Here is a 441,984-nt window from a genome sequence, read left to right on the forward strand (position 1 = left end):
CGACGGTCATGCCACGCTGGTGCGTGGAACGGGACAGCCGAAGTTCCAACCGGAGCCTGCGGCGGTGGCAGCCCTGTCGAAAGGACTGCGCGCGAAATACGATCCGAAGGGCATCCTGAACGCGGGGTTGATGGGGTAGGACATGCAGACGACGTTTACACCGGAACAGCTCACCAAACCCGATTTCGCGCGGTCGAACGAGGTACTGCGCACCTGTGTGCATTGCGGCTTTTGCACAGCCACCTGCCCCACTTACCAGGTTCTGGGCGACGAGTTGGACAGCCCGCGCGGGCGGATTTACCTCATCAAGGACATGCTCGAAAACGAGCGCAAGCCGGATGCAAAGACGGTCAAGCATATCGACCGGTGCCTGTCCTGCCTGGCCTGCATGACAACCTGCCCGTCGGGCGTGCATTACATGCATCTGGTCGACCACGCGCGCGCCTATATCGAAGAGAATTACGACCGTCCCTGGCATGAACGCGCGCTGCGCTGGACGCTGGCACAGATCCTGCCCTATCCGACACGGTTCCGTATTGCGCTTCTCTTGGCGAAGATCGGCAAGCCGTTTGCACCGCTGATCCCGGATGCTCGACTGCAGGCGATGCTGGAGATGGCGCCGAAGACGATCCCTCCGGTCAGCCGCAACGATGACCCGCAGAGTTTCGCGCCCGAGCAGCCGCGCAAGAAACGGGTGGCGCTGATGACGGGCTGTGCGCAGAAAGCGCTCAACACCGACATCAACGATGCGACGATCCGATTGCTGACGCGGCTTGGCTGTGAGGTGGTGGTGGCCGAAGGTGCAGGATGCTGCGGGGCGCTGACGCATCATATGGGCAAGGTCGATCAGAGCCACGGATCAGCGGCCGCCAACATCAAGGCATGGGCGCGCGAGATGGATGGCGACGGGCTCGACGCGATTGTCATCAACACGAGCGGCTGCGGCACGACGGTCAAGGATTACGGCCACATGTTTCGCAACGACGCGCTGGCGGACGACGCCGCGCGTGTTTCGGCGATTGCCAAAGACGTCAGCGAAGTTCTGGTCGATCTCGTCGATGAGGCGAGCGTGGCAGAAGCGCGGACAATTCACGGCGGGAAAAAGGTCGCCTATCACGCGGCCTGCAGTCTGCAGCATGGCCAGCAGATCAAGACGCACCCGAAAACACTGCTCAAGGCGGCGGGATTCGACGTGGTCGAACCGGCGAACAGCCATCTGTGCTGTGGCTCTGCCGGGACCTACAACCTGATGCAGCCCGAGATCTCGAAAGAGCTGAAAAGCCGCAAGGTTGCGAGCCTCGAGGCCAAGACGCCGGACATCATCGCTGCGGGCAATATCGGGTGCATGATGCAGATCGGATCCGGAACGGATATTCCGATTGTGCACACTGTCGAACTCTTGGATTGGGCAACCGGCGGACCCATGCCGAATGCCTTGAAATCTTCTTAAATCTGACGCGCAGGTCATAGTTTTGCCCGAATGAAAGCGTAGCTCCGGACAAAAGAAACGGAGCTGACTCGTGCGAAATTGGATCCTGGGGGGTTTGCTGACTGTACTGCCATTCGTTGCAGTCGCGCAAAATACCGGGCTTTTCTCTATGGAAAGCCGGCAGGACGGGCGCGCGTGGGAGGCCGTCGGTCGGCTTGAACTCGGTGGCACCGCCTTTTGTACGGGGACATTGATCTCGCAGGATCTGGTGCTGACTGCCGCGCATTGCCTCTACAACGAAGACGGCGAACTCCTTTCTCCGGACGACATTCAGTTTCTGGCGGGGTGGCGCAACGGTCGGGCGGCGGCGTATCGCCGGGTGCGCCGTGCGGTCGCGCATCCCAAGTACAAACTGGATGCAGAGCCGGGGCCGGACCGTGTCTATAGCGATATTGCCCTGATCGAACTCCAGCATCCGATCCGCAACACAACCATCATTCCCTTTGCCACCGAAGACCGGCCGGACATCGGCGATGAGGTGGGCGTGGTGTCTTACGCTCATAACCGGTCCGAGGCGCCCTCCATGCAGGACACCTGCGAGGTGATCTCGGCACAGGACAACGTGCTTGTTCTGTCGTGCTCCGTGGATTTCGGAAGCTCGGGATCACCCGTCTTTGCATTCGGCGATGATGAGACGCGCATCGTGTCCGTCGTGTCTTCCAAGGCGAAGAGTGGCGAGATGCCCGTGTCGCTGGGCGCACCGCTTGATGGGCAGATCGCAACCATCAAAGCGCTGATGGACGAAGGCGCGGGTTTTGCCGAAGGGTCTGTCTTTCGCCCGTTCAAGGCGGATGCCGGTGCGCGCAAAGACACCGGGGCCAAGTTTATCCGCCCGTAATCCGGCTTTGCGGACCCCTTGAAACCCGAAAATCGCATGCCCATCTGATCGGTGTCGGGATGCCCAGACAGGGGCCTGACACCGAATATGGGGCCTGTCCGAAGACGGAAGGCTTCTCACACTTGGTATCGCTCAATGGAGGATGACCTATGCGAGGATATGATTTCGCACCGCTTTACCGCGCAACTGTCGGTTTTGACCAAATCGCCGACCTGATGGATCGGGTTCTGACAAACGACGTCAGCCAGCCCAGCTACCCCCCCTACAACATCGAAAAAACCGCCGACGATGCTTACCGTATCTCGATTGCCGTGGCTGGCTTTTCCGACGCCGACCTAAGCGTCGAGGTCAAGGATGGCGCGTTGATCGTTGCGGCCAAGAAGGCCGACGAGGACGAGACCCGCACCTATCTGCATCGCGGCATCGCCACCCGCGCCTTCCAGCGCCGGTTCCATCTGGCCGACCACGTCCGCGTCGTGGGCGCGAGCCATGTCGACGGCATGCTGCACATCGATCTGGAACGGGAAATCCCCGAAGCGCTGAAACCGCGCCGGATCGAGATTGCTAAGGCCGACACGATCGAAAAAGACGTGGTTGACGCAAAAGCCGTGAACTAATCGACACCGCTTATTAAGACCGAAAGGCCCGGCACCGCGCCGGGCCTCTTTTTTTGGGATCCGATTGTCAGGAGTGTGGACAAAGCACCAATTCGCTGTGGCTGCGCCAAGGTCAGCTTTTTCGTTTTGCTCTGACGCGCTCTGAGCGGCTAAAAGAACCGAATGCAACCGTCACCACAGCTGTCAGAGCTAGTAGACCCAAAGCACCAATGGGCAGCGCCCAAAGCCCGGTATTGATAGCAAGCGCATTGGCCGATGCTGAGCCCACCGCAATGCCGAGGTAACTTGCGGATGAGTTGAGTGCGAGAACAAAGCCGTGGTGTTCCTGAGCCACCAATCCCACAAGTCGGCTTTGTTGAGGCGTCGCGAACAGGGTGCCCATGAACGCACATCCGGCAAGAGCCATCGCACCCAGATATGGTCCTAGATCGAGGAACATCAGAAACAGAAACGCTGCGAGACCTCCAAAACTCGCCCAAACCAACGGGCCTGGTCCAACGCGATCCGAAAGCGCGCCTGCGGCGGCATTCCCCGCGACACCTAGAACGCCGAACAGGAGAATTGCGATCGGAAGCCCGCTTGCGCTGACACCGAATTGCTGTCCCAACAACTCCCCCATCAGCGCATAGATGACAAACTGTGCCGATAGCATACCCACCGTCCCTGCAAGTAGGAGTGCTGGTGCGAGGAGAGGAAAGCTTTCTGAGGGCCGTTTCCGTGGCGCGTTTGCTGTGTCTGCGTTGCGCGGCATATAGATCGCTGCCAATGCAACAAAGAGGACCGCGGCTAAACCTATTGCAGCAATGGCCCCGCGCCATCCAAGCAATAGCGTCAACCATGTCGCAACCGGTACGCCTCCTACGGTCGCAAGGGTAAACCCGGCAAAGACTGTAGCCAAGACTGCACCGCGTCGGTCCGCCGGGACCAAAGAGATGGCAAGAGCTGCGCTAGTGGGCGCGATAAGCGCACCACCCAAGGCGGACGCGATGCGTGCAATGAGAAGCGCTTGAAACGAGGACGCCAGCGCCGACCAGACTAGGGAAGCTGCGAGAATACTTGCGCCCGCAAGGATTAGCGTTCGGGGCGCGAGACGTTGCCCCAAGGCGAATTGCGCGAGGGGTGCGGCCAAGGCAAAGGTCGCTGCGAATGCTGTGACGAGCCACCCAGCGTCTGCTGGGTCCGTGGCCAGATCGCGCGTCAGCGCCGGTCCCAAGCCCAATATGCTGAGCGATGTCGTACCAATGACGAACATTCCCAAGGCAAGGATCCAAGGCACGCGCTTGCTAATTGTCTGTGTTGGCACAGAGTTGCGATCCTCATTGTTTTGGGTGGATGATGTCAGGATACATCCTTTGCCAAATATCGAAAGGCGACATTCCCTGCGCTACGAAGAAATTGCAATTTGGGCTCCGAGCCGCCGTTCCAGGTCGGTTGGGGACAAGCGGAAAGGCGGGTTGGGAAGGCCGGATCGCGAGACCTTTCAAGGTCTCGCGCCAGTGATTTGAAGCTTCGAAGCGTCAGACGCTCATGCAGACGTATTTCATCTCAAGAAACTCATCGATTCCGTGATGGCTGCCCTCGCGGCCAAGACCCGATTGCTTCACCCCGCCGAACGGGGCGACCTCGGTCGAGATGATCCCGGTGTTCACCCCGACAATGCCGTACTCCAGCGCCTCAGCGACCTTGTACACGCGGCTGAGATCCTTGGCGTAGAAATAGCTGGCGAGGCCGAAGATCGTGTCATTCGCCATCTCGATCACGTCATCTTCGGTCTCGAACTTGAAGAGCGGGGCGAGGGGACCAAAGGTTTCCTCGGTCGAGAAGGCCATGTCCTGTGTCGCGCCGGTGACGATAACGGGGTTGAAGAAGTTTCCGCCCGCCTCGTGCTCTTCGCTGCCAAGGATCACTTCACCACCCTTGGCCTTGGCGTCGGCGATATGCTCCTGCACCTTGTCGAGCGCGTCGTTGTTGATGAGTGGACCAAGGTCGGTGCCCTCTTCAAGACCGTCGCCCACCTTCATCTTGCTGACCTTCTCTTTCAGCTTCTCGGCGAAGGCATCGTAGACGCCCGCCTGCACGTAGATACGGTTGGCGCAGACGCAGGTCTGTCCGTTGTTGCGGAACTTGCACATGATCGCGCCATCGACAGCGGCGTCGATATCCGCGTCGTCAAACACGATGAAGGGCGCATTGCCGCCAAGCTCCATCGAGCACTTCATCACCTGATCGGCGGCCTGGCGCAGCAAGATGCGCCCGACCTCGGTGGACCCGGTGAAGGTGATCTTCCGCACCGCCGGGTTCTCGCAGAACTCCTTGCCCACTTCCGAGGACGAAGACGATGGCACGACGTTGAACACACCGGCAGGGATACCCGCACGTTCTGCAAGGACACCCAAAACGATAGCCGACAGCGGTGTCTCTTTCGCCGGGCGCGCCACGAAAGAACACCCTGCCGCAAGCGCCGGGCCCGCTTTTCGCGTGATCATCGCGTTCGGGAAATTCCAAGGGGTGATGGACCCGACCACGCCGATGGGCTGCTTTATCACCATGATCCGCTTGTCGCGCTGGTGGCCGGGGATCGTCTCGCCATACACACGCTTCGCCTCTTCCGCGAAGAATTCTATGAAGGATGCGCCGTAGGCGACTTCGCCCTTGGCTTCAGCCAGAGGTTTGCCCTGTTCGGCGGTAAGGATCGTGCCAAGATCGTCCTGGTGCTCCATCATTAGGTCGAACCATTTGCGCAGCACTTGCGCACGTTCCTTGCCGGTCCACTTGGCCCATTCCCGTTGCGCCACTTCGGCTGCGGCAATCGCATCCGCCACTTGCGCACGGGACAGGTCCGCCACCTCGGCAATCGTGTCGCCGCGCGCGGGGTTGTCCACCGCAAAGGTCCCGTCGTCGCCGTCAATCCACGTGCCGTTCACGTAGCCCCGCGTTTCAAGCAAGGACGGATCGTTTAACAGGCTCGCAAGGTTTGTTGTCTGATCAAGCATGGGTCCCCTCCGGTTTTCTGCTGTCAAAGGTGGATCATTTGCCGAATATATTGGCAAGTGATCATCTGATGGAGACGCGGACGTGGATTGGGACGACGCCTACGCCAATGCAAAATATATCCCCTACGGGGAGAACTATCCAAAACGCTGGCGGGCCGATGCGGACGCGTTTCGCCAGAAGATGTCCGTACTGGGCCGTGCGCGACTTGGGGTGATGTACGGACACGGAACGCGCGAGGTCGTGGATGTGTTCCTCCCCGACGGCATTCCAAAGGGCCTGATGGTGTTCGTTCATGGGGGGTATTGGGTTCGGTTCGAAGGATCGCTCTGGTCTCACTTCGCGCAAGGTGCCTTGGAACGCGGTTGGGTGGTGGCGATGCCGACCTACGATCTCTGCCCCCGCGTGCGCATCCCGGATATCACGCTGCAGGTGGCGCAGGCGATCTCGGTCATCGCGCGCGAATTCGACGGACCGATCCGATTGGCGGGGCATTCCGCAGGCGGCCACCTGGTGTCCCGGATGCTCGACCCCGGCGTGCTGCCGCAGGATGTGCTGTCGCGCATCGAGACCTGCGTTCCGATATCGCCCGTTTCGGATCTCCGGCCTCTCATGAACACGTTGATGAACCGGGACTTCCGGCTGGACGACGCAATGGCCAAGGCCGAAAGCCCGATCTTTCAGCAGAAGCCGACGGTGCCGGTAACTGTCTGGGTCGGCGCCGAGGAACGGCCCGTATTCCTAGATCAAGCGCAATGGCTCGCCGATGCATGGGGCTGCGCGCATGTCGTTGATCCCGGCAAGCACCATTTTGACGTCATTGACGGCCTGCAGGATGCCGACAGCCGCTTGATGAGCGCAATTCTCGGCAGCGCGTCTTGACACTCCGACGAATTCGGCAAGAGCTTTGCGGCACGGGATGTCTCTTTCAGACCTCGATTTGACCGAAAGAGGCAGGTCCGGTGCCGCAGACCCGTGCAAGGGTCACCGGGAAGGAGTCACTGCGACATGCGATATTCCGGCTTTCGGGTCCTCAAGGAAGCGCTGACCGGCCATCGCGGCTGGGGTCCAGCATGGCGTGATCCGGAACCGCAGTCAGACTACGATTATGTCATCATCGGCGGCGGCGGGCATGGACTGGCGACGGCCTATTACCTTGCCAAGGAATACAAGCAATCGCGCGTCGCCGTTCTGGAAAAAGGCTGGATCGGCGGGGGAAACGTGGGGCGGAACACCACGATTGTCCGCTCGAACTACCTGCTCGACGGCAATGAGCCGTTCTACGAATTCTCTCTCAAGCTCTGGGAAGGGCTGGAGCAGGACCTGAACTACAACGCGATGATGAGCCAGCGCGGCATCATCAACCTCATGCATTCCGACGCCCAGCGCGACGCCTATATCCGGCGCGGGAATTCCATGATCCTGCATGGTGCGGATGCGGAACTGCTGAACCAGAAGCAGGTGCTGGAGAAATACCCGTTCCTGAACGTCAAGAACGCGCGCTTTCCGGTCATGGGCGGGCTGCTGCAGGCGCGCGCCGGCACTGCGCGGCATGATGCGGTCGCCTGGGGCTATGCGCGCGGGGCCGATCAGCGCGGTGTGGACATCATCCAGAACTGCGAGGTGACGGGCCTCCGGATCGAGAATGGTAAGGTGCTGGGGGTCGAGACGTCGCGCGGCTATATCGGGGCGAAGAAAGTCGGGTCCTGTGTGGCGGGGTCTTCCTCGAAAGTGATGGCCTATGCAGGCATGCGGCTGCCCATTGAAAGCCATGTCCTGCAGGCGTTCGTGTCCGAAGGGCTCAAGCCCGTGCTTCCGGGCGTCATCACCTTTGGCGCAGGGCATTTCTATTGCAGCCAGTCCGACAAGGGCGGATTGGTCTTCGGTGGCAATATCGATGGCTACAATTCCTACGCTCAGCGCGGCAACCTGCCGGTGGTCGAGGACGTGATTGAGGAAGCGATCGCCATGTTCCCGATGCTGGGTCGCGCGCGCCTGCTGCGGTCTTGGGGCGGCATCATGGATATGTCGATGGACGGCTCGCCCATCATCGACAAGACCCATATCGACGGACTCTATTTCAACGGTGGCTGGTGCTACGGCGGGTTCAAGGCGACGCCTGCCTCGGGCTTCTGCTACGCGCATCTGCTGGCCACCGACACACCACACGAGACCGCCACCGCGTTCCGCCTCGACCGGTTCCGCACCGGAAATGTCATTGATGAAAAGGGATCGGGCGCGCAGCCCAACTTGCACTGATGATTATCAATCACCCGATCCTTGGCCCGCGTGACTCGTCCGAGTTTGTCTATCTGGGCGACGCGACACTTTTGAAGCGCCCGGACTGGCAAGCGGAAGACGCGGCCGAGCAGTTCTATGATTATCTGCACACGCGCGATAACCCGGCGGGTCTGCATCGCGAGTTGTGGTATCACGAACAGGGCGACCGGTCGTGGCTGGTCGTCACACGCGACACCGTCACACACGAGATCACCAAGGTCGAACTGGCCCGCGACGTGGCGCGTACGGGGGGGTCAGCATGAGCCAGGTGAACCGTCTGGATGGCGGGCTGATCGACCGGTCCGAAACGTACTCCTTCCGCTTCGACAGCACGTACCACAAGGGCCACAAGGGCGACACGCTGGCCTCTGCCCTTTTGGCGAACGGCGTGCGGCTCATGGGACGGTCGTTCAAGTATCACCGTCCGCGTGGTCCGATGACGGCCGGGTCTGAAGAACCGAACGCTATCGTCGAACTGCGCGAGGGCGCGCGCAAGGAACCCAACACCCGGGCCACGACCGCAGAGCTTTATGACGGGCTGCGGGCGGCGTCGCAGAACCGCTGGCCTTCGCTTGCCTTCGACGCGATGGAGATCAACGACCTCCTGTCGAACTTCTTTGCCGCAGGCTTTTACTACAAGACCTTCATGTGGCCTGCCGCCTTCTGGGAAAAGGTCTATGAGCCGATTATCCGGCGTGCCGCTGGTCTGGGATCGCTTAGCTCGCAGGATGATCCCGACGATTACGACAAGGGCTTCCTGCATTGCGATCTGCTTATCATCGGCGGTGGCCCTGCCGGTCTGGCCGCTGCGCTGACCGCGGGTGAAAGTGGTGCACGGGTGATCCTGTGCGATGAGGATTTCCTGATTGGAGGGCGGCTCAACTTTGAGACCTACGACGTCGGCGGTCAGTCCGGCGCCGCCTGGGCCGCCGAGACGGTCGCGCGGCTACAAACCATGCCGAATGTCCGCGTCATGCCGCGCACCACCGTCATCGGTGCCTTCGACCACGGCATCTACGGCGCGGTGGAACGGGTGAGCGATCACCTTCCCGTTCCGCAAGAGGGCAAACCCCGCCAGATCCTGTGGCGCATCACCTCCACGCGCGCGATCCTCTGCGCCGGCGCGACCGAGCGCCCCATCGTGTTCGAAAACAACGACCGCCCCGGCATCATGCAAGCCAGCGCCATCCGCGCCTATGCGAACCGCTGGGCCGTGACCCCAGCGCAGCAGGTGGCGATCTTCACCAACAATGACGACGGGCACCGCACGGCGTCTGATCTTGTGTCCAAAGGCGTGGAGGTCGTGTCGGTCATCGACACTCGGCAAGACGCGCTGATATCAACGGACTACGACGTGATCGCAGGCGGCGTGATCGACCAGACCTGGGGTCGGCTGGGTCTCAAACAGATCGAAGTGAAGATGCCCAAGGGCGGCATCCGCCGGATCAAGTGCGGCGCTTTGGGTGTGTCAGGCGGCTGGAACCCGAACGTCCATCTCACCTGTCACCAGCGCGGGCGACCGGTCTGGGACGAGGCGCTCTCGGCCTTCGTACCCGGTGGCGCCCTTCCCCCCGGCATGACCGTTGCGGGCGCGGCGAACGGGGTGTTCTCGACCCATGGCGCACTCAATTCCGGAGCAGAAACCGCCAAAGCCGCGCTGTCGGACCTCGGGATGACATCGAAGGCCCCCACCCTCCCAGACGCAGAAGACACGCCCGTCCGCATCACCCCCTTCTGGCACGTCAAATCCGCCAAGCGCGCTTGGGTGGATCAGCAGAACGATGTAACTGCCAAGGACATCAAACTGGCGCATCAGGAAAACTTCCGCTCTGTCGAGCACCTCAAGCGCTACACCACGCTGGGCATGGCCACGGATCAGGGCAAGACGTCCAACGTCGCGGGCCTTGCCATCATGGCCGAGGTCGCGGGCAAGGCGATCCCCGAGGTGGGCACCACCATGTTCCGCCCGCCCTATGCCCCCACCGCGATGGGTGTGTTCGCCGGGCGCGCCTGGGGGAAGGACGTGCGCCCGACCCGCCTGACCCCAAGCCACAAATGGGCCGAAGAACAGGGCGCCGTCTTTACCGAATCGGGCCTCTGGCTGCGCGCGCAATGGTATCCGAAGGCGGGCGAGACGCATTGGCGCGAAAGCTGCGACCGGGAGGTGCTGCAAACCCGCAAATCAGTCGGCGTCTGTGATGTGACCTCGCTCGGCAAGATCGACGTGCAGGGCGCCGACGCAGCAACGTTCCTGAACCTCGTTTACTGCAACGGCATGGCAAAGATCCCGGTCGGCAAGGTCCGCTATGGCCTGATGCTGCGCGAAGACGGGTTCGTGATGGATGACGGCACCGCGGCGCGTCTGGCCGAAGATCATTTCGTTGTCACAACCACGACGGCCAATGCCGTCGGGGTCTACCGGCACATGGAGTTCGTGCGGCAGTGCCTCTGTCCGGACATGGACGTGCAGCTGATTTCCACCACCGAGGCGTGGGCGCAGTTCGCGGTCGCGGGTCCCAACTCCCGCGCGCTCTTGCGCAAGATCGTGGACCCGGGCGTCGACCTATCGAACGACGCCTTCCCGTTCATGGCCTGCGCCGAGGTCACGATCTGCGGCGGCCTACGCGCGCGGTTGTTCCGAATCTCGTTCTCGGGTGAGCTGGCTTACGAGATCGCCGTGCCGACCCGTTATGGCGACGCTTTGATCCGGCGCTTAATGACCGCAGGCGAGGAATTCGACGTCGTGCCCTACGGCCTCGAAGCGCTCAACGTCATGCGGATCGAAAAGGGCCACGTCACCGCGAACGAGTTGAACGGCACAACCACGGCGTTGAACCTTGGCATGGGACGCATGGTGTCCAAGACAAAGGACTCGATTGGGTCTGTCTTGTCCGAACGCCCCGGGATGAACGAAGAGGATGCGCTGAAGCTGGTCGGACTGAAGCCGGTCGACTTGTCCAACAACGTACCCGCCGGGGCGCATTTGCTGACCAAGGGCGCGAAGGTGACCGCCACCAACGATCAGGGCTACGTCACCTCTGCGTGTTATTCCCCGAACCTCGGCCACCATATCGCGCTGGGGTTCCTGAAATCAGGGGACAGCCGCATCGGTGAGGTGATCCGCCTTGTCAGCCCGCTTACCGGTGTCGATCACGAGGTCGAAGTGGTCAGCGCCCATTTCCTCGACCCGGAAGGAGAGCGCCTCCGTGCATGATCTGGCCCCCCTTCACGCGCTTGGCGGTGCAGAGGCACGTATCGACACCGTCGCAGGTGTCACGCTGACCGAGAACATGGGCCTCGCCCTCGCTTCGGTCTCGGCCCGCAAGGGACAAGAGACCGCCTGCCGCGCGCATCTGGGCGAACTCTTGGAAGGCTCCGCGCCCGAACCGGGCAAGACCGTGCTGCACGACCCCGAGGCCTCCTTCTGGATGGCGCCCGATCAATGGATGGTTGGCGCGCCGTTCGGCACGCACGAAGACCTCGCTGCACAATTGAAAGCACGATTTTGCGAGACCGCGTCGATCACGGAACAGACCGATGCCTGGGTCTGTTTCGACATGCGCGGTGACGGGATCGAAGCCGTGATGCAACTCTGCGCCAATATCGATATCGAGCGGATGCAGACTGGCGACGCGGTGCGGACGGTGATCCACTACATGGGGGTCTATGTCCTGCGCCGCGATCCGGCGAACTGGTTGCGTATCCTCGGGTCTCGATCCTCGGCCGGATCGTTGCACCATGCGCTGGTGACGGCGATGAAGGCGGCCTTGTAGCGAAGCATTCCCGCGCGGAATCAAGGCGAAGCCGCCGCGCGATCGGTCACGCCAAAGGCGTGCTTCCAGCACGACCCGCCCCCCGGGCTGGCGATTGGTTGCCGTAAGCGCATAGCAAATGCGACTTCAGGACTTGGCCGACATAAAGTGGATCGCATACTTGATGGACGCCATCCCGCGGTCTGACCATCGCGCTGTTCCGGACACTGGTTGTTGCAAAACACTTCCGCTAACGTTTCGAGCCATGACCAAACTCACCCAGGACCCACACAAGACGACCGGCCCGCTGCACAATGTGCTCGAGGTCGCGATTGGCCGTGAGGTGCGGGCGTTCCGCAAGCAGCAGAAAATGACGGTATCGGATCTGTCCAAGCTCACGGGCATCTCCGTCGGGATGGTGTCCAAGATCGAGACCGGCAACACCTCGCCCTCTCTCACGACCCTTCAAACGCTTGCCAACGCCTTGTCCGTCCCGCTTACCGCGTTCTTCAAAACCTTCGAAGAACGGCGCGATGCCGTGCATACGAAAGCCGGTGAGGGTCTGAGCATCGACCGCGAAGGCACACGCGCCGGGCATCAATACACACTGCTCGGCCATATCGGCGCCAACCGCAGTGGTGTGATCGTGGAGCCCTATCTGATCGAACTGACATCGGAGTCCGACACGTTCGAGACGTTTCAGCACGACGGGATTGAGACGATCTACATGCTGGATGGGGCGGTGGATTATCGCCATGGGTCGCGGATTTATCCGCTCCGCCCGGGCGACACGCTTTTCTTCGAAGCGGACGCACCGCACGGACCCGAGACGCTCGTCGCACTTCCAGCGCGCTACCTGTCGATCATCAGCTACCCGCAGGCATAATTCTTGCGCAAATTATTCCTAAAGTGAATATTTCATTCCCCTTATTGCCGATAGCATCCGTGCCTGCTACTTTTCTCGCATCCTGAAAATCTGGCTTGGAAAGGACCACCCGAATGTGTGGGATCGTCGGATTGTTTCTGAAAGACCGGTCGCTCGAACCTCAGCTTGGGGCGATGCTGACCGATATGCTTATCACGATGACGGATCGCGGCCCCGACAGCGCGGGTATCGCGATTTACGGCGAGGATGACGCGACACGGTCCAAAATCACCGTGCAATCGGAAACGCCGGACACCTCTTTCGCGACGCTTGAAGACGACCTCCGCACGGCCCTCGGCGCGCAGGTGGCGGTGACGCGGAAGGACACGCATGCGGTCCTGAAAATCCCACGCGGGCAGATCGCTCCGGCGCGCGCGGCGCTGGCGCAGATCGACCCTGCTTTGCGCGTCATGTCCTCGGGCGACACAATCGAAATCTACAAAGAGGTCGGCCTGCCCAAAGACGTCGCATCGCGGTTCGACCTGCGCAGCATGAGCGGAACGCACGGCATCGGCCACACCCGCATGGCGACTGAATCGCTCGTGACCACAATGGGCGCGCATCCGTTCAACACCGGACCCGACCAGTGCCTCGTGCACAACGGGTCTTTGTCCAACCACAACCGCCTGCGCCGCAAGCTGCAGCGCGAGGGCATCGTCATCGAAACCGAAAACGACACCGAGGTCGGCGCGGCCTACCTGACCTGGCGGATGCAAAATGGCGCGTCTCTGGGCGAAGCCTTGCAAAGCTCGTTGGACGATCTGGATGGGTTCTTCACCTTTGTCGTCGGTACAAAAGATGGCTTTGGCGTCGTGCGCGACCCCATTGCATGCAAGCCCGCCGTGATGGCCGAGACCGACCAGTACGTCGCCTTCGGCAGCGAATACCGCGCCCTCGTGAGCTTGCCCGGCATCGACTACGCCCGCGTTTGGGAGCCAGAACCGGCCACTGTCTATTTCTGGTCGCACGACACCACCCCGACCCGGAAGGCTGCGTAAGATGCAGACCATCGACATGGACACCACCGCCCTGCGGGATTTGAACGCAGCACTGCAGGCGCAGGCAAACGAAACGAACCAGACCGCGTGGGAGATCGTGAACCCCAAGGGCAGTCACGCGATTGCGGTCGGTTTGGACGCCCCGATCGAGGTTACGGTGAAAGGCTCCACTGGTTACTACTGCGCCGGAATGAACAAGCAGGCGACCGTGCATGTGGCGGGGTCCGCCGGGCCGGGCGTGGCCGAAAACATGATGTCCGGCACAGTGGTGATCGAAGGCGACGCATCGCAATACGCGGGCGCGACGGGAAATGGCGGCACGCTCATCATCAAGGGCAACGCGTCTTCGCGCTGTGGGATTTCGATGAAGGGCATCGACATTATCGTGCACGGCAATGTCGGTCACATGTCAGCCTTCATGGCGCAGTCGGGTAACCTTGTCGTCTGCGGCGATGCCGGTGAGGCGCTGGGAGACTCGATCTACGAGGCGCGGCTGTTCGTGCGCGGGTCGGTGAAATCGCTGGGTGCGGACTGCATCGAGAAAGAGATGCGTGACGAGCATATTTCGATGCTCACCGAACTGTTGGCGCGGGGCGGATGTGACGCGAAACCCGAGGATTTCAAACGGTACGGTTCGGCGCGCCAGTTGTACAACTTCAACATCGACAACGCGTATTGAGGGCTGAGCGATGAAAGACCTGCCCAACGGCGCGCCGCGCACGGTTCCCATCCAGTCGGCGACGTTTACCAACTCGGTCAACGCCGAAATCCGACGCGCGGCGGCGACCGGGATTTACGACATCCGAGGCGGTGGCGCGAAGCGGAAGGTTCCGCATTTCGACGACCTCTTGTTCCTGGGGGCGTCAATCTCGCGCTATCCTTTGGAGGGATATCGGGAGGCCTGCGATACCTCTGTAATGCTGGGCACACGCCACGCGGAGAACCCGATCAAGCTCGACATTCCGATCACCATCGCGGGGATGAGTTTCGGCGCTCTTTCCGGTGCCGCGAAAGAGGCGTTGGGACGCGGCGCGACCTTGGCCGGAACCTCGACCACCACGGGCGATGGCGGCATGACACCCGAAGAGCGGGGGCATTCGAAGACGCTCGTCTATCAATATCTGCCATCGCGCTACGGGATGAACCCGGATGATCTGCGCAACGCGGACGCGATCGAAGTCGTCGTCGGGCAAGGCGCGAAACCCGGCGGCGGCGGAATGTTGTTGGGCCAGAAGATTACCGACCGCGTGGCGGGAATGCGCAACCTTCCCAAAGGGATAGATCAACGATCCGCCTGTCGTCACCCAGATTGGACCGGGCCCGATGATCTTGAGATCAAGATCCTCGAACTGCGCGAACTCACCGGCTGGAAGGTGCCGATCTACATCAAGGTCGGTGGCGCACGGCCCTATTTCGACACGACGCTCGCCGTGAAGGCCGGAGCGGATGTTGTTGTGCTAGACGGGATGCAGGGCGGCACCGCGGCGACGCAGGACGTGTTCATCGAACATGTCGGCATGCCAATCCTCGCCTGTATCCGCGAAGCGGTGCGCGCGCTCGAGGACCTCGGCATGCACCGTGAGGTGCAGTTGATCGTATCCGGCGGCGTCCGCACCGGGGCGGATGTGGCAAAGTGCATGGCGCTTGGCGCGGATGCGGTGTCTATCGGAACAGCGGCGTTGATTGCCTTGGGCGACAATGACCCACGGTGGGAGACCGAGTACCAAGCCCTCGGTACAACGGCGGGGGCTTATGACGATTGGCACGAAGGCAACGATCCAGCCGGGATCAGCACGCAGGACCCGGAACTCGAAGCGCGGCTTGATCCCGTCGAAGGCGGGCGGCGGCTGAACAACTACCTCAAGGTGATGACGCTGGAGGCTCAGACCATCGCGCGGGCCTGCGGAAAGAACAAGCTGCACAACCTCGAACCGGAGGATCTGTGCGCGTTGACGATGGAAGCGGCGGCGATGGCGAAGGTGCCTTTGGCCGGGACGGACTGGTGGCCGGGGAAATCGGGGACAACGTTTTGATTGGATCGTGTGGAGCAAAGGCCGAAGGCCGCCGCACATCGTCGGGCCGCCCCCCGGCCCGGCGATTTGGTAGAGCAAGCGCCTCGCATAAGCGGCATTCGGACTTGGCAATCATAAAGCGCATAGAACAACCATAGCATCGCCGCACCGCGGCCCAACGCTCCGCGGCTTTGCTCCCAAAATAGGGACGACACAAATGACCACGGACCTCGCCAAATTTGCAGCCGACACCGGCGTCAAATACTTCATGATCTCGTTCACCGATCTGTTCGGTGGGCAGCGCGCCAAGCTGGTTCCGGCGCAGGCAATTGCCGACATGCAGGAAGAGGGCGCTGGGTTTGCGGGGTTTGCGACATGGCTCGACATGACGCCGGCGCACCCGGATATGCTCGCCGTGCCCGACCCGTCGTCGGTGATCCAACTGCCTTGGAAACCAGAAGTCGCTTGGGTCGCCGCAAACTGCGTGATGGAAGGTGAGGACGTGGCCCAAGCGCCGCGCAACGTGTTACGGCGGTTGATTGATGAGGCGGCGGATCAAGGCTTGCACGTCAAGACAGGGGTCGAGGCGGAGTATTTTCTGCTGACCCCAGACGGCGACCAGATCAGCGACCCGTTCGATACGGCGGAAAAGCCCTGTTACGACCAGCAGGCGGTGATGCGCCGCTATGACGTGGTGCGCGAGATTTGTGACTACATGCTCGATCTGGGCTGGGGGCCGTATCAGAACGATCACGAGGACGCGAATGGCCAGTTCGAGATGAACTGGGACTATGACGATGCGCTGAAAACGGCGGACAAACACTCCTTCTTCAAGTTCATGACCAAGTCGGTTGCCGAAAAACACGGCTTCCGCGCGACCTTTATGCCGAAGCCGATCGAAGGCCTGACCGGCAATGGCTGCCACGTCCATGTGTCGGTTTGGGACGCACCCGGCAAAGCAGCGAAGACAAACGTGTTTGCCGGTGAAGGCGATGGTCCGACCGGCGAGGTGGGGCTGTCCGAACGCGGCAAACATTTCCTTGGCGGGATCATGAAGCATGCCTCTGGGATGGCGGCGATCACCAATCCGACGGTCAACAGCTACAAGCGGATCAACGCGCCGGTCACGACGTCGGGAGCCACATGGGCACCGAACACGGTCACTTGGACCGGGAATAACCGGACGCATATGGTGCGCGTGCCGGGGCCGGGGCGGTTCGAGCTCCGGCTCGCAGATGGGGCGGCGAACCCGTATCTGTTGCAGGCCGTCATCATCGCCGCAGGCCTTTCCGGGCTGGCAAGCCAGGCTGATCCTAGCAAACGATACGACATCGATATGTACGCCGAGGGCCACAAGGTGCGCGGCGCGCCCCGCCTGCCGCTCAACATGCTCGATGCGCTACGGGCGTTCGACAAGGACAAGGCTCTGAAAACCGCGATGGGTGACGAGTTTTCCTCAGCGTTCCTGAACCTTAAGATGCGCGAGTGGAATTCCTACGTGTCGCACTTCACCCAGTGGGAAAAGGACAACACGCTCGACATCTGATTTTACGCTTGTCGATGCGGTGAAATCGGGCATGGTGCGTCTGAATGCATACGTTTGCAAAAAGGTGCCCGATGCCCGGCTTCCAGTCCGAAAAGCAACTTGTCCGCGACTACTATGCAGCTTTGTCTGCGGCGGACCACGACGCACTTCCCATCGTCATGGCAAAGTTTTGCGCGCCTGATCTGGTGTGGCGCGGGTATCATCCGGTCGGGTTGCTGAACGGCGCAGAAACCGTTGCAACGACGTTTTGGCAACCGTTGAAACATGCACTGACCTCATTGCAGCGTCGCACAGACCTGTTCTTTGCCGGGCGGCATTTGTTAGCCGATGATGGCGCTGTCTGGGTTGCGTCCATGGGGCACCTCATGGGCCTGTTTGACCAGCCCTTGTTCGGTATCCTTCCCACCGGCAAGGTCGCAATGCTGCGATACGGAACATTCCACAAGGTCGAGAATGGCAAAATCATCGAAGAGGCGATGTATTTCGACCTGCCTCATCTGATGGTGCAGACTGGTCAAAACCCGTTCCCGCCACAAACGGCGCAGCATCTGGTCCAGCCGGGGCCCATGACGCATGGTGGGTTGCTTTTTGACGACGCGCCGGAGGCAGAAGGCCGCGCGACGCTGGCAGCGATCGAGGCGATGATCTCGGACCTTGGGTCGTGGAACCTTGGTATCCCGCTCGAGGAGGAGCTGCGGCGCACCTGGCATGAAGACATGATTTGGTGGGGTCCGGAAGGCATCGGCGCGACCTACACGATCCCACGCTATGCCCAGCAACATTCGGGGCCGTTTCGTGCGGCGTTTACCAATCGCTCGGCCACCGGGCATATCTGCCGGACGGCGGAGGGGCATTACGGTGGGTTCTTTGGATGGCCGAACTTCACCGCTGAGCATACCGGGGGGTTCATGGGCATGCCCGCCACGCCGGGTCGAGTCGAGTTTCGCGTGATCGACTTCTACCGGCGCGAGGGCGACAAGCTGGCCGAGAACTGGATCTTCATCGACCTATTGCACGTCTGGGCGCAGCAGGGGGTTGATATTCTGAAACGGACGACAGAGATCGGGTAGGACGGCTTCTCAAAGAGCCGTCCGCGAGCGATTTCGAATTCGCTTTGGTGGATTGAAAACCCACCCTACTGGTTCGGGAAGTAGTCCTCGCAGTCACCATCGCGATAGACATCCGCTGTGCAGCAATGCAGGCCACCGCCAAACGCATAGGCGTCTCGCAGCTCCACCGGGATCACTTCCATGCCCAGCTTCTCCATCTGTTCCATCTGGTAGACTTCAGACGCCTCAACACAGACGGTTTTAAGATCCAGAACCAGCACATTCATCGACAGCCATGTCGAGGAATAGCACAGCGGTGGCGGCGTGTTATGTGCAGGCTGGGCGGCGTCGACGATTTCCCAATCGTTCTTCTTGAAGTAGTCGCGTTGTTCGTCGGGCAGACGGCGGTTTGGGTTGTTCAAAATAAGGCCGGGACGCAGCGGCGTGAAGGTCGCGTCGATGTGGATCGGGTACGGATCGCCGGGGAAATTCACGGCCCGCACGCGGTGATCGGGGAAATGGCGACGCAGCCATTCGATGCCTTTGAGGTTCGTCGTGAACCCGTGCTGCACGATCAGGTCTTTGCCAAAGCGCAAAACATCGGCAGCATCGAACAGCGGTTCTTCCTCGGTCGTGACGAAATGCTTTTCGGCGGTCCATTGCAGGCGCTTTTCGATGCCGATGGCCTCGGACAGGTAATCGTCGTGGTAATCCGCATCCGTGAGGCGTGGCTTCGGCGCAGCCTCGTGGCGAAAGTTGGGGTCTTCTTCCCAGTATTGCTGCATGAGCGGGCGATAGCAGAGGTATTCGAACCAGCGGCAGCGATAGGACATGGTCGCTTCGAGGATCTCATGGCCAACCGTCAGCAGAACGTCGCGCGGGGGCATGCAGCCGAACTGGCTGTCCGTGTGGAAATCGGGCGTGGTGACGGGCTTGGAGAAATCTGTTGGTGTCGGCCGGTCGACGCGGATCCCGCGCTTGCGGAGTGTGTCGGTGAAGGTGTCCAGAAGCTCATTCGCTCGGTCGATGGTTTCCTGCGGACGACGGCCCCATTGACCGCGCATGTCGCTGTCCTCTGGCACCTTCGCGTCGAGCGCCGGTTCTTCCGGCGGGATGTGACAATCGTCAGCCTTGCCCACAATTACGTGGCGCAGCGTGTCCCATTCATTCCAGCTTTTGACCTGCGTCTTGTCCGGCGACCAATTCATGTCCGTCCCCCCCCCGTCTTTTGCGACAAGCCATGCTCGAGGGAGACGGGAACGGCAAGTCCAAACGTGAAGAGTGACAGTACGGGACCGACGCCTGTTTGGCCCGTTCTCATCAAACCAATGAGTTTCCTCGAAACAATACGATCCGCGTTTGTGGGCGTGCGCCTATTGACCGAAATCCGCGAGGGCCTCGAAATCGATCTGACCCATCACGTCCAGCAGGAGGTCCTCATCACCGCCTTCGACCTGGACAAGAATGCGATTGTCGATAAGTGCGATCGCCTGCCCGTCGCCGACGGCCACCCTTTGGCGCCCAATGCGTTCTGTTCGCATGCCCATGACGGCCGCATTGGTGAACATTGTGCCCATGCTGACAACCATCGGATTGTCAGCCATCATGGTGATGGAATAGTATTGGCTGCCACCGTCGTTTCGATACTCCGCTCCGGCACCCATCCCGCCGCCCATCATTGCCAGGCCGGCGGCCATTTCGGTGTCCACCTCCCGGAACCAGCCGTCCGGCGCGTCTGGGAGGAACTGCTGAAACGACTCGGCCTGCATCGACAGCATCTTCTGGCGCGCGAAGTCGAGCTCTTCGAGCGCAAATGGAACGTCACCCGCTTCATATGCCTCCATTGCCGCTTGCAGGGACTCCGTAACATCATCGGCAAGTGCCAACGAGGGCATTGCAAGCACGAATGACAAAAATAGGGCTTTCGGGGAAACCATAAACGTATTCTCCAAATTTGATCTTGTCGCAAGCTGCCGTGGATCCGGCCAAAATTCAACTCGATGCGTTCGGCGCTTTCTTTTTTTTCAGCCATTTGCAAAACTTCGGGCGAATTTGATGCTGATCAGATGTAAATCTGGTTAACATTTCCTACATATTGATCGGAGGCACAAAAATGGCCGATTTTGACACTCAGGTGCGGGAAAGCCAGGCGCAGGTCGCCGAGGCACAGGCAAAGATTGCGGAATTGACGAGCCGGATCGAGACAGCGCGGTCCAAGATGAAATCGGGGGACGACGTTGCCTTCGATATCGAGAACGCGACACTCGATGATGTACACGCGCATACCGAAGTGATGAACGCGAATATCGCGGAACTCATCATGGGTCTCGATGATGTGACGGCAGCGTTCTCCAAGGATTTCGATGAGATGCGCTCGAAAACCGGCTGGGAGAGTTTTGTCGGCATCTTCTCGCGCGGGAAGTCAGATTCGATGCGGCAGGAACGGATCCGGGATGCGTCGATCGATGACAAACTGCAGGACCTGATCGCCAAATCCGACGTGATCGTGACCCTGCTGCAGGGCCAGTTGAACCTGCTCAATGAGCAAAAGGACAAGGTAGAGGTGAACCTGTCCGAGACACTGGATGAGCGGGAAATGACTGTTGGTGAACTGGAAGCGGTGAAGGCCGAAATTGTCGCGATGGACCCGAGGATCATCGAGCTTGAGAACAAGATCAGCGTAGAACAGGACGCCGCAAAACGGACCGCTCTGGAAACGGAACTCGCGGAGTTGAACGCCAAGTACAACGCGCTGGTGCAGGACGAGCAGGTCAAATTGGCGAAAAGCCAAACGCTGGAACGCTATATCGAGAAAGGCAAGACCTGGATCGACTCACTGCAGAACCAGGCGGCGACGCAGATGGTGCTGATCAACAAGTTGCAGACGGACACGAAGCAACGGGTTGTGTTGTACGACGCGTTGACCAAGTCGCTGAAAACCGCGCAGCAGCAGGATGTGGCGCACCGGATCAACGAAATTGGCGTGCAGACCGACAAGGAAGCGCAATCCGCGATGGCCGGGATCGGGGCTGCGACCAATCAGCGGATGGCGGATATGTTGGAAAGCCACGAGGACCACATGGTGTTCGCCCGCGAGGTGCTGGAGGCCAAGGCCAAGGCGGATGAACGCTTCGCCCGCCGGTTCCAGGCGATTGTCGAAAAGCATGACAAGAACCTCTACGGGGCATGAGTTATGGCACGGCATTTCCTCGTGGCGTACGGGTCGCGTTGGTCCTTTGTTGTTCTGGTTTTGCAATCATCCTGACTGGGCACCATTTGGGCTCCCCACTGCTCATCTTTTTCGGACTGACGCTCTTTGTCTCCGCTATTGTCGGTCTACAGATTCCCCGGTTGCTCCTTTTCTTCGGCTTATGGGTTCCTGCGATGACAACCGCTGCCCTAAGCCTCCTGTCTTGGATGGAAATGGATCGTGACTAAGGTCGAAAATGACCACCGCGGCATCCCTGACACGCAGGCCAGCCGCCGCTACTTTGCGAAGTTCGAGAAAATCCTCACGCATCTCGGGCGCGTGGCGGCGATGCTGCATGTGGAAAACCGGTTGAGCAAGGACGAGGTCGAAGTTCTGACACGCTATGTGACGGCGCTCAACCTGACCTTCCGGGCGCTCTCGATGAAATACCTGCTGGTCGGTCGGGACACGGGGCAATTTTTCGGGTCGCTCACCATGGACGTGCAGGACAGCGGATTTCCGACCGTGACCGAGCTTATGGTGATGGCGAACGACGCGACACAGGTTGACCAGCACCTCAAGACCATGCCGAGCGTCGAGACGCTCAAGGACGAGATGGTTGCTGAAATCATCGGCGATCAGGCCCTCCCGACGCGATTGCAATTCACGCTGAGCCAACGGCTTTACTACGAGGAATTGGCGCGCGGAAAGCTGTTCTGGGCGCGCAACGACCCGCAATGTCTGTGGCTTTCGGGTGAGGAGCGCCGGCGTTATCTGCTTCACTGGGCCGTCTACGACAGCCAGCTCAACCTGCCGACGATCTACCTGATGGAGGTCAAAGACAGCGGACGCGAGGCCTTGCCCAAGGACGACCGCCGCTGGCCCGAGGTGCAGGCGCATCTGATGGCGCAGTCCCTCGGCGGGCTGAAGCTCCTCACCATCGCGCAGGGCTTTGACGAGAGCTTCGACCAATTGCACCCGAAACGCCTGCGCCGGTTCCATATCGGCCCGATGTATTCGCACAGCTTCACGCGCCAGACCGGCCCGATCCGTGAGGTGCTGGAACAGGCCCGTGCACCTGAGGGGCAGGACTGGACGCTGGCCTGGACGCTTGAAGAGCTGGAAAGCGAACGGGTGCGGGAAGAAAAGTCGGGCTGGTTCTCGACCGTCGAACGCGAGGTTTTCGCGCTCGATCCGTTCGGCGGGCGCGGGGTGGAGACCGGCACCACGGCGACGGAACGGATGGTAATCATGCCGGAGCGCCCCTTTCAGGTCCTGTCCGAACGTAACCCGCCCGGCTTTGCGACGGTGCGCAAGTTCGTGGTGAATGATGCGGGGCGGGTCTTGAGTTATTGAGCGGCGCGCTTCCGCAACATGCGGGAGCCTCCGGCGGGAGTTTATTTGGCAAGATGAAGTTGAGGAGCGTCGCGAGATGTCCATAACGTCCGATCTGATGGAGCTGCGCGAGGAGACCATCCGCAAGCATTATGCGGCGGCAAACGCGATGCTGGAGGGGTTCGACCACACGCCGCGCGTGGCGGCGGCATTGGAGCCCGTGGCGCCGGAGCGGTCTTCGGGTATCGGCACGCGGCGGCGGTTTCGGTCGACCACGCCGGGGCTGGTGACGCGATCCACCGCGCGGCCCGAGGGGGTGCATCTGCTCGACCGGATCGCCGGGGCGGATGGGGATGATCCGCTGATCTCACCGTCGCAGGCGGCGGTGATGCACGGGCTTCGGCGGGCGTTGGGGATTGCTTTGGCGATCGGCGAAGCGTTCTCCGACGCAACGCCGTTGGGAGAGTTGAAGAGGGCGAATTTGCAGGGGTCGCTGGGGGCGGATCGCAAGACGGAATTCGCCGCTCTGCTCGAAGGTGAGGCGCTGGCGGTGGGCTATGTCTTCGCCAACGCGACGGCGTTTCTTCTGGCGGCGCAGGCCAGCGAAGTGACGGTGGATGTGGGCGAGGTGCAGGAGGTTCTGACCGACAATGCGCAGCTGGCCCTGCATGGCGCGTTGTGGGAACTGGACCAGAAACTGGCGTTACATGCCAGTGACGAGCCGCGCATGGTTGCGACGGTTCTGGCCTTTGCCGAGCAGTTGATGGAGCGGATTGCGCTGCGAGCGCAGAACGGGGCGCGGACCGGCGCGTTTACCAGCGCCAATTGGCGGGTTGAGGCGGATGACCTGACGCTGCGGGGCTTCACGCCCGCGACCAAGGCCAAGGGCACGGTCCTCACCATGCAGTTCAAGAAGCCGCATCAGGTGGTGGGTAACCATATCGCCAAGTATCAGTCCATGCGGCTCGCGAAGATGCTGATGGCCTATGACTTTGAACGGCGTCTGAACCCGTTTGCGGAACTGGGCGGCTTCATCTTCACCTTCATGGGCGACGGCGCGCCGGGGACGGGGAAGACGACGCTGATCCAGATGATGGCGGGGATGATCCATGAGTATTGCCAGAACGCGGGCTACACCTTCCGCTACCAGAACTTCGGCATCGACAATATCGACAGCTATCAGGGCAAGTCTGGGCAGAACGCGAAGGCGTTTGTGAACAATGTGCTGGACCCGTCGGTGATCGGGTTCGGGACCATTGACGACATCGACCAGATCGCGGGCAAGCGAGGGGATCGACAGTCCAGCGCGGGGCAGCAAGAAGTGACGGCGGTGTTCATGGAGGCGTTTGCCGGGGCCAATACGGTGGTACGGGGGAATTGTACGTTCGGGATGTTCTCGAACTTCCCCGAGAACGTGGACGACGCCCTGCGCCAGCGGGCGGGCGCGCGGTTCCTCGTGGACGGGCCGCAGACGCGGGAGGATTACATCGACATCCTTGCGCTGCTCATGGGCAAGAAGCACGACATTCCCTTGGGCGATCACGAGCTTTACGCTGCGCAACAGATCCAGAAAGCGGTGGCGGCGTCGTTTGACTCGCACAACCGGCCCAAGGAGCCGGGGCTCTTGGAGGTGTTCGACCGGGTGTCGTCGCAGATCGGCGCGCTCGACACGATTGCCAAGATGGGCACCTATCTCAAGGCCATTCAGGAGGCCGACCCGCGCTTTACGGGCCGCGCGATCAAGAACATCACCGACGCGGTGAAGGTCCGCGCGATGGACTTTGAGTTGCCAGATGAGTGGATGGAGCAGCCGGAACTGTTCCTGTTCAAACCCTATGACGAGAAGGCGGCGATGATCGAGGAGTTGCGGCGGCCCATTACGGTCGAGATGGTGATCCAGGAGATCAACCGCTACGCGGATTCCGAGTTCCGCTATGCGGACAAGTCGGATGAGGTGGCGATCGAAGCGATGGTGCGGGACTTCGGGCGTCAGGAAGAGGCGAAGAAGAGGTGGTTGGAGGGGAAGGGGTAGAGCTTGGAACTAATGAAGAACAAATGGGCCATTCTTATAATTCTTGCTTGCTTAGCGATCGCAATTGTTTTGCGCCTTAACGACCTCAGCGGGCTAGCGGCTGATTTTCAGAAGCTTGACCTAAATGAGAAAGGCGATGCCATCGCTGGAGTGTTTAGTCCGTTAGCGTTCGTCGTCGCTATGTTTGCCCTTTTGCTGCAAAGCCGTGAGCTCCGTCTATCTCGCCAAGAAACAGCGCGAACTGCCGAAGCACTTTCTCGGCAGACTGAGATTCTAGATAACGCTGAGAGACGTAAAATTGAGGATGAAGTTCTTGTGATACTTGAGGACTACATCAAGCCGACACGTAAGATTATCGAAAAGGGTGCGGTGGACTACCGTTTTCGAAGTGACGATGGAACCATCGATTTCTCTTTGCACCATCTATTTTTTGATGGTGGGATATACGAAATTCAACCGGATGCCGATTTTTTTGCAACGCTTCGGTTAGCCTTAGAAAACGAAATTCCAAAACTACACGAGTATGGTTCTTTACATAATGTGGTCTCTCAGCCCACACGCGAGCAAGTTTCGGAACTAGTAGCGCAGGTGGATGAGTTCATTGCGGCAATTGACGATTTACCACAACGGCATCAGTTGAAGATGGTTCACTACGAGTTTCCTCTTTTAAAGGATGCGCTTCAACGTCTCCCACACTTTGAAACAAAAGAGACGCTAGCATAAACGCTCTTACTACGGATCTGTGCATGAATTATCGATTGACGTCGCGACGCGCCCGACCCGCCCCCCAGGGCGGGCGCGTTCCTCACCCACCCTCGGGCCGGGCGCATCGCTTTGTTCTGTGTGGTAAGGGTGTCAGATGACTGTCGGGGCCATCATAGCATTGGTCGCTTGGGCGTGCTTGGGGACGCTGTTCGTATGCTGGAGCGTTGCCCGCAGCCTTCCTGTGCCTGACGGCGCGTTGCTATTCACTCGTTTCGTTTTCTGGTGGAGCATCTCTGCCTTTGTCGCTTGGGCGGTGTATCTGGCTGCTTCTCTCGTTCTTGCGCCTGCGGGGTTACTGAACCAACTGATGAACACGTCTCAGGGTTTGTTCGTCTTGGCAGGAGCACTGCCTGTGATCGTAGGCCTCGCATACGGCATCTACCTCCAAGCGTTCGCAGGTCACAGGAGTCGAATGGACCCATGAACCGCCTCATCCAATCCGGCCTGATGTTCGGCAACCTGATCCATGTCGCCTCGCCGGCGCTGGTGGAGCGGTACAACCGCGCGCTCAAGCATCTGACCGGCAAGACCACGGCCCAGACCGATTTCCACATCGACATTTCCGGCTTCTCGCCCGAGATCGGGGATGAGTTGGACGATCCGCTTTACCTCAACCACAACGGGGTGAACCGGCAGTTCATTCTGCTGACGACGCAGCAGAAGACGGCGCCGCTGCTCGATGCGAAATTCTCGACCTCGCGGGATATTCTGCGGCAGTTCATCGAGGCGAATGAGAGCCAGTTGTTCGCGCTGACCGCCAAGGATGCGGTGGCGGGGGAGTTGGTGAATTCGGTGTTTGACGTGTCGAACCCCGAGCGGTTGTTCGATATCTCGAACATCACCATCGAGGCGGATACGACGCAAGGCACGCTTCGCGACGCGGACAAGCTGGCGACCCTCGTGGATCGGTTCAAGACGGAAGAGGACGGCTGGCACGATGACGTGTTGATTGCGGACATGATCACCTTGGCGAAACGCACGGGCGATGTGGTGCGCAACCCGGTGCGGCTCAGGGTGAACACGTTCAAACAGGAGAACTTCCACACCAGCCATTTCGGCGGAATCTATGTGTTTCGCAGCGTCGAACACCCCGCCGCCATTTGTGCGGGTGACGCCGTGCCGGGGATGCCGATTGCCTATACGTTCACATTGCGCGACCGGAACAAGGTGGCGAAGTTTCTCGACCTGAACGGGCTTGTGGAACCCATCGTCAAGGCACGCGGCATCGATGCGAGCGCGATCCTGCGGCAGAAGATGGACTTCATCGTCGTGGACGTGGCGCAGGAGGCGGAGATCGACCTCACCGGTGCCACGCGCCGCGACATTCGCACGCTCGCCCGACGTTTCTCGGACCGCCTGCCTGCCGAATGGCACGCGCTCAGCCATCAGGTGCGGTGGAGCGAGGGTGAGGCCGACTGGCCGCGGATCGCCAGCGACCATCCGGCATATTTCTACACATTGCGCGCGAGCGACACGCCGGATGCCGAATTGGTTAACATGCTCTTGTCAGAGCTATCGCCCAAGGACATTCGGCAGCTTTATATCTGCCACAAGGAGGCGTTCTACGCCGCCTATCGTGGGTGGACGGACACGAAACAGGCATATGTCGTGGATTTCCTGACCCGCGAATACGTGGCCGACAAGGCAGGCGCGCGCGAAGCGCTGTTCGGCCATGACGCGCCCCTTGAAGAACCAAAGCCAATCCGCGACGATGTGATCGCGCGTGTCGGTCCCTGGGGCGCGGTTCGGAGGTAGAGTATGTTTGCACTTGGACGGCTTCTGGTGATCGGCTTTCTGGTCCTCAGCGTGGTCTATATCTGCCTCTCGCTCTATTCCCGCGCGGTGCGGCGCGACAAGCTTGAGGCGGAATGGGACGAAGAGATCCGGGAGGGTGACCGCGAAGCCTTTGTGCAGGCGGGTCTCAAGGAATACGACGGGTCGTTGCGGCGGAAGCTCATTCTGGGGGTGTATATCGTGCCCCTTACGCTTATGTCCCTGATCATCTATTTCACAAATTTCCACTAGGGGAGCAGGCACATGGGTTACATCAAGTGGTCAATCATCCTGCTTTTCTGGGTCTCGGTTGCGACCGTGTTGCACTACACACTCCCGCAGCATGACATCGCGCGGATCACCGACACCGAGGTACGCCGGATCGATCCCGGTGAGAACCGCTGGTTCTGGGCGTCGGCGGATGTGGGCAGTGATGGTTCCCTGCCGAACCGGGACGTATTCTTCATCTCTGCGGTCCGCGACAACGGGCGCGTGATGGTCTATCGCAACGAGGACACAGGCTGGGGCTGGCCGCCCTATTTCAAGTTTGATACCTCGAACCTGCAGGCCGAGGCGGCCGATCTGCGCAGCACGTCCGCCAATCCGCAATGGGTCGTGATCAAGCATTACGGCTGGCGCAACGAGTTTTTCACCATCTTCCCGAACGCCATTTCCGTGCGGGCGGTCGATGGTCCGGATCAGCGCATCATCCCGTGGATCAACATCATCATCCTGACCATCCTGGCCGGGATCTTCTGGGCGATTTTTGTCCGCTGGCGGCGCTTCCGCCGGGCCCGGATCGACCCGGTACTTGAGGACGTGGAAGAGGGGTTCGATGCCGTGGGTGACGGCATCGCGCGCCGTCGTTCCGGTCTGCGGCGATGGCTCGACAGCTGGAAGTCGAAGTAAGCGGAACGCGCATCTGACGTTCTTTCAATGGTTTTGAGGACAAAGGCGGTCACGTTCTGCGTGACCGCTTTGTGCTTCGCGCTAAGCCATCGCCGTGGCTTCGATTTCGAACATCAATCCGGGGATCGCGAGCCTCGTGACACCCAAAAGGGTCATCGGAGGCGCGCTTTGGTGCGGTCCGAACCGCTGTCCCAGAAGATCGAAGTTCTTCAGCGCTTCATCGACATCGGTCGCGTAAACGCCCAATCGGGTGACGTTGCCAAGATCCATGTCGGCCTTTGTCAGCACCGCTTCGAGGTTGTCGAGCGCGAGGTCGATTTGGGCGCGCATGTCGCCGGGATGTTGCGGGGCTCCGTCGCCGTCGACGGCAGTTTGACCGGCGCAAATCAGGTGTCGCCGGGCACCTTCGATGACCTCGGCCTGATTGTAGCCGAACTTCAATGACCAGTCCCAGGGGTTCACAGCAGTGCGTTGCATGGTTCATTTTTCCTTTGCGGTTGCGATAATCCATGCCTAGAGGAAAACGGTGCCAAATTTTGGCACCTTTGATGGTAGAGTGACGACATGAAGGTTCGACATCGACACGACGCCATTGTGCGCAGCCTGCGCCGTAACGGCATGACCACCATCGACGACCTCGCGGATGAGGTCGGCGCATCCCGCAGGACGGTGCTGCGCGACATCAGCGCGTTGCGGGATGAAGGCTTCGTGATCCATTCTGATGTGGGACGCGGCGGCGGGCTTCAGCTTGATCCACAGTCGATGCAAACCACTGCCCGCCTGTCAGTGCCAGAGGTCTTCGCGCTGTTGATCAGCGTGGCGGCAATGCGCGCTGCGGGTAATCTGCCCTTCTCTGACCTTGCCGATGCAGGATTGGCGAAGATCGAGAAAGGCTTGCCTTCGGACAAGGTCAAAGACCTGCGTGCGTTTCTCGACTGTCTGCACATCGGTCAACTGTCCCCGCTGCAGGACTTGTCGGATATGGGACCCATGGACCCGGCCCTCTTGCCGGTGTTCGAGACAGCTTTTCTGCAGCGCACGTGTGTCCGTTTCGACTATCGAGATGCCAAAGGCCGCAGATCAAAGCGTGAGGTCGAACCGCAGGCGATGCTCATCCTGCCGCCGCTATGGTACCTCGTCGCTTGGGACCCTACCCGCGACGACTTCCGGCATTTTCGCATGGATCGGATCAGCAGACCGGAAACCATCGAGGGTCAGACATTCCGGCGCCGCCACGTTCCGTTTGAGGATGACGTTTGCCCTTACCGGGAATTGTCCCGGAAGCACCATTGAGGTCGCCCGCGCGCCAATGCGTGTCGGGCCTTGCCAAGGCGTATCTCTTCTGTCCACTGTCTTGCAAACGCATGCAGGGGGAGACATGGCTGGCGCGCGACCTGAACAGGCGGTTCTGACACGCGACACGGATCTGTCCAAGACGGATGAGACCCGGCGCGTGATTGAAGGCATGGTGGATGGGCTGAACGATCATCGCATCGCCGATATCGGAGAGTTTTTCGCCGACGGGTTTCGTTGGATGGGCAATACAGGTTGCGGCACGAAGACCGGCCTGCGTGAATTTCAGGACAACTGGCAGAAACCCTTTCAAGCGGCGTTCTCGGACAAGGTCTGCATCGACGAAGCGCGGCTTTACATGGGCGAATGGGCAGCGGCCTTTGGACGTCAGGAGGCGTTGCATTCCGGACGCTTCATGGGTGTGGAACCAACCGGAAAACGAGTCGAAATCCGTTACATGGACTTCTGGAAGGTCGTTGATGGGAAGATCGTCGACAACTATGTGATGGTCGATTTTCCGCATGTCCTCGCGCAGCTCGGTGTGGACGTTTTCAATGGCGAGGGGTGGGAAGCCTACGATCGCGGGGAGAAGACCCCGCCTGCACCATGACGACACCACGCAAGGTCACCTCGCTCGACGTGGCGAAGCGTGCGGGTGTGAGCCGGTCGGCGGTCAGCCGGGTTTTCACCCCGGGCGCATCGGTCAGCGCGCGTACGGCCAACAAGGTGCGCGAGGCAGCCGACGCTTTGGGCTACCGGCCCAATGTCTTGGCCCGGGCCATGCTGACGGGCAAAAGCAAGATCATCGGGCTCGTGGTGGCCTATCTCGACAACCACTTCTATCCGACCATGCTGGAGCTTCTGTCCGAAGCGCTGGAGCGGCAGGGCTATCACGTGCTTGTCTTCATGGCGTCGCACAGCGCGAGCGACATCGAGGATGTGGTGAGCCAGATCCTCGACTATCAGGTCGACGGCCTTGTGCTGGCGTCCGTGGCCTTGAGCTCTGATCTTGCCGATCGCTGTCGAGCCTCTGGTGTGCCAGTCGTGCTGTTCAACCGGATGTTGGAGACGGACGGCGAATTGGCGGTGGTGTCGGACAACCGTGCAGGCGGGCGCATGGCGGCCGAACATCTGGTCCAACTTGGACGTACGCGGATCGGTCACATCGCGGGTTGGGAAGGGGCCAGTACCCAACGGGACCGCGAAGCCGGATTCATGGAGGGGCTGCGCACGGCAAGCCTTGGTCTCTTCGCCCGCGAAGTTGGGGATTTCCGCCTCCCGCGCGCGCAGGACGCGGCGCGGCGGATGTTCGATACGGACACGCGACCGGATGCGGTGTTTGTCGCCAATGACTACATGGCCTTCGGCGTGATGGACGTGCTTCGCGCCGAGTTTGGTCTGTCCGTGCCAGAAGACGTCGCCGTGATTGGGTTTGACGATGTGCCAGCTGCGGCATGGCCGGCATACGCGCTGACGACCATTCGGCAGGACACGCAGGCGATGGTCGCTGCCACTGTCGATGCCCTCATGGCCGAGATCGACGGCGAAACTTTTGCATCGCCCTCGCCGCTACCGGTCACGCTTGTCAAAAGACGCAGTGCCTAGACGTCTCCGGTCTTGAGCAGGATTTGCTTCCAAATCGCCGTTTCGTCGATCAGCGTCCATTCTCGTCGCAATCCGCGCGGTCCGAACTCGGCGTGGGTGATGCCCATGATGTAGACCGGGGCCTGCGTCGGTGTACCGAACATCCCCCACCCGCTGTGCACACCGTGCAGCGACCAGCGCACCGCAGCGCGCGGCGGTGAGAGCGGTTCGTCCATGCCGATTATGTGGTCGACCGAAAACTCGGCGTTTGGAAACGACGCGTGCAGGGTCATCCAGAACTTGTCGGCGTCCGTCGGTCCCGCGCCATTTTTGTGGCCCGGATACGCCAACTCCGCTGCCCGGTCATACTGCGCCGGGATCACCGAAAACTCGGCTGATGCGATCCGCGTCAGGATATCGGCAAGCGTGTGTCCCCAAGCGTCATCGTTGCCCTGCCCAGTATACGGACCGGGCAAGTCGGTCTCGGGCGTCATCGGTTTGACGCAATGCTCCGGGCCGCCTTCTCGGGCGATGAGCGCGCGGGTCCAGTCGACCACGTCTCCGCCCATCTGACGGACGATCGCGCCTTGATCGCGGACCAACCATTCATCCAGCACGCCATTCTCGCGGCACCAGCAGTCGGCGAGGATGCGATAGGCCAGCGTGCGCCCGGTCGGCGCGCCGTACATCCCAGACCCCTCATGCGTCGCGGTGCAATATAGCCTGTGCGATGACAGGAAACTGTCTTCGCCCGTCGCACACCAGATGACGTCTTCACCCAGCAATTGCCTGTCCGGAAACTCGGCCAACGTCGCCTCAGTGGCGGCGATAATCCCCGCGTTGCCCCTGATTACCGAAGCGGGGGAACGAACCACAAGGTCCGGGCCGTAATAGTCGTGTAGCGTCTGGATGCCACGATCTTCCCAGATGTCCTTGGTGATCCCAAGGATGAAGTCCGGCACGTCCGCCCAGCGGCCGTCGAAACCTGGCATAAACGCCATGTGTCAGCGCAGTCCGTAATAGAGGCCCACGACGTGCTCGGCTTCGGCGAAGAAGAGCCAGCGCGAAACAAGGACCCCGGCCACATGGCTGACCAAAGCCAGAACGCCAAAGACATGGGGAAATGGCAATAGCAGCAGGATGACCGGAAGGACCAGCATCAGAACAAAGGCGATCAGGCGCAGTTTCTCGGCATGCCGACGACCGACGGTATAGACCATTTCATCGAGCAGGTAATTGGTGCCGGTATGCGGCGGTTCGAACGCGCGGACGTCGCCAATTGACCCAAGTCCGGTGGCGGTCTTCATATCCGTCCCGCTGTCCGCAAAACGCTTATCCCCCAGCTTCCACCACAAGAATTGCATCCCGCCAGCAAGGAGGAGCAGGATCAGCGCGATGGTCACGCGACCCGACAAGAGTGCGCCGCCTGCGATGGAGAGCGACAGGAAGAGCCACGAGGTCAGCGCCGTGTTCCAGCGCGGCACGGTCTTGAGTTGCGCGTAGATCATCGAGGTTGTGTAGACTGTCATCAGACAGAAGAATGCGCCGAACCAGCCGAGGATCGGCAACTGGCGACCGAAGAAGACAAGGAAGAACGCGTAGAGCCCCATCGTGACCAGCGCGACGACGGCACACCACGCTTCGCGGCTCAGCCAGCTTGTCTGCCACTGAGTGAACGCCTTGAGCGCACGCTCCGGCCGACCCAAGTGAAAAGTCGAGGACACCAAACCACCGACGGCCAAAACATAGGCGATCCCGAAGAACGCAAATCCGACCCACCCGGTCGGCGGGGTGTTGTCGACCCCCAGCCAGAACAGAAGACCCAGGCCAAGACCGGAAAACGTGCTGAAGGCGATGATAGACGGGGCTGGATGCATCAGAGTTTCTCCAGCGTCTTATCGAGCCAGCCAAGAAAGCCTTTCGGCTCTTCCACAACGGGTGCAAGCAGCGGCGCGAGGATGTCGATCTCTTCACGGGGGCCATCGTTGAGCATGTCTTTCGGGCGCGGCGGAAGGTACTTGTTGACGGGTTTGGTGTCCTGTTCCGGCATCAGGTCCATACCACCACGTTCGGCGACCAGTTGGCTGACCTCACTGTCGGGATCGCCCAGATCACCGAAGTGCCGGGCATTCGACGGGCAGGTCCGAACGCAGGCGGGCACTCGGTCTTCTTCGGGAAGGTTCTCGTTATAGATACGGTCGACGCAAAGGGTGCATTTTTTCATCACCCCTTCAGCCCGGTCCAGTTCCCGCGCGCCGTAGGGACAGGCCCATGCACACAGCCCGCACCCGATACAGTCACTTTCATTGACCAGAACGATTCCATCTTCGACCCGCTTGTAGCTCGCGCCGGTCGGGCAAACGGTCACGCACGGTGCATCTTCGCAATGCAGGCAGGATTTCGGAAAATGGATCAACTGCGCCGGGCCGCTCTCTGGCTGGACCTCGTAGGAATGGATACGGTTGAGAAACGTCCCCGACGGGTTCGAACCGTAGGGGTCCTGATCGGACAACGGCGCGCCGTAATTCTCGGTGTTCCAACCTTTGCACGACACGACGCAGGCGTGACACCCGACACAGGTGTCGAGGTCGATCACCAGTCCCATCTTGCGCTCGGTGGTCTTGGGCAGTTGGGTCATGCGTGCACCTCCTCCACGACCGGAGCGCGGACGACGGGTTCCTCCGCCTCTTTGTCCCACGTGCTCACGAACCAGATGAAGGATGCGGTCATGCCGCCCAGAACCAGAACGATGGCAAGAAGGGTGACCTTGATGGCTGTATTCATGTCTCCACCTTCCAACGCAGTTCATCCGGGCCTTGGCCGACCGGCGACTTGATCGGCGGTGCCGAGGGTTTGGTCTCGTCAGGTGCGTCGACCTTTTCGATCTTCACCCGGAGGTCGAACCATGCCGCCTGACCGGTCACGGGATCGGAATTCGCCCAGCGCAAGCCGTCTCCCTTTGGCGGCAAAAGCTCGTGGATCAGATGGTTGAGCAGAAAGCCCTTCGTCGCCTCGGGCGCGTCCTTGTCCAAAGCCCACGCACCCTTGCGTTTGCCGATGGCGTTCCACGTCCAGATGGTATTTTCATTGAGCGCTGCCATATGCGCGACGGGAACAATGATCGCTCCGTGGGCCGAAGTGACCTTGGCCCAATCGCCCGTCTTGAACCCATGCGCTTCCCAGAGCTTGGTGGGCACATACATCGGGTTGCGCCCATGGATCTGCCGCAGCCACGCGTTCTGCGTGCCCCAGCTATGGTACATCGCCATGGGGCGCTGCGTGAGTGCATGGATCGAGAATTCCTCGGTGTCCACGCGGTCATCCTCGAACGGCGCATACCAGATCGGCAGTGGATCGAGCGTGGCCTTGATCCGGTCGCGCAGGTGATCCGGCGGCTGACGGTCACCATGGCCTTCGGCGGCAAGTTGGAACTTGCGCATCGGCTCGACGTACAGCTGGAAGATATAAGGTGCAGGCGCGTCGTAGAGGCCGATCTTCACCGCCCAGTCCTGATAGGCCTTGTTCCACGGTTTATAGTAAAGCCCTTCGTCCGGCACATGGCTCGTCCAGAATCCACCATTGGCGATATAGCTGTCCAACTGGCCCTCGTTCACATCGCCACGGCCTTCGGTCAGTCCGTTCTCTCCCATGCGCCAACCGGCAAGGGGCCCGACACCGGGGCGGCGCTGGTGGTTGGTGATGTAATCGGCGTAATCCGCATATTTCTGGCTACCGTCTTCGTTCACGAACCCCGGCAGGTTGAGCTTGGCCCCAAGTTCGCACAGCACAGACTGGAACCCGCGCACATCGCGGTCGGGTTCGACCACCGGCCATCGGATCGCATCCGCCGCCGCATCCGCCTCGCAGATCGGCCGGTCGAGAAGCGAGATACAGTCGTGCCGTTCAAGGTACGTCGTGTCTGGCAGGATCAGGTCGGCATAGGCCACCATCTCGGACGAATAGGCGTCGGAATAGATGATGCGCGGGATTACATAGTCGCCGTTCTCGTCGGTGTCCGTCAGCATCTTCATCACGCCCGACGTGTTCATCGATGAATTCCACGACATGTTCGCCATGTACATGAACAGCGTGTCGATCTTGTAAGGATCACCCGCATACGCGTTCGAGATGACCATGTGCATCAACCCGTGCGATGACATGGGGTTTTCCCAAGTATACGCCTTGTCGATCCGCGCAGGGCTGCCGTCGTCTTTGAGGCACAGGTCCTCCGGGCCATGCGTGAACCCCAGATGCGGGCCATCAAGCGGCGCGCCGGGCGTGACCTTGCAATGCGGTTTGGGATGCGCGGTGGCAGGTTTCGGGTAAGGCGGTTTGAAGCGGAAACCGCCGGGGACCTCAACCGCCCCCAAAAGGATTTGCAACACGTGCAGCGCGCGACAGGTCTGGAAGCCGTTGGAATGCGCGCTGATCCCGCGCATCGCGTGGAAGCTGACGGGGCGGCCGACCATCTTCGCATGGGTTTCGCCTCGGAAGTCGGTCCATTCCTGATCGATCTCGATGGCCTCATCAAACGCCACGCGTGCGATTTCGGCGGCGATGCGTTTGATCCGCTGTGCCGACACACCGCAGGACTTGCCCAGGTTTTCCGGCGCGTATTGCGCGTCTAGGTATCGCTCGGCCAAGAGGTGCATGACCGGGCGATGCGTGATCCCTGCGTGGCGGTGGCTGGCAGCCAGATCGGGTTTGACGCCCGGCTTGTCAAACGGCGTCAGCTTGCCCGTCACCCGGTCGATGACCAGCGGTTTGCCGTCGTCGTCCCGCAGAAACAGACCATGCTCTGGCGACTTCGGATCACCATTCACCAGAACCGGCGCGTTTGTAAAACGGGCGAGGTAGTCGAGGTCGATCTTCCCGGCTTTCAGAAGTTCATGAACGATGGCGAGAATGAACAGACCATCCGTACCCGGCGTAATCCCGACCCAATCGTCCGCCACGGCATTGTACCCGGTGCGGATCGGATTGACGCCGATGATCTTGACACCCCGCGCTTTGATCTTGCCAATGCCCATCTTGATCGGGTTGCTGTCATGATCCTCGGCCACACCGAACAGCATGAACAGCTTTGTATGGTCCCAATCGGGCTGACCGAATTCCCAAAACGCGCCACCCATCGTGTAGATGCCAGCAGCGGCCATGTTCACAGAACAGAACCCGCCATGTGCCGCGTAGTTCGGAGTGCCAAAGTTCTGCGCCCAGAAGGACGTGAAAGATTGCGACTGATCTCGGCCAGTGAAGAACGCCAGCTTCTCGGGGTTGGTGTCACGGATCGGCTTTAACCAGCCCGTCGCGATTTCCAGTGCCTCGTCCCAGGAGATTTCTTCGAACTCACCAGACCCGCGAGGTCCGACCCGCTTTAGTGGCGCCCGCAGTCGGGATGGCGCGTTGTGCTGCATGATCCCGGCGCTGCCCTTGGCACAGAGCACGCCCTGGTTCACCGGATGGTCGCGGTTGCCCTCGATATAGGCCACCTTGCCACCCTTCATATGCACGTTGATCCCACACCGGCAGGCGCACATGTAGCAGGTCGTCTTGCGCACTTCGTCCGACACTTTCGGCGACAGATTAAGCTCTGGCTGGACGTGACCCATGTGATGTCTCCCTATCCTGCCGGGTGTGTCCCCGGTCAGACCTGACGGCAGTCTTTACGTTTCTTCCCTAATGGTAAAGCCGCAATATGCAAGCGCTTACATTCCGAGGCTATCGGTCCTCGATCGGCACCCAGTCCCTTGGTTCCGGTCCGTTATAAAGCGTCAGCGGTCGGATCAGGATGTTGCCGCGCTGCTGTTCGAGGCACTGGATTACCCAGCCCGGCATGCGGCCAATCGCAAAGATCGGCACGTAAAGGTCCATCGGGATGCCATGCAGCTGGTAAATCACGCCGGAATAGAAATCGACATTCACGTTCAGCCCATGCCGGCTATAGGGTTTCATCGCCTCCACAACCGCCTGCAGGATCTCGTACCACTCGGGTGCGCCCATCTCTTCACCGAGCTTTCGCACGCCTTCGCGCATGTGCCGTGCGCGGGGGTCTTCGGCCCGGTAGACGCGATGACCGAATCCCGTGACAGCCTCGCGATTCTTTCGCTTGGCTTTCACGTAATCGGCAGCCTTGTCCGGCGTGCCGATTTCCTTGACCATCTTCATGACGTCTTCTGCCGCGCCGCCATGAGCCGGACCCGCAAGCGTGCTTAGCGCAGTGACGATTGCACCATGCAGGTTAGCTTCGGTCCCAACCGTGACCCGCGCGGCAAAGCTCGACGCGTTGGCACCGTGTTCGGCATGCAGCACGAAATCCACATCTGCCAGACGCGCCGCATCCTCTGACGGCTTTTCTCCCTTGAGCATCCAGAGCCAATTGGCCGCGTGGCTCAGGCTGTTATCGGGCGTGACCGGTTCGCGACCATTTCGGATCGCCTCATGCGCAGCGATCAGTGTCGGCACCTGCGCGGTCAGCTTCAGACCGTTGCGCTGAAATGCCTCTTCGCCGACCTGCTGGCTCCCGGGATCAAGCGCCGCCAGTGCCGAAACACAGGTGCGCAACACATCCATGGGGTGCCCGTCTTTGCAGGTGCGGATGATCTCAAGCACCGCATCCGGCACCGCGCGATGGCTGCGCATCTCGGTATCGAACGCATCCAGTTCCGCCGCCGTGGGCAATTCGCCCCGCATCAACAGATGGCAGACCTCTTCGAATGTCGCGTGGGTTGCCAGGTCGTGGATCGAATAGCCCCGGTACTGCAGCGTTCCTGCTGCACCGTCGATGTCGCTCACGCCCGATCGTTCGAAATAGATCCCCTTCAGGCCCCTGTTGATCTTGACGGCTTCTGTCATTGCAGGCTCCTTTGCGGCGTAGGTCTGGAGGTGGGTATGGGCGTATTGGACGCTGCGCGCGCGGTGGCGCAAAAGGCACAGGCGCGGGTGGTCTTCCCCGAACTGTCTGACCCTCGCGTGGCGGAGGCGGCGCGGCGCTTGAACGCCGAGGGGCTATGCGTACCTGTGCCGGTCAGTGACAGCGTGACCGACGCGCAGGTTACAGCCCTTGTCGCAGCACGCGGCACCAAGGAAGCGCTCGCGCGACGATTGCTGCAGAAACCGCTGTACCGGGCCGCGGCAATGGTTGCGGCAGGAGAGGCCGATGCGATGATTGCTGGCGCTGACAGCCCGACGCGTCGCGTGATCGAAGCCGCCGGGATGGCGATAGGTCTTGCCGACGGGGTCGCGGTGCCGTCGTCGTACTTTTTGATGGTGTTCCCCGATGGGCGCGAATTTATCTTCGCGGATTGTGCGGTCAATGTCGCGCCGGACGCAACTGTCTTGGAGGCCATTGCACGTGCTTCGTCGGACACGGCGAAGGCCTTGCTTGGCTCGGCGAACGTGGCGCTCCTGTCCTTCTCGACCGGAACAAGCGGCGCCGGGGACAGCGTCGACACCGTGCGCTCCGTCGCCGAAGCAACCGGATTCACCGGACCGGTGCAGGCCGACGCTGCGCTCAACGCGGAGATTGCAACGAAAAAGGGGCTGGGTTCAGGCGATGCAAACGTGCTGATCTTCCCGTCGCTCGACGCAGGCAATATCGCATACAAGCTCTGCCAGGAACTGGCAGGCGCGCAGGCCATCGGGCCTTTCCTGCAAGGCTTTGCCAAGCCGGTTTGTGACCTCAGCCGCGGGGCCACGGTTGAGGACATCATCGCGTCAACGCTCGTCACTATTTCACTTGCGAAGGCGGAGTAAGTCATGCCGCATCCAGAAGCGCGGCAGCATCCATCGCGATCATGCGCTCTTCTTCCGCCGGGATAACCCACACGGAAACCTTGGAGCTGTCCGCATGCAGGCGCGGTCCGTTGCGGTGATTGAAATCCGGGTTGATCCGGACACCCAACCATTCCAACCCGCGCAGGATGCGCGCCCGAACGCCAAGCGCGTTCTCTCCGATGCCGCCGGTAAAGGCGATGGCGTCAAGTCCCTCCAACGAGGCAATCAGTGACCCGGCATGGCGCAGCGTCCAGTAGCAGAAATGCTCGACCGCAAAGGCGCTTTCGGCGGATGGGTCAAGCATCAGGTTGCGCATATCGGATTTACCACCTGACAAGCCCAAGAGACCGCTCTCGTGGTTCAGAATGGCCTTCGTGCGCGCCAGTCCGTTTTCCTCGACCAGTCGCAGGACGGCATTGGCGTCGATCCCACCGGATCGGGTTCCCATTGTGAGACCATCGAGCGGCGAATAGCCCATCGTGGTGGCGATGGATTGGCCGTTGTGAATGGCACAGAGCGACGCACCGTTGCCGAGATGAAACGCCAAAAGGCGTGACGGCAGGTTTTCTCCCGACACCTCGGGCAGACGCCGCACGAGAGACGCGTAACTCAGCCCGTGGAAGCCGTACCGGCGAATGCCCTTCGTCTCCATCATCTTCGGGATCGCATATCGCGTGGCGACATCCGGATTTGTCGCGTGGAACGATGTATCGAAACTGGCGAATTGCGGCACATCCGGCGCGATCTTGGCAAGCGCCTCCATCGGGGCAAGGTTGTGCGGATTGTGCAGGGGGGCCAAAGGCGTGCAGTTGGCAATCTCGGCGCGCACCTCGGGTGTGACGCGCATCGGCCCAGTCAGCTTGCGCCCGCCATGCACCACGCGATGGGCCACCGCGCGCAGCGATTTGACGCTCACCCCCCGCGCGTCAAGCGCTTTCAGGATGGCCTGCAATGCGGATTGATGATCGAACAGGGTCGAATCGACGATTTCGTCCCCGATCCGCAGCTTGGACGCCCCACCAATAGCCTCCGCCATGCCCGATAACGTCTCGGACATGGCATCATCAAAAAGCGCAAACTTGATCGAGGATGACCCCGCGTTCAACACAAGGATTGATGTTGAAGGCGCGGGGTCGGACATGATCAGGCGACCTTTTGCGGACGCATGTCGGCGGGGTCGATCCCGGCCACCGCCACGGGGGCCTTCATCGCGTCGCGGCGGAACGGCTCGCCAAGCTCCTGATTGATCATCGCTTCGATCAGGGTGGTTTTGCCGTTTTCCATCTGATCCTTGATGGCGGTATTCAGCGCATCGGTCAGCTCTTCCATCGTCCGCGCCTGTACACCTTTGAGGCCACATGCCTTGGCAATCCCGGCATAGCTGACGCCCTCGTCCAATTCGGTGCCGACAAAGTTGTCCTCGTACCAAAGGGTCGAGTTCCGCTTTTCGGCGCCCCACTGGTAGTTGCGGAAGACAATCATCGTGATCGCGGGCCATTCGGGGCGACCGATCGCAGTTAGTTCGGTCACCGCGATACCGAAGGCGCCGTCACCTGCAAACCCAACAACCGGCACATCCGGACACCCGATCTTGGCACCGACGATAGATGGCAGACCGTATCCGCACGGCCCGAACAGACCAGGCGCGAGGTATTTGCGGCCTTCCTCGAAGGATGGATACGCGTTTCCGATGGCGCAGTTGTTGCCGATGTCGGACGAGATGATCGCCTCTTTCGGCAACGCGCTCTGGATCGCACGCCACGCCATGCGGGGGCTCATCCAGTCCGGCTTGGCTGCGCGTGCGCGTTCGTTCCACGTGGTGCCGGGATCGTCGTCTTCGTGATCCATGCTGGACAGCTGCTGCGCCCAGGTGGATTTGGTCTTGGCGATCGTCGCTTTACGCTCTTCACGGCCCTCATCACCGGCAGTGTCGGACAGGCGCTCCAGGATGCCCTGCGCCACTTTCTTTGCGTCACCAACGATGCCGACGCTGACCTTCTTGGTCAGACCGATGCGATCAGGGTTGATGTCGACCTGAATGATCTTCGCATCCTTGGGCCAGTAGTCGATGCCATAGCCCGGCAGGGTCGAGAACGGGTTGAGACGCGTGCCAAGGCACAGCACGACATCCGCTTTGGAGATCAGCTCCATCCCCGCCTTGGACCCGTTGTAGCCCAGCGGTCCTGCAAAAAGCGGGTGCGAGCCTGGGAAGGCATCGTTGTGCTGGTAGCCCACACACACTGGTGCGGTCAGACGTTCAGCCAGTTCCATCGACGCCGGAATTGCCCCAGCAAGAACAACACCGGCACCGTTCAGGATCACGGGGTTCTTGGCATTGGACAGCAGATCGGCCGCCTGCTGGATCGCGCTATCGCCGCCCGACGGGCGCTCGAATTCGACGACCTCGGGCAGGTCGATGTCGACGACTTGCGTCCAGAAGTCACGCGGCATGTTGATTTGCGCTGGCGCCGACGCGCGCTTGGCATTGAGGATCACGCGGTTCAGGACTTCGGCCACACGGGTCGGGTCACGCACTTCTTCCTGATAGGCAACCATGTCTTCGAACAGTTTCATCTGTTCGACTTCCTGGAAACCACCCATCCCAATGGTCTTGTTCGCGGCCTGTGGGGTGACCAGCAGAAGCGGTGTGTGGTTCCAATAGGCCGTCTTCACTGCCGTGACAAAGTTCGTGATGCCCGGACCGTTCTGCGCGATCATCATCGACATCTTACCAGAGGCGCGGGTGTATCCGTCCGCCATCATCCCGCCCGAGCCTTCATGCGCGCAGTCCCAGAACGTGATGCCAGCCTTGGGGAAAATGTCGGAAATCGGCATGAAGGCCGACCCGATGATGCCGAACGCATGTTCGATGCCGTGCATCTGAAGGACTTTGACAAAGGCTTCTTCGGTCGTCATTTTCATGGTGGCTCTCCCAAACACAGGCGCCGACCTTGGGGCCGGCGCGATTGTTGCGGACAGTAGCGGTCCCGAGGAGTCGTCAGTAGGTCCAATTGGAACTGCGAATTATGTCCAGTTCACCTGTCTCACCAGCGCTACTCCCGGTCCAGACGCCGCGGCACAATCATGTATTTGCTGCATTCCCGCACCATTTGTGCCGAATTTTAGCTGCAGTATGATAGAAAGAGCATTACGGTACTACCGTATAGATTGAGTCGATGGGCATCGTCACCCCTTTCGGGTGGCGCTTCATCACCGGACAGGACAAGGCAACGGCCAATATGCCCAATGCATTGGCAACATTGAGTTTGGCCATCTGGCCGTTGGTCACGGTGCTTTTGTTCCTCAAGCTGCCGACAGGTCGAGCCGTGATTGCCACGCTCTTGATCGGCTATCTGTTCTTGCCCGAACCGCCCGCCGAATTCGACTTTCCCCTTGTTCCTCCGCTGACAAAACACACCATCCCGGCGCTGAGCGCGCTCGCGATGTGCATTCTTTTGAAAGGGCACGAGGGCAACTTTTTGCCGCGATCCACAGGCACGAACGTACTTTTCGCGATCTTCATCTTCAGCCCAATGCTGACAACGATCCTGAATTCAGAGTTGGTCCAGTGGGGGGAGTTCATCATTCCGGGCATGACGCTCAAGGATGGTCTGGCGCTTGTCATCCAGCAGGTGCTCCTGGTCATCCCGTTCATCCTTGCCCGCAAATTCCTCGCCACATCCGAGGACCAACGCGATTTGCTGTTCGCCTTCATGATCGGCGGGTTGATCTATTCGGTCCTGATGCTGATCGAGGTGCGCCTGTCGCCGCAGTTGAACCTTTGGATCTACGGCTACTACCAGCACGACTTCAGCCAGACGATCCGCTTCGGCGGCTTCCGCCCGATGGTGTTCCTCTACCACGGTCTTTGGGCCGCCTTCTTCATGCTGATGGCGGCCTTGTCAGCCTTCGCGCTGTGGCGGACAAAGCAAATCCAGGCGAACTGGAAGCTGTTTTTGTTCGCGCTTTACCTGACTGGCGTTCTCATTCTCGCCAAGTCGCTCGGGGCATGGCTGTACGCGATGGTCCTGATCCCGGCGGTGGTTCTATTAGGACCTCGGTGGCAGATGCGCCTTGCCGTCGTGATCGCAGTGTTTGCGGTGGCATATCCCGCCCTCAAAGGGATCAACGTCTTGCCACAGGATCGCATACTCGACGCCGCGGCAGCCATTGACGCGGAACGAGCAGAATCGCTCGAATTCCGCTTTGGCAACGAGAACATCCTCCTTGATCGCGCCCGGGAAAAGCCGCTCTTCGGATGGGGCAGCTTCAATCGTAACCAGATCATCGACCCAGCCACCGGTGAGGCAACCACGATTACGGATGGCCGCTGGGTGATCCTGATCGGTCAGTTCGGCTGGATGGGGTTCATCGCTGAATTCGGACTGCTGATCCTGCCGGTGCTCTTCCTCTGGCGCGAAACCCGCTATCGAAAACCGGGGGCGTATTCCCCATTGATCGTGCCTTTGTCACTGATCCTCGCCGTGAACGTCTTCGACATGTTGCCCAATGCAACGCTCACACCGCTCACATGGCTGATGGCAGGCGCGCTGACAGGCTATGCCGAGTCCCTGAGACACACCCGGGACACTTACCTGTCCTCCGAGCGCCTTCAGTGGCGACCCGTTTTATGAGTTTCGAGGGTACGATGACCAAAGCTGTCGCGATGCGGCCCCGGGTGCTTGCCATCGCCGAGGCCGCCAATCCCGAGTGGGTGAGCGTGCCGCTGGTCGGCTGGTCCCTTTCGCAAGCGCTGAGGGAACAGGCCGATGTGCATCTTGTGACCCAGATCCGCAACCGAGATGCGATCTTGCGGGCAGGTTTGGTCGAAGGTCAGGATTTCACCGCAATCGATTCCGAAGCCATCGCGCGACCGCTCTGGGCGATGGCCGAGAGGCTGCGCATGGGCGAAGGCAAAGGCTGGACTACGCTGCAAGCGTTCAACGCACTGATCTACCCATGGTTTGAACATCTCGTCTGGAAGACCTTCGGCGCGGACATCAAAGCGGGCCGCTACGATATCGTGCATCGGATCACGCCGCTAAGCCCGACAATCGCATCCCCTCTCGCCCGCAAGGTCAGCGCCGCAGGAGTTCCCTTCGTGCTTGGCCCCCTGAACGGCGGCGTGCCGTGGCCCAAGCATTTCGACACCGAACGCCGGGCCGAAAAAGAATGGCTGAGCTACTTCCGAAGCGCGTACAAACTGCTGCCGGGACGGGACAGTACCGTCAAACACGCCGCGGCGATCATCGTGGGATCGCGGCATACGCAAAGCGAAATCCCCGCTCAATACGCGGGGAAAACCGTCTTCATTCCTGAAAACGGAATTGACCCGGCGCGGTTCAATCAGACGGCCAATCCAAAGGATGACATGCTCAGAGCCTGTTTCGTGGGTCGGCTCGTGCCCTACAAGGGCGCTGACATGCTGATTACAGCCGCGGCAGACCTACTGCGGTCACGCCGGATGACGCTCGACATCATTGGTGACGGTCCGATGTTGGGGGAATTGACCAACCTTGCAGGATCACTCGGCTGCGAGGAAGGTCTGACGTTTCACAAATGGTTGCCGCACCACGAGGTTCAGTCGGTCCTGGGCCGATCCCATATCCTGAGCTTCCCTTCGATCCGGGAATTCGGCGGCGGTGTGGTGCTTGAGGCGATGGCACTTGGCGTTGTTCCGGTGGTGGTGGACTATGCGGGTCCGGGAGAGCTTGTGACCGAGGAAACCGGTCTCAAAGTGCCGTGCGGACCACGGTCCGAAATTGTTGACGGTTTGAATAAAATCCTGACGGAACTTGCCACAGATCCGGCACAATTGCGCCCTTTGGCAAAAAGGGCACAGGCGCGGGTTCAGAGCCATTATCTCTGGTCGCGAAAGGCCGAACAAATACGCCAGATTTATGATTGGATTCAAGGTGATAGCGGATCTTCGATACCAAGCGCATTTTCGCCGACACTTGAGCAAACTTCCGCTAGGTAACCTTAACAAACTGTTTCCACTATGAGCGTTGTGAAAAAAGTCGCATCTCGCGTACAACAAAGCATCGGTGTGGGGCCGTATGAACGAAGTGTACCAGTGCTTAACGATCGCGAAGATCCCGCAGAGTCCGCTGTCCTGAACGTGTCCAACACGGACGTGACCCGATCAGAAGTCAGGCAGTTCCTTGTTGCGCTCTACTCTATGGCCTTCATCCTGGCGACGCTGGGACTGCGCGACAGCGGTCCGATGGCATTCGCGGCTGACACGGTTCTGGTGCTGTGCGGTGGCTGGTGCGCAAATCAACTGATCCGCGGCCATGACATCATGAAGACGCAGATGATCTGCGTGCTTCAGGCGTATTTCACCGGTTTGCTGTGTTGCTCTGTCGTCCTGTTCGCGGTGGGGTGGATGGTCTTCCTGCCCAGCGAATTTCTTCATCTCGGACACTCTCTCCTGTTCGCAGCGACGTTCGCGACCAACCTTGATGTTGCGCTTCTGCCGTCGAATACCTCGCTGCGCTTTGACGGTTTGCTCGACCACCTGTGGGTGCCGGCCCTCGTCGCACAATGCTGCGGCATCCTGATCGTGCTCTACACTCTCATGCATCAGAACCTGGTGCGCCTCCTCCTCGCATTGGCCATGATCGGGTTTGCCTCTCTGCTCGCGTCCATGATCGAAAGCCCGATCGTGCAGATGCTTCCGATTGGTGGCCTGTGGGCGTTTCTGTGCGGCGCGATCCCGTTTATTGCGGCCAACCGCTACCCGATCCTGCGCTATGCGCTGATCCTTGGCATTCTCAACCTGATCACAGCCCTCGTCGCCGTCATCACCAGCGGCGATACGATGTTTGCCCGCGTCTTCTTCGCCATTGGTATCTCGCTGATGTATCTCGGCAGCCGTCAGCGCGTGTCCCAAAGCTTTGAAACGAAGCGCCGCCGTCGCTGGTTTGGCATGGCGTTGCATGTCTTTCTGTGGTCGATCCCTCTCGCACAACTCTCCGCATCATTGGACATCGTGGATCCGAAAACACCGGACTATGCCGGGCTCATCGTCCCTTGCCTGTTCCTTGCCCTGATTTCCTGGTCGATCTGGCAGAAGGTCGAAAACCGTGTGCAGCTCAGCCGGATCACCCCAACAGGCGTGATTGCGGCATTGCTGTTCGCCAACGGTATCACCACCCTGTCGAGCCAGGGCGGCCATTTCCGGTACTCGCAAAACGCCAATGCCTACCTGCACGCGATTGAAACCGCGCAGACCGATCTGAATTGCCCGGTCCGCACCGAAGGGACCTTGGCCGGGTTGGAGGTGTGCGCATTCGGGCCCGTCGGCGAACCCGCCGTATTGATCTGGGGCGATCATCAGCTCATCGCCATGAAAGCCGGCTTTGCCGAGGCCGCGCGACGCGCCGAAGTGCCCACCATCGTGATCGCGCATCCGAATTGCGTGCCGCTCGATGGACTGCAGACGCGGTTCTCCGAGACCAATCAAGGTTCCGGCCGCAACTGCGATCAACTGTCTGCCCAAGTGCTGCAGGCCTTGCCCCATATGAACAGCATCCGGCAGGTCACGCTCGTGGCGGATTGGCTTTATTACACCGGCAACACCGCGTCTGAATTTGTCCACCGCGCGCCGGTTCGGCTTGCGCCGACCGACGGCACGCCCATCAATGTTGCCCAGCAGGCGATGTATGTCAGCGACGCCGCCGACAGAACGACGAAACTTCTGACAGAGCGTGGGATCCGCGTCTCGGTCCTTCGTCAGGTGCCCTCTCTGCCCAACTTCGATGCCGAAATCGCCGCACGCAGCGAAGCGCCGGGAAGCTGGTTGTACCTGAACATGCCGGAACTAAGCAATTCGGTAACGCTGGAAGACGTGACCGCGCGGCACGCAGAGGTGGACAGCATTTTCGTGAACCTGTCTGCGCTCGGGCGCATCAGCTACGTCAATACGTGGTCCGCGTTCTGCACCTTTGTGCGCTGCAACGCGCGTGGCGGCCTGTCGAGCGACTATGTCACCTCAACGCGCTTGACGCCATCCGGCGCGCTCACACTCACACCTGTGCTGGAGGATGAATTGCTGCGGGCCATGACCCACAGCTCTGTCCGTCGGTCCTGAAACGGCTAGGCCGCCGCCGGGGCAAGAAGCTCTTTCCACCTGTGGCACGCCACGTCATGGCCGCCGTCGGATTCCAGTTCCGGCTCGACCTGCTTGCAATGGTCAACGGCAAACGGACAACGCGTGTGAAACTTGCATCCTGACGGCTGGTTGGTCGGTGACGGAATTTCTCCCACCAGCTTTTGTGCCGTCCCGCGGTCGTCGGGGTCAAGCGACGGGATCGCGGAAAACAGGGCTTTCGTATAAGGGTGCCTGGGTGCGGCAAAGAGTTTGCGCGTGGGCGCGGTTTCCACAAGCCGACCCAGATACATCACCGCGACATGGTCACAGGTATGCGCCACCACCGACAGGTCGTGACTGATGAACATGAAGGTCAGACCCATGTCCGACTGGATCTGCTTGAGCAGATTCAGCACATCTGCCTGAATCGACACGTCCAGCGCCGCAACGCTTTCGTCCGCAACGATGAACTTCGGCGACGACACCAGCGCCCGCGCAATGGAAATGCGCTGACGCTGCCCACCCGAAAACGCGTGTGGGAAGCGGCGCAGGTGTTCGAGGTTCAACCGGCACTTCGCCGCGATCTCGCGCACACGGGCGTCCGTTTCCTCACGCGATCTGGTGATCTTCATCACCTCAAGCGGCTCGGCAATGATATCGCGCACGGTCATGCGTGGGCTGAGCGCGGCATACGGATCCTGAAAGATCAGCTGCGCGCGTTTGCGGTAATCGCGAAGCTGGTCCTTGGTGATGTTCTCAAGGTCGTAATCGACCTCGCCATCGCTATAATGCGCGCCGCCAGCGGTAATCGGCGCGGCCTTGAGAAGCGCCCGCCCCAAGGTCGTCTTGCCTGAGCCACTCTCGCCGACAAGGCCAAAGAAAGAGCCCTTCTCGATATCAAGCGAAACGTTGTCGACCGCCTTCAGAACCTGCTTGTTGAACAGGCCGCTGCCGATGGGGAACCCGACGGACAACCCTTTGGCGCGGATCAGCACGTCACTCATGCGGGAACCTCGGAATAGATATGGCAAGCCACCGAATGGGTCGGATCGATCGAACGGTTTTCGGGTACCGTCTGGCGGCACTCATCACCGACGATCTTGCTGCAACGGGTGTGGAAGACGCAGCCGGACGGCCGTTCGAGAGGTGACGGGATATCGCCAGGCACAGGGGTCAGAACCGCGTCAAGGTCGTCGAGCTTTGGCAAAGCGGCGAGAAGGCCCTGCGTATACGGATGCTTCGGATTTCGGATCACCTCGCGTACCGGGCCTTCTTCAATCATCCGGCCCAGATACATTACGTTCACCTTGTCCGCTGTCTGCGCCACAACGCCTAGGTCATGCGTGATGAACACGATCCCCATGTGAAATTCATCCACGAGGTCTTTCATCAGGTCGATCACCTGCGCCTGGATCGTCACATCCAAGGCGGTTGTGGGCTCGTCCGCAATCAGCAACTTCGGTTGCGTCGACAGCGCCATTGCGATCATCGCCCGCTGCCGCATCCCGCCGGAAAGCTCGAACGCATACTGATCGAACCGTTTCGCCGCATCCGAAATACCCACTCGGTCCAGCATTTCGACCGAGATGTTCTTCGCCTGCTGCTTGGAGTAGTCGCCGTGCAATTGCAACTGTTCGACCATCTGCTTCCCAATGGTGATCGCAGGCGCGAAACTGGCCATCGGTTCCTGAAAGATCATCGACACTGCGCCACCCCGCACGATGTTCAAATCGCGCGGCGTCTTCAGTGACAGCACATCGACCGGCCCGCTATCAGTGTGCAACGTGATGCGGCTCTCGAGGCTATACACAGCATTCCGCGCATTGAGATGCATCAAGGCTTTGGCCGTGACCGATTTGCCCGACCCGGACTCGCCCACAAGCCCCATCACCTCACCCTTGTTGAGGGAGAAGCTCACGTTATCCACTGCCGTGATCAGCCCCTCATCGGTCCGGAATTGCAGCGTCAGGTTTTCAACCTCGATCAGTGCCGTCATTTGTTCGCATCCGAATACGGGTCCGCCGCGTCCCGCAGGCCGTCGCCCACGAACACAAATGCCATCACCAGAGCAATGAAGAAGATCACCGGGATGAAATACCATTGATAGTTGAGAAGCACGTCGGCACTGGTCACGTTCTGCAACATCACACCAAGGCTATTCACCGGATCCTTCAGGCCCAGACCGATGAACGACAAGGCGGTTTCGGACAGGACCATGTAAGGGAACGAGATGACAAGATCGACGATGATATAGCTTGTGAAAGAGGGCAACAGGTGCCGCCGGATCACGTGGCCCGAGGACGCCCCGCACAGCTGCGCCGCAAGAACGTATTCCTGGTTCCGCTCGGTCAGAAGATGCGTCCGCACCCGCCGTGCCAGCGTGGGCCAACCGATCAAGCCAAGGATCAGAGAGATGTAGAAGAACCGCTGTTCTGCCGTCATCTCGGGTGGCATGAACGCCGCCACCGCCATGAAGAGCGGAATCGCCGGCACCGTTCGCACCGCGTCGGTGATCATCTGCAAGACAGAGTCGATCCAGCCGCCGTAATACCCCGACACGCCGCCGATCACCAAGGCCAGCACGAAGGCGATGAAGACGCCGATCGTTCCCACCTGAAGCGAGGTCCATATGGCGTGGAAGGTTCGGGAAAAGATGTCCTTGCCACTGGCATCCGTGCCGAAGACATGGACAAACCCCTCTTGGGTCCCGAACAGATGGGTGTCCATCGGGATGAAACCGAACAGCTTGTACTCCCACCCTTCGACAAAGAAGTAGACGTAGTTGCGCTCGTCCTCGTTGATGGTCGTCACCCATCGGAAATTCGTGGCAAGCGACCGTTCCCGCTCTACCCCATGTACGAAGGGTCGCAGCGAACAGCCATTGCTGTCGCAGAACATCGGGATTTGCGGTGCGCCGTTCAGGTAGTCGTCATTCTTGCCCGCAATCGTCGGATCATAGGGTGACAGGAACGGCGCAAAGATGCCCGACAGGATCAGGAACGCCAAAACGCACGCCGCGATCATCGCCGAGCGCTGCTTCTTGAATCGTGCCCAGATAAGCTGTCCCTGCGAGGCGGTGAAATACGCCTCTTTCGACCGGCGTTCCACGGCGGCCTCGGTTTCGACAACCTGGACATGCGGGCCGGTCGTCTCTGCCAGATTGGGCTTCAGGGGATCAGGTGTCGTCGTCATGGCGTCACCTCACAATGCTCTTGCGGACGCGCGGATCAAGCACCGCCAGCATCACGTCCGTCAGGAAATTCAGCGTCACGATAGACGCGGTCAGAAGGAAGATGATCGCGCCCGCCAGCTGCTGGTCATTTGACCGCGCCAGCGCTTCGATCAACAGCGCGCCCGCTTCGGTGAGCGTCAGGATCAGCGCAACAATGGGCAACTCGTTGAAGATGCGGTTGAGATCGAAGCCAAGGCTGTTCACAATCGGCCCCAGCGCATGCCGTGCCGGATAATTCCAAAGCAGTTTGCGCCCATGCACTCCGCGCGCCTCGGCCGCAGTGACATAAAGCTTGCCGATCTCGTCCGACATCAGCGCGCGTACAGTCTGCAAGGCAAACGCCGTGGCCGACCAGCCAAGGATGAAGATCGGCAGCCATGCGTTGCTCAACAGATCCATCACCCGCGCCCAACTCCAGTCGGCATCGCGGAATTCAGCGGAAAACAGCCCCGTAAGCGTGTCCCCGAAATACACGGTCGAGAACAGCATGATCATCAGCGCCAGCAGAAAGTTCGGCATGGCAAGGCCAAGATAGCTGAACAGGCGCAAAGAATTGTTCAGCACCGCATTATGCGAGGCCGCCGCGATGATGCCCACGGGAACCGCGATGGCATAGGCCAACATCAGCGAGGCAAGGCAAAGCCCAAGCGAAATCCAGAACTTGTCGCCCAGCAACTGCGCAATGTTCACACGCAGGATGCAGCTGTCACCAAATTCGCCCTGGAACGCCCCGACGATCCATTTGCCCCAGCGCTCCAGAAACGGGCGATCCAGGCCAAGACGGACCCGTTCGTTCTCGATATCGGCAACCGAGATTCCAGACCCTTGGGTGTTCTTGAACGCGAGATAGCGCTCTGCACAATCGCCGGGCACCAGCTCCATCAGCGAAAACACCACGAGCGATACGATGATCAGGGTGATCATCGCCAGCACCGCTCGGGTTAGCACGAAACGTGCAAAGTTCAGCATTAAGGATGCCCCTGCATTGCGTCTGGCCCCTCGGTTGATCCGAAGCGTGTTTCAGACGGCGGTCGTTCCCAAAACGGTCACGGGCAGCACGCCGCCCGTGACCACATTACATGGACTTACTCGTCCAGCCACCACTGCGAGGCGCGGTACGGATAGGTCCGGTAGTACTCGTAGGAGTGCGTTTTGAAGTCCGCGAAGTTCTTCAGCTTGTTCTGCTGATAGATCGGCGCGGGCGCATTCACGGTACCGATGAAGAGCATGTTCTCCACCATGGCCGTCACCAGCTCGTTGCCAAGCTGTTCGAACTCGGGTGTGCCTTGCGCAGCCGACTGAAGGGCGTTGATGTCATCGATCATGTCCTTCGCCCACTGCGGTGGTTCCACACCGGCGGATCCACCGGAATCGATCCACTCAGCCCAGAGCATTGCGTTGCGCACACCGAAGTAGTTCTCGTAGGGCGGCACCCAAAGCTCGTTGTTGCCTAGGACAATCGCGAGCGGTTGCGACTTGCGCCACATGGCGACGTCCAACTGGTTCGAAGACTGCGCAGAGCGGTACTCGTCCGGGGTGACTTCCTTGACGACCGACTGGATGCCGACATCGGCCCAGTTCTGCGCCACGAGTTCCACGGTCTGACCAGCAATGCCCTGAGTCGAGAAGTTCAGGTTGAGCACAAGCTTGTCGCCATTCGGCAGCTCGCGGAACCCGTCACCATCCGTATCGACCATGCCGATTCCGTCCAGCGCCGCTTTGGCAGCATCGGGATCGTACTCGGTCTTGTATTGGAGCCAGCTCTGATCCACGAATTCCGGCAGCGGCGAGAAGCCGACATATTGCTGCGGTGTACCCTGACCGAAGAAGCCAATCTCGTTCAGCTCTTCGCGGTTGATCGCAATGGACATCGCTTCGCGGAAGGCCAGGTTGTTGAAGACCTCGCGCTTTGCCTCGTCAGGATGCGTGACGTTGAAGCCGAACACACCCATCGTGATTTCAGGCCGCAGGTGGATCGTGTAATCCCCGCTTTCCTGGTTCTCGAGAAGGATCGGCGCCGACGCCAACTGCAGCGATTGGGACTTGTAGTCCACCTCACCGTTCACGAGCTTGAGGATCCGCACTTCGTTGTCGTTGATGTACAGTTCATCCTGCGTCGAGATGTAGGGAAGCTGCTGCCCAGTCGGGTCAACCTGGAAGAAGTATGGGTTCGCAACCAGCTTACGGCCTTCGGTCGTGTCGCTGATATAGATGTGGCTTTCGAGCGTGGGGTAGGTCGACTTCGGCAGACCATCCGCAATCGCAGCGCGCGACAGCATCGGCGTCGGTGTGTCTGTCCAGTCCGAGTTGCCGTAATAGGCAAGGATCGCATCATAGCCGTTCTCGAACCCAAGGCTCTGTGCATAGCTGTCCGCGTCCGGGTTGATGTCCGGGTGGAACTGGCCAAGGAAATGCTTGGGCATGAACGGCTGCGAATAGTGCGTCGCAAAGTGCGCGATCAGGCCGGGCTTCGGCGCTGGCAGGCGGAAGACCAGTGTGGTCTCATCCGGCGTCTCGAGCGTCATCGGCTCACCCGCAACGGTGATGTAGTCCTTCGGTGTCTCGAAGATGTTCGTGTCGAGCATCAGGTTGTCGTGCCAGAACGCCACGTCCGCCGAGGTGAAAGGCGCGCCGTCGGACCACTTGTGCCCCTCGCGCAGCTTCATCGTCAGGACAGTGAAATCATCGTTCCATTCCCACGACTTCGCTACGTTCGGAACGATGGTCTGAAGGTCGTCGGAATAGCGCACGAAACTCACATGGCGCACGGACAGGAAGTCCGACGTACCGGCCTCGGTCGCGTTCGACAGCACGTTCAGCTCACCGCCATAAGTGCCAACGCTGTCATAGGGGACAACGACAAGCGGCTCGGACGGAATGCGCTCGGCCAAGGGCGGCAGATCGCCGTTGCCCTTGATCTGCGCGTTCAACGCGTCGATCTCCGGGTTTGCCGAGAATTCCATCGTACAGCCAGCGGCTTCCTGGAATTCGCTTAGATCATATTGCTGCGGGAATGCGCCGGGCGCGACGCCCTGCGGATCCGCAACGGTGATGGCCGGGCAATTCGCATACGCCGCTGCGGGCAATGCGATGAGGGCCACGCCTGATAGCAGTAGTCGTTTCATTGTCTCTCCTGTTGGTTCCAAGTGATCCTGGGGGCTGTTCCCCCCTTATTGGTTATCCCGCCTGGCGGCGGGGACGGTCGGTGCGGCAACCTTCGCGAACGCTTTCAGATACAGGTCTGCGCGCGACGGGCCTTTCTTCGGCAACGCATCTCCTTCTGTCTGCGGGCCGGGCGTGGAACAGCCGGGCCGTGTATCTCTGGCAACCGTGACAGGCTTGTGACAAGGCACCCCGTCATGAGGCCACCTTCACCCCGTCCCCTGTCACCAGTGTACGAGAGAAAGTGCCATCGGTGTTAACCATTCGATGGCAAAGCATATTTTGCATCAAATCAAGTACTCTGTGCATTTGGTCCGGTTTTTTCGCAAGATTTTCGGATTCATTGCCATCTGAGACATCCATGAGGATCGGAGGCATCCCGCCCGCGAACTGCACGAATCGCTCATTCCCCTGGCGCAGCACCGCCAGATTCGCGGCATCCAGCGGCAGGTTCATTTGGCGCTGCCATGGCGAGGGGCTAAGTGGATCGCCGAAATCAAGCTCAGAATAACTGAAGTTTCGCCAGTCCTCTGGCGCATTGCCAGACAGGAACGGCAAGAGGGATCGGCCATCCATCGAATGCGGCACATCCACGCCCAGCGCATCAAGGATCGTCGGCGCCAGATCGACCGACTCCGTAGGCTCGGCCACCTCCACATTACGCAAAGGCATGCCCGGATGACGGACAATCAGCGGCACATGAAACGCGGCATCATGAAAGCTCTTTTTCCCCCAAAGCCCGTAGTCACCCAGCATCTCTCCATGATCCGCCGTCAGCACGATCAGCGTGTGGTCGTATTGCGCACTGTCTTTCAGCCATGCGATCACCCGGCCAATGTGGTGATCGACCTCCGTCGCCAAACCGAAATAGAGGGCGCGCAACATGCCCGTCGTCTCGTCCGATGCATCAAGATCGGGAAACCCGACCACGGTCGACGCAACATTTGCCGCATGAACCGCAACATCGACAAAGGGATGCCACGCGGGATCGTCAGTCTGACGCGGCGCTGGCATGTCCTCCGCACGGTACATCGTGTTGTACGGTGCAGGTGCGACGAAGGGAGGATGGGGGCGGATGTACGTGACCAGCCCAAACCATCCGCGCGGACGCTGTGCGAGGGCATCCAGGGTCCGGTCGGTGAGATAGGCCGTATCGCTGTGCTCGGCCGCGTAAAATGCGGGTGAGGCCGGGCTGGTCCCACTGGGCCGATAGAGGTCGGGGTAGGCTGGTACCTCATACCCGCGATCGCGGAGATAGGCCTCCCATTCCGTTGTGTCGCCCTCCAGCCGCATCCGCACAACCTCGGTAAATCCCGGGGCGAGTTCCTCATATGAGAACAACCTTGGATCATCCGGGTCCAGAAATCTCGGATCGTGCGAGGTGTCGGTGTAGCCGAACAGCAATGGCTCAAAGCCCGAGGCACGCGCCGCCGTCGCCAGATTTGGCGTATCACGCTTCAGCGGCGTGCCATTCCGCGTTGCACCGTGGTTCGAGCTATATTGCCCCGTGAGCAGCGACACCCGCGACGGCCCGCACGGCGACGTCACTGAATAGTGGTTGCGAAACCGCACTGCGTCCTTCGCCAAACCGCGCATATTCGGCAGGTCAACATGCGGCGCAAGCGCACCAAATACGCAATCCGCCCGCAGTTGGTCGATCACAATGAAAAGGGTATTCAGTCTGTCTTCCGGCACAACGCATCCCAGCTTCGCATCGATCATGGCGAGCGACAGCTATCTGTAAAGACAGGTCGAAATTATATATCCATAGGCTCAGTCTATGCTTTTGTCGCAGAGAGGGATTTCTTCACAGCCCTCAGAAACCCCCGGATGAGCGGCACATCGCGCCTTGTCGACAGCGTCACGAGGGACTCGGACATACCCAGATCAACATCTTCAAATGGCACCGCTCTGAGCCGCCGGTCGTGGCCGACCTCGGCTTCACTGACAAACCCGACGCCCGCCCCCGATGCCACCACTTCCCGCATCGCCTCCCGGCCCTCGACTTCAATCGACGGCGAAAGGTCAAGCTTCAAACGCGCCGCATGTTCTTCGACCTGTGCCCGCGTCCGCGATCCGGTTTCGCGGTAGATCAACGGAAATTGTGACAGGTCCGCAAATCGCAGCGCGTGAGTGCCCTTCGGAAGGTAATTCTTTGCCACCAACCCAAGGATCGGCGTGCGCCCAAGGTCGACGCTGTCCAGATCCGGCGCCGAAATCGTGTTTGCGACCACACCGATCTCGGCCTCGTAGTTTCGCAACCGGCGCAAAAGCGTTTCCGTGTTGCCGGTCTGGATAGATATGAACACGTTCGGGTTTGCCTCCCGAAACCGGCGCACCGCATCAGTGATATGCATGGCCGAGTCCGCCACGACGCGAAGATGGCCCTTCAGGGTGGTCCGGCTTTCATCCAGAAGCGCCGCAATGCGGTCTTCGACCTCGAACATTTCACTCGTCAAACGGAACAGCGCTTCGCCCGCATCCGTCATCCGCACCTGTCGCGCCTCGCGGTGAAACAAGAGAACATCGTACCCCTGCTCAAGCTGGCGCACCTGATCCGATACCGACGGTTGAGAGATGTTGAGCACCCGCGCCGCGCGCGAAAACCCGCCGTGCATGGCAACATGATGAAAGGCGCGCAACTGGCTATAGCGCATCCATGACCTCCTTGTTTTGTCATAGCTGTAACCTATCGATGAATAGAGAACAAAGATTTTACATATGCCCGGTCAGACCGCATATCTTTCGTCAGCAACCAAACGGAACGCTGCCATGACCGTCCCACCCCTGCCCGCGCCCGAGTTTGGCGAACCCTACCTTCTGACGCCCGGTCCGCTCACGACCGCGTACTCGGTGAAACAGGCCATGCTCAGGGACTGGGGCAGTTGGGACGACGACTTTCGCGCCATGACCCGAGCTTTGCGCAACCGCCTGCTGGCCATGATCGGCGATGGCGCACCTGACTACGATTGCGTGCCAATCCAGGGCTCAGGAAGCTATTGCGTGGAAGCGATGCTTGGCAGCTTCGTTCCCCGCGACGGAAAAGTCCTCGTGTTGGCAAACGGTGCCTACGGCCTTCGCGCGGCACAAACTCTGGACTATCTCGGACGCGCCTACGAACTGCTCAACAAGGGCGACTACCTGCCGCCACGCGGGGACGAAGTCGCACGCATTCTGGCAAATGACCCGGCAATCACCCATGTTCTCGCGATCCACTGCGAAACCTCCAGCGGCATCCTGAACCCCGTAGAAGAGATCGCGGGGGCGACACAAAACGCCGGACGCAAACTGCTGATCGACAGCATGTCGGCCTTCGGCGCACTGCCGCTCGACCCGGTCGCACTGAATTGCGCCGCGTTCGTTTCTTCGGCCAACAAATGCATCGAAGGCGTCCCCGGTTTCGGCTTCGTCATCGCCCGAAAGGACGAAATTGCAAACGCGAAAGGCAACTCGCACTCGCTTGCCCTCGATGTCCACGCGCAATGGGCAACGATGGAGAAAACCGGCCAATGGCGTTTCACCCCACCGACCCACACCGTCGCCGCTTTTCTACACGCCTTGGACCTGCACGAAGCCGAAGGTGGTGTTCCCGCCCGCGGCGCGCGCTATACCCACAACCGGGACGTGATGGTCCAGGGCATGCGCGACCTCGGGTTCGAAACCCTGCTCGCCGACCGCTGGCTCAGCCCGATCATCGTGACCTTCTTCTGCCCCGCCGACCCGAACTTCACGTTTCAGGGCTTCTACGACGCCATGAAGGGCCGCGGCTTCATCATCTACCCCGGCAAGCTGACCGTGGTAGACAGTTTCCGCATCGGCTGTATCGGCCAGATGGATGAACACGTGATGCGCCGGGTGGTGGACGCCGCCCGCGAAGCACTGCAAGACATGAACGTAAGCAGCGCGGCACCGCCCGCCGCCGCTTTGGAAGAACGCAAGAAACTCGCTGCCTGAAGGACCAGACATGCCCATTTCGAATCCAGTGGTCGCCAACGACCGCACCTACGCCATCCCGAAAACCTGCGCGATTGCGATCTGTCTGGACGGCTGCGAACCCGAATACCTTGAGGTCGCAATTGCTGAAGGCCTGATGCCGACCTTGAAGCGCATCCGCGAAACCGGGACAGACCGTCTTGCGCATTCCGTGATCCCGTCTTTCACCAACCCCAACAACATGAGCATCGCAACTGGCCGCCCACCCAGCGTGCACGGCATCTGTGGCAACTTCCTCTACGATCCGGACACGGGCGAAGAAGTGATGATGAACGACGTCCGCTTCCTGCGCGCGCCGACTGTGTTTTCCAAGTTCTACGAGGCAGGCGCGCGCGTGGCTGTTGTGACTGCCAAGGACAAACTGCGTGCTCTCTTGGGAGCAGGTCTCAAATTCGACGAAGACCGCGCCATTGCATTTTCGTCCGAGCGATCTGGTGACACGACCAAAGCCGAGCACGGGATCGACAAGGCCTCCGACTGGCTGGGTAGGCCGGTGCCGGAAGTCTACTCGGCGGACCTGTCCGAATTCGTCTTCGCCGCCGGAGTGAAGCTTTTGAAAGAGTGGAAGCCGGACGTGATGTACCTGTCGACGACAGACTACATCCAGCACAAATTCGCCCCGAATGAACAGGGCGCGAAAGACTTCTACGCGATGTTCGACAAATACCTCGCTGAACTCGAAGCGATGGGCGCGGCGATCGTTGTCACCGCCGACCACGGCATGAAGCCCAAGCATGACGCCGATGGCGACCCGGCGGTGATCTATGTTCAGGACGTGCTCGACGACTGGCTCGGCAAAGCCGCCGCGCGCGTGATCCTGCCGATCACCGACCCTTACGTCGTCCACCACGGCGCGCTCGGCTCGTTCGCCACAGCCTACCTGCCAGACGGAGCAGATCAGGCCGAAATCATCGCGCGCCTGTCCGCGTTGCCCGAAATGCTCGAAGTCGTCGACAAGGCCACCGCCGTTCAGAAATACGACCTCCCGCCAGATCGCATCGGTGACATCGTCATGATCTCGACCGAGAACATGACCATCGGCACCTCCGCAGACCGCCACGACCTTGCAGCCCTGAAAGAACCGCTGCGAAGCCACGGTGGCCTGACCGAACAGGAAGTCCCGTTCATCGTGAACCGCAAGATCGACCTGCCAAACGCACCTACCTTGCGCAACTTTGACGCTTTCTTCTACGCCTGCACCGCCGCCGCGCTGGAAGAGGTGGACGCATGACCGACATTCGTCACGACCAGATGCGTATCGGCGGCGAAAAGGTCGATACCAAAGAGCGCCTCGAAGTCCAGTACCCGTACACCGACGAGGTGATCGGCACCGTGCCCATGGGCACTGCCGAACACGCGCGCAAAGCGTTCGAGATTGCGGCGAACTATCAGCCGAAACTCACCCGGTACGAGCGCAGCCAAATCCTGCAACGCACCGGAGAGATCATCGGCGAACGCCGCGATTACCTTGCCAAATGGCTGACGCTGGAACTGGGAATCTGCCACCAGCACAGCATCTACGAGACCAAGCGCGCACAGGACGTCTACCAATTCGCCGCTGCCGAGGCGCTCAAGGACGATGGCGAGATCTTCTCCTGCGACCTCACCCACAACGGCAAGGCGCGCAAGATCTTCACCATGCGCGAACCCGTCCGTGCGATCAGCGCGATCACCCCGTTCAACCACCCGCTCAACATGGTGAGCCACAAGATCGCCCCGTCGATTGCGACCAACAATTGCATGGTGTGCAAACCGACGGAACTGACGCCGCTGACCGCTTTGACGCTGGCCGACATCCTCTACGAAGCGGGCCTCCCGCCCGAAATGTTCCAGGTCGTCACCGGCATGCCCGCCGATATCGGCGACGAGATGGTGACCAACGAAAACATCGACATCATCACCTTCACCGGCGGTGTCCCGGTCGGCAAACTCATCGCGTCCAAGGCGGGCTACAAGCGCACCGCGCTGGAACTCGGCGGCAACGATCCCCTCATCGTCTGCAATGACCTGTCCGACGCGGACCTCGATAAGGCTGCGACAATTGCCGTCGCCGGGGCCACCGGCAATTCCGGCCAGCGCTGCACCGCGATCAAGCGTATCCTCGTGCAGGAAAGCGTCGCCGACAAATTCGTCCCGCTGGTGGTCGAGAAAGCCAAGAAGATCAAATTCGGCGACCCGCAGGATCCCGAAACAGAACTCGGCTGCGTGATCCACGCCCAAGCCGCCGAACTCTTCGAAAAACGTGTTCTCATGGCCGCCGAAGACGGTGCAACCATCCTCTACCACCCCGAACGCCAAGGCGCGCTCCTGCCACCCATCGTGGTCGATCACGTCCCGCATGATAGCGAACTGGTGATGGAGGAAACATTCGGCCCGATCATCCCCATCGTCCGCGTACCCGACGACGACGCCGAAGTGATGCGCATCTCCAACAGCACCGATTTCGGCCTCAGCTCCGGTGTCTGCACGAACGACCTGAACCGCGCCATCGCCTATATCAACGGTCTCAACGTCGGCACCTGCAACATCTGGGAACAGCCGGGGTACCGGATCGAAATGTCGCCCTTCGGCGGCATCAAGGACAGCGGCAACGGCGTAAAGGAAGGCGTCATCGAAGCGATGAAGTTCTTCACCAACGTCAAAACCTACAGCCTGCCCTGGCCATAAGCCAGGTGACGCTTCCGGTCCTCGGCATCGTTCTCTGCGCGGCGTTTCTGCATGCGTTCTGGAACGCGCTGGTCAAGGCGTCCGCCGACCGAACGGTCACGCTCGGCCTCGTGGCGCTGGGGCATTGCGCTCCCGCGCTGCTGCTGATCCCGTTCGTGCCGATACCAAATCCGGAAGCCTTCGCCTTCATCATCGCGTCGACGGTGATCCATTGGGGCTATTACTACTTCCTGAACATCTCGTACCGCTTCGCCGACCTGTCGCTCGCCTATCCAATTGCCCGGGGGATGGCCCCCGTCATGGTGGCGCTCGGTGCGATGATCTGGGCCGACGAATACCTCAGCCCTCTGGCCTGGACGGGCATCTTCGTCGTCTCTGCCGGTATCATGATCCTCGCCGCAATCCGCCACGCCGACAAGCGCGGCATCGGGGCGGCGCTTCTCACATCGGCGATCATCGCCGCCTATTCCATCGTCGACGGTATCGGCATTCGCGCATCCGGCACACCCTTGGGCTATGTCGTCTGGCTCTTTGCGGCAGAGATCTGCGTCGCTGCCTTCGTCCTGACCACGCGGATCAGCCGCTTCCGTATGACCGCCCTGAAACCCAAACTCATCGGCTTCTCCGGCGGCGTCATCTCCGGCATCGCCTATGCGCTGGCCCTCTATGCCAAAACACTCGCCCCGATCGGCATCGTGTCGGCCATCCGCGAAACATCCGTGATCTTCGCCGCCCTGATCGGTGTGATCTGGATGGGCGAAGGCCCCGCCACACGACGTCTGATCGCCGCGACCGTCGTTGCCCTCGGCGTCGTCATCCTCGCCCTGACCTGATCTTCTCTGTTTCGAAAATACCTCGGGGAGCGCGAGGGGCAGAGCCCCTCGCATGCTTGCGTTTGTTGGGCAAACGCAAGCGCGTCGGATTGGCGCAGCCAATTCGAAACCTTGTCAGGACTTCCGAAAGATCCGTGTCGCACGAAACATCTCTTCCAGCGCCTCGATCCGCCCCTGCGCACTCTCCGACACCCGAGACTGAACCTCGGCAATCAGGGCTTCGATCACCAGATTGATCGCCAGTGTTGAATCCCAGCTCGACGGCACCTCGATCATCGCATTCACCACATGATCCGCCACACGCGAGATCGGCGACCCCCACTGGTCGGTGAACAGAACAAGCGCCGCGCCCCGCTCCTTCGAAAGCTCCGCCAATCTTTCGAGATCGCTCTCATACCGGCGGATATCAAACACGATCAGCACGGATCGGGCATTCATATCGAGAATGTATTGCGGCCAGACGTTCGGCGACGTGCTGAGCAGCGTCACATCCGGCCGAATGATCTGCAGATGGTTGTAGAAGTAATCGGCATTCGACCGGGTGATCCGTCCACCCGACAAAAACAAACCGCGCGCGCGGTCCGACAACAGCCCGGCAATCGCCTCGAAAGTGGACGGCTCCAGCCGGTCAATCGTGCGGCTCAGATTGTCGAACACCGCCTCGGCGAACGCCTTGAAGGCCAGCGGCCCGTCGTCGGGCCGGTCCCAGATATCCCGCTTGCCGATTGGCGTCTTGAACTGCGCCGACGCCTCTGCGCGCATCGCGCTTTGCAACTCCGGAAATCCGTCGAACCCAAGCTTGCGGGCAAGTCGGATCACGGTCGGGGTGGACACGCCTGCGGCCTCCGCGATCTTGGTGATCGATTGCAAACCACCGACGGGATAGTCGCGCATCAGCACACCGGTCAGTTGCCGTTCGGCAGGCGTCAAAGCCGCGGCCTGGTCGTGCAGACGCTCTTTCACGGATAGCGGCTTGGCCATGGTCTGCCCCCTTTGTAGCAATCGTTACAGCCTGCGATTTATGAGTACAAAAATCAACCAACTCGGGTTGACAGCTTCCAGTCCCGCGCAGCTAATGGATCAGGTGAATGCCAAGGATCATACGATTCTAACCCGGTCCGAAGGACCCGCTGCCGAGGTGATCAATCCCGGCGGCACGGCACCAATCTGCCTTGTCTGCGAACACGCCAGTTCCTTCATCCCGGCGTCGTTGCAGCATCTGGGTCTTTCACCTGAACACCGCAAAAGTCATGCCGCATGGGACATCGGCGCGATGGATCTCGCGGTGGAGCTGTCGGTTGCGCTCAATGCGCCGCTCGTCGCGTCCCGCGTGTCGCGGCTTGTCTATGACTGCAACCGCCCGCCCAGCGCGCAAGACGCCATTCCGGCAAAATCCGAAGTGATCGAGGTGCCGGGAAACGCGGGCCTGAGCGAAAACCAACGCGCGGCCCGCGTGGCCGAAATCTATGACCCCTTCCGCCAAACGCTGGTGTCCACGCTCGACACTTTCGCGACACCTCCGGCTGTGGTCACGATCCATTCCTTCACGCCAGTGTGGCATGGCAAACGGCGGGAGGTCGAACTCGGGTTTTTGCACGACGCAGACGACCGCCTTGCCACGCTCATGCTCGCGCACGCACCCAGGGATGTCGATGCGCGCCTGAACGCACCATATTCGGCCGATGATGGCGTCACGCATACGCTGCGCGAACACGCCATCCCGCGCCGTCTTCAGAATGTCATGATCGAAGTCCGCAATGACATGATCTCGGATGCCAGCGGTGTCGCACGCTTCAGCCACATACTAGGTGAACTTCTCACAACCGCCCTGATGCCGCAGGAGGCGACATGACAGGGCTGCTCCAACGCTATGTCGCGCTTGTTGATCCGTTCAACCGGATGATCGGACGGATCGTCATGTACGGCATCTTCGTGATGATGGGCATCCTACTCTGGTCGTCGATCTCAAAGGCGTTCTTCGTCCCGTCGCTCTGGACGCTGGAAATGGCCCAATACGCGATGGTCGCCTACTACATCCTCGGTGGGCCCTACGCGATCCAGATGGGGTCCAACGTGCGCATGGACCTCATCTACGGCGAAATCAGCGACCGTCGCAAAGCCGCCATCGACGCGATCACAGTACTTTTCCTGCTGACCTATCTCGGCTTCCTCTTCTACGGCGGCGTCGCCTCGACGGCCTACTCGCTGGGCTATTTCGGATCGGAACCGTTCAGCTTCTTCACCGGCCTGCTGACCGGCGCGGAAGAGCTCGGCTTCCTCGAACGCAGCCCGACCGCCTGGCGCCCCTACCTCTGGCCGATCAAGACAATCATGGTGATCGGCATCCTTTTGATGCTGCTGCAGGTGCTCTGCGAACTGGCGAAGGACATCCTGCGCCTCAAGGGTCACGACATGGGTGCCAAGGTCTGATGCCCTACGAACTGATCGCGATCCTCATGTTCTCGACCATGATGCTGATGCTGCTGACCGGGCAGCGCGTCTTTGGCGCAATCGGGTTCGTCGCAGTGATCGCCGCTTTTTTCCTGTGGGGCGACCGTGGCGGCTATGACCTCGGGTTTTCCGCGGGCATTCGCCTGATGCGCTGGTACCCGCTCCTGACCCTGCCGATGTTCATCTTCATGGGCTACGTCCTGTCGGAAAGCCGCATCGCCGACGACCTTTATCGCATGTTCCATGTCTGGTTCGGCGGCCTGTCCGGCGGGTTGGCCATCGGCACGATCGGATTGATGGTGCTCATTTCTGCGATGAACGGTCTCAGCGTTGCGGGAATGGCCATCGGCGCGACCATCGCCCTGCCGGAACTCCTCAGGCGCGGCTACGACAAACGCATGGTCACCGGGGTGATACAGGCCGGATCGTCCCTCGGCATTCTCGTCCCACCCTCCGTTGTGCTTGTCCTCTACGCCATGATCGCACGCCAGCCGGTGGGACAGCTTTGGCTGGCAGGCGTTCTGCCGGGTCTCATGATGGCGGCGATGTTCGTCATCTACATTGCCATCCGCTGCAAACTGAATCCCGCCCTCGGTCCCGTCCTGCCCGCGGAAGAGCGCGACATCCCGAAGCGCGAGAAATACCGCCTGCTCGGCGCGGGGCTGCTGCCCTTCGGCATCTTCTTCGTAATGATGGTGCCCTTTGTGAACGGATGGACGTCGCTCGTCGAAAGTTCCGCCATCGGCGCGCTCGCCGCGATGCTGGCCGCAATCCTCAAAGGCCGCATGACGAAAGAGGTTTTTGAGAACTCGGTCCGCAAGACCCTCGGCATCACCTGCATGTTCATGTGGATCATCCTTGCTGCACTCGCTTTCGGGGCTGTCTTCGACGGGCTCGGCGCCGTCAAAGCCATCGAGAGCCTCTTCACCGAACAGCTTGGCCTGAACCCGTGGGTGATCCTGATCCTGATGCAGCTCAGCTTCATCATTATGGGCACGTTCCTTGATGACACCGCCATGCTGGTCATCGTCGCGCCGCTTTACGTGCCTCTGGTGGGTGCTTTGGGGTTCGACCTGATCTGGTATGGTGTCCTCTATACGATCACCACGCAGATCGCCTACATGACCCCGCCCTTCGGCTATAACCTCTTTCTGATGCGCGCCATGGCCCCTCCCGAGATCGGCCTGCGCGACATCTACACTTCGATCATCCCCTTCGTTCTGGTGATGGTCTGCGCGTTGGCCATCGTCATGGCGTTCCCCGAAATCGCGCTTTGGCTGCCCGGATACATCTATTGAAATTAACCCCAGAAGACCCCGCCAACGGGGCGTTCATTGAACAGAGCAAAACAGAGAGGAAATGACATGACCACCAGACGCAAGTTCCTGAAAACCGCCGGTGTCGGCGCTGTTGCGGCACCGCTCGCCGCCCCGGCTCTCGCGCAATCGACAATCACCTGGCGGATGCAGACCTATGCCGGTGCCGCCCTGGCCGAGCACGTGGTGCAAGGCATGGTCGACAACTTCAATAAGATCGCGGGCGACCGCATGCAGATCGAACTGTTCTACGCCGATCAGCTTGTCCCGACAGGCGAGCTTTTCCAGGCGATGCAGCGCGGCACAATCGACGCGGTGCAGTCCGATGACGACTCGATGGCCTCGCCGACCGAAGTCACGGTTTTCGGCGGCTACTTCCCCTTCGCGTCGCGCTATTCCCTCGACGTGCCGGTGCTCTTCAACCAGTACGGCCTGAAGGAAATCTGGGAAGAGGAATACGCCAAGGTCGGCGTGAAACACATCAGTGCGGGCGCGTGGGACCCGTGCCACTTCGCCACGAAAGAGCCGATCAACAGCCTCGCCGACCTCGAAGGTAAGCGCGTCTTCACCTTCCCGACCGCCGGCCGCTTCATGGCGCAGTTCGGCGTGGTGCCGGTATCGGTGCCGTGGGAAGACGTGGAAGTCGCTCTGCAGACCGGTGAACTGGACGGCATCGCGTGGTCCGGCATCACAGAGGACTACACGGTCGGCTGGGCCGATGTGACGAACTACTTCCTGACAAACAACATCTCGGGCGCATGGGCCGGGTCGTTCTACGCGAATATGGAGCGTTGGAATGAGTTGCCGGAGGATCTGCAGACTCTCTTCATGACCTGCTGTGATCAGTCGCACTACTACCGCCAGTGGTGGTATTGGGGCGGCGAAGCCTCCCTGCGCGTGAACGGAGACAAGCTGCAACTGACCTCGATCCCGGACGCGGAATGGGCCACCGTCGAAGCCGCCGCTCGCGAATTCTGGGACGAGATCGCGGCCGAGTCCGAAACCAAGGCGCGCGTTGTCGAGATCATCAAGCAGTACAACGCCGACATGGAAAAAGCCGGGCGCCCGTACCGCTACGGCTGATCCGTCTCTTCGGCCCCTTGCATTTCGGGGGCCGATTTCGTTCCTACAAAATCGCCAGCTCCGTCCAAGGAGCTGGCCCCTGACCATCCGGAGGCCCTCCATGACACTCGATGACCTGCAAGCCCAGTATGAAATAGGCGAGATCGACACCGTCCTCGTCTGCATGGTCGACATGCAAGGCCGCCTGATGGGCAAACGATTCCATGCCTCGAACTTCCTCGAAAGCGCGTGGAAAGAGACGCACTGCTGCAACTACCTTCTCGCCACCGACCTCGAAATGGCAACGCCCGATGGCTACAAATCCACAAGTTGGGCGGCGGGCTATGGCGACTACGTGATGAAACCCGACATCAGCACGCTGCGCCCGGTGCCCTGGCTCGAAGGTACGGCGATGGTGCTTTGCGATATCATCGACCATCACACGCACGAGCCCGTGCCACACTCCCCGCGCCAGATGCTGAAAGCCCAAATCGCGCGGCTCGACGATATGGGTCTCACCCCCATGATGGCGACCGAACTGGAGTTTTTCCTGTTCGAGAAATCCTTCGACGAAATCCGCAAATCCAGCTTCCGCGACCTGGCCCCCATCAGCGGCTACAACGAGGATTACAACATCCTCCAGACCACCCGGGAAGAACATGTGATGCGCCCGATCCGCAACCATCTGGTGGCCGCTGGCGTGCCGGTGGAGAACTCGAAGGGCGAGGCCGAAACTGGTCAGGAAGAACTCAACATCCGCTATGCTGATGCACTCGCCTGCGCCGACAACCACACCATCGCCAAGCACGCGGTCAAGGAAATCGCGCAGATGAACGGGCACGCCGCGACTTTCCTGCCCAAATGGCGCGCCGACAAGGTCGGCAGCGCCGCGCACGTGCATCAGTCCCTGTTCAAGGGCGACACGAATGTGTTCCACGACGCCGATGCAAAACTCACTATGTCGGACACGATGAAGTCCTATGTCGCGGGCCTCATCAAATATGCCCCGGACATGACCGTCTTCATGGCGCCTTACGTGAACAGCTACAAACGCTTCCTGCCCGGCACCTTCGCGCCCACCAAGATCGCGTGGTCCGTCGACAACCGCACCGCGGGCTACCGCCTTGTCGGCGACGGCACCAAGGGCGTCCGGATCGAGTGCCGCATTCCCGGTTCCGATATCAACCCCTACCTGGCCTGTGCTGCACAACTCGCCGCTGGTATCGCCGGGATGGAGGAGGGTCTGTCCCTCGAAGACCCGGTGACCGGCGATGTATACGGTATGGAGAACATCCCCGAAATCCCGCACACCCTACGTGACGCGACCGAGACATTGCGTGGCTCAGATATGCTCCGCAAGGCGATGGGCGACGACGTGATCGACCACTACACGCGCTGCGCCGAAGTGGAACAGGAAGCCTTTGACTCTGCTGTCACCGACTGGGAACTCCAGCGCGGATTTGAACGCGCATGACGGTTCGCACGCTTGCTCCAATGTTGCCGGTTGCGGACATCGATGCCGCACGTGACTTCCTGCGCGATTGTTTGGGGTTCGAGGAAACATACCGAGATGACAACCACTCCTACTGCGAACGCGACAACGGTGTCATTCGACTGATCAATGCCCCGCCAGATGCCGACATGGATGATCCCGCCCGACAATTGGTCATCTACATGGATGTCGATGACGCGGACGACATCTATGCCAAACACAAAAACGCGCTCGAAGCGCTTCCCGATCGCCATTTTCGTGCGCCGTTTGATCGCCCATACGGCCAACGCGAATTCCACGCCATCCATGGCCCCTTCCTGTTCATGGTTGGCCACAAAATCAAAGGCGCCCAATGACCAAAACTGTTGACCTGATCTCGCCGATTGATGGATCGGTGTATCTCACGCGCAAGGTGCTGGCCCGCGACGCCGCCTTCGCCGCTGCGAAGCGCGCCAAAGCGGCTCAAGCCGACTGGGCCGCGCGCCCAGTCGCAGAACGCATCGCGCTGGTGCGCAAGGCGAACGAGATCATCGGCCAGCAAACGACCCGCATGGCCGAGGAACTTGCCCACCAGATGGGCCGCCCGATCCGCTACGGCGGCGAATATGGCGGCTTCAGCGAACGGGTGACCTACATGGCCGACGTCGCCGAAGACAGCCTCGCACCGATGGAGATCGAAGACAGCGCCACGTTCCGCCGCCTGATCAAGCGGGTGCCGTGGGGCACCGTCATGGTTATCGCGCCGTGGAACTACCCTTACATGACCGCGATCAACACCATCGCGCCCGCCCTTATCGCGGGTAACACCGTGATCCTGAAACACGCGGGCCAGACCCTCGCCGTGGGCGACCACCTTGCCGAAGCGTTCCATGCCGCCGGTGTGCCCGAGGATGTGTTCCAGAACCTCGTCCTTGACCACGACACGACCTCCGCCATGCTTGCCGAGCGCGCGGTGGACTTTGTCAATTTCACCGGCTCCGTCGGTGGCGGACAAGCCATCGAACGCGCGGCGGCGGGCACCTTCATCCCCGTCTCGACCGAACTTGGCGGCAAGGACCCCGGCTACGTCCGAGCAGATGCCGATCTTGACGCTGCGGTCGACACGTTGATGGATGGCGCGATGTTCAACTCCGGCCAATGCTGCTGCGGGATCGAACGCATCTACGTGCACGAAAGCCTCTACGACCAGTTCGTCGAAAAGGCCGTCGCATGGGTCAACGCTCAGACGCTCGGCAACCCGCTTGACGCGGACACAACGATGGGTCCGATGGCGCATAAACGCTTCGCCGATGAGGTCCGCGCGCAGATCGAAGAGGCGCTCGCAGACGGCGCAAAAGCACATATAGACACGATGCCAGCCGACGACCGCAGCGCGTACCTGACGCCACAAATCCTGACCAACGTCACCCACGATATGCGCGTCATGCGCGACGAAAGCTTCGGCCCCGTCGTCGGCATCATGCCGGTCAAGGACGACGAGGAAGCCATCGCCCTGATGAACGACTGCAGGTTCGGCCTGACCGCGTCCATCTGGTCGAAGGACACCGCCACGGCAGAGGCCATCGGCGACCGAATCGAAACCGGCACCGTCTTCCTCAACCGTTGCGACTACCTCGACCCGGCGCTCTGCTGGACCGGATGCAAGGACACCGGACGCGGGCAGGGCCTGTCGAAACTGGCGTATCAGGCTCTGACACGCCCGAAATCCTACCACCTCAAGAAGGCATGACGAAAATGTCCCTCACTGGAAACTGGTCCTACCCCACCGGCATCCGCTTCGGCGCAGGCCGCATCTCGGAAATCGCCGAGGCCTGCATCGCCGCAGGCATTACCAAGCCGCTTCTGGTCACCGACCGCGGATTGGCCGAGATGGAGATCACCACCAAAACGCTCGACCTGATCGAAGGCGCGGGACTGGGCCGCGCGCTCTTTGCCGATGTGGACCCCAACCCGACCGACAAGAACGTCGAAGAGGGCCTTAAGGTCTACCGCGAGGGCGATTACGACGGCGTGGTGGCCTTCGGCGGCGGCTCCGGCCTCGATTTGGCGAAGACACTGGCCTTCATGGCAGGCCAATCCCGTCCGCTCTGGGATTTTGAAGACATCGGAGACTGGTGGACCCGCGCCGACCCCGACGGCATCCACCCGATTGTCGCCGTGCCGACCACAGCAGGAACCGGGTCCGAAGTCGGCCGTGCCAGCGTCATCACCAACTCCGAGACGCACGAGAAGAAGATCATCTTCCACCCCAAAATGCTCCCCGCCGTGGTGATCTGCGACCCCGAGCTGACCGTGGGCATGCCAAAATTCATCACAGCTGGAACCGGGCTCGACGCCTTCGCCCACTGCGTCGAAGCCTATTCCAGCCCGCATTATCATCCGATGAGCCAAGGGATCGCCTTGGAGGGCATGAAGCTGGTCATCGACAACCTGCCGACCGCCTACAACGATCCCGGAAACATCGACGCCCGCGCCAACATGATGAGCGCCGCCGCGATGGGCGCCGTCGCCTTCCAGAAAGGCCTTGGCGCGATCCATGCCCTGAGCCACCCCATCGGCGCGCATCACCACACGCACCACGGCACCACCAACGCGGTCTGCATGCCAGCGGTACTGAAATTCAACGCCGACGCCATCCGCGACCGGTTTAACCGCGCGGCAGGCTATCTGGGCATAGACGGCGGCTTCGAGGGCTTCTGCGCTTTCGTGGATGAATTCAACGCCAGCTTCGCGATCCCGAAGAAGCTGACAGACCTCGGCGTGAAAGACCCCGATCTCGCCACCCTCGTTCGCGACGCGCTCAACGACCCGTCCACAGGCGGCAACCCGGTCGAGATGACCGAGGCAAACACCCGCGCTCTGTTCGAGGCAATTCTCTAAGCCGCGTATCGGCGGGCCTCGGACTGGCGACCCGACCGTCGAATGGCTTGATTTATGTCGCCACATCCGAAGATGATTAGACCAGCGCGCTGACGCACCCAAATCGCCGGGCCGTGGGGAGGCCCGTCGATGCGCGGCGGCTTTGCCGCTATTCGCGCAGGGTCACTCCACCGCGCGATACCACGCCACGATCTGCCGCCGTGCTTCCTCGTCCATCTGAATGGCATTCGGTGGCGGCATCGCATGAGACCGCCCGGCCTGTAGATAAACCTGATGCGCATGCCGCGCGACATCGCCTTCGGTCTCCAGATACACACCCTTCGGCGCCCAGCGGATGCCATCCCAAACCGGCTCCCGCGCGTGGCACATCGAACAGTTCCCAACCACCGCGTAATACGCGTCTTCGAACCCGTCAGCCGATGCAAAGCGCTCTTCGAACGCCGTCAAAGGCCGCTCCGACGCCTCGTCATAGCTGGCTGTCGTGCTGAAGGTCGACAGCCACGCGATCGCGATAAAGATCACCGCCGTCGCCGCCCAGGTCCAGTTCGGGCGCCCTTTGCCCGCGTGCATCGAGTTGAAGTAGTGCCGGATCGTCACCCCCATCAGAAACACGAGCGACGCGATCAGCCATGCGTACTCCGTGCCGAAAGACAGCGGATAGTGGTTCGACAGCATCAGGAAGATCACCGGTAGCGTCAGATAGTTGTTATGCGTCGACCGCAGCTTGGCGATCTTGCCGTATTTCGGATCCGGCGTCCGCCCGGCCTTGAGATCCGCCACGACGATCCGCTGGTTCGGCATGATGATGAAGAACACGTTCGCCGTCATGATCGTCGCGGTGAACGCCCCCAGATGCAGCAACGCCGCGCGCCCGGTGAACACCTGGTCATAGCCCCACGCCATGACGACGAGCATCACAAACAAGAGCAGCATCAACGCAGTCGGCTGCTCCCCCAATGGCGACTTGCAGAGAAAGTCGTAGATCAGCCACCCAATCGTCAGCGACAAAGCCGAGATGACAATCCCCTGCCACAGCGCCAGATCGGCTTTGGTCGGGTCGAGCAGGTACAGCTCTCCCCCGACCCAATAGACGATCATCAACAGCGCCGCGCCCGACAGCCAGGTCGTGTAGCTTTGCCATTTATGCCAGGTCAGATGCTCGGGCAGGCGATCCGGCGCGACCGTGTATTTGACCGTATGGTAAAATCCGCCGCCATGCACCTCCCACTCCTCGCCGTAAGCGCCTTTGGGCAGGTCTGGGGCGGATTTCACCATCAGATCAAGCGCAATGAAATAGAACGACGCCCCGATCCACGCCATCGCCGTGATCACATGCAGCCAGCGCACCGCGAAAGCGATCCAGTCCCAGAGGATGGCGAAATCATACATGGCGTCGGCTCCCGTTCTGCGTCTGCGCCAGACTAGCGACAGGGCTATTCTTCTGCTATTCCGATGAAACTCCAAGCTGTATCAAAAATCTGCGAAGAATGAGCTATCTCGACAACATCCGCACCTTCGTGCGTGTCTACGAATTGGGCAGCATGTCTGCCGCCGGTCGCGATTTGCGCATTTCTCCGGCGGTCACCTCAACCCGGATTGCCCAGCTTGAGGAACATCTCTCCGTCCGGCTCTTCCAGCGCACCACCCGCAACCTGACGCCCACGGAACAGGGCCGCCTGTTCTATCCCGGCGCGGTGGAGGTGCTCGAAACCGTCGAAGCCGCCGAAGCGCAGGTCACCGATATCACCGAAAAGCCGCGCGGCTCGATCTATGTCGCCGCGCCCCTTGGTGTTGGCCGTCGCCTCATCGCGCCGCTGGTGCCGGATTTCATTGCGCAATACCCCGAGGTCAGCGTTCGGTTACGCCTGACGGATCGTAAGGTCGACCTCACCACCGAAGGCCTCGACCTCGCGGTGTTTCTCGGAGAGCCTGAAGACAGCACCCTGCGCATCCGCAAGATTGCCGATGTCGACCGCGTCCTCTGCGCGGCGCCGTCCTATATCAAGGCCCATGGAATGCCCGCTTCCGGCGACGACCTGATCGCGCAGAACCACGAATGCCTGAACCTGCGCTTCCCCGGAGCCACTGAATTCCAATGGCGTTTGCGAACACCCGACGGCCCGAAACGCTTCAAGGTCACGGGCCGCTTTGAGTCAGACGACGGAGACGTCCTCACCGACTGGGCGCTCGCGGGCCACGGTATCGCCCTGAAGCCCGTTTTCGAAGTCGCCGACCACCTCAGAGACGGCCGCCTCGCCATCGTCGCCAAACAAACCCCACCCGTCCCAATCCAAATGGCCTGCCTCTTCACCCACCGCCGCAGACAAGACCCGAAAACCCGCCTCTTCATGGATTTCGTCATCGGCCGCATCGGCAAAAAGGTGAAGAACGCCTGAGACCCGGCAAAGCGCCATGCCGTCAGTTCGCGGAGATCGGCAGAACGGTTGATGTCTGCTATGCGGGACGAAGCGGTTCTTGCGAAAATGTCGACTAGCTAAGTCACAGGTGTATTGAGATCATAGAAGTCAAACAGCTCAGCGGCACGGTTCAAGGCATCGTTGCTCTCGGAATAGAAGAAAACGTTTCCTTCCCAAAACTCGACGTAATCCGTCGATCCACTTGTGAGCAATTTCGCATCCCAACCGCTAACACTGAGCAATGTGCAAAGCGCGATCAACGCTTCAGCTTCCGCATTCTGTTCATGCGTTCCAGCCAATTGATCCAACAGGTCATCGGAAAGTGGCGCAAGAAGTATCGCGGGGTTTTCAACCAGATAGTCGGACGCAAAGCCTTGGCCTAAGATATTGAGAAAATGGCGGTTCTGGGACGGGAAACCATCCGAAAAATGATCAATCCATAGTAACCGCTGTGAAGTTTTCGGAAGCCAGTCCGCCATCGACAGAATTACGTTGGAAAGTTGAAAAGGACTTGGATCAAAGAACCGCCCTATTCGTTCAGAGTCCTCTGCTCCGTCTCCAACTCGGTAAAGGAGTCGCCGGTACCATACGTTCTCCAAGGAAACCGCGAACTTATCTTCGCCTAAGTACTTTATCGCCTCAGTGATATTTAGTGATTTCACCGCTTCCTGCTTAGTCAATCTGAACGTGACGTGACGATAGGTTCGGTTGGAAAGCTAGTCAATCTGGGCTCACATCCGACCTAAGCCGCACCTAAACCTTAACTCCCCCGATAGGTCGAATACCCGTACGGCGACAGCAAGAGCGGCACGTGGTAGTGCGCCTTTGCGTCCGACATGCCGAACCGGATTGGCACCTCGTCCAGAAACAGCGGATCGTCTTGTGTCTGTCCGGTGGCGCGCAGGTAGTCGCCTGCGAAGAAGACCAATTCATACGTCCCGGTCTCAAAGTCATCTACCGGAAGGATCGGGGTGTCGGTTCGACCGTCTTCGTTGGTGACGGCTTCTGCGATCTTCTCGGATGTTGTGCCGGACAGCCGGGACAGCGCGATCTTCAATCCCGCAGCCGGACAGCCGCGCGCGGTGTCCAGAACATGCGTTGTAAGGTATCCAGCCATCGCGCCCTCCTGTGAAGATGTGCCTCTTTATGAAGCCATCGGCGCGAAATGCGCAAACAGGAAGCGGTTTGAGACAGCTTTCGGGATTTCTTGAAAAACGATTTCGATTATTCGGAATATAGAGATGACCAATCAAAGGGGGCCTTCCGTGCAAAGATACCCGCGCGACATGACAGGATACGGTGCCACCCCGTCCAAGGCCAACTGGCCAGGCGGTGCAAAGATCGCCGTGCAGATCGTTCTCAACTACGAAGAGGGTGGCGAGAACAACATCCTTCACGGTGATGCCGCATCAGAGGCGTTTTTGTCCGAGATCACCGGCGCGCAACCCTGGCCGGGGCAGCGGCACTGGAACATGGAGTCGATCTACGAATACGGGAGCCGCGCCGGGTTCTGGCGGCTACGCCGGATGATGAAAGACTTGCCCGTCACCGTCTACGGCGTCGCCACCGCCCTCGCCCGCGCGCCCGAGCAGGTCGCGGCGATGAAAGACGCAGGCTGGGAGATTGCCTCGCACGGCCTGAAATGGGTCGAACACAAGGACATGCCCGAAGACGAAGAGCGCGCGCAGATCGTCGAAGCGATCCGCCTGCACACCGAGGTCACGGGCGCCCCCCCGAAGGGTTGGTACACGGGCCGCTGCTCCAACAACACCGTGCGGCTCGTCGCAGAACAGGGCGGGTTCGACTACGTCGCCGACAGCTATGCCGACGATCTGCCCTACTGGATGACGTTTGGCGACAGGCATCAATTGGTCGTGCCCTACACGCTCGACTGCAATGACATGCGCTTCGGCATTCAGGCCGGGTTCACCAATGGCGACCAGTTCGAGAGCTACCTCAAGGACAGCTTCGACACGCTATATACGGAAGGCGCTCAGGGCAGCCCCAAGATGCTTTCCATCGGTCTGCACTGCCGGCTGATCGGTCGCCCTGGACGCGCTGCCGCGCTGAAACGGGTGCTGGATTACATGGCCGGGCACGACGGCGTCTGGTTCGCCACACGCCAGCAGATCGCACAGCACTGGGCGAATGAACATCCCGCACCGTCGGCACGTCGCCCCTCCGAGATGTCCACGGACCAGTTCATCGCCGAATTCGGCGGCATCTTCGAACACTCGCCGTGGATCGCGGAACGCGCCTGCGCCTATGAGACCGGCCCAACCCACGACACTGCTCGCGGCGTGCATAGCTTGCTCTGCCGCGCGTTCCGCAGCGCGTCCGACGAAGAAAGGCTCGGTGTACTCAATGCCCACCCCGACCTTGCTGGAAAGCTCGCCGCCGCTGGCCGCCTCACTGCCGAGTCGACCGCCGAACAGGCCGGCGCGGGCCTCGACATGCTCACCGATGACGAACGCACCACTTTCCAAAGACTCAACGCCGACTATGTCGCGCGCCACGGCTTTCCGTTCATCATCGCGGTGAAGGACAACACCAAAGCCAGCATCCTCGACGCCTTCCGCCGTCGCATCGACAACGACCGCGACACCGAATTTGCGGAAGCTTGCCGTCAGGTTGAACGCATCGCCGAACTCCGCTTGATCGAGAAGCTTGGCGCATGAGACAGATCACCATCCAGCCGATCACTAAAGACGCCTTCGCCCCGTTTGGTGACATCATCGACAGCACAGGCGATCCTGACAAGATCATCAACCAGGGCAAATGCGGCCGCTACCACGACCGCGCCACGCTCGATTTCAGCGATGGCCGCGCCGGGCTCAGCCTCTTCAAGGCAGAACTGCGCAGCTTACCCCTCACTCTCGACATGATGGAACGGCATCCCGAAGGCAGCCAATGCTTTGTGCCGATGAGCGACACGCCCTTTCTCGTGATCGTCGCGCCTGACGCGGACGGTCAACCCGGAACTCCGCTCGCCTTCCGCACCGAACCGGGACAGGCGGTCAATTTTCACCGCAACACCTGGCACGGCGTCCTGACCCCGATCGCGGGCACCGGCCTCTTCGCCGTCATCGACCGGATCGGCGACGGGCCGAACCTGCAGGAATACTGGTTCGACACACCTTACGAGGTCATCGACCCCTAAAAAAAAACAACGCCCGGCAAGAGGCGCGCCACACATAAAAGAGGGACACAAATATGTCAGCCACATCCATCGGCACGCCGGAGCAACTCCGCGATCCGAACTATACACCGCCTATCGCCAAGGCCGTGCCTTTGGGCATCCAGCACGTTCTGGCGATGTTCGTCTCCAACGTCACACCCGCGATCATCGTCTGCGGCGCAGCGGGCTTCGGGTTTGGGTCGAACAGCCCGGACTTCCCGCAGATGATCTACATGATCCAGATGTCGATGTTCTTTGCGGGCATCGCCACGCTGTTCCAGACCATCGGAGTGGGTCCGGTCGGCGCGCGGCTTCCTATCGTACAAGGCACCAGCTTTGCGTTTATCCCGATCATGATCCCATTGGTTGCGGGCAAGGGCGTGGACGCCATCGCGGTGCTGATGGGCGGCATCGTCGTGGGTGGCTTGTTCCACGCGTTCCTTGGCCTCTTCATCGGCAAACTACGCTTTGCCTTGCCACCACTTGTCACCGGCCTTGTCGTCACCATGATCGGCCTCGCACTGGTCAAAGTCGGCATCCAATATGCAGCAGGCGGTGTCCCGGCGATGAGCCAGCCTGAATACGGCTCGCTCCTCAACTGGACGATGGCGGGCACCGTGATCCTCGTGACACTTGGTCTCAAGTTCTTCACCAAAGGCATGTTGTCCGTCTCTGCCGTCCTCATCGGCTTGCTGGTCGGCTACGGCGTGGCGTTCATGCTGGGCGAAGTGAACCTCGGCAACGTGGGTCGCGCAGCGCCCTTCGCCCTGCCCAACCCACTCCACTTCGGCATTGAGTTCTCGGTCGCCGCGATCATCGGTTTCTGCCTGATGTCCTTTGTCTCAGCCGTCGAAACCGTCGGCGACGTAAGCGGCATTACCAAGGGCGGCGCGGGACGCGAAGCGACAGACAAAGAGATCGAAGGCGCAACCTACGCAGACGGGATCGGCACGGCCATTTCCGGATTCTTCGGCGCACTCCCCAACACGTCGTTCAGCCAGAACGTCGGCCTCATCGCCATGACAGGCGTCATGTCGCGCGGCGTCGTCACAATCGGCGCGCTATTCCTGATCCTCTGCGGCCTGATCCCCAAGGTCGGCGCAGTGATCTCGTCGGTTCCCATCGAAGTCCTCGGCGGCGGCGTGATCGTCATGTTCGGCATGGTCGTCGCAGCGGGCATCTCGATGCTGTCGGACGTCGACTGGAACCGCCGCAACATGGTGATCTTCGCGATTGCGCTGTCTCTGGGCCTTGGCTTGCAGCTCGAACCAAACGCGCTCCAGTACCTGCCCCAAACGCTGAAAGTGCTGGCCACATCAGGCATCCTGCCAGCCGCCCTGATCGCCATTGTGCTGAACCTGATCCTGCCACAAGAGCTGTCGGGTGAGGCGACTGAAGAAGTCTCTGGCGGCATGTCCGGCCACGGCACAGGTCTGAAAGGTAAGGAAGAGGCCAGCGCCGCAAACGTGTAACGCGCAAGGTCCTTACAAAAACTTAGAAGCGTCCGGCCCTCCCGCCGGGCGCTTTTTCGTGTGGGGCGTGCAGTTCCCGGCAGCCAACAAACACGTGATGACAATTCCCGCCGGATGGGCCCAACCGCGTGGTAGACTGGCTCATCCAACACGGAGAATCGTCAATGAACGACCTTACGCCACAACGGCGCCTGACCGCCAAAGACTTCGATCAGGAGCTTCTCGACCTCTACGACTACTACGCGCACGGCAAAATCTCGAAGCGCGAATTTCTGGACCAAGCTGGCAAATGGGCCGTCGGTGGCCTGACCGCAGCCGCGATCCTTGGCACGCTGTCGCCCAACTATGCGCTGGCCCAGCAAGTCGCCGACGATGACCCCGATATCATGGGCGAAGACATTGTCTACCCAAGCCCGGACGGCACCGGCGATATCACGGCTTATCTGGTCCGTCCGACCAACATCGACCCGGACCGCCCACCCGCCGCCGTTCTGGTGGTTCACGAAAATCGTGGTCTGAACCCCTATATCCGCGACGTCGTGCGCCGCCTTGCCAAAGCGGGCTTCATCGCGATGGGTCCCGATGGGCTGTCATCGCTTGGCGGCTACCCGGGAACCGATGACGAGGGTCGCGAGATGCAGCGCACACTGGATCGCGACGCGCTTCTGAACGACTTCTTCGCCGGGTTCGAATACCTGCAGGCGCTGGACGGAACCAACGGCAAAGTCGGCGCAACCGGCTTCTGCTATGGCGGCGGCGTTGTGAACAAGCTTGCCGTGGCCTACCCGGAAATGGCTGCAGGTGTGCCGTTCTACGGAGCCTCGGTCGATGCCGATCAGGTCGCCCAGATCGAAGCGCCGCTGATGATCCAGATGGCCGCCTTGGATCAACGTATCAACGCCATGTGGCCTGAATTCCACAAGGCGCTTGAGGAGAACGACAAGCGCTATCAGGCACACATCTATCCGGGTGTGAACCACGGATTTCACAACGACACCACACCGCGCTACGACGAAGAAGCTGCGATGCTGGCTGAGGAACGCATGGTGGCGTGGTTCCGGACCTATATGGCGGGTTAAGCGCCTACCTGATCGACGCACGAAAACGGGGCCACGCAGCCCCCGTTTTTGTCTCATTTGCAACGCGTGTCTTAGAAGTCGACCTCAATCGCGACACCGCGCTCAATCGCCAGTTCAACCACCTTGGACGCAACGGCCAAATCCTGAAGTCCAACACCGGTGCCATCAAACAACGTGATATCGCTATCCGACGTCCGCCCCGGATGCGCGCCATTGATCACGGCACCAATCTCGATCACATCGCTCTCCGCGATCAGACCCGACCCAACCGCGTGCTGCGCCTCACCGATGCTGATAGATTGCGCGACCTCGTCGGTGAACACCTTAGCCTTCGCCAACAGCGCCGCCTCAACCTCCTGCTTGCCTTTGGTATCGGTGCCCATGCAGGCGATATGCGTGCCCTCGCTCACGTGATCTGCCATGAGCGACGGCGAAAACGCCGACGTGATCGAGATGATCACATCCGCCTCTCGCATCCCCTCAAGCTCCACCGCTTCGAACGGCAAACCGGCCTCCTGAGCGACCTTCTCGATATTGGGCAGCATCTCGGGGTGGTAATTCCAGCCAATCACCTTCTCGAACGACCGCTGCTCCAGCGCCGCGCGCAGCTGGAACGTCGCCTGATGCCCCGCTCCGATCATTCCCATGACCTTCGCATCCTCGCGCGCCAGATGCTTGATCGATACCGAAGACGCCGCCGCCGTCCGCAGCGCGGTCAAGAGGTTGCCCCCCACCATCGCATGCACCCGGCCCGTGTCGGGATCGAACAGGAACACCGTCGACTGGTGATTGATCAGCCCGCGCTTCTCAAGGTTGTGCGGCCAGTACCCGCCCGCCTTCAGGCCCAAAGACCCGCCGACCCGGTCAAACCCGCCTTTGAAGCCATACAAAGCGTCCTCGTGCCCGATCGCTTCCCGCACGACAGGAAAGTTGTAGGCATCCTTTGACGCCATCGCAGCAAACACCTGCTCCACCGCTTCAAACGATGCCTCGCGCGACACGAGATCGGCGATCTTGGCTTCAGGAACGATATACATGGGCCACCCCTTCGCAAAAACGGCGCGCCACCCCCGATGCGCGCCGTCCTGTTCTTCTCTGGTTCAAAAATATCCCGGGGGGTTTGGGGGGCTGGCCCCCCAATCGGTCGGATCGGGCGCAGCCCGATCCGAACCCAAATCAATACGCGCGACCGCGGGCCGACACCGGCCATACGGTTTCAACGACACCGTTGCGCACGCCGACATACCAGTCATGCACGTTGCAGGTCGGATCACAGTGGCCCGGCACCAGCTTCAGCTTGTCATTGACCTTCAGTACACCCTGCGGGTCCATGACCACACCATGCTCGTCCGAGCACTTCACATATTCCACGTCATCGCGCCCGTAGATCACCGGCAGACCGCTGTCGACCGACTGCGCCTTCAGGCCTGCATCGACAATCGCCTTGTCGGCCTTCGCGTGGCTCATGACGGAGGTCAGGATGAACAGCGCGTTCTCCCACTCGCCCTGATCGATCCGCTTGCCGTCCTTGTCGAGGATGCGCCCGTAATCGGCGTCCATGAACGCGTAAGATCCGCACTGCAATTCGTTGTACACGCCCGAGTTCGACTCGAAGTAATAGGACCCGGTGCCGCCACCGCCGACGATGTCACACTCGATGCCTTCCGCCGCCAGCGTATCCACGGCGTCCTTCACCTGGGCCACAGCGATGTCGATCTTCGCCTTGCGCTCGTCATACGAATCCATGTGCTGCATCGCACCCTGATAGGCCTGGATACCGGCAAACTTCAGGCCATCGGCGGCATCAATCGCCTTGGCGATCTCGACCACCTCAGGCGTCGTCGTCACACCGCACCGCCCAGCGCCGCAGTCGATCTCGACGAGGCACTCGATCTGCGTGCCATGCTTCACAGCGGCCGCCGACAGATCCGCCACGTTGGCCAGATCGTCCACACAGCAGATCGTGCGCGCACCCAGTTTGGGCATGCGTGCCAGACGGTCGATCTTGGCGGGTTCACGCACCTGATTGGACACCAACACATCCTTGATGCCACCGCGGGCAAAGACCTCGGCCTCGCTCACCTTCTGGCAGCACACACCACAGGCACCGCCCAGTTCGACCTGCAGCAGCGCGACATCGACCGACTTGTGCATCTTGCCGTGCACCCGGTGCCGCATGCCATGCGCCTTGGCGTAGTCACCCATCTTCTTAATGTTGCGCTCCAGCGCGTCGAGGTCGAGCACCAGAGCCGGTGTCTGCACCTCGTCTTCAAGCATGCCCGGCTTTGCCGGGATATCGAAGCCAACTTCGTAATCGTCGAAAAAGCTCATGTCTTTCATTGGATCTCTCCGTGTTTTGGGGCGGTGCCGTAGGGTGCGTGATGCACGCACCGCACGGGATCATATTTCGTTTGTTATGCGAAGTTTCCTATCGGAAACAGGCGGTCTTGAAAAGGGCTTAGCGCATCATCCATGGCAATTTGTCGAGGTCGACATTGCCGCCGGTGACGATCACGCCAACCCGCTTGCCCGCAAAGGCGTCTTTGTTCTTGAGGATGATCGCCAGCGGAACGGCACATGACGGCTCCATCACGATGCGCAGGTACTTCCACGTGATCTTCATAGCGTCGATGATCTCGTCCTCGGTCGCCGTCATGATGTCGCTGACATGGTTCGACACGAAGTGCCAGGTCAGATCCTTCAGCGGCACTTTGAGACCGTCGGCAATCGTCTCTGGCGCGTCATCGGCGATGATGTGTCCCGCTTTGAAGCTGCGGTAGGCGTCATCCGCCTGCTCGGGCTCCGCCGCGATGATTTTCACCTCCGGCGCCAGTGTGGACAACGTCAGGCACGTGCCCGAGATCATCCCGCCACCGCCGATCGGCGCGACCATCATGTCAAGACCGTCGGTCTGCTCCATGAACTCCTTGGAGCAGGTTCCCTGACCGGCGATCACGCGCGGGTCGTTGTACGGATGCACGAATTCCCCACCCGTCTTGGCTTGCACTTCCGCGAACACGGCTTCGCGCGACGAGGTAGACGGCTCACATTCCGTGATCGTCCCGCCGTACCGCTTGACCGCATCTTTCTTCGCCTGCGGCGCCGTGCGCGGCATGACCACGTTACACGGGATGCCCCGGCGACCGGCGGCGTAAGACAGGCACAAGGCGTGGTTGCCGGACGAATGCGTGCAGACGCCCTTTTCGGCCATCTCATCACTCAGACCAAACACCGCGTTCGATCCGCCGCGCACCTTGAAGGCACCCGGTTCCTGAAAGTTCTCGCATTTGAAAAACAGCTCTGCACCTGTCAGCTCATTCAGATACTGGGACTGCAGAACCGGCGTGCGGTTGATATGCGGCTTGATGCGCTCATGCGCCTCCAGCATGTCATCATAGGTCGGGATTGTCAGCGCCATGTCTTTCATTGTGCAGCCACCTTCTGTTCGATCTCCGAACCATAACGATAGTATTCCTGCGCCGCCGCGACACCCGAGCCCAGCTTGATATCAAGCCCGAGGTCCACCATGCACATCTCGGCGGTGGCAATCCCGGACAGCGTCATCACTTCGGTCAGGCTACCAAGATGGCCGATGCGGAACACCTTGCCAGCCACATCGCCAAGACCCACACCGAAGGCCACGCCATAGGTGCTGGCCGCGTGTGTCACGATGTCGGTCGCGTTGAAGCCGTTCGGCGTGCGCACCGCGCTGATCGTGTCGGAATAGACGTCCGGGCTCTCTGCGCAAAGCTCAAGGCCCCACGCCCAAACCGCGCGACGAACACCCTCTGCGATGCGGTGGTGACGGGCGAACACGGTCTCCAGCCCCTCATCCATCAGCATCCGGCAGGCCTCGTTCAGACCGTTCATCAAACCAACGGCGGGCGTATACGGGTACGCGCTGTTCGCGTAGCCTTTCATCATGTCGTGCACATCAAAGAACGTCCGATGCAGCCCGGCCGTCTTCGTCGCATCCATGGCCTTTTCGCTGAACCCGACAATCGCCAGACCGGGCGGCAGCATGAAACCCTTCTGCGATCCGGTCACAGCCACGTCCACGCCCCACGCGTCAAAGCGGAAATCCATCGACGCGATGGAGCTGACCCCGTCCACCATGAGCATCGCCGGATGGCCCGCCGCGTCCATCGCATGGCGAATTGCACCGATATCGGACACGACGCCCGTGGCCGTTTCGTTATGCGTGGCCAGAACCGCTTTGATGCGGTGTGCCGTGTCGCCCGTGAGGATCTCCTCGAACCGATCCGCCGGGATGCCCTGACCCCAGGCCACATCTACGATGATCAGTTCCAGCCCGTGCCGTTCGCACATGTCGATCCAGCGGTGCGAGAACATGCCGTTGCGCGCCACGAGTACCGTATCACCCTCACTCAGAGTGTTGGTGATGGCGGTTTCCCATCCGCCCGTGCCGGTCGACGGAAAAATGAAGACCTCGGCACTGGTGCTTTTCAGGATCGCCTGAACCGCCTTACGCGCCGGATGCAGGATGGTGCCGAACAACGGCGACCGGTGATCGATCGTCGGCATATCGCATGCTTTGCGCAGCGATTCCGGGATGTTTGTGGGTCCAGGAATGAAAACTGGGTTCTGAAAGCTCATGTGCGGGTCCTCCCATTTGCAGACAACCTAAAGCTTTCGAGAGCAGCGCTCAATTTTTTCGAAATTATTTTTCATTTTCCAGAGACAGAAAATATTTATTTATTTCAAAGAGTTTATTTTTTCACTATATGAAAGATTTTTTTGAATACCCGCGTATACGATAATTTTGGCCCGAATCCCTGCGGTTCAACGGCCCAAGGTCAGCGGCATATGGCGGTTCACATCCTTGTACAGAAGATACCGAAATTTGCCCGGCCCGCCCGCGTAACACGCTTGCGGGCAGAACGCGCGCAGCCACATGTAATCGCCCGCCTCCACCTCGACCCAATCCTGGTTCAACCGGTATGCCGCCTTGCCTTCAAGCACGTATAGTCCGTGCTCCATCACATGCGTCTCAAGAAACGGGATCACCGCACCGGGCTCAAACGTGACAACCGTCACATGCATGTCATGACGCAGGTCGCTCGGATCCACAAAACGCGTCGTCGCCCATTTGCCATCCGTCCCCGGCATCGGCGTCGGCGCAACGTCTGCGTCGCTTGAGACGATCACGTCGGGCTGATCCAGCCCGTCCACCGCCTGATAAGCCTTCCTGATCCAATGAAATCGCGCCGCATCCGATCCCCGATTGCGCAAGGTCCAACCGGATTGCGGCGGCAGATAGGCATAGCCTCCGGCTGTCATCTCATGCGTTTGACCATCAACCGTAAGGCTCACCTTCCCCTCGACGACAAACAGCACCCCCTCAGCGGTCGGATCCGTTTCGGCGCGGTCCGACCCGCCATCCGTCGCGACCTCCATGATGTAATGCGAAAACGTCTCGGCAAAACCGGTCATCGGTCGCGCAATGACCCACAAGCGCGTCCCTTCCCAGAACGGCAGAAAGCTCGTGGTGATGTCCCGCATCGTGCCTTTGGGGATCACGGCATAAGCCTCGGTGAACATCGCCCGATCCGTCAGCAACTGCTCCTGCCCCGGATGGCCGCCCTTGGGCGCGTAATAAGACGTCATTCCGTGTTACCTTCTGTCGGCGTTGCCCCAGTATCGTCCCGAAACGGGCGCTGGACCATGCCGAAGCCCAATCAAGACTATTCGGCTTTCTTTGAAAATCCGGCCGGATTGCCGCAAAACCGCAATCAATCGTCAGACGTCGTAGTACTCCCGATACCACTCCACAAAGCGCTTCACGCCAGTCCGCACATCCGTCTCGGGCGCGTACCCGGTCAAATTCCGCAACAGCGACGCATCGGCCCAGGTCGCGACCACATCGCCCTTCTGCATCTCCATGTAATTGCGCTTGGCCCCGATGCCGATCTCCGCCTCGATTGCCTCAACGAAATCCAGCAACCGCACCTTGTCAGAATTCCCGATATTCACGACCCGATACGGCGCCGCAGGGCTCAACGTATCGCCCTCGACTGCCGTCTCCGGTCCATCCGGCACGGCGTCCATCAAAAGCCGAATACCCCGCACCAGATCGTCCACATAGGTGAAGTCGCGATACATCTCGCCGTGGTTGTAAATATCGATGGGCGTGCCATCGAAGATGCCTTTTGTGAATTTGAACAGTGCCATATCGGGCCGGCCCCAAGGGCCGTAGACCGTGAAGAACCGGAACATCGTTGTGGGGATCTGCCAGAGATGCGCATAGGAATGCGCCATCGCCTCATTCGCCTTTTTCGTTGCAGCGTAAAACGTCAGCGGCGTATCGGCCTTATCCGTTTCCTTGAACGGCATCTCTTCATTCGCCCCATAGACCGAGGACGTCGACGCCATCAGCAAATGCTGCACCTTCAGCTGCCGCGCGGCCTCCATCACGTTGAATGTTCCGACGAGATTGCTGTCCAGATACGCCCGCGGATTCTCCAGCGAATAGCGCACACCCGCCTGTCCGGCGAGATGCACAATGATGTCCGGCGCAAAATCCCCCGCGATCCTCTCGAACGTCTCGGGTTCTTCCAGCGTGGCGTGGGTAAAACTATAGGCGGCGGATTGCAGAAGTCGCTGGTTGCGGCGTTCCTTCAGCGTCACGTCGTAGTAGTCGGTCAACGCGTCATACCCGTGGACGACAAACCCGTCACGCAGCAACAGCCGCGCCAGGTGAAAACCGATAAATCCGGCAGTGCCGGTGATGAGGACACGGGTCATGCAAAACCACTTTGATTGGTCAGGTCACACCTCATGCGCCTAACACGAAGCCAGAGTCTGAACCATATCCAGTGATCTGCGGCCACACGGCTTGTGACAATGGTCTCAAGACATTCCCCTGTTGTTCCGCGTAAATAAGTGGCACTGCGCCTCTGTGATACCTAGATGTGCGTTATGAAGCTGACTTCTTTCTTCGGGAAATCGAAAAAGCCTGACCCACAGCCTGAGATCGGCCCGGTGAGATCCGACGCCACCTTTTGTGCGATCGGCGATGTACACGGTCGGTTCGACCTCCTCGAACGGTTGGTCGATGCGCTTCCGCAGGATGTGAGCCTGATCTGCGTCGGCGACCTCGTGGATCGCGGCGATCAGAGCGCGGACGTGCTGCGCTTTGCGCAGCAGCATCCGAACATGACATCACTCATGGGCAACCACGAAGCAATGATGCTCGATTTCCTGAGGGATCCCGAAAAGAACGGTCGAAGATGGTTGCGCAACGGCGGGCTTCAGACATTGGCCAGCTTCGGCGTGGCCGGAGCGACGGAAACCTCCGGCGGCGAAACGCTCCTGCGCACACGGGATGCCTTGTACGAGTCCATGGGCGAGGACCTCGTGCGCTGGCTCTCGGGCCTGGAATGCGTCGCCTGGTCCGGGAATGTCGCCGTCGTGCATGCCGGGGCGGACCCCAACACCCCAATGGAAGACCACGAGGCTCAAACATTTATCTGGGGGCATCCCGACTTTCGCAAGAAACCGCGAACCGACGGATTCTGGGTCGTGCATGGCCACACGATCGTCGATGAACCCATGATGAAAGATGGCCGCATCTCGATCGACACCGGTGCTTACGCCACCGGACAACTCACCGCAGCTCTGTTCACGAAAGACGGTGTCGAGTTCATCACCACCTGAGGCATCACGCCAACCGCTTGCGGCAATGTATACCACTGTATGCGGTTTACGACTCGCCTGCTTTCGCCTATGGCAGAGGCAAATCTTCGAAAGGCGAGACTCATGGCTGACAGCAACACTCCCGACATCATTTACACCAAGGTAGACGAAGCGCCCGAACTCGCATCGGCCTCCTTCCTGCCGATCATTCAGAAATTCGCCAGCGCCGCAGGCGTCAGCGTCGGCACAAAGGACATCTCACTCGCCGGGCGCATCATCGCGACCTTCCCGGAGTTCCTGACCGAAGACCAGCGCCAGTCCGACGACCTCGCCGAACTCGGCCAGTTGGTGAAAACACCCGAAGCAAACGTCATCAAGCTTCCCAACATCTCTGCGTCCGTCCCGCAGCTTGTCGCGGCGATCAAGGAATTGCAAAGCCAGGGCTACGCGCTCCCGGACTATCCCGAAGCGCCATCGACCGAAGAAGAAAAACACATCCGCGCCAAATACGACACGATCAAGGGTTCGGCCGTGAATCCGGTCCTGCGCGAAGGCAACTCCGACCGCCGCGCGGCAAAGGCGGTGAAAGCCTATGCCCAGAACAACCCGCACCGCATGGGGGACTGGTCCGCTGACAGTAAAACGCGCGTCGCCTCGATGTCGGGCGGCGATTTCCGGTCGAACGAGACCTCCGCGACATTGGCGGAAGAGAGCACCGCAAAGATCGTGCTCGTCGGAAAAGACGGCTCGGAGACAGTCTTGAAAGACGGCCTGAGCTATCCCGCAGGCACAGTCGTCGACGCAACCTTCATGTCGGCCAAGGCGCTTGATGCGTTTCTTGAAGAGGAAATCGCCAAAACCAAGGACGAGGGCACCCTGTTCTCGCTGCACATGAAAGCCACGATGATGAAGGTCTCGGACCCGATCATTTTCGGCCACGCGGTCAAGGCGTTCCTGAAGCCGGTCTTCGACAAGTACGGTAACGAAATGGCGGCGCTCGGTGTGAATCCGAACTCGGGCCTCGGCGATCTACTGGCCCGCGTCGATGGCAATGCAGAAATCAAGGCCGAGATCGAAAAAGTCATGGCCGACCGCCCGCCGATGTACATGGTCGACAGCGACCGCGGCATCACCAACCTGCACGTGCCGTCGGACGTCATCATCGACGCCTCAATGCCGGCGCTGATCCGCGCGGGAGGCAAAGGCTGGGGGCCTGACGGCAAGGAAGCGGACGCGAACTGCGTAATCCCCGACAACTCCTACGCGCCAGTCTATGACGAGACGATCAATTACTTCAAAGAGACGGGCAAGCTCGACCCGGCGACGGCAGGCACCGTTCAGAACATCGGCCTGATGGCGCAGAAGGCCGAGGAATACGGCTCGCACCCGACCACGTTCGAGATCCCGCAGGACGGCACGGTGAAGATGGTTCTGGGCGACGGCACAGTCCTTCACGAACACGCCGTCGAAGCCGGTGACATCTGGCGCTCTGCGTCCGCCCGCAAGGCCCCGATCGAGGACTGGGTCCAACTCGCCATCGACCGTCAGAAGGCCGAAGGCTGCGAGGCGATCTTCTGGCTCGACGAAACCCGCGCGCATGATGCGGAATTGATCAAATACGTCACGCCGATCCTCGAGGCCAAAGGCGTGGCCGACAAGTTCAAGATCATGGCTCCGCGCGAGGCGACCCGCGCATCGCTTGAAACGATCCGGTCTGGCAAGAATTCGATTGCGATCACCGGCAACGTGCTGCGTGACTATCTGACCGACCTCTTCCCGATCCTCGAACTCGCCACCTCGGCCAAGATGCTGTCCATCGTGAAGCTGATGAACGGCGGTGGTCTGTTCGAAACCGGTGCGGGCGGGTCGGCCCCGAAGCACGTGCAACAGCTGCAACAGGAAAACCACCTGCGCTGGGACTCGCTGGGAGAATTCTGCGCGCTGGGCGAAAGCCTGCAGTTCCTCGCGGACGCCCGCAACAACGAGAAAGCCCGCGTGCTGGGCCAGGCTGTTGATGCCGCCACGCAGGGCATCCTCGACAACAACCGATCGCCTTCGCGCAAGGTGGGTGAGCCCGACAACCGCGACAGCCACTATTGGTTCGCGCGCTACTGGGCCGCGGCGCTGGCCGCGCAGTCCGACGACGCGGATCTCGCCGCGCATTTCGCGCCGATTGCGAAGGAGCTTGCCGAGAATGAAGAGGCCGTCGTGTCCGAGCTCGCCGCAGCTCAGGGCAGCCCGGCGGATCTGGGTGGCTACTACCACACCGATCCGGCCAAGACGGCGGCAGTCATGCGCCCCTCTGCGACGCTGAACGCCATCATCGGGTGACACCGGAAAGGCACGTCCGGCTGACCGGGCGTGCCGCTACATTTGGCCTCTAAGGCCTCACGCACCGTTCGGTACGTTTTGGCGCCGTTAACGACCAAGGCGGCATACCCCCGCCCACAAAGCGCTTTGCGCGGGGCGGGCTCTGCCCCTTCCGCAACACCAGAACTGACACTTCTCTCACCAGCCGGAAGGCGAACCATGAGAGACCGGTCTGAACAGGCTTCGGTAACCCCGGAGTACAGGTCCCGCGTTAAATCGCGGAGTCGAGAGAACCGTCAGGCCCAAAAGGGCGGCGCCGCTTCTTTCCATAAACGTCATCCTTGGGAACAGACCCGAGGAGCTCGGAACAAACACATCCTCGGGCGAGCGCGAGGATGACATCCCCAATGCGCGTAGGCCGGACAGACATGTCCGACCAATTATCGTCCGTTGGCCAATCATGTCCGCTGAGCAGTTCCAGCGACAATGTCGGGCCGTAGCCGGGCCTCCGCTTTGGGGGCGGACGGCCGAATACAGTGCAACCACGGTCCTCTGCCGCAAGCGGGACCACACGTTTCCACCCCTCTCAACCCTGTCACATCTCTCACGCCGTCGGGCACGGCGGCTCGCGTCTGCGTGCGGCGGGTGAAACGAAGCGACCCGCAGTGGCAAACACGTTTTGTTGATATGTCGCAGGACACTTGACGCCGCGTGAGCCGCGTCACGCCGCGGTGTCAATTCCAACCGTCCGACACACCCCGCAACACCCTGCATTTCCTGACCCGCACCATGGCTGTGCACCCCCGCGCAGCTCCTGATCGCGACCCCCTCCCGTCAAGTCCACATTTGCGAGAGCCACTGTGCACGAGCTGTGAGTTCAAAGGCCCCGGTCCCGCCCCTAGCTTGGAGGGTGTCGGACAGACAGTTCGGCACGACACACACACTTCACCGCGTCACAGGACGCAGCACAGAGACAACTGAAAGGACCAAACCCATGAAGACCCTCATCGCAACAACCGCTCTCGCCCTCACGGCCTTCGCCGCAACCGCAGCCGTCGACACGTCCGAAATCGGCACCTACGCACCGGGCGTCGACGTCTCGACCCTGACCGACGCAGAGGTCAACACCATCCTGTCGATCATCCATTCCGGCGACAGCGAAGGCGAAAAGCGCGCCCTCGTCCAGGCTCTCGTCAAGTAACCCCCTCCCCAATCACACATATCCCGAAAGGACCAACCCCATGAAAACCCTCATCGCTACAACCGCCCTCGCCCTGACCGCCCTGGCCGGTGCCGCATCCGCCTCCGTCGATACGACCGCCATCCAGAGCTACGCGCCGAATGCCGACATCAGCCAGCTGAGCCAGGCAGAGGTCAACACGCTTCTGTCCGTCATCCATTCCGGTGACAGCGAAAGCGAAAAGCGCGCCACCGTTCAGGCGCTTCTGCAGTAACCCCACACTGACACGAAAGGACTTAAGAAAATGAAAACGCTCATCACAGCTTCCGCCCTCGTCCTCACCGCCTTTGCGGCCTCCGCATCGGTGACCGCCGAAATCGGCACCTACGCACCGGGCGTCGACGTCTCGACCCTGACCGACGCCGAGGTGAACACCATCCTGTCCGTCATCCACTCCGGCGACAGCGAAGGCGAAAAGCGCGCCTTCGTACAGGCTCTCGTCAAGTGAGCCACCCCACGGGCCCAAACGCCCGTACACCAAATCCCGCGACGCCTCACACCACCTGAGACGTCGCGGACGATGAAAAGGCCGCCCAAAACAGGGCGGCCTTCAATGTATCTAATGGGCGGTTTCACCTTCCAGTTCGACCGTGAAGAACCAGTCTTCATCCGGGCCGCGCAGCAAGACATCGTCAGGGATGACCCCCGGTCCCGACAGGAACACGTTGGACCCGAAATGGGTGTGCAACCGTGACAACGCTTCCATCCGTGGACCTGTCAATTCAGCGAAGAACTTCGCGTAATTCTCGGTCGCTTTCAGCTCTGTGATCTTGGCCCTGTGACATGCCACGGAATGCGCATGCGCCGCTGCGATTTCAGGATCGGACATGAGCCGCGAGAGTTCTTCCCGCATCATCGCCAACCGAGGTTGAATCGACAGGTCTTCTTCGGCGTTGTTGTTCATGCGGAACCAGTAGGCCAGACCCTGATCGCGATCCACGTGGTTCACCCGGCCCCGGTCGCGTTTGACGAGGAAGCTTTCGGCAGAGCGCACGGCGTAGTGGTTCAGTTGCACGAGATCGTATCCGTAGGTGTCCGTCGTCGAACGCCACCCGTTGCGATACATGTCGCGCGGCAGCGGCTGTCCGGACCCGTTGACCCAGGTGATCTCTTCCCAAAGTTGCGGGTTCAGACCCTTTGGTCGATGAACCCCCATCTTCTTGAACAACCCAATGTTCTGGAAGAGCGTCTTGAACCCCCAGGCCTGATGCGGTTTACGCGCGAACTCAGGCGCGCAGCGCAGGAACTGTTCGGTGATCGGCCGGTCGTGATAGTCGTGCACATCGCCATTGCCGAACAAGCGCCAGGTCATCGCGATCATGTTGGCGTCCGGCACAGCGGCGAACAGCGCATCCAAAGTGCCGTCGCCCACCTTGATGTTCACGAACTCATCGACGTCGATGCAGGTCACCCATTTCGCGTCCTTGACGACGGGCTCGTCGTCCGAAGCCTGCAGCGCCGCGTGTTGGGGCTTTAACCCACTTTCGCGGAACGGGTTCTCGCGGTGCTGCACATAGCCCTTCCGCTCCAACAACTGGAGCACGGTGTCGGTGCCGTCCGTGCAGTCGTTCGTATAGACAAGAAAGTCGTCAAACCCGATGGCGCGGTGATAGGCCAGCCATTCGAGGATGAAGGGCCCTTCATTCTTCATCGTCGTGACGATAGTGCGGCGGCCTTTGCCCTTTGGCAATTTATCAGGCTCTAACTCAGGCATTCTGACCGGTTTGTGGCTCCAATAACCTTCGGACATCTCAAGCAGCGGCGGGTGTTCGATGAGCGAGGTTTTCGGCACGATCTTCGAGATCGACGGCGTCGGGTGACGCAGCGCCATGTGCCGGTAGAACAGCTGAGTGCGCGTCCGGTCGGGACGCGCATTGCCGATCCGGATCAGACGCCAGATCGCCGCCTCGGGCGCTTTTGCTGGGGCGATACACCAGCGCTGTCGACCCCCCTTGGCATCGAACTGGACACAGATGTGGTCGGCAAAAAGCGTCGGTTGGTTCTTGCGGACGCGCCAAGGGTAACAGTGCCGCCCGATCAGGGCGATCACCCCGCCTTCGGCTTCAACGGCACTGTCGAACAGGTTTGGCACGTCACTCGGAACCAGATCATGCACATCCAGGTTCGCCACCGCGCGCGCGTCGCCCAGAAAGCGCGCCCGGAGTATTTCGTAAAGCGACATCGCCCCAAGCGGCGCGTCCCAAGGCGACGCAGGCGGGATGGTCATCCGGTCTTTTCCGGGCGCTTCGGGCACACTGAACGGGTGCGCTTCGGCGGGCGCATCCGCTTTGCCGAGCGGCAGGTCGCTGGTCAGGACAAGGACGGTGCATGTGAGGCCGAAGCCCTCCAAGCGGTCCCGCAAATCCTGCACGAAATTCGGATCGGACCCTGGTTTTGACCGATCGACAATCAGCGCTGCCTGCAGGTTTTGCGTCTCGATATGGTGCTTCAGCCAGAGAGCGACGGTGTCCGCGTCTTCGCCATTGCGCACTGCAGCGAATGTGTTCAACCCTTCGAAGACATCGCGTTCGGCCTGCGCGGGCACCAAGGCAACAGGGGTTCCCGCAACCGTGAGTTCGACCGGCGCACCCGGCGCAAGTGCGAATGTCAGGCTGACCGCGCCACCGACGCTGATCTGGTCAATAAGCGTCGCCCCGGCTCCCAGAGACACAGAGGCATAATCACTTCCCGCCGCAAGAAACAGTGTCATCAAACGCTGTCCGCCGCGCGTTGTCTCCACGGCATCAAGCACGGTGACCGGCCCATGACTGAAACCTGCCATGCGGCGTTCGATCACCCGTGGATTGCCGTGTTCACCGGTCATATGGCGCTCTCGTCTTGGCCAATGGCGAAGACATCCTTTCAGTTACAAGGCGGCTTTCAACCCTTGCACAAGTTCATCCATGTCAGGATCGATCTTCAAGGACTTCGCTTTTCGCGTATGCCAATCCACGGCGCGATCGTGCAGGTCTTTCAGCACCGGATCGGATTTGAGCTCTTTGGCCAGTTTACCAGCCTTGGTCTTGTAGCGGTCGATAGAGGTATCTTTCTCGTCGTTGAGATTGAACCGCTCCCAGTATTCCATGCCCAGAACGTGATGGGAATGATTGGCCCGGCCGCGCGCGCGCTTGACGAGGAAACTGTCCATCGACCGCAGCGCGTAGTGGTTCACTTGCGCATGCGTGAAAAGCGGTGGGTTTTCGGTACGCTCTCCGTTGATGATGTATTCTGCCCCACCCGGCAAAACACGCCGCGTGTCGGCGATATACTCTTCCAAAGACACCGGCGCGTGTAGCCCCATCCGCTGGAACTTGTGTTGATTGGTGTATATCGATTTGACCCATTTCCCCGTCTCGGGCCGATCCTTCGCGTCCCATTCAAGCTCGCCCATGCGGAATTGCTGCGTCACGGGTTTGTCGGCGAAATCCTCGATCCCGTTTGGTCCGAACACCCGCCACGGGACCGAGATTACATCCGCGTCCTCACCCGAGCCTTCGACCAGTGCCTGAACCGATCCGTCGCCCATATGGACATTGAGGTATTCGTCGACATCGCAGACGAACACCCATTTCGCCTCCATCACGATATCATACCGCCGGCTCGCCTGCCGGAGTGCCGAACGGTGAATGCCCGCGCGCCGCACGATGGTGTCGTGTTGCGTGACCAGCCCCATCTCTTGCAGGCGCAACAGGATATCGACCGTCGTGTCGGTGCAATCGTTGGTACAAACGAGGATGTGGTCAAAGCCCAACGTCTTGTAATGCGCCACCCAGTCAATGATGTAGGGCGCTTCATTCTTCATGGTTGAGACGACCGTGTAGGTGTCCTTGCTCATCGTTGCCTCATGTCGGCGGCTCTTTGTTCGGCCGCGCCTGTCGCTTTCCCCAAGAGGTAGCGCAGCCGGTTCCCGGCAGGCAAGCGAGATGACCAGATCACCACGGTATCCTTAAAAAACTGAGTCAGATTTCACGCAGGCTACCCAAACCCAATTCCGCGTCGTAGGGTCGGGTGGACCGACGCAGACCACAAAGAAGCTGCGCGCAGTTGAGGACTTGCAGATGCCACGCACACGCGAGGTTGGAACGCTCTGGATCGGGGGCCCGTTCTCCTGGATGGAGCAGCTGTGCCTGAAGTCCTTTGTCGACAAGGGTCAGAAGATCACGCTGTTCAGCTACGAGGACATCCCCAATGTCCCCGACGGCGTGATCCGCCGCGACGGGCGTGAGATCATCGATACCGACGATTTCATCAAATATGAGCGGAAGAACAGCTACGCGCTCTTTGCCGACTGGTTCCGGCTCCACATGATCCACCAGAACCCGGGCATGATCTGGGTGGACACGGACGTCTATTGCCACCGGCCAATGGATTATGACAGCGACTACGTTCTCGGGTTTGAACGTCCCGATGGGCGCACCATCAACAATGCGGTGCTCGGTCTTCCGCAACACGGCGACTTGCTCAGGACGCTTCTTGATTTCACCGAAGACCGGTTCTCGATCGCGCCTTTTCTACCCGAAGATCTTCAGGACAAGTATCGTCAGCGAGCAGAGGCAGACCGGCCCGTGCATGTGTCCGCACAACCGTGGGGTATCTGGGGCCCGTTGATGCTGACCTACTACGTCCCCAAACTGAACCTGTTGGACGAGGTCCTGCCGCTTCAGGCCTTTTATCCGATCACCTACAGGGGGCGTCAGCGCTTCTTGCGCCCGGCTTCGCTGGCTGAACGTGAACTCACCGAGGACACGACGGCCTTGCATTTGTGGGCAACCAACAAGCAACAAATCGGAGAGATACATCACGGCTTGCCACCGAGAGGTTCCTACCTCGAAAAGATCGTTCGGGAGCACCAGATCATGCCAGCACTGGCCCCGATCAAGGCACGGGGACGCGCGGTGTTCGCCAACGCGCTGATCGACGATCTCGATATGGACGATGTGCGATCTGTTGCTGACCTGACCGGGGAAGCCCGCAGTTTCGTTCTCGGACTGCACCAGAAATTCGGGTGCGATATCTATCTCGTGAATTGTGATCGAAGGGCGCGACTTCAAAACGCGGAGGCCGACTGGATCGCAGATTATATTGCGTTCCTGACAGAGAACGGTGTCGCGTCAGACCGCATCAAGGTCGCGCGAACCGAAGACAACCTTGTTCCAGTAGACGTGCTCTGCAACCTGAAAGGGTTCGGAGACGTGTGGCGCATACGGTTCCTTGAACTGTTTCTTGAACGCTGCGCACGAAAGGGGACGCGCCTCTTCACGGATGTGCGGCGCGGTTCTGGCGGCGTTCGATTCCTCAAAAATCGCGGCGCGCGAACGAAACTGTCCGAACGCTTCGAAGACGGACACTATACGGTTCGCCTCCGCGTCACGCTCGAAAACGCACCTGTCAGTGCAACGTTAGGAAATGCGGCATAGGATATTGCCGCGGAATTGAGGATCAGCAAATGCCACGCACACGCGAGGTTGGAACGCTCTGGATCGGGGGACCGCTCTCCTGGATGGAGCAGCTGTGCCTGAAGTCTTTTGTCGACAAGGGTCAGAAGATCACGCTGTTCAGCTACGAGGACATCCCCAATGTCCCCGAAGGCGTGATCCGCCGCGACGGGCGTGAGATCATCGATACCGACGATTTCATCAAATACGAACAAAAGAACAGCTACGCGCTCTTCGCCGACTGGTTCCGTTTGCACATGATCCACCAGAATCCGGGCATGATCTGGATCGACACAGACGTCTATTGCCACCGGCCAATGGACTATGATGGCGACTATGTCTTCGGCTTTGAACTGCCCGGCGAACAGCGGGTCAACAACGCCGTTTTGGGCATGCCTGCCGACAGTAATCTGCTGAAGCAGATGCTGGAGTTTACCGACGATCGGTACTCCATTGCACCGTTCCTTCCGAAAAAGCGGCAGGCCGAGATGCAGAAGAAGGCCGACAAAGGCCGCCCTGTGCACATCTCGGAACAGCCATGGGGCGTCTGGGGTCCGATGATGGTGACCTATTACGTCCATAAGCTGGGTCTGCAGGACAAGGTGCAGCCCCTGAATGCGTTCTACCCGATCACCTTCCGCGACCGGACGAAATTCATGCGACAGGCCTCCATCGCCGAGGGCCTGATCACAGAGGACACGACCGCATTGCACCTCTGGGCCTCGAACAAACGCCAGCTTGGCAATCTGCATGACGGGCTTCCACCCAAGGGATCCTATCTGAAAAAACTGGTGCGCGAGCATGACATCATGCCCGCGCTCGCGCCGATCAAGGGGCGGGGATACACGACCTTCGACGGCGCGTTGATCGATCATCTGGATCTGAAGGAGGTCACGTCGGTCGCCGATATCGCGGGCACCGCCCGCAGTTTTGTGCTGGCACTGCACCACAAGTTCGACTGTGACATCTATCTTGTGAACACCAACCGCCGCGCCAAGTTCAAGGGCGAGGACCAACCGTGGCTGGCCCCCTACATCACGTTTCTCACTGAAAACGAGGTCGATCCCGACCGCATCAAGGTCATCCGGTCCGAGGCAGACCTGCGTGCCGTCGATGTACTCTGCAATCTGCAAGGGTTCGGCCATCGGTGGCGCACTCAATTCCTTGAAACCTTCCTCAAGCGCTGCGTGCATTCCGACACGCGTATCTTCATGGATGTGCGCAAAGGCTCTGGCGCGTTCCCGTTTCTCAAACCCTTCGGCACCAACATCCCCATCGCGACGCGGGAGGAAGACGAGGTCTCTGTCACCCGCATCTGCGTCTTTCCGAAACCACCCGAGGTTGAAGAGGATGACGCCTCCTGGGACCAGATCGCGGCGGGGTTAGCTGGCGAAAACGGCTGGTACAGGCCGGGTCCGAACGGGCACAGCTTTCTCTTCATGCCGCGCGACCCGGACACGCTTGTGGTGACCTTCGACAACCTCGATATCGCCATGACCAAACGCGAAGATCGCAGGCCATGGGGCTACAGCTTTATCGAGGATCAGGGCTGGTCGATGCTCGGCGTGCTTGCCGGCGGCTGGACCTGGTATCGCGAGCCCTGGGTCTGTGACCAGTTCGACGACCTGAAAGCGTCCGGTTTTTTCAAGCAGTTCAAGCGCGTCGTCTTCTACGGGGCGTCAATGGGCGGCTACGCCGCCTGTGCGTTTTCTCCGGCCGCACCGGGCTGCGATGTGGTCGCGATCTCACCGCAATCAACGGTCGATAAATCCGTCGTTCCGTGGGAGACGCGCTACAAGGTGGTCTGGGACCGCGATTTCACCGGCCCCTATGGCGACGCCGCCGAAGTCAGCAAATCGGCCCGGCGCGTATCGATCCTCTACGACCCGTACGAGCCCCTCGACGCCCAGCACGCGGCGCGTTTCATCCATCCCAACGTCCAACACCTCCGGGCACCGTTACTCGGACACAGGCTTGGCAGTTCGCTGAACCAGATGGGCATCCTCAGCCCCATCATCCTCGGCGCGCTGAACGGCACGCTGACCAGTGAGGAGTTCTACCGCATGCTCCGCAAACGCCGCGATTTCCCCCGCTACCAACGCGAGCTCTTCAACCGCGCCGTGGAAAAGGGGCATACATCGTTAGCAAAGATGCTTGGTGAGTTCATCCTGAACCAAAACCCGAACCGCGCGGTCCGTTTGGGCATGAAAGCTTTGGGATAACTGGTGCCGCTGAAGGGACTCGAACCCCCGACCCCATCATTACGAATGACGTGCTCTACCAGCTGAGCTACAGCGGCGCATTCGGTGTGGTTGCAGATGGCAGACCATCGCGAATGTGCGCCGCCATTAGCATCAGGGCGGGCGCCTGAAAAGACCTATTTGGCCTTTTCAGGTTCCGGACTTTCCGGGGTTTCTGCGGCTGTGGCGGCAGGCTCGACTGTTGGATCGGTTTCGACATCTGTCACGTCAGGGTCGATGATTTCGGCGTCTTCCGCCGTGTCTTTCGTGTCCGACTTGTCCTCGATCGCGCCGACGATCAGCGGCAGCATGTCGGCACCTGCGGGCAGGACCGTGTCGCTTTGCGGCGGCGTGGTCCAGCTGAGCGTGTCGAAGCTCTGGCAGTTGCTGCAGACCGGTGTCCACTCGGCGTGGATGGTCTTGCAATTGTCGCACACCCATTGCGGGCCACGGGGCGCTGTCAGCGCGCGTGCGAGCCAGCCGCGGACCACGGCGTCAGACGCGCCTTCGCCCCGTTCGATGGCCGCGGCAATCGCCAAGACGCGGGTGTCGGGCTCGTTCTCGGTCAGATCGCCCAGCGCGCGACGCGCCTCGGGGAAGTCTTCCGCCGCGAGGTTCAGTTCGGCCAGAAGAAGCTTGGTTTCGCGGTGGTCCGGACGGATCATCGTGATCTGCTTGAAACGCTTGAGGCGCTCCTGCGGTGTCTCGTTCGGTTCGATCTCGGCAAAGGCCGCGGCCAGGTCAGGGTGCGGTTGCGCCTGCCATGCCTTTTTGAGGATCCGCACGGCGTATTTCGACCGCCCCTGCGCGATATAGCTGCGTGCGGCCATGGAGGCAGCGGGGATCAGGTCGGGTGACGATTTGTTGGCGGAAATCGCCGCTTCCTGCGCCTCGATCGTCTTGCCTTCGTCAAGGATGCCCTTGGCCTCTGACAGCGCGAGCACGGCATCCCGTCGCTTGTGCACGTCGCGTGGCAGGGCGCCATGCTTCAGCTTGGCGTTCAATGTCTTGCGTGCACCGCCCCAGTCGGCGGACTGCGCCTGAAGCCGCAACAGCGTGTCCTGCACCTCTTCATGCTTGGGTTTGATGGCAAATGCGCGTTCCGCCAGTTTCAGCGCGGTGTTCGTGTCACCGGCGTTCAGCTTCTGCTTCATCAATCCGCGCACGCCGACGAAACGCGTCGTGTCGTTCTGGACGAGACGCTTGTAGACCTCTTCGGCCTTTTTCTGATCGCCGGTCATTTCGGCGGCCTGTGCCGTGATCAGGTCTGTCAGTTCGGGCTTGTGCAAGTAGCGTTCCGCCTTGGACGCCTTCGCCATCGCCAAACGGCCTTCACCCGAGGCCAGCGCCATGAGCCCTTCGCTGAGCGCCTGGAACCCCTTTCTCTCGCGGTTGCGGTCGAAATACCGTGAAATCGCGGTTTCATCGCCGTTGATGAATTTCAGCGTGGCGATCAGCAACGAGAAGAGCTTGAGGAAGATCCAGACGGCAAGGATCATGACCAGCGCTGCAATCACGGATTGAAGCGGGCCAAGCGTGAACTCGGTGCCACCTGCGGTGACCTGAATGCCGCCCTCGCTTTCCATCAGGAAACCGGCCCCAAGGGTCAGGGCGGCGACGATGACGACAAAAAGTACGATCTTGAAAAGAGACCAAAGCATGAGGCGCCCCCTTATTCCTGAAGAAGCTGCTGGACGAGAGCGTCCGCAGCCGTTTTCGCCTCGAGGCGTGTTTGTGCGCTGGCTTGCCAATCGGCCAGGGCGGCTTGCGCTGTTTCCGGCAACGCCGAAACTTCGGACAGCGCGGTCGCGAGATCGCCGGATCGCAAGGCCGCCTCGGTTCGGGACAGGATTGCGTCGGGATCATCCCCTTCGCGCGGCGCGACCGACCGGGCCCCCAACTGATTGGCAAAGAAGGTGGCAAGGCGGTTGGTGCCTTCGGCGTTGTCTGTCTCTGAGCTGCGAGCAGCCGACAAGGCAGCACGGGCAGCGTTTGGGAAACCGTCGATCAAAGCGCCCAGCGTTGCGATGCCATTGTCTGCATTTGCGCCAAGTGCGTCGGGCACGTCGACGCCGTTGGCGGACAGGACCGCAACCGCGTCCGCGTAGGCAGAGCCGGTGTCGAGAGCTGTCGTGATATCTGCCAGGGCGGCACGTGACGCGGCCAGTTGCGCTTGCTCTTCTGCATTCCCTTCGGCTTGGATCGCTTCCTGCGCCATCTGAGCGACTTCGGCACGCTGCGCTTCGACCTCGGCCTGAAGTTCTGCCAGGGCGCGTTCGTAGGCTTCGATTGCTTCCGGCGACACCGCCTGTTCCAAAGGCTGCCGCTCAAGCGCGTCGATGCGGGCCACGATGTTGTCGAGCTGACCGGACAGATCGGAAACTGTGCCTTGCACGGCGCTCAGCCCATTTTCGACCGGGCTGAGGTCAACTGTCGGCGGCTCTGCTCCTTCAAGCGCGGTCAGGCGGTCGGACAGGTCTGACACCGTGCCGGATTGCGCAGACAGCGCGTCGCGGATCTCGGCCTCAAACCCGTTGTCTTCGGCTGCATTGAACGGCCAGACATCCTGCGACACGTAGGCGGCGGCGCCATAACCCAGCACCGCGGCAACCGCGCCGCCAAGAAGCATGGGAACAAACCCGCCCTTCTTCTCGACCACGGTTTCCTTGATGAACTCAGGCTGCGGAGAGGCGAGCTTTGGCTCTTCTTCGAACACCGGCTCGGTGTCGTGCGGCTCTGCAGTTTCTGCCTCTTCCAAAAGACGCGCGGCATCTTCTTCCGAAATATGGTCGTCTGGGTTCCATTCCGTTTCGGCAGGCTTCTCAGCGTCGTCGGTCAGAGCCTTCTCTTCAGAAGCATCTGTGACGTCCGCGTCATCTGCGTCATCTTTCCCTGCGTCAGCATCCGTTTCGGACGTCGCCGTGTCCGTTTTTGCGGCATCGCTGTTCTTGTCGTCGGGGCCGTCCGCGTCTGTCGGTTCAGGCGTTTCAATCGCCTCGTCCGAAATGTCCGCGGTCTCTTTTTTCTCCAGGGAAGCGTCTTCGGCAGGGGCGTAGGTGTCGACAGCCTCTACGGCGTCATTCGCAATCTCGACATCGGTGGGCGTTGCATCGGACTGCTCCGGCGTCTCGGCGACTTCGGGAGTGTCGGTCGATGTATCCTGGCCTTTTGAGGAAGATTTCTGTGTGCTTTTGCGTTTCGCCACCGCTTATTCCTTCGAATCTGTTGCGCTTGACGGCGCAACTGTCAACTTTACCTTACAGACGTCAGGTATGCCGCTCAAGCGCGACGGCGTCCGTTATCATCTGCGTCACCAATTCCACCATCCCACTTCGGTTTGGCGTCTTCGCGACTTTTGTGCGCGCGGCCATCTCGGGAGGCAGCGCCTCTGCCACAGCATTGCTGATCGCAGCGAACACCATGTTCTCGATGCCTTCCGATTCGGCGCCAAGCTGACGCGCAGTCCGGGGAGAGAATACCGGGGCGATGATCGCTCTGTCTTGCGACAAAGCTTCCTTGGTGGTCTCGCTGAAATGCTCGAGCCGTTGTTCATATAGGACGGCTTCGCCGGTGGTCACTCCGGCCCGGGTCAACCGTTCAGCCACATCGCCAATCGCAACTTCCCCCCTTAAGTGCATCAACGGTCCTTTGTATCCTTTTTCGAGAACGTGGCTGACAAGCTTGTCGGCCGTGCCGCCGGCCACATCCACATCAAATCCGAACTCTTGCGCCACCGAAGCGGTTCCGTCACCCACGACAATCGCCAGCTTGTCGGGTGCGCCTCCCAAGTCCCGGTATGCATCTAAGGCGTTGGCCGAGGTGAAGATCAAGCCGGCGATCTCATCGAGTGACGGCAAAGGTCCAGTCACATGGATCGAAAGCAGCGGATTGATCAAAAAATCAACAGATCGGCGCGCTGACTCAGGAAGCGCCTCCCAAAAGGCTTGGGAGGTCGACATGGGTCGCGTCAACAGAAGAAGAGGACGTCCCGTGGCCATACCGTCCGCATTGTTGTGAGCAGCACCTAAGGGTGGTAACTGCTCGGCCCCATGGGCGCAACGGGACTCCCGATGAAAGACACACTCACCGTACTGGGTCTGGAAAGCAGCTGTGATGACACCGCTGCAGCGGTTGTGCGCGGGCGCGAGATCCTGTCCTCCGTCGTCGCGGACCAGACCGCGTTGCACGAAGCCTTCGGAGGCGTCGTGCCAGAGATCGCGGCGCGGGCGCATGCGGAGAAGCTCGATCACTGTGTCGAGGGTGCGCTGGGTCAGTCCGGGCTGTCGCTGGCTGACATCGATATCATCGCGGTGACGGCCGGACCGGGGCTGATCGGAGGCGTGTTATCCGGTGTAATGCTGGCAAAAGGTCTGAGCGCGGCCACGGGAAAGCCACTGGTTGGCGTGAACCACCTAGCGGGGCACGCGCTGACGCCACGGTTGACGGATGGCTTGGCCTACCCGTTCCTCATTCTGCTTGTGTCCGGTGGGCATTGCCAGTTCCTGCGGGTCGACGGGCCGACAGAGTTCAAAAAACTCGGAAGCACCATCGACGACGCCCCTGGCGAGGCGTTCGACAAGACCGCCCGGCTTCTTGGCCTGCCTCAACCCGGCGGTCCCTCGGTCGAAAAGCACGCCCGATCCGGTGACGAGACGCGTTTTACCTTCCCAAGGCCGCTGTTGGATCGACCCGGATGTGATGTCTCGTTTTCTGGTTTGAAGACAGCCCTCTTGCGGCAGCGCGATCAACTGGTCGCCGATCAAGGCGGTCTTTACGATCAGGACGTCGACGATCTGTGCGCCGGGTTTCAGGCCTCGGTGCGGGACGTTCTGGTCGAGAAATCCCGACGTGCGTTGGCAGAGAGCCCGGGGATCTCCGGGTTTGCGGTGGCCGGGGGCGTTGCCGCCAATGGCGTACTTCGCGCCGCGTTAGAGACGCTTTGCGCGGATCAGGACGTCCGGTTTGTGGCACCTCCGCTGGCGCTTTGCACCGACAACGCCGCCATGATCGCGTTCGCCGGAGCCGAGCAATACACGGAGCGTGGCGCAGATGACCTGACCTTGGTTGCGCGGCCCCGGTGGCCGTTGGATACAACAGCAACCGCCGTGATCGGCAGCGGGCGCAAAGGGGCAAAAGCGTGATCGGCGTCGTCGGGGCCGGAGCGTTCGGAACGGCCCTTGCCATCGCGCTGTCCAAGACCGGCAAAGATATCGTGCTTTGGGCGCGGTCTGACCGGCAGGCGCACGAAATGGCCGAGTTGCGGTGTAATAGAGTCTATTTGCCAGATGCCCCCTTCCCGGACGGGCTCCGCGTCACGTCGGACCTGAACGAAGTGACCGCCGCGACCACACTGCTTCTCGCGGTGCCGCTTCAACACCTGCGCGGTGTTGTCGATCTGCTTTCCCCCGGGGACACACCACTCGTCGCCTGTTGCAAAGGGATCGAACTGGCCTCGGGCAAGGGTCCCACCGGTATCATTGCCGATACGCGGCGCGATCAGACGGCAGCGGTTCTTACAGGACCAAGCTTCGCGGCTGACATTGCCATTGGCCGTCCCACTGCGCTGACCCTCGCCTGCGCCGATGACACCGCTTCGGCCTCTCTGCAATCGACACTCACGACGCCGTCGCTTCGTCTGTATCGCACCACCGACACGATCGGCGCCGAGCTTGGCGGTGCGCTGAAGAACGTCATGGCCATCGCCTGCGGCGCTGTGATGGGCGCGGGTCTTGGTGACAGCGCGCGCGCCGCCACATTGACACGCGGGTTTGCCGAAATGCAGCGGATCGGATCCGTGTTCGGAGCCCGGCCCGAGACCCTGTCAGGTCTGTCCGGGCTGGGTGATCTGGTGCTCACATGCACATCTGAATTGTCTCGAAACTACCGGTTTGGGCTGTCTTTGGGACGCCGGGAGGCCTTTGATCCCAAAACCACCGTCGAAGGCGCCGCCACGGCGAAGGCGATGCTACAGATCGCGAGGGACGCCAATCTTGATGTGCCAATCACCAAAACCGTGACCGCCCTTATTGACGGCGACACGCAAATCCCGGAAGCCATTGCAGAGTTGATGCAACGCCCATTGAAGGAAGAATGAATGCTGATTGCCCTCATTGCCCGCGACAAGGACGGCGCTCTGGACACCCGAAAAGCAAACCGCGAGGCACATCTGGCCTATCTGGATGCCACCGGCGTGGTTGAACAGGCGGGTCCGCTTATGAACGATCAGGATCAGATGATCGGTTCTTTGATTATCCTCGATGTCAAAGATATGGCAGCCGCACAGGATTGGGCCGACAATGACCCCTACGCCAAGGCGGGGCTGTTTCAAGGCGTTGACCTGATCCCCTGGAAGCGCGTGATCGAGCGATGAAATACTGGCTTTTCAAATCGGAGCCGTCGACATGGTCCTGGGATCAACAGGTTGCCAAGGGTGACGAGGGCGAAGAATGGGACGGCGTGCGCAATTACCAGGCGCGCAACTTCATGCGAGAAATGTCGGTTGGTGACCAAGGCTTTTTCTACCATTCGCAAAAGGAAAAGGCTGTCGTCGGCACGGTGGAGGTGATCGCCGAGGCGCATCCCGATAGCACAACCGACGATGATCGGTGGGAGTGCGTCGATATCAAGGCGCTCAAACCCGTGAAGACGCCTGTCACCCTCGACCAGATCAAGGCAGAGCCGCGGCTTGAAGAGATGGTCCTCGTGAACAACTCGCGGCTGTCGGTTCAACCGGTGTCCGAAGAGGAATGGAGCCTCATTTGCGCCATGGCAGGTTTGACAGACTAGGCCTGGGCAGGTCAGGCTGACCGGGAGATGGTAGCGAAGGAAAGATCATGGCGCTTCTCCCAATCCTTGTCGCAGGCGTTGCTGGATGGATTTTCGGAGCGATCTGGTACTCGGTCTTTGCAAAACCCTGGATGGTGGCCTCTGGGGTCGAGGTCACCGCAGACGGAAAGCCCGCCAACCAGAAGAACCCGGTTCCCTACATCATCAGCATAACATCCGCGATAATCGTGGCTGCCACGATGCAATACGCGTTTGCCATGCTGGAAATCACGACCGTGATGAAGGGCCTCACATCTGGTCTTGGCATCGGTCTGTGTTTCGCCGCGCCTTGGCTTGCCACGAACTACGGGTTCGCAGGCCGACCGTTCAAACTCACCCTGATCGACGGCGGCTACGCCACATTCGGCTCCGCCGTAATCGGCGCTGTACTGATGTTCTTCTGAGAATAGGCCTCTCGTCCGGTTGCGCGCCGCCTGAGGCAAGAATGACTCACCGCGGTCAAAACAAAAAACTGCCGTAAATCAGCCTTGCGCGCTGCAAATTGTTGCGACACGCTCAAAATATGGGCGTTATGAAAACATTCATGACGGGGGCGGTCTTGGCGGGGATGTGGACATCTTCAGCCACGGCAAAAGACGATCTGGTGACCCATGTCTCACAATGCGTGGGACGCATGTCGGCGCAGATCGAACATCAATGGCTCTTCCAGGACAGTCCGACCGACATGATGGAGACGCAACGCGCGCACCTTATTGATGTTCTGCAAGCGCTCACCACGTCTGCGAATGCATCGAAGGTTCTGTCCGGCCGGATCGATGCGAAGATGGCGCATGCAACGCTTCTTACCAAAGCCGCTTTCGGGCGCGATGAGCGTTCTGCGCGATGGGCCAAACAAAGAGCGCTTCAAGCGATCCAGAACTGCGGAGATTTGGTCTTTGCGCCGGATGCACCGGGTCGGAACGTGACGCAAGACTCACCCGAGATGCCCGTTGCGACCGTGACTCAAGACACCTGGAAGACGTCTCAATAGCCGCCACACCCCACCAACATCGCCCAAAAAACGGACAAACGCGCGCTTTGCGTCCAAAAAACAGGCGTTCCAGTCCGTTACCGCGCATTGCGAAGGCGGAGTCTGTTTCTGCGGGAACATTCGCCTGCGTAGAAATCAGCGACTGATGACGACCGTCAGTTAATAGCGTGCGACGAGGCTGGCCGTTCAATTCCAAGCCTCACCGCACTCCGCAACAGAATTGCGTCTGCGGTATCTGGGGGCCAAATCTGCTCTTGGCAAGCGCCGCGTCGCAAAACGTATGAAGGACGTTTGCATAATGTCGATGAAATTCCTCAGCACCACGGCGGCAGCCGCGCTTGCTTTCTCTACGCTGCCCGCCTTTGCGCAGGACGCCAGCTGCCCGATCAAAGTGGGTGTTCTGCACTCTTTGTCGGGCACAATGGCCATCTCCGAGACGACGCTCAAAGACACGATGGAAATGTTGATCGATCAGCAGAACGAAGCTGGCGGTCTGCTTGGGTGTGAGATCGAAGCGGTTGTCGTGGACCCCGCGTCCGACTGGCCGCTTTTCGCGGAGAAGGCACGCGAGCTTCTGACCGTTCAGGAAGTCGACGTGATTTTCGGGTCCTGGACATCGGTCAGCCGCAAATCGGCCCTGCCGGTTCTCGAAGAGCTGAACGGTCTGATGTTCTATCCCGTGCAGTACGAAGGTGAAGAAAGCTCCAAGAACGTGTTCTATACCGGCGCCGCGCCGAACCAGCAGGCGATCCCGGCGACGGATTACTTCCTCGAAGAACTGGGCGTTGAGAAATTCGCGCTTCTGGGTACGGACTATGTCTACCCGCGGACGACGAACAACATCCTTGAAAGCTATCTCAAGGACAAAGGCATCGCCGAAGAAGATATCTTCGTGAACTACACGCCGTTTGGCCATTCGGACTGGTCCAAGATCGTGTCCGACGTCGTGGCGCTTGGTGCCGATGGCAAGAAAGTGGGCGTGATCTCGACCATCAACGGTGACGCGAATATCGGTTTCTACAAGGAACTGGCGGCGGCGGGCATTTCGGCCGACGACATTCCGGTTGTCGCGTTCTCAGTGGGTGAAGAAGAGCTCTCCGGCCTTGATACCACAAACCTCGTCGGCCACCTCGCTGCGTGGAACTACTTCCAGTCCGCCGACACCGAAGCGAACGAAGGATGGGTCACGGCATGGAAGGCCCGTATGGGTGAGGACCGCGTGACCAATGACCCGATGGAAGCCCATTACATTGGCTTCAACATGTGGGTGAACGCGGTGACTGAAGCTGGCACCACCGATGTCGATGCCGTGCGCGAGGCAATGTACGGCCAGGAATTCCCGAACCTGACGGGCGGAACTGCGGTCATGCTGCCGAACCATCACCTGACCAAGCCGGTGCTGATCGGCGAGATCCAGGAAGACGGTCAGTTTGACATCATTAGCCAGACCGAGCCGGTGCCCGGCGATGCCTGGACCGATTTCCTGCCGGAATCGGCCGTATTGGTCTCTGATTGGCAGGAACTGGGTTGCGGTATGTACAACACCGAAACCTCGACCTGCGTGCAGATCAAGTCGAACTACTGATTGATCAACCGGTGCGTGGGAAACCACGCACCGAACCCCTCCCCTTGATATAGGGTGTGTGCCCGCACGCACCGAGAGATCGGATCTGCCCTGATGCTGCGTATCGCTGCCTTTCTTGTCGCTTGCCTGACATGGATGACACCTGCCTCCGCGCAGCAGGCCGACGCGCCGATCCAGCAACTTCTTCAAACGCATAGCGAAATCCTTCTCAAAAGTTCGCGCCGCACCATTGGCCCTGCCGTCGATGCGCTGGCCAATTCCGGTCTGCCGGAAGCACAGACGGTGCTTGAGCGCTGGCAGAACAAGGAAATGTGGGTCGATGAGGACAGCGGCTTGTTCGTCTACGCTGAAGAGGTGGACCGTGACACACTTCGGATATTCGACTTCGCCGATGGGTCGGAGATCGGTGTTGTCCCGGACGACGGATTTGATCAGCTGAAACCCAATTCCGGCATCCGCGGGATGATCGGAACTGCCCTCGTACAGTTCCAGTTAAGCGATCCCGATCCGGCCAATCGCGCCACTGCGCTGGATGCGATCGAACGCGGGGCCGAGGAAAGCCATCTTGCGGCGCTGAGGGCCAGCATCCCGACAGAGCAAGATGAGGCTCTGTTACAGCGCAAAATGCGTCTCGAACGTCTTCTGACCATCCGCTATGGCCAGACCGACGCGGAGCGTATTGAAGCGATCCAGCATTTTGACGGTGATCTAGGCGTCGACGTGCGCGCCGCGCTGAACCCGCTTTTGGCGGTGCGCGTGGAAGCCGCCGAGGCCTTGCCCGAAGACCCGGACATCGGGCGCGTCTTGCAGCCCGGATCGGAAGCGCTCTCGCGCGATGACGCCTATGCGCTGCTGGTCAGCGCCGATCTGGCGCAACCGCGCATCAGCCGCGCGGACAAGCGCGCGGCTCTGGTCGCGAATATCGACGGCGGTCAGGTTGCCGGTGTTCAGGTCGCGACGCTTGACACCGAAGCGGCGCGTGACATGGCCTACGCGGCTCTTGCCGAGCAGGGTGTTGTCGAAGCGGTTGCGACCGAGGCCGAGGTGGACGAGCGCGTTGCCAATCACGTTTTCTTCGAACGGTTCATCGGCGCTCCGCCAGAAGTGGTCGTCGCTGCGCAACTGGCGCTCGCGAGCATCGAGAACAAGGTTGCGCTCAATCAGGCCGTCGACCTGTCGCTTGATGCGCTGTCACTTGCGTCGATCTATTTCCTTGCCGCCATCGGCCTTGCCATCACTTTTGGCGTGATGGGTGTCATCAACATGGCGCATGGCGAGTTCATCATGATGGGGGCGTACACGGGCTATGTCGTGCAGCTCTTCATCCCTGACTACACGCTGTCGATCCTCGTCGCGATCCCGCTTGCCTTCATGGTCACGTTCGGGGCCGGTGTAACGATGGAGCGGCTGGTGATCCGCTGGCTCTATCATCGGCCATTGGAAACCTTGCTTGCCACCTTCGGCATCTCCATCGCGCTTCAGCAGATTGCCAAGAACATCTTCGGCACGCAGGCCCGGCCTCTGACTGCGCCAGGCTGGCTCGACGGATCGTTGGTGATCAACGACATCGTGTCGATCAGCTATATCCGGATCGCCATCTTCGTCTTGGCCCTTCTGTTCCTGGCGCTGTTCCTCTTCGTGATGAACCGCACCCGGCTTGGGCTCGAGGTGCGCGCGGTGACACAGAACCCGCGTATGGCGGCGTCGATGGGGATCAATCCCGACAAGATCAACATGCTGACCTTCGGTTTCGGCTCGGGCATCGCGGGGATCGCCGGGGTGGCGATTGGCCTTTACGCCAAGGTTACCTCGGAGATGGGCAGCGATTACATCGTGCAAAGCTTCATGACAGTGGTCGTCGGCGGGGTCGGCAACATCTGGGGCACGCTTCTGGGTGCCACGATGGTCGGCTTCCTGCAGAAAGGCATCGAGTGGCTGAATCCGTCGAACACCCTGGCGGCACAGACCTACATGATCCTGTTCATCATCCTCTTCATTCAATTCCGGCCCAAGGGCATCATTGCCCTCAAAGGCCGGGCGGCGGAGGCGTGATGATAAATTTTTGCGCTGCCTGCGGCATCGCCGCATGCGAGGGGCTCTGCCCCTCGCGCTCCCCGAGGTATTTTCGAAACAGAGAAGCAGGGGGACGGCTACATGAGTGACGTCGCACTTGGGTCTGCACGAAGACCTTTTGCATTGCGCTTTCCGTCGGTCCTCGTGTTTCTGGCAATCCTGTCGATCTTTACCGTTGTGGTGACCGTCCTGTCCGAAGGGTTCGGGGTCGGTGTGATTTCGACGAGTTTCGTGAAGACCCTTGGCAAGACGCTGTGCCTGTGTCTGGTCGCTTTGGCGATGGACCTGGTCTGGGGCTATTGCGGGATCCTGTCGCTGGGGCACATGGCGTTCTTTGGCCTCGGCGGCTACGCGATCGGCATGTGGCTCATGTACGCGCGGACCGAGATCATCGTGCTCGAAAGCCTCGCGGCGGCGGAACTGCCTCCCACACCGGAAGAGGTGTCGGACGGGATCGCCACGCAGATCTTCGGCGTAGTCGGCGCGTCCGAGTTTCCGCCGATCTGGGCCTTTGCGCACTCCCTGCCGTTGCAGCTGGCAGCGGTGGTGGTGGTGCCCGGGCTGCTGGCGCTGGTGTTCGGGTGGCTCGCCTTCCGGTCTCGCGTAACCGGCGTCTACCTGTCGATCCTGACCCAAGCCATGACGCTCGCCCTGTCGCTGCACCTGTTCCAGAACGACAGCGGGTTGCGCGGGAATAACGGGCTTTCCGGGCTGCAAAACCTTCCCGGTTTAAGCGACGTCCCGCAATCCATCGTGTCGATGTGGTTCTTCTGGGCCTCGGCGCTGGCGCTTGGGCTGGGCTACATCCTCTGCGCCTGGGTTGTGTCGGGCAAGTTCGGATCCGTTATCCGGGCGATCCGGGACGACGAGGCGCGCGTGCGGTTCCTGGGCTACCCGGTCGAGGCGTTCAAGCTGGTGATCTTCACGCTCACTGCCGTGATCGCGGGCATCGCGGGCGCGCTCTACTATCCGCAGGCGGGCATCGTGAACCCGGCCGAGATCGCGCCCATCGCGTCGATCTACCTGGCGGTTTGGGTTGCCATCGGCGGGCGCGGCAGGCTCTATGGTGCCGTGATCGGCGCGGCGTTTGTGTCGCTTCTTTCCACATGGTTCACCGGCGGGCAGGCGCCCGACATCAACCTTGGGTTCTACACCATCCAGTGGGTCGATTGGTGGATCGTGATCCTGGGCTTGTCCTTTGTCGCTGTGACGCTCTTTGCGCCGAAGGGCATTGGCGGGCTGGTCGACGTTTTCATCGACCGCAAGAGCCCGGACCGCCACGGTGCGGACCTTGGTCCTGATCAGGGTGCGTTGCGCGAACAGGAGGCCGAGAAATGAGCACGCTTTTGGAAGTCTCTGGCGTGTCCGTGTCCTTCGACGGGTTCAAGGCGATCAACAACCTGTCCTTCCAGATCGCCGACGCAGAGCTGCGCGCGGTGATCGGGCCGAATGGGGCGGGCAAGACGACGTTCATGGACATCATCACCGGGAAGACGAAACCGGATGAGGGGCGGGTCGTGTACGGCGACAGGGGAGACAGTCTGCTCAAGATGTCGGAAAGCAAGATCGCGCAGGCGGGGGTCGGGCGGAAATTCCAGCGGCCCACCGTGTTCGAAGACCAGAGCGTTTTTGACAACCTGATGATGGCACTGAAAAAGACGCGCGGGCCTTTGGCGGTGCTCTTCTTCAAACCCTCGTCCGAGGATGAAGACAAAGTGGCGAAGCTGGCCGCAGAGATCGGTCTCTCCGGCGCGTTGCATCGCAAATCGGGCGAGTTGAGCCATGGGCAAAAGCAGTGGCTTGAGATCGGGATGCTTCTTGCGCAGGACCCGCGCCTTTTGCTGGTGGACGAACCAGCGGCGGGCATGACCCCGGCGGAACGTGAACACACGACGGACATCCTGCGGGAAGCGGCGAAGACGCGGGCGGTCGTGGTGGTCGAACACGACATGGAATTCGTGCGACGCTTGAATTGCAAGGTCACTGTCCTGCACGAAGGCTCGGTTTTGGCCGAAGGTTCGCTCGACCACGTCACGAAGAACGAACAGGTGATCGAGGTGTATCTTGGCCGATGACATTCTGATAACCTCCGGTCTGACCTTGCACTATGGCGGGTCGCAGATCCTCAACGGCATCGACATGGCGGCCCGCAAGGGTGAGATCACCTGCGTGATGGGCACCAATGGCGTCGGCAAAACGTCTCTGCTCAAGGCGATTTCCGGCACGCATGCGTTTTCTGGGGGGTCGCTGACCCTGAATGGCGAGGAGATCACCTCGACCACCGCACATGCGATGGCGCAGAAAGGGGTCGGTTACGTCCCCCAAGGGCGGGACATCTTCCCCCTGCTGACCGTACGCGAGAACATGGAGACAGCGTTTGCCTGCCTGCCGAAGTCGGAACATGTCATCCCCGACCACATCTTCGAGCTATTTCCGATTTTGAAGGACTTCCTCAACCGACGTGGCGGAGATTTGTCGGGTGGTCAGCAACAACAGCTTGCCATCGCCCGCGCGCTCATCACCAAGCCGAAGCTTCTGCTGCTGGACGAGCCGACCGAGGGCATCCAGCCCAACATCATCCAGCAGATTGGTCGCGTCATCTCGCTTTTGCGGGAACAGGCGGAGATGGCGATCGTGCTCGTGGAACAGTATTTCAGCTTTGCCTACGACCTCGGGGACCGCTTCTACGTCCTCGAGCGCGGTGCGGTGAAGATGAACGGCGCAAAGGCAGATTTGAATCGGGAAGAATTGCTTGCCGGAGTGTCGGTGTAGGCGTCACATCTGGCTCAGCGGCACCCAGCATTTCGTTGACACGGGCCTGTCGGATGGCGTCTCGATAGTGGCGTTGGCTGCAAGATCGCCTTCGCACTTCAGGACCGAAATCTGAAAGGACACCGCCATGTTGATCCACCGCGCCGGGGACCGGCCTTCGCAAACGCCAAGCAATGACTATTTTACCGGAACCGTTCGGTTCGATCCGGTCGTGTCGGCCGACGATCCGTCTCCGGTCAAGATCCTGTCGGTCACATTCGAGCCGGGTGCGCGCACGGCCTGGCACACCCATCCCGCGGGTCAGACCCTCTATGTGGTGTCAGGTCTTGGGCTGGCAGGATCCGAGGGGAAGTCGGTGCAGACCCTGCACCCGGGCGACACGGTCTGGTTCGCTCCGGGAGAGCGACACTGGCATGGCGCGTCGCCGGGCAGTGCGATGACGCATCTTGCGGTGCAGACCTCCGTCGACGGCAAGACCGCCGATTGGATGAAGCATGTCACGGATGAGGAATACAACGCCCCTCGCGCCAAATGAAACTCGGCGGCGCGGCCTTTGAGGCCGCGCGCTTCATGTGTCAAACCACCGCCGAAAAGAAGATAGGTAGAGGAACCCTCTACCTACTTCTGATCTGCCCGCTTGAACGCACCCTGCACGATGCGGTCCATGACCATGGCGAGGAACAGGATGGCGAAGCCGCCCAACAGGCCCGGTCCTTTGGCTGCGAACTGAAGCGCTTCAAGGATTTCCTGACCCAGACCTCCACCGCCGATGAGCGAGATGATCACAACCATCGACAGGCACATCAGGATCGTCTGGTTCACGCCGGTCATGATGGACGGCAGGGCCAGTGGTATCTCCACATCCTTCAAAAGCTGCCACTTGGACGCGCCAAAGGCGACGGCGGCTTCCTTGATGCTTTCGGGCACACCCTTCATCCCCAACGCGGTCAGGCGGATCACCGGAGGCATGCCGAAGATGATCGTGGCGAGGATGCCCGGTGGGTTGCCCGTGCCGAAGAAGGCGATGATTGGGATCAGGTAGACGAAGGCGGGTAGCGTCTGCATCAGATCGAGCACGGGTTCGGCCATGCGGTACGCGCGTTGCGATTTGCCGAACCAGATGCCCAGCGGGATGCCGATGACGACGCAGAGAAGCACCGCCGCGCCGACAAGTGCGACCGTCTCCATGGCCAGCGCCCAGTAGCCGAGCAGTGCGGTATAGGCCATCGCCGCCACGGTGAAGATGGCCACGCGCGGCCCGGCTGCACGGTAGGCGGTGACAGCGATGACAAGCATCACCACGGGCCACGGCGACCCGTTCAGCGCAAGGGTCAGGCCGTCCAGAACCGTCCGCACGCCAGCGACGATGCCGTCGAACACGTCTCCACCAGCTGTGGCCGCGGCATCAATACGGGCTTCCATCCATGATGCGACCGCACCGAAGAGGGTGCCGTTGCCTTCGCCCAGCACCATCTCGGACACGCGTCTCTCGGGAAACTCGTCCAACAGCGCGAGCGAGTTGCTGACCGTAAACTTGTAGATGATGAGCGGCGCAATGGCGGCTGTCAGCACCACGCCGAGGACGAGGTTGGTGGTCGACCGCCCACTCTCGGTCCCGGTGGGATCAATCCTCCAGCGTGAGTATTGCTTTTCGTAGGCGACATTGGCGTAGACGCCCTGCGCGAGTTTGAAAAGCAACAGAAGGCCAAGCCCGAACAACAGGATACTCAGGCCCTCTGCCTGCGCCGCCTCTGCGCGTTCGAGGTTCTGGTCGATGGCCCGCTGCATGTTCCCCGCGAGCGTTTCGAACCGCTGCGCCTGTTCTTCGGTATCGGCGGCGGCGGCTTGATCGAGGCGCTCCTGCATACGCTCGCGCTGCTGTTCGGCGCGCTCAAGGAATTCGGCCCCCAGGTTGCCCCAGAGTCCGCGCCCGATCTGTACCCAGGCGATGATTTCCAGAATGAGGAACGACCAGAACATCCCCCAGACCGCCCGGGACGAGGCCCAAAGCGGGCCCAGCACGGCGGCCCAAAAGTTGAAGGTCTTCGGAACAAGGCCGGTGTTGTCATGGATCTTGTGGAACGCGTCGACATAGTAATCGCCGTTGGGTCCGGCGAACGACTTGATCGAGCTGTCCAAGACGTCGCGGTCGACCTCGATATCCGAGGCGGCGGTGACTTTCAGGTCTGCGGTTGCGTCACTCATCTTTGCCCCCTTGGATACCGCGCAGGAGGCGCGGTTTGGTCACGATGCCGATGTCGGTGTTGTTCTGCGTGATCACGACCGGCAGATCGGTCGTGACCGCAAGGTCGATCAACTGATCGAGGTCCGCGCCCTCATCCGCGCGCGGCGCACCGTCAAGCGATCCGGAGTGGCTTTCCATCGGCTCCATGATCGAATGCGCCTTGACCAACTTCAGTTTTGAGATGCCCTGAACGAACTCGCGCACGTAATCGTCCGCGGGGTTCATCACGATGTCTTCGGGCGTGCCGACCTGCACGATCACGCCGTCCTTCATGATCGCGATGCGATGGCCGATCCGGATGGCTTCGTCGAGGTCGTGTGTGATGAACAGAGTCGTCTTCTTGAGCTGCGCCACAAGCGCCTTGAACTGGTCCTGCAACTGCAGGCGAATGAGAGGGTCGAGCGCCGAGAAGGGTTCGTCCATCAAAAGGATCTCTGGGTCGGACGCCAAAGCGCGCGCGATACCGACACGTTGCTGCATCCCGCCCGACAGTTCGCGCGGAAGACGGTCCTCATACCCTGTCAGGTCGACTAGCCCCAACGCATGGTCTGAGATCGCCCAGCGTTTGGACTTGGGGACCTTCCGGATCTCCAGCGGATAGGCCACGTTGTCCCGCACCGACCGATGCGGCAATAGCGCCATGTGCTGAAAGACCATCCCGATCTGCTGCGCGCGAATGCGGCGCAGTTCGTTGGCCGAGATGGCAGAGACATCCTGTCCCAGAATTTCGATCTTGCCCGCGGTCGGTTCGATCAGCCGGTTGACGTGTCGCACAAGCGTCGACTTGCCGGACCCAGACAGCCCCATGATGCAGAAGATCTCGCCGCGCGAAACCTCAAAGCTGGCGTCCTGAACACCGACAACGCACCCGAACCGTTCCAGCACTTGTGGCTTGGTCAGACCTTCGTTGAGCACAGCTTTCATGGCGTCATCGCTGCGCTCGCCGAAGATTTTCCAGACGTTTTCTAATTTTACGACAGGGCCGTCCACTGGCCTCTCCTTCTCAAACCACGGGTCGTCGATCTGCCATCAGAGGTGGCAGGTGGAAAAAGGGCCGCTGCGTTTCGGCAGCGGCCCGGTTTTGAGAGGCTTAGTTAGTCAGCCACTGGATGACAGTGTCTTCGTTCTCTGCAACCCACTGCCGCGCGAAGTCGGCGGCTTCGACGCCGTCCACGGCAAGGGCTTTGCCCATCGCGCTCAGGTCGTCGCCCTGCATCTGGTAGTTGCGGAACAGCGCCGCGACTTCCGGATAGGACTCTTCGAGTTCCTTGGCATAGTGCAGGTGAAGCGTGGCGCCGTTCCATGCGGTGGACGCTTCGGACTTTTCAAGCCAATCGGGATCGTCTGTCGGCTGAACGATGGTCCAGGTCGCCGGGTCATGCGCCGGCTCTTCGAGCACGTACAGATCCTGCGTCACGAAGATGTAGTGCGGGCTGTAGCAGAAACCGATCCACGGCTCGCCGGCTGTTGCCGCGTTGGCGAGGTTGGCGTAAGCGATGGTCTCTTCGTACTCGGTCAGTTCGAACATCTGGTCATAGCCATAGGACTTGGCCCGGATCTTTTCGACCACGGTCGAGGCCCAACCCGGTGCGCCGATCCACACCTCTGGCGTTCCATTGCCGTCGGTGTCGAAGATGGCGATCTTGTCCGGGTCGCTCAGATCATCGATGTGCTTGATGTCATACTCTTCGGCAATTGCCGCGGGAACACACATGCCTTGCTCGGCCTGAACCGGGTTGGTGTTCATCACAACAGAGCCGTTCTCTTTGACGTACGTGTCGTGCAGGTTCTGCTGGTTCGGCATCCAGACTTCGGGGTGCACATGCATGGAGCCGCTGTCCATCGCTTCGAACACAATCGGGTTGGTGCCGTTCTGAAGTTCGACATCAAGACCCAGGTTGTCCTCGATCACCACTTCCAGAACATGCGCCGTCGCGTTGACGGAGGCCCAGTTCGGCACGCCGATCACGATGTCGGCCGCATGAGCAGAGGTCGCCGCGCCCATCGCCACGATGGCGGATGTCGTCAACGCTTTTGCTTTGGTCAGTTTCATTGGATTATCCTTTCCCTATTGGACTTCGTCCTTGTTATCAGAGAGCCGATGCTGCACGCAGCTCGCCTTCTCCGTTTGTCAGATCCGACGAATGCTCGTCAGACTTCGAAAACGCCACGGTTGCGCCCACAAGCACATCCAGCGCGTCAAACACCGGCACCTTAGCGTCGATTTCTTTCGCCAAAAGCGAAAACTCGGTGCAGCAGATACAGATCACTTCGGCCCCGTCATCCGCCATTTGAGCGGCAACATCCGTCAGTGTGTGTGCTGCGAATTCGGATGGTCCTTGCGCCTTAATGGACCGGATCGTTGCGAGAACGCGGCCAGTCTCCTTCGCATAGACAGGGGTTAGCCCTTCTTCGGCAAGTGCAGCCTCGAACACGCCGACCTGCTGCAACGCGGGTGAGCCCAGCAGTCCAACCTTGCCGCCGGGCGCAATCCGGGCAGCTTCGGCGCTGGCCAGGGCGACCATGTTGAGGAACGGCACATCGACCGCTGCAGACACCTGATCAGCGTAGTAATGCGCGGTGTTGCACGGCATCACGAGCGCTTCGGCCCCTGCCCCGACAAGACGTTGCGCCATATGCGCCAACACGGGTCCGGGGTCTTCGCCAGTCCCTTCGATAATCGCCTTGATGCGCGACGGCACCTGGGGATTGTTGTCGACCAACAGCGGCACATGATCCGCGTCGTCGCGCGCGGGAACCGCACTCACGACCTGCTGCATGAAATAAATGGTCGCCTCGGGACCCATGCCCCCCAGCACACCCACAGTCCGCATCAGGCCGCCCCTTTCTGCGTCACACGCCCCACCACATGCGCAATGATGTCCGCCACATGCGCGCAATCCTCAAGGCTGAAGGTTAGGGGAATGCGCATATCAAGCAGACCTGCCAAAATTGCATCCGTTTTGGGCAAGGTTTGTGCAGGCACGTAACGCCAGCTTTGATGGTTCGAGGTGAAACCGACGGGACTGTCCGCGCCGAACCACTTGAGTTCGACACCAAGCGCCTTTGCGCCATGAACGACCTGCTGCATCATTTCTGGCGTCGCATCGGGCATCAGGAACTGAAATGACGACCCGACATAGCGCTCTTCCTCGGGGCGGTGTGGAACATAAACGCTGTTCACGCCGCGCAGCCGATCCGCAATCAGGTCATGGCGCGCGTTCCAGCGGTCGATATTTGTCTCTAACTGGCTCAATTGGGTCAAAAGGATCGACGCCCGCAAATTGTCCATCCGGCCCGACATGTTGGGCGTGTCCAGCCGGATATCAGTGAACACTTCTGCCGGAGGCGCCGCGCCGTGGCGTTCGTACAGCATGTACGAACCGGACAGCATGATCGCCCGCGCAATGAATTCTGCGTCGTCCGAGGTCAGAAACCCGCCTTCCCCGCTGTTGAGATGCTTGTAAGTCTGGGTCGAGAAACAGCCAGCGATACCGAAACTGCCGGATTTCTTGCCGTTCCAACTCGCCCCCATGGTGTGGGCACAGTCCTCGATCAGCGGGACGCCATGTGTCTCTAACACACCGCAAAGCGCATCCATGTCACAGAGATGCCCGCGCATGTTGGATAGAAGCATCGCTTTGGGTGCGACCGCTTTGATCTTTGCCTCAAGGTCGTCGAGGTCGAGCACCAGATCGGCCGTGATTTCCACCAGCACCGCTTCTGCACCGACGCCCGCAATTGCGCCCGGCACGGGGGCCAACGTGAACCCGTTGGTCAGGACGCGGTCCCCTGCCCCAATGCCCAAAGCCCGCAACGCTGTCTGCATCGCATACCCGCCCGACGTGCAGGCCAAGCAGTACTTCGAGCCCTGATAAGCCGCATAGGCTTTCTCGAGCTCTGCCGCCGCGCCCAACTCATCACCCACGGTGTTGTAGCGGTGCAGCCGCCCGCTCCGCATCACCTCGACAGCCGCCGAGATGGCGTCTTCGGGGATCGGCTCCTGCTGGGTAAAGCTTCCGGTGAACGGCTGCACGGTTGACTTACTCCGCTGCAACCGCCGAGGCAGGCGCAGGCGCGTCGTAGTCGAACGCGGCCGTATAACCAAAGAGCGCAACGCCACCGCCAGTGTGCAGGAACACGATGTTCTCATCCCCTGCAAATGCACCTTTGCGCACCTGATCAATCAGCCCCGCCGCCCCTTTGCCGGAATAGACCGGATCAAGCAGGATCCCTTCCAAACGCGCGAACATTTCGATCGCGGCCAAACCGTCCTTGGTCGGAATACCGTAGCCCTCGCCCACGTAGTCCGTGTTCGCCACCACGTCTTCCCGCTGCACAACGCCCGGGCAACCCAGCTTTTCCGCTGTTTTCACAGCAAGGTTGAACACGTTCTCTTCCTGCTTGGGCTTCGGCGCCCGCACACCGATCCCAAGCAAGGGAATATTCGCGTTGATCGCCTTGAGCCCGACTATCAGGCCTGCCTGCGTACCGGCACTGCCGGTCGCGTGCACAATACGGTCGATCCGCAAGCCCATGTTGTTGGCCTGTGTGACCAGTTCCATCGCCGCATTGGCGTATCCCAGAGCGCCGGTCGGGTTCGATCCACCGCCGGGGATAGTGTACACATTCCGGCCCTCGGCGCGGAACCGCTCTGCCACGGTTTCCATCTCTGCATTCATATCAAGGCCGCTGCCGGGGCGCTTTTCGGCGGTCGCGCCGTGCAGGAAATCGAGGAACACGTTGCCGTTCAGATTGTAGTTCGGATCGTTCGACCCCGTGCGGTCTTCGAGAAGGATGTGGCAGTCCATGCCAAGCTTCGCTGCGCAGGCGGCTGTCTGGCGCGCATGGTTCGACTGCGTCGCGCCCTGTGTGATGACCAGATCGGCCCCCTGCTCAACCGCTTCGGCCATCAGGAATTCGAGCTTGCGGGTCTTGTTACCTCCCGTCGACATCCCGGTGCAGTCGTCGCGCTTGATCCAGATGCGCGGTCCGCCGAGTTCGGCGGAGAGGCGATCCATCGGCTCCAGCGCGGTCGGCAGATGGGCAAGGTTTACGCGAGGGAATCGGGAGAAGTGCATCAGACATCCTTTCCAAGAAGTTGGCGTATCAGTTGTGCATGTTCCAGCCGTCGTCAAATAGAAAAACCGGTGTTATTATGCGTCATCTGCATAAAGAGGCCTCTGATGCGCATAGACTGGATCGAAGATCTTGTTGCCCTGCTCGACAGCGGAGGCGTGGCGGACGCCGCCCGCCTTCGCAACATAACACAACCTGCCTTCTCACGCCGCATCCGCGTTCTGGAAGACGTGCTGGGGATCGAGCTGATCGACCGCAGTGTGAAACCCAGCGGCCCGTCCCGCGTGCTCCGCGACCGAGAGAGCGATCTGCGCAAACAGGCCGGAGACCTGCGCCGCCTTGTGTCCGAGATGCGTCAGGAGCAGACACTGGGTGTTCGACAGCTGGTCATCGCCAGCCAGCATGCCATCACGACGTCGCTGGGCACCCAGATCATCAACGCCGTCGCGAAACCAAGCCATACGCATATCCGTCTGCGCTCGGCCAACCGCGATGAATGCGAAACCCTGCTTATCAGCCGTCAGGCGGAAATCGCTCTGACTTACCGGATCAAGGCGGAACCGGCAGGAGAAGAGCAATCCTTCCTGGCGGAAGCCATCATCGGATCAGAGATGTTGATCCCGGTCTGCGCCACAGATCATGCCGAGGATTTGATGGCCCGATTTCGCGAAGGCACGCTTCGCATCATCGGCTATCCGGCGGATGTGTTTCTGGGCGCCGCCGTCACACGCCACGCGCTATCCAATCTGCGAGACCAATGCGAGATCAGTGTCATTGCCGAAACGGGCCTTTCGACGGCAGCGCTTCAACTCGCCCAGTCAGGCCTTGGCGTGGCATGGGTGCCGGAAGCGCTCGCCCAGCCGGCCCTGCAACGCGGAGAGCTGCGTCGCCTTGTGCCAGAACTCGGTGGCATCGACATGGATTTGGTCGCCCAACGCTGGGCCTCCACGCCGAACGTCGCAACCCTTGAGGCATGGACTCGCCTCACAACAGCGCTTTGACCAGAAACCTGGGTGAAAATCGAACTTCAGCCGCAACCGATCCGCCATCTGTCCACAAAAGGGCCATAAAGTGGGCTTTTGAACCTGATCAACCTATTGTAGCGTCAGAGGGTCTTGCCGTTCCCGAGATGGGCCAGCGAATAACTTATGCGAAAACACTCCGATCACGATCAGGAAAAACAGCGCGCGACATTCGACAATCAGCGTCTGCAGACGTGGTTTGTCGGGATCATTGCGTTTGCCGTCATCTTGTTCCTGTTGGTACAGGCGAAGTTTCTCCTGATTTCGCTCGCGATTGCGATCATGCTGTTCTCACTCACATCAGACGCGATCAGCTATTTTCAGCAACTCCGCATCGGCAGCGCGAAAGTGTCCATCTGGATTGCATCGACACTGGCGGTTTTGCTGATCGCAGCGATCCTGATTTCGGCCTCGGCCATCCTGCTGACGCAGGCCAACACGGTCGTGGTCACCATCCTGCAATACGCCGACCCGGCACAGCGCGCCGTGGCCGAGCTCTTCAGCTGGATGGGCGAAGACGTGGAAACCGCTGTTCTTGAATGGCTTCAGGGTATCCGGTTCGGACCGTACCTGACATCTATGGCTGGGCAGGCGGGGAACATTGCCTCGGGGGCCGTGCTGGTGACGCTGTTCGTGGGCTTCATGTTCCTGGAACGGATCTGGTTCTCGACCAAGCTCACGAGCCTCATGGGCGACAAGGAAAGCGCCGCGCGGGTCGAGCTGATCATTTCCTCGATCATTCACCGGGTGAACCGGTATCTGGTCGTGAAGGCGTTGATCAGCGTGCTGACCGGCGGTCTGGTCTATGCCGTGATGACGGTCTTCGGGCTCGAGCTTGCCTTTGCGATGGGTGTTTTGACCTTTGTGCTGAATTTCATTCCGAATGTCGGGTCGATCATTGCGACATTTGTCGTGGCCCTGGTGAGCTACGTTCAGACAGGCGATACGGTCATCGGTCTTTCGCTGCTGCTGATCGTCGGCGTCTTGCAGTTCGTGGTGGGCCAGGTGCTGGATCCTCTACTGCTGGGCAAGACGTTGCGCCTGTCGTCGTTCGGCATCATCGCATCCCTTGCTTTCTGGGCCGCTGTCTGGGGCATCGTCGGGATGTTCCTCGCGGTTCCGATCATGGTGTCCATCATGATCATCTGTTCGCACATTCGTGACCTCAGACCTTTGGCAATCCTTCTGTCCAGAGAAGGCTTTCCGGATCTCGAACTTGATTTGAACAACCCGCGGGTCGCACAGGATAAGAATGCCCCGGTCGATCTTGCCGCGCGTGCAAGAACGCCGTCAGAGTAGAGGCACCAAAACACGTCCAACACGCACGAGGCCCGCGCAATGATCGATCTGTATACATGGACCACCCCGAACGGCCGCAAGGTTTCGATCCTTCTTGAGGAGCTTGGTGTGCCGTACACGGCGCACGCCATCGACATCGGCAAGGATGATCAATTCGCGCCGGGCTTCCTCAAGATCTCACCCAATAACAAGATCCCGGCCATCGTCGATCAGGAGACGGGATTGTCGCTCATGGAAAGCGGCGCGATCCTCTTGTACCTCGCGCAGAAGCACCAGCGCTTCACGGTCGAGGGAGAGGAGTACTGGCGGATGGTCGAGTGGTTGATGTGGCAAATGGGCGGATTGGGTCCCATGCTGGGTCAAGCGCATCATTTCCTGAAGTTCAATCGCGGCACGTCCGACTACGCCGAAACACGTTACGGCAAAGAGGCGCAACGTCTCTATTCGGTGCTAAACACGCGGCTTGATGGCCGGGATTACGTGGCCGGAGAAGGCAACGGCGCTTACACCATCGCAGATATGGCGATCTTCCCCTGGATCGCCCGCTTCGAGTGGCAGGACATCGACCTGAACGCCTATCCAAACGTGAAGGACTGGTATCTGCGCCTAGCCGACCGACCTGCGGTGCAAAAGGGCTATCACGTGCCGAAATTCGTGTCGGATCTGCCAATGCCTTGAAGCATCCGATGGCGTACTCAAGTGTCATGATCTGTGTGTTGGTCGCACACAAAAGAAAAACCCAAAAGTCGCTGTCGCGGAAAACAAGGGAGATTTGCCTTAGCTGACTCATCGCGCTGAGCGAAGAGGTTTAGCAGGCCTTCTCAATCGGGGTTTTTTTGGGGGGAGATCTCGATCAGGCGATCCATGGGAAAACTGGATGTTCCAAGTGAGATGTTAGAACGGGCAGGACCTGCCGGTTATCAAGCGCTTGACGTGAGCTTGGCACATGCCCGGGAATTGACCTTTACTGCCGCCTATCCAAGAAGACCTTTTCAACCGTCTGCTGACTGCCCCAGCCTCGTGCGATGGTCGCACGCTCGCGTCGGTGAGAAGGTAGTTCAGACGATAGGGGATTCAGGCTTTCTAGACGTCCTTCGCCTCGGGCATGTTCTCGGGTGGGTCGTCGTAGACGGACCAGCCGTAGGTGGTGGCGCTGTCTGGGAGGTCTTCTCCGTTCACGTTCCGCGCGAGGTAGGCCTTGGCGATGAAGTTCGCGGTGATTGGCGCGGTCAGGAACAGGAAGAGGGTGATCAGCAGCTCGTGGATCGAGAGGTGGCCGGTCTTGGCGTAGAAGTAGATCATCGAGGCGATGAGGACGCCACCGACGCCCAGCGTCGTCGCTTTGGTGGGCGCGTGGAGGCGCTGGAGGCTGTCCTTGAGTTTGATGAGACCATAGGAGCCGACAAAGCCGAAGATGCCGCTGATCACGAGGAAGACCGAGATGAGGAGTTCTGCTACGAAGTTCATGCTGTGCCCCTCACTCGATTATGTCGCCGCGCAAGAGGAAGCGGCAATAGGCAACGGTTGAGACGAAGCCGACCATGGCGACGAGCATCGCAGCTTCGAAATAGATCGCGGTGCCGCGCCAGACGCCGTAGAGCACCAGAAGCGCGATAACGTTGATGACCATTGTGTCGAGCGCAAGAATGCGGTCGGCGGCGTTGGGGCCGACGGCAATGCGCCAGAGGTCCATCAGAAGCGCTACGCCATAGCAGATGGCGGCGAAGAACAGGGCGTATTCGATCATGGGAAGATCTCCATCAGGCGCCGTTCGTAGCGGGACTTGATCTCGTCGCGCACGGCGTCGGGATCGTCGGTATGCAGGCAATGGACCAGGATCGAGTTGCAGTCGGCGGCCAACATCGCCGAGACTGTGCCGGGGGTCATGGTGATGGTGCCCGCCAGCACGGTGATCGCCTCGGCCGATTTCAGCTCGATCTCGATCGGAATCCAGTGGGTTTTGATGTCTTCGTCTTTCTTGAAGAGGATGATCATCGCCACCTGCACATTGGCGACGATGATGTCCCAGAGCACGATCAGCCCGTATTCGATGATCTTGAGCGGACGGCTGATGCGGGGACGGTTCGGCCAGTAGGGGGCAGTGACCATCGGGATGACGAGGCCAAGGGCCGCGCCGAGGATCAGGTTGCCCAGAGTCACCGTGTTCACCAATCCGATCCATACGAGGACGAGTGTCAGGCTGAGAAACGGGTGCGGGATCAGTGTGCGGAGCATGGCTTATCCCTCTTCCGGCTGTTCCAGAACGGCAGCGACATAGCCGTCCCGATCAAAGAGTTGGGCGGATGTGTCTTCCAGATAGGCCGAGACCGGTCCGGCAAAGGCCGCCAGAGCCGCCAGAACGGCCAAAGCAAGCATGCTGGGGGCGACCTGTAGCGCGGTGGCGTGGTTGGGCGGGGCAACGTCCTCCAGCCCGCTATTGTCAGCCTCCGGGGTCATGGCAGTCGATTTCCAGAAGAGCGTGCTGCCCGCGCGGGCGAAGCCGAGGATGGTGAGGAGCGACCCGATCAGGATCGCGCTCCAGGCCCAGCCCATCACGCCGGGTTCGCGCATTGCGTCGAGGACCAACAGTTTGCCAAGAAAACCGCTGAGCGGGGGCATCCCGGCCATGGCGATGGCCGCAGCGAAGAAGAGAGCGGCGAAGAGGCCGTTCTGCACTGTCGCCGGTTCCGGGATCAGTCGATCCGCGCTGCGGCGGCTGACCACGAGATCTGCGATCAGGAAAAGGCAGGCGGCGGCGAAGGTGGAGTGGACCATGTAGTACAACGCAGCAGAGGTGGCCGTGGGCGAGAACGCCGCGACCGCGACAAGCAGCGTGCCCATGGAGCCGACGACCGAAAAGCCGATGAGCGGCATCAGGCGGCGCGCGCCGAGGACGCCGATGGCACCGATGGCAATGGTCACGATGGCCGCCGGGAAAAGCCACGTGCCCGCCAGCCCTTCTGTACCCGGTATGCCGGGGCCGAAGGCGGTCGTGTGGACACGGAGAATCGCGTAAGCGCCGACCTTGGTCATGATCGCGAAGAGCGCCGCAACCGGAGCGGGCGCGTTGGCATAGGTTGCGGGCAACCAGAATTGCACCGGGAAAAGTGCCGCTTTTACGGCGAAGACGATCATCAGAAGGATCGCCGCAACGCGCACGAGCGCGGCTTCTTCTGGGGGGATCTGCGGGATGCGCTCGGCCAGATCGGCGATGTTGAGCGTGCCGGTCGAAGCGTAGAGCGTGCCGAGCGCAAAGAGGAACAGGGTGGAGCCTGCGAGGTTCATCACCACATATTGCAGCCCTGCGCGCATGCGGTCCTTGCCACCCGAGTGGATCATCAGCCCGTAGGACGCGATAAGCAGCACTTCGAAGAACACGAAAAGGTTGAAAACGTCACCGGTCAGGAAAGCGCCGCAGATGCCCATCAGCTGAAACTGGAAGAGCGCGTGGAAATGACGGCCCCGATTGTCCCATCCTGTGGCGATGGCGTGGATCAGCACGATCAGCGCCAGCACCGTGGTCAGAAGCACCATAAGCGCCGACAGCCGGTCGAGGACCAGCACGATCCCGAAGGGCGCAGGCCAGTTGCCAAGCTTGTAGAGGAAGGTCTCTCCGCCTGAGGCCATCACGGCGAGACCGATGGAGATGCCCACCAGCAGGATGGTCGTGGCCACGGAGGCCGACCGCGCCAGCGTGATGTCCCAACGCATGACGAATCCGATCAACGGCGCGACCATCGCGGGCAAGACAACGGGCAGGATGATCCAATGCATCACGGCTGGACCTCCTTGCTGTCGTCTTCTGCTTCGATATCGATCTTGTCGCTGTCGGCCTCAAGGAACGCGCCGAGGCCGATCATCACCAAGACGGCTGTCATGCCGAACGAGATCACGATGGCGGTGAGGACCAAAGCCTGGGGCAGAGGATCGGTATAGGTGGCCTCGCCATACTTCGACAGGATCGGCGACTGGTCGATGGCCAGACGTCCGCTGGCAAAGAGGAACACGTTCACCGCGTAGGACAGCAGCGCGAGACCCAGGATCACCGGGAACGTCCGGAGCCGCAGGATCAGGTAAACGCCCCCCGCCGTGAGGATGCCCACGGAGCTTGCAACGATGATCTCCATATCAGGTGCCTCCCTTCGCGTCTTCGACATGTTCGCCGGGGTCGTAATCCATCGCGGCCTCGTTCACCGTTTCCCCGGCCGAGCGCGCGATGCGGGACAGGCTGTAGAGCATCAGCATCACCGCGCCGAGAACCGTCAGGAACACGCCGAGGTCGAAGAGCATCGCGGTGGCAAGTTCGAACTCTTCGATGGGTGGCAGATGCACATAAGTGTAGGCACTTGTAAGGAACGGGCGTCCCGCCAGCCATGAGCCGACACCGGTTAGCGCCGCGATCACCACACCAAGGCCGATCATCGTGTGATACTCGATCTTCTTGCGCTCCTGCGTCCAGGCGAACCCCGATGCCATATACTGCATCAAAAGCGCAATCGCGATCACGAGACCCGCCACAAAGCCGCCGCCGGGCTGGTTGTGACCGCGCAGGAAGATGTAGATGCCGACGACCACGGCGATCGGCATCAGAACGCGCGTCACCACCACCATCATCAGCGGGTGCCGGTCGCGGGACCGGTCCTGCGTGTAATCGGTGTTCTTCAACCGCCGTGCGGCTGGGCCATCGAGCAAGGCATGCATCAGCGCGTAGATCACGAGACCCGCGATGCCGAGCACGATGATCTCGCCGAAGGTGTCGTAGCCCCGGAAGTCCACAAGTATGACGTTCACCACGTTCGTCCCGCCGCCGCCTTCGTAGCTGTTGGCGATGTGGTAGTCGGAGATCGTCTCGATGTCCCGCATCAGGAACGCGTAGGCCAGCGCGCCGACTCCGCCGCCTGCCGCAAGCGCAATGATCCCGTCACGGAAGCGCATGGCACCCGAGCTTTCAGCGGGTGTGACCTTAGGCAGGAAGTGCAGCGCCAGCAGCAGGAGCATGATCGTCACCGTCTCTACCGAGATCTGCGTCAGAGCAAGGTCGGGCGCAGAGAGATAGACAAACCCGGCTGAGATCGACAGACCGATGATGCCGATCAACACGAGCGCTCGGAACCGGTGGTGGTGCATAACGACCACCGACACCGTTGCGACGACCAACATGACCCAACCGACTGCGATAACGATCGGGACGGGCAAAAGCTCCCGCGTCGGTGCGGAGAGGCCCGAGCCAGAATAGGCGATCCACCCAAGGGCGACAGAGGCGACGGTGAAGATCGCCAGATAGCGCGAAATCGCTCCGTTGTGGGTGGCATCAGTGATCCGGCGCATCAAGGCGACGACGCTCATGATCAGCGCGTCGAAGATCGCCTTCGCCTCGGGACGGGGCGTTGCGATCCACGCCTTGTCCAGTGGACGGTGCAGCAGCAGCAGGACGAGACCGCCGAGAACGGCGATGATCGACATCCACAGGGCAGGGGTTACGCCGTGCCAGATCTTGAGATGCGGGTCGAGCTCTGCGCCCGTTACAGCACTTGCCGCCGCCCGGACGATCCCGTCCGCAAGAAACGGCGCAACGCCAATCACGATGACCAATGTGCAAAGTAGGGCGGGGGCGAGCCACATGCCCGCGGGCGGGTCATGCGGGTTCGACGGGTAGTCGTCGCGCACCGGGCCCAGGAACACGTGAGAAATGAAGCGGAAGGAGTAGGCGACCGATAAGAGCGCCCCGAACGTCGCCAGCACCGGCACCACATAGTAGCTGTCGAGCCATTTGGTGTGAGAGGCTTCCTCGAGCATCATCTCTTTCGACAGGAACCCGTTGAACAGGGGGATGCCCGCCATGGACAGCGCCGCCACCGTCCCAATGAGGAAGGTGATCGGCATCAGGTGCCTGAGGCCGCCAAGGCGCTTGATGTCACGGGTATGCGCTTCGTGATCGATGATCCCGGCGGTCATGAAGAGTGCGGCCTTGAAGGTCAGGTGGTTGATGATGTGAAACACCGCCGCCACCGCCGCCGCCTGCGTGCCGAAGCCCAGAAGCATGGTCAGGAGGCCCAGATGGCTGACGGTCGAAAACGCCAGAAGCGCTTTCAGATCGTCCTTGAAGAGCGCGATCAGAGCGCCCATCACCATTGTGATGAGACCCGTGGTCGCCACGATGTAGAACCACGCATCCGTGCCGGCGAGCGCGGGCCACATGCGTGCCATCAGGAACACACCCGCCTTCACCATCGTGGCCGAATGCAGGTAGGCCGAAACCGGCGTCGGCGCCGCCATCGCGTGCGGCAGCCAGAAATGGAACGGGAACTGCGCGGATTTGGTGAACACACCCAACAGGATCAGGATGAGCGCGGGCAGGTACCACTCGGATGCCTTGATCTGATCGCCCGCCTGCAGAATGTCCGTCAGGTTGTAGCTGCCCACGATATTGCCGAGGATCAGCATCCCCGCGATCATCGCAAGGCCGCCAGCACCCGTGACCGTCAGCGCCATCTTCGCGCCTTGACGCCCCTCGGGCAGGTGCTTCCAGTAGCCGATCAACAGGAAGGACGACAGCGACGTCAGCTCCCAGAAAATCAGTAAAAGCAGGATGTTGTCCGACAGCACGATCCCCAGCATCGCGCCCTGGAACAAGAGCAAATAAGTATAGAACTGCCCCATCGGATCATCGCCCGACAGGTAGAACCGCGCATAGAGGATTATCAGCAGGCCGACGCCCGTGATCATGCAAGCGAAGAGCAGTCCCAGCCCATCGAGGAAGAACGATGCCGACAATCCCAGTTGCGGCATCCATTGAAGCTCTGCCTGGATGACTTCCCCCCGCATCACATCGGGCGCGAGGATCAGCAGCATGATCAGGGCCAAAGCGGTCGGCACCGCCGTGAACCACGCGCACGCCGTCCGCCCCGCCCGGATCATGACGCCCGGCACTAGCGCGCCAACAAATGGCAAGAGCGCAATGATGATCAGCAGCGTGCCTTCGTGGCTCATGTCCCCGCCCTATGTGAACTCTGGCTCCGACATTGGATAACGACCAGTGCGGGCGGTGTAAAACGGTGCTTTGCGGATCCGTGTACGGTAGTTTGACGCGCCTTGGCATGCGACCCGCGACCGGTGACTACACTTTCACCCAGCGGAGAGCGGTGGCGTGCGGCGCCGATGCAAGCCCGTTTATGATGACGTGTCGCGTTACCCCGTGGGCACGGGCTCACACCATAAACGGATCGTCCAGCACGCCGACGAGCGGCATGAGGAACTCTCCGGTGTCGGGATCGATTTCCGCGTTCAGTTCGTCTGGCGCGTGTTTCACATCACGCTCGCGGGAAGTGCAGGTTGGTTCTCGGCAAGTAGACTTCAGGGCCGACGATTGCGTCGCCATCCTCCTTAGCCAGAGGTACTTTTTTTCGCACGCCCCGGCGTTGCGCGGCACACTGCAAGTATGAACGCGATTTCCTGCCAGTTTCATCTTGAAAGCATTGCGTCAACAATGAGGGCTCAGGGTACTGCGTCCTGTGAGTGCTTAGCGCAGTGATGTCGGAAAGGAAGGTGACTGAGTTTGTCACCTTGTCCGAAACGGATGAGCGTTCTTACAGGTCACGCGGTGTGATTTGGTGACTTCAGAGATCAGTGGATTAGCATCGAGCAACTTTAGCGTAATCGACGCTCACGGGTATTCGATGTGACCTGATTACACCGCTCTGATTTAACAGACAATTTAGACCATGAAGACCCTTACGGGTCGTTGTCGCGTCGGCTTCCTTGCGATCATGCGGTTAGCGAAGAAAGGGACAATCGCCTCATCTTGGCGGGATTCCACCTTTTTCTTTCGGTGAGGACATTGAGACCGCACGCAATTTTTGGTTGATCATTAACCATTTCTTACAACATTATGGCGCATATTGTTCTGTTTAGGCGGGTAAGCACTAATGTCATTCAGAACAGGGTTCGGGAGATGGACGCGCAGACTCCAACCGAGGTGCAGAAGCGCCGGGCTCCAACAGGATTTGAGACAGGAAAACGCGTTTTCGACATCGTCGTCGCGGTTCTTTTGATGCCAGCACTTTTGCTTTCAGCCGCTGTGCTCACTATCCTCAATCCGTTCTTCAATCCCGGACAGCTGTTTTATCGGCAAGACCGTATGGGCCGTCATTGTGAGCCTTTCACAGCGTTGAAATTCCGTTCGATGTCGCAGCACGGCGACGGGTTAAGGGGTGCCAGCGATCCAGTTGAGCACCATCGTATTACCGGGCTTGGTCAGTTCATCAGATGCTCCCGGATCGATGAGGTGCCGCAGATCATCAATGTGCTGAAAGGCGAAATGAGCCTGATTGGGCCGCGTCCGGACTATCTTCCACACGCGCGTCAATTCATAATGACGGTTCCTGGATATCACGCGCGTCATTCGGTTCGACCCGGGATCAGCGGATTGGCACAAACCGAGGTGGGATACGTGCAGGGTCCGCTTGAGACCCGCCAAAAAGTCAGCGCGGACCTCTATTATATACGAAACACGTGCTTCATTCTGGAAGCTTGGCTCGTCTGGCGCACTCTGTGCACGATGTTTGGCTTAAAAGGCCTTTGACACTCGCTTCGCTTGCGGCAAAGCCTGAATTCTGAAAAGCAACCCGCTTAGAATAGCTGTAGGTGTTCGCGAGTTCATTCACGATTGTACCGGTTAGGATAACCGGGATCAGGGGATCCCTGCTAATTAAAATGAGATTGACCTGCTACAATTGTTTGGCACGCTCTGGCGTAGAAAATAGATCATCGCTCTTTGCGCAGCGGTGGCTGTCGCGATTGGCGGATACTACGCATACCGAATTGCCATCCGCAAATTCTCGGCAACCACGACAATCGCCCTTCAGGTTCAGGGGTCGCAAATTGTCGATATTGAGAGTGTGGTCTCGGGCGTGTCTTCGGACTTCACCTCCCTCAACACCGAAATCGAGGTCATCAAGTCGCGAAAGCTCGGTGAACAATTGGTGCAGCGATTGAATCTTACGGCGGACCCGGACTTCAATCCGTATTTGGGCGAGCAGCCGGAGCCATTTTACCAGAGATACCTAACCGAGTGGTTCGGTATCGAACCTGAACCAATGGCTCCGCCAACAAACGCCGAAATGTTCGACGCAACCGTCGCAAACGCGATGAGCACGATCAGCGCCGCGCTTCAGAGAAACACTTACATCTTCACTGTGACCTCAAAGACTGTTGATCCACAGAAGTCCGTTCTTTTGGCCAATACTCTGGCCGACATATACATCGCGGATCAGATTGCAGTGAAGTTCGAGGCGACCGAGAACGCCGTTGCCTGGTTGTCTGATCGCGTCACAGAGCTTGAAATCGAACTCAAGACAAAAGAGGACGAGATCAAGGAGCTCCGCGGTCGGTCAAATCTCATCAGCCCGGAAGCCTTGGAAGCGCTCAATCAGCAAGCGAACGATTTGCAGGATCGGCTTGACGATCTTCGATCCATTGCGGGCGGTGCCGAGGCGCGGCTTGCGGAATTGCGCGGACTTCAAGCGGACGGCGATCCGCAGGCAATGCGTTCCGCCTTTGCCGACCCGGTTTTGCAGAGGTTGTTTATCGACCTGCCCGCAGGTGGGTCACAGGCGCGAGATCTCTTCGGCAGTCGCTTCGCTTTGCTCGTCCAGCGAGAGGCGAATGACACCGAGCGCGCGGTTGCACAGGCGGTCTCGCTTGAGCGATCCTATGCCGAACTCCAATCCGATATCGCCGAGAAGACGCAGGATCTTGTCGCGCTGCAGCAGTTGGAACGCGAGGCTGAGGCGACGCGTGTGTTGTACGATACGTTTTTAGCGCGCCTGAAGGAAACGACCGTGCAAAGAGGATTGCAGGAAGCCGACGCCCGTGTCTTGTCGCCTGCGATCAACGGATACTACGTCGAGCCACGAAAGACGCGAATCCTGGCGCTCTCTCTCATCTTGGGAAGCATGCTTGGTATCGGCATCGTTCTGCTTCAGCAATTCCTGCACAACGGGTTCCGCACGGCAGAAGACCTTGAGCGCCACACCGGCATCAACGTGATGGGGCAACTGCCCAAGATGCCGATTTCGCGGCGCAATCAGCTCGTTGATTACCTTCAACGGAAACCGACATCGGTGGCGTCGGAGGCTATACGAAACTTACGCACATCGGTCGTTTTGTCGAACATCGACAATCCGCCGAAGGTCATCATGTCGACCTCGTCCATTCCGGGCGAAGGCAAGACAACGCAAGCGATTGCATTGGCGCATAACTTCGTTGGGTTGGGGAAAAAGGTCCTTCTCATAGAAGGAGACATCCGCAGACGCGCCTTTGGTCAGTACTTCATCAACGTACCCGAAGGCGGCGTCGTTTCGGCGTTGTCGGGTGAAAAGCCTCTCGATGAAATTGTCTTCCACGACCCCACTCTCGGCGCTGACGTTTGGATGGGTCTGATGGCACGCCGTGACGTGCATGGCTTCGTTGGCGCGTCACCGGAACTGAATGCGGGCGACACAATCCGCATACTGTCAGGCCCGTTCGCCGATACCGTGGCAAAAATCGAGACACTGCAGGAAGGCGAGCGGCTTCGGATCCTAATGGACCTGATGGGTCAATCGGTGCGTATGTCCGTCGCGTCGAACCGTGTTGAGAAACTGAAATAAACTCTCGCAACAAGCCAATAGTGAAAAAAGGCCATGCGGGAGATGGCTTTCCGGCTCTAAACGGGATGCCGCTTATAACCCGTCAGCTCCTCAAGCGGAACTGTCGCGGAACTCATTTTGCGGAGACTTGATCGGGGAATTCCGAACTCTGGCAAAATAGTCCATTCCGCAAAGAAGAACCGGGCCACTTTAGTGGCCCGGCGAAGTAAGTGATGTCTATCAAGCTCAGCGCAGATCGAAGCGGTCCGCGTTCATGACCTTGGTCCAGGCCGCCACGAAGTCTTTCGCAAACTTCCCGGCGTTGTCGTCCTGTGCGTAGACTTCTGCATAGGCTCTGAGGATAGAGTTAGAGCCGAAAACCAGGTCCATGCTGGTGGCGGTCCATTTGACATCACCAGACTTGCGATCGCGGATTTCGTAGGTGTCGTCGTCCATCGGGTGCCAGCTGTTCGACATATCCGTGAGGTTGACGAAGAAGTCGTTGGTCAGAGCGCCCTCGCGGTCGGTGAAGACGCCGTGTTTGTTGCCATTGTGGTTGACGCCCAGCATGCGCATGCCACCAAGAAGCACGGTCAACTCACCCGCCGTCAGACCCAGCAACTGCGCCTGGTCAAGCATCAGCTCTTCCGGCTTCACCGCGTACTTCTCTTTCTCGTAACTGCGCATCGCGTCCACGAGCGGCTCCAGCACGTCGAAACTGGCGTGGTCCGTCATTTCGTCGGTGGCGTCGCCGCGACCCGGTGCAAACGGCACCTCGATGTCGTGACCGCCCGCCTTGAGCGCCTGTTCCAGACCGACATTGCCCGCCAGCACGATGACGTCTGCCACGGACGCACCGGTTTCCGCCGCGATGGGTTCTAGGATGCCCAGCACTTTCGCCAGACGCTCGGGTTCGTTTGCGGCCCAATCCTTTTGTGGGGCCAAACGGATGCGGGCACCATTGGCACCGCCGCGTTTGTCAGAGCCGCGGTAGGTGCGGGCGCTGTCCCAGGCGGTGGCGATCATCTCAGCAGGTGTCAGACCGCTGTCGGCGATCTTGGCCTTCACGGCGGCCACGTCATAAGACGTGCTGCCGGCCGGGATCGGATCCTGCCAGATCAGGTCTTCCGCCGGAACATCCGGTCCGAGGTAATTCACCTTCGGACCCATGTCGCGGTGGGTCAGCTTGAACCACGCGCGGGCGAAGGTGTCGGCGAAATACTCGGGGTCCGCGCGGAACTTCTGGCAGATCTCGTTGTAGACGGGATCGACCTTCATCGCCATGTCGGCATCTGTCATCATCGGTGTGCCGCGCTTGGAGGGATCGGTCGCATCGACCGGTTTCTTGTCCTCCGGCATATCCACCGGTTCCCACTGGTTCGCGCCAGCGGGGGATTTGGTCAAACGCCATTCGTAGTCGAAGAGGTAGTCGAAATAGCCCATGTCCCACTTGGTGGGGTGCTGGGTCCACGCGCCTTCGATGCCTGAGGTAAACGCCTTGGACGCCTGGCCGCCATGGTCCGGGTTGTCCCAGCCGAAACCCTGGCTGTGCACCGGGCAGCCTTCGGGCGCGTCGCCGATGGTTGTGCCATCCGCGTTGCCGTGCGCCTTGCCAACGGTGTGACCGCCGCAGGTGAGTGCTGCGGTTTCCTCATCGTTCATCGCCATCCGCTTGAAGGTTTCGCGCACGTGGAGTGCGGTGCGCGCCGGATCAGGCTGACCGTTCACGCCTTCAGGGTTTACGTAGATCAGCCCCATGTGAACCGCGGCGAGCGGATTGTACATGGTCGCCGGCTCGTCCAGGTCGCCGTAGCGATTCTCGGACGGGGCGAGCCATTCTTCCTCGACCCCCCAGTTCACGTCTTCCTCGGGTGCCCAGATGTCTTCGCGGCCGAACCCGAAGCCATAGATCTTCAGCCCCATGTCCTCGTAGGCCATGTTCCCCGCGAGGATGATCAGGTCGGCCCAGGACAGCGCGTTGCCGTATTTTTTCTTCACCGGCCAGAGCAGACGACGCGCCTTGTCGAGGCTCGCATTGTCGGGCCAGGAATTGAGCGGCGCGAAACGGATGTTGCCGGTGGCCGCACCGCCACGGCCGTCGCCCATCCGGTAAGATCCGGCCGAGTGCCACGCCAAGCGGATCATCAGACCGCCATAGTGACCCCAATCCGCTGGCCACCATTCCTGGCTCTCGGTCAGCAGGGCTTTCACATCAGCCTTCACGCCCTCGAAGTTGAGCGCTTTGACCGCCTCGCGGTGATTGTAGTCGGGATCCATTGGGTTGGTGCGCGCGCCGTGCTGGTGCAGGATTCCGAGGTTCAGCGCCGACGGCCACCACTTGGTGACGCTGTTGCCGGTTCCGGTATTGCCGCCATGCATGACGGGGCAGGCACCCGTTTTGTCGAGATTATTGCCGTCCATGATCATCTCCCCTCAGACTGAATCAGTGAAACTCTGGAATTGTTCTAAACGCCCGCTTCGATTAATTCCAATTTGATAAACTTACTTGTGTGATAAGCTGCACTAATGATTGGTGTGACCCTCAAACAGCTTCACTACTTCGATGCGCTGGCACGCCATCAGCATTTTGGGCGCGCGGCAGAGGCGTGCGCCATCTCCCAACCTGCCTTGTCGTTGCAGATCAAGGAACTGGAGACACTGTTCGGCGCACTGCTTGTCGAACGTGGCACACGGAAGCTTCGCCTGACACCGCTCGGCGAGGACGTTTTGCGGAAGGCGCGCGAAGTTCTTGTGTCGGTGGAAGAGCTTGAAGACCTGATGCGAGCGGCACAAGGTCCGCTGGCTGGGCGGTTCCGGCTCGGCGTGATTCCCACGGTCGCCCCTTACCTCTTGCCCGATACGATTGCGGCGCTGTCGTCGCGCTTCCCGGAGATCGAGCTCGAGCTGCGCGAATCCATCACGCAGTCGCTCGTCGAGGACTTGCGCGATTCACGGCTGGACGCGGCCATCGTTGCGCTGCCGATTTCCGAACCGTCTTTGCGCGAATTCTCGCTGTTCAACGAAGATTTTGTTCTGGTGCGTCCCGCCAAGGACGCGGACAAGCCTGTGCCGGGTCCTGCCGACCTGCGCATGATGCGCCTTCTGTTGCTTGAAGAAGGCCACTGCTTTCGCGATCAGGCGCTGTCGTTCTGCGAGATGCGCCAAGCACAACCGCGACAACTCATGGAAGGCAGCTCTCTGTCTACACTTGTCCAGATGGTCGGCGCGGGTATGGGTGTGACGCTGATCCCGGAAATGGCCATGAATGTCGAAACGCGCTCTGCCGACGTCTCAATCGCCCGCTTCCCACCACCCCGCCCGTCCCGCACCATCGGCATGGTTTGGCGCAAGTCCAATCCTCTTGCGGACCAGCTGATGCAGGTCGGCGCGATTGTCCGGGGTGTGGGTCAACGCGATACGCAGAACCGAGCAAGTTGACTGTTTCATCGTTCGTTGAGTGGTAAGCGATCAGACCAAAGAATTTCGGGACCATAATGTGCTCCCAACAGTCACTGTGGGCGCATTGATTCACTGCTTCGGGCTGATTTGCTAAAAAACCGGAGGGTCCGGCCGACGCCGAAACCCTCCGTCCCCGCGCTCCCAAGTCACCACGCGCGTCAACTGAATATGGTTTCGGTCATCCTGACCTGCTCTGATGGGATAGCGCTTTGGGACGATTCTAACAAACGATAAGCTCTGACATTTTGAGTCGATTGCGGTTTGTCGGGGTGTTCGCCACACGTTTTCTAGGACAGGTGTGTTCGCGAGCGGAAGGTGCACATCCGCCCAACCCAGTCTAACTCCGCTCGGCTGGCATCGTCTTTGAAAATTGAACGTTTCGGTCTCGAAGATAGCTTTGGTCTTTGGAGCTCTCGATGCTCAGCGAAGACTGCATTCCCTGATCACCCAGACCGATTGTGAAAACTTCGGCTGCGAGATTCCGCTGTGTCTGTCGAAACGCAAAAGACGCCCCACGTGAGGGCGCCTTCGCAAATTGAACCGAATTGTGGCTTTAGTTGTAGACCGACTCTTTGCCGAAATGCTTGGTCAGCATGTAATAAACCACTGCGCGGTACTTGTTGCGCTCGGATTTGCCATAGGTCTCGATAACAGAGTGGATCGCATCCATCAGCTCGGGCCCGTCTTTCAGACCAAGCTTCTTGATGAGGAAGTTCTCCTTGACGGTCTCAAGTTCCGCGGGCTGGGACCCGGCGACGGTCGACGCGTCCGCGTTATAGATCGCGGGGCCGCAGCCAATCGTGACCTTGGTCAACAGGTCCATGTCCGGTGTCATCCCGCACTTGTTCTTCAGATCATCTGCATATTGCGCGATCAATTCGTCTCTCTTACCCATCACTGTCTCCCTGTGAAATCACTGGTGCGCCTCCGGTTGTGCGCCCCTCGGGCGGGAAACTGGCAAAAACATCCGCATCGGGCAACGAAAAATACCGTTTTGCGTTCCACTGGCGTGTTTTCCCCCTAGAGTAGGCGCGATTGCCACGGAATGCTGGCTTTGACGTGTAACGATGGGAGAACATCATGGGTCTTTGGAATTTCATGAAATCAGCCGGACGCAAACTCGTCGGCAAGGACGATCTGCCGACGGCGGCCATTCTGGAAAAAGAGGTCGCTGATCTGGGGCTCGACACCAAGGGAGCCGAGATCAAGGTCGATGGCGACAAGGTGGTGGTGTCGGGTGGAGACATGACCCAGGAAGAGCGCGAGAAAGTCATCCTCGCTGTCGGCAATGTCGAGGGCGTCGCCGCGGTCGAAGCGGACACATCGGGTGATCCGATCTTCCATACCGTTGAAAAAGGCGACACGCTTTGGGCGATTGCAGAGAAGACCCTCGGCAGTGGCGCGCGGTACAACGAGATTTTCGAGGCCAACCGCCCGATGCTCTCCCATCCGGACAAGATCTACCCCGGCCAAACCCTGCGCATTCCGCAGGACGCTTGAGTCGATAGCGGCGGGGTGCTGACGCGAAGGTCGTCAGGTCATGAACGGTGAATCGAGAATGCCGATGACCTGAAGTAGGAACTCTCCGTCAAACGGGTTCTGCGCACTCTGGAAGAAATCATCGACGGCATCGACAGCCGCGTTGAGCCCCGCTTGGCTTCCATCGAAAAGCTCCATCACGGCTTGGGCGTTTTCCACGTTCGACATGCCACGGTGAACTGCAAAGTACGCGCCAAGATCGACCTTGTCGTTTAGATACTCTTGGTCTTCGAGTTGCTGCATGACGAAGTCGAGACCGTGCTCGATCTTCAATGGCGCTTTTGCGCCCTTCAACACTTCGAGGATGAATTGATCGCGCGATACCGCGCCGCTGTCGAGCGCCTCAACCCAGAACGCAATGCCAGACGCGTCTGGCGTTCGGCCCAGCACATTGTCGTATACCGACGTCGCAAAATCGAACGCGCTGATGCTGTCTGGGTAGGTGTCGCGCGTCTCGTCCTGATCGGTAAACAGTGCCGCCAGCTCTTTTAGGGTCGCGCCATTTGCGTAGGCTGTGGCCCAGAAGTTGAGCCCGATGGAATCGGGGGCGCGATTGAAGTAGGCGATATACAACTCGATCAGTGCCTCGAGTGATGCACTATCCAGCGTCGCGGCACCGCTGAATTGCGACAGGTCGAAAGGTCCATCGAAAAGGTCGATTTCACTTCCGAAATCGATCAGCTCGACTCCATCCAGCGCGATGGTGCCGAGGCCAAAGAAATGATGGTCGGACACCGCGACCCCGTCAGGCCCTAGCACAACGGTGTAATGCGACTGCTCTCCATCGAAAAAAGCGATATCAGTGTCGTCGCGGCCGCTGATCCTCTTTAATCCTGCAGTGGCGGTGAGCGTGTCAGCCCCGGATGTGCCGATCAGGAATTGGTCGTTGTCGTCCGGATCAATAATTATGACAGGTTCCGGGGCGGCTGGCATGGCGGCCGCTGGCTTGGGGTTGCTGGTCAGGGATTTTGATGTGCCCTGAAGATCGTAATAGAGGAACTGCACGCTCAATTGCGCGTCAAGATCGGCATAGCTTACGGTATATTCCTGCGATGTGGCCCCGTCGATCGATTCGCCATCGCGCAACCATTGATACGAGATTGAATTGGTATTGATGCCGACTTCGTCGTTTACGCCGTTCGGGCGCGCCAGCAGTCGCTCGCCGATGACAGCGGTGCCAAGAACGACCAGAGGATTCAACGGCTCTACCCCGTCGGGAAGTGGTGTTCCGTCAGGCGGCACCGTCGGTTCGGGATCGCTTGTCACCACTTCGGTCGTGCCACCGAAATCCTCGTAAGTGTAGCGCACGCTGATCTGCGCGCCCTCGTCCGCCGGCGAAACGCGATAGGTCGTGGCGGTGGCACCCTCGATCACGTCACCGTCGCGCAGCCATTGAAAGGTCGCCGTGGCGTAGTTGATGCCGTCTTCGTCGCCCAGCGCGTTGGGGCGCGCGATAAGCGTTTGGCCAACGTAAGCGTCCCCGAGAATGGTGACAGGACCTTTCGGATGGTGGTTGGTCGTGTTCAGGAGGGTCATAATGCTGTGTTCAGTCAGTCTTTGGCTCCGGCGAAGCGGTCAGGCTCCATCCGGCAGGTGTGGTCTGTCTTGTCCCGGTTCGTCAGTTGTGAGTGGCGAACGAAACGGGTCGGTTGCGAATGTTCGAATAGCCGAGGTGTCGAGTGGCTGATAAGAGTGGATTTTGCATGGCCTATCATGCCGTTGTGGCAAGGCAAGTGTGACGGGATGCAGATCGGCAGCAAATGGCCGACTGAAATATCACAGTCCCGTTAACGCCGTTCAAGTGGCGTCGACTCGGCTCGCGGTATCGGTACGGGCAGGCCATAAATCTTTGATTTATATATACAATTATTTGTCCACGTCATCGACGATCTGAGACTTTGCGTTAAGTCTGCGTTTCGCAGGCAACTCAAAGATGTTGTTGAAATGCCACAGTTGCCTGACTGTGCGGTCAAAATCCTAACAACGCCCACCCAAGACGGGCGGACGCCATCGAGTCGTTCAGTAGCGGTAATGCTCCGGCTTGAACGGGCCTTCCGGCTTCACGCCGATATAGGACGCCTGTTCCGGCGATAGCTGGGTCAGCTTCACCCCGATCCGGCCCAGATGCAGACGGGCGACCTTTTCGTCGAGGTGTTTCGGCAGGATGTAGACCTTGTTGTCGTAGTTCGCACCGTTCTTCCACAGTTCGATCTGCGCCAGCACCTGATTTGTGAAACTGGCAGACATGACGAAGGATGGGTGGCCGGTGGCATTACCAAGGTTCAGCAGGCGGCCTTCGGAGAGCAGGAGGATGCGGTTGCCCGAGGGCATCTCGATCATGTCCACCTGTTCCTTGATATTGGTCCATTTGTGGTTCTTCAGGCTGGCCACCTGAATCTCGTTGTCGAAATGGCCGATGTTGCCGACGATGGCCATGTCCTTCATCTCGCGCATGTGCTCGATGCGGATCACGTCCTTGTTGCCGGTGGTGGTGATGAAGATGTCGGCGCTGTCGACCACGTCTTCTAGCAGAACCACTTCAAACCCGTCCATCGCGGCCTGAAGTGCGCAGATCGGGTCGGCTTCAGTCACTTTCACACGCGCTCCGGCACCCGCAAGAGACGCAGCAGAGCCTTTGCCAACATCTCCGTAACCACAGACCACGGCGACCTTACCTGCCATCATTGTGTCCGTGGCGCGGCGGATGCCGTCGACGAGCGATTCCTTGCAGCCATACTTGTTGTCGAATTTCGACTTGGTGACCGAGTCATTCACGTTGATCGCCGGGAAGGGCAGCTGGCCCTCGCGCATCAGTTGATAGAGACGATTGACGCCGGTGGTGGTCTCTTCAGACACGCCTTTGATCGCGTCCCGGGTCTTGGTGAACCAGCCGGGGGACGCCGCCATGCGCTTTGCGATCTGCTTCTTGATGACCTCTTCTTCCTCGGATTGCGGCACCGGGATGATGTCCTCCCCGGCTTCGACGCGGGCACCGAGCAAAACATAGAGTGTCGCGTCACCACCATCGTCGAGGATCATATTGGCGCCTTCAGGGAACATAAAGGACTGGTCGAGATAGTCCCAATGCTCTTCCAGCGTCTGACCCTTGATCGCAAAAACCGGCACACCTGCTTCGGCAATCGCGGCCGCGGCGTGGTCTTGGGTCGAGAAGATGTTACAAGATGCCCAGCGCACGTCCGCGCCCAGCGCAACGAGTGTCTCGATCAGGACGGCAGTCTGGATCGTCATGTGCAACGACCCCACAATGCGCGCGCCCGACAGCGGTTTCTCCGCTCCGTATTCCTCGCGCAGTGCCATCAGGCCCGGCATTTCGGTTTCGGCGATATCCAGTTCCTTGCGGCCAAAGCCAGCTAGCGAGATATCCTTGACGATATAGTCTTTTGCCATGTCTGGCGCTCCTGAATGTCCTGCGTTTGGTCGTGCAGGTAGCACGGGGTTGCACCTGCGGCAATGCGGTGCAGATTGGTGCGCGAAAGAGGTGATGTACGATGGCAAAACCCCCAAGAGCGTGGCAGCGCATGCTGTCGGGTCGCAGGCTTGATCTGCTGGATCCGACACCTGTCGATATCGAGATCGAGGACATCGCGCACGGGCTGGCCTTTGTCGCGCGGTGGAATGGGCAGACTTTTGGGGACTTTGCGTATTCAGTGGCCGAGCATTCGCTTCTCGTGGAGACGTTGTTCACGCGGCTGAGTTCGAAAGCCAGCGCCGCGGAGCGGTTGACCGCGCTTCTGCACGATGCACCGGAATACGTGATTGGCGACATGATCTCTCCGGTCAAATCGGCGGTCGGGCCGGGATATGGTGCGTTGGATGATCGGTTGTCAGCGGCGGTGCATATCCGGTTCGGTTTGCCAGCAGTGACCCCCGCACGGCTGAAGAAACAGATCAAGAAGGCAGACCGCATCAGCGCATGGATGGAAGCGACCCAGATCGCCGGGTTTACGCGGGCGGAGGCCGACAGGTTCTTCGGTGCGCCCGACCTGGACTTGATTGCGGATCTCCAAATTGTATTGCGGCCGCCGGTCGAGGTCCGGAGCGAGTTCACCGCGCGTCATGCAAAGCTTCTGGAGCAGATGTCATGATTGCCGTGCGTCGGGCCGGTATTCTGGACGCGCGGGAGATGGCGGAACTTCTGAACGCGATCATCCGCAAGGGTGGCACGACTGCGTTCGTCACAGAGATCGACAGGGATACGATACTTGGCTGGTTTGCGAAGGTTCCGAACAGATCGGTCTGGCATGTGGCCGAGGATGCGGACGGGGTGATCCTTGGGTTTCAATCGATTGAACCGCACCCAGACCTCCCACCGGATGCGTGCGATATCGCAACATTCGTGAAACTCGGGCAGACCGGGCTTGGCATCGGATCAAAGCTGTTCGAGGCGTCCCAGCAGGCCGCCATTGGACTGGGCTATGCCTGGATCAACGCCACGATCCGCGCCGACAACACCGGGGGCCTGACGTATTACCAAAGCCGGGGCTTCGAGGATTATGCGCGGCACAGGGACGTGCCACTTGGCAATGGTCAGATCGTCGACCGGATCAGCAAGCGCTACGACCTCACGTAGGTCGAACAAGCATGTCGGACTTAGCGGGGGCTGCGCTTGGCCAGAATGCGCTGCAGGGTCCGGCGGTGCATGTTCAACCGTCGCGCGGTCTCGGACACGTTGCGATCGCACAGCTCGTAGACCCGCTGGATGTGTTCCCAGCGCACGCGGTCGGCGCTCATCGGGTTTTCCGGCGGCGGGGGCAGGTCGTCGCCCTTGGCCAGCAGCGCGTTGGTGATGTCGGTGGCGTCAGCGGGCTTGGACAGGTAGTCGGTTGCACCGATCTTGACGGCGGCGACCGCGGTTGCAATCGCACCGTAGCCCGTGAGCACGACAACCCGGCTGTCCGGGCGCTTTTCACGGATCACTTCGACCACGTCGAGGCCGTTTCCATCCTCAAGCCGCAGGTCAACAACGGCGTAGGCGGGTGGCCGGGCGGTTGCGATGGCCGAGCCAGCCGTCACTGACGGGGCGGTTTCAACCTCGAACCCGCGTTTTTCCATGGCCTTGGCAAGGCGTCTCAGAAATGGCTCGTCATCATCGACGAGAAGCAGGCTCTTGTCTTCACCGATGTCTTCCGCAGTGCGCTCGCTCACGTGGTTCCCTCCCGTGCGATCCATTGACGCACAGTAATAGTGCCGTTTTTTTCAACATCAACGGGCAATTGGTCGGCATTCACGAGCGTTCGATGAAACAGGCTGTTCGCTCGGCGACCATTTCGGGGGACAATTCACGACGAAAGAACTCAACGAAGCCATCTTCGGGCAGCACGAGATAGCTGAAGGTCGAGTGATCCACGAGGTAGTATTCGTCATCGCCGGGTTGGCGTTTGAAGTAGGTTCGGTAGGCTTGGCTTGCTGCCTTTACTTGTTCCTCTGAACCGGTCAGACCGATCATGTCCTCGTGCAGGTTGGCCGCGAAATCGCCGACAACTTCGGGTGTGTCGCGGTTGGGATCGACTGTAATGAAGATCGGGGTCACGTCGTGGCCCATCTCGCGCAACAGATCGACGGCCTCGGCATTGCGCACCGTGTCCAGCGGGCAGACATCGGGGCAAAACGTGTACCCGAAATAGATCAGCGACGGCTTCGTGATCACATCAGCGTCTGTCACGGTTTCTCCGGAGGAATTGACCAGCGTAAACGGCCCTCCGATCTGACCTGCGCCTCCGGCAACCTGTGTCGACCGACACGAGGCGTATTTGTCGCCATCGCCCACGGGCATGGTGGCATACCAAATCCCACCGATCAAAGCGCAGATCGCAACCACCGCAGAAACAACCGCCAACCGCATGCCACCCCCTTTTTGAGTCATTCCAACAAAGCACTTCTCATCGCTGGTGCCTCGCGTATGGTCTTCTGTTGTCGACGTAAGGATTATCTGATCCGACACAAGCGGCGAAAGGGCGCAGATGACGCAATCTGAATTCGGTCTGTTTCAGGAGCGCCAGCGGGGCAGCTTCATCCGCTTGCGGACAATGATCTGGCTGCGCTGGTTCGCCATCGTGGGCCAACTGACCGCGATCACTCTGGCGCAGAGGCTTTACAATCTGCAGCTCGAACTTGGGCTGTGCTATCTTGCCATCGGCGTTTCCATCGTGGGAAACCTAATCGCGATCTTCGTATTCCCTGAAAACAAGCGTCTCAACGAGGCCGAGAACTTTCTCATGGTTCTGTTCGACCTCTTGCAGCTGAGCTTCCTGCTGTACCTCACAGGCGGGCTGCACAATCCGTTCACGATCCTCATTATTGGACCCGTGATCGTCTCGGCCACGATCATGACGCTGCGATCCACGCTCATTATCGGGACCACGGCATTGGCTCTGGTCACGCTGATGGTCTTCTTTCATCTCCCTTTGCGAACTGAGCAGGGTTTCATCCTGCGCATCGCCGATGTCTTCGTGTTCGGTCAATGGGTCGCCATCACCATCGCGGTCATCTTCCTATCGCTCTACGCTCGGCAGATCACCGATGAGATGACAAGCATGGGCGATGCGGTGGTCGCGACGCAGATGGCGCTGAGCCGGACGCAGATGCTCAACAATCTGGGCGGCGTGGTGGCGGCCGCGGCCCACGAGCTGGGCACACCATTGGCCACGATCAAACTCGCGAGCGCGGAGTTGATCGAAGACCTCGATGATAGGCCTGATCTGCAGGAAGACGCCCGTCTGATCCGGGAACAGGCGGACCGGTGCCGCGACATCCTGCGGTCCATGGGACATGCCGGGAAAGAGGACCTTCACATCCGAACCGCGCCCTTGGCCGAGGTGGTGCGCGAAGCCGCAGAGCCGCATTTGCAGCGCGGCAAGGATGTTCTGATCGAAGCCGTCGCAGAGGAAGGTTTTGCTGGTCCGCAACCCGAAGCACTTCGATTGCCAGAGGTGATCCACGGATTGCGGAACCTGATCCAGAATGCAGTCGATTTCGCACGCGCGACAGTTTGGGTTGAAGCGCGGTGGAATGACAAGACCGTATCGATCCGGATCATGGACGATGGTCCGGGTTACCCATCGAACATGCTTGGTCGGATCGGCGATCCGTTTGTCAGGAACCGCCGCACGGAACGGGACCGGAAGGCAAGGCCGGAATACGAGGGGATGGGGCTTGGCCTTTTCATCGCGAAAACGCTGCTTGAAAGGTCGGGCGCCGAGCTGAGTTTTGCCAATGGCAATGAACGTGCAAACGGAAGCAAGTATCGCGGCGCAGTGGTCGAAGCGGTTTGGCCCTACGCTGCAATCGTGCCACCCGCCCGGGCGAAGGGCGAAGGCATCGGCGAAAATCGGCCCTTCGATTTATGACCCGGCGCCACCTGTCTTAACGAATCGTTAATCGTCTCACCGTTGAATACCTGGGAATACGCGCAGCGGTGGTTGAACCCATGTCCCTTTTCGCCTTCTCAATGCTTGTCGGCATCGCCTGTGCCTGGATGATATGGCTCGTGCTGTGGCAAGTGTCCCGTTTCAAGGTGGAACGGGGCGCAGACACCCCCGGGGAACTTCACACGATTGCCTTGCTGTTTCGTGACGGGCGGCTGATAGATGCGGATGACGCCATCTGGCCACTGCTGTCGACAAATAAAGAGGACAGCCCTGATTGGGAGGATGTGAGATCTGCCCTACTGCCCCTCACACCGGATCTTCCCGTTAACCTTCCCACGTCACCGCTGCGTGTGGCGCACAGCGCAGGTCCACATGTCCTTGTCGATGTCACCCAAAACGCGACGCGCATCACCTTCAGCCCGATCACCGGCCATGATGCCGACTGGTTTCAGGCGCGCCAGAACGAGGTCGCCGTGGCACAGTTGAAGCCGGCCCTCGCCTATTCGCCGAACCCGATCTGGTTGTTGAATGCGGATGGGCGCGTGCTTTGGGGGAATGACGCGTTTCACGATCTCGCGCAGATCCAGGATGGCACTGACGCATTTGCTGCTCACGTATCGGAGATGCTGCAACAGAATGCGCTTCAGCGGTCGCACCGCGTGTCTGTTACACATCCGCAAACGCATGTGACCCGTTGGTTCGAGGTTTCCACCCGAACGACCGACGCGGGCGAGTTGCACTTCGCCACGGCGGTCGATGCTGTGGTGCAGGCGGAAGAGGCGCAGCGGAACTTCGTGCAGACATTGTCCAAGACCTTCGCGAACCTAACCACCGGATTGGCGATCTTCGACCGCAACAGACGGCTCGCCTTGTTCAATCCCGCGTTGATTGATCTGAGTGGTCTGTCCGCAGAATTCCTCAGTGGTCGGCCAAATCTTTTCGAATTTTTCGACAAGCTCCGCGAACATCAGATCATGCCCGAGCCCAAGAACTACGACAATTGGCGCGAATGCATGGCGAAACTGGTTGCTGCGGCAAGTGACGACCGGTTTCGGGAGACATGGACGCTTGTCGGTGGTCAGACATTTGACGTGACCGGCCGCCCTTACCCGGACGGGGCTATCGCGTTCCTGTTCAATGACATTACGGCGGAAGTGTCTCTAACTCGGGGCTTTCGGACCGAATTGGAAACGATGCAATCGGCCATCGACGCGATGGAGGATGCGGTTGCGATCTTCAACCAACAGGGCGTTTTGACCGTCTGCAATGCCGCCTACAAGGCGCAGTGGAATGTCGATCCCGACACCTGTCTGACCGAGGCCACGATCCTTGACGCAACACAGGAATGGAAGTCTGCCTTTCATCCGAACCCCATCTGGCCGGAGTTAAGGGACTTCGTGACAAGCACGACGGAGCGCGCAAGCTGGGACAGCGAGTTGCGGTCCAGAGATGGCCGCGAGGTGATCTGCCGGATCGATCCGATTTGTTATGGCTCCACCATGATCCGGTTTTCGCACCCTACCCGACGCCGCATGGACGACACCGACACAGAGCCATTGCAGATCGTTTCGGCCTGAACGCCCACGACACGTCTTGCAGCCAAACACGCGGCAGGTAATCTGCCGCCATGACCGAACACCGCGCGGCTTTTCTATCACATTCCCCGGAAGACACCGCGCATTTCGCTGAGCGTTTGGGAGAGTTGCTTGTCGCGGGTGATTGCGTTTTGCTCTCGGGCGGCATCGGTGCGGGGAAAAGCCACTTTGCGCGCGCACTGATCCTGTCCCGGCTGCCTGTGCCAGAAGATATCCCCTCGCCGACCTTCACTCTGGTACAGACATACGATTTGCCGGAATGCGAGCTTTGGCATGCAGACCTGTATCGCCTCGGAGACCCGGATCAGATCGTGGAGCTAGGCCTTCTTGATGCGTTCCAAACAGCGATTTGTCTGATCGAATGGCCGGACCGGCTGGGTGATCTGACTCCGCATGATGCTCTGCACATCGCCTTTGATGATCCAGCCAAAGACGACACGCGTGAGGTCACTCTAAGTTGGACATCCGATCGCTGGACAGCGCCTTTGAAAGCCGTTTTGCCATGACCAACGTCGGAGCATTTCTGTCCGAACACGGGTGGTCGACGGCGCGGCAACAACCGCTTGCAGGAGACGCGTCATCCCGGCGGTATATCAGGGTCTTTTCAGGCGAAAAGCGCGCAATTTTGATGGTCGATCCGCAGGACGATACGGGACGGTTTTCAGCCCTCTCTCAACACCTGTCGAAGATCGGCCTTTCGGCACCGCAGGTCTATGCGCGAGCCCCGGGTCTGATGCTTCTGGAAGACTTCGGAGATGACCAGTTCGCGCAAACCATTGCCCGCGATCCGACACGGGAGAGCCCGCTTTACAGGGCGGCTACGGATGTTCTGGTTCACCTCGAAGGAAAGCCGATCCCGTCCGGTCTACACACGCTCACGCCAAACGGTCTTGCTGATATGCTGGAGCCTGCATTCACGCACTATCTTCCGGCCATTGGGCAAACGGAAACGAGTCGGCGGAATGAGATCATTCATCGTTTCACTGACCTGTTTCACATGCATTTGCCCACCGAAAACGTACTGGTGCTGCGGGACTATCATGCGGAAAACATGATCTGGTTGCCGGATCGCGATGATGTGCAGCGCGTTGGCTTGCTGGATTTCCAGGACGCTGTCATCGGGCCTCCGGTCTACGATCTTGTGTCGCTCTTGCAGGACGCACGCCGCGACGTGTCGCCTGCATGCCAGAGTGAAACGCTGAACCACTTTGCGGAAGCGACCGGTCGATCCATGGATGTCATTCTGCCGCTGTTTCACCTACTTGGCGTGCAACGCAATCTTCGCATCCTTGGTGTGTTTGCGCGACTGGCTGCGGATCGCGGCAAGCCGGGTTACATCGACCTGATCCCACGGGTCTGGGGTCATACCAAAACAAGTTTGGCGGCACCCGTGATGGAACCGCTAGCGCCGCTCATTCAAGACTGTTTCCCGGAACCGACCGCAGAGCGGCTTCGGAGGATGAAAACCCATGCCTGACGCCGTGATGCTATTTGCAGCGGGGTTTGGCACCCGGATGCGGCCGTTGACGGACCACCGTCCCAAGCCGTTGATCGAGGTGGCGGGCACGCCGCTGATCGATCACGCTATGAAATGGGTGCGGGACTTCGGCCCATCGCGCATTGTCGTGAACGCGCACTACAAGGCGGACCAGATCGAGCGGCACTTTGATGGCACGGATGTCCGTGTCGTGATCGAGGCGCCTGAGATACTGGACACCGGAGGAGGACTGAAGGCGGCGCTTCCGCTCCTTCAGGCGGACCCGGTCTTTACGATGAACACGGACGCCGTGTGGCGGGGTCCGAACCCGCTTGAGGTTCTCAGCGATGCCTGGACCAATGACATGCATGCACTGCTGCTCTGCGTACCAACGGCGCGCGCCATGGGGCACGACGGCGGCGGTGATTTCGATATTGCGCAGGACGGAACGGCGACCTGGGGAAACGAAACAATATACTCGGGTGTTCACATTCTCCGCACAGATCTCGTGTCTAACAGGGCGGAAATCGTCTTTTCCTTGAAAGCCGTCTGGGATGATCTGGAGGCCACGGGCGCGTTGCGCGCGGTCGAATATCCGGGGCTCTGGTGCGATGTGGGGCATCCGGGCGGAATTGAATTGGCCGAAGCCATGTTGGCAGGTCACGATGTTTGAGCCGTCATCAAAACCACGGCTTTTCGCACTGCCTCCAGGCGCGGATTTCGCGGAAGAGCTTGTGCGCGGCCTGAAATCGCGTCTGGCAGGACAACCGCCCGAAGCCATGGCGAAGGTCGAACTCATTCTCAACACCCGCCGGATGCAGCGCCGGATCGAGACAATCTTTGACAGCCACGGTGCGGGTTTTCTTCCACGCATTCGCCTGATCACCGATATCGCCGACCCAGTTGATCTGGCGAGGTTGCCGAAACCCGTGCCCGCGTTGCGTCGACAGCTGGAGCTGGCTGAGTTGGTGAAAGGACTTATCGCGGCTGACCCAAGCATCGCGCCGCGTTCTGCAGTCTACGACCTCGCGCAGTCACTGAACGCGTTGCTGGACGAGATGCAGGCCGAAGGGGTGGCGCCAGACGACATCCGCGCGCTGGACGTCACCGACCAGTCGGGACATTGGGAACGCGCCTTGCGCTTCCTGAACATCGTCACGCAATACGTCGATCCGGACCCGGAAAGCCCCGATGCCGCAACGGTGAAGAGGCTTGCGCTGGAACAACGGCTGCAAAGATGGACACACACCCCGCCCGATCATCCCGTGATCGTTGCCGGGTCAACCGGATCGCGGGGGCTTGCCTTCCGTTTGATGACTGCCGTGTCACGTTTGCCGAATGGTGCAGTGGTCTTGCCTGGTTTTGATGTCGACATGCCGGACCACGTCTGGGACACGCTGCGTGGTGACGTCAAAAACACAGAGGCGATGCAGGGCGAAGATCACCCACAGTTTCGCTTCGCGCGGCTGATGGAGACGCTCGACATCCGGAACAGCGATGTTGCCGCCTGGACCGATACTCCGCCCCCCTGCCCCGAACGCAATGCGTTGGTGTCGCTGTCTTTGCGACCTGCTCCGGTCACGGATCAATGGCTCGAAGATGGGCCGCGATTACCGTCACTGGAAAACGCGATTCAGTCTCTAACACTGCTGGAGGCGCCCCATCCGCGGGACGAGGCGCGCGCCATTGCCTTGCGCCTACGGCATGCGGCAGAGGACGGTGTGACCGCAGCATTGATCACGCCCGACCGGATGCTGACCCGACGGGTGACCGCCATGCTGGACCGTTGGAACATCCTGCCCGACGACAGTGCCGGCACGCCCGCGCAATTGACGGCACCGGGTCGCTTCCTACGCCATGTTGTGAGGATGCAGGCGCAGGGCCCAACGGCAGAGGCCTTGCTGACCATCCTGAAAAACCCGCTGTGCCACTCGGGGGCCGACCGTGGGCAGCATTTGCTGTGGACCGCAGAGCTTGAACTCTTCATTCGCGACAAGGGCGTGCCCTATCCGACCCTGAATAGGCTCAAGGTGTGGAAAAAGGCCGAAGAGGCTGCAGACTGGCTTGGATGGATCGAGGCGCACTTGCTGCAACCGTCCACCGACGGCAGCAAGGGTCTCTCAGACCATATCTCGCACCACCTGCATCATGCAGAGGCGATTTGCGCAGGCTCGACAAGTGAGGATGCATCCGAGCTTTGGGCAAAGGAGGCTGGAAAGACCTGTCGGAGTGTCTGTGACACGTTGTTGGAGAATGCCGGGTTCGGCGGCCGCATGTCGGTCACCGATTATGCCGATCTGTTCGACACGGTCCTGCGTGGCGAAGAAGTGCGCGACCGCGATGCGCCGCATCCGCGCATCCTAATCTGGGGCACGATCGAAGCGCGGGTCATGGGTGCGGATCTCGTGATCCTGGGCGGACTCAATGAGCAAGTGTGGCCAAGCGTACCGGCAGCCGACCCTTGGCTGAACCGTCGCTTACGTCAACAGGCCGGACTGCTGCTGCCGGAGCGGCGGATCGGCTTGTCCGCGCATGACTTTCAGCAGGCGATTGGAGCAAAGGAGGTCTGGTTGACCCGGGCCGAGCGTTCGGATGATGCCGAAACCGTGCCGTCCCGCTGGCTCAACCGGTTGACGAACCTGATGCACGGCCTTCCGGGTCAGGGCGGGCGAGAGGCGTTGAAGCACATGAAAGCGCGCGGCGATCATTGGCTCGACCTCGGCAAGGCGCTTGAAGAACCGATGCACCAACCACTTGCCCGCCGTCCGTCGCCCGTGCCGCCGGTGATCGCCCGGCCGACAGAACTGTCGGTGACCAACATCGAGCGCCTGATCCGAGATCCTTACGCGATCTACGCGTCGAAGGTCCTGAGATTGCGTATGCTGAACCCGATACAACATATGCCAAACCCAATGGCGCGGGGAATTCTGATCCATTCGGTGTTCGAAAAATTCGTCTCTAACACGGCCAAAAACCCGGATGCTGTGACGCTTGATCATCTTCTTGAGACGGCAAAAACCGTTCTGGATGATACGGTGCCCTGGCCCGCCGACCGCGTTCAATGGCGTATTCGGATCGAAAAGATCGCGCGATGGTTCATCGAAAACGAACGGGCGCGAAGGCGGGACAGTCAACCGGTTCTGTTCGAGAAAACCGGCGCAATCGACCTCGCAAATGCACCGTTCCGGGTGACGGCCAAGGCCGACCGGATTGACATCAATACGCTCGGTCAGGCGTTGGTGTACGACTACAAGACCGGAACGGCACCGTCGCAGGAGCGTCAGAAAGCGTTCGATGTGCAGTTGCTTGTGACCGCTGCGTTGGTTGTCGAGGGTGGCTTCAAGGACATTTCCCCACGCGGGGTGGCTGACGCGCGGTACATCTCGTTGTCCGGTGAGGGAAACGAGGTGCCAGCGCCGCTCGCGGACTGCCCACCTGAGCGGGTTTTGGCCATGTTAGAGACGCTTATCGCCGCATATCGTGACCCTGACATGGGCTACACGGCGCGCAACAAGATGCACAAGGACAGCTTTGGATCGGACTACGACCAGCTGTCCCGATTTGGCGAGTGGGACGTGTCTGACACGGCCCAAAAGGTGTTCCTGTCGTGATCCGGGATGACGCGACCGAAGCGCAAGTGCGCGCCGCCGATCCGACGGCCTCGACCTGGCTTGGCGCCAATGCCGGATCGGGCAAGACCCGTGTCCTGACCGACCGTGTGGCGCGTCTGTTGCTCGGCGGAACAAGGCCCGAGCACATCCTGTGCCTCACCTTCACCAACGCCGCAGCGAGCGAAATGCAGAACCGTCTCTTCCGGCGCTTGGGCGAGTGGGCCATGCTGGACGACAAGGCTCTGACTCGGCAACTTTTGGAGTTAGGTGAGAGCAAAGAGGCGTTGGACACCCCGTTCTTGTCCCGTGCCCGAACGCTATTCGCGCGGGCGATCGAAACACCCGGCGGACTGCGCATTCAGACCATCCATGCCTTCTGTGCCTCGATCCTGAGACGATTCCCTCTCGAAGCCGGGGTGAGCCCGCAGTTTCAGGAAATCGACGACCGCGCCGCGCAGTTGCTGCGCGAGCAAGTTCTGGATGACATGGCGCTGGGTCCCGATGCGGATCTGGTGGCCGAGATCGCAAGAATTGCGTCCAACAATCCACTGCAAGAGTTGGCGGAGAAGGTGATCGCCCACCGGGATGGATTTTCGCCCGCTCTGGATCGAACGGCCCTGCTTGAGCGCTATGGTCTCAAGCCGGACGACACGATGGCGAGGGTACTGGCCGTTGTGTTTCCGAGTGACGAGCAGGCGTTTTTAGCTGGTTTAGTCTCTGATTTGCGTGCCGGTGTTGGGATGGACAACACCTTGGCCGACGCCATCGAAACGGTGCAAGCCGGTGGCGTAGAAGCCCTTCACGAGATGGAACAGGTGGTCTTTACGCAAAAAGGCGAAGTTCGAAAATCGCTGCCTCCCTCCGCCAAATTACGAAAGAGCGCATTGGCGCCAAGCGTGGCGCGTCTTGAAGACATGTACGCCCGTGTAGAGGCCGCGCGGGAAACGCGGCTGGCTCTGGACGCGGTCGACAGGGATGTCACGCTGCATCGCTTCGCCGAGAGGTTCCTCGAGCGATACGAGACCGCGAAGCAAGCACGCGGATGGCTGGATTTCGACGATCTCATCAGCCGTACACGGACTCTTTTGACCGACCAGAAACAAGCACAGTGGGTGCTGTATCGGCTGGACGGCGGGATTGACCATATCCTTGTCGACGAGGCGCAGGACACGAGCCCCGCGCAGTGGGACGTGATCGAAAAACTGGCGCAAGAGTTCGTCGCGGGCGAGGGCGCGCGGACAGGCGACAGGCGGACGATCTTTGTTGTCGGCGACAAGAAGCAATCGATCTATTCGTTTCAGGGAGCCGATCCAAAGGAATTCGACAGAATGCGCGCGTCCTTCCGCGCTCAGATGCAGGGCACGGATGCGCCGCTTCTGGACGGGCAGCTCTCCTATTCCTTCCGATCCTCTATGCCTATCCTGCGGGTTGTGGATGACCTGTTCAAAGGGCGGGATGAGGCAGGTTTTCTGCCGGATCAGACCCACATTTCCTTTCACGCTGACCTTCCGGGTCGTGTGGATCTTTGGCCCATGATCGAACCCGCCGAAGCGGAAGATGACGATCTTCCCTGGGACACGCCGGTTGATCGTGTCAGCCCGAAACATCACAACGTCATTCTGGCCCAGCGCGTTGCGCGGTTTATCGCCCGCACGTTGGAAGGCGGAACAGCTTTGCCCACGGGAAAAGCCGAAGACGGGTCAATTGAGACGCGACCGGTGCATGCAGGGGACTTTCTGATCCTCGTGCGCAGCCGCGGCGCGTTGTTTCACGAAATGCTCAAGGCCTGTAAGACATTGGGGCTGCCTATTGCCGGGGCTGACAAGCTCAAGGTGATGGCCGAACTCGCTGTGCAGGACCTGCGCGCGCTGCTGTCTTTCCTCGCAACGCAGGAGGACAGCCTGTCGCTAGCTTCGGCTTTGCGATCACCGCTTTTCGGCCTCGACGAACAGGCGATCTTTGACTTGGCGCACAGACGGAAATCGCCACATCTTTGGGAAGAATTGCGCAAGCGTAGAGACGATTTCCCGGAAGTTTTGGCCGTCCTGGATGACCTGCGCAAGCAATTGGATTTCCTGCGTCCCTACGACCTTCTGGAACGGATACTGATCCGTCACAGAGGACGGCAAAAGCTGATCGGGCGGTTGGGTGAAGAAGCGGAGGACGGGATCGACGCGCTACTGGCGCAAGCCCTGTCCTATGAGCAGACCGACATCCCGAGCCTCACCGGTTTTCTTCACTGGATGGAGACTGACGATATCGAAATCAAACGCACGGTCGACAGTGCCGGCGCGCGCATTCGGATCATGACCATCCATGGCGCGAAGGGTCTGGAAGCACCCATCGTGATTGTGCCTGACACGCACAGGAAGACTTCGCAATCAAGCAAGGAGTCCTTCGTGATCGCTGACGGAAGCGCGCACTGGCGCGGTTCTGACAAGACACGTGCAGCGTTCCAGCGTGCAGCGGTCGAACGAGCAAGGCAGGCCGATGAGCAAGAGACGGACAGGCTTTTATACGTTGCGTTGACCCGCGCCGAGAAATGGCTGGTGGTCGCAGGCGCAGGAAAGCCGGACAGGCAGGCGCAAAGCTGGCACGACCGGATCAGCGCGACGATGACCACCTGCGGTGCGGTTCCCTATGCCATCGGTTTGGGGGACGATGCACAGGATGAAGGGCTCCGCCTGGAACACATGACGTGGCCTGCGCCCACCGCATCGCCGGCGGTGTTCGCAACCCTCGGCACCCCAATCCTTCCAGACCATTTCAACCGTCCGGCCCCAGCGCCTGCGCCGGCCATCGACGTGCTGAGTCCGTCCGACCTTGGCGGCGCCAAAGCCTTGCCGGGCGCAGACGGGGACCTGACCGACGTCGCCAAGGAACGTGGAACGCTGATCCATCATTTGCTTGACGTTTTGCCGAATGTTCCAACCGCGGACAGAACCGAAATTGCGCAGCGGTTGCTCGACGGCCACCCGCAGGCAGAGGACTTGCTCCAAGAGGTTCTGGCAGTCCTCGACGCGCCCCATCTGTCCGAGGTTTTTGCGCAAAGCACCCTCAGTGAAGTTCCCGTCACCGCGTCCATCGATGGATTCGGGCAGAGCGTGATGCATGGTGTCATTGACCGGCTGATCATCACCGAGGCCAAAATCACGGCCGTCGACTTCAAGACCAACCGTACGGTGCCACAGTCCGAGTCGGACTGCCCGGAAGGTTTGTTGCGCCAAATGGGGGCGTACCGGGCCATTCTGGCGCAAATTTACCCCGAGAAATCAATCGAGGTCGGACTTCTCTGGACCCGAACCGCCACCTATATGCCGTTGTCCGAAACGCTCACCACACAAGCTCTCGTGAGGGCACACCACCTTGACGCCCCGGTTCAGGGTACCTAGTCTCTCACTCCGACCCAATCATGCGCAATAGCCGCAAGGAGAGATCTGATGTCCACCGTCGCCGTCACCGACGAAACCTTCGATGCCGAAGTGAAGAATTCCAGTGTCCCCGTTGTCGTGGACTTCTGGGCCGAGTGGTGTGGCCCGTGCAAACAGATCGGCCCGGCACTTGAAGAGCTGGCGGCCGAATATGGCGACGCCGTGAAGATCGCAAAGGTCGATGTCGACAGCAACCCGAACTCTGCCGCCGCAATGGGCGTGCGCGGGATCCCTTCGCTTTTCATCTTCAAGGACGGTCAGGTCGTATCGAACAAGACCGGTGCCGCGCCGAAAGCGGCGCTCAAAGGCTGGATCGACGAAAGTATCTGAGTCCAAATGACTTTCCGTGCAGCGCCCGGCCCTGTGTGCCGGGCGTTTTGCGTTGTGGGGCTTGTGTGACCTCTGGCTTCGGCCCATATCGGGGTCAAAGGCACAGAGGACTTCTTATGGCTGACACTGACTTTCCTGGCTGGCACGGCACCACGATCATCGGCGTTCGCAAAGGGGGCAAGGTGGTGATCGCGGGAGACGGTCAGGTGAGCCTTGGTCAAACCGTGATCAAGGGCACCGCGCGGAAAGTTCGTCGGATTTCACCCGGCGGGTATGACGTTGTTGCCGGGTTTGCCGGGTCGACAGCGGATGCGTTCACGTTGCTGGAACGACTGGAAACCAAGCTTGAAGCGACCCCCGGCCAGTTGCAGCGCGCAAGTGTGGAGCTGGCGAAGGACTGGCGCACCGACAAGTACCTGCAAAAGCTCGAAGCGATGCTGATCGTGTCGGATGGCAAAGAGCTTTACGTCATCACCGGCGCGGGTGACGTTCTGGAACCGGAACATGACGTGACCGCCATCGGATCGGGCGGCAACTACGCCCTCGCCGCAGGGCGCGCGCTGATGGACACGGATAAGGACGCTGAAACCGTCGCACGCGAAGCCATGGCCATCGCCGCCGACATTTGCGTCTACACCAACGGCAACCTCACGGTTGAGACGATCAGCGCCTGACGCACGTCTCCCTTTGCCGAATAGGATTACCTCATGACAGATCTCACCCCCCGCGAAATCGTATCCGAACTGGACCGGTTCATCATCGGCCAGAAAGACGCGAAACGCGCCGTCGCCGTGGCCTTGCGCAATCGGTGGCGGCGCAAACAGTTGAGCGATGATCTGCGGGATGAAGTCTACCCGAAGAACATTCTGATGATCGGCCCAACGGGCGTCGGCAAGACCGAGATCAGCCGACGCCTGGCGAAACTGGCGCGTGCGCCGTTCATCAAGGTCGAGGCAACCAAGTTCACCGAGGTCGGCTATGTCGGGCGGGACGTGGAACAGATTGTGCGCGATCTGGTGGACGCATCCATCGCCATGACGCGCGACCAGATGCGCGAGGATGTGAAAGCCCGTGCACACGAGGCCGCAGAAGAGCGTGTCATCGAAGCGATTGCGGGCGAAGGCGCGCGGGAGGGCACGCGCGACATGTTCCGCAAAAAGCTGAAGGACGGCTTGCTGGACGACACCATGATCGAACTGGAGGTTCAGGACACCGCCAGCCCGTTCCCGACGATGGAAATCCCCGGCCAACCCGGTTTGGGCGGAGGAGCGGGCATGATGAACCTTGGCGACATCTTCGGCAAAGCTTTCGGCGGTCGGACGACCCGCAAGCGCATGACGGTGGCGGAAAGCTATGAGATCCTGATCGCCGAGGAGGCCGACAAGCTCTTGGACGATGAGCAGGTGAAGGCGCAGGCGCTGGAAGCGGTCGAACAGAACGGTATCGTGTTTCTTGACGAGATCGACAAGGTCGCCGCGCGGCAGGAAACCCGCGGTGGCGACGTGAGCCGCGAAGGCGTGCAGCGCGACTTGCTGCCACTGATCGAAGGCACAACCGTCAGCACCAAACACGGCCCGGTCAAAACCGACCACATCCTTTTCATTGCTTCGGGTGCGTTCCACATCGCGAAACCGTCCGACCTCTTGCCCGAACTGCAGGGCCGTCTGCCGATCCGCGTGAACCTGCGCGCGCTGACAGAAGAGGATTTCGTGCGCATCCTGACAGAAACCGACAATGCACTGACGCTGCAATACACGGCATTGATGGCGACGGAAGAAGTAACCGTCACCTTCACCGACGACGGCATCGCGGCGCTCGCCAAAATCGCAGCGGATGTGAACCAGACCATCGAGAACATTGGCGCCCGGAGGCTCTACACCGTCATGGAGCGGGTCTTTGAGGACCTCAGCTTCGATGCGCCCGACAAGTCCGGACAATCGGTTACAGTCGACGCGGGGTTCGTCGATCAACATCTCGGCGAACTGACGAAATCGACCGATCTGAGCCGATACGTGCTCTGATCTTCATCTTGCCAAATAAACTCCCGCCGGAGGCATCCAACCCTTCCGCGCGCGCTTGCGCTTGGATATGTTAGCGCCAACTTTCCGAAAGAGGCGCATATGAAACGGTCCCGCATCAACGAAATACTGCGCGAGGGTGACGCGTTCATCCGGTCCTTTGGGTACACGATGCCACCGTTTGCGTACCTGTCGCCCGAGGCATTGAAAGCGTCGGATCACAGGGAGATCAAAACGCGTCGGATGGGGTGGGACATCACCGACTATGGGGCCGAAAAATTCGATGAGATGGGCCTGTTTCTGTTCACAACCCGCAACGGGCTGAGCAGCGATCTGGGCAAGAAAAGCGCGATGCTCTACGCCGAAAAGATCATGATCTCGCGGCAAAACCAGTTAAGCCCGATGCACCGGCATGACCTCAAGGTCGAGGATATCATCAATCGCGGCGGCGGGACGCTTGTGATTGAATTGTTCATGGCGGATGCGCAGGGCGGGATCGACCGGGACGCAGAGGTCTCGGTTATGGTCGATGGTATGATGCGGAAGCTGCCCGCCGGTGGACATCTCAAGCTCGACCCCGGTGAGTCCGTCACCTTGTTCCCGAACAACTGGCACGCGTTCTGGGGCGAAGGGGAGGATGTCCTCATCGGCGAGGTGTCGACCGTCAACGACGACCTGACCGACAACATCTTCGAACAACCGATCGGACGGTTCTCGAATATCGAAGAAGACGAACCGCCGCTGCACCTGCTGGTGTCGGATTACGACACCCGTCTTTGACCTGCCGAAGTAAAAAAAGCCCCGCCAAATGGCGGGGCTTTTCGGTTTCGGTGATGGCGTCGCTTACGCGAACCACCAGCGTTCGATCAGGCGCGAGCTGTCCATCTGGAAGACGTTACCGATGGTGCCAGAATTGGTGAGCTTGGTCGAATGCGCGTCGACGAAGTTTGCGTACATCGGGATGACGGTGCCACCTTCCTTCGAGACCAGCATTTGCATCTCGCGGTACTGTTCGCGGCGCTTGTCGCTGTCGAGTTCGGCGCGGGCAGTGATAAGCAGCTCTTGGAAGCGTGCGTTCTCCCAACCCGTGTCGTTCCACGGCACACCGGATTCATAGGCCGTCGAGAACATCCAGTCCTCCGTCGCGCGACCCGACCAGTAGCAGGCGCACCACGGCTTTTTCAGCCAGACGTTGGACCAGTAACCGTCATCGGGTTCCTGGACCACATTGATGTTGATGCCCGCCGCCTTGGCAGACGCCTGGTAAAGCTGTGCCGCATCCACCGCACCCGGGAAGGCCGCGTTGGCGGCGGAAAGGTCAACCGAAATACCGTCGAGACCGGCTTCGCGCAGCAGCGATGCCGCCTTGTCGGGGTCGTAATCGTTCATCTCCAGATCGGACGCGAAATACTGGTTCGCAGGGCCGATCGGGTTGTCGTTCGCCACAGCGCCGTGACCCAGGAGGATCTTGTCGACCAATTCCTGACGGTTGACCGCGTGCTTGAGCGCCTGGCGGACCTTCAGATCGGTGAAGGGATCGACATTGGTCAGCATCGGGAAAGTAAAGTGCTGGTTGCCGGTCACTTCGAAGATGTTGATCATCGGGTTCGCGCGCATCAGCGGCTCTGTCTTGAAGTCCACGCGGTTCACCGCATCGACCTGACCTGTCATCAGTGCGTTCATCCGGGCAGAAGCATCATTGATCGCGATGGCCTCGACACTGTCGAACCAGCCGTATTCGCCGTCCTTGTAGTGCCCGTCGACACGGGTCAGCAGCGCCCGCACACCGGGGTCAAAGCTTTCGACGCGATACAGACCGGTTCCGATACCCTGAGCGATGGCCTCTTCGACCTGACCCGCCGGGAAGATGCAGAGGTGATAATCCGAGAGCAGGAACGGGAAGTCCGCATTACCCGCTTTCAGCGTGAACTGAACCTCATGATCGCCCATCTTGGTCATTTCGGCGATGTTATCGACGATCGGCTTCGCCGCCGATTTTGCGCCTTCAGCCGTGTGCATCTGGAGCGATTCAAGCACGTCGTCCGCACCGAACGGCTTTCCGTTGTGGAAGTTGACACCCTGGCGCAGTTTGAAGGTCCAGGTCACCGCGTCCGCTGACGCCTCCCAGCTTTCCGCCAGTTCGCCGACCAGTTCGCCGTTTGCGGCAACTTGTGTCAGGCAGTCAAACACGGCGCCGTGGCCGAGCATGATCATGTAGCTGTCAGAGTGAGTCCGGCTGTCCCAGCTGTCGGATGTGTTGGCCCCGGCAAGGCCAAGGCGCAGCGTGCCGCCCCGTTGTTGCGCGCGCAGCGGCAGGCCGCTGGCTGCGAGTACGCCGGCGGCAGCGCCGGTCTTGAGTAGTCCACGTCTTGAAATGCGTGTCATCATCGTCTCCCTGTCTTCATTCTTGACGGCGTCCGGCCGCGTGACGGTCCGTCTTGGACCGATTCTCATGACATCTTATCAACTGCTGCATCGCCGATGTTATCAACTCCACGTTCGTTGAGCAGATTTGTGAGCCAGTCCGGGTCCATTTCGGGAACGGAACTGAGCAAAAGGTCGGTGTAGGGGTGGTGCGGCGGCACGAACATATCGTGCTTCGTCCCCTGTTCCACAACTTTCCCTTCTTTCATCACGACCACCTCGTCTGCGATCGCTTTCACCGTCGCGAGGTCATGTGTGATGAACATATAGCTGAGTTTTAGGTCATCCTGAAGCCGGGCGAGCAGTTTGAGGATGCCCTCGGCGACCAGCTGATCCAGCGCGCTGGTCACTTCATCGCAGATGATGAACTTGGGCTCGGCGGCAAGCGCGCGGGCGATGCCGATGCGCTGCTTCTGACCGCCAGACAGTTCGGATGGCAGGCGGTCGATGTATTGCGCGGCCGGCAGTTCGATCTCTTCGAGCAGCTCTTCAACGCGGCGGCGCTTCTGTTTCCCGGTAAGACCCATGTAGAACTGAACCGGACGACCGATGATATCGCCGATCCTCTGACGCGGGTTCAGTGCGGTGTCGGCCATCTGGTAGATCATCTGCGCCTGTCGCAGTTGGTCTTTGCTTCGGTTCTTGTAATGCGCGGGAAGGGATTGTCCGTCGAACTGGATCACACCCTGGCTTGGCGGCAAGAGTCCGGTGATGCAACGTGCAGTGGTGGACTTGCCCGATCCGGACTCCCCCACAACGGCCACGGTACGGCCCTCGTGGATATCGAAGCTCACGTCGTGCAGAACGGGGATCTTGCCGTAGGCCGCGGACACGTTCTGCACAGAGACCACCGGCGTCGCGCTGGTATGGACGGCCGGTTTCTGGGGCCGCTCGAATGCGCGCACAGCCCAGAGGCTTTTAGTGTAATCCTCTTTCGGGGCCGACAGCATGGTGCGGGTGTCCGCCTCTTCGACCTCATCCCCCTTGAGTAGCACTTTGATCTTGTCCGCCATCTGCGCCACCACGGCGAGGTCATGCGTAATATAGATCGCGGCGGTGTCGAACTGGTCGACTATATCGCGGATGGAAGCGAGGACCTCGATCTGCGTCGTCACATCGAGCGCGGTCGTGGGTTCGTCGAAGATGATCAGGTCGGGGCGGCAGGACATCGCCATCGCAGTCATCGCACGCTGAAGCTGACCTCCGGAGACCTGATGGGGGTAACGGAAGCCGATCTCTTCCGGGTTGGGGAGGCGGAGTCGGCGGTAGAGTTCGATCCCGTCCTGAACGCTTTCTGATCGGGACATGACGCCGTGCTGGACCGGCCCTTCGGTGTGCTGATCGATCAGCTTATGCGCGGGGTTAAAACTCGCCGCGGCGGATTGGGCAACATAGGCGATGCGTTTGCCCAGAAGCTCGCGCTTCTTCGCGGCGGAGGCGGCAAGCAGGTCGATCCCGTCGAATGTGACGGTCCCGCCGGAAATGCGCACGCCATCCCGGGTGAATCCCATCGCGGCAAGTCCAAGGGTGGATTTCCCCGCACCGGATTCCCCGATGAGGCCCAGCACTTCGCCCTTGTTGAGCGTGAGATCGACGCCCTTGATGATGGGCATCCAGGTCTCGTCGCTGCGACCATCGATGTAGATGTCGCGGATTTCGACAAGCGCGGTCATTCCTTCAACCCCGAGCTTCGTTGCAGCATCCAATCAACCACGAAGTTCACGCCAACGGTCAAAAGCGCAATCGCCCCGGCGGCGAGCAGGGGCAGGGCCGCAGTGAGCGGTGAGAAGGCCGCGAAGTTGATGAACTGCGCGCTGTCGCGCACCATCGTGCCCCAGTCGGCCAATGGTGGCTGAATGCCGACACCGAGGAAAGACAGGGACGCAATCGTGAGGAAAACAAAACAGAAGCGCAGACCAAACTCCGCCAAAAGCGGCGCGGTGGCGTTTGGGAGGATCTCTTTGAAGATCAGGTACCCCAAACCCTCTCCACGCAGCTTGGCCGCTTCGATATAGTCCATCACGACGATGTTCAGCCCCACCGCGCGGGCAAGGCGGAACACGCGTGTGCTGTCGATCACGGCAATGATGAGGATCATGTAGACGGTCAGTAGCCAGCGCTCGGATCCGGCCCAGGCGCTTGCAATGGTCATCAAAAGCAGGGCGAAGATCAGTGATGGGATCGCCATCAAGACATCCACCGCGCGGCTGAGCACCTGATCCAGCCACCCTTGCAGCGTGGCGGCAAGAAAGCCCAGAGTACCACCAAGGAAGAACGCGAGGCAGGTCGTCACAAAAGCGATCCCCACGGTGTTCTGCGCCCCGTAGATCAGGCGGCTGAGCAGATCGCGACCGATCTGATCTGTCCCAAGCGGGTGCATCGGGTCCCCGCCCGTGGCGGCGTTACCGCCCGGGAGGACGTTCACGCGCTGGAAGATTTCCTCCTGTCCGAAGGGCGCAAGCCACTGCGCGAAAATCGCCGTGATGGCGTAGAGGATAATCACCAGCACACCAAAGCTCGCCGTAAGCGGCATCTGACGGAAGATCTTCTTGCTACCTTCAGTGCCAACGGCGCGCCCAACGAGGCGGAACACATAAGCGGCAATGGTCGAGATGATGAAGAACTGCACCGCCCAGCGGAAGAACACGACGCCGGCATTCGGCACACCGGCATCGGTCACGGTGGGCTGAAAGAAGTACCAGACCGAGAACAGCAGGAGGCTTGCACCGAAGACATACCCGAATGCGACGGCAAACGGCATGTCGCGGAAGGTTGGCGCGTTGGCCGTGGCCTTTTGTCCGGCAAAGCGGAACATCCATCCACCAGCGGCAATGGCGACAAGCAAAAGCGCAAGTGTCGTCAGGGTGCTCATTTCGGGTGCCTCAGACGCGGGTTCGACAGGATCGACAGGATATCGGCCAACAGGTTCAGCAGGATATACGCCGCAGCAAAGATCAGGCAGCAGGCCTGCACCACCGGGATATCGCGGATTTTCACGCTATCGACGAACAGCTGACCGATCCCCGGATAAACGAAAACCACCTCGACCACGACGACACCGGTGATGAGATAGGCAAGGTTCAGCGCAATGACATTGATGATCGGCGCGAGCGCGTTTGGCAGCGCGTGCTTCACGATCACCCGCATCGGCGACATACCCTTAAGCCGCGCCATCTCGATATAGGGGGAAGCCAACAGGTTGATGATGGCGGCCCGGGTCATGCGCATCATATGCGCAGTGACGACAAGCGTCAGCGTCAGCGCGGGAAGCAGCGTTTTTTCCAGCCGCTCTCCGAACGACATGCCATCAAAGATATTCGACAGGGACGGCAAAACCGGATTGAGCACGGCCAGGAACAGGATCAGCACGTAAGCCAGAAAGAACTCCGGCGACGAGATTGACGACAGGGTCGTCACGTTCGTTGCGCGATCGAATACAGAATTGCGGTAAAGTGCGGCCAAGATCCCGAGGATCAGCGAAAACGGCACCGCGATGCATGCGGTGACAGCCGCAAGGAACATCGTGTTCGCAAAGCGCGGCGCGATCTGCTGTGCGACCGTCGTGCTGACACCGGTATCTGCTCCGGCAAAGCTGGCGAAATTGGCTTGCGCGAAGGAATTCCCCAAATCCCCCTGCAACGCGCCGCCAAGCCATTGGAAATACCGTGTGATCGGTGGTTGATCGAGACCAAGATCACGTCGGATCGACGCGACCGCCTCTGGCGTGGCGCCTTGCCCAAGGATGGCCTCGGCAAAATCGCCCGGAAGCATGTTCACGGCGGTAAAGATCACGATTGAGACGACAAAAAGCGTCAGGAGACCGAGCGCGAGGCGCTGAAGAATGATGCGAATGACAGATTGCAACTGTTTTTCTTATTCTTGTCCCTGGCTGACCCTTAGGTTAGCCATCAGCGAGTTTGTGTAAACCGCTAATACCGTTTTTGGATCAGCTGCTTGGAATCGCATCCATAATCCGGACCAGTTCGGCGCTGATGCCGGGTTCGGACAAGGCATGGCCAGCGTTGCGCACCATGCGCAGGTCGCATTCGGGCCAGTTCTTCGCGATTTCCCACGCACGGACGGGTGGGCAGATCATGTCGTAGCGCCCTTGCACAATGGCGCCGGGCTTGCCTGACAACCGGTCCAGGTTCTTGAGGATCCAGCCGTCTTCTTCGAGAAACCCGTTGTTGATGAAGTAATGGTTTTCCAGTCGCGCAAAGGCGCGGGCATAGTCCCCCGGTGACTCTCCCCCCGATCCACTTGAATAGACCGACGCCAGCGCGTTTTCCCATGCCGACCAGGCTCGGGCGAACCGCGTTTCGGTGCGCAGGTCGCCGCAGAACAAGCGACGGTTATAGGCCGCGATCAGGTCGTCACGCTCGTCCTCGGGAATGATGTCCACGAAACGCGCCCAGGTTTCCGGCCAGAATTGACCCGCACCGCCCGCGTAGAACCAGTCGAGCTCCGCCTTCGTCATGGTGAACACGCCACGCAGCACAAAGTGCATCACGCGCTCTGGGTAGGTGATGCCGTAGATCAGCGAGAGCGTCGCACCCCAGCTCCCACCGAACGCGATGAAGTCTCCGATGCCAAGCTCGGATCGAATGCGTTCGATATCGGCGACCAGATCCCACGTTGTGTTATTCGATACGCTTGCATGCGGACGGGACCGGCCACAGCCCCGCTGATCGAACAGGACCACACGATAGACCTTCGGATCGAAATACCGCCGCATCGACGGGCTACAGCCGCCACCGGGGCCGCCGTGAAACACGATCACCGGAATCCCGTTCTGCGCGCCGCATTGTTCGACGTAGACAGTGTGCCCGTCACCGACCGACAGCATGCGCTGATCGAAAGGGTCGATGGGAGGGTAAAGATACTGCACTGCGCGCTTTTGGCTCGGGAATTTGTCCATACGCCATCTATATTGGCTGCAAGACCTAAAAGACCATGGGGAAACTTTACATGACCGGGGCCACGACCGTCGATCCGACCGAAATCGCCAAATTCGAGGCGATGGCCGCCGAATGGTGGGACCCCAACGGCAAGTTCAAGCCTCTTCATATGATGAACCCGGTGCGCCTTGATTACATCACAGCACAGATCGCGGAAGAGTTTGATCGGGATTTGAACGATGCCCTGCCGTTGTCCGGTTTACGCGTTCTCGATATCGGCTGCGGCGGTGGATTGCTGTGCGAACCGATGGCGCGGCTGGGCGCTACGGTCGTCGGCGTCGATGCGGGCGGTGGCAACATTCCAGTGGCGCAAACGCATGCCCGGCAGTCCGGTCTGGACATCGACTACCGCCACACGACCGCAGAGGCCATGGCAGAGGCCGGCGAGGCGTTTGACGTTGTCCTGAGCATGGAAGTGATCGAACACGTCGCCGACCCGCTGGCCTTTCTGACGGCCTGTGCCCGTTTGGCTAAGCCGGGTGGTCTGCACATCTGCTCGACGCTCAACCGCAACGCCAAGAGTTTCGCGGCCGCGATTGTCGGCGCGGAATATGTGATGCGCTGGCTGCCGAAGGGCACGCATGATTGGTCGAAATTCATCACACCGGACGAACTCTATGCGCTTTTGCGGCAGTCCGGTTTGGACCCGGTCGATCGCAAGGGGTTCCAGTTCAATCCGGTCTCCTGGCAGTGGAGCCTGTCCGACCGGGATCTCAGCGTCAACTATGTGACCACGGCGCTGAAGCCCGCCTGAGGTCAACCGCGCGGTTCGGGCTCTTCGAGCTTCACGCGCAACTCTCGCAGCACCGGAATGGCGGCGCGCACTTTGCCGTCGCCCAGTTCTTCGACCATCTCGTTGATAAGCGGCGTGATCGCGGCGATCGCTGCATCGCGCGCGGCCAATCCCGCCGGGCTGATCGACACCTGCTTGCGCCGCGCATCATCCCAATCCGGGCGGATATGGACGTATCCAGCAGCCTCAAGCTTGCCCAGAGTATTGGTCATCGCACCGCGCGTGACGTGAAACAGTTTCGCCAGTTGCGCCGGTGTCTTTTCGGAACCACCCCGCGCCAGTTGGTTCAGAACGGAAAAGTGCGAGATTTCCATCTTGTTCGGCAAAACCCGCGTCAGCCGGTTCCGCAAAAGCTGATCAGCGGTCAGCAATTCGCTGAACAGGGAAATTGCAAGTGGGCTGCTGTCGCTCATTACGGGCCAGTGAAGTCTCTATCATGCTGTAAAGACGGGACTTTCTGTCTTGCTTTTGCCACGTTCGACGGATCCAGGTCAACCAGATGCACGCCAAATGTCTGTCCTGCGTCAATCAGCACCTCTCCCCAAGGCGAAACGGCCATCGAATGCCCATGTGTTGTGCGAGTCCGACCCCGGCTTGCCGGGTGCTGACCCATTTGCGCCGGAGCGAGGACGTAGCTTCCCGTCTCTATCGCCCGCGCACGAAGCAGGGATTCCCAGTGCATCGCCCCTGTCGCAGGCGAAAACGCCGCGGGGATCGTCATGACCTCGGCACCGGCCTTTGCCAAGGCGCGGTAGAGATACGGAAACCGGACATCGTAACAGATCGTCATGCCGATCCTGCCAAACGGGGTTTCGGCTGTCACAGCACGGTTGCCGGGCGCGAATCCGGCGGACTCTCTGTAGGTTTCGATCTCGTTGACCTGAACATCGAACATGTGGATCTTGTCATACCGCGCCGCAATCGATCCATCTGGCGCGATCAAGAAGGACCGGTTGGCGAACCTGTCTTCCGGCGGCTCCGATTTCAGCGCCAGTGACCCGATCAAGAGCCACACACCTAGACGCGCAGCATCTTCGCGCAGACCATCGAGCGTTGGGTCCTCATCCTCGGTGCAAAGAACGGACCGCTGATGCGTGCGGCTGTTGCTGACGCAGTTCGTGACCTCGGGCGTGAGGATCAGCCCGGCGCCTTCGGACGCCGCACGGCGGACAAGTTCCGAGGTGACCCGCAAGTTCTTGTGCGGGTCATCAGACGACGTCAGCTGAAGCAACGCCGCCCGCATCCGCGCTACGCCGCCAAAAGCGGGTCGAGCTTGCCCGCGCGTTCAAGTGCATAAAGGTCGTCACAGCCGCCGACATGCGTCTCCCCGATGAATATCTGGGGCACCGTCCGCCCGCCATTGGCGCGCTGGATCATCTCCGACTTCCGGCTTGGATCAGCGAGAACGTCGATTTCCGAAAACGTCACACCCTTCTGGGTGAGCAACCGCTTCGCGGCATGACAGAAGCCGCAAAGCGGCGAGGTGTAGATTTCAACAGATAGCATAATATGTCCCCTATAACAGTTGTCGGGGATTTAGGCAGCCTTTGCAACGCGCGCTAGAACGGTGACACAAATATCTCGGGCCTGTGCGGTATGGCATGCCAATGCGCACGCACCGAGAGTCGCGCCAGACGTCATCACGTCGTCGACGAGCAGTACGGGGCGTCCCGCAAGGCGATGCCCTTCGCGCGGATGCGGTCGGATGGCGTCGGACAGCGCCTGAAAACGGGCTTCACGCGATGCCCCGTCCAGAGACGGCGTCCTGCACGGCCGCGTAAGCGCTGTCGGCGCGTATTCCAGACATAGACGACGCGCAATCACTTGGGCCAGCAAAGCGGATTGATTGTAGCGGCGTCGCAGAAGGCGGGTGATGTGCAACGGCACTGGCACCACAAGCGTGTCGGCATCCATGGACCGCGGCAGCGCGCCAACCATCCAGGCAGCGGCCATGGTTACGATGTCATGCCTGTCCCCGTGTTTCAGCGCGAGCACAAGCTTTCGTGCGACGCCTTCATAGCGCAGCGGTGCATAGCCGTGCTGCCACGGACGGGCAAGGGAAATGCAATCGTCGCAATGCTCGTCAATGTCGGATGTGCCCGGTAGGGGCACGCCGCAGGACGTGCAGGTCAATCCGGTGATAAACGGAGTTTCGGCGAAACAAGCGGCACATAGACCGTTATCCTGTTCGACAAGGCCGCCGCACGCGAGACAGCGGGGCGGGTATATGACCCGCAGCGCGGTTTGCAATCCCGTGGTCAGCACCCTATTTCCCGCCCATGTCCGATGCCCCCAAACTGACCGACCGAAAAGCGCTCGACATGCATCGTGCGCGGATACCCGGCTCCGATGCGCTTTTCCTGCACGAAGAAGCCTTGGCCGATGTGCAGGATCGCGTCTCATTGGTTAAGAAAGAGTTTCACTCGATCACGATCATCAGCCCCTTTCCCGAGGTCTGGCGCGATGCTTTCCCAAATGCACGCCTCATCGACGACACCGACGTTCTGGACCTGACAGAAAGCAGCTGCGACCTGATCGTGCACGCGATGGCACTGCACTGGGCGAATGATCCAGTGGGTCAGCTTATTCAGTGCCGACGCGCGCTTAAGCCCGACGGCCTCTTGCTTGTCGTGATGCTTGGCGGCCAAACGTTGCATGAATTGCGGGCGAGCCTGGGGCAGGCGGAAAGCGATGTGACCGGAGGGCTGTCGCCCCGCGTCGCGCCGATGGGAGAGATTCGTGATCTTGGCGCCTTGCTACAGCGAGCCGGGCTGGCTTTGCCCGTGGCCGACAGCGCTGTTCTGAAGACAAGCTACGCGTCACCGCTTCACCTGATGCGCGACCTGCGTGCGATGGGAGAGACCAATGCGCTCCATGCACGGATCCGGTCGATGACGCGGCGAGATGTGCTGCTGCGGGCCGCGCAGATTTATGTCGACACGTTCGCGGATGCAGATGGCCGCGTGCCCGCGACGTTCGAACTGATCACGCTCACCGGATGGGCGCCGGACGCGTCCCAGCCGCAGCCCTTGCGCCCTGGTTCCGCATCACAGCGGCTTGCCGATGCCCTGAATACCGTTGAGACACCACTGAAAGATTGACCTTAGCCCCATAGAGGTTAGGTAGCCCGACAGACTTGAAACAGGACGCAGGCCGATATGTTGGACGCCACCAAGACAGCACAACGCCCGACCCACGCACCCACAGACCATCCCAAGGTTCCCGCCGAACGTGTCGGTATTCTCTTGGCAAACCTTGGGACGCCGGACCACTACAGCTACTGGCCGATGCGCCGCTATCTGAACGAGTTTCTGTCGGACCGCCGGGTGATCGACTACAGCCCCTGGCTCTGGCAGCCGCTTTTGCAGCTCATCATCCTGACGAAACGTCCGTTCAGTTCAGGCGAAGCGTACAAGTCGATCTGGAATGAAGAGCAGGGCGAAAGCCCGCTGATGACGATCACCAAAGACCAGACCGCCAAGATGACGAAGGTCATGCAGGATCGCTATGGCGATCAGGTGATGGTCGATTTCTGTATGCGGTACGGCAACCCGTCGACCAAATCCAAGGTCCGCGAGATGGTCGAGGCCGGGTGCCGCAAGATCCTGTTCTTCCCGCTTTACCCCCACTATGCCGGGGCAACTTCGGCGACAGCCAACGACCAGTTCTTCCGCGCGCTGATGGACGAAAAGTGGCAACCGACGGTTCGTACGGTCGATCCGTACTACCAGCATCCGCTCTATATCGAAGCACTCGCCCAGTCGATCGAGACCGCCTACGCCAAGCTCGAGACGCGGCCCGACATCCTTGTTTGTTCCTATCACGGCGTGCCGAAGCGCTACCTGATGGAGGGCGACCCGTATCACTGTCAGTGCCAAAAGACGACGCGGCTGTTGAAGGAGCGTCTGGGGTGGGACGATTCGGAGATCGTGACCACGTTCCAGTCCCGGTTCGGTCCGGAAGAGTGGCTGAAACCTTACACGGTCGAAGAGGTCGCGCGTCTGGCTGAGGAAGACGGCAAGAAGAACATCGCAGTTTGCGCACCGGCGTTTTCAGCCGACTGCATCGAAACGCTCGAAGAGATCAACGAAGAGATCAAGGAAAGCTTCGAAGAAGCCGGTGGTGAACACTTCACTTACATTCCCTGCCTCAACGACGACGACGCGCACATCACGGCGCTGGCAGCCGTCGTCGAAGAAAACCTGAACGGGTGGTTGGAGTAGGGTCCGGGACGGATCGACACGATCCCTATTTAAAAAAAAGGCGGTGCCTGAGGCACCGCCTTTTTCAATTCCGTAATCCGATGTGGATTAGTCAGCAGCAGCAGCAGCCAGCAGGGCGATAACGACCAGCGGGATGATGAGGCCTGCGGACGAGGAGCTTTGTGCGGCTTCTTCAACCACAACGACCGGCTCCATTATGACGTCGCCTTTTGCCATCTTGCCGTGACCTTCAGCGAAAGCTGTCGTAGCGGCACCAGCAAAAGCAGCGGCGAGAACGAGTTTCTTCATATTAACCTCCAGATATTTGCAAGTCGGCGGACGCAATGCGACGCGCGACAAGCACCCAAGACTTACCTCGTATGACTCTCTAAGCAGCTTATCCGGGTAAATGCAAACCTATCTTATCGCACGACTTTCCGGGTCCGCCGCCATGTCGTCAAATAAGCAACACCTGCGTGCCCACTTTGGCGAGCTCGTAAAGTTCCTCGATATGCTCGTTGTAAAGACCGATGCACCCGTTCGACGAGCGCCGCCCGATTTTGCGTGTGTCATGGGTCCCGTGGATGCGGTAATACGTCCAGCTGAGGTGCAGCGCGCGCGTGCCAAGCGGGTTGTCCGGACCCGGCGGAACGTAGTCCGGCCACTCTGGATTCCGCTCTTTCATCGACGGTGTCGGACGCCAATCGGGCTCCGGGTCTTTGAGCACCACCTGGGTGCGTCCGCGACGGGTCAGATCGTCAGTCAGCGGAACCGAGGACGGGTAAAGACGGTAGTTTCCGTTCTCCTGCCAGTAGTGCAGAGCCCGGGAATCGATATCCACCAGAATCGCGCCGTTGGTCAGGTTCGCGAAATACGGCTGCCATTCGAGCGTACGAAAACTTGAGATATTGCGCCGTGTGATGCGCGAAATTTCGCTCTCCATCTCGATCGTCGACGGATCGTTCACATCTTGCGCCACGGCCGGTGTGGCGACCATTGCAGCAGAGCCTGCGAGGAAGGCGCGGCGGTTGACCGAAAAACGCGGTGCATTTGCCATTTTTGTTGGCCTCTTTTCATTGCCAGGGAACAGTTGAAACTTGGGGCTGTGTATATGACTTGAATGCCTCAGTCGCAATTCAAAGGAATGTTAGGTCGGCAAATCTCGGCTTTGTGTGTTTGAACCCACTCATGTCTAGGGATAAGGCAAGTCCGACGACGACACAGGTGGCACGACATGAAGCGTTCGACATTCCTCCTTGGTGCAGCGGCGCTGGCTTTGACTGCATGTGCAGCGGCTCCGACAACGCCGACGCTTGGCCCGGACGGCAAACCTTTGCCGCGGCTGTACCGCATCCGTGCGGCTGACACGGCACGCATTCAGTTCCGCATGCTGGATGCCGTCAACGCGCTGCGGCAAGCCGCCGGTGCGCCCGCGGTCGAGTTGAACGCCCGACTGAACGCCGCTGCAGCCACACATGCACGCGATATGAGCATCCAGAACCGTCCGTGGCACTTCGGTTCGGACGGATCGTCGCCGATCACCCGCATCCAACGCTCCGGCTACACCGGTCGTCTTGTCGGTGAGGCCATTTCAGAAACCTACGAAACCGAGCTGGAAACCCTCGGCGCCTGGATGGAAGCTCCCAACACGCGGACGGTGATCCTTGACCCCACGGCGCGGGATATGGGCTTTTCGTGGTTCCAGGAAGACAACGGAAAGATCTGGTGGAACCTCATCCTTGGTGCGCCGGGCGAGAGTGGTTTCATCCCCGTCAACGCGCCGTTCTAAGCGGAAAACCGCCGGTTCAGGGTCGATTTGCACGGAATCTGACCAGTACCGTCACGGATTGATCGTGATCGGCGTCCCGTTTTTCACCATCGCGTAGATCTCGCGCATCTCTCGGTTGGTGACAGCGATGCAGCCCCACGTCCAGTCGCGCCCGCCCTTGCGGTATTTCCACGGGCGACCGTGAATAAAAATGTCGCCTCCCGGGGATTGGGCAAACGACATGGCCTCCTGCACATCGTCCAGCCGCGGATAGTCGATCCCCAGTGATAGATAGAAGCGGCTGTTCGGGTTGCGGCGGTCGATTGTGTATTCGCCCTCGGGCGTTTTTCCGTCGCCTTCGAACTGCTTATCGCCCTCTGGCGCAAAGCCGAGACCGACGTCGTAGGATTTGAGCACCGCGTTGTGATGCAAGAGATACATCTTGCGCGCGGATTTGTTGACCATGACGCGGGTCACTTCCGGCCCGTCATAAGTCTGGAATTTGCTCGCACATCCGCCCAGAGCGAACGCCAGAGCGAGGATCATCAGAACGCGAAACATGGAATGACACTGCCCGTTATTTTTTCAGGCACCATACACGAGTTTTCCGGATTCCGGAAAAACGAAAACGTGATCTCAGCGCTCGTTCAGCCGTTTTTCGATGGCTTCAAGCCGGGACAGGACCTGATCGCGATAGGCATCGGTTTTTTCATTGGATTCCTCGGCATGCGCGTCCTGCATGGAATTCACAATGAGACCGACGAGAAGGTTCACCACCGCAAAGGTCGTGACCATGATGAACGGAACAAAGAACGCCCATGCCCACGGGAAGACCTCCATCACTGGGCGCACGATGCCCATCGACCAGGATTCCAGCGTCATGATCTGAAACAACGAATAGGCCGACAGTCCCAGATTGCCGAACCATTCGAGTAGTTGCGCGTGCCGTTCCGGCGTGCAGCCTTCAAGCGCGAACTCCATACAGCCGTTGCCAAAGAGCTTCGTCGCCATCACCGCGCCGATGTAGAAAATCAGCGCCATGAGCAGAAACACGCTGCCCATGCCGGGCAGGGCGGTCACAAAGCCTTCGACCACGCGCCGCAACCGGGGTGTCGCCGAGATGACCCGCAACACCCGCAGGATGCGTAGTGCACGCAGGACCGAGAACCCTTGCGCGGCGGGCACCAGGGCGATGCCGACAATGGCGAAGTCGAAGATGTTCCAGCCGCTTCTGAAAAAGCGCAGCCCGTGGGCAAAAAGCTTCAGTGCGATTTCAATGACGAAAATGGTAAGGCAAATGCGATCGAGGGTCAGGATCACCGGACCGAAACTGGCCATCAGGGTATCCGACGTCTCCATCCCCAGAAGGACCGCGTTGAACAGGATCACACCGATGATAAAATTGGTGACCCATGCCTGTTCCAAAAACGCGGCGACTGTGTTTCGCATGCCCTGACCCTTTACGTTCTGCGGCGCAGCAACGCCACCAACTCCACATGGGTGGACCACCTGAACTGGTCAACCACCTGAACCCATTCAAGATCATAGCCCGCATGGATCAGAGTGGCAGTATCCCGCGCGAAGGTGGCAGGGTTGCACGAAACATGCGCGATTTGCGACACAGTGCTTTTCGGCAGTTCGGCAATCTGCGCTGCGGCACCGGCCCGGGGCGGGTCGATCACCACGGCTTCGAACCGGTTCAGCTCTTCTGGAATCAGGGGATTGCGGAAGAGGTCGCGTACCTCGTGCGTCACCCGCTTCAACCCTTGGGCATTGCGCCACGCGTGATCGAGCGCCTGCATCATCCCAAGGTCGCCTTCCACGGCGTGGACCGGCGCAATCTGCGCCATCGGCAAGGCGAACGTCCCGCAGCCAGCAAAGAGATCGAGGACCGTTTTCGGCTTTATTAGAGCCTGTCTCACGGCCCCAATAAGCGCCGCCTCGCCTTCCAGTGTCGCCTGGAGGAATGCACCAGGCGGAGGGCAGACCTGTGCTGGCCCAAGGTCCAGAACCGGCGCGCGGCGTTGGAGCGCGATCTCTCCGTCCCACGCGATGCGGGCCAGATCATACTCGCGCGCCATGTCGGCGAGGGCCTGATGCAGTGCGACGTCCATCTCCTTGCCACCAGTGACTGAAACGTCGAGGCCCGACTGCGTCAGCGTGACAAGCACAGACAGCTCTCCCTTTCGGGACGCCCCAACAACGGCCAGCGCTTCGACCATGGGAAGAGCGGCGGCCAGATCAGGGTGCACCAACTCGCAGTTAGGCACGGAAGTGATCGTGTCGGACGCTTTCATGTGGAACCCGGCCAAAGCACCCTTCTTGGTGCGGCGGGCCGAAAAGGATGCGCGACGACGGGATTGAGGCGGTGACGTGATCGGCTCTGGCACATCAATGGCAATGCCTTGCGCCGCAAGAGCCTGCCGCACCACATCGCGCTTCCAGCTTGCGACAAACGCATCGGACGCGTGCTGCAACTGGCAGCCACCACAGGATTTCGAATGAGGGCAGGGCGGCTTCACACGGTTTTCCGACGGCGTGGCGATGCGCACATTCTGCAGACGGTCACCGATCAGATCGCCCGTGACCGTCTCCCCCGGCAACGCGCCCGGGACATAGATCGGTCCTTCGGCAATGCCGTCGCCGTGCTGGCCGAGACGCGTGATCTGGTAGCTATCCATGCCCCGCCACATGCCGCGAAACGCGACCGGCGTCCAGATCAGCCAGAAAGATCCGTATCTCTTGCCGTGATGTCAGGTGATAGAAAGGCTTTTGTCCGGCCGCACGTTCTTTCATCTGCAATGCTTTGAGACGCCCTGTGTGCCGCGTGTCCCAGATCCATTTGTAGAAATCGTAATGAAAGCCTTCAGGGCAGTCGTCCTGCATATCGGGACGTGTTTTCCCATGATGGCGCACTGTACGCCAAAAAACGCGCCAGAGCCGCAAGCCCAAGGGCAGATCGAGCCAGATCACGACGTCCGCCCTCTCGAACCGGTCGGCATAGGTTGTGGACAGCCCACCCTCGAACACCCATTTCGGCTTTGCCTGCTCTTCCAACGCCATCGCAATCTTTTCCTCACGCGGGCGTTCCTGCCAGCCGGGCAAGTGGTGAATGCGATCGACATGTACAACGGGCAGAGCCGTTCGTTCCCCGATGATCCGCGCCAGCGTCGACTTGCCTGACCCGGGCTGACCCAGGATCATCACGCGGTTCATTCCGCCGCCTGCGCGTTGATGAACCCCCCCGATTGGCGATCCCAATACCGCGCGTAGAGGCCCCGTTTGGCCAGAAGCGCGTCATGCGTTCCTGTCTCGACAATGTGGCCCTGGTCCATGACGACGATGCGGTCCATGCTGGAAATGGTACTGAGACGGTGGGCAATGGCGAGGACGGTCTTTCCGTCCATCACCCGCTCCAGCGCCATCTGGATCTGAGCCTCGACCTCGGAATCAAGAGCGCTGGTCGCTTCATCGAGGACGAGTATCGGTGCGTCCTTCAAAATCGCACGGGCCAGTGCAATACGCTGGCGCTGCCCGCCGGAAAGTTTCACACCGCGTTCGCCCAGATGCGCGTCGTAGCCCGTACGACCTTTGAAGTCTTCCAGTTCGGTGATGAAATCATGCGCCTCGGCCTTGCGCGCGGCGGCGATGACATCCTCGCGGGTCGCGTCCGGCTTACCATAGCGGATGTTGTCGAAGGCTGAGCGATTGAACATCGCGGTCTCTTGCGTGACCATCCCGATCTGGCGGCGCAGGCTTTCCTGTGTGACGGCGGCGATGTTCTGACCGTCGATCAGAATCTGCCCTTTTTCGGTGTCATAGAGACGCAACAAGAGCGAAACGAGTGTCGATTTCCCCGCGCCGGATGCCCCAACGATGGCCAACTTCTCGCCGGGATGAATGGTCAGGTCGATACGCTCGACACCCCCGGTCTTCCGGCCGTACGCAAAGCTGACATTGTCCAGATGGACCTCGCCCTTGTCGACGACCAGTTCGGCGGCCCCATCGCCATCCACCAACGTATGATCCGGCGTCAGCGTCCGCATCCCGTCCTCAACCTCGCCCACGTTGGCATAGAGACTCATCAGCGTGAAACTGACCCACCCGGTCATTTGCGCCAGACGCAGGCTGATCGCACCGGTGGCCGCGATATCACCCGGAGAAATGAGGCCCAATGACCAGTACCAGAGCGCGCCGCCGATCAGCAGAACGGGCAAGACGCCGGCCAACGCCATCAACCAGAACCGGAACGACACGGACACGACGCTGAAGTCGAGAAACCGCTGGCGGTATTCGCTCATCGCACCCAGTGCGGCGCGGTCTTCGTGGCCCTGATGCGCAAACAGCTTCACGGTCTTGATATTGGTCACGGTATCCACGACTTGCCCCGTCACCATCGCCCGCGACGCGGCGCGCGCTTTGGATCGTACCCGGATGCGGGGCATGAAGTACTTGATGAGGTAGCCGTAGGCGATCATCCAGATGAGCAAGCCCAGCGCGATGCGCCAATCGACCGTTCCCAGAAGAAGCACCGCTCCGATGACCGAGGCCAGCGCGAAAAGTACCGTATGCACCATCTCGGTCACGACGTCGTTCAGCGCGCGGGCGGTCTGCATCTCTTTCTGAGCAATGCGCCCCGCGAAATCGTCGTCGAAGAACGTGACCGCCTGTCCCAGCGTATACCGGTGGATCCGCGACAGCGTCAGGGTCATCAGGTTCGGCTGCATCATGATGTTCTGCGTGTAGGCATTGGCCCACATGAGCGCGGGACGCAGGATTATGAAGAAGCCGAGCGACAACATGAGAAGGCCCGCACCGTCGCTGAAGACGCTGTCCGGGCCAGAGGCGAGGGCCGAATCAATCACGCGGCCCAACAGGATCGCCGCAACGACCTCGGTCACACCCGCGAGAATCGACAAGATGCCGGTCAACCAGAGGACCGGCCAACTGCCGTCCAGCGCCCAACGAAAAAACGCGCCGAGTGTCTTTGGCGGCGGGCCATTCGCATGGGCAAAGGGGTTGATCTTGAACAGCTTCACTCGGCAGCCTCTGTCTCGGTCGCGATGAACCCGCCGGATTGCCGGGCCCAGAAGCCTGCATATAGCCCGCCCTGCGCCAAAAGCGCGTCATGCGTGCCATCTTCGACGATCTTGCCCTGATCCATGACCAGAATGCGATCCATATGAGCAATCGTGCTAAGCCGGTGAGCAATCGCGATCACCGTCTTGCCTTCCATCATGCCATAAAGCGTGTCCTGAATGGCGGCTTCGACCTCGGAATCGAGCGCACTTGTCGCTTCATCCAATAGCAGGATCGGTGCGTTTTTCAGGATCACGCGTGCGAGCGTGACGCGCTGGCGCTGGCCACCAGAGAGCTTCACACCCCGTTCGCCAACCTGTGCCTCATACCCTCTGCGACCTTGCGGGTCTTGCAGATCCAGGATGAACTCATGTGCCTGTGCCTGTTTCGTCGCGGCGATGACCTCGGCCTCGGTGGCATCGGGACGGCCGTAAAGGATGTTCTCGCGGACCGATCGATGCAAAAGTGAACTGTCCTGTTGCACCATCCCAATGGCAAGGCGCAGACTGTCTTGCGTCACATCAGTGATGTCCTGCCCGTCGATCAGGATGCGCCCGCTCTCGGCGTCGTAGAAGCGTAGAAGCAACTTCACGAGCGTCGATTTCCCGGCACCCGACCGTCCGACAAGTCCCACCTTTTCGCCCGGCGCAATGGTCAGGCTGATCTTGTCCAGTCCTCCGCCGTCGCGCCCGTAATGGTGTGTTAGAGACTGAATCTCGATCTTGCCTGCTTGCAACTGAAGCGGCTTCGCGCCCGGCTTGTCGACCAGCGTGATCGGCTGCGCAATCGTCTCCATACCCTCTGAGACGACACCGAGCTGGCGGAAAAACGAGGTCAGCGCCCACATGATCCACCCGGTCATGGCATTCAGGCGCAAGGTCAACGCGGTGGCGGCAGCGACGACGCCGACACTCGCCTGTCCCTGCATCCAAAGATAGAACGCCCAGCCCACGACCGCGACGATCAGTAGACCATTCAATGTGACAAGCACCACGTCCATGATCGTGAAAAGCCGCATCTCGTACTGGAACGTGGTTCGCGTCTTCTCAATCGCCTCTTTGGCGTAATCCAGCTCTTGCGTGTTGTGGGCGAACATCTTCACCGAATGGATGTTTGTGTAGCTGTCCACCACGCGGCCCGTGACCTCGGACCGGGCATCGGACGCCGCTTGCGACGCCGGCCCAACCCGTTTGACGGTCCAGGCCACAAGCATGCCGTAGAGGAAGAGCCACCCGACAAGCGGAATCGCCAGACGCGGGTCCGCTTGGCCCAACAGGATGAGCGCACCGATGACGTAGGCGATAGAAAAGCTGATGGCGTCGAACACCTGAAAAACGGCTTCGCCGGCAGCAGGCGGGGTCTGCATGATCCGGTTCGCGATGCGCCCGGCGAAATCATTCTCGAACCACCCAACCGACTGGTTCAACACGTGCCGATGCGCGCGCCAGCGGATCAGCGTGCCAAAGTTCGGCAGAATGGTGTTGTTCAGGATCAGCACATCCAACGCCTGAAGCGCGGGGCGGATGAACAGGATGAAAACCGCAAGCGCGATGAGCCAGCCGCCATAGGCCTCCCACACCTCCGCAGGGTCGCCCGCAAGAATGTCCACAACCCAGCCCATCGCCCAGATGAGCGCGATCTCGATCGCAGCGACGACAACAGACATCAGGCCCGCATAGACAAAAACGCGCTTGAAGGGCTGCGCATAGTCCATGAGGAACGGAAACAGCTTTGTCGGCGGCGTGTCCTTTTCCGGATACGGACCGTACGGATCGACAAGGTTTTCAAAGAAGCGGAACACCGAAACGGTCTCCTGAACAGGTAAACAAATGCATTGGTGGCCACGAATTAAATGTGGCTGCCGTGGGGTTTCATGCGATGTTCGGTGTTTTCGGCGCGACCCTACCCGCAAGTGGCCGGGAAGGAAATAGGTCAATCCAGAAGGTCTGATTTCCCAAGCACGAACCCGGACGCGATCCATCGAGTTTCAAGCTCTCTAAGCTTCTCGCCTAGCTTCGCCCCGGTGAAGGTCGGCATAAGGTCGTTCGGTTTCACCGGGAAGGTGGCCTGCGCGCCGGTTCGCGCCTGATCGAGGGTGTTCGGGTCCACAGGATTTTCCAACAAGGCCGAGCGCAGGAGCAAGACGTCGATCGCAGCCTCTGCACCGTGCCGGTAGCCAAGTTCGGCGGCCGGTGTGATTTCAGATATCAGTCTCTGATACAGCTCAAGTCGGCGTTGATCGCGCTTCGCAAGCCTCAAATGACTTGGATCGAAAGGCCCCAAAGATGCCAGTCTCCGGATTGCGTCCGGGGCCAGCTTTGCCTCCGTTTCGTAATGGATGAGCGGCGCGAGCGACTCTGCATGCGCCCCGGGCAGAACCATTTGCAAGACACCGACCTGCGCCATTGTCGCAATAGCGGGGGCCGGGTCAGGAGCTGAAAGCAGCTTGGTCACTTCGGCGGTCACACGCTCACGGGACAGCGCATCGAGGCCATCAAGCGTCTCGGCAATCGCCGCCAGGGCTTCAACGTCAAATCCCAGGTTTGGATCACCGTACCAGGCCGAAAACCGAAAAAACCGGAGGATGCGAAGATAGTCCTCAGTGATCCGGGCGGTCGCATCCCCGATGAAACGGACGCGCCGCGCCTGCAGGTCCGGCAAACCACCGAGCGGATCGATCACCTCCCCCCGCGCATTCGCATAGAGCGCGTTCATCGTGAAATCGCGGCGGGCGGCGTCTTCGGCCATGTCGGTCGAAAACCGGACGATAGCGCGGCGGCCATCTGTCTCTGTATCAGCGCGAAAGGTCGTCACTTCGTAGCCGGTGCCGTCGGACACGACCGTGATCGTGCCATGGTCGATCCCGGTGGGCACGCTTTTCAACTGCGCATCTTTCGCAAGCTGCACCACGGTTTCCGGCGTTGCATCGGTGGCGATATCGATATCGGTCACCGGCACACCCATCAGCGCATTGCGCACACACCCACCCACGGCAAGCGCCACATGCCCCTTGGCTGTTAGCGCGGCAAAAACAGCCTGTGTTCCGGCGTTCTCAAGCCACGGGTCGGTGATTTTCATACCGTCTCCATCCGGTCAGCAAGCCCACGCAAGATACGCGCGGTTGCGCCCCAGATGTAATAGGGGCCAAACGGAACAGTATAGTAATGCCGCCTAGTCCCGCGCCAGCGACGCGATTGGATTGAAAATTCCGCAGTTGCCGTGACATGCGACAGCGGCACCTTGAACACTTCGGCCACCTCGCCCGGCTCCGGTACGGCATCGAACGTCTGGTCAATCCAGCCAACGACCGGCGTCACGATGAAACCCGTCACTGTCTCATGCGCGGGCAGCGTGCCTAAAACCGACACATGCGACCGCGGCAAGCCCACTTCTTCGGTCGCTTCGCGCAGCGCCGCATCGACGACGTCGGCATCGCCGTCATCCTGTTTGCCGCCGGGGAAGGCAATCTGACCGGGGTGATGCTTGAGCCGCGAGGACCGTTTGGTAAGCAACACCCGCGCGCCGTCCGGATGCGCCAGAACAGGCACTAATACGCCCGCAGGCCGCAATTTGCGGCCGACGGGCAGTTCGACATTCGGGTTGAGATCGAAGTCGGACGATGTGCCGCTTTTCAGGTCAAGCGCGGCTTGCAATCGGTCGCGGTCATTCACCTGAAACCTCTTCGGCCTCGAACCCGACAGTGGCCGGATCAAGGTCGTAATGCGCACCGCAGAACTGACAATCCGCCGTTACACGCCCTTCGTCTGTGGTCATCTTTTCGATGTCCCTGGCGGAGTAGATCGACAGGCTTTGCCGCACGCGATCCTCTGAACAAGTACAGCCGAATCGCACCGGTTGCGCATCGAAGACGCGGGGCTGCTCTTCGTGGAACAGGCGCACAAGCAGGTCAGTCGTCGGAAGGCTTGGTCCGATCAGCTCTATATCCTCGACCGTATCGAGGTGGAAATTGACACGGTTCCAGTTCTCGCCTTCGTCTTCGTCCAGAAGATCATCCGCCAGAAGCAACCCGCCTTCGCCGGAACCACCACCCGATACATGCGGCGACGCTTTGGGCATGTGTTGCACCATGATCCCGCCGGCCCGCCAGTGTTCCGCCACACCCGGTTCGGTCGACTGGCCAAAGCTTAGCGCAAAACGGGTCGGTAGCTGTTCGGACTGCGCAAAGTAGGCCTCGGCGCAGGATGCGAGGGTAGGTCCGGCAAGCGGTGTGATCCCCTGGTAAGGCTGCATGCCTTGCCCCTGATCCATCATGATCGCGAAATAGCCCTCACCGATCTGCTCCATGGCTGGCCCGTCGGTGATCCTCTCGCGGTCAAAACTGGCATAGGCGCGGATGCGCGCGGGCTCTCCCTCGGTCTCGGGCGCATAGAAATCCGTCGCGATCATCCGCACAGCACCTTTGGACTGAACCTGAAGCGACAGCTTCCAGCGCAGCTTGATCGTTTGCCCGATCAACGCGGTCAGCAACGCCATCTCGGCAACCAAGGCTTCGACCGGGGCCGGGTAGTTGTGCTGCTTCAGGATACCGCTCAGCACGCCATCCAGACGAGCAACGCGGCCGCGAATATCCGAGCGATCAAGCTGAAATGGCAGGACGGTGTCGTCCCAGGCGAGTTTTGATCCGAGTGTCATGGGGTTTCCTTGCTTGCCGCCCTCCGGCATACCGCGACTATATAAGGGACGATCAGGCAGGTCCAAGGGGCAGAGGAGAATTGGCAGTATGCGCAGGTTTGGAGAAATTCCGGAACCGGGTCGGCGCTATACGTTGCGCACGGGGGCCTATGCCATCCTTCCGGGGCGGGATGGGCTTCTTCTGACGCACCAATCCGCCCCGGAACCGGAGTACCAGCTGCCCGGCGGCGGGGTAGATCCCGGAGAGTCACCCGTTCAGGCGCTGTTCCGCGAGGTGTACGAAGAAACCGGCTGGCGGATCGCGCGCCCGCAGCGATTGGGTGCATACCGCCGGTTCACCTACATGCCGGAATATGACCTCTGGGCGGAAAAGCTGTGCCTCATCTACATGGCCGTGCCGGTTGTCCGCTACGGGGACCCGATTGAACCAGATCACACGGCGCTTTGGATGACCCCGGATACTGCGATGGATTACCTTGCCAATTCCGGGGATCGCGACTTTGTTCATCGGTACGCATCACGGGCCACCATATTCCAGAAACGCGGCTGAGACGTCATCCTCAAGCTCACCCGCAAACGCAGTCTTCGTCTTGAGCGCATCGTAGAGCGCGTCGAGGAAGTCCGGACCGGTCGCGTCGTCTGCCACAGACAGTGCCAGTGTCATCAGCCCCTCCTCGTTAAGCATGGACCCATCCGGCAGGATCGCCTCGGTGAAACCGTCTGAATACAGCAGGACCCGGTCCCCTGCATTCAGCTTCAGGTCGTGCTCTTCATACGTGGCACCGGCAATCAGACCGACGGGAAGTCCGCCATCCCCGACAAATGACGCCGTGCCATCGGCGCGCAGCAAAAGCGGCGCTGGATGACCCGCCTGTACAAAACGTGCCTGCCCGGACGCCGACACCTGCATGTAGGCCATCGTGAGATACTCGGTGACTCCCGGCTGATCGACCATCCGGTCATTCAGACGGGACGCCACGGTTTTCGGAGGAAGGAAACGGTATCCTGACCCGTCCCGACAAAGCGCTAGGTTTTCGTCGGGGTGTTTTGAACTGAGATAGCCGGAAACCCGCGCCGTCATCATGGCCGAAGTGATCCCATGTCCGGAAACATCGAGACTGAACAGGCCAAAATCGCCAGACTCGGTCCCAAACATTCCGGCAAGATCACCACCCACCTGACCGCATGAGTGCAGCAGGACACTGACGCGGCTTTTGCCAAACTTTGCCGACCGCGTAGGCATCAACGATTGCTGAAGGATGCGGGCCTGCTGCAAGTCCTTGTTGATCGACGCGTGTACCTTCTGAAGCTCTGCCAGGGTTTCCGCGATGAGTGCGTTCTTGTTCATCACTTCGCGCTGCATCGCGAGCAGCCGCGCTCCGGCGTTGATCCGGGCGCGCAGTTCATCGGCGTTCACAGGTTTCGACAAAAAATCATCTGCCCCTGATTCGAGTCCCGACGCGACCGCAGCCTTGTCCGTCTTTGACGTCAGAAGGATGAAGTATCCGTAGCTGTCACGCGAGATATCGCGAAAGGCGCGACAGAATTCCACACCGGTCATGCCGGGCATCATCCAGTCGGAAATCACGAGGTCAGGGACGAATTCGGCACAAAGATGAAGTGCGCTGACCGCGTCTTCCGCCTCGGCCACTTCGAACCCCCAGCGTTTCAGCATGAGGGTGAGGATCCGACGCTGCGCGCGGCTGTCATCCACGACGAGAACCCGCCGCAAACAGTCACTTTGCACTGTGGGGAACGCAGACTCTGCGTTCTCATACATACCCATGTCACGACCCGAGCGTCGGCCCCCGGCACCTCATTAGGCCCGAGTTATTAAGCAGGTGTGAATGCTAAAATGCAGCGTATCTTCGGTTTGGATGTCGTCTCTTTTTCATGTTCATTTGCTAGCCAGCGGCAACACAGGAGGTTGCGATGATTGACTGGACCCGGGTTGCAGAACTGCGCGACGAAATTGGCGCCGAGGACTTTGACGAGGTGGCGGAACTCTTCCTTTTGGAAGTCGAAGACACGCTGAACCGGCTGGACAAGGACGGCAACGATATCGTGCGCACGCAGGAGCTTTTGCATTTCCTCAAAGGGTCGGCGTTGAACCTGGGTTTTCGGGACGTGTCCCAGATGTGCAGCCAGGGCGAGATCGACGCTGCCAACGGGGTGCTTTCCGTGAACGCGGCAGAGCTTCGCAAACTCTATTGCGATTCCCGCGCGCTGTTCGAAAGGGAAATGGCGACGCGTTTCGCGGCCTAGAGTCAGATGAATCGATGCAGGGCGGCCGGGTCGGTGCCTGATGTCTGCTCTTTGACGGCAGCGCGCAGCCTTTGCATTCCTGCGATCCATCGGTCCGTGTCAGTTGCGCGTTTCTGGAAGAACGCCTGCGCTTCTGGGTGCGGATAGATCATGAACCGCTTACCCTCGACACCCGCGATCGTCGCCTGAGCCACTTCGTCCGGCGTAATGACTCGATCCGGGATGTTCGCATCGTCAGGGTGATCATATCCCAGCAGCGGCGTCGCAACATAAAGCGGGCACACCACCGAAACCTGAATGCCCTGATGCCCATGTTCGATAGCCAGAGATTGCGCGAGGCTCACTGCAGCGTGTTTCGTGGCAGAGTACGCAGCGTCCCCGATTTGCGAAAGCAGCCCCGCGGCAGAGGCGACATTCACCAACACGCCGGAACCACGCGCGATCATCTGCGGCAAGACACGTCGCGATGCACGCAGATGTGCCATGACATGAATGTCCCAACTGTCCTGCCAATGCGAATCGGTTTGCGACGTCGGCCCATCAGGTTCGCCCAGCGCGAAACCGGCATTGGAAAACAGCATATCCACGCGACCGAACTCGGTTTCCGCCGTCTCAACCATCGACGCGATGACGTCCGGATCACAAAGGTCACCAGCGTGTGGAACACCACCGACAGAGTGTGCCGCCTGTTCGGCCAAGTCAGAGGAGAGATCGCTGGTCAGAACACGAACGCCGCGCGCTGCCAGAGCCTTTGCAAGGGACAATCCAATGCCCTGCCCGGCACCGGTGACGATGGCTGAGGCCCCGTCGAACTGCATCAGATCACGAACTGCGACAGTAGATCGTCGTCGGTGATGTCCTGATACGTGAACCCTTCGGCATCGAGTTTTTCAAATAGACGGTCGAAGTTTTCGGCGTTTTTGGTCTCGATCCCGATCAGAACGGACCCGTAGTTGCGCGCCGATTTCTTCAGGTACTCAAACCGCGCGATATCGTCTTCGGGTCCCAGAAAACCAAGGAAGCCTTTCAACGCGCCCGGTCGCTGCGGCAGGCGGAGGATGAAGTACTTTTTCACGCCAAGGTATTTCTGTGCGCGCTCTTTGACCTCGGGCAGACGCTCGAAATCGAAATTGCCGCCCGTTGTGACGCAAACCACCGTCCGGCCGCGTATCGCCTGAGCCAAGTCCTTGAGCGCATCCACCGAGAGCGCTCCAGCAGGCTCAAGAACGATGCCTTCGACATTCAACATTTCGAGGATCGTCGTACAAAGCCGGTCTTCATTGATCGTCAGCGAGTTCGCGACGCCCACGCCTTTCAATCTCTCGAACGGACGCAGGCCAATCTGGCCAACGGCGGCACCATCAGTGAACGTGTTCACATGGTCGAGCCGCACGGGCTTGCCAGCTTCCAATGCGGCCCGCAAACAGGCACCGCCAGCGGGTTCCACAAAGGTGTATTGACAGGCGTTGCCGAGATAGCTGAGCATCCCAGCCGAAAGGCCGCCTCCACCCACGGGCACGACAAGGTGATCCGGCAAACCGCCAAGCTGTTCGACCATCTCGACCGCGACGCTGGCCTGCCCCTCGATCACATCATCGTCGTCGAAGGGCGACAGGAAGTGACCGCCCGCTTCGGCACAAAACGCCTGAGCCGAGGCAAGCGTGTCGTCGAAGTAGTCGCCCGTCAGGCGGATTTCGACACTATCACCGCCAAACACCGCCGTTTTCTGGATCTTCTGTTGGGGCGTCGTCACCGGCATGAAGATCACGCCGCTCTTGCCGAAATGCTTGCACATATAGGCAACGCCCTGTGCATGGTTGCCCGCACTCGCACAGACGAACAAAGACGTATCCGGGTGTTTGCGCATCGCGTTGAACGCACCGCGCAGCTTGTAACTTCTCACTGGGGAGAGGTCTTCGCGCTTGAGATAGATCTCAGCGTCGTACATCTCGGACAGATGCGCATTGCGTAATAGCGGTGTTGGCGGAAACACGTCGCGCATGGCGGCTTCGGCGTTTCGCGCGGCCTTTTCAAAATCGGTCATACACCACCCCTAGGCATTCTGCGCCGCAAGGCAAGACATCAGTCGATGGGACGACCTTCGACGAAATGCCCGTAGAGCGTTGTCAGGACCGAGATGCCAATGATCGTGGCCAACCAATTGACCACCAGCGAATAAACGATGTTCAGGACCGATGTCGGGTTCTCGTTGAACCACGAGGGCAGTTGAATCAGGATGCTGGCGCCCACGACAATCATGGCCAGGGTGACAATCGTCCCACTTTCGCCCTTGGTGGCATCCCATGCCGCGCCAAGCGCCAGCTTTTCGCCCAGCGCAGCAGCTGGCAGCATGACCCCAAGGCGGAAAAACAGATAAGCGCCGAGGCCGATGAGGATCAGCGACATGCCACCGGCCAGCGCCGGCATGCCAATCGAAATGATCCCGATCGGGACAGACGCAACGATGACGCCCAACACCACGAGAATGCCGATGAGGATGGAACGGCCAAGGTAGCCCAAGATGTTCGATCCGTGGAACCGCGGAACCCAACCCACGGCGGTCTCTCCCGTCAGGGCGAACCGGTGCCAGGCCACGGCTATCCAAAGACTCGCGACAATCGCAAGCAAGCCCAAAAGGATTGTTGGCAGGACCGTTTCCGGCGCCATGACCGGAATCTCGGTCCCTTCGAACTCCATCATCTCCGGCGGATTGAAGACGTTGTAGATCATGTAAAAGCTCTGAACGAGGTAGAGCACCAAGGACAGGCGCAGCGCCTGATCCAAATTGGCCATCACCAGATTGAACGAATGGCGGAAAATCTGCCAACCCTTCATAGTCCCACCTCTTTCTGCGACGCACGCCGCACTTCTTGCCCCTATCCTGAAAAACAAGTAATCGCCCGAGCAAACCCGTTAAAGGAAAACCCATGTCTGCGCCGAAAAAAGTTGTTCTGGCCTATTCCGGTGGCCTCGATACCTCGATCATCCTGAAATGGCTGCAAACGGAGTATGGCTGCGAAGTCGTGACCTTCACGGCCGATCTGGGTCAGGGCGAAGAACTTGAGCCCGCGCGCGAGAAGGCGGTGATGCTTGGGATCAAGCCCGAGAACATCTACATCGAAGACATCCGCGAGGAATTCGTACGCGACTTCGTGTTCCCGATGTTCCGCGCGAATGCCCTTTATGAGGGTCTGTATTTGCTGGGCACATCCATCGCACGGCCGCTGATTTCCAAGCGACTTGTCGAGATTGCCGCCGAAACTGGCGCTGACGCCGTGAGCCACGGGGCGACCGGCAAAGGCAATGACCAGGTGCGGTTTGAACTGGCCGCCTACGCGCTGAACCCGGATATCAAGGTGATCGCGCCGTGGCGGGAATGGGATCTGTCGTCGCGCACCAAACTGCTCGACTTCGCGGAAAAGAACCAGATCCCCATCGCGAAGGATAAGCGCGGCGAAGCGCCATTCTCGGTCGATGCGAACCTTCTGCACACCTCGTCCGAAGGCAAGGTTCTGGAAGACCCGGCGCAGGAAGCGCCCGATTACGTCTACCAGCGCACCGTCCACCCCGAGGATGCGCCCGATACCCCCGAAATGGTCGAGATCACCTTCGAAAAAGGCGACGCGGTGGCCATCAATGGCGAGGCGATGTCACCCGCAGCGATCCTGACCAAGCTGAACGAACTGGGCGGCAAGCACGGCGTCGGTCGGCTTGACCTCGTGGAAAACCGTTTTGTCGGAATGAAATCCCGCGGGATCTACGAAACTCCCGGCGGGACTGTCTTGCTCGAAGCTCATCGCGGAATCGAGCAGATCACACTCGATTCAGGTGCAGGCCATCTGAAGGATTCGATCATGCCGCGCTACGCGGAGCTGATCTACAACGGTTTCTGGTACTCGCCAGAGCGCGAAATGATGCAGGCGCTGATCGACAAATCGCAGGAGCACGTGACAGGCACGGTGCGTCTGAAGCTCTACAAAGGCTCGGTCAACACGGTGGCCCGCTGGTCAGACCATTCGCTCTATTCCGAAGCGCACGTGACCTTCGAGGAAGACGCAGGCGCATACGACCAGAAGGATGCGCAGGGCTTCATTCAGTTGAATGCTCTGCGTCTGAAACTTCTGGCAGCCCGGAACCGTCGGTTGAAAGGCTAAGTCAGACGCGCAGGCACTTGTCCTTCATGGTCTCGTAGAACGGCATCGCCATTTCCACGAGCTTTTGAGCCTCCTCCGAAAGCTTGGGCAAAGGCCCTTCGGGGCCCGCAAAGCCGGTCGTTTTATGCAATGATTTGTACCAGACCGGTGCCCAGATGCCGTCATAGGGTTTCGGCCCCTTCGGCCAAGACAGCATTGCGGCATCCCAATCAAGACCGATGGCCTCGCATAGTGCACGCAGCATGCGCTCTGGACGTTCCCGTATATCGGCGCTGTCGATCACGACGGGGCTTTGACCCATTGCGCAGATCTGATCGAACAGTTCCGCCTGCATCTCAAAACCAATGTCATGGGCGGTTATCTCGGGGATTTCCTTCATGAAACTCGCCACCACGCGCGCCGGGTGACGGATCAGGAACACGTTCACGCAATCGGCCATGAAACCGCGTGGAATGCCGTCGACCATGTGCTGGCACATATGCTTGTGATAGACGTGTGGCTTGCCGTCGGGAATTGGTCCCAACAGTTTCTGTTCCACCTCAACTGCGCTTTCAACGCGATCCGCCAGGACCGCGTCGCGCATCGGGTGGTCGAGCCCTGTTGCGTGCAGATAAGGGCCATAGAATGGCTCGTCCCAGACGGCAAAGTCCGAACGCTGCGCAAAGGCGTACATCATCGCGGTCGACAGGTTGCGCGGGCTGGACCACATCGCCAGCCTCATGCGCCGACCAGGTCCTTGTAAAGCTGCCTGATACGCGCGGTCACCGGTCCCAAGGCACCGTCTCCGATCATCCGGCCGTCGATCTCACCCACCGGTGTTTGTGCGCCGAAGGTTCCGGTCAGGAAAGCCTCGTCGGCGCCGTAACAGTCGACAAGCGAAAAGTTTCGTTCAAACACCGGAATGCCATGGGCACGGCAAAGGTCGATCACCTTCTGCCGCGTGATGCCGTTCATGCAATAGTCACCGGTCGAGGTCCAAACCTCACCCTTGCGGACGATGAAGAAGTTGCAGGCATTTGTCGTGTTCACAAAGCCATGAACGTCCAGCATCAGGGCCTCATCCGCCCCGGCTTTCTCGGCGGCGATGCACGCCAGGACACAGTTCAGCTTGGAATGGCTGTTCAGCTTTGGATCCTGGCTCATCGGCAGCCCGCGGATATGCGGGACCGTCGCCAAACGCACCGGGCGCGGAATCGACGGGCGGGAATGCTCCATGATGATCACAACCGTCGGGCCATATCGGCTGAGCGACGGATGCTGGAACGGACGAAGCTTTGTGCCACGCGTTACCATCAAACGGGCATGCGCGTCGGTGTCCATGGAGTTCGCGCGACGTGTTTCTTCAAGGGCAGCAATGATGCCGTCGCGACCCATTCCGATATCGAGATCAATCGCCTTCGCAGCTTCGAACAGCCGGTCAAGATGTTCCTCCAGAAACGACCAACGCCCATTGTAGAGCCGCAGGCCCTCCCAAACGCCGTCACCCAACATGAACCCGGAATCGAACACGCTGACCATGGCTTCAGCCCGCTGTTTTAGCGCGCCGTTGACCCAAATGAGGATGGTTTCGTTCCGCGCATCTTCCTGCGCCTGATGCGTCGTGATCTTGTCCATGTCCGGCACGCTAGGCCGCACGAGGCCGACGGCCAAGAGGTAACTTGCTCTCACCATTCGGTGAAATCCTCTTACAGCGATTGCTTTGACGTCCCGCACGCCGCAAGCTTTCGGGTGAAAGGAATTGCGATGCGACCCCTGAAGCACTCCCACCCGATCCTCCTCTCCTTTGCGATCTTCGCAGGACTGGCCTTACAAACCCTGTCTGCCAAGGCGGGCGAAACGCGCGAGCTTGTCGTGGCCGGCGGATGTTTCTGGTGCGTCGAGGCCGATTTCGAACGGGTGCGCGGCGTCAAAGAGGTTGTATCCGGCTACACCGGCGGCACTACCGACAACCCGACCTACAAGCAGGTCACAGGCGGGCGCACCGGCCATTACGAGGCGGTGAAGATCATTTATGACAGTGGCCGGATCTCGCAGAATCAGCTTTACGATATGTTCTTCCGGTCCATCGACCCGACAGACGCAGGTGGCCAGTTCTGTGACCGCGGACAAAGCTATGCGACTGCGATTTTCGTCTCTGACTCAGCGCAAAAAGCCGCTGCCGAACAAGCCAAGGCCAAGGCGCAGGCAGAACTGGGTCAGCGGATCGTGACACCAATCCTTTCAGCCAAGGCATTCTTCGAGGCCGAGGACTACCATCAGAACTACTACAAGGGCACCAACCGAGTGTTGACCCGCTTCGGTCCGATCAAACAAAGCGAGGCTTACAAGCGGTACCGAACAGCCTGCGGTCGCGACGCCCGGATCAAGCAACTCTGGGGCAACGCCGCGCCGTTCGTGAATTAACCAAGCCGAGCGTCCTGTACATCTTTGAGGTCCGGGATCACATCCGCCGTCCCGTGCCGCGTGACCATGATCGCCCCGGCCTGCTGCCCCAGTGAAATCGCCTGTTCCATCGGCATACCACGGTCCAGTGCCGCCACCAGATACCCTGTAAACGTATCCCCCGCGCCAGTCGTGTCGACAGGGGTGACCGGTATCGCCGGGAAGGTTTGATCTTCGCCCGTATCGGTGTTCAGCCAACGGCATCCATCGGCGCCCAAGGTCACAATGATGTCCCGCACCGGCAAATCGGTCAGGCTGACGCCAATAGCATCCGACAGCTGCCGCGCTTCGACTTCGTTCATCACCAACGCGTCAAGCAAGGGCAAAACCGCTTTCACGGCCTGAGCATCGAACGGGGCCGCGGCGTAAACCACGCGCATTCCCCGTGCAGAGGCTTGCGTCGCACCAGCGACCTGAGACGAGATCTCGTTCTGAAACAGGAACGTGTCGGCTTCGGTCGCCTCCGTCAGCGCATCGGCGATATGTGTCTCTGTTACGGCGTGATTTGCGCCAGGATGGATGAGGATCGCGTTCTCGCCATCGCTGGCAACCATGATGATCGCGTGCCCGGTCGGATCGTCGACCTCAACGATGTGACGCGTGTCCACCCCGTATTCGAGAAGTCGATCCACCGCCCAGCGCCCGTCAGCTCCTACAGCGCCGATATGCACCACTCGCGATGCCGCGCGCGCCACGGCGACGGACATGTTCGCGCCTTTACCGCCCAGACCGCGAAAGTGACGGGTTGCGGCAAGCGTCTCACCCGGCGCGATCAGATGCGGGACGTCATAGAAAAGATCCGCATTGATAGAGCCAAGGTTGAAGACGGTCACAACTAGACGCCTTTGCAGGCGGCCAGAACGGCCATGTTCAGGATGTCATTGGCCGTCATCGTGGTTGAACAGATCTGGATCGACCGATCCACACCAGCCAGAATCGGGCCAATCACAGTCGCGCCACCCATTTCCTGCATGAGCTTGACGGAAATCGAAGCGGAGTGGCGGGCCGGCACGACCAGTATGTTCGCTGGACCGGTCAGTCTTTGGAACGGATACTGGCTCTGCGCGGTGCGATTCAGGGCTACATCAACCGTCATCTCGCCTTCGTATTCGAAATTCACGCCGCGCCGATCCAGCACTGCAGGTGCATGCGCCATCTTTTCCGCCCGCTCCGAGATCGGATAGCCAAAGGTCGAGAACGACACGAACGCAACGCGCGGTTCCAACCCAATCAGGCGGGCGACCTCGGCGGCGCGTTCGGCGATATTGGCAAGGTCTTCATCATCCGGCCATTCGTGCACCAGCGTGTCCGAGATCAGGATGATCCGCCCCTTGTTGAGCAACGCCGTCACACCGGCCGCTCCATGCGCCGCATCCGCATCGAAGACGTGATTGATAAGCTCAAGTACATGCGCCGACTTGCGCGTTGCCCCGGTGACAAGCGCATCGCCATGCCCGTGGGCGAGCATCAGGGCCGCGAACACATGCCGGTCGCGCGCGGCAAGACGATGGATGTCCTGTGCGTCGTAACCTTTGCGCTGGAGCCGGTCGTAGAGAAACGCTTTATAAGTGTCGAAATGCGGTGTGTTGGCAGCGTTGATAACCTCGATTTCCCGAACCGCATCACCCAGCCCGCTGTCTTCGAGCTTTTTCTTCACATCCGCGTCGCGCCCGACGACCAGCGCTTTACCGAACCCGGATCGCTGGTACATCACTGCCGCACGCAACACGCGTGGGTCGTCGCCCTCTGCAAAGATCATGCGTGCCTGCGCCGCACGGGCGCGCGCATTGATGCTTCGTAGAATGCTCGCCGTCGGGTCCATGCGCGATTTCAAGGTCTCTTCATAGGCGTCGAGGTCGATGATCGGACGCCGCGCCGCCCCTGTGTCCATGCCAGCCTTCGCCACGGCGGGCGGGATGCGATGGATCAGTCGCGGATCGAACGGCGTGGGAATGATGTAATCGCGCCCGAAAGTCAGGCTTTTGCCATAGGCCAGCGCGACTTCGTCTGGCACATCCTCGCGCGCGAGGTCGGCCAATGCCTGAGCGCAGGCGATCTTCATCTCGTCATTGATCGCGCGGGCGTGGATGTCGAGCGCACCTCGGAAGAGATACGGAAACCCAAGGACATTGTTCACCTGGTTCGGGTAGTCACTGCGTCCAGTGGCGACGATGGCATCGACCCGGACCTCATGCGCCTCTTCCGGTGTGATCTCGGGATCGGGGTTCGCCATCGCGAAAATCACCGGGTTGTCCGCCATGGACGCAACCATGTCCTGCGTGACCGCCCCCTTCGCGCTCACACCCAGGAACACGTCGGCATCTTTCATCGCCTCTTCCAGAGTGCGCGCATCTGTCTTGACCGCATGCGCCGATTTCCACTGGTTCATTCCGTCGGTGCGGCCCTGATAGATCACGCCCTTGGTGTCGGCGACGATGCAATTCTCGTGCCGCGCGCCCATGCGTTTCAGAAGTTCGATACACGCGATCCCCGCTGCGCCCGCACCGTTGAGCACGATCTTCACATCCTCGATCTTCTTGCCCGAGATGTGCAGCGCATTGATGAGCCCCGCGGCACAGATGACAGCCGTCCCGTGCTGGTCATCGTGGAAGACCGGGATGTCCATCTCTTCCTTGAGACGCTGTTCGATGATGAAGCATTCGGGCGCCTTGATGTCTTCAAGGTTGATCCCGCCAAAGGTCGGGCCCATCAACCGCACAGCCTTGCAGAACTCGTCCGGGTCTTCAGTATCCAGCTCGATATCAATCGAATTGACGTCCGCGAACCGCTTGAACAGAACCGACTTGCCTTCCATCACCGGCTTGGAGCCCAGCGCGCCAAGGTTACCAAGCCCCAGAACCGCCGTTCCGTTCGAGATCACCGCAACCAGATTACCTTTGTTCGTGTAGTCGTAGGCAAGCCCCGGATCCTTGGCGATATCCTCGCACGGCACGGCCACACCCGGGCTATAGGCCAAAGACAGATCACGCTGCGTGGTCATCGGGACCGTGGCCTGGACCTCCCATTTGCCGGGGGTCGGTTCGAGGTGAAAGGCCAGCGCTTCTTCGCGCGTGTATTTGGGTTTCGCCATGCTGGGGTCTCGTCTTCAGGAAAATCGGCTTTTTCGTTCTGGTCGGTCGCCTTAATGTCACGCCAAAGCACCAAGGGGAAGCGCGTGAACGCGAATAAATCAGCCGTCACTCCCATGATGGCGCAATATCTGGAAATCAAATCCCAGTACGCGGACGCATTGTTGTTCTACCGCATGGGTGACTTTTACGAATTGTTCTTCGATGACGCTGTTGCGGCTTCCGAAGCGCTGGACATCGCGCTCACGAAACGCGGCAAGCACGATGGTGCAGACATCCCGATGTGTGGGGTACCGGTGCATTCCGCCGAAGGTTACCTGCTGACGCTGATCCGCAAAGGTTTTCGCGTTGCCGTGTGCGAGCAGATGGAAAGCCCGGCAGAAGCAAAAAAGCGCGGTTCCAAGTCGGTCGTAAAGCGGGACGTTGTGCGTTTGGTGACACCCGGAACACTGACAGAAGAGACGCTGCTCGAAGCGCGTCGGCACAACTATTTGGCCGCTTTGGCCCACGTTAGAGACGATTGGGCGCTGGCCTGGACGGACATTTCGACCGGGGCCTTTCACGTTCTTCCAATCACCCTCGCGCGTGTTGGTCCGGAATTGGCCTGTCTGGCACCGGCAGAAATCCTGATCTCCGAAAATCCGCACGACGGGCTACACACGATCTTCGAAGACCTCGGGATCGAACCGACCGAACTGGGCAAATCGAGCTTTGATTCCACCAGCGCCCTGACCCGGCTGAACGCGCAATTCGGTGTTGCTTCGCTTGATGCCTTCGGTCAGTTTTCGCGACCCGAGGTCTCGGCCATGGGGGCTTTGGTCGATTACCTGGACCTTACCCAAAAGGGCAAACTGCCGCTCTTGCGACCGCCACAGCAAGAAAAGCTGCACAGCGCGATGCAGATCGACGCGGCAACGCGGCGCAACCTTGAAATCACGCACAGCCTGCAAGGCGGGCGCGCAGGCTCCTTGCTCTCGGTGGTCGATCGCACCGTCACCGCCGGGGGTGCGCGCCTTTTGGAACGGCGTCTCTCCACACCGTCTTGCGATCTGGACAATATTCACCGCCGCCAGGACGGCATCACCTGGTTTCGCGAGATGCCCGAGATCGCGCAAAAGGTCCGCGATGCCCTGAAGCGCGTCCCCGATGTAGACCGCGCGCTGTCCCGCCTTGGTCTCGATCGCGGAGAACCGCGGGATATGACCGCGATCCGCTCGGCTTTGGAGCAGTCCATCGCGATTTCCGCTTTGCTGGCCGAGGCACCCCCGCCAGAGATCGTCGCCGATGCAATGCACGCCTTGACCGGACACGACGAATTGCGCGGCTTACTGGACGATGCGCTGGTTGCAGAGCCTCCCCTCCTCGCCCGCGACGGTGGGTTCATCGCGGCAGGTTATGATACCGATCTTGATGAAGCCCGCAAACTTCGCGACGAAGGCCGGGGCGTGATCGCCGGGCTTCAAAAGACGTATTCGGAACAAACCGGCGTCGCGTCTCTCAAGATCAAGCACAACAACGTCTTGGGCTACTTCATCGAAACGACGGCAACGCATGCCGAAAAGATGATGGCGCCGCCGTTGAATGAAACCTTCATCCACCGGCAGACCACGGCCAACCAGATCCGGTTTACAACCGTCGAACTGTCCGAACTTGAACGCCGCATCATGAACGCCGGAAGCGAAGCGCTAGAGATCGAGAAGCGTCTCTATTCCAGCCTAAGTCGCGCAATTCTGGACAAACAAGCAGATATGGCAGCACTGGCGCAAGCTTTGGCGGAATTCGATGTCTGTAGCGCCTTGGCCGATCTGGCGACGGACCTTGACTGGTGTCGACCCACCGTCGATGCGAGCCGCGCGTTTGACGTGACGTCGGGCCGACACCCGGTGGTCGAAAAGGCGCTGAGAGCACAAGGCGGGTCCAGCTTTGTCGCCAACGATTGCCAACTGACGGCAGACGATGATGGTGCCAGCATCGCCTTGCTGACCGGTCCGAACATGGCCGGTAAATCCACTTACCTGCGCCAGAACGCGCTGATCGCTCTGCTTGCGCAGACCGGGTCCTACGTTCCGGCAGAGTCGGCGCATGTCGGGCTTGTCAGTCAGATCTTCAGTCGCGTTGGTGCATCCGACGATTTGGCGCGCGGGCGGTCGACCTTCATGGTCGAAATGGTCGAGACCGCAGCGATCCTGAATCAGGCGGATGACCGCGCCCTTGTGATTTTGGATGAAATCGGACGTGGCACGGCGACCTATGACGGCTTGTCCATTGCCTGGGCGACGCTGGAACACTTGCAATCGGTCAACAAGGTGCGCGCCTTGTTCGCCACGCATTACCATGAGCTCACCGCCCTCGCCTCCAAACTTGATGGCGTCCGCAACGCGACTGTCGCGGTTCGTGAATGGGAGGGGGACGTCATTTTCCTGCACGAAGTGCACGAAGGTGCCGCTGACAGATCATACGGTGTACAGGTGGCGCAACTTGCCGGGCTTCCCCCGGCTGTTATCACCCGCGCTCGTTCTGTTCTGGATGCGCTCGAAAAGGGCGAACGGGAGAACACCTCTCCGAAAGCGCTGATCGACGATCTTCCACTGTTTTCCGCGATCGCGAATGCGCCAGCTCCGACGAAGCCAGGCGCAGAGTCCAAAATCGAGGCGCAGATCAAGGAACTGCACCCCGACGAAATGACCCCGATGGAAGCGCTACAGGCTCTATATCACCTGAAATCGCTTCTGCAGGACACCAAGACTTAGGATTTGGGCATGGAGCTCACGCCGACCTGCGCCGGGCGTAGCAGACGATCGTAGAGCATGAAGCCTTCCGCCGATACCTGGATGATGTCACCCGCTTTGGTGCCAGGAACCGGCGCTTCGAACATCGCCTCGTGCAACTGAGGGTCGAACTTTTCCCCCACTTCGGGTTTGATTGCCGTCACGCCATGTTTGCTGAACACATTCAGCAATTCGCGCATAGTCAGCTCCACACCTTCAATGAAGGCTTTTGACGCCTCACGTTGTTCCTCGGGGATCGCATCCAAGGCACGCTGCAGGTTGTCATAAACCGGCAAAAGATCCCGCGCCAAACGGGATCCACCATATTGGTGCGCCTCACGCCGGTCCTTGTCAGACCGCTTGCGTGCGTTTTCGGCATCCGCCAGCGCGCGCATGAATTTGTCTTTCAGATCATCCCGCTCCGCGCGCAGGGCGTCGATCTCAGCGACCTCGTCTGTGATCTCTTCTTCCAGCGCTTCGTTTTCCTCTGCCTCGGCCTCGGCCAGGCTATCCAGAAAATCCTTCGTGTGATCCGTTTCGGCCATCTCGTTACCCTTGGTTGCGGTCGCCGAGAAGTTTCCCGACGAGCTGCGCAGTGTAATCCACGATCGGCACGATCCGTCCGTAATTCAGACGTGTCGGGCCAATGACCCCAACCGCACCGATTATTTTTCGATCAGCGTTCATATATGGAGACACCACCAAAGAGGAACCCGAAAGTGAGAAAAGTTTGTTCTCGGACCCGATAAAAATGCGCACACCGTCACCTTGTTCAGTCAGTTCAAGGAATTCGGCGATATCGCGCTTGCGCTCGAGGTCATCGAACAGTTCTTTGATGCGGTCCAGTTCTTCGGCATGGGCGTCCTCTGCTAGCAGGTTCGACCGCCCTCGTACGATCAACCGCTCTGGCATGTCGCCTTCCGTGTCCCACGCGGCAAGCCCCTGATCGACAAGCGTTGCAGCAAGGCTATCCAGTTCCTGCCGTTTCCGCGCGATCTCTTCTTTCATTGTCCTGCGGAGTTCGGAAAGGGTTTTACCCTCAACAAGCGCGTTCAGGAAATTCGCCGCTTCCCGCATGGAGCTTGGCGTCTGCCCCGGCGGTGGCGTGAACAGGCGATTCTCGACATGTCCGTCGTCAAACACGAGAACGACCAGCGCTTGATCGCCGCCAATCGGGACAAACTCGATATGCTTGATCGCCGCTTCATGCTTGGGCGTCAGAACAAGCGAGGCCCCTTGAGTGACACCCGACAAGGCCGACCCGACGCGATCAAGGATTTGACCAACATCCTGGCTGTTGCTTGTGACGGTTGCGTCAATCTTTTCGCGATCTTCCTGATCGAGGTCGCGCACCTCCAGAAGACCATCGACAAACATCCTCAGACCAAGCTGCGTCGGAACGCGTCCGGCGCTGATGTGGGGGCTATCAAGCAATCCAAGAAATTCGAGGTCCTGCATGACATTCCGAATCGTCGCGGCAGAGACCTTTTCATCAAGCGTACGCGTCAGCGTGCGGGACCCGACGGGTTCGCCACTGAACAGATACCCCTCAACGACCTTGCGAAAAACCTCGCGCGACCGATCATTGAGTTCATCCAGAAGTTTCGACGCTTCGCTCAACTCATTTCCTCACAACGTTCAGAACCGGTCTTTTTGGCCACGACTATCGGCTTGCGAAACCGGAAAGCCTGCCTGTATCCGTACACGGCAATCAAAGGGAAGTACCATGCGACCGTCAGGACGGAAATTAAGCGAAATGCGCGCGGTTTCAATCGAAACCGGGATCAGCAAACACGCAGAGGGCTCATGCATGATCCGCATGGGTGACACTCATGTGCTCTGCACCGCCACCATCGAAGACCGCGTACCGCCCTTTATCAAGGGATCGGGGCTTGGCTGGGTGACCGCTGAATACGGGATGCTTCCGCGTTCCACGACAAGCCGCATGCGCCGCGAAAGTTCGGCAGGCAAACAACAGGGTCGCACGGTCGAGATTCAGAGACTAATCGGGCGCAGTTTGCGCGCCGGCGTCGATCGCGTCGCCCTTGGAGAGCGTCAGGTCACTGTCGATTGCGACGTGATCCAGGCAGACGGCGGCACCCGCTGTGCATCCATTACGGGTGGCTGGGTCGCCCTGCGCCTTGCCGTCAATCAGTTGATGAAAGCGGGTGACGTCATCAGCGATCCGCTCGTGTCGCCGGTTGCCGCGGTGAGTTGCGGAATTTACGCGGGTCAGGCCGTACTTGACCTCGACTACCCCGAGGATTCCGAGGCCGGTGTCGACGGCAACTTCATCATGCGCGGCGATGGTCAACTGATCGAAGTCCAGATGTCCGCAGAGGGCTCCACCTTCTCGCGCGATCAGATGACAGAGCTTTTGGGCCTCGCGGATGCCGGCGTGCAGGAACTCGTCTCGCTGCAACTGAAGGCAGCCGAATGACACGAAAGTTCGACGGTGATCGGCTCCTTGTTGCAACGCACAATCAGGGCAAACTGGAAGAGATCGCAGATCTTCTGAAAGACTACGGCGTCACGGTTGTCGGCGCGGCCGAGATGGATTTGCCTGAACCTGTCGAAGACGGAACCACGTTCGTGGAAAACGCCCGCATCAAGGCGCATGCGGCCGCAAAAGCGACGGGCCTGCCTGCGCTGTCCGATGACAGTGGTCTTGAGATCGATGCGCTTGGCGGCGCACCGGGCGTCTACACAGCGGATTGGGCGGAAACAGAGACGGGTCGCGACTTCGTCATGGCGATGGAAAAGGCCTATGCCGCCATTCTGAATTCAGGCGTCGAACCCCCTTGGACCGGACGCTTCTGCTGCACGCTTGTTCTCGCCTGGCCCGATGGCCATGACGAGGTCTTCCCTGGGACGATGGAGGGCCAGATTGTCTGGCCGATGCGCGGGGATCAGGGACACGGCTACGACCCGGTGTTTCAACCCGACGGCTATGACGTGACCTTCGGGGAAATGGACCGCTGGGAAAAGAACCGTATCAGCCACCGTGCGGATGCGTTCCGCAAATTCGTGGCGGGGTGCTTTGCCTGACCTCTGGCAGGAACGTGGCTTTGGCCTTTACGTGCATTGGCCCTTCTGTGCTGCAAAATGCCCGTATTGCGACTTCAACAGCCATGTTCGTTCTGCTGTGGATCAAGCGGCTTGGGCCGACGCGCTTGCTTTGGAGATCCGACGCAATGGGCAAAAGACCGGGCCTCGCGTCCTTTCATCGATCTTTTTTGGTGGCGGAACGCCAAGTCTCATGGAACCAGCAACGGTATCTGCCGTCCTTGATGCGGCGCGCGAGGTGTGGAGTTTTTCCAACGATATCGAAATCACTCTGGAAGCCAATCCGACATCGGTCGAAGCGCGCCGGTTCGAAGGTTACGCCCGTCTTGGCGTCAATCGCGTTTCACTCGGCGTGCAGGCGCTGGACGACGCGTCACTGCGCAAACTTGGTCGTCTGCACTCCGCAAAAGAAGCGCAGGCCGCATTTTCCGTCGCGCGGGAATACTTCGACCGTGTGAGTTTTGACCTGATCTACGCCCGACAGGATCAAACCCTCGACGACTGGCGCGCAGAATTGAGTCAGGCGCTGGACATGGCGGTCGATCACCTGTCGCTCTACCAACTCACCATCGAGGAAGGCACCGCGTTCTGGGATCGCGCCGCCCGCGGCATGCTCAGGGGATTGCCGAACGATGATCTCGGCGCTGACATGTATGATCTGACCCAAGAGCTTTGCCAAGCGGCGGGGCTTCCCGCGTACGAAGTGTCGAACCATGCGGGTCCCGGGGCCGAGTCGAAACACAATCTAATCTACTGGCGCGGTGGCGATTACGTAGGTGTCGGGCCCGGCGCGCATGGTCGCGTGACTGTGAATGGCATCCGAAAGGCCACCGAAAGCTGGAAACAACCGGAGGCGTGGCTGAAAGCCGTTTCTGACGGTACCGGCATTCGATCATCCAGCAGTTTGAATCAGCAAGATATAGCAGATGAACGCCTTATCATGGGGCTTCGTTTGTCCGAAGGTCTACATATTGATGACGTATCGGAAATTCTCGACGAACCGCGCCTTCATGCGTTGATTGAAGATGGGCTTGTTTGGAAATCTGACACTCATATCGGAGCGACCGAAAAAGGCCGTCCGCTTTTGAACCATCTGATTTCGCAGCTCGCGCGCGCCTGACCTAGCGCCCGGCGCTCAACACGGCGCAGAGAGAATCCAGGTCTTCCAGGGTCTCGTATGTGATCGTGACCGCTCCAGATTCCTTGCCGGCATGGTGATTGATCGACACGTTCATGCCCAAAGCTGCAGACAGATCGCCCTCTAAAGCCTTCGTATCCGCGTCCTTGCTTCCGCTCGAAGACGTGCCCTTGGCCTTCGCAGGTTTCTCGGCACGCGGGTTCTGAGCATCCTTGACCAGTTTTTCGGTTTCGCGCACAGACAGCCCGCGACGCACGATATCACCGGCAAGCAACACCGGGTCTGGGGCGGTCACCAGTGCACGCGCATGTCCGGCGGACAATTTACCATCCTGAACCGCCTTCTTCACAACATCCGGCAGCGTAAGAAGCCGCAAAAGGTTGGCGATGTGGCTCCGGCTTTTGCCCAGCGCCTGCGCAAGTTTTTCCTGCGTATGCCCAAATCGCGACATGAGCTGTTCGTAGCCAGCCGCTTCTTCAATCGCATTCAAATCAGCACGTTGAATGTTTTCGATAATCGCGATCTCAAGCACGTCCTCGTCGGAAAACTCCCGGACGACCACCGGCACGTCATGCACACCGGCCGCCTGCGCCGCGCGCCAACGGCGTTCTCCCGCGACGATCTCATAGGCGTCTGTTTCGCCCGCTTTCGGTCGAACGATCAGCGGCTGAATCACGCCCTTGCTTTTGATCGACGCCTTGAGCTCATCCAGCGCATCGGCATCAAAGTGACGCCGCGGCTGATCGGGGTTCGGAAACAACTGTTCAACGGGAAGCGTGCGACTTGGTCGTGCGGCTGCCTGCCCTGCCTCTGCATTGGGTTCGATGTCGGCCATCAAGGCCGACAGACCGCGCCCCAGTCCGCGTCGTTGTTCTTTTTTCTCGGCCATTCCTGTGTCCTATGCTGCTGTCATCGCGTCGCGTCTGCCCAAAAACTCGCGCGCCAAAGACCTGTACGCGAGCGCGCCTTTGGAATTCGTGTCGTAGGCCAGAACCGGCACCGCGTAAGACGGAGCCTCACTCACACGGACGTTCCGGGGAATCACCGTCTGGAACACCAGATCCCCAAGGTTTTCGCGCGCGTCCATCTCGACCTGTTGGGACAGATTATTTCGCGAGTCATACATCGTCAGGACCACCCCCTCGATCCGAAGGTTGGGGTTCGCGGTCTGACGCACCTCCCGGATGGTCAGCATTAACTGACTCAATCCTTCAAGCGCAAAGAATTCACTCTGCAGCGGCACCAGCACCGAATGCGCGGCGACCATGGCGTTTACGGTCAAGAGGTTTAGCGACGGCGGACAGTCGATCAGGATGTAATCGAACATGAATTGGTCGATATCCGTTTGCCGCAACGCGTCATGCAGCAGAAAACTGCGCTTTTCATTTGCGATCAGCTCAATATCCGCAGAACTCAGATCGGTGGTCGAAGGCACGATGCTTAAGTTCTTTTGCTCCGTCCGGCAAATGATGTCTGCTAGCGGGAAGTCGTCCAAAAGAAGATCGTAGGTCGTAGCCCGGCGGTCTTCCGGCATGATGCCAAGCCCCGTGGACGCATTTCCCTGCGGGTCAAGATCGACAAGCAGCACATTCTGCCCAATCTCTGCCAAAGCGGAGGCAAAATTGATCGCGGTCGTGGTCTTGCCAACGCCGCCTTTCTGGTTGGCGATTGCGATGATCTTTGGTCCGGACGGACGCGTCGGGTCATGCACGTGAAAGCTCTCCGATCTCCAAAATCACGGCCTCTGGGCTTGTCTCACTTGTATGTGTTTGGAGGCTGAATCGCCACTTCTTTTGTGCGGTTTTCACTTCGTCTACCCACTTTGCACCCTTTGGAAACAGCGCCGTTCCATCTTTGTGCAAATGCCGTTCGGCAAACGTACAAAGGTCGGTGAGAGGCGCCAAGGCGCGGGCGCTCAGCATGTCAGCCTTCAAGGGTGCAACGTCTTCTATGCGTTTAGCGATGACATTGAAGGGCACGGATGTTTCACGTGAAACACTCCGTAGAAACGCGCATTTCCTTTGATCGCTTTCGACCAGGGTCATCGAAAGATCCGGTCTTTCTTCCGCAAGAACAATAGCCACGACAGCACCTGGGAACCCACCACCGGACCCGAGATCAACCCATGTTTTCGCGCTTTCCTTGCAAAGACGGGCCAGCTGAATGGAATCCGCGAAATGACGCGACCTGGCATCCTTTAAGGACGCAGGGGACACAAGGTTGATTTTCTTGGACCATTTTTTAAGAAGCTCAAGATAGGTTGCGAGGCGCTCAGATGTTTCACGTGAAACATTCATCCAGCTTCTCGCAGGTTTTCGCTCTTGGATCGAAGGCGCGACAGGATGAGGAGCAAAGCTGAGGGCGTCATGCCATCAATCCGCGACGCCTGGGCAATATTCGAGGGTTGAGACGCCCTGAGCTTTTGCTTGAGCTCATTAGAAAGACCTTCGATCGCATCAAAATCGAACGCACCCGGAATAAGACGCGCTTCATCACGCTGCAAAGCTTCAATATCTTTTCGCTGTCGCTCTATGTAGTTTGCATACAAAGCGTCCTTCGATAACTGGTCGCGGGTTTTGTCGTCCACATCTGTTAGCGAGGGATCGATATGGGTGAGCACATCCCACGACACCGCCTCTATCGCCAATGCTTCAAAGCCCGTGCGGCAACTTCCGTCCTTGGCAACGGCAACTCCAGCGGAAATCAGATCTTTTGGAGTGACCGACAGCGCGTCCAAACGATCCCGCGCCTCATTGATCGTTGACATCTTCGCGTCGAACGCAAACTTCCGCTCTTCGGAAAGACAGCCCAAAGCTTCGGCCAATGGCGTCAAGCGCTGGTCCGCGTTGTCAGCGCGAAGTGACAGACGATATTCAGCGCGGGATGTAAACATACGATAGGGTTCCGCCACTCCGCGCGATGTCAGGTCGTCAATCATCACACCGATATAGCTGTCAGCCCGGCTGAAAAAGACAGGATCGAGTGATTTGGCACGACGAGCGGCATTCAATCCGGCCACAAGCCCTTGCGCCGCTGCTTCTTCGTACCCGGTCGTTCCATTGATCTGGCCAGCGAGGTACAGCCCATCGCAGGCTTTAAGCGACAGATCGAGGTTCAACGCCCGCGGATCAACGTAGTCGTATTCAATCGCGTATCCGGGTTGCAGGATCTCGGCGTTTTCCAAGCCTGCGATAGACCGGACATACTCGATCTGCACCTCTTCCGGCAGAGATGTCGAGATCCCGTTCGGGTACACCGTATGATCGTCCAGACCCTCTGGCTCAAGAAAGATTTGGTGCGAGGATTTGTCGGCGAACCGTACGATCTTGTCCTCGATCGATGGACAATATCGCGGCCCCACGCCTTCGATATGCCCACCATACATGGCTGACCGGTCCAGATTGTCGCGAATGATCTCGTGTGTGCGGTCATTTGTATGCGTGATGGCGCAGGACACCTGCCTCGCTGTCGGCGCGTCGGACAGGAAAGAGAACATCGTCGGGTCATCATCTCCTGGCTGAGCCTCTAGTTCATCCCATCTGATCGTGCGACCATCGAGGCGTGGTGGCGTTCCGGTTTTCAGCCGCCCAAGCGGCAGGTCAAACGCATCCAAACGCTTTGCTAGCTTCATGGAGGGTTTTTCACCCATCCGCCCACCGGCGATTTGTCTGTCCCCAATGTGGATGACGCCCCGCAAGAAGGTGCCCGTCGTAAGAACAACAGAATGCGCAGTGACGGTCTGATCCCCATCAATCACCACACCGCTTACATTATTGTCGTCGATGACCAGGTCGGTGACTTCGCCCACCAGGATCGACAGGTCCTTCCGTGACTTCGTTTCTGCAAGCATCTCACGCTGGTAGATCTTTCGATCCGCCTGTGCCCGCGGGCCTTGTACCGCCGGCCCCTTGCGACGGTTGAGCAAACGGAATTGGATACCGGCCTTATCCGCAACGCGACCCATGACCCCGTCAAACGCATCGATCTCGCGAACAAGGTGCCCTTTTCCCAACCCGCCGATAGCCGGGTTGCACGACATCACGCCGATGCCAGCTTCTGAGAGTGTGACAAGTGCTGTCTTGGCACCAAGCCGCGCGGCAGCATGCGCCGCTTCGCAGCCCGCATGACCACCACCGACAACGATGACATCGAAATCAAATTGTTTCACGTGAAACACTCCTCACTTTCCGATGCAGAAGCTGGAAAACACCTTATCTAGCACGTCTTCTACATCTACACGACCTACGAGTCGTTCAAGAGCAAACACAGCGGCACGAAGTTCCTCGGACGCAAGATCATAGAATTCCGGACCTTTGTCAGCAAAGGTCAAAGCTTCTGCCAGATGCGACCGCGCGCGTATCACGACGTCTTTCTGTCGGTCATGCGAGACCAAACCCGCCCCTGTCGCGCGGTCCTGCAAGACGCGCTTCACATTAGAAATCAGCTCGGGAATACCCTGACCCGTCTTGCCGGACACACCAGTTCCGTCGTCCGTCAGATCGGATTTGGCCTGAACAACCAGGTCACCATCTTGTTTTTGGACCTGAGACACCTCTCCAGACCCGGCCAGAAAAACCCGGAGGTCGGCTCGGCTGGCCCGGTCCACTGCCCGCTGAATTCCTTTCGCCTCGATCACGTCCTCGGTGTCGCGGAGACCGGCGGTATCCAGAAACGTGACCGGGAGACCGTCGAGGTCCATTCTGACTTCGATCACATCTCGTGTTGTCCCGGCAATTTCCGACGTAATCGCCGCTTCACGACCCGCCAAGGCATTGAGCAAGGTAGATTTTCCTGCATTAGGAGGCCCGACAATCGCCACTTCGAAGCCGGTCCGCACACGTTCAGCAATCGAAAACCCCGAAATCTCTCGATCAAGATCGTTGGATACCCGCCCGAGCAAGGCTGACACGTCCAACGACACGTCGACTGGCACCTCCTCATCCGCGAAGTCAATCGTGGCCTCAAGCAGGGACAAGGCGTGAATCAAATCCGTCCGCCATGTTTCGGCCGCGTCACGCAGGCGGCCGGAAAAGCCAGATAACGCCTGCTTCCGCTGCATTTCGGTTTCGGCATCAATCAAGTCCGACAGTGCTTCGACCTGTGTGAGATCAAGCCGTCCGTTGTCCAAGGCACGACGGGTGAACTCTCCTGGCTCCGCTGTTCGAAACCCATCCACGTCCGACAGACAGGTCAGAACTGCCTGAGCAATGGCAATGCTGCCATGTAAATGGAACTCGACAACCGGTTCCCCCGTAAAGCTTGCGCCCTCTGCAAAGGTCAGAACCAACGCTTCATCAAGGAAACCATGATCCTTGTGAACCAGACGCCGCAAGGCGGTGCGGCGCGGTGGCACAGGTTCGAAACCAAACAGTCGGCAGCTTTCAAAGGCCTGGGCCCCGGAAACCCGCACCACGGCAACGCCTGATTTGCCTGGAACAGTGGCCAGCGCGAAGATGGTGTCCATGGCCGGTCAATCGCGTCGGGCTTACGAGTTCATCGAATCGAAGAATTCCGAGTTCGTTTTAGTCTGCTTGAGTTTCGAAATCAGGAATTCGATGGCATCGGTGGTGCCCATCGGGTTGAGAATACGACGAAGCACGAAGGTCTTCTGCAAATCAATCTTGTCGACCAGCAGGTCTTCTTTCCGCGTGCCGGACTTCAGAATGTCCATCGCCGGGAAGACGCGCTTGTCCGCCACCTTGCGATCCAGAACGATTTCAGAGTTACCCGTACCTTTGAATTCCTCAAAGATCACCTCGTCCATGCGGCTGCCCGTATCGATCAGCGCTGTGGCGATGATGGTGAGAGAACCGCCCTCTTCGATGTTCCGCGCCGCACCAAAGAAACGCTTGGGTCGCTGAAGTGCGTTGGCGTCCACACCACCGGTGAGAACTTTGCCCGAGGACGGAACCACGGTGTTGAAAGCTCTACCAAGTCTTGTGATAGAGTCGAGAAGAATAACAACATCTCGTTTATGTTCGACAAGACGCTTTGCTTTCTCGATCACCATCTCGGACACGGCAACGTGGCGTGTTGCGGGTTCGTCAAATGTGGAGGACACGACCTCACCCTTCACGGAACGCTGCATGTCGGTGACTTCTTCCGGGCGTTCGTCGATGAGAAGAACGATCAGATAGCATTCAGGGTGATTGCGTTCGATGGAATGCGCGATGTTTTGCATCAACACCGTCTTACCGGTCCGGGGCGGCGCCGTGATCAGCGCACGCTGACCTTTTCCGATGGGCGCGACAAGGTCGATAATGCGGGCCGAGCGATCCTTGATCGTCGGGTCCTCGATTTCCATCTTGAGACGCTCGTCGGGATAAAGCGGTGTCAGGTTGTCGAAGGCGATCTTGTGACGGGCGCGTTCCGGCTCTTCGAAATTGATCTGGCTGCAATTCATCAGCGCGAAGTACCGCTCGTTGTCTTCCGGCGCCTTGATTTCTCCGTCGATGGTGTCGCCCGTGCGGAGCGAAAACTTGCGGATCATTTCAGGCGAGACATAGATGTCATCAGGACCCGGCAGGTAGTTTGCCTCTGGTGAGCGCAGAAAGCCAAACCCGTCCTGGAGAACCTCCAACACACCATCCCCGAAGATCTGCCATCCCTCATCCGCGCGTTCGCGCAGGATTTGGAACATGATCTCGCCCTTACGCATCGTAGACGCGTTTTCGATCTCGAGCTCTTCGGCCATCGCCAAAAGGTCTTTGGGGCTTTTTGCCTTCAAATCGGCAAGGTTCAGTTTTTCACTCATGGAAAATCCCGGACCGCACGGTTGGAGCGGTCTCATCTATGTGGTCTTTGGAAGGTCACATCCAGAACTGGAGTGTGCTGCTCTTAGCGGAGGGGCCGAACCCTGTCAAACATCCCTGTCTTTCTAAATAAAAGATAAAGAAAGAAAGGATTTTGATTTTTGTAGAAAGAAGGGCGTCCTGTGGATTTCGGAATTGTCCTCGACTTATTCAAGGGGCTGCGCATCAAAGAAGTGTCGTGGACAAACGGGAGGACAAATGTGGGTAATCGGCCGAGCACTCGAAAATCTAAGCGTTTCGGCATGGGACAACTCTGTGCACTCTTCAAAAGAGCTGGGGACAGATCGCACTGCTTTGGGGTTTTCCAAGTCATCCACTTATCCTTTCCACATGCTAAAAACCGGTGTGACTGAGTTGGGACAGAAAGGATAACCCATCCTTCCCTTGCGGCTGCTCGTGGTTTTCCGCAAATCGTTCAGGGCAATGCCCCGGTTTGTCCAAGGAGTTTTCCACATGAATCTTGATCTTGTCCTCGCTTCCGGGTCCGAAATCCGCGCGGACCTGCTTCGTAACGCGGGGCTGCGATTCGATGTGGCGGTCGCGCGAATCGATGAAGACGCTGTGCGCCAGGCCCTGGAAGCAGAAGACGCCCCGCCCCGGGATATCGCCGATACATTGGCCGAGATGAAAGCACGGAAAGTGTCTGACAAAATGCCAGGTGCGCTTGTCCTTGGCTGCGATCAGGTTCTGGCCTTGGGTAAAACCATCTTTGCCAAGCCGCGTGACAAAGACGAAGCGCGCGTTCAGCTGCAACATCTTCGCAATCAGTCCCACACGTTGCTGTCTGCCGCGGTTCTTTATGAGAACGGCGAACCGAAATGGCGGCACGTGGGTGTTGTGCGTCTGAGAATGCGGGACTTCTCGGACGCCTATCTTGAAGCCTACCTCGACCGGAACTGGGACAGCGTGCAGAACTCAGTTGGGGCTTACAAACTTGAAGAAGAAGGCGCGCGGCTGTTTACGCAGGTGCAAGGCGACTATTTCACCGTGCTTGGACTTCCGTTACTGGAACTCCTGAACCACCTGACCCTGACCGGACGGATCGACGGATGAGTGATACGAGAATTCCACTGGCGGGTGTGATCGGGCATCCGATTGCACATTCGAAAAGCCCTCATCTGCACGGCTACTGGATTCGCAAATATGGCTTGAAGGGGCATTACATCCCCATCGACATCGCGCCCGAAAAGATTGCCGATCTCTTGCCGCGTTTGGCAGACCTCGGCTTCGTGGGCGCGAACGTGACCATCCCTTATAAGGAAAAGGTGATGGAGCTTGCCGATCTAATCACCGATCGGGCGACGCTAATCGGGGCGGCGAATACGCTGATCTTTCGCAAGGATGGCCGGATCCATGCCGACAACACGGATGGCTATGGTTTCATTGAAAATATCCGCCAGACGATCCCGGATTGGAACCCGAAAACCGGACCGGCCGTGGTCTTTGGGGCTGGCGGCGCGGCGCGGGCGGTCATCGCTTCTTTGCTTGATGTAGGTGTGCCGAAGATCCTGCTGACCAATCGCACCCGCATTCGAGCCGAGAAGCTGCGCGAGGATTTCGGTCACCGCATTCAGGTCGTGGAATGGGTGCAGGCCGGGAATGTGTTGGAAGAAGCCGATCTCGTGGTTAATACCACATCTTTGGGCATGGTCGGAAAACCAGAGATGCGCGTGCCACTGGACGGGCTCAGGCGCGGTGCGATTGTGAACGATCTGGTCTATACGCCGCTGCGGACGCGATTGCTGACAGAGGCGGAAAAGAACGGTTGCCGCGTTGTCGATGGCGTCGGGATGTTGCTGCATCAGGCGGTGCCCGGATTCGAACGCTGGTTCGGGAAACGGCCTGTCGTTGACGAAAACGCCCGCGCGGCGGTTCTCAGGTGACATTCAAGTTGGGTTTGACCGGGTCGATTGGCATGGGCAAATCGACCACTGCGCAGATGTTTGCGGAAGCGGGATGCGCGGTCTGGGATGCAGACGCGGCGGTGCATCGATTGTATGCTAAGGGCGGTGTAGCAGTCGCTGCGATTGAAGCGCAGTTTCCTGACGCGGTCACGGACGGCGCCGTGGATCGTACGGCGTTGCGTGCGCTGATTTCAGAAGATCCGACGGTACTGAAAGCATTGGAGCAGATCGTTCATCCTTTAGTGCGGGAAGATCGCGAGACGTTTGCCGCCAATCAGGACTCAGAAATCGTTGTTTTCGACATTCCGCTGCTTTTCGAGACCGGCGCCGAGAAAGAGATGGACGCGGTTGCATGTGTCACTGTCTCACCGGAACTTCAGGAAAAACGCGTTCTGCAGCGCGGTACGATGACGAAAGACCAGTTCCTGGCGATCAGGGCGAAGCAGATGCCGAACGATGAAAAATGTGCTCGCTCTGATTTTGTGATCACAACTGAGACACTTGAAGATGCGCGCCGTCAGGTCCACGATGTGATCGAGCAGATACGGGGCAAGCTTAGCGATGCGTGAGATCGTTCTCGACACGGAAACCACCGGATTCGAACCGGAACAAGGCGATCGTATCGTCGAAATCGGTGCGGTGGAATTGTTCAACCACGTTCCGACTGGGAAGACATACCATCAATATATCAACCCCGAACGCGCGATGCCCCAGGAGGCGTTCGAGGTCCACGGCCTTGGCGATGATTTCCTGCGGGATAAGCCGCTTTTTGCTGACATTGCGCAGGCTTTCGTGGATTTCGTCGGCGATGCAAAGCTTGTGATTCACAACGCTGCCTTCGATATGAAATTTATCAACGCAGAACTTGGCTGGTTGAAGCGTCCGGCGATTCCTTTTGACCGGGCGATTGACACGTTGGCGATTGCGCGGCGCAGGTTTCCGGGGTCACCGGCATCGCTTGATGCGCTTTGCCGGCGGTTCGGGATCGATAACTCTGCGCGGACGCTGCATGGCGCCTTGCTCGACTCCGAGATTCTTGCCGAGGTCTATCTTGAATTGATCGGTGGCAAGCAGCCGGACTTCGGGCTGAACGTCGCACAGGGCAAATCTGACGGTGACGACAAAGCCGCGGATTGGCGTCCTCAGCCGCGACAGGCACCTTTGCCCTCTCGGATTTCTGAAACGGAAAAGGCGGCTCACGCCGCCTTTGTCGATCGCCTTGGTGATGAAGCGCTGTGGAAGCGTCTTTGACGCTTAAGCGTTCGCTGTCTCGGACTGCTTCGCCTGCGCGCGGCGTGCGAGCTCGGTGCGGTAAAGCTGAAGGAAATCAATAGTCTCGAGGTTCAGCGGCGGGAACCCACCGTCGCGCGTGACGTCGCTTACAATGCGGCGCACAAACGGGAAGAGCATCCGCGGGCATTCGATCAGCAGGAACGGATGCAATTGCTCATCCGGCACGTTTTCGACGTGGAAGACGCCAGCATATTCCAGCTCAATCACGAAAAGTGTGTCGCCGCTTTCGCGGGCTTTCGATGTGACCTGAATCTTCAGGATCACCTCGTACTGGTTTTCGACCGTCCGCTTTTTCGCATCGAGGTTCACCTGAACCTGCACGTCGGGTTGAACGTCGCCCTGCACGCCTTTTTGCGCGAGGATGTTCTCGAATGACATGTCACGCACAAACTGCGCGAGCACGTTCATCTTTACCGGTGTCGGTTGTGCGGCGGCGCCGTTGGCGTTGGCGTCTGGTGCGGTTTCTGGCGTATCTGCCATCTTTTCTCTCCCTGGGATCGCGGGTTCATTCAAATCCCGCGCTGCATAACAGCCGCTGCGCAGAGCCTCAATGCTTGGTCCACCCCGATCCTTGATGTGTCGGCTTTTTGGTTTCCGTCACGTCCCGGAAGTCGCCGTCAATCACCGTATCGCGCGGTTGCGGACGGGGTTGGGGATCGCGCCGAAACGGATCGGGCTCTGGACCCATCTCGAACCGCTGCACCTTGATCCGCTTTTTCAGATATGAAATCAGCGTCAGTCGCACAGGCGGTGTCAAAAGGGCAAAGCCGACGGCGTCAGTGAAGAACCCGGGCGTGAGCAGCAATGCACCCGCGATCAAAATCATTGCGCCATGAGCCAGCGGCTCGGACGGATCTTCCAGGCGCGAGAATGATCCACGCAGGTTGTTGATCGCCATCACCCCCTGCGATCGCACAAGAAAGGTGCCCAGAATCGCTGTAAGAACGACGATTCCCAGCGTTGGCCACAAGCCAATCCACCCTCCGACCTGAATGAACAAACCGATCTCGATCAAAGGGACGAGCAAAAAAGCCACAAACAGCCACATTTCGGAAGACTCCTTTCGACGGGCGTGCGGTGGACTATGCATCACCCAACACCTACATAAGGATGCAACGAAGACGTTTCCACTTTGGTCTGGGCGAGGTCCTGATGAATTCTCCGCTGATACAGCTTTTGGTGCTTGCCGGCATCGCCGTGTTTCTGATCCTGCGCTTGAAAAGCGTTCTGGGCACGCGGGAAGGTTTTGAAAAGCCGCCCCTGCCCCGTCAGGACTCGGGGTCGTCGTCGCGCCGTGACTTCGAAGTGATCGATGGCGGACCGGATCGCGACATCGTGGATCACGTCGATGAACACAGCGATGCGGCGGATGCCCTTGCCCGGATGAAGCGCGCCGAGCCTTCCTTTGGCGTGGCCGACTTTCTTGGCGGTGCGCGCGGTGCCTACGAGATGATCCTTATGGGGTTCGAGCGTGGCGATCTTGCCGAGATCAAACCGTTCCTGAGCGATGACGTTTACGAAACATTCGCCGAAGTCGTCGAAGCCCGTCAGGAACAAGGTCTCACCATCGAGGCAGAGTTCATCGGCGTGCGTGAGTTGTCGCTGGTCGATGCGACCTACGACGAAGACACCAACATGGCGGAAATTTCGGTCAAGTATATCGGTGAGCTGACGTCCGTTGTCCGTGATAGCGCTGGCGAGATTGTCGAGGGATCGCCGACGCAGGTCAAACGTCAGAAAGACGTCTGGACCTTCGCGCGTCGCATGGGTGTGGACGACCCGAACTGGCAGCTTGTCGCCACGGGCGAATGATCCGACGGCTGGGCGCGGCGATACTCCTGAGTTTCATGAGTACAGGACCAGCCGTGCCTACCGAGATCGAAACGCATTATTCCATTCTGGGCTTCGAAGACCTTGAGGGTTGGGCTGACGATGACCACGCCGCAGCCCTTTCGGTATTCAAAAACACATGCGCCGATCTGGATGAACCGGATTGGTCATCGCTATGCGCGGTTGCCTTCGATGCCAGCGATGCGCGGCAGTTCTTTGAGCTTTTCTTTCGTCCGCTTCTGATCACCGATGGTCAGGACCCCCTCTTCACCGGGTATTTCGAACCGGAATTGGACGGCTCACCCGTGCGCACCGATAGGTTTCGTCATCCGGTGTACCGAATTCCCCCCGAGGCGTTGGAAGCGCGGCCTTGGCTGACCCGGCGCGAGATATTGACCAGCGATGTCATGCAGGGTCGCGGGCTTGAGATTGCCTGGGTGGATGACCCGGTCGAGCTGTTCTTCCTGCAGGTGCAGGGGTCTGGCCGCATTCGTTACCCTGACGGGCGAGTCATCCGCGTTGGATATGGCGGCGCGAATGGCCATAACTACAGATCGATCGGGCAAGAACTTGTCCGGCGCGGCGTGTATCAGGCGCATCAGGTCTCGGCGCAGGTGATCCGAAACTGGGTCCGTCGAAACCCGGTCGAAGGCCAAGAGCTTCTGTTTCACAACAAGTCTTACGTGTTTTTCCGTGAGGTGAGCCAAGTCCCTTCAAATCAGGGACCGTTGGGCGCGATGAACCGATCCATCACTCCGATGCGGACGATTGCGGTGGACCCGGCATTCATCCCATTGGGCGCTCCGGTGTGGATCGAAAAGGCGGGGAAAGACCCGCTGAACCGCCTGATGATCGCGCAGGATACCGGCTCTGCCATCAAAGGTGCGCAACGGGCGGATATCTTTGTCGGAACGGGTGACGAGGCGGGTGGAATCGCGGGCCGCATCAAGGACCCCGGTCGCATGGTTGTGCTGATGCCGATCCAGCGCGCCTACGCCTATCTGCCCGAGGATCTGCAATGAGCCGACGGAAACTTAGAGCGGACGAGCGCGAGCTTTGGCAGAAAGTGGCGCATTCAACGAAGCCGCTTCCCGAGGCTCTGCATCGCGAGAAGGCCGTCAAGACCGCGCCGACACTGCGACAGAAACCGGAGCCGCAACCGATGGATTTGCTAAAAGCCTTCGGTGTTGGTGCGAAATCGGCTTTGCCACATGGGCAGATCACGACGCCCCAACCGACCACCCGCTCTACGCAAAACATGGACAAAAAGACCTTCGGCAAGATGCGCCGTGGAAAGCTTGTGCCCGAAGCCCGGATTGATTTGCACGGTATGACGCTTGACCAGGCCCATCCTGCACTGACGCGGTTTATTTTTACGTCGCATAGTCGCGGGTTTCGTCTGGTTCTTGTGATTACGGGCAAGGGCCGCAGCGAAGACCCGTATGATCCGATGCCGCGCCAAAGAGGGGTCCTGAAGCGACAAGTACCGATGTGGTTGAAGATGGCCCCGCTTGCGTCTGTCGTTCTCGAAGTCACCGAAGCGCATCTGCGCCACGGGGGTGGTGGCGCGTATTACGTTTACTTGCGCAGAACATCCCGCACGTGATCGGCGACCAACCCCGGTGCTTCTTCGTGTAGCAAATGCCCGTAACCTTCGTACGATGTCACAGTCGCATGTGGCATCCGCGCGGCCACGTCTTTCACGGATTTCGGTGAAACCGCCTTGTCCTTTTCGCCCACAAGGAAAACGCAGGGCACTTCGATCCTTGGAAGGTCGGCCATGAGCCCATCGAGCTTCCATTGCGCCATCATCATCAGCGTGCCGTCGACGTGATCCTTGTTTCGGAACAGTCTGGCGTAAAGATCGAGCCCTTCGGCCGAGATGTTCGATCCCGTGGTCGACATCAGAGAGATGACCTGTTCCGGCCCGGACATGCGCCGCTTGATCATGTTCGTCATCAAAGGACTCATCGCGACGACTCGGGCAGCCATAGGGAACAGAACACCCGCTATTCCCTTAAAGGGGGTTAAGGCCGGGTTAACCCCAATGAGCGGTGTGTTAGAGCCTGTTTCCTGCAAAAGGCGGAGCGCCAAAGCCGCCCCGGCGGAATGTGCGAGAACGGCTTTCAGTTGCCAGCCCTGATCATCGATGAGGCTCTGAAGATCCTGTGCCATGAGCGGTAAGGAAGATCGATGACGAGACCCGAGTTTCGTGAAACCGTGACCCGGAAGGTCAATCGCGATGACGTGGTGATCCTTGGCAAGATCCGTCATCACATCGCGCCAGGAATGGGTCGATCCGCTTGCGCCATGCAAAAGCAGAACCGTCTCGCCCTCTCCCATTTCCTGAACATGCCAGACGTGCGGGCGCACCGATACAAAGCGGGAATGCTCTGCATGTGGCCACGCGGTCAGTGTTTGCGCCACACCCATTGCATCATTCACCGAGAGCCGAATGAATGGCGCGGCTCAGTCCCATCGCGTCGGCGCGCGGCAGAGGGATGTATTTGGCCGCCATGACCCCGCATAGCTGTTGCAGATCCCGGTGCGGTCTTATCGATGTGTCGATCATCGCGCTGGGCAGGCTCATATTTCTGATGTGACGGGCCATGGTGTGGGCATCTTCCTGCGCCGCCTGGCGTCCGGTTTTGCCGGGCAGCGGGACATTGGCGCGACCATCGGTCAGGACGGCAAGCGAAGGGGAAAGTCCTTGCGCCCGGACACGTTGCGCCAATTCTCCGGCGGCCTTCAGACCCGAGGCCAACGGTGTTCCACCTCCCCCGGGCAGTCCCGCCAGACGGCGTTTGGTCTGAACGAGGGATCGTGTCGGTGGCAGGATCAGGTCGGCGCCTTCGCCGCGAAACGCAATAAGCGCGACGTGATCGCGTCGGGCATAGGCGTCGGCAAGCATCAGTTCGACCGCGCCCTTTGCTTCTGCCAGTCGCGCAACGGCGGACGACCCGGAGGCATCTACAGCAAAGATCACCAGACGGTCAGAGACTTCCTGATACCTGCGGACATGAACGTCGGAAGCGTGAATCAGTACACCTTGCCTGTCAGGAAACTGTGCGCGGCGAATGGTTTGCCACGGCACTGCGGCCCGTAAGGTCGCGACAATGTCTATGCGATTGCCGCCATCCAGCCGTCCGGGACGAGACGGCAAAGGACGACCCCGGCGATTGCCGCGCTTCTTGTCCCCTGCGCCGCTTGATCCGGACGCGGTCTTCGTGCGTCCCGATCCTTCGAGCGCTGCAAGTACGTCAAACGGCAGAATGGCTTTGACAGCTTGGATCAAAAGTTCGTCCGGGATGGTCAGTTCCGACTCATCCTGTTTCGGCGACTGCGCGTCCGGAGTGTCGTCCGGTTTCGTCTCAGTGTCCTGATCCTCAGGCGGGTCTTCATCAACCGGCATCTGAGTTGCGCGATGCGCGTAGACCAGTTGCACCGCGATCTGTAGATCTTCATCGGTGACCGTTTTCCGGTTATTCAGAGCCGCATTCGCCCGCGCAGCGGCCAAAGCCAGAAGCGGTGCGCGCAGCGATAGAATCCCAAACCGCGCCGCTGTGATGGCGAGGGCATCCACCGTGCCTTCCGGAATTTTGACATCGTTCAGGATTGCACGAGCCTGGGTCAGGCTCTCGGGCGGAATGACCATGCTGGCCAATTCGACGTATCGCAGCCCCTCAAGGTCGACCCGGAAGGCAAGGCGTTCCGTGATCGCACGCGGGGCAACCTCATCCTCTTCGGCGCCTTCATCCAGCAGCAACAGGCAGTGTCCGGTTTTTGCGTCCAATGTCTGCGACAGACGGGCGGCCAGACCCGCTTCGCACCGTTCCGCCATCGTCAAGATGATCGGCTTCGGGGTCGCAAGAAGTCCCTTCGCAATGACGATGCGCCCCTGTGTGAGCGTCTCGCCAACATCGACACCGCCAAAGAGTTGCAAATCACTGATCGACGGGGAAATGCGCCGCGCTTGGGGGAACAGCGTTTTGAACGGGGCGGTGAAGGACTCGCGCACCGGTCCGGCGCGTGACCTCAGGTGAAGACCGCCAAGCCCGGCTGGGTCCACTGCCAACAGGGTCAGCGCCAATTGGCCCTGCACCTGAACGGCAGAAGGGTCTTCGATCATGCAAAGACTTCCTCGACCGTGCGCATGACACGTGTCGAAGAACCCGCGTCGTCGAGCGGATCGCGGCGCATGCGATGGCTAAGCGCCATCGGAGCGACGGACCGTAGATGTTCGCGCGTCACCACGTTGCTACCTTCATAGGCGGCAAGCGCACGCGCGGCTCGCAGAAGCGTAAGCTCGCCGCGCAACCCATCAGACCCGATCGCAACGCACAGCCCGGCGCAATCTCGCAGCGTGTCGTCGGGCGCGTCGGTCTGGGCAAGCTGCGCACGGGCGGCAAGAATGCGGTCACGCACGATTTGATCTTCGCCGGACCACTTTTTGACGAACATGTCAGGATCGGTGTCGAACGCGGCGCGGCGGCGGATCACCTCGATCCTCTCCTCGATGTCGTCCGGAGACCGCACTTCGACAGACAGCCCAAACCGATCAAGCAGTTGCGGGCGCAATTCGCCTTCTTCCGGGTTGCCGGAACCGACAAGCACGAACCGCGCGTCGTGTCGGACGGACAAACCTTCACGTTCGATCACGTTCTCCCCCGATTGCGCCACGTCGAGGAGGAGGTCGACAAGGTGATCCTCGAGCAGGTTCACTTCGTCGATGTAAAGATATCCGCGGTTGGCGCGGGCCAGCAGACCGGGTTCAAACGCTTTTTCCCCACGGCTCAGCGCGCGCTCAATGTCGAGCGCGCCGACCAGCCGGTCTTCGGTTGTCCCGAGTGGAAGGTCAACGACCGGTGTCGGCGCCTCGATAACCTCGCCTGACAAGGGGTCGGCCCAATCGGGCTGGTCCTCGGGCCTTTCAGCATTGGTGCTGCTGCCCTTTAACTTGCGGATCGGTGGCAACAAAGCGGCGAGGGCGCGGACGGCGGTCGATTTGCCGGTGCCGCGATCCCCGAACACAAGGACACCGCCGATGCCCGGATCGACCGCGGTTAGGATCATGGCCAGCTTCATCTGCTCTTGGCCGACTATGGCGGAGAACGGGAAAGGATGTTTCATGCTGCGATGTCCTTCAGAATGCGGGGGCATTGGCCTTCCCATCTGCCGGTTTCACCGGCGACGCGAAAACGTGCGTAAAGCTCTTCACGGAACCATTTCCCGTCGCGCACTGCGCGGATGGCCTTGGCGTGGGGTCCGTCTTTGCGGGCGAAATTGGCCATCGTATCGGCATCAGGCCAAATCGAAAAAGTGATCTGCTGAAGAAGCGGAACCTCACCAATGCCGATCTTGAACATGACGTTTGGATCGTCACCTATGACCCCGCTGATATCCGGAACGCGCTTCCAGAATTGTGCTGCCACTTTGGGCTTCACTGTCGCGCGGGTGAGTGCCGCAATCGGACCGGTCGGAGGTGGAGATTCTTCCACGAACGGGGTGTGTCCTGACCACGCGCCGCGTGACGAATAGGGAGTCAGAAAAACGGTCCACGCTTCGCTGGCATGTTTCCCGTATCTTGCGAACAGCGGTTCGGACCCGATGGCCTCTCGCGCACGATCCTCACTGCGCCAAACACCAAGGATTGCGTAGACGGCCGTGTTCGGAATGGGCGTGAAGCCTTCGCCTGTGCCAGAGCCGCAGAGTTTCCAGAATTGCAGGCCGGCGATTCGAGGAAGCGACAGGCGTGCCGCACCCATCATGGTCAACGCCCACACGCGCGAAAGCGGTGTGTCAAAGCGATAAAAGCTCAGGCTGACGGTCTGCATGTGGGTTCCCATAGTGTCAACTTAGTCTGACACATTTCGTAGAAACAGGGAAGATATTTAATTTACTGGAAGCTGCGACAGCGATAAGATTGTAAATCTAAGTTGACAGTATATCATGGTCGCAATGATGACAAAGCTAGACACCGCCCTCGCGGCGCATTCCGACAAACTTTCTGCCGCGCACGCGATTGTCATCGGTGCTGGCCTCGGCGGGTTGGCATCTGCCATGCGCCTGGGCGCTCTGGGCTACCGGGTGACCGTGATCGACAAGCTGGATGTCCCCGGCGGGCGTGGGTCCTGCATCTGGAAAAACGGACACCGTTTCGACCTGGGCCCAACCATCGTCACCGTGCCGCAGGTTTTCAAAGAGTTATGGGCCGCCTGCGGGCGGGATTTCCATCAGGAGGTCGACCTTCGACCGCTGGACCCGTTCTACGAGATTCGATGGCCGGACGGATCGCACTTTACGGCGCGCCAGGACACCGATGCGATGCGCGCAGAGGTTGCGCGTCTGTCACCGAATGACGTCGCCGGGTACGACAAATTTCTGGATGACAGTGAGGAGCGCTACTGGTTCGGGTTCGAGGATCTGGGCCGCCGGTCCATGCATCGGTTGATGGATCTGATTCGCGTGCTTCCCCGCTTTGCGATGCTGCGCGCCGACCGGTCGGTCTACGCCCACGCGGCGAAACGCGTAAAAGATGAGCGTTTGCGCATGGCGCTGTCCTTTCACCCGCTCTTTATCGGTGGCGATCCCTTCAACGTCACGTCGATGTACATCCTCGTCTCTCACCTCGAGAAGGAATTCGGGGTGCACTATGCGATGGGCGGCGTCGCGGCGATTGCCGAAAACATGGCGAGCATCATCCAGGATCAGGGCGGCACGCTTCGGATGGAAACCGAGGTGGATGAAATCCTCGTCAAGAACAACCGCGCGCGGGGCGTCAGGCTGACAAACGGTGACGTTCTGATGGCCGATATCGTGGTGTCGAACGCGGATGCCGGGTTCACCTATGACCACTTGCTGCGGAATCAGAAAAGAAAACGGTGGACGGCCGGCAAACTGAAGAGCCGCCGTTGGTCGATGGGCCTTTATGTCTGGTACTTCGGGACGAAAGGTACGCGCGACATGTGGAGCGATGTGGGGCACCACACGATCCTGAACGGACCGCGGTACAAAGGTCTGGTGCGCGACATCTTCATGAAGGGCAAGGTTGCGAAGGACTTTTCGCTCTATGTTCACCGCCCTACCGTGACAGACCCGACCGCAGCACCCGAGGGCGATGACACTTTCTATGTGCTGAGCCCGGTTCCTCATTTGGGTCACGCGGATTCAGTGGATTGGTCCGAGATGGAGCGCGAATACCGCGTCCGCTTGACCAAAGCGCTTGAGGAAGAACTCCTGCCCGGCTTCTCAAGCCGTGTCACAGCGTCCGAGGTCTTCACCCCCGAGACATTCAAGAACCGCTACCTGTCGCCTTACGGTTCCGGATTCTCGATCGAGCCTCGCATTCTCCAAAGCGCGTGGTTCCGCCCTCATAATGTGAGTGAAGAGATGCGTGGCCTGTACCTGACCGGGGCGGGGACACATCCCGGCGCGGGGCTTCCCGGTGTGATCTCATCGGCGGAAGTTCTGGCGCAGCTCGTGCCCGATCCGGCCATGGTGCGCGGATGAGCGGCTATCAGTCGGATATGGAGGCGTGCCGTGAAGCGATCCGGCACGGCTCCCTGTCGTTCCATGCCGCTTCCCGGCTGTTGCCGTCTTCGGTCCGCGATCCCGCGCTTGCGCTCTATGCCTTCTGCCGTCTGGCGGACGACGCCGTTGATCTTCAGCAGGAAAAGGGCGCTGCAGTTCTGCGCTTGCAAGACCGGTTAGAGCGTATTTACGCGGGGAAGCCCGATGATGCGCCCGCGGACCGTGCCTTTGCGCGTGTGGTCGATGAGTTCGAGATGCCGCGCGCGCTGCCGGACGCTTTGCTTGAGGGTTTGGCATGGGATGCGGTCGGGCGGACCTATGACGACCTGTCCGGCCTTTTCGATTACTCCGCCCGGGTTGCCTCTGCGGTGGGCGTGATGATGTGTGTCCTGATGCGCGTCCGCGACCCCGATGCGCTTGCCCGTGCCTGCGATCTTGGCGTCGCGATGCAGCTGACCAATATCGCCCGCGACGTTGGCGAAGATGCGCTTGAAGGCCGGGTGTACCTGCCGCTTGACTGGCTGAAAGAGGCGGGGCTGACCAAAGATCAGTTCCTGGCAAATCCCAAACCCACCAAGGCGATCCGGCAAATGACGCGCCGCCTCGTGATGGAAGCCAACAGGCTTTACATGCGGTCCGAAGCAGGCGTCGCCGCGCTTCCGATGACGTCCCGCACCGGTATTTACGCCGCCCGCTTCATCTATGCCGGGATTGGCGGTCAGGTGCAGAAGGCCGGGTACGATTCCATCTCGACGCGGGCCCATACATCCAAACCGCAAAAGCTGGCCTGGGTGGCCGTATCGGCGATGAAAGCCGCTGGCACAGTTGTCATGCCGAAATCCGCCGTTCTCTTTGCACGCTGCCTTCCCGAGACGCAGTTTTTGGTTCAGGCGGCAGGCCGCGCAACCGAACGCAGAACCCGGTCCGACACTGTGTTCGAAGCGCTGGCACAGGTTGCCTTGCATGAGCGCGCCCGGCGCGATGCCTTGATAGACGCCCACCGTCGGCCTACCTGACCATCATGTTTTGGCTCTTGTTCGGAATTTTCCTACTTGCCTGCTTCGCGGCAGGTGCAACCGGAGGGTTGTTCCCTCCCGGTCCGTGGTACCGCAATCTGAACAAACCCTCTTGGACGCCCCCGGACTGGGTGTTTCCCGTGACCTGGACGACGCTGTATCTGTGTATGTCCGCCGCAGGCGCGCGGGTCGCACTCAGCCCGGACAATGCTGTGGCGATGGCCCTGTGGTCTTTGCAGATCGCACTGAACGGGCTTTGGACACCGGTGTTTTTCGGGTTGAAGCGCATCAAATTGGGGATGTTCGTTCTAGTTGCGCTGTGGCTATCCGTGGCGGCAACGCTTCTTGCACTTATGCAGGTCGATTTGATCGCGGGTCTGCTGTTTGTTCCCTACCTCATCTGGGTCAGCATCGCCGGCGCGTTGAACGCAAGCGTTTGGCGCTTGAACAAGGAAGAGGCGAATTCCCCGAGACCTGCGTCGACCTAATCGAAACGCCAGTTCTTGCGGCGGGGGACCCGCACGGCAAGCATGGGTTTCAACAGAGGTGACCGGAAACGCCTGAGATCGAGCGCCTCGTGAACGCCAACTGTTAATTCTCCGTTCAAACGGGTTTCGACCATCGCGCGCGAATAAAAGGGTGCATCCAGCATGCTCATCACTTGCTTGGGCTTGCATCCCAGATCCCCGCGCGTTTCCCGCCGCACGGCCCAGAGGGAGCGCTTGAACTCGAGCTGCGGCGGCAAAGGAATCTCGCTCGCCGCTCCGCCTTCCGTGAAATGAAACCCCGATCCCAATTCTGTCCCGTCAAGCCGGGTGGCATCGTAGAAACAGGTGCTTCCCCCCGCGGCCGGATACCGGCCCCAGGTCCAGTAGGAAAAGTCTTCTTCCAACGCGCGAGTGCCGAAATTGGCGTCAAAGTAGCCGTGCCCGTTCCATTGCCATCCCGGCGCATCAAGATCGACCGAGATGTCCGAGACCGGACCAAATGGTCGCCAGACGTGTGCGCCGTCTTCGGTCAGTGGCAGTTCCACTTGCGTGATCGCGCTGGGCGTGACCGTGATCGTGCCGCGCACACGACTGATCAAGGGCGGCGAAGATACCTCGTTGACGTCGATGATCAGCTTCCCGTTGGCCCATCGCATGGAGGACGGACCGACCGTAAAGGCGTTCGCGGTCTGACGAAGCGCAGATGTGCCCCTGTCCGTCATGGTGAAGCGACCGCCGGGACCATAGGTGGCGACATTGATGCACACATGGTCTTCGGGGTTCTTGCGGCCCGACCAGCGGTACCAGGGCGAAAAGACCGACCCTATGAACCCGATGACCGAGACAGCGCGTTTGCCGTCGTCCGAGATGCCATCGACATACCACCAGGCGTAGCCGTTTTCTGGGACCTTGAGGTTGAAGTTCGGTCCGTCACTATCGCCGCGGCCGCGTGCCTCCCGGAGAGCGCCGCCATCGGGACGCCCGCCCCCGGATGCGTCCCGCCGCCCGCCAGATAGAGCCCTTTGATCTTTGTCCGTGCGGTCGGGCGCTCCAGCGCGGCTGTCATTCCGTGCGGGGTCTGCCCGTAAAGCGAACCGGCGCTGCCGGGGAAGAGAGCGTCGAAGCTCTTCGCCATCGTCAGCGCGGCCGGTCCCGGCTCCGGTGAGAAGGTCAGCCCAAAGCGGCGAAGCGCCGGAAAAGTCCGTGTGTGACATATCTCAAAGTCCTCGGGGTGTGCCGCGCGTTCGGTTAGCGGCGGGGTGTTCATGATGATCTCGAAGCGCTCTTCCGCGCCGGGTGGAAAGGCGCCAAGCCCGCGATCCTCGGCGCAAAGGTAAAGCGTCGGTTCGGTGGGGATATCGCCCTTTGCGATCTCCTCGAATTCGTTCTTCGTCGGATCGCAGAAAAACAGGTTGTGATGGACGAGCGGCACGTCAGAGGGAACGGCCTTGAAGCTCCAGACATTCGCCGAATGACTTCTGGCGCGTTTGGTGGTGATTTGCGCCTCTGTCTTGGTGGTCTCTCCCAACAGCCCAAGAGCAAGCGCGCGGGGATCACCATTGAAGACAACCCTGTCTGCACTCAATCGCTCACCGGTCTCCAGCACAACGCCTGTCACACCATTTGTGCCGACATCGATAGACGCCACATGCGCGCCAGTTCGGATCGTACCGCCCTTGGTTTCGATGAGCTTCGCCAAGGCGCAGGCGAGGGCATGCATCCCGCCTTTGACGCACCAGACACCCTGTGCCTCGGCTTCCCAGATCAGGGAAAGCAGAGCGGGGGACCTGTCCGGCGAACCGCCGACATATGTTGCGTACCGACCGAAGAGCTGCCGCAGCCGGGGGTCTGTGAAGCTCGACGTCAGTAGTTGCTTCAGCGTCTTGGTTGGGGCCATGTCCCGGATCAGGTGTGGGTGGCGCATAACATGCGAGGCCAGCCTGCCGATGCGAGGCTCTGCCTCCCGCATCATCGGGTCGCGAAATCCCTCGAACAGGCGTTTCGCACGGTTTGAGAAGGCGATGAATTCGGCCTTTGCCGATGCCCCCACAAATCGCCCAATGGCGTCAGCGCTGCGATCCTGATCGGGAAAAAGGTCAAGCGGTCCGTCATCAGGCCACCAATGGCGCGCGAGGATGTCTTGCGGGACAAGCGACACGTGATCGGTCAGGGCCTCACCCGCATCTGCGAACATGTCTTCGAAAACGTCCAGCATGGTGAGTACCGTCGGACCCGCATCGACGCCATCGACCTGGCGCATCTTTCCACCAACGGTCGCGTGGCGTTCCAGAATGGTGACATCGAACCCGCGGTGGACAAGCGGCAGGGCCGTGGCAAGACCACCGATACCTGACCCGATGACGATCACGCGGTCAGAGCTATGACGCGGGTTTTTCATCATCGAATTGTTGACTCACATTTGCCAAGTGTCCAGTATGATTTACACTAGTGTGTCAGATAAATATGACAACACCTTGCCAAGGAGCGTCCGATGGGACTTCAGACCCGCATCAATGCCGCCGTCGAATCGGCCATTCACGTCGGACAAAGCGGGAGCGCTCCGTCAAAGCTCTCGGACGCTTTGCACTACGCCTGCACACCTGGAGGTGCGCGGATCAGACCGACGATCCTTTTGTCGGTGGCGATGGCCTGTGGTGATGACGCGCCGGAAATCACCAACGCCGCCGCAGCAGCACTGGAATTGATCCACTGTGCCAGTCTCGTGCATGACGACCTTCCCTGCTTCGATGACGCAGATATCCGCCGCGGCAAACCGTCGGTCCATCGCGCCTATTCCGAACCCCTGGCAGTGCTGACCGGCGACTCCCTGATCATCCTCGCGTTCGAGATCCTCGCCCGCGCCGCCGTACATTCCCCGGATCGGGCCGTACGGTTGATCCGTACGCTATCCCATCAATCGGGCATGCCGAACGGCATCTGTGCCGGGCAAGGCTGGGAAAGCGAAGCGAAGATCGACCTGTCCGCCTACCACCGTTCCAAGACCGGTGCCCTATTCATCGCGGCAACCCAGATGGGGGCGATTGCCGCCGGACAGGATGAAGAGCCGTGGTTCGAACTTGGCGCGCGCATTGGCGAGGCGTTCCAGGTCGCCGATGACCTGCGGGATGCGCTGTACGATAGTGAGACGCTTGGCAAACCGGCAGGGCAGGACGATCTTCATGGTCGGCCGAATGCCGTGTCACAGCTTGGCGTCGATGGCGCGATATCACGGTTGCGGGACATTCTGTCCGGTGCCATCTCGTCGATCCCATCCTGCCCGGGTGAGGCGCAACTGGCTGAAATGGTTCGTCTGCAAGCCGAAGCCTTGACGCCCGTCCCGGCAAGCCGCGCGGCAAAAGCCGGTTGAGATGGCCCTAGCGACGGATACGCCGCCGGCCACACATACGCCGAAGGTTGGCCTTCGAACGCGCCTGATGCGCCTGATCGCGCGACCAGGATTTCAGCGCTGGGCATCGACGTCTCCGCTGACCCGTGGCGTCGCGGCGAAAGACGGGGCCGCGCTTTTCGATATCGTGCAGGGCTTCGTGAAGTCGCAAGCTCTGTTTGCATTGGTAGAACTGCGCGTACTGCATCGGCTCATGGACGGGGCGCGTTCTGCCACTGATCTTGCGGGGCTCTGCGTGCTGCCGCTCGACCGGATGGAACGCTTGCTTCAGGCGGGCGTCGCGATGGATCTTCTTAGGCGGGATCGGAAAGGACGGTACGGTCTTGCCCGACAGGGGGCAGCGCTTGTGGGTGTTCCCGGGCTTGAAGACATGATCCGACACCACGCCGCGTTTTATCGCGACCTGAACGATCCGGTCGCGCTCTTGCGCGGGGATGTGCAGACAGAGCTTGCGCAATTCTGGCCGTATGTCTTCGGCGCAGAGAATGCGACGGATTCCGATGTATCGAACCGCTATTCCGACCTGATGGCCCGCTCGCAAGAGATTGTTGCGGCGGACACATTGGCGACGGTCAGGCTCAATGAAACGAAATCACTTCTCGACATCGGCGGCGGATACGGCGTTTTCGCCGAAGCTTTGGTTTTGAAGTACCCGAATCTGACAGCAACCGTGTTCGACCTTCCGGCCGTAGCCCCGAATGCGATAGCGCGAATTGAGGCGTCGAAAGCCAAGGACCGTTTGTCCTTTGTACCAGGGTCTTTCCGCGATGATCCTCTGCCGCGGGGAGCGGACACTATCTCTTTGATCCGTGTCCTGTACGACCACGAGGATGACACCGTGGCGGCATTGCTGGCCAAGGTGTTTGAAGCGCTGCCTGAAGGCGGCCGGCTTCTTGTTTCCGAACCGATGTCCGGCGGCGCCAAGCCCGAAATCGCGGGTGACGTGTATTTCAGTTTCTACTGCATGGCGATGCAGACGGGCACGGTGCGCAGCGCCGAGCGGATTGGCGAGCTGTGTCGGAATGCCGGGTTTCAGGGCATCAAAACCTACCCCTCGCGCCGTCCCTTTGTGACCTCGGTTTTGACCGCTTTGAAAACGGCAACCTGAACGGGAACAATTCAGGTTTACACTCCAAGGTGTCCATTATAGTTGACAGATACGAGTGTAAGAATAAACTGACACCAACAAAAATTACATCTGTCTCGCCCGAATTGATTCTCGGTTTTGGCGCGGCGTCCACCGCAGGAGGTCAGGATGCACACCCACGCCGTCGTTCTAAACGCCCCCAAAACCCTTGCGCTGGAAACTGTCGAACTTACGGATCCGGGCGCGGAAGACCTTGTTGTTGAAATCGCCCATTCCGGCATTTCTACCGGAACCGAAAAGCTTTTCTGGTCCGGCGATATGCCGCCGTTTCCGGGCATGGGGTATCCGCTGATCCCCGGCTACGAGGCCTCGGGCGAAGTTGTCGAGGTGGGTGCAAACAGCCGGTATAAGGTGGGTGACCACGTCTTCGTTCCCGGCGCGAATTGCTACGATGGTGTTTTCGGTCTGTTTGGCGGAGCCACCAAGCGGCTTGTGACCGATCAGGATCGTGTCACGCGCATCGATCCGGGCCTCGGGGCGCAGGGCGCACTTCTCGCCTTGGCCGCAACCGCGCGCCACGCGATGGCCGGGTTGGACAAGGCAGTGCCGGACCTGATCGTTGGTCATGGGGTTCTTGGCCGCCTTTTGGCCCGATTGACGATTGCCGCTGGAGCGCCCGCTCCAACCGTCTGGGAAATTGATCCGGCCCGTGCGACCGGGGCCGAGGGATACGACGTCGTCCACCCCGACAAGGACGAGCGTCGGGATTACACCTCCATTTACGACGCAAGTGGCAATGGCGGCTTGCTCAACGATCTTGTGGGTCGCATTACAAAGGGCGGAGAGATCGTGCTTGCCGGGTTCTACACCCAACCGCTGCAATTCTCCTTCCCGCCGGCCTTCATGAAAGAGGCGCGGTTCCGTGTCGCCGCCGAATGGACGCGCGAAGATCTGACTGCCACGCGCACCCTTGTCGAAAATGGCGCGCTAAGCCTTGACGGCCTCATCACACATCAAGCTGCGGCTAAGGATGCGCCCGGTGCCTATCGCACCGCGTTCGAAGATCCGACCTGCCTGAAAATGATCCTCAACTGGGAGACGCCTTCGTGAAAGATGACGTTCCGAACCTGAAAGACTTCGACCAACGTCTGCGCGACGAAGCGAATGAAGACCTCGCCGATGTCATTCCGGCGGAGGCAACAAAGAAAACCCAGATCATCGCGATCTATGGCAAAGGCGGGATCGGCAAATCGTTCACGCTGGCGAACCTCAGCCACATGATGGCGGAGCAGGGCAAACGCGTGTTGCTGATCGGATGTGATCCGAAGTCCGACACGACGTCCCTTCTGTTTGGTGGCAAGGCCTGCCCGACAATCATCGAGACCTCGACCCAGAAAAAGCTGGCTGGCGAAGAGGTCAAGATCGGCGACGTCTGCTTCAAGCGCGGTGGCGTCTTTGCGATGGAGCTTGGTGGACCGGAGGTCGGTCGCGGGTGTGGCGGACGCGGGATCATTCACGGTTTCGAGCTTTTGGAGAAGCTAGGCTTCCACGATTGGGATTTCGACTACGTCCTGCTCGACTTCCTCGGTGACGTGGTCTGCGGGGGCTTCGGTCTGCCGATTGCAAGGGACATGGCGCAGAAGGTGATCCTTGTCGGATCGAACGATCTGCAGTCGCTCTACGTGGCGAACAACGTATGCTCGGCCGTGGAGTATTTCCGCAAGCTGGGCGGAAACGTCGGGGTCGCGGGTCTTGTCATCAACAAGGATGATGGCTCGGGCGAAGCACAAGCCTTTGCCGAAGCGGTTAACATCCCCGTGCTGGCGTCGATCCCGCAGGATGACGACCTGCGCAAGAAATCCGCGAATTACCAGATCGTCGGCACCGATGCGTCGCCTTGGGGCGCGCTGTTTGCCGAGCTTGGCATGAACGTTGCCAAAGCGCCTCCGGTGCGTCCGGCACCGCTCAGCCAAGACGGTTTGCTTGAACTGTTCGATGGGTCCGAAACCGGGGCGGGCATCACGCTCGAACCAGCCACCGACACAGATATGCGCGGCAAGAACGCGGCGCCGAAAGAAACTTTGGAAGTGATTTACGACGACGCGTAAGGGCCAGCCACCCAAGCGTGATGGGAACGAAAGAGACGATGTGAGCAACGAAGAAACATACGACGAAACGGCAGAGGTTGAGGTCATCCGCGGTGAACCGCGGGCCGAGACCGATGTGGCGATGCCTGCGGATGGCCTGGGGTGCCACTCTGGATCCGAGTTGGAAAAGGCGGCGCGTCTTGCCGGAAATTCCGAGATGCTCGACCAGTTTGCCAAGGACTATCCCGTGGGTCCGCATGATCAGCCCCAAAGCATGTGCCCGGCTTTCGGGTCCTTGCGAGTTGGTTTGCGGATGAAGCGGACGGCGACAGTTTTGTCGGGGTCCGCCTGTTGTGTGTATGGCCTGACGTTCGTGTCCCACTTCTACGGAGCGCGCCGGTCGGTTGGCTACGTTCCGTTCAATTCTGAAACGCTCGTCACCGGCAAACTGTACGAAGACATCCGGGATTCCGTACATGAGATGGCCGACCCGGATCGGTTTGACGCGATCGTCGTCACAAACCTCTGCGTGCCCACCGCGTCCGGGGTGCCGCTGCGGTTACTTCCGAAAGAGATCAACGGCGTCCGGATCGTCGGCATTGATGTGCCGGGATTTGGCATTCCGACACATGCCGAGGCAAAGGACGTCTTGGCTGGCGCGATGCTCAACTACGCGCGGGAAGAGATCAAAGCAGGTCCGGTGCAAGCGCCCGAAGGTGGCAAATCGGATCGTCCGACGGTGGCGCTACTAGGCGAAATGTTCCCGGCCGACCCGATGATGATCGGTGCAATGCTTGCCCCTATGGGTCTTGCTGCTGGTCCTGTTGTTCCGTGCCGTGAGTGGCGAGAATTGTACGCCGCTTTGGACTGTGGTGTCGTCGCTGCGATCCATCCATTTTACACCGCCGCGATCCGCGAATTTGAAGCCGCCGGTCGTCCGATTGTTGGCTCTGCACCGGTTGGTCATGATGGCACGGCCGCTTGGTTGGCGAATATCGGCGATGCGTTCAACATCCCCAAAGACCAGATTGCCGCCGCGCAAAACGCTTTCCTCCCGGCGATCAAAGGTGCGCTGGCACAGGCGCCGATCAAAGGCACGATCACCCTTTCCGGCTACGAAGGGTCCGAGCTGTTGGTCGCGCGCCTGCTCGTCGAAAGCGGTGCGGATGTACGGTACGTCGGAACGGCTTGCCCGCGCACGCAATGGTCAGACCCAGACCGGGATTGGCTGGAAAGCAAGGGCATCAAGGTCACCTATCGCGCGTCGCTCGAAGACGATTGCGCGGCAATGGAAGCGGTGCAACCGGACCTCGCCATCGGGACGACACCCGTGGTTCAGAAGGCCAAGGAGCTTGGCATCCCCGGCCTTTACTACACCAACCTGATTTCCGCGCGGCCTCTGATGGGTCCTGCCGGTGCCGGGTCTCTTGCCGAAGTCATCAACGCCGCCATCGCGGGCAAGTCCCGCATGGACGAGATGAAGGCGTTCTTCGAAGGCGTCGGCCATGGTGACACCGCTGGAGTCTGGGAGGGGTCTCCGAACCTGCGGCCCGACTTCCGCGCGGCGCATCAGAAGAAACTCGACAAACAGGCGCGTGCCGCCAAAGCGCAGGAGATGATCTGATGCTTATTCAAGATCATGATCGCGCGGGCGGCTACTGGGGGGCGGTTTACGCCTTTACCGCCGTGAAGGGCCTGCAAGTTGTTATCGATGGGCCGGTCGGGTGTGAAAACCTGCCTGTCACATCCGTTCTCCATTACACAGATGCGCTACCGCCGCACGAGCTCCCCATCGTGGTGACTGGCCTCGGTGAGGAGGAGCTGGGTCGGGAGGGGACCGAGGGGGCGATGAAACGCGCCTGGAGTGTTCTCGATCCAGCTCTCCCTGCGGTCGTGGTGACTGGGTCTATTGCCGAGATGATCGGTGGTGGGGTGACTCCGCAGGGGACTAACATCCAACGCTTTCTGCCGCGCACCATTGATGAGGATCAGTGGGAAAGTGCGGATCGTGCAATGACGTGGATCTTCACGGAATTCGGCATGACCAAGGGCCGGATGCCACCCGAGAAGAAGCGTGAAGAGGGTGCGAAGCCACGCGTGAACATCCTCGGACCGATGTACGGCACGTTCAACATGCCCTCGGACCTTGCCGAAATTCGGCGTCTGGTTGAAGGCATCGGGGCCGAGGTGAACATGGTGATGCCGCTGGGCGCGCATCTGGCCGAGATGCGGAACCTTGTGAACGCTGACGTCAACATCTGTATGTATCGCGAATTTGGTCGCGGGCTTTGCGAATGTTTGGGCAAACCCTATCTCCAAGCGCCGATTGGCATGGATTCAACGACGAAGTTCCTGCGCAAGCTGGGCGATATGCTGGGCCTCGACCCGGACCCGTTCATCGAACAGGAAAAGCATTCGACGCTGAAGCCAATCTGGGATCTGTGGCGCTCGGTTACGCAGGACTTCTTTGCAACGGCCTCTTTCGGGATCGTTGCGAACGAAACCTACGCGCGAGGCATCCGGAATTACCTTGAAGGCGATCTGGGTCTGCCCTGCGCCTTTGCCGTTGCACGTGTGGCCGGTGCGAAGACCAACAACGAAGAAGTACGGTCGATGATCCAATCCAAGAAGCCTTTGGTGCTTATGGGGTCAATCAACGAAAAGATGTACCTCGCCGAAATGCAGGCCGGGCATGGCCCGCAGCCAACCTTCATTCCGGCGTCATTTCCCGGCGCTGCCATCCGCCGCCATACTGGGACGCCGATGATGGGCTACGCGGGGGCGACCTATCTGCTGCAGGAGGTCTGCAACGGACTGTTCGACGCGCTTTTCCACATCCTGCCGCTGGGCACGGAGATGGACAAGGCGGACGCCACTCTTACACCACTGCGCCGCGATTTCCCCTGGGACGCCGATGCGCAAGCCGAACTGGACCGGATCGTATCCGAGCATCCCGTTCTCACCCGAATTTCTGCTGCCAAGAACCTGCGCGACGCCGCAGAGGCCGCAGCCCTGAAACAAGGCGCTGAACGCGTCGTCTTCGAGACGGTTCAAGCCCTGTCAAACACCCAAGGAGGACCGACCACATGACGGATTTCACCTCTTCTGACACGCGCTCTCACAAGCACGGTCACACAAAACGGGGAACCGAGTTCCTGGTTTATTTCAGCATCATCTTCATCGTCGCGATCCCGTTCGCGTTCGTGATCTGGATGCTCGAAGTGTTCCAGAAACAGACGCTCAACATGCGCGGGCCGCTGGCGCGCGCGTGGTGTGAAGCGGATCGGATCACACCCCTGATTTTCTCAGCCTGAAAGGGTTGGGGAGCGAGACTGTCTGCCCGGCGGGGCGGACAGGACCTGCGGAGCCTTGGCTCCAAGGGACCCGGCCGCAGGGAGTGCGGCGTCAGCATAACGTTCCGGAGGAAAGTTCATGGCTGATAATACCGACCTGTCCTTCACAGGTCTTACTGACGAGCAGGCCCAGGAGCTGCATTCCGTCTACATGAGCGGCCTTTGGCTGTTCTCGGCGGTTGCAGTGGTTGCACACCTTGCAACCTTCATCTGGCGCCCGTGGTTCTGAGGAAGGATTAGAAAATGGCAAAGTTCTACAAGATCTGGCTCGTCTTCGATCCACGCCGTGTGTTTGTCGCACAAGGCGTTTTCCTTTTCCTGCTGGCTGCAATGATTCACCTGGTGGTGCTGTCCAACGGCATCAACTGGTTCGAAACCGCAGCTGCGGCTGGCATGTAAGCCAGCCTGCTCGGCAGAGCCAACAACATCGCTGCGGGCGGCGCGTGCATCGTGACCCGCCCGCGGCAAAACCGAACTGAAACATGACGGCTTCGACCCTGACGGGCCATGCCGGCAAACGCGGAGATAAAGAAGATGGCGCTGCTCAGCTTCGAGAAAAAGTATCGCGTCCGCGGAGGGACGCTGATCGGCGGCGATCTGTTCGACTTCTGGGTTGGGCCATTTTATGTGGGCTTCTTCGGGGTCACGACCGCCTTTTTCGCTCTGCTCGGCACAATCCTCATTTTTTGGGGAGCGGCAGACCAGGGCACATTCAATCCATGGCTCATCAACATCGCGCCGCCTGACCTGAGTTACGGTCTGGGCATGGCACCGCTGATGGAAGGCGGCCTCTGGCAGATCATCACGATCTGTGCGGTCGGCGCATTCTGTAGCTGGGCGCTGCGCGAGGTCGAGATTTGCCGCAAACTTGGCATGGGGTACCATGTTCCCTTCGCCTTCAGCGTCGCGATCTTCGCTTATGTGACGCTGGTGGTGTTCCGTCCGCTTCTCATGGGCGCTTGGGGTCACGGTTTCCCGTACGGAATCTTCAGCCATCTCGATTGGGTGTCGAACACCGGCTACGCCTACCTGCACTTCCACTACAACCCGGCGCATATGCTGGCGGTGACGTTCTTCTTCACGACGACGTTGGCGCTCGCGCTGCACGGCGGTCTGATCCTGTCGGCGGCGAACCCTGAAAAGGGTGAAGAGATGTTGACGCCTGATCACGAAGACACGTTCTTCCGCGACTTCATCGGCTACTCGGTCGGCACGCTTGGCATCCACCGCGTTGGTTTGCTTCTCGCGCTGAACGCCGGCTTCTGGTCCGCGATCTGTATCATCATCTCCGGCCCCGTCTGGACGAAGGGTTGGCCCGAGTGGTGGAACTGGTGGCTCGAACTGCCCATCTGGGGCGCCAATGTGGGGATGTAATCATGGCTGAATATCAGAATATCTTCACACAGGTTCAGGTTCAGGGCACCCCGGAATGGGGCATGGAGACACCGGACTCAGGCCGCGAACGGATGGGGAAGCCCGGCTTCTCGACCCTGATCGGCTGGATCGGCAACGCACAGCTTGGCCCGGTCTGGCTCGGTTGGACGGGGATGGTGTCCCTTGCCACAGGTATCCTCGCGCTGAACATCATTGGGCTCAACATGCTGGCGCAAGTCGGCTGGTCGATCCCCGAGTTCATCCGCCAATTGTTCTGGCTGGCGCTTGAGCCGCCAAGCCCGGAATACGGCCTCAGCTTCCCGCCGCTGCAAGACGGCGGCTGGTACATCATCGCCAGCTTCTTCTTGCTTGTGTCGGTGATGAGCTGGTGGGCGCGGACCTATATCCTCGCGCAAGAGCACAAGATGGGGAAACACGTCTTCTGGGCTTTCGGATCGGCGATCTGGCTGTTCCTGGTGCTGGGTCTTTTCCGTCCGATCCTGATGGGATCGTGGTCAGAGGCCGTGCCCTACGGCATCTTCCCGCACCTTGACTGGACCACCGCGTTCTCGATCCGGTACGGCAACCTTTACTACAATCCGTTCCACGCGCTTTCGATCGTGTTCCTCTATGGCTCCGTCCTGCTATTTGCGATGCACGGCGCGACCATTCTGGCAGTGACCCGTTACGGCGGCGACCGCGAGCTGGAACAGATCGTAGACCGTGGCACCGCCACCGAACGTGCAGCGCTCTTCTGGCGCTGGACCATGGGGTTCAACGCCACAATGGAAGGCATTCACCGCTGGGCATGGTGGTTCGCGGTCCTGACCCCGATCACAGGCGGCATCGGCATCCTGCTGACCGGAACCGTCGTCGACAACTGGTTCATCTGGGCCCAGGAGCATCACTTTGCTCCGATGTATGACGGCTCTTATGGCTACGAGGCGTACGGGTCTTACGAAGCCTTTATTGGACAGGAGACAGAGTAATGCTTCCCAATTGGTTCAATAAATGGAACTCGGAAAACCCGACCAACATCTACGGTCCGGCGATCCTGGTCGGTGCGGCGGGTGTTGCCGTCACGGTGGCCGCGTTCCTTGTGGTTGTCGGTCAGCCTTTCGCCACTGAAAGCCTGCAAACCGGCCCGCGTGGCACCGGCATGTCGGTCCCGGAGTTCAACTCTGAACGGTTGACGCCGGATCCGACAATCGAGGTGATGTACACTGAAGCGCCCTATATCCCCGAAGGCGGGGAGCCTTTGGCGCGCGACATCTACCAGAACGTGCAGGTGTTGGGTGATCTGACCGAAGACAACTTCAACCGCGTGATGCTGGCCATCACCGATTGGGTGTCTCCGGAACAGGGCTGTGCCTACTGTCACGGTGACGTGGCGCTGGAAGAGTACGGGAATGACGATCTGTATACCAAGGTCGTCGCCCGGAACATGATCCAGATGACCCAGAACATCAACGAGAACTGGGATGGGCACGTCAACGCCAACAAGCAGGTGGGTGTGCAGTGTTATACCTGCCACCGTGGCCAGAATGTCCCGTCGGACATCTGGTTCCGGATGGGTTCCGTGAACGAAGCCGCCGCAGGCTGGGCCGCGATCCAGAACCGCGTAACGGTTCAATCGCAGTTCACATCGCTGCCGTCGGACGCGCTCGAGACCTATCTGCTCGACTACGGCCAGATCAACGTGCACGACCTGGAAAGCCACGTGGCGGAATATCCGGCTGACGGCATTCAGACCTGGCAGCATACAGAGCGGACGTTCAGCCTGATGAACTACGTCTCGAATTCGCTCGGTGTGAACTGCAACTTCTGTCACAACAGCCGCGCGTTCTACGATGTGGAACAAGTCACGCCGCAATGGTCGACCGAGATGCTCGGTATTTCCATGGTGCTCGAGATCAACAATGACTGGCTGGTGCCGCTGGAAGGCGTTTACCCGCCTGAGCGACTTGGACCGGTGTTTGCCGACGCGCCGAAGGCCGCCTGCAAAACCTGCCACAAGGGTTACATCCAACCGCTGCAAGGGACCAACGTCATCGCTGACTGGCCCGAGCTCGCGACAACGGGTGCGCCTGTTTACGAATGATCGGTCGGGGCGGTCCGCCGCCCCACCGGCGCCAGATCCGGTTTCATAGGTTCCCAAACAAGAAACCGGATACGGGGCTCAACACCCCGGTTCCCTTCCTGTTGGCTACAGGAACTGGCGCCACGTTTCTGGGCACCCCCTGGCAAACGTGGCGCCTCTCTTCCCTCACGTCCCCGAGGAGACTGCCACATGACACATTCAACCACCCCCAATCTTGATCGGGTCGCTGGTCCCGCTGACCTTCGGACCATGGATGATCGCACGCTAGCCGCATTGGCGGACGAGGTCCGGTCCGAGGTCATTTCCGCCGTTTCCCAAACCGGCGGGCATCTTGGATCAAGCCTCGGCGTTGTCGAGCTGGCCGTTGCGATCCATGCGGTGTTCAACACGCCGATGGACAAGCTGATCTGGGACGTGGGGCACCAGTGTTATCCGCACAAGATCCTCACCGGACGGCGGGACCGGATGACGACCCTGCGCCAGAAAGACGGCCTGTCAGGGTTCACCAAGCGCAGCGAGTCGGAATACGACCCGTTTGGTGCCGCGCATTCCTCGACCTCGATTTCTGCCGCGCTGGGCTTTGCGGTGGGCCGGGACATGGGACGCCCGACCGGCGACGCGATTGCGGTGATCGGCGATGGATCGATCAGCGCTGGCATGGCTTATGAAGCGATGAACAATGCCGGACACGAAGGCCGCCGGTTGTTCGTCATCCTGAACGACAACGAGATGAGCATCGCGCCACCGGTGGGTGCCATGTCATCCTATCTGAGCCGTCTCTACGCGAATGAACCGCTGGCGAAGATGAAGTCCCTTGCCGAAGGGTTCGAGGCCGCCTTGCCCGAACCCATGCGCGAAAGCGCAAAGCGCGCGCGCCAATTGGTGACGGGCAACCTGACGGCGTCGGGCACGCTTTTTGAAGAACTGGGCTTTGAGTATATCGGCCCGATCAACGGCCACGACATGGGTCAGCTGCTTCCGGTCCTGCGTGCGGCACGCGCGCGGGCGACGGGTCCGGTTCTGATCCATTGCTGCACCGTTAAGGGCAAGGGTTATTCCCACGCCGAGAACAGCGCCGACAAGTATCACGGTGTTGCCAAGTTCGACGTGGTCTCGGGCACTCAGGCCAAATCCAAACCAAACGCGCCGAGCTACACCAAGGTGTTTGGAGACACGCTGACCGAAGAGGCCGCGCGCGATCCGAATATCGTGGGAATCACCGCCGCCATGCCGGGTGGGACAGGGATCGACATTCTGGCTGACCGGTTCCCAAGCCGTGTCTTCGACGTTGGCATTGCGGAACAGCACGCGGTTACATTCGCTGCCGGGTTGGCGGCCTCCGGGCTCAAGCCCTTCTGCGCCATCTACTCAACCTTCCTGCAGCGCGGGTACGATCAGGTCGTGCACGACGTTGCCTTGCAGAACCTTCCAGTGCGATTTGCCATCGACCGCGCGGGTTTGGTCGGAGCGGACGGTGCAACCCATGCCGGGGCGTTTGACGTTGGCTACCTGTCAGCCTTGCCGAACATGACCGTCATGGCCGCCGCTGACGAAGCGGAGTTGAAGCACATGGTGGCAACCGCTGTCGCACATGAGTCCGGTCCGATTGCGTTCCGGTATCCCAGAGGATCCGGGACCGGGGTCGAACTGCCGGAGCGCGGAGAGGTGCTCGAAATCGGGAAGGGTCGTATTCTGCAACACGGGTCTGACGTCGCACTGCTTAGTTTCGGTGCGCATCTGTCCGAAGTCGAAGCGGCGGCGCGACTGTTGGAGGCGGAGGGCGTGTCGGTCACCGTTGCCGATGCGCGGTTTGCCAAGCCGTTGGACATTGATCTGATCATGAAGCTTGCCGCGACGCACAAAGCCTTGATCACTGTGGAACAAGGTGCCCGTGGTGGCTTTGGTGCGATGGTTTTGCACGAACTGTCGGATCGCGGTGCGTTGGATCATGGGCTGAAGATGCGCACCATGACCTTGCCCGATCGATTTATTGATCAGGCATCGCCAGACGACATGTACGCCGATGCGGGTCTGACACGGTTCGATATCTTCAAGCTGGCGGTGTCCCTGACATCAAGTGATGGCAAGGTCGTTCCGCTGACCAAAGGGGCGTAACCGCTAAATCCAGTCGAGCGCGTCTTCGACAAGTCCCGTGACACTGATGGTGAATTCAGAGCCTTGCGCGCTGTCGATCGTCGCTGCGTGGCTGTCGATAATGCCCTTGGCGACGGACACCGATCCGTTCGATCCATCGAAGGCCTGCATCGCTGTGTTGGCAACGGACACATTATTCAAACCGTTGACGACGGCGTAATAGGCACCAATCTCGGCCTTCGTTTCAAGGTACTGTGCGTCGGCGGCGCTTCCCGTGGCCGCCTTTGCGCCATCCAGCATCGCGAGAATGAAAGCGGATTGCTCAACGGCACCGCTATCGAGGATGTTCACCCAGTAGGAATAGCCCGCGCCATCGGGCGCACGGCCAAGGACGTTCGAATAGACGGCGGTCACGAAGGCCCCGTTGTCGGTCGATGTCCCGTACAGGGCACGCGTTTCGGGCTGATCGAAGAACTCGCGTGCGATGTCTTCCATGCTCATGCCGTCGGCCAAGCGCGACCCCCAGAACAACAGCCCCGCGGAATCGGGCGCCCGGTTGAAATACGCGACATACAATTCACAGAACGCCAGCATATCGGCATCCGTGAGGGAACTCACATTGGTGAAGAGACTCAGCGCGAAAGTTGAATCGTCAAATTCCAGCGCTTCGATGCTGTTGAGTGTGTCGGTTCCATCGCCCCCGGTGCGATCCTCAATCATAATCGATCCATTGCTGATCGTGATCGCATAGTCCGATGCATCGCCCATGTAGACGGCCGTGTCGAATCCGCCTTCGCCGGATAGGATATCGTTGCCGCCTGAACCGGTGATCGTATCGTCTTGTGCGGTACCAATGAGGTTTTCCGCTGTGGCTGTGCCGACCAGCACATTTGACGGGTCGGGATTGCCGTCGTCGTTTGACGGGCCGCCGGTTTCATCCGGGCCAAAGTCGGGCGTTGTTTGCCCCCCGGTGCGGGCAAAGTTCTGCGTGACCATGACCGAATAGTAGGTGCCGGACTCGTAGACGAAATTGCCAGTCTGAATTCCGATCCCCACAACCTCCAGATCCGGCATGAGGATGTTTTCCCGGTGACCCGGGCTGTTCATCAGGGCGAGATGGAGATCGTAAACATCATCGAACAGTCCAGGCTCGCCACGTTCGCTTTGCGCCGCGATGTTTTCTGCCGTGCGCCAAGACCCAGAGAAGTCAAAGCCTGCGTCTTCCATGCGTGCCGTCGGGGTAGAGTTCCCAACGCCGGTATGGCTGAACACATTGTTGTCTAGCATCCACAACGAATGCGCATCAGCCGATGCGTTCAATGTCTTGTCCAGAACGAGCGCATTCAAGCCACGGCTTGCGCGTTCCTCGTTGACCAGATCCAGCATGTACCGTTCCAGATCACTGGCAACGGCGATGGTGGCAGCAGACATCTCAAACTCCCCAGTTCGAGCCCCACGTAGACGTGTAGGCAACGACTAGGGCAACAAACAGGAGCCAATGTGTTTAAAATTGGCTAGTTCACGCTGGGTTTACGCAGGTTTTCGCCAGTTCGCCGAAGATTTGTGACGCATATGTGTCAAGGTAAATGCGCAACCAGGGGGTGAAGCGGCTTGGATCGTTTACCACTTCATCGATCAGGTCGGCGTAGCGCACCCACCGAGTCGCCATGACCTCGTCCGGGTTCAGGTTGATCTCTGGTGCCTTGTCGACCTTGGCCACGAAGACATCGACCACTTCATGCTCGATCAAACCACCGCCGACATCGGCACGGTATTCGACGCGGTCCCGATACTCGAGGTTCAGACCTTCAATCCCCAGCTCCTCACGCAGGCGGCGCTGGGCACAGTTGATGCTGCTCTCCTCCCAGTTGGGATGCGTGCAGCAGGTGTTCGCCCAAAGCCCCGGCGTGTGGTACTTGCCCATCGCCCGTCGCTGGATCAGCACTTCGTCACCCTTCAACACAAAGACGGAAATCGCCTTGTGCTTGAGGCCACGGATATGTGCGTCCAGTTTCTCAACCGGGCTGAGCGTGTCGCCAAGCCATGCCGGGATCAGGGTTTCCGTCATACATGCGTCTCCCGCACAAGACCCAGAAGGTGGCGCATGTTCTTGAAGCCGATCTTTAGATGCGCCATGGGCCGCGCTTTCACGAGTTTTTTGTTCATATACGCCTCGAAGGTCAGCTTTTGAACGTCGACATCGTGACACAGGGAGACAAAGCGTTCGCGGCGGGAGTCGCTTTTGTAATACGCGTCCTGCATCTGACCCAGCACGCGGAAGACGGTCTTGTGTTCGCGCATGAATAGCTTGCGCGCCAGCGCCAGATCGGTGATGCGACCTGATTTCAGCGTTGCGGCGCAGGCGGTAGCGGCGAAACGGCCGCAGATCATCGCGTAATAAATGCCCTCACCGCTGGACGGCGCAACGACGCCGGCGGCATCCCCGGCCAAAACCACATCGCGCGCATTGTCCCAGAAGCGCAGCGGCTTCAGCGGGATCGGCGCGCCTTCTTTACGCAAGGTTTCGCAGTCGGCTAGGCCGGAGGCCTGGCGCAATGCGGCGGTCGCCTCTTTCAGGTTCACGCTTTGAATGTAGGTGCCCATCCCCACCGAGGTCGTGCCGCCATGCGGGAAGACCCAACCGTAGAAGTCAGGGCTGATCGCACCGTCGTAGATGACGTCGCAGCGGACCGGGTCATAGACGTCGTTCTTTTCCGGGGCCGCGATGATCTCGTGATAGGCGAAGACCAATGGCACCTTGTCACCGCCCGGGATTTCATCGCGCGCAACGCGGGAGTTTGCACCGTCCGCCCCGATAATGAGTTTGGTCTGCAGCGCGCGCTCTTCGCCGGATTCCTTGTCTCGGTAGATCACGCTACGCTTCTTGGCGGGTTTGTCCCGGTCAATCCGGACGTAGGTTCCGGTAAATCGCTCGGCACCCGCCGCCTCGGCCCGTGCGCGCAGAAACGGATCGAAATCCTTTCGATCGACCATACCTACAAAGCCGTTTTCGATGGGAATATCCACATGTCGACCTGTCGGGGAAATCATCCGCGCGGTGTTGACCTTGGCGACGAGCTGTTCTTCGCCAATGTCGAAGTCCTGCATCAGACGCGGTGGAATTGCCCCGCCACAAGGCTTGATCCGACCTTCGCGATCCAGAAGCGCAACCTTGTAGCCCGAGCGGGCCAAGTCTTCGGCAGCGGTTGCTCCGGCCGGGCCTCCGCCCACAACAACAACATCATACATGGTCACTCTCCTGCGATCAGTTCGGGTTGGCGCGGGCTGCCCTCCATAATGCGCATCGCCATCAGGGCGGCGCAGAGGAAGAGCCCGGCTTCAATCACAAATACAATTCCAAAGGCGGGTGCGTCGGTTGTCACGGTGCGCATCACGTCTGCCAGGGCGGCACCAGTCAGGCCGCCGCAACCAGCCGCAATCGCTTGCGCCGCGCCCCATAGCCCCATGCGGGTGCCTTCGCGCTTTTCCCGGCCTTCGCCAGCCAATGCCATCATCGATCCGATGGCCGCCACCGCAAACGCGCCGTTGAAGAAGCCCAGTGCGAACACTGCAGGCAAAAGGGTGTCAGGCAAAGCATAGCCGCCCAAGATGGCGATCACGCACAAACTGGCTGCGGACCCGAGACATCCACCAACCACCCAGTTGCGCAGGCATCCAAAACGCAGCGCGGTCGCCGCGAACCCGACAGTGAGCATTCCAAGGAAGACGCCGCCGTTCTGAATGCCGGACAGCGTGGTGCTTTCGCCGGGTGTGAAAGCGAAGACAAGACCCGCGTAGGGTTCGAGGATGAGTTCTTGCATGAAATAGGCGGTCATCGACAGGAACACGAAGATGGTGAACATTCGGGCCTTGGGTTCGGCCCAAACCTCTGCCAGTCCTTCGCGAAAGGGGACAGGGTCGGGTTCCGATTCCGCCTCAACCCCGCATTCGACGCGCCAAGTGGCGAGGAACGTGATGATGAGGGCGGTCAGGGCGACGCCCGACACGACACGGATCAGCACAGCAGGGGAATAGGGATCGAGCAGCTGCCCGACCACACCAGCAGTCATGGCGATGCCGAAGATCATCATAAGCCATGTAATGGTTGCGGCGGCTGCGCGCCGATGGGGCGCAGTGGCCGTGGCGAGCAAAGCGAGAACCGACGTGCCTGCTGCCCCTGCGCCCAGCCCGATAAGGGCATAGGCAAAGACCGAGATCATCAGGCCAGACCAATACTGGGTTTCCATTTGAACGACGCCCAGGGCAGCCAGAATGCCGCCCGCCGCAAGGATGAACATCCCGCGAATGATCCATCGCGTCCGGTTGCCGCCCTTGTCCGAGATGAATCCCCAATTCGGGCGGGTGATCTGAATGCCGTAATGCAGCGCGACGAGTGCGCCGGGAAGAACTGCGGCAAGGGCAAGTTCGACCACCATCAACCGGTTCAGGGTTGACGTCGTTAGGACAACGATGGCGCCCAGCGCCATCTGCACCAGTCCCAGTCGAACAATAGCGAGCCAGCCGAGTGTCACCAGAAGGCCTCCACCGATCGAAGCGCGAAGGCAGAGACCATCATGCCCGAGACGTACATCAGAACCCCGGTGCCGTTATACCAAGGCGCTTTGGCCTTTGGATCGCGCAGCATGACGGACATTGCCCAAAGCTGGCCCAGCATCAGCGCCAAAACCGCCGATGCATGCCAGGATTGCCCCCAATGCGCCAAGGCAAGGATGACAAGGATCTGAGGAACGATCATCACGACGCAGGCGACCTTCGCCGCCTTTTCCGGCCCGAGAGTCACGGGCAGGGAGTTCACCCCCATTTGCCGATCGCCTTCGAGCGCTTTGAAGTCGTTCAGTGTCATGATGCCATGCGCGCCCAGTCCGTAAAGAAGGGCGATGAAGATCACCGGCGTGGAAGGCAGTGTCTGGCTGAGAACAGCCGCTCCCGTGAACCAAGGCAGCGATTCATAGGACAAACCTACCAGACCCGGGCCAAACCAGCCGGATCGTTTCAATCGGATCGGTTCAACAGAGTACACCCAAGCCGCGATGACACCGACGACGGTCGCAATGAAGCCCCAGGTTCCAAGCAAGGCACCCAAGGCCAAAGACAGCGCGGACATCGCAAGGGCGATCCACAAGCCCCACCGGCCTGGTATGCGCCCTGACGGGATTGGTCTTTCCGGTTCATTGATCGCATCGACATGCCGGTCACACCAATCGTTCGCGGCCTGACTCATGCCGCAGACCACGGGCCCTGCAAGAATAATGCCGATGATCAGAAGACCGATATTGTCACTGATCGGGACCCCGGCAGAAATCGCGCCGCAGGTATAGGCCCACATCGGCGGAAACCATGTGACAGGCTTAATCAGCTCCAGCATGGCTGAAGGGGCAGGGTAACGATCCTGGTGTAAACTTACGCTGACAGTCATGTGTCAACTAAACACGACAAAGCGATTCACATCAAGCGATACTGCGAGGATCCATTGTCACTTAGATGGCCGTATCTGACCGGCGAAACGCGGGGATTAATCGCCGTCGCCGTCCCGGTTCAGCAGGCCGTATTTGCGCAGTTTGACGTAGAGGCTCTGACGCGACAGCCCCAGCATCTCCGCCGCTGCGACACGGTTGTTCCGTGTCAGGCTCACCGCGGTCTCGATGCACATCTTTTCGACGACATCCGTGGTTTCCGAAACGATTTCCTTTAGCGTTGCAGAGCCGACAAGTTCCATCACATTGCGGCTTGATTCTTCGCTCGTGTGAACGGGTGCCTTACGCATTGCGTCAACGCGGCTGATGTCGCGGATGATGAACCCAAGTTCGGGCTCACCGCGGTCTTCGAGGAATGTTGCCGAAAGCTCTACTGGCGTTTTTGCCCCGAAATCGTTCAGCAGTTTGGTGGAATACATTCGCATCTGCCCGGTGCGACGTGCGTTTTCGACAAGGACGCTCATGTCGATCTGACCGCGCCCGAGGAAGTCGGCAAGACTGCGCCCGCGGACGTCGACAGCATGCGCCGCATCGACCAGATCGAGGAACGCGTCATTGCACGCTTCGATGGTGCCCGTGACGCTGGTGAATACTATGGCGTCCGGCCCCTTCTCGAAAACACTGGCAAGGCTGTTGCTCAGGTTGTCGAAGCGCGTGGCGGTCTCTTCTGCCGTGCTCATCCGGCAAATGAGGATACGCTCTCCTGCCGCGCGGAAGACGTTCGGTGAGATGATGATGCGCTGGCGTCCGCGGCGCGATTGCACTTCGAGTCCCGTCGTATTCTCCGAGATCGCGGCATTGATCAGCGCTTCGATGAACTCTTCGCGCCGTTTGTCGCGAAATTCCTGCGCAAAGGAAGACCCGATCAGATCCTCCCGCGTCGATCCAAGCAGGGCGGCTGCAGGATCGTTGAGATCCTTGATCTTTCCGTCGCTCACCGAAATGAAGGCAATGCTGTCCCGCACGGTACGAAGCAACAGACGATAACGCGCATCGAACTCGCGCCGCGCCTCGTAGCCCTGTTCAAGCGACATCTGCGCCTGGACAAGCTGTTGTTGCGTTTCGGCGATTGGCCGCAGATCGCGACCCAGCATGAGAAATGACCCGTCGGACCCGAATGGATGAAAGCTGTAGCGGATCGGGAATTCCCATACGGCATTGTCCGAATGGTTCAACTCAACCGATCTGGCGGGCGCTTCGCCATCGTGCATCGCCGCCATGACCGCTTCGATCTTCGGGATGCTTTCACGCGTCAGGAAGTTTTTGAGAGGGCGGCCTTCCCAATGCTGAAGTTTCCCGAAGGACGTCTCGTTGGGATTGACCAGAACGGACAGGATTTCTCCGTTCTGTGACACGACGAGTGCGATGTCGGACGCGACGGCAATAATGCTCGAGAGGACCCCAGCGTCGATGAGAGGTACGGAACCGCTACTCCAGAAACTGGACCCACTACTATTCATCTACCGTGCCAAAGATCTGGTTCTGGACTTCTTCTTTTCGCAAAGCTTCAGAGCCACCTTAACGTCATTCGTTACCAGATCGACATCCGTCTTTTCTTTGACGCCGTCCGCAAGGTTCAGAACAATTCCGCCCAAAACCATCGGAGGTGGCGACAAAACTCCGGTTCGAATTCGTTTAACCATCTTTGAGATTGATGCAAGAGAGTCCGGGCGAGAGCCCGAAAAGAGTATCATATCGTAGCTTTCTTCCGACAATGTGCGGATCACAGTGTCAGCGGACGCTCCGAACATGATGCGGACCGACGGTCCCATCCGGCGCAGTTGTGCGGTGGCGACGTGCGGTCCGAGGGTGTGACTGTCATCGCCCTGCAGCAGCAAAAGGATGTTTGTGTCATGCCCGGCGTCACTGGGTTTCGCCGACCACGGCGGTGCCAGAAGCGTAAGCATTCCTTGAAGTCGTGCCGTGGCAATCGTCACCTTGGCAAAGCCAATGGCATCCTCAACCCACATCTGGCCCATCTCGTTCGCGGCCTGCGGGATATAAATGTCGACGATCTGATCCGCACTGATCCGGCGGTCGCGCAGATCTTCAAGCAGCTCTTCCGCATTGAAGACGCCCGGACGCAGCGAAGCGTCAATCAATTTCTGAACAACACTATTCCGAATGGTCTGCACGCCTTCGTCACCCTTGTCGCTGAGCACGGAAATCACCGCCGATGCCAAAGAAGAGATATCGGGGCGGTTTTCGTCGGAAGAGGTGCGGTCGTCGGAATGGTCATTTGCCATAGCTAACCCTCGTTTCTGAAACCGCGCAGACAATGTCAGGCAGGTCAGACACTCTTAGTGTCCAATTCTTTCCTTTGAATGTCAAAGAGAATTGACACTGTCCTTTGTTACATAGTCCTTTCAAGGACCTATAGGTGGGAAAACACCAATAAAACAGTGATATTTGCGGCGCTTCAGAGAATCGCTGGCCTTTTCCGGATGTGTCCACGGCCGCACTTCCTGAGTGTAAGTTTTAATTGACACTTCCCCGTCCACAGCGATACTTTTTCAGTGACAAGGACGGAATCGTGACAATGACAGGATCGCATCGCGCCGCTGGCAAGCCGGTGTTTCTCTATACGGAGGAGCAACGCGCGCGCCGTGACAGCAGCGTCTGGACCACCATTCAAGGCGTGCTGGCGCCGCTGCAGTTCCTTGTATTCATCGTGTCTCTGGTTCTCGTCGTCCGCTACCTTGTGACCGGCCTTGGTTATGACGCAGCAACGCTCTCGATCCTGATAAAGACGGCGTTTCTGCTGACCATCATGGTGACCGGTGCGATCTGGGAAAAGGTTGTCTTTGGACAGTACCTGTTTGCGCCCGCCTTCTTTTGGGAGGACGTGTTCTCGTTCCTCGTGATCGCGCTGCACCTTGCTTACGTCTGGGCGCTATGGACCGGGGCGCTGACCACAACCGAGGAAATGTGGCTCGCGCTTGCCGCCTACGCCGCCTACGTCATCAATGCTGGTCAGTTCCTCTGGAAACTGCGGGTCGCTCGTTTGCAGGCGGCGCATGGATCGCTTGCAGAGGAGGCCGCGGCATGACGGAGCAATTCGCGCCCCCGCCGTCCCGCGGTTGCTCCAACACCCCGGTCTTGAAAGAGCGGGGGCAGCATGAAGTGTTTTGCGGCCTCACCGGAATCATCTGGCTGCACCGCAAGATGCAGGACGCGTTCTTCCTTGTTGTCGGAAGCCGCACCTGCGCGCATCTTCTGCAGTCCGCCGCGGGCGTGATGATCTTTGCGGAACCACGCTTTGCGACCGCAATCCTCGAAGAAACCGATCTCGCCGGCATGGCTGACGCGCAGCAGGAACTAGACCGCGTGGTTAGTGAATTGTTGGCACGGCGTCCTGACATCAAGCAACTGTTCCTTGTCGGGTCCTGCCCGTCCGAAGTGATCAAACTCGACCTGGCCAAAGCCGCAGAGCGGATGAGTGCGCAGTTTGCTCCAAATGTGCGGGTGCTCAGCTATTCAGGCTCGGGGATCGAAACGACCTTTACGCAGGGCGAAGATGCATGTCTCGCGGCTATGGTGCCGGTTTTGCCGCAGACCGACGCGCGGGAGCTGCTGTTAGTAGGCGCGCTGCCGGACGTGGTCGAAGAACAGGCTGTCGGATTGCTAGAGGCGATGGGCATCGGCCCGATCCGCGTTTTGCCAGCATCCCGCGTCAACGATGAATATGGCATCGGACCCAACACGCTGTACGCGCTGACACAGCCTTTCCTGACCGACACACACGAAGCGCTGCAACGTCGCCATGCAACCTATATCGCAGCGCCCTTTCCGTTTGGTGAAGAGGGCACGACCGCCTGGCTACGTGCCATCGCCGACCAGTTTGGCGTGTCCGAAGCGAAATTCGCCGAAGTCACAGACGCCCCGCGCGCACGTGCCCGTAAAGCCGTCGCCCAAGCGTCCGAAGCGCTGCGTGGCAAGTCGGTCTTCTTCTTCCCCGACAGCCAGTTGGAAATCCCGCTGGCGCGTTTCCTGACCCGCGAATGTGGGATGGAGGCCGTCGAAGTCGGCACACCCTTCATCCACCGCGCGGTGATGTCATCAGACCTCGATCTATTGGCCGAAGGACCGACCATCGCCGAGGGGCAGGATGTGGACAAGCAACTTGACCGCTGCCGCGATGCACGCCCGGACCTGACGGTCTGCGGCCTTGGCCTTGCGAACCCGTTGGAAGCCGAAGGACTGACGACCAAGTGGGCCATCGAATTGGTCTTCACGCCCGTGCATTTCTATGAACAGGCAGGTGACCTTGCCGGTCTCTTTTCGCGCGCCGTGCGTCGCCGCGACCTCCTCAAGCTGGAGGCGGCGGAATGAAGCTCACCGTTTGGACATATGAAGGCCCGCCGCATGTCGGCGCGATGCGTGTCGCGACCGGAATGAAGGACATGCATTACGTCTTGCACGCGCCGCAGGGTGACACCTACGCGGACCTTCTGTTCACAATGATCGAACGGCGCAACCATCGTCCGCCGGTCACGTACACTACGTTTCAGGCTCGCGATCTGGGCGCCGATACGGCGTATCTGTTCAAAGATGCCGCCAAGGCCGCTTACGAGCGCTTCAAGCCGCAGGCGATGATTGTTGGCGCGTCCTGCACCGCGGAACTGATCCAGGACGATCCCGGCGGTCTGGCCGAAACACTCGGTCTGCCGATCCCGGCGATCCCGCTCGAATTGCCCAGCTACCAGCGCAAGGAAAACTTCGGCGCAGATGAGACGTTTTTCCAGATCGTCCGTCACCTCGCGAAACCGATGGAAAAGACCGCGCGCGTCACTGCGAACCTGATTGGCCCGACCGGCCTTGGCTTCCGTCACCGCGATGACATTACCGAAGTCACCGGTCTGCTCATGGATATGGGGATCGAGGTGAATGTCGTGGCGCCAATGCCTGCATCGCCTTCGGATATCGCCAAGCTGGGACAGGCGCATTTCAACGTCCTGATGTATCCCGAAACGGCTGAGACCGCCGCGCGATACATGGAGCGGGAGTTTGGTCAGCCCTACACCAAGGTTGTTCCCATTGGCGTTGGTGCTACGCGTGATTTCGTTCTGGAGGTGGCCCAGATCTGCGGATTAGAACCTAAACTCGACGAGAGCCGCCTGCGGATGCCGTGGTATTCGGCCAGCGTCGACAGCACCTACCTGACTGGCAAGCGCGTGTTCCTGTTTGGCGACGGTACGCATGTTGCCGCATGTGCTCGCATCGCCCGCGATGAGATGGGTTTCGAAGTGGTCGGCATGGGCTGCTACAACCGCGAACAGGCCCGGATGCTGCGCGGTTTGGCCAAGGATTATGGTGTCGAAGCGTTGATCACCGATGATTACCTCGAAGTCGAACGCCGGATCGAAGAACTTGCGCCCGAGATGATCCTCGGCACCCAGATGGAACGGCATATCGGCAAGCGTCTGGGCATTCCCTGCGCTGTGATTTCCGCGCCTGTGCACGTTCAGGACTTCCCCGCGCGCTTCAGCCCCCAGATGGGCATCGAAGGCGCAAATGTGATCTTTGACACCTGGGTGCATCCACTGGTCATGGGTCTGGAAGAGCACCTGCTCACCATGTTCCGCGAGGACTTTGAATTCCACGACGACGCGGGCGCCAGCCATCACGGTCACAAGGCAAAACTGCGCGAGATCGGTATCACCGACGCATCGGAAACAGAGACTGTTTCACCTGAACTTGCCCAGCCCAACACTGGGCCCGTTGAAATCGTCTGGCTCCCGGCCGCCGAAAAAGAACTGAAGAAAATCCCGTTCTTCGTGCGGGGTAAGGCCAAGCGCAACACCGAGACGTTCGCGTCGGAACGTGGCGTGAATGAGATCAGCGTCGATACGCTTTACGAAGCGAAGGCCCATTATGCGCGATAGTTTCGACGAAGCCCGGGCGTACAAAATCGCCATTATCACGCTGGACAGCCACGCCGCTGGTCCTGTGGCGCGGGCGTCGTTGAACCTTGCGAAGGACTTCCCCGGCCTGACCGTCACCGTCCACGCCGCCGCTGAATGGGCCGAGACTCCCAAGGCGCTCGATGAAACCAAGCGGGCCATCGCTGAGTCTGATATGGTCGTCGCGAACCTGCTTTTCCTCGAAGAACATATCAAACCAATTCTCGAAGACCTGCACGCCGTGCGTGACAAGGTTGATGGTATGATCGGTGTGATTGCCGATGCCGAGATCATCAAGCTGACCAAGCTGGGCAAGCTTGACATGAGCAAGCCTGCATCTGGCTTGATGAAGATCCTCAAATCGCTCAAGCCAAAGTCGACCGACTCCGAAGTGGAGAAGGGCGAAAAGCGGATGCAGCAGCTGCGCCGTTTGCCGAAACTCTTGAAGATGGTGCCGGGAAAAGCGCAGGACTTGCGCTCCTGGTTCCTGGTCATGCAGTACTGGCTCGGCGGTTCGGACGACAATATCGAATCCATGGTGCGCTACCTCTTGGGCAAGTACGCCAAAGGCCGGGAAGAATGGCTGGGGGCCGAGGCCGACGCGCCGATCGAGTACCCGGATGTGGCTCTGTATCACCCGGATTTGCCCAAGCGGATCACCACGGACATCGCCGAACTTCCGCGTCCTGCGAAGGTGAAGGCGACTGTTGGCCTCTTGATGATGCGCTCCTACGTGCTGGCAAACGACACCGCGCACTACGATGCTGTCATCCGTGCGTTCGAAGCGCGGGGCATGGCGGTGCTACCAGCCTTCGCCGGGGGCCTCGATGGCCGCCCCGCGATTGCCGAGTTCTTTCAGACTGAGGACGGACCACGCATCGACGCAATGGTGTCTCTGACCGGGTTCAGCCTTGTTGGTGGGCCGGCCTACAATGACAGCTCCGCAGCGGTTGAAGTGCTCAAGGGTCTCAACATCCCGTACATTGCCGCGCATCCGCTTGAGTTCCAGACACTTGGGCAGTGGGCCAGCGGTGAGCAGGGTCTCGGTCCGATCGAGACCACGATGCTCATTGCCTTGCCCGAACTGGATGGCGCGACCTGCCCAACAGTCTTTGGCGGGCGGCATGGGCCGGATGGATGCAACGGCTGCCAGTACCAATGCCCGTGCGACACGTCGAGCAAGGCGATGGCTCCGTGCCGGGAACGGATTGACAGCCTTGCCGAAAAGACACTGCGTCAGGCAACGCTGCGCCGCAAGCAGAACGCCGAGAAAAACGTAGGGATCGTCCTTTTTGGCTTTCCGCCGAACGCCGGGGCTGTCGGCACGGCGGCGTATCTCGACGTGTTCAATTCACTCTTCAACACGCTCCACCAGATGAAGGCCGAGGGCTACGACCTCGACCCACCTGAAAGCGTCGATGCTCTGCGGGCTGCTGTTCTTGAAGGCAATGCGAAACAGTATGGGCAGGAGGCCAACGTTGCGGCGCATGTGAGCGCGGACGACATAGTTCGCAACACGCCACCCCTGAAAGCCATCGAAGCGGTTTGGGGTCCGGCACCGGGCAAAATTCAGTCCGACGGACGCGGTGTGTTCGTTTTGGGCGCGCAATTCGGCAAGATCTTTGTCGGTGTGCAGCCCACCTTCGGTTACGAGGGCGACCCGATGCGGCTCTTGTTCGAGAAAGGCTTCGCGCCGACGCACGCTTTCGTCACGTTCTACCTCTGGTTGCGCAATACGTTCCAGGCCGATGTCGTGCTGCATTTCGGCATGCACGGTGCGCTCGAGTTCATGCCGGGCAAGCAGGCTGGCCTCGGCGCGCGCGACTGGCCGGATCGTCTCATCGGCGAGATGCCAAATGTGTACCTGTACGCGTCGAACAACCCGTCCGAGGCATCGCTGGCCAAACGCCGGTCGGGCGCTGTGACGGTCACACATCTGACACCGCCGCTTGCGCAATCGGGTCTGTACAAGGGACTTCAGGAACTCAAAGATAGCCTGACACGCTGGCGGTCGCTCGATACGGCTGACCGGGAAAGGGCAGAGTTAGAGACGCTTATCGCCGAACAGGCCGAAGCGGTCGATATGGGCGGCACCGCGCCAGAGGCGTTGTGGCTCAAGCTTCTCGAAACCGAAGATGCGCTGATCCCGGATGGCCTGCACATCGTCGGTAAGACATTCAGCGATGACGCCCGCGCCGACTATCTCAAGCTGATTGAGGATGCGGATGATGACACCCGCGCCAGGGTCGATGCGCTCTTGCAGCAGGAAACCGAGCTGAACGCGTTGATGCGTGCCCTTGGCGGTCGCTATATCGCGCCGGTTCCGGGCGGGGACTTGATCCGTTCAGCCGATGTTTTGCCCACGGGTCGCAACATTCATGCGTTCGATCCGTTCCGGATGCCCACCGAATACGCCTGCCGCGATGGTGCTAAGCAGGCGCAGCTATTGCTGGAGACCCATGACACCCTACCGCGCACCGTGGCGCTGGTATTGTGGGGATCGGACAACATCAAATCCGATGGCGCTCCGCTGGCGCAGGCGCTGGCCCTGATCGGTGCGAAACCGCGCTTTGACAGTTTTGGCCGCATTTCCGGCGCTGACCTGATTCCGCTGGAACAACTGGGCCGTCCGCGGATCGACGTGGTGATGACCCTTTCGGGCATCTTCCGCGATCTTCTGCCGTTGCAGACCCGCATGCTGGCTGAAGCGGCGAAGAAAGCCGCCGAAGCGGATGAACCACTTGAACTCAACTACATCCGTGCCCATGCGTGGGTCTACGCGCAGGAAAACGGCGTCGATCTGGAAACCGCCGCCTTGCGTGTCTTCTCGAATGCCGAAGGTGCATATGGTGCCAACGTCAACGCGCTGGTCGACAGTTCAGCATTTGGGGACGAAGACGAACTCGCGGATGCGTACGAGGCGCGCAAGTCGTTTGCTTACGGCGTGAATGGCAAAGCTGTGTCGAACGCGGCGCTGTTGCAGGACACGTTGAAAACCGTTGATGTGGCCTACCAGAACCTCGAAAGCGTCGAATTGGGTGTCACGACAGTCGACCACTACTTCGACACGCTTGGCGGCATCTCTCGCGCCGTAAAACGCGCGCGCGGTGGGCAAGAGGCGGCGATCTATATCTCCGACACCACGCGCGGCAATGGCAAGATCCGCACGTTGCAGGAACAGGTCGCCCTTGAGACGCGGTCGCGCAGCCTCAATCCGAAATGGTTTGAAGGCATGCTCAAGCACGGAGCCGAAGGCGTGCGCCAGATCGAGGCACAGGTGACCAATACGATGGGCTGGTCTGCCACCACCGGCAAAGTCGAGCCCTGGGTGTACCAACGCCTCAGTGAAACCTTTGTCCTCGATGACGACATGCGCAAGCGGCTGGCAGAGCTGAACCCGACTGCATCGAGCCGCATGGCAAACCGCCTGCTTGAAGCACACGACCGCAATTACTGGCAACCCGACGAAGACACGCTGGCGGCGCTGCAAGACGCTGCCGATGCGCTTGAAGATCGCCTTGAGGGGATCGCAGCCGAATGAACTGGAGCCCGACATGAGTCCACTGGACGCAAAAAGCCCGCCCGCCGCCAAGGCCGCCATGCGCGAAGCCGCAGGTCTGGAAGCGCGTGGCCTGTCTGCCCCGCCCGTTTTGAAAGGACAGGACGGCGAAGGATCGGTGCAAGTGCATCAGGACAACTCGATGAAAATCGAGGGGGCCAAGGTCTTTGCCGTTTATGGCAAGGGCGGCATCGGCAAATCGACCACATCGTCCAACCTGTCGGCCGCGTTTTCCAAACTTGGCAAGCGCGTGCTGCAGATCGGGTGTGACCCGAAGCATGACAGCACATTCACGCTGACAGGCCAGTTGCAGCCCACCGTGATCGACATTCTGAAAGAGGTCGACTTCCACGCCGAAGAACTCCGCCCCGAGGATTTTATGGCGGACGGTTTCAACGGGGTGAAATGCATCGAAGCGGGCGGTCCCCCTGCGGGCACGGGCTGTGGCGGGTATGTGGTTGGCCAGACAGTGAAGCTGCTCAAGCAGCATCACCTGCTGGAAGATACAGACGTCGTGTTGTTCGACGTGTTGGGAGATGTGGTGTGTGGTGGCTTTGCCGCGCCCCTTCAACACGCGGACCGCGCGGTGATCGTCACGGCAAACGATTTCGACAGCATCTACGCGATGAACCGGATCATCGCGGCCGTTCAGGCGAAATCTTCCAACTATAAGGTGCGCCTTGCGGGTTGTGTGGCGAACCGGTCCAAGGACACCGATGAGGTGGATCGCTTCTGCGAAAAGGTCGGCTTTAAGCGCATTGCGCACATGCCCGACTACGACGCCATTCGCCGGTCGCGGCTCAAGAAGAAGACGCTGTTCGAGATGCCCGACGAGGAAGACATCGTCATGGCACGCAAAGAGTACATCCGTCTGGCAGAGACTCTGTGGAACGGCACCGAAGCAATGACGCCGACGCCGCTTGCAGACCGCGATATCTTTGAACTTCTGGGGTTCGATTGATGAGTTACGACGCCACCCGCGACAGGGTCGAACACTATTTCGACCGCACGGCGACCAAGGTATGGGAGCGTCTGACCTCAGACGCTCCCGTCAGCCGTATTCGGGAGACGGTACGCAAAGGTCGTGACCAGATGCGTGACAAGCTACTGTCGGCGTTGCCTGCGGATTTGAACGGCGTGCGCGTTCTGGACGCGGGCTGTGGCGCCGGGCAGATGACCTACGAATTGGCGTGCCGTGGCGCCGATGTCGTAGCCGTGGATATCTCTCCCTCGCTGGTCAAGATCGCCGAAGAGCGCTTGCCGCAGGGCTTGCAGCACAAGGTGACGTTTGCCAGTGGCGACATGCTCTCCTCTGAACTCGGGTCTTTTGACCACGTGATCGCGATGGACAGCCTGATCTATTACACCGAGGCCGACATCCGCACTGCACTCGCGACTCTGGGAGAGCGGACCAGCGGTTCGGTGGCGTTCACGGTTGCCCCACGCACACCGCTGCTCATGACGATGTGGTATACCGGCAAAGCGTTTCCGAAGTCGGATCGCTCCCCGACGATGATCCCGCACGGGCCGTCAAGACTGTCAAAAACCGTCTCTGATATTGGCATACTGAACGATCTTGGCCGGATCAATTCGGGCTTCTACATCAGCCAGGCGCTGGAGTTCCGCCCATGATCGTCACGCGCTCTCAGGTCAAATCGATTGGCGTTCGCTTGCTTCCGTTTTCGGATGCGGCGTCCGACGATTTGCCTTTGGGCCAACTTCTGCGACTGGCGCTGTTCCAGGTGTCGGTCGGCATGGCGGGTGTCATGCTGCTGGGCACGCTGAACCGCGTCATGATCGTGGAGCTATCCGTCCCCGCGACGCTGGTCGCGATCATGGTCGCACTGCCTGTCCTCATCGCACCGTTCCGGGCGCTGCTCGGGTTCAAGTCCGACAACTATCGCTCGGCCATCGGTTGGAAGCGGATCCCCTACCTCTGGTTCGGGACGCTGTGGCAGTTCGGCGGGTTGGCCGTCATGCCTGCGTGCCTTCTCGTTCTGGGCGGTGACGTCACACACGACATTCCCTTCGCGGGCGAAGTGCTGGCAGCATTGGCATTCATCATGACGGGCCTTGGCATGCATATGACCCAGACGGCGGGCTTGGCCTTGGCCGCCGACCGTGCCACGGACGAGACACGCCCGCGTGTCGTGGCGCTGCTTTACGTGATGTTCCTTGTTGGGATGGGTGTGTCGGCCATCGTGATCGGCTGGCTGCTGCGCGACTTTTCTGGCGTGCTGCTCATCAGTGTCGTACAGGGCTGCGCCGTGATGACATTGGTCCTGAACGTGATTGCGCTTTGGAAGCAAGAGCGCGTCAACCCCATGTCGAAGGAAGAGCGCGCGGCGCCGACGCCCTCGTTCAAGGACGCCTGGACAGACCTGACCCACGGCGGCACTGCCGGGCGTCTTCTGGCCGTCGTCTTCCTTGGAACGATGGCCTTCAACATGCAGGACGTGCTGCTTGAGCCCTATGGCGGCGAAATTCTTGGCCTCAGCGTGTCCGCAACCACGCTTCTCACGGCGACATGGGCGGCCGGTGCTTTGGCCGGCTTCGCGCTGGCGGCGCGCGTTTTGTCCAGAGGGGGCAACACGTACCGCATGGCGTCGATGGGGCTTCTCGCCGGGATCGCCGCGTTCTGTACGGTGATCTTTGCCGCGCCGATGGACTCGACACTGCTGTTTTTCATCGGAGCCAGCCTGATCGGTTTTGGTGGGGGATACTTCGCCATCTCGACTCTCACGGCCGCCATGACCCTGCCCGCCGAAGGACTGGCCGGGCGCGGCCTCGCGCTGGGCGCTTGGGGCGCTGCGCAGGCCACCGCTGCGGGTCTGTCGACTCTGATTGGCGGCGCGACCCGCGATAGCGTCAACATGATCGCCATGTCCGGTGCCTGGGGCGAGGCCCTGCAAACCCCGACGACCGGCTATTCGGTCGTCTACCACATCGAAATCGCGCTTCTGTTTGCGACGCTCATCGTCTTGGGCCGTCTCGTTAGCCAAAGCCGGACCGCGCCAACCCTCAACCAGAAACCGACAGGGCTGGGCCTTGCCGATTTCCCAACCTGACCAAGGCCCATCAAGGAGGACACTCAGATGACCGAAGACTATATCCTTGGAAACCTCGACCTCGCGAGCATTTCGCTCTGGTTGTTTTTCATCTTCTTCGTCGGTCTCGTGATCTGGATTCAGCGCGAAAACCAACGCGAAGGGTACCCGCTTCTGGACGAAGACGGCACCCAGGCGGATGCGGGTAGCGTATTCCCGAACCCCGAAGACAAAACCTTCCTCCTGCCCCACGGTCGTGGCACCTACACAGTGCCGTCCGGCCAGACGCCGGAGCGTACGGATATCGATGCCAAGCTGACAAAGCAGTTCGACAGTGGCGGTTTTCCGTTTGATCCGGTTGGCGATCCGCTGGCCGATGGTGTTGGACCGGGCAGCTGGGCTCCGCGCCGCGATGAGCCCGAGCTGGACGGTCACGGGCACCCGAAAATCATTCCGATGTCAGGCAGCGAAAGCTTCCGTGTCGCGGCGGGCCGTGATCCGCGCGGATTGCCCGTTGTCGCCGGCGACGGCGCCATTGTCGGCAAAGTGACCGACATGTGGATCGACGAGCCGGAACAGCTTGTTCGCTATCTCGAGATCGAACTTGACGGGGAATATGGCAGCGGCACGCGCCTTGTCCCGATCACCTTCACCCGCATCTGGGGCAACCGCGTGAAAGTCCGGTCGATTTTCGGTGAGCACTTCGCTGGTGTTCCCCAACTCGCGGCAGCCCAGCAGGTTACCAAGCTCGAAGAGGACAAGATCAGTGCCTATTACGGCGGTGGGACCCTCTACGCGAGCAAAGCCCGCCTCGAACCGCAAATTTGATCTCGCCAATCAAAAAGGGGAACCACCATGCCACATGACGATTTTGAAATCGAACCCGTAAAGGGTTTGCCCGAGGCGCCTCCCGAGGGGGAGGTGATCCTCTGGCAGGGCAAACCGGCATGGTGGCCTCTTGCGAAAGAGTCGCTGAACCTTCTCTGGGTCGCGGGTTACTTCGTGTTTCTTGCGTGCTGGCGTTTTGTGGCGGTGATCGACCTGATGCCGCTGCAACAGGCGATTGGTGCTTCGGTGCCGTTCCTGATCCTTGGCGGGATCGTCTGCGCGATCCTGGTGGCCATCGCATGGGTTCAGGCGCATTACACCGTCTATACGGTCACCAACCGTCGTGTCGCCATGCGCATCGGCGCTGCGCTGAATGTGACACTGAACCTGCCCTATACGCAGATTGCCAATGCACATCTTGACCTGCGGAAGTCGGGCACCGGCACGATCGCCTTCGATCTGATGGGGGATACACGGATCAGCTACCTTGTCTGCTGGCCGCATGTGCGCCCGTGGAAAATCTCGCCCACGCAACCCGCGTTGCGCTGCATTCCCGAGGCGGAAAAGATCGCTGCGATGATTTCGGAAGCGGCTCAGGCCCGGGTGTCCATGCCGCAAGTCGAGCGGCACAGCGCGGCTCCGGCCGCCGTGGCAGCGGAATAAGGGGGGCTTTGACATGACGACAAACGCCCTCGACAAACCACGCATCCACGCGACCGAGAAAGAACTGGTTCCGCGCATGCTTGTGCGGGCCATGTTCGCGATGGTCATGATCTGCTTGATCATGGTCAGCGTCTACACCTGGCTGGACGGCCCGGCCCAATACACCGCTCCGGACAGTCCGGTGGTGATTGAAAAGACCCTCTATCTTGAGGGCAACATGAGCGGGTCGGCCAAGGTTTATACCGAGGACCGCGCGCTGATCGCCGAATACAGCCCGGAGGAGGGAGGATTCCTGTCGGGCATGTGGCGCGTTCTCCAACGTGAACGCACCAAAGCCCGCGTGGCGCTTGACGGTCCGGTGATCGTCCGCGCCCGCGAAAACAACCGTCTTGAGATCTTTGATCCCAGCACGGGATGGGGGGCCGACCTGATGGGGTTCGGCGCCGACAATTCAGCCGCTTTCGCCAAGTTGCTGAAGTAAACGAAAGGGAACCAAAATGGGTTTACTGACCAAAGAGATCGAACGGGCCCCCTGCACGGTGGAAATCAGCCACTGTTTCGAGAGCCTTCATGCACATGTCCGCTTCAACAACGGCGCGGTGATCTATCCCGGTGACGAGGTAAAGGTCCAAGGGCCGGAGATCATGGCCCCCTTTGGAGAGGTCGTCAGCGAAGACCGCGAGGCGGTGATCGTCCGCGCGTCAAAGCTCGAACAGCTCTGGACGCGCTTGACCGGTGACTTCGAGGTGATGGAGCTTTGCGAGTTCTCCTTCTCGGAAGAGGTGACGCTATGAACGCCTACACTGGAAAACACACCGCAGACGCCACGTCTGTCGAAGAAGGCCTTGCCATTCAGGAAGAGCAGGCGAAGTACGACGACAACTTCGCGACTGAGACCGCGATGGCAAACACGCTGCTCACGCCGCGCTTTTACACGACGGATTTCGATGAACTGGACGCTATTGATGTGTCGGACATTCGCGATGAGTGGGACAAGCTGATCGCTCAGATGGAAAGTGACCCGAACAAAGGGCATTTCAAGAAAAACGAAGACTGGGACCATGTCGATTGGGAGAACATGGAGCCGCAGCTGAAGAAGGAATTCATCGACTTCCTGATCTCGAGCTGTACCGCCGAGTTTTCGGGCTGCGTGCTTTACAAGGAAATGAAGCGGCGTGGGAACAACAAGGACATCACGCAGCTTTTCCAGCTGATGGCGCGCGACGAGGCGCGGCATGCCGGTTTCATCAATGATGCGCTGCGCGAAGCGGGCTTGCGCGTGAACCTTGGCTTCCTGACGCAATCGAAGAAGTACACCTACTTCCGGCCCAAGTTCATCTACTACGCGACGTACCTGTCCGAGAAGATCGGTTACGCGCGCTACATCACGATTTTCCGTCATTTGCAGGCGCATCCGGAGCATCGGTTTCACCCGATTTTCAAGTGGTTCGAGGAGTGGTGCAACGACGAGTTCAGCCATGGCGAAGCGTTCGCGCTTCTGATGAAGACCGATCCGAAGCTGACCTCTGGTCGGAACGTCTACTGGATCAAGTTCTTCCTCACCGCGGTCTACGCCACGATGTATGTCCGCGACCACCAGCGGCCTGCCTTCCACGAGGCGCTGGGCGTGGACCCGGACTGGTATGCGCATGAGGTCTTTACCAAGACCTCCAAACTGAGTGAGCAGATATTCCCGATCACGCTGGATATCGACCATCCGCGCTGGCAGCCGACACTGGAAAGGCTGCAACGCGCCAATGTGCAGATTGCTGAAGGAAAAGCGCAAGGCGGAGTGGCTGGAAAGCTCAAGGAAATCGCGGGATCGGCGAAGGCGGCGCTGTGTTTTGCTTCGCTCTATACGATCCCGGCCAAGAAACATCAGGTGCCTGAAAACACACGTTTGGTGCCCGCATACTAAGCGGTTTCGCCGCCTTCGGGCGGCGACCGCGTGGGGGCTCTGCCCCCACACCCCCGATAATTTTTGAACCGAAGAAGGACAGACACGCGTGTTGAATGACCCATGGATCGCGGCCCTGGTGGCACTGTTCCTCTGGTGGTTTTCCACCGGGGCGATCCTTTGGCTCGTGAAATTCGCGGACCGGCGCGGGTTCCGGTTTGGACAGGTCCTGACGATTGCCGCGTTTCCTGTGTTTCTGTTGGGTGCCTACGGTGTCTGGTTCAGCGCAGACGGAACCGATGTCGGTGCGGCCTATCACGCATTCCTTGCCGCGCTGGCGTTGTGGGGCTGGATCGAGACGGCCTTTCTGACGGGCACGATCACGGGTCCGAACACGCATGTCTGCCGCGATGAGATCCCCGAATGGGAACGATTCATCCGGGCCTGGGGGACGATTGCCTATCATGAGATGCTGCTCGCCGCGACACTTGTGGGTATCTGGCTGTACACGCACGGCGCGGAGAACACGTTCGGATTCTGGACTTTCGCGGTGCTGTTCTTTGCCCGCGTGTCGGCCAAGCTGAACCTGTTTCTTGGCGTGCCCAAGATCAATACGGAATTCCTGCCTGCCGCGCTGGCGCATCTGCCCAGCCATTTCCGCCACGCAAAGATGAACTGGCTTTTCCCGCTGTCCATCACGGCGCTGACCTTTGCCGTCGCCTGCTGGCTGGAGCGGATCTATTCGGCCACCACTCAAGGCGATGTCGTGGGGTTCGCCCTTTTGGCGGCCATGACTGCGCTGGCCCTGCTCGAACACTGGTTCATGGTGCTGCCGCTGCCCGATGAGAAACTCTGGCGCTGGATGCTGCCCGCGCCGAAACCAACAACAAAAGACAAGACGATAAGAAGAACGGAGGACGCCCATGGACTTTGACTGCCTGTTCAATGCCCAGCTCGACACCCTTAAAGAGGAGGGCAACTACCGTATCTTTGCAGAGCTTGAGCGCAAGTGCGGCGCGTTTCCGAAGGCGAAAAGCCACGACGAGGATTGCCCGGACGAGGTGACCGTTTGGTGTTCGAACGATTATCTTGGCATGGGCCAGCATCCGAAGGTGATCCAGTCCATGCAAAACGCCGTCGCCGAAAACGGCTGTGGCGCGGGCGGAACGCGCAATATTTCGGGCACAAACCACCAGCACAAACTGCTTGAGGCGGAGCTCGCCGATTTGCATGGCAAGGAAAGCGCGCTGTTGTTCACCTCTGGCTACGTCTCCAACTGGGCGGCGCTGTCGACACTTGGGTCGCGTTTGCCGGACGCGGTGATCCTGTCGGATGAGTTGAACCATGCTTCGATGATCGAAGGCATTCGCCACAGCCGTGCGAATAAGGTCATCTGGAAACACAACGATCCCGAAGATCTGGACCGCAAGCTGGCGGCGCTCCCGTCCAATGCGACGAAGATCGTGGCATTTGAATCCGTCTATTCCATGGATGGTGACATCTGCCCGATGAAAGAGATCGTCGAAGTTGCCGAAAAGCACGGCGCCATGACCTATCTCGACGAGGTGCATGCGGTTGGCATGTACGGCCCGCGCGGCGGCGGTGTGTCCGAGCGTGAAGGTCTGGCGGATCGGATCACGCTGATCGAAGGGACGCTTGGCAAAGCCTTTGGTGTCATGGGCGGTTACATCACCGGATCAGAGGCGATGTGCGATTTCGTCCGGTCCTTTGCGTCCGGTTTCATCTTTACCACTGCCCTGCCGCCAGCGGTTGCCGCGGCTGCGCGTACGTCAATCCGGCATCTCAAGGAAAGCCGCGTAGAGCGTGATGCGCAGAAAGCGCAGGTGGCGCATCTGCGCAAGCGTCTCAATGACTATGGCATTCCGCATCTCGAAAACCCGAGCCACATCATTCCTGTCATGATCAAGGACCCGGTCAAGTGCAGGATGCTCGCGGATATTCTGATGCAGGATTACGGCATCTACGTGCAGCCGATCAATTATCCGACGGTACCTAAAGGCACGGAGCGGTTGCGCTTTACGCCAGGTCCGCTGCACACCGACGCGGATATCGAACACCTGGTTCAGGCGCTGGCAACCCTCTGGAAACAATGTGCAATCGCACATCAGGTGGCTTGACCTTTCTGTCATCGCAGTTAGGTGGTGTCGAACGTTTGGAATTCCCATTGGTTTATGGGGAGACTGTGCGATAGTGTGCATCCGAACACGAAAAGGGAGTTCGACATGAAGCTTATGATCGCAACCGCCGCCGCTACTTTGACACTCGCTGGCGCGGCGTTCGCGGAGAGCCACGCAGGGTCCGGTGACGCTGCTGCCGGCGAAACCGAATTCAATAAATGCAAGTCGTGCCACATGATCGTGGCCGATGACGGAACCGAAATCGTCAAGGGCGGCCGCACCGGCCCGAACCTCTACGGCATCATCGGTCGTCAGGCCGGCAGCGTTGAGGATTTCCGCTACGGTGACAGCCTTGTCGCGGCTGGGGAAGCCGGTCTCGTTTGGGACGAAGAGACGTTTGTGGCCTACGTTCAGGACCCGCGCGGTTTCCTGCGTGAGTACCTCGAGGATGATGGCGCACGGTCCAAGATGTCCTACCGGTTGCGGTCGGGCATGGAAGATGTCTACGCCTATCTCGTGTCGGTTGGTCCGGACTCCGGTTCCTGATCACTGGCCCAAGACAGTTCAGAGAAGGGCGTGCTGCCACAGCACGCCCTTTTCTTTTGCCCGGTGTGCGGCAACAGAGTTGACCACGCTCAGCGGCAAACGCAAAACAGGCCCAGCAAGCAAAGGGCGGTAGAATGAAGATTGCGATGATTGGGACCGGATATGTGGGTCTCGTCTCTGGGGTGTGTTTCTCGGATTTTGGCCACAACGTGGTGTGTGTCGACAAGGACCAGCGCAAGATCGATATGCTGGAGCGCGGTGAGGTTCCGATCTATGAGCCGGGGCTGGGTAGCCTTATGGCCAAGAACGTCGATGCCGGTCGCCTGGCATTCACCCGCGATCTGTCCGTGGCCCTGGACGGTGCAGAGGCCGTTTTCATCGCCGTTGGAACGCCCACGCGCCGTGGGGATGGGCATGCGGATCTCACCTACGTCATGGCCGCCGCGGAAGAAATCGCCAAGGCGGCGACGGATTACATGGTGATTATCACCAAATCGACCGTGCCTGTGGGGACCAATCGCAAGGTGAGAGAGGTCGTGGCAGCGGCCAATCCTGATCTGGATTTCGACGTGGCATCAAATCCGGAATTCCTCCGCGAAGGCGCGGCGATCGACGATTTCATGAAGCCAGACCGCGTCGTCGTTGGTGTTGAGACAGACCGTGCCGCACAGGTGATGTCCGAGATCTACCGACCGCTGTACTTGCGGGATTTCCCGATCGTCACGACCGATCTCGAATCCGCCGAGATGATTAAATATGCGGCGAACGCCTTTCTGGCGACGAAAATCACGTTCATCAACGAAATCGCAGCTCTGTGCGAGAAAGTCGGCGCGGACGTGAAGCAGGTGTCCAAAGGCATGGGCATGGACAACCGTATTGGCAACAAGTTCCTCCATGCCGGACCCGGTTACGGCGGATCCTGCTTTCCCAAGGACACCAAGGCGCTTGCCCGGATCGGACAAGACCATTCCTGCCCGATGCACATCACGGAGACTGTGATTTCGGTGAATGAGAGCATCAAGCGCCGGATGATCGACAAGTTGCAGGACCTCTGTGATGGGTCTTTCATCGACAAAACCATCGCAGTGCTCGGCGTGACCTTCAAACCCAACACAGACGATATGCGCGATGCCCCGTCACTGACGATCATTCCGGCACTCGTTGGTGGCGGTGCCAAGGTTCGTGTGTGCGATCCGCAAGGCCAGAACGAGGGCGAAGCGCTCTTGCCCGGTGTGACCTGGAACGAGGATCCGTACGCGGCAGCCAAAAATGCGGACCTGCTGGTGATCCTGACAGAGTGGAACGAGTTCCGGGCGCTTGATCTGGCCCAGATTGCATCGTCCATGAACCATGCGGCCCTAGCCGATCTGCGGAACATCTACAATTCCGCCGTGGCGCGGGATGCCGGTTTCAAGGCGTATGAGAGCATCGGTCGAACAGGGTACGCCTGATCGGGTCCGATTCTCGACCCGATGACATAACTTTTAGCGCTACAAGCGTCGATTGCGGCAGTATTCCGTCACCTTCTGCGACAGTCTGGACGGCGTGATTTGATTGTCATCGGGCCGTGCGAAATCTGGCTAAAAGATGGCAAAGTGCTCGGTGGTTCGCCACATTTCTGACAAAGAGAGACATGTCGGGCGGGGGCTCGAACACAGGTGAAGGTCATGCGTTTGGTCTCTGACCACGTCCAATCTCTCTCTTTGCTCACGGATGCCGGGTTTCTCGGAACACAGATGCACGACCTTTCGTTCGCTGCGACGCAGGAGCTCTTGTCTGAAACATGATGGCACGCGCGGGGGCGCGACTTTGCAGCTACAACTCCGATCCGAGGTGAAGTGCTGCGTGCCAGTTTCTTGCGGCGGGGGCCGCACAAGAGTTCCTGCGAAAGCCGACCAGACGATTAGCCTGATGTGGGGCGTCCCAGAATAGTTCTGAGGATGGCTTTGGCGTTGTCGGACGCCCAGTCTGCATCCCCGCGCAAACGGGCGACTTCCTGGCCTTCGGGGTTCAGAATGACAGTGATCGGCAAGCCGAGCACACCCATCTCGCGCGCAAGGCCCGATTTCGGGTCGCGATGCAGCGGCAGATTTCCAACGCCGATTTCGTCGAAGAATGTTTTCATCGCCGGGGGCGGGTTCCGTCCGGTCGCGATTGTCACCACCTCGAAATCTTCGCCGCCGAACTCTGTCTGAAGTTCGGACAGCATAGGCATTTCCTTGCGGCAGGGCGCGCACCATGTGGCCCAGAAATTCAGAAGGACCCACTTTCCGTGGTAGTCGGCCAATGACACAGGTTCGCCTTCGAATGTCGTGAATTCGGCCGTGCCAGCCTGTTGCGCTTCGCTGTGGAATGTCAGCTTCTTCATGTCCCCTTGGCGCATCGCCTCGGCCGCAGAGAGGTCGGCCAGAGCCGGATTTGCAAGCGTCACGAGGCCCGTATAGAGGATGGCGGCAAGCGTTTTCTTCATTTTCCCTCCGAAGGGGTAAGACATGTCCGACAAATCCTCGAACCAAATGTGGGGTGGCCGTTTCGCCGCCGGGCCCGATGCGATCATGGAGGCAATCAACGCCTCGATCGGGTTCGACAAACGCATGGCGGCACAGGACATCGCCGGGTCGAGGGCCCACGCCGCAATGCTTGCCGCGCAGGGTATAGTGACACCTAGCGATGCAGAGGCGATGCGGGAAGGCTTGCTCACCGTATTGTCAGAGATTGAAACAGGCCAATTCGTTTTCTCGACTGCGCTGGAAGACATTCACATGAATGTCGAAGCGCGCCTGAAAGAGATCATCGGAGAACCGGCCGGTCGCTTGCACACGGGTCGGTCGCGCAACGATCAGGTGGCAACGGATTTCCGCCTTTGGGTGCGGGATCAACTGGATACCGCATCTTCGGGCCTAACAGCCCTCATCCGGGCTTTGCTGGCCCAGGCCGAGGCGGGAGCCGACTGGGTCATGCCCGGATTCACCCACCTGCAAACCGCGCAGCCCGTGACGTGGGGCCATCACATGATGGCTTATGTCGAGATGTTCGCGCGCGATCTGAGCCGGGTGGAGGATGCACGCCGGCGGATGAACGAGTCTCCGCTGGGTGCGGCAGCACTTGCCGGAACATCTTTCCCGATTGACCGGGACATGACGGCAAAAGCGCTGGGTTTTGACCGCCCGATGGCGAACAGCCTCGACGCGGTCAGCGACCGCGACTTCGCGCTGGAATTCCTGTCTGTCGCAAGCATCAGTGCCATGCACTTGTCTCGTATGGCAGAAGAGTTGGTGATCTGGTCGTCGGCCCAGTTCCGCTTTGTCACGCTATCGGATCGGTTCTCAACCGGATCGTCGATCATGCCGCAGAAAAAGAACCCGGATGCGGCCGAACTGATCCGCGCGAAGATCGGGCGCATCTTCGGGGCCAATGTCGCGCTGATGACGGTGATGAAAGGTCTTCCGCTCGCCTATTCCAAGGACATGCAGGAAGACAAAGAGCAGGTCTTCGATGCCGCCGACAACTGGATGCTCGCGCTTGCTGCGATGGAGGGCATGGTCAAGGACATGTCGGCCAACACCCAAGTTTTGGAAGCGGCAGCCTCAGCCGGGTTTTCGACCGCTACGGACCTTGCTGACTGGCTTGTCCGCGAACTCGACCTACCCTTCCGGGACGCGCATCATGTCACCGGGTCTTTGGTGGCGATGGCGGAACAGAAAGGATGCGATTTGCCGGATTTGAGCCTTGCGGACATGCAGTCGGTCCATGACGGGATCAGCGAAGCTGTGTTCGACGTTCTTGGTGTGCATAACTCGGTTGCAAGCCGTACCAGTTTTGGCGGCACGGCGCCGGTGCGGGTGCGAGAACAGATCGCACGGTGGAAGGAGACGCTTGGATGATCCGCGCATCGCTCATCGCTTCGCTTTTCGCATTGGCCGCCTGCGGTGCGGATGGGGACCCGGTCCGACCATCAGTCAATTCGACCGTGACTGTCGGCTCTGACGGGATCAAAACCTCGACCGGCGTGACCGTGCAGTCCGGGCCGGTAACGGTTGGAGTTGGGTTCTGATGTCGTTCATGCGCTGGATCTACCTTGGGCTCGCCATCTGGGGCGCGGTGCACCCGATGTACTACTTCATGTCCTACCTCGCTGCGAACGACTGGAGCCTCGGGGCGCTGATCGATGCATGGTACGTCAACGACTCCACCACCGGCCTTACCTGGGACCTGACCATCGCGGCGATCACGCTGACGATCTGGATCATTGCCGAAGTCGCGGTGCGACGAAACTGGTCCGCCCTGTTTGCGATACCGGCGACCTATTGTATCGGTGTCAGCTGCGGCTTGCCGCTCTACCTGTACCTGCGGTCGCGCCCGATCGACTGACGGGATCGGCGTATTTCTGAAAAGAAGATTCGGAGGGTGGCGTGACGCCATCCCATGCGCTACTGCGGCGCGGTCTGTTCTGGAGGCGGTCTTGGATCATTTTCTCTATCGCGATGGTGAGCTTTTTGCGGAAGACGTGCGCATTGCGGATGTTGCCGCAGCTGTCGGAACGCCGTTCTACCTCTATTCCACAGCAACGCTGACGCGCCATTACCAGCTTTTCGACGAGGCGCTCTCCGGTATGGACCACATGGTCTGCTACGCGATGAAGGCGGCGTCGAACCAGGCGATTCTGCGCACTCTTGCCGAGTTGGGTGCAGGCATGGATGTGGTGTCGGGTGGTGAATACGCGCGGGCCAAGGCCGCAGGCGTACCGGGCGACAAGATCGTGTTTTCCGGTGTCGGTAAAACCCGGGCCGAGATCCGGCAGGCGCTGGAAGGCGGCATTCGTCAGTTCAACGTCGAGAGCGAGCCCGAATTGCGCATCCTATCTGAGGTCGCGGCGGCCCTGGGCAAAACTGCACCGATCACCGTGCGTGTGAATCCGGATGTGGATGCCAAGACGCACGAGAAGATCGCGACTGGCAAGTCTGAGAACAAGTTCGGCATTCCGATTGCCAAAGCGCGCGAGGTCTATGCAGAGGCTGCGGCGCTGCCGGGGATCGAAGTGATCGGAATCGACGTCCATATCGGATCGCAACTGACCGATCTGGCCCCATATGAGCTGGCGTACCAGAAGGTTGCCGAGCTGACAGAGCAACTTCGTGCCGATGGGCACACGATCAAGCGTCTGGATCTGGGCGGCGGTCTGGGCATCCCCTACACCCGGTCCAACGAGGCGCCGCCGCTGCCATCGGATTATGGTGCGCTGATCAAACGCACGGTGGGGCATCTTGGCTGCGAGATCGAGATCGAACCCGGCCGCCTGATCGCAGGCAATGCCGGTATCCTCGTCAGTCGCGTGATCTATGTGAAGCAGGGAGAAGGTCGTCAGTTCCTGATCCTCGACGGGGCGATGAATGATCTTATCCGCCCCGCGATGTACGATGCGTATCACGACATCGTCCCGGTGGTCGAACCCGAGGCAGGTATCGAGTATCAGCCCTATGACATCGTCGGGCCGGTCTGCGAATCCGGCGATACATTTGCCAAGAATCGTATGATGCCGCCGTTGAAGGATGGCGCGCTTGTGGCCTTCCGGTCGGCCGGTGCTTATGGGGCCGTCATGGCCAGCGAATACAACACGCGACCACTTGTGCCCGAAGTTTTGGCAAAAGGTGATCAATTCGCCGTCATTCGGCACCGCCCCGACTTTGACGAAATCATAAACCGAGATACCATTCCGCCATGGCTGTGAGGCATCTCCTTGCGGTCCGCACGCCGGGAGACTGGAATGACCGCACGGGATGACCTGCCCAACGAGATAAACAGCGCCATCAAATGGCCGCTTGCCTTGACGCGTCTCGGCATGGGGGCTGAGACGATCGTGCGTGCCTTCTGGCCTTTGTGGTCAGTCGTTTTTGCCGCTCTCGCCTTCCTGATGATGGGTTTGCAGGATTACCTTTCGACCGAAGCTGTCTGGGCGATCCTCGCGGCGTTCGGCGTTGGAGCACTGTGGGCACTGGTGCGCGGCGTGCGTCGCTTCTCATGGCCAACACAATCTGCCGCCTTGGCGCGTCTGGATGCGACGATGCCGGGCAATCCGATTCTGGCGGCCATGGACAGTCAGGCGATCGGTGCCGACGATGAGGCATCGCTTGCCGTCTGGAAAGCGCACCAGACACGCATGACGGCGCGGCTCAAAGAGGCGAAAGCCGCCGAGCCGGACCTGCGTGTGTCCAAGGCGGATCCCTTCGCGCTAAGGTACGTGGCGCTTCTGTCTTTGCTTGTGGCGGTTGTTTTTGGCTCGGTCTTGCGTGTGCAATCGGTCTCGGCGATGGGCCCACGGGGTCTTGATCTGGCGTCCGGCCCGACATGGGAAGGCTGGCTGGAACCGCCGCATTACACCGGTCTGCCGTCCATATATCTGAACGACATCGACGCATCCCGACTCGAAACGCCCGTAGGCAGTCGTGTGACACTACGTTTTTACGGAGAAGTCGGCGCGCTGAGCGTGAATGAAACTCTCTCGAACCGTGTGTCGCCCACCGCGACGGCGGAGGAAGTGATCGAGGCGTCGATCCAGACCGCGCAGGAATTCGAGGTTGTCCGCTCCGGCAGTATCGAGATCGAAGGACCCGGCGGACGGTACTGGGAAGTGGTCGCCACACCGGACCGTGCGCCCGAAGTGATGCGCGATGGCGATATCGAGGTAAGTTATGAAGGTGAGGCACAAATCCCCTTCACTGCCAGTGACGACTATTCCGTCGCCGATGGTTTCGCCCGGATCGAGCTTGCTCTGGAGGACGTTGATCGTCGATACGGTCTGCGGATCGACCCCGAACCGCGCGCGGTAATCGAATTGCCGTTGCCCATGCCGATCGCAGGCGACCGGTCCGAATTCACGGAAACGCTTGTCGACAATTTCTCAGAGCACCCTTGGGCCAATCTACCGGTGTCGCTCGACCTGACGGTGACCGACGAGGCCGACCAGAGCGGACAGGCCGCGACCGAAGTGATCACTTTGCCCGGGCGCCGGTTCTTTGATCCGATGGCGGCGGCAGTGATCGATCTGCGCCGCTCCCTTTTGTGGAACCGTGACAATGTGGGCGACATTTCGCTGCTTTTGCGGGCGATTTCGCACCGCCCGGACGACGTGTTCCGCTCCGGCACCGACTACCTGCGGCTAAGGGCGATCCTGCGTCGTGTGGAGGCGCTGTCTCAGGTACGGATGACAGACGACCAGCAGGCAGAGATTGCGCAAGCCATGTGGGACCTTGCCATTCGTCTTGAGGAAGGCGACCTCGAAGATGCGCTGGAACGCCTGCAGCGCGCGCAAGACCGCCTGTCCGAAGCGATGCGCAACGGCGCGTCCGATCAGGAAATTGCCGAGCTGATGCAAGAGTTGCGGCAGGCCACCGATGACTACCTCCGTCAACTGTCACGGCAGGCCCAACAGGAGGCCGAGCAGAATCCCGATCAGGAGATGACGCAGAACCAGAACATGATGGAAATGAGCCAGAGCGATCTGCAGGAGATGATGGATCGCATTCAAGAGCTCATGGAACAGGGCCGCATGGCCGAAGCGCAGGAAGCGCTCGAACAGCTGCGCCAGATGATGGAGAATATGCAGGTCACCCAAGGTCAGGGTCAGCAGGGTCAGTCACCGGGCGAACAGGCGATGGAGGGCCTCGCTGAGACGCTGCGCGAGCAGCAGGGCCTGTCCGATCAGGCGTTCCGCGATCTGCAGGAGCAGTTTAATCCCGGCCAACAGCAGGGCCAGCAACCGGGTCAGCAACAGGGCGAGGGCCAACAGCCGGGGCAGCAGCCAGGCCAACAGGGCGAAGGCCAGCAAGGGCAGAACGGTCAGCAGGGCCAGCAAGGCCAACAACCGGGACAGGGCCAGAATGGTCAGGGTCAAAGTCTGGAAGACAGTCTCGCCGACCGTCAACGCGCCTTGCGTCAGGAACTGAATCGCCAGTCCCAGAACCTTCCCGGTGCAGGCACCGAAGCCGGCGACGCTGCCCGAGACGCGCTCGGTCGTGCAGAAGGCGCGATGGAAGGCGCCGAGGAGGCGTTGCGCGAAAACGATCTGGCCGGTGCCATCGACAACCAGTCAGAGGCCATGGAAGCGCTCCGAGAAGGCATGCGGAACCTTGGTGAAGCGATGGCGCAGCAGCAACAGCAGGGGCAGGGCCAGCAAGGCCTTGCCGACGGAGCCGACCCCGGTCAGCAGCGCGACCCGCTGGGTCGCAATGTCGGGACGAATGGCCAGATTGGGTCGAACGAGAATCTGCTACAGGGCGAAGACGTCTACCGCCGTGCGCGCGAACTTCTCGACGAAATCCGCCGTCGCTCTGGTGAGGGCGAACGCCCCGAGCAAGAGCTTGAATATCTTGAACGTCTCTTGGATCGTTTCTAAGCGAACTGTCGCGGCCAAGACGGTATCTTGGTTTCTTCGGTTTAGAAATATCCCGGGGGTCTGGGGGCAGAGCCCCCAGCAGATCGGATTGGCGCAGCCAATTCGATATTCAAATCACGTGCCGGGATCGACCTTCCCGCGCAGCGCTTTCACTTCGCCGCGCACTTTCTTAGCCTTCAACCGGCGCTTCTTTGACCCAAGGGTGGGTTTCGTCGGAATGCGCCGCTTTGGCGGGCGCAGCGCCTGAATGATCATGTCCTTCAACCGATCCCGCGCAATGTCGCGGTTACGCGCTTGGGAGCGTGTCTCGTCCACCTGCAACACCAATGCACCTTCCTTGGTCCATTTCCGCCCCGCGATCCGCCTCAGGCGCGACTTGACGGGGCCAGGCAGGTTCGGCGACCGTTCTGCCTCAAAGCGCAACTCTACGGCAGTAGAGACCTTGTTGACGTTCTGACCACCCGGCCCGGAGGCGCGGATAAACTGTTCGGTCAGTTCCCAGTCTTCGATGGTGATGGTGTCGGAAATGCGGATCATGTCCGGTCACTTAGCGCTGTATGAGACAATCAAAAAGGGTCGCCGATGCGGCGACCCTTCGAGACTTAAGGAGGTGGGTCCCGGTTAGGTTCCTACCAATTCAGTGGGTTCAACACCCAGGGGCTGCCCTAGATGTGTGCCTCCCGAACTGTTCCGACACCTCTCTCCAATACCTCTCTCGACACTGGATCACCTCCTTTCAGCTGTTAAAAACGCACCTTCAGCGTGGCACGGTTTTTGATAACTGCAAGAAGAATCTTTACGAGACTGCAGCGTTTCCGCGAAATCGCAAAACGATGAGTCGAAACGGCACCAGTGCGATCAGCGCCAGTGCGATCTTCACCATCCAGTCCGCGACAGCCAGCGACACCCACAGCGGAACCTCGGGTCCAAGACCCAGCATCGGCAGGATTTCACCGGCCCATGACACATCGTTCTCCGGCTCCAGGAATGTCAAAGACGCCGAGAACGCGATGCTGAAGAACAAGGCGGTGTCGACTGTCGCGCCGATCAGCGTCGACGCCAGAGGCGCACGCCACCAGGTGCCTTCGCGCATCCGGTCAAAGATCGCCACATCCAGCAGTTGCGCCGTCAGAAAGGCGATGCCCGAAGCCATTGCGATGCGGAAGGTCACCAGCGGGCCGAACTCGCCCATGATCTGCGTGCCGACCAAAGAGCAGAACACACCGACGACGAAACCTGCGAACACCACCTGCCGCGCGGGACCGGGTCCGTAAAGCCGGTTCATGAGGTCGGTGACGAGGAAGGCCAGAGGATACGTGAACGCCCCCCAGGTGAGCCAGTTTCCGAAGAGGAACTGTACAAGAATGTTCGACGCCACCACGATGATGGCCATGGCAAGAATGCCGGGAATGTGTGAGCGGTCCATGTCGGCTCCCGTTTTTCCAAGGTTGCGGGGACTTGATTCCCGGAACGGTGGGAATGGCCGGACGCATAAAGCGACAAAACGACACGCACAAGCTAATTGCTGATCGCGTATTCCACGATTTCGGTTTTCTGGAAGCGGCTGAAGTTGTCGTCAGACACCATCGTGATCCGCAATTCTCCGGTTTCGGCTTGCCAGATCGACAACCCTTCGAGGTTGTCGTGGCGACGCTGTTTCGTTTCCAGCAGAGTCTCCCCCTCAAGAACAGGACCATCGAGCAGATCAAACCGGCGCACCCGACTGAAGAAACCAAAGCCGCTGAACCCTCGTTCCAGCAAGTACAACCGCCCCATCGGATCGAAATCCGCACCAACCGGCAACAATCCGGGTCCGCGCGAAATCTCGAATGGGGTGTCCCAACCGATCCCTTCCCGATACCGAAAGACCGGAAATGGTTGTATCAAACCCGCCGATGTTTCCGGCACCGCGAAAAGCGCACCGTCAGATCCAACGGCCAAGGCCTCGACACCCTTGTTCGACGGCAATCCGGCGAGGCCCGCGTACTCCGGCAAGAGAGACCAAGTGCCATCGGCTGTCAGATGCAAAATTCGGTTGTCCGACTCTAAGGACACGAAGATTCCGCCCGACGTGTCGCGGGCAAGCCCTTCGGTGTCTCGGATTGGTTCTTCCTCGAACAAACTGTCCGAAAAATCCAGCGGCGACATCGCTTTGCTGCGCACGCCGAGAATCCGCTCGCCATGCCTGAGGATGGTGCCTTCGATCACATGTGCCCGGTCGCTGAGCATGAGGAATGATGCGCCATCCGGCGAAAGCGAAATCGCCGAATACCCGCCAAAGTCGTCCTGATCCTTGGTCCAGAGGTAAGACGACAGAAACCGCGCAGCTGGGTTTTGTGTCCCGCGAGCAGTCTCGGCAGTCACAAGTCAGTTTGCCGCAAGAACAGCCGAACACTGCGCAGGCAGATCCGCCATTGTCAGTTCACGTCGAGGGCGCGGCGGTGGCGCATTCGGATCGGGCGGCGGCGGGTTGAGGATGTTGTTCACCCAACGCTCTGCATCGGCGCAGCCGTCACCGCGTGGCACAGGGTCCTGCGACACGCATCCGCGCATGCCGCGCGGGCAGCTCAAGCGCACGTGGAAATGGTAGTGATGCCCCCACCACGGCCGGATTTTGCGCAGGTAGCTGCGGTCGCCGGTTTCGGCCTTGCACATGTCGACCTTGGCGCCGGGAAACACAAAGATGCGATCGACCCGCGGATCCTGCGCTGCGGCTTTCAGGATGTTGCGATGCGCCTGTGTCCAGCTGCTGTTCACGAACGCTCCGTTCGCGCGCCGCATCGAGATGGAAGAGATATTCTCGCGCTCTGTCCGGGTCAGGTTCAGCCGATCGGCCGGGCGCATCCAGATATCGGCATCAAGCCCACTTTGGTGGCTGCGATGCCCGGTCAGCATCGGGCCGCCACGCGGTTGCTGCATGTCTCCAACATAGAGCCCGTTCCACCCGGGCTGTCGGGCCGCGATGCGCGACAGGTCCTGTACGAAATCCACCGTGGTCGGTAGCGCCCAGTTGCGGTTCCGGGACAGCCGCATGGCTTGCCAGGTTGGCCCTGTCTCGGCCAGTTCTACGCCCCCGGCCATGCACCCCTTGGCGTACCCGCCGATAGCGGCCGGGGCTTGGCGCGATGCGTTGGGGACATTGCCGAACAACTGCTTTGCCTGCCGTGTACTGATGATTCCGGCGGCACGCAGCGTTTCTGCAGAGGCGGTGTCGCCTCCGTTCTGTGCGCCGCCGCCGTCACCACAGGCGGCCAACGCGGCCACCAGTCCCAAAGCCAAGAAAACTCGTTTCATGCCACTGCCTGCTGCCCGTTTGGTTTGACCCAGACTAACAACACAAGGCCGATCAGGAAAAGCCCAATCACGGGGCTGACCCCCAATTGCTGTGAACCCGTGGCATAGGTCGTGATCCCGATCAGGAGCGGTGCCAAAAAACTGGTCGCTTTGCCTGCAAGTGCATAAAGACCGAACGCCTCGGTCATGCGGTCCGGGTTTGCTTGCCGCACCATCATGGTCCGACTTGCCGATTGGATGACGCCGCCAGCCGCGCCGATCACGGCCCCGATGACGTAGAAAGCAATATCCGGCAGGGCTGATCCTGCCGGGATCGGAACCCCGAACATGGTCTCACGCGAGATCAGGACGATACTGATGCCGACCAGGGTCAGCGCAAGGATGCAGGCCACGATCACCGGCTTCGGCCCGAACCGCGCATCGGCCATGCCACCGAGCCAAGCCGCAACTGCGCCGGTGATGATGGCGATGATGCCGAAGATGCCCACATTCTGCACCGACCAACCCAAGACGCCTGCTGCGTAAATGCCGCCGAACGCGTACATGCCGTTCAGTGCGTCGCGATAAAACATCGAAGAACCAAGATAGGCGAAAAGAGATCTGTTTTGCGGTAGCGCGCGAAGGGTCTGGCGCAAGTCGGTGAGCGCACGTTTTACCGCACCTGCAGGGGCCGCTTTTCGGCGCGGATCGCGCACGAACAGGAAGAACGGGATCATGAAAACGGCGAACCAAAGCGCTGTCAGGGGTCCGACAAAGCGCGTGCCTTCGCGCATCTCGGCATTCAATCCCAGCGCAGGTTCCAGACCCAGAAGCGTTTGTCCAGTTTCGGCGTTGTCGGCAAAGAAGGCGAGCATGATGACCAGAGCGACCAGACCGCCGAGATAGCCGAACGCCCAACCGTTCCCCGAAATGCGCCCGATTTCCTCTCGTGTGCCAAGATCCGGTAGCATGGAATTGGTGAACGTGGTTGCGAATTCCATCCCGATCATGCCGATCGCGAAAAAGGTCAAGATCAGGATCAGGCTGAAATCACCGGGGACCGCGAACCAGAGCCCTGCAGATCCGACCACGTACATCAGCGAAAACAGCCAGATCCAGCGAAGTCGGTTGCCCCCGGTGTCCGCCAACGCGCCAAGTACAGGGGCAAGAAGCGCGATGACAAGTCCTGCGGTGCCAATCCCGAACCCCCAAGCCGATTGGGCAGCGGTCCCATCGCCCACCAGTTCTTTCACGTAAGGGGCGAAGATAAAGGTGATGAGAAGAGTGTTGTACGGCTGGCTCGCCCAATCGAAAAAAAACCATCCCCAGATGCGTTTGCGCAGTGAACCATCCGCCATTCAGTATCTCCCTGAAGGCGTTATGGTCGTGAAATGAAGAGGCGGCAAGCGTCAGGTGGCGTCCTGCATTGGAGGCCACGGTCGGGCGTCTTCGGCCTCTAGCCAGTGTGCCACCCATTTGGGCATTTCGGGTGATGTCATCCCGGTCAGACACATGGCTTCGACAACGCGCTCCGATGCGACGATCCCGTTCCGATCTGTCACCGCCGCGCGGTAGACCGCGTGATTGGCGCACTCGCCGTTTGTCTTCCACATGGTTTGTTCGAGGTAGAAAAACCGGTGATCCCAACACAGCAGTCGGCTGCGCATCTCGAAGCTCTCAAACGTACGGATGCGGCGGCGGTAGCGTACGACAACGCCCGCCATGGTCAGGCCCCAGCCTTCGCGCCGCACGACACCAAGCAGGCCGTTGACCTGCGCGAGGGGAATGCGCCCAAGATCGTAGAGCGTCAGGGTCCGACCGTTGTTCAGCTCCATCCACATGTCGATATCCCATGGCCAGCAGCGATGATGCGAGACATATGTGTCAAACGGTCCGGATGCCGGAGCCTTGCGTGCCTGCCAGAGGCTGTGGGCCATACGAAGAAACGGGTACATGGGCGTCACCTCCTGTGCCCTTAGTTGACGTTACGGACAATCACGTCAACCGCGACCTCGCGGCAACTTCGCTGACTTGTTCTCGGGTCGTGTTGCGCCTACCTCTGTGCGTGCGAACCACAAAGGAAAGTCCGACCGATGCAATCGCTCTACCAGATCCTCATGCTGCTTCTCGACATTGTGTGGTTCTTTATCATCGCGCATGTGATCATGAGCTGGCTGATCAATTTTCAGGTGCTCAACCTGCGCCAACAGATCGTCGCACAAATCTGGGATGCGCTGAATCGCGTCACAGAGCCTTTGTACCGGCCCCTTCGGCGCATCCTGCCACCGATGTCAGGGATCGACCTTGCCCCGCTGGTCGCGCTTATCGGTGTCTACATTCTTCGTATCATTCTCCAGAACAACGCCGGGTTCTTCTACGGGTTCTGACCTCGGCATGTCGGTCCATCGGAATTGTCCGGTCATCAAGGTGCGAGAGGCTTGTTCACGCATCCTTAGTGTGAGACTGTCAGAATAAGAGCAGATATAGTAGAACCTGACAGGTCACCCATGCCCCGCGACATGTCCGACGCAGATACCATTCTGCGCGACATTTTTGGATTCGACAGCTTCCGTCCCGGCCAGGCCGAGATCGTGGATGCCGTGTCGCGTGGGGAGAACGTGTTGGCGATCATGCCGACCGGCGGTGGCAAGTCGCTGTGTTTCCAGCTGCCCGCGCTTGTCCGCCCCGGCGTGACCGTTGTCATTTCGCCGCTCATTGCATTGATGCGCGATCAGGTGCGCGGACTGCGCGAAGCGGGCGTCGCGGCGGGCGCGCTGACTTCGGCCAACACCGAAGAAGAAAACGACGCCGTTTGGGATATGCTGCATTCCGGTGATCTCAAGCTGCTCTACCTTGCGCCGGAACGCCTTGCCTCTGGCGGGACGCAGCGGATGCTCCAACAAGCCGGTGTATCGTTGATCGCGGTCGACGAGGCGCATTGCGTTAGCCAATGGGGCCACGACTTTCGCCCTGATTATCTTCGGATTGGCGAGTTGCGCCGCGCACTCGACGTGCCTTTGGCCGCCTTCACCGCGACTGCCGATGCCGAAACGCAGGACGAAATCGTCACGCGGCTTTTTGACGGGCAATCGCCACGCTCCTTCCTGCGGGGGTTCGACCGGCCGAATATTCACCTGATGTTCGCGCCCAAAAACAAGCCGCGGCAACAGATCATATCCTTCGCCGCAGCGCGCAAAGGGCAATCCGGCATCATTTATTGTGGCACGCGCGCGAAGACCGAGACGCTGGCACAGGCTCTTGTCGCCGAGGGACATTCCGCATGCGCCTATCACGGCGGGATGGAGGCAGAACAACGCCGCGTCGTTGAAGCGCGGTTCGCAACCGAAGACGGGCTGATCGTCGTCGCCACGGTTGCCTTTGGCATGGGTGTGGACAAGCCTGACATTCGATGGGTGGCACATGCGGACCTGCCGAAATCCATCGAAGCCTACTATCAGGAAATCGGCCGCGCTGGGCGTGATGGCGCACCAGCCGAAACGCTGACGCTCTATGGTGGGGATGACATTCGCCTGCGCCGATCACAGATCGATGAAGGCCTTGCCCCGCCAGAGCGCCGCCATGCCGATCACGGGCGTCTGAATGCCCTGCTGGGACTTGCCGAAGCGCTGGAGTGCCGCCGCAAAACACTGCTTGGCTACTTTGGGGAAGCCGAGGTGAGCTGCGGCAATTGCGATCTTTGCGATAAACCGGCCGAAGTGTTCGATGCGACAGAGGCCGTTCGTAAAGCGCTCTCTGCTGCGCTGCGCACCGGGGAAAGCTTTGGTGCCGGGCATCTGATCGACGTGCTTTTGGGCACGAAGACCGAAAAGGTGCTTCAGCGCAGCCATGACACGCTGCCGACCTTCGGCGTGGGCAAAGACCTCAAGCGGGGGGAATGGCAGGCGGTGTTCCGGCAAATAATGGGCCATGACCTAATGCGCCCTGACGCCGAACGGCATGGTGCCTTGGTCATGACAGAGGCAGCGCGGCCCATATTGCGCGGAGATAAGTCAATCCAGCTTCGAAAAGACAGTATCGAAGCGGCAAGTGAGCGCCGTCCGAAAGTCCGTACGCTGGTGAGTGACGAAGACGCGCCGCTGCTTTCCGCACTCAAGGCGAAGCGCCGCGCGCTGGCCGAAGAACAATCGGTTCCGGCTTACGTCATTTTCCCGGACCGCACATTGATCGAGATGGCCGAGGCGCGGCCGCAGACGCTTGACGATATGGCGCGCATCAATGGGGTCGGTGCGAAGAAGCTTGAAAGATATGGGCGCGCGTTTCTGGAGATCATCGCTGGCGACGTGCCCGCCGCGCATCCCGCGCGACGCAAGCTGGCCGGGAAGGGCGCGGGCGGGATCTACGATGCGCTGCTCGACGGGCAGGCAGCGCTTGTTCGGGGTGCGTGCGGTACGCTGAAACCGATGTCCTGCGATGCAGGGCAATTGGCGAAGCTCGCGCAGACCAAACCGCGCGACACGGACGGCATCGCGCGGATCATCGGTGACCGCCGGGCAGAGCGCTTTGCCGAGAGGTTTCTGGACGTCCTGCGTGCGGCGGACTAAATCCACCGGGATCATCAATCCAGAGGTGCTGCCATGCTTGTCGTGATTTCTCCGGCCAAACGTCTTGACTGGTCCGTACGTGATGTTGCCATGACCACGCCAGTGTTTCTGGACGACGCCAATCGTCTGGCCAAGACTGCACGCAACCTGACGCTTGGCAACCTCAAGTCGCTGATGGATCTGAGTGATGATCTTGCCAAGCTCAACCGTGACCGGTTCCGCGAATTCGAAGAAGCGCCTGCACCGGATGAATTGCGCCCCGCCGCGCTGGCTTTTGCGGGCGACACCTATCAGGGCCTGGAAGCCGAAACGCTGGACGAGGACGAGATGCGCTGGGCGCAGGATCACTTGCGCATCTTATCCGGGCTCTACGGGCTTTTGCGTCCCCTCGACGGCATCCAGGAATATCGCCTTGAAATGGGAAGCCGCCTGAAGACCCGTCGCGGCGGAAATCTGTATGATTACTGGCGCAATCAGATCGCGAAGGAACTCAAGCGCGAAGCGCACGATCTGGGGACCGATACGCTCATCAACTGTGCGAGCCAGGAATACTTCGGCGCGGTTCCGCCAAAGGCGTTGGGTCTGCGCGTCGTCACGCCCGCCTTCATGGAAGACAAGGGTGATGGCAAAGGTCCGAAGATCATCAGCTTCTTTGCCAAGAAAGCCCGCGGCGCGATGGCACGGTTCATCATCCAGAAGCGCCTGACAGACGCCGAGGGTATTCCGGATTTCGATCTGGGCGGCTACGCCTATCGCGAGGACCTGTCAGAGGCCGACAAGCCGGTTTTCGTGCGCCCTTACGACGCCGCCTGACTATCCGGGCAGTAGAATTCGAGCTTCTGAAGCAGCGCTGCCTTCCTGAGCGGTTTGGTGAGATAGTCGGTCAGACCCGCCCGAAGGATCATGTCCCGGTCGCCATCCATGGCGTGTGCCGTCACCGCGATGATCGGGACCTGTGGGCCGTCGCCTTCCATCTCTCGGATTTTTGCGGTGGCCTCTTTGCCGTCCATACCGGGCATCGAGATGTCCATGAAAATGACGTCAGGGCGATCCGCCTCAAAAGCTGCGACGGCCTCGAACCCGTCATTGGCTGTGCGAAGGTCAATGTTCAGGCTGCCGACCATTTTGCCGAACACCATCTGATTGGTCTTGTTGTCCTCGGCCAGAAGAACCTTCGGGATGGTCTTTGATGATGTCGTCTGATCATCGGACTTTGCGGGTTCTTCGGGTTCCAACAGGGATTGAACCGCATCCTCCTGTGAGAGGGTGAGCTTCACGCCAAAGCAGCTTCCTTCACCTTCCTTGGATGTGACCCATATCTCACCCCCCATCATCTCGACCAAACGTTTGGTGATGGCTAGGCCCAGGCCGGTGCCTTCGAACTGCCGGTTGCGGTCATCCTCGACTTGATTGAATTCACCGAAAACGTGGTCGATCTTGTCCGCAGCGATGCCGATGCCGGTGTCTTCGACCGTGATGTGCAGGGCTGTCTTTCCTTCTGCTGTTGGCGCACCCACAACACGCAGCAAGACCCCGCCCTCCAGCGTGAACTTCACGGCGTTTCCCATGAGGTTTGTGATGATTTGGCGAACGCGTCCCGGATCGGCTACGAAGTGTGTCGGCAGGAATGTGTCGTAGTCGACTTCCAGCGTCAGTCCCTTGGCCCGCGCGGTGGGCTGCAAAAGCATCACCACCTCGTGCAGCGTCTTTTCAAGATCGAAGGGTTCGGGATGCAAGACCAGCTTGTCCGCGTCGATCTTTGAGTAGTCGAGAACGTCGTTGATGATGACCAAAAGCGCCTCACCCGAGTTCTTGATGGTATCAACGAAGAGGCGCTGTTCGCTGTCGAGATCAGTTTCGGTCAGCAGGTCCGCCATTCCGACGACACCGTTCATTGGTGTCCGAATCTCGTGACTCATGTTCGCGAGGAAGGCCGACTTCGCGCGGTTCGCGGATTCGGCTCGTTCGCGTGCCTCTCTAAGCTGTTCCTCGTAGCGGACGCTGGCGGTAATGTTGAGCGCAAGGCTGACCACGTCGCCGGTGGGACCGCGCCGGTCGAAGATCCGCACATGTTCCCCGTTCCAGAGCTGTATTTCCATCGGTTCCGGCACGTCCTGCTGCCAGCGATCCTGCATCCGTGCGCGCCAGTCCGCCGGGGGTTCATCGCCGATGTTCACGATGCCTTCTTCGGTCAGCAATTGCAGGATGCGCGGATAGGTGATGCCGGGTTGCACCTCTTCCAGATCCTCGAAGACAGCCAGGTAGGCGCGGTTCGCCACGATCATCCGATTATCGGCATCGAAGAAAGCAAAACCGTCCTGAATGGTTTCGATCGAGTGCCAGAGGCGGCGTTCGGCGATCTGGATCTTTTCGTTGGCGACGCCAAGCTCGGTCTTAACCCGCTGGTTTTCGCCACGCACCATTGCGACTTCGGCGCGGGTTTCCACAATCTCGTTGCTGAGCTGTTGTGCCCGGGTGCCAAGCTTTCGATTGGCCGCGAAAAGTTCGGCCTGTTTCAGTTCCAGCAGACGCTCCGCCGCCAGCCGCGCGCGGCGTTCGTCGGCCAGTTTATTGGCAAGGCTCATCCAAGTCTCCGTCCCGGTGCGAGCGGACTTTCGGATAACAGGGTGAAAAAGCGATTAACCGAAACAGGTTGAGGCGGCTTTTCCATGGAACAGGCAAGCAACATTCCATGGGTAACACCGCCTCGGAAGAGGGCAGCTTTTGCGTTTCAAAATAGAAGCTTACAAAGCCTCAATCGCCAAGGCGATGCCTTGCCCACCGCCGATGCACATGGTGATCAACGCCTTTTTGCCTCCGATACGGTGAAGTTCGTAAAGCGCCTTCACGGTGATGATCGCGCCCGTCGCGCCGACCGGATGCCCCAGAGCAATCGCACCGCCATTCGGGTTTACTTTTGCAGGGTCGATGCCAAGCCCCTTGTTGACTGCCAAGGCTTGCGCGGCGAAGGCTTCGTTCGATTCGATCACGTCGAAATCGGTGATCGAAAGGCCGGTGCGTTTCATCAGGTTTTCGACCGCTGGAACGGGACCGATCCCCATGACTTCGGGCCGAACGCCGGCATGGGCGTAGCCGAGGATACGCGCCTTGGGTTTCAAACCGGCGCTTTCCGCCGCGGACGCACGCGCAAGCACCACCGCCGCAGCGCCGTCGTTGATGCCGGACGCATTGCCAGCGGTCACGGTGCCGTCTTTTTGGAATACGGTCTTGAGTCCTGCGAGCGCGTCCATCGTCGTCGCCTTGGGGTGCTCGTCGGTGTCAAACTGCACCATTTCGCGCTTCATCTTAACTTCGACCGGCACGATCTGGCTTGCAAAGCGTCCCTCTTCGATAGCCTTTGCCGCACGATTCTGGCTTTCCAGAGCAAAGGCGTCCTGCGCGTCACGACTGATGTCATGCTCGGCCGCCACGTTCTCGGCCGTTACGCCCATATGCCCGGTGCCGAACGGGCAGTTCAGCGCGCCCAGCATCATGTCGAGCGTGCGGATGTCACCCATTTTCGCGCCCCAGCGCTGGTCCGGAATGATGAATGGCGAGCGGCTCATCGACTCGGCCCCACCGGCAAGTGCGAAATCCGCATCGCCGAGCATCAGAGACTGGATCGCGGAAACGATGGCCTGCGCGCCAGAACCGCAAAGACGGTTCACGTTCATCGCGGGCGTCGTGTCGGGAACGCCCGCCTGCATGGCGGCCACGCGGCTGAGGTACATGTCGCGCGGTTCGGTGTTGATGACATGACCAAAGACGACATGCCCGATCTGGCCACCCTCGACCCCAGACCGCTCCAGCGCCGCCTTTGCGGCCACTGTACCAAGTTCAATTGGCGGTGTGGCGGCAAGTGAGCCGCCGAAAGTTCCAATTGCTGTGCGTGCGCCGTCGAGAAGTACGATATCGTCTGCCATGTGGGCCTCCCTAAGTCTGTTGCGCGCAGTATGAGCCAGCCGTGCGACAGTGTCAGCCGCAACGTGCCGTCAGTCCGGCAGGGACGTCGTCTCAAGCCGCGAGCCGTCGAGCACTTTGACTTCGCGCTGAGGGAACGGAATGGAGATGCCGTGCTCCTGAAATGCATCCCAGAGAGCGAGGTAAACATTGCCGCGAATATTGGTCAGTCCACCCGTTGGATCGCGGATCCAGAAACGCAGAATGTAGTCGACCGAGCTATCGCCAAAGCCAACGACATGGCACACCGGAGGTTTGAAGCTGAGCACCCTGTCGACGGATTTCGCGGCGTTGATCGCAATCTCGCGCACCTTGTGCGGATCGTCGGCATAGGCCGTCCCGAAATAAATGTCCAAACGGACAAATTCGTTCGAGTGCGACCAGTTCACCACCTGCCCGGTGATGAGGTCTTCGTTCGGAATCAGGTATTCCTTGCCGTCGCGTGTGACCACGCTCACGTATCGCGCGCCCAGCGAATTGATCCATCCGAACGTATCGCCGAGCGAGATCACGTCGCCCGGTTTGATCGACTTGTCGAGCAGGATGATGATGCCTGAGACGAGGTTCGACACGACCTTTTGCAGACCAAAACCAAGACCGACACCGATGGCGCCGGACAGAACCGCAAGCCCGGTCAGGTCGACGCCGACAATCCGCAGGCCAAGGAAAAAGGCCGCACCGAAGAGCAGGACTTGCAGGAACTTGATCGCCAGCACCTGCATCGAGGGCGAGATATCTTCGTTGCGGCGAATCGTGGCTGCGGTGGTGCTGCTGACAAGGCGTGCGACCGTGAGGAGCGTCGCGACTATGACAATCGCCTGTAGCACCAGCCATAGCGAGAGCCGCGTTTCACCAAAGGAAATGGCCGCACTGTCAAGAAGGGCCTGCGTCTCGTCCGCCAGCCCGGTGATCGACAGTGTAACCCATATCCAGGCTCCGTAGCGCACGATTCCGCGCAGAAGTGCGTTTTTGATCAGTCGCGTCGCGAAGGCGATGATGAGCCAAGCCGTGGCGAGGTTTGCGATGATGGCCAGCAGGTAGGATCGCGACGGCCATGTGATTTCGCGCATGACGAAAACGGTCAGCCAGATCAGCGCGACAAAGAGCACCATCCGTAGCCGACGATGAAAGACGACGAGCGCGCGCATGCGCCACTTCGGCCAGCCTTCCCGGGTCCGCATCCAGTCGTGCATCCGCGGCTTGACAAAGGCCGAGATGATAAAGGCCAGCATAAAAACGCTGAGGGCGATCAGCAGCTGATAGGCGTTCCACGGGCGCAGCAGGTTCGTGACGAACGCCTCGACCCATGTGAAAAGGTCAAGCGTGACTTCGGTCAGGTTTTCTGTCGAAACGACGTCAGGATCCATGACTTGCCCGGCCCACAGCGTTTGCGCAGCGTTGCACTGCTCTTGGTCGAGCGCAACCGCTTACACTGATCAGAACGGCAGTTCGATATCCAGCGGCGCGATCTTCGTTTCTGCGCCAGCGGTGTGCACAAGCAAACCTGCCGCCAAGACAGCGATCAGACCCAAGTTCAAGATGTTCAATTTCGTCAGCATAATATCCCTCGCACGTACTGTTACGGGCCGAGCGGATATTTGGATCAGTTGCGAATGGTTCGAGCGTCTGCGAGGGTCATTTGCCGCTCTTGCGGCGTTGGGGACCGATGATGTACACCCCACGGCATGGAAATGGTTTTCGACATGGATGATCGTGCTCGTTTGCGCGAACGGTTCTTCGGGGCCACGCACACTGTCCTCGCACGGCTATTCGCCTGCGATTGAACACGCCTGACCACACCACTGACATTGCCAAGCTGTAAGGGAGAGGACCGATGTCCCCCAAAACGCTCTATGATAAGATCTGGGATGCCCATGTCGCGCACGAAGCCGACGATGGCACCTGCCTTTTGTATATCGACCGCCACCTCGTCCACGAGGTGACCAGCCCGCAGGCATTCGAAGGTCTGCGCATGGCGGGCCGGTCCGTCCGCGCACCGGACAAGACGATCGCCGTGCCGGACCATAACGTACCGACCACGCCGGGCCGCGAAGATCCGAAGAACATGACCGAAGACAGCGCCATTCAGGTGGCGGCGCTCGACAAGAACGCCAAGGATTTCGGTATTCACTACTACCCCGTGTCTGACGTGCGTCAGGGCATCGTACACATTGTCGGCCCTGAACAGGGCTGGACGCTGCCCGGGATGACCGTGGTTTGCGGTGACTCTCACACGGCGACCCATGGTGCCTTTGGGGCGCTGGCACACGGCATCGGCACGTCCGAAGTTGAGCACGTTCTTGCGACGCAGACGTTGATCCAGAAGAAGTCCAAGAACATGAAGGTCGAGATCACCGGCAAACTGCGTCCGGGTGTGACGGCCAAGGACATCACCTTGTCCGTGATCGGGGAAACCGGGACAGCGGGTGGCACCGGATACGTGATCGAGTATTGCGGTGAAGCGATCCGCGATCTGTCGATGGAAGGTCGAATGACCGTCTGCAACATGGCGATTGAAGGCGGCGCGCGCGCTGGCCTGATCGCGCCAGACGAGAAGACGTTTGAATACGTCAAAGGCCGCCCGCACGCGCCCAAAGGTGCGCAGTGGGAAGCGGCTCTGAACTGGTGGAAGACACTCTATTCCGATGACGACGCGCATTGGGACAAGGTTGTCACGATCAAGGGCGAAGACATTGCGCCCGTCGTCACATGGGGCACGTCGCCCGAGGACGTGCTGCCGATTACTGCCGAGGTTCCAGCGGCCGAAAGCTTTGAAGGTGGCAAGGTCGGCGCGGCGCAGCGGTCGCTCGATTACATGGGGCTGACCCCCGGCCAGAAGCTGTCGGATATCGAGATCGATACAGTGTTCATCGGGTCCTGCACAAACGGCCGTATCGAAGACCTGCGCGCAGCGGCGGAGATCCTCAAGGGCAAGAAGATTGCCGTGAAACGCGCGATGGTGGTACCGGGCTCTGGCCTTGTACGTGCTCAGGCCGAGGAAGAAGGGCTCGCGGATATCTTCAAGGAAGCCGGGTTCGAATGGCGGCTTGCGGGCTGTTCCATGTGCCTTGCCATGAACCCCGATCAGCTTCAGCCGGGAGAGCGCTGCGCGGCGACGTCGAACCGCAATTTCGAGGGCCGGCAGGGCCGGGGCGGGCGCACGCATCTTATGTCGCCTGCAATGGCGGCGGCAGCGGCGGTGACCGGGAAATTGACTGATGTGCGGGACATGATGTGACCGGCAGCTCGTCAAGCCTGATGGCTTTCCTCGCAAGGAGAGCCACAGTCTCAACAAGCGTCGGCACCAAAGGATAGAGACGATGGACAAATTCGAAAAACTCACGGGGATCGCGGCACCCATGCCGCTTGTGAATATCGACACCGATATGATCATCCCCAAGCAATTCCTGAAAACGATCAAACGCTCCGGTTTGGGTGTGAATCTGTTTGACGAGATGCGCTACGACGACGATGGCAACGAGATACCGGACTTCGTGCTGAACAAGCCGCAGTACCGCGAGGCCGAGATCCTGGTGGCGGGTGACAATTTTGGCTGTGGTTCATCGCGAGAGCATGCACCCTGGGCGCTCAAGGATTTCGGGATCAGGTCCGTGATCTCGACGTCGTTTGCGGACATCTTTTTCAACAACTGCTTCAAAAACGGCATTCTGCCGATCGTGCTGCCTCGGGAGGCCGTCGACGTCCTGATGAAGGACGCCGAGAAAGGGTCGAACGCGCGGATGACCGTCGATCTGGAGAACCAGACAGTCACATCGTCCGATGGTGAGACGTTCTCGTTCGAAGTGGACAGCTTCAAGAAGCATTGCCTGATGAACGGTCTGGACGACATCGGATTGACCATGGAAAAAGCGGCCGCCATCGATTCTTTCGAAGCGCAGGCGTCGCAAGCGCGGCCCTGGGTCTGATACAGAGTGTTTCTCGAAACATGAGAAGAAAGCCGCCCATGTCGGGCGGCTTTCGTTTTTTTCTTCGCACAAGATGTGGTGTTAACCACACAACGTGCCACATTCCAAAACGCGGTTTGATGTAATCGCGCACCAGTTTTTGAGCGAAATCAGGTATTTCCGAGAGTCGCCTCACCTCGACCGTTGAGCCGTCCTGAGAACTTGGGCAACATTGGGGCAAGATTGAGGCAGGCCGCCATACCAGCGGCTCAAATTTGGAACAAGGAAGCGGCATAGAATCGCGTCCGTCCAAGTTGAAGGGAAGCATCGAGTGGTCAAGCGGATCATGGGATCAGCTTTGCGCGCGCTATTAATGGCGTTGCTGGTGGCGATTCCGTCGCTCATCCTCACCACGACGTCAAGCGACGCCGCGCAGATGGCTGCGCTGATCGCGCTTGTCGCGGCGGTGGTGACCTTTGCCGAATATTTCAGCGAGTATCCCACATTCCTCGAATTCCGCGACGCGCCTCCGTTCAACCGATTGCGGTTCATCGCGCTGTTCCTGTGCGTTCTTTTCGGGTCGATGCTGATCGTACATGGCGAACGGGGCTTCCTGGCGACGCCAACGCTTTTGCAAAGCCTGGCGTCCAATGCGATGGACGTTCTGGATTTCCCGTTCTCACCGGTGCGGTTGATGGCGATTGCCTTCGGGGACGCGCCAACCCTGTTCGATGTGACCGCGATCACCCGCATGGCAAGCCTTCTGTTCGCCGTGTCGCTTATCGTTTTGATCGTGTTCTACCTTCACGCGCGGTTCATCTTTTGGCCGATCCGGAAGAAGGCGTTCAACTTCTGGATCAATCTGCCGTTGTTTGATCCGACCTCGGGCAAAGACGTCCTGTTCCGTCTCAAGCGGGACGCGCACATTAACCTTGCGTTAGGCTTTCTCCTGCCATTCCTGATCCCGGCGTTGTTGCGCATCTGGATGGGCGCTTTCGATCCAGAGATGCTCGCGATGCCGGATGTTCTGGTTTGGGTGATGAGCGCGTGGGCCTTCTTGCCATTATCCCTGATGATGCGTGGTATCGCGCTTTTCCGGGTTGCGACCCTGATCGAGGAAAAGCGCCGTCGCGCTTATGCCCAGGAAGACGATTTCCAGATCGCCTGATCCTTTCGCTGGGTTTCATCCTTTGCATCGCATCTTCGACCGCGGCCGAAACACTTCGGATTGCTCTATGGCATGAAGCCATGTCGCGCGATGGGCCAGGGCTTCTGGTGCGGGACCTTCAGCGTGGCGACGAAGCGCTTTCGACGATGGCCGACGCCGTGCGCGCGGCTGATCCCGACATATTGGTCCTGACGAAAATCGATTATGATGCAGGGGGCCTAGCGATGCGTGCGTTTGCCGATTTGCTTTCGCCTGCGGAATACCCCTTTCTTGCGCCGCTTCGCCCGAACGAGGGTATCCCTACCGGGTGGGACCTTGATGGCGACGGCAAAGATAGCGGTCCGGGTGATGCGCAGGGTTACGGTCGTTTCCCAGGGCAAGGGGGTCTTGGCGTGATCTCGCGCTGGCCCATCGACGTATCGCGCCTCCGATCGTTTTCAGAGGTGCTTTGGAAAGACCTGCCGGGAACGCACATGCGCGAAAGCGATCCTGGGTATCATGTACAACGACTGTCCAGTGGAGGGCATTGGGTCGTGCCGGTTGTCGTGGCGCAGGACGCTCAGCCCTTGTGGTTATTGATCGGCCACTCCGCGCCGCCGATCTTCGATGGTCCGGAGGATCGAAACGGGCGGCGTAACCTGGACGAACTGCACCTCTGGACGGAGATACTCAACGGCACGTACGGTCCCGTGCTGGGTTCACGGGTTATTTTCACCGCGAACACCAACCTCGATCCGGATCGCGGCGATGGGTACCGTACCGCCATGTCGGACTTCATCGAAACGCACGACTTTCAGGATCCCTTACCCGACGAACCAACGGCAATGTGGAAAAAACCCGGACCCATGCGTGTGTCCTACGTCTTGCCATCGCAGGGCTCCGCCGTGATGGACGCCCGTGTCTGGCCGCTCCTGGACGGGATGACGCATCGCCTCATTACCGTGGACATTGCCCTGCCCGACGCGCCGGTGCCTTGACCCTTGCGCGATGCGCGTCTACCCGATGCGCAACCAAGTGCATGACAAGGATACCCGACCATGAGCAACGCTTCGCTTCTGATTTTGCCCGGTGACGGGATTGGCCCCGAGGTGATGACCGAGGTGCGCAAGATCATCGACTGGTACGGGGCCAAACGGGATCTGACTTTCGACGTCAGCGAAGATTTGGTTGGCGGCGCGGCCTACGACAAGCATGGCACGCCTCTCCACGACGATACGATGGCGAAAGCGCAAGAAGTCGACGCAGTGCTTCTGGGCGCCGTGGGTGGACCGAAATACGACAACCTCGACTTCAGCGTGAAGCCCGAGCGCGGTCTGCTGCGTTTGCGCAAGGAAATGGACCTTTTCGCGAATCTCCGTCCGGCGCAGTGTTTCGATGCTTTGGCAGACTTCTCGTCGCTCAAGAAAGAGGTTGTTGCAGGCCTCGACATCATGATCGTGCGTGAACTGACCTCTGGCATCTATTTCGGTGAACCGCGCGGAATCATCGAAGAGGGCAATGAACGCGTCGGCATCAACACCCAGCGCTACACTGAGAGTGAAATTGACCGTGTCGCGCGGTCGGCGTTTGAGCTGGCGCGACGTCGGAACAACAAGGTCTGCTCAATGGAGAAGGCCAACGTAATGGAGTCGGGCATCCTTTGGCGCGAGGTGGTCCAGAAGGTGCATGACGAGGATTACCCGGATGTCGAGCTGAGCCACATGTACGCTGACGCAGGCGCGATGCAGCTTTGCCGCTGGCCCAAGCAATTCGATGTGATCGTCACGGACAACCTGTTCGGCGATCTTCTGTCCGATGCGGCGGCGATGCTCACGGGGTCGCTTGGCATGTTGCCCTCGGCGAGCCTTGGTCTGCCCATGGCGAATGGACGCCCCAAAGCGCTGTACGAACCCGTTCACGGGTCGGCACCGGATATCGCGGGTCAGGGCAAGGCAAACCCGATTGCCTGTATCCTCAGCTTCGCCATGGCGCTGCGCTATTCGTTTGATCAGGGCGATGAGGCAACGCGCCTGGAAAATGCTATCGAGACAGTGCTGGCTGACGGTGCGCGCACCGCAGACCTGATGGGTCCCGAAGGTGGCACGCCGATGTCCACATCCGAGATGGGCGATGCCATCGTGGCGGCCCTCGACGCCAGCCTTTAAGTCACACGGGTGCCAGTCATGTCGTCCAATGCCAAAGGCGCACTTCTGGCCCTCATAGCCTTTGGCCTTTATTCAACCCATGACGTCTTCATCAAGACGCTTGGTGCGATTTACTCGCCAATCCAGATCGTCTTTTTCAGCGTCTTGCTGAGCTTTCCGCTCGCAACCGTGATGCTGATGCGGGATGCCAAGCCCGGGACGCTGCTTCCGGTGCATCCGTGGTGGATGGCAGTGCGCACCGCGGCGGCGGTCATCACCGGCGTTTCGGCGTTCTATGCCTTTGCCAACCTGCCACTGACGCAGACATATGCGATCCTCTTTGCCACGCCGCTGCTTATCACCGTTCTGTCGATTCCGATCCTGGGCGAGACGGTTCGGATCATGCGCTGGGCGGCGGTGATCGTTGGATTGGCGGGCGTCCTCGTTGTGCTGCGTCCCGGGACGACAGAACTCACGCTTGGCCACGCAGCGGCCATCGTAGCCGCGGTTGCGGGGTCGTTCGCCTCCATCGTCGTGCGCAAGATCGGTGCAGAAGAGCGGACCGTTGTCATGCTGCTTTATCCGATGGTCGCGAATTTCGCCGTGATGGGTGCGGCGCTGGGGTTCGTATACAAACCGATGCCGATCGAGCATCTGGGGATGCTTGCGCTCATTTCGGTCATCGCCTGGATCGGAGCGCGCTTCATCATCGCGGCGTATCAGACGGGTGAGGCCGCGATCGTCGCCCCAATGCAGTATTCGCAGATCCTCTGGGCGACGGTATATGGCCTGTTCTTCTTTGATGAGGTGCCAGATCTCTACACCGGTGTTGGCGCGGCAATCATCATTGCATCCGGTGTCTTCATCGTCTTCCGCGAGAGCAAGGCGGGAACATCGAAAAACACCCCGGTTCTGAGGACGCGCAGCAGGGTTGGAACGCCCGCTGCAGCGCGTGTCAGCGATCTGATGACGTCGGGACGGGTCCGGGACGCGCTGCCGTCGTCGGTCGAGGAATAGCGCGGACCAGTGCGCCGGTTTTGTGCAAAACAAGGCTTGTCAAACCGCCGTCCCGGCAGTAGTTGGGCCACCACGGTCGGGCTGTAGCGCAGCCTGGTAGCGCACCTGCTTCGGGAGCAGGGGGTCGGAGGTTCGAATCCTCTCAGCCCGACCAGTTTTCACGAAAAAGATGTCGACTATCCGGTGAGGGCCATGCTGACCGCGGTTCAGAATGCGACCACTATGTCAGGACGGACCGTCCCGATATCTGCCTCAAGCGACTCGGAAGCAAACTTGTTGGAGAAATGGTGCCCAGGAGAGGACTCGAACCTCCACGTCCGTACGGACACTAGCACCTGAAGCTAGCGCGTCTACCAATTCCGCCACCTGGGCAGGTGTAATGAGGCTGGCGTTTAATCTTGTCCCCGAAGGGTGTCAACGGGCTTTTTGACGATGGTGGAGCGCGCCTTTGCGGCAATCCTGCACCTTGCTCCTGATCGGTGTGACAGCTAGAGGTTTGGCAGGTCTGATCAGGAGCACGCAGATGTCCAACCTCGTCACGATTTACGGCGGATCAGGATTTGTCGGGCGCTATATCGCGCGGCGCATGGCAAAAGCGGGATGGCGTGTTCGTGTCGCGGTGCGACGTCCGAATGAGGCGTTGTTCGTCAAACCCTATGGCGCGGTTGGGCAGGTGGAACCCATCCTCTGCAATATCCGCGATGACAATAGCGTTCGGGCTGCCTTAAAAGGCGCGGATGCGGTTGTGAATTGCGTGGGCATTCTCGCCGAAAGCGGAAAAAACACGTTCGAAGCGGTCCAGGCCGAGGGCCCGGGGCGCATTGCGCGCTTGGCTGCGGCCGAGGGCGTCGAAAAGATGGTTCATATCTCTGCAATCGGGGCGGATGCGGACGGAGAGAGCGCTTATCAGGTCACCAAGGCGGCGGGCGAAGCCGCCGTGCTTGAGCACATGCCCACCGCCGTGATCCTGCGTCCCTCCATCGTTTTTGGGCAGGAAGACGAGTTCTTCAATCGCTTTGCGAGCATGACGCGGCTTGGTCCGGTCCTGCCGGTGGTCGGTGCGGAGACAAAGTTCCAGCCGGTTTATGTCGATGACGTCGCAAAAGCAGCTTGTATGGCGGTCACAGGTGACGCAGAGCCGGGTATCTACGAACTTGGTGGTCCCGACGTCGACACGTTCCGCGAGTTGATGAACCAGATGCTTGATGTGGTCCGCCGGCGTCGGCTTGTGCTGAACATTCCGTTCTTTGCCGCGTCCATCATGGGCGGTTTTTTCGATTTCCTGAACGCCATTTCGCTTGGTTTGATTCCTGCGCAAATCACGCGGGATCAGGTCAAGAACCTTCGGAACGACAACGTGGTGTCAGGCAACACAAAGACCTTTTCGGACCTCGGGATCAAACCGATGGCTTTGGAAGCTGTACTGCCGGATTACCTGTGGCGGTTCCGTCCTTCGGGCCAGTATTCCGAGATCAAGGAAAGTGCGAAGAATCTGCGCGCCTAGTGCGGGCGCGCGAGCGTTTCGAGAGCCTTTGAGTTGCAGCACCCCGCAGGCGCGGTATGCGACAGATCGCATTGCTCGGCGAGCCATCTTTGACAGTTTTTCACGCGGGCGCACATCCGGCAATTGGTGACCATATCTGCATAATCCTGCGTAGAAATGTGTCCGTTGGAGATGGCGTCAGAAAAGCTGATACCCATCACCCGCGCCACGCTGCGCGTGATCCAGAAATGCAATTCTTCGTCTCCCATCTGTGACGTCATGGTTTTCGATGCCCCGTCTTGAGAAGTGCAATCAGTTCTGCGTTGAGGCATTCATCCGGCGCTGAGTCGAGCTGCGTGTCGGAGGGTTGGTCCAGCAAACGTTTGCACCCACTGACGCAATCACAGGCGCGGCAGGTCTGCACCATGGCCGCCCAATCATCCTGATCGATCTGCGCATCGGCAAAGAGCTGCGCCGTGTCGATGCCACATCGTTTTGCCATGCGTTGGACCAACCAATAATGAACGCCAGTGTTGCCCAGCGGCTTCCAGGGTACGGATGTCGGAGGGCGCATCATGGTGTTTTCAGCATGTCGAGCATGTCGCTGTTTCGGCAATAGCCGGGGACCGCGTTTTCAAAACGGCCACGAGCAAGGCCGTCTGTACAGGCTTGGGGTTGCGTGCAACCAAGGCATCTGTCTACCGCCTCGTCGAGATCATCGGGTGAGAATTCGGCCCGCATGAACAGCTCGGGCAGATCAAGACCTTGCTGATCCGCCATGTTCAAGACCAGTTTGGTGTGCTCCGCGTATCTGGACTTGGATTGCATCGCATGACTCCTCATCGCTACACCCCCTTAGGCTAGGGGGCCTGCGATCGAGCATCCTTGATGCAAGTCAATCTTCGGGTCAGAGACCCGCTGCGGTCTGCCTGACAATTTCCATGCGCGCCGCATTTGGTGGGTGCGTGCCAAGGAACCGGTTTCCGGGGTCGGGAATTTTGTTGAAGAACTGTGCGCCGCGCACCGGGTTGTACCCGGCGCGGGCCGTGATGATCGTCCCGAGGCGGTCGGCCTCCAGTTCGAAATCCTTCGAATAGGTGCGGGCGCCCAAGGTTGCGCCGATTTGCTCGGCCGATTGGACGGCGGCGGCGTCTGCCCCACCAAGCGCTGCAAGTCCGGACAGGATCACGGCACCGACAGCTGCGTTCTGCTGCGCCCGTCCGAGATGGCCAAGGATGTGATGCGCCGCTTCGTGCCCCATGACAAAGGCCAGCTCGTCTGCGTTATCGACCGAAGCAATCAGGGCGAGATTGAAGGCGAGGATCGGTCGTCCGTTGCGGTCAACTGTCTGGAAGGCGTTGGGTGGCTGGCCAGGGCGGTCATCCACTACAATCTGGAAATCGCAATTTGCCCGGGGAATGCGCCGCCGACATTCGCGTTCGGCAACGGGTTCAACGGTTTCGACAACCGACACGAATTGGCGCGCTGCGACTCCGGCCCGGTTTCGGGCTTCACCTTCGGTGAGTTCGGGTGCGCCTGCCGGGCGGGAAGGTGCCGGTGCGGACGTTGTGACTGTCTGCACGTCACAGGCCGCCAATACGACCAAAGCTACGACCATCAACCAGCGCATCGTGTTCTCCAAGAGCAAAACCGTAAGCTAAGAAATAGGCGGAGGACGCAGCGCCTACCAGTGTCGATTTACGGTCGGTGTTTTTTCGCGAATGCACTCTGGCACGACCAAATCAGGCAAGATACGGTCGTAGCCATGTTTACGATTGAACACGAATTCGACTCTACCGTTGTCACGCTGGTCGATGAAGGCCCAAAGCCCTTGCAGGAAGACGTGATCGTCAACGGGTTCGAGGAATGCATCACGGTCGAGCAGTACGACCCCAGAACCGACCGTGTGAACAAGGTCACCTTGTCGATGTCCCAAATGCGAGATCTGGCGGCGGCGATCTCATTACCGGAAGGTGTGTATTCCCGCAGCGCCGACACTGACTGAGACGAGCAGGGCCCTTGCCGAAGGATAGATCCAATTCTGGATCTTCTTCCCAAGGGTGTTCTTCTGGGCCGGAAGATCTTATCTCCATCGTCGAAGGGTCAATGACCGACCGATGCGACTTCCAGAGGCTTTATGACACAGGCGAACCAGGCCGTTCTTGACTTCCTGCAAACACGCCGGTCACGTCCGGCGAAACTGTTGCGCGCGCCTGCGCCGGATAAGGATTCACTTTTACCCTTGCTTGTTGCGGCAGGGCGCACGCCTGACCATGGCAAGCTTGAACCGTGGCGCTTCATTGTTTTGTGGCCCGCTGCGCTAAAACGGATCGCCGGTGCGATCGAGGCGCATGGGCAGGCGATTGGCAAATCCGAAGAAGACATCGCCAAAGCGCGCACACAATTCGATGACAGCCCACTCTGTGTGGCGGTCATCGAAGTGCAGAAGCCGTCCGAAAAGATTCCCGCCATCGAGCAAACCTATTCGGCTGGGGCCGTGTGTCTTGCCTTGCTCAATGCTGCGTTGGCGTCCGGCTGGGGTGCCAATTGGCTGACCGGGTGGGTCGCTCATGACACCGTGTTCTGTCGAGACGCGCTGGGGCTGTCCGGGGACGAGCGCATTGCGGGGTTCATCCATATCGGAACGGCAACTGCCATTCCGCCGGAACGGCCACGGCCCGATATCGGGGCGATCACCACATGGGTCGACACATGATCCTGCGCAGTTTTTTCCTGACCCTCGGGCAACTGGGGGACGCACGGTTTCGCAAAGTGTTGTTTCTGGGTGTGGGGCTGGGCTTCGCGCTTCTGGTCGTGTTCTTCGCCGGCCTGATGTGGCTTCTCGGGGCCATGCTTGGACCGGAGGCGACCTTGCCGTTCATCGGTGAGGTCACCTGGCTGGATGATTTGATCAGTTGGACGGCACTTCTGTCGATGATGATCCTGTCGGTTTTCCTCATGGTGCCGGTTGCCTCCGCGATCACGTCGATGTTCCTCGATGATGTCGCCGACGCGGTGGAGGACAGGCACTATGCGCATCTGCCCAAAGCGGACCGCGTTCCGTGGTCTGACGCGTTGCGCGACACGGTCAATTTTCTGGGCGTTCTGGTCGCGGCGAATGTGTTTGCGGTGGTCCTTTACATCCTGTTCCCACCGTTTTCGCTTTTCATCTTTTGGGGATTGAACGGGTTCCTGCTCGGGCGCGAATACTTCACGCTGGCCGCCATGCGGCGCGAAGGCCGCGCTGGCGCAAAGGCATTGCGCAAGCGGCATTCGGGAAAGATCTGGGTGGCAGGGACGTTGATGGCGATGCCGCTGTCATTGCCCCTGGTGAACCTGGTGATTCCGATTCTCGGCGCGGCGACCTTTACCCACCTGTACCATCAGATACAGGGGCAGGCCCCATCCGGTTGAACATGTCGATGTCGCGGACACTGATCCAACCGGACACGATGATACCTGCAATGATGACCCACAGCACGAGACTGATCCACGTGGTGATCCAGGCTTTCTTCTTGAGGTTATGAACCTCGGGTGAACCCGCATGCGTTCCCGGTACAATCTGCCCCACATCGCCCTGCGTCTGAAGCCTGATCGGGATCACGATCAGGAACAGCATGAACCAAATTACGGCGTACAAAACGAGGGCTGAGGTGATGGACATGCGGGGCTCCTTTGGCCTCTACATGGGGCGTGTTCAGACTTCTTCCAGTTCCACGAGACAGCCGTTGAAGTCTTTCGGATGCAGGAACAGAACGGGCTTGCCATGTGCACCGATCTTGGGAGTGCCGTCGCCAAGAACGCGCGCGCCGGTTTCCTTCAGATGGTCCCGTGCCGCGATGATATCTTCCACTTCGTAGCAGACGTGATGAATGCCGCCGGATGGGTTCTTTTCGAGGAAGCCGTTGATCGGGCTTTCATCGCCCAGCGGGTAAAGCAATTCGATCTTGGTGTTGGGCAGTTCGATGAAGACCACCGTCACACCATGATCGGGTTCGTCCTGGGGGTCGCCGACATTTGCGCCAAGCGCCGATCGGTACTGATTTGCGGCTGCCTCTAGGTCGGGAACAGCAATAGCCACGTGGTTCAAACGTCCAATCATGTCGGGGTCTCCATCTTTGATCGGTGCGCTTATCACCTGAGCGGATTGGTCAGACAAGGGGTGTGTCGAATTAACCGGCTGTTAGCCAAGCCCGCGCACAGTGAAGCGACTCACGGAGGGCGAGATGATTGACAACGACGCTTTGGATCACATCCACAAACCAACTTTGAACCGACCGCTGCTTGGCCTGACCGTTCTTGCGGTGGAAGACAGCAAGTTCGCCTGCGACGCCGTGCGGCTGATGTGCCTGCACAGCGGCGCACGGCTTCGCAGGGCCGACTGTCTGAAATCGGCACGGCGCCATCTGCAGGTGTACCGCCCGTCGGTGGTCATCGTGGATATGGGCCTGCCCGATGGGAGTGGCGCAGAGCTTGTGTCGGAGCTGTCTCGTGCCGCGCCGCGGGTCGGGGTTCTTTTGGCCACGAGTGGTGACAGTTTCGCGGAAGATGTCGCCTACGCGGCGGGTGCGGACGGGTTTCTTGCCAAACCGATTGCGAACCTTGGCGTCTTTCAGAACGCCATCATTCAGCACCTGCCGGACGATCAGCAACCCTATCGGCTTCGCACCGTGAGCAACCAGACATTCCAGCCCGATCCGATCGCCTTTCGGGAAGACATGGCGCACATGGCCGAGATTTTGGATGGTCCTGTTGACAATCGCATGGCGGACTACATCGCGTTGTTCCTGCGCGGGGTGGCGCGCACGGCGGAGGATGCTGTGCTGGAAAGGGCGGCATCGGAATTGGCGGACGCCCGCGCGAACGGTACACCCCTCGGCGGTCAGGTCATGCGTTTGGCCGGTTTGATCGATGCGCGCCTTCAGGACACCGTGGCGATCTGAACCATGGGCGCGATCAGCTCTCTTCAGGGATCACTCGCAACCGAAGTTCCATGAGCTGATCGCTGCTCGGATCGGACGGCGCGTTCATCATGAGGTCTTCTGCCCGTTGGTTCATCGGGAACATGATGACCTCGCGGATGTTCGCGGTATCCGCCAGCAGCATCACCATCCGGTCGATGCCGGCCGCGCACCCACCGTGTGGCGGCGCACCGAACCGGAACGCGTTGACCATACCGCCAAAGCGCTTGCGCACTTCATCTTCGCCATAACCCGCCAGCTCGAACGCTTTGAACATGATCTCGGGTTTGTGGTTTCGGATTGCGCCTGACACCAGTTCGTAGCCGTTGCATGCCAGATCGTACTGGTAGCCCAGAACCTCAAGCGGATCGCCGTCTAGCGCGTCCATGCCGCCTTGGGGCATGGAGAAGGGGTTGTGGCTGAAATCGATGGCCCCGGTCTCCTCATCGGCTTCGTAAAGCGGGAAGTCCACGATCCAGGCAAACGCAAAACGCTCTTTATCGGTCAGACCCAGTTCTTCCCCGATCACGACGCGGGCTTTTCCTGCGACCGTTTCAAATGCCGACGGTTTGCCGCCAAGGAAGAACGCAGCATCACCGACACCCAAACCAAGCTGCTGCCGGATTGCTTCGGTCCGTTCAGGCCCGATGTTCTTGGCCAGCGGCCCGGCGGCTTCCATGCCGTCGCCCTGATCGCGCCAGAAGATGTAGCCCATGCCCGGCAGGCCTTCTTTCTGCGCAAAAGCGTTCATGCGGTCACAGAACTTGCGGCTGCCGCCGCCCGGCGCAGGGATGGCGCGGATCTCGGTGCCGTCCTGTTCGAGAAGCTTAGCGAAGATGGCAAAGCCCGAGCCGCGGAAATGCTCGGACACGATCTGCATCTTGATGGGGTTGCGCAGGTCGGGCTTGTCGGTGCCATACCACAAGGCCGAATCCCGGAAAGATATCTGTGGCCAGTCGGTGTCGACCTTTCGTCCGCCGCCGAACTCTTCGAACACGCCCTGCATCACGGGTTGAATCGTATCGAACACGTCCTGCTGGGTGACGAAGGACATTTCCATGTCCAACTGGTAGAAATCGGTGGGAGACCGGTCGGCGCGCGGGTCTTCGTCCCGGAAGCAGGGGGCGATCTGAAAGTATTTGTCGAAGCCGCTGACCATGATCAGCTGCTTGAATTGTTGCGGGGCCTGCGGCAACGCGTAAAATTTACCAGGATGCAGGCGCGACGGCACGAGGAAATCGCGCGCACCTTCGGGGCTCGACGCGGTGATGATCGGGGTTTGGAATTCGCGAAAACCGCTGTCCCACATGCGCTTGCGGATCGACGACACCACATCCGAGCGAAGCGTCATGTTGCGCTGCATCGCCTCGCGGCGCAGGTCCAGATAGCGATAGCGTAGGCGGGTTTCTTCCGGGTATTCCTGATCGCCGAACACGATGAGCGGTAGCTCCTCGGCGGACCCCAGAACTTCGATATCGCGAATGAATACCTCGATTTCGCCTGTCGGAAGCTTTGGGTTGATCAGGCTCTCGTCGCGCGCCTTCACATTACCATCGATCCGAATGCACCACTCGGAGCGAACCTTCTCGACCTCGGCAAAGACTGGGCTGTCAGGGTCACACAGAACCTGCGTGATGCCATAGTGGTCGCGCAGATCGATGAACAAAACGCCCCCGTGGTCACGGATGCGATGCACCCAGCCGGACAGGCGAACGGTATCGCCAACATTCTTCGATGTCAGATCGGCGCAGGTGTGGGTGCGAAACGCGTGCATATCAACAGTCCTCGGGCGGAGATTTTGCCCGATACACCCTTTCGCACTTGGGAAGTCAAGGCGTGCTCATGCGACAGCCACGTCGCGTTGCAACAAATCGGGCGACAACGTTTTGACTTCGGTGACACCGTCGGGAAACGGTTGATCACCCACCCCGTCGTTTGCGAAACCAAGCGTTGCGATGCGGGCAGCCAGCGCCGCATCGGCGCAGATCGGTGTGTCTTCTATGGCAAGCACGTCTCTGGCGTTCAAATTGAGGGTTTGCAGCGCGTCGAGATAGATATCGGGCGCGGGCTTGCTGCGGTCCACAAAGCGCCGGTCGCCAACGTAGTCGAAACTCTCGCGTGTCAGTGCTCCATTCAATGCCTTGAAGATCGCGTCGATCTGGTCGGCCCCGGTGCTCGTGACAAACGCGACCTTCATGCCCTTGGATTTCGCTGCCTCGATGAGCTCGCCCACGCCCGGGCGCAGTTCCAATCCCTGTTTCTGCATCATCTGGGCGAAATGCCGGACTTTCGATGCGTGAAGTGCCTCGGCATCTACGGTGTCGCCCATCGCATTGGCATAGCGTTCGATCCGGGCCCGGCCACCGGATTTCCGCAACATTGGCAGATAGTCCTCTGGCGACCAGTGCCAGTCGAGACCTGCCTCTTCAAATGCGGCGTTGAACGCACGGCGTTGCATATCCGTCGTTTCGACCAAGACGCCAATCGAGCCGAGAAATAGCGCGTCATACATGAGATAGCCTCGCGAAATGGGTTGTGGATGATGAAAGCCAACGTCCGGCGTCTGCATTCGTTCCGACCAAGCATCCGACCAAAGGCGAAAAAACCAAGGCCGCCGCTTGCAGTCGCGCGCGCCATCCCTATAACGCAGCCAGTTTGCATGATGAGGGCCGATCAATGCCGAAACGTACCGATATCAAGTCGATCATGATCATCGGAGCCGGTCCCATCGTCATCGGTCAGGCCTGCGAGTTCGACTACTCTGGCGCGCAAGCGTGCAAGGCCCTCCGAGAAGAAGGGTACCGGGTCATTCTCGTGAACTCGAACCCTGCCACGATCATGACGGATCCAGAGCTCGCCGATGCAACCTATATCGAGCCGATCACGCCGGATGTGGTCGCGAAGATCATCGAGAAAGAACGCCCCGACGCGCTGTTGCCGACAATGGGTGGGCAGACCGGTCTGAACACATCGCTTGCTCTCGAAGAGATGGGTGTTCTCGAAAAGTACGGCGTCGAAATGATCGGGGCCAAGCGGGACGCCATCGAAATGGCAGAAGACCGCAAACTGTTCCGTGAAGCGATGGATCGGATCGGGTTGGAGAATCCGAAAGCGACCATTGTGACGGCACCGAAAAAACCGGGCGGCGCGACAGACCTTGACGCCGGGGTTGCGCTTGCTCTCGCTGAGCTTGAAGAGATTGGTCTGCCGGCCATCATTCGCCCCGCATTCACCCTTGGCGGGACCGGCGGTGGCGTTGCGTATAACCGGGAAGACTTCGTGCATTTCTGCCGCTCGGGCATGGATGCGTCGCCGGTCAATCAAATCTTGATCGACGAGTCGCTTCTGGGCTGGAAAGAATTCGAGATGGAGGTCGTCCGCGACAAGGCCGACAACGCCATCATCGTCTGCGCCATCGAAAACGTCGACCCGATGGGCGTACACACCGGCGACTCTATCACCGTTGCGCCTGCGCTCACGCTGACCGACAAGGAATATCAGATCATGCGCAATGGCTCCATCGCCGTGTTGCGCGAGATCGGGGTCGAAACGGGTGGCTCCAACGTGCAATGGGCGATCAACCCCGAAGATGGCCGCATGGTGGTCATCGAAATGAACCCGCGGGTCAGCCGGTCGTCCGCCCTCGCTTCGAAAGCCACCGGTTTTCCGATTGCAAAGATCGCCGCCAAACTGGCCGTAGGATACACGCTTGACGAACTCGACAACGACATCACCAAGGTGACGCCGGCCTCGTTCGAGCCGACCATCGATTACGTCGTGACAAAGATCCCGAAGTTCGCGTTCGAGAAGTTTCCCGGTGCCGAACCACATTTGACGACCGCCATGAAGTCCGTCGGTGAAGCGATGGCGATTGGTCGGACGATCCACGAGTCGCTGCAAAAAGCCTTGGCGTCGATGGAGTCGGGCCTCACGGGGTTCGACGAGGTGCAGATTGACGGCGCGCCGGAAAAATCGGCTGTCATCAAAGCCATTTCGCAACAAACGCCGGACCGGATGCGCACAATTGCGCAGGCCATGCGGCACGGGCTGAGTGACGATGACATCCACGCCACCACCATGTTTGACCCGTGGTTCCTGGCCCGCATCCGCGAGATCGTGGAGGCAGAGGAGGTCGTCCGCGCAAATGGTCTACCTGGGGACGAGGCGGGCTTGCGTGCGCTGAAGATGCTCGGCTTCACCGACGCGCGGCTGGCGCAACTTAGCGGGCGCACGGAACGCGACGTGCGCGCATATCGGCTTGGTCTAAATGTGAAGGCGAGTTTCAAACGCATCGACACATGTGCTGCGGAATTCGAAGCGCAGACGCCGTACATGTATTCGACCTACGAGGCCCCGATGATGGGAGCGGTCGAATGCGAAGCCCGCCCGTCGGACCGCAAGAAAGTGGTGATCCTTGGCGGTGGCCCGAACCGGATCGGCCAGGGGATCGAGTTCGATTACTGCTGTTGCCACGCCTGTTTCGCGCTGACGGACGTCGGCTATGAAACCATCATGATCAACTGCAACCCGGAAACGGTTTCGACGGATTATGACACCTCCGACCGCCTTTATTTCGAACCGCTGACGCTCGAACACGTGCTCGAGATCCTGCGTGTAGAGCAAGAGGCAGGCACGCTGCATGGGGTCATCGTTCAGTTCGGTGGGCAAACGCCTCTGAAACTCGCGAACGCATTGGAAGCCGAGGGTATTCCGATCCTCGGCACCTCCCCGGACGCCATTGACTTGGCCGAAGATCGCGAACGCTTTCAGGCACTTGTGACCAAGCTTGGGCTGAGGCAACCGCGCAATGGTATCGCATCGACAGATGAAGAGGCGTTGGCAATTGCGGATGACATCGGGTTCCCGCTGGTGATCCGTCCTTCCTACGTCCTCGGCGGACGTGCGATGGAGATCGTGCGCGATATGAGCCAGTTGGAGCGATACATCAAAGATGCCGTCGTCGTCTCTGGAGACAGCCCCGTTCTTCTCGACAGCTACCTATCGGGCGCGACAGAGCTGGATGTGGATGCGCTTTGTGACGGCACCGATGTGCACGTGGCTGGCATCATGCAGCACATCGAAGAAGCTGGCGTCCACTCCGGTGACAGCGCATGTTCCTTGCCGCCGTTTTCCTTGAAGCAAGAGCTGCTGGACGAAGTTAAACGGCAGACCGTGGCACTGGCTCTGGCGTTGAACGTGCGCGGGTTGATGAACGTACAATTCGCCATAAAAGACGGGGAGATTTACCTGATCGAGGTCAACCCGCGCGCGTCGCGCACCGTGCCCTTCGTGGCCAAAGCCACCGACTCGGCCATCGCGTCGATCGCGGCGCGCGTGATGGCGGGCGAGTCCCTGTCGGCCTTCCCGATGCGTGACCCATATCCCGAGAACGCCGATTACGATACGGTCCTGCCGCTTGCCGATCCGATGACGCTGGCCGACCCGAACATGCCCTGGTTCAGCGTGAAAGAAGCGGTCCTGCCGTTTGCCCGTTTCCCCGGGGTAGACACGATCCTCGGACCCGAAATGCGGTCGACTGGCGAAGTGATGGGATGGGATCGCAGCTTCCCCCGCGCTTTCCTGAAGGCGCAACTTGGTGCCGGGACGCTGCTTCCGGAAGGTGGTACCGTGTTCTTCTCCATCAAGGACAGCGACAAGACCGATCAACTTGTGGACACTGCCAAAGTCCTGACGGATATGCGTTTTCGCATCATCGCAACGCGGGGGACTGCCAAGTTCCTTGAAGAGCACGGCATCTCCTGCGAGGTGACGAAAAAGGTGTATGAAGGGCGACCGAATATCGTCGACGTCATGAAAGACGGCGGCATCTCGTTGGTTTTTAATACCACAGAGGGCGCCGCGGCCGTCGAAGACTCCCGGGAAATCAGATCTGTCGCGCTGTTTGACAAGATCCCCTACTTCACGACCGCGTCAGGCGCTTATGCCGCCGCGCTGGCGATCAAGGCGCAGGGAGACGGCGAACTGACGGTGAAGAGCCTGCAGGCGTGATCTGACCTATGGCTCGCGGCAGGTGATCGGCACGAAGCCGGTTTTTCGATGCTAGCGAACATCAACGAATCCTCTTAACCAACGACTCTGCGACCTCAGAGCCGTTTTCCAGTAAGAGAACGGCGTCTCCGTCTTTGATGACGACTTCTTCAACGGTGCCCTTGGTTGTTACGCTCACGTCTTCCATGATCTCTCCGGTCGCTGCGATCCTAACCTGAGCGCTATACGTGCCTGCGTTCACAAAGCGCCCTTCGGCGTCCTTCCCGTCCCATGTGATCCGAACGTCATCTGGACCAACGACCTGCGTCGCCACGATATTCGCCTGGCGGTCTAGGATCACGATTTCACGGCCGCTCAAACCTTGCGTGTCCGTTTCAAATTCAAGCGCTGTTCCATTGAACTTGAATGGGCCGGAATGAGACACCGACATCCCGACAAGGCCCGCAAAGTCCGGCAAATGCCGCCCGGACAGGCCCTGCACAAGGTCTTCAAGCCGCTGATTGGTCAAGGTCTGCTGTTCCACCATACTGAAGGTGGCCAATTGGCTGGCAAACGCATCGGCCTCCATCGGGCTGAGTGGATCCTGATTCTGCATCTGCGTGGTCAACATTCGAAGAAAAGTCTCGAAGTCGGTTGATGGGCTCTGCCGGGATGCCGACGACGTTGTCGTTTGACCAATACTCATTGAGTTCACTTGCATAATTGTGACGTCCTATAACCGTAGATCGATGCCTGAGGCTGAGAAGCCATTCTCGCCGTGATTCGGGTCGCCTCCATCAACGTGAATAATTGGCGAAACACCGTCTACCGTCTCCGTTGGCCGATGGCGCAAGTGCTCCTTGTTGTTCTCGTCCGAACCAAAAGAAAACGAGAATCCGTCAACGCCGGAGCGACGCAGTTCCTCCTGCAGTTGGTGTTGGTGCCGCGAGAGCAAGTCTGCTGCATCCCTGCGTTCGGCAAGAAACCGAATGTCCATGCGGTCGACATCGACTAGAACGCTGATCCCCGATTTATCCGGTGAAACCAATCGCGTTTCGCGGTCGAACTCCGACGCATCGGCAACCATCTTTGGCGATGCCAGAAGCGAATGGAGCGCTTGCCGCACCGATTGTTCAATTGCGTTAAAGCGAGCGTCAACTTGCATTGGTGTGTTTGGTGAGAAGACTGTCGCGTTCGACGTGCCGACCGCCTCGAAGGGGTGCAAAACTGTCTTATTCATCAGTTTGTTAGAGGCTTCGATTGACATAAACAGAGGCTCTTTGTCCACGCCCGAGGCAGAGGCCGAGCAGCTTATCTGTTCATTTGTATCCCCTGAACTCAGTTTTGCGTCGCTTGGCTGGGCAGGACGGATTTCGTTGACTTGTTCTAGCGGCCGATTCCGATATTTGGGCGCGCCAATATCAGGTTCTGGCGAGTTCAAGACTTCTTTGAAGATGTTTGAGAAGCCCATGTAGCGAACTGCCGAGTTCTCGAGATTCGAATACCTTTCGACGGCGTACCCGGGCGATGCATCTGTGAGATCGCCATTCGATTTAAGGTTTCTCCAAGAAAATTCAGCTGATGCAGTTGTCCCTTGCACGGCAACCGGCAATCCCTCGGATGTTTTTCCCGTGGCGATTTGGTCGCCGCTCCAGCTACTGGAAAGACTTTCAGCAACGGAAAAATTTGTGACTAATTCGAAATTCCTGTCCTCGAGAGTGGGCTTCGGGAAACCAGATAAGGGAGAAGGAACATGAGTGATATCCAGTGAACCTGTCGGTGTCGCCGTTTTCGGCGATGCCTGCTTCGAATCAGTGTCAAAAAGAAAAGCATGCGAATAATTCGCCACGGACGTGATGCTGTTTTCTCTTGCATGCCGCTGTGGTTGTTCAGGAAAAAGAATTGAAGTACTGGCCACAGTGTCCGAGGCAGAATTGGTTTTCACCAAGGATGGAGCGGCCATATGGACGGCTGGGAGTTCATATACTGGGAAAGAAGAAATTTCTTGAAATTTGCCCTTATCAGAAAGTACGACGCCGAATTTTTCTAGGCCGAAAAAGCCAAGTGCAGGAGAAATTTCGACTTTACTGTCAATTATACGTCGAGAGCTCTGAGCATTCATTTCAATAGAAAATTTGACATCGCCACTCTCCTCAATGAATGTCCTTTCTTCATCAATTACGTGCTCTTTTTCCAGTTTCAGCTGATTATGTAAACGTAGGTCTGTTATCATGAAAATTGGCCTCGAAACTTTCCGAAAAGCTATCATTGAGAATGCAAAGAAGTAATTAACGAGACAAATAGCGGATAATTTTCAATAGTTGATAACGCTCTGATCTATTTGGTTCATCCAATATTTACCCCGAAGGCTTCATCTGCATCGGCATTCGCAAGAGTGGCGCGAGAGGTGCATCTCGTTTCTGTCAGAATGACGTCAATCACATCGGTGCGGGAACTTCCGTCCTGCACGAAATTCTTGTGCAAAAGCACATCGAAAGGAACACAATGTCCAGTATTCTGACCAACAATGGCGCTATGGTTGCGCTTCAAACGCTGAAGTCGATCAACTCGCGATTGACCGATACGCAAAACGAGATCTCGACCGGCAAATCGGTTGCGAACGCGCGCGATAACGCAGCGGTTTGGGCCATTTCGAAAGTCATGGAGTCTGACGTCAAGGGCTTCAAAGGTATTTCGGACAGCCTCAACTTGGGAGAGTCTACCGTCGCAGTGGCGCGCAATGGCGCTGAAACGGTGACCGATCTTCTGACCGAAATGAAGGGAAAGATCGTCGCGTCGCAGGAGCAGAACGTCGATCGTGACAAGATCCAGACGGATATCGTCGCTCTCCGGGAGCAGATCAATGCCGTCGTTGGAGCGGCGCAATTCAACGGTTTGAACCTGCTGTCGAATCGCGAAACCGATGCCGGATCGGGTACCGTCAATGTTCTGGCATCTCTTGATCGATCTTCCACAGGTGTCGCGGCTAGCGACATTGCCGTCGGCAAGAAAGATCTTGGAACTGCCGAAAGCTCTGTCGTCGGTGGCACGGTTGGCAATTTGACCGCCGCTGCGACGCTGAATGCAACCCAATCTGCGACCCTTGCCGTTACAACGCCCACGGGCGCAGGGCAGGTCTTCAGCATTGGCCTTACAGGCACCGATGCGGATGGGAGCACATTCACACCTGCAAGTTACACGACAGGAACCACGGCGGCAGATGCACAGAAGATCATGTACATCGCCCGGGATGGGGATACTGCCGGAGACGTCGCCAAAGGATTGGCACAGGCCTTCGCGATCTATGCCGCGGAGCAAGGCCTCGATACAGACGTCTTGAACGTGACCGCGTCGGGCAGCAATTTGACCGTCGCCTCGACCGTCACTGATGCCACGGACACGATTGCAGCGCGGATCGACACTCTGACATCGCCAACAAGCGTTACCATTGGCGGAGGTCTTGAAAAGCTGAACGACATCGACGTCACGAGTGACGCCGGTGCCGATGCCGCGCTCGTCTCTATCGAGTTCATGATTCAGAATGCGATCGATTCTGCAGCATCCTTTGGTTCCGCGCAGGGGCGGATCGAAACCCAGTCGAACTTCATTTCGAGCCTGACTGACTCCCTCAAATCGGGCATCGGCACTTTGGTTGATGCGAACATGGAAGAAGCGTCGGCCCGGTTGCAGGCGCTTCAGGTTCAGCAACAGCTCGGTGTGCAGGCCTTGTCCATCGCAAACCAGGCGCCGCAGTCGCTCCTATCGCTGTTCCGCTAGTGAAACAAACGAGGGGCCTTTTGGCCCCTCGAACTTTCTGCACATAACGGTCTCGTGAAGGAGTGGCGTTTTGAATAAGCAAGGTTCCCGTCAAAACTACTATCATGCCCAACAGTCAATCAAATCCGAGCGGGAGAACGAATACGATATTATCTTCCGCATTACACGAGAGCTCAAACAGGCATTTTTGGTGAGATACGAAGATTATCCAAAATTTGTGAACGCCTTAAACAAAAATCGAAATCTTTGGACCATACTCGCGTCAGACTTGTTGCAACCTGGCAATCAGTTGCCAAAAGAATTGAAGGCCCAACTGTTCTATCTTGGTGAATTTGTGCAGGATTACTCACGCCGCGCCTTGAAGGAGCGTCTTTCTATTTCACCTTTGCTTGATGTGAACATGTCCATTCTGCGTGGATTGAGGAATAAGGACATTGATGCATGAGTGGATTGGTTTTGAAATTGGCACCAAAAGAGCGGCTTTTGGTGAATGGCGCGGTGATTGAAAATGGCGATCGTCGAAGCCGCATTCATGTCCTCACCCCAAAGGCAAATATTCTTCGTTTGAAAGATGCAATACATCCTGATGAGGCCAACACGCCAGTGAAGAGAGCGTGTTACCTCGCTCAACTCTTGTTGAGTGGTGATGCTGACACAGGACTTGTCACCTCTCGGTTGGAGATGCAGATCACCGACCTAACCGAGGTTTTCCGGGATACGCATTGTGCTGACGTGCTTGCCAGTGCGCTCACAGCACTCCGAGCACAGAACAACTACATCTGCTTGAAGCGGCTTAGAGAACTGCTGCCGTTGGAGCAATCGATCCTACGGAGCTATCGCGGGTGAGCTTTCAGCCAGTTGTACTTGGGAGCGGACTTGGGGCATGGAACTTTGTCAAGCGGACGCTCGCGCATCAGAAGAACATGCACGCGACGACACCCTCGCTCACTCGAGACATCGCTTTCTTTGCGAAATCACACCGCGATTTCTTCACAGCGGACGCGTTGACGTCTCACCCGCAAGCTCTTCGGGTCGTCCTCGGTGCGTATGGCCTTTCCGAGGACACCGATCACCAGTTTCTTATCCGGAAGATCATGTCTGACGGAACTGGAGAGGGCGCACTGGCCACGAAACTGTCCGACCGGCGCTACAGAGAGCTTGCCAGCGATATTGACTATTCCCAAGATGTTGCGTGGTTTGACCGAAATCCGCAACTGGCGTCGCGCATCATCGACGGCTATCGGGACGATTCGTTTGAAGCGGCCATCGGAGAGGTTGATGAAAATATCCGCCTTGCCTTGAACTTCGATAGGAAGATCGGGGATATCGGACTAGGTGCAAGTGGTACAGCCACGGCATGGTTTCAGATCTTGGGAACACCACCCTTGCGTTTGGTCATGGAAAAAGCGCTTGGTCTGCCCAAAGAATTCGCCAATCTTGATATCGACGATCAGCACAGCCGGATCAGAGACAAAGCGAAGTCCGTTCTAGGAACGGACGACGTTGCCGCAATTGCTTCGGACGAAGTTCGTGACAAGATCATCGACAAGTTCATCCTTGCGCAGCAGGTCTCAAACTTCGGGCACCAAAGTTCATTGCAAACGGCGCTCATTCTTTTGTCGTGAGAAGCGCACCTGATCCGGATGCTCGAATAGGATCTAGCGCCAAAGACGGGTCAGCCGTCATGGATTGGCCGAGGGCGCCGCATCTCCGCAGAAGCAAGGAGAGTTTCTGAAAGCTGCCTGCAACGCCTGCATCGGTTTTTCCTTTCAAGAAGTCCTGGAAAAGCGTGTGAAACGCCACACTCTGATCGATCTCGGGATCCGAGCCCACCTCGTAAAGACCCGTTCGGATCAAGGGAGACGACTCCGCATAGCGTGCGGCAAGAGCGCGTGCCTTGGTGATAACCTCGTTCTCGGCATCCGAGGCGACGTCCGTCAATGACCGCGACACAGAAGCAAGCAAATCTACGGCGGGGAAATGCCCTTGCTCTGCAAGGGCCCGATCCAGAATGATGTGGCCATCAAGGATGCCGCGCAGCATGTCGGCCACAGGCTCATTCATGTCAGATCCTGCGACAAGAACGCTAAAAATGGACGTGATGTCGCCTCCACCGACTCGCCCTGTGCCGGATCGCTCTACCAGCCCGGCGATTTTTGCCGGTGTTGAGGCTGGGAAACCACGAAGGCTTGGAAACTCACCCGCCGAAATCGCAACTTCGCGATGCGCTTCGGCAAACCGGGTGATGGAGTCGATCACCAGCAGCACATGCCTCCCTTCATCCCGAAAATACTCAGCAACGCGCATTGCGGTCAGTGCGCAGCGACACCGGACCGTCGGAGGCGCGTCGGCCGTGGCTGCAACCACAACCGAACGGGCCAGCCCGTCCATACCCAGCACCATCTCGGTGAAGTGCCGCACCTCGCGACCCCGTTCACCGACCAGCGCAAGCACGACGACATCGGCCTCGACCGATTTCATCAAATCAGCGAGTAACGAGGATTTCCCCACGCCCGATCCCGCAAAGATCCCGATCCGCTGACCGCGTGCAATGGGAAGCATGGTGTTGAAGATGTGGAATCCAGTTTCCAGGCGTCCACCGAACGGTTTTCGCGCAAGGGCCGGTGGTGGATCGCAAACCACATCCAGGGCGCGATCGCCTACAGGCAATGGGCCATCATCCAACGGGCTGCCAAACGGATCGAGAATGCGTCCAAGCCAATCTTCGCAGGGCGAAATCGGAGCACGCCCCAGCGAAATCACCTGATCCGACAAGGACACCTGGTCGGCGGCCTTGTCCGGAAGCATGGTGATCGTCTCTGTGTCGATGCGGAGAACCTCGCCGTCGAGCGCACCAGCGACGCGTCGGAACAAACGCAACCTGTCACCAAGCTGTACCCGATCTTCAAGTCCGGCGATCCGGATCAGGTGCCCATCCACAGATTGCACCCTCCCGAACGCGCGACTTTGCGGAATCTCGGATACGCGATCCAACAAGTGTTTAAGGGCGGCATTCTGCATCGTGCGCTCCGTTTCGGTTTCGCAAACCCTTTATAAAGGAATCAGGGTTAAGCCTTTGTTGAACGCAACGAGGGAGAAGCCCCGCTATGTTTCAAAACTTGGATATGTTCAAAACAGCCATGTCGATGGCGCGCCATGCAGGCCATAAGCAGGCGCTGACGTCGCAGAATATCGCAAATTCCGACACACCCGGTTACCGCAGGCGGTCTTTGCAAGATTTCAGTGAATTGGTCCCTCAAAGGGACATGGGATTTCCTCTGAAATCGACCCGCAGTCGCCATTTCGGGTTCGGGACACACGCCGTGCCTGTTGCGACTGTGTCTGGAACAAATAGTGAACCCAACGGCAATAGTGTGGTGTTGGCTGACGAGGTCCTGACCTCGGTTGACGCAAAGCGTCAGCATGATCGCGCGCTCGCGATTTATCGGGCGTCCCTTGGCATGCTGCGAAGCACGCTAAGCAAGCAATAGGAGCTGCTCAATGTCCGCGTTTACCAACGCTCTCAGCGTCTCCACCAGTGGCCTCAAAGCCCAATCCCAACGCTTGCGCATCGTGGCCGAGAACGTCGCCAATACAGACACCCCCGGATACCACAGGAAAACCGTTCAATTCGGCACGACGCCCGGCATCTCTGGGGTCGCAGAGGTTGAAATCGACCGAGTGTCGCTCGACCGGCGCGAAGGGGAGCGCATCTACGACCCGGGTCACCCGATGTCGGATGCGACCGGCCACTTCACCGGCTCCAACGTCGAACTCGTGATCGAAATCGCCGACGCCAGAGAAGCACAACGCAGCTACGAAGCCAACCTCAAGATGTTCGACCAGGTTCGACAGATGTCGACCGGGCTGATGGACCTCTTGCGCAAGTAAAATTTCCAGAACGGAGAACACCCATGGACGTTAAATCCCTATTTGCCACGCAGCAATACAACGCACTGAAACCAGCGACGAAACCCGATCCGCGTGACGCGATCGCCGAAAGCTTTGCGAAGATTACCGAAGACTTCGCGCAGACGCTAAGAACAACCGAAGCGACGGCTCTGAACGCGATGTCCGGTGATGCCGACCCTCACGCGCTTGTTGAAGCCCTGACGCAGTCGCAACTCGCTGTCGAAACGGCGGTGACCGTGCGCAACCGGGTGGTTGAGGCGTATCAGGAAATCCTGCGCATGCCTGTCTGACATGTTGTTTTCCGAAGGGTTCGTTTTTGACACGCTACGCGAAGCCCTTCGCGTCGCAGTCGTCATCTCGGCACCGGTTCTGATTGTTGCCCTTCTGACGGGTGTTTCGATCGGTTTGTTCCAGGCGCTGACCTCGATCCAGGAAATGACGCTGACTTTTGTGCCCAAACTCATGGCGATGCTCGCCGTGTTCTGGATGTCGATGAGCTTCATGACGCGCAATCTCACAGACTTCTTTCATGTCGTGGTCATTCCCGCGATCGCAGGAGGATAAAATGGAAAGCACTGGATACGTCACGCTGGCGCGGCAATCGGGATTGATGCGCGAGATGGAAACGATTGCCCATAACATGGCGAACGCGGCGACGACCGGCTTCCGCCAGCAAGGCTTGGTCTTCTCGGAATACGTCCATGCAGTTGAAGGCGGACACAGCCTTTCGATGGCTGCCGCGCGGGTCAAAAAGACATCGACGGCGCAGGGTATTCTGACGCAAACCGGAAACACGCTGGACCTTGCGATTGAAGGGTCTGGATATTTTCAGGTTGAAACGCCCGATGGTGTGCGACTGACACGCGCCGGTGCTTTCAACGTCAGCTCCGAAGGCGATATCGTCTCATCCGACGGACACCGGGTCCTGGATTTGGGCGGCGCCCCGATCAATGTCCCTCCGGGCGAGTTATCCGTTCAGGTCGCTGCCGATGGCACAGTCAGCGCGGGTGAAAGGCTTCTCGGACAGATCGGGATCGTCGAACCCGAGAAGGGCGCTGATCTGATCCGTGAAGCAGGTGTGCTTTTCCGAACCGACGCGCCGTTGTCTCCGTCGACCGATGGCAAGATTCTGCAGGGTCATCTCGAGGGCTCTAACGTGGATGCCATCTCGCAGCTAACACGGATGATCGAAGTGCAGCGCGCCTATGAAATGGGTCAGAAGCTTTTGGACATGGACCACGAAAGATCCAAGGCGACCCTCGAAACTCTCATAAAATGAAAGGCTTAACATGCGAGCCCTCAAGATTGCAGCGACAGGAATGACGGCGCAGCAGATGCGCGTCGAGATCATTTCAAACAACCTCTCAAACATGAACACGACAGGGTACAACGCACGCCGGGCAGAGTTCTCTGACCTTCATTATCAACAGATCGCACGCGCGGGTACGGTGAACGCTGCGGATGGCACTGTTCTGCCGACCGGTGTGCAAGTGGGTTTGGGTGTACGCCCCGCCGCAGTCTCTGTGCATCTTGCGCAAGGGTCGCTGACACAAACGAATTCCGACCTAGACGTTGCCATCGACGGCAATGGCTACCTTGAGGTGACAATGCCTTCGGGCCAAACCGCCTATACCCGCGACGGGTCTTTGAAACGTGACGCGGAAGGGCTGATCGTGACATCCGAGGGCTTCACCATCGCCCCTGAAATCGTCATTCCGCAGGACGCCAGAAGCATTTCGATCAATCCTGAAGGTGAGGTCTACGCATATTTTGCGGATGCGGCCGAACCGCAAATCCTTGGTCAAATCAACCTTGTCGGATTTGCAAATGCCAAGGGTCTCGAGGCACTGGGCGGCAACCTCTTTGGCGAAACAGAGGCGTCCGGCGGTCCGCTTGTGGCAACCCCCGGTGAAGACGGGTTGGGCACCTTGCGGCAAGGCTATCTCGAAGACAGTTCCGTCGATCCCGTGCGCGAGCTGACAGAGCTGATCGAAGCGCAAAGGGGCTACGAGCTGAACGCGAAAGTGATTTCTGCAGTCGACCAGATGCTCGGCGCCACGACCCAGGTTCGCTGATGCGAATGGTCCTGAGTGTTCTGATTGCGGTTATGGCGCATGGTGTCCAAGCCGACACGCTTTTTGCGACGAAGACCTTGCGCGCGCGTCACGTGCTCACCGCCGAGGACGTTCTCCTGAAATCGGAAACTATCGCTGGTGCCGCATCGGATCCGGAAAGTGTTATTGGGGCAGAGCTCCTTCGCTCCGTCTATGCTGGTCGACCGATCCTGCTCGACAATCTTGCACAACCGACGCTCGTCGACCGCAATGAAGTCGTGCGCGCCGTGTTCACGCTGAATGGGCTCACCATCGAAACCGAGGCGCGCGCCTTGCAGCGCGGTCGTCTCGGCGACGTCATCAACGCCATGAACCTCACGTCACGCAAATCCATCCGGGCCGAGGTCTTGGCCAACGGCGAATTGAAGGTCCTGCCTTAACATGTCTCGTTTGTCCGCTCTCGTCCTGTGTGCCCTTGTGTGGGCCAGCGCGGCATGTGACCGCATCGATCACGTGGGACGCGCTCCGCAATTGTCACCGCAAGCAGAGAGTACCGAGAGACAGGCGATGATCTTCTCCGGACTGCCCTTGACCACCGAGGACACGTCCTCCTACCGTCAGGCGTCCCTGTGGAGTGGTGATCACAATTCGCTATTTGGCGATCGCAGGGCCTTCAAGACAGGGGATATCCTGACTGTCCTGATCGAAATAGATGACGAGGCCGAGTTCTCGAATTCCTCATCGCGCTCCAGAAGCGCTCAGGAAAGCCTTGGTGTGCCCCAGCTTTTCGGGCTGCCACAAAGGAAGAACAAATCCTTTCCGGACGGTGCAAGTTTGGACACGGCCGTCGAATTTGACTCGTCGAGCCAATCCAAGGGAAATGGGTCCGTCCGGCGCAATGAACGCCTGACACTGCGGGTCGCCGCGACGGTCGTCGACGTGTTGCCCAATGGCGTTCTGAGCATCCAGGGGTCACAGGAAGTCCGCGTCAACTTCGAGCTTCGGGAGCTCTTGGTGTCCGGCTTCGTGCGTCGGGCGGATATCAGCCGTCAAAACGACATCACCTACGACAAGATTGCGTCCGCCCGGATTTCGTACGGCGGGCGGGGACACATCAGTGACGTTCAACAACCACGCATTGGGCAGCAAGTGCTGGATGCGATCCTTCCTTTCTGACGCCGGGACATTTCATCATGTTGAAGAAAATTCTGCCGCTCATTTCCCTTCTGATCGGCCTCGGTGGCGGTGTCGGTGCAGCAATGGTTCTTGCACCGGACAAGCAAGACGACACGCATCACGAAGAACAGTCCGCGGATGCCGAACACGAAGACAGTGAGCACGAGCAAGAAGCTGAAAGCGACGGCGAACCCGCGCCGGGTTCGGCCGAGATCGTCAAGTTACCAAATCAGTTTGTGATCCCGGTCATCGTCCACAACCGGGTCCGTTCCATGCTGATCTTGGCTGTCGCCATTGAGATCGATCCGGCTCAGGCTGACACCGTTCGGTCTCTTGAGCCGAAAATGCGCGACATCTTCCTAGAGGAACTGTTCAACCTCGCGGCGCTGGACGGATTCAAGGACGACCTGATCACCAAGAAGACGCTGGACCTTGTGAGAAGCACTCTGACGGCACGCGCACGCGCTTTGCTTCAGACCGACGACGTCTCGGTTCTGATTACCGACATGGCCCGACAGGATGTCCGCTAAAGACGCTTCCTCAGTTCAAACAGCGTTGCATACTCGGTACCTTCGTCGCGCACGGAGTCTTGTGCCCGGGATGCGTGCTCGATCAACATTTGCACACCAAGCTGTTTCCGCAGTTCGGTCTTCAAGTCCGCCTTTGCCTCTTCAACAGCGATGGCAGAGTGCGCCAAAGCAGGCTGCAACTCGTTGATGCGTTGCCTGAGCCGGAGCATGCGGCTCTCGTGAAACCGAAAACTGGCTGCATTCAGCCCGCCGAATGCATCGAGGGATTGTGCCGAGCGGGCCGCGTCCGACACGAGGAGCTTTTGATGTTCACCGAGTTGCCTTTTGTCGGCAGATGCGGATGCCAGGGCAAGTTGCATCTGCTCAATCCGCGCGTCGAGGACAGAAAGCATCCTGGAAAGGTTCTTGGTTCGGCTCATCGCTTTTGCATCCCCTGAATGCGGCGCGCGTAGCCGATCGCAATGGCAGCGGCCTTGTAGTGATCGCGATTGATGAAGCTGCCGATGCCGACGGTCGCGTACAGTAGTCTTGCGGTAGGTGGGTCAGAATAGATCGGCACGCCGGATTGTATGGCGAGTTCACGGATCTTCCGCGCCGTTTCGTCCGCGCCCTTTGCCACCAGTTTTGGGACTTCCTCGGTACCGCCGTCCCATTTCAGCGCAATCGCGTAATGCGTCGGATTGGTGATGACCACGGCCGCCTTTGGCACGTCGAGCAGCATGCGGTTTGTAGCTATCTCCTCGGCCCGGGCGCGGCGCTGTTGCCGCATCGACTCGTCGCCTTCTTCGTTTTTGTGCTCGTCCTTCAGCTCTTTGTGCGACATGCGGTTCTTTTTGGCATGCGCGTGCACCTGCCACATGACATCAATCGCGGCGAATACGGCGAGGATCCCAAGGATACTCCAGAACCATGTCGCCGTGACGTGATACATCCTCTGGAGCACGCCATAGCTCTCGAACAGGATCGTCTGACCGAAGAAACCCGAAAATGTGTCGTAGAACAGATACGCCAGCAGGCAGTAACACAGGAATTTCAGCGTGCTCTTCGCGAACTCGAAAAGCCCTGAGGGGCCGAATTTTTTCTTTGCGTTGGCGAGCGGCGATACTTTCGAAAGCTTTGGTGCCAGTTTGCTCGGTGTGAAAATGATCTGCCGGCCGGCGATCAGGCCGGCAATGATTGCGACGACGGGAAGCACAAAAATCGCCGCCAGAAGCGGCAAGAGGGAACTGACGATTGTTGTGAACAGACCGTCGAAACCCTCACCATGTTCTTCCCAGACACCCTCGAAGTATAAGGCCCGCAGATCTGTGAAGACCGGCCAAAGCAGCGACTTCGTGACAATCGCCAGCCCGACCAAAAGGGACGCGAAAAGCCCAAGTGAGACGACGTCCTGTGACCGGACAATCTCGCCTTTCTTGCGTGCATCCTCGAGTTTTCGACGTGAGGCTTCGTACGGTTTGTCGCTGTCGGCATCATCCCCGCCGCTCATTTGAACGCGCTCATCGGCATTTCGAGGATCTGCAACGCTTTTTGCTGCCAAACGCTCAGGATCGGCTCTGAATGCTTCAGCAGAAGGTAGATTGAGTAAAGGCTGACGAAGGGGATACCGATAAAGGACACCATCAACTGCGGCAGCGCTTTGTTCGAAAAGCCGATGGCAAGGTAGTAGATCAGGAAGATGCTGATAAAGCCCGAGGCGAGGACGAAGGCTTGGACGAAAATGTAATTGATCAGCTTTGTCCAAGTCATTGCGGCGAATGCGAGGGCGTCGCTGACGCTCGGTATCTCGAGCTCATAGGTCAGAACAAAGCTTACAAGAATCTCGTTTGCCAGCGATGTAGAGAAAATGATCGCAAGGGCCGAAACAGTCAGAATGTGACTGATGACCGGCATCGGCTCGACCGTGTTGCCAAGCATCTGGGACAGAGAAACCGACTGGCTGATCATCATCCCGGCCATCTCCAAGAGATGCAGAACGCTTCTTGCGATGAGACCGAAAAAGAGCCCGATCATCGTTTCGAAGAGGATGAAGCGGGCAAGTTTGTCGAACTCGGGAGGGGTTGCTGGCAAGCTCTCTTGAACCACCGGGGCAAGGGCGGCGGACAACATCAGACCCGTGAGCAGGCGACTTCGCACCGGTACAAGGTTGTGCCCGAACCCCGGAGCCGACGCCATGGCCGGCCCGATGCGAAGGAACACCGCGAAAACGTACCAGAGTTCGATCGTAACATCGTTCAGTAACCCGTCCAGACCGGTCATGCCGCAATCGTCCCGACGAGCGCAGGCTTCGCATCGATACCGATTTCCTCAAAAGCCAGAACAGGATTTGTGATCCCCTTCGCGGTTAACACGCTGCGAAGAAAGCGCCGGCGGCGGCCTTGTGTTATCAGCGCTGGAAAGATGCCTTTCTGGCTTGTCCTCGAAAACTCTTCGGAGATCTTGGAGGTCAGCTGTTCGAAATCCTTGGGCGGAAGCGCCACGTCCGGCGCGCCACGCTCATTGGCGATTTCGCAATCCGCAAAGCGCTTCTCCCAATCGGATGCGAGCTGTACCAGCGGGATGGTGCCGTCTTCACGTCGGAGCGATGCGACGAGCTGAAACCCAAGCCGCTGCCGGACATGTTCGCAAAGCGCTTCGGACGTGAATCCATGTCCCCGGGCCTCTGCGATGGCTTCGAGGATCAGTTGGAAATTGCGGATGGACACCTGTTCGTCCAGCAACAGCTTCAGCACTTGCAGGAGGGTTTCCATAGGCACCTTGTCCGGCACGACATCGTCGATGAGCTGCCGATTGGCCTCTGCACGCGTCGGGTTCGACAAAGCGCCCCATTCGTCCAGCAACCGGCGCAGGGACTTCATGGTCAACAGACGCCCGAGGTTGCGTTTGATGATTTCGAGAAGATGGGTCGCAAGAACTTCGCTGGGCAGTACGACGGTCGCGCCGTTCATCGCGGCATCCTCGCGCTGCGCGGCCTGTATCCACCGGGCTGGAGCGCCGTAGACCGGCTCTTCCACATCGCGACCGGAGGGCAGCGAAATGACGTCTTCCGGTATGAGGGCAAGCACGAGGTCCGGGTGCAGCACGCCGCGCGCAACCTCAACGCCGTGCAGACGGACAACATACGTGCCGTCTTTGAGGGTCGCATCGTCTGTCAGACGCACCTCTGGCATGATGATGCCAAAGCTTTTCGCAATATGCGTCCGCATGTTCACGATCCGTGAATCAAGACCGTTCGCAGGATCGAGAACCATATCCACGAGATCGGGCGCGAATTCCACATGCACATCGTCGAGGTCGAGCGAATCCCCAATGGGACGATCCCGGGCGGGAAGAGGAGCTTCGGCTGCGTCGGCTTCGTCCTCTTCGTCTTGCCGCGTGGCATTGACCCAGTACGCCAGGCCCCCGAGGATGAGCCCTCCGGCAAGGAACGGCAGAAACGGTAGGCCGGGAACCAGTGCGAACAGGACCATCAGAACAGCCACAGTCGCTAGTGCTGCCGGGTGCCGGCCAAGTTGGGTTGTGATGGCTATGTCAGTCGCCCCGACAGCGCCGCCGCGCGCCAGCAAAAGCGCAGCCGCAATCGAGATAATCACCGCCGGGATTTGCGTCACCAACCCATCGCCGACGGTGAGGATGGCGTAGGTCTCGAAAGCGGCACCGATGGGCATCCCATGAACGATGGTGCCCATGATCAAGCCAACGATCAGGTTGAGCAGGGTAATCAGAAGACCAGCGATGGCGTCGCCCTTCACGAATTTCGACGCCCCGTCGAGTGAGCCGAAAAATGTCGTTTCCAGCTGTTCACGCTCGCGGCGTGCCCGGGCATCCGAGTGCGTGATCGCGCCTGCGGCCATATCGCTGTCGATGGCCAACTGTTTGCCGGGCATGCCATCCAGAGCAAATCGCGCGCCGACTTCGGCCATACGCGCGGCACCCTTTGTGATCACCATGAAATTGACGATCAAAAGAACGCAAAAAACGACCAGACCCAGGAAAACACTTCCGCTCATGACGAAGTCTGCGAAGCCCTGAATCACATGGCCCGCTGCATCTGTTCCGGTATGCCCTTGTCCGATGATCAGTTTGGTCGAGCTGATATTCAGCGAAAGCCGGAGCATCAGCGAGGCCAGAAGGATCGTCGGGAAAGCGGAAAAATCGAGTGGTCTTTCAACAAAGAGCGTGACTGTGAAAATCAGGATTGCGAGCGCAAATGACGCCGCGAGTCCCACGTCAAGCACAAAGGCCGGAACTGGCAGGATCATCATGACGATGACGGCCATCAGAGCAACGGCCAGAACGACGGTTGGTTTGGCGAAAAGCTCGCGCAGACCTCCCGTCATCGGTTCGACCTTTGGAAGTCGATCAACGGTCGGGTGTTTTGCGTGGACGACAGGAAAAGTGAGCCTGCGCTGCGCGTTCCGGTCGACGGGGCAACCTGTGAAACCACCTCGTTTATTGGTGCTGTCACGTTGTCGAGGGACGCGTGAAACTCTGAAAACTTTGCCTTGTATTTGTCGGCATATTCCGGCGTCCGACTGTGATATGCCCCTGCAGCATCCGTCCAATTCCCGAATTCCGCGTGCAGCGCCTTGAGGAACTGCGCCGCATAGGCAGCGTTTGCCACTGGATCGAACATTTCGTCCAGATCGCGAAATCCCTCGGCATGCCAGCGATAGTTTATCTGGAAACAGCCGATATCGATGTTTGAGGCGCCGGTTTTCACCTTTGAGAACACATAGGAACGGGCTTCATCTTCGGTCTGAAACCAAGTGCCATCACCGGCGTGGTTCACGGCCCAAGGCCAGGGATCGTTTCGTAACCCGCCGCGCCCTGTCTCCAGCCGCGTGATGGCGAGCAGAACCTTGGCAGGCACCCCATGGGCATCGGCGGCCCGAAACGCCGCCGCATCACAGATGTTGGCCGATGCGATACCGCCCGTCGCCAGACAAGCTGTCACCGTTGTCAGAAAGAGATGTATCGTCCGGCGTAAGACGCGCATGTAAGCCCTCGCGTTCTGCGATTTCGCAGGACACTAGGACCCGTAGCGTTACGATTTGGTTAGCGCGTTGAGCTAGAAGAAGGCCTCGAAGGCGGCAACCGCCCCTCCGCCAATCAACGCGCCGACAAGCGTCCAGAGAATGGCCGTGCGCAGCGGATGGGATTTCGCTTCGGGCTGCGTTTGTGCCTGAGCAATAAGTACCTGTTCCACCAATCCGGGAAGACGGGGACCAAAGCGTGCGAGGACCATCGCAGTTTTCCCAAGGTCTTTCGCAAATGCGCGGGGCCCGATGCTTGTCTTGATGTAGTCTTCAACTATCGGCTGGGCGACGTTCCAGATATTCATCTTCGGGTTCAAAGACCGGGCAACCCCTTCGACCACGACCATCGTGCGCTGCAAAAGGATCAACTCGGTTCGTGTTTCCATGCCGAAGCGTTCCGTCACTTCGAACAAATAACTGAGCAAGCGCCCCATCGAGATGCGCGTGGCATCCATGCCGAAAATCGGTTCGCCAACTGCCCTGAGGGCACGCGCGAATTCATCGACGTCGCGGTCTTCGGGCACGTAACCCGCCTCAAAATGCACTTCGGCAACACGTTTGTAGTCCCGGCGAATGAACCCGTAGAGGATCTCTGCGTAGACGCGCCGGGTGTATTCGTCGATATGCCCCATAATTCCGAAATCGAGCGCGATGATATCGCCGTTCGGCGCGACCTTCAGGTTGCCTTGATGCATGTCCGCGTGAAAGTACCCGTCGCGAAGTGCGTGCTGCAGGAAAAGCTGCAGCACCCGTTCGCTCAACGCGACGCGATCATGGCCCGCCGCGTCGAGCGCCGCGTTGTCACCCAAGGGCAAACCTTCCGCCCAGCCAAGTGTCATGACACGACGACCGGACAGCTCCCACTTGACCTCGGGCAATTGAAATCCGGGATCATTCTTCGTGTTTGCCGCATATTCAGAGGCCGCTGCGGATTCGAGGCGAAGATCAAGCTCGCCTTTCACAACGCCCTCGAAATGCGTGATCACGTCCTTTGGACGCAAGCGGCGCGAGGACGGTGAGAGCCCTTCGATCATGCCCGCCGCGAAATAGAAAGCGTCGATGTCCTTGCGGAAATCCTTTTCAATATTTGGGCGGAGTACCTTTACCGCGACGGTTTCGCCGGTCTGGGCAAGCTTGGCTTTATGCACCTGTGCAATGGAAGCCGCGGCCACGGGTTCGCTGAACTCGGAAAAGACGCTGTCCACGTCGATGCCCAGCTCGGACTCGACCATGGCTTTGGCTTCAGTCACGGAAAACGGCGGCAGCTTGTCCTGCAGAACCCGCAACTGCGCCGCCATGGTGTCGCCTACCACGTCGGGGCGCGTGCTGAGCACCTGTCCGAACTTGATATAGGCCGGACCCAAAGCGGTGAGCGCCCGCGGTGCCGCGGGGGTTGTTGGATCCCCGTTATAGCCGAGCCACTTGAAGGGCCAGCCGAGCAACCGCGCCGCCATGCGCAGAGGTTTTGGCGCATCGAACGCATCCAGCACGACGCCCATGGCTCCTGTACGTTCCAGCGTCGCGCCCGTACGGATCAGCCGTAAAATGTTGTGAGGACCTCTCACGTCAGATCTTCCACCCCGAATGCAGGCAGGCAATTCCCATGCTCAGATTTCGGTATTTCGCGTTCTCGAATCCAGCCTGGCGCACCATGCCGAGTAACGTCTCCTGATCGGGGAATTTGCGGATCGACTCGACAAGGTACTGATAGCTGTCGCGATCATTTGCGATGGCTTGGCCCATGCGCGGAATGATGTTGAAAGAATACAGGTCGTAGACCTTCTGCATCAGATCATTCGGGATCTGGCTGAACTCCAGCACCATCAGGCGTCCGCCGGGACGCAGCACCCGAAACGCTTCGTTCAGCGCTTCTTGCGGACGTGTGACGTTTCGAATGCCAAAAGAGATGGTGTAGACGTCGAATGTGTTGTCCTCGAACGGCAGTTTCATCGCATCGCCAACAACCCAATCAAGGCTGTCGCCCATCGCCGCTGCCTCGGCCCGTTTGCGGCCTTCGACGAGCATGGGCTCTGTCAGGTCGAGCACCGTCGCATGTCCTTGTCCGGCGCGTTTGAGAAACCGAAAGGAGATGTCGCCGGTGCCGCCAGCGACATCCAGAAGTTTCTGCCCTCTGCGCGGTGCAAGCCAATCCATCATCGCGTCTTTCCAGAGACGATGAATGCCTAGCGACATGGCGTCGTTCATGACGTCGTATTTCGACGCTACTGAACTGAACACACCTTGAACGCGGCCCGCTTTTTCGTTTTCCGGGACATCCTGAAATCCGAAATGTGTGGTGGATTGGTTTTCGTCTGCCATACGTCTTGTCGTTTCTCCTGCCAGACTTTCTTATAGAGCGCCGGACAGACGTTACAATGCGACCACACGAGACAGGATAGCCAGAATGCCCGAATTGCCCGAGGTTGAGACAGTCCGACGCGGGCTTGCTCCTGCGATGGAGGGACAGGTGATCACACGGGCGCAGGTGAACCGTCCTGATTTGCGCTGGCCATTTCCGGACAACATGGCCGATCGGCTGTCAGGTAAACGCGTTTTGCGCCTGCGGCGACGGTCAAAATACATCCTTGCCGATCTTGATAGTGCTGAGACGCTGCTCATTCATCTGGGCATGTCAGGACGAATGCTGGTGTCGGGCGATCCGCTTGGCCAATTCGTGCATGATCATCCAGCCCCGGAAAAGCACGATCACGTCGTTCTCGACATGGAGAACGGCGCGCGCATCACGTTCAACGATCCCCGGCGGTTCGGCGCGATGGATGTGTTTGCCACCGATACGGCGGACCAGCATCCTTTGTTGGCGAGTCTGGGGCCAGAACCTTTGGGCAACAGCTTTGACGAAAGCTATCTCGTAACGGCACTTTCTGGTCGGAATACGCCGATGAAATCCGCTTTGCTGGATCAAAAGACAGTTGCGGGACTGGGGAATATCTATGTTTGCGAAGCGCTGTTTCGATCAAAAATTCATCCAACGCGGCCCGCGCGTCGTGTGTCGAAAAACCGGATTGCGGGATTGGTCCCGGTCATCCGAGATGTCCTGTCGGATGCGATCGAGGCTGGCGGATCATCTTTGCGCGATTTCCGCCAAGCTGATGGTGAACTTGGATATTTTCAGCATAGCTTCGATGTCTACGGGCGCGAAGGCGCGCCATGTCGAACGCCCGACTGCACTTCGAACATTCGCCGTATCGTGCAGTCAGGTCGGTCGACCTTCTATTGCCCGACCTGTCAAAGATAGCTTGAATGGCACCAATCACATGCGTAAGGCTGCACGCCTGAGATCACCGAACGGAGCCCTCACTCATGGCTTATGAGACGATCATCGTCGAAATCGAAGATCACGTTGCTACCATCAAATTGAACCGCCCCGACGCGCTGAACGCGTTGAACAGCCAACTGCTCTCAGAGCTGGCCAGTGCGCTAGAAGATGCTGACGCCAATGAAAAAGTGCGGTGTATCATCCTGACGGGCTCGTCCAAGGCGTTTGCTGCCGGGGCTGACATCAAAGAGATGTCCGAAAAGAGCTTTGTCGAAATGTTCATGTCGGATTTCTTCGGCTCCGAATCGCAAGCGGTCTGCAAGGTGCGCAAGCCCATCATTGCAGCCGTGTCTGGCTACGCGCTGGGCGGTGGATGCGAATTGGCCATGATGTGCGATTTTATCATCGCGTCGGACACGGCCAAGTTCGGCCAGCCGGAAATCAACCTCGGGGTGGTCGCCGGAATCGGCGGCACGCAGCGACTCACACGGTTCGTCGGCAAATCCAAATCCATGGACATGCATCTGACGGGCCGCTTCATGGATGCAGAAGAAGCCGAACGTGCCGGTCTAGTCAGCCGCGTGGTGCCTGCAAAAGCGCTGATGGAAGAAGCCTACTCCGCAGCTGCCAAGATCGCCGAGAAGTCGATGCTTGCCACCTTTGCGGTGAAGGAAGCGGTCAATCGTGCGTATGAGACAACGCTTGCCGAAGGACTGCTTGTTGAACGCAGGCTCTTCCACTCGTTGTTTGCGACCGAGGATCAGAAGGAAGGCATGGCGGCGTTTCTGGAAAAACGCACGGCCCAGTTCCGCGACAGATAAGGCCTTTTCACCGAAGGCATCTCCGGCTATACGCCGCCGATACATGCGCGTGATGCCCGCTTGGCAAGATTCGTTCCGGTCTCGGTTCCGGGCAGGCCATCATTGTGCAACTGAAATTGGAACCGAAGAACCAGGATCGATCACATGGCAAATTCGCCCCAGTCCAAGAAGCGCGCACGTCAGAACGAAAAGCGCTTCGCTATCAACAAAGCGCGCCGTTCGCGCATCCGTACATTCCTGCGCAAAGTCGAAGAGGCTATCTCCTCTGGAGACAAGGATGCGGCCACCGCAGCCCTGCGCGCAGCGCAGCCTGAAATCATGCGCGGCGTGACCAAAGGCGTCTTCCACAAGAACACAGCATCGCGGAAAATTTCGCGTCTTGCAGCACGCGTCAAATCGCTTGGCTGAGAATCGGCGGCTTTCAAAACCGCATCGGAAAATCAAGACGCCGCCCCCATCAGGGCGGCGTTTTTTGCTCAGGCTTGCGCAGCTTTGCACCGGTCAGAGATTCTTTTTCAGCATTCCCAGAGTCAATAATTAAGTTCTGTTGATGCGATCAATTTGAGCCTGCTAACACTGTTCCTGCGAGTCACATCGCGCTTGGGGGGACAGGCTCCGCTGGGTCGAAGTAGAACTTCAAAAACTGCCTCGAAACCGACCCTGCGACGCAAACTGATCTTTGATCGCTTGCCTTGTCCATTTTGTGAGACCGGTCGCACGGAACGTGTATGCACGCGTTTTTGTGGCCTGAGATCGTGTGCGTTTGAGTCAGCCTCAAACGTTGATCGCGTCTTTCATCCTCAGCCGCGCGAAAACCAGGCTGTGGATGACTCGGATACGGGAAAGCATGCGAGCGAGCGTGCGTATTAGTTGGACAGGGGACAAAATGACTGGCGAACAGTGGGGATCAATTCGGGATGAACTTAGCGAGACACTGGGGGCAAGCAGCTTTAAGAACTGGATCAAACCACTGAGCTTTGTCGGCTTGGAAGACGGCATCGCGCGGTTTCAAGTGCCCACCAGCTTTATGGGCAACTACGTGTCGCAGAATTTCGGTGACGTGATCCTCACGAAGATTGCAAAGATCGACTCCTCCGTAAGACGTATTGCCTTCCACCCTGTTGGTACCGATGCCGCAAAGCCAGTGGCCAAGAAAAAAGAGGCGAAACCCATGCCGCCGAAAGAGCACCCGTATTCGGACGATCGCGTCCAGAACGATCCCCTGCATGGTCTTCCTCTCGACAAGCGCTTTACCTTCGATAACTTCGTTGTCGGCAAGCCGAACGAGCTGGCTCATGCTGCTGCCAAACGCGTGGCAGAAGGCGGCCCGGTCACATTCAATCCGCTGTTTCTTTACGGTGGGGTCGGACTTGGCAAAACGCACCTCATGCACGCCATCGCGTGGGAGCTGCGCACGCGCCATCCGCATCTTAATGTTCTCAACCTGTCCGCCGAGCAGTTCATGTATCGCTTCGTGCAAGCGCTGCGCGACCGAAAGATGATGGACTTCAAAGAGCTGTTTCGCTCTGTCGATGTTCTGATGGTCGATGATGTGCAATTCATCGCCGGAAAGGACAGTACGCAGGAAGAGTTCTTCCACACGTTCAATGCGCTGGTCGACCAGCATAAGCAGATCATCATCTCGGCCGACCGTGCGCCGGATGAAATCAAGGATCTAGAGAACCGTATCCGGTCCCGTCTGCAAAGCGGGCTTGTCGTTGATCTTCACCCCACGGATTACGAGCTGCGTCTCGGCATCCTTCAATCGAAGTCCGAAACCTATTCCCGCATGTACCCGGAACTAAGCGTTGAGCCGGGCATTCTTGAATTCCTGGCGGCGCGGATCGTCAGCAATGTGCGCATTCTGGAAGGGGCTCTGACCCGCTTGTTCGCCTTTGCTTCGCTCGTCGGAAAACCGATCACCATGGACCTGACGCAGGAATGTCTGACCGACATTCTGCGTGTCTCTGAACGAAAAGTGTCCATCGAAGAGATTCAGCGCAAAGTCGCGGATCACTACTTGATCCGGCACACAGACCTGGTTGGTCCAAAGCGTGTGCGCACCTTCGCCCGCCCGCGCCAGATCGCCATGTATTTGTGCAAACTGTTGACCACACGGTCCTTGCCGGAAATCGGGCGGCATTTCGGTGGTCGTGACCACACAACGGTCATGCACGGCGTGCGCCGGATCGAAGAGCTCAAGAAGCAGGACGCTCAGATCGCCGAAGATGTTGAGTTATTGCGCAGAGCGCTTGAAGCCTGAGTCCCTGACACAACAGAATGAAGCGTGGCGTGCTTTACTGCATGCCCGCACTTGACCCTGCGCGTAAACCAGCCAAGAAATTGCAAAACAAGGGGTTGGAGTGCAGCCCCTCTGGGGGTTACTGTCGGCGTCCGGCCGGTCGGAGGATAAACGCATGAAATTCAGCATGGAACGAGGGACGCTGCTCAAAGCCGTCTCGCAAGCGCAGTCCGTGGTGGAACGGCGCAACACCATTCCAATTCTTGCAAATGTCCTGATCGAAGCCGAGGGCGATACAGTTCAGTTTCGCGCGACCGACCTCGACATCGAAGTCGTGGACCGCGCCGTCGCCCAGGTCGAGCGCGCAGGCGCAACGACGGTTTCGGCGGTGACCTTGCACGAAATCGTACGGAAATTGCCGGATGGGGCGCTTGTCTCGGTGTCCGAGGACAGTGCATCGGGGCGACTGACGGTCGAAGCGGGACGGTCGAATTTCTCGCTCGCGACATTACCCAAAGAAGATTTCCCGGTGATGGCATCGTCGGAGTACAGCGCCAACTTCTCTGCGCCCGCGCCGATGTTGCGGCGATTGTTCGACAAGTCGAAGTTCGCCATCTCGACCGAAGAGACACGCTATTACCTGAATGGCGTCTACATGCACGTTGCTGACGGCGAAGACGGGAAAGTCCTGCGCTGTGTGGCGACAGACGGGCACCGGCTGGCCCGTATCGATGCCCCCTTGCCGGACGGCGCGGCTGACATGCCCGGCGTGATCGTTCCGCGCAAAACCGTGGGCGAGATGCGCAAGCTTTTGGACGATGACGACATGGAAATCGCCGTGTCGGTGTCTGAAACCAAGGTTCGCTTTGCAACACCAGACATCACTTTGACGTCCAAAGTCATCGACGGAACCTTCCCTGACTACACACGCGTGATCCCGCAGGGGAATACCCGACGCCTTGAAGTGGACGCCGCTGAATTCGCCAAAGCCGTGGATCGCGTTGCGACCGTGTCCTCCGAGCGTTCTCGCGCCGTCAAGATGCAGCTTGATGAGGATCGTTTGATCCTGTCCGTCAATGCGCCAGATAGCGGTGCGGCCGAGGAAGAACTCGCCGTCGCATATGGCGACGACCGGCTCGAGATCGGCTTCAACGCCAAATATCTCCTCGAAATCGCGAGTCAGGTCGATCGCGAGAACGCCGTTTTCATGTTCAATTCGGCGGGCGATCCGACGCTCATGCGCGAAGGCAGCGACACCAGCGCGGTCTACGTCGTGATGCCGATGCGCGTGTGAGCCAAGAGCGCCTTTGAACGGGGGCGCTGTTGCCGCTTCGCATATCCCGCCTGTCGCTGTCGCATTTCCGGTCGCACTTCAACGTCGTGATCGAAATGGATGCGCGACCCGTGGTGCTTTACGGACCTAACGGAGCCGGTAAGACAAACCTGATCGAAGCGGTATCTCTGTTCTCTCCGGGACGGGGCATGCGCCGTGCGTCTGCGCAGGATATGACACGCCGACCCGAGGCACTAGGCTGGAAGATCGATGGCCTCGTTCAGACGCCCGACGGCCTGCAGGACATTTCTTTTGTGTCTGAACAGGGCCAACCCCGGCAGGTGAAGATCAATGACAAGCCCGCACCGCAAACGCGTTTGGGCGAGCTTGTGCGCGTTCTCTGGCTTCTGCCATCCATGGATCGGCTTTGGATTGAAGGGGCCGAGGGGCGTCGGCGGTTTCTTGATCGCATGACTCTCAGTTTTTTTCCCGGCCATGCCGAAGCGTCTTTGACCTACGAGAAAGCGATGCGCGAACGCAATCGTCTGCTCAAGGACCAAGTGCGCGATCCGATCTGGTACAAGGCGATCGAGGCTCAAATGGCGAAGTCGGGTGCACAAATCCATGCGAACCGGCAACAGGCGCTTGAGCGGATTCTTCTCGCCCAGGATATGGCGAGCACCCATTTCCCGGCGGCCGAGCTCGATCTTGTTCAGACCGAAGGCGAAATGCCGGACGGAGAAACGGAACTACGTGCCGCGTTGGAAGAAAGTCGGTTCCGCGACTTGGCCGCAGGTCGCACATTGGTGGGCCCCCACCGTGCCGATCTTTACGGTGTGTTTGCCGCAAAGGGTGTTCCGGCCAGCGATAGCTCCACCGGGGAGCAGAAAGCGCTTCTTATTTCGCTCGTTCTTGCAAATGCACGGGCACTGGTGGACGATTTCGGGTCACCACCAATCGTGTTGCTTGACGAAGTCGCGGCCCATCTGGATGCGTCGCGACGGGCGGCACTCTACGACGAGATTTGTGCCTTGGGCGCTCAGGCCTGGATGACCGGCACGGGCCTCGAGCTGTTCACAGAGCTTGGATCACGCGCGCAATATTTCGAAGTGACTGACGCGGCCGAGGGGTCAATCGTGACGCCGATAAACGCGACCGGTTAGATCGTCCGCTCAACCAGAACGACAACCGCTAAATCTTGTGTCAGTTGCGTGACAACACTGTCGGGTTCGCGTATAAAATCAGCAGAAAAACAAAGGGTAAACGTATGGCAGACCCAGCACAGGCTCCTGAAGAATACGGCGCGGATTCCATCAAAGTTCTCAAGGGCTTGGAGGCTGTTCGCAAACGTCCCGGTATGTATATCGGTGACACCGACGACGGGTCAGGCCTGCATCACATGGTCTACGAAGTTGTCGACAACGGAATTGACGAGGCTCTCGCGGGTCACGCGGACTTTGTGCACGTCAAAATCCACGCTGATAACAGTGTCTCCGTCAGGGACAACGGGCGCGGGATTCCGGTCGACATTCACGAGGAAGAGGGTGTCTCTGCCGCCGAAGTGATCATGACCCAGCTTCATGCCGGCGGGAAATTCGATCAGAATTCGTACAAGGTGTCCGGCGGTCTGCATGGTGTGGGCGTTTCGGTGGTGAATGCGCTGTCCGATTGGCTTGAGCTGAAGGTGTGGCGCAAAGGCAAACAGCACATCGCGCGTTTTGAACGTGGTGAAACGGTCCGGCACCTCGAAGTCATCGGTGACGCCGATGGCGAACAGGGAACCGAGGTGCGGTTCCTGGCCTCAACCACCACGTTCAGCAATCTCGAATACGATTTCCACACGTTGGAAAAGCGCCTGCGCGAGCTTGCCTTTCTGAATTCCGGCGTGCGGATCATTCTGGAAGATGAACGCCCGGCCGAGCCTCTCAAATCCGAGCTTTTCTACGAAGGCGGTGTGCGCGAATTCGTCAAATACCTCGACCGGTCGAAGTCGCCTGTGATGCCGGAGCCGGTATTCATGCAGGGCGAGAAAGACGGCATCGGTGTCGAGGTCGCGATGTGGTGGAACGACAGTTACCACGAAACCGTATTGCCCTTCACCAACAACATCCCTCAACGCGATGGCGGAACGCACCTTGCGGGCTTCCGCGGCGCGCTGACACGCACGATCAACAATTACGCGCAGTCCTCGGGTATCGCCAAGAAAGAGAAGGTGAGCTTCACCGGTGACGACGCGCGGGAAGGACTGACCTGCGTTCTGTCGGTCAAAGTGCCTGACCCGAAGTTTTCCAGTCAGACGAAAGACAAGCTTGTCTCATCCGAAGTGCGCCCGGCGGTCGAGAGCCTCGTCAACGAAAAGCTGGCCGAATGGTTCGAAGAAAACCCGAACGAAGCGAAAATCATTGTCGGCAAGATCATAGAGGCCGCCTTGGCGCGGGAAGCGGCACGCAAGGCGCGCGAATTGACCCGGCGCAAGACGGCCATGGACGTGAACTACCTCGCGGGCAAACTCAAGGATTGTTCCGAGAAGGATCCCTCACTGACCGAGCTGTTCCTCGTTGAGGGTGACAGCGCCGGGGGCTCCGCCCAAACCGGCCGCGACCGCCGCACGCAGGCGGTCCTGCCGCTGCGAGGAAAGATCCTGAACGTTGAACGCGCGCGGTTTGACCGGATGCTCAGCAGCCAGGAAATCGGCAACCTTGTTATGGCGCTGGGCACCGGGATTGGTCGGGACGAATTCAACATCTCCAAATTGCGCTACCACAAGATCGTCATCATGACGGACGCAGACGTGGACGGGGCGCATATCCGGACGCTGCTTCTTACATTCTTCTATCGGCAGATGCCGGAACTGATCGAGGGCGGCTATCTCTACATTGCCCAGCCCCCGCTCTACAAAGTGGCGCGCGGCAAGTCAGAGGTGTATCTGAAGGACCAGGCGGCACTTGATGATTACCTCATCCAACAGGGCATTGACGGGGCGCAGCTCAAACAAGGCAATGGGGAAACCATCAGCGGACAGGATCTTGCCCGTGTTGTCGACGAAGCGCGCCAACTCAAGCGCGTGCTGGACGCTTTCCCGACGCACTACCCTCGGCACATTCTGGAGCAGGCTGCCATTGCGGGTGCATTTGTCCAAGGCGCAGTTGATGCCAACTTGCAAGGCGTGGCCGATAAGGTTGCCGAACGGCTGGATCTGATCGCGCTCGAATACGAGCGGGGTTGGCAGGGTCGGATCACGCAGGACCGCGGTGTCCGTCTGGCACGTATCCTGCGCGGCGTTGAAGAGGTGCGCACATTGGATGGGCTGATGCTGCGTTCGGGCGAGGCGCGCAAGACGGGAAGCTTTACTGAAAGCTTGCAAGCCGTTTACAACCAGCCCGCAACGCTGGAACGCAAAGACCGGCGACAAATGATCCACGGACCGCTCGACCTTTTGAATGCGATTCTGGAGGAAGGTGAAAAAGGGCTGTCGCTGCAGCGGTACAAGGGATTGGGCGAGATGAACCCGGACCAGCTTTGGGAAACCACGCTCGACCCGGATGCGCGGACGCTCTTGCAGGTCAAGATCGACGACATGACCGAGGCCGACGATTTGTTCACCAAGCTCATGGGTGACGTCGTCGAGCCGCGGCGCGAGTTCATCCAACAGAACGCACTGAGTGTGGAGAACCTCGATTTCTGACATCGGATTGGCTTTGCCAATCCGATCCGTGCGAGGGGCTCTGCCCCTCGCGCTCCCCGAGGTATTTTTGAAACAGAGAAGCTGGATCCGTCCTAGTATCTGCTCTGGCGGTCGCGGAGACGCGGCCGTAACATCAAAGCCAATCATGGGAGGGAGGATCGCCCGATGGATCTGGGACTGACGGATCGCGTGCAGAATTTGGTCGCGCAGGTGCGCAGCATGGTCGACACCGAAATCGCGCCGCTTGACGAAGAATACCACGCTGAAGTCGGCAAGCACCCGTCCGGCGATCGGTTTCAACTCACCGATCGGCAGCTAGACATCCTGGCGGAACTCAAAGGCAAGGCAAAAGAGCGGGGGCTCTGGAACTTTTGGCTGACTGACAGCGACAAGGGTCACGGCCTGTCGACGGTCGAATATGCGTATCTCGCCGAAGAGATGGGCAAAGTGCATCTTGCCGCAGAAATCTTCAACTGCTCGGCGCCCGATACAGGCAACATGGAGGTTTTGGAGCGGTACGGCGAAGCCTGGATGAAAGAGCGCTGGCTCACCCGATTGCTCGATGGTGAGATCCGATCGGCCTACGTGATGACGGAGCCCGGCGTGGCGTCGTCGGACGCGGCGCAGCTTGCCTTCGAGGCAAGGAAAGACGGCGATGATTGGGTGTTGAACGGGGAAAAGTACTGGATCTCAGGCGCCGGTGACCCGCGGTGCGCGCTGTATATCCTCATGGCCTGTACCGCACCGGACGCCGCAAAGCACAGTCGGCATACGATGTTCGTGATGGATGCGGACACATCCGGGATCGAGGTCTTGCGCCCCATGCACGTGTTCGGTCAGGACGATGCGCCCCATGGGCACATGCATCTGCGGTTTACAGACGTGCGCGTCCCCTCGAAAAACATCGTCCTTGGTGAGGGGCGTGGATTTGAAGTGGCCCAGGGTCGTCTTGGACCCGGGCGTATCCATCACTGCATGCGTTCTATCGGACTTGCCGAGAAGGCGCTGGAACTTCTCTGCAAACGCGGGCTTCACCGTGAAGCCTTCGGCAAACCTCTGGTGGAGCTTGGCGCCAATTACGACATCATCGCCAACGCCAGGATGGAGATCGAACAGGCGCGCCTGCTGTGCCTGAAAGCGGCCTGGATGATGGACACGCAAGGCACGCGAGCGGCGCAACCGTGGATCAGCCAGGTCAAGGTGGTTGCTCCGCTTATGTCGCTCAAGGTGGTCGACGAGGCGATGCAGCTTTTCGGCGGCACCGGGATCAGTCAGGACACTCCGCTCTGGCGGATGTGGACACATTTGCGAACGCTGCGTTTTGCCGATGGGCCCGATGCCGTGCATCGACGTCAGGTGGCCCGGGCGGAACTGCGCAAATACACGAACCAATGAGCACGGCGCTCCTTGATGTCGCTTCTGTGGAAGCCTGGATGGGCAAGACCGTGGACGGTTTCAGAGGCCCGATCACAGTTGAGAAGTTCGCGACGGGGCAATCCAATCCGACATTCAAATTGACAGCACCTTCGGGCGCCTATGTGTTGCGACGCAAGCCGCCTGGCGAACTCCTGAAATCCGCCCACGCTGTTGACCGGGAATTCCGCGTCCAGAGCGCCCTCTTGGACACCGATGTTCCTGTCTCCCGTATGCATGCGTTGTGCGAAGATGAGTCCGTGATCGGGTCCATGTTCTATGTGATGGAATTCGTCGAAGGCCGAACTTTCGTCGATCCGCGTTTGCCGGATGTGAGCTTTGAAGACCGACAGGCGATTTTTGACGATATGAACCGCGTTTTGGCCGCAATCCATGCCGTCGACCTGGTAGCGTCCGGACTGACGGATTACGGACCAACCGGGAATTATTACCAACGGCAGATCGACCGTTGGACCAAGCAGTACCGCGCCAGCGAAACGGACCCAATCCCTGATATGGATGCTCTGATGGCTTGGCTGAAAGGCGCGGTTCCCGAAGATGATGGCCGTGTGTCACTGGTGCATGGCGACTACCGGATCGACAATCTCTTGTTCGCACCCGGCGAGCCGCGATGTGTCGCCGTTCTCGATTGGGAGCTGTCCACCCTGGGTCATCCTTTTGCCGATCTGGCTGGGGTGATCATGCAGTGGTCTTTGCCGCCGGGCGATGCCGGACGGGGCTTGGCGGGAGTTGATCGAAAGTCGCTCGGCATCCCGGAGGATCAAGCGTTCATCGACACCTATTGTGAGCGCATGGGTCTTCCGGGCATCGACCGGTTCGGCTTTTACCTTGCCTTCTGTTTCTTCCGGATGGCTGCGATCCTGCAGGGCGTCAAAAAGCGGGCCTTGGACGGCAACGCATCCAACCCGGAGCGTGCGCTGGAACTAGGAACCTTTGTCCCCGCATTCGCGGCCGGAGGACTGAAGGCGGCAAACTCCGTCTAGTTGCACGTCGAGAACGTTGCGCCTTTTTGTGGCGAGCTTTCGTGGCACATTGGGGACCTACCGGGAATTCGGGTCATCCTGTGCAATGAATTCAGTGCGAAGTCGCGCGGGCATGCGTTGCCATAGCGACTTCAAGACTTCCGCCCAGAGTGGTTCCGCGCAAAATGGCGATGACGGGACATGTGCTGTCTTCGGCCGCATTGCTGACCTCTGGCAACCAAGGATCGACGGGGGTCTTGCCGCTTTCCGAGTCAACGAAATGTGCCTGCGAGTGCTGGAAGCACACCAAAACGCGAATCCACGCTGCCTTTGAAGGGAATCGCTCTACTTTCTGCGCTATGCTGCCATGTGACGTAAGGAGAGGCGGAATGCACATCTTGGCGAGAGCAGCCCTGGGGATGTTTCTTTTGGCCCTCCCCCTGATCGCGTCGGCGCAGGGGCGTCCGGCAGGCGTCACCACAGAATTCGTGACGACAAGCACCATGTCCGAAACCGTTTCGGTCTTCGGAGAGGTGGTCGCAGGTCGCCAAAGTGCGGTGGCCGCGCGTGTCGCGGGATTGGCGCAAACTGTCCCGATCCGTGTGGGCGACCACGTTGAGCAGGGCGATGTGCTCGCACGGCTCGACACTGAATTGCTTGAAATCGAGCTGTCGCAAGCCGAGGCGCAGATCGCGATTGCGGAGGCGGGAATCGCAGTTTCGCAAGCGCGCTTGGATCGCGCGGAGAAAGCGTTCCGCCGCGCGGAAACCTTGCGGGAAAACTCAACGATAGCCGAGGCGCAACTAGAGGAGCGGGCAAGCGATTTTGCCGAAGCACGGGGCGCTTTCGAAGAGGCTCAGGCGCGCATCAAGGCGTCTGAAACCGCGCTGAGCGAGGTTCGCTATCGGCTTGAAAACGCGGTCATTCGTGCGCCGTTCGAGGCGATCATCCTCGACGTGGCGACCGAGGTTGGCCAGTTCATCTCTGCTGGAAGTCAGGTCGCGACCCTTATCGACACCGCCGCACTGGAAATCGAGGCCAGCGTGCCCGCGCGGTTCGTGAACGCGCTTCGCGCAGATCAGACCGTGACCGCGACAACCGACGTTGGCGAAACGGTAGAGTTGAGCATGCGGGCAATCCTGCCGACCGAATTCTCCGCCACGCGGACGCGACCCGTCCGGTTTGAGTTGATCGAACCAAACGCTGCGATTGCCGTTGGTCAAACCGTGACGTTGGACGTTCCGATCAGCGCTCCGCGCGAGGTGACGACCGTACCAAAGGACGCTCTGGTGCAGGCGCAGGGCGGATGGAGTGTCTTCCTCAATCAGGACGGCAAGGCCACTCCACGGACCATCGAAATTGGTGCGGCGCTCGACAATGCGTTCGAGGTCATTTCCGGTCTTGCACCCGGGGATGAAGTCGTGGTGCGCGGCAATGAACGATTGCGGCCGGGTCAGGACATCGAGCCGTCTGGCCCTCCGCGGTCGGAGGCTCCTCAGAACGGAGACACCCAAACCGAGACAAACGGCGCTGAGGCGTCTGACGAGAACGGATAACTCCAATGGACCTCATTCGCGCCTCGATTGATCGACCTATCGCCGTTTTCGCCATTGTCATCATGGCGGTGCTTTTTGGCGCGCTGGCCCTGTCGCGCATCCCGGTGCAACTCGCGCCGGATGTGCGTAAGCCCGTTGTGGTGGTTGAAACGTCTTGGGCCGGGGCCGCTCCGGCAGAGATCGAACGCGAGATCATCAATCCTCAGGAAGATGCGTTCCGAGGGCTCGAAGGGCTTGAGATCATGACCAGCCGTGCCCGGACGGGGCAGGCATCGGTGACGCTTGAGTTCGCGGTCGGGTCAGACATGGGGGATATCCTGCTTCTCGTGTCAAACCGCCTTGACCGTGTTGGTGGGTATCCGAGCGAAGCTGGCGAACCGACCCTGAACACTTCCGGGTCCGACGACAGCCCAATCGCGTGGGTCATGGTCAAAGCGCTGGAAGGCACGACGAAGCCTTTGCCGGAATTCGGTGATTTTGTCGAAGACGTGATCAAGGAACGGATCGAGCGGGTGAACGGGGTCTCCACCGTCAACGTGTTCGGTGGCGTAGCGCGCGAGCTGCAAATCGTGATCCGTCCGGAAGAGCTGGCTCGGCTTGGTTTGACCATCCCCGCAGTGGTCAATCGACTTCGGGCCGAGAACATCAGTATTTCGGCGGGCGACGTAGAGGAGGGCAAGCGGCGGTACACCGTTCGGGCCGACGGCAATCTGAACACTATCGAGGCCATCAACAGCGTTGTTCTACGCAGCCAAAGCCAGGGCGAGAACGGTGCGCTGGGTCGCGTGCGGGTCGGTGACGTTGCCGAGGTCGGCTTCTCTTACAAGGAAAACACCGCGCGACTGCGGTTCCGGGGCGAACCGGCGCTTGCCTTTAATGTGGTGCGCGAACAAGGGGCCAATGTCATCTCGACCATGGCAGAGGTGAAAGCCGTCATTTCCGAACTGGAGGCCGGGCCGGTCGTCGCCAATGGTCTGACGCTTGAGCAAGTCTACGACGAGACGATCTATATCGAGGGCGCGATTGATCTTGTAACGCAGAACATATGGATCGGCGGCGTCCTCGCCGCGACAGTTCTGTTGATCTTTCTCCGCAGTCCGCGTGCGACCCTTGTCATCAGCATGGCGATCCCTGTATCGATCGTGGCCACCTTTGTCGCCATGGCAGCCACGGGTCGAACGCTCAACGTGATCTCGCTCGCAGGCATCGCGTTCGCGGTTGGCATGATCGTGGATGCAGCGATTGTGGTTCTGGAGAACATCTTCCGATTGCGAGAGAAGGGCAAATCGCGACGAGAGGCCGCGTATATTGGTGCGAAGCAGGTTTGGGGCGCCATTCTGGTCTCGGCCCTGACGACGGTCATGGTGTTCATCCCCATCCTCGTCATGCAGCTCGAAGCGGGCCAGCTTTTCCGTGACATTGCGGTGGCGATTTCGGTTTCTGTTCTCCTTTCTCTGGTGGTGGCTGTGACGGTGATACCTGCATTGTCGAGCCGCCTTCTTGCCGGGGGCAAGCCAAAGAAATTCGCCTTGCCCGGGATCGATCACTTCGGTCGCGGCTTCACGTGGCTCATCATGGCCTATGTCCGATTCACGGTGCGGTTCCGGGCCGCAGGTCTGGTCACGGTGGCCGCGATCGGCATGGGCGCAGCCGCTGCAGCATGGATGTTCTTGCCCAAGCTCGAATATCTGCCGGAGGGCAACCGCAACCTTGTTTTCGGTCTGATCATCCCGCCGCCCGGATACAACCTTGAAACGACAGAGACGATTGCACAGCGGATCGAGGCCGTGGCCGAGCCAATGTGGACAGCGCGCCCTGCGACCGAGACGGAGGACGGGCGTCCGGCCTTGGAGTCGTTCTTCTTTGTCGCGACCCCCGGCAACAGTTTTGTAGGCGCTGCCACGGTGGACGGCAGCCGCGTGGCAGAGGTGATCCCGATCCTGTCGCGCCCGATCTTCGCCGAACCCGGCACGTTCGGTTTCATGACGCAACCCTCGCTTTTCGGGCGCGGCGTCGGCGGTGGACGTACGATCGAGCTCAACGTGTCTGGCGATGAGTTGGAGGATATCCTGGGCGTGGCCGGGCAGGCGGCCGGCATTATTGGGCAACTTTTGCCCCGGTCCGAGGGGCATCAATTCCGGCCGATACCGGGTCTGGAACTGGGCGCGCCCGAAGTGCGCTTGATCCCGGATCGCGTGCGGTTGGCGGATGCGGGACTGACAACGCAAGACCTTGCCGCGACAGTTGATGCTTATAATGACGGTCTTCGTGTGGCCGAGATCAACGTCGGAAACCGGCGTCTCGATTTGACCCTGAAGGGTGACAGCGAAATCCTGAGCGGCTTGCGCACCCAGGATGTGGGCAGTTTTCCTGTCGTGACGCCGTCCGGCCAAATCGTTCCCGCATCCGAACTGGCGGAGGTCAGGGTCACCGCCGGTCCGACCGAAATTCGGCACCTCGAACGGTTGCGTACTGTCACGCTTGAGGTTCGTCCGTCAGACGCCCTGCCACTGGAAGCCGCTGTCGAGCTGCTTGAGACCGAAGTGATCGCCGCGCTCCAAGAGCAAGGGTTGCCACCGGGTGTCAGGCTGTCAGTCTCCGGTACGGCTGACCAACTGTCTCAGACGTGGAATGCCATTCAGATCAATCTCCTGGTCGCGATGGTCATTGTCTTCCTCGTCATGGCGATCCTGTTTGAATCCTTTGTTCTTCCGCTTGTTGTGATGATCTCGGTCCCGGTCGCCGCCGCAGGAGGCGTGGGCGGGCTGGCAGTGCTCAACATGATCGGGACACAGCCATTGGACATGCTTACTTTGCTGGGCTTTGTCATCCTCGTCGGCATTGTCGTCAACAACGCGATCCTGATCGTGCACCAGTCTCTGTACCACCTGCGCGAAGAAGGTATGAACCCCGTCGATGCGATCGAGGAAGCGACGCGCAATCGCATCCGTCCGATCTTTATGTCCACTCTGACCTCGGTGTGCGGTATGCTTCCGCTCGTTCTTTTTCCCGGGGCCGGGTCTGAGCTTTACCGCGGCTTAGGTGCAGTTGTTGTGGGTGGCCTGTCGATGTCCGCCTTCCTGACGTTGCTGACGGTGCCACCGTTGTTGCGCTTGGTGCTGACGGTGAAGACGCCAGATGCGGACCCGGCGGTTAACCCGGTTGCCGCTGAATGACAGGTCACGCAAAGGTCGCGTCACCAAGCAAAATCATTTGGCGATTCAATGGAATGGTAAGGACGCCGCATGCTTTTCTGCGGTCTTGACGTTGCTTAAAGTGGTTTTCGCTTACATATTTCGAGGATCAGTCCGAAAGATGACTGGGTGTGTCCAAAGTGGGAGGACTTTATGAAACACTTCAAGACCGTCGCGCTCGCGGCGACCATCGCGCTTTCCGGCGCGACAGCTTATGCGCAGGATGAGGGCGCCAACTACGTCCTCGCGACCGCCTCGACAGGCGGGACGTACTATCCCGTGGGCGTTGCGCTTGCGACCTTGGTCAAAGTCAAATTGGAGCCGAGCCAGAAGATCGGCATGGCCGCGATCAGCTCTGCCGGATCCGGCGAGAACGTGCGCCTGATCCGTGAAGGTGAAGCGCAGTTCGGCATCATGCAGGGCCTGTTCGGCTACTATGCCGCGACGGGAACGGGACCGCTCGCCGAGGTTGGGCCGCAAGAAAACCTGCGTTCAGTCAGCATGTTGTGGCAGAACGTCGAGCACTTTATCGTGGCCTCAGACTCGGCACCCACAGGCACGATCGAAGATATGGTTGCCCTGAAAGGTGAAGCGATGGCGCTTGGCCGTCAGAACTCTGGGACCATCGGATCGAACGCGACAATCTTGTCCGGGTTTGGTGTGGACATCGAAAATGACTATGAACTCGTTTTTGCAGGATACGGCCCATCGGCCGAAGCCTTGCAGAACGGTCAGGTCAAAGGCATCGGTACGCCCGCGGGTGTCCCTGTTGGTGCCGTGAGCCAGCTGATGGCTGCCGCTGGCGACAGCGTGACACTGCTGGGCTTCACCGAAGAACAGATGGCGCAAGCCGACGGGGATCGGGGTCTCTGGACGCCGTATACGATCGCGGCGGGAACCTATCCCGGACAGGATGCGGATGTGCAGACTATCGCGCAGCCAAACTTCCTCGCCACAAGTGCCGATCTGCCGGACGATCATGTCTACGAGATCACCAAGGCAATGTACGAAAACCTGCCATTCCTGCAGGCGATCCATCCAGCAACCAAGGCCATGGCCATCGAACGTGCGATTGCGGGGCTTCCCCTGCCGTTGCACCCCGGCGCGTTGCGCTACTATCAGGAGGTCGGTCTCGACATCCCTGAGCGCCTGATCGCTCAATAAACGTTAGAAGGGCCAGTCAGCGCGTAAGCATCGACTGGCCCTTTCGCTTTTTGGGGGGAACGGCGACGTCATGGCGGAAACCGACGAGATCGACGACAGCAAACGACTGCGCTCTTTTACGGGCACTGCCAATGGCGCGCTGTCGATCCTGTGTTTTCTTATTGCCGTTGGGCATATCTACGTCGCCTTCGACCCGATCCTCTCAGAGCTTCAGCGCAACGCATTTCACTTTGCTGGCTTCGCATTTCTTGCTGCTGTGCTGTACCCGATGTGGCGCAATGCACAGGACAAGCCATCGCCACTGTGGATTGACCTGATCCTTGGTGTGCTTGTCGCCGCGTCTGCGGTTTGGCTCACCATGGCCGAGAACGCGATTTATGACCGGGGCGTGAAGTTTGCGCTTCCAGACTGGATTGCCGCCGTCATTTGTATCATCGGCGCGATTGAACTCACACGGCGCGTGGCGGGTTTGATAATCCCCATCCTGATCGTTCTCGCGCTCAGCTACGTGGCTTTCTGGGGAAAATTCGTCGGAGGGGTCTTCGCTTTTCCCGGTCTCAGCGTGGAGACCGTCGCGTTCCGTTCCATCTATGGCGACGACGCCATGTTCGGGACGATTGCGCGCATCTCGTCCACCTACGTCTTCCTGTTCATAATCTTCGGCGCGTTTCTTTTGCGCTCGGGCGCAGGCGAGTTCGTTATCAACATGGCGCGCGCTGTGGCGGGTCGCCTGGTTGGGGGTCCGGGGATCGTCGCCGTGATCGCCTCTGGTCTGACAGGCACGATCTCTGGTTCAGCTGTGGCGAACACGGCATCCACAGGCGTGATCACCATCCCGCTGATGAAACGCGCAGGATTCCAGCCCAAATTCGCGGGTGGGGTTGAGGCCGCGGCGTCGACCGGGGGACAGCTGATGCCGCCCATCATGGGGGCAGGGGCCTTTGTGATGGCGAGTTTCACACAAATTCCCTACGAGCAGATCGTGGCCGTCGCCGCACTGCCGGCGCTTCTGTATTTTCTGTCGGTTGCGTTCTTCGTTCGGATCGAGGCCCGCCGCAATAATCTTCCGCCGATGCCCGACGAAGGTCAGACGATGACCTCTGCGTTCAAGGAGGGCGGTGCCAGTTTCGTCATTCCCATCACAACACTGATCGCGCTTCTGGTGACCGGCTTCACGCCCACATATGCGGCGGTGTTCGGCATTCTGGCCGTCATCGGATCAAGCTGGCTCACCAAGAACCCGATGGGTCCGACGGCCGTCTTCGAAGCTTTCGTCATGGGGACGAAAGGCATGGTGCTGACTGCCGTGCTTCTGTGTTCCGTCGGGTTGATCGTCAACGTGATCGCGACCGCGGGTATCGGCAACACGTTCAGCCTGATGATCGCCAGTTGGGCGGGTGGAAACATCCTGGTCGCGCTCATCCTGATTGCGCTTGCGAGTCTCGTACTGGGCATGGGCCTCCCGGTCACCGCTGCCTACATCGTTCTCGCCACTCTTTCGGCCCCGGCATTGTCCGGGATGATCAGCGATCAGTTCGTGATCGCCGAACTTGCTGCGGGGACCTTGCCGGAGGCTGCGAAGGCCGTTCTTCTGTTTGGCGTGCCCGAACAGGCAGAAATGCTGAGCCGTGAACTGACATGGGCGGAATCCGCTGCCTTGATCCGGTCGCTTCCCCTTGAGATCGCCGCGCCTTTGCGAGATCTCGTGGTGCCGCAACCGGTCGCCATGAGTGCGCTCTTGTCTGCGCACATGATCATCTTCTGGCTGTCTCAGGACAGCAACGTCACACCGCCGGTTGCCTTGGCAGCCTTCACAGCGGCGGCGATTGCCAAAGCTCCGGCCATGGCCACTGGCGTGGCCAGTTGGAAGCTGGCCAAAGGATTGTACATTGTCCCGGTCCTCTTCGCTTACACGCCCTTCCTGTCTGGCGATTGGCCCGCGATGATCCAGGTTTTCATCTTCGCGGTTGTAGGGGTTTACGGCCTATCCGCAGCTCTGCAAGGATGTATGGAAAAGCCATTCGGCTTTCTCATGAGGTTGCTCTGTCTCATTGCGGGGCTCGCCTGTTTGTGGCCGGAAGCGCTTTTGGCGAACATCGCCGGCGTTGTTGCTGTCTGCGCGCTCTTGTTCTGGAACGTGAAGTATACGGAACGCGCCGAGACTGCGCCTGCCGTCTAGGTTACGGCCACCGACATGGACCCCAGCCCTTCGACCGAGATGTCCATGACATCACCTTTCTGCACCGGCCCGACACCAGCTGGTGTTCCCGACAGAATCACGTCGCCCGGAGCCAGGACGTAAAAGCGGGACAGATAGTTGATCATCTCGGGCACCTTCCAGATCATCTGGTTCAGATCGCCGGTCTGCCGTTCCTCGCCGTTCACGGACAGGGTAATCCGACCGCTGGCCAAATGCCCCACCTCTTCGACCGTGTGCACAGGTCCAACTGGAGCCGAGCCGTGAAAGGCTTTTCCGATTTCCCAAGGACGACCCATCTTCTTCGCCACGCCCTGTAGATCCCGGCGTGTCATATCGAGACAAAGCGCGTAGCCGAACACGTGGTCCAGGGCCTCTTCGATGGAGATGTCCGTGCCGCCGGATTTCAGGAAAACGGCAACCTCTGCTTCGTGATGAACATCTTCGCTCTGGTGTGGATACGGGAATTCGCCGGTCGTATTCAGGTCATCGGGGTTTTTCTGAAAAAAGAACGGCGGTTCGCGGTCAGGATCGTGTCCCATCTCAACGGCGTGCGCGGCGTAGTTCCGACCGATGCAATACACGCGACGAACAGGAAATACGCCGCCACTGGCGACGGGGACAGTGACGACAGGGGGTGCGGGGATGACGAAGTTGGTCATAAGCGTTCCATGAGATTTCAAGCCTGCGCGTCACGCTAGTTCAAGCGACCCGGTTAACCAAGAACGCTTTCGGACTCAGGAATACGCGCAATCGGGTCCGCGCTCCAATGGCGTTTCGATTGTGATCTCTGTCGGGATCCAGTCAAAGATAGCAAGGGCCTGCCCGCCGTCGAACCCGACGTATAGCGTCCCCGTCTCTGGCTGAAGTGCCACGCCCTCTGCATCGAAGCCGTACTGCGAAAGCGGAGAGACAGACAGAACACGTCCGTCCGGTGCCAGCTCGAACAGGCTGTTCAGCCCTTCATTGTCGTCAACAACGAGAATGTTGCCGGAATAGGGGTCCCGCGTGACGCCTTGCGGTTCGGTCATCGGCGGATCGAAGGTATCGCCGAACAGTTCCATCAGAACGCGGCCATCCGGGGCGATCCGCATCAACCGGGATGGGTCATCTTCCACGATTAGGAAACTGCCATCCGCATCCCGGTGCAGACCTTCGGTATCGAACAAGGTTTCACTGAGGCGAAACGGATCGTCTATGGCACGACCGTCACGATCAAGGCGACGGAACTCACCCCATCCGTTGGCGATGAGGATACCGTCTTCTTCGACTGTCAGGCTACGAACCGAGGACATACCGGTTTCGAGACGGCGAAGCTCTTTTCCGAATGTCGACAGTAGTATGATCTCGCGGCTTTCGTTGGCGACCCAGAGTCCGCAGACCTGCGCATCGTAGGCAAGGCTCACCGCTCTGAAGTTCGGGATGGTTTCCCAGTGAAAGATATCTGCTTTCGCGGGCATCGCCGCGATCAGAGATAGGCAAACGATCGTCGCTGGCAGAACCGTGTCTCTCATCGACATCTCCTCTTCATTCCAAAGTGTGACGCGACCTGGGTGTGTTTCAACGACGGTCGAGGCAATCCGAGATGGAAGACGGTGAAAAACCCGTGTCCGATGTGGCCTTCTCCTATTTCGGATACTGCCAAGATTAAATAGCTCGACTCTTAATTGTTAAGCTGGGGTTTACGTCCGAGCGCTAGGAGTTCTGTGGGGCGTAGTGAAAGGTAGTGGGAATGGCGTCCGGCAGCAATGTCGCGCCAGTCATCATCAAGCGTAAGAAAGTGGTCGTCGAAGACGGGCATCATGGGGGTGCCTGGAAGGTGGCCTATGCCGACTTCGTCACCGCAATGATGGCGTTTTTTATGCTGATGTGGCTGTTGAATGCGACAACCGAAAAACAACGAAAAGGAATTGCAGATTACTTCAGCCCGGTCGCCCCGATCAGCCGCATGTCAAGCGGATCGGACGACATGTTCATGGGCGACAGCGTGTTCGCAGCCGATGTCCTGCCGCAAATGGGTGTGGGGGCGAATTCGCTTCACGAGACAGACGGCGATGCCAGCGGCGGGGACAACAAGACCGATCCCGAGGCAGACGCGCAGACGGATGCATTTTCCGAAGTCAAAGAGGTGTTGCTCGCACTGGGTGGTGAAAGCCTGCTTGAAGATGAATGGCTACGGCATGTCGTGTCCGAAATTACGGACGAAGGTCTCGTTCTCGAATTTCACGACACCGCCGAGGCGGCGCTGTTCGAGAATGGTGCTGAAGCTACAGATCTCCTTCGTTCCATAGCTTATGCAGTTCTAGAAGCTGCTGCACTGCTGCCGAATGACATGGCAGTAGAAGCCCACGTCGCTACCGTTCCGGTCGTCCAAAAAACTGACCCTACCTGGGATCTATCATCGGATCGGGCCTTCAAGCTGGCCGATGTCTTGCAAGGTTTCGGCCTTCCAAGCGATCGAATCCGTCGGGTGACCGCCTACGGGGATCGTGAACCCGTCGTGGATAACTTGATGGCCGCGCGGAACAATCGGTTGGTGATCATATTCTTGCGCCATTGAGGTTTGGCGAAAATTGATCAACTTTTATTCGTTAGGTCCGCGTTAAATCCGCGACCGTAAAGCTTCTGGTAGATAAACGGTCCTCTTTCCAGAAAGGCGATTCATGTCGATTTCCTCATCTCTCAGCGCGGGCGTTGTTGGCCTGGCGTCCAATGCCACACGTCTTGCAACCATTTCGGACAACATCGCCAATTCACAAACCCCCGGCTACAAGCGGGTCGAGGCGAACTTTCATTCGATGGTCGTCACCTCCGGTGGTGGAACGTACACTGCCGGCGGCGTGCGTACGACAACGCAACGCTACATCGACCAGAACAGCGCGATTACGACGACCTCGAACGCCACCGACCTTGCGGTGAGCGGTCGCGGTTTCCTGCCCGTTGCCCAGGCAACAGAGGTTCTGGCCGGCTCCGAAACCCCGCAGATGTTCCTGACGACAACCGGTTCCTTCCGTACGGACGCCAACGGATATCTGCGCACTGCGTCCGGCCAAATTCTGTTGGGCTGGCCCGCAAGCCTTGACGGCAGCATCCCGAACTATCCCCGCGCCACCAATGAAGCGTTGGAGCCGGTCCGCGTGAACGTCAATCAGTTCTCCGGAGAACCGACAACGCGGATTGAATTGGGCATCAACCTGCCCGCCACGGAAACCGAAGCCGGCGCAAATGGCGACCCCCTCACGCAATCGGTTGAATACTATGACAACCTTGGGCGTGCGGAAGAACTCCAATTCACATTTACCCCGTCAGTCCCGGCCACCGGAACGTCAAATCTGTGGACAGTCGAAATCGTGGACAGTGCCGATCCCGGGACAATCCTGGGGCAATATGAACTTCAGTTCGATGATGCGCGCACGCTTGGTGGAACGCTCGCCGGTGTCACCGATATTTCCGGTGGGCCCTATGATCCTGCAACAGGGGTTCTAACCGTTACTGCACCGAGTGGACCGATTGACATTCGGATCGGTCGGTTGGGGCAAAATGAAGGTCTGTCTCAACTGTCTGATCTCTTTGCTCCCTTTAACATCAGCCGCGACGGTGCTCCGGTCGGAAAAGTTACATCAGTAGAAGTGGATGAATTGGGTCTCGTCACCGCCGTCTACGATACCGGAACCACGCGCACGTTATACCAGGTTCCGCTCGTCGATATCCCGAACCCAAATGGAATGGCTGCAGTTGGAAGTCAGCTTTACATGCCGACACCGGACAGCGGAAGTTTCTTCCTCTGGGACGCTGGCAATGGGTCCACCGGCGACATCCTGTCCTTCGCTCTTGAGGAGTCCGCGACCGATATCGCGAACGAACTGACCGAACTGATCCGCACGCAGCGCGCCTACTCATCGAACGCCAAAGTCATCCAGACGGTGGATGAGATGCTGCAGGAAGCCACAAATATCAAACGCTGATCGACTGATTTGAAAAGGATTTCTGCATGAGCCTTTCTGGTGCTCTGTCCAACGCCATGAGCGGACTCACCGCGAATGCCCGGGCGACAATCGTCGTGTCCTCGAACATCGCGAACGCCCTGAACGAAACGTATGGCCGACGTGAAGTTGTTGTTGCAACCGACGGCACATCTTCGTGGGGCGGTGTGCGGATCGCGTCGATAGACCGACATTCCGATCCTGTTCTGAGTCATCAAGCGCGAAACGCGATGGCTTCTGCCAGTGCCGCATCGATTCACGCAGGCTTTGCGACGAAAGCGGAGGCTTTGATTGGCAGCGTTGATACACCAAGTTCTATCGCCGCGCGGTTGACGGATTTCGAAGCCGCGCTTCTATCAGCGTCATCGGACCCCTCCTCTGGCACGCGTCTTCGCACGGTTGGTCAAAAAGCAGATGCATTGGCATCCTCATTTCGGTCGGCGAGTGCGGGCATTCAAAACCTTCGTGAACAGGCCGAGCGGGAAATCGAGGCCGCGGTAAGTGATATCAACGCCAGTCTCCTTCGGCTGGAAGAGTTGAATGATCACATCGTGGGCGCGCGGCACCTTGGGCTTGATACGCTCAATCAGCAGGACGAACGCGACGCCGTGCTCGATAAGCTTGCCGCATTCTTTCCGCTACACGTGATTGCCCGCGAAAGCGGTGCAGTATCAATCTTCACGGGCCAGGGTCGCACGCTTCTCGATGGTAAAGCGGTCCAGCTTGAGTTTGACCGAAAGCCGTCCGTGGAACCGCACATGACTATGGGAAATGGGCTGTTGTCGGGCATTCGCATTGGGGATGATTGGATTGATCCCGGCAATGGAGGAATGCTCTCGGGCGGCGCGCTTGCTGCGCATTTCGAGACCCGTGACATGGATGCCGTGCGGTTGCAGGTGCAACTCGATGGTATTGCTCGTGACGTTGTCGAACGGTTTGGTCCGGGCGGGCCGGATACGACCCTTTCGATGGGCGACAGCGGTGTCTTTACGGATGCCGGCAACGCTTTCGTTGCAGCTGATGAAGTGGGACTCGCAGGTCGTCTGGAGTTGAATAGCGTACTTGACGGAACCAGTCCGGAGATCTGGCGATGGAGGCATGGGATCAATGCGCTCACGCCAACCGATGCAGGCGCCTCGGACCTTTTGCGCGCGCTCAGCCAACAACTCACCAATCAAGCGCTTCCGAATTCCGCGGCTCTTGAGCCATCGCCAAAGTCCTTCGTGGACCACATTCACGGTCTCTCGGCCGATCTGGCGTCTCAACGGGTGTGGGCGACGGATGCCAGTGCTTTCGCAACAGATCGATTGAACGGGTTTGAGAACCTGCAGGCATCCGATGGCGTCAATACAGATGAAGAGCTCCAACGTCTCATCGAGTTGGAAAAGTCGTATGCCGCCAATGCGAGAGTGATCCGTGTCGTCGATGACATGCTCTCTGAACTTCTCAAAATGTGAAGGAACACACTCATGCGCGCGATAGGTGATCTGGCCTCATTTCTTTTGTCGAGAAATCAACAGGCAAACCTTCAACACGTCGTCCGATCAGCGTCCAACGCCGCATCGACGGGCACTGCCGGCAACCAGGCCAAGCACGTTGGTGGTGCCACATTCGAATTGTCTCTGATGGACCGAAAGATCACACTCCTTGATCAATATGCGGGCACCATCAAAGAGACCGAAATCCGAGTGAGCGGGATGCAGGCGTCCTTGGAAAAGATCCAGACGCGCATGGGTGATATCGTCAACTCCCTGGCTCTCGCCAGTCAACTTGATGATCCAAGTGAGCTTACCATCCTCTCGAACGAAGCGAAGTCTGCGTTTTTCGACACCGTGAACGCGCTGAACACAAAGGTCGCGGGTCATCACATCTTTTCTGGTGCTGCCGTAAAAACGCGGCCACTTCCCGACGGTGAAACCTTGCTGAACACCATTAAGTCCGATCTTGCGGGTGCGACAACCGTGAACGATGCTCTTGCAGCTTTGGACACTTGGTTTGAGACCCCAACCGGCGGGTTTGACGCTGTTGCCTATCAAGGGTCGCGAAGTGCATTTGTGAGTGTTGCACTCGGTGAAGACACAACCGCCTCTATCGAGTTGCGCTCCGACGATGACGCGTTCCGTCAGGTTCTCAAATCACTGGCACTTGCAGCATTGTCGGAGGAGTTCCTGCCAACTCAGACAGTGTCCGATACCAAAGAATTCATGCAGCGCGCTCTGGGAGGTCTTGCCAGCGTTTCGGATCGGTTTTCCGAGGCAAGAGCCAGCATAGGGCTTCTCGAAGCCACACTTGAGACCGTTGGACATGAAACGTCCTTCGAGAAATCGAATTTGCAGCAGCAAAAACTCAAGCTGATCGGAGTCGACCAATTCGAAGCGATTTCGGAGTTCGAAGCGGCTCAGCAAAAACTCGACATCCTTTACAGAATCGCCGCGCGACAGGGTCGAACATCCCTCGCCGAGTACCTCAGATGATATTCAGGTTCTTATCTCTGTTCGTCATCCTGTTTTCGTCGGCATTACAGGCAGATACCCACGGCGTGCGTCTAAAGGACTTGGCGAGTTTCGAGGGCGTGCGCGGAAACGACCTCGTCGGTTACGGTCTGGTTGTCGGATTGGATGGAACCGGAGATGGGCTTCGCAATGCTCCGTTCACCGAAGACACGATGTCAAACATCCTTGAACGGCTTGGCGTGAATGTCACCGGAGAACAGTTTCGGGCCCGAAACGTGGCGGCGGTGATTGTGACAGGTCGCCTCGAAGCCTTTGCACGGGCCGGGAACAGAATGGACGTGACCGTGTCAGCGATCGGCGATGCGTCCAGCCTGCGCGGCGGCACGCTCGTGATGACCCCGCTGCATGCGGCAGACGGGGAGATATATGCCGTAGCTCAAGGGTCGATCATCGCCGGAGGTGTCGCAGCCGAGGGTAATGCCGCCCGTGTCGTGCAAGGCGTGCCGACCGCAGGAAGTATCCCGTCCGGGGCGACGGTCGAAAAGGAGATCGAATTCGATTTCGCTGCTCGACAAAGTTTGAAAATCTCTCTGAAGACCGCGGACTTTTCAACTGCCGCCAGGATCGAGCGGGCCATCAATGCCGCGATAGGAAGAAATTCCGCCCGTATGGCGGATGCCGGAACGGTACTCTTGCAGTTGAATGGACCGGATAACCTGTCCGCGTCACACATTGTTGCCAGCATCGAAAACCTGTTGATCACACCCGACACGCTCGCCCGGGTTGTCGTCGATCAGCGCTCCGGCACAGTTGTCATCAGCAAAGATGTGAAAGTCTCAAGGGTAGCGGTCGCCAAGGGCGATTTGACACTCACCGTTCAAGAGAACCCGGTGGTCGTTCAACCCAACCCATTTGCCGAAGGTGAAAGCCTCGTTGTGCCTCGAACATCTGCGCAAATAGAGGAGGACCGCCAACGTTACCTGGCCGAGGTTCCTGAGAGCACAAGTCTGTCCGATATCGTCACCGGTTTGAATTCGCTTGGAATTACTCCCGAAGATCTCATCGATATCCTTAGATCAATCAAGGCAGCCGGCGCTTTGCACGCAGAACTTGTGGTCATGTAAAGGAAAGCACAAAAAATGATCACACTGTTTGGAATTGTATTCACCTTTCTCATGGTTTTTGGTGGATATATGCTCGCCGGCGGAAAGTTGAGTATCATCCTCAAGTCACTTCCATTCGAAATGATGATGATTGGAGGGGCTGCTGTTGGTTCGTTCGCTGTTGCGAACAGCTTGAGCACCGTCAAACAATCCGCAAAAGACCTGACATTCATATTCAAAGGCGGGGCCTGGACAGGAGAGGATTACCAACTCCTGCTTGAGGTCTTGTATCAGCTACTGGAGATTGCAAAAAAGAATCCCGTCGCTCTTGAGACCCATATTGACGACCCACATGGATCGGAGCTGTTTGCACGCTTTCCCAAACTGCTCAAAGACCACGAAGCCGTGAGCTTGGTGTGTGATACCTTTCGCGCGTCGACTATGAATTTCGACGATCCCAACCATGTCGAAGAAGTGCTTGAGAAGAAAATCTCCGAGATAAAACACCATCGATATCAACCAGTTCACGCCTTGCAGGGCGTTGCAGATGCGCTTCCCGCCCTCGGCATCGTTGCGGCCGTACTTGGCGTCATCAAAACGATGAGCTCCATCGATCAACCTCCGGAAGTTCTTGGAAAGCTCATTGGAGGGGCGCTTGTCGGGACATTTCTCGGCGTGTTTCTCGCGTACTGTCTGGTTGCGCCATTCGCTTCGAAGATGAAGGTTGTGGCCGATGAAGATATCAATTTTTACGAGGTCATCAAAACCGTCTTGATTTCACACATGAGACAGCACCCACCAAAAATCTGCTTGGAAGTCGCACGGCAGAATATTCCACATCACAATCGGCCTGAATTTGAAGATCTCGATGCTTCCATCAGAAACTTGGTGTCATTTGTCTAGATTCCCCTTAGTTTCAATAATTCTCGCGTATTTGTTCGGCACGAGCCTTTTGCTCGCAGATACTCAGTACGTTGAATTTGGTAACGATATTAGAGCCAGTGGTCACATACTGGATCATCTTCGCGGCGATCCGTTCTCTGGTGCGATGGAAATCAGATCATTTTGGGAGTCTCTCGGCCAGAGCAATGTTCCGAAGCTCAAATCTGTTTTTGAAAGATCAGGGCTAGACACTCATTTTCAGATGCCAAAACTTGAAACCTCTCCTTTATGTGAAAATGACTCGGAATTGCGCCCCGATACATGTGCTGGCACACCGTCCCCGGATGCTTCGTGCGATTTCTTCGATGATCTGTATTTGCGGATTTCTGAATTCAGCGTCAGTTCACCTCAATCCGACGAGAAGCCTGTATTCCTATCTTCGCCGGTAACTCTTGAAAGTACCGAATTCACCTCACGCGCGTTATTAATCGATTTCCTGGCCCAAGGTTTGCTTGCCGAGGCAAGGTCATTGCTTTCTGATGCGATGCTGCAATCAAGTGCAAGAGCCGATGCCTTTGCCATGGTGGCTGCCATCGAAGCGAGATCTGCTGATCGTCTGCCTGCGTCAAAGCGTGAATGCAATGATTTTACGCGGTTTCTGACGGTTCTTCAGGGTGCGGAGAGCGGTGATGCGTTGACCGGTTTTGAGTTGCTTGAACTGAAACACAGCTTTGACGATTTGACGCCCGGACTGCGGATGGCGCTTGAAGATCGCGTCGCACCCTTGATGAACAGTATCACGGTCGGTCTCGACTTGGAGCCGCAGATTGAAAGCGACTTTGATGGTGACAAGGTAGTTGTCACATCCGAAGAAGGGCGGATCGACGAAGCCACTTTTTCACCGGACGGACAGGCAGCGGTTGCGCGGGAAGCGCGCGGCACTGCCCTTGAAAGCGCTGAGTTATTCGATGCTTTCAGAGGGTATCTGATTCAGGATCGGTTCTTTGACGCCATGGGTCTTCTGAACGAAGAAAGCGCGGCCTTCGGTGACTTGCGGGCCCGGGCACGATTCGAAGGTTTTGCAGCGCTCTTGGACCGTGCGCCGGTCGGGACGTTTCTGTATTTCGTTCTGGAGCATGTCAGACAAGAGGAGCCCTTTTTACCGTTCGGACCCGTCCGTGACATCGGCACGCGACTACTCGAAGAGGGTTTTCCAGAACAAATTATCGCAATGTGCCAGCTATATCCGTCATTTTGCGCGCGTAGCGATTTACTAGCGACTCTTGCTGCCGCGAAGCTTGCCTTGTCTCAACCGCAGGAGGCCATTGAGATCCTGAGTAGGACGAACGAGGCTGAGGTGTCCGCGTTGCGCATCGAGGCTCACATGAAGGCGAAACGCTACGAGGACGCGTTGAACACAGCCGCCGTTCACGCTCCACCCGAGACGGCGCGCCAGTTGGCGTGGTTGAGCGATCAACTTGAGGATTTGGCGAAAACGGACTCCAAATTTGGCCGGGTGTCCGGGCTTCTTGTGGATGAAGAAGGCGATACCGGCTTTATCGACGAGATTTCCGTTATTGTGGCAAAAGATCAGTTGGCAAAAGCACGTGCCATACGAGAGAGTCTAGCCGAACTTTTGCAGAACGAGTGAACGCTTTCATGTGTGATTTCAGCCTTTATACAACAACTCGCTTGGGACGAACCGTGCATAACGAGGCCACGTTTTGATGTCTGCCGCTTTGGTTTTCAGATGCGTTCTGATCTTGAAGCTGATGTTGGCCGCTACGATTGTGCAAGGTTCGGAATCGCGCAGAACGGTGTGGTTTGGCCTAAACGGCATTTCCGATTGGTCCACGCAACACCCCTTCATCGACCACATGAAAACAGCGCGGCCTTGGGTCGGGCATCTTCCGGGGCAGTGGGGCGGTATCGAGTTCGAAGAGCTTGTTGCGGTCGGGGCCGTCGATGCCAACGGCTGGCCCACACATGTGCCAGACCCTGCGAGGCGACTGGAGGCGTTGATCTTAACCGATCAGCCAGAGGAGGCCGAGCATCTGTCTGGCGACTACCATGTGTTCTATAAAGGGGAGGCGACGATCGAGATCAAAGGCCTTGGCCGGACCAAAACCCGACGGCCCGGGCACATCGTCTTTTCCTACCGCCCTGGCGAAGGTTCTGTTGGGATTTCAGTACAAGACGTCGACCCGTCGGATCCGCTGCGCAACATTTCGGTTGTCCACGCGGACTATCTGGATGCACATGCGAATGGTGAGCTTTTCCACCCACTCTGGCTATCACACCTCAAAGGTGTCGAAACGCTGCGCTTCATGGATTGGATGGACACAAATAATTCCCCCGTAGCCAACGCGGCGCAGATTGCGCAGGCAGACGACTTTTCCTACGGGTGGCGTGGCGTTCCGCTCGGCGTCATGATTGCCTTGGCCAACCAGATTGAGGCCAATCCCTGGTTCACAATCCCGCATCAGGCGGACGATGCGCTTGTCCGGCAATTCGCCGAAGACACGGTTGCAAATCTCGATCCGGGCCGCGCGGTGTATGTCGAATACTCGAACGAGGTCTGGAACTTCATATTCGAACAGTCGCGATGGGCGCAGGCGCAGGCTGAAAAGCTGTGGGGCGAACAGGGTGATGGTTGGGTGCAGTATTACGGCCTGCGCGCGGCTCAGATCATGGATATCTGGGCCGACGTGTTCGCAGAACCAGATCATGAGCGATTGAATCGCGTTATCGCGGTGCACACCGGATGGCCAGAGCTCGAGCAGTCCATGTTGTTCGGAAAACATGCGACGCAAGAGTTGGGACGCTCGCCCGCTGAGTCTTTCGATGCCTACGCGGTGACGGGCTATTTCGGACATGACGTGGCCGTGCCGGGCATAATGCATCCCCTTCTGGACGCTGCGCAAGAACAGGTTGAAGCGGACGGGAAGGCGCTTGGCCTGTCGCGCGTGGCGCTGCGGGAATATGTGCGACCTCGGCAGTTCGAACCGGTGTTCGCGCGCGCCGCAGACATGATCCGCCAAGGTTCCTTGCGGGAACTGGAGCAGGACGTCTGGCCTTATCACGCGCGTGTTGCGCGGGACTTGGGTCTGGATTTGATCATGTATGAAGGCGGCACACATGCGACGCCGCAATGGTCCGATGTCGATGATGAGCGGCTGGTCTCTTTCCTGCTCGCGTTCAATTACTCCGAAAACATGGGCGCGCTTTATGAGCAGGCCATCGCATCATGGGAAGAGATAAGCGGCTCCTCGTTTCATGCTTTCGTCGACGTCGCGCCGCCAAGCAAGTGGGGCAGCTGGGGGGCGTTGCGGCACTTGAATGATGACAATCCAAGATGGCGCAGTCTGCGTCGCCAACTTGACCAGGCAGGCGCAGAGTAGATGTGAAGATCCGTTACAATCCATAAAATTGACATGTTTCTGTGACAGCCGAACCAAAAACCAACGTCCGATTTCATCGCCATGGAATGAGCAGACATGTCGATCACCAGTCAGAAAGACGCCTCCGTGTTCCGACCGGCAATGAGCGTCCTGATCCCCGCCTCTAACGAAGCGGGATTGATCGGCGCCTGCCTGAAGTCTGTCCTGAACAGCGATTGGTGGCACAGCGGTTCTGTTGAGGTCATCGTGATCGCCAATGGTTGCAAGGATGACACCGTTCAGGTCGCCCTCTCACACACGGAAAGCTATACCGAAAAGGGCTGGGATTTGCGCGTACTTGACCGCCCGGAGGGTGGAAAATTGGCGGCGTTGAATGCCGGTGACCGGATCGCCCGCGCGCGGATACGGGTCTATCTGGATGCGGATGTCGAACTGTCCAAGGGCTTGCTCAACGATCTGTTCACCGCCCTCGATACGCCGCGACCGCGATATGCGAGTGGGCGCATTCGGCTTGCTGATCCACAATCCTGGGCCACCCGGGCTTATGCGCGCATCTACCAACAGGTGCCTTTCATGAGGACGGGTGTGCCAGGTGCCGGGTTGTTTGCGGTGAACGCTGCGGGTCGATTGCGGTGGGGCGACTTCCCGGCCATCATCTCGGACGATACGTTTGTCCGGTTGAGCTTTCGCCCCGAAGAACGGGTGGGCGTCGATGCGCATTATGTCTGGCCGTTGGTTGAAGGATGGCGGAACCTTGTGCGGGTCCGCAAACGACAGAATGACGGAGTTGACGAGATCCGGTCGAAATACCCCGACCTTCTGCAAAACGACGACAAACCGGTGTTCGGGATGGCCGACAAACTGCGCCTCGCTTTGCGCGATCCCGTTGGCTTTGCCGTCTACGGTGGTGTCGCTCTGGTCGTTCGGCTCATGCCAGCGGGTTCAACGGGGTGGAGCCGGGGCCGGTGATCAAAGCCGTCGCCTCCCAGTTCCAGGGAACTTCGCTGACCGCGAGGTTCATGCGCAGTTCCGCGTTCACGCTGAGCGGCTATGCCGCCGGACAGGTTCTGCGCCTTGCGTCCAATCTGATACTGACGCGTCTTCTTTTCCCCGAGGCGTTCGGCCTGATGGCGCTTGTCGCGGTGATCATCCAGGGCCTCTCCATGTTTTCCGACGTCGGCGTGAGCCCCGCGATCATGCAGTCAAAGCGCGGGGACGATCAGCGGTTTCTCGACACGGCGTGGACCATTCAGGTCATTCGCGGGGCGTTGCTTTGGCTCTTCGCCTGTCTGATCGCGATCCCGGTGGCGCGGTTCTATGAAGAACCGCTGCTTGCCTGGATCCTCCCGTGTGCGGGCATCAGCCTTCTGGTTTCCGGGTTCAATCCGACGCGCATGGATACGGCGAACCGCCACCTTCTCGTCGGTCGGCTAACGGCGCTCGACCTGATTGCCCAGTCTGCGGGGATCGTGATCGCAGTCGGTCTAGCCTGGTATCTGCAGTCGGTGTGGGCGCTTGTGATCAGCGGCGTGGCAGCGTCCGTGATCTTGCTGTGGCTCTATCACAGATTTCTGCCGGGGCAGTCGAACCGGTTTCATTGGGAAGCGGCAGCAGGTGCGGAACTCATCAGCTTTGGGAAATGGATCTTCCTCAGCACAATCTTTGGGTTTCTGACCGCACAGGGCGACAAGCTGTTGCTTGGGAAATATCTGCCGCTCGATCAATTCGGTATCTACAACATCGCATTCTTTCTCGCGAGTTTTCCGTTGCTCATGGGGGGTGTGCTCATCCGCAAAGTGTTGATCCCGCTGTATCGTGAGGCTCCGCCTGCCGAGAGCGTGGCCAACTTCCGGAAACTCCAGAAACTGAGATTTCTGTTGACTGCGGTCATCTTCGGCCTCGCTTCTGCGGTCTCGATGGCCGGGGTGGTGTTGATCGACGTGATGTACGATCCGCGTTACGCCATGGCAGGCGCGGTCGTTGTCGTGATCGCAGCCATGCAAATCCCGCAAATCATTGTACTGACCTATGATCAGGCGTCTTTGGCGGCAGGGGATTCCCGCAGCTATTTCATCCTGTCCGCCGTGCGCGCCACCCTCACGCTCGGCTTCCTTTTTGCCGGCCTTCTATATGGTGGACTGTTCTGGGCCCTGATCGGGCAAGGCCTTGCCGGAGTCGTGGCCTATCCGTTTGTGGTGCATGTCGCGCGCAAGGTGAAGGCGTGGGATATCATCCACGATGTTGCATATGCATTTCTCGGATTGATCGCCGTGAGCGTGGCGTTCTGGATGAACGCAGATGCCGTCTCGGCCCTCGCTGCGATGTGATCTTTACCGTATTTGACCCGCATCATTGCCGCAGTCCGTGAACTATGATGCCCTAGTTTTATCATAATTTTCCGATACGCAGCCCTGCAAGGGTTTAGGGTACGACTATGACCATGGAAACTACGGCGCCTGGCGCGGCGTCCGAAACCGACATTGCCATCGTTGGCATGTCCGCGCATTTGCCGGGGGCATCCTCGCTTGCCGAATACTGGCGCAATCTGCGCGATGGAGTGTCCTCGATCCGGCGTTTGAATGAAGACGAACTTATCTCGGCAAGCGTCCCGCAAGGGCTCTTGCGCCACCGCGATTACGTCCCTTACGCAGCCCTTCTAGACGGCTATGACCAGTTCGACGCTGAGTTTTTTGGCCTTTCACCCAAAGACGCGGCCATTATGGATCCGCAACACCGGCAGTTCCTCGAATGCGCGTGGGAAGCGCTCGAAAACGCGGGGCACATGCCGGAACGATACGATGGGCGGATCGGTGTCTTTGGTGGCTGCGGTATGGGCAGTTACTTTTACTTCAACCTGTGCTCGAACACCGACCTTGTCGACAATACGGGCATGTTCCTGTTGCGCCATACCGGCAACGACAAGGACTTTCTTACGACACGTGTGAGTCACATTTTTGACCTCGATGGTCCGTCCGTCAGTGTGCAGACCGCCTGCTCGACCTCCCTTGTCGCGACGCACTACGCCTGCCAATCGCTTCTCAACGGCGAATGCGACATGGCGTTGGCTGGTGGTGTGACCATAGAGATGCCGCAGGGGCAGGGATATCTCTACAAGGAGAACGAAATCCTGTCGCCCGATGGCCAGTGCCACGCGTTCGATCATCGCGCGCAGGGGACGGTCTTTGGTTCCGGCGCCGGTATCGTCGTTTTGCGCCGCCTATCGGACGCTCTGGCCGATGGTGATCACATCTGGGCGGTCATCAAGGGCAGCGCGGTCAACAACGATGGCGCAGCCAAAGCGGGCTACCTGGCCCCATCTGTGGATGGGCAATCCGAAGCCATTTCCGAAGCACACGCAATCGCCGGCGTGACTGCCGACAGCATCGACTATGTCGAATGCCACGGCACCGGGACGTATCTGGGCGACCCGATTGAGGTCGCGGCGCTGACACAGGCTTTCCAGGAAACCAGCGACAAGGTTGGACATTGCCGCATCGGGTCGGTCAAAACCAATATCGGCCACCTCGACACGGCTGCTGGAGTTGCCAGCCTCATCAAAGCGTCGATGGCGCTGCACAACCACCAGATGCCGCCAAGCCTTGGTTTCGAGAAGCCGAACCCGACGATTGACTTCGAAACTTCTCCGTTCCGGGTAAACGACCGCTTGTCCGACTGGCCAAGAACAGGTCATCCCCGGCGCGCGGGCGTCAACTCACTTGGCGTCGGCGGGACCAACGCCCACGTCGTGCTAGAAGAAGCGCCGGACGTGGCCGCATCGGAAGACAGCGATTGGCCATTTCAGATCCTCACTGTCTCGGCGCGCAACAAGGCCGCGCTGGATGGCAACGCACAGCAGCTTGCGGCGCATCTTCGGGCGAACGCGGATCAGCCGTTGGCTGACGTCGCATGGACTCTCAAGGAAGGCCGCCGCGCGTTTGAAAAACGCCGGATCGTTGTTGCCGCCGACCATCTCGAGGCCGCGCGGCTGTTAGAGCAAGACGACACCCGCCGTGTCCATTCCCATGAAGCGATGAAGGACCCAGACGTTGCCTTCCTCTTCCCCGGTGGCGGTGCGCAGTACGTCAACATGGCGCGTGACCTGTACGAAACAGAGCCGGTTTTCGCAGAATGGATGGACCACGGGCTGACGCATCTCGAAACGCTTGAAGACCGGGATATCCGCGCCCTCTGGTTGCCGGAACCGGACAAGGCCCGCGCTGCGTCAGAGGCGTTGCGCAAACCGTCCTTGCAGTTACCGCTCATCATGATCGTCGAGTATGCGCTGGCGCAGCTCTGGATGAGCTGGGGCGTTGAACCTTCGGCCTTGGCGGGCCATTCGATGGGCGAAAACACGGCGGCCTGCGTTGCTGGCGTGATGTCCTTTGAAGACTGCATCGGGCTCGTCCACCTGCGCGGCAGCCTTTTCGATACCGTGGAAAAAGGCGGTATGCTGTCGGTGGCCTTGCCAGCAGAAGAACTGAAGCCGTTTCTCAAAGGTCCCATCGATCTTGGCGCGATAAACAGTCCGGGCCTCAGCGTGGCCTCGGGGCCGAACGCGGCCCTGATGGCACTTGAGAAAGAGCTGAAGGCGCGCGACGTTGATTTTCAGCGGATTCCAATTGATATCGCAGCGCATTCGCACATGCTGGAACCGATCCTTGACCGGTTCCGCGACTATCTCAAATCGATCGATCTGCATCCACCGCAAATCCCGATGACGTCGAACGCGACGGGTACGTGGATGACGGACGAACAGGCCACCGATCCCGATTACTGGGTCGGCCATCTTCGCGGCACGGTGCACTTTGCGCAATGTCTCGATACGCTCTCGGACCGCCCCAGCCGCATCTATCTGGAAGTCGGCCCCGGCAAGGCGCTTTCTGCGCTCGCCCGGCAGTGTGAGGGCATCAAGCCACAACAGGTCCTGTCCAGCCTGCGCCATCCCGAGGATGAGGTTGCGGACGACCGGCACCTGCTCGAGGTGCTTGGTCGCATCTGGGCACTAGGCGGCGAATTCGACTGGGCGCAGATCTGGGGTGACGCACGTCGCAACCGTGTGCCGCTGCCCACCTACGCTTTCCAGCGTTCCCGCTATTTTATTGAGCGCAGCGAACAAACCACAAGCACCGCGCCGACGTTCCTGTCGCGCATCGATGGCGTCGAAAATTGGGGTTGGACCCCATCATGGCGGCCCAAATACGCCGATGCCCCCGTCAACGTCCGCACTGAATTGGGCAAGGCCGAACCGCAAAGCTGGCTGATGTTCATGGATGATTGCGGTGTTGCGGCCGCAGCAGCGCGCCGCATCCGAGCGGCGGGACATGCCGTGGTCGAAGTCTGGCCTGGCGACAGCTTCGCCCGTCTAGATGAGACGACCTACGCGCTTGCACCTGAGCGGGGTCGCGAAGGGTATGACCTTCTTTTCCGGGACATGCTCTCGCATGGACTGGTGCCAAGTCGCATCGCGCATTTCTGGGGTGTGACGAAGGACAAAAGCCATCGTCCGGGATCAAGCTTCTTTCACCGGGTTCAGGAACACGGATTCTATTCGCTTCTCTTCATCGCTCAGGCGATTGCGGACGAAACGCTGCCGAAACCAGCGCATATCAACGTATTCACGAACGACGCCGCGGCGCTTGGTGCAGATGAGTTGCTGACACCGGAAAAGGCTATTCTTTCCGGCCCCGCACGCGTCATTCCACGTGAAATCCCGAACCTGACTGTGTCGAGCATAGACGTGCAGGTGCCGATGCCGCCGAAAAACACCCTGTTCGGTCGCGCCGCCGGGCAAGCCGCTTTCGAGGCCGAGATGGACGCGCTGACCGATCAGGTGCTCGAAGACCTGATCGCCGAGCCAAGGTCATGCACCGCCGCGTTGCGAGACGGACGTCGGTACGAACAGTCCCTTCGGAAAACGCCGCTCACCCCGACGACGACGCCGGCCCTCAAACCGGGCGGGACGTACCTCATCACCGGTGGCTTTGGCGGCATTGGCCTGACCATTGCCAAATCCCTTGCGGCGCAGAACTGCACCCTTGTGCTGACCGGGCGCGAAGCTTTGCCTGACCGCGCGCATTGGGATCGGATCGTCCAACGCCATGCCCCGCAAGACAAAGCGGTGCGGCGCATTCAAGCGGTGCAAGAACTGGAAGCGCTGGGCGCGACGGTGCTCACATTCGCTGCGGATGTGTGCAACCTCATCGACATGACTGACGTGGTCACGAAAACGAAAGAGGTCGCAGGTCGGATCGACGGCGTCATCCACGCGGCGGGTATCATAGACGACGCGCCGCTTCTGTCGAAGACAACCAGCGCGATCGAACAGGTCTTTTCCGCCAAGATTCATGGCACGAAAGTGCTGGATGCCCTGTTCCCGGATGGTGAAACAGATTTCATCGTCTTGTTCTCGTCATCCTCCACCCAGACCGCGCCTGCGGGTCAGGTCGACTACGTTGCAGCGAATGAGTATCTCAACGCGTTTGCTCGCTCCCGCAAAGGCGGGTCGACCTCTGTCGTCGCGATCAACTGGGGCATCTGGGCAGAGGTCGGCATGGCCGCAGACGCCTTGGCCGACCGAACCGGAGACCGTAGCGCGAGTGAATTCACCGACATTGATCTGCCGCTCCTGCAGTCCACCGGGTTCGATCCTTCCGGTCACCGCGTCTTCCACGCGCGGTATTCGACGCAGGATTGGTTTATCGACGAACACCGAACCAAGCGGGGTGATGCGCTGTTCCCCGGCGCGGGTTACCTTACGCTCGCGGCGCAGGCGTTGCGCGGCCAAGGTGAAGGAGACGCTTTCGCGATCCGCAATATGACCTTCCTTCGCCCGCTCCACGTCGCGGACACCGGTCACCGCGACATCCGTCTGCGCCTGACCCGCGGGGACGAAGGGTACCACATGGATGTGATGGGCGATGGTTCGCTTGACGGGACCAAGGGCTTTGCGCCCGTGGTCACGGCCGAACTGTCACTGATCCCGCAAGCACAGCCTCAATCGCTTGATATCGAGGCGATCCGCAAACGCTGTGGCGCGCCACGGACGGCGCGGAACGGACAAAAACTCGCCGCCGCGCAGGAAACCCAACTTGCCTTTGGACCGCGTTGGAAAACCCTCGACACCTGTGCGTTTGGTGACGGCGAAGGCATTGCAGAACTGTCTCTCAACGCTGCCGCGAAAGACGATGATGGCTGGCACTTCCATCCCGCCCTGCTGGACATCGCCACAGGCTGGGCGATGGAACTGATCGAAGGGTACCGCGCCGACAGGCTCTGGGTGCCGGTCTCGTACGCTGATGTGCGTGTGTTCCATCGCTTGCCCGAACGCGTGATCAGCTGGGTGCGGTCGGCGAGTGCAAACCGCAATGATGACGAAACCGCGTCTTTCGACATCACCCTCGCCATGCCGGATGGCACAGTCTGCATGGAGATCGCGGGATTCTCGATCAAACGCCTGGATGATCTGGGCGCCCTGACCAAACCTGCGAAGATCGTGAAAGCCGAATTCGAACCCGAGGATTTCAGCCGCAAGGCACAACCGTTGTCCGCAGCTGAGGAGCGGCTTCAATACAACTTGTCGCAAGGCATTGAACCAAAGGACGGTGCCGAAGCTTTCCAGCGCGCTCTGGCCTTGAAAGAGCCGCAGATTGTGGTGTCGTCCTTGGACATGGACGCCCTGATCGAACAGGTCGGCGCAAGCACTGCGGAATCGTCTGACACTCAGAAATTCGACCGCCCGAAGCTCGAGGGGGATTACGTCGCCCCGGAAACCGAGGTCGAGCGTACTCTCGTCGGCATCTGGGAAGACCTGCTCGGCGTACAAAACGTCGGTGTCGAAGACAGCTTTTTCGACCTTGGCGGGCATTCCCTGATCGCGGTGCGCCTCTTTGCCAAGGTGCGCAAGACCTACGACGTCGACTTTCCTATCTCGATCCTGTTCGAGGCCCCGACGATCCGTGCCTGCGCGACCCTCATTCAGGAACGCACCGGCATTACCGACAGTGTCGAAGACGCGCCGAAAAGACCCGCAAAGCAGAAGCGGCGTTTCAAACACCTCGTGGCGATGCACGACGGCGAGGGCGGTCCGAAAATGCCCTTCTTCCTTGTCGCAGGCATGTTCGGGAACGTCCTAAACCTGCGCCATCTCGCGCAGCTTCTGGGCACGGACCGACCATTCTACGGCCTCCAGGCCAAGGGGCTCTACGGTGACGAAGACCCGCACACCTCGATAAAGGATGCGGCGCGCGACTATATCGCCGAGATGAAGCTCGTGCAGCCGCATGGCCCGTATTTCGTCGGTGGCTTCTCGGGTGGTGGGATCACCGCCTACGAGATCGCGCACCAGCTGGAAAGAATGGGCGATGAGGTGGCGGCCATCGTTCTTCTGGACACGCCGCTCCCGCAACGCCGTCCGCTCAGCCGTCAGGACAGGCTCCTGATCCAGCTTCACGAGACGCACCGCAGAGGGGTGGCTTACCCGTTCCATTGGCTGCGCAACCGGATCCGCTGGGAGATCGACAAGCGCCGCATCTCGGAAGACGCAGCGACCACACACAGTTTCCACAACGCTGAAATCGAGCGCGCCTTTCTAAGCGCGGTTGCCGACTACGGGATGCGCCCTTGGCACGGTCGCATCGCCCTATTCCGGCCGCCGTTGGTGGGGACGTGGAAAGTGTCGAAAGACCGCTGGGTGAACCACGAACGGGCCTACCTGTTCGATGACAACGACTGGGGTCAATTCACGCCCCAGATCGAGGTGTACGAAGTACCGGGCGATCACGACAGCATGGTGCTCGAGCCGAATGTGCGTGTTCTTGCAAGCCAGATGCGCAACGTCATTGTCACAACCGAGGCCAAGGTTGCGGGCAATGGAAAAGTACTGAGTTTTGAGGCGACCCAAGCCGCGGAGTAATTGTTTATGACGGAGATCGTCGTTGTCGTTCTGAATTACAAAACCCCGGATCTTGCGGTCCAGGCGGCGCAGTCCGCCGCTCGGGGTATGTCAGGTTACAGCGGTGCGATACTGCTGGTCGACAACGACAGCCCTGATAACAGCTTTCAAAGAATGCAGGACGCGGTGCTGGCTGCGGACTGGCCAGCGCATTTGAACGTGCAGGTCCTCCAATCCGGTCACAATGGTGGATTTGGTGCGGGCAACAATTTCGGCATCCGCGCAGGTCTCGCGATCTGCCCTCAAGCTGACTACGTCTATGTCCTAAATCCCGACGCTTGCGTGGATGACACCACAATTTCGGCCCTCGTCGATTACCTTGAAGCGCGGCCAAAGGTGGCCTTCGCCGGAAGCTGGATCTACGGCGACGATGGCGAAGACCACTGCAGTGCTTTTCGGTTGCCGGGACTCGCCTCGGAGTTCGAAAGTGCCACGCGCTTCGGTCCGGTCACGCGACTGTTGAAAAGCTACGTCCTGCCGTTGCACATCCCCGAGACGTCCGGCCCGGTCGGCTGGGTCGTCGGCGCATCCTTTCTCGCGCGAACCAGCGTGCTTGAGGAAATCGGCCTCTTTGATGAAACCTTCTTCCTGTATTTCGAGGAAACCGACATCTGCCTCCGGGCGCACCGCGCGGGATATGAGGTCCATTTCGTGCGCGAGAGCCGAACCTGTCACATCGGCTCCGTCTCGACGGGCCTCGGAACGTGGGAGCGGACGCCGACATACTGGTTCGACAGTCGTTGGTACTACTACAGCAAGAATTACGGGCGCAGTTACGCTGTGGCCGCGACGGTGCTGAGCGCGATCGGCACCGCATTCTGGCGCCTCCGACGGCGTCTTGAAGGCAAACCAAACACGGACGCGCATCGCCATTTGCGCGACATGATCGCCCACGCGGCGAAAGCGGTGTTTCGACCAACGCCAAAGACCGCAATCCGCAAGATGACCGCGCTGCCCAAAACCGCCCTCCAGCCAAGCTTGGACTGACCCATGACCCATTTCGAAACCATCATCATCGGAGACGAAAGCCTGACGCAGCATTGCGCTGACACGCTCTTGGCCGAGGGACACACGCTAAGCGCGCTTGTCACCGGTAACCCGGATCTGGTCACCTGGGCGCAGAAACGCGGCATCCGGGTCGAGGCACATGGCGGCGATCTTGCCGCGCGATTGCAGGACGCGCCGGTCGATTGGCTTTTGAGTATCGCCAACCTCAAAGTCCTGCCGCCCGACGTGCTCGCCCTTGCGCGGGAAGGCGCGGTGAATTTTCACGACGGCCCACTTCCGCGTCGGGCTGGCCTGAACGCCCCGGTCTGGGCGTTGATCGATGGCGAAGCGACGCACGGCATCACGTGGCACCTGATCGATGATGGGATCGATACCGGCGACATCCTTGTTCAAAAGGCGATCGATGTGTCGCCCGAAGACACAGCGCTGACCCTGAATACCAAATGCTACGAGGCGGGCCTGACGAGCTTTCCCGATCTGTTGACGGAACTCACGACAGGACTTCCATCGCGGCGCGCGCAAGACACGTCACAAAGGACGCTGCACGCGCTTGCGGACCGCCCCGAAGCGAACGGGGTGCTGAGCTTCGATGACTCGGCTGACACCGCCCTGCGGATCGTTCGGGCGTTGGACCATGGTGGCTACTGGAATCCACTGTGCACCGCCAAGGTCCTGGCGGGTGATACCGTTCTTCACCTTGGACAGGCCAATAAGACCGAAACCAGCGCCGTACCGGGCACTGTGATCGAAATCGACGCTGAAAGCCTGACCGTGGCCTTTGCAGACGGTGCTTTGAAGCTGACGGGCCTTAGAACGTCCGACGGCAAACCCGCTGACCCCACGCGTTACATCGCGCTTGGTCAGACACTGACGTCACTCTCGGATCGTGATCGGAAAGCCATCACTGACACATTTCGCACCATCGCGAAGAGAGATGGGTATTTGCGGGGCATATTGGCCGAGACGCATCCGCTCGCACTCCCGTTCTTGTCCACCAAAACCGGGGACGTGAAAACAACCCAGATCGATGCCGATTCCGCGCAACTGGCTCCCGCCTTGACAGTCTTGTGCAAGCGTCTGGCCCGCGGCGCCAATGCGGCAATCGCTCTGACCAATTCCGACCTACAGGCGTCAGCGCGATTTGGCCTTGCCAGCGCATGGGTGCCGGTTTCGGTCGACGCTCTCGACGGCGGAATTCCAAACCCCTCCGTGTCTTTCGCAACCGACCTCGCTCTGCGCGACGCGAGTCTCGGGGCCATCGACACACCGGCACTTGCCATATCACACGCCGCGGGTCCGCTTTTGGGCGCGGCCATCACATTTGAAGTGTCGGGCGATCAGGTCAACGCGCATGTCGACACTGGCCGCATCGCGCCGGATTTCGCGCAGATCCTGATCCAACGGCTGGAATGGATCGCCCAGCACATCGCCGAAGGTCACGACCTATCGACCGAGCAATCGCTTCCCGAAGCCGAGCGAAACGCGATCATCGAAACCTTCAACGCAACGACACAGACGGTTGACGGGCCGGAAACCATGCATGCCGCCTTTGAGGCGCAGGTGGACAAGACCCCGGATGCCATTGCGGTCGTGCATGAAGACACTGAAATCACCTTCGCCACACTGAACGAACACGCAAACCGGATCGCGCACACATTGCGTGACATGGGTATCACGGCGGACACTATGGTCGGTTTGCATTGCAATCGGGGCCCTGACCTCGTCGCAGCCGCCTTGGGCATCCTCAAGGCAGGTGGCGCCTACGTGCCGCTGGACCCGGACTACCCTGCGGATCGCATCGCCCATTACCTTTCAGACAGTGGCGCACCAGTTGTCATCACCCAAACTGCGCTCGAAGACACCCTTCCGTCGAACAAAGCAGACCGGCTGGTGATGGATCGCGACCGACGCCTTGCCGCCGCACCCAAAACCAACCCCGAACCCGTGGCGACGGGCAAGGACCTGGCGTACGTGATCTACACGTCTGGCTCGACCGGAACGCCAAAGGGCGTGATGATCGAACATCGCAACGTGATGAACTTCTATGCGGGTATGGATGCGGTCGTGCCTGACCGCGAAGATGCCACATGGCTCGCCGTGACCAGCCTGAGCTTCGATATCTCGGTGCTTGAGCTGTTCTACACCATGACACGCGGTATCAAGGTCGTCCTTCCAAGCGCTAGCAATCGCGGCATCATTTCGGGCGGCGCGTCGCGCAAAAGCAGCGACGGCATGGAGTTCTCGATCTACTATTGGGGCAACGACGATGGTGTCGGGCGCGACAAGTATCGACTGCTTCTCGAAGGTGCGAAATTCGCCGACGAGAATGGCTTCTGCGCCGTTTGGACGCCCGAACGCCACTTTCACGCGTTTGGCGGTCCCTATCCCAACCCGTCGGTGACTGGGGCAGCCGTTGCCGGCGTGACCAAACAGATCGGTGTGCGTGCCGGAAGCTGTGTCGCACCACTTCACCATCCCGCTCGCATTGCAGAGGAATGGTCGGTGATCGACAACCTGACCAACGGGCGTGCGGGCCTCGCCATTGCAAGCGGGTGGCAACCGGATGACTTCGTCCTGCGCCCTGAAAACACGCCGCCGGACAATAAGCCTGCAATGTTCGAAGCGATTGAGCAGGTGCGCAAGCTTTGGCGCGGCGAGCCTGTCGCGTTCCCACGAAAAGACGGGAAGATGCACGAGGTGGTGACCCAACCGCGCCCTGTGTCGAAAGAGTTGCCAATCTGGGTGACCACAGCAGGCAACCCCGAAACCTGGCGCGAAGCCGGGCGCAACGGGGCGAATGTGCTGACGCATTTGCTTGGGCAATCCATCGAAGAGGTGTCCGAGAAGATCGGCATCTACCGCCACGCGCTGCGCGAAGCCGGGCATGATCCGCACCGCTTCACCGTCACGCTGATGCTGCACACCTGCCTTGCCGGGACGCGCGACGAAGCCCGCGAGATCGCCCGTGAACCGATGAAAGACTACCTGCGCTCGGCTGCTGGTTTGATCAAGCAATACGCCTGGGCCTTCCCCGCGTTCAAGCGCCCCGAGGGCGTCAAGAATGCGTTCGAGCTGAACCTCGGAGACCTCAGCGAAGACGATCTTGAAGGCATCCTCGATTTCGCGTTCGAGCGCTATTTCAACGATTCCGGCCTCTTCGGGACCATCGAAGACGCGCTACAGCGTGTCGAACAACTTCAAGCCATCGGCGTGTCGGAAATCGCATGCCTCATCGACTACGGCATCGCCACCGATCAGGTGCTTGAGGGGCTGAAGCCGCTGGCAGATGTGGTTCGCCAATCTGCACCGTCTCTTGACCACCACGACGACGACTATTCGATCGCCGCTATGCTCGGCCGCCACAACGTCACCCACATGCAATGCACGCCGTCGATGGCCCGCATGATCGCGATGGACGATGATGCACGGGCCGGCCTCAAGGGTCTCAAGCATATCTTCCTCGGAGGCGAAGCATTACCCGGCGCATTGGTCGCTGATCTGGGCGAAGCGACGACGGCCACTGTCACCAACATGTACGGCCCAACCGAGACGACGATCTGGTCCTCGACCGAAGTTGCAACCGCAGATGACTCCACGGTCAACATCGGAACACCCATCGCCAACACGCAGCTTTACGTCCTGGATCCTGACCTGGTGCCGGTCGGGATCGGCGAAGAGGGTGAACTGTGGATCGGCGGTCAGGGTGTAACGCGGGGCTACTGGAACCGGGCTGAACTTACCGCAGACCGCTTCCGCGACAATCCATTTGCGCCCGGACGCATGTATCGGACCGGCGATCTGGTTCAGCGACGCCCTGACGGACGTCTCAACTTCCTCGGGCGGGTCGATCACCAGGTCAAACTGCGCGGCTTCCGGATCGAACTGGGGGAGATTGAAAGTATCCTCGAAGAGGTGGAAGGCATCACGCAGGCCGTTGTGCTCGCGCGCGAAGACACCCCCGGGGACACGCGACTGGTCGCCTACGTCACCGCGACATCTGAGCCTGACACAAAGGCATTGCGCACCGCTTTGGCGGATCGATTGCCCGATTACATGGTGCCATCCCATTTCGTCACGCTCGCGTCCTTCCCGGTAACTCCGAACAAGAAGATCGACCGCAACGCGTTGCCAGCGCCACAATCGGCACCGATGCGTGCGGCCCCTCAGATCAAGACGCCAAGCAACGGCACCAGCAAGGCTGACGAAGGTTTGCGCCGGGATATCGCCGATATCTGGTCGGAAGTCCTTGGCGTCAGCGACATCGCAGCAGAGGATAATTTCTTCGATCTTGGCGGTCACTCGCTGCTTGCCGTGCAGACGCATCGCGCGATCCGGGATCGCCTGTCCCTGCCAAAGCTGTCGATCACCGACATCTTCCAGTTCCCGACGCTCGGAGCGTTGGCCGACCGGGTCGCGAAACTTGGCGGCGGCCCACAGCAGCCGACGCAACCCGCCGCAAAAGCCACCGTCACACCGATGCCAAAACCTGCGGCAACGGACCGGGCCAAAGCGCGCAGCGATGCGATGGCGCGGCGTCGCGCGATGCGGGCGCGTCGGCAGGCCTGAGGCATGGCCCCGCACTGGCGCATCTTCGCGGGTTTGACCCTCGTCCTTCTGGGCGGGCTGGCATGGTACATGCTTAAACCGCCGAAATCTCTGAGCGCAGAGGAACTGTCTGCGCTCTATGAAACGCCGCTGTCGCCGCCGAGCGAACCATTGACGGTGTACCACCTTGGCCATTCCCTTGTCGGGCGCGACATGCCCGCAATGCTCGCCCAACTCGCAGGCCACGACCACGCCTCACAGCTTGGCTGGGGCACACCTTTACGAAGTCATTGGTATCCTGACGAACCGATCCAGGGCTTCGATGTCGAAAACGCGCATGACAACTTTCGAGATGCGAAATCGGCGCTTGAAAGCGGCGAGTACGATGTTTTCGTCATCACCGAGATGGTCGAGATCGAAGCCGCGATCGAATACTTTGATGCGCCGCGTTACCTGCAGAAATGGGTGGAGGCGGCACGCGCTGGCAACCCAGGCATCCGCACATACCTGTACGAGACATGGCACCGTTTGGACGATCCGCAAGACTGGTTGAACCGTCTCGACACCGACCCGGCCCGGTACTGGGAAGGCGTGCTGATCGCGCAGGCCACGGCGGCACAACCCGAGGCAGACCCGATCTACGTGATCCCGGCGGGGCGCGTTCTGGCCGAGTTCGTTCGCAGGATCGAAGCCAGCGGAGGCATCGACGGTGTCGACTCTCGCGAAGACCTCTTCGCCCGTGCCGAAGACGGCAGCGTCGACACGATCCATGTGAACGATCTTGGCGCGTACCTCGTGGCGCTGACGCATTACGCGGTGCTCTACCACCGCTCGCCCGAAGGATTGCCGGCACAACTCGATCGCGCCGATGGCAGCCCGGCCGATGCCCCTGGCCCCGAACTCGCCGCTTTGATGCAAAAGACGGTGTGGGACGTGGTCACCACCTTGCCTGCCACCGGAATTGCCCCCGCTCCCTGAGATCGGGCGGAAACACGCTGTTTCCAAATTCGACGCGCATTGCGTTGGCAATTGGGGCGACTTTTGGCTAAATTGTGGCTTGTCTGTGACAAACCGGTCTATACCCCGGAACCTACAGATAAGGCGGGGGCCTTGGACTGGAGCTGAAAACATGATGTATTTTCAGTCATTTGATGAGGTCTTCTCCGCGCTGAAACGGCGGCTGGAACTGATCATCATCATCACTGTGATCGGCTGCATTCTGTCCGTCGTCGTGGCCTTATTTCAAAAGCCCACCTACAACGCCATTGCCGTGGTGCAGATCGAAGATCCGCAGGTCTCAGGCGCCAACACCAGTGTCGGTGTGTCCACTGAGGACCGCGCCAGTCTCGATGCCCGCCGCACCGTCCGCCTTATCGAACAGCGCGTGATGTCGCGTGGCACGTTGCTCGAAGTCATGGAAACCCACGACCTCTTCAATGAAGACCCAAGCATGACGGTCACCGAACGGATCACCGCGATGCGCGAATCCGTGACCGTGAGCGCAATCCTGTCCGGTGAAGCGTGGGAGCCAAACCCATCGGTGTCCGGCATGATCATCGATGTGAACCTTGGCGATGCCCAGAAGGCCGCCGATGTGGCGAACGATATGCTGGCCCGTGTGCTTGAAGAGGCGCGCACCCGCAGCGTTGACCGCGCGCAGATCGAACTTGAATTCTTCAACGTGGAAGAGGCGCGTATCCGAGAAGAGATCGTGGCCGCCGAAGCCACTGTGGCAAACTTCAAAAGCGCGAATGCCGAGTCCCTGCCGGTGAACGTCTCGGTTCTGCAAACCGAACTGACAACCCTGAACGGCGCCCTTCTGTCACTGCGCCAGGAAGCACTCGCTCTGGAATCCAACAGCAGCCGTAGCCGACCAGAGGCGCTAGAGCGTCAGCTCAGCGCGGTCCAGGAACAGATCGGACTGATCGAGGCGCGCATGGCCGAGGTGAACACCCTTCTGGCCCGCGCCCCGGCGGTTGAACGCGAACTCGTGGCGCTGGAGCGCGAAGTGGCGCAGCTCAATGAACAGTTCACCGTGATCTCCCGGCGCAAAGCGGATGCGGAAATGAGCCAGAGCCTCGAAGAGCAGCGTCAGCTTGCCCGCTTCGAAGTGCTGGAAGAAGCGATTGTCCCGGTTTACCCGGTGTCGCGCAGCAAGCGCTCCATCGCGATGCTTGGGGGCATTGCCAGTGGTCTCGTCGCTCTTGGCGTCGCATTCTTGCTCGAGGTGCTGAACCCGCCGATCCGTACGGCTGCACAGATGGAACGTACGCTTGGCGTACGGCCTGTCATCTCTGTCCCGGTGCTGAACACGACCGGTCCGTCACGCAAGAAGCGCAGCGGCAGGGGATTGCGGTTTGCCTTGGGCGTGTTCGTCGCTGTGCTCGTCGGCTTGATTGCCGCGGTTGTTCGCCCGATTGTCGAAATGGCAGCTCAGAACATGGCACCGCGCGACGCTCAGTAGGCGTAGTCTCCGGCCTCCGACTGGTCGGCTTTGTTCAGTATCACGCCAAGCAAAGGAACAGTGCTGCCCAGCCGGCGTTCGGTTTCCTTGATATCGTTGGCCCGCGTCGTGCCGCCTCCGGCAACGATCAGAAGCGCATCGAAATGCGGCCGCATGGCAAGCACGTCATCGTTCAACAGTGCGGGCGGCAAGTCGAACAGCATCACATCCGGTTCAAGGCTTTTCTCGATCCGCTGCAACGCCTTTTCGGTCGCGGGATCCTGCAAAAGCTCCGCCGCATAGGGTTCAACCATGCCATTGAACCCAATGGCGACATGGGACCCCGCCGAAATCGTATTGTTGGCAAAACCCTGAAGATGCCGCTCGGGAGAGATCTCGCCACGCAGCATGTCACCGATCACGCCACAATCCGAGACGCCGAAGATCTTGTGAAGGCTCGGGCTGCGCATATCCAGATCAAGCAAGACTGTCCTGCAGGTCTCATGCCGAGACAGGCTGATGGCAAGATTGGCGGCAGTAAACGTCTTGCCGCAATCCTTCGTCGGCGAGGTGATGGCCACGCGCCTCCAACCGTTTTCCGCAAGCGCCTGCAGCATGCGTGTGCGCAGGATGTCGAACCGGGTATGAGCCGGGTCTTCGCGCAACGCGGTAATCACATTGTGCTTGGCCAATCGCTTTGGATTTAATGCAAAGCGGTCCAGCTGTGACCAGACCGCTTCTGGATCGTGCTTGGGTTCGGGGGTCTTCGGGGCCTTCGGTCTGGGCGGGCTGGCAAGAACCAGAGGCCGCGACTTCGTGCGCGGCTTTGCGTCCGTAGTCGTGACCGTGGGCGCAGGGCGCTCTGAAACCTGTGTCGCCTGAGCTTTTTTCCGCGCAACTTCGGCCTTCAACGCCGCCTTGCGTTGAAGCAACGCTTCTTTCTCGGCCAGAAGCGCGTTGATATCCTTCCTCGGTGGAGTCGCTTTTTTCGGTGCCTTTGGCGTGGGTGTCGGCACGTCGTCAACGGCCCCGCGCCGTTTGCGGCGCTGGAATTTTGGCTGCTCTGTCATGTTTCAGCCTCGTTGCACGACATTCACGAATTCCACTTATCGTTGGCGCGAACGGATCCGCGCACTGGTCTTGATGACAGGGTATTCTGTCAAGAATACGTCCGATTTGAGGGCATTGTTGATCAAATGAAAGCGATCAGAACCCGAACAGGTTCGCCTGCCCAATCGCTTTTTCGATAAACCTGGCTTTGTCAGCTTCCGGTTTCCACCCCAATTCCTCTTTTGGTTTTGCGTTCACGAATGGGGACAGATGCGCACGGCTTTTCCAGTCTGCCAGCGATGGACGGCTCAGCCCACGCCGCCGCAGCGCGTAGACTTTGAGCGCATGTTTCACCGCGTCCGCCGCCCAGAACACGGTCAGGTTCCCGGAACTGACCCGCACCCGCGCGCCCAACGCTCTGTGGATCGCGTCGAAATACCCACGAGCGCTCAACATCGGCTCGCCAATCAGGTTGTAACTTTGACCAACCGCGTCGGGGTGTTCCCCCATCAGGATCAGCCCATCCGCCACATCATCGATCAGGACAAAGGGAAGGATGTTCAGGCCATTGCCCCAGATTCGAACCGCACCCGCGCCGTGCCAGCGCCCGATGCCCCAATGCTGGAGCGGCCCGCCATGGCCAACCACGATCCCAGGCCGAGCGATCACCAGAGGCAAACCGTCCCGCCGGTGCATCTCCATCAACCGCTTCTCGCATTCCGCCTTTGACCGGGCGTACATGTTCCGATCGCTCATGTCAGTGGGAAAGGGAACGTCCTCGGTGATCTTCTGCAGCGGTGAGGACATGTCATAGCTTGCAATTGTCCCGGTATAGACCAGCCGCTTGACCCCGGCCTCCTGACAAGCCTCGGCTATCCGGACCGACACGCCCACGTCGTGCTCCAGCGCATCTTCCCACGTGCCTTCCAGCGACCGGGCAAGGTTGTAGACCACGTCGATCCCCTGCATCGCTTCGATCAGCGCCGCCTTGTCGTACAAAGAAACGCCCACGGTCTCGACCTCGTCGGGCAGATCGGGGAAGGGGCCAAACCGCCCCCGGCTCAGCACACGCACATCCTGGCCTTTGGCGACAAGCGCGCGCGTCAAAGCACGCCCGATAAACCCGGTTCCACCGATGACCATCGCAGTAGGCTTTGGGTCGCGTGTCCTAACCTTCGGCCGGGCTGGGGTCAGGTCAGCATCAGGCACCAAGGCCAAAGCCTGATCCAGCGCCGTCATCACCTTTATTGCGCTCTTTCCCGAAAACCGCGCGTCCGCGTCCTTATCCCGCCGTAGCGCGCCATAGACCGCCGCATTCATGCCCTGAAAGCTGAGCGCATAGGGCGATTTCCGGTTCAATGACGTCACCTGCGTGACCGCGTTGCCAACACCCTCGCGCAGGTGCTGCCAGCTCAGATCCAGCTGATGTCGAAGCGGGTTCACGACCAGATCGGACGCGTTCTCCCGCTCCACGACCAGCGTATCTGCAGCGAAATCCAACCGCGCGCGCCCGGACGATCCGCGCAAGGTAAGAGACCGGTCGTCGATCGTCTCCACCATGGAGATCGTCAGCGTCACATCCACGTCTCCCGCCTGCGCCATGATGCGCCAAGCCTGATGCCGTGTGTCGTGACCGGGCAAATCAATCGGCTTGGATAACTGAACAGACTGGATGTGCGGCACGCCGAACAGATCGACGATGAACCCCATCAAATGTGGCCCAAGCTCTAAAAGCAGGTTCTTCGGCTCGCGCAATAGCCAGATCCCGAACGGACCGGACCGCAGGGGCGCAAGAGGCAGGCACCAATGCACTTCGGCCACCGACACACGTCCAAGCTCGCCCTTCGCCAACATGCCCTTCAGACGATCATAGGATGGCAGGCCCATGAAATTGTGCCCGGCATGAAACCGCACACCATGCTTCTGCGCCGTTGCCTCGATCTCGGCGGTCTCGGAAGCGGACGTTGCAACCGGCTTTTCAACAAGAACGTGCAAGCCGCCCTCAAGACATTGTATCGCCAAGGCGTGATGCAGGTTTGGCGGCGTCAGAATATGCACCGCGTCGCAGACACCGGCCTCGATCAGGTCGGCAACTTCCGAGACTACGCGCACGCCCAGACCATCCGCCAACCCCTTGGCCGCGGCCTCGGATGGATCGCAGACGGCGGTGATCTCCACCCCATCCGTCGCGCGAAGCGCATCCGCGTGCCATGACGCGATGTACCCCGCACCAATCAGACCCACACGTACCGTCGAAGACGCCATTCGCCGTACCCCTTACTTGTATTCAATCAGGCGCATTTGCGCTTTGTTCAATCGCCGCCAGTGATAGCGGACCATGCCGATGACATTTGGAAACTTGGACAGGGTCAGGAACACCGCGTGCCGCGCCGCCTCTTGCTCTGGCAAACCTTCGTCCCGAAGCCCGCGTTTTGTGCGCAACCACGACACGCCGTACACGCCCAGAACAAGGAACGGTACAACGAAAGACACCATGCCTCCGAACACCGCCAGAAACGGAAGCATCACCCCGTAGATCCACGCTCTCTGCCGTTCCCGCACGAAGTAGTCGGGATGCAGCTCCCCCACCTGCGCGAACCCATGCCCCGTGCGTTCGGCCCGTCTCCACCACTGCGCAAAGCGGGTCATGTCGGCGTCATGCGTCGCCATGTCTTCTGCGATGCGCTCAAGCCGCCACCCGGCTTTGCGCAACCGTGTGCAGAATTCGTCGTCCTCAGCCGCGATCACTTCGGGATTGAAACCGCCCACCTCCCGGAACGCAGTGCGGCGCACCATCATGTTGCCGCTACAGGCAAGGATGTCTCCGGCAGGACGTTTCCACTCCACATCGAACATCTGGTTATAGACCGTCGCATCGCGCCGCATTTCGGCGGCTTGCCCCGTCACCAGCCCAAGGGTGTCATCCGCAGTTATGTGCGCAGAACCCTTCGCGAGCCACCCATCAGCCATGACGCAATCGCCGTCCAGAAACTGCACCGCGTCCGGCGCGTCGCCCAATGCCATCAGCGCCTCGAACCCGGCGTTCCGCGCCCGCGCGGCGGTGAAGGGCACGGACATGTCGAGGTTCACCACCTCAGCCCCCGCCTTGCGTGCATTCGCAACGCTGTCATCCGTCGATCCGCTGTCCACATACACGACCCGACGGGCCTGTGGCACGACCGAGGCCAACGACGCCACCAGCCGGTCGCCCTCGTTCCGACCGATCAGAACCACGTCCACCTGCATCACGACGGCCTCAGCCCTGGGCGGTCCGAGCCATCGGCGTAGGCGCAGAAAAGGTCCGACAACCACGCCGCTTCCCGCGCCGCGTCATAGTCGGCGATGACCTTCTTGCGCCCTGCTGCGCCATAAGATGCGCGCATCTCTGGATCGCGCAGCATCTCGTCCAGCGCATCGCGAAACGCCGCCGCATCGCCCGGCGGCACCAGTCGCCCGGTGACCCCGTCTTCGACCAATTCCGGCACGCCCGCGAGCCGTGTCGTGAGCACCGGCACCTGTCCCGCCATCGCTTCCATCAGCACGACAGGAACGCCCTCTGCGAAACTTGGCAGCACGAAAACATCCGCTTGCGCCAGTTCCTCGGCCACTTCCGCCTGCGAGCGGTAGCCCAGAAAGACCACGCGATCGGACAATCCCTGTCGCTTCACCGCTGCTTCGAGGTTCTTGCGATCAGGGCCGTCGCCGACCAGCCGCAAGGACACATCCGGATGCGTCTCAGCCAGTTGCGCGATCGCATCGATCAGGATCGGCACACCTTTCACACCGGCCAACCGCCCGACGAACACCGCCCGCAAGCCGTCGCGATCCGAAGACGGCGCGTAGCGAGACGGGTCCACCCCGCAATGTACGATGTGGAACCGCTCCCAATGCGCCGCATCCGCGAAACACATCAGCTGTGACCTACAGAAATGGCTGATGCAGGCCACGAAAGAGGCCCGCGCCGCCTTCTCGTCGATGCGCCAATGGTGAGGCTCGAAAAAGATGTCCGGTCCGTGAATTGTGAAACTCCATCGGATCCCCGACAGCGCACCCGCAAGCATCGCGACCGTGCAAGACGCCTTGGCGATATGGTTGTGCAGATGCGTCACGCCCTCGGCAGCCAGCTTGTCGGCCAACACACCGGCCTCCAGGAAATAGATCAGGTTATAAAGCCGACCTTTGATGCCTTTGGGCGCCGTACGCCACGCGAGCGCCAGCGCCGACAGGTACCGCCCCGGCGTCTTCATCCACCGCAAATGCGCTTTCAAAAGGGTCGTCGGGTTCTTTGCCGCGTCAATCACCTTGAAGGTCCGCGCGTGCTCGTCCCTCTGTTCAGGACCAACCATATGCTCATTACCGGTCGTCCGGATCGAGCAGGTGAGAACCTCGTGCCCAAGAGCCCGCAATTGGGCGACCTCGCGCTGAATGAAGGTATCGCTGGCCCGGGGATACTCGCCCGTGAGATATGCAAGCTTTGGCAGCGTCACGACCAGCGCTCCCAGTCCGGTGCGGGATTAGGCAGGCCCGCGAACGCGTCAGGCATCTGCATCGCGTAGCCCATCGGAAGTAGTCGCTGACGCAGCACGGCTTCCCTGAGCAGTCCCGGCAAATTTGCCGACACAGGCCGCAACACCCGCGCCAACGTCCAAAGGCCTTGCCAGGGAAACGGCACTACGACTTTGGGCCACCCGCCGCGTTTCAGTTGGCGGATGACTTGGCTGCGGTTTGGCAAAACCGGGTCAAGAACAGCGGTGGTGACGTTCATCCTTTTGACAGTTCCATGCACGAGTGCGGCGGCGCATCGCTTTACATGGCAAAGCGGCAGGGGCCCGTCATCACCGATGCGGATCAGAACCGGTCCCACGCCAATGCCCAGATGCGCGTTCCAGAGATGCGCATCGTCGTAAACGATCCCCGGCCTCAACATCGCAACACTATCGAGCCGTGCGGCGCGCGCCAGTTGCTCTTGCTTTACCTTCGCACCGGAGTAGGCGTCCCGCGACATAGTCGGGTTCTCCAAACGACACGCATCCGTCAAATCGCCCCCGACCGGCACTTCGAACGTGTCGAAGACGGCCAGCGAACTTGCCAATGTCAGATGCCCTACGCCTGCCTGAGACATTGCCTGCAAAAGCGTTTCGGTCCCACCGATGGTCAGCTTTTTATGCGCATCAGGATCGCCGGACATCGACGCCGCCAGATGAATTGCCGCGTCGCAACCCGCCAGTGCAGCGGTCAAAGACTGCAGTGCATCTCGCGCTGTCAGGTCAATCTTGGCATATGTCACGCCGTCCCGCTGCGACCCCGCCCGCCGCTGCACGGCAACGACGTCCAGCCCCGCCTCAACCGCGGCATCGACAGTGGCGCGACCGATAAAGCCCGATGCACCAGTGATGAGCAACCGTTTCACCGCGCCCATGGCATCGGCTCCATGGGGTCGCAGCGCGTCGTCATGGGCTGAGCACCCGTCGTCTCGCCGGCGTTCTGAATCGCCAGCGTCACCTCGGTCATGTGCAGCGCGAATTCGTTGGACAGGCGCGATGGCCGCCCGGCGCGCAATGCGTCCAACATCTCTGCCGGACCCAGCATGAAATTCATCGCTGCCGCGCCCCACCGTTTGACCTTGGGATGCGTCGGCTGAGGCAGTTTTACCGCCTTCGGCAACGGCGACTCCATGAGACGCCGCCGCACCGTCATGCGTTTCGCGAACGTCACTTTCGCGGAATTGTCCCATGCGGCCTTGCAGGACAGAACGCCCTCGTCGCCGACAACCCTGATCTGATGGTCATGCGGGGCAACGATGGAACAGGTTAGTCGCGTCACCGGGCCATTTTCGAAAAACAGCGTCGCGACCGACACATCCGGGGCAAATGGCCCATCCCCTTCCTTGTCCGGCACCACCTCGGCCGAGGCCGCGACCACGGTACGCACCGAACCAAACCACGAGATCAGCCAGCCAAGGTAATAGCCCGCGTGCTCGAGCGTGCATCCCACGCGAAACTCATCCTCGAACGGCCACGGGGCGCCAGACTCCGACAGCCATTTCTTGTAGGCGGCCTGCGGCACAAACCCGTCGTCCAGTTCGGCATAGACCAGCCGTGGCGTGCCCGCGATGCCGGTGCGCAGGGCATGACCCAAGGTCTGCGCTGCCTCGCCAAGAACGCTGCACGGTGCAGAGGCCAGCATGAGATCCGCGGCGTCGGCCTGGGCATGCAGGACCTTGGCCTCTTCCAGCGTCATCGCCAGCGGCTTTTCCGAGTAGGTATGGCACCCGGCGGCAAGGCAAGCGGAGTTGACCTCGAAATGCGCCGACGGATTGGTCAGGTTCAACACCACGCCGTTCCGGGGATGCTGTTCAAGAAGCGCGTCCAAAGACCCGACCTTGGGCACATTCCAATGAGCGCAGAATTGCGTCAGCCGCGACGCGTCTTTGTCATAGACACCGGCCACTGTGATCCCGTCCATCACCTGAAGCGACCGCATGTAAAGATCCGCCACAAACCCGCAGCCGACGATCGACACCACACCGCTCATCACACATCCCCATTAGGAATGATGCCGCAGCTGTGGCTGCGCTGGGGCGGTGTTTTTCGGCGTGGCACGGGTCTGCTCTGGGTCCTGCACGTGATTGGGCGGCGTTAAAGCAATCAATAACGGTGATATTTTGGCAAAACTGGTTTTTCTCGCGTCAGAGGCGTCAATTATGTGCATCCTGTCTTGATATTGCAGCGCTCTCGCCCCGATTTAGCCGCATGACAACAGTAAACCCCGCTCCGACGACGCAAAAGGAGGCGCAGATGCGCTTTTGGGGTGAAGATTACGACGTGACCGTGAACGTGCCCGACTGGGTCGCGTTGGAGCGTCAGGTGTCCTCGCGTCTGCGGTCGGGCGATGGCTTTTCGCTCGCAACGATCAATCTTGACCATCTGGTAAAACTTCGGACAGACGCCCGTTTTCGCGCGGCATACGCCGATCAGGATATGATCGTTGCAGACGGCAATCCGATTGTCTGGATGTCCAAACTCGCCGGTCGCCCGGTACGTCTGATCCCAGGCTCGGACGCGATCCTGCCGCTGACCCGCATCGCCGCTGCACACGGCAAAACCATCGCGCTTGTCGGGAGTACCGAAAAAACGCTGATGGCGGCCAAGGCTTATCTGGAGCATGAGGTTCCCGGTACATGCATCGTTGCTACCATCGCCCCGCCTATGGGCTTTGACCCGACAGGGGCCAGTGCCGACGACGTTCTGGCCACCATCGAAGATGCAAGCGCGGACATCGCCTTCCTAGCGCTGGGCGCCCCCAAACAAGAGCTTTTCGCAGCGCACGGGCGTAAAACCCTCCCATCCGTCGGGTTTGTGTCCATCGGGGCCGGGCTGGATTTCTTCTCGGGTGAACAAACCCGTGCGCCGGCGTGGGTGCGTACCATCGCGATGGAATGGCTCTGGCGCGCATTATCGCAACCGGCGCGGTTGATCCCACGCTATGCCAAATGCTTTACGATCCTGCCCACCGAAACGCTCCACGCGCTTCAACTGCGCAAAGATGGCGCGACACAGCGCACCGCATCCGAGCGTTAATCGGTCAACTCGTGTACCCGCCCGCCGGCAGCTTCGGCATCGGCGTGGTCATGCGTTACCAAGAGCACCGGCAGCCCCTTCGCCCGCGCCTGTGAAAAGACAAGGTCCCGGATTTGGCCACGCCGTTCGGTATCCAGCCGCGAAAACGGCTCATCCAAGAGCAAGGCCTTTGGCCCGGACAGCAGCATCCGCATGAGCGCCACCCGTGCTTTCTGACCGCCAGACAAGGTCTCAGGATCGCGATTGGCAAACCCGGAGAGCCCGATATCGTCCAGCGCCGCCTCGATCTGCCGCGCGCGTTCGGACCGACCTTTGACCGAAGCGCGCAAACCGAAAGCAAGGTTTTCGCCGACAGACAGATGCGGGAACAGTAACTCGTCCTGAAAGAGGATGCCAACGCGCCGTGTTTCCGGCGCCGTATCGGTGATGTCCGTGCCGTTCAGGATCACGCGGCCTTGCGCCTCGAACACGGGGTCCAAGGTGCCGATGATGTAAGACAGCAGCGTCGACTTGCCCGATCCGCTTGGCCCCATCACGGTCAGCACCTCTCCCGGCGCGACGTGATCCGAGATCTTGACGAGCGTGCGTCCTTCGCGACCGATCACCACGTGATCGAGTGTCAAACCAAGCTCACCCATGCCGCAAACCTCTGCGATTGCGCCAAACCACGGCTGGTACAAACAGCGCCACCGCAAACGGCAAAAGTGCCACGGCTGTTTGGCTCAGCGCATAGACCGAAATCACACGCCGATCTCCGCCCGAAGCCAGCGCCACCGCCTCGGTGGTCAAGGTCTGGACGCGCCCCGCTCCGGCCAGCAGCGTTGGAAGGAACTGCCCGATGGACACCGCGAAGCCTACGGCCGCCGCTGTCAGGATCGGGCGCAACAGCATCGGCAACCGCACGCGCCACAAAACGCCGTCACGCGACGCACCCAAAGCCCGTGCAACCTCGCCATAGCGCGCATCCCATGCGCGGAACGGATCGGCCAGCGACAGGAACACGTAGGGCAGCACAAAAATGACATGCACAGCGATCACCGCAGACCTGTTGCCGTCCACCCCCGCAAAAATCGCGAGGGTCTGAAGGCCGGTCAAAAACGCGATCTGCGGCACGATCAGCGGCACATAGAGCAGCCACAAGGCCCGCGTGCTGGGCTTCAGGCCGTGCCGTTCCTCTGCCTCGAGGCAGGCCAGCGTCAAGAGCAGCGCTGCCGCGGTGGCGACACTCGCAGTAATCACCGTTTCTTCCACGATCGACCCAAGACCGGGGCCGTGTCGCATCCAGGTGCGCGTTGAAAACCCGTCCGGCCAAAGTTCAGGAAACTGCCACAGCCCGGCGACCGACCACACGACCAATCCGAGCAGTCCGAAGATCACCGCACCCGCACTGACCAGCGCGGCGGCAAGCGACACCGCCTTGATCGTCCGCGTCGCCCCGCCGCGTGTACCGGACGCCACCCATCGGCGACCAAGTCGCCCCACGACGCTCTCGGCAAGCCGCCACATCAGCAAAGCACCCACGACAAGCAAAAGCTGCCAAACCGCCGCCGCCGACGCGAGAAATCGCAAGCTCAAATCGGGATCGTTCATCCAACGCAGGATCTGCACCGCAAGCGTCGGCGGCGTGGTTGGCCCAAGAATGATCGCCACGTCGATGACCGTCATCGAAAATGCGAGCACCGCGTAGACCGGGAGCCGGATTTGCGCATAGACACGCGGGAACACGGTCTTGAACCAGCCGGTCACGGGGGCGTATCCCAACGCCATCGCGGTGTCCCGCGCCTGAGCCGTGCGGACCTGTGACAGCGCCGCCAGCGTCATCAGCAAAAGGAACGGCACTTCCTTTACCACCAGACCTGCCACCAATGACGCACCGTATGGGTCCTGCAGGATCAAGAGGTCAGGTGGGCGTTCCCATCCCGAAAGCCAGGGAGAGATTGCCCGAGAGACCCAGCCCGACGGCGCAATCAGGAACGCCAGCCCAAACGCCGCGGCTGCGTGAGGCACCGAGAGAAGCGGGGACAACGCGCGTTCGATCACCCGAAATGCGGTGGACCCGCTCCACGCCGCACAGATGACGGCCACCAACAAGAGTGAAATCGCGGTAGCAGCCAACCCGGTTGTCACACTGAGCACACTCGCACGGGTGATCCCCGGCCAGTCGAACAGCATCCCGAACGCGTCGAGGGACAGGCCTGCACCGCCGAGCGCGGGCATATACCCGAAAGCAGGTGCCAGCGTTCCCAGAACTCCTGCCAGCACCGGCCCCACCATGATCGCGACCGTCAGAAGCGGCGCCCACGGAAGGAATCGCGCACGCGCTGGTCGGATCTCAGCGGGAACCGCCACTCAAAGCGCGCCTATTGTGCGACGCCGAACCGCTCGGTCCAGTCTTCCTCAAGCCGCACCATCCAGCTCGGATGCGGTTCCGGCAGGGTCGCGCCCAGCTCATCCGGCGGCAGCGTGGCGAGACCCAACTCCAGCGCATCGAACAACATGCGGTCGTCGTCCGAAAGCTTTTCCAGATCCAGCACCGTGCCCAGCCCCCAGACCTCCGGGTCCTGCATCATCGCCTGTGCCTCGGGCGACATGATGAAGTTGGCCACCACCATGGCGCCTTCCTTGGCGTTTGCGTTGTAGGGGATCGCGACGAAGCTCGCATTGCCGATACTGCCTGCGTCCATCACGAAGGTGCGCACACTGTCCTGCAACTCGAAATTCGCAATCGCATTCGACGCCTCGTTCGGGTTGAAACTGATCGCAAGGTCGATCTCCCCGTCGGCCATCAGCTGGATTTGCCGCGACTCGTTCTGCGGATAGGCCCGTCCCGCGCGCCAGAGGTTGGGCGTCAGATTTTCGAGGAACGCCCAGAACTCCGCAGTCGCAGCGGAATAGTCCGCTTCATCGATCGGCGCCTGCAGGACAGATGCATCCGGGACGAACTCGATCAGCGCTTGCTTCAGGAAGGTTGACCCAAGAAAATTCGGCGGCTGCGGATAGGTAAACCGCCCCGGGTTCTCTGCTGCATAGGCCGCCAACGCTTCCATCGATTTGGGCGGCGCCTCAAGCCGTGCGGTGTCGTAGTAGAACACCACCTGCGCCATGCCCCACGGCGCTTCCAGCCCATCGGTGGGGACGGTGAAGTCCGACACAACCGCTGGCTTTCCAGCAACATCGACATTTGCCCAGCTTGGCATCTGTTCGACCCATGGCCCGAACAGCAGCCCCTGTCGCTTCATCGCGGCGAAGTTTTCGCCGTTGATCCAAATCATGTCGACCGCGCCACCGTCGTCTTTGCCCGCCGATTTTTCAGCAACCACGCGGCTGACCGCTTCGGCAGTGTCGGAGAGCTTCACATGTTCGAGCGTCACTCCGTACTCTTCCTGCACCCGGTCTCCGATCCAGCCGATGAAGCTGTTGATCGTGTCCGACCCGCCCCACGCATTCCAGTACACCGTCTGCCCGCGCGCCTCTTCTGTCACGGCGTCCCAGTTGGCGGGATCTGGATTGGCCACCGCGGCAAACGCGGTGAAGGAGGCGAGGGCGGCAGCGAGAAATGTGCGCATGAGGTGGTGTTCCTTGGTCAAAAGGGCGCAAACGCCCCGGTCGTCGCGGTAGAAACCAGCGTTACCCGGTATCGGTCAAATGACAAACAGGTGTGCAAGATTTCAGTATACGGCCGGTTCAACGGGCGCTATGGCCGGTTTCGTCTCTTCCATAGCCCGGTTTGCCGATGATCGACGCCAGGATCCTGCCCTTCCTCAAACGCGCCTTCGACCGCCCGGCCCGTGGCCTTGTCGCCCGTGGCATCACCGCGGATCAGATCACGTTCGTCGGGTTCGGCATCGGTCTGCTGGGCGTGCTCGCCGCCGCGACCGGTGCGTTCGGTTTGGCGCTCTTCTGCCTGGTCCTCAACCGTCTCGCCGACGGGTTGGACGGTGCGGTCGCGCGCTTGACTACCCCCACCGACCGCGGTGCCTTCCTCGACATCGCGCTCGACTTCATGTTCTACGGGCTTTTCCCTCTGGGCTTCGCGCTGCACGACCCGTCTGCAAATGCCCTTCCCGCCGCCGTCCTGATCTGCAGCTTCATCGGCACCGGCTCCAGCTTCCTCGCCTTCTCCATCGTCGCCGAGAAACGCGGCATCACGTCCGAGCAATACCCGACCAAGGGCATCTACTACCTCGGCGGTCTGACCGAGGGCACCGAAACCATCGCCCTCTTCATCGCGATGTGCCTCTTCCCGATGGCCTTCCCCTGGCTCGCCTACCTCTTCGCAGTCCTCTGCGCGATCACCACTGTGACACGCTGGCTTGCCGGTTGGCGGCTCTTCGAATGATCTTCCCGTCTTCTTCGGTTTGAAAATATCCCGGGGGTCTGGGGGCAGCGCCCCCAGTTGATCGCGCTGCGATCAATCCAGTCGCGCCCTCTCCACATCCCGCACCACCTCTGTTACACCGCTCGTCAACAAAAACCCGAGCAGAGGGCGCACCCAGATGACCACCCCGAAACCCGTTGTTCTGACGATCCTCGACGGCTGGGGCCTTCGCGAGGACGCCACCGCCAACGCCCCAAAGCTGGCGAACACGCCGACGATGGATCATCTCATGGCGACCTGCCCGAACGCGACCCTGGTCACACACGGTCCTGACGTGGGCCTGCCCAGCGGACAGATGGGCAATTCCGAGGTTGGGCACACCAATATCGGTGCCGGGCGCGTGGTGGCGATGGACCTCGGCCAGATCGATCTTGCCATCGAGGATGGCAGCTTTTTCGAAAACGACGCGATCCTTGATTTCGCGGCCAAGGTCAAAGATGCGGGTGGTCGCGCGCATCTGATGGGCGTCGTCTCGGATGGCGGCGTGCACGGTCACATCAACCACATCAAGGCAGCCGTGAAACTGCTGACGGATCAGGATGTCGAGGTTGTCATCCACGCCATCACCGACGGTCGCGATGTGGCGCCGACCTCTGCCGAAGGGTTTGTCGCCGAACTTGCCGACGGCCTTCCCGATAAGGCGACGATCGGCACCGTGATCGGCCGCTACTATGCGATGGACCGCGACAACCGCTGGGACCGCGTTGAGCGCGCCTACAACGCGATGATCCTCGGGCAGGGTGCCTCTGCCGAAACGGCGACTGGCGCGGTTGAAGACGCCTATGCGGATGACCAGAACGACGAATTCATCGAGCCCCGCGTGATCGGAGAGTATGCCGGCCTTGGCGACGGCGACGGTTTCTTCTGCCTCAACTTCCGCGCCGATCGCGCGCGCGAAATCCTTGCGGCCATCGGCGCTCCCGACTTCGACGGGTTCGACCGCGATAAAGCCAATCTGTCCGCGCTGCTTGGCATGGTCGATTATTCGACCAGCCACAACGACTACATGACGACGGCCTACCCGAAGCAAGAGATCAAGAACACGCTGGGCGAATGGGTCGCCAAGCATGGTCTGAAACAGTACCGGTTGGCCGAGACCGAGAAATACCCCCACGTGACGTTCTTCCTCAACGGCGGGCAGGAGACACCCGAAGAGGGCGAAGACCGTGATATGCCCAAAAGCCCGAACGTCGCCACCTACGACCTGCAGCCCGAGATGTCTGCCGAGGAAGTGACCGAGAAATTCGTCGCGGCGGTCGAGGCGGGCTATGACCTGATCGTCACCAACTACGCCAATCCGGATATGGTCGGCCATACCGGCGATCTCGATGCAGCGATCAAGGCGTGCGAGGCGGTGGACACCGGACTGGGGAAGGTCTTGGCCGCGCTCGAAAACGCGGGCGGCGCGATGATCGTCACCGCCGATCACGGCAATTGCGAAACGATGATCGACCCCGAAACAGGCGGCCCGCACACCGCGCACACCACCAATCTTGTGCCTGTCATCCTCTATGGCGGGCCGGACGGCGCATCGCTGCGCGACGGCCGACTTGCCGATCTTGCTCCCACCTTGCTGCAGCTGATGAACTTGCCCCAGCCAGACGACATGACAGGCAAGAGCCTCATTCAAACATGATCCGATCCGCGCTCGCCACGTGCCTCTGTCTGGCTTTGGTTGGTCCCGCTGTTGCGCAGTCCCCGGCGGATGCCGCACGCGCGGCGATGGCCCAACTTGAAGAGGCGACGCAAAAACTCGACGACGCGGAAAGCGCCCGTGACCGAGTCCGTGCCTTGACGGAGGCGGTTCAGGCGTTCGAGACCGGGCTGGCCGCCATGCGCGACGGGTTGCGCGTCGCGTCCATCCGCGAAACCGAGCTGCGCCGCGACCTTGATGCGCGCGATGCCGAAGTCACCCGCCTTCTTGCGGCCCTGTCGGCGCTTGGCGCGTCTGCGTCTCCGCAATCCTTTGTTCATCCCGACGGCCCCGTCGGGGCCGCGCGCGCCGGTCTGTTGATGGCATCCGTTACGCCCGCGCTGTCCGAGGCCGCTGCCGATCTGCGTGCCGATGTCGAGGAAGCCACGGTTCTGCGCCAACTACAGCAGGACGCCGCGGACACGTTGCGCCTTGGCCTCAGCGGTGTGCAATCCGCCCGCACTGCGCTCAGCCAGGCGATGGCGGACCGGACCGATTTGCCGCGCAAGTTCACCGAAGACCCGGTAAGAACCGCCCTTCTGATCGCTGCCAGCGAAACGCTCGACGGGTTTGCCAGCGGGCTCACACAGATTTCCGAGGGCGAAACCGAGATCGATCTGCCGGAGATCCGGGATCGCAAGGGCGCACTGCCGCTGCCAGTGGCCGGCGAAGTGCTCAGGCGCGCCGGCGAAACCGACGCCGCCGGGATCACGCGGCCCGGCGTGCTGATCGCCACCCGTCCTCGCGCGCTTGTGACCACGCCAGCGGCTGCGACCATTCGCTACCGCGGCCCGCTGCTCGACTACGGGTTGGTCACGATCCTCGAACCCGAACCCGATATTTTGTTTGTGTTTGCGGGACTTGAGACAGTCTTCGGCGAAACCGGACAGGTTCTGCCCGAGGGCAGCCCCGTCGGTCTCATGGGCGGTCCCGAAGGTGAACCCGACGATATTCTATCACCATCCGGTGAAAGGACTGGCGCAGCTTTGTCCGAAACGCTCTATATAGAGGTCAGACAAGGCGAAACGCCGGAAGACCCCCTCGGGTGGTTTGCAGATGACAAGGGAATGACCGAATGAAGAAAGTTCTCATGGCGGCGATAGGCGGCTCGATTGCCGGCGTCGTGGCCTCAACACAGCTCGTGGGTCCGCTTGTGGCGCAGGAAAGCGCGCGCTCGACCAGTGTTTACGAACAGCTTGACCTCTTTGGCGATATTTTCGAACGCATTCGCGGGCAATATGTGGAAGAGGTCGATGCAGCGGACCTGATCGAAGCGGCCATCGACGGCATGCTGACATCATTGGACCCGCATTCCAGCTACCTGTCCCCGAATGACGCCGCCGACATGCGCGTTCAGACGAGAGGCGAGTTCGGCGGTCTCGGGATCGAGGTCACCCAGGAAGACGGCTTCGTGAAAGTGGTCTCGCCCATCGATGGCACACCCGCCGACGAGGCAGGCATCGAAGCGGGCGACTTCATCACCCATGTCGATGGAGACTCCGTTCTCGGCCTGACCCTGGACGAAGCCGTCGACATGATGCGCGGCCCTGTCGGGTCCGAAATCATCATCACCGTTGTGCGCGAAGGCGAGGCGGAACCGTTCGAGGTGTCGATCATTCGCGACACGATCAAGCTGACCGCTGTGCGCTCGCGCTTGCAGGGCGAAGCGGTGGTCCTGCGCGTGACCACGTTCAACGACCAGACCTATCCGAACCTCGAAGAGGGCCTCGCCGAACAGGTCGAAGCGGCGGGTGGTATGGAAAACGTCGAAGGCATCGTTCTCGACCTCCGCAACAACCCCGGCGGCCTGCTGAACCAGGCGATCCGCGTCAGTGACGCCTTCCTCGACAAGGGCGAGATCGTCAGTACACGCGGTCGCCAGCCGGAAGACGGCGAACGCTACAACGCGACACCCGGTGATTTGGCCGAGGGCAAACCGATCGTCGTTCTCATCAACGGTGGCTCGGCCTCTGCATCCGAGATCGTCGCTGGCGCTCTGCAGGATCACCGCCGGGCGATTGTCGTCGGCACCAAGTCCTTCGGCAAAGGCTCCGTCCAGACCGTGATGCCATTGCGGGGCGATGGTGCCATGCGCCTGACCACCGCGCGCTACTACACACCGTCGGGCCGCTCGATCCAGGCGCTGGGCGTGTCGCCCGATATCGTGGTCGAACAGCCCCGCCGGGCCGAGGAGTCGGAGGAAGAGGAAGAAACCAACGTCTTCAACCGCTCCGAAGCGGATCTGCGCGGCAGTCTCGACAATGACAGCCTGACGGAAGACGAGATCGAACAGATCGAAGCGGATCGTGCCAAGGCCGAAGCAGCAGCGGCGCTGCGCGAGGAAGACTATCAGCTCGCCTACGCCATCGATATCCTTAAGGGCCTGACTGCACTGCAACCCGCCGAAGATTAAGGGTGCCAGACAGGTTGGACAAACCCGACCCGGAAGCCTGGGGGCTTCCGGGTTTTTCGTTTGAACCCATCGGCGAAGGGGAACGCAACACCGTTTTGCGCGGCACCTGGCCCGGCGCAGGCCATGTCTTCAAATCCACACACCGCACCGAAGAACAGCTGCGTTGGCTCTCGCGCGTTGATCAGGCCGACTTCGACAATCACGCCAATAGGCAGGTCAAAGACCCGGTGACGCAAGCCGCCGCCTTAGCATTTGAAATCGCCACCTGTTGGTGTATCGAACCAGAGCGTGCCACCCGTCTGGCCCGCGATCTGCCGCGCGCGTTGGATGTGGCACACAGCTGGAACCGGATACCCGATCAATGAGCCCCGAAGACATCGCCCGCCTGCCGTATCGACCCTGTGTGGGGGTCATGCTGATCAACCGTGACGGTCAGGTCTTTGTCGGCCAGCGCATCGACAACCCCGGCCCAGCCTGGCAGATGCCCCAAGGCGGCGTGGACAAGGGCGAGGCCCCGCGTGACGCCGCGATGCGCGAGCTCTGGGAAGAAACCGGCGTGACGTCGGACCTCGTGAGGATCGAAGCCGAAACCAAGGATTGGATTCCCTACGATCTGCCGAACGACCTGATCGGCCAGCTTTGGAAAGGGCGCTACCGCGGGCAGGAACAGAAGTGGTTCCTCATGCGCTTTCACGGCACCGATGAGCAGGTCAACATAGAGACCGAGCATCAGGAATTCAGTCGCTGGAAATGGATGGAGCCCGAGCAACTGATCAACCACATCGTACCGTTCAAACGCCACGTGTACGAGCGCGTGCTGACCGCCTTCCGGGATCATCTCTGATGCGCGTGATTTGGGGCCTGATCCTATCGCTTCTTATGGTGCAACAGGCTGCCGCACTCAGTTGCCTCGCGCCGAACATCGCCCGTGACTACGCCAACGCGGCTGCGTCAGAAGACACGTATATCGTGGTCAAGGGCCAGCTTTTCTTCGACGAAGCCGAACTGCCGAACCGCGTCGATCAACGCAACGCGCGCAACGGCGATAGCGTCGACATTCCGGGATGGCTGGCGGGCCAATCCCTGACCGCCGATGGATTCAGCCGCGCCTTCGAGCGCGACGTGATCCTGCGCGTGTCCTGCCTCGGCCCTTGGTGCGGTGGCACTGCGAAGGGGGATCATCTCGCCTTCCTCAAGCAGGAAGATCAGCAATGGGTGATGGAACTCAGCCCCTGTCCGGGTATGACCTACCAGAACCCGACCGAGGACCAACTGTCTCAGGTTCAAAGCTGTTTCGTGGGCGAGGCCTGCGAGGCGGAAAATCCGTAGGCCGGGCTCCCGCTGCGGAGCGCGTTACCGCAACTTCTCCAAGATCCGCAAAGACGCGTACCCGTCCGGCACATCTCCGACGGACCGTTGAAACTGTCGCACCGCGTTGATCGTCAATGGCCCGATCTTGCCGTCGATCTTCTTCGTATCGAACCCCTTGGCCGTCAGAAGACGCTGCATCTCCTTGCGTTCGGCATAGCTCAACGCTCTGTCCCCGCGTGGCCAGTCGGATTGGATCGGCCCGCCTCCGGTGATGCGGTCGCTCAGATGGCCGACCCCGATCACGTAGGCATCGGCGGTGTTGTAAGTTTCGATGACGTCGAAATTCTTGAAGATCAGGAACCCGGCGCCCTGCGCCCCTGCGGGCAGCAGCACCGACGCGGAACCGTAGTCCCGCACCGGTTTCCCATCCATGCCAACCACACCGATCTGCGCCCAGTCCGACGGCATTTTCTGAATGTCCCGGTTCGCCAGTGTGTAGTCAAAGCCAGACGGCACCTGCACCTCAACGCCCCATGGCGCGCCTTTCACCCATCCGTTCTTTGCCAGATAGTTCGCGGTCGACGCCAGTGCGTCCGCCGGATCATCCGACCAGATATCCCGCTTGCCGTCCCCGGTGAAATCGACAGCCAGACGCTGGTACGAGGTCGGAATGAATTGTGTATGCCCCATCGCCCCGGCCCAGCTTCCGGTGAAGTTCGCCAGCCGAACGTCCCCGCTCTGCAGAATGCGCAAGGCCGCGATCAACTCGCCCTCGAAAAACGCGCCACGCCGCCCGTCATAGGCCAGCGTCGCGAGGGAACCGATCACCGAGTTCGATCCACGGAACGTCCCATACGCCGATTCAAGCCCCCAGATCGCAACGATCACGTCCTTGTCCACGCCATACTGCGCCTCGATCCGGTCCAGGAGCGCCGCATGCGTCCTTAATGCCTCTTTCCCGTTCCGCACCCGGGCGTCCGAGGCCGCGCTGTCCAGATAATCCCAGATCGTCTTCGTGAATTCCGACTGCGTCCGGTCGCGTCGCACCACGTCTGGATCGTAGCGGGCGCTGGCCAACGCGCGGTCGAATACGGCGGATGAAATCCCTTGCTGCAAGGCCCGAACCCTGAAACCGGCAATCCACGCCTCGAAGCCCGCCTGCGTCGCCGCAGGGACAATCGTCTCAGGCGTTGGAGAGGCCACGGGCCGCAAGGCGGGGCGCAGCGAGTTTTGCGGCGCCACAACCGACACAAGGTTCACGGAACTGCGTGAAACCTCATCCGCCGTGGCGATCCTCGGCATTGGCCTGAGCGACTGATCGACAGACCCGGCCGCCGCAACCGTCCCAATAAGTGCAAAGATGAAGGTGAGACCCTGAAACCGCATGATCCGTTTTCCCGCTGCTCGTGTCCGTTTCCCGGACTTGATGCAATCCTACCGCGATTGCCGCGATTTGCGAAGCGGTCAAAACGGAACCAAGCGATCCCCCGCCGCCGTCAGATTTTCGAGATACGTCTTGAGCAATGGCGCGCGCGCCGGTCGGAATGACGTCTCTGTCACGTGCAGCGCGCTCATCCGGTCCAGCCGAAACGCCCGGAAGTCATCGCGTTTGAGGCACCATGCCAGCAGACAATGCGACTGATCGAAAAGCACGATGCTCAGGGGTTGCACACTGCGTTGCGTCGGCACCCCCTGTTTGTCCGTGTAATCAAACGTCACGACGCGCTCTTCCCAGCAAGCCTCTCGCAGGACACGCGAGTCGATTGTGGGGGCAGGTGGCGGATTGAACCGATGTGCAACAAGCACGGAATGCCGGAGCCTGTGCGCTTGCCGCTCGGGCAACCGTGCGCGCAGTTTGACCAGCGCCGACCGCGCCGCATCCGCCAAGGCCGGATCACCGACCGCCGCAACCTCGCGCAGCCCAAGAACCAGCGCCTCAAGCTCATCATCCTTGAAGCCGAGCGGTGGAAGATGGGCGTCCTCGATCAGCGTATAGCCGAACCCCGCCTCGCCATCGATGACCGCGCCCAATTCGCGCAACGTATCGATGTCGCGATACAGCGTGCGTGCGGACACACCCGTAGCTTCGGCCAATTGTCCTGCCGTCGCCGGCGGAGGCAGGCTGCGCAGGGCTTGCATCAATTGGAACAGTCGATGGGTCCGGCTCATGATCCGATCATCTTCGCGCATACTGTCAGAAATTGACAGGACGGTCTTTTAGACACGGGCTAACGAACCTGAAAGTGGAGAACCCAAATGCTGACCCTCATCACCTTTCCCGAAGGCCTCGACGAACCCTGCCTCAGCCCGTTTTGCCTCAAGTCGATGATCCAGCTTGAGATGTCGGGTCAGGATTGGACCCCGGAATACACCGGCAATCCCGCCGCCGGACCACTCAACCGCTTGCCCGCGTTGCGGACGCCCGAGGGTGTCATCCCTGAATCCGCCTTCATTCAGGCCTATCTCGAGGGCAAAGGTGCAGATTTCTACCCTGGCATGTCGGCCCGCAGGCGGGCGCAGGGACAGGCCCTGATCCGCATGATCGAAGAGCACTTGCGGCTTGGTCTGGCCCATGACCGCTGGCTCGTCGACGCCAACTGGACCCACCTGGGGCCAGTGATCTTTGCCGAGGTTCCCGCGCTGATGCGCCCCGCTGTTGCAACGCTGGCACGACGGCAGGTGCGCGCCGGGCTGCTCAGTCAGGGATGCGCACGCATGACGGAAGACCAGCGGATGGAGTGCTTTCTGCCAGATCTCGACTGCCTGACCGATCATCTGTGGGAAACACGCTACCTGCTGGGCGATCACCCCACCGCACCCGACACAATCGCGGTTCCGGTGCTCAGCATGATTGCCGGTCTCCCAGAGGAAACCGCCTTACGTCGGGCCGTGCGCGAAAATCCGACGCTGATGGCCTATATCGAACGTGGACGCGCCGCGCTGTATCCCGAGCCTAGCTGCTACGCCGTCGCCGCGTGACCTTGCGCTTGGTCTTGGCGTCTTTCTTCTTCGCCTTGGCCGCTTTGCGTTTCGGACCACCTTTTCCCGTGGGGCGCGAGTTGCGCCCCATGCGGCCCTTACCGGAACCGCCGGGCAGTTTCGCATCCTCAAGCGTCAAAAGCTCCAACCCAATGCCGCCTGTGACCGGCGCCGCATCAATCAGCTTCACCGTCACCCGCTGACCCAGCGTGATGAGCGTGCCCGTATCGGCCCCCATCAGCGTCGCCGCGTCTTTGTCGAAATGGAAGTATTCGTTGCCCAGCGACCGGATCGGGATCAGCCCGTCCGCGCCGGTCTCATCCAGCTTCACAAACACCCCAAACCGCGCAATCCCGCTGATCCGCCCGGTGAACTCCGCCCCGATTCGGTCCGACAGATAGGCGGCCAGATAGCGGTCGGTCGTGTCCCGTTCCGCCATCATCGACCGGCGCTCGGTGTCGCTGATATGCTGGGCAGTGTTCTCAAGCCGCTCGATATCTTCGGGCGACAGCCCGTCATCGCCCCAACAGTAGGCCTTGATCAGCGCGCGGTGCACAATCAGGTCGGAGTACCGCCGGATCGGTGATGTGAAATGCGCGTAACTGCGCAATGCCAGTCCGAAATGCCCGAAATTCTCGGGATTGTAATAGGCCTGCGTCATCGACCGCAGCGTCGCGAGGTTGATGAGTTCCGCATCATCAGACCCGGCCGCGTCGTCGAGCAGCCGGTTCAGATGTGAGGTCTTCAGAACCTGCCCCTTCGCCAGCGTGAACCCCGCCGCATCCGCCGTCTCGCGCAAATTGTCGAGCTTTTCGGGCGGCGGTTCCTCATGCACCCGGAAAAGAAGCGGCATGCGCTTGGATATCAGCGTCTCGGCCGCAGCCACATTGGCCAGCACCATGAACTCCTCGATGAGTTTATGTGCATCCAGCCGGTCCGCGAAATTCACCGACGTGACATGACCATCTTCGCCCAGAACGATTTTACGCTCCGGCAGGTCAAGGTTCAGCGGCTGCCGCGCGGCGCGTGCTTTGGTGAGCGCTTCGTAAGCCGCATAGAGAGGTCGGATCACGTCGTCCATCAAGGGCGCGATCTTGTCATTCGGCGCGCCATCCATGCCATCCTGCACTTCGCGGTAATTGAGCGATGCTGGCGACCGCATGAGCCCCCGGACGAACCGGTGGCTCAGCTTTTGACCTTTCGCGTCGATCTGCATCCGCACCGCGATACAGGCACGCGGCACACCTTCGTGCAGCGAACACAGGTCACCCGACAACCGGTCCGGCAGCATCGGCACCACGCGGTCGGGGAAGTAGCTCGAATTCCCCCGCTTGCGCGCCTCGGTATCCAGTGCAGATCCCGGCGTCACGTAATGCGCCACATCCGCAATCGCGACCCAGATGACATGGCCACCTTCGTTCTTCGGATCATCGTCGGCATGGGCGTAACAGGCGTCGTCATGGTCGCGCGCGTCGGCCGGGTCGATGGTGATCAGCGGCATTTCCCGCAGATCTTCCCGACCCTTCAGTCCCGCCGGTTTCATGGCGTCCGCTTCCGCAATCACCGCATCGGGAAAGCTGTCGGGGATGCCGTGCTGATGGATCGCAATCAGCGACACCGCCCGTGGTGCCGACGGATCGCCCAGCCGTTCGGTGATCCGCGCGCGGGGCAGGCCCAGACGGCCCGCCGGTCCGATCTGCTCAGCTTCGACAAGTTCCCCGTCTTTCGCACCGCCAATGGCGTCGGCCGTGACCTGCCATTCCTTGTCCGATCCCTTGTCGATGGACTTGATGCGCCCGCCGTCCGAGCTTTTCTTGAAGATGCCGACCACCTTGCGCGGGTTGAATCCGATCCGCCGGATCAGGCGGGCCTCGTAATTGTGGTCCTCAGCATGCACCACCTGCAACCGCGCAAGGATACGGTCGCCTTCCCCCAGCGCCGGATCGCTGGCGCGCGGGATGATCAGGACGATGGGCTCCACGCCCTCGCCATGCCATTCCAGCGGGCGCGCGAAAAGATCGCCGTCAATCGTTGGTGCCTTGACCTGCAACACACTCACCGGCGGGAGGCGATCCGGGTCGCGATAGGTTTTATTGCGCTTCTCAAGATGCCCTTCGTGCTCCAGCTCTTTCAAAAGCCGTTTCAGATCGATCCGGGCAGCGCCCTTGATGCCAAAGGCCTTGGCGATGTCGCGTTTTGCGGTGAGGGTCGGGTTGGCGGAAATCCAGTCGAGGATATCGGCCTTGGTCGGCAGTTTGCTCATGGGTCTGAGGTAGCACGCGCACTCTCAGGTGTCGAAGCGCAATTCCATCATCTGGTGATCGATCCCGGCATCATCGAAAACCTCGCCATAGGCGGTAAAGCCAAACCTTTCGTAAAAGCCCAGGGCGTCTGTGCGAGCGCCCAATACCGCGCGTGTCACACCTTGTGTGTCCTTCAGGATATCCAATGCCTCCCGGATCAAAGCGGCCCCAAGACCAGTGCCGCGCGCCGGTTTCAAGACGCAAACCCGCCCGATCTTGCCAGTGCCGTCCATGACCACGATCCGCGCCGTACCAGTCGGCACGCCATCCACCCGCGCCAAGAGATGGATCGCGGTCGCGTCAAACTCATCCTGTTCCAGTTCAAGAGGCACGTTCTGCTCTTCGACAAACACCGTGTGCCGCAGAGCAAGACAGTCTGTCAGGTCGTCAACCTGCGTGATCTCAACCGTCATTCCGCGAAGTAGTCCTGCAGAATCCGCGTGTAGATGCGCTTCAACTCAATAATCTGCGCCACCTCGACCCGTTCGTCGACCGCGTGCATCGTCTTGCCCACTAGCCCGAATTCCACCACCGGACAGTGGTCTTTCACAAACCGCGCGTCCGACGTGCCGCCGGTTGTCGACAGCTCTGGCGTGACCCCGGTCTCCGCTTCGACCGCCTTCGCCACCAGATCCGACAACGGCCCGGGCGGCGTGATGAAGCTCTCACCCGAGATCTTCACCTTCACGTCTGTCTTCGTGCCAAAGGTCTCATCCACCTTCGCGGCCTCGGCGCGCAGCCAATCGGTCAACTGCGCCCCGGTATGGGTGTCGTTGAACCGGATGTTCACGCAGGCGCGTGTCTCTGCCGGTACGACATTTGTGGCCGGATTGCCGGTGTCAATGGTCAGAACGGCCAGAGTTGACGGATCGAAATGCGCGGTCCCCTGGTCCAGTTCATGCGACGACAGCACATCCATCAGACGCGCCATCGCAGGCATCGGATTGAGCGCGCGGTGAAGATAGGCGGAATGGCCCTGCTTGCCGGTGATCCTGAACCACGCGGTCAGCGACCCGCGCCGCCCGATCTTCATCATCTCGCCCATGTGGTTTGGGCTGGTCGGCTCTCCGACAATGCAGACCGACATCCGCTCGCCCTCGGTTTCCATCCAGTCGAGAAGCGCCACCGTCCCGTCCAGCGCATCCGCCTCTTCATCGCCTGTGATGGTCAGGATCACGGCCCCATCGGGCGGAGAGTTGCGAACAAAATCCACCGCCGCTGCGGCAAACGCCGCGACCCCCGATTTCATGTCAGTGGACCCGCGGCCGTAAAGCATCCCGTCTCTGATCTCGGCCCCGAAGGGTGGCATGGTCCAGTCGTCCGGATTGCCGATGGGCACGACATCCGTGTGCCCGTTGAAGCCGAACGTCTTGGCGTGGCCCTTGTCGCCCCAGCGCGCGAACAGATTGGATATCCCGCCCCGATCCACGCGGGTGCAGGAAAACCCCGCACCTTCCAGAAGCTCTTGCAGAAGCACAAGCGCGCCACCTTCTTCCGGTGTCACGGAAGGACAGCGCACAAGCGCGGTGGTGAGATCAACGGGATCGGTGTCAAACATGTCAAAACCTTCGGAATGCGAGTCGCAGCATGGCTATCGTTCTGCGCGGTCAGAGGCAAATGTGACGAAAAGGACTCAAGGTATGCGTGCCTCGCCCCGACGGACCACGCGTTTAAGATGACGGCCTCCAAAAGCTGTGTTACCAAATCACTAATAATAAAAATTCGTCTTGAGGCAGGCGAGTACCCCAACATGCGTGCGACACGGTGAAAACACCGGTGGCACCGTTGTTTGACGAGTTGTGGGCCGTTTGCCTTGGCAAGACACGAGGCAGGCATGGCAACCGGAGCAGAGTTGACATACACCACCAATGCAAGCGCCACGGCTATGGCCGAGGCGATCTTTGGTGATGGCGTCACAGTGGTGAACGCCAGCTATACCGGCGACAACCGGTCCTCCGCGATCTACGAGAACGGCGATGCGCTCGCCCCCGGTGTGACACCCGGCGACACCGGTGTGATCCTGTCCACAGGCCGCGCAACGCGCTTCACGCAATCCGGAGGCGATCCGAACCGCAGCGCGTCGACGACCTCTGGATCGAACGGCCCGAACAACAACGCAGACTTCAACGCAGCCGCTGGCGCCAGCACATTCGATGCGTCGTTCCTCGACGTTGACTTCATCCCAGACGCCGACACCATGACGATGCGGTTCGTCTTCTCTTCCGAGGAATATCCGGAATTCACCAACTCCGTGTACCAGGATTTCGTCGGCGTCTGGGTCAACGGCCAGCAGGTCAATATCTTGCCCGGCAACGGGGACATCGACCCGGCGAACCTCAACGATACACAGAATTCCAACCTGTTCATCGACAATATGGGCGATGACTACAACACCGAGATGGACGGCTTCACCGTCACTCTCACGCTGACGATGAACGTCATTCCGGACCAGGTGAATTCGATCCGCATCGGCATCGCGGATGTGGTCGACTCCAGTTACGACTCCAATCTCCTGATCGCCGGGGACTCGATCCAGACCACGCTGGTCGCTCAGGCCGACACGGTCTCTCTGTTCACGAACACCACCAAAACCCTCGACGTCCTGGCCAACGACATCAACAACACCGCCGGGTCGCTGGTCATCACCCATATCAACGGCATTGCCGTTACCGCCGGGGACAGCGTCACCCTGAACACCGGGCAGACCGTCACGCTCAACGCCGACGGCACCTTGTCTGTGACGTCCGACGGCGACTTCGAAACCGTCAATTTCACTTACGAAGTCGAAAGCTCCAGCGGAGGCGTGGATGTCGGCTTTGTCACCATCGCCACCGTGCCCTGCTTCGTCGCGGGCACGCGCATCCAATGTGAACACGGCCATGTCCGGGTTGAAGACCTGCGTCCCGGCGACATGGTCTGGACGATGGACCGTGGCCTGCAACCGCTGAGATGGATCGGGCAACGCACCGTCGCCGCGCTCGGGTCCTTTGCGCCAGTACAGGTCAAGGCCGGCACCTTCGGTGATCACACCAGCCTGCAATTGTCACCCCAACATCGCATTCTTCTGCGGGACCCGGTCGCCGATCTCGTGTTCGGCACACCAGAAGTTCTGGTGGCCGCCAAACATCTCGTAAACGGGACGTCCGTCCTGTTGAAAGAAGGCGGCAGCGTCACCTACGTGCACCTGCTGTTCGACCAGCACGAGATCGTCATGGCCAACGGCCTGGCGACCGAAAGTTTCCTGCCCGGCCCGCAAACCGTTGACGTGTTCGAAGACGACACCGCCGCAGAGATCGCCCAACTCTTCCCGGACCTCGATCTTGAAACCGGCGAGGGCTATGGCGACGCGGCGCGCCAGATCCTCAAGAAACATGAAGTCAAACTCCTGCTCGGAGCAGCGGCATGAGTTGGTTCGCGCTGCTCGATGGCCGCGCCCACGACTCCTGGCTGCGCGAGGATGTTGAGGATATCCTGTCCAGCCGTCCCCGCGCCTGTGTGCCGAAAGGCTCCATCCTGCTCGAGACGCATCTATCCCCCGATGCCCGTCCGCAGACCCTGCTGTCCTTCAGGCGCGGCGGCACAAGCACGGCCACCCTGTCGCTCATGTCGACCCCGCATGGCAGCGTCGTTCTCGTCATGGCTCGTGACAATGACGTCGTGCACGAAGTGGTGGAGCGCGGACGTGAAGCCAGAACCGATACGCTTCAAGTCACGATCAGCTGGGACCTCGCGCGCGGCATGGGCCGCTTCGTCGTCGCGCGTCCCGAATCCGAGCACATCATCATCCGGCACTTCGCGATGACCAACGCGCCGCTGCTGACCGACCTCTGTGCCATCGCGCGTCCACAGGGCCTGACAGAGGTCGACCCGGATGTCGTGTTCGTTGCCCTGTCGACGGAGATCGAGCCCGTCGGACCGATGCCAACCCTGTCGCCCTCGGTGCCCGTGGAAACCGCGCAGGGGCTGAAGATGGCCACCCAACTACGGCAGGGCGACGTGGTCCGGGCCGCCAGCGGCGCGCTCGTGCCGGTTCTGAACGTTGTGCGTCGGACGGTGCCAAGCCTCGGCTCTTTCCGCCCGGTCCGGGTGCGTGCGCCCTATTTCGGTCTGACCCAGGACGTGGTCGTGTCCCTGCACCAACGTCTGTTGGTCAGCGGTCCCGAAGTCGAATACCTGTTCGGGCGCGAAAACGTGCTAATCCCCGCCTCGACGCTGGTGAACGGGTACGCGGGCCATGTTGAACCGGCCCCGCGCTTTGTCACCTATCATCAGCTGCTGCTCCCGCATCATGACGCGGTGCGTATCCCGGATGCCGCGCTGGAGACGCTGTATCTTGGTCGCATGCGCCGTGACAAAATCCGGCTCGGCGCGTCGCTTCTCGCCGACATCCCGCGAAACCTGCTGCCGGAACACCACCGCGCCGGATATCAGGTCCTGCGCGCGTTCGAGGCCATTTCCCTCGCCGAAGCGCGTGCCGCCTAGGCGCCGTCCTTGTCGAAATATGGCGTCACCTGCGCCACGATCACCGCATTCTCATCCAACGCTTTCTGCATGAGCTCGATCTCATCCTCCTCGATCTCATGCCCCTGCGCCCGCCGATCCTCAAGCGTGCCGTACCCGGTCACATCCAGCGGTGCCATATCCGCCTGTTTCAGGATCGCCACCGTCTCCCGCACCGCTTCGGCCTCGTCGACGCCCGAGGCGTAACACATCAGAGCCGCGCCGGTGGCCTTGTCCGGTAGACCATCCCCCGACTTCCGTCCGACCTCCACGACAAGCGTGAACACGGAATGCGGTTTCTTCGGCTTTTTCGGTTTCTCGGTCATGGCAGCACTCAATTTTGGATCATCGGCATCTGCCATGATTGACCCGGCGGGTCGAGAGGTGTTGTCTGACCGCGCCGAACATGAGGAGCACGCACCCATGAAATCCGTCAAAGACATGGTCGCCGACGCCAACGCGGTTGTCGATCACGCGCCTGCCGCAGACCTGCTCGACCTCGCCGGTCAAGAAGACGTGACCTTCGTCGATCTCCGCGACCCACGCGAGCTGGAACGCGACGGCATGATCCCGGGCGCTTTTCACTGCCCACGGGGCATGCTCGAATTCTGGATCGACCCGGAAAGCCCCTATGCCAAACCTCAGTTTCAAAGCGGCAACCGCTTCGTGTTCTACTGCGCGTCCGGCTGGCGGTCCGCGCTTTCTGCAAAGACAGCACAAGAGATGGGGCTGCAAAATGTCAGCCACATCTCAGACGGGTTCAGCGGTTGGAAAAACGCGGGCGGTCCGATTGCCGAAAAGCCCGCGAAAAAAGCCTAGGGTAGGGTTTCAACTCAATCGCGCAGCAATTCGTTGATCCCGGTCTTCGACCGCGTCTTCTCGTCCACCCGCTTGACGATCACCGCGCAGTAGAGGTTGACGTTGTTCTTCGACGGCATCGACCCGGCTACCACCACCGAATAGGGGGGCACCTCGCCATACATGACGTCGCCGGTTTCGCGGTCGACGATCTTCGTCGACTGTCCGATGAACACGCCCATGCCCAGAACCGAACCTTCGCGCACGATGCACCCCTCGACCACTTCGGACCGCGCACCGATAAAGCAGTTGTCCTCGATGATGGTTGGACCCGCCTGCATCGGCTCGAGCACGCCGCCGATACCAACGCCGCCGGAAAGGTGGACGTTCTTGCCGATCTGGGCGCACGACCCGACGGTTGCCCAGGTGTCGACCATCGTACCTTCATCGACATAAGCGCCTAGGTTCACGAAAGACGGCATCAGCACCACGCCCGGCGCGATATAGGCCGATTTGCGCACCACGCAGTTCGGCACGGCACGAAACCCTGCGGCGCGCCACTGGTTGTCGCCCCAGCCCTTGAACTTGCTGTCGACCTTGTCCCACCAGCCGCCACCTTGCGGCCCGTTATCGTGCTGCTCCATGTCCTTGATCCGGAAGCCCAGAAGCACAGCTTTCTTGGCCCACTGGTTCACATGCCAGCTGCCATCGTCTTGCTTCTCGGCCACCCGCAGCTGACCGCTGTCGAGTGCATTCAGCGTGTCTTCGATCGCCTCCCGGGTCTCGCCCCCGGTCGACGGAGTGATCGTGTCGCGCGCATCCCAAGCGGCTTCGATGGCGGTTTCAAGCTGAGCGTTCGACATGCGGCAATCCTGTTCCGAGGGTCCAAGTTGACGCGGCGTATAATTCGCGCGGGTCCCGGGCGCAATGCAGGACCTCACCGGAGGCGGTCGCAGAGACATCCGTGACAGCGGGCAGGCAAAGGTGCACGGAACCGGTGTATGAGCCCGGAACAACCGTGTCCGAGAACTGATGCTTCGGCGCATTTGTACCCGTCGGATCAAGATGCAGGGTCATGTCAGCCATGCGTGCATTCTGGCGAAGATGGGTCAGCTCCGGCTCAAAGCGGATCCGGCGCAATATTGCCCCCGCAGACCAACACCGCGACCCGCTCACCCGGCGCGGGCACATACGCCCCCGACATCAGAGCCGCCAAAGCCGCCGCGCCCGCCGGTTCCACCAGCTGGCGATGCGCTTGCCACAGCGCCGTCTGCGCCTCTGCAATCGCGCCATCCGTGACCCGCACAACCTCGATGCCGATCTCTGTCGCCAACTCGAAGCAGATCCCGCCGATCCGTCGCGCCCCCAACGCGTTGGCCGCGATGCCCGAGACAGGCACGTCGATAGGCTCACCCGCCTCCAAAGCGGCGTGCAATGCGCAGGCCGTCATCGGCTCCACCGCAACCACCTTGCGGCGACGCTTTAGCCACCCCAACGCCCCCGCGATCAGACCGCCGCCACCAACCGCGATCAGCACCGTATCCGCTTCCAATCCTTGCGCTTCCCATTCGCGCACCATCGTGCCCTGTCCGGCCACCGTCAGCGGCGCGTCATAGGCATGGATCTGCATCGCGCCGCTCTCTGCCGCCTCTCGCTCCGCCAGCTCAAGCGCGTTGGCATATTCCCCCGGCACCACCGTCAATGCGGCCCCGGTCCGCTCGATCAGCGCAATCTTCGCAGGACCCGCGATCTCGGGCACGAAGATCTTGGTACGATGCCCCAGATGCCGCGCCGCAAAGGCCACCGCCGCACCGTGATTGCCCCCCGACGCCGCAACAACACCGGCTTCGGGCACATCCGACGCCAGAAGCGTGTTGAACGCACCGCGCGCCTTAAAGCTTCCGGTGTGCTGCACCTGTTCGAGCTTCATCTCGATCCGTCGGCCAAACGCATCCGTGGTCATGACGGGCGTTTGCACCACATGATCCCGAACACGCGCCGCTGCGGCTTCAATCTCGGCTTGCCAATCCATGTCATCCCCTCTTTGGTGCCCGAACACCGACGCTACCGCCCCGCGCAGATGCGAACAAGGAACCGAATTCGATGCAAGACCACCGCGCTAGCCCCTTCCGTGACGCCAAACTCGACCGCAGCACCGCCAGCCACGTGCCGCAGACGCCGCAAACGCAGTCGCCCGCTTATCGGCTGGCCTTTGCAGACGACGAGTTCATGCTCCGCGATGAGCTGCGCCCCGTGCGTTTGCAGCTTGAACTTCTCAAACCACAACTCCTGCTCGATGAACACCAGATCGAAAGCACCATCGTTCTCTTCGGCGGCGCCCGCATCCCGCGCCCGGCCGACAAGGACACCGCCCGTACCAAAACGCTTGCCGAACTGTCCCATTTCTACGACGAGGCACGCGCCTTTGCCCGGCTCATGACCCGCAAATCCCTTGCGTCCCAAGGCCGCGAATTCGTCGTCGCCACCGGCGGCGGCCCCGGCGTGATGGAGGCGGGCAACCGCGGTGCAGCGGACGAGGGCGGCAAATCCATCGGTCTCAATATCGTTTTGCCCCACGAACAGGCGCCGAACGAATACGTGACACCGGACCTCTGCTTCAACTTCCATTACTTCGCGATCCGCAAGATGCACTTCCTGATGCGCGCCCGCGCCATCTGCGTCTTCCCCGGCGGCTTCGGCACGCTTGACGAGATGTTTGAATCCCTCACCCTCATCCAGACCGGGCGTATGGAGCGTGTGCCGTTTCTGCTGTTTGGCAAATCGTTCTGGGACAAGATCATCAACTGGGAGGCGCTGAAGGACGCGGGCACCATCAGCCCCGAGGATCTCGACCTCTTTCGATTTGTCGAAAACGCGGAAGACGCGGCGCAGATCATCGAAAACTGGGATCCCGCACCGCCGCGCACCGACATTCCCGGGCGCTGATCCAGCCCGTCACGTCGGGAAAAGCCCGTAGAAGAATCGCAGCACGCATGCTAGATGTGGTGCGATGAACAGCCTCGCCCCCAATATCCGCGCCTCAATTCAACCGCTTGAGGAAAGCGCCATCAACCGCATCGCGGCGGGAGAGGTGGTTGAACGCCCGGCGTCGGCGGTGAAGGAGCTGGTCGAGAACGCCATCGACGCGGGTGCCACCCGCATCGAGATCGCGGTCGCCGATGGTGGTAAGACCGTCATCCGCATCACCGACGATGGCTGCGGTATCCCGTCCGAGGAACTGCCACTCGCAGTTGCGCGCCACGCGACCTCCAAGATCGACGGATCGGACCTTCTCAACATCCACAGCTTCGGGTTTCGCGGCGAGGCACTGGCCTCGCTTGGCGCAGTTGGACGATTGACCCTGACGAGCCGTACGGATCGGACGGACGCTGCGGAATTGAGCGTCACCGGCGGCAAGACCGGATCGGTGAAACCCGCCGCCCTGTCCAAAGGCACCGTCGTCACGCTGCGCGACCTTTTCTTCGCCACCCCGGCGCGGCTGAAGTTCCTGCGCTCGGACCGCGCTGAAATGCAGGCGATCTCTGACGTCGTCAAACGCCTTGCGATGGCTGAGCCGTCGATCAGCTTAACCCTGCGCGACGTGTCTGGTGGTGGCGAAGGTCGTGTGACCTTCCGTGCCGATGCGGTGACGGGTGATCTGTTCGACGCCTTGCGCGGCAGACTTGGGCAGGTCATGGGCCGCGAGTTTATCGACAACGCTGTCCCCATCGATGCCGACCGCGAAGGCATTCATCTCACCGGGCTCGCCGGTTTGCCGACCTACTCGCGTGGCGCGGCGGTGGCCCAGTATCTGTTCGTCAACGGTCGACCCGTTCGGGACAAGCTGCTGATCGGCGCACTCCGCGGGGCGTATGCTGACTTTCTCAGCCGCGACCGGCATCCCGCCGTTGCGCTCTTCATCGATTGCGATCCGCACAAGGTCGACGTCAACGTCCACCCCGCGAAATCCGAAGTGCGCTTCCGCGAACCGGGCCTCGTGCGCGGGCTGATCGTCTCGGCCCTGCGCCATGCGCTGGCCGAAGCGGGGCATCGGTCCTCCTCGACCATCGCAGGTGCCACGCTCGGCGCGATGCGCCCGGAACAGCCGCACACCCCGCGCATCTACCAGATGGACCGCCCGAGTTTCGCGGCGAAACAGACGGCCTACCAGGCGCAAGCCCCGGGCTTTGCCGAGATGCAGGAGAGCTTCTCGGGCCGCGTCGTCGAGGAGGTCTCGCCCGAGAGTGATGAGACGCCCATTGAATCGCTTCCGCTCGGAGCCGCACGCGGACAGGTGCACGAGAATTATATCATCGCCCAGACCGAAGACGGCATCGTCATCGTTGATCAGCACGCGGCACATGAACGGCTGGTCTACGAAAAGCTGAAAACCCAAATGGCGCAAAACGGCGTTGCAGCACAGGCGCTTCTGATCCCCGACGTGGTGGACCTGAGCGAGAGCGACTCCTCGCGCGTGCTGGCCATAGCGGGTGATCTTTCGCGCATGGGCCTCACCGTGGAACCGTTCGGCAATGGCGCGGTGGTGGTTCGGGAAACCCCGGCCATCCTCGGCGAAGTCAACGCCGAAGCGCTTCTGCGCGACATCCTCGATGAACTCGACGATCAGGGAGAAACCAGCGCAGTGCAGGACCGGATCGAGGCGATCCTCAGCCGCGTGGCTTGCCACGGCTCCATTCGGTCGGGTCGCCAGATGCGCGCGGAAGAGATGAACGCCCTTCTGCGCGAGATGGAATCGACACCCTATTCCGGCCAGTGCAACCACGGCCGCCCCACCTATGTCGAACTGAAACTCAGCGACATCGAAAAGCTGTTCGGGCGCACATGATCCAGATCGGTGACCTCACTCTCGATCTGAACGACCCCGTGGTGCTTCTCGCCCTCGGGCTGGGCACCTTGGTGTTTCTCTTGCTGGTCATGTCGCTCCTCTCGGCGCGGCGCGCGGCGAAACTTAGCGAACCGCTGGTCTACCAGCTCGCGCAGGTCGGTCAGCGTGTGCAATCCCTGAGCGACGGGCAGGAACGTCTGTCCGGCGGTCTTTCGCATGTCAGCGAAGCGACCGCGCAAAGCCAGACCGCGATGCTGCAACTGATGGAGCGGCGGCTGGCGCAGGTGCAGGAGCAGATGAACGAGAACCTGCACGGTTCGGCCCGCCGCACGGCGCAGTCCCTGGGTGAATTGCAGCAACGGCTGCAAAGCATCGACAAGGCACAGGAGAATATTACCAAGCTGTCGGGCGACGTGTTGTCCCTGCAGGACATCCTGTCCAACAAGCAAACGCGCGGGGCGTTCGGGGAAATCCAGCTGACCGATATCGTGACCAAAGCGCTGCCGTCGGACAGCTTTACGCTGCAAGCGACCCTGTCGAACGGCAAGCGTGCGGATTGCCTGATCCATCTGCCGAACCCGCCGGGTCCCATCGCCATCGACAGCAAGTTCCCGCTGGAAGCCTACGAACAGCTGCGCAAAGGTGACTCGCAAGACCAATTAAACCGCGCTGCGCAGCAGCTTCGGCTTTCGCTGCGGAAGCACATCAAGGACATTTCCGAGAAATACATCATCGAGGGCGAGACGGCCGATGGCGCGCTCCTGTTCCTGCCGTCCGAGGCGGTTTACGCGGAACTGCACGCCAACTTCCCCGAAGTCGTGCGCGAAGGCTTCAACGCCCGGGTCTGGATCGTCTCGCCGACCACCTGCATGGCGACGCTCAACACGATGCGGGCGATCCTCAAGGATGCGCGGATGCGCGAACAGGCGGGCGCGATCCGCAAGGAATTGCACCTGCTCTATGCGGATGTAGACAGGTTGGGGAGCCGCGTCGAAAACCTCGACCGGCATTTCGGGCAGGCGGCAAAGGATATCGCCGATATCAAGATCAGCGCCGACAAGGCGGGTCGCCGGGCGCGGCGGCTCGACAATTTCGATTTCGAGGAATTGGCCAAAGATGAGCCAAGCCCCGTTCCCGAATTGGCCAAAACGGCCGGCGAATAGGTCAGCGAGTGCACCCCAATGTTTCGCGCGCGAAACATTGGGTCCGGTCCGGACCCTTTAACCATTCATCAACAGAATTCCACGAACGCTCTACCGATCCGGCGAAACTTCGCGATCGCTTGATGTGGCGCAAAGCATGATCCCACCAACTTGCTAATCTTCTGATTTGGTGTGCTGGAGGCGGATGATGTTACGATTTCTTTCTATCTTGGTTGCCGGGGTGCTCGCCTTCCCGGTTTTGGCAGACGACGAGTCGGCCTCTCTTCGAATGGGCGACGATACATTTATCGGCGGGCGGTCCGTGGTGCACAGCGCCAACGATACCGATGACTTGTTCATGGCGGGGGAAACCGTGTCTGGGTCGGCGGATATCACCGGCTCGGCCCATCTTGCCGGACGCGCGGTGTCCTATGACGGGGCGGTCGGTGGCGACGTTTATGCCGCTGGTGAAGAGATCGAGATCACCGGCGACGTCTCGGGGGACGTGACCGTGATCGGGCGTGCCTTGACCGTGGGCTCGGTCGGTGGTGATCTGCGGATTGCCGGATCGGAGCTGCATCTGACCGGCGATGTCGGCGGATATGCCATGATCGCTGGGGAAGATGTGCGCATCGACGGCCGCATTGCCGGTGATCTGCGACTTGCGGCGGACGATGTGGACTGGGGCAGCGCGGCCACGATCGGGGGGCGACTGATCCTTTACGAAGAGGACCCGGGCGAGCTTGAGGTGCCCGGCGACCTCGTACCAAGCGACCGGATTGAACGACTCGAAATCGAGGAATGGGAAGGCCCCCAACCGCCAAGCCTGCGCCGGGCGGTGGCGAGCTTTGTCCTTGGTGTGATCGTCGTCGCCGGTCTGGCCGCGCTCATCGCGGCGCTCGTGCCGGATCGCCTTGCTGACATGCGGCGGTTGATCCTGGATCGGCCGTTCCACACGCTGTGGCTCGGGTTCCTGACACAGTCGGCGGTGATCGGCGCGGGCGTTGTGTTTGCGTTGACGATCGTTGGGCTGCTCTTCACCCCTGCGATGCTTTTGTTGGCGGTGGTCGGCGGGTTCTGCGGCTATGTCGTTGCCGCCTATGCCTTTGGCGTCGGCCTTCTGACCGCCTTTGGCAAACCGGAACCCGAGGTCATTGGTGACCGCGCTTTGGCGGCAGGTGTCGGTGCGTTGTCGGCCGGGATCATCGGGCTGGTGCCGTTCTTTGGCTGGCTCTTTGTTCTGGCGCTGGTGCTGGCCGGAATCGGCGCGATCACACTGCGGGTCATTCGACCGGTCTTCTTCGCGGATATGGCCGAGTGAGCGCGCGGTGACATTGCGCGCGTGACCTCCCCCTCTGGGAAAAGGCATGGTATGACCACGCCAGAGGGGGCAGGATTACGCGATGAACGACTCGATACAGACCACCGCCGAAGCGGCCGAGAACGAGGTTCTTCCCCGTCAGGTGGAGGCCCACGCCAAAGGCTGCGGCGAGAACGGTGAGAGACAGTTACCCGAGTCGGTAACGCGGCGCCCGATCAAGCAGAAGAGCGCCGCGGAATGGGCTTATGAGCGGCTGATCCTTTACATCCAGAACTTCGAGGAACAGCTCGACAACGAACATGAGGTGGCGATGGGGTTTGCCGGGAACGAAACCGGCGTACTTCGAATCGAGGGTTTGGGTTTTTTCGACCCCGATATCGTCACCTTCTACGGCACTGACGAAATGGGCGGACGCATGCAGCTGATTCAGCATGTGTCGCAGCTCAATGTCGCGTTGCGCGCCTTGCCGGTGCCGCGCGAGGACGTGGAACCGCGTCGGATCGGGTTCGAGCTTGCGGCGGAACTGGAACAGGCCGACTAGACCGCGACACACTGCGCGCTTGGCATTGCTGACAGCGTCAGGCAAATCGGATAGCGATTGAGCAAACATCACCAAGGGATGTCACACATGGCTGAACACAAGCACGGCACGATGGATATCAAGGCGCAGGAAAAGACCTTTGAAGGCTTCGTGCGCTGGAGCGTTCGCGTTGTTGTCTTTTCCATCGCGGTTCTGATCTTCCTCGCGATCTTCAACTCCTGATCTGGGGCATTGCGCAAATGATGGTTCGGGTCCGTCGGCACATCCTCGCCGCTTGCGCCATGCTGGCGCTGGTGGGCTGCGCCGCTGCGACGGACACCCGTCCCGACGCGTCGCTTGAGGTGATCAGCAGCGCATCGTACCGCCACGACGGGCCGTCCACGCTAACGCTGTACACGATGATTAACAACCGCTCGGGCGCGGGGGCGCATACGAGCCTGATGATCAACGGGTCGCAGCGCGTGATCTTTGATCCCGCCGGCACGGTTCGACTGAGTGAAGTGCCAGAGAGAGGCGATGTCCTGTACGGCATCACGCCTGCCGTGGCCGATTTCTATGAACGCGCCCATGCGCGCGAGACCTTCCACGTCGTGATCCAGGAAGTGCAGGTGCCGCCCGCGGTCGCCGAACAGGCGCTTCAACTGGCGATGTCGAACGGCCCGGTGGCGTCGGCGCAATGTGCTGTCAGCACGGCCGCCATTCTGCGCCAATTGCCGGGTTTCCGCAGCGTCGGCTCCACCTGGTTCCCCAGACGTCTGATGGAGGATTTTGCGCAAGTCCCCGGGGTTCAGACGCGCAAGCTGTTCGAGAATGACGACGACGACAAGGCCGTCGCCATTGCGCAATTCCGGCGTCAGGCGAACCCGCAATAAGCCTTCAGAGCAGCCAGCCCAACGTCACCAGAACAAGCGCGCCGACACCCATCGCGGCAAAGACGTTCTTTGTCAGATACCCCACCGCAAAGGTCGCCACCGCCGCCGTCAAACGCGCCGGGTCAGGTGTGCCACCGGTTGCGGTTGGCCAGATGACCAGAGGCGCGACCAGCGCGGGCAGGATCGCGACCGCGGTGTAGCGCAGGTGCCGCAAGAGCCAGTCCGGCAGCGTCCGGTCACCCACCAAACCCAGAAAGGCGAAGCGCAGGGCAAAACTGCCCAGACCCAGTGCGACGATCACAATCCAAAGCTCTGCCGTGCCGGTCATGGCGTGATTCCCAGCCGCTGCTCGGCCTGCGCCCCGGCGATCATGCCGCCCAGCCCCGCGATGATCAGGCCAAGATTGTAAGGCACCCACGCAAAGGACAGCGCCAGCACAACCGATACCAGCGCCGCAATGCGATGGGCGGGCGTGCGCAGAAGTGGGCCGATCATCGCCAGAAAGGCAATTGGCAGGGCGAAGTCGAGCCCGAGGTCAGGCGGAATGCTGGTGCCCAACATCGCGCCCAGCAGCGTGACCACGTACCAGGGCGGACAGATCGGGGTCATCACACCAAGGAAGAACGCGAACTTCTGCGCGGGTGTCTGGTCAGGGTGTTTTTCGAATTCGAGCACGGATGCGGCATATGTCTGATCGACAAGGAAATACGCCGCGATCCCCCGTTTCCAGATCGGCAGAGGGCCAAGATGCGGGGTGATGGCGGCCGAATACATGGCCATCCGCATGTTCACAGCAAGGGCAGACGCGATCACCACGAGGGTCGGTGCGTTTTCGGTCAGCAGCTGCAGCGCGGTGAATTGTGCCGCCCCCGCTATCACGACAACCGAGAACGCCAGCGTCTCATAGACCGACAACCCCGCCTCTGTCGCGAGCACGCCAAACAGCATACCGAACGGACCGACAACGAACAGGAAGGGCAGACCGTCCCGGACGCCGCGCCAGTAGCTTGACATTACGCCGTCCCCCGCCATCACTGTCTCCTGTTTCACGCGCTCGCCGCGACGTAGCTGCTGGATGGGAGAGTTGCAATCTGTGCCGGATGACCTTGCCAAGGATTACGTGATTGCGCCGGACCCGGCCGCGCCCCGGCTGACGCGGCGTGTCGTGGGCACCGACCACACCGGCGCCGAGACCGAGATCAGCGTGGTCGAGGAACGGCCGCTCACCATCTTTCTGAATGCGCAGGAGATCGTGACGGCGATGACCATCGGGGACTATCCCGAATACCTTGCAGTCGGATTTCTGCGCAATCAGGGCATGCTGCGCGACGACGATGTCGTGACCCGCGTCGACTATGACGAGGATCTCGAGGTCGTCGTGGTCCGGACCGAGCGCAAGACGACCTACGAGGAGAAGGTCAAGAAGAAGACCCGCACCAGCGGTTGCGCGGTGGGTACGGTCTTCGGCGACATGATGGAGGGGTTGGACAAGGTCGTTCTGCCGCAAACCGAACTGCGCACCTCGTGGCTCTATGCACTGGCGCACAGGATAAACACGACCCCGTCTTTGTATCTTGAGGCAGGGGCCATTCACGGCACGGTTCTGTGTCACCAAGACCGCCCGCTGGTCTACATGGAGGACGTGGGCCGCCACAATGCTGTGGACAAGATTGCCGGATGGATGTTTCAGGAAGGCGTCAGTGCTGGCGACAAGATCCTCTATACAACCGGACGGCTGACGTCGGAGATGGTGATCAAGACCGCGCTGATGGGTATCCCGGTGCTTGCCTCCCGATCGGGCTTTACAGCCTGGGGCGTTGAGATCGCGCGTCAGGTTGGGCTCACCTGCATCGGGCGCATGCGCGGCAAGCGGTTTGTCTGCCTGTCCGGGGAAGAGCGGCTGGTCCGCGACATGGATCCGGACGCGGTGCCCGAGGAAAGCAAAAAACACCGTCGAAAGAGCGTGGAATGACGAAACCGGTGGGTGTCATTCTGGCCGGCGGGCTGGCCACCCGCATGGGCGGCGGGGACAAGGCGTTGCGGACCGTCGGTGGCAAGACGCTGTTGCAGAGGGTGATCGACCGGCTTGCGCCGCAGGTGGCGGGGATGGCCCTGAATGCCAATGGAGACCCCGCGCGGTTCGAGGCCTTTGGCCTGCCGGTGCTGCCCGACAGCATTTCAGGCTTTCCCGGACCACTTGCAGGTGTACTCGCCGGGCTCGACTGGGCGGCAGAGCAGGGGGCGGACCGGATCGTGACCGTCGCGGGCGACACACCGTTCTTTCCGGACACCCTGGTGGCGCGTTTGGAAGATACGGCGCGTGGCATGGCGCATCCCTTGGTCCTTGCCGCCACGCCCCGAGGGGAGGAAAAGACCAAATCCATGAGCAAGTCCGGTCTGATCCGGCATCCGACCTTCGGCCTGTGGCCCGTTGCTCTGCGCGAAGATCTGCGCACCGCCCTGCAGGATGGGATCAAGAAGGTGGTGATCTGGACAGAGAAACATGGCGGGCGCGAAGCGGTGTTTCCGACCGAGGGTGGCGATCCGTTCTTCAACGTCAACACCCCCGAGGACCTTGAAACGGCAGAGGCGCTGGCATGAAGCTCTATGGTGTGACGGGGTGGAAGAACGCCGGGAAAACCGGGCTGATGGAGCGGCTGGTGACCGACATCACGGGCCGCGGTCTGACAGTGTCGACCGTGAAACATGCCCACCACACCTTTGACGTGGACCATCCCGGCAAGGACAGCCACCGCCACCGTGTGGCTGGTGCGACCGAGGTGCTGCTTGCCTCGCGCAATCGGTTTGCCCTGATGCATGAGTTGCGCGCGGAAGAGGAACCGACACTGGACGCGCTTCTGTCGAAGCTGATGCCCGTCGATCTGGTTCTGGTCGAAGGCTACAAGCGCGACCGACATCCGAAGATCGAAGCGTTTCGCGGCGAAACCGGAAACGAACTGATCGCACCGGGGGACCCGACAATCCGTGCCGTGGCGAGCGACACGCCGCTCGATCTGGACCGCCCGGTTTTCGACCTTAACGACACGGTTGCCATCGCCGATTTCATCCTTGCCGAGGTGGGGCTGTGACCCGGTTCGATACGGCGCTCATGGTCGATTGGTCCGGTGGCAACGATCGCGGTGCGGTGCCGAAGGCCGATGCTATCTGGGCCTGCCTTGCCCGCGCTGGTGTCACAGATGCGCCAGTCTACCTGCGCAATCGGCAAGAGGCCGAGGCGTGGATCACCGACGTGATCGACCGTGAACTGACCGCCGGGCGTCGGGTCATCGCGGGGTTCGACTTTCCGTTTGGCTACCCGGAAGGCTTTGCCGGTGCGTTGGTCGGAACCGCCAATCCGCTGATCCTCTGGAGCTGGTTCGAGGCGCGGATTGAAGACAGTCCCAAAGCCAACAACCGCTTTGACGTAGCCGGAGAGATCAACGCGCTTTATCCGGCCGAGGGGCCGTTCTGGGGAAATGCGCTCAAGCGCGACATCGCGCACCTGCCGCGCAAGAAACACCTTACGCGACCCAATGGACTGTCCGAAAAGCGACGGGTCGAACGCCGGGCGAAGGGGGCGTTTTCTGTCTGGCAACTGGCCGGGGCCGGGTCTGTCGGGTCTCAGGTGATGATGGGTCTGCCGGTCCTGTCCCGCCTGCGCCGACGATTTGCGTCACAGGCGCGCGTCTGGCCGTTCGAGGCCTTGGACACATCACTTGCTCTCGTTGAAATCTGGCCGTCCCTTTTCGTGGGCCCGCCGCCGGGTGACATGGTCAAGGATGCGTGGCAAGTGCAGGAGGTCGCGCGCGTCGTGTCGGCGTTGCCGGAAGAGACCGTTGGCCGGATGTTGTGCGTCGATGCGCCCGAAGAGGGTTGGATCCTCGGCGTCGGGAATGGAGACGAGGAGGTGTTGCGCGCCCATGCCGTTTGAACCGCCGCCGCTTCGTAACGATTGCTTTGCCTTGCCCGCCGGCGTGGACTGGACGCCGGTGGATGATGCGCTGGCGCTATTGCGGGACCGGATGACGCCGGTCGTCGGGACCGAAACGGTGCCGCTCATGCAGGCGCAGGGGCGGGTTCTGGCCCGCGATCTGGTGGCAAAACGGTCCAACCCGCCGCATCCCAACACGGCTGTTGATGGGTACGGGTTTGCCGGCGACGCGATCGGTGAGGGCCCTCAGACCATGCCTTTGGTCAATGGACGCGCTGCGGCGGGTGCGCCGTTTGCGGGGTCGGTTCCGCGCGGCCATGCGATCCGGGTTCTGACGGGTGCGGATTTGCCCGACGGCGTCGATACGGTGGTTCTGGATGAAGACGTGCGCATCGGCGACGGTCAGGTCGCGTTTCGCGGTCCGCTCAAGCGCGGCGCGAACACGCGCAAGGCGGGGGAGGACGTGGTTGCAGGCGATAATGCGCTGCGTGCCGGGCGCTGTCTTACCCCGGCGGACCTGGCTTTGGCGGCGGCGGTGGGGCATGGCGCGCTCGACGTGCGCAAGCGATTGCGGGTGGCGGTGCTCTCGACCGGGGACGAGATTGTGGAGCCGGGGACGGCGGCCGGTGACGGTCAGATCTTCGATGCCAACCGCCCGATGCTTCTCAGCCTCTGCGCCAGCTTCGGGTTTGACGCTGTGGACATGGGATGCGCGCCGGATGACCGCTCCGCCGTGCGGGACGCCTTGGATATGGCGGCAGCGCAGGCCGACGTGATCCTGACCTCCGGTGGCGCATCGGCGGGTGACGAAGATCACATCTCGGCGCTGTTGCGCGAAACCGGCGCGATGCAGGAATGGCGGATTGCGCTGAAACCGGGGCGGCCTCTGGCGCTTGGATTATGGAACGATGCTCCGGTCTTCGGCCTGCCGGGCAATCCGGTGGCGGCGCTGGTCTGTACGCTGATCTTTGCGCGCCCCGCGATGGGTGTGCTTGCCGGAGCAGAGTGGCGGGATCCACAAGGCTTTAGCGTGCCCGCCGCGTTCGAGAAGAAAAAGAAACCGGGACGGCGGGAATACCTTCGCGCGCGCATGCGGGACGGTGCGGTGGAGGTGTTCAAGTCGGAAGGATCGGGCCGGATCAGCGGGCTGAGCTGGGCGGATGGCTTGGTCGAATTGCCGGACGGCGCGGTCCATGTCAGCCCGGGTGACCCGGTCCGTTACATTCCGTTCTCTGCGTTCCTTTGATCGGCGCCAAGATTTTTCGTAAGAAAAATCTGTGCCTCTCCAGTAATTTCTGGGAATTTCGTTAAGATATCGTTCAGTCGAACGTGCCCGTCACCCGGCCCAACAACATGAAGGCGCGTGCGGTGCGGGTGCCGGCCAATTCCGAGATTTCCGCATCGGTCGCGGTTTCCTCGAACCGGGCAAATCCCTTGTCGAACAGCCGCAGAAAATGGTGCGCGGCATCCCGGAAGATCGGGTCCTGTTTCATCCGTCCCGCCGCAAGTGCCAGAGACGACCTGTCTCGCACGCCACCAAGGGCGGCAATCGTGCGACCGCGTTCGCCTTTGGCAAATCGCCGCCACAGCTCGGGTCGCGCCATATCGGGACGCAGATCGTCCATGTAGATGCCATCCTGACTGAGCAGGGTCAGGACATCCTGCGCAGCTTGCACCAGCTGGGCGGACGGACGGTCCTTGAGCGCGCGGCGCAGCGCGGCAAACCCTTCCTGATCGTCCGCGGTCTCCGGAAAATGCAGCGCGCGGATGAAATCCGACGTCGACAGGGGCGGTTGGAGCGCCTCCGCGGGGGTGCCAAGAGCCAGCGTCGGTTGATCGCCAATGTCAGGGTCGGGCGCCGCCGCCTGGACCGCGATTTGCGCCGCGCGGGTCGAGGTGAACATCGCCAGCGTGGTCTCTGCCTTTTTCTGCGCGTCGGCGATCTCTTCGAGCTTTTTCACGATCGACGGATGTGGATGATGGTCGCGCCCGCCGGCCTGGTTCTGCGTGATATAGGCATGGCGGATGGCGTCGATCGCTGTCTGCAGGCGTCCGCTTTCTTCGCGGATGATGCGCGAGGCGCGCACGGCCACGGCGGCGACCCAGATCATGCCGACGGGAAAGAACACAACCAGGATCACGAGCAGAAAGCGCAGACCGCCATCACCCTCGCTGTCCGAAAAGGCCAGAAACAATGTCGAGATGATAAGCCACACGACGCTGAGCGCGGCGGCGGTCAATTCGATGCCGCTTAGACTATTGGTACGCTCACCTGGGCGCATCAGGGTGGCGGGCGGTTTCGGGCGAACCTCTTTTTGCTCTGTCATCGTAAGGCCCAACCGATCAGATATATTCGATCTTCAGCACTTCGTAGGATTTCTCCCCGCCGGGCGTGCGCACTTCGACGCTGTCGCCTTCCTCCTTGCCGATCAGCGCGCGTGCGATGGGGGATTTGATGTTCAGAAGACCTTTTTCGATATTGGCCTCATGCTCTCCGACGATTTGCCAGGTTTTTTCTTCGTCCGTGTCTTCATCGACAAGCGTAACCGTCGCGCCGAACTTCACCGCACCCGACAGCTTGGTGGGATCGATCACATCGACCAGCCCCAGCACGCTTTCGAGTTCCTTGATCCGGCCCTCGATGAACCCCTGTTTTTCGCGCGCCGAATGATACTCGGCGTTTTCCTTCAGGTCGCCCAGTTCGCGCGCTTCGGCGATGGCCTGAATGATCGCCGGACGCTCTTCGGATTTGAGCGTTTTCAATTCGGCTTCGAGCGCGGCATGGCCCGCGCGGGTCATCGGTATCTTTTCCATGGGACGGTCCCCTCTGGTCGTCTGAGCTTGCGCTCACGTGCCATATGTTATGGCGCGGTCTAAACATGTCATCTGCGTTGGCACAAGACTGACCCGACCCTTTTGGGAAACGCAAGGGGGCTTGCGTGTCGTCGGCGTCCGTCGGCGCACGAAAATGGGGCAGGTACGGCGAATCGTCGGTTGTAACGCGGTGTCGCGATTGACCCCTTATCATGCGCGGGTTACGTCCCCTGTCAGGTTTTCGACACGCGATTTTTCTAGGAAAGAGCCAGACATGAGCGAACAGACGCGCGAAGCGATGGAGTACGACGTTGTCATCGTCGGAGCAGGCCCCGCCGGCTTGTCAGCCGCGATCCGGTTAAAGCAGTTGGATGCGGATCTGAACGTTGTGGTGCTTGAAAAAGGCTCCGAGGTGGGCGCGCATATCCTTTCGGGCGCGGTGCTTGATCCGGTAGGTCTCGATGCGCTGATCCCGGACTGGAAGGAAAAGGGCGCCCCGCTGAACGTCCCCGTGAAGGACGATAATTTCTACATGCTGGGCGAGGCAGGCCAGATCCGTATTCCCAACTGGCCCATGCCGCCGCTGATGAACAACCATGGCAATTACATCGTCTCGATGGGCAATGTGTGCCGCTGGATGGCGGAGCAGGCCGAAGAACTTGGCGTAGAGGTATTCCCGGGCATGGCGTGTTCCGAGATCGTCTACGGCGAAAACGGCGAGGTCAAAGGCGTCGTTGCCGGGGAATTCGGCAAGAACCCGGATGGCACCCCTGGCCCCGGATACGAGCCGGGGATGGAACTGCTCGGCAAGTATGTCTTCCTCGGTGAAGGCGTGCGCGGCAGCCTGTCAAAAGAGGTGATCGAGAAGTTCGATCTCTCGAAAGGCAAGGAGCCGCAGAAATTCGGCCTTGGCATGAAAGAGATCTGGGAGATCGACCCGGCCAAGCACAAGGAAGGGTCTGTCACGCACACGATGGGCTGGCCGCTTGGATCGAATGCGGGCGGTGGATCGTTCATTTACCACCTCGACAACAATCAGGTCTATGTCGGCTTCGTGGTGCACCTGAACTACGAGAACCCGCACCTTTACCCCTACATGGAGTTCCAGCGCTTCAAGCATCATCCGATGGTGAAAGAGCTACTCGAGGGCGGTAAGCGCGTGGCCTACGGCGCGCGGGCGATCAGCGAAGGCGGGTATCAGTCGATGCCTAAGATGGTGGCGCCGGGTGTGGCGCTACTGGGCTGTTCGGTGGGCATGGTCAACGTGCCGCGCATCAAGGGCAATCACAACGCGATGCTGTCCGGCAAGGCAGCGGCAGAGGCGGCCTATGCGGCGATCAAGGACGGTCGCGCGTCGGATGAGCTGTCCGATTACGAGACCGACGTGCGCGAAGGCGCCATCGGTGCGGACCTCAAGAAGGTGCGCAACGTGAAGCCGATGTGGTCGAAATACGGTCTTACGGCCTCGCTCACCCTTGGCGGGTTCGACATGTGGACCAACACTCTGGGCTTTTCACTGTTCGGCATGATGGGTCACGGCAAGACCGACGCCGAAGCCACCGGCGAAGCGTCCAAGTTCAAACCGATCGAGTATCCGAAACCCGATGGCAAGCTGTCCTTCGACCGTTTGACCAACGTGTCCTTCTCGGCCACCAACCACGAGGAAAGCCAGCCGGCGCATCTCAAGCTCAAGGACCCGTCGATTCCGGTCTCGGTCAACCTGCCGAAGTACGGTGGGCCCTCCGCCCGTTACTGTCCGGCGGGGGTCTACGAATTTGTGAAGGACGAAAATGACGACGACAAGTTCGTCATCAACTTCCAGAACTGCGTCCACTGTAAAACCTGCGATATCAAGGACCCGAGCCAGAACATCAACTGGACGGTGCCGCAGGGGGGTGACGGGCCGAACTACCCGAACATGTAAGATCACGAAGGCCGGGCGAGTGCCCGGCCTTTTGCGTTGGTTGCGTGTGCAAGAAGCGCGCGCTACGCTCCGCCGAAATTGTCCGATTGGGAGACATGCATGCCTTCTTCGAACGTGAAACGCCTCTTGGGAACAGCCGCCGTCGCGCTGTGCCTTATGACTCCCGGAGGTGTTGTCGCCAGCAGCCTTGCAGGCGATTATCTGGCCGGCCGCCAGGCGAGCTTTGACGGCGACATCCAGGCCGCAGCCAGGCATTACGGCCGCGCCGTAATGTTCGACGCAACAAATCCACTGCTTCTGGAACGCGCCACACTGGCTGAGATTTCGCTGGGCGATCTGGAGCGGGCCGCGTCTCTGGCGTCGAAACTCGTCGATGACGGGCACCGCAGCCAGGTTGCGCAGATGGCATTGGTGGCGCAGGTCGCGGAAGCCGAAGACTACGAAACCCTGATCGCCATGGTCGAAGACGACCGTGGTGTCGGTCCGCTTGTCGATGGTCTGCTTATCGCCTGGGCGCGCCTTGGCACAGGTGATATGTCAGCGGCACTGGTTCAGTTCGACGACCTTGCCGGTCAGCAAGGCCTCGCCAATTTCGCCATGTACCACAAGGCGCTGGCGCTGGCATCGGTGGGCGATTTCGAAAGCGCTGGCGCAATCCTCGAGGACGCGGGCACCGGCGCAATGCAACTGACCCGTCGCGGTGTGATGGCGCATGTCGAGGTGCTCAGCCAGCTTGACCGCAACGACGATGCGCTGACCCTGATCGAAACGGCCTTCGGTTCAGAGCTTGATCCCGGTCTGTCACAGATGAAGACAGCACTCGAAGCGGGTGAGGCCTTGCCGTTCACCCATATCCGCGGTGCCCGTGATGGTCTGGCCGAGGTGTTCTACACACTGGCGGCCGCGCTCGCGAACGAAGCGAATGACGAATTCACCCTGCTCTACACCCGCGTGGCAGAGCATCTGCGCCCCGGGCACGTCGATGCGATCTTGCTCTCGGCAAGCCTGTTGGACGAGATGGGCCAATCGGAGCTTGCGGTAAAAGCCTACGGCAGCGTGCCTGACGACCATCCGGCGTACCATGCGGCGGAACTGGGTCGTGCGGCGGCCCTGCGCGACAGTGACCGGGTCGATGCGGCCATCGAGGTGCTCGAGCGCCTGTCGAAGACACACGCGGATCAGCCGCTCGTGCATTCGACGCTGGGCGACACCATGCGCCAGCTAGAGCGCTACGAAGAAGCCGTCGTGTCCTACACCAATGCGCTTGACCTATTCGAGGTGGAGGGCCGCAACCAATGGTTCCTGCACTATGCGCGCGCGATCAGCTACGAACGGCTGGATCGGTGGGACGAGGCCGAGGCCGATTTCCGCGCCGCGCTCGAATTGAACCCGGATCAGCCTCAGGTGCTGAACTACCTCGGCTATTCGCTGGTGGAGAAGCAGATCAAGCTGGACGAAGCGCTCGACATGATTGAACGCGCGGCGGCGGCACGACCCGACAGCGGCTACATCATCGACAGCTTGGGCTGGGTGCTCTACCGGCTTGGCCGATATGAAGAGGCCGTGGGCCACATGGAACGCGCGGCGGAGCTGATGCCGGTCGACCCGATCGTGAACGACCATCTGGGTGACGTCTATTGGGCCGTCGGGCGCAAGACCGAGGCACGATTCCAGTGGCGTCGCGCCTTGTCGTTCACCGTCTACGGCACCACGGCCGAGGAAGTGGACGCAGACCGTATCCGACGTAAACTCGACGTTGGCCTCGATCAGGTCCTGGCGGAAGAGGGTGCTCCGCCGCTGCAAGTGGCTAATGACAACGGCGATTGAGGCGTTTGCGCCAGCAAAGATCAATCTGACGCTGCATGTCACAGGCGTCCGAAGCGACGGGTATCACGTGCTTGAGTCGCTCGTGGTCTTTGCCGATTGCGGCGACAGGCTGCTGGTCTCGCCATCGGAAAGCCTGTCGCTGACAGTGGATGGCCCGTTCGCACAGGGTGTGCCGACCGACAACAGTAACCTCGTGATGCAGGCGGCCGAACGGTTGCGGAACCTGCGCGGGATCACACAGGGCGCCACGATAAACCTGACCAAGACCTTGCCGCATGGTGCGGGTATCGGTGGTGGGTCGAGTGATGCGGCTGCCGCCATTCGTGGGCTGGCAGAGTTATGGGGTGTTGCACCCTTGAGCGGGCAGGAGGCTTTGCCGCTTGGCGCCGACGTCCCTGTGTGCCTCTGCGCGCCTACGGCCACCCAGATGCGCGGGATCGGCGATGTGCTCGCAACGGCCCCATATCAACTCAAGGGCTGGCTCGTCCTGGTGAATCCGGGCGTTGTCGTGCCGACCGGCAAGGTCTTTGCCCGGCATGATGCGCTTTATGACTTCACTCCCGCCAATCTTGAGCCGATGGACTGGATCAAGGATGACGACGACTTAGACATGTGGCTTCTGGGTCAGCGTAATGACCTGACGAAGGTCGCCAGCGACAGCTCCATCGCGCCGGTTGTTCAGGACGTCCTGAAAGAGCTCCGTGTCGGTTCACGCAATGCCGATATGTCAGGTTCAGGGAGCACGTGCTGGGGGTTGTTTACGTCCGAGGACAAAGCCAAGTCATGTGCCGACCGTATCGCGGCCAAGCGTCCCGAATGGTGGGTTCGCGCGGCCCGCATCCTGCCCTGATCGGTCAGTTCACGCGCGCGACGACGTAATCGGCAAGATCGTCCAGCATGTCGCGGATCGGGTGATCCGGCAGCGTGGCCAAAGCAGTCCGCGCCTTGGCGATCCAGTCATTCGCCTCGGCCCGCGTCGCCTCCAACGTGCCGTGCTTGTTCAAGAGCGCGATGGCGTGCTCAAGATCACCGTCTTCCTGCTTGCCCTTCTCGATGGTCCGCTTCCAGAACTCTCGTTCCGTATCATCGGCCAGAGCAACGGCCTTGATCACCGGGAGGGTCAGCTTGCGCTCACGGAAGTCGTCGCCAACGTTTTTCCCGGTGGCGTCCGAACCCCAGTAATCCAGCAAATCATCCACGATCTGGAACGCAATCCCAAGGGCGTCACCATAGTCGAAAAGTGCTTTGACCCGCGCGTCGTCCATGCCCGCGATCACGCCGCCCACTTCGGTCGCGGCGGAAAACAGTGCAGCGGTTTTGCCGCGCACCACTTGAAGGTAGACCTCTTCCGTCGTGCGCAAATCCTGCGCCGCCGTCATCTGCAGGACCTCGCCTTCGGCAATTGTGGCTGCCGCATCGGACAGAATGCGCAGCACCCGGATGTTGTTCGTCTCGGTCATCAACTGGAACGACCGCGCAAAAAGGTAGTCGCCGACCAGCACGCTCGACTTGTTGTCCCAAAGCAGGTTTGCGGTGGGTCGCCCGCGCCGCCTCTCGCTCTCATCAACGACGTCGTCATGCAAAAGCGTCGCGGTGTGAATGAACTCCACCGTCGCCGCCAGTTTAACATGGTTGTCGCCCTCATAGCCGCACATCCGGGCGGACGCCAAAGTCAGCATGGGACGCAGGCGCTTGCCACCTGCCTCAACCAGATGCGCCGTGACTTCCGGGATGCGCGGTGCGTGTTCCGACGCCATGCGCTCGCGGATCAATGCGTTCACCGACGCCATGTCATCTGACAGCACGTCTGCCAAACGATCATGCGGTTTGATGGCTGGTTTGTCCAAACTCATCACCATTCCTTGTGGAAGCCTCGACAAAGCGGGGCAGGTGTTCCTACATCTTGGTCATGGAAGAGCTTCTACGGACCAACGACATTACCCTGATCCCGCTCGCCCGCGCCGTGCTTGAGGACGAGGGTATAGACAGCTTTGAATTGGACGTAAATATGAGCATTCTCGAAGGCTCTATCGGTATTCTGCCGCGTCGTCTGATGGTGCGGACCGACGAGCTGGACAAGGCCCGCCGCGTGTTGCGCGAATACGGGGTCCGGTTTGAGGACTGACCCTTTCGCCCCCGAAGACCTCGCGCGGGATGATTTTCTGGGCGGCGCTGTCCGCCTTTGGCAACCGAAGAAAGGCTATCGCGCCGGGGCCGATCCGGTACTGCTTTCTGCGACGGTTCCAGCGGTTCAGGGCGATGCCGTATTGGAATTAGGCTGCGGCGGCGGTGCCGCCTTGGCCTGCCTTGGCGCACGTGTTCCTGGCATCGAGGCGACGGGTGTGGAAATGCAACCCGCCTACGCAGATCTGGCGCAGCGCAATCTGGATGACAATGGGATTTCCGGCACGATCCACTGTGCCGATCTCATGGCGCTGCCCACCGCCGTGAAATCGCGGCGCTTCGATCACGTCCTCGCCAACCCGCCCTATTTCGAGGATCTCCGCGCGGTTGCTCCGACCGCTCCTGACCGGGCCGTGGCGCGATCAGGCGCACTTCCATTGGCGAAATGGGTCAGTGTCGCATCCAAGCGCTTGGCCCCCGGCGGGATGGCCACCTTCATCCAGCGGATCGACCGTCTGCCTGAACTGATGAGCGCATTTCACGACACGCTTGGCGCGCTGGAGCTTTGGTTGATCCAGCCGCGTACCACGCGCCCCGCCCGCCTTTTTCTGCTGCGCGGTCGCAAAGGCGCGCGGGCGGCGTTTATTTCGCACCCCCCACTCGTGCTGCACCGCGGCGAAAAACACGAAAAGGACGGCGATTCGTACACCGAAGCGGTATCAAAAGTCCTAAGATCTGCGCATCCTTTGCCGTTTCCCAGCCAAAGGCGCAGCTAAAAGCAGCATCATCGGCATAGCTTTACCGACAATGCGGGTGCAGCGTGACAGAATCCGATTTCTGTGATCGACTGGGAGTCTATCCAATTAGCAGGAGGACCTTATGAGCTTGACTTCACACCTTCAGGAACTGAAGCGGAAGCACCAAACCCTCGCTGAAGAAGTGGAACAGGCGCAACGCGCGCCAGGCGTCGACGATCTCGCGATCTCCGCCCTCAAGAAACAAAAGCTCAGACTAAAAGAAGAGATCGAGCGTCTCTCATAAGCGATTGGCCCGGGTCTTACCCGGGCTTTTTTATATCTCGGTGACAGGAACCACGGTCTTCTTCGGAAGCCGTGCCTTGATCATGTCGATCTTCTGGTCCAGCCAATCGGAAAAAGCTGCGACCTGAGGTTTCGTTTCGTGGCCTTTGGGGCAGACGAACCGGAAATGCGCTTCGGTCGACAGGGCAATGTCGAACGGGGCCACCAGAAGACCGTCAATCAGGGCGTTGGCGGCCAGCGTACTACGCATCAGAACAACGCCACCACCATTGATCGCGGCATCCACAGCGTGGTCGGCCTGCGAGAAATGCGCACCCTTCAGGGGCGGCGCTGTCAGGCCATTGGCGTTGAACCACGTGGTCCAATCCGCTTTCGGGTTGAGAAAGTCGATACTGTCCTCAAACAGCAAGGGCGCGCGAAAAAGGCTTTCCGGCGTGTCATGTTGTGCCGCCAGCGCAGGCGACATCATCGGTGCAATCCATTCGTCGATCAGGACCCGCGAATACAGCCCCCCGTCGCGGCCATAGCCATAGCGGATCGCCACATCCACATCGTCCCGCGCGAAATCGAGTAGGCGCAGACTGGCCGAGAAGCGCAGATCCACATCGGGATGGTCCTGCGCAAATTCGAACAGCTTGGGCGCCAGCACCTTCGCCGTAAAGGCAGGTCCCGCCGTCACCGTGAGCACGTTCGACTGCGCCTGCCGCCGGGCGGACCGCCATGCCGAGGTGATCAGGTCGAACCCGTCCTGCACCCCACCGCGCAAGGCCTGGCCTTCGGGCGTCAATTCGACCGCGCGGTTGAGGCGGCGAAAGACCGGTACGCCCAAATGGTCTTCAAGCGATTTGATCTGAAAGGACAGCGCGGCGGGCGTCACGTTCAATTCAGCGGCAGCTTGGGCAAAGGACATGTGCCGCGCGGCCGCCTCAAAGGCGCGAAGGGCGGTCAAAGGGGGAAGTCGGTCATTCATAATCAGATAAGTATTACTTAACTGAAGGGATGAAAAGTCTCGTTTGTCCCATAAAAGATTTGCGCCCATATTCAGGACAGTTGAAATTTACTGAAGCAAGGACAGCCCCCATGTTCGAGACACCGACAAACGCCCGCCACCGCGACGCCATCCGTGCAGCCCACAGCGCACGCAGCAAGGCTTTCGCCGACATCCTGAACTTCTTCCGTCCCGGAAAGTAGGATTGACCGCAGACCACACCGGTCCGCCGGTCTTGAAAACGCCCCCGAACCGATTGGCTCCGGGGGCGTTTTCTATTTCAGAAAGTCTTGAATGGCGGTCAGTTCGGATTGGACCAACTCGTGACCGCCGGGATGCCAGTGTTCGGCGACCTCGGTTTTCTGGCCTTTCAGATATCCGATCAAGTCACGCGTCAGAGGTGCGGGGCAGATGGGGTCCCGTTCACCTGCCGTGATCAGCCAGCGCGTGCCGTTCAGGCCCGGTTGCGGATCCGGCGACCACGGGATCAACGGATGCATCGCGATGACATCCGTAAAGATATCCGGATGTGTCAACGCCACCGCAGTCGCGATGTTCGCGCCGTTTGAGTAGCCATGCGCAATGACCCGGCTGGCCCCCGTGTCCGCGATCTTTGACCGAAGAAACGCCGCCATCGCATCGCGACGTTTGGCGAGGTCCTCCATGTCATAAACACCTTCTCCCGTGCGCCGAAAGAACCGGGCCATGCCGTGTTCTGAGACGTCTCCGCGCGGCGACACCACATGGGCGTCCGGGATCAGCTGACTGGCCAAGCCGTGAAACTGATGCTCATCCCCGCCCGTGCCGTGGAAGGTGAAGACCAAAGGCGCACCCGGTGCGCCCTTGGTTTCTGCGTAGACGTACTCAGTCAACAATGGGCTCAAGGTACTTCTCCTCAAGAACCGTGCGCAGATGCTCGTGCTGGGTCGGCAACTTCAGCGCTTCCCCCAGGTGGGCCGTGTCTTCGTCACGATCGAAGCCCGGCTCGTTGGTGGCCACCTCGAACAGGACGCCCCCCGGCGTGCGGAAATAGATCGCGTAGAAGTAGTCGCGGTCGATCACCGGGGTCACCTGGTACCCGGTGTCCATCAGCGCCTTGCGCACTTCGAGCTGCGTGTCGCGGTTATCGACCGAAAACGCGATATGGTGGACCGACCCGGCACCCTGATCCGCCATGGGTGCATCGACCTGGGTGATGTCGATCACGTTGGCCTCATTCCCGTTCGGCACATGAAACCGCGTGACATTGTCCTGGCGGTCCATCTCTTCATAGCCCATGAACTTGAGCAATTCGGCGCTGGCCCCAGCATCTCGCAGCCGCATGTCGGCGCTGTGGAAGCCGCGAATGGCCACGTCCTCGGACACGCCGTTGTTGGTCCATGGTGTCCGCGTGTCGCCGTCGGTTTCGATCAAGGCAAAGCCATCACCGTCCGGCCCGTCGAACAGCAGACGATCCTCACCGAAGGTGGTTTCCTCTTTGATGTTCTGCACATCCAGCATGGACAGGCGGTCTTTCCAGAAGCCAAGGCTGCCTTTCGGAACGGCAAATCCCGTGATGCCGACCTCACCCGTCCCCGGGCGACCGCGTCGTGCATTGGGGAACGGGAAATAGGTCATCACCGTGCCGGGTGTTCCCGCTTCGTCGCCATAGTAAAGGTGGTACACCTCCGGCGCATCGAAGTTCACGGTTTTCTTGATCCGGCGCAGGCCGAGCGTTTTTGTAAAGAAGTCGTTGTTCGACTGCGCCCCACTGGCGAGCGACGTCACGTGGTGCAGTCCGTTGATTTGGTTCAACATGGCAGGTCTCCAAATGTGGAAGGGGCGTTTGCCCGATTGCCCCTGTATTTAGCTGGCTTTTTGCGCACATAAATACGTGATAACGCGCCTATTCTGTGCGTGATCGCACCGAAGCTATGCGGGACGCAAGCGCCGCAACGCCCGCACCAAACGTAATAAGACAGGCTGCACCCAGCAAAATCGGCGATGGTTCGGCAAATCCGGCCGCGATCAGCACCATTGTCGACAGAAGGGGTGCGGCGTAACTGGCGACGCCCAACACCTGAATGTCGCCCTGCTTGACACCAATGTCCCAGACGTAGAAGGCCAACCCAACTGGTCCAAGGCCGAGCGCCAGCACCGACAACCAGCCAAATGTCGTCTCGGGCCAAACCGTCGTTTCGAATATGACATGCGCCGGCACCGACAGGATCGCGGTGAACACGCAGAACACCGCAACGACTTCGGTCGGCGTGCTGCCAAGCCGACGCGACACCACCGAATACGTGCTCCACGTGAGGGCGCAAAACCCGGCAAGGATCAGCCCCGGCGTCGCGCTTGCATCGAAACTGGCGCCGTTGCGCAAAACGATGAGCGCGGCCCCGACAAAAGAAATCAACGCGCCCACGATGTGCCCGGCGCGGAGGCGTTCGCCAGGCAGGAGGCCGGACAACAGGACGATCAGAAGCGGCCAAAGATACGCAATCAGCCCGGCTTCGGCAGGAGGGGCAAGCCGCAGGGCCGAAAAGTAAAGCGCGTGATAGCCGAACAAGCCTGCCGTGCCGAACGCATAAATGCGCCACGGGATGCCACGCAGGACCGCGATGCGACCGCGAGCCAGCACCCAGATCACGCCCACCGCACCGCCAATCGCGAAGGTCAGCGCATTCAGCAAAAAGGGTGGCACCGGCGCAGACCCCGCGGTGAACAGCGCCAGAAGCGCCCAAAGCAGGACGGCAATGAATCCAATGGCGGTGGCGGTTGCGCGGGTCATGGTCCCCGGCTAATCCCGGACCGAGCAAAAGAAAAGGCCCACCGCATTGCGTGGGCCTTGGTCCCGGCGTCCCTCTCCCTACCACCCTCCACTCTCAGGGGATTCGGATAAGGAAAGGTTGCCGCTGTTGGAGCGCCCCGTCTGACCGGGGGCGGTCTTCGTCCTTAGACGAAGAACTGCGCGCCGTTGGCCGAGATGGTCGAGCCGTTGATGAAGCCCGCGTCGTCAGAGGCAAGAAAAGTCACACAACGCGCGATCTCTTCCGGTTCACCCAGACGACCCGCTGGAATCTGCGGGATGATCTTGGAGTTCAGAACCTCTTCCGGAATCGCACGGACCATTTCGGTGCCGATATAGCCCGGGCAAACCGCGTTGGCCGTGATGCCCTTCGCCGCGCCTTCCTGCGCCAGCGACTTCACGATGCCCAGGTCACCCGCCTTCGTCGCGGCGTAGTTGACCTGACCGGCCTGGCCCTTCTGGCCGTTGATCGAAGAGATCACGATCACGCGGCCAAAGCCACGCTCGCGCATGCCCGGCCACACAGGGCGCACGGTGTTGAACACGCCGGTGAGGTTCGTGTCGATGACCTTCTGCCACTGCTCGGGCTTCATCTTGTGGAAGAACCCGTCCCAGGTGATGCCCGCATTGGCGACCACAATGTCGATCGGGCCCAGATCGGATTCGACCTGCGCAATGCCCGCCTCGGACGCTTCGTAATTCGCGACGTCCCATTTGTACGTCTTGATACCCGTCGCTTCGGTGAAAGCCGCCGCCTTCTCGTCGTTGCCAGCGTAGGTCGCTGCGACGTTATAGCCTTCTGCTTTCAGCGCTTTCGAAATGGCTTCACCGATGCCGCGGCTGCCGCCGGTGACAAGTGCTACACGTGCCATAGTTGTCTCCTCTCAGTTAGGTGTGATTCAGGGTTTCGAGATATGTTCGACCGTCCGCCTCACCGCAGGCCCATGTGTCCCGCAGCTTGTCAGGGTCAGTGAAATCGATCTTGTCCACCGGGCAAGGCTCGGATGGCTCAAGATAGGTGCGACCGTCCACTTTGGTCAGGCCGCTGTAGTGCCGGGTCAACAGGACCAGCGTGTCGCCCTCGTCCGGATCGGGCATCGGGGCCTGATCCGCCATCCCGCCGTCCACCACCGGTGTACCGTCCCATGTCGGCGGCTCGAACACCGGCGGGATCACGGCTGCGGCCGAAATCAGATCGTGCAAGGTCCCGTCCCGCGCCGCGACCCGCGCATCAACGCGCGAAGACGTGAGCCCCATCTTTTCGGCCCAGTTGAAATGCGGCGAGGCGATGGTGTGCAACTCGGCCTCGTAGGCCAACGTTGCAGCAGTGCCGGACAGCTTCGGCGCAGACGTGAGCGGCGGATGTCCGAGCAGGATGATGAGCGACGGCCCATCTGCGATTGCGCGCCGCGCCTCTTGGTCGAGGACCTCCTCAACACACTCCCGGTAGAGGCGCTGATGCGGTGTGACGCCGTCCTCATCAAACGTGTCCCACGCGATATTAGAGGACGTTTCCGCAAACCGGTCGGTCATCACGTCGAGCAGCGTCCGCCCCTTGCGCGCCACGAAACAGCATGCCGCCAAAGCGCCTCCGGACACGCCGGTGATCCGGGTGGGATCAAGTGAGATGGCGTCACGGACAACTTCGAGGAATCCACCCTGCCAAAAGCAACGCAGACCGCCGCCGGAAAACACCAGCTGGTCGAAGTGAGGTGTGTTCGCTGTCATGAAGACATGGCCCGGCGACGCGTCACAGCGCGCCGGGCCACACAGATCAGGGGCGTTCGACGCAGAGCGCCACGCCCATGCCGCCGCCGATGCAGAGGGTGGCGAGGCCCTTCTTGGCGTCACGGCGCTGCATTTCGAAGAGCAGCGTGTTGAGAACGCGGGCACCGGAGGCCCCAATCGGGTGACCGATGGCAATCGCGCCGCCATTGACGTTCACGATCGCCGGGTCCCAACCCATGTCCTTGTTCACGGCACAGGCCTGCGCGGCGAAGGCTTCGTTGGCTTCCACGAGGTCGAGATCGTCAACCTTCCAACCGGCTTTCTCAAGCGCCTTGCGCGACGCGTGGATCGGGCCCACGCCCATGATCGACGGGTCAAGACCTGCCGTGGCGTAGGATGCGATCCGGGCCATCGGGGTGATGCCGCGCTTCTCGGCGTTCTCTTCGCTCATCAAGAGCACACCGGCCGCGCCGTCGTTCAGGCCAGAGGCGTTCGCCGCCGTGACAGAGCCGTCCTTTGTGAAAGCAGGACGCAGTTTCTGCATCGCTTCCATGGTCGCGCCGTGGCGGATGTATTCGTCTTTGTCGACAACAATGTCGCCCTTGCGGGTCTTCACGGTGAACGCGATGACCTCGTCGTCGAACTTGCCTGCCTTCTGGGCCGCCTCGGCCTTGTTCTGCGAGGCAACGGCGAATTCATCCTGCTGTTCGCGGCTGATCTGCCACTTCTCGGCGACGTTTTCGGCGGTCTGGCCCATGTGGTAGCCGTTGAACGCATCCCAAAGCCCGTCGCGGATCATCGTGTCGATGTATTTGACGTCGCCCATCTTGTGACCGGCGCGCAGATGCGCAGCGTGGGGGGAGAGCGTCATGTTTTCCTGCCCACCGGCAGCCACGACCTCTGCGTCGCCCAGCATGATGTGCTGTGCACCCAGCGCAACAGCGCGAAGACCCGAGCCACAGACCTGGTTGATGCCCCAGGCGGCGCTTTCCTTCGGCAGACCGGCATTGATATGCGCCTGACGCGCCGGGTTCTGGCCTTGTGCGGCTGTCAGAACCTGCCCGAGGATCGTTTCGGACACGGCGTCCTTCTCGATGCCAGCGCGTTCAACAAGAGCGTTGAGAACAGCTGCGCCAAGGTCATGTGCGGGTGTGTTTGCGAAAGAGCCGCCGAACGACCCAACGGCCGTGCGCGCGGCGGAAGCGATAACGACGTTGGTCATGTGTTCCTCCACCAAAATCTTGGTCCGGGGAGGTATCCGCAGTGGTTTTCGCACGAATGCGCCTACGGTCCCCGCAACCGTTCCCGCGCTTGCCTAAAGCAATGGTGGAGTTTCGCCTACCGGACAGGGTGTCTCAGGCCTTTTCCGCAAAGCGGCGTTGACGCTAGGGCATGGCTGAGGTCACAGGACAGACGTGTGCTGCGCGGGCATTTCCCAAGGGGGCGTGAGGGTTGGCGCGCCGAAATAGTAGCCTTGCAGGCAGTCCACCCCAAGATCAGCCAACATATTGGCGTCTGCATTGCATTCCACGAATTCGGCGACCGTGAACATGTCGAACTGCTGGGCAATGGCGAGGATGGCGCGTGTCAGCACCTGGTTGTCGGCATCGTCCGCAATGCCGCGCACGAACTGGCCATCGATCTTCAAAATGTCGAACTGGAACTCTTTCAGATAGCGCAGGGCGGTGTAGCCCGCGCCGAAATCGTCGAGTGCGAAACTGATTCCCAGACTTTGCAGATCCCGCATGGCCTGCACGACAAGCTCGGGCACAAGCATGGCAGAGGCCTCTGTGATCTCCAGAATCAGCCGTTCCGCGATGGTTTCATCCCGCGCAAGGCCGCGCTGAAGCACCTTGCGCCATTTCGGGTACCCGATGGAACGCGCCGAAAGGTTGATGGCAAGCCGAATATCCGGGTTCCGGCCAAGCGTGCGCAAGCCATGTTCAAGGGCGAGGCAATCCAGAAGTCGCCCGGTTTCCCGTTCCTCGATCATGGAAATGAATTGACCTGCCGGAATGATGCGGCCGGTCGGATCGGTCACCCGGATCAGGCCTTCGTGAAAGGCCGTCCGATCCTGCTGCATCGCGTGAACCACCGGTTGGAAGGCCAGCTTGACCTCCCGATGCGCGACGGCGTCTTCCACAATCGACAGGATATCGCGATCCCTGACATCCGCCGCCGCATCAAGCGCTGTGCGGGCCGTGAATTGGGAGACTGCGTGATGTGCCATGGGCGCCCTTTCCTGTCTGCGGTCGGGCCCTGTCTATGCGACAGCCCTTAAGCAAGATTTAAAGGCGGAACGGAACGCAGGACCGCTGTTGACTCTGGCAAATCCAACCGTATAAGCGCGGCTTCATTGGTGTTGGTGGCCCTCGCGAGAGGAACCCTGTCATCCAGCCGGTTCAAGCGTCTCTGACGCGGCTGGAAGAGGACAACGCCCTTCATAGTTGCCCGAACGGGCTTCGTTCTGAGAAGGAGATCAGCCGTGACAAAACGCACGTCTGCCAAGTACAAAATTGACCGCCGGATGGGCGAAAACATCTGGGGTCGTCCGAAATCCCCCGTCAACCGTCGTGAATACGGCCCCGGCCAGCACGGTCAGCGCCGCAAGGGCAAGATGTCCGACTTCGGTCTGCAGCTGCGCGCCAAGCAAAAGCTTAAGGGCTATTACGGCGACCTGACCGAAAAGCAGTTCCGCCGCATCTACGGCGAAGCCGAACGTGTGAAGGGTGACACCGGCGAAAACCTCATCGGTCTGCTGGAGCGTCGTCTTGATGCGGTTGTTTACCGGGCCAAGTTCGTTGCAACGATCTTTGCCGCGCGTCAGTTCGTGAACCACGGCCATGTTCTGGTCAACGGCCAGCGCGTCAACATCCCGTCCTACCGTGTGAAGGAAGGCGACGTTGTCGAAGTGCGCGAGAAGTCCAAGCAGATGGCGGCGATCCTTGAAGCCGTGCAGCTGCCTGAACGGGACGTTCCGGATTACATCGAGGCGGATCACTCCAAGATGACCGCGACCTTCGTCCGCACGCCGGGCCTCGGTGACGTGCCGTACCCGGTGATGATGGAACCGAACCTCGTCATCGAATACTACGCGCAGAACTAATAGAAATCCTTCCGTACGGATTTCCCGTACGAGTGATACAAAACGAAAGCCGCCCGACCTGGGCGGCTTTTTCGTGTTCGGGGCTGCAATAAAAAAGGCCGCGCCAAAGGCGCAGCCCTTTTTTCAAGTGGTCAATCCGGGAGTTACGTCCAGAACACGTCTTTGAAGACGTGCCGCGCGATATCCTCGCGCCGCAATCCGCGGGCTTTCAGGGCGTCATCGGACAAAGCCTGAAGCCGCTCGACTTCGCGGATACGCCAGTTGGCTTCGACCACCTGATGAACGCCGCGCGCCAATCCGTCGACCAGGTTGCTCAGAAATCCGGGCTTCGCGCGCTGATAAGTGTTTGTCAGTGCCATGGGGTGCCTTCATTTTGCATCATTTTTCAACACCCGGGATGTAAGCCGTTGAAATACCGAGGGGTACCACCTCTTCCACATACCCGCCAAAACCGCAGTGCATACCATGCGGTGGTATCCGTGTTCGGAAATCGGACCGATGCAAAATTTTACCAGTTGATAAAATTTTGAACCCGTGAGAGCGTCAACCCAAGTTCAAGCTGAGGTCGGAGAACGAAGATGGACGCCAGGACTTTGAAAGAGGGTGTGGTTGCAGGCCGACTGGACAGTGATGCGCTCGCATCCGGGTTCGCCGATTTGCACAAGCCGCTGAGCGATCACGAAGCGCTCGTCGCCGCAGACCGCTGCTATTTCTGTCACGACGCGCCCTGCATCACCGCCTGTCCCACCGACATCGACATCCCGCTCTTCATCCGGCAAATCGCCACCGGCACGCCGGATGCGGCGGCCAAGACAATCCTGACCCAAAACATCATGGGCGGCATGTGCGCCCGCGTGTGCCCGACCGAGACACTGTGCGAAGAAGCCTGCGTGCGCCAAGCGGCCGAAGGCGAGCCGGTGCAGATCGGTCGACTCCAGCGTTATGCCACTGACGGGCTTATGAAAAAGGGCATTCACCCGTTCTCCCGGGCGGCCTCGACAGGGCGGCGCATTGCTGTCGTCGGGGCCGGTCCGGCAGGGTTGTCCTGCGCGCACCGGTTGGCCATGTATGGACACGATGTAGTAGTCTTCGATGCCCGGCCAAAAGCGGGCGGGCTGAACGAGTACGGGATTGCGGCCTACAAGACGACGGACGATTTCGCGGCGCGCGAGGTTGACTGGCTTCTAAAGATCGGCGGGATCGAGATCCGAAACAACACGGCGCTTGGGCGGGACGTCTCTCTCGATGATCTGACGACGGAGTATGACGCGGTTTTCCTTGGCATGGGACTTGGCGGCGTGAATGCGCTGACTGCACCAGGTTCGGACAAAGACGGTGTTCTGGATGCGGTTCAGTTCATCGCCGATCTGCGGCAGGTCGAGGACCTGTCGACGCTCCCGGTGGGGCGCGATGTTGTGGTCATTGGCGGCGGCATGACCGCGGTTGACGCGGCGGTGCAATCAAAGCTCCTGGGCGCGCTCAACGTCACCATCGTCTACCGGCGCGGGCGCGACCGCATGAACGCAAGTGTTTGGGAACAGGATCTGGCCTCGGCCAAGGGCGTGCGGATCATCACCAATGCCTCGCCGGTTGCCGTGCACGGCAACGGCACCGTGCGCGAGATCGAATTCGAATTCACGGATGATGATCTGGACCCCACGGGGGAAACCTTCCGCCTGGCGGCGGATCAGGTCTTCAAGGCCATCGGTCAGAAGCTGGACGGGGATAATCTGCCTGACCTCGACGGGCGCAAGATCGCCGTCACGGGTGCCGGGCGCACCTCGGTCAAGGGTGTCTGGGCTGGCGGCGATTGCGCGGCTGGCGGGGATGACCTGACCGTGACAGCCGTTGCCGAAGGGCGCGATGCGGCGGAAGACATCCACGCACAGCTGATGGGCCGCTGATGCCAGAGCTTCCCGAATGCGAGGCGGCGCGAAAGCGCATCGCGGACGGCGCGCTGAACCGCACCATTGAAGGGTTCAGTCTAGGCGAAGTGAGCCATGTCGAATTGCCGAGCGAAGAGGACCGCGCGCGTTTCATCGGGACGCAATTCACCCGCACGAGACGGCACGGGAAGTACATCTTCATCGGGTCAAAAGACGGTCCGTGGTTGCATATCCATCTGGGGATGGCCGGATCGGTTCGTGTGATGGAGAACGACGCCGACCTTGCCGACTACATCCGCTTTACAGTTGAATTCGAGGGCGGCACACGTCTGCACTTCCGGGACCCGCGCAAGTTCGGCAAAGTCACTGTCGTCGAAGATGTCGATGACTTCATTGCCGACAAGGGGCTCGGGCCGGATGCCTTGGAGATCGGGGACAATGCGTTCGCGGATACGATTGGCAAGACGCGCGGCGCCGTCAAATCCGCGTTGCTCAGCCAGAAGAAACTCGCCGGCGTCGGCAATCTTTGGGCCGACGAGACGCTTTATCGAACCGGCATCGACCCCGACGCGACGGCCAACACCTTGGAGCAGGCGAAAGTGTCCGAGATGCACGCAAACATGCAGAGCATCCTACAGGCGGTGGTCGATACGAACGCCACGTATGCGAAGCTGCCGGACGACTGGTTGATCCATCACCGTGAGGAAGGCGAGGCCTGCTCGCGGTGCGATGGGACTATTGCAAAGAAAACCGTAGGCGGTCGCACGTCCTACTACTGCCCCGAGCATCAGGCCGGGGCATCCTGATACACGCATCGAAGGAGGCGTTCATGGCTGATCTGATGACGGACTTCGTGGGCATCAAAAGCCCCAACCCCTTCTGGCTGGCCTCCGCGCCGCCCACAGACAAGGAATACAACGTCCGCCGGGCTTTCGAGGCCGGGTGGGGTGGCGTGGTCTGGAAGACGCTGGGTGAGGCGGGTCCGCCCGTCGTCAACGTCAACGGCCCACGCTACGGCGCGATCTGGGGCGCGGATCGGCGGTTGCTCGGGTTGAACAACATTGAGCTGATCACGGATCGGCCTTTGGAGGTAAACCTTCAGGAGATCAAGGCGGTGAAGCGGGATTATCCCGACCGGGCGATGATCGTATCGCTCATGGTGCCCTGCGAGGAAGAGGCGTGGAAAGCGATCCTGCCTCTGGTCGAAGAAACCGGCGCTGACGGGGTCGAGCTGAACTTCGGTTGCCCGCACGGGATGTCGGAACGCGGCATGGGCAGCGCGGTTGGTCAGGTTCCGGACTACATCACGATGGTCACGCGCTGGGTGAAGCAAAACACGCGCATGCCCTGCATCGTGAAGCTGACGCCCAACATCACAGACATCCGAAAGCCAGCGATGGCGGCCTTGGAAGGCGGGGCGGATGCGGTGAGCCTGATCAACACGATCAACTCAATCACGTCCGTAGACCTCGACCTGTTCGCGCCGGAGCCGACAATTGATGGCAAAGGTGCGCATGGCGGCTATTGCGGGCCTGCGGTGAAGCCGATCGCGCTCAACATGGTGGCCGAAATCGCGCGGTCACCCGAGATGGCGCATCTGCCGATTTCCGGCATCGGCGGGGTGACAACCTGGAAGGACGCGGCCGAATTCATGGCGCTGGGCGCGGGCAACGTTCAGGTCTGCACGGCAGCGATGACTTATGGGTTCAAGATCGTGCAGGAGATGATTTCGGGGCTGTCCGAATACATGGACGAAAAGGGGTTTGCATCGACGGCGGAATTGGTCGGTCGTGCTGTGCCAAACATTAGCGACTGGCAGCATCTGAACCTCAATTATGTCACCAAGGCCCGGATTGATCAGGACCTGTGTATTTCCTGCGGACGGTGCTACGCAGCCTGCGAAGATACCTCGCATCAGGCGATTGCGATGTCCGAGGACCGCGTGTTCACGGTGAAGGATGATGAGTGCGTGGCGTGCAATTTGTGCGTCAATGTCTGCCCGGTCGAGGACTGCATCACGATGGTCGCATTGGATGCCGGTGCCCTAGATGAACGCACGGGTCAGAAAGTTGCCGCGGAGCACGGCGATTGGACAACGCATCCGAACAATCCCGCGGTGCGGACAGCTGCAGAATAATTGCGGATTTCTCCCGGTGCGTTTTAGAATTTATTAGGGAGCCTCAAAGAAACTTCGTACGAAGTTTCTTGGGCTCCTCCAGTAAATTCTGTTGTCGCGGCGAAAAAGGCGTTACCGCGACTGTCGGAGGGTTCGATTAGCCGATCCGCCGAATCGGAGTCGAGTGGCACACGATCATGTAGTCCGTGCCGACGTCGTATAGCTGAAAGCCCCGGTGCGCGCACCTCGGCTTTCAGAAGGTCCAACCCGATCTCGCGATGAACCGCGCCTTTCTTTCGTCGGACCACACCTTTGCGTCGAACGGCGTCTGCGCTGAACAGTTGCGCGCGCCAGTGGGGGTTGAAAGCGACGGGGCTGTTAAAAGCATGTTGCATATCCATGTGCTCAGATGTGCAGCACAGATCTTACCACCCGATGAATCGATTCAGGGCGTAAGGAGTTTTCGAAACATGTCTTCGACGAAAGTCTCCGCACCGCGTGCGCGTTTGGTGTCGCCAGGCAACAGAACCGCGATCTGAGCTTCGAAATCAGCATAGTGCTGGGTGACCGCCCAGATCGAAAAGATAAGGTGCGCCGGATGCATTTGAGTCAGCTTCCCTTCGTGCATCCAGCGATTGACGATCCCGCATTGCTTATCGAAGAGCGGCTTCAGCGTGCTTTCAAGATGCGGCAGCATGCGTGGGGCGCCTTGCACGATCTCATTGGCGAAAAGCCTGGATTCACGGGGAAATTCTCGGCTCATCTCCATCTTCCGACGGATGTATCGCAACATTTCCTCAAGCGGGTCACCGTCTGGATCCATGGCCTCCAAAGGTGACAGCCACTCCGCCATCAGCGAATTCAGCAGCGCGATGTGGATCGCTTCCTTGCTCTCGAAGTAATAGATCAGGTTCGGTTTGTGCATCCCGCAGGCATCGGCGATCTGGTCGAGCGTGGTGCCGCGAAACCCCTGTGACGAGAACAATCCAAGCGCCGCGTCCAGAATACGCTTGCGGTTCTCCAGCTGGATGCGGCTTGGTTTGCGATCCGGTGTGTCGGACGTGGCGGTGTCGTGCTTCATTTGCGGGCAAATCCGGATGAGTGCCAATTCTGCGGGCAAGTCTTCGTATTTGAATGCTTGACAGGAACTGGGTGCATTGCAATCGTCACTTTACCAACTGGTAAAAAAATTCTGCGGTGTGCCTCTAGCATGTCCGCGCAAGACCAGCAAAGGCAAGGGGGATGTGATGGCGGCTCCGGGCGAAAACCTGCGGATCAATGGCGACCGGTTGTGGGACAGCCTTATGGAGATGGCCAAGATCGGCCCCGGCATTGCAGGTGGCAACAACCGTCAAACCCTGACCGATGAAGATGCCGAAGGGCGCGCCCTGTTCCAGAAATGGTGCGAAGACGCTGGCTGTTCCATGGGTGTCGACGAGATCGGCAACATGTTCGCGCGGCGCGAAGGCACCGACCCGGATGCGCTGCCGGTTTATGTCGGGTCACACCTCGACACGCAGCCGACGGGTGGGAAATACGATGGCGTCCTGGGTGTGCTGGGCGGGTTGGAAATCATCCGGTCTTTGAATGATCTGGGGATCAAGACCAAACACCCGATTGTCGTGACCAACTGGACCAACGAGGAAGGCACCCGGTTCGCCCCGGCGATGTTGGCCTCCGGCGTGTTTGCGGGCAAGCACACGCTTGATTGGGCGTTCGACCGCGAGGACGCGCAAGGCAAGAAATTCGGCGATGAGCTTGAGCGGATCGGCTGGAAAGGCGATGAAAAGGTCGGCGACCGGAAGATGCATGCGTTCTTCGAACTGCATATCGAACAAGGGCCGATCCTCGAGGCTGAGGGCAAGGACATTGGTGTCGTCACCCACGGGCAGGGTTTGCGCTGGATCGAGTGCACCGTGACCGGCAAGGAAAGCCACACCGGCTCCACGCCGATGCATATGCGCAAGAACGCCGGGCGTGGGCTGGCGCTGGTGACGGAACTCGTCCACGAGATCGCGATGAAAAACCAGCCCAACGCGGTGGGAGCCATCGGCCATATCGACGTCTATCCCAACTCGCGGAACATCATTCCGGGCAAGGTGGTGTTTACCGTCGACATGCGCACCCATCTCATCGACAAGCTGAACGGCATGGTCGACGAATTCATGCAGCGCGCGCCGAAGCTCTGCGAAGACATCGGCGTCACGTTTGACTGCCACATCGTCGGTCAGTTCGACCCGCCGGCCTTTGATGAAGGCTGCGTGACCGCGATCCGCGAAGCGGCCGAGCGGTTGGGGTATAGCCATATGGATATCGTCTCCGGTGCTGGACATGACGCCTGCTGGATCAATGACGTCGCACCGACCGCGATGGTGATGTGCCCCTGCGTCGACGGGCTGTCGCACAACGAGGCCGAGGAGATCTCGAAGGAATGGGCAACAGCTGGCACGGATGTGCTCTTCCATGCGGTTGTCGAGACGGCGGAGATCGTAAGCTGATTGGGGGCTCTGCCCCCGGCCTGCGGCCTCCCCCGAGGTATTTTAGAAACAGAGAAGATCAGGACGACGGAGCGAGAAATGACCACAGTCATCAAGAACGGAACGGTTGTTACAGCGGACCTGACCTATGACGCGGATGTTCTCATCGAGAACGGCGTGATTTCCGAGATTGGGCCAAATCTGAAGGGCGACGAGGAACTGGATGCGACCGGCTGCTATGTGATGCCGGGCGGGATCGATCCGCATGTGCATCTGGAAATGCCGTTCATGGGAACGTATTCCAGCGACGACTTCGAAAGCGGCACGCGCGCTGGCCTTGCGGGCGGAACGACGATGGTCGTCGACTTCTGCCTCCCGAACCAGGGCGAGGGCCTTCATGATGCGCTGAAGCGGTGGGACAACAAATCGACCCGCGCGAATTGCGATTACTCCTTCCACATGGCGGTGACGTGGTGGGGCGAGCAGGTGTTCAACGACATGAAGTCGGTGATTGAGGATCGTGGGATCACCACCTTCAAGCATTTCCTCGCCTACAAGGGCGCGCTGATGGTCAATGATGATGAGCTCTTCGCGTCGTTCAACCGTCTGGCCGAGCTCGGTGGCATCGCCATGGTGCACGCCGAGAACGGCGATGTGGTGGCCGAGATGACGGCCAAGCTGCTGGCCGAGGGTAACACAGGGCCAGAGGGGCATGCCTATTCCCGCCCGTCGCAGGTGGAAGGCGAAGCGACCAACCGCGCAATCATGATCGCCGACATGGCGGGTGTTCCGCTTTATGTCGTGCACACATCCTGTGAAGAGGCGCATGAGGCGATCCGGCGCGCGCGGATGCAGGGAAAGCGCGTCTGGGGGGAACCGCTGATCCAGCACCTGACGCTGGATGAAAGCGAGTACTTCAACAAGGACTGGGACCACGCCGCTCGGAGGGTGATGTCGCCGCCCTTCCGCAACAAGCAGCATCAGGACAGCCTCTGGGCCGGTCTCATGTCCGGGTCCCTGTCGGTTGTCGCAACCGACCATTGTGCATTCACGACCGAGCAGAAACGAACCGGGATTGGCGACTTCTCAAAGATCCCGAACGGCACCGGCGGGCTTGAGGACCGACTGCCGATGCTTTGGACCCACGGGGTCGAAACCGGACGTCTGACGCCGAACGAATTCGTCGCGGTCACGTCGACCAATATCGCGAAGATTCTGAACTGCTATCCGAAGAAAGGTTCTGTTCTCGTCGGGGCCGACGCCGATCTGGTGGTGTGGGATCCGAAGAAGGAAAAAACGATCCAGGCCAGCACTCAGCAATCCGCCATCGACTACAACGTGTTCGAAGGGCATCACGTGAAAGGCCTGCCGCGCTTTACGCTCACACGCGGGCAGGTTGCGGTGCATGACGGAGAAATCCGCACGCAGGAAGGCCACGGCAAGTTCGTTGCGCGCGAACCGAACGGCACGGTGAACAAGGCATTGAGCACTTGGAAAGACCTGACCGCTCCGCGCCCGGTTGAGCGCACCGGGATCCCTGCGACGGGGGTTTGATGCAGGACCACGCCCAAGCTGCGGTCATCGACCACGGCACATCAACGCCTGTGATTTCCGCCAAGTCGCTGGATCTGACGTTTCAGACCAACGATGGTCCCGTGCATGCCTTGTCCGGAATCGATCTGGACATTGGCAAGGGCGAGTTCGTCAGTTTCATCGGCCCGTCCGGTTGCGGAAAGACGACTTTCCTGCGCTGCGTTGCGGCGTTGGAGACGCCGACGGGTGGTTCGCTGACCGTAAATGGCATGTCGCCTGATGAGTCGCGAAAAGCACGGGCGTACGGCTATGTGTTTCAGGCGGCCGGATTGTATCCCTGGCGAACGATTGAAAAGAACATCGCGCTGCCGCTGGAGATCATGGGGTATTCCAAGGCGGAGCAGGCAGAGCGCATCGTGCGGGTTCTGGACCTCGTGGAGCTGTCGAATTTCGGCAAGAAATATCCCTGGCAACTTTCTGGGGGGATGCAGCAACGCGCCTCCATCGCCCGGGCGCTGGCGTTCGATGCGGACATTCTGCTGATGGACGAACCTTTCGGCGCGCTGGATGAGATTGTGCGCGATCACCTGAACGAACAGCTTTTGGCGCTGTGGGCACGGACGGACAAGACCATCGGCTTCGTCACGCATTCGATCCCGGAAGCGGTTTATCTTTCGACCAAGATCGTCGTGATGTCCCCGCGGCCCGGGCGGATCACCGACATCATCGACAGCCCGCTGCCGAAAGAACGGCCGCTCGACATTCGGGACACGCCCGAATTCCTCGCTGTGGCGCACCGTGTGCGGGAAGGGCTGCGCGCTGGGCATGCCTATGACGACTGACGTGTCATGAGAACCCTGTTCCCCATTCTGTCGGTTCTCGCGGTGCTCATCGCGATCTGGTACGCGGCTGTGGCGCCGATGAACATTCGGGGTGCGTTGGACGTGGCCGAGCGCGCAGGCGCAGAGGTGGTGCCGCCAGACGCGCGTGCACGGTTCGACACGTCGGTCTGGGTTCTGATGGCGAACAACCCTGAGCACATCGCGGCAGGGTACAGCCTTGACCGACCGCGACTGCCGACCCCGCAACAGGTCGGGCAGGAGCTTTGGAAGACCACAGGAGAGATGGCGCTCAAGGGTCGGCCCATGTCGAAGCGGTCCCTGATCTATCACGGATGGATCACCTTGCAGTCGACGCTGTGGGGCTTTGTCCTTGGTACAGCCCTTGGCATGGCCGGGGCGATTGCCATCGTCTACAGCCGCGTCGTTGACATGAGCCTGATGCCCTGGGCCATCATCTCGCAGACCGTGCCTATCGTCGCGCTTGCGCCCATGATCATCGTTCTGTCGAGCCAGGTCGGGATCGAAGGCCGCGGCGTGCCGAAGGCGATCATTTCAGCTTACCTGTGCTACTTCCCGGTTCTTGTCGGCATGGTGAAAGGTCTGCGATCCCCGGGCACGGCGCAACTTGATCTGCTCAAGACCTATTCGGCGTCCGGTTTGCAGGCCTTCCTCAAATTGCGGCTGCCGGCCTCGATGCCCTATCTTTTCACGTCCCTCAAGATCGGCATCGCGGCGGCGCTTGTGGGCACGATTGTTGGAGAGCTGCCCACGGGTGCGATCTCGGGGCTTGGCGCGCGCATCCTGATCGGGGACCAGTTCGGGACACCACTGGCGATCTGGGCGGCGCTCGCGGCTGCGGCAATTCTTGCCGGGCTGCTGGTCACTCTGCTTGATCTGCTCCAGCGCATCACCCTGCGTCGCATGGGGATGCAGGCATGAGCTGGCTGGTGTTCGCATTGCTGTTCTGGGTCGGGGCATGGGCGCTTAACGCGTACCTCGCGCATTCACCTTGGTCGGGATCGGTGCCTGTGCGGGTGGCCATTCCGGTCTTGTTCGGCGTCACGCTCATCGTCCTTTGGGAAGGCGTCGTGCGCGGTTTTGGTGTCTCACCGGTGATCCTGCCAGCCCCGACGGATGTGGCGCGCACCTTTGCGGCATCGACCGATATCCTGTGGGAGGACTTCCGACAGACCGTGTTGAAAGGCGCGCTTTCGGGGTTCATCATTGGCGTTCTCGCGGCCTTTCTGACCGCGATCCTGATCGACCGATCCGCGTTTCTGACGCGTGGGCTCTTGCCCATCGGGAATTTCGTGGCCGCTCTGCCCATCGTCGGTATCGCGCCGATTTTGGTCAGCTGGTTCGGCTTCGACTGGCAATCGAAGGCCGCCGTCGTCGTGGTGATGGTCTTTTTCCCGATCCTTGTGAACACGGTGCAAGGCCTGCGTGAGACCGATGCCATGCAGCGCGATCTGATGCGCACTTACGCTGCCGGATATTTCGACACTTTGATCAAGCTCCGCCTGCCTGCGGCGCTTCCTTTCGTGTTCAACGGACTCAAAATCGCGACAACGCTTGCATTGATCGGTGCAATCGTTGCTGAATACTTCGGGTCGCCGACCCGGGGCATGGGGTTTCGCATTTCGACCGGGGTCGGCAGCCTGTCGATCGATCTTGTCTGGGCGGAAATCGCCGTTGCCGCGATGGCTGGAACAGCCTTCTACGGATTGGTGGCCTGGATCGAAAAACGGGTGACGTTCTGGCACCCGTCCCATCGTTCGAATTGAAGAAGAAAAGACGACGCATAACAACTTGGAGGTTAACAGATGAACTCTCGAATTCTTGGCGCTCTTGCGGCGTTTGGTCTTGCGGCCCCGGCATGGGCTGCGGACGACGTCACGCTTCAGCTGAAATGGGTCACACAGGCCCAGTTCGCTGGCTACTACGTGGCACTCGAAAACGGCTACTACGAAGAAGCCGATCTCAATGTCACCATTCAGCCGGGCGGCCCGGACATCGCGCCAACGCAGGTGATTGCAGGCGGCGGGGCCGATGTGACCGTGGAATGGATGCCGGCCGCGCTTGCTGCGCGTGAAAAGGGTCTGCCCCTGGTCAACATTGCGCAGCCTTTCAAAAGCTCTGGCATGATGCTGACCTGCTGGAAAGATGCTGGCATCGCAACACCGGAAGACCTCGCCAACCGCACGCTGGGTGTCTGGTTCTTCGGCAACGAATTTCCCTTCATGTCGTGGATGAGCCAGCTTGGCATTTCGACAGACGGAAAAGGCGAAAGCGGTGTCGAGGTCCTCAAGCAGGGCTTCAACGTTGATCCGCTTCTGCAACGGCAGGCCGATTGCATTTCGACCATGACCTATAACGAGTATTGGCAGGTGATCGACGCGGGCGTCAGCCCGGATGACCTCGTGACCTTCAAATACGAGGATCAGGGCGTCGCCACTCTGGAGGACGGGTTGTACGTTCTCGAAGACCGGCTGGACGACCCGGCCTTTGTCGACAAGATGCAGCGTTTCGTCGCGGCGTCGATGCGCGGTTGGAAATGGGCCGAAGAGAACCCGGACGAGGCCGCGATGATCGTTCTGGAGTATGACGAGACCGGTGCGCAGACCGAAGAACATCAAAAGCGCATGATGGGTGAGATCGCCAAGCTGACAGCTGGATCGAACGGGACATTGGACCCGGCGGATTTCGCGCGGACGGTCGCCACTTTGTTGGCAGGCGGCTCTGACCCAGTAATCACCGCTGATCCGGGTGACGCAGCCTGGACGCACGACGTCTCAAGCGTTCTCAACTGACCGCGCGACCCTGTCGTGGTTTTGGAAAGGGCCCTGCGGGGCCCTTTTTATCTGCGCAACGTGTCGCCGTAGCTGATCTTTGGCGTAAGCTCGATCACTTTTGGCGTTTCCGCGTCAGGGTTATTCACACGTTCCGCAATGATTTCAGCGGCCTTGACGCCGATTTCGGTCCGGCAGGCATCCATCGTGGCAAGTTTCCGCGGCAACCCGTCGAGCAGTTCAACGCCGTTGAAGCCGGCAAGCCCGATCTGCTCGGGGATTTCAACGCCCTTCTCCAACAGGGCAAGCAACGCCCCCGCCGCGATCATGTCATTGGAGAAGTAGAGAAAATCGAGGTCCGGCTCGCGTTCCAGCATGGTTTCGGTCATTTCGCGCCCTTTGGCGAGCGCGGAACCGCCGGAATAGAATTCCTGATCCGCGATCTCGATCCCGCCTTTGGCAAGGGCTTCTGTGAAACCTTCGAACCGTTTGCGCGCGCGGTGGTCGAGCGGCATTTTCGTGCCGAGGAACCCGATCCGTTCGTATCCCGCCTTCATGATTGCCTGCGCCATCTTCCGGCCCGCGCGCCGGTGCGAAATCCCGACCATCGCGTCGATCGGTGTGCCGTCGACATCCATGATTTCCACCACGGGAATGCCGCTTGCCTTCAGCATGGCGCGCGAGGCGTCCGTGTGTTCAAGACCGGCAATGATGACGCCCGAGGGTCGCCATGACAGCATCTCGTAAAGGACGCGCTCTTCCTTTTCCGGCAGGTAGTCGGTCACACCCACAACCGGCTGCAGGTCAGTTTCTTCCAGAACGCTGCTGATGCCCGACATCACTTCGGGGAACACCATGTTCCGTAGACTGGGAATGATGACAGCAACCAGGTTCACGCGCTGGCTGGCGAGGGCACCGGCGATCTTGTTGGGCACATATCCAAGCGCCTTGGCTGCGGACAGCACCCGCTCACGCGTGGCATCCGACACATCGCCGCGATTGCGCAGAACGCGGCTGACCGTCATCTCCGACACGCCGGACGCCTCCGACACATCTCGCAATGTCAGCGGGCGGGTATCGTCATTGGCCACATGCGTCATCCTTGTGTATTCGGATCGACGTTACCGCAAACTTCGAGGACGCAGCAAGCGATTGCAGCACCTTGGAAAAAGTCGCTGGCCGGAGATGACAAGCGGTTGTGCGAAGAGTATGCAATTGGATGTGCGGTCCCGTGGCTCAACTGGATAGAGCAGCCCCCTCCTAAGGGGCAGGTTGCAGGTTCGAATCCTGCCGGGATCGCCAAAACTGCCTGAAAAATATGACTTATTTGCAAGGCGTTGCGCAGAAGCGTGCAGAAACGCCCGTTTCGTTTTCCGCCGAATTCTCCGAAAACGACCGAATTCTCGTACAAAGCCTGTACAAAATTCGCACGTCCGTGCGGCTTTTGAGGCCTTCCAATGAGCTGGCGGGTGGCGAATGCATGTGCGGAACGGAAGTTCGGGAGTGCGACGCGCAAGCAGATCATCATGTTCTTGGCGGACAAGGCGTCGGATGACGGGTCGGGCATCTGGTGTTCGAAGGGAACGATCCAAAGGCACACTGAGCTGGGCGAGACCACAGTCAAGCGAACGATCCGGGATTTTCTGAAGGAAGGCATCCTGGTCGAGACAGGTGCGCGCGGGTGCAAGAACGGATTCACGGTCGTTTACAGGATCGATCTTACCCGGATTGAAGCGCTAGAACTGACCGCAGAACCCGACATCGAGACGGGGGCCACAGTGGACCCCGTCCAGACTGGACCCGGAACGGGGGCCACAGTGGCCGGGGTACCGGGGCCACCACGGCCCCCAAACCATCCTAAAACCATCCATAAACCTCCTACGCGCGAGCGCGCGGCGCTGGAGGATGAAGAGTCTGAGAGAGTCTTGGCCGCCTATCCGCCCGACCGGGTGCGGGGCAAGGCCGAGTGTCTCGGGCGGATCAGGGACATCTTGGATGCTGGAACAGAAGTCGAGGACCTGTTGCAGGCTGTAAAGGCCTACGCGACCGAGAGCGCGGGTTTCACCCGTTCCAAGGTCTGTTTCTCGGATAACTGGTTCAAGTCGGGACGCTGGCGCACCTATGTCGAAGACATCGCAAAGGGCCGTGAAGAGGCGAAGGTCAAGGAAGCCGAGATGCTGGCAGGCCTGGCGAATTGGGTCACAGATAAGCATCCACTTTGCCGCCACATCACACCGGGCCAAGTCGATGCTCTGCTGACCGCAGAGCTGGTGACACAGGCGCAAATCCAGGCGGCAGGCCTCAGATCATGAGCGTCACCGATCCCACCATAGCGCAAACAGCAAGGCGACCCATGTCATACGGCTGCGCCGATGACACGGGACCTTGCGAGGGGCGGCAAGCCTCCCCTTCGAACCCCACCGGCGCGGGAAAAGCCCGCGCAAAAGAGCCGCTGACGGAGACCTTCGTCTTC

The 441,984-nt window shown here is 59.9% G+C and carries 408 protein-coding genes and 4 tRNA genes (1 of these 412 only partly in view); 240 read left to right on the forward strand and 172 right to left on the reverse strand.

Annotated elements, in window-relative coordinates; translation table 11 throughout:
• The 4 genes from BUA42_RS10825 to BUA42_RS10840 all read left to right on the forward strand — a co-directional run.
• Positions 1 to 139 carry the end of an FAD-binding protein gene (locus BUA42_RS10825; protein ID WP_072777766.1) on the forward strand. It extends 965 nt beyond the left edge of the window, so only the last 139 of its 1,104 coding nucleotides appear in the window; its start codon lies off the left edge, out of view; its stop codon occupies positions 137 to 139.
• 3 nt (positions 140 to 142) lie between these two features.
• A complete protein-coding gene (gene glcF / locus BUA42_RS10830) occupies positions 143 to 1,450 on the forward strand; it encodes a glycolate oxidase subunit GlcF (protein ID WP_072777767.1) in 1,308 nt (435 codons plus the stop codon).
• A 70-nt stretch (positions 1,451 to 1,520) separates the two neighbouring features.
• Positions 1,521 to 2,327, forward strand: a complete 807-nt coding sequence (locus BUA42_RS10835; protein ID WP_072777769.1) for a trypsin-like serine peptidase — start codon at positions 1,521 to 1,523, stop codon at positions 2,325 to 2,327.
• Between the two features lie 149 nt (positions 2,328 to 2,476).
• Complete coding sequence (locus BUA42_RS10840) at positions 2,477 to 2,944, forward strand: Hsp20 family protein (RefSeq protein WP_072777770.1); 468 nt, start codon at positions 2,477 to 2,479, stop codon at positions 2,942 to 2,944.
• A gap of 112 nt (positions 2,945 to 3,056) precedes the next feature.
• Here BUA42_RS10840 and BUA42_RS10845 read toward each other — a convergent pair whose 3' ends face one another.
• Together BUA42_RS10845 and BUA42_RS10850 are read right to left on the reverse strand one after the other, a co-directional pair.
• Positions 3,057 to 4,196 (reverse strand): MFS transporter, encoded by a 1,140-nt coding sequence (locus tag BUA42_RS10845; protein ID WP_218588631.1) that lies wholly within the window; start codon positions 4,194 to 4,196, stop codon positions 3,057 to 3,059.
• A 265-nt stretch (positions 4,197 to 4,461) separates the two neighbouring features.
• Complete coding sequence (locus tag BUA42_RS10850) at positions 4,462 to 5,937, reverse strand: NAD-dependent succinate-semialdehyde dehydrogenase (protein WP_072777773.1); 1,476 nt, start codon at positions 5,935 to 5,937, stop codon at positions 4,462 to 4,464.
• Positions 5,938 to 6,019: 82 nt separating this feature from the next.
• Here BUA42_RS10850 and BUA42_RS10855 point away from each other — a divergent pair, with 82 nt between their 5' ends.
• The 11 genes from BUA42_RS10855 to BUA42_RS10905 all read left to right on the forward strand — a co-directional run bounded on the left by BUA42_RS10855 (position 6,020) and on the right by BUA42_RS10905 (position 18,518).
• Positions 6,020 to 6,817 (forward strand): alpha/beta hydrolase, encoded by a 798-nt coding sequence (locus BUA42_RS10855; RefSeq protein WP_072777774.1) that lies wholly within the window; start codon positions 6,020 to 6,022, stop codon positions 6,815 to 6,817.
• A gap of 126 nt (positions 6,818 to 6,943) precedes the next feature.
• Complete coding sequence (locus BUA42_RS10860) at positions 6,944 to 8,194, forward strand: sarcosine oxidase subunit beta family protein (RefSeq protein ID WP_072777776.1); 1,251 nt, start codon at positions 6,944 to 6,946, stop codon at positions 8,192 to 8,194.
• Complete coding sequence (locus BUA42_RS10865; RefSeq protein WP_072777778.1) at positions 8,194 to 8,478, forward strand: sarcosine oxidase subunit delta; 285 nt, start codon at positions 8,194 to 8,196, stop codon at positions 8,476 to 8,478. The genes BUA42_RS10860 and BUA42_RS10865 overlap by 1 nt, the downstream gene beginning before the upstream one ends.
• The gene (locus BUA42_RS10870; protein ID WP_072777779.1) at positions 8,475 to 11,429 is read left to right on the forward strand and encodes a sarcosine oxidase subunit alpha family protein; all 2,955 of its coding nucleotides are present in this window, start codon (positions 8,475 to 8,477) and stop codon (positions 11,427 to 11,429) included. Before BUA42_RS10865 ends, BUA42_RS10870 begins: the two co-directional genes overlap by 4 nt.
• Positions 11,422 to 11,988, forward strand: coding sequence for a sarcosine oxidase subunit gamma (locus tag BUA42_RS10875; protein WP_072777780.1), 567 nt, complete (start codon positions 11,422 to 11,424; stop codon positions 11,986 to 11,988). Before BUA42_RS10870 ends, BUA42_RS10875 begins: the two co-directional genes overlap by 8 nt.
• A 244-nt stretch (positions 11,989 to 12,232) precedes the next feature.
• Positions 12,233 to 12,853 (forward strand): helix-turn-helix domain-containing protein, encoded by a 621-nt coding sequence (locus BUA42_RS10880; protein WP_072777781.1) that lies wholly within the window; start codon positions 12,233 to 12,235, stop codon positions 12,851 to 12,853.
• Between the two features lie 113 nt (positions 12,854 to 12,966).
• Positions 12,967 to 13,890: a class II glutamine amidotransferase gene (locus BUA42_RS10885; protein ID WP_072777782.1), complete on the forward strand. Its 924-nt coding sequence runs from the start codon at positions 12,967 to 12,969 to the stop codon at positions 13,888 to 13,890.
• Between the two features lies 1 nt (position 13,891).
• The gene (locus BUA42_RS10890; RefSeq protein WP_072777784.1) at positions 13,892 to 14,569 is read left to right on the forward strand and encodes a GltB/FmdC/FwdC-like GXGXG domain-containing protein; all 678 of its coding nucleotides are present in this window, start codon (positions 13,892 to 13,894) and stop codon (positions 14,567 to 14,569) included.
• A gap of 10 nt (positions 14,570 to 14,579) precedes the next feature.
• Entirely contained in the window at positions 14,580 to 15,923 is a 1,344-nt protein-coding gene (locus BUA42_RS10895; RefSeq protein WP_072777785.1) for an FMN-binding glutamate synthase family protein, read from the forward strand.
• 196 nt (positions 15,924 to 16,119) lie between these two features.
• Positions 16,120 to 17,448: a type III glutamate--ammonia ligase gene (gene glnT / locus BUA42_RS10900; protein ID WP_072777786.1), complete on the forward strand. Its 1,329-nt coding sequence runs from the start codon at positions 16,120 to 16,122 to the stop codon at positions 17,446 to 17,448.
• Between the two features lie 71 nt (positions 17,449 to 17,519).
• Positions 17,520 to 18,518, forward strand: a complete 999-nt coding sequence (locus BUA42_RS10905) for an ester cyclase (protein ID WP_072777787.1) — start codon at positions 17,520 to 17,522, stop codon at positions 18,516 to 18,518.
• A 65-nt stretch (positions 18,519 to 18,583) separates the two neighbouring features.
• Here the strand turns inward: BUA42_RS10905 and BUA42_RS10910 are convergent, their stop codons facing one another.
• The gene (locus BUA42_RS10910) at positions 18,584 to 19,705 is read right to left on the reverse strand and encodes a serine/threonine protein kinase (RefSeq protein WP_072777788.1); all 1,122 of its coding nucleotides are present in this window, start codon (positions 19,703 to 19,705) and stop codon (positions 18,584 to 18,586) included.
• Between the two features lie 165 nt (positions 19,706 to 19,870).
• On the reverse strand, positions 19,871 to 20,392 hold the full coding sequence (locus BUA42_RS10915; RefSeq protein ID WP_245818998.1) for a hypothetical protein: 522 nt from the start codon (positions 20,390 to 20,392) through the stop codon (positions 19,871 to 19,873).
• A gap of 218 nt (positions 20,393 to 20,610) precedes the next feature.
• On the opposite strand from BUA42_RS10915, the gene BUA42_RS10920 reads away from it, so the two are divergent.
• The 7 genes from BUA42_RS10920 (at position 20,611) to BUA42_RS10960 (ending at position 28,501) form a co-directional block, all read left to right on the forward strand.
• Entirely contained in the window at positions 20,611 to 21,687 is a 1,077-nt protein-coding gene (locus tag BUA42_RS10920) for a hypothetical protein (RefSeq protein ID WP_072777790.1), read from the forward strand.
• Positions 21,688 to 21,927: 240 nt separating this feature from the next.
• Positions 21,928 to 23,043 (forward strand): hypothetical protein, encoded by a 1,116-nt coding sequence (locus tag BUA42_RS10930; RefSeq protein WP_072777793.1) that lies wholly within the window; start codon positions 21,928 to 21,930, stop codon positions 23,041 to 23,043.
• A 76-nt stretch (positions 23,044 to 23,119) separates the two neighbouring features.
• The gene (locus BUA42_RS10935; RefSeq protein ID WP_072777795.1) at positions 23,120 to 25,054 is read left to right on the forward strand and encodes an AAA family ATPase; all 1,935 of its coding nucleotides are present in this window, start codon (positions 23,120 to 23,122) and stop codon (positions 25,052 to 25,054) included.
• Between the two features lie 12 nt (positions 25,055 to 25,066).
• Complete coding sequence (locus tag BUA42_RS10940) at positions 25,067 to 25,777, forward strand: hypothetical protein (RefSeq protein WP_072777797.1); 711 nt, start codon at positions 25,067 to 25,069, stop codon at positions 25,775 to 25,777.
• Between the two features lie 462 nt (positions 25,778 to 26,239).
• Entirely contained in the window at positions 26,240 to 27,574 is a 1,335-nt protein-coding gene (locus BUA42_RS10950; RefSeq protein ID WP_072777801.1) for a DUF6638 family protein, read from the forward strand.
• Positions 27,575 to 27,577: 3 nt separating this feature from the next.
• Positions 27,578 to 27,844, forward strand: coding sequence for a hypothetical protein (locus BUA42_RS10955; protein ID WP_072777803.1), 267 nt, complete (start codon positions 27,578 to 27,580; stop codon positions 27,842 to 27,844).
• 12 nt (positions 27,845 to 27,856) lie between these two features.
• The gene (locus tag BUA42_RS10960; RefSeq protein ID WP_072777805.1) at positions 27,857 to 28,501 is read left to right on the forward strand and encodes a DUF1523 family protein; all 645 of its coding nucleotides are present in this window, start codon (positions 27,857 to 27,859) and stop codon (positions 28,499 to 28,501) included.
• Between the two features lie 81 nt (positions 28,502 to 28,582).
• Here the strand turns inward: BUA42_RS10960 and BUA42_RS10965 are convergent, their stop codons facing one another.
• Entirely contained in the window at positions 28,583 to 28,978 is a 396-nt protein-coding gene (locus tag BUA42_RS10965) for a RidA family protein (RefSeq protein WP_072777807.1), read from the reverse strand.
• 87 nt (positions 28,979 to 29,065) lie between these two features.
• Here BUA42_RS10965 and BUA42_RS10970 point away from each other — a divergent pair, with 87 nt between their 5' ends.
• From BUA42_RS10970 to BUA42_RS10980, 3 genes are all read left to right on the forward strand, one after another.
• Positions 29,066 to 29,794 carry a helix-turn-helix transcriptional regulator gene (locus BUA42_RS10970; protein ID WP_072777809.1) on the forward strand — a complete coding sequence of 243 codons (729 nt, stop codon included), beginning with the start codon at positions 29,066 to 29,068 and terminating at the stop codon, positions 29,792 to 29,794.
• 85 nt (positions 29,795 to 29,879) lie between these two features.
• Positions 29,880 to 30,404, forward strand: coding sequence for an ester cyclase (locus BUA42_RS10975; protein WP_072777811.1), 525 nt, complete (start codon positions 29,880 to 29,882; stop codon positions 30,402 to 30,404).
• Entirely contained in the window at positions 30,401 to 31,399 is a 999-nt protein-coding gene (locus tag BUA42_RS10980) for a LacI family DNA-binding transcriptional regulator (RefSeq protein WP_072777813.1), read from the forward strand. The genes BUA42_RS10975 and BUA42_RS10980 overlap by 4 nt, the downstream gene beginning before the upstream one ends.
• On the opposite strand, the gene BUA42_RS10985 is transcribed toward BUA42_RS10980, so the two are convergent.
• The 6 genes from BUA42_RS10985 to BUA42_RS11005 form a co-directional block, all read right to left on the reverse strand.
• The gene (locus tag BUA42_RS10985; RefSeq protein ID WP_072777815.1) at positions 31,396 to 32,370 is read right to left on the reverse strand and encodes a nuclear transport factor 2 family protein; all 975 of its coding nucleotides are present in this window, start codon (positions 32,368 to 32,370) and stop codon (positions 31,396 to 31,398) included. The two genes, BUA42_RS10980 and BUA42_RS10985, sit on opposite strands and share 4 nt — an antisense overlap.
• 12 nt (positions 32,371 to 32,382) lie before the next feature.
• A complete protein-coding gene (locus tag BUA42_RS10990; protein WP_072777817.1) occupies positions 32,383 to 33,255 on the reverse strand; it encodes a dimethyl sulfoxide reductase anchor subunit family protein in 873 nt (290 codons plus the stop codon).
• Positions 33,255 to 34,016, reverse strand: coding sequence for a 4Fe-4S dicluster domain-containing protein (locus BUA42_RS10995; RefSeq protein WP_072777819.1), 762 nt, complete (start codon positions 34,014 to 34,016; stop codon positions 33,255 to 33,257). The genes BUA42_RS10990 and BUA42_RS10995 overlap by 1 nt, the downstream gene beginning before the upstream one ends.
• A complete protein-coding gene (locus BUA42_RS21170; RefSeq protein WP_178346896.1) occupies positions 34,013 to 34,162 on the reverse strand; it encodes a hypothetical protein in 150 nt (49 codons plus the stop codon). Before BUA42_RS21170 ends, BUA42_RS10995 begins: the two co-directional genes overlap by 4 nt.
• Positions 34,159 to 36,987, reverse strand: a complete 2,829-nt coding sequence (locus tag BUA42_RS11000) for a molybdopterin oxidoreductase family protein (RefSeq protein WP_072777821.1) — start codon at positions 36,985 to 36,987, stop codon at positions 34,159 to 34,161. The genes BUA42_RS21170 and BUA42_RS11000 overlap by 4 nt, the downstream gene beginning before the upstream one ends.
• Before the next feature lie 109 nt (positions 36,988 to 37,096).
• A complete protein-coding gene (locus BUA42_RS11005) occupies positions 37,097 to 38,230 on the reverse strand; it encodes a citrate/2-methylcitrate synthase (RefSeq protein WP_072777823.1) in 1,134 nt (377 codons plus the stop codon).
• A gap of 36 nt (positions 38,231 to 38,266) precedes the next feature.
• On the opposite strand from BUA42_RS11005, the gene BUA42_RS11010 reads away from it, so the two are divergent.
• Positions 38,267 to 39,130, forward strand: coding sequence for a phosphate acyltransferase (locus tag BUA42_RS11010; RefSeq protein WP_072777825.1), 864 nt, complete (start codon positions 38,267 to 38,269; stop codon positions 39,128 to 39,130).
• Position 39,131: 1 nt separating this feature from the next.
• Here BUA42_RS11010 and BUA42_RS11015 read toward each other — a convergent pair whose 3' ends face one another.
• The gene (locus BUA42_RS11015) at positions 39,132 to 40,292 is read right to left on the reverse strand and encodes an acetate/propionate family kinase (RefSeq protein ID WP_072777827.1); all 1,161 of its coding nucleotides are present in this window, start codon (positions 40,290 to 40,292) and stop codon (positions 39,132 to 39,134) included.
• A gap of 2 nt (positions 40,293 to 40,294) precedes the next feature.
• The gene (gene xsc / locus BUA42_RS11020; RefSeq protein WP_072777829.1) at positions 40,295 to 42,073 is read right to left on the reverse strand and encodes a sulfoacetaldehyde acetyltransferase; all 1,779 of its coding nucleotides are present in this window, start codon (positions 42,071 to 42,073) and stop codon (positions 40,295 to 40,297) included.
• Between the two features lie 254 nt (positions 42,074 to 42,327).
• On the opposite strand from xsc, the gene BUA42_RS11025 reads away from it, so the two are divergent.
• The 3 genes from BUA42_RS11025 to BUA42_RS11035 all read left to right on the forward strand — a co-directional run bounded on the left by BUA42_RS11025 (position 42,328) and on the right by BUA42_RS11035 (position 47,246).
• Positions 42,328 to 43,785 (forward strand): O-antigen ligase family protein, encoded by a 1,458-nt coding sequence (locus BUA42_RS11025; protein WP_245818999.1) that lies wholly within the window; start codon positions 42,328 to 42,330, stop codon positions 43,783 to 43,785.
• Between the two features lie 14 nt (positions 43,786 to 43,799).
• A complete protein-coding gene (locus BUA42_RS11030; RefSeq protein ID WP_245819000.1) occupies positions 43,800 to 45,131 on the forward strand; it encodes a glycosyltransferase family 4 protein in 1,332 nt (443 codons plus the stop codon).
• 96 nt (positions 45,132 to 45,227) lie between these two features.
• On the forward strand, positions 45,228 to 47,246 hold the full coding sequence (locus tag BUA42_RS11035) for an SGNH hydrolase domain-containing protein (RefSeq protein ID WP_072777831.1): 2,019 nt from the start codon (positions 45,228 to 45,230) through the stop codon (positions 47,244 to 47,246).
• 5 nt (positions 47,247 to 47,251) lie between these two features.
• Here BUA42_RS11035 and BUA42_RS11040 read toward each other — a convergent pair whose 3' ends face one another.
• From BUA42_RS11040 to BUA42_RS11070, 7 genes are all read right to left on the reverse strand, one after another.
• Positions 47,252 to 48,250 carry an ABC transporter ATP-binding protein gene (locus BUA42_RS11040; RefSeq protein WP_072777832.1) on the reverse strand — a complete coding sequence of 333 codons (999 nt, stop codon included), beginning with the start codon at positions 48,248 to 48,250 and terminating at the stop codon, positions 47,252 to 47,254.
• On the reverse strand, positions 48,247 to 49,242 hold the full coding sequence (locus BUA42_RS11045) for an ABC transporter ATP-binding protein (RefSeq protein WP_072777834.1): 996 nt from the start codon (positions 49,240 to 49,242) through the stop codon (positions 48,247 to 48,249). Before BUA42_RS11045 ends, BUA42_RS11040 begins: the two co-directional genes overlap by 4 nt.
• Positions 49,239 to 50,438: an ABC transporter permease gene (locus BUA42_RS11050; RefSeq protein ID WP_084066198.1), complete on the reverse strand. Its 1,200-nt coding sequence runs from the start codon at positions 50,436 to 50,438 to the stop codon at positions 49,239 to 49,241. The genes BUA42_RS11045 and BUA42_RS11050 overlap by 4 nt, the downstream gene beginning before the upstream one ends.
• Positions 50,439 to 50,442: 4 nt before the next feature.
• Positions 50,443 to 51,447 (reverse strand): ABC transporter permease, encoded by a 1,005-nt coding sequence (locus BUA42_RS11055; RefSeq protein ID WP_072777836.1) that lies wholly within the window; start codon positions 51,445 to 51,447, stop codon positions 50,443 to 50,445.
• A gap of 116 nt (positions 51,448 to 51,563) precedes the next feature.
• Entirely contained in the window at positions 51,564 to 53,603 is a 2,040-nt protein-coding gene (locus BUA42_RS11060) for an ABC transporter substrate-binding protein (RefSeq protein WP_072777838.1), read from the reverse strand.
• A 232-nt stretch (positions 53,604 to 53,835) separates the two neighbouring features.
• Positions 53,836 to 55,362 carry a sulfatase-like hydrolase/transferase gene (locus BUA42_RS11065; RefSeq protein WP_072777840.1) on the reverse strand — a complete coding sequence of 509 codons (1,527 nt, stop codon included), beginning with the start codon at positions 55,360 to 55,362 and terminating at the stop codon, positions 53,836 to 53,838.
• Between the two features lie 56 nt (positions 55,363 to 55,418).
• Positions 55,419 to 56,297, reverse strand: a complete 879-nt coding sequence (locus tag BUA42_RS11070; RefSeq protein WP_072777841.1) for a LysR substrate-binding domain-containing protein — start codon at positions 56,295 to 56,297, stop codon at positions 55,419 to 55,421.
• Between the two features lie 115 nt (positions 56,298 to 56,412).
• Between BUA42_RS11070 and BUA42_RS11075 the strand changes: the two genes are divergently transcribed.
• From BUA42_RS11075 to BUA42_RS11090, 4 genes are read left to right on the forward strand one after another with little or no spacing between them, the layout of a single operon-like run.
• Positions 56,413 to 57,594 (forward strand): 2-aminoethylphosphonate--pyruvate transaminase, encoded by a 1,182-nt coding sequence (locus BUA42_RS11075; protein WP_072778420.1) that lies wholly within the window; start codon positions 56,413 to 56,415, stop codon positions 57,592 to 57,594.
• A gap of 10 nt (positions 57,595 to 57,604) precedes the next feature.
• The gene (gene phnA, locus BUA42_RS11080) at positions 57,605 to 58,864 is read left to right on the forward strand and encodes a phosphonoacetate hydrolase (RefSeq protein WP_072777842.1); all 1,260 of its coding nucleotides are present in this window, start codon (positions 57,605 to 57,607) and stop codon (positions 58,862 to 58,864) included.
• Positions 58,861 to 60,300 carry a phosphonoacetaldehyde dehydrogenase gene (phnY, locus tag BUA42_RS11085; protein ID WP_072777843.1) on the forward strand — a complete coding sequence of 480 codons (1,440 nt, stop codon included), beginning with the start codon at positions 58,861 to 58,863 and terminating at the stop codon, positions 60,298 to 60,300. Before phnA ends, phnY begins: the two co-directional genes overlap by 4 nt.
• A gap of 5 nt (positions 60,301 to 60,305) precedes the next feature.
• Positions 60,306 to 61,133, forward strand: a complete 828-nt coding sequence (locus BUA42_RS11090; protein WP_072777844.1) for a DMT family transporter — start codon at positions 60,306 to 60,308, stop codon at positions 61,131 to 61,133.
• Positions 61,134 to 61,247: 114 nt separating this feature from the next.
• Here the strand turns inward: BUA42_RS11090 and BUA42_RS11095 are convergent, their stop codons facing one another.
• Positions 61,248 to 62,114, reverse strand: coding sequence for a MurR/RpiR family transcriptional regulator (locus BUA42_RS11095; RefSeq protein ID WP_072777845.1), 867 nt, complete (start codon positions 62,112 to 62,114; stop codon positions 61,248 to 61,250).
• 94 nt (positions 62,115 to 62,208) lie between these two features.
• Between BUA42_RS11095 and BUA42_RS11100 the strand changes: the two genes are divergently transcribed.
• From BUA42_RS11100 to BUA42_RS11135, 8 genes are all read left to right on the forward strand, one after another.
• Positions 62,209 to 62,985 (forward strand): N-formylglutamate amidohydrolase, encoded by a 777-nt coding sequence (locus tag BUA42_RS11100; RefSeq protein ID WP_072777846.1) that lies wholly within the window; start codon positions 62,209 to 62,211, stop codon positions 62,983 to 62,985.
• Positions 62,982 to 63,563 carry a TRAP transporter small permease subunit gene (locus BUA42_RS11105; protein WP_072777847.1) on the forward strand — a complete coding sequence of 194 codons (582 nt, stop codon included), beginning with the start codon at positions 62,982 to 62,984 and terminating at the stop codon, positions 63,561 to 63,563. The genes BUA42_RS11100 and BUA42_RS11105 overlap by 4 nt, the downstream gene beginning before the upstream one ends.
• Positions 63,563 to 64,882, forward strand: a complete 1,320-nt coding sequence (locus tag BUA42_RS11110) for a TRAP transporter large permease (RefSeq protein WP_072777849.1) — start codon at positions 63,563 to 63,565, stop codon at positions 64,880 to 64,882. The genes BUA42_RS11105 and BUA42_RS11110 overlap by 1 nt, the downstream gene beginning before the upstream one ends.
• A gap of 66 nt (positions 64,883 to 64,948) precedes the next feature.
• Positions 64,949 to 65,983: a TRAP transporter substrate-binding protein gene (locus BUA42_RS11115; protein WP_072777850.1), complete on the forward strand. Its 1,035-nt coding sequence runs from the start codon at positions 64,949 to 64,951 to the stop codon at positions 65,981 to 65,983.
• Positions 65,984 to 66,083: 100 nt separating this feature from the next.
• Complete coding sequence (locus BUA42_RS11120; protein WP_072777851.1) at positions 66,084 to 67,436, forward strand: glutamine synthetase family protein; 1,353 nt, start codon at positions 66,084 to 66,086, stop codon at positions 67,434 to 67,436.
• A complete protein-coding gene (locus BUA42_RS11125; protein ID WP_072777852.1) occupies positions 67,433 to 67,810 on the forward strand; it encodes a VOC family protein in 378 nt (125 codons plus the stop codon). Before BUA42_RS11120 ends, BUA42_RS11125 begins: the two co-directional genes overlap by 4 nt.
• The gene (locus tag BUA42_RS11130; RefSeq protein WP_072777854.1) at positions 67,807 to 69,183 is read left to right on the forward strand and encodes an aldehyde dehydrogenase family protein; all 1,377 of its coding nucleotides are present in this window, start codon (positions 67,807 to 67,809) and stop codon (positions 69,181 to 69,183) included. Before BUA42_RS11125 ends, BUA42_RS11130 begins: the two co-directional genes overlap by 4 nt.
• A 5-nt stretch (positions 69,184 to 69,188) precedes the next feature.
• Entirely contained in the window at positions 69,189 to 70,334 is a 1,146-nt protein-coding gene (locus tag BUA42_RS11135) for an iron-containing alcohol dehydrogenase (RefSeq protein WP_072778421.1), read from the forward strand.
• Positions 70,335 to 70,496: 162 nt separating this feature from the next.
• Here BUA42_RS11135 and BUA42_RS11140 read toward each other — a convergent pair whose 3' ends face one another.
• Complete coding sequence (locus BUA42_RS11140; RefSeq protein ID WP_072777855.1) at positions 70,497 to 71,723, reverse strand: urate hydroxylase PuuD; 1,227 nt, start codon at positions 71,721 to 71,723, stop codon at positions 70,497 to 70,499.
• Positions 71,724 to 71,821: 98 nt separating this feature from the next.
• On the opposite strand from BUA42_RS11140, the gene BUA42_RS11145 reads away from it, so the two are divergent.
• A complete protein-coding gene (locus BUA42_RS11145; protein ID WP_072777857.1) occupies positions 71,822 to 72,730 on the forward strand; it encodes a LysR family transcriptional regulator in 909 nt (302 codons plus the stop codon).
• A gap of 98 nt (positions 72,731 to 72,828) precedes the next feature.
• Here the strand turns inward: BUA42_RS11145 and BUA42_RS11150 are convergent, their stop codons facing one another.
• Positions 72,829 to 73,230 carry a hypothetical protein gene (locus tag BUA42_RS11150; protein WP_072777858.1) on the reverse strand — a complete coding sequence of 134 codons (402 nt, stop codon included), beginning with the start codon at positions 73,228 to 73,230 and terminating at the stop codon, positions 72,829 to 72,831.
• Positions 73,231 to 73,511: 281 nt separating this feature from the next.
• The gene (gene uraH, locus BUA42_RS11155) at positions 73,512 to 73,868 is read right to left on the reverse strand and encodes a hydroxyisourate hydrolase (protein WP_072777859.1); all 357 of its coding nucleotides are present in this window, start codon (positions 73,866 to 73,868) and stop codon (positions 73,512 to 73,514) included.
• Between the two features lie 148 nt (positions 73,869 to 74,016).
• On the opposite strand from uraH, the gene puuE reads away from it, so the two are divergent.
• From puuE to yghX, 4 genes are all read left to right on the forward strand, one after another.
• Positions 74,017 to 75,429 carry an allantoinase PuuE gene (puuE, locus tag BUA42_RS11160; protein ID WP_072778422.1) on the forward strand — a complete coding sequence of 471 codons (1,413 nt, stop codon included), beginning with the start codon at positions 74,017 to 74,019 and terminating at the stop codon, positions 75,427 to 75,429.
• A complete protein-coding gene (locus tag BUA42_RS11165) occupies positions 75,426 to 75,911 on the forward strand; it encodes an ureidoglycolate lyase (protein WP_072777861.1) in 486 nt (161 codons plus the stop codon). Before puuE ends, BUA42_RS11165 begins: the two co-directional genes overlap by 4 nt.
• 53 nt (positions 75,912 to 75,964) lie before the next feature.
• Positions 75,965 to 77,401 carry a uracil-xanthine permease family protein gene (locus BUA42_RS11170; protein ID WP_072777862.1) on the forward strand — a complete coding sequence of 479 codons (1,437 nt, stop codon included), beginning with the start codon at positions 75,965 to 75,967 and terminating at the stop codon, positions 77,399 to 77,401.
• A gap of 164 nt (positions 77,402 to 77,565) precedes the next feature.
• Positions 77,566 to 78,480, forward strand: a complete 915-nt coding sequence (gene yghX, locus BUA42_RS11175; protein WP_072777863.1) for a YghX family hydrolase — start codon at positions 77,566 to 77,568, stop codon at positions 78,478 to 78,480.
• 71 nt (positions 78,481 to 78,551) lie between these two features.
• Here the strand turns inward: yghX and bhcD are convergent, their stop codons facing one another.
• The 6 genes from bhcD to BUA42_RS11205 form a co-directional block, all read right to left on the reverse strand.
• A complete protein-coding gene (gene bhcD, locus BUA42_RS11180; RefSeq protein ID WP_072777864.1) occupies positions 78,552 to 79,517 on the reverse strand; it encodes an iminosuccinate reductase BhcD in 966 nt (321 codons plus the stop codon).
• Between the two features lie 139 nt (positions 79,518 to 79,656).
• On the reverse strand, positions 79,657 to 80,820 hold the full coding sequence (bhcC, locus tag BUA42_RS11185; protein WP_072777866.1) for a 3-hydroxy-D-aspartate aldolase BhcC: 1,164 nt from the start codon (positions 80,818 to 80,820) through the stop codon (positions 79,657 to 79,659).
• Between the two features lie 118 nt (positions 80,821 to 80,938).
• Positions 80,939 to 81,907 carry a beta-hydroxyaspartate dehydratase BhcB gene (bhcB, locus tag BUA42_RS11190; protein ID WP_072777867.1) on the reverse strand — a complete coding sequence of 323 codons (969 nt, stop codon included), beginning with the start codon at positions 81,905 to 81,907 and terminating at the stop codon, positions 80,939 to 80,941.
• Positions 81,904 to 83,097 carry an L-aspartate--glyoxylate aminotransferase BhcA gene (gene bhcA / locus BUA42_RS11195; RefSeq protein WP_072777868.1) on the reverse strand — a complete coding sequence of 398 codons (1,194 nt, stop codon included), beginning with the start codon at positions 83,095 to 83,097 and terminating at the stop codon, positions 81,904 to 81,906. The genes bhcB and bhcA overlap by 4 nt, the downstream gene beginning before the upstream one ends.
• A gap of 186 nt (positions 83,098 to 83,283) precedes the next feature.
• Positions 83,284 to 84,108, reverse strand: coding sequence for a bifunctional allantoicase/(S)-ureidoglycine aminohydrolase (locus BUA42_RS11200; protein WP_072777870.1), 825 nt, complete (start codon positions 84,106 to 84,108; stop codon positions 83,284 to 83,286).
• A gap of 132 nt (positions 84,109 to 84,240) precedes the next feature.
• Positions 84,241 to 85,245 (reverse strand): NAD-dependent epimerase/dehydratase family protein, encoded by a 1,005-nt coding sequence (locus tag BUA42_RS11205; RefSeq protein ID WP_072777871.1) that lies wholly within the window; start codon positions 85,243 to 85,245, stop codon positions 84,241 to 84,243.
• A gap of 174 nt (positions 85,246 to 85,419) precedes the next feature.
• On the opposite strand from BUA42_RS11205, the gene BUA42_RS11210 reads away from it, so the two are divergent.
• The 5 genes from BUA42_RS11210 (at position 85,420) to BUA42_RS11230 (ending at position 90,134) form a co-directional block, all read left to right on the forward strand.
• On the forward strand, positions 85,420 to 86,157 hold the full coding sequence (locus BUA42_RS11210; RefSeq protein WP_072777873.1) for a metallophosphoesterase: 738 nt from the start codon (positions 85,420 to 85,422) through the stop codon (positions 86,155 to 86,157).
• Positions 86,158 to 86,259: 102 nt separating this feature from the next.
• Positions 86,260 to 88,467 carry an NADP-dependent isocitrate dehydrogenase gene (locus BUA42_RS11215; RefSeq protein WP_072777874.1) on the forward strand — a complete coding sequence of 736 codons (2,208 nt, stop codon included), beginning with the start codon at positions 86,260 to 86,262 and terminating at the stop codon, positions 88,465 to 88,467.
• 973 nt (positions 88,468 to 89,440) lie between these two features.
• Complete coding sequence (locus tag BUA42_RS11220) at positions 89,441 to 89,647, forward strand: hypothetical protein (RefSeq protein WP_072777875.1); 207 nt, start codon at positions 89,441 to 89,443, stop codon at positions 89,645 to 89,647.
• A gap of 40 nt (positions 89,648 to 89,687) precedes the next feature.
• Complete coding sequence (locus BUA42_RS11225) at positions 89,688 to 89,900, forward strand: hypothetical protein (protein ID WP_072777878.1); 213 nt, start codon at positions 89,688 to 89,690, stop codon at positions 89,898 to 89,900.
• A 30-nt stretch (positions 89,901 to 89,930) separates the two neighbouring features.
• Entirely contained in the window at positions 89,931 to 90,134 is a 204-nt protein-coding gene (locus tag BUA42_RS11230; protein WP_072777879.1) for a hypothetical protein, read from the forward strand.
• A gap of 111 nt (positions 90,135 to 90,245) precedes the next feature.
• On the opposite strand, the gene BUA42_RS20835 is transcribed toward BUA42_RS11230, so the two are convergent.
• A complete protein-coding gene (locus BUA42_RS20835) occupies positions 90,246 to 92,510 on the reverse strand; it encodes a glycosyltransferase family 2 protein (RefSeq protein ID WP_084066200.1) in 2,265 nt (754 codons plus the stop codon).
• 42 nt (positions 92,511 to 92,552) lie between these two features.
• Positions 92,553 to 93,521: a glycosyltransferase family 2 protein gene (locus tag BUA42_RS11240; RefSeq protein WP_072777880.1), complete on the reverse strand. Its 969-nt coding sequence runs from the start codon at positions 93,519 to 93,521 to the stop codon at positions 92,553 to 92,555.
• 223 nt (positions 93,522 to 93,744) lie between these two features.
• Between BUA42_RS11240 and BUA42_RS11245 the strand changes: the two genes are divergently transcribed.
• Complete coding sequence (locus BUA42_RS11245) at positions 93,745 to 95,103, forward strand: hypothetical protein (RefSeq protein WP_072777882.1); 1,359 nt, start codon at positions 93,745 to 93,747, stop codon at positions 95,101 to 95,103.
• A gap of 29 nt (positions 95,104 to 95,132) precedes the next feature.
• Entirely contained in the window at positions 95,133 to 97,343 is a 2,211-nt protein-coding gene (locus tag BUA42_RS11250) for a hypothetical protein (protein WP_072777883.1), read from the forward strand.
• 1 nt (position 97,344) lies between these two features.
• On the opposite strand, the gene BUA42_RS11255 is transcribed toward BUA42_RS11250, so the two are convergent.
• The 4 genes from BUA42_RS11255 to BUA42_RS11270 all read right to left on the reverse strand — a co-directional run bounded on the left by BUA42_RS11255 (position 97,345) and on the right by BUA42_RS11270 (position 101,230).
• A tRNA-Thr gene (locus tag BUA42_RS11255) sits at positions 97,345 to 97,420 on the reverse strand.
• 78 nt (positions 97,421 to 97,498) lie between these two features.
• On the reverse strand, positions 97,499 to 99,022 hold the full coding sequence (locus BUA42_RS11260) for a heme biosynthesis protein HemY (protein WP_072777885.1): 1,524 nt from the start codon (positions 99,020 to 99,022) through the stop codon (positions 97,499 to 97,501).
• Positions 99,023 to 99,033: 11 nt separating this feature from the next.
• On the reverse strand, positions 99,034 to 100,566 hold the full coding sequence (locus BUA42_RS11265; protein WP_072777886.1) for a mitofilin family membrane protein: 1,533 nt from the start codon (positions 100,564 to 100,566) through the stop codon (positions 99,034 to 99,036).
• Between the two features lie 61 nt (positions 100,567 to 100,627).
• On the reverse strand, positions 100,628 to 101,230 hold the full coding sequence (locus BUA42_RS11270) for a uroporphyrinogen-III synthase (protein WP_218588632.1): 603 nt from the start codon (positions 101,228 to 101,230) through the stop codon (positions 100,628 to 100,630).
• A 201-nt stretch (positions 101,231 to 101,431) separates the two neighbouring features.
• Here BUA42_RS11270 and tsaD point away from each other — a divergent pair, with 201 nt between their 5' ends.
• The 11 genes from tsaD to urtE all read left to right on the forward strand — a co-directional run bounded on the left by tsaD (position 101,432) and on the right by urtE (position 111,607).
• Positions 101,432 to 102,502, forward strand: a complete 1,071-nt coding sequence (tsaD, locus tag BUA42_RS11275) for a tRNA (adenosine(37)-N6)-threonylcarbamoyltransferase complex transferase subunit TsaD (protein ID WP_072777889.1) — start codon at positions 101,432 to 101,434, stop codon at positions 102,500 to 102,502.
• Positions 102,499 to 103,455, forward strand: a complete 957-nt coding sequence (locus BUA42_RS11280; protein WP_072777890.1) for an NAD(P)H-dependent glycerol-3-phosphate dehydrogenase — start codon at positions 102,499 to 102,501, stop codon at positions 103,453 to 103,455. Before tsaD ends, BUA42_RS11280 begins: the two co-directional genes overlap by 4 nt.
• A complete protein-coding gene (locus BUA42_RS11285) occupies positions 103,456 to 103,731 on the forward strand; it encodes a YciI family protein (protein ID WP_072777892.1) in 276 nt (91 codons plus the stop codon).
• Positions 103,728 to 104,147, forward strand: a complete 420-nt coding sequence (locus BUA42_RS11290) for an EVE domain-containing protein (protein ID WP_072777894.1) — start codon at positions 103,728 to 103,730, stop codon at positions 104,145 to 104,147. Before BUA42_RS11285 ends, BUA42_RS11290 begins: the two co-directional genes overlap by 4 nt.
• A gap of 47 nt (positions 104,148 to 104,194) precedes the next feature.
• Positions 104,195 to 104,590: a DUF1761 domain-containing protein gene (locus BUA42_RS11295; RefSeq protein WP_072777896.1), complete on the forward strand. Its 396-nt coding sequence runs from the start codon at positions 104,195 to 104,197 to the stop codon at positions 104,588 to 104,590.
• A gap of 128 nt (positions 104,591 to 104,718) precedes the next feature.
• Positions 104,719 to 105,177: a hypothetical protein gene (locus BUA42_RS11300; protein ID WP_143152678.1), complete on the forward strand. Its 459-nt coding sequence runs from the start codon at positions 104,719 to 104,721 to the stop codon at positions 105,175 to 105,177.
• Between the two features lie 304 nt (positions 105,178 to 105,481).
• Positions 105,482 to 106,762 (forward strand): urea ABC transporter substrate-binding protein, encoded by a 1,281-nt coding sequence (gene urtA, locus BUA42_RS11305; RefSeq protein ID WP_425435035.1) that lies wholly within the window; start codon positions 105,482 to 105,484, stop codon positions 106,760 to 106,762.
• Positions 106,763 to 106,855: 93 nt separating this feature from the next.
• A complete protein-coding gene (gene urtB, locus BUA42_RS11310; protein WP_072777902.1) occupies positions 106,856 to 108,814 on the forward strand; it encodes an urea ABC transporter permease subunit UrtB in 1,959 nt (652 codons plus the stop codon).
• A gap of 102 nt (positions 108,815 to 108,916) precedes the next feature.
• On the forward strand, positions 108,917 to 110,173 hold the full coding sequence (urtC, locus tag BUA42_RS11315; RefSeq protein WP_072777904.1) for an urea ABC transporter permease subunit UrtC: 1,257 nt from the start codon (positions 108,917 to 108,919) through the stop codon (positions 110,171 to 110,173).
• Positions 110,170 to 110,910, forward strand: a complete 741-nt coding sequence (urtD, locus tag BUA42_RS11320; protein WP_072777906.1) for an urea ABC transporter ATP-binding protein UrtD — start codon at positions 110,170 to 110,172, stop codon at positions 110,908 to 110,910. Before urtC ends, urtD begins: the two co-directional genes overlap by 4 nt.
• Before the next feature lies 1 nt (position 110,911).
• Entirely contained in the window at positions 110,912 to 111,607 is a 696-nt protein-coding gene (urtE, locus tag BUA42_RS11325; protein WP_143152694.1) for an urea ABC transporter ATP-binding subunit UrtE, read from the forward strand.
• A gap of 3 nt (positions 111,608 to 111,610) precedes the next feature.
• On the opposite strand, the gene BUA42_RS21445 is transcribed toward urtE, so the two are convergent.
• On the reverse strand, positions 111,611 to 111,736 hold the full coding sequence (locus BUA42_RS21445; protein ID WP_281249785.1) for a hypothetical protein: 126 nt from the start codon (positions 111,734 to 111,736) through the stop codon (positions 111,611 to 111,613).
• Between BUA42_RS21445 and BUA42_RS11330 the strand changes: the two genes are divergently transcribed.
• The gene (locus tag BUA42_RS11330) at positions 111,735 to 112,142 is read left to right on the forward strand and encodes a (R)-mandelonitrile lyase (protein WP_072777910.1); all 408 of its coding nucleotides are present in this window, start codon (positions 111,735 to 111,737) and stop codon (positions 112,140 to 112,142) included. The two genes, BUA42_RS21445 and BUA42_RS11330, sit on opposite strands and share 2 nt — an antisense overlap.
• A gap of 83 nt (positions 112,143 to 112,225) precedes the next feature.
• Here the strand turns inward: BUA42_RS11330 and BUA42_RS11335 are convergent, their stop codons facing one another.
• The 6 genes from BUA42_RS11335 to cuyA all read right to left on the reverse strand — a co-directional run bounded on the left by BUA42_RS11335 (position 112,226) and on the right by cuyA (position 118,933).
• On the reverse strand, positions 112,226 to 113,812 hold the full coding sequence (locus BUA42_RS11335; protein WP_072777912.1) for an ABC transporter permease: 1,587 nt from the start codon (positions 113,810 to 113,812) through the stop codon (positions 112,226 to 112,228).
• Positions 113,805 to 114,842, reverse strand: a complete 1,038-nt coding sequence (locus BUA42_RS11340) for a quaternary amine ABC transporter ATP-binding protein (protein WP_072777914.1) — start codon at positions 114,840 to 114,842, stop codon at positions 113,805 to 113,807. The genes BUA42_RS11335 and BUA42_RS11340 overlap by 8 nt, the downstream gene beginning before the upstream one ends.
• A 100-nt stretch (positions 114,843 to 114,942) precedes the next feature.
• Positions 114,943 to 115,905 carry an ABC transporter substrate-binding protein gene (locus BUA42_RS11345; RefSeq protein WP_072777916.1) on the reverse strand — a complete coding sequence of 321 codons (963 nt, stop codon included), beginning with the start codon at positions 115,903 to 115,905 and terminating at the stop codon, positions 114,943 to 114,945.
• 37 nt (positions 115,906 to 115,942) lie between these two features.
• The gene (gene cuyB / locus BUA42_RS11350) at positions 115,943 to 116,686 is read right to left on the reverse strand and encodes a cysteate racemase (RefSeq protein WP_178346898.1); all 744 of its coding nucleotides are present in this window, start codon (positions 116,684 to 116,686) and stop codon (positions 115,943 to 115,945) included.
• A complete protein-coding gene (locus BUA42_RS11355; RefSeq protein ID WP_072777918.1) occupies positions 116,686 to 117,888 on the reverse strand; it encodes a DegT/DnrJ/EryC1/StrS family aminotransferase in 1,203 nt (400 codons plus the stop codon). The genes cuyB and BUA42_RS11355 overlap by 1 nt, the downstream gene beginning before the upstream one ends.
• Before the next feature lie 7 nt (positions 117,889 to 117,895).
• A complete protein-coding gene (cuyA, locus tag BUA42_RS11360; protein WP_072777919.1) occupies positions 117,896 to 118,933 on the reverse strand; it encodes a D-cysteate sulfo-lyase in 1,038 nt (345 codons plus the stop codon).
• Positions 118,934 to 119,038: 105 nt separating this feature from the next.
• Here cuyA and BUA42_RS20950 point away from each other — a divergent pair, with 105 nt between their 5' ends.
• From BUA42_RS20950 to BUA42_RS11375, 3 genes are all read left to right on the forward strand, one after another.
• The gene (locus tag BUA42_RS20950) at positions 119,039 to 119,932 is read left to right on the forward strand and encodes a LysR substrate-binding domain-containing protein (RefSeq protein WP_072777920.1); all 894 of its coding nucleotides are present in this window, start codon (positions 119,039 to 119,041) and stop codon (positions 119,930 to 119,932) included.
• Between the two features lie 147 nt (positions 119,933 to 120,079).
• Entirely contained in the window at positions 120,080 to 121,252 is a 1,173-nt protein-coding gene (locus BUA42_RS11370) for an AI-2E family transporter (RefSeq protein WP_072777921.1), read from the forward strand.
• Between the two features lie 39 nt (positions 121,253 to 121,291).
• Positions 121,292 to 121,930 carry a glutathione S-transferase family protein gene (locus BUA42_RS11375; RefSeq protein WP_072777922.1) on the forward strand — a complete coding sequence of 213 codons (639 nt, stop codon included), beginning with the start codon at positions 121,292 to 121,294 and terminating at the stop codon, positions 121,928 to 121,930.
• Between the two features lie 405 nt (positions 121,931 to 122,335).
• Here BUA42_RS11375 and BUA42_RS11380 read toward each other — a convergent pair whose 3' ends face one another.
• From BUA42_RS11380 to BUA42_RS11405, 6 genes are read right to left on the reverse strand one after another with little or no spacing between them, the layout of a single operon-like run.
• Entirely contained in the window at positions 122,336 to 122,719 is a 384-nt protein-coding gene (locus BUA42_RS11380) for a Na+/H+ antiporter subunit G (RefSeq protein ID WP_072777923.1), read from the reverse strand.
• A 10-nt stretch (positions 122,720 to 122,729) separates the two neighbouring features.
• Complete coding sequence (locus tag BUA42_RS11385) at positions 122,730 to 122,999, reverse strand: K+/H+ antiporter subunit F (RefSeq protein ID WP_072777924.1); 270 nt, start codon at positions 122,997 to 122,999, stop codon at positions 122,730 to 122,732.
• On the reverse strand, positions 122,996 to 123,487 hold the full coding sequence (locus tag BUA42_RS11390; protein ID WP_072777926.1) for a Na+/H+ antiporter subunit E: 492 nt from the start codon (positions 123,485 to 123,487) through the stop codon (positions 122,996 to 122,998). The genes BUA42_RS11385 and BUA42_RS11390 overlap by 4 nt, the downstream gene beginning before the upstream one ends.
• Positions 123,488 to 123,490: 3 nt before the next feature.
• On the reverse strand, positions 123,491 to 125,029 hold the full coding sequence (locus BUA42_RS11395) for a monovalent cation/H+ antiporter subunit D (RefSeq protein WP_072777928.1): 1,539 nt from the start codon (positions 125,027 to 125,029) through the stop codon (positions 123,491 to 123,493).
• Positions 125,026 to 125,379, reverse strand: a complete 354-nt coding sequence (locus BUA42_RS11400) for a Na+/H+ antiporter subunit C (RefSeq protein WP_072777930.1) — start codon at positions 125,377 to 125,379, stop codon at positions 125,026 to 125,028. Before BUA42_RS11400 ends, BUA42_RS11395 begins: the two co-directional genes overlap by 4 nt.
• Position 125,380: 1 nt before the next feature.
• Complete coding sequence (locus BUA42_RS11405) at positions 125,381 to 128,242, reverse strand: monovalent cation/H+ antiporter subunit A (RefSeq protein WP_072777933.1); 2,862 nt, start codon at positions 128,240 to 128,242, stop codon at positions 125,381 to 125,383.
• Positions 128,243 to 129,203: 961 nt separating this feature from the next.
• Between BUA42_RS11405 and BUA42_RS11410 the strand changes: the two genes are divergently transcribed.
• Complete coding sequence (locus tag BUA42_RS11410; protein WP_084066201.1) at positions 129,204 to 129,833, forward strand: sugar transferase; 630 nt, start codon at positions 129,204 to 129,206, stop codon at positions 129,831 to 129,833.
• 184 nt (positions 129,834 to 130,017) lie between these two features.
• Positions 130,018 to 131,901, forward strand: a complete 1,884-nt coding sequence (locus BUA42_RS11415; protein ID WP_281249788.1) for a GNVR domain-containing protein — start codon at positions 130,018 to 130,020, stop codon at positions 131,899 to 131,901.
• A gap of 225 nt (positions 131,902 to 132,126) precedes the next feature.
• Here the strand turns inward: BUA42_RS11415 and katG are convergent, their stop codons facing one another.
• Entirely contained in the window at positions 132,127 to 134,301 is a 2,175-nt protein-coding gene (gene katG, locus BUA42_RS11420; RefSeq protein WP_072777936.1) for a catalase/peroxidase HPI, read from the reverse strand.
• Between the two features lie 105 nt (positions 134,302 to 134,406).
• Here katG and BUA42_RS11425 point away from each other — a divergent pair, with 105 nt between their 5' ends.
• Positions 134,407 to 135,318, forward strand: a complete 912-nt coding sequence (locus BUA42_RS11425) for a hydrogen peroxide-inducible genes activator (RefSeq protein ID WP_072777937.1) — start codon at positions 134,407 to 134,409, stop codon at positions 135,316 to 135,318.
• A gap of 574 nt (positions 135,319 to 135,892) precedes the next feature.
• On the opposite strand, the gene BUA42_RS11430 is transcribed toward BUA42_RS11425, so the two are convergent.
• Positions 135,893 to 136,234, reverse strand: a complete 342-nt coding sequence (locus BUA42_RS11430; protein WP_072777938.1) for a DUF2853 family protein — start codon at positions 136,232 to 136,234, stop codon at positions 135,893 to 135,895.
• Between the two features lie 185 nt (positions 136,235 to 136,419).
• Here BUA42_RS11430 and lysM point away from each other — a divergent pair, with 185 nt between their 5' ends.
• Positions 136,420 to 136,839 carry a peptidoglycan-binding protein LysM gene (gene lysM / locus BUA42_RS11435; protein ID WP_072777939.1) on the forward strand — a complete coding sequence of 140 codons (420 nt, stop codon included), beginning with the start codon at positions 136,420 to 136,422 and terminating at the stop codon, positions 136,837 to 136,839.
• Positions 136,840 to 136,872: 33 nt separating this feature from the next.
• On the opposite strand, the gene BUA42_RS11440 is transcribed toward lysM, so the two are convergent.
• The gene (locus tag BUA42_RS11440) at positions 136,873 to 138,414 is read right to left on the reverse strand and encodes a DUF4214 domain-containing protein (protein WP_072777940.1); all 1,542 of its coding nucleotides are present in this window, start codon (positions 138,412 to 138,414) and stop codon (positions 136,873 to 136,875) included.
• A 483-nt stretch (positions 138,415 to 138,897) separates the two neighbouring features.
• On the reverse strand, positions 138,898 to 140,286 hold the full coding sequence (gene ahcY / locus BUA42_RS11445; RefSeq protein ID WP_072777941.1) for an adenosylhomocysteinase: 1,389 nt from the start codon (positions 140,284 to 140,286) through the stop codon (positions 138,898 to 138,900).
• Between the two features lie 101 nt (positions 140,287 to 140,387).
• Between ahcY and BUA42_RS11450 the strand changes: the two genes are divergently transcribed.
• Together BUA42_RS11450 and BUA42_RS11455 are read left to right on the forward strand one after the other, a co-directional pair.
• Positions 140,388 to 140,984: an HD domain-containing protein gene (locus BUA42_RS11450; RefSeq protein ID WP_072777942.1), complete on the forward strand. Its 597-nt coding sequence runs from the start codon at positions 140,388 to 140,390 to the stop codon at positions 140,982 to 140,984.
• Positions 140,981 to 141,469, forward strand: coding sequence for a GNAT family N-acetyltransferase (locus tag BUA42_RS11455; RefSeq protein ID WP_072777943.1), 489 nt, complete (start codon positions 140,981 to 140,983; stop codon positions 141,467 to 141,469). Before BUA42_RS11450 ends, BUA42_RS11455 begins: the two co-directional genes overlap by 4 nt.
• A gap of 20 nt (positions 141,470 to 141,489) precedes the next feature.
• Here BUA42_RS11455 and BUA42_RS11460 read toward each other — a convergent pair whose 3' ends face one another.
• On the reverse strand, positions 141,490 to 142,044 hold the full coding sequence (locus BUA42_RS11460; protein ID WP_072778427.1) for an ActR/PrrA/RegA family redox response regulator transcription factor: 555 nt from the start codon (positions 142,042 to 142,044) through the stop codon (positions 141,490 to 141,492).
• A 79-nt stretch (positions 142,045 to 142,123) separates the two neighbouring features.
• A complete protein-coding gene (locus BUA42_RS11465) occupies positions 142,124 to 142,741 on the reverse strand; it encodes an SCO family protein (protein ID WP_072777944.1) in 618 nt (205 codons plus the stop codon).
• Positions 142,742 to 142,859: 118 nt separating this feature from the next.
• On the opposite strand from BUA42_RS11465, the gene regB reads away from it, so the two are divergent.
• The 11 genes from regB to BUA42_RS11520 all read left to right on the forward strand — a co-directional run bounded on the left by regB (position 142,860) and on the right by BUA42_RS11520 (position 157,508).
• Positions 142,860 to 144,245, forward strand: coding sequence for a sensor histidine kinase RegB (regB, locus tag BUA42_RS11470; protein ID WP_072777945.1), 1,386 nt, complete (start codon positions 142,860 to 142,862; stop codon positions 144,243 to 144,245).
• Positions 144,246 to 144,325: 80 nt separating this feature from the next.
• On the forward strand, positions 144,326 to 145,843 hold the full coding sequence (locus tag BUA42_RS11475) for a PAS-domain containing protein (RefSeq protein WP_084066202.1): 1,518 nt from the start codon (positions 144,326 to 144,328) through the stop codon (positions 145,841 to 145,843).
• 50 nt (positions 145,844 to 145,893) lie between these two features.
• Positions 145,894 to 146,367: a tRNA (adenosine(37)-N6)-threonylcarbamoyltransferase complex ATPase subunit type 1 TsaE gene (gene tsaE, locus BUA42_RS11480; RefSeq protein WP_072777946.1), complete on the forward strand. Its 474-nt coding sequence runs from the start codon at positions 145,894 to 145,896 to the stop codon at positions 146,365 to 146,367.
• Positions 146,364 to 147,338 carry an aminoglycoside phosphotransferase family protein gene (locus BUA42_RS11485; protein WP_072777950.1) on the forward strand — a complete coding sequence of 325 codons (975 nt, stop codon included), beginning with the start codon at positions 146,364 to 146,366 and terminating at the stop codon, positions 147,336 to 147,338. Before tsaE ends, BUA42_RS11485 begins: the two co-directional genes overlap by 4 nt.
• Positions 147,331 to 148,011, forward strand: coding sequence for a nucleotidyltransferase family protein (locus BUA42_RS11490; RefSeq protein WP_072777951.1), 681 nt, complete (start codon positions 147,331 to 147,333; stop codon positions 148,009 to 148,011). Before BUA42_RS11485 ends, BUA42_RS11490 begins: the two co-directional genes overlap by 8 nt.
• The gene (addB, locus tag BUA42_RS11495; protein ID WP_072777952.1) at positions 148,004 to 150,949 is read left to right on the forward strand and encodes a double-strand break repair protein AddB; all 2,946 of its coding nucleotides are present in this window, start codon (positions 148,004 to 148,006) and stop codon (positions 150,947 to 150,949) included. The genes BUA42_RS11490 and addB overlap by 8 nt, the downstream gene beginning before the upstream one ends.
• Positions 150,946 to 154,341: a double-strand break repair helicase AddA gene (addA, locus tag BUA42_RS11500; protein WP_072777954.1), complete on the forward strand. Its 3,396-nt coding sequence runs from the start codon at positions 150,946 to 150,948 to the stop codon at positions 154,339 to 154,341. The genes addB and addA overlap by 4 nt, the downstream gene beginning before the upstream one ends.
• A gap of 48 nt (positions 154,342 to 154,389) precedes the next feature.
• Positions 154,390 to 154,710, forward strand: a complete 321-nt coding sequence (gene trxA / locus BUA42_RS11505; protein ID WP_072777955.1) for a thioredoxin — start codon at positions 154,390 to 154,392, stop codon at positions 154,708 to 154,710.
• A 116-nt stretch (positions 154,711 to 154,826) separates the two neighbouring features.
• Positions 154,827 to 155,384, forward strand: a complete 558-nt coding sequence (gene hslV, locus BUA42_RS11510) for an ATP-dependent protease subunit HslV (protein ID WP_072777957.1) — start codon at positions 154,827 to 154,829, stop codon at positions 155,382 to 155,384.
• Positions 155,385 to 155,417: 33 nt separating this feature from the next.
• Positions 155,418 to 156,731, forward strand: a complete 1,314-nt coding sequence (gene hslU, locus BUA42_RS11515) for an ATP-dependent protease ATPase subunit HslU (RefSeq protein WP_072777959.1) — start codon at positions 155,418 to 155,420, stop codon at positions 156,729 to 156,731.
• 99 nt (positions 156,732 to 156,830) lie between these two features.
• Complete coding sequence (locus BUA42_RS11520; protein ID WP_072777963.1) at positions 156,831 to 157,508, forward strand: D-lyxose/D-mannose family sugar isomerase; 678 nt, start codon at positions 156,831 to 156,833, stop codon at positions 157,506 to 157,508.
• A gap of 63 nt (positions 157,509 to 157,571) precedes the next feature.
• Here BUA42_RS11520 and BUA42_RS11525 read toward each other — a convergent pair whose 3' ends face one another.
• The 5 genes from BUA42_RS11525 to pip form a co-directional block, all read right to left on the reverse strand.
• A complete protein-coding gene (locus tag BUA42_RS11525) occupies positions 157,572 to 159,113 on the reverse strand; it encodes an ABC transporter substrate-binding protein (protein ID WP_072778430.1) in 1,542 nt (513 codons plus the stop codon).
• A gap of 65 nt (positions 159,114 to 159,178) precedes the next feature.
• Complete coding sequence (locus BUA42_RS11530; RefSeq protein ID WP_072777967.1) at positions 159,179 to 160,825, reverse strand: ABC transporter ATP-binding protein; 1,647 nt, start codon at positions 160,823 to 160,825, stop codon at positions 159,179 to 159,181.
• Positions 160,822 to 162,024, reverse strand: a complete 1,203-nt coding sequence (locus tag BUA42_RS11535) for an ABC transporter permease (RefSeq protein WP_072777968.1) — start codon at positions 162,022 to 162,024, stop codon at positions 160,822 to 160,824. Before BUA42_RS11535 ends, BUA42_RS11530 begins: the two co-directional genes overlap by 4 nt.
• Positions 162,021 to 163,016 (reverse strand): ABC transporter permease, encoded by a 996-nt coding sequence (locus BUA42_RS11540; RefSeq protein ID WP_072777969.1) that lies wholly within the window; start codon positions 163,014 to 163,016, stop codon positions 162,021 to 162,023. Before BUA42_RS11540 ends, BUA42_RS11535 begins: the two co-directional genes overlap by 4 nt.
• Positions 163,017 to 163,098: 82 nt before the next feature.
• On the reverse strand, positions 163,099 to 164,070 hold the full coding sequence (pip, locus tag BUA42_RS11545) for a prolyl aminopeptidase (protein ID WP_072777970.1): 972 nt from the start codon (positions 164,068 to 164,070) through the stop codon (positions 163,099 to 163,101).
• Positions 164,071 to 164,105: 35 nt separating this feature from the next.
• Between pip and ubiG the strand changes: the two genes are divergently transcribed.
• Entirely contained in the window at positions 164,106 to 164,864 is a 759-nt protein-coding gene (gene ubiG / locus BUA42_RS11550) for a bifunctional 2-polyprenyl-6-hydroxyphenol methylase/3-demethylubiquinol 3-O-methyltransferase UbiG (RefSeq protein WP_143152680.1), read from the forward strand.
• A 2-nt stretch (positions 164,865 to 164,866) separates the two neighbouring features.
• On the opposite strand, the gene BUA42_RS11555 is transcribed toward ubiG, so the two are convergent.
• From BUA42_RS11555 to BUA42_RS11570, 4 genes are read right to left on the reverse strand one after another with little or no spacing between them, the layout of a single operon-like run.
• Positions 164,867 to 165,316: a MarR family winged helix-turn-helix transcriptional regulator gene (locus BUA42_RS11555; RefSeq protein ID WP_072777971.1), complete on the reverse strand. Its 450-nt coding sequence runs from the start codon at positions 165,314 to 165,316 to the stop codon at positions 164,867 to 164,869.
• Positions 165,316 to 166,146 carry a carbon-nitrogen hydrolase family protein gene (locus BUA42_RS11560; protein WP_072777972.1) on the reverse strand — a complete coding sequence of 277 codons (831 nt, stop codon included), beginning with the start codon at positions 166,144 to 166,146 and terminating at the stop codon, positions 165,316 to 165,318. Before BUA42_RS11560 ends, BUA42_RS11555 begins: the two co-directional genes overlap by 1 nt.
• Before the next feature lie 5 nt (positions 166,147 to 166,151).
• Positions 166,152 to 166,409, reverse strand: coding sequence for a glutaredoxin 3 (grxC, locus tag BUA42_RS11565; protein WP_072777973.1), 258 nt, complete (start codon positions 166,407 to 166,409; stop codon positions 166,152 to 166,154).
• 30 nt (positions 166,410 to 166,439) lie between these two features.
• Positions 166,440 to 167,168 carry a ComF family protein gene (locus BUA42_RS11570; RefSeq protein WP_425435030.1) on the reverse strand — a complete coding sequence of 243 codons (729 nt, stop codon included), beginning with the start codon at positions 167,166 to 167,168 and terminating at the stop codon, positions 166,440 to 166,442.
• A 14-nt stretch (positions 167,169 to 167,182) separates the two neighbouring features.
• On the opposite strand from BUA42_RS11570, the gene BUA42_RS11575 reads away from it, so the two are divergent.
• Positions 167,183 to 168,004: a methyltransferase domain-containing protein gene (locus tag BUA42_RS11575; RefSeq protein WP_072777974.1), complete on the forward strand. Its 822-nt coding sequence runs from the start codon at positions 167,183 to 167,185 to the stop codon at positions 168,002 to 168,004.
• Positions 168,005 to 168,061: 57 nt separating this feature from the next.
• Positions 168,062 to 169,126, forward strand: a complete 1,065-nt coding sequence (hemH, locus tag BUA42_RS11580; protein WP_072777975.1) for a ferrochelatase — start codon at positions 168,062 to 168,064, stop codon at positions 169,124 to 169,126.
• 87 nt (positions 169,127 to 169,213) lie between these two features.
• On the opposite strand, the gene BUA42_RS11585 is transcribed toward hemH, so the two are convergent.
• Together BUA42_RS11585 and BUA42_RS11590 are read right to left on the reverse strand one after the other, a co-directional pair.
• Positions 169,214 to 169,414, reverse strand: a complete 201-nt coding sequence (locus BUA42_RS11585) for a ferrochelatase (protein WP_072777977.1) — start codon at positions 169,412 to 169,414, stop codon at positions 169,214 to 169,216.
• Between the two features lie 148 nt (positions 169,415 to 169,562).
• Complete coding sequence (locus tag BUA42_RS11590) at positions 169,563 to 170,162, reverse strand: L,D-transpeptidase (RefSeq protein ID WP_072777979.1); 600 nt, start codon at positions 170,160 to 170,162, stop codon at positions 169,563 to 169,565.
• Positions 170,163 to 170,339: 177 nt separating this feature from the next.
• On the opposite strand from BUA42_RS11590, the gene dalA reads away from it, so the two are divergent.
• Complete coding sequence (gene dalA / locus BUA42_RS11595; RefSeq protein WP_072777981.1) at positions 170,340 to 170,894, forward strand: divisome-associated lipoprotein DalA; 555 nt, start codon at positions 170,340 to 170,342, stop codon at positions 170,892 to 170,894.
• A gap of 51 nt (positions 170,895 to 170,945) precedes the next feature.
• On the opposite strand, the gene BUA42_RS11600 is transcribed toward dalA, so the two are convergent.
• From BUA42_RS11600 to hslO, 9 genes are all read right to left on the reverse strand, one after another.
• Positions 170,946 to 171,434, reverse strand: a complete 489-nt coding sequence (locus tag BUA42_RS11600) for a L,D-transpeptidase family protein (RefSeq protein WP_072777983.1) — start codon at positions 171,432 to 171,434, stop codon at positions 170,946 to 170,948.
• A 75-nt stretch (positions 171,435 to 171,509) separates the two neighbouring features.
• The gene (locus BUA42_RS11605; RefSeq protein WP_072777985.1) at positions 171,510 to 172,322 is read right to left on the reverse strand and encodes an ion transporter; all 813 of its coding nucleotides are present in this window, start codon (positions 172,320 to 172,322) and stop codon (positions 171,510 to 171,512) included.
• A gap of 11 nt (positions 172,323 to 172,333) precedes the next feature.
• Complete coding sequence (locus tag BUA42_RS11610) at positions 172,334 to 173,554, reverse strand: class I SAM-dependent RNA methyltransferase (protein WP_072777999.1); 1,221 nt, start codon at positions 173,552 to 173,554, stop codon at positions 172,334 to 172,336.
• Positions 173,547 to 174,089 (reverse strand): P-loop NTPase family protein, encoded by a 543-nt coding sequence (locus BUA42_RS11615; RefSeq protein ID WP_072778001.1) that lies wholly within the window; start codon positions 174,087 to 174,089, stop codon positions 173,547 to 173,549. Before BUA42_RS11615 ends, BUA42_RS11610 begins: the two co-directional genes overlap by 8 nt.
• Positions 174,086 to 175,912, reverse strand: coding sequence for an ABC transporter ATP-binding protein (locus BUA42_RS11620; RefSeq protein ID WP_072778002.1), 1,827 nt, complete (start codon positions 175,910 to 175,912; stop codon positions 174,086 to 174,088). The genes BUA42_RS11615 and BUA42_RS11620 overlap by 4 nt, the downstream gene beginning before the upstream one ends.
• Positions 175,909 to 177,753, reverse strand: coding sequence for an ABC transporter ATP-binding protein (locus tag BUA42_RS11625; RefSeq protein WP_072778003.1), 1,845 nt, complete (start codon positions 177,751 to 177,753; stop codon positions 175,909 to 175,911). The genes BUA42_RS11620 and BUA42_RS11625 overlap by 4 nt, the downstream gene beginning before the upstream one ends.
• Before the next feature lie 131 nt (positions 177,754 to 177,884).
• Positions 177,885 to 179,030, reverse strand: a complete 1,146-nt coding sequence (locus BUA42_RS11630; protein ID WP_072778005.1) for a CCA tRNA nucleotidyltransferase — start codon at positions 179,028 to 179,030, stop codon at positions 177,885 to 177,887.
• Positions 179,027 to 179,623, reverse strand: coding sequence for a CoA pyrophosphatase (locus BUA42_RS11635; RefSeq protein ID WP_072778006.1), 597 nt, complete (start codon positions 179,621 to 179,623; stop codon positions 179,027 to 179,029). The genes BUA42_RS11630 and BUA42_RS11635 overlap by 4 nt, the downstream gene beginning before the upstream one ends.
• Positions 179,616 to 180,605, reverse strand: coding sequence for an Hsp33 family molecular chaperone HslO (hslO, locus tag BUA42_RS11640; protein WP_072778007.1), 990 nt, complete (start codon positions 180,603 to 180,605; stop codon positions 179,616 to 179,618). The genes BUA42_RS11635 and hslO overlap by 8 nt, the downstream gene beginning before the upstream one ends.
• Before the next feature lie 88 nt (positions 180,606 to 180,693).
• Between hslO and BUA42_RS11645 the strand changes: the two genes are divergently transcribed.
• On the forward strand, positions 180,694 to 181,155 hold the full coding sequence (locus BUA42_RS11645) for an NUDIX hydrolase (RefSeq protein ID WP_072778009.1): 462 nt from the start codon (positions 180,694 to 180,696) through the stop codon (positions 181,153 to 181,155).
• On the opposite strand, the gene BUA42_RS11650 is transcribed toward BUA42_RS11645, so the two are convergent.
• On the reverse strand, positions 181,123 to 182,385 hold the full coding sequence (locus tag BUA42_RS11650; RefSeq protein ID WP_072778010.1) for a PP2C family protein-serine/threonine phosphatase: 1,263 nt from the start codon (positions 182,383 to 182,385) through the stop codon (positions 181,123 to 181,125). The genes BUA42_RS11645 and BUA42_RS11650 overlap by 33 nt on opposite strands.
• A gap of 152 nt (positions 182,386 to 182,537) precedes the next feature.
• Between BUA42_RS11650 and BUA42_RS11655 the strand changes: the two genes are divergently transcribed.
• Positions 182,538 to 182,870 (forward strand): Hpt domain-containing protein, encoded by a 333-nt coding sequence (locus tag BUA42_RS11655; RefSeq protein ID WP_072778011.1) that lies wholly within the window; start codon positions 182,538 to 182,540, stop codon positions 182,868 to 182,870.
• Positions 182,871 to 182,872: 2 nt separating this feature from the next.
• Here BUA42_RS11655 and BUA42_RS11660 read toward each other — a convergent pair whose 3' ends face one another.
• Genes BUA42_RS11660 through BUA42_RS11670 form a run of 3 tightly spaced genes read right to left on the reverse strand, consistent with a single transcriptional unit; the run spans position 182,873 to position 185,705 of the window.
• Complete coding sequence (locus BUA42_RS11660) at positions 182,873 to 183,688, reverse strand: SDR family NAD(P)-dependent oxidoreductase (RefSeq protein WP_072778013.1); 816 nt, start codon at positions 183,686 to 183,688, stop codon at positions 182,873 to 182,875.
• Positions 183,688 to 184,914 (reverse strand): threonine ammonia-lyase IlvA, encoded by a 1,227-nt coding sequence (gene ilvA / locus BUA42_RS11665; RefSeq protein ID WP_072778014.1) that lies wholly within the window; start codon positions 184,912 to 184,914, stop codon positions 183,688 to 183,690. Before ilvA ends, BUA42_RS11660 begins: the two co-directional genes overlap by 1 nt.
• Before the next feature lie 38 nt (positions 184,915 to 184,952).
• A complete protein-coding gene (locus BUA42_RS11670) occupies positions 184,953 to 185,705 on the reverse strand; it encodes a hypothetical protein (protein WP_072778015.1) in 753 nt (250 codons plus the stop codon).
• 92 nt (positions 185,706 to 185,797) lie between these two features.
• Between BUA42_RS11670 and BUA42_RS11675 the strand changes: the two genes are divergently transcribed.
• Positions 185,798 to 187,024, forward strand: a complete 1,227-nt coding sequence (locus BUA42_RS11675; RefSeq protein ID WP_072778017.1) for an argininosuccinate synthase — start codon at positions 185,798 to 185,800, stop codon at positions 187,022 to 187,024.
• A 1-nt stretch (position 187,025) separates the two neighbouring features.
• On the opposite strand, the gene BUA42_RS11680 is transcribed toward BUA42_RS11675, so the two are convergent.
• A complete protein-coding gene (locus BUA42_RS11680) occupies positions 187,026 to 187,745 on the reverse strand; it encodes a sulfotransferase-like domain-containing protein (protein ID WP_072778018.1) in 720 nt (239 codons plus the stop codon).
• Positions 187,742 to 188,638, reverse strand: coding sequence for a D-amino acid aminotransferase (locus BUA42_RS11685; RefSeq protein WP_072778020.1), 897 nt, complete (start codon positions 188,636 to 188,638; stop codon positions 187,742 to 187,744). Before BUA42_RS11685 ends, BUA42_RS11680 begins: the two co-directional genes overlap by 4 nt.
• A gap of 129 nt (positions 188,639 to 188,767) precedes the next feature.
• Between BUA42_RS11685 and msrA the strand changes: the two genes are divergently transcribed.
• Positions 188,768 to 189,427, forward strand: coding sequence for a peptide-methionine (S)-S-oxide reductase MsrA (gene msrA / locus BUA42_RS11690; RefSeq protein WP_072778021.1), 660 nt, complete (start codon positions 188,768 to 188,770; stop codon positions 189,425 to 189,427).
• Here the strand turns inward: msrA and BUA42_RS11695 are convergent.
• Entirely contained in the window at positions 189,424 to 190,299 is an 876-nt protein-coding gene (locus BUA42_RS11695) for a ribokinase (RefSeq protein ID WP_072778022.1), read from the reverse strand. The two genes, msrA and BUA42_RS11695, sit on opposite strands and share 4 nt — an antisense overlap.
• Positions 190,300 to 190,301: 2 nt before the next feature.
• Positions 190,302 to 192,557 (reverse strand): NADP-dependent malic enzyme, encoded by a 2,256-nt coding sequence (locus BUA42_RS11700; protein ID WP_072778024.1) that lies wholly within the window; start codon positions 192,555 to 192,557, stop codon positions 190,302 to 190,304.
• A gap of 54 nt (positions 192,558 to 192,611) precedes the next feature.
• Here BUA42_RS11700 and mutS point away from each other — a divergent pair, with 54 nt between their 5' ends.
• Entirely contained in the window at positions 192,612 to 195,305 is a 2,694-nt protein-coding gene (mutS, locus tag BUA42_RS11705) for a DNA mismatch repair protein MutS (protein ID WP_425435032.1), read from the forward strand.
• On the opposite strand, the gene BUA42_RS11710 is transcribed toward mutS, so the two are convergent.
• Both BUA42_RS11710 and hrcA read right to left on the reverse strand, forming a co-directional pair.
• Positions 195,302 to 195,868, reverse strand: coding sequence for a nucleotide exchange factor GrpE (locus BUA42_RS11710; RefSeq protein WP_072778026.1), 567 nt, complete (start codon positions 195,866 to 195,868; stop codon positions 195,302 to 195,304). The genes mutS and BUA42_RS11710 overlap by 4 nt on opposite strands.
• Before the next feature lie 4 nt (positions 195,869 to 195,872).
• On the reverse strand, positions 195,873 to 196,943 hold the full coding sequence (gene hrcA, locus BUA42_RS11715; RefSeq protein ID WP_072778028.1) for a heat-inducible transcriptional repressor HrcA: 1,071 nt from the start codon (positions 196,941 to 196,943) through the stop codon (positions 195,873 to 195,875).
• A gap of 106 nt (positions 196,944 to 197,049) precedes the next feature.
• Between hrcA and rph the strand changes: the two genes are divergently transcribed.
• Genes rph through hemW form a run of 3 tightly spaced genes read left to right on the forward strand, consistent with a single transcriptional unit; the run spans position 197,050 to position 199,509 of the window.
• Complete coding sequence (gene rph / locus BUA42_RS11720; RefSeq protein WP_072778030.1) at positions 197,050 to 197,763, forward strand: ribonuclease PH; 714 nt, start codon at positions 197,050 to 197,052, stop codon at positions 197,761 to 197,763.
• The gene (rdgB, locus tag BUA42_RS11725; RefSeq protein ID WP_072778032.1) at positions 197,760 to 198,371 is read left to right on the forward strand and encodes an RdgB/HAM1 family non-canonical purine NTP pyrophosphatase; all 612 of its coding nucleotides are present in this window, start codon (positions 197,760 to 197,762) and stop codon (positions 198,369 to 198,371) included. The genes rph and rdgB overlap by 4 nt, the downstream gene beginning before the upstream one ends.
• Positions 198,334 to 199,509, forward strand: coding sequence for a radical SAM family heme chaperone HemW (hemW, locus tag BUA42_RS11730; protein WP_072778034.1), 1,176 nt, complete (start codon positions 198,334 to 198,336; stop codon positions 199,507 to 199,509). The genes rdgB and hemW overlap by 38 nt, the downstream gene beginning before the upstream one ends.
• A 1-nt stretch (position 199,510) precedes the next feature.
• Here the strand turns inward: hemW and BUA42_RS11735 are convergent, their stop codons facing one another.
• From BUA42_RS11735 to rho, 6 genes are read right to left on the reverse strand one after another with little or no spacing between them, the layout of a single operon-like run.
• On the reverse strand, positions 199,511 to 200,416 hold the full coding sequence (locus BUA42_RS11735; RefSeq protein ID WP_072778036.1) for a ParB/RepB/Spo0J family partition protein: 906 nt from the start codon (positions 200,414 to 200,416) through the stop codon (positions 199,511 to 199,513).
• Between the two features lie 9 nt (positions 200,417 to 200,425).
• Positions 200,426 to 201,238: a ParA family protein gene (locus tag BUA42_RS11740; RefSeq protein WP_072778037.1), complete on the reverse strand. Its 813-nt coding sequence runs from the start codon at positions 201,236 to 201,238 to the stop codon at positions 200,426 to 200,428.
• On the reverse strand, positions 201,231 to 201,824 hold the full coding sequence (gene rsmG, locus BUA42_RS11745) for a 16S rRNA (guanine(527)-N(7))-methyltransferase RsmG (protein WP_072778039.1): 594 nt from the start codon (positions 201,822 to 201,824) through the stop codon (positions 201,231 to 201,233). The genes BUA42_RS11740 and rsmG overlap by 8 nt, the downstream gene beginning before the upstream one ends.
• Entirely contained in the window at positions 201,821 to 203,695 is a 1,875-nt protein-coding gene (gene mnmG / locus BUA42_RS11750) for a tRNA uridine-5-carboxymethylaminomethyl(34) synthesis enzyme MnmG (protein ID WP_072778435.1), read from the reverse strand. Before mnmG ends, rsmG begins: the two co-directional genes overlap by 4 nt.
• 12 nt (positions 203,696 to 203,707) lie before the next feature.
• Positions 203,708 to 204,991 carry a tRNA uridine-5-carboxymethylaminomethyl(34) synthesis GTPase MnmE gene (mnmE, locus tag BUA42_RS11755; protein WP_072778040.1) on the reverse strand — a complete coding sequence of 428 codons (1,284 nt, stop codon included), beginning with the start codon at positions 204,989 to 204,991 and terminating at the stop codon, positions 203,708 to 203,710.
• A gap of 21 nt (positions 204,992 to 205,012) precedes the next feature.
• A complete protein-coding gene (gene rho / locus BUA42_RS11760) occupies positions 205,013 to 206,281 on the reverse strand; it encodes a transcription termination factor Rho (protein ID WP_072778437.1) in 1,269 nt (422 codons plus the stop codon).
• 511 nt (positions 206,282 to 206,792) lie between these two features.
• Between rho and BUA42_RS11765 the strand changes: the two genes are divergently transcribed.
• Genes BUA42_RS11765 through dnaQ form a run of 4 tightly spaced genes read left to right on the forward strand, consistent with a single transcriptional unit; the run spans position 206,793 to position 209,494 of the window.
• Positions 206,793 to 207,392, forward strand: a complete 600-nt coding sequence (locus tag BUA42_RS11765) for a Maf family protein (RefSeq protein WP_072778042.1) — start codon at positions 206,793 to 206,795, stop codon at positions 207,390 to 207,392.
• Positions 207,389 to 208,222, forward strand: a complete 834-nt coding sequence (locus BUA42_RS11770) for a shikimate dehydrogenase (protein WP_072778044.1) — start codon at positions 207,389 to 207,391, stop codon at positions 208,220 to 208,222. The genes BUA42_RS11765 and BUA42_RS11770 overlap by 4 nt, the downstream gene beginning before the upstream one ends.
• Positions 208,219 to 208,812, forward strand: a complete 594-nt coding sequence (gene coaE / locus BUA42_RS11775) for a dephospho-CoA kinase (protein WP_072778046.1) — start codon at positions 208,219 to 208,221, stop codon at positions 208,810 to 208,812. Before BUA42_RS11770 ends, coaE begins: the two co-directional genes overlap by 4 nt.
• Positions 208,805 to 209,494 (forward strand): DNA polymerase III subunit epsilon, encoded by a 690-nt coding sequence (gene dnaQ / locus BUA42_RS11780; protein WP_072778048.1) that lies wholly within the window; start codon positions 208,805 to 208,807, stop codon positions 209,492 to 209,494. Before coaE ends, dnaQ begins: the two co-directional genes overlap by 8 nt.
• 3 nt (positions 209,495 to 209,497) lie before the next feature.
• Here dnaQ and secB read toward each other — a convergent pair whose 3' ends face one another.
• Both secB and BUA42_RS11790 read right to left on the reverse strand, forming a co-directional pair.
• Complete coding sequence (gene secB, locus BUA42_RS11785; protein WP_072778050.1) at positions 209,498 to 210,016, reverse strand: protein-export chaperone SecB; 519 nt, start codon at positions 210,014 to 210,016, stop codon at positions 209,498 to 209,500.
• Positions 210,017 to 210,083: 67 nt separating this feature from the next.
• Positions 210,084 to 210,584: an FxsA family protein gene (locus BUA42_RS11790; RefSeq protein ID WP_072778052.1), complete on the reverse strand. Its 501-nt coding sequence runs from the start codon at positions 210,582 to 210,584 to the stop codon at positions 210,084 to 210,086.
• Positions 210,585 to 210,688: 104 nt separating this feature from the next.
• Here BUA42_RS11790 and BUA42_RS11795 point away from each other — a divergent pair, with 104 nt between their 5' ends.
• Genes BUA42_RS11795 through BUA42_RS11805 form a run of 3 tightly spaced genes read left to right on the forward strand, consistent with a single transcriptional unit; the run spans position 210,689 to position 212,972 of the window.
• Positions 210,689 to 211,348 carry a Tim44/TimA family putative adaptor protein gene (locus tag BUA42_RS11795; RefSeq protein ID WP_072778438.1) on the forward strand — a complete coding sequence of 220 codons (660 nt, stop codon included), beginning with the start codon at positions 210,689 to 210,691 and terminating at the stop codon, positions 211,346 to 211,348.
• Positions 211,345 to 212,388, forward strand: a complete 1,044-nt coding sequence (gene mltA / locus BUA42_RS11800) for a murein transglycosylase A (protein ID WP_084066203.1) — start codon at positions 211,345 to 211,347, stop codon at positions 212,386 to 212,388. The genes BUA42_RS11795 and mltA overlap by 4 nt, the downstream gene beginning before the upstream one ends.
• Positions 212,385 to 212,972, forward strand: a complete 588-nt coding sequence (locus BUA42_RS11805) for a Smr/MutS family protein (protein WP_072778054.1) — start codon at positions 212,385 to 212,387, stop codon at positions 212,970 to 212,972. Before mltA ends, BUA42_RS11805 begins: the two co-directional genes overlap by 4 nt.
• Here the strand turns inward: BUA42_RS11805 and bchO are convergent.
• The 4 genes from bchO to crtA are packed head-to-tail and all read right to left on the reverse strand — an operon-like array spanning position 212,945 to position 217,212.
• Positions 212,945 to 213,811: an alpha/beta fold hydrolase BchO gene (bchO, locus tag BUA42_RS11810; RefSeq protein ID WP_245819001.1), complete on the reverse strand. Its 867-nt coding sequence runs from the start codon at positions 213,809 to 213,811 to the stop codon at positions 212,945 to 212,947. The two genes, BUA42_RS11805 and bchO, sit on opposite strands and share 28 nt — an antisense overlap.
• A complete protein-coding gene (locus BUA42_RS11815) occupies positions 213,804 to 215,495 on the reverse strand; it encodes a magnesium chelatase subunit D (protein WP_072778058.1) in 1,692 nt (563 codons plus the stop codon). The genes bchO and BUA42_RS11815 overlap by 8 nt, the downstream gene beginning before the upstream one ends.
• A complete protein-coding gene (gene bchI, locus BUA42_RS11820) occupies positions 215,492 to 216,496 on the reverse strand; it encodes a magnesium chelatase ATPase subunit I (protein ID WP_072778060.1) in 1,005 nt (334 codons plus the stop codon). Before bchI ends, BUA42_RS11815 begins: the two co-directional genes overlap by 4 nt.
• Entirely contained in the window at positions 216,493 to 217,212 is a 720-nt protein-coding gene (gene crtA, locus BUA42_RS11825; protein ID WP_143152681.1) for a spheroidene monooxygenase, read from the reverse strand. The genes bchI and crtA overlap by 4 nt, the downstream gene beginning before the upstream one ends.
• Before the next feature lie 112 nt (positions 217,213 to 217,324).
• On the opposite strand from crtA, the gene BUA42_RS11830 reads away from it, so the two are divergent.
• From BUA42_RS11830 to tspO, 3 genes are read left to right on the forward strand one after another with little or no spacing between them, the layout of a single operon-like run.
• Positions 217,325 to 218,875 (forward strand): phytoene desaturase, encoded by a 1,551-nt coding sequence (locus tag BUA42_RS11830; protein WP_072778443.1) that lies wholly within the window; start codon positions 217,325 to 217,327, stop codon positions 218,873 to 218,875.
• Complete coding sequence (crtB, locus tag BUA42_RS11835) at positions 218,872 to 219,912, forward strand: 15-cis-phytoene synthase (protein ID WP_072778062.1); 1,041 nt, start codon at positions 218,872 to 218,874, stop codon at positions 219,910 to 219,912. The genes BUA42_RS11830 and crtB overlap by 4 nt, the downstream gene beginning before the upstream one ends.
• Before the next feature lie 5 nt (positions 219,913 to 219,917).
• Positions 219,918 to 220,400, forward strand: coding sequence for a tryptophan-rich sensory protein TspO (gene tspO, locus BUA42_RS11840; RefSeq protein WP_072778064.1), 483 nt, complete (start codon positions 219,918 to 219,920; stop codon positions 220,398 to 220,400).
• Here tspO and crtC read toward each other — a convergent pair.
• Positions 220,397 to 221,269 (reverse strand): carotenoid 1,2-hydratase, encoded by an 873-nt coding sequence (gene crtC / locus BUA42_RS11845; protein ID WP_072778445.1) that lies wholly within the window; start codon positions 221,267 to 221,269, stop codon positions 220,397 to 220,399. The genes tspO and crtC overlap by 4 nt on opposite strands.
• Positions 221,224 to 222,798 carry a 1-hydroxycarotenoid 3,4-desaturase CrtD gene (gene crtD / locus BUA42_RS11850; protein ID WP_084066219.1) on the reverse strand — a complete coding sequence of 525 codons (1,575 nt, stop codon included), beginning with the start codon at positions 222,796 to 222,798 and terminating at the stop codon, positions 221,224 to 221,226. The genes crtC and crtD overlap by 46 nt, the downstream gene beginning before the upstream one ends.
• A gap of 93 nt (positions 222,799 to 222,891) precedes the next feature.
• Between crtD and BUA42_RS11855 the strand changes: the two genes are divergently transcribed.
• The 13 genes from BUA42_RS11855 to dxs all read left to right on the forward strand — a co-directional run bounded on the left by BUA42_RS11855 (position 222,892) and on the right by dxs (position 235,923).
• Positions 222,892 to 223,767, forward strand: a complete 876-nt coding sequence (locus BUA42_RS11855; protein ID WP_072778067.1) for a polyprenyl synthetase family protein — start codon at positions 222,892 to 222,894, stop codon at positions 223,765 to 223,767.
• A gap of 1 nt (position 223,768) precedes the next feature.
• Entirely contained in the window at positions 223,769 to 224,914 is a 1,146-nt protein-coding gene (locus BUA42_RS11860) for a methyltransferase (RefSeq protein ID WP_072778069.1), read from the forward strand.
• Positions 224,915 to 225,061: 147 nt separating this feature from the next.
• Positions 225,062 to 226,003: a chlorophyll synthesis pathway protein BchC gene (gene bchC, locus BUA42_RS11865; RefSeq protein WP_072778071.1), complete on the forward strand. Its 942-nt coding sequence runs from the start codon at positions 225,062 to 225,064 to the stop codon at positions 226,001 to 226,003.
• Positions 226,000 to 227,001 carry a chlorophyllide a reductase iron protein subunit X gene (locus BUA42_RS11870; RefSeq protein WP_072778072.1) on the forward strand — a complete coding sequence of 334 codons (1,002 nt, stop codon included), beginning with the start codon at positions 226,000 to 226,002 and terminating at the stop codon, positions 226,999 to 227,001. Before bchC ends, BUA42_RS11870 begins: the two co-directional genes overlap by 4 nt.
• A gap of 40 nt (positions 227,002 to 227,041) precedes the next feature.
• A complete protein-coding gene (gene bchY / locus BUA42_RS11875; RefSeq protein ID WP_072778074.1) occupies positions 227,042 to 228,604 on the forward strand; it encodes a chlorophyllide a reductase subunit Y in 1,563 nt (520 codons plus the stop codon).
• The gene (bchZ, locus tag BUA42_RS11880) at positions 228,604 to 230,070 is read left to right on the forward strand and encodes a chlorophyllide a reductase subunit Z (RefSeq protein ID WP_072778076.1); all 1,467 of its coding nucleotides are present in this window, start codon (positions 228,604 to 228,606) and stop codon (positions 230,068 to 230,070) included. The genes bchY and bchZ overlap by 1 nt, the downstream gene beginning before the upstream one ends.
• The gene (gene pufQ, locus BUA42_RS11885) at positions 230,067 to 230,294 is read left to right on the forward strand and encodes a cytochrome PufQ (RefSeq protein WP_072778077.1); all 228 of its coding nucleotides are present in this window, start codon (positions 230,067 to 230,069) and stop codon (positions 230,292 to 230,294) included. The genes bchZ and pufQ overlap by 4 nt, the downstream gene beginning before the upstream one ends.
• Before the next feature lie 118 nt (positions 230,295 to 230,412).
• Entirely contained in the window at positions 230,413 to 230,562 is a 150-nt protein-coding gene (gene pufB, locus BUA42_RS11890) for a light-harvesting antenna LH1, beta subunit (protein WP_072778079.1), read from the forward strand.
• Between the two features lie 14 nt (positions 230,563 to 230,576).
• Complete coding sequence (gene pufA / locus BUA42_RS11895) at positions 230,577 to 230,732, forward strand: light-harvesting antenna LH1, alpha subunit (RefSeq protein WP_072778081.1); 156 nt, start codon at positions 230,577 to 230,579, stop codon at positions 230,730 to 230,732.
• Positions 230,733 to 230,867: 135 nt separating this feature from the next.
• Positions 230,868 to 231,707 (forward strand): photosynthetic reaction center subunit L, encoded by an 840-nt coding sequence (gene pufL, locus BUA42_RS11900; protein ID WP_072778446.1) that lies wholly within the window; start codon positions 230,868 to 230,870, stop codon positions 231,705 to 231,707.
• A gap of 2 nt (positions 231,708 to 231,709) precedes the next feature.
• Positions 231,710 to 232,696: a photosynthetic reaction center subunit M gene (pufM, locus tag BUA42_RS11905; RefSeq protein WP_072778083.1), complete on the forward strand. Its 987-nt coding sequence runs from the start codon at positions 231,710 to 231,712 to the stop codon at positions 232,694 to 232,696.
• Entirely contained in the window at positions 232,696 to 233,808 is a 1,113-nt protein-coding gene (pufC, locus tag BUA42_RS11910) for a photosynthetic reaction center cytochrome PufC (RefSeq protein ID WP_072778085.1), read from the forward strand. Before pufM ends, pufC begins: the two co-directional genes overlap by 1 nt.
• Before the next feature lie 189 nt (positions 233,809 to 233,997).
• The gene (gene dxs / locus BUA42_RS11915) at positions 233,998 to 235,923 is read left to right on the forward strand and encodes a 1-deoxy-D-xylulose-5-phosphate synthase (protein ID WP_072778086.1); all 1,926 of its coding nucleotides are present in this window, start codon (positions 233,998 to 234,000) and stop codon (positions 235,921 to 235,923) included.
• A 3-nt stretch (positions 235,924 to 235,926) separates the two neighbouring features.
• Here dxs and BUA42_RS11920 read toward each other — a convergent pair whose 3' ends face one another.
• The 7 genes from BUA42_RS11920 to BUA42_RS11950 all read right to left on the reverse strand — a co-directional run bounded on the left by BUA42_RS11920 (position 235,927) and on the right by BUA42_RS11950 (position 243,643).
• Positions 235,927 to 237,333: a DUF4214 domain-containing protein gene (locus tag BUA42_RS11920; protein WP_072778087.1), complete on the reverse strand. Its 1,407-nt coding sequence runs from the start codon at positions 237,331 to 237,333 to the stop codon at positions 235,927 to 235,929.
• Between the two features lie 88 nt (positions 237,334 to 237,421).
• On the reverse strand, positions 237,422 to 237,970 hold the full coding sequence (gene idi, locus BUA42_RS11925) for an isopentenyl-diphosphate Delta-isomerase (RefSeq protein ID WP_072778088.1): 549 nt from the start codon (positions 237,968 to 237,970) through the stop codon (positions 237,422 to 237,424).
• Entirely contained in the window at positions 237,967 to 239,151 is a 1,185-nt protein-coding gene (locus BUA42_RS11930) for a geranylgeranyl diphosphate reductase (protein ID WP_072778089.1), read from the reverse strand. The genes idi and BUA42_RS11930 overlap by 4 nt, the downstream gene beginning before the upstream one ends.
• Positions 239,152 to 239,153: 2 nt before the next feature.
• Positions 239,154 to 240,434 carry a BCD family MFS transporter gene (locus BUA42_RS11935; protein ID WP_072778090.1) on the reverse strand — a complete coding sequence of 427 codons (1,281 nt, stop codon included), beginning with the start codon at positions 240,432 to 240,434 and terminating at the stop codon, positions 239,154 to 239,156.
• The gene (gene chlG, locus BUA42_RS11940; RefSeq protein ID WP_072778091.1) at positions 240,431 to 241,339 is read right to left on the reverse strand and encodes a chlorophyll synthase ChlG; all 909 of its coding nucleotides are present in this window, start codon (positions 241,337 to 241,339) and stop codon (positions 240,431 to 240,433) included. The genes BUA42_RS11935 and chlG overlap by 4 nt, the downstream gene beginning before the upstream one ends.
• Positions 241,340 to 241,435: 96 nt before the next feature.
• Entirely contained in the window at positions 241,436 to 242,857 is a 1,422-nt protein-coding gene (gene ppsR / locus BUA42_RS11945) for a transcriptional regulator PpsR (RefSeq protein WP_072778092.1), read from the reverse strand.
• Positions 242,858 to 243,643, reverse strand: coding sequence for a hypothetical protein (locus tag BUA42_RS11950; protein WP_072778093.1), 786 nt, complete (start codon positions 243,641 to 243,643; stop codon positions 242,858 to 242,860).
• A gap of 293 nt (positions 243,644 to 243,936) precedes the next feature.
• Here BUA42_RS11950 and bchF point away from each other — a divergent pair, with 293 nt between their 5' ends.
• The 16 genes from bchF to BUA42_RS12030 all read left to right on the forward strand — a co-directional run bounded on the left by bchF (position 243,937) and on the right by BUA42_RS12030 (position 261,429).
• The gene (gene bchF / locus BUA42_RS11955; protein ID WP_072778094.1) at positions 243,937 to 244,446 is read left to right on the forward strand and encodes a 2-vinyl bacteriochlorophyllide hydratase; all 510 of its coding nucleotides are present in this window, start codon (positions 243,937 to 243,939) and stop codon (positions 244,444 to 244,446) included.
• Entirely contained in the window at positions 244,443 to 245,729 is a 1,287-nt protein-coding gene (locus tag BUA42_RS11960) for a ferredoxin:protochlorophyllide reductase (ATP-dependent) subunit N (protein WP_072778095.1), read from the forward strand. The genes bchF and BUA42_RS11960 overlap by 4 nt, the downstream gene beginning before the upstream one ends.
• Positions 245,726 to 247,282 carry a ferredoxin:protochlorophyllide reductase (ATP-dependent) subunit B gene (bchB, locus tag BUA42_RS11965; protein ID WP_072778096.1) on the forward strand — a complete coding sequence of 519 codons (1,557 nt, stop codon included), beginning with the start codon at positions 245,726 to 245,728 and terminating at the stop codon, positions 247,280 to 247,282. The genes BUA42_RS11960 and bchB overlap by 4 nt, the downstream gene beginning before the upstream one ends.
• Positions 247,272 to 250,841 (forward strand): magnesium chelatase subunit H, encoded by a 3,570-nt coding sequence (locus tag BUA42_RS11970; RefSeq protein ID WP_072778097.1) that lies wholly within the window; start codon positions 247,272 to 247,274, stop codon positions 250,839 to 250,841. Before bchB ends, BUA42_RS11970 begins: the two co-directional genes overlap by 11 nt.
• A gap of 58 nt (positions 250,842 to 250,899) precedes the next feature.
• Positions 250,900 to 251,820: a ferredoxin:protochlorophyllide reductase (ATP-dependent) iron-sulfur ATP-binding protein gene (bchL, locus tag BUA42_RS11975; RefSeq protein ID WP_072778448.1), complete on the forward strand. Its 921-nt coding sequence runs from the start codon at positions 250,900 to 250,902 to the stop codon at positions 251,818 to 251,820.
• Complete coding sequence (gene bchM / locus BUA42_RS11980) at positions 251,820 to 252,491, forward strand: magnesium protoporphyrin IX methyltransferase (RefSeq protein ID WP_072778098.1); 672 nt, start codon at positions 251,820 to 251,822, stop codon at positions 252,489 to 252,491. Before bchL ends, bchM begins: the two co-directional genes overlap by 1 nt.
• Positions 252,488 to 253,927 (forward strand): PucC family protein, encoded by a 1,440-nt coding sequence (locus BUA42_RS11985; protein WP_072778099.1) that lies wholly within the window; start codon positions 252,488 to 252,490, stop codon positions 253,925 to 253,927. Before bchM ends, BUA42_RS11985 begins: the two co-directional genes overlap by 4 nt.
• A 27-nt stretch (positions 253,928 to 253,954) precedes the next feature.
• Positions 253,955 to 254,734 (forward strand): photosynthetic reaction center subunit H, encoded by a 780-nt coding sequence (puhA, locus tag BUA42_RS11990; protein WP_072778100.1) that lies wholly within the window; start codon positions 253,955 to 253,957, stop codon positions 254,732 to 254,734.
• A gap of 27 nt (positions 254,735 to 254,761) precedes the next feature.
• Positions 254,762 to 255,397 carry a photosynthetic complex putative assembly protein PuhB gene (puhB, locus tag BUA42_RS11995; protein WP_072778101.1) on the forward strand — a complete coding sequence of 212 codons (636 nt, stop codon included), beginning with the start codon at positions 254,762 to 254,764 and terminating at the stop codon, positions 255,395 to 255,397.
• A 13-nt stretch (positions 255,398 to 255,410) separates the two neighbouring features.
• Positions 255,411 to 255,878, forward strand: coding sequence for a photosynthetic complex assembly protein PuhC (gene puhC / locus BUA42_RS12000; RefSeq protein ID WP_072778102.1), 468 nt, complete (start codon positions 255,411 to 255,413; stop codon positions 255,876 to 255,878).
• A gap of 16 nt (positions 255,879 to 255,894) precedes the next feature.
• Positions 255,895 to 256,191 carry a hypothetical protein gene (locus BUA42_RS12005; RefSeq protein WP_072778103.1) on the forward strand — a complete coding sequence of 99 codons (297 nt, stop codon included), beginning with the start codon at positions 255,895 to 255,897 and terminating at the stop codon, positions 256,189 to 256,191.
• Complete coding sequence (acsF, locus tag BUA42_RS12010; RefSeq protein ID WP_072778104.1) at positions 256,188 to 257,315, forward strand: magnesium-protoporphyrin IX monomethyl ester (oxidative) cyclase; 1,128 nt, start codon at positions 256,188 to 256,190, stop codon at positions 257,313 to 257,315. Before BUA42_RS12005 ends, acsF begins: the two co-directional genes overlap by 4 nt.
• Before the next feature lie 88 nt (positions 257,316 to 257,403).
• The gene (gene puhE, locus BUA42_RS12015) at positions 257,404 to 258,228 is read left to right on the forward strand and encodes a putative photosynthetic complex assembly protein PuhE (RefSeq protein WP_072778105.1); all 825 of its coding nucleotides are present in this window, start codon (positions 257,404 to 257,406) and stop codon (positions 258,226 to 258,228) included.
• Positions 258,218 to 259,432: a 5-aminolevulinate synthase gene (gene hemA / locus BUA42_RS12020; RefSeq protein ID WP_072778106.1), complete on the forward strand. Its 1,215-nt coding sequence runs from the start codon at positions 258,218 to 258,220 to the stop codon at positions 259,430 to 259,432. Before puhE ends, hemA begins: the two co-directional genes overlap by 11 nt.
• Before the next feature lie 105 nt (positions 259,433 to 259,537).
• A complete protein-coding gene (locus tag BUA42_RS12025) occupies positions 259,538 to 259,978 on the forward strand; it encodes a c-type cytochrome (RefSeq protein WP_072778108.1) in 441 nt (146 codons plus the stop codon).
• A gap of 134 nt (positions 259,979 to 260,112) precedes the next feature.
• Positions 260,113 to 261,429 carry a UDP-glucose dehydrogenase family protein gene (locus BUA42_RS12030; protein ID WP_072778109.1) on the forward strand — a complete coding sequence of 439 codons (1,317 nt, stop codon included), beginning with the start codon at positions 260,113 to 260,115 and terminating at the stop codon, positions 261,427 to 261,429.
• 452 nt (positions 261,430 to 261,881) lie between these two features.
• On the opposite strand, the gene BUA42_RS12035 is transcribed toward BUA42_RS12030, so the two are convergent.
• Positions 261,882 to 262,448 carry a TlpA family protein disulfide reductase gene (locus tag BUA42_RS12035; protein WP_072778449.1) on the reverse strand — a complete coding sequence of 189 codons (567 nt, stop codon included), beginning with the start codon at positions 262,446 to 262,448 and terminating at the stop codon, positions 261,882 to 261,884.
• 22 nt (positions 262,449 to 262,470) lie between these two features.
• Here BUA42_RS12035 and argH point away from each other — a divergent pair, with 22 nt between their 5' ends.
• From argH to BUA42_RS12055, 5 genes are all read left to right on the forward strand, one after another.
• Complete coding sequence (gene argH, locus BUA42_RS12040) at positions 262,471 to 263,862, forward strand: argininosuccinate lyase (RefSeq protein WP_072778111.1); 1,392 nt, start codon at positions 262,471 to 262,473, stop codon at positions 263,860 to 263,862.
• On the forward strand, positions 263,859 to 264,032 hold the full coding sequence (locus BUA42_RS21175) for a hypothetical protein (protein ID WP_178346901.1): 174 nt from the start codon (positions 263,859 to 263,861) through the stop codon (positions 264,030 to 264,032). Before argH ends, BUA42_RS21175 begins: the two co-directional genes overlap by 4 nt.
• Positions 264,032 to 264,349 carry a DUF2834 domain-containing protein gene (locus BUA42_RS12045; protein WP_072778112.1) on the forward strand — a complete coding sequence of 106 codons (318 nt, stop codon included), beginning with the start codon at positions 264,032 to 264,034 and terminating at the stop codon, positions 264,347 to 264,349. The genes BUA42_RS21175 and BUA42_RS12045 overlap by 1 nt, the downstream gene beginning before the upstream one ends.
• Positions 264,350 to 264,440: 91 nt before the next feature.
• Positions 264,441 to 265,706, forward strand: a complete 1,266-nt coding sequence (lysA, locus tag BUA42_RS12050; RefSeq protein WP_072778113.1) for a diaminopimelate decarboxylase — start codon at positions 264,441 to 264,443, stop codon at positions 265,704 to 265,706.
• 36 nt (positions 265,707 to 265,742) lie between these two features.
• Positions 265,743 to 268,370 (forward strand): TIGR02302 family protein, encoded by a 2,628-nt coding sequence (locus BUA42_RS12055; protein WP_072778115.1) that lies wholly within the window; start codon positions 265,743 to 265,745, stop codon positions 268,368 to 268,370.
• A 114-nt stretch (positions 268,371 to 268,484) separates the two neighbouring features.
• Here BUA42_RS12055 and arfB read toward each other — a convergent pair whose 3' ends face one another.
• The 6 genes from arfB to BUA42_RS12085 all read right to left on the reverse strand — a co-directional run bounded on the left by arfB (position 268,485) and on the right by BUA42_RS12085 (position 273,598).
• Positions 268,485 to 268,907: an alternative ribosome rescue aminoacyl-tRNA hydrolase ArfB gene (gene arfB, locus BUA42_RS12060; protein ID WP_072778116.1), complete on the reverse strand. Its 423-nt coding sequence runs from the start codon at positions 268,905 to 268,907 to the stop codon at positions 268,485 to 268,487.
• A 259-nt stretch (positions 268,908 to 269,166) separates the two neighbouring features.
• Positions 269,167 to 269,796 carry a queuosine precursor transporter gene (locus tag BUA42_RS12065; RefSeq protein WP_072778117.1) on the reverse strand — a complete coding sequence of 210 codons (630 nt, stop codon included), beginning with the start codon at positions 269,794 to 269,796 and terminating at the stop codon, positions 269,167 to 269,169.
• A gap of 92 nt (positions 269,797 to 269,888) precedes the next feature.
• A complete protein-coding gene (locus BUA42_RS12070) occupies positions 269,889 to 270,734 on the reverse strand; it encodes an esterase-like activity of phytase family protein (protein WP_084066204.1) in 846 nt (281 codons plus the stop codon).
• A gap of 3 nt (positions 270,735 to 270,737) precedes the next feature.
• Entirely contained in the window at positions 270,738 to 271,664 is a 927-nt protein-coding gene (gene mepA / locus BUA42_RS12075) for a penicillin-insensitive murein endopeptidase (RefSeq protein ID WP_072778119.1), read from the reverse strand.
• Positions 271,661 to 273,001: an MFS transporter gene (locus BUA42_RS12080; RefSeq protein WP_072778120.1), complete on the reverse strand. Its 1,341-nt coding sequence runs from the start codon at positions 272,999 to 273,001 to the stop codon at positions 271,661 to 271,663. Before BUA42_RS12080 ends, mepA begins: the two co-directional genes overlap by 4 nt.
• A 51-nt stretch (positions 273,002 to 273,052) precedes the next feature.
• Positions 273,053 to 273,598 carry an acyl-CoA thioesterase gene (locus BUA42_RS12085; RefSeq protein ID WP_072778122.1) on the reverse strand — a complete coding sequence of 182 codons (546 nt, stop codon included), beginning with the start codon at positions 273,596 to 273,598 and terminating at the stop codon, positions 273,053 to 273,055.
• A 138-nt stretch (positions 273,599 to 273,736) separates the two neighbouring features.
• Here BUA42_RS12085 and BUA42_RS12090 point away from each other — a divergent pair, with 138 nt between their 5' ends.
• The 3 genes from BUA42_RS12090 (at position 273,737) to yaaA (ending at position 277,018) form a co-directional block, all read left to right on the forward strand.
• Positions 273,737 to 274,030 carry a YggT family protein gene (locus tag BUA42_RS12090; protein ID WP_072778123.1) on the forward strand — a complete coding sequence of 98 codons (294 nt, stop codon included), beginning with the start codon at positions 273,737 to 273,739 and terminating at the stop codon, positions 274,028 to 274,030.
• Positions 274,031 to 274,162: 132 nt separating this feature from the next.
• On the forward strand, positions 274,163 to 276,205 hold the full coding sequence (gene recQ / locus BUA42_RS12095; protein WP_143152682.1) for a DNA helicase RecQ: 2,043 nt from the start codon (positions 274,163 to 274,165) through the stop codon (positions 276,203 to 276,205).
• A 33-nt stretch (positions 276,206 to 276,238) separates the two neighbouring features.
• Positions 276,239 to 277,018, forward strand: a complete 780-nt coding sequence (gene yaaA, locus BUA42_RS12100) for a peroxide stress protein YaaA (protein ID WP_072778126.1) — start codon at positions 276,239 to 276,241, stop codon at positions 277,016 to 277,018.
• Here the strand turns inward: yaaA and BUA42_RS12105 are convergent.
• The 4 genes from BUA42_RS12105 to BUA42_RS21450 all read right to left on the reverse strand — a co-directional run bounded on the left by BUA42_RS12105 (position 277,003) and on the right by BUA42_RS21450 (position 281,724).
• Complete coding sequence (locus BUA42_RS12105) at positions 277,003 to 278,790, reverse strand: ATP-binding protein (protein ID WP_072778127.1); 1,788 nt, start codon at positions 278,788 to 278,790, stop codon at positions 277,003 to 277,005. The two genes, yaaA and BUA42_RS12105, sit on opposite strands and share 16 nt — an antisense overlap.
• A gap of 159 nt (positions 278,791 to 278,949) precedes the next feature.
• Entirely contained in the window at positions 278,950 to 280,128 is a 1,179-nt protein-coding gene (locus BUA42_RS12110; protein WP_072778129.1) for an acetyl-CoA C-acyltransferase family protein, read from the reverse strand.
• A 69-nt stretch (positions 280,129 to 280,197) separates the two neighbouring features.
• Positions 280,198 to 281,532, reverse strand: coding sequence for a mechanosensitive ion channel family protein (locus BUA42_RS12115; protein ID WP_072778130.1), 1,335 nt, complete (start codon positions 281,530 to 281,532; stop codon positions 280,198 to 280,200).
• A 69-nt stretch (positions 281,533 to 281,601) separates the two neighbouring features.
• Positions 281,602 to 281,724, reverse strand: a complete 123-nt coding sequence (locus BUA42_RS21450; protein ID WP_281249786.1) for a hypothetical protein — start codon at positions 281,722 to 281,724, stop codon at positions 281,602 to 281,604.
• A gap of 275 nt (positions 281,725 to 281,999) precedes the next feature.
• Between BUA42_RS21450 and leuC the strand changes: the two genes are divergently transcribed.
• From leuC to BUA42_RS12150, 7 genes are all read left to right on the forward strand, one after another.
• Positions 282,000 to 283,403 (forward strand): 3-isopropylmalate dehydratase large subunit, encoded by a 1,404-nt coding sequence (leuC, locus tag BUA42_RS12120; RefSeq protein ID WP_072778132.1) that lies wholly within the window; start codon positions 282,000 to 282,002, stop codon positions 283,401 to 283,403.
• 82 nt (positions 283,404 to 283,485) lie between these two features.
• Entirely contained in the window at positions 283,486 to 284,091 is a 606-nt protein-coding gene (gene leuD, locus BUA42_RS12125) for a 3-isopropylmalate dehydratase small subunit (RefSeq protein WP_072778134.1), read from the forward strand.
• Between the two features lie 325 nt (positions 284,092 to 284,416).
• Positions 284,417 to 285,238, forward strand: a complete 822-nt coding sequence (locus BUA42_RS12130) for a hypothetical protein (protein ID WP_245819002.1) — start codon at positions 284,417 to 284,419, stop codon at positions 285,236 to 285,238.
• Between the two features lie 80 nt (positions 285,239 to 285,318).
• Entirely contained in the window at positions 285,319 to 286,215 is an 897-nt protein-coding gene (locus BUA42_RS12135; RefSeq protein WP_072778138.1) for an endonuclease/exonuclease/phosphatase family protein, read from the forward strand.
• A gap of 60 nt (positions 286,216 to 286,275) precedes the next feature.
• On the forward strand, positions 286,276 to 287,382 hold the full coding sequence (gene leuB / locus BUA42_RS12140) for a 3-isopropylmalate dehydrogenase (protein ID WP_072778140.1): 1,107 nt from the start codon (positions 286,276 to 286,278) through the stop codon (positions 287,380 to 287,382).
• Between the two features lie 18 nt (positions 287,383 to 287,400).
• Entirely contained in the window at positions 287,401 to 288,378 is a 978-nt protein-coding gene (locus BUA42_RS12145; protein WP_072778142.1) for a DMT family transporter, read from the forward strand.
• Positions 288,379 to 288,455: 77 nt separating this feature from the next.
• Positions 288,456 to 288,532: transfer RNA gene (locus BUA42_RS12150), tRNA-Pro, on the forward strand.
• Positions 288,533 to 288,663: 131 nt separating this feature from the next.
• Here BUA42_RS12150 and BUA42_RS12155 read toward each other — a convergent pair.
• Positions 288,664 to 288,750: transfer RNA gene (locus tag BUA42_RS12155), tRNA-Leu, on the reverse strand.
• 151 nt (positions 288,751 to 288,901) lie between these two features.
• On the opposite strand from BUA42_RS12155, the gene BUA42_RS12160 reads away from it, so the two are divergent.
• Positions 288,902 to 289,882, forward strand: a complete 981-nt coding sequence (locus BUA42_RS12160) for a complex I NDUFA9 subunit family protein (protein WP_072778144.1) — start codon at positions 288,902 to 288,904, stop codon at positions 289,880 to 289,882.
• Here BUA42_RS12160 and BUA42_RS12165 read toward each other — a convergent pair.
• The 4 genes from BUA42_RS12165 to BUA42_RS12180 form a co-directional block, all read right to left on the reverse strand.
• Positions 289,879 to 290,142: a DUF6455 family protein gene (locus tag BUA42_RS12165; protein WP_072778146.1), complete on the reverse strand. Its 264-nt coding sequence runs from the start codon at positions 290,140 to 290,142 to the stop codon at positions 289,879 to 289,881. The genes BUA42_RS12160 and BUA42_RS12165 overlap by 4 nt on opposite strands.
• On the reverse strand, positions 290,139 to 290,438 hold the full coding sequence (locus BUA42_RS12170; protein WP_072778147.1) for a DUF6455 family protein: 300 nt from the start codon (positions 290,436 to 290,438) through the stop codon (positions 290,139 to 290,141). Before BUA42_RS12170 ends, BUA42_RS12165 begins: the two co-directional genes overlap by 4 nt.
• Positions 290,435 to 290,689: a DUF6455 family protein gene (locus BUA42_RS12175; protein ID WP_143152683.1), complete on the reverse strand. Its 255-nt coding sequence runs from the start codon at positions 290,687 to 290,689 to the stop codon at positions 290,435 to 290,437. The genes BUA42_RS12170 and BUA42_RS12175 overlap by 4 nt, the downstream gene beginning before the upstream one ends.
• A 79-nt stretch (positions 290,690 to 290,768) precedes the next feature.
• Positions 290,769 to 291,491, reverse strand: a complete 723-nt coding sequence (locus BUA42_RS12180) for a M48 family metallopeptidase (RefSeq protein ID WP_072778150.1) — start codon at positions 291,489 to 291,491, stop codon at positions 290,769 to 290,771.
• Between the two features lie 135 nt (positions 291,492 to 291,626).
• Here BUA42_RS12180 and BUA42_RS12185 point away from each other — a divergent pair, with 135 nt between their 5' ends.
• The 3 genes from BUA42_RS12185 (at position 291,627) to BUA42_RS12195 (ending at position 293,275) form a co-directional block, all read left to right on the forward strand.
• A complete protein-coding gene (locus BUA42_RS12185) occupies positions 291,627 to 291,866 on the forward strand; it encodes a hypothetical protein (RefSeq protein WP_072778152.1) in 240 nt (79 codons plus the stop codon).
• Positions 291,867 to 291,998: 132 nt separating this feature from the next.
• Positions 291,999 to 292,577 (forward strand): nitroreductase family protein, encoded by a 579-nt coding sequence (locus BUA42_RS12190; RefSeq protein WP_072778154.1) that lies wholly within the window; start codon positions 291,999 to 292,001, stop codon positions 292,575 to 292,577.
• Positions 292,574 to 293,275 carry an EI24 domain-containing protein gene (locus tag BUA42_RS12195; protein ID WP_072778155.1) on the forward strand — a complete coding sequence of 234 codons (702 nt, stop codon included), beginning with the start codon at positions 292,574 to 292,576 and terminating at the stop codon, positions 293,273 to 293,275. The genes BUA42_RS12190 and BUA42_RS12195 overlap by 4 nt, the downstream gene beginning before the upstream one ends.
• Here BUA42_RS12195 and BUA42_RS12200 read toward each other — a convergent pair.
• Positions 293,229 to 293,525, reverse strand: coding sequence for a DUF1467 family protein (locus BUA42_RS12200; RefSeq protein ID WP_072778157.1), 297 nt, complete (start codon positions 293,523 to 293,525; stop codon positions 293,229 to 293,231). The two genes, BUA42_RS12195 and BUA42_RS12200, sit on opposite strands and share 47 nt — an antisense overlap.
• Positions 293,526 to 293,558: 33 nt before the next feature.
• Positions 293,559 to 293,963 carry a methylmalonyl-CoA epimerase gene (gene mce, locus BUA42_RS12205; protein WP_072778159.1) on the reverse strand — a complete coding sequence of 135 codons (405 nt, stop codon included), beginning with the start codon at positions 293,961 to 293,963 and terminating at the stop codon, positions 293,559 to 293,561.
• Between the two features lie 124 nt (positions 293,964 to 294,087).
• Between mce and BUA42_RS12210 the strand changes: the two genes are divergently transcribed.
• A complete protein-coding gene (locus tag BUA42_RS12210; protein ID WP_072778160.1) occupies positions 294,088 to 294,804 on the forward strand; it encodes a response regulator in 717 nt (238 codons plus the stop codon).
• A 13-nt stretch (positions 294,805 to 294,817) separates the two neighbouring features.
• On the opposite strand, the gene aspS is transcribed toward BUA42_RS12210, so the two are convergent.
• Both aspS and BUA42_RS12220 read right to left on the reverse strand, forming a co-directional pair.
• A complete protein-coding gene (aspS, locus tag BUA42_RS12215; protein ID WP_072778162.1) occupies positions 294,818 to 296,596 on the reverse strand; it encodes an aspartate--tRNA ligase in 1,779 nt (592 codons plus the stop codon).
• A 66-nt stretch (positions 296,597 to 296,662) separates the two neighbouring features.
• On the reverse strand, positions 296,663 to 297,334 hold the full coding sequence (locus tag BUA42_RS12220) for an HAD-IA family hydrolase (protein WP_072778164.1): 672 nt from the start codon (positions 297,332 to 297,334) through the stop codon (positions 296,663 to 296,665).
• A 164-nt stretch (positions 297,335 to 297,498) separates the two neighbouring features.
• On the opposite strand from BUA42_RS12220, the gene carB reads away from it, so the two are divergent.
• Positions 297,499 to 300,831, forward strand: a complete 3,333-nt coding sequence (carB, locus tag BUA42_RS12225) for a carbamoyl-phosphate synthase large subunit (RefSeq protein WP_072778454.1) — start codon at positions 297,499 to 297,501, stop codon at positions 300,829 to 300,831.
• A 61-nt stretch (positions 300,832 to 300,892) separates the two neighbouring features.
• Here the strand turns inward: carB and BUA42_RS12230 are convergent, their stop codons facing one another.
• Both BUA42_RS12230 and fliK read right to left on the reverse strand, forming a co-directional pair.
• On the reverse strand, positions 300,893 to 301,531 hold the full coding sequence (locus BUA42_RS12230) for a flagellar hook capping FlgD N-terminal domain-containing protein (protein WP_084066206.1): 639 nt from the start codon (positions 301,529 to 301,531) through the stop codon (positions 300,893 to 300,895).
• A gap of 12 nt (positions 301,532 to 301,543) precedes the next feature.
• Positions 301,544 to 303,043 (reverse strand): flagellar hook-length control protein FliK, encoded by a 1,500-nt coding sequence (gene fliK / locus BUA42_RS20955; protein WP_143152684.1) that lies wholly within the window; start codon positions 303,041 to 303,043, stop codon positions 301,544 to 301,546.
• 272 nt (positions 303,044 to 303,315) lie between these two features.
• Between fliK and BUA42_RS12240 the strand changes: the two genes are divergently transcribed.
• From BUA42_RS12240 to BUA42_RS12255, 4 genes are all read left to right on the forward strand, one after another.
• The gene (locus BUA42_RS12240) at positions 303,316 to 304,587 is read left to right on the forward strand and encodes a flagellin (protein ID WP_072778170.1); all 1,272 of its coding nucleotides are present in this window, start codon (positions 303,316 to 303,318) and stop codon (positions 304,585 to 304,587) included.
• Positions 304,588 to 304,657: 70 nt separating this feature from the next.
• A complete protein-coding gene (flaF, locus tag BUA42_RS12245; protein ID WP_072778172.1) occupies positions 304,658 to 305,032 on the forward strand; it encodes a flagellar biosynthesis regulator FlaF in 375 nt (124 codons plus the stop codon).
• Entirely contained in the window at positions 305,029 to 305,433 is a 405-nt protein-coding gene (gene flbT, locus BUA42_RS12250) for a flagellar biosynthesis repressor FlbT (protein WP_072778173.1), read from the forward strand. Before flaF ends, flbT begins: the two co-directional genes overlap by 4 nt.
• Positions 305,430 to 306,212: a DUF1217 domain-containing protein gene (locus tag BUA42_RS12255; RefSeq protein WP_072778175.1), complete on the forward strand. Its 783-nt coding sequence runs from the start codon at positions 305,430 to 305,432 to the stop codon at positions 306,210 to 306,212. The genes flbT and BUA42_RS12255 overlap by 4 nt, the downstream gene beginning before the upstream one ends.
• Here BUA42_RS12255 and BUA42_RS12260 read toward each other — a convergent pair.
• A complete protein-coding gene (locus BUA42_RS12260) occupies positions 306,196 to 307,608 on the reverse strand; it encodes a FliI/YscN family ATPase (protein ID WP_072778177.1) in 1,413 nt (470 codons plus the stop codon). The two genes, BUA42_RS12255 and BUA42_RS12260, sit on opposite strands and share 17 nt — an antisense overlap.
• Before the next feature lie 125 nt (positions 307,609 to 307,733).
• Between BUA42_RS12260 and BUA42_RS12265 the strand changes: the two genes are divergently transcribed.
• From BUA42_RS12265 to BUA42_RS12305, 9 genes are read left to right on the forward strand one after another with little or no spacing between them, the layout of a single operon-like run.
• The gene (locus BUA42_RS12265) at positions 307,734 to 308,078 is read left to right on the forward strand and encodes a flagellar biosynthesis protein FlgB (protein WP_245819009.1); all 345 of its coding nucleotides are present in this window, start codon (positions 307,734 to 307,736) and stop codon (positions 308,076 to 308,078) included.
• 10 nt (positions 308,079 to 308,088) lie between these two features.
• Positions 308,089 to 308,478 carry a flagellar basal body rod protein FlgC gene (gene flgC / locus BUA42_RS12270; RefSeq protein ID WP_072778181.1) on the forward strand — a complete coding sequence of 130 codons (390 nt, stop codon included), beginning with the start codon at positions 308,089 to 308,091 and terminating at the stop codon, positions 308,476 to 308,478.
• 23 nt (positions 308,479 to 308,501) lie between these two features.
• Entirely contained in the window at positions 308,502 to 308,789 is a 288-nt protein-coding gene (gene fliE, locus BUA42_RS12275; RefSeq protein ID WP_072778183.1) for a flagellar hook-basal body complex protein FliE, read from the forward strand.
• Between the two features lie 4 nt (positions 308,790 to 308,793).
• A complete protein-coding gene (locus tag BUA42_RS12280) occupies positions 308,794 to 309,063 on the forward strand; it encodes a flagellar biosynthetic protein FliQ (RefSeq protein WP_072778456.1) in 270 nt (89 codons plus the stop codon).
• A gap of 1 nt (position 309,064) precedes the next feature.
• The gene (locus BUA42_RS12285; protein ID WP_072778185.1) at positions 309,065 to 309,778 is read left to right on the forward strand and encodes a flagellar hook-basal body complex protein; all 714 of its coding nucleotides are present in this window, start codon (positions 309,065 to 309,067) and stop codon (positions 309,776 to 309,778) included.
• A 10-nt stretch (positions 309,779 to 309,788) separates the two neighbouring features.
• On the forward strand, positions 309,789 to 310,574 hold the full coding sequence (gene flgG, locus BUA42_RS12290) for a flagellar basal-body rod protein FlgG (protein ID WP_072778187.1): 786 nt from the start codon (positions 309,789 to 309,791) through the stop codon (positions 310,572 to 310,574).
• A complete protein-coding gene (gene flgA / locus BUA42_RS12295; RefSeq protein WP_072778189.1) occupies positions 310,574 to 310,993 on the forward strand; it encodes a flagellar basal body P-ring formation chaperone FlgA in 420 nt (139 codons plus the stop codon). The genes flgG and flgA overlap by 1 nt, the downstream gene beginning before the upstream one ends.
• Position 310,994: 1 nt before the next feature.
• Positions 310,995 to 311,729 (forward strand): flagellar basal body L-ring protein FlgH, encoded by a 735-nt coding sequence (flgH, locus tag BUA42_RS12300; RefSeq protein ID WP_072778190.1) that lies wholly within the window; start codon positions 310,995 to 310,997, stop codon positions 311,727 to 311,729.
• A 17-nt stretch (positions 311,730 to 311,746) separates the two neighbouring features.
• On the forward strand, positions 311,747 to 312,259 hold the full coding sequence (locus BUA42_RS12305) for a type III secretion system chaperone family protein (protein WP_072778192.1): 513 nt from the start codon (positions 311,747 to 311,749) through the stop codon (positions 312,257 to 312,259).
• Here BUA42_RS12305 and BUA42_RS12310 read toward each other — a convergent pair.
• The 7 genes from BUA42_RS12310 to ubiE form a co-directional block, all read right to left on the reverse strand.
• Positions 312,256 to 312,678 (reverse strand): hypothetical protein, encoded by a 423-nt coding sequence (locus BUA42_RS12310; protein ID WP_072778194.1) that lies wholly within the window; start codon positions 312,676 to 312,678, stop codon positions 312,256 to 312,258. The two genes, BUA42_RS12305 and BUA42_RS12310, sit on opposite strands and share 4 nt — an antisense overlap.
• A complete protein-coding gene (locus BUA42_RS12315; RefSeq protein WP_072778196.1) occupies positions 312,675 to 313,748 on the reverse strand; it encodes an EscU/YscU/HrcU family type III secretion system export apparatus switch protein in 1,074 nt (357 codons plus the stop codon). The genes BUA42_RS12310 and BUA42_RS12315 overlap by 4 nt, the downstream gene beginning before the upstream one ends.
• Entirely contained in the window at positions 313,745 to 314,518 is a 774-nt protein-coding gene (locus BUA42_RS12320; RefSeq protein WP_072778197.1) for a flagellar biosynthetic protein FliR, read from the reverse strand. The genes BUA42_RS12315 and BUA42_RS12320 overlap by 4 nt, the downstream gene beginning before the upstream one ends.
• Positions 314,515 to 316,599, reverse strand: coding sequence for a flagellar biosynthesis protein FlhA (flhA, locus tag BUA42_RS12325; RefSeq protein WP_072778199.1), 2,085 nt, complete (start codon positions 316,597 to 316,599; stop codon positions 314,515 to 314,517). Before flhA ends, BUA42_RS12320 begins: the two co-directional genes overlap by 4 nt.
• Positions 316,596 to 317,258, reverse strand: coding sequence for a lytic transglycosylase domain-containing protein (locus BUA42_RS12330; RefSeq protein WP_072778201.1), 663 nt, complete (start codon positions 317,256 to 317,258; stop codon positions 316,596 to 316,598). Before BUA42_RS12330 ends, flhA begins: the two co-directional genes overlap by 4 nt.
• A gap of 72 nt (positions 317,259 to 317,330) precedes the next feature.
• Positions 317,331 to 318,863, reverse strand: a complete 1,533-nt coding sequence (gene ubiB, locus BUA42_RS12335; RefSeq protein WP_072778202.1) for a 2-polyprenylphenol 6-hydroxylase — start codon at positions 318,861 to 318,863, stop codon at positions 317,331 to 317,333.
• Position 318,864: 1 nt separating this feature from the next.
• On the reverse strand, positions 318,865 to 319,617 hold the full coding sequence (gene ubiE, locus BUA42_RS12340) for a bifunctional demethylmenaquinone methyltransferase/2-methoxy-6-polyprenyl-1,4-benzoquinol methylase UbiE (RefSeq protein WP_072778204.1): 753 nt from the start codon (positions 319,615 to 319,617) through the stop codon (positions 318,865 to 318,867).
• Between the two features lie 85 nt (positions 319,618 to 319,702).
• Here ubiE and mutM point away from each other — a divergent pair, with 85 nt between their 5' ends.
• From mutM to BUA42_RS12405, 13 genes are all read left to right on the forward strand, one after another.
• Entirely contained in the window at positions 319,703 to 320,554 is an 852-nt protein-coding gene (mutM, locus tag BUA42_RS12345) for a bifunctional DNA-formamidopyrimidine glycosylase/DNA-(apurinic or apyrimidinic site) lyase (protein ID WP_072778205.1), read from the forward strand.
• Positions 320,555 to 320,619: 65 nt separating this feature from the next.
• Positions 320,620 to 321,396, forward strand: a complete 777-nt coding sequence (locus BUA42_RS12350; RefSeq protein WP_072778206.1) for an enoyl-CoA hydratase — start codon at positions 320,620 to 320,622, stop codon at positions 321,394 to 321,396.
• A gap of 144 nt (positions 321,397 to 321,540) precedes the next feature.
• Entirely contained in the window at positions 321,541 to 321,804 is a 264-nt protein-coding gene (gene rpsT / locus BUA42_RS12355; RefSeq protein ID WP_072778208.1) for a 30S ribosomal protein S20, read from the forward strand.
• Positions 321,805 to 322,282: 478 nt separating this feature from the next.
• Positions 322,283 to 323,659 (forward strand): chromosomal replication initiator protein DnaA, encoded by a 1,377-nt coding sequence (dnaA, locus tag BUA42_RS12360; protein WP_072778209.1) that lies wholly within the window; start codon positions 322,283 to 322,285, stop codon positions 323,657 to 323,659.
• A 154-nt stretch (positions 323,660 to 323,813) separates the two neighbouring features.
• Positions 323,814 to 324,932 carry a DNA polymerase III subunit beta gene (dnaN, locus tag BUA42_RS12365; RefSeq protein WP_072778210.1) on the forward strand — a complete coding sequence of 373 codons (1,119 nt, stop codon included), beginning with the start codon at positions 323,814 to 323,816 and terminating at the stop codon, positions 324,930 to 324,932.
• A 29-nt stretch (positions 324,933 to 324,961) separates the two neighbouring features.
• Complete coding sequence (gene recF / locus BUA42_RS12370) at positions 324,962 to 326,074, forward strand: DNA replication/repair protein RecF (RefSeq protein ID WP_072778212.1); 1,113 nt, start codon at positions 324,962 to 324,964, stop codon at positions 326,072 to 326,074.
• A gap of 104 nt (positions 326,075 to 326,178) precedes the next feature.
• Positions 326,179 to 328,596, forward strand: a complete 2,418-nt coding sequence (gyrB, locus tag BUA42_RS12375; protein ID WP_072778213.1) for a DNA topoisomerase (ATP-hydrolyzing) subunit B — start codon at positions 326,179 to 326,181, stop codon at positions 328,594 to 328,596.
• 165 nt (positions 328,597 to 328,761) lie between these two features.
• A complete protein-coding gene (locus BUA42_RS12380) occupies positions 328,762 to 329,991 on the forward strand; it encodes an acyl-CoA dehydrogenase family protein (RefSeq protein WP_072778214.1) in 1,230 nt (409 codons plus the stop codon).
• Positions 329,988 to 331,013 (forward strand): phosphotransferase, encoded by a 1,026-nt coding sequence (locus BUA42_RS12385; RefSeq protein WP_072778215.1) that lies wholly within the window; start codon positions 329,988 to 329,990, stop codon positions 331,011 to 331,013. Before BUA42_RS12380 ends, BUA42_RS12385 begins: the two co-directional genes overlap by 4 nt.
• Positions 331,014 to 331,381: 368 nt before the next feature.
• Positions 331,382 to 332,548 (forward strand): efflux RND transporter periplasmic adaptor subunit, encoded by a 1,167-nt coding sequence (locus BUA42_RS12390; protein ID WP_072778217.1) that lies wholly within the window; start codon positions 331,382 to 331,384, stop codon positions 332,546 to 332,548.
• A gap of 5 nt (positions 332,549 to 332,553) precedes the next feature.
• On the forward strand, positions 332,554 to 335,724 hold the full coding sequence (locus BUA42_RS12395) for an efflux RND transporter permease subunit (RefSeq protein WP_072778218.1): 3,171 nt from the start codon (positions 332,554 to 332,556) through the stop codon (positions 335,722 to 335,724).
• Positions 335,725 to 335,895: 171 nt separating this feature from the next.
• Positions 335,896 to 336,906: a TAXI family TRAP transporter solute-binding subunit gene (locus BUA42_RS12400; RefSeq protein ID WP_072778219.1), complete on the forward strand. Its 1,011-nt coding sequence runs from the start codon at positions 335,896 to 335,898 to the stop codon at positions 336,904 to 336,906.
• 70 nt (positions 336,907 to 336,976) lie between these two features.
• Complete coding sequence (locus BUA42_RS12405; RefSeq protein WP_072778221.1) at positions 336,977 to 339,085, forward strand: TRAP transporter permease; 2,109 nt, start codon at positions 336,977 to 336,979, stop codon at positions 339,083 to 339,085.
• On the opposite strand, the gene BUA42_RS12410 is transcribed toward BUA42_RS12405, so the two are convergent.
• Positions 339,082 to 339,765, reverse strand: a complete 684-nt coding sequence (locus BUA42_RS12410) for a fumarylacetoacetate hydrolase family protein (protein ID WP_072778222.1) — start codon at positions 339,763 to 339,765, stop codon at positions 339,082 to 339,084. The genes BUA42_RS12405 and BUA42_RS12410 overlap by 4 nt on opposite strands.
• Positions 339,766 to 339,840: 75 nt before the next feature.
• Positions 339,841 to 340,617, reverse strand: coding sequence for an SdiA-regulated/phytase-like domain-containing protein (locus tag BUA42_RS12415; RefSeq protein WP_143152686.1), 777 nt, complete (start codon positions 340,615 to 340,617; stop codon positions 339,841 to 339,843).
• Between the two features lie 218 nt (positions 340,618 to 340,835).
• Between BUA42_RS12415 and BUA42_RS12420 the strand changes: the two genes are divergently transcribed.
• The 15 genes from BUA42_RS12420 (at position 340,836) to BUA42_RS12490 (ending at position 367,892) form a co-directional block, all read left to right on the forward strand.
• Positions 340,836 to 341,663 carry a flagellar motor protein MotB gene (locus BUA42_RS12420; protein WP_072778228.1) on the forward strand — a complete coding sequence of 276 codons (828 nt, stop codon included), beginning with the start codon at positions 340,836 to 340,838 and terminating at the stop codon, positions 341,661 to 341,663.
• A gap of 103 nt (positions 341,664 to 341,766) precedes the next feature.
• The gene (locus tag BUA42_RS12425; protein WP_072778229.1) at positions 341,767 to 343,068 is read left to right on the forward strand and encodes a flagellar hook protein FlgE; all 1,302 of its coding nucleotides are present in this window, start codon (positions 341,767 to 341,769) and stop codon (positions 343,066 to 343,068) included.
• Between the two features lie 26 nt (positions 343,069 to 343,094).
• Positions 343,095 to 344,543: a flagellar hook-associated protein FlgK gene (flgK, locus tag BUA42_RS12430; protein WP_072778231.1), complete on the forward strand. Its 1,449-nt coding sequence runs from the start codon at positions 343,095 to 343,097 to the stop codon at positions 344,541 to 344,543.
• Positions 344,544 to 344,711: 168 nt separating this feature from the next.
• On the forward strand, positions 344,712 to 345,560 hold the full coding sequence (locus BUA42_RS12435; protein ID WP_143152687.1) for a hypothetical protein: 849 nt from the start codon (positions 344,712 to 344,714) through the stop codon (positions 345,558 to 345,560).
• A complete protein-coding gene (locus BUA42_RS12440; RefSeq protein ID WP_072778234.1) occupies positions 345,557 to 346,663 on the forward strand; it encodes a flagellar basal body P-ring protein FlgI in 1,107 nt (368 codons plus the stop codon). The genes BUA42_RS12435 and BUA42_RS12440 overlap by 4 nt, the downstream gene beginning before the upstream one ends.
• 15 nt (positions 346,664 to 346,678) lie before the next feature.
• On the forward strand, positions 346,679 to 347,545 hold the full coding sequence (gene motA / locus BUA42_RS12445; RefSeq protein ID WP_072778236.1) for a flagellar motor stator protein MotA: 867 nt from the start codon (positions 346,679 to 346,681) through the stop codon (positions 347,543 to 347,545).
• A 31-nt stretch (positions 347,546 to 347,576) separates the two neighbouring features.
• Positions 347,577 to 349,175, forward strand: a complete 1,599-nt coding sequence (locus BUA42_RS12450) for a hypothetical protein (protein ID WP_143152688.1) — start codon at positions 347,577 to 347,579, stop codon at positions 349,173 to 349,175.
• Positions 349,176 to 349,401: 226 nt separating this feature from the next.
• Positions 349,402 to 350,925, forward strand: a complete 1,524-nt coding sequence (locus tag BUA42_RS12455; RefSeq protein ID WP_143152689.1) for a hypothetical protein — start codon at positions 349,402 to 349,404, stop codon at positions 350,923 to 350,925.
• 96 nt (positions 350,926 to 351,021) lie between these two features.
• Entirely contained in the window at positions 351,022 to 351,894 is an 873-nt protein-coding gene (locus tag BUA42_RS12460; protein ID WP_072778240.1) for a glycosyltransferase, read from the forward strand.
• A complete protein-coding gene (locus BUA42_RS12465; RefSeq protein WP_342716019.1) occupies positions 351,891 to 353,252 on the forward strand; it encodes an oligosaccharide flippase family protein in 1,362 nt (453 codons plus the stop codon). Before BUA42_RS12460 ends, BUA42_RS12465 begins: the two co-directional genes overlap by 4 nt.
• 107 nt (positions 353,253 to 353,359) lie before the next feature.
• Entirely contained in the window at positions 353,360 to 359,836 is a 6,477-nt protein-coding gene (locus BUA42_RS12470; RefSeq protein ID WP_072778242.1) for a type I polyketide synthase, read from the forward strand.
• Between the two features lie 6 nt (positions 359,837 to 359,842).
• Positions 359,843 to 360,862: a glycosyltransferase family 2 protein gene (locus tag BUA42_RS12475; protein WP_072778244.1), complete on the forward strand. Its 1,020-nt coding sequence runs from the start codon at positions 359,843 to 359,845 to the stop codon at positions 360,860 to 360,862.
• A 3-nt stretch (positions 360,863 to 360,865) separates the two neighbouring features.
• On the forward strand, positions 360,866 to 365,449 hold the full coding sequence (locus tag BUA42_RS12480) for a MupA/Atu3671 family FMN-dependent luciferase-like monooxygenase (RefSeq protein WP_072778246.1): 4,584 nt from the start codon (positions 360,866 to 360,868) through the stop codon (positions 365,447 to 365,449).
• A 3-nt stretch (positions 365,450 to 365,452) separates the two neighbouring features.
• Positions 365,453 to 366,406 (forward strand): hypothetical protein, encoded by a 954-nt coding sequence (locus tag BUA42_RS12485; protein ID WP_072778248.1) that lies wholly within the window; start codon positions 365,453 to 365,455, stop codon positions 366,404 to 366,406.
• Between the two features lie 151 nt (positions 366,407 to 366,557).
• Complete coding sequence (locus BUA42_RS12490) at positions 366,558 to 367,892, forward strand: Wzz/FepE/Etk N-terminal domain-containing protein (RefSeq protein ID WP_072778250.1); 1,335 nt, start codon at positions 366,558 to 366,560, stop codon at positions 367,890 to 367,892.
• Here the strand turns inward: BUA42_RS12490 and BUA42_RS12495 are convergent.
• The 6 genes from BUA42_RS12495 to BUA42_RS12520 form a co-directional block, all read right to left on the reverse strand.
• Positions 367,886 to 368,941, reverse strand: a complete 1,056-nt coding sequence (locus tag BUA42_RS12495; protein ID WP_072778252.1) for a tyrosine-protein kinase family protein — start codon at positions 368,939 to 368,941, stop codon at positions 367,886 to 367,888. The genes BUA42_RS12490 and BUA42_RS12495 overlap by 7 nt on opposite strands.
• Before the next feature lie 136 nt (positions 368,942 to 369,077).
• Complete coding sequence (locus tag BUA42_RS12500) at positions 369,078 to 371,186, reverse strand: NAD-dependent epimerase/dehydratase family protein (protein ID WP_072778254.1); 2,109 nt, start codon at positions 371,184 to 371,186, stop codon at positions 369,078 to 369,080.
• Positions 371,187 to 371,198: 12 nt separating this feature from the next.
• Positions 371,199 to 372,167, reverse strand: a complete 969-nt coding sequence (locus tag BUA42_RS12505) for a glycosyltransferase family 2 protein (protein WP_072778256.1) — start codon at positions 372,165 to 372,167, stop codon at positions 371,199 to 371,201.
• Positions 372,167 to 373,408, reverse strand: coding sequence for a glycosyltransferase family 4 protein (locus tag BUA42_RS12510; protein ID WP_072778258.1), 1,242 nt, complete (start codon positions 373,406 to 373,408; stop codon positions 372,167 to 372,169). Before BUA42_RS12510 ends, BUA42_RS12505 begins: the two co-directional genes overlap by 1 nt.
• Positions 373,405 to 374,340, reverse strand: a complete 936-nt coding sequence (locus BUA42_RS12515; RefSeq protein ID WP_072778260.1) for an NAD-dependent epimerase/dehydratase family protein — start codon at positions 374,338 to 374,340, stop codon at positions 373,405 to 373,407. The genes BUA42_RS12510 and BUA42_RS12515 overlap by 4 nt, the downstream gene beginning before the upstream one ends.
• Positions 374,328 to 375,455: a Gfo/Idh/MocA family protein gene (locus tag BUA42_RS12520; RefSeq protein ID WP_072778262.1), complete on the reverse strand. Its 1,128-nt coding sequence runs from the start codon at positions 375,453 to 375,455 to the stop codon at positions 374,328 to 374,330. The genes BUA42_RS12515 and BUA42_RS12520 overlap by 13 nt, the downstream gene beginning before the upstream one ends.
• 263 nt (positions 375,456 to 375,718) lie before the next feature.
• On the opposite strand from BUA42_RS12520, the gene BUA42_RS12525 reads away from it, so the two are divergent.
• Positions 375,719 to 376,501, forward strand: a complete 783-nt coding sequence (locus BUA42_RS12525; protein WP_072778264.1) for a WecB/TagA/CpsF family glycosyltransferase — start codon at positions 375,719 to 375,721, stop codon at positions 376,499 to 376,501.
• Here BUA42_RS12525 and BUA42_RS12530 read toward each other — a convergent pair.
• The 3 genes from BUA42_RS12530 to BUA42_RS12540 form a co-directional block, all read right to left on the reverse strand.
• Positions 376,498 to 377,139, reverse strand: a complete 642-nt coding sequence (locus BUA42_RS12530) for an ATP-binding cassette domain-containing protein (protein WP_072778265.1) — start codon at positions 377,137 to 377,139, stop codon at positions 376,498 to 376,500. The genes BUA42_RS12525 and BUA42_RS12530 overlap by 4 nt on opposite strands.
• Positions 377,132 to 378,775: an ABC transporter permease gene (locus BUA42_RS12535; RefSeq protein ID WP_072778460.1), complete on the reverse strand. Its 1,644-nt coding sequence runs from the start codon at positions 378,773 to 378,775 to the stop codon at positions 377,132 to 377,134. Before BUA42_RS12535 ends, BUA42_RS12530 begins: the two co-directional genes overlap by 8 nt.
• A gap of 86 nt (positions 378,776 to 378,861) precedes the next feature.
• Positions 378,862 to 380,067: an ABC transporter substrate-binding protein gene (locus BUA42_RS12540; RefSeq protein ID WP_072778266.1), complete on the reverse strand. Its 1,206-nt coding sequence runs from the start codon at positions 380,065 to 380,067 to the stop codon at positions 378,862 to 378,864.
• A 167-nt stretch (positions 380,068 to 380,234) separates the two neighbouring features.
• On the opposite strand from BUA42_RS12540, the gene BUA42_RS12545 reads away from it, so the two are divergent.
• From BUA42_RS12545 to BUA42_RS12575, 7 genes are all read left to right on the forward strand, one after another.
• Entirely contained in the window at positions 380,235 to 380,840 is a 606-nt protein-coding gene (locus BUA42_RS12545) for a CDP-alcohol phosphatidyltransferase family protein (RefSeq protein WP_072778267.1), read from the forward strand.
• Between the two features lie 157 nt (positions 380,841 to 380,997).
• Positions 380,998 to 382,515: a 2,3-bisphosphoglycerate-independent phosphoglycerate mutase gene (gpmI, locus tag BUA42_RS12550; RefSeq protein ID WP_072778268.1), complete on the forward strand. Its 1,518-nt coding sequence runs from the start codon at positions 380,998 to 381,000 to the stop codon at positions 382,513 to 382,515.
• Complete coding sequence (locus BUA42_RS12555) at positions 382,512 to 383,651, forward strand: murein hydrolase activator EnvC family protein (RefSeq protein ID WP_072778269.1); 1,140 nt, start codon at positions 382,512 to 382,514, stop codon at positions 383,649 to 383,651. The genes gpmI and BUA42_RS12555 overlap by 4 nt, the downstream gene beginning before the upstream one ends.
• A complete protein-coding gene (locus BUA42_RS12560) occupies positions 383,648 to 384,985 on the forward strand; it encodes a S41 family peptidase (RefSeq protein ID WP_072778270.1) in 1,338 nt (445 codons plus the stop codon). The genes BUA42_RS12555 and BUA42_RS12560 overlap by 4 nt, the downstream gene beginning before the upstream one ends.
• A gap of 14 nt (positions 384,986 to 384,999) precedes the next feature.
• The gene (locus BUA42_RS12565; protein ID WP_143152691.1) at positions 385,000 to 385,350 is read left to right on the forward strand and encodes a hypothetical protein; all 351 of its coding nucleotides are present in this window, start codon (positions 385,000 to 385,002) and stop codon (positions 385,348 to 385,350) included.
• Positions 385,347 to 385,829 carry an RNA pyrophosphohydrolase gene (locus BUA42_RS12570; protein ID WP_072778274.1) on the forward strand — a complete coding sequence of 161 codons (483 nt, stop codon included), beginning with the start codon at positions 385,347 to 385,349 and terminating at the stop codon, positions 385,827 to 385,829. The genes BUA42_RS12565 and BUA42_RS12570 overlap by 4 nt, the downstream gene beginning before the upstream one ends.
• Entirely contained in the window at positions 385,829 to 386,314 is a 486-nt protein-coding gene (locus tag BUA42_RS12575) for a hypothetical protein (RefSeq protein WP_084066209.1), read from the forward strand. Before BUA42_RS12570 ends, BUA42_RS12575 begins: the two co-directional genes overlap by 1 nt.
• A gap of 24 nt (positions 386,315 to 386,338) precedes the next feature.
• On the opposite strand, the gene BUA42_RS12580 is transcribed toward BUA42_RS12575, so the two are convergent.
• Both BUA42_RS12580 and BUA42_RS12585 read right to left on the reverse strand, forming a co-directional pair.
• Positions 386,339 to 387,682 carry a lytic murein transglycosylase gene (locus tag BUA42_RS12580; RefSeq protein ID WP_072778276.1) on the reverse strand — a complete coding sequence of 448 codons (1,344 nt, stop codon included), beginning with the start codon at positions 387,680 to 387,682 and terminating at the stop codon, positions 386,339 to 386,341.
• 78 nt (positions 387,683 to 387,760) lie between these two features.
• The gene (locus BUA42_RS12585) at positions 387,761 to 388,465 is read right to left on the reverse strand and encodes a helix-turn-helix transcriptional regulator (RefSeq protein WP_072778464.1); all 705 of its coding nucleotides are present in this window, start codon (positions 388,463 to 388,465) and stop codon (positions 387,761 to 387,763) included.
• Positions 388,466 to 388,552: 87 nt separating this feature from the next.
• On the opposite strand from BUA42_RS12585, the gene BUA42_RS12590 reads away from it, so the two are divergent.
• Positions 388,553 to 389,275 carry a glutathione S-transferase family protein gene (locus BUA42_RS12590; RefSeq protein WP_072778278.1) on the forward strand — a complete coding sequence of 241 codons (723 nt, stop codon included), beginning with the start codon at positions 388,553 to 388,555 and terminating at the stop codon, positions 389,273 to 389,275.
• On the opposite strand, the gene rnr is transcribed toward BUA42_RS12590, so the two are convergent.
• From rnr to dapE, 3 genes are read right to left on the reverse strand one after another with little or no spacing between them, the layout of a single operon-like run.
• Positions 389,250 to 391,538 (reverse strand): ribonuclease R, encoded by a 2,289-nt coding sequence (rnr, locus tag BUA42_RS12595; RefSeq protein ID WP_072778280.1) that lies wholly within the window; start codon positions 391,536 to 391,538, stop codon positions 389,250 to 389,252. The two genes, BUA42_RS12590 and rnr, sit on opposite strands and share 26 nt — an antisense overlap.
• A gap of 24 nt (positions 391,539 to 391,562) precedes the next feature.
• A complete protein-coding gene (locus BUA42_RS12600) occupies positions 391,563 to 391,991 on the reverse strand; it encodes a GNAT family N-acetyltransferase (protein ID WP_072778281.1) in 429 nt (142 codons plus the stop codon).
• On the reverse strand, positions 391,988 to 393,136 hold the full coding sequence (gene dapE / locus BUA42_RS12605) for a succinyl-diaminopimelate desuccinylase (RefSeq protein WP_072778283.1): 1,149 nt from the start codon (positions 393,134 to 393,136) through the stop codon (positions 391,988 to 391,990). The genes BUA42_RS12600 and dapE overlap by 4 nt, the downstream gene beginning before the upstream one ends.
• Before the next feature lie 276 nt (positions 393,137 to 393,412).
• On the opposite strand from dapE, the gene BUA42_RS12610 reads away from it, so the two are divergent.
• On the forward strand, positions 393,413 to 394,984 hold the full coding sequence (locus BUA42_RS12610) for a Hint domain-containing protein (protein ID WP_072778285.1): 1,572 nt from the start codon (positions 393,413 to 393,415) through the stop codon (positions 394,982 to 394,984).
• On the forward strand, positions 394,981 to 396,060 hold the full coding sequence (locus BUA42_RS12615; RefSeq protein WP_072778287.1) for a Hint domain-containing protein: 1,080 nt from the start codon (positions 394,981 to 394,983) through the stop codon (positions 396,058 to 396,060). The genes BUA42_RS12610 and BUA42_RS12615 overlap by 4 nt, the downstream gene beginning before the upstream one ends.
• Here the strand turns inward: BUA42_RS12615 and BUA42_RS12620 are convergent.
• Positions 396,057 to 396,404, reverse strand: a complete 348-nt coding sequence (locus BUA42_RS12620) for a hypothetical protein (RefSeq protein ID WP_072778465.1) — start codon at positions 396,402 to 396,404, stop codon at positions 396,057 to 396,059. The two genes, BUA42_RS12615 and BUA42_RS12620, sit on opposite strands and share 4 nt — an antisense overlap.
• A gap of 97 nt (positions 396,405 to 396,501) precedes the next feature.
• Between BUA42_RS12620 and BUA42_RS12625 the strand changes: the two genes are divergently transcribed.
• Positions 396,502 to 396,897: a rhodanese-like domain-containing protein gene (locus tag BUA42_RS12625; protein WP_072778467.1), complete on the forward strand. Its 396-nt coding sequence runs from the start codon at positions 396,502 to 396,504 to the stop codon at positions 396,895 to 396,897.
• Between the two features lie 14 nt (positions 396,898 to 396,911).
• On the opposite strand, the gene dapD is transcribed toward BUA42_RS12625, so the two are convergent.
• The 3 genes from dapD to BUA42_RS12640 are packed head-to-tail and all read right to left on the reverse strand — an operon-like array spanning position 396,912 to position 398,908.
• Entirely contained in the window at positions 396,912 to 397,739 is an 828-nt protein-coding gene (gene dapD, locus BUA42_RS12630) for a 2,3,4,5-tetrahydropyridine-2,6-dicarboxylate N-succinyltransferase (protein WP_072778289.1), read from the reverse strand.
• Positions 397,720 to 397,962: a hypothetical protein gene (locus tag BUA42_RS12635; protein WP_072778291.1), complete on the reverse strand. Its 243-nt coding sequence runs from the start codon at positions 397,960 to 397,962 to the stop codon at positions 397,720 to 397,722. The genes dapD and BUA42_RS12635 overlap by 20 nt, the downstream gene beginning before the upstream one ends.
• Before the next feature lie 34 nt (positions 397,963 to 397,996).
• Positions 397,997 to 398,908, reverse strand: a complete 912-nt coding sequence (locus BUA42_RS12640; RefSeq protein ID WP_072778293.1) for a threonine/serine dehydratase — start codon at positions 398,906 to 398,908, stop codon at positions 397,997 to 397,999.
• A 71-nt stretch (positions 398,909 to 398,979) separates the two neighbouring features.
• Between BUA42_RS12640 and BUA42_RS12645 the strand changes: the two genes are divergently transcribed.
• The 7 genes from BUA42_RS12645 to BUA42_RS12675 all read left to right on the forward strand — a co-directional run bounded on the left by BUA42_RS12645 (position 398,980) and on the right by BUA42_RS12675 (position 405,598).
• Positions 398,980 to 399,822 carry an LOG family protein gene (locus BUA42_RS12645; protein WP_072778295.1) on the forward strand — a complete coding sequence of 281 codons (843 nt, stop codon included), beginning with the start codon at positions 398,980 to 398,982 and terminating at the stop codon, positions 399,820 to 399,822.
• A 64-nt stretch (positions 399,823 to 399,886) separates the two neighbouring features.
• The gene (gene mutL, locus BUA42_RS12650; protein WP_072778297.1) at positions 399,887 to 401,722 is read left to right on the forward strand and encodes a DNA mismatch repair endonuclease MutL; all 1,836 of its coding nucleotides are present in this window, start codon (positions 399,887 to 399,889) and stop codon (positions 401,720 to 401,722) included.
• Positions 401,719 to 402,885, forward strand: coding sequence for a DNA recombination protein RmuC (locus BUA42_RS12655; RefSeq protein ID WP_072778299.1), 1,167 nt, complete (start codon positions 401,719 to 401,721; stop codon positions 402,883 to 402,885). The genes mutL and BUA42_RS12655 overlap by 4 nt, the downstream gene beginning before the upstream one ends.
• A gap of 187 nt (positions 402,886 to 403,072) precedes the next feature.
• Positions 403,073 to 404,185, forward strand: a complete 1,113-nt coding sequence (locus tag BUA42_RS12660; protein WP_084066210.1) for a DUF8173 domain-containing protein — start codon at positions 403,073 to 403,075, stop codon at positions 404,183 to 404,185.
• Positions 404,186 to 404,267: 82 nt separating this feature from the next.
• Positions 404,268 to 404,726, forward strand: coding sequence for a DUF6173 family protein (locus tag BUA42_RS12665; RefSeq protein WP_072778301.1), 459 nt, complete (start codon positions 404,268 to 404,270; stop codon positions 404,724 to 404,726).
• Between the two features lie 87 nt (positions 404,727 to 404,813).
• Positions 404,814 to 404,948, forward strand: coding sequence for an aa3-type cytochrome c oxidase subunit IV (locus tag BUA42_RS12670; protein ID WP_072778303.1), 135 nt, complete (start codon positions 404,814 to 404,816; stop codon positions 404,946 to 404,948).
• A 59-nt stretch (positions 404,949 to 405,007) separates the two neighbouring features.
• Positions 405,008 to 405,598, forward strand: coding sequence for a hypothetical protein (locus tag BUA42_RS12675; protein WP_072778304.1), 591 nt, complete (start codon positions 405,008 to 405,010; stop codon positions 405,596 to 405,598).
• Positions 405,599 to 405,602: 4 nt separating this feature from the next.
• Here BUA42_RS12675 and BUA42_RS12680 read toward each other — a convergent pair whose 3' ends face one another.
• Positions 405,603 to 405,926, reverse strand: a complete 324-nt coding sequence (locus BUA42_RS12680) for an AzlD domain-containing protein (RefSeq protein WP_072778306.1) — start codon at positions 405,924 to 405,926, stop codon at positions 405,603 to 405,605.
• Entirely contained in the window at positions 405,923 to 406,630 is a 708-nt protein-coding gene (locus tag BUA42_RS12685; protein ID WP_072778308.1) for an AzlC family ABC transporter permease, read from the reverse strand. Before BUA42_RS12685 ends, BUA42_RS12680 begins: the two co-directional genes overlap by 4 nt.
• A gap of 43 nt (positions 406,631 to 406,673) precedes the next feature.
• Here BUA42_RS12685 and BUA42_RS12690 point away from each other — a divergent pair, with 43 nt between their 5' ends.
• From BUA42_RS12690 to BUA42_RS12710, 5 genes are read left to right on the forward strand one after another with little or no spacing between them, the layout of a single operon-like run.
• Complete coding sequence (locus BUA42_RS12690; RefSeq protein WP_072778309.1) at positions 406,674 to 407,570, forward strand: formate dehydrogenase accessory sulfurtransferase FdhD; 897 nt, start codon at positions 406,674 to 406,676, stop codon at positions 407,568 to 407,570.
• On the forward strand, positions 407,567 to 408,199 hold the full coding sequence (gene mobA / locus BUA42_RS12695) for a molybdenum cofactor guanylyltransferase MobA (protein WP_072778310.1): 633 nt from the start codon (positions 407,567 to 407,569) through the stop codon (positions 408,197 to 408,199). The genes BUA42_RS12690 and mobA overlap by 4 nt, the downstream gene beginning before the upstream one ends.
• The gene (mobB, locus tag BUA42_RS12700; RefSeq protein WP_072778312.1) at positions 408,196 to 408,687 is read left to right on the forward strand and encodes a molybdopterin-guanine dinucleotide biosynthesis protein B; all 492 of its coding nucleotides are present in this window, start codon (positions 408,196 to 408,198) and stop codon (positions 408,685 to 408,687) included. Before mobA ends, mobB begins: the two co-directional genes overlap by 4 nt.
• Entirely contained in the window at positions 408,684 to 409,529 is an 846-nt protein-coding gene (locus BUA42_RS12705; RefSeq protein WP_245819004.1) for a molybdopterin guanine dinucleotide synthesis, read from the forward strand. The genes mobB and BUA42_RS12705 overlap by 4 nt, the downstream gene beginning before the upstream one ends.
• Positions 409,519 to 410,775 (forward strand): molybdopterin-binding protein, encoded by a 1,257-nt coding sequence (locus tag BUA42_RS12710; protein WP_072778313.1) that lies wholly within the window; start codon positions 409,519 to 409,521, stop codon positions 410,773 to 410,775. The genes BUA42_RS12705 and BUA42_RS12710 overlap by 11 nt, the downstream gene beginning before the upstream one ends.
• 73 nt (positions 410,776 to 410,848) lie before the next feature.
• On the opposite strand, the gene BUA42_RS12715 is transcribed toward BUA42_RS12710, so the two are convergent.
• Complete coding sequence (locus BUA42_RS12715) at positions 410,849 to 411,856, reverse strand: hypothetical protein (RefSeq protein ID WP_072778314.1); 1,008 nt, start codon at positions 411,854 to 411,856, stop codon at positions 410,849 to 410,851.
• Between the two features lie 16 nt (positions 411,857 to 411,872).
• Positions 411,873 to 412,343 (reverse strand): transcription elongation factor GreA, encoded by a 471-nt coding sequence (gene greA, locus BUA42_RS12720; RefSeq protein WP_072778316.1) that lies wholly within the window; start codon positions 412,341 to 412,343, stop codon positions 411,873 to 411,875.
• Positions 412,344 to 412,617: 274 nt separating this feature from the next.
• Here greA and BUA42_RS12725 point away from each other — a divergent pair, with 274 nt between their 5' ends.
• From BUA42_RS12725 to BUA42_RS12735, 3 genes are all read left to right on the forward strand, one after another.
• Positions 412,618 to 414,267 (forward strand): electron transfer flavoprotein-ubiquinone oxidoreductase, encoded by a 1,650-nt coding sequence (locus tag BUA42_RS12725; RefSeq protein ID WP_072778317.1) that lies wholly within the window; start codon positions 412,618 to 412,620, stop codon positions 414,265 to 414,267.
• 99 nt (positions 414,268 to 414,366) lie between these two features.
• The gene (locus BUA42_RS12730; protein WP_072778319.1) at positions 414,367 to 416,094 is read left to right on the forward strand and encodes a tetratricopeptide repeat protein; all 1,728 of its coding nucleotides are present in this window, start codon (positions 414,367 to 414,369) and stop codon (positions 416,092 to 416,094) included.
• A complete protein-coding gene (locus BUA42_RS12735) occupies positions 416,078 to 416,944 on the forward strand; it encodes a 4-(cytidine 5'-diphospho)-2-C-methyl-D-erythritol kinase (protein ID WP_072778320.1) in 867 nt (288 codons plus the stop codon). The genes BUA42_RS12730 and BUA42_RS12735 overlap by 17 nt, the downstream gene beginning before the upstream one ends.
• A gap of 4 nt (positions 416,945 to 416,948) precedes the next feature.
• Here BUA42_RS12735 and BUA42_RS12740 read toward each other — a convergent pair whose 3' ends face one another.
• Positions 416,949 to 417,947 (reverse strand): polyprenyl synthetase family protein, encoded by a 999-nt coding sequence (locus tag BUA42_RS12740; protein ID WP_072778473.1) that lies wholly within the window; start codon positions 417,945 to 417,947, stop codon positions 416,949 to 416,951.
• A 56-nt stretch (positions 417,948 to 418,003) separates the two neighbouring features.
• Here BUA42_RS12740 and BUA42_RS12745 point away from each other — a divergent pair, with 56 nt between their 5' ends.
• The 3 genes from BUA42_RS12745 to BUA42_RS12755 all read left to right on the forward strand — a co-directional run bounded on the left by BUA42_RS12745 (position 418,004) and on the right by BUA42_RS12755 (position 419,259).
• Entirely contained in the window at positions 418,004 to 418,219 is a 216-nt protein-coding gene (locus BUA42_RS12745; protein WP_072778321.1) for a putative signal transducing protein, read from the forward strand.
• The gene (locus tag BUA42_RS12750) at positions 418,209 to 418,994 is read left to right on the forward strand and encodes a tRNA1(Val) (adenine(37)-N6)-methyltransferase (protein ID WP_072778323.1); all 786 of its coding nucleotides are present in this window, start codon (positions 418,209 to 418,211) and stop codon (positions 418,992 to 418,994) included. The genes BUA42_RS12745 and BUA42_RS12750 overlap by 11 nt, the downstream gene beginning before the upstream one ends.
• Before the next feature lie 103 nt (positions 418,995 to 419,097).
• A complete protein-coding gene (locus BUA42_RS12755; RefSeq protein WP_072778324.1) occupies positions 419,098 to 419,259 on the forward strand; it encodes a YdcH family protein in 162 nt (53 codons plus the stop codon).
• Between the two features lie 30 nt (positions 419,260 to 419,289).
• Here BUA42_RS12755 and BUA42_RS12760 read toward each other — a convergent pair whose 3' ends face one another.
• From BUA42_RS12760 to BUA42_RS12795, 8 genes are all read right to left on the reverse strand, one after another.
• Entirely contained in the window at positions 419,290 to 420,228 is a 939-nt protein-coding gene (locus tag BUA42_RS12760; protein ID WP_072778325.1) for a transcriptional regulator GcvA, read from the reverse strand.
• 293 nt (positions 420,229 to 420,521) lie between these two features.
• Entirely contained in the window at positions 420,522 to 421,130 is a 609-nt protein-coding gene (locus BUA42_RS12765) for an alpha/beta hydrolase (protein WP_245819005.1), read from the reverse strand.
• Positions 421,111 to 422,043, reverse strand: coding sequence for a VOC family protein (locus tag BUA42_RS12770; RefSeq protein WP_072778328.1), 933 nt, complete (start codon positions 422,041 to 422,043; stop codon positions 421,111 to 421,113). Before BUA42_RS12770 ends, BUA42_RS12765 begins: the two co-directional genes overlap by 20 nt.
• An 88-nt stretch (positions 422,044 to 422,131) precedes the next feature.
• The gene (gene yddG / locus BUA42_RS12775; protein WP_072778329.1) at positions 422,132 to 423,016 is read right to left on the reverse strand and encodes an aromatic amino acid exporter YddG; all 885 of its coding nucleotides are present in this window, start codon (positions 423,014 to 423,016) and stop codon (positions 422,132 to 422,134) included.
• Between the two features lie 164 nt (positions 423,017 to 423,180).
• Entirely contained in the window at positions 423,181 to 423,906 is a 726-nt protein-coding gene (phbB, locus tag BUA42_RS12780) for an acetoacetyl-CoA reductase (protein WP_072778331.1), read from the reverse strand.
• 16 nt (positions 423,907 to 423,922) lie between these two features.
• Positions 423,923 to 424,762 carry a patatin-like phospholipase family protein gene (locus BUA42_RS12785; protein ID WP_072778332.1) on the reverse strand — a complete coding sequence of 280 codons (840 nt, stop codon included), beginning with the start codon at positions 424,760 to 424,762 and terminating at the stop codon, positions 423,923 to 423,925.
• A gap of 46 nt (positions 424,763 to 424,808) precedes the next feature.
• Positions 424,809 to 425,984, reverse strand: a complete 1,176-nt coding sequence (locus BUA42_RS12790) for an acetyl-CoA C-acetyltransferase (RefSeq protein ID WP_072778334.1) — start codon at positions 425,982 to 425,984, stop codon at positions 424,809 to 424,811.
• A gap of 180 nt (positions 425,985 to 426,164) precedes the next feature.
• A complete protein-coding gene (locus BUA42_RS12795; protein ID WP_072778335.1) occupies positions 426,165 to 426,992 on the reverse strand; it encodes an EAL domain-containing protein in 828 nt (275 codons plus the stop codon).
• A 255-nt stretch (positions 426,993 to 427,247) separates the two neighbouring features.
• Between BUA42_RS12795 and rpsD the strand changes: the two genes are divergently transcribed.
• Complete coding sequence (gene rpsD / locus BUA42_RS12800) at positions 427,248 to 427,868, forward strand: 30S ribosomal protein S4 (RefSeq protein WP_072778337.1); 621 nt, start codon at positions 427,248 to 427,250, stop codon at positions 427,866 to 427,868.
• Between the two features lie 143 nt (positions 427,869 to 428,011).
• Here the strand turns inward: rpsD and BUA42_RS12805 are convergent, their stop codons facing one another.
• The gene (locus tag BUA42_RS12805) at positions 428,012 to 428,227 is read right to left on the reverse strand and encodes a hypothetical protein (protein ID WP_072778338.1); all 216 of its coding nucleotides are present in this window, start codon (positions 428,225 to 428,227) and stop codon (positions 428,012 to 428,014) included.
• 219 nt (positions 428,228 to 428,446) lie between these two features.
• On the opposite strand from BUA42_RS12805, the gene BUA42_RS12810 reads away from it, so the two are divergent.
• Genes BUA42_RS12810 through preA form a run of 3 tightly spaced genes read left to right on the forward strand, consistent with a single transcriptional unit; the run spans position 428,447 to position 431,891 of the window.
• Positions 428,447 to 429,772: an NAD(P)-dependent oxidoreductase gene (locus tag BUA42_RS12810; RefSeq protein WP_072778340.1), complete on the forward strand. Its 1,326-nt coding sequence runs from the start codon at positions 428,447 to 428,449 to the stop codon at positions 429,770 to 429,772.
• Positions 429,772 to 430,560, forward strand: a complete 789-nt coding sequence (locus BUA42_RS12815) for an Fpg/Nei family DNA glycosylase (RefSeq protein ID WP_072778341.1) — start codon at positions 429,772 to 429,774, stop codon at positions 430,558 to 430,560. Before BUA42_RS12810 ends, BUA42_RS12815 begins: the two co-directional genes overlap by 1 nt.
• Positions 430,561 to 430,583: 23 nt before the next feature.
• Entirely contained in the window at positions 430,584 to 431,891 is a 1,308-nt protein-coding gene (gene preA, locus BUA42_RS12820; protein ID WP_072778343.1) for an NAD-dependent dihydropyrimidine dehydrogenase subunit PreA, read from the forward strand.
• Positions 431,892 to 432,315: 424 nt separating this feature from the next.
• On the opposite strand, the gene BUA42_RS12825 is transcribed toward preA, so the two are convergent.
• The gene (locus tag BUA42_RS12825; RefSeq protein WP_072778344.1) at positions 432,316 to 432,951 is read right to left on the reverse strand and encodes a TetR family transcriptional regulator C-terminal domain-containing protein; all 636 of its coding nucleotides are present in this window, start codon (positions 432,949 to 432,951) and stop codon (positions 432,316 to 432,318) included.
• A 166-nt stretch (positions 432,952 to 433,117) separates the two neighbouring features.
• Between BUA42_RS12825 and BUA42_RS12830 the strand changes: the two genes are divergently transcribed.
• From BUA42_RS12830 to BUA42_RS12855, 6 genes are all read left to right on the forward strand, one after another.
• On the forward strand, positions 433,118 to 434,368 hold the full coding sequence (locus tag BUA42_RS12830) for a Zn-dependent hydrolase (protein WP_072778345.1): 1,251 nt from the start codon (positions 433,118 to 433,120) through the stop codon (positions 434,366 to 434,368).
• Between the two features lie 78 nt (positions 434,369 to 434,446).
• On the forward strand, positions 434,447 to 435,901 hold the full coding sequence (gene hydA / locus BUA42_RS12835; protein ID WP_072778347.1) for a dihydropyrimidinase: 1,455 nt from the start codon (positions 434,447 to 434,449) through the stop codon (positions 435,899 to 435,901).
• The gene (locus tag BUA42_RS12840) at positions 435,901 to 436,722 is read left to right on the forward strand and encodes an ABC transporter ATP-binding protein (protein WP_072778348.1); all 822 of its coding nucleotides are present in this window, start codon (positions 435,901 to 435,903) and stop codon (positions 436,720 to 436,722) included. Before hydA ends, BUA42_RS12840 begins: the two co-directional genes overlap by 1 nt.
• 6 nt (positions 436,723 to 436,728) lie before the next feature.
• Positions 436,729 to 437,661 (forward strand): ABC transporter permease, encoded by a 933-nt coding sequence (locus tag BUA42_RS12845; protein WP_072778350.1) that lies wholly within the window; start codon positions 436,729 to 436,731, stop codon positions 437,659 to 437,661.
• Positions 437,658 to 438,506, forward strand: a complete 849-nt coding sequence (locus BUA42_RS12850) for an ABC transporter permease (protein ID WP_072778351.1) — start codon at positions 437,658 to 437,660, stop codon at positions 438,504 to 438,506. The genes BUA42_RS12845 and BUA42_RS12850 overlap by 4 nt, the downstream gene beginning before the upstream one ends.
• A gap of 39 nt (positions 438,507 to 438,545) precedes the next feature.
• Positions 438,546 to 439,532 (forward strand): ABC transporter substrate-binding protein, encoded by a 987-nt coding sequence (locus BUA42_RS12855; RefSeq protein ID WP_072778353.1) that lies wholly within the window; start codon positions 438,546 to 438,548, stop codon positions 439,530 to 439,532.
• Between the two features lie 47 nt (positions 439,533 to 439,579).
• On the opposite strand, the gene BUA42_RS12860 is transcribed toward BUA42_RS12855, so the two are convergent.
• Complete coding sequence (locus BUA42_RS12860) at positions 439,580 to 440,611, reverse strand: LacI family DNA-binding transcriptional regulator (RefSeq protein WP_072778355.1); 1,032 nt, start codon at positions 440,609 to 440,611, stop codon at positions 439,580 to 439,582.
• Positions 440,612 to 440,736: 125 nt separating this feature from the next.
• Here BUA42_RS12860 and BUA42_RS12865 point away from each other — a divergent pair.
• Positions 440,737 to 440,813, forward strand: a tRNA-Arg gene (locus BUA42_RS12865).
• 155 nt (positions 440,814 to 440,968) lie between these two features.
• Complete coding sequence (locus tag BUA42_RS12870) at positions 440,969 to 441,823, forward strand: hypothetical protein (RefSeq protein ID WP_072778357.1); 855 nt, start codon at positions 440,969 to 440,971, stop codon at positions 441,821 to 441,823.
• The last annotated feature ends 161 nt before the right edge of the window (positions 441,824 to 441,984 follow it).

Origin of the sequence: Marivita hallyeonensis (assembly GCF_900129875.1) — a bacterium.
Classification (GTDB): domain Bacteria; phylum Pseudomonadota; class Alphaproteobacteria; order Rhodobacterales; family Rhodobacteraceae; genus Marivita; species Marivita hallyeonensis.

Bases quoted from the DNA above. Each gene is read 5' to 3' on its own strand.
- glcF (WP_072777767.1), top strand. From the start codon at position 143: ATGCAGACGACGTTTACACCGGAACAGCTCACCAAACCCGATTTCGCG.
- BUA42_RS10840 (WP_072777770.1), top strand. From the start codon at position 2,477: ATGCGAGGATATGATTTCGCACCGCTTTACCGCGCAACTGTCGGTTTT.
- BUA42_RS10845 (WP_218588631.1), bottom strand. From the start codon at position 4,196: ATGTTCGTCATTGGTACGACATCGCTCAGCATATTGGGCTTGGGACCG.
- BUA42_RS10850 (WP_072777773.1), bottom strand. From the start codon at position 5,937: ATGCTTGATCAGACAACAAACCTTGCGAGCCTGTTAAACGATCCGTCC.
- BUA42_RS10860 (WP_072777776.1), top strand. From the start codon at position 6,944: ATGCGATATTCCGGCTTTCGGGTCCTCAAGGAAGCGCTGACCGGCCAT.
- BUA42_RS10865 (WP_072777778.1), top strand. From the start codon at position 8,194: ATGATTATCAATCACCCGATCCTTGGCCCGCGTGACTCGTCCGAGTTT.
- BUA42_RS10870 (WP_072777779.1), top strand. From the start codon at position 8,475: ATGAGCCAGGTGAACCGTCTGGATGGCGGGCTGATCGACCGGTCCGAA.
- BUA42_RS10880 (WP_072777781.1), top strand. From the start codon at position 12,233: ATGACCAAACTCACCCAGGACCCACACAAGACGACCGGCCCGCTGCAC.
- BUA42_RS10885 (WP_072777782.1), top strand. From the start codon at position 12,967: ATGTGTGGGATCGTCGGATTGTTTCTGAAAGACCGGTCGCTCGAACCT.
- BUA42_RS10890 (WP_072777784.1), top strand. From the start codon at position 13,892: ATGCAGACCATCGACATGGACACCACCGCCCTGCGGGATTTGAACGCA.
- BUA42_RS10895 (WP_072777785.1), top strand. From the start codon at position 14,580: ATGAAAGACCTGCCCAACGGCGCGCCGCGCACGGTTCCCATCCAGTCG.
- glnT (WP_072777786.1), top strand. From the start codon at position 16,120: ATGACCACGGACCTCGCCAAATTTGCAGCCGACACCGGCGTCAAATAC.
- BUA42_RS10905 (WP_072777787.1), top strand. From the start codon at position 17,520: ATGCCCGGCTTCCAGTCCGAAAAGCAACTTGTCCGCGACTACTATGCA.
- BUA42_RS10910 (WP_072777788.1), bottom strand. From the start codon at position 19,705: ATGAATTGGTCGCCGGACAAGACGCAGGTCAAAAGCTGGAATGAATGG.
- BUA42_RS10915 (WP_245818998.1), bottom strand. From the start codon at position 20,392: ATGCCCTCGTTGGCACTTGCCGATGATGTTACGGAGTCCCTGCAAGCG.
- BUA42_RS10920 (WP_072777790.1), top strand. From the start codon at position 20,611: ATGGCCGATTTTGACACTCAGGTGCGGGAAAGCCAGGCGCAGGTCGCC.
- BUA42_RS10935 (WP_072777795.1), top strand. From the start codon at position 23,120: ATGTCCATAACGTCCGATCTGATGGAGCTGCGCGAGGAGACCATCCGC.
- BUA42_RS10940 (WP_072777797.1), top strand. From the start codon at position 25,067: ATGAAGAACAAATGGGCCATTCTTATAATTCTTGCTTGCTTAGCGATC.
- BUA42_RS10950 (WP_072777801.1), top strand. From the start codon at position 26,240: ATGAACCGCCTCATCCAATCCGGCCTGATGTTCGGCAACCTGATCCAT.
- BUA42_RS10955 (WP_072777803.1), top strand. From the start codon at position 27,578: ATGTTTGCACTTGGACGGCTTCTGGTGATCGGCTTTCTGGTCCTCAGC.
- BUA42_RS10960 (WP_072777805.1), top strand. From the start codon at position 27,857: ATGGGTTACATCAAGTGGTCAATCATCCTGCTTTTCTGGGTCTCGGTT.
- BUA42_RS10965 (WP_072777807.1), bottom strand. From the start codon at position 28,978: ATGCAACGCACTGCTGTGAACCCCTGGGACTGGTCATTGAAGTTCGGC.
- BUA42_RS10970 (WP_072777809.1), top strand. From the start codon at position 29,066: ATGAAGGTTCGACATCGACACGACGCCATTGTGCGCAGCCTGCGCCGT.
- BUA42_RS10975 (WP_072777811.1), top strand. From the start codon at position 29,880: ATGGCTGGCGCGCGACCTGAACAGGCGGTTCTGACACGCGACACGGAT.
- BUA42_RS10980 (WP_072777813.1), top strand. From the start codon at position 30,401: ATGACGACACCACGCAAGGTCACCTCGCTCGACGTGGCGAAGCGTGCG.
- BUA42_RS10985 (WP_072777815.1), bottom strand. From the start codon at position 32,370: ATGCCAGGTTTCGACGGCCGCTGGGCGGACGTGCCGGACTTCATCCTT.
- BUA42_RS10990 (WP_072777817.1), bottom strand. From the start codon at position 33,255: ATGCATCCAGCCCCGTCTATCATCGCCTTCAGCACGTTTTCCGGTCTT.
- BUA42_RS10995 (WP_072777819.1), bottom strand. From the start codon at position 34,016: ATGACCCAACTGCCCAAGACCACCGAGCGCAAGATGGGACTGGTGATC.
- BUA42_RS21170 (WP_178346896.1), bottom strand. From the start codon at position 34,162: ATGAATACAGCCATCAAGGTCACCCTTCTTGCCATCGTTCTGGTTCTG.
- BUA42_RS11000 (WP_072777821.1), bottom strand. From the start codon at position 36,987: ATGGGTCACGTCCAGCCAGAGCTTAATCTGTCGCCGAAAGTGTCGGAC.
- BUA42_RS11005 (WP_072777823.1), bottom strand. From the start codon at position 38,230: ATGACAGAAGCCGTCAAGATCAACAGGGGCCTGAAGGGGATCTATTTC.
- BUA42_RS11010 (WP_072777825.1), top strand. From the start codon at position 38,267: ATGGGCGTATTGGACGCTGCGCGCGCGGTGGCGCAAAAGGCACAGGCG.
- BUA42_RS11015 (WP_072777827.1), bottom strand. From the start codon at position 40,292: ATGTCCGACCCCGCGCCTTCAACATCAATCCTTGTGTTGAACGCGGGG.
- xsc (WP_072777829.1), bottom strand. From the start codon at position 42,073: ATGAAAATGACGACCGAAGAAGCCTTTGTCAAAGTCCTTCAGATGCAC.
- BUA42_RS11025 (WP_245818999.1), top strand. From the start codon at position 42,328: ATGGGCATCGTCACCCCTTTCGGGTGGCGCTTCATCACCGGACAGGAC.
- BUA42_RS11030 (WP_245819000.1), top strand. From the start codon at position 43,800: ATGACCAAAGCTGTCGCGATGCGGCCCCGGGTGCTTGCCATCGCCGAG.
- BUA42_RS11040 (WP_072777832.1), bottom strand. From the start codon at position 48,250: ATGAGTGACGTGCTGATCCGCGCCAAAGGGTTGTCCGTCGGGTTCCCC.
- BUA42_RS11045 (WP_072777834.1), bottom strand. From the start codon at position 49,242: ATGACGGCACTGATCGAGGTTGAAAACCTGACGCTGCAATTCCGGACC.
- BUA42_RS11050 (WP_084066198.1), bottom strand. From the start codon at position 50,438: ATGACGACGACACCTGATCCCCTGAAGCCCAATCTGGCAGAGACGACC.
- BUA42_RS11055 (WP_072777836.1), bottom strand. From the start codon at position 51,447: ATGCTGAACTTTGCACGTTTCGTGCTAACCCGAGCGGTGCTGGCGATG.
- BUA42_RS11060 (WP_072777838.1), bottom strand. From the start codon at position 53,603: ATGAAACGACTACTGCTATCAGGCGTGGCCCTCATCGCATTGCCCGCA.
- BUA42_RS11065 (WP_072777840.1), bottom strand. From the start codon at position 55,362: ATGATCGATGCGAAGCTGGGATGCGTTGTGCCGGAAGACAGACTGAAT.
- BUA42_RS11070 (WP_072777841.1), bottom strand. From the start codon at position 56,297: ATGCGCTATAGCCAGTTGCGCGCCTTTCATCATGTTGCCATGCACGGC.
- BUA42_RS11075 (WP_072778420.1), top strand. From the start codon at position 56,413: ATGACCGTCCCACCCCTGCCCGCGCCCGAGTTTGGCGAACCCTACCTT.
- phnA (WP_072777842.1), top strand. From the start codon at position 57,605: ATGCCCATTTCGAATCCAGTGGTCGCCAACGACCGCACCTACGCCATC.
- phnY (WP_072777843.1), top strand. From the start codon at position 58,861: ATGACCGACATTCGTCACGACCAGATGCGTATCGGCGGCGAAAAGGTC.
- BUA42_RS11095 (WP_072777845.1), bottom strand. From the start codon at position 62,114: ATGGCCAAGCCGCTATCCGTGAAAGAGCGTCTGCACGACCAGGCCGCG.
- BUA42_RS11100 (WP_072777846.1), top strand. From the start codon at position 62,209: ATGGATCAGGTGAATGCCAAGGATCATACGATTCTAACCCGGTCCGAA.
- BUA42_RS11105 (WP_072777847.1), top strand. From the start codon at position 62,982: ATGACAGGGCTGCTCCAACGCTATGTCGCGCTTGTTGATCCGTTCAAC.
- BUA42_RS11110 (WP_072777849.1), top strand. From the start codon at position 63,563: ATGCCCTACGAACTGATCGCGATCCTCATGTTCTCGACCATGATGCTG.
- BUA42_RS11115 (WP_072777850.1), top strand. From the start codon at position 64,949: ATGACCACCAGACGCAAGTTCCTGAAAACCGCCGGTGTCGGCGCTGTT.
- BUA42_RS11120 (WP_072777851.1), top strand. From the start codon at position 66,084: ATGACACTCGATGACCTGCAAGCCCAGTATGAAATAGGCGAGATCGAC.
- BUA42_RS11125 (WP_072777852.1), top strand. From the start codon at position 67,433: ATGACGGTTCGCACGCTTGCTCCAATGTTGCCGGTTGCGGACATCGAT.
- BUA42_RS11130 (WP_072777854.1), top strand. From the start codon at position 67,807: ATGACCAAAACTGTTGACCTGATCTCGCCGATTGATGGATCGGTGTAT.
- BUA42_RS11135 (WP_072778421.1), top strand. From the start codon at position 69,189: ATGTCCCTCACTGGAAACTGGTCCTACCCCACCGGCATCCGCTTCGGC.
- BUA42_RS11140 (WP_072777855.1), bottom strand. From the start codon at position 71,723: ATGTATGATTTCGCCATCCTCTGGGACTGGATCGCTTTCGCGGTGCGC.
- BUA42_RS11145 (WP_072777857.1), top strand. From the start codon at position 71,822: ATGAGCTATCTCGACAACATCCGCACCTTCGTGCGTGTCTACGAATTG.
- BUA42_RS11150 (WP_072777858.1), bottom strand. From the start codon at position 73,230: ATGGCGGACTGGCTTCCGAAAACTTCACAGCGGTTACTATGGATTGAT.
- uraH (WP_072777859.1), bottom strand. From the start codon at position 73,868: ATGGCTGGATACCTTACAACGCATGTTCTGGACACCGCGCGCGGCTGT.
- BUA42_RS11165 (WP_072777861.1), top strand. From the start codon at position 75,426: ATGAGACAGATCACCATCCAGCCGATCACTAAAGACGCCTTCGCCCCG.
- BUA42_RS11170 (WP_072777862.1), top strand. From the start codon at position 75,965: ATGTCAGCCACATCCATCGGCACGCCGGAGCAACTCCGCGATCCGAAC.
- yghX (WP_072777863.1), top strand. From the start codon at position 77,566: ATGAACGACCTTACGCCACAACGGCGCCTGACCGCCAAAGACTTCGAT.
- bhcD (WP_072777864.1), bottom strand. From the start codon at position 79,517: ATGTATATCGTTCCTGAAGCCAAGATCGCCGATCTCGTGTCGCGCGAG.
- bhcC (WP_072777866.1), bottom strand. From the start codon at position 80,820: ATGAAAGACATGAGCTTTTTCGACGATTACGAAGTTGGCTTCGATATC.
- bhcB (WP_072777867.1), bottom strand. From the start codon at position 81,907: ATGAAAGACATGGCGCTGACAATCCCGACCTATGATGACATGCTGGAG.
- bhcA (WP_072777868.1), bottom strand. From the start codon at position 83,097: ATGAGCTTTCAGAACCCAGTTTTCATTCCTGGACCCACAAACATCCCG.
- BUA42_RS11200 (WP_072777870.1), bottom strand. From the start codon at position 84,108: ATGACGTCTTATTACGCGCCCAAGGGCGGCCATCCGGGGCAGGAGCAG.
- BUA42_RS11205 (WP_072777871.1), bottom strand. From the start codon at position 85,245: ATGACCCGTGTCCTCATCACCGGCACTGCCGGATTTATCGGTTTTCAC.
- BUA42_RS11210 (WP_072777873.1), top strand. From the start codon at position 85,420: ATGAAGCTGACTTCTTTCTTCGGGAAATCGAAAAAGCCTGACCCACAG.
- BUA42_RS11215 (WP_072777874.1), top strand. From the start codon at position 86,260: ATGGCTGACAGCAACACTCCCGACATCATTTACACCAAGGTAGACGAA.
- BUA42_RS11220 (WP_072777875.1), top strand. From the start codon at position 89,441: ATGAAGACCCTCATCGCAACAACCGCTCTCGCCCTCACGGCCTTCGCC.
- BUA42_RS11225 (WP_072777878.1), top strand. From the start codon at position 89,688: ATGAAAACCCTCATCGCTACAACCGCCCTCGCCCTGACCGCCCTGGCC.
- BUA42_RS11230 (WP_072777879.1), top strand. From the start codon at position 89,931: ATGAAAACGCTCATCACAGCTTCCGCCCTCGTCCTCACCGCCTTTGCG.
- BUA42_RS20835 (WP_084066200.1), bottom strand. From the start codon at position 92,510: ATGACCGGTGAACACGGCAATCCACGGGTGATCGAACGCCGCATGGCA.
- BUA42_RS11240 (WP_072777880.1), bottom strand. From the start codon at position 93,521: ATGAGCAAGGACACCTACACGGTCGTCTCAACCATGAAGAATGAAGCG.
- BUA42_RS11245 (WP_072777882.1), top strand. From the start codon at position 93,745: ATGCCACGCACACGCGAGGTTGGAACGCTCTGGATCGGGGGCCCGTTC.
- BUA42_RS11250 (WP_072777883.1), top strand. From the start codon at position 95,133: ATGCCACGCACACGCGAGGTTGGAACGCTCTGGATCGGGGGACCGCTC.
- BUA42_RS11260 (WP_072777885.1), bottom strand. From the start codon at position 99,022: ATGCTTTGGTCTCTTTTCAAGATCGTACTTTTTGTCGTCATCGTCGCC.
- tsaD (WP_072777889.1), top strand. From the start codon at position 101,432: ATGAAAGACACACTCACCGTACTGGGTCTGGAAAGCAGCTGTGATGAC.
- BUA42_RS11285 (WP_072777892.1), top strand. From the start codon at position 103,456: ATGCTGATTGCCCTCATTGCCCGCGACAAGGACGGCGCTCTGGACACC.
- BUA42_RS11290 (WP_072777894.1), top strand. From the start codon at position 103,728: ATGAAATACTGGCTTTTCAAATCGGAGCCGTCGACATGGTCCTGGGAT.
- BUA42_RS11295 (WP_072777896.1), top strand. From the start codon at position 104,195: ATGGCGCTTCTCCCAATCCTTGTCGCAGGCGTTGCTGGATGGATTTTC.
- BUA42_RS11300 (WP_143152678.1), top strand. From the start codon at position 104,719: ATGAAAACATTCATGACGGGGGCGGTCTTGGCGGGGATGTGGACATCT.
- urtA (WP_425435035.1), top strand. From the start codon at position 105,482: ATGAAATTCCTCAGCACCACGGCGGCAGCCGCGCTTGCTTTCTCTACG.
- urtB (WP_072777902.1), top strand. From the start codon at position 106,856: ATGCTGCGTATCGCTGCCTTTCTTGTCGCTTGCCTGACATGGATGACA.
- urtC (WP_072777904.1), top strand. From the start codon at position 108,917: ATGAGTGACGTCGCACTTGGGTCTGCACGAAGACCTTTTGCATTGCGC.
- urtD (WP_072777906.1), top strand. From the start codon at position 110,170: ATGAGCACGCTTTTGGAAGTCTCTGGCGTGTCCGTGTCCTTCGACGGG.
- BUA42_RS11330 (WP_072777910.1), top strand. From the start codon at position 111,735: ATGTTGATCCACCGCGCCGGGGACCGGCCTTCGCAAACGCCAAGCAAT.
- BUA42_RS21445 (WP_281249785.1), bottom strand. From the start codon at position 111,736: ATGGCGGTGTCCTTTCAGATTTCGGTCCTGAAGTGCGAAGGCGATCTT.
- BUA42_RS11335 (WP_072777912.1), bottom strand. From the start codon at position 113,812: ATGAGTGACGCAACCGCAGACCTGAAAGTCACCGCCGCCTCGGATATC.
- BUA42_RS11345 (WP_072777916.1), bottom strand. From the start codon at position 115,905: ATGAAACTGACCAAAGCAAAAGCGTTGACGACATCCGCCATCGTGGCG.
- cuyB (WP_178346898.1), bottom strand. From the start codon at position 116,686: ATGCGGACTGTGGGTGTGCTGGGGGGCATGGGTCCCGAGGCGACCATT.
- cuyA (WP_072777919.1), bottom strand. From the start codon at position 118,933: ATGCACTTCTCCCGATTCCCTCGCGTAAACCTTGCCCATCTGCCGACC.
- BUA42_RS20950 (WP_072777920.1), top strand. From the start codon at position 119,039: ATGCGCATAGACTGGATCGAAGATCTTGTTGCCCTGCTCGACAGCGGA.
- BUA42_RS11370 (WP_072777921.1), top strand. From the start codon at position 120,080: ATGCGAAAACACTCCGATCACGATCAGGAAAAACAGCGCGCGACATTC.
- BUA42_RS11375 (WP_072777922.1), top strand. From the start codon at position 121,292: ATGATCGATCTGTATACATGGACCACCCCGAACGGCCGCAAGGTTTCG.
- BUA42_RS11380 (WP_072777923.1), bottom strand. From the start codon at position 122,719: ATGAACTTCGTAGCAGAACTCCTCATCTCGGTCTTCCTCGTGATCAGC.
- BUA42_RS11385 (WP_072777924.1), bottom strand. From the start codon at position 122,999: ATGATCGAATACGCCCTGTTCTTCGCCGCCATCTGCTATGGCGTAGCG.
- BUA42_RS11390 (WP_072777926.1), bottom strand. From the start codon at position 123,487: ATGCTCCGCACACTGATCCCGCACCCGTTTCTCAGCCTGACACTCGTC.
- BUA42_RS11400 (WP_072777930.1), bottom strand. From the start codon at position 125,379: ATGGAGATCATCGTTGCAAGCTCCGTGGGCATCCTCACGGCGGGGGGC.
- BUA42_RS11405 (WP_072777933.1), bottom strand. From the start codon at position 128,242: ATGAGCCACGAAGGCACGCTGCTGATCATCATTGCGCTCTTGCCATTT.
- BUA42_RS11410 (WP_084066201.1), top strand. From the start codon at position 129,204: ATGGACGCGCAGACTCCAACCGAGGTGCAGAAGCGCCGGGCTCCAACA.
- katG (WP_072777936.1), bottom strand. From the start codon at position 134,301: ATGGACGGCAATAATCTCGACAAAACGGGTGCCTGCCCCGTCATGCAT.
- BUA42_RS11425 (WP_072777937.1), top strand. From the start codon at position 134,407: ATGATTGGTGTGACCCTCAAACAGCTTCACTACTTCGATGCGCTGGCA.
- BUA42_RS11430 (WP_072777938.1), bottom strand. From the start codon at position 136,234: ATGGGTAAGAGAGACGAATTGATCGCGCAATATGCAGATGATCTGAAG.
- lysM (WP_072777939.1), top strand. From the start codon at position 136,420: ATGGGTCTTTGGAATTTCATGAAATCAGCCGGACGCAAACTCGTCGGC.
- BUA42_RS11440 (WP_072777940.1), bottom strand. From the start codon at position 138,414: ATGACCCTCCTGAACACGACCAACCACCATCCGAAAGGTCCTGTCACC.
- ahcY (WP_072777941.1), bottom strand. From the start codon at position 140,286: ATGGCAAAAGACTATATCGTCAAGGATATCTCGCTAGCTGGCTTTGGC.
- BUA42_RS11450 (WP_072777942.1), top strand. From the start codon at position 140,388: ATGGCAAAACCCCCAAGAGCGTGGCAGCGCATGCTGTCGGGTCGCAGG.
- BUA42_RS11455 (WP_072777943.1), top strand. From the start codon at position 140,981: ATGATTGCCGTGCGTCGGGCCGGTATTCTGGACGCGCGGGAGATGGCG.
- BUA42_RS11465 (WP_072777944.1), bottom strand. From the start codon at position 142,741: ATGCGGTTGGCGGTTGTTTCTGCGGTGGTTGCGATCTGCGCTTTGATC.
- regB (WP_072777945.1), top strand. From the start codon at position 142,860: ATGACGCAATCTGAATTCGGTCTGTTTCAGGAGCGCCAGCGGGGCAGC.
- BUA42_RS11475 (WP_084066202.1), top strand. From the start codon at position 144,326: ATGTCCCTTTTCGCCTTCTCAATGCTTGTCGGCATCGCCTGTGCCTGG.
- tsaE (WP_072777946.1), top strand. From the start codon at position 145,894: ATGACCGAACACCGCGCGGCTTTTCTATCACATTCCCCGGAAGACACC.
- BUA42_RS11485 (WP_072777950.1), top strand. From the start codon at position 146,364: ATGACCAACGTCGGAGCATTTCTGTCCGAACACGGGTGGTCGACGGCG.
- BUA42_RS11490 (WP_072777951.1), top strand. From the start codon at position 147,331: ATGCCTGACGCCGTGATGCTATTTGCAGCGGGGTTTGGCACCCGGATG.
- addB (WP_072777952.1), top strand. From the start codon at position 148,004: ATGTTTGAGCCGTCATCAAAACCACGGCTTTTCGCACTGCCTCCAGGC.
- trxA (WP_072777955.1), top strand. From the start codon at position 154,390: ATGTCCACCGTCGCCGTCACCGACGAAACCTTCGATGCCGAAGTGAAG.
- hslV (WP_072777957.1), top strand. From the start codon at position 154,827: ATGGCTGACACTGACTTTCCTGGCTGGCACGGCACCACGATCATCGGC.
- hslU (WP_072777959.1), top strand. From the start codon at position 155,418: ATGACAGATCTCACCCCCCGCGAAATCGTATCCGAACTGGACCGGTTC.
- BUA42_RS11520 (WP_072777963.1), top strand. From the start codon at position 156,831: ATGAAACGGTCCCGCATCAACGAAATACTGCGCGAGGGTGACGCGTTC.
- BUA42_RS11525 (WP_072778430.1), bottom strand. From the start codon at position 159,113: ATGACACGCATTTCAAGACGTGGACTACTCAAGACCGGCGCTGCCGCC.
- BUA42_RS11530 (WP_072777967.1), bottom strand. From the start codon at position 160,825: ATGACCGCGCTTGTCGAAATCCGCGACATCTACATCGATGGTCGCAGC.
- BUA42_RS11535 (WP_072777968.1), bottom strand. From the start codon at position 162,024: ATGAGCACCCTGACGACACTTGCGCTTTTGCTTGTCGCCATTGCCGCT.
- pip (WP_072777970.1), bottom strand. From the start codon at position 164,070: ATGGACAAATTCCCGAGCCAAAAGCGCGCAGTGCAGTATCTTTACCCT.
- ubiG (WP_143152680.1), top strand. From the start codon at position 164,106: ATGGGGAAACTTTACATGACCGGGGCCACGACCGTCGATCCGACCGAA.
- BUA42_RS11555 (WP_072777971.1), bottom strand. From the start codon at position 165,316: ATGAGCGACAGCAGCCCACTTGCAATTTCCCTGTTCAGCGAATTGCTG.
- BUA42_RS11560 (WP_072777972.1), bottom strand. From the start codon at position 166,146: ATGCGGGCGGCGTTGCTTCAGCTGACGTCGTCTGATGACCCGCACAAG.
- grxC (WP_072777973.1), bottom strand. From the start codon at position 166,409: ATGCTATCTGTTGAAATCTACACCTCGCCGCTTTGCGGCTTCTGTCAT.
- BUA42_RS11575 (WP_072777974.1), top strand. From the start codon at position 167,183: ATGTCCGATGCCCCCAAACTGACCGACCGAAAAGCGCTCGACATGCAT.
- hemH (WP_072777975.1), top strand. From the start codon at position 168,062: ATGTTGGACGCCACCAAGACAGCACAACGCCCGACCCACGCACCCACA.
- BUA42_RS11585 (WP_072777977.1), bottom strand. From the start codon at position 169,414: ATGAAGAAACTCGTTCTCGCCGCTGCTTTTGCTGGTGCCGCTACGACA.
- BUA42_RS11590 (WP_072777979.1), bottom strand. From the start codon at position 170,162: ATGGCAAATGCACCGCGTTTTTCGGTCAACCGCCGCGCCTTCCTCGCA.
- dalA (WP_072777981.1), top strand. From the start codon at position 170,340: ATGAAGCGTTCGACATTCCTCCTTGGTGCAGCGGCGCTGGCTTTGACT.
- BUA42_RS11600 (WP_072777983.1), bottom strand. From the start codon at position 171,434: ATGTTTCGCGTTCTGATGATCCTCGCTCTGGCGTTCGCTCTGGGCGGA.
- BUA42_RS11605 (WP_072777985.1), bottom strand. From the start codon at position 172,322: ATGCGAAACACAGTCGCCGCGTTTTTGGAACAGGCATGGGTCACCAAT.
- BUA42_RS11610 (WP_072777999.1), bottom strand. From the start codon at position 173,554: ATGGATAGCTACCAGATCACGCGTCTCGGCCAGCACGGCGACGGCATT.
- BUA42_RS11615 (WP_072778001.1), bottom strand. From the start codon at position 174,089: ATGAACCGCGTGATGATCCTGGGTCAGCCCGGGTCAGGCAAGTCGACG.
- BUA42_RS11630 (WP_072778005.1), bottom strand. From the start codon at position 179,030: ATGAAAATCACCGACCCGTGGCTTGAGAACGCCGGAACACAGGCTGTT.
- hslO (WP_072778007.1), bottom strand. From the start codon at position 180,605: ATGACACTCGGATCAAAACTCGCCTGGGACGACACCGTCCTGCCATTT.
- BUA42_RS11645 (WP_072778009.1), top strand. From the start codon at position 180,694: ATGCGCAGGTTTGGAGAAATTCCGGAACCGGGTCGGCGCTATACGTTG.
- BUA42_RS11650 (WP_072778010.1), bottom strand. From the start codon at position 182,385: ATGTATGAGAACGCAGAGTCTGCGTTCCCCACAGTGCAAAGTGACTGT.
- BUA42_RS11655 (WP_072778011.1), top strand. From the start codon at position 182,538: ATGATTGACTGGACCCGGGTTGCAGAACTGCGCGACGAAATTGGCGCC.
- BUA42_RS11660 (WP_072778013.1), bottom strand. From the start codon at position 183,688: ATGCAGTTCGACGGGGCCTCAGCCATCGTCACCGGTGCCGGGCAGGGC.
- ilvA (WP_072778014.1), bottom strand. From the start codon at position 184,914: ATGACCGATTTTGAAAAGGCCGCGCGAAACGCCGAAGCCGCCATGCGC.
- BUA42_RS11670 (WP_072778015.1), bottom strand. From the start codon at position 185,705: ATGAAGGGTTGGCAGATTTTCCGCCATTCGTTCAATCTGGTGATGGCC.
- BUA42_RS11675 (WP_072778017.1), top strand. From the start codon at position 185,798: ATGTCTGCGCCGAAAAAAGTTGTTCTGGCCTATTCCGGTGGCCTCGAT.
- BUA42_RS11680 (WP_072778018.1), bottom strand. From the start codon at position 187,745: ATGAGGCTGGCGATGTGGTCCAGCCCGCGCAACCTGTCGACCGCGATG.
- BUA42_RS11685 (WP_072778020.1), bottom strand. From the start codon at position 188,638: ATGGACAAGATCACGACGCATCAGGCGCAGGAAGATGCGCGGAACGAA.
- msrA (WP_072778021.1), top strand. From the start codon at position 188,768: ATGCGACCCCTGAAGCACTCCCACCCGATCCTCCTCTCCTTTGCGATC.
- BUA42_RS11700 (WP_072778024.1), bottom strand. From the start codon at position 192,557: ATGGCGAAACCCAAATACACGCGCGAAGAAGCGCTGGCCTTTCACCTC.
- mutS (WP_425435032.1), top strand. From the start codon at position 192,612: ATGTCACGCCAAAGCACCAAGGGGAAGCGCGTGAACGCGAATAAATCA.
- BUA42_RS11710 (WP_072778026.1), bottom strand. From the start codon at position 195,868: ATGGCCGAAACGGATCACACGAAGGATTTTCTGGATAGCCTGGCCGAG.
- rph (WP_072778030.1), top strand. From the start codon at position 197,050: ATGCGACCGTCAGGACGGAAATTAAGCGAAATGCGCGCGGTTTCAATC.
- rdgB (WP_072778032.1), top strand. From the start codon at position 197,760: ATGACACGAAAGTTCGACGGTGATCGGCTCCTTGTTGCAACGCACAAT.
- hemW (WP_072778034.1), top strand. From the start codon at position 198,334: ATGCGTTCCGCAAATTCGTGGCGGGGTGCTTTGCCTGACCTCTGGCAG.
- BUA42_RS11735 (WP_072778036.1), bottom strand. From the start codon at position 200,416: ATGGCCGAGAAAAAAGAACAACGACGCGGACTGGGGCGCGGTCTGTCG.
- rsmG (WP_072778039.1), bottom strand. From the start codon at position 201,824: ATGAATGTTTCACGTGAAACATCTGAGCGCCTCGCAACCTATCTTGAG.
- mnmE (WP_072778040.1), bottom strand. From the start codon at position 204,991: ATGGACACCATCTTCGCGCTGGCCACTGTTCCAGGCAAATCAGGCGTT.
- rho (WP_072778437.1), bottom strand. From the start codon at position 206,281: ATGAGTGAAAAACTGAACCTTGCCGATTTGAAGGCAAAAAGCCCCAAA.
- BUA42_RS11765 (WP_072778042.1), top strand. From the start codon at position 206,793: ATGAATCTTGATCTTGTCCTCGCTTCCGGGTCCGAAATCCGCGCGGAC.
- BUA42_RS11770 (WP_072778044.1), top strand. From the start codon at position 207,389: ATGAGTGATACGAGAATTCCACTGGCGGGTGTGATCGGGCATCCGATT.
- dnaQ (WP_072778048.1), top strand. From the start codon at position 208,805: ATGCGTGAGATCGTTCTCGACACGGAAACCACCGGATTCGAACCGGAA.
- secB (WP_072778050.1), bottom strand. From the start codon at position 210,016: ATGGCAGATACGCCAGAAACCGCACCAGACGCCAACGCCAACGGCGCC.
- BUA42_RS11790 (WP_072778052.1), bottom strand. From the start codon at position 210,584: ATGTGGCTGTTTGTGGCTTTTTTGCTCGTCCCTTTGATCGAGATCGGT.
- BUA42_RS11795 (WP_072778438.1), top strand. From the start codon at position 210,689: ATGAATTCTCCGCTGATACAGCTTTTGGTGCTTGCCGGCATCGCCGTG.
- mltA (WP_084066203.1), top strand. From the start codon at position 211,345: ATGATCCGACGGCTGGGCGCGGCGATACTCCTGAGTTTCATGAGTACA.
- BUA42_RS11805 (WP_072778054.1), top strand. From the start codon at position 212,385: ATGAGCCGACGGAAACTTAGAGCGGACGAGCGCGAGCTTTGGCAGAAA.
- BUA42_RS11815 (WP_072778058.1), bottom strand. From the start codon at position 215,495: ATGATCGAAGACCCTTCTGCCGTTCAGGTGCAGGGCCAATTGGCGCTG.
- bchI (WP_072778060.1), bottom strand. From the start codon at position 216,496: ATGAAACATCCTTTCCCGTTCTCCGCCATAGTCGGCCAAGAGCAGATG.
- crtA (WP_143152681.1), bottom strand. From the start codon at position 217,212: ATGGGAACCCACATGCAGACCGTCAGCCTGAGCTTTTATCGCTTTGAC.
- BUA42_RS11830 (WP_072778443.1), top strand. From the start codon at position 217,325: ATGATGACAAAGCTAGACACCGCCCTCGCGGCGCATTCCGACAAACTT.
- crtB (WP_072778062.1), top strand. From the start codon at position 218,872: ATGAGCGGCTATCAGTCGGATATGGAGGCGTGCCGTGAAGCGATCCGG.
- tspO (WP_072778064.1), top strand. From the start codon at position 219,918: ATGTTTTGGCTCTTGTTCGGAATTTTCCTACTTGCCTGCTTCGCGGCA.
- crtD (WP_084066219.1), bottom strand. From the start codon at position 222,798: ATGAAAAACCCGCGTCATAGCTCTGACCGCGTGATCGTCATCGGGTCA.
- BUA42_RS11855 (WP_072778067.1), top strand. From the start codon at position 222,892: ATGGGACTTCAGACCCGCATCAATGCCGCCGTCGAATCGGCCATTCAC.
- BUA42_RS11860 (WP_072778069.1), top strand. From the start codon at position 223,769: ATGGCCCTAGCGACGGATACGCCGCCGGCCACACATACGCCGAAGGTT.
- bchC (WP_072778071.1), top strand. From the start codon at position 225,062: ATGCACACCCACGCCGTCGTTCTAAACGCCCCCAAAACCCTTGCGCTG.
- bchZ (WP_072778076.1), top strand. From the start codon at position 228,604: ATGCTTATTCAAGATCATGATCGCGCGGGCGGCTACTGGGGGGCGGTT.
- pufQ (WP_072778077.1), top strand. From the start codon at position 230,067: ATGACGGATTTCACCTCTTCTGACACGCGCTCTCACAAGCACGGTCAC.
- pufB (WP_072778079.1), top strand. From the start codon at position 230,413: ATGGCTGATAATACCGACCTGTCCTTCACAGGTCTTACTGACGAGCAG.
- pufA (WP_072778081.1), top strand. From the start codon at position 230,577: ATGGCAAAGTTCTACAAGATCTGGCTCGTCTTCGATCCACGCCGTGTG.
- pufL (WP_072778446.1), top strand. From the start codon at position 230,868: ATGGCGCTGCTCAGCTTCGAGAAAAAGTATCGCGTCCGCGGAGGGACG.
- pufM (WP_072778083.1), top strand. From the start codon at position 231,710: ATGGCTGAATATCAGAATATCTTCACACAGGTTCAGGTTCAGGGCACC.
- pufC (WP_072778085.1), top strand. From the start codon at position 232,696: ATGCTTCCCAATTGGTTCAATAAATGGAACTCGGAAAACCCGACCAAC.
- dxs (WP_072778086.1), top strand. From the start codon at position 233,998: ATGACACATTCAACCACCCCCAATCTTGATCGGGTCGCTGGTCCCGCT.
- BUA42_RS11920 (WP_072778087.1), bottom strand. From the start codon at position 237,333: ATGTCTGCTGCCACCATCGCCGTTGCCAGTGATCTGGAACGGTACATG.
- idi (WP_072778088.1), bottom strand. From the start codon at position 237,970: ATGACGGAAACCCTGATCCCGGCATGGCTTGGCGACACGCTCAGCCCG.
- BUA42_RS11930 (WP_072778089.1), bottom strand. From the start codon at position 239,151: ATGTATGATGTTGTTGTTGTGGGCGGAGGCCCGGCCGGAGCAACCGCT.
- chlG (WP_072778091.1), bottom strand. From the start codon at position 241,339: ATGACTGTCAGCGTAAGTTTACACCAGGATCGTTACCCTGCCCCTTCA.
- ppsR (WP_072778092.1), bottom strand. From the start codon at position 242,857: ATGAATAGTAGTGGGTCCAGTTTCTGGAGTAGCGGTTCCGTACCTCTC.
- BUA42_RS11950 (WP_072778093.1), bottom strand. From the start codon at position 243,643: ATGGCAAATGACCATTCCGACGACCGCACCTCTTCCGACGAAAACCGC.
- bchF (WP_072778094.1), top strand. From the start codon at position 243,937: ATGACAGGATCGCATCGCGCCGCTGGCAAGCCGGTGTTTCTCTATACG.
- BUA42_RS11960 (WP_072778095.1), top strand. From the start codon at position 244,443: ATGACGGAGCAATTCGCGCCCCCGCCGTCCCGCGGTTGCTCCAACACC.
- bchB (WP_072778096.1), top strand. From the start codon at position 245,726: ATGAAGCTCACCGTTTGGACATATGAAGGCCCGCCGCATGTCGGCGCG.
- BUA42_RS11970 (WP_072778097.1), top strand. From the start codon at position 247,272: ATGCGCGATAGTTTCGACGAAGCCCGGGCGTACAAAATCGCCATTATC.
- bchL (WP_072778448.1), top strand. From the start codon at position 250,900: ATGCGCGAAGCCGCAGGTCTGGAAGCGCGTGGCCTGTCTGCCCCGCCC.
- bchM (WP_072778098.1), top strand. From the start codon at position 251,820: ATGAGTTACGACGCCACCCGCGACAGGGTCGAACACTATTTCGACCGC.
- BUA42_RS11985 (WP_072778099.1), top strand. From the start codon at position 252,488: ATGATCGTCACGCGCTCTCAGGTCAAATCGATTGGCGTTCGCTTGCTT.
- puhA (WP_072778100.1), top strand. From the start codon at position 253,955: ATGACCGAAGACTATATCCTTGGAAACCTCGACCTCGCGAGCATTTCG.
- puhB (WP_072778101.1), top strand. From the start codon at position 254,762: ATGCCACATGACGATTTTGAAATCGAACCCGTAAAGGGTTTGCCCGAG.
- puhC (WP_072778102.1), top strand. From the start codon at position 255,411: ATGACGACAAACGCCCTCGACAAACCACGCATCCACGCGACCGAGAAA.
- BUA42_RS12005 (WP_072778103.1), top strand. From the start codon at position 255,895: ATGGGTTTACTGACCAAAGAGATCGAACGGGCCCCCTGCACGGTGGAA.
- acsF (WP_072778104.1), top strand. From the start codon at position 256,188: ATGAACGCCTACACTGGAAAACACACCGCAGACGCCACGTCTGTCGAA.
- hemA (WP_072778106.1), top strand. From the start codon at position 258,218: ATGGACTTTGACTGCCTGTTCAATGCCCAGCTCGACACCCTTAAAGAG.
- BUA42_RS12025 (WP_072778108.1), top strand. From the start codon at position 259,538: ATGAAGCTTATGATCGCAACCGCCGCCGCTACTTTGACACTCGCTGGC.
- BUA42_RS12030 (WP_072778109.1), top strand. From the start codon at position 260,113: ATGAAGATTGCGATGATTGGGACCGGATATGTGGGTCTCGTCTCTGGG.
- BUA42_RS12035 (WP_072778449.1), bottom strand. From the start codon at position 262,448: ATGAAGAAAACGCTTGCCGCCATCCTCTATACGGGCCTCGTGACGCTT.
- argH (WP_072778111.1), top strand. From the start codon at position 262,471: ATGTCCGACAAATCCTCGAACCAAATGTGGGGTGGCCGTTTCGCCGCC.
- BUA42_RS21175 (WP_178346901.1), top strand. From the start codon at position 263,859: ATGATCCGCGCATCGCTCATCGCTTCGCTTTTCGCATTGGCCGCCTGC.
- BUA42_RS12045 (WP_072778112.1), top strand. From the start codon at position 264,032: ATGTCGTTCATGCGCTGGATCTACCTTGGGCTCGCCATCTGGGGCGCG.
- BUA42_RS12055 (WP_072778115.1), top strand. From the start codon at position 265,743: ATGACCGCACGGGATGACCTGCCCAACGAGATAAACAGCGCCATCAAA.
- arfB (WP_072778116.1), bottom strand. From the start codon at position 268,907: ATGATCCGCATTTCCGACACCATCACCATCGAAGACTGGGAACTGACC.
- BUA42_RS12065 (WP_072778117.1), bottom strand. From the start codon at position 269,796: ATGGACCGCTCACACATTCCCGGCATTCTTGCCATGGCCATCATCGTG.
- mepA (WP_072778119.1), bottom strand. From the start codon at position 271,664: ATGAAACGAGTTTTCTTGGCTTTGGGACTGGTGGCCGCGTTGGCCGCC.
- BUA42_RS12080 (WP_072778120.1), bottom strand. From the start codon at position 273,001: ATGGCGGATGGTTCACTGCGCAAACGCATCTGGGGATGGTTTTTTTTC.
- BUA42_RS12085 (WP_072778122.1), bottom strand. From the start codon at position 273,598: ATGTACCCGTTTCTTCGTATGGCCCACAGCCTCTGGCAGGCACGCAAG.
- BUA42_RS12090 (WP_072778123.1), top strand. From the start codon at position 273,737: ATGCAATCGCTCTACCAGATCCTCATGCTGCTTCTCGACATTGTGTGG.
- recQ (WP_143152682.1), top strand. From the start codon at position 274,163: ATGTCCGACGCAGATACCATTCTGCGCGACATTTTTGGATTCGACAGC.
- yaaA (WP_072778126.1), top strand. From the start codon at position 276,239: ATGCTTGTCGTGATTTCTCCGGCCAAACGTCTTGACTGGTCCGTACGT.
- BUA42_RS12105 (WP_072778127.1), bottom strand. From the start codon at position 278,790: ATGAGCCTTGCCAATAAACTGGCCGACGAACGCCGCGCGCGGCTGGCG.
- BUA42_RS12110 (WP_072778129.1), bottom strand. From the start codon at position 280,128: ATGGCAGACGATATCGTACTTCTCGACGGCGCACGCACAGCAATTGGA.
- BUA42_RS12115 (WP_072778130.1), bottom strand. From the start codon at position 281,532: ATGGATCCTGACGTCGTTTCGACAGAAAACCTGACCGAAGTCACGCTT.
- BUA42_RS21450 (WP_281249786.1), bottom strand. From the start codon at position 281,724: ATGCTGACGAAATTGAACATCTTGAACTTGGGTCTGATCGCTGTCTTG.
- leuC (WP_072778132.1), top strand. From the start codon at position 282,000: ATGTCCCCCAAAACGCTCTATGATAAGATCTGGGATGCCCATGTCGCG.
- leuD (WP_072778134.1), top strand. From the start codon at position 283,486: ATGGACAAATTCGAAAAACTCACGGGGATCGCGGCACCCATGCCGCTT.
- BUA42_RS12130 (WP_245819002.1), top strand. From the start codon at position 284,417: ATGGGATCAGCTTTGCGCGCGCTATTAATGGCGTTGCTGGTGGCGATT.
- BUA42_RS12135 (WP_072778138.1), top strand. From the start codon at position 285,319: ATGTCGCGCGATGGGCCAGGGCTTCTGGTGCGGGACCTTCAGCGTGGC.
- leuB (WP_072778140.1), top strand. From the start codon at position 286,276: ATGAGCAACGCTTCGCTTCTGATTTTGCCCGGTGACGGGATTGGCCCC.
- BUA42_RS12145 (WP_072778142.1), top strand. From the start codon at position 287,401: ATGTCGTCCAATGCCAAAGGCGCACTTCTGGCCCTCATAGCCTTTGGC.
- BUA42_RS12160 (WP_072778144.1), top strand. From the start codon at position 288,902: ATGTCCAACCTCGTCACGATTTACGGCGGATCAGGATTTGTCGGGCGC.
- BUA42_RS12165 (WP_072778146.1), bottom strand. From the start codon at position 290,142: ATGACGTCACAGATGGGAGACGAAGAATTGCATTTCTGGATCACGCGC.
- BUA42_RS12170 (WP_072778147.1), bottom strand. From the start codon at position 290,438: ATGATGCGCCCTCCGACATCCGTACCCTGGAAGCCGCTGGGCAACACT.
- BUA42_RS12175 (WP_143152683.1), bottom strand. From the start codon at position 290,689: ATGCAATCCAAGTCCAGATACGCGGAGCACACCAAACTGGTCTTGAAC.
- BUA42_RS12180 (WP_072778150.1), bottom strand. From the start codon at position 291,491: ATGCGCTGGTTGATGGTCGTAGCTTTGGTCGTATTGGCGGCCTGTGAC.
- BUA42_RS12185 (WP_072778152.1), top strand. From the start codon at position 291,627: ATGTTTACGATTGAACACGAATTCGACTCTACCGTTGTCACGCTGGTC.
- BUA42_RS12190 (WP_072778154.1), top strand. From the start codon at position 291,999: ATGACACAGGCGAACCAGGCCGTTCTTGACTTCCTGCAAACACGCCGG.
- BUA42_RS12195 (WP_072778155.1), top strand. From the start codon at position 292,574: ATGATCCTGCGCAGTTTTTTCCTGACCCTCGGGCAACTGGGGGACGCA.
- BUA42_RS12200 (WP_072778157.1), bottom strand. From the start codon at position 293,525: ATGTCCATCACCTCAGCCCTCGTTTTGTACGCCGTAATTTGGTTCATG.
- mce (WP_072778159.1), bottom strand. From the start codon at position 293,963: ATGATTGGACGTTTGAACCACGTGGCTATTGCTGTTCCCGACCTAGAG.
- BUA42_RS12210 (WP_072778160.1), top strand. From the start codon at position 294,088: ATGATTGACAACGACGCTTTGGATCACATCCACAAACCAACTTTGAAC.
- aspS (WP_072778162.1), bottom strand. From the start codon at position 296,596: ATGCACGCGTTTCGCACCCACACCTGCGCCGATCTGACATCGAAGAAT.
- BUA42_RS12220 (WP_072778164.1), bottom strand. From the start codon at position 297,334: ATGTATGACGCGCTATTTCTCGGCTCGATTGGCGTCTTGGTCGAAACG.
- carB (WP_072778454.1), top strand. From the start codon at position 297,499: ATGCCGAAACGTACCGATATCAAGTCGATCATGATCATCGGAGCCGGT.
- BUA42_RS12230 (WP_084066206.1), bottom strand. From the start codon at position 301,531: ATGCAAGTGAACTCAATGAGTATTGGTCAAACGACAACGTCGTCGGCA.
- fliK (WP_143152684.1), bottom strand. From the start codon at position 303,043: ATGATAACAGACCTACGTTTACATAATCAGCTGAAACTGGAAAAAGAG.
- BUA42_RS12240 (WP_072778170.1), top strand. From the start codon at position 303,316: ATGTCCAGTATTCTGACCAACAATGGCGCTATGGTTGCGCTTCAAACG.
- flbT (WP_072778173.1), top strand. From the start codon at position 305,029: ATGAGTGGATTGGTTTTGAAATTGGCACCAAAAGAGCGGCTTTTGGTG.
- BUA42_RS12260 (WP_072778177.1), bottom strand. From the start codon at position 307,608: ATGCAGAATGCCGCCCTTAAACACTTGTTGGATCGCGTATCCGAGATT.
- BUA42_RS12265 (WP_245819009.1), top strand. From the start codon at position 307,734: ATGGCGCGCCATGCAGGCCATAAGCAGGCGCTGACGTCGCAGAATATC.
- flgC (WP_072778181.1), top strand. From the start codon at position 308,089: ATGTCCGCGTTTACCAACGCTCTCAGCGTCTCCACCAGTGGCCTCAAA.
- fliE (WP_072778183.1), top strand. From the start codon at position 308,502: ATGGACGTTAAATCCCTATTTGCCACGCAGCAATACAACGCACTGAAA.
- BUA42_RS12285 (WP_072778185.1), top strand. From the start codon at position 309,065: ATGGAAAGCACTGGATACGTCACGCTGGCGCGGCAATCGGGATTGATG.
- flgG (WP_072778187.1), top strand. From the start codon at position 309,789: ATGCGAGCCCTCAAGATTGCAGCGACAGGAATGACGGCGCAGCAGATG.
- flgA (WP_072778189.1), top strand. From the start codon at position 310,574: ATGCGAATGGTCCTGAGTGTTCTGATTGCGGTTATGGCGCATGGTGTC.
- flgH (WP_072778190.1), top strand. From the start codon at position 310,995: ATGTCTCGTTTGTCCGCTCTCGTCCTGTGTGCCCTTGTGTGGGCCAGC.
- BUA42_RS12305 (WP_072778192.1), top strand. From the start codon at position 311,747: ATGTTGAAGAAAATTCTGCCGCTCATTTCCCTTCTGATCGGCCTCGGT.
- BUA42_RS12310 (WP_072778194.1), bottom strand. From the start codon at position 312,678: ATGAGCCGAACCAAGAACCTTTCCAGGATGCTTTCTGTCCTCGACGCG.
- BUA42_RS12315 (WP_072778196.1), bottom strand. From the start codon at position 313,748: ATGAGCGGCGGGGATGATGCCGACAGCGACAAACCGTACGAAGCCTCA.
- BUA42_RS12320 (WP_072778197.1), bottom strand. From the start codon at position 314,518: ATGACCGGTCTGGACGGGTTACTGAACGATGTTACGATCGAACTCTGG.
- flhA (WP_072778199.1), bottom strand. From the start codon at position 316,599: ATGACGGGAGGTCTGCGCGAGCTTTTCGCCAAACCAACCGTCGTTCTG.
- BUA42_RS12330 (WP_072778201.1), bottom strand. From the start codon at position 317,258: ATGCGCGTCTTACGCCGGACGATACATCTCTTTCTGACAACGGTGACA.
- ubiE (WP_072778204.1), bottom strand. From the start codon at position 319,617: ATGGCAGACGAAAACCAATCCACCACACATTTCGGATTTCAGGATGTC.
- mutM (WP_072778205.1), top strand. From the start codon at position 319,703: ATGCCCGAATTGCCCGAGGTTGAGACAGTCCGACGCGGGCTTGCTCCT.
- BUA42_RS12350 (WP_072778206.1), top strand. From the start codon at position 320,620: ATGGCTTATGAGACGATCATCGTCGAAATCGAAGATCACGTTGCTACC.
- rpsT (WP_072778208.1), top strand. From the start codon at position 321,541: ATGGCAAATTCGCCCCAGTCCAAGAAGCGCGCACGTCAGAACGAAAAG.
- dnaA (WP_072778209.1), top strand. From the start codon at position 322,283: ATGACTGGCGAACAGTGGGGATCAATTCGGGATGAACTTAGCGAGACA.
- dnaN (WP_072778210.1), top strand. From the start codon at position 323,814: ATGAAATTCAGCATGGAACGAGGGACGCTGCTCAAAGCCGTCTCGCAA.
- gyrB (WP_072778213.1), top strand. From the start codon at position 326,179: ATGGCAGACCCAGCACAGGCTCCTGAAGAATACGGCGCGGATTCCATC.
- BUA42_RS12380 (WP_072778214.1), top strand. From the start codon at position 328,762: ATGGATCTGGGACTGACGGATCGCGTGCAGAATTTGGTCGCGCAGGTG.
- BUA42_RS12385 (WP_072778215.1), top strand. From the start codon at position 329,988: ATGAGCACGGCGCTCCTTGATGTCGCTTCTGTGGAAGCCTGGATGGGC.
- BUA42_RS12390 (WP_072778217.1), top strand. From the start codon at position 331,382: ATGCACATCTTGGCGAGAGCAGCCCTGGGGATGTTTCTTTTGGCCCTC.
- BUA42_RS12395 (WP_072778218.1), top strand. From the start codon at position 332,554: ATGGACCTCATTCGCGCCTCGATTGATCGACCTATCGCCGTTTTCGCC.
- BUA42_RS12400 (WP_072778219.1), top strand. From the start codon at position 335,896: ATGAAACACTTCAAGACCGTCGCGCTCGCGGCGACCATCGCGCTTTCC.
- BUA42_RS12405 (WP_072778221.1), top strand. From the start codon at position 336,977: ATGGCGGAAACCGACGAGATCGACGACAGCAAACGACTGCGCTCTTTT.
- BUA42_RS12410 (WP_072778222.1), bottom strand. From the start codon at position 339,765: ATGACCAACTTCGTCATCCCCGCACCCCCTGTCGTCACTGTCCCCGTC.
- BUA42_RS12415 (WP_143152686.1), bottom strand. From the start codon at position 340,617: ATGAGAGACACGGTTCTGCCAGCGACGATCGTTTGCCTATCTCTGATC.
- BUA42_RS12420 (WP_072778228.1), top strand. From the start codon at position 340,836: ATGGCGTCCGGCAGCAATGTCGCGCCAGTCATCATCAAGCGTAAGAAA.
- BUA42_RS12425 (WP_072778229.1), top strand. From the start codon at position 341,767: ATGTCGATTTCCTCATCTCTCAGCGCGGGCGTTGTTGGCCTGGCGTCC.
- flgK (WP_072778231.1), top strand. From the start codon at position 343,095: ATGAGCCTTTCTGGTGCTCTGTCCAACGCCATGAGCGGACTCACCGCG.
- BUA42_RS12435 (WP_143152687.1), top strand. From the start codon at position 344,712: ATGGACCGAAAGATCACACTCCTTGATCAATATGCGGGCACCATCAAA.
- BUA42_RS12440 (WP_072778234.1), top strand. From the start codon at position 345,557: ATGATATTCAGGTTCTTATCTCTGTTCGTCATCCTGTTTTCGTCGGCA.
- motA (WP_072778236.1), top strand. From the start codon at position 346,679: ATGATCACACTGTTTGGAATTGTATTCACCTTTCTCATGGTTTTTGGT.
- BUA42_RS12455 (WP_143152689.1), top strand. From the start codon at position 349,402: ATGAAAACAGCGCGGCCTTGGGTCGGGCATCTTCCGGGGCAGTGGGGC.
- BUA42_RS12460 (WP_072778240.1), top strand. From the start codon at position 351,022: ATGTCGATCACCAGTCAGAAAGACGCCTCCGTGTTCCGACCGGCAATG.
- BUA42_RS12470 (WP_072778242.1), top strand. From the start codon at position 353,360: ATGACCATGGAAACTACGGCGCCTGGCGCGGCGTCCGAAACCGACATT.
- BUA42_RS12475 (WP_072778244.1), top strand. From the start codon at position 359,843: ATGACGGAGATCGTCGTTGTCGTTCTGAATTACAAAACCCCGGATCTT.
- BUA42_RS12480 (WP_072778246.1), top strand. From the start codon at position 360,866: ATGACCCATTTCGAAACCATCATCATCGGAGACGAAAGCCTGACGCAG.
- BUA42_RS12485 (WP_072778248.1), top strand. From the start codon at position 365,453: ATGGCCCCGCACTGGCGCATCTTCGCGGGTTTGACCCTCGTCCTTCTG.
- BUA42_RS12490 (WP_072778250.1), top strand. From the start codon at position 366,558: ATGATGTATTTTCAGTCATTTGATGAGGTCTTCTCCGCGCTGAAACGG.
- BUA42_RS12495 (WP_072778252.1), bottom strand. From the start codon at position 368,941: ATGACAGAGCAGCCAAAATTCCAGCGCCGCAAACGGCGCGGGGCCGTT.
- BUA42_RS12500 (WP_072778254.1), bottom strand. From the start codon at position 371,186: ATGGCGTCTTCGACGGTACGTGTGGGTCTGATTGGTGCGGGGTACATC.
- BUA42_RS12505 (WP_072778256.1), bottom strand. From the start codon at position 372,167: ATGCAGGTGGACGTGGTTCTGATCGGTCGGAACGAGGGCGACCGGCTG.
- BUA42_RS12515 (WP_072778260.1), bottom strand. From the start codon at position 374,340: ATGGGCGCGGTGAAACGGTTGCTCATCACTGGTGCATCGGGCTTTATC.
- BUA42_RS12520 (WP_072778262.1), bottom strand. From the start codon at position 375,455: ATGAGCGGTGTGGTGTCGATCGTCGGCTGCGGGTTTGTGGCGGATCTT.
- BUA42_RS12525 (WP_072778264.1), top strand. From the start codon at position 375,719: ATGCGCTTTTGGGGTGAAGATTACGACGTGACCGTGAACGTGCCCGAC.
- BUA42_RS12530 (WP_072778265.1), bottom strand. From the start codon at position 377,139: ATGGGTGAGCTTGGTTTGACACTCGATCACGTGGTGATCGGTCGCGAA.
- BUA42_RS12535 (WP_072778460.1), bottom strand. From the start codon at position 378,775: ATGGTGGGGCCGGTGCTGGCAGGAGTTCTGGGAACGCTGGCACCTGCT.
- BUA42_RS12540 (WP_072778266.1), bottom strand. From the start codon at position 380,067: ATGCGCACATTTCTCGCTGCCGCCCTCGCCTCCTTCACCGCGTTTGCC.
- BUA42_RS12545 (WP_072778267.1), top strand. From the start codon at position 380,235: ATGATCGACGCCAGGATCCTGCCCTTCCTCAAACGCGCCTTCGACCGC.
- gpmI (WP_072778268.1), top strand. From the start codon at position 380,998: ATGACCACCCCGAAACCCGTTGTTCTGACGATCCTCGACGGCTGGGGC.
- BUA42_RS12555 (WP_072778269.1), top strand. From the start codon at position 382,512: ATGATCCGATCCGCGCTCGCCACGTGCCTCTGTCTGGCTTTGGTTGGT.
- BUA42_RS12560 (WP_072778270.1), top strand. From the start codon at position 383,648: ATGAAGAAAGTTCTCATGGCGGCGATAGGCGGCTCGATTGCCGGCGTC.
- BUA42_RS12570 (WP_072778274.1), top strand. From the start codon at position 385,347: ATGAGCCCCGAAGACATCGCCCGCCTGCCGTATCGACCCTGTGTGGGG.
- BUA42_RS12575 (WP_084066209.1), top strand. From the start codon at position 385,829: ATGCGCGTGATTTGGGGCCTGATCCTATCGCTTCTTATGGTGCAACAG.
- BUA42_RS12580 (WP_072778276.1), bottom strand. From the start codon at position 387,682: ATGCGGTTTCAGGGTCTCACCTTCATCTTTGCACTTATTGGGACGGTT.
- BUA42_RS12585 (WP_072778464.1), bottom strand. From the start codon at position 388,465: ATGAGCCGGACCCATCGACTGTTCCAATTGATGCAAGCCCTGCGCAGC.
- BUA42_RS12590 (WP_072778278.1), top strand. From the start codon at position 388,553: ATGCTGACCCTCATCACCTTTCCCGAAGGCCTCGACGAACCCTGCCTC.
- rnr (WP_072778280.1), bottom strand. From the start codon at position 391,538: ATGAGCAAACTGCCGACCAAGGCCGATATCCTCGACTGGATTTCCGCC.
- BUA42_RS12600 (WP_072778281.1), bottom strand. From the start codon at position 391,991: ATGACGGTTGAGATCACGCAGGTTGACGACCTGACAGACTGTCTTGCT.
- dapE (WP_072778283.1), bottom strand. From the start codon at position 393,136: ATGTTTGACACCGATCCCGTTGATCTCACCACCGCGCTTGTGCGCTGT.
- BUA42_RS12610 (WP_072778285.1), top strand. From the start codon at position 393,413: ATGGCAACCGGAGCAGAGTTGACATACACCACCAATGCAAGCGCCACG.
- BUA42_RS12615 (WP_072778287.1), top strand. From the start codon at position 394,981: ATGAGTTGGTTCGCGCTGCTCGATGGCCGCGCCCACGACTCCTGGCTG.
- BUA42_RS12620 (WP_072778465.1), bottom strand. From the start codon at position 396,404: ATGACCGAGAAACCGAAAAAGCCGAAGAAACCGCATTCCGTGTTCACG.
- BUA42_RS12625 (WP_072778467.1), top strand. From the start codon at position 396,502: ATGAAATCCGTCAAAGACATGGTCGCCGACGCCAACGCGGTTGTCGAT.
- dapD (WP_072778289.1), bottom strand. From the start codon at position 397,739: ATGTCGAACGCTCAGCTTGAAACCGCCATCGAAGCCGCTTGGGATGCG.
- BUA42_RS12635 (WP_072778291.1), bottom strand. From the start codon at position 397,962: ATGGCTGACATGACCCTGCATCTTGATCCGACGGGTACAAATGCGCCG.
- BUA42_RS12640 (WP_072778293.1), bottom strand. From the start codon at position 398,908: ATGGATTGGCAAGCCGAGATTGAAGCCGCAGCGGCGCGTGTTCGGGAT.
- BUA42_RS12645 (WP_072778295.1), top strand. From the start codon at position 398,980: ATGCAAGACCACCGCGCTAGCCCCTTCCGTGACGCCAAACTCGACCGC.
- mutL (WP_072778297.1), top strand. From the start codon at position 399,887: ATGAACAGCCTCGCCCCCAATATCCGCGCCTCAATTCAACCGCTTGAG.
- BUA42_RS12655 (WP_072778299.1), top strand. From the start codon at position 401,719: ATGATCCAGATCGGTGACCTCACTCTCGATCTGAACGACCCCGTGGTG.
- BUA42_RS12660 (WP_084066210.1), top strand. From the start codon at position 403,073: ATGTTACGATTTCTTTCTATCTTGGTTGCCGGGGTGCTCGCCTTCCCG.
- BUA42_RS12665 (WP_072778301.1), top strand. From the start codon at position 404,268: ATGAACGACTCGATACAGACCACCGCCGAAGCGGCCGAGAACGAGGTT.
- BUA42_RS12670 (WP_072778303.1), top strand. From the start codon at position 404,814: ATGGCTGAACACAAGCACGGCACGATGGATATCAAGGCGCAGGAAAAG.
- BUA42_RS12675 (WP_072778304.1), top strand. From the start codon at position 405,008: ATGCTGGCGCTGGTGGGCTGCGCCGCTGCGACGGACACCCGTCCCGAC.
- BUA42_RS12680 (WP_072778306.1), bottom strand. From the start codon at position 405,926: ATGACCGGCACGGCAGAGCTTTGGATTGTGATCGTCGCACTGGGTCTG.
- BUA42_RS12685 (WP_072778308.1), bottom strand. From the start codon at position 406,630: ATGGCGGGGGACGGCGTAATGTCAAGCTACTGGCGCGGCGTCCGGGAC.
- BUA42_RS12690 (WP_072778309.1), top strand. From the start codon at position 406,674: ATGGGAGAGTTGCAATCTGTGCCGGATGACCTTGCCAAGGATTACGTG.
- mobA (WP_072778310.1), top strand. From the start codon at position 407,567: ATGACGAAACCGGTGGGTGTCATTCTGGCCGGCGGGCTGGCCACCCGC.
- mobB (WP_072778312.1), top strand. From the start codon at position 408,196: ATGAAGCTCTATGGTGTGACGGGGTGGAAGAACGCCGGGAAAACCGGG.
- BUA42_RS12710 (WP_072778313.1), top strand. From the start codon at position 409,519: ATGCCGTTTGAACCGCCGCCGCTTCGTAACGATTGCTTTGCCTTGCCC.
- BUA42_RS12715 (WP_072778314.1), bottom strand. From the start codon at position 411,856: ATGACAGAGCAAAAAGAGGTTCGCCCGAAACCGCCCGCCACCCTGATG.
- greA (WP_072778316.1), bottom strand. From the start codon at position 412,343: ATGGAAAAGATACCGATGACCCGCGCGGGCCATGCCGCGCTCGAAGCC.
- BUA42_RS12725 (WP_072778317.1), top strand. From the start codon at position 412,618: ATGAGCGAACAGACGCGCGAAGCGATGGAGTACGACGTTGTCATCGTC.
- BUA42_RS12730 (WP_072778319.1), top strand. From the start codon at position 414,367: ATGCCTTCTTCGAACGTGAAACGCCTCTTGGGAACAGCCGCCGTCGCG.
- BUA42_RS12735 (WP_072778320.1), top strand. From the start codon at position 416,078: ATGACAACGGCGATTGAGGCGTTTGCGCCAGCAAAGATCAATCTGACG.
- BUA42_RS12740 (WP_072778473.1), bottom strand. From the start codon at position 417,947: ATGAGTTTGGACAAACCAGCCATCAAACCGCATGATCGTTTGGCAGAC.
- BUA42_RS12745 (WP_072778321.1), top strand. From the start codon at position 418,004: ATGGAAGAGCTTCTACGGACCAACGACATTACCCTGATCCCGCTCGCC.
- BUA42_RS12755 (WP_072778324.1), top strand. From the start codon at position 419,098: ATGAGCTTGACTTCACACCTTCAGGAACTGAAGCGGAAGCACCAAACC.
- BUA42_RS12760 (WP_072778325.1), bottom strand. From the start codon at position 420,228: ATGAATGACCGACTTCCCCCTTTGACCGCCCTTCGCGCCTTTGAGGCG.
- BUA42_RS12770 (WP_072778328.1), bottom strand. From the start codon at position 422,043: ATGTTGAACCAAATCAACGGACTGCACCACGTGACGTCGCTCGCCAGT.
- yddG (WP_072778329.1), bottom strand. From the start codon at position 423,016: ATGACCCGCGCAACCGCCACCGCCATTGGATTCATTGCCGTCCTGCTT.
- phbB (WP_072778331.1), bottom strand. From the start codon at position 423,906: ATGGCACGTGTAGCACTTGTCACCGGCGGCAGCCGCGGCATCGGTGAA.
- BUA42_RS12785 (WP_072778332.1), bottom strand. From the start codon at position 424,762: ATGACAGCGAACACACCTCACTTCGACCAGCTGGTGTTTTCCGGCGGC.
- BUA42_RS12790 (WP_072778334.1), bottom strand. From the start codon at position 425,984: ATGACCAACGTCGTTATCGCTTCCGCCGCGCGCACGGCCGTTGGGTCG.
- BUA42_RS12795 (WP_072778335.1), bottom strand. From the start codon at position 426,992: ATGGCACATCACGCAGTCTCCCAATTCACGGCCCGCACAGCGCTTGAT.
- BUA42_RS12805 (WP_072778338.1), bottom strand. From the start codon at position 428,227: ATGGCACTGACAAACACTTATCAGCGCGCGAAGCCCGGATTTCTGAGC.
- BUA42_RS12810 (WP_072778340.1), top strand. From the start codon at position 428,447: ATGGACGCCAGGACTTTGAAAGAGGGTGTGGTTGCAGGCCGACTGGAC.
- BUA42_RS12815 (WP_072778341.1), top strand. From the start codon at position 429,772: ATGCCAGAGCTTCCCGAATGCGAGGCGGCGCGAAAGCGCATCGCGGAC.
- preA (WP_072778343.1), top strand. From the start codon at position 430,584: ATGGCTGATCTGATGACGGACTTCGTGGGCATCAAAAGCCCCAACCCC.
- BUA42_RS12825 (WP_072778344.1), bottom strand. From the start codon at position 432,951: ATGAAGCACGACACCGCCACGTCCGACACACCGGATCGCAAACCAAGC.
- BUA42_RS12830 (WP_072778345.1), top strand. From the start codon at position 433,118: ATGGCGGCTCCGGGCGAAAACCTGCGGATCAATGGCGACCGGTTGTGG.
- hydA (WP_072778347.1), top strand. From the start codon at position 434,447: ATGACCACAGTCATCAAGAACGGAACGGTTGTTACAGCGGACCTGACC.
- BUA42_RS12840 (WP_072778348.1), top strand. From the start codon at position 435,901: ATGCAGGACCACGCCCAAGCTGCGGTCATCGACCACGGCACATCAACG.
- BUA42_RS12845 (WP_072778350.1), top strand. From the start codon at position 436,729: ATGAGAACCCTGTTCCCCATTCTGTCGGTTCTCGCGGTGCTCATCGCG.
- BUA42_RS12850 (WP_072778351.1), top strand. From the start codon at position 437,658: ATGAGCTGGCTGGTGTTCGCATTGCTGTTCTGGGTCGGGGCATGGGCG.
- BUA42_RS12855 (WP_072778353.1), top strand. From the start codon at position 438,546: ATGAACTCTCGAATTCTTGGCGCTCTTGCGGCGTTTGGTCTTGCGGCC.
- BUA42_RS12860 (WP_072778355.1), bottom strand. From the start codon at position 440,611: ATGACGCATGTGGCCAATGACGATACCCGCCCGCTGACATTGCGAGAT.
- BUA42_RS12870 (WP_072778357.1), top strand. From the start codon at position 440,969: ATGAGCTGGCGGGTGGCGAATGCATGTGCGGAACGGAAGTTCGGGAGT.